General features: G+C 61.0%; 394 protein-coding genes, 3 tRNA genes, 3 rRNA genes, 2 pseudogenes and 1 riboswitch (2 of these 403 running past the window's edge). Of the genes and pseudogenes, 193 read left to right on the top strand and 209 right to left on the bottom strand.

Annotated elements, in window-relative coordinates; genetic code table 11:
• Positions 1-2,093, top strand: partial view of a cyanophycin synthetase gene (gene cphA / locus KQ659_RS14795; protein ID WP_216680351.1) — the 3' portion only. It extends 535 nt beyond the left edge of the window; 2,093 of the gene's 2,628 nt are visible here — the last part of the coding sequence; its start codon lies off the left edge, out of view; the stop codon is at positions 2,091-2,093.
• A gap of 146 nt (positions 2,094-2,239) precedes the next feature.
• Here cphA and KQ659_RS14790 read toward each other — a convergent pair whose 3' ends face one another.
• Entirely contained in the window at positions 2,240-3,190 is a 951-nt protein-coding gene (locus KQ659_RS14790; RefSeq protein WP_216680353.1) for a hypothetical protein, read from the bottom strand.
• A 125-nt stretch (positions 3,191-3,315) separates the two neighbouring features.
• Between KQ659_RS14790 and KQ659_RS14785 the strand changes: the two genes are divergently transcribed.
• Entirely contained in the window at positions 3,316-3,924 is a 609-nt protein-coding gene (locus KQ659_RS14785; RefSeq protein ID WP_216680354.1) for a methyltransferase domain-containing protein, read from the top strand.
• A gap of 100 nt (positions 3,925-4,024) precedes the next feature.
• Entirely contained in the window at positions 4,025-4,882 is an 858-nt protein-coding gene (kdsA, locus tag KQ659_RS14780; protein ID WP_216680355.1) for a 3-deoxy-8-phosphooctulonate synthase, read from the top strand.
• 110 nt (positions 4,883-4,992) lie between these two features.
• On the opposite strand, the gene KQ659_RS14775 is transcribed toward kdsA, so the two are convergent.
• Complete coding sequence (locus KQ659_RS14775) at positions 4,993-5,772, bottom strand: O-methyltransferase (RefSeq protein WP_262905494.1); 780 nt, start codon at positions 5,770-5,772, stop codon at positions 4,993-4,995.
• Positions 5,773-5,866: 94 nt separating this feature from the next.
• Complete coding sequence (gene apaG / locus KQ659_RS14770; protein WP_168674439.1) at positions 5,867-6,253, bottom strand: Co2+/Mg2+ efflux protein ApaG; 387 nt, start codon at positions 6,251-6,253, stop codon at positions 5,867-5,869.
• A 115-nt stretch (positions 6,254-6,368) separates the two neighbouring features.
• On the opposite strand from apaG, the gene KQ659_RS14765 reads away from it, so the two are divergent.
• Positions 6,369-7,031 (top strand): uracil-DNA glycosylase, encoded by a 663-nt coding sequence (locus KQ659_RS14765; RefSeq protein ID WP_216688317.1) that lies wholly within the window; start codon positions 6,369-6,371, stop codon positions 7,029-7,031.
• 192 nt (positions 7,032-7,223) lie between these two features.
• On the opposite strand, the gene lepB is transcribed toward KQ659_RS14765, so the two are convergent.
• From lepB to KQ659_RS14740, 5 genes are all read right to left on the bottom strand, one after another.
• The gene (lepB, locus tag KQ659_RS14760; protein WP_216688318.1) at positions 7,224-8,375 is read right to left on the bottom strand and encodes a signal peptidase I; all 1,152 of its coding nucleotides are present in this window, start codon (positions 8,373-8,375) and stop codon (positions 7,224-7,226) included.
• 95 nt (positions 8,376-8,470) lie between these two features.
• Complete coding sequence (dapB, locus tag KQ659_RS14755) at positions 8,471-9,190, bottom strand: 4-hydroxy-tetrahydrodipicolinate reductase (protein ID WP_216680358.1); 720 nt, start codon at positions 9,188-9,190, stop codon at positions 8,471-8,473.
• Positions 9,191-9,250: 60 nt separating this feature from the next.
• Positions 9,251-9,982 (bottom strand): DUF5683 domain-containing protein, encoded by a 732-nt coding sequence (locus tag KQ659_RS14750; protein ID WP_216680359.1) that lies wholly within the window; start codon positions 9,980-9,982, stop codon positions 9,251-9,253.
• Between the two features lie 79 nt (positions 9,983-10,061).
• Positions 10,062-11,045 (bottom strand): ParB/RepB/Spo0J family partition protein, encoded by a 984-nt coding sequence (locus KQ659_RS14745; protein WP_216680360.1) that lies wholly within the window; start codon positions 11,043-11,045, stop codon positions 10,062-10,064.
• A gap of 594 nt (positions 11,046-11,639) precedes the next feature.
• Positions 11,640-12,446, bottom strand: coding sequence for a ParA family protein (locus KQ659_RS14740; RefSeq protein ID WP_168674432.1), 807 nt, complete (start codon positions 12,444-12,446; stop codon positions 11,640-11,642).
• Positions 12,447-12,604: 158 nt separating this feature from the next.
• Here KQ659_RS14740 and KQ659_RS14735 point away from each other — a divergent pair, with 158 nt between their 5' ends.
• The gene (locus KQ659_RS14735) at positions 12,605-14,299 is read left to right on the top strand and encodes an ABC transporter substrate-binding protein (RefSeq protein WP_216680361.1); all 1,695 of its coding nucleotides are present in this window, start codon (positions 12,605-12,607) and stop codon (positions 14,297-14,299) included.
• 30 nt (positions 14,300-14,329) lie between these two features.
• Positions 14,330-15,007, top strand: coding sequence for an alpha/beta hydrolase (locus KQ659_RS14730; RefSeq protein WP_216688319.1), 678 nt, complete (start codon positions 14,330-14,332; stop codon positions 15,005-15,007).
• A gap of 270 nt (positions 15,008-15,277) precedes the next feature.
• On the opposite strand, the gene KQ659_RS14725 is transcribed toward KQ659_RS14730, so the two are convergent.
• The 3 genes from KQ659_RS14725 to KQ659_RS14715 form a co-directional block, all read right to left on the bottom strand.
• On the bottom strand, positions 15,278-15,814 hold the full coding sequence (locus KQ659_RS14725) for a DUF6438 domain-containing protein (protein ID WP_216680363.1): 537 nt from the start codon (positions 15,812-15,814) through the stop codon (positions 15,278-15,280).
• 163 nt (positions 15,815-15,977) lie between these two features.
• Positions 15,978-17,762, bottom strand: coding sequence for a membrane protein insertase YidC (gene yidC, locus KQ659_RS14720; RefSeq protein WP_216688320.1), 1,785 nt, complete (start codon positions 17,760-17,762; stop codon positions 15,978-15,980).
• 221 nt (positions 17,763-17,983) lie between these two features.
• Positions 17,984-19,630 (bottom strand): CTP synthase, encoded by a 1,647-nt coding sequence (locus tag KQ659_RS14715; protein WP_216680365.1) that lies wholly within the window; start codon positions 19,628-19,630, stop codon positions 17,984-17,986.
• Positions 19,631-19,848: 218 nt separating this feature from the next.
• On the opposite strand from KQ659_RS14715, the gene KQ659_RS14710 reads away from it, so the two are divergent.
• Together KQ659_RS14710 and KQ659_RS14705 are read left to right on the top strand one after the other, a co-directional pair.
• Complete coding sequence (locus KQ659_RS14710) at positions 19,849-20,124, top strand: hypothetical protein (protein ID WP_216680366.1); 276 nt, start codon at positions 19,849-19,851, stop codon at positions 20,122-20,124.
• A 16-nt stretch (positions 20,125-20,140) separates the two neighbouring features.
• On the top strand, positions 20,141-21,748 hold the full coding sequence (locus KQ659_RS14705) for a Na+/H+ antiporter (protein ID WP_226915782.1): 1,608 nt from the start codon (positions 20,141-20,143) through the stop codon (positions 21,746-21,748).
• A 52-nt stretch (positions 21,749-21,800) separates the two neighbouring features.
• Here the strand turns inward: KQ659_RS14705 and KQ659_RS14700 are convergent, their stop codons facing one another.
• Complete coding sequence (locus tag KQ659_RS14700; protein WP_216680367.1) at positions 21,801-22,907, bottom strand: NADH:flavin oxidoreductase; 1,107 nt, start codon at positions 22,905-22,907, stop codon at positions 21,801-21,803.
• Between the two features lie 409 nt (positions 22,908-23,316).
• On the opposite strand from KQ659_RS14700, the gene KQ659_RS14695 reads away from it, so the two are divergent.
• Together KQ659_RS14695 and KQ659_RS14690 are read left to right on the top strand one after the other, a co-directional pair.
• Positions 23,317-24,750, top strand: coding sequence for a D-alanyl-D-alanine carboxypeptidase (locus KQ659_RS14695; RefSeq protein WP_216688321.1), 1,434 nt, complete (start codon positions 23,317-23,319; stop codon positions 24,748-24,750).
• A gap of 148 nt (positions 24,751-24,898) precedes the next feature.
• On the top strand, positions 24,899-25,585 hold the full coding sequence (locus tag KQ659_RS14690; protein WP_216688322.1) for a GNAT family N-acetyltransferase: 687 nt from the start codon (positions 24,899-24,901) through the stop codon (positions 25,583-25,585).
• Positions 25,586-25,743: 158 nt separating this feature from the next.
• On the opposite strand, the gene serA is transcribed toward KQ659_RS14690, so the two are convergent.
• Positions 25,744-27,645, bottom strand: a complete 1,902-nt coding sequence (serA, locus tag KQ659_RS14685; protein WP_216680370.1) for a phosphoglycerate dehydrogenase — start codon at positions 27,643-27,645, stop codon at positions 25,744-25,746.
• 102 nt (positions 27,646-27,747) lie between these two features.
• Positions 27,748-29,205, bottom strand: coding sequence for an ATP-binding protein (locus tag KQ659_RS14680; RefSeq protein ID WP_216680371.1), 1,458 nt, complete (start codon positions 29,203-29,205; stop codon positions 27,748-27,750).
• Positions 29,206-29,462: 257 nt separating this feature from the next.
• Between KQ659_RS14680 and KQ659_RS14675 the strand changes: the two genes are divergently transcribed.
• Positions 29,463-29,819, top strand: a complete 357-nt coding sequence (locus tag KQ659_RS14675) for a hypothetical protein (protein WP_216680372.1) — start codon at positions 29,463-29,465, stop codon at positions 29,817-29,819.
• Between the two features lie 177 nt (positions 29,820-29,996).
• Complete coding sequence (locus KQ659_RS14670) at positions 29,997-31,979, top strand: M1 family metallopeptidase (protein WP_216688323.1); 1,983 nt, start codon at positions 29,997-29,999, stop codon at positions 31,977-31,979.
• Between the two features lie 65 nt (positions 31,980-32,044).
• On the opposite strand, the gene KQ659_RS14665 is transcribed toward KQ659_RS14670, so the two are convergent.
• The 3 genes from KQ659_RS14665 to KQ659_RS14655 form a co-directional block, all read right to left on the bottom strand.
• On the bottom strand, positions 32,045-32,464 hold the full coding sequence (locus KQ659_RS14665; RefSeq protein ID WP_226915783.1) for a DUF983 domain-containing protein: 420 nt from the start codon (positions 32,462-32,464) through the stop codon (positions 32,045-32,047).
• Positions 32,465-32,629: 165 nt separating this feature from the next.
• Complete coding sequence (locus KQ659_RS14660; protein ID WP_216680374.1) at positions 32,630-33,490, bottom strand: helix-turn-helix domain-containing protein; 861 nt, start codon at positions 33,488-33,490, stop codon at positions 32,630-32,632.
• Positions 33,491-33,669: 179 nt separating this feature from the next.
• Positions 33,670-34,287 (bottom strand): DUF421 domain-containing protein, encoded by a 618-nt coding sequence (locus tag KQ659_RS14655; protein WP_216688324.1) that lies wholly within the window; start codon positions 34,285-34,287, stop codon positions 33,670-33,672.
• 411 nt (positions 34,288-34,698) lie between these two features.
• Between KQ659_RS14655 and KQ659_RS14650 the strand changes: the two genes are divergently transcribed.
• Positions 34,699-35,721: a transglutaminase-like domain-containing protein gene (locus KQ659_RS14650; protein WP_226929992.1), complete on the top strand. Its 1,023-nt coding sequence runs from the start codon at positions 34,699-34,701 to the stop codon at positions 35,719-35,721.
• A 356-nt stretch (positions 35,722-36,077) separates the two neighbouring features.
• A complete protein-coding gene (locus KQ659_RS14645; protein ID WP_216688326.1) occupies positions 36,078-40,325 on the top strand; it encodes an Ig-like domain-containing protein in 4,248 nt (1,415 codons plus the stop codon).
• Positions 40,326-40,431: 106 nt separating this feature from the next.
• On the opposite strand, the gene KQ659_RS14640 is transcribed toward KQ659_RS14645, so the two are convergent.
• The 4 genes from KQ659_RS14640 to KQ659_RS21890 form a co-directional block, all read right to left on the bottom strand.
• Complete coding sequence (locus KQ659_RS14640; RefSeq protein WP_216686261.1) at positions 40,432-41,460, bottom strand: NADP-dependent oxidoreductase; 1,029 nt, start codon at positions 41,458-41,460, stop codon at positions 40,432-40,434.
• A 177-nt stretch (positions 41,461-41,637) separates the two neighbouring features.
• A complete protein-coding gene (locus KQ659_RS14635) occupies positions 41,638-42,603 on the bottom strand; it encodes an aldo/keto reductase (RefSeq protein WP_216688327.1) in 966 nt (321 codons plus the stop codon).
• A 30-nt stretch (positions 42,604-42,633) separates the two neighbouring features.
• On the bottom strand, positions 42,634-43,851 hold the full coding sequence (locus KQ659_RS14630; protein WP_455429300.1) for an alpha-amylase family glycosyl hydrolase: 1,218 nt from the start codon (positions 43,849-43,851) through the stop codon (positions 42,634-42,636).
• A gap of 25 nt (positions 43,852-43,876) precedes the next feature.
• Positions 43,877-44,506 carry a VOC family protein gene (locus KQ659_RS21890; protein WP_317197809.1) on the bottom strand — a complete coding sequence of 210 codons (630 nt, stop codon included), beginning with the start codon at positions 44,504-44,506 and terminating at the stop codon, positions 43,877-43,879.
• Positions 44,507-44,700: 194 nt separating this feature from the next.
• Between KQ659_RS21890 and KQ659_RS14620 the strand changes: the two genes are divergently transcribed.
• The 3 genes from KQ659_RS14620 to KQ659_RS14610 all read left to right on the top strand — a co-directional run bounded on the left by KQ659_RS14620 (position 44,701) and on the right by KQ659_RS14610 (position 47,308).
• On the top strand, positions 44,701-45,735 hold the full coding sequence (locus KQ659_RS14620; protein ID WP_216688328.1) for a YncE family protein: 1,035 nt from the start codon (positions 44,701-44,703) through the stop codon (positions 45,733-45,735).
• A 45-nt stretch (positions 45,736-45,780) separates the two neighbouring features.
• A complete protein-coding gene (locus tag KQ659_RS14615) occupies positions 45,781-46,512 on the top strand; it encodes a phosphatase PAP2 family protein (protein ID WP_216688329.1) in 732 nt (243 codons plus the stop codon).
• 184 nt (positions 46,513-46,696) lie between these two features.
• Positions 46,697-47,308 (top strand): phosphatase PAP2 family protein, encoded by a 612-nt coding sequence (locus KQ659_RS14610; protein WP_216688330.1) that lies wholly within the window; start codon positions 46,697-46,699, stop codon positions 47,306-47,308.
• Between the two features lie 21 nt (positions 47,309-47,329).
• Here KQ659_RS14610 and KQ659_RS14605 read toward each other — a convergent pair whose 3' ends face one another.
• Positions 47,330-47,863: a GNAT family N-acetyltransferase gene (locus tag KQ659_RS14605; RefSeq protein ID WP_216688331.1), complete on the bottom strand. Its 534-nt coding sequence runs from the start codon at positions 47,861-47,863 to the stop codon at positions 47,330-47,332.
• 350 nt (positions 47,864-48,213) lie between these two features.
• Here KQ659_RS14605 and KQ659_RS14600 point away from each other — a divergent pair, with 350 nt between their 5' ends.
• The 3 genes from KQ659_RS14600 (at position 48,214) to KQ659_RS14590 (ending at position 50,351) form a co-directional block, all read left to right on the top strand.
• Entirely contained in the window at positions 48,214-49,284 is a 1,071-nt protein-coding gene (locus KQ659_RS14600; RefSeq protein ID WP_216680384.1) for an NYN domain-containing protein, read from the top strand.
• A 153-nt stretch (positions 49,285-49,437) separates the two neighbouring features.
• Complete coding sequence (locus KQ659_RS14595; RefSeq protein ID WP_216680385.1) at positions 49,438-49,791, top strand: hypothetical protein; 354 nt, start codon at positions 49,438-49,440, stop codon at positions 49,789-49,791.
• Between the two features lie 188 nt (positions 49,792-49,979).
• The gene (locus KQ659_RS14590; RefSeq protein WP_216680386.1) at positions 49,980-50,351 is read left to right on the top strand and encodes a hypothetical protein; all 372 of its coding nucleotides are present in this window, start codon (positions 49,980-49,982) and stop codon (positions 50,349-50,351) included.
• A gap of 170 nt (positions 50,352-50,521) precedes the next feature.
• Here the strand turns inward: KQ659_RS14590 and ggt are convergent, their stop codons facing one another.
• On the bottom strand, positions 50,522-52,273 hold the full coding sequence (gene ggt, locus KQ659_RS14585; protein WP_216686268.1) for a gamma-glutamyltransferase: 1,752 nt from the start codon (positions 52,271-52,273) through the stop codon (positions 50,522-50,524).
• A gap of 145 nt (positions 52,274-52,418) precedes the next feature.
• Between ggt and KQ659_RS14580 the strand changes: the two genes are divergently transcribed.
• Entirely contained in the window at positions 52,419-54,467 is a 2,049-nt protein-coding gene (locus KQ659_RS14580; protein ID WP_216688332.1) for an alpha amylase C-terminal domain-containing protein, read from the top strand.
• A 107-nt stretch (positions 54,468-54,574) separates the two neighbouring features.
• Here the strand turns inward: KQ659_RS14580 and KQ659_RS14575 are convergent, their stop codons facing one another.
• The 7 genes from KQ659_RS14575 to KQ659_RS14555 all read right to left on the bottom strand — a co-directional run bounded on the left by KQ659_RS14575 (position 54,575) and on the right by KQ659_RS14555 (position 59,802).
• Positions 54,575-55,000, bottom strand: coding sequence for a hypothetical protein (locus KQ659_RS14575; protein ID WP_216688333.1), 426 nt, complete (start codon positions 54,998-55,000; stop codon positions 54,575-54,577).
• Between the two features lie 94 nt (positions 55,001-55,094).
• On the bottom strand, positions 55,095-55,550 hold the full coding sequence (locus KQ659_RS14570) for a hypothetical protein (protein ID WP_216688334.1): 456 nt from the start codon (positions 55,548-55,550) through the stop codon (positions 55,095-55,097).
• Between the two features lie 149 nt (positions 55,551-55,699).
• On the bottom strand, positions 55,700-56,062 hold the full coding sequence (locus KQ659_RS21885) for a cyclomaltodextrinase C-terminal domain-containing protein (protein ID WP_332875073.1): 363 nt from the start codon (positions 56,060-56,062) through the stop codon (positions 55,700-55,702).
• A 44-nt stretch (positions 56,063-56,106) separates the two neighbouring features.
• Positions 56,107-57,147 carry an alpha-amylase family glycosyl hydrolase gene (locus KQ659_RS21880; protein ID WP_332875072.1) on the bottom strand — a complete coding sequence of 347 codons (1,041 nt, stop codon included), beginning with the start codon at positions 57,145-57,147 and terminating at the stop codon, positions 56,107-56,109.
• A gap of 26 nt (positions 57,148-57,173) precedes the next feature.
• The gene (locus KQ659_RS21875) at positions 57,174-57,605 is read right to left on the bottom strand and encodes a cyclomaltodextrinase N-terminal domain-containing protein (RefSeq protein ID WP_332875071.1); all 432 of its coding nucleotides are present in this window, start codon (positions 57,603-57,605) and stop codon (positions 57,174-57,176) included.
• A 248-nt stretch (positions 57,606-57,853) separates the two neighbouring features.
• Positions 57,854-58,324, bottom strand: a complete 471-nt coding sequence (locus KQ659_RS14560) for a YdeI/OmpD-associated family protein (protein WP_216680393.1) — start codon at positions 58,322-58,324, stop codon at positions 57,854-57,856.
• Positions 58,325-58,404: 80 nt separating this feature from the next.
• Positions 58,405-59,802 (bottom strand): glycosyltransferase, encoded by a 1,398-nt coding sequence (locus tag KQ659_RS14555; protein WP_216688335.1) that lies wholly within the window; start codon positions 59,800-59,802, stop codon positions 58,405-58,407.
• 223 nt (positions 59,803-60,025) lie between these two features.
• On the opposite strand from KQ659_RS14555, the gene KQ659_RS14550 reads away from it, so the two are divergent.
• From KQ659_RS14550 to KQ659_RS14530, 5 genes are all read left to right on the top strand, one after another.
• Entirely contained in the window at positions 60,026-62,500 is a 2,475-nt protein-coding gene (locus tag KQ659_RS14550) for a glycoside hydrolase family 31 protein (protein ID WP_216688336.1), read from the top strand.
• A gap of 47 nt (positions 62,501-62,547) precedes the next feature.
• Positions 62,548-62,925: a hypothetical protein gene (locus tag KQ659_RS14545; RefSeq protein WP_216680396.1), complete on the top strand. Its 378-nt coding sequence runs from the start codon at positions 62,548-62,550 to the stop codon at positions 62,923-62,925.
• Between the two features lie 998 nt (positions 62,926-63,923).
• Complete coding sequence (locus KQ659_RS14540; protein ID WP_216680397.1) at positions 63,924-64,118, top strand: hypothetical protein; 195 nt, start codon at positions 63,924-63,926, stop codon at positions 64,116-64,118.
• Positions 64,119-64,124: 6 nt separating this feature from the next.
• A complete protein-coding gene (locus tag KQ659_RS14535) occupies positions 64,125-64,487 on the top strand; it encodes an enolase-like domain-containing protein (protein WP_216680398.1) in 363 nt (120 codons plus the stop codon).
• Between the two features lie 30 nt (positions 64,488-64,517).
• Positions 64,518-64,985, top strand: coding sequence for an enolase C-terminal domain-like protein (locus tag KQ659_RS14530; protein ID WP_226929990.1), 468 nt, complete (start codon positions 64,518-64,520; stop codon positions 64,983-64,985).
• Positions 64,986-65,674: 689 nt separating this feature from the next.
• On the opposite strand, the gene KQ659_RS14525 is transcribed toward KQ659_RS14530, so the two are convergent.
• From KQ659_RS14525 to KQ659_RS14510, 4 genes are all read right to left on the bottom strand, one after another.
• Positions 65,675-67,834, bottom strand: coding sequence for a zinc-dependent metalloprotease (locus KQ659_RS14525; protein ID WP_216688338.1), 2,160 nt, complete (start codon positions 67,832-67,834; stop codon positions 65,675-65,677).
• A 138-nt stretch (positions 67,835-67,972) separates the two neighbouring features.
• Entirely contained in the window at positions 67,973-68,125 is a 153-nt protein-coding gene (locus KQ659_RS14520) for a hypothetical protein (RefSeq protein ID WP_216688339.1), read from the bottom strand.
• A gap of 336 nt (positions 68,126-68,461) precedes the next feature.
• Positions 68,462-68,878, bottom strand: a complete 417-nt coding sequence (locus KQ659_RS14515) for a thiol-disulfide oxidoreductase DCC family protein (RefSeq protein ID WP_216680402.1) — start codon at positions 68,876-68,878, stop codon at positions 68,462-68,464.
• Positions 68,879-69,105: 227 nt separating this feature from the next.
• On the bottom strand, positions 69,106-70,269 hold the full coding sequence (locus KQ659_RS14510; protein ID WP_216680403.1) for an esterase/lipase family protein: 1,164 nt from the start codon (positions 70,267-70,269) through the stop codon (positions 69,106-69,108).
• Positions 70,270-70,396: 127 nt separating this feature from the next.
• On the opposite strand from KQ659_RS14510, the gene KQ659_RS14505 reads away from it, so the two are divergent.
• Positions 70,397-70,735, top strand: coding sequence for a hypothetical protein (locus KQ659_RS14505; RefSeq protein ID WP_216680404.1), 339 nt, complete (start codon positions 70,397-70,399; stop codon positions 70,733-70,735).
• Positions 70,736-70,816: 81 nt separating this feature from the next.
• On the opposite strand, the gene KQ659_RS14500 is transcribed toward KQ659_RS14505, so the two are convergent.
• The 17 genes from KQ659_RS14500 to KQ659_RS21870 form a co-directional block, all read right to left on the bottom strand.
• Positions 70,817-71,455, bottom strand: coding sequence for a flavin reductase family protein (locus KQ659_RS14500; RefSeq protein WP_216680405.1), 639 nt, complete (start codon positions 71,453-71,455; stop codon positions 70,817-70,819).
• A gap of 45 nt (positions 71,456-71,500) precedes the next feature.
• On the bottom strand, positions 71,501-73,303 hold the full coding sequence (locus KQ659_RS14495; RefSeq protein WP_216688340.1) for a DUF885 domain-containing protein: 1,803 nt from the start codon (positions 73,301-73,303) through the stop codon (positions 71,501-71,503).
• Positions 73,304-73,359: 56 nt separating this feature from the next.
• Positions 73,360-74,856: a M28 family peptidase gene (locus KQ659_RS14490; protein ID WP_216688341.1), complete on the bottom strand. Its 1,497-nt coding sequence runs from the start codon at positions 74,854-74,856 to the stop codon at positions 73,360-73,362.
• 45 nt (positions 74,857-74,901) lie between these two features.
• A complete protein-coding gene (locus KQ659_RS14485) occupies positions 74,902-76,311 on the bottom strand; it encodes a POT-type proton-dependent oligopeptide transporter (RefSeq protein WP_226929988.1) in 1,410 nt (469 codons plus the stop codon).
• 146 nt (positions 76,312-76,457) lie between these two features.
• Positions 76,458-78,797, bottom strand: coding sequence for a S9 family peptidase (locus KQ659_RS14480; protein WP_216680408.1), 2,340 nt, complete (start codon positions 78,795-78,797; stop codon positions 76,458-76,460).
• 277 nt (positions 78,798-79,074) lie between these two features.
• Entirely contained in the window at positions 79,075-81,348 is a 2,274-nt protein-coding gene (locus KQ659_RS14475; protein ID WP_216688342.1) for a M3 family metallopeptidase, read from the bottom strand.
• Positions 81,349-81,432: 84 nt separating this feature from the next.
• Positions 81,433-82,536, bottom strand: a complete 1,104-nt coding sequence (locus KQ659_RS14470; RefSeq protein WP_216688343.1) for a hypothetical protein — start codon at positions 82,534-82,536, stop codon at positions 81,433-81,435.
• A gap of 42 nt (positions 82,537-82,578) precedes the next feature.
• The gene (locus tag KQ659_RS14465; RefSeq protein WP_216688344.1) at positions 82,579-84,363 is read right to left on the bottom strand and encodes a DUF885 domain-containing protein; all 1,785 of its coding nucleotides are present in this window, start codon (positions 84,361-84,363) and stop codon (positions 82,579-82,581) included.
• 124 nt (positions 84,364-84,487) lie between these two features.
• On the bottom strand, positions 84,488-86,308 hold the full coding sequence (locus tag KQ659_RS14460) for a DUF885 domain-containing protein (RefSeq protein WP_216680412.1): 1,821 nt from the start codon (positions 86,306-86,308) through the stop codon (positions 84,488-84,490).
• Positions 86,309-86,565: 257 nt separating this feature from the next.
• Positions 86,566-87,111, bottom strand: coding sequence for a hypothetical protein (locus tag KQ659_RS14455; RefSeq protein WP_216688345.1), 546 nt, complete (start codon positions 87,109-87,111; stop codon positions 86,566-86,568).
• A 72-nt stretch (positions 87,112-87,183) separates the two neighbouring features.
• Complete coding sequence (locus tag KQ659_RS14450; RefSeq protein WP_216686285.1) at positions 87,184-88,032, bottom strand: hypothetical protein; 849 nt, start codon at positions 88,030-88,032, stop codon at positions 87,184-87,186.
• 92 nt (positions 88,033-88,124) lie between these two features.
• Positions 88,125-88,328 carry a hypothetical protein gene (locus tag KQ659_RS14445; protein ID WP_216686286.1) on the bottom strand — a complete coding sequence of 68 codons (204 nt, stop codon included), beginning with the start codon at positions 88,326-88,328 and terminating at the stop codon, positions 88,125-88,127.
• Positions 88,329-88,400: 72 nt separating this feature from the next.
• Positions 88,401-88,541 (bottom strand): hypothetical protein, encoded by a 141-nt coding sequence (locus KQ659_RS14440; protein WP_216680416.1) that lies wholly within the window; start codon positions 88,539-88,541, stop codon positions 88,401-88,403.
• 69 nt (positions 88,542-88,610) lie between these two features.
• A complete protein-coding gene (locus tag KQ659_RS14435; RefSeq protein WP_216688346.1) occupies positions 88,611-89,954 on the bottom strand; it encodes a sensor histidine kinase in 1,344 nt (447 codons plus the stop codon).
• A 126-nt stretch (positions 89,955-90,080) separates the two neighbouring features.
• A complete protein-coding gene (locus KQ659_RS14430) occupies positions 90,081-90,755 on the bottom strand; it encodes a response regulator transcription factor (RefSeq protein ID WP_216680418.1) in 675 nt (224 codons plus the stop codon).
• Positions 90,756-90,776: 21 nt separating this feature from the next.
• Positions 90,777-91,100: a hypothetical protein gene (locus KQ659_RS14425; RefSeq protein WP_216688347.1), complete on the bottom strand. Its 324-nt coding sequence runs from the start codon at positions 91,098-91,100 to the stop codon at positions 90,777-90,779.
• A gap of 262 nt (positions 91,101-91,362) precedes the next feature.
• Complete coding sequence (locus KQ659_RS21870; RefSeq protein WP_216688348.1) at positions 91,363-91,974, bottom strand: T9SS type A sorting domain-containing protein; 612 nt, start codon at positions 91,972-91,974, stop codon at positions 91,363-91,365.
• A 1,205-nt stretch (positions 91,975-93,179) separates the two neighbouring features.
• Here KQ659_RS21870 and KQ659_RS14415 point away from each other — a divergent pair.
• Positions 93,180-96,332 carry a glycoside hydrolase family 3 N-terminal domain-containing protein gene (locus KQ659_RS14415; RefSeq protein WP_216688349.1) on the top strand — a complete coding sequence of 1,051 codons (3,153 nt, stop codon included), beginning with the start codon at positions 93,180-93,182 and terminating at the stop codon, positions 96,330-96,332.
• A 372-nt stretch (positions 96,333-96,704) separates the two neighbouring features.
• Positions 96,705-96,974: a carboxypeptidase-like regulatory domain-containing protein gene (locus tag KQ659_RS14410; protein WP_216680422.1), complete on the top strand. Its 270-nt coding sequence runs from the start codon at positions 96,705-96,707 to the stop codon at positions 96,972-96,974.
• Here KQ659_RS14410 and KQ659_RS14405 read toward each other — a convergent pair.
• On the bottom strand, positions 96,971-97,108 hold the full coding sequence (locus KQ659_RS14405) for a hypothetical protein (RefSeq protein WP_216680423.1): 138 nt from the start codon (positions 97,106-97,108) through the stop codon (positions 96,971-96,973). The genes KQ659_RS14410 and KQ659_RS14405 overlap by 4 nt on opposite strands.
• A 137-nt stretch (positions 97,109-97,245) precedes the next feature.
• Here KQ659_RS14405 and KQ659_RS14400 point away from each other — a divergent pair, with 137 nt between their 5' ends.
• From KQ659_RS14400 to KQ659_RS14390, 3 genes are all read left to right on the top strand, one after another.
• Positions 97,246-97,608 (top strand): hypothetical protein, encoded by a 363-nt coding sequence (locus tag KQ659_RS14400; RefSeq protein WP_216680424.1) that lies wholly within the window; start codon positions 97,246-97,248, stop codon positions 97,606-97,608.
• Positions 97,493-99,331, top strand: a complete 1,839-nt coding sequence (locus KQ659_RS14395; RefSeq protein ID WP_216688350.1) for a TonB-dependent receptor domain-containing protein — start codon at positions 97,493-97,495, stop codon at positions 99,329-99,331. The genes KQ659_RS14400 and KQ659_RS14395 overlap by 116 nt, the downstream gene beginning before the upstream one ends.
• Before the next feature lie 98 nt (positions 99,332-99,429).
• Positions 99,430-101,055, top strand: coding sequence for a 3-(methylthio)propionyl-CoA ligase (locus KQ659_RS14390; protein WP_216680427.1), 1,626 nt, complete (start codon positions 99,430-99,432; stop codon positions 101,053-101,055).
• Positions 101,056-101,152: 97 nt separating this feature from the next.
• Here the strand turns inward: KQ659_RS14390 and KQ659_RS14385 are convergent, their stop codons facing one another.
• From KQ659_RS14385 to KQ659_RS14350, 8 genes are all read right to left on the bottom strand, one after another.
• Positions 101,153-101,866 carry a hypothetical protein gene (locus tag KQ659_RS14385; protein ID WP_216686292.1) on the bottom strand — a complete coding sequence of 238 codons (714 nt, stop codon included), beginning with the start codon at positions 101,864-101,866 and terminating at the stop codon, positions 101,153-101,155.
• A gap of 192 nt (positions 101,867-102,058) precedes the next feature.
• Entirely contained in the window at positions 102,059-102,859 is an 801-nt protein-coding gene (proC, locus tag KQ659_RS14380) for a pyrroline-5-carboxylate reductase (protein WP_216680429.1), read from the bottom strand.
• Positions 102,860-103,017: 158 nt separating this feature from the next.
• Positions 103,018-104,199, bottom strand: coding sequence for an acyltransferase family protein (locus KQ659_RS14375; protein ID WP_216688351.1), 1,182 nt, complete (start codon positions 104,197-104,199; stop codon positions 103,018-103,020).
• A 145-nt stretch (positions 104,200-104,344) separates the two neighbouring features.
• On the bottom strand, positions 104,345-106,264 hold the full coding sequence (gene nagB, locus KQ659_RS14370; protein ID WP_216688352.1) for a glucosamine-6-phosphate deaminase: 1,920 nt from the start codon (positions 106,262-106,264) through the stop codon (positions 104,345-104,347).
• Between the two features lie 155 nt (positions 106,265-106,419).
• Entirely contained in the window at positions 106,420-107,748 is a 1,329-nt protein-coding gene (locus KQ659_RS14365) for a RagB/SusD family nutrient uptake outer membrane protein (RefSeq protein ID WP_216688353.1), read from the bottom strand.
• A 149-nt stretch (positions 107,749-107,897) separates the two neighbouring features.
• Positions 107,898-111,098, bottom strand: a complete 3,201-nt coding sequence (locus KQ659_RS14360; RefSeq protein WP_216688354.1) for a SusC/RagA family TonB-linked outer membrane protein — start codon at positions 111,096-111,098, stop codon at positions 107,898-107,900.
• Between the two features lie 641 nt (positions 111,099-111,739).
• Positions 111,740-113,554: a glycoside hydrolase family 10 protein gene (locus KQ659_RS14355; RefSeq protein WP_226929984.1), complete on the bottom strand. Its 1,815-nt coding sequence runs from the start codon at positions 113,552-113,554 to the stop codon at positions 111,740-111,742.
• Positions 113,555-113,764: 210 nt separating this feature from the next.
• On the bottom strand, positions 113,765-114,067 hold the full coding sequence (locus tag KQ659_RS14350) for a hypothetical protein (RefSeq protein WP_216680433.1): 303 nt from the start codon (positions 114,065-114,067) through the stop codon (positions 113,765-113,767).
• A 145-nt stretch (positions 114,068-114,212) separates the two neighbouring features.
• On the opposite strand from KQ659_RS14350, the gene KQ659_RS14345 reads away from it, so the two are divergent.
• The 4 genes from KQ659_RS14345 (at position 114,213) to KQ659_RS14330 (ending at position 117,608) form a co-directional block, all read left to right on the top strand.
• Positions 114,213-115,061, top strand: a complete 849-nt coding sequence (locus tag KQ659_RS14345; RefSeq protein WP_216686298.1) for a hypothetical protein — start codon at positions 114,213-114,215, stop codon at positions 115,059-115,061.
• A gap of 74 nt (positions 115,062-115,135) precedes the next feature.
• Entirely contained in the window at positions 115,136-116,014 is an 879-nt protein-coding gene (locus KQ659_RS14340) for a rhomboid family intramembrane serine protease (RefSeq protein WP_216688356.1), read from the top strand.
• Positions 116,015-116,154: 140 nt separating this feature from the next.
• Positions 116,155-117,168, top strand: coding sequence for a zinc-binding dehydrogenase (locus KQ659_RS14335; protein ID WP_216680436.1), 1,014 nt, complete (start codon positions 116,155-116,157; stop codon positions 117,166-117,168).
• Between the two features lie 161 nt (positions 117,169-117,329).
• Positions 117,330-117,608 carry a hypothetical protein gene (locus KQ659_RS14330; RefSeq protein WP_216680437.1) on the top strand — a complete coding sequence of 93 codons (279 nt, stop codon included), beginning with the start codon at positions 117,330-117,332 and terminating at the stop codon, positions 117,606-117,608.
• 53 nt (positions 117,609-117,661) lie between these two features.
• Here KQ659_RS14330 and KQ659_RS14325 read toward each other — a convergent pair whose 3' ends face one another.
• Positions 117,662-119,029 carry an FAD/NAD(P)-binding protein gene (locus tag KQ659_RS14325; RefSeq protein ID WP_216686301.1) on the bottom strand — a complete coding sequence of 456 codons (1,368 nt, stop codon included), beginning with the start codon at positions 119,027-119,029 and terminating at the stop codon, positions 117,662-117,664.
• A gap of 88 nt (positions 119,030-119,117) precedes the next feature.
• Positions 119,118-120,086 (bottom strand): ADP-glyceromanno-heptose 6-epimerase, encoded by a 969-nt coding sequence (rfaD, locus tag KQ659_RS14320; protein ID WP_216680439.1) that lies wholly within the window; start codon positions 120,084-120,086, stop codon positions 119,118-119,120.
• Positions 120,087-120,164: 78 nt separating this feature from the next.
• Between rfaD and KQ659_RS14315 the strand changes: the two genes are divergently transcribed.
• From KQ659_RS14315 to KQ659_RS14295, 5 genes are all read left to right on the top strand, one after another.
• A complete protein-coding gene (locus KQ659_RS14315; RefSeq protein WP_216680440.1) occupies positions 120,165-121,046 on the top strand; it encodes an ABC transporter substrate-binding protein in 882 nt (293 codons plus the stop codon).
• A gap of 76 nt (positions 121,047-121,122) precedes the next feature.
• Entirely contained in the window at positions 121,123-122,142 is a 1,020-nt protein-coding gene (locus tag KQ659_RS14310) for a FecCD family ABC transporter permease (RefSeq protein WP_226915791.1), read from the top strand.
• A gap of 148 nt (positions 122,143-122,290) precedes the next feature.
• Positions 122,291-122,707, top strand: coding sequence for a 6-pyruvoyl trahydropterin synthase family protein (locus tag KQ659_RS14305; RefSeq protein WP_216680441.1), 417 nt, complete (start codon positions 122,291-122,293; stop codon positions 122,705-122,707).
• 105 nt (positions 122,708-122,812) lie between these two features.
• The gene (gene lpxB, locus KQ659_RS14300) at positions 122,813-123,925 is read left to right on the top strand and encodes a lipid-A-disaccharide synthase (RefSeq protein WP_216680442.1); all 1,113 of its coding nucleotides are present in this window, start codon (positions 122,813-122,815) and stop codon (positions 123,923-123,925) included.
• Between the two features lie 217 nt (positions 123,926-124,142).
• Positions 124,143-128,384: an IPT/TIG domain-containing protein gene (locus tag KQ659_RS14295; RefSeq protein ID WP_216688357.1), complete on the top strand. Its 4,242-nt coding sequence runs from the start codon at positions 124,143-124,145 to the stop codon at positions 128,382-128,384.
• Positions 128,385-128,532: 148 nt separating this feature from the next.
• Here the strand turns inward: KQ659_RS14295 and KQ659_RS14290 are convergent, their stop codons facing one another.
• The 5 genes from KQ659_RS14290 to KQ659_RS14270 form a co-directional block, all read right to left on the bottom strand.
• Positions 128,533-129,006 carry a hypothetical protein gene (locus KQ659_RS14290; RefSeq protein ID WP_216680444.1) on the bottom strand — a complete coding sequence of 158 codons (474 nt, stop codon included), beginning with the start codon at positions 129,004-129,006 and terminating at the stop codon, positions 128,533-128,535.
• 102 nt (positions 129,007-129,108) lie between these two features.
• Positions 129,109-130,332, bottom strand: coding sequence for an ATP-dependent Clp protease ATP-binding subunit ClpX (gene clpX / locus KQ659_RS14285; protein ID WP_216680445.1), 1,224 nt, complete (start codon positions 130,330-130,332; stop codon positions 129,109-129,111).
• Positions 130,333-130,593: 261 nt separating this feature from the next.
• Positions 130,594-131,310, bottom strand: a complete 717-nt coding sequence (locus tag KQ659_RS14280) for a ClpP family protease (protein ID WP_168674339.1) — start codon at positions 131,308-131,310, stop codon at positions 130,594-130,596.
• A 175-nt stretch (positions 131,311-131,485) separates the two neighbouring features.
• Entirely contained in the window at positions 131,486-132,808 is a 1,323-nt protein-coding gene (gene tig, locus KQ659_RS14275; RefSeq protein ID WP_216680446.1) for a trigger factor, read from the bottom strand.
• Between the two features lie 88 nt (positions 132,809-132,896).
• Positions 132,897-132,978 (bottom strand) — tRNA-Leu (locus tag KQ659_RS14270).
• Positions 132,979-133,182: 204 nt separating this feature from the next.
• Between KQ659_RS14270 and KQ659_RS14265 the strand changes: the two genes are divergently transcribed.
• The 15 genes from KQ659_RS14265 (at position 133,183) to KQ659_RS14195 (ending at position 149,817) form a co-directional block, all read left to right on the top strand.
• Positions 133,183-135,381, top strand: a complete 2,199-nt coding sequence (locus KQ659_RS14265; RefSeq protein ID WP_216680447.1) for a RelA/SpoT family protein — start codon at positions 133,183-133,185, stop codon at positions 135,379-135,381.
• A gap of 3 nt (positions 135,382-135,384) precedes the next feature.
• The gene (locus tag KQ659_RS14260; RefSeq protein WP_216680448.1) at positions 135,385-135,717 is read left to right on the top strand and encodes a CHY zinc finger protein; all 333 of its coding nucleotides are present in this window, start codon (positions 135,385-135,387) and stop codon (positions 135,715-135,717) included.
• Positions 135,718-135,814: 97 nt separating this feature from the next.
• The gene (locus KQ659_RS14255; protein ID WP_216680449.1) at positions 135,815-136,387 is read left to right on the top strand and encodes a Fur family transcriptional regulator; all 573 of its coding nucleotides are present in this window, start codon (positions 135,815-135,817) and stop codon (positions 136,385-136,387) included.
• Positions 136,384-136,734 (top strand): STAS domain-containing protein, encoded by a 351-nt coding sequence (locus KQ659_RS14250; RefSeq protein ID WP_216688358.1) that lies wholly within the window; start codon positions 136,384-136,386, stop codon positions 136,732-136,734. The genes KQ659_RS14255 and KQ659_RS14250 overlap by 4 nt, the downstream gene beginning before the upstream one ends.
• Before the next feature lie 181 nt (positions 136,735-136,915).
• Positions 136,916-138,184, top strand: a complete 1,269-nt coding sequence (locus tag KQ659_RS14245; protein WP_216680451.1) for an adenylosuccinate synthase — start codon at positions 136,916-136,918, stop codon at positions 138,182-138,184.
• Positions 138,185-139,084: 900 nt separating this feature from the next.
• Positions 139,085-140,600, top strand: a 16S ribosomal RNA gene (locus KQ659_RS14240).
• A gap of 129 nt (positions 140,601-140,729) precedes the next feature.
• A tRNA-Ile gene (locus tag KQ659_RS14235) sits at positions 140,730-140,803 on the top strand.
• A 36-nt stretch (positions 140,804-140,839) separates the two neighbouring features.
• Positions 140,840-140,916 (top strand) — tRNA-Ala (locus tag KQ659_RS14230).
• 160 nt (positions 140,917-141,076) lie between these two features.
• Positions 141,077-143,992: ribosomal RNA gene (locus tag KQ659_RS14225) — 23S ribosomal RNA — on the top strand.
• 120 nt (positions 143,993-144,112) lie between these two features.
• A 5S ribosomal RNA gene (gene rrf, locus KQ659_RS14220) occupies positions 144,113-144,224 on the top strand.
• The 16S, 23S and 5S rRNA genes sit together here with 2 tRNA genes alongside, the layout of an rRNA operon.
• A 163-nt stretch (positions 144,225-144,387) precedes the next feature.
• Positions 144,388-146,433, top strand: a complete 2,046-nt coding sequence (locus KQ659_RS14215) for a BatA domain-containing protein (RefSeq protein ID WP_216688359.1) — start codon at positions 144,388-144,390, stop codon at positions 146,431-146,433.
• A 77-nt stretch (positions 146,434-146,510) separates the two neighbouring features.
• Complete coding sequence (locus tag KQ659_RS14210) at positions 146,511-147,068, top strand: DUF4199 domain-containing protein (RefSeq protein WP_216686306.1); 558 nt, start codon at positions 146,511-146,513, stop codon at positions 147,066-147,068.
• Between the two features lie 41 nt (positions 147,069-147,109).
• Positions 147,110-147,634, top strand: a complete 525-nt coding sequence (locus KQ659_RS14205) for a DUF4199 domain-containing protein (protein ID WP_216680454.1) — start codon at positions 147,110-147,112, stop codon at positions 147,632-147,634.
• Between the two features lie 16 nt (positions 147,635-147,650).
• A complete protein-coding gene (locus tag KQ659_RS14200) occupies positions 147,651-148,601 on the top strand; it encodes a glycosyltransferase family 2 protein (protein ID WP_168675275.1) in 951 nt (316 codons plus the stop codon).
• 82 nt (positions 148,602-148,683) lie between these two features.
• Positions 148,684-149,817 carry a glycosyltransferase gene (locus KQ659_RS14195; RefSeq protein WP_216686307.1) on the top strand — a complete coding sequence of 378 codons (1,134 nt, stop codon included), beginning with the start codon at positions 148,684-148,686 and terminating at the stop codon, positions 149,815-149,817.
• 123 nt (positions 149,818-149,940) lie between these two features.
• Here KQ659_RS14195 and KQ659_RS14190 read toward each other — a convergent pair whose 3' ends face one another.
• The 4 genes from KQ659_RS14190 to purB are packed head-to-tail and all read right to left on the bottom strand — an operon-like array spanning position 149,941 to position 152,937.
• The gene (locus tag KQ659_RS14190; RefSeq protein ID WP_216686308.1) at positions 149,941-151,038 is read right to left on the bottom strand and encodes a glycosyltransferase family 9 protein; all 1,098 of its coding nucleotides are present in this window, start codon (positions 151,036-151,038) and stop codon (positions 149,941-149,943) included.
• Between the two features lie 57 nt (positions 151,039-151,095).
• Positions 151,096-151,338 carry a hypothetical protein gene (locus tag KQ659_RS14185; RefSeq protein WP_216686309.1) on the bottom strand — a complete coding sequence of 81 codons (243 nt, stop codon included), beginning with the start codon at positions 151,336-151,338 and terminating at the stop codon, positions 151,096-151,098.
• A 53-nt stretch (positions 151,339-151,391) separates the two neighbouring features.
• Positions 151,392-151,556 (bottom strand): hypothetical protein, encoded by a 165-nt coding sequence (locus tag KQ659_RS14180; protein WP_216686310.1) that lies wholly within the window; start codon positions 151,554-151,556, stop codon positions 151,392-151,394.
• A 40-nt stretch (positions 151,557-151,596) separates the two neighbouring features.
• Positions 151,597-152,937: an adenylosuccinate lyase gene (purB, locus tag KQ659_RS14175; protein WP_216686311.1), complete on the bottom strand. Its 1,341-nt coding sequence runs from the start codon at positions 152,935-152,937 to the stop codon at positions 151,597-151,599.
• A 142-nt stretch (positions 152,938-153,079) separates the two neighbouring features.
• Here purB and KQ659_RS21865 point away from each other — a divergent pair, with 142 nt between their 5' ends.
• A complete protein-coding gene (locus tag KQ659_RS21865; RefSeq protein WP_216688360.1) occupies positions 153,080-155,203 on the top strand; it encodes a transglycosylase domain-containing protein in 2,124 nt (707 codons plus the stop codon).
• 56 nt (positions 155,204-155,259) lie between these two features.
• Here KQ659_RS21865 and KQ659_RS14165 read toward each other — a convergent pair whose 3' ends face one another.
• From KQ659_RS14165 to hemG, 3 genes are all read right to left on the bottom strand, one after another.
• The gene (locus tag KQ659_RS14165; protein ID WP_216688361.1) at positions 155,260-156,180 is read right to left on the bottom strand and encodes a TerC family protein; all 921 of its coding nucleotides are present in this window, start codon (positions 156,178-156,180) and stop codon (positions 155,260-155,262) included.
• A 72-nt stretch (positions 156,181-156,252) separates the two neighbouring features.
• Entirely contained in the window at positions 156,253-156,996 is a 744-nt protein-coding gene (locus tag KQ659_RS14160) for a polyprenol monophosphomannose synthase (RefSeq protein WP_216680463.1), read from the bottom strand.
• Positions 156,997-157,128: 132 nt separating this feature from the next.
• Positions 157,129-158,466: a protoporphyrinogen oxidase gene (gene hemG / locus KQ659_RS14155; RefSeq protein WP_216680464.1), complete on the bottom strand. Its 1,338-nt coding sequence runs from the start codon at positions 158,464-158,466 to the stop codon at positions 157,129-157,131.
• 70 nt (positions 158,467-158,536) lie between these two features.
• Here hemG and KQ659_RS14150 point away from each other — a divergent pair, with 70 nt between their 5' ends.
• Complete coding sequence (locus KQ659_RS14150; RefSeq protein ID WP_216688362.1) at positions 158,537-159,055, top strand: D-glycero-alpha-D-manno-heptose-1,7-bisphosphate 7-phosphatase; 519 nt, start codon at positions 158,537-158,539, stop codon at positions 159,053-159,055.
• Entirely contained in the window at positions 159,052-159,462 is a 411-nt protein-coding gene (locus KQ659_RS14145) for a hypothetical protein (protein ID WP_216680466.1), read from the top strand. The genes KQ659_RS14150 and KQ659_RS14145 overlap by 4 nt, the downstream gene beginning before the upstream one ends.
• A gap of 182 nt (positions 159,463-159,644) precedes the next feature.
• On the opposite strand, the gene KQ659_RS14140 is transcribed toward KQ659_RS14145, so the two are convergent.
• Both KQ659_RS14140 and KQ659_RS14135 read right to left on the bottom strand, forming a co-directional pair.
• The gene (locus KQ659_RS14140) at positions 159,645-159,809 is read right to left on the bottom strand and encodes a hypothetical protein (RefSeq protein ID WP_216680467.1); all 165 of its coding nucleotides are present in this window, start codon (positions 159,807-159,809) and stop codon (positions 159,645-159,647) included.
• A 96-nt stretch (positions 159,810-159,905) separates the two neighbouring features.
• Positions 159,906-161,303 (bottom strand): type III PLP-dependent enzyme domain-containing protein, encoded by a 1,398-nt coding sequence (locus tag KQ659_RS14135; RefSeq protein WP_216680468.1) that lies wholly within the window; start codon positions 161,301-161,303, stop codon positions 159,906-159,908.
• 321 nt (positions 161,304-161,624) lie between these two features.
• On the opposite strand from KQ659_RS14135, the gene KQ659_RS14130 reads away from it, so the two are divergent.
• On the top strand, positions 161,625-162,599 hold the full coding sequence (locus tag KQ659_RS14130) for an arginase (protein ID WP_216688363.1): 975 nt from the start codon (positions 161,625-161,627) through the stop codon (positions 162,597-162,599).
• Between the two features lie 36 nt (positions 162,600-162,635).
• Here KQ659_RS14130 and KQ659_RS14125 read toward each other — a convergent pair whose 3' ends face one another.
• Complete coding sequence (locus KQ659_RS14125; protein WP_216688364.1) at positions 162,636-162,998, bottom strand: winged helix-turn-helix transcriptional regulator; 363 nt, start codon at positions 162,996-162,998, stop codon at positions 162,636-162,638.
• A gap of 168 nt (positions 162,999-163,166) precedes the next feature.
• Here KQ659_RS14125 and KQ659_RS14120 point away from each other — a divergent pair, with 168 nt between their 5' ends.
• On the top strand, positions 163,167-163,862 hold the full coding sequence (locus KQ659_RS14120) for a nitroreductase family protein (protein ID WP_216680471.1): 696 nt from the start codon (positions 163,167-163,169) through the stop codon (positions 163,860-163,862).
• Positions 163,863-164,145: 283 nt separating this feature from the next.
• On the opposite strand, the gene KQ659_RS14115 is transcribed toward KQ659_RS14120, so the two are convergent.
• Positions 164,146-166,122 (bottom strand): NACHT domain-containing protein, encoded by a 1,977-nt coding sequence (locus tag KQ659_RS14115; protein ID WP_216688365.1) that lies wholly within the window; start codon positions 166,120-166,122, stop codon positions 164,146-164,148.
• 310 nt (positions 166,123-166,432) lie between these two features.
• On the opposite strand from KQ659_RS14115, the gene KQ659_RS14110 reads away from it, so the two are divergent.
• Complete coding sequence (locus KQ659_RS14110) at positions 166,433-167,263, top strand: alpha/beta hydrolase (protein WP_216688366.1); 831 nt, start codon at positions 166,433-166,435, stop codon at positions 167,261-167,263.
• Positions 167,264-167,311: 48 nt separating this feature from the next.
• Here KQ659_RS14110 and KQ659_RS14105 read toward each other — a convergent pair whose 3' ends face one another.
• Entirely contained in the window at positions 167,312-168,487 is a 1,176-nt protein-coding gene (locus KQ659_RS14105; RefSeq protein WP_216688367.1) for an MFS transporter, read from the bottom strand.
• A 276-nt stretch (positions 168,488-168,763) separates the two neighbouring features.
• Between KQ659_RS14105 and argS the strand changes: the two genes are divergently transcribed.
• The 5 genes from argS (at position 168,764) to KQ659_RS14080 (ending at position 174,122) form a co-directional block, all read left to right on the top strand.
• Positions 168,764-170,557, top strand: coding sequence for an arginine--tRNA ligase (argS, locus tag KQ659_RS14100; RefSeq protein ID WP_216688368.1), 1,794 nt, complete (start codon positions 168,764-168,766; stop codon positions 170,555-170,557).
• A 128-nt stretch (positions 170,558-170,685) separates the two neighbouring features.
• Positions 170,686-171,267, top strand: a complete 582-nt coding sequence (locus KQ659_RS14095) for an LOG family protein (protein ID WP_216688369.1) — start codon at positions 170,686-170,688, stop codon at positions 171,265-171,267.
• A 123-nt stretch (positions 171,268-171,390) separates the two neighbouring features.
• Positions 171,391-171,981, top strand: coding sequence for a glutathione peroxidase (locus tag KQ659_RS14090; RefSeq protein ID WP_216680477.1), 591 nt, complete (start codon positions 171,391-171,393; stop codon positions 171,979-171,981).
• 157 nt (positions 171,982-172,138) lie between these two features.
• Entirely contained in the window at positions 172,139-173,035 is an 897-nt protein-coding gene (locus KQ659_RS14085; protein WP_216680478.1) for a 1,4-dihydroxy-2-naphthoate polyprenyltransferase, read from the top strand.
• A 169-nt stretch (positions 173,036-173,204) separates the two neighbouring features.
• Entirely contained in the window at positions 173,205-174,122 is a 918-nt protein-coding gene (locus tag KQ659_RS14080) for a hypothetical protein (protein ID WP_216688370.1), read from the top strand.
• A gap of 212 nt (positions 174,123-174,334) precedes the next feature.
• On the opposite strand, the gene KQ659_RS14075 is transcribed toward KQ659_RS14080, so the two are convergent.
• Complete coding sequence (locus KQ659_RS14075) at positions 174,335-176,086, bottom strand: DEAD/DEAH box helicase (protein ID WP_332875070.1); 1,752 nt, start codon at positions 176,084-176,086, stop codon at positions 174,335-174,337.
• A gap of 259 nt (positions 176,087-176,345) precedes the next feature.
• Between KQ659_RS14075 and KQ659_RS14070 the strand changes: the two genes are divergently transcribed.
• The 3 genes from KQ659_RS14070 to KQ659_RS14060 all read left to right on the top strand — a co-directional run bounded on the left by KQ659_RS14070 (position 176,346) and on the right by KQ659_RS14060 (position 179,614).
• Positions 176,346-177,092, top strand: coding sequence for a class I SAM-dependent methyltransferase (locus KQ659_RS14070; RefSeq protein ID WP_216688371.1), 747 nt, complete (start codon positions 176,346-176,348; stop codon positions 177,090-177,092).
• A gap of 232 nt (positions 177,093-177,324) precedes the next feature.
• The gene (locus KQ659_RS14065; protein WP_216688372.1) at positions 177,325-178,545 is read left to right on the top strand and encodes a CaiB/BaiF CoA transferase family protein; all 1,221 of its coding nucleotides are present in this window, start codon (positions 177,325-177,327) and stop codon (positions 178,543-178,545) included.
• Positions 178,546-178,663: 118 nt separating this feature from the next.
• Positions 178,664-179,614 carry a hypothetical protein gene (locus tag KQ659_RS14060; protein ID WP_226915944.1) on the top strand — a complete coding sequence of 317 codons (951 nt, stop codon included), beginning with the start codon at positions 178,664-178,666 and terminating at the stop codon, positions 179,612-179,614.
• A gap of 155 nt (positions 179,615-179,769) precedes the next feature.
• Here the strand turns inward: KQ659_RS14060 and trpS are convergent, their stop codons facing one another.
• The 7 genes from trpS to KQ659_RS14025 all read right to left on the bottom strand — a co-directional run bounded on the left by trpS (position 179,770) and on the right by KQ659_RS14025 (position 186,345).
• Positions 179,770-180,744: a tryptophan--tRNA ligase gene (gene trpS, locus KQ659_RS14055; protein WP_216680482.1), complete on the bottom strand. Its 975-nt coding sequence runs from the start codon at positions 180,742-180,744 to the stop codon at positions 179,770-179,772.
• A gap of 19 nt (positions 180,745-180,763) precedes the next feature.
• Positions 180,764-181,363 carry a hypothetical protein gene (locus tag KQ659_RS14050; protein ID WP_216688373.1) on the bottom strand — a complete coding sequence of 200 codons (600 nt, stop codon included), beginning with the start codon at positions 181,361-181,363 and terminating at the stop codon, positions 180,764-180,766.
• Between the two features lie 11 nt (positions 181,364-181,374).
• Complete coding sequence (locus KQ659_RS14045; protein WP_216680484.1) at positions 181,375-182,121, bottom strand: queuosine precursor transporter; 747 nt, start codon at positions 182,119-182,121, stop codon at positions 181,375-181,377.
• An 11-nt stretch (positions 182,122-182,132) separates the two neighbouring features.
• The gene (locus KQ659_RS14040; RefSeq protein WP_216686326.1) at positions 182,133-183,044 is read right to left on the bottom strand and encodes a ribonuclease Z; all 912 of its coding nucleotides are present in this window, start codon (positions 183,042-183,044) and stop codon (positions 182,133-182,135) included.
• Between the two features lie 134 nt (positions 183,045-183,178).
• Positions 183,179-183,553: an STAS domain-containing protein gene (locus KQ659_RS14035; RefSeq protein WP_168675310.1), complete on the bottom strand. Its 375-nt coding sequence runs from the start codon at positions 183,551-183,553 to the stop codon at positions 183,179-183,181.
• Positions 183,554-183,625: 72 nt separating this feature from the next.
• Positions 183,626-184,489: a DUF4198 domain-containing protein gene (locus KQ659_RS14030; RefSeq protein ID WP_216688374.1), complete on the bottom strand. Its 864-nt coding sequence runs from the start codon at positions 184,487-184,489 to the stop codon at positions 183,626-183,628.
• A 17-nt stretch (positions 184,490-184,506) separates the two neighbouring features.
• Complete coding sequence (locus KQ659_RS14025; RefSeq protein WP_216688375.1) at positions 184,507-186,345, bottom strand: glycosyltransferase; 1,839 nt, start codon at positions 186,343-186,345, stop codon at positions 184,507-184,509.
• A gap of 191 nt (positions 186,346-186,536) precedes the next feature.
• On the opposite strand from KQ659_RS14025, the gene KQ659_RS14020 reads away from it, so the two are divergent.
• Complete coding sequence (locus KQ659_RS14020; protein WP_216680488.1) at positions 186,537-187,166, top strand: nitroreductase family protein; 630 nt, start codon at positions 186,537-186,539, stop codon at positions 187,164-187,166.
• 52 nt (positions 187,167-187,218) lie between these two features.
• Here KQ659_RS14020 and KQ659_RS14015 read toward each other — a convergent pair whose 3' ends face one another.
• The 4 genes from KQ659_RS14015 to KQ659_RS14000 all read right to left on the bottom strand — a co-directional run bounded on the left by KQ659_RS14015 (position 187,219) and on the right by KQ659_RS14000 (position 192,296).
• Positions 187,219-187,785, bottom strand: coding sequence for a hypothetical protein (locus KQ659_RS14015; RefSeq protein WP_216680489.1), 567 nt, complete (start codon positions 187,783-187,785; stop codon positions 187,219-187,221).
• Between the two features lie 119 nt (positions 187,786-187,904).
• Positions 187,905-189,257, bottom strand: a complete 1,353-nt coding sequence (locus KQ659_RS14010; protein WP_216680490.1) for a carboxylesterase family protein — start codon at positions 189,255-189,257, stop codon at positions 187,905-187,907.
• 162 nt (positions 189,258-189,419) lie between these two features.
• Positions 189,420-190,316, bottom strand: coding sequence for a YitT family protein (locus KQ659_RS14005; protein ID WP_216680491.1), 897 nt, complete (start codon positions 190,314-190,316; stop codon positions 189,420-189,422).
• A gap of 87 nt (positions 190,317-190,403) precedes the next feature.
• Complete coding sequence (locus KQ659_RS14000) at positions 190,404-192,296, bottom strand: alpha-amylase family glycosyl hydrolase (protein WP_226915511.1); 1,893 nt, start codon at positions 192,294-192,296, stop codon at positions 190,404-190,406.
• 208 nt (positions 192,297-192,504) lie between these two features.
• Here KQ659_RS14000 and KQ659_RS13995 point away from each other — a divergent pair, with 208 nt between their 5' ends.
• Positions 192,505-192,915, top strand: a complete 411-nt coding sequence (locus KQ659_RS13995; protein WP_216680492.1) for a DUF6960 family protein — start codon at positions 192,505-192,507, stop codon at positions 192,913-192,915.
• Positions 192,916-192,996: 81 nt separating this feature from the next.
• Here the strand turns inward: KQ659_RS13995 and KQ659_RS13990 are convergent, their stop codons facing one another.
• On the bottom strand, positions 192,997-194,352 hold the full coding sequence (locus tag KQ659_RS13990) for a YfcC family protein (RefSeq protein WP_216680493.1): 1,356 nt from the start codon (positions 194,350-194,352) through the stop codon (positions 192,997-192,999).
• 140 nt (positions 194,353-194,492) lie between these two features.
• On the opposite strand from KQ659_RS13990, the gene KQ659_RS13985 reads away from it, so the two are divergent.
• Genes KQ659_RS13985 through KQ659_RS13975 form a run of 3 tightly spaced genes read left to right on the top strand, consistent with a single transcriptional unit; the run spans position 194,493 to position 195,668 of the window.
• Positions 194,493-194,750 carry a hypothetical protein gene (locus tag KQ659_RS13985; protein ID WP_216680494.1) on the top strand — a complete coding sequence of 86 codons (258 nt, stop codon included), beginning with the start codon at positions 194,493-194,495 and terminating at the stop codon, positions 194,748-194,750.
• A 50-nt stretch (positions 194,751-194,800) separates the two neighbouring features.
• Positions 194,801-195,004, top strand: a complete 204-nt coding sequence (locus KQ659_RS13980) for a hypothetical protein (protein WP_216688376.1) — start codon at positions 194,801-194,803, stop codon at positions 195,002-195,004.
• A gap of 28 nt (positions 195,005-195,032) precedes the next feature.
• Positions 195,033-195,668, top strand: coding sequence for an amidohydrolase family protein (locus KQ659_RS13975; RefSeq protein ID WP_216688377.1), 636 nt, complete (start codon positions 195,033-195,035; stop codon positions 195,666-195,668).
• Positions 195,669-195,685: 17 nt separating this feature from the next.
• Here the strand turns inward: KQ659_RS13975 and KQ659_RS13970 are convergent, their stop codons facing one another.
• Positions 195,686-196,549, bottom strand: a complete 864-nt coding sequence (locus KQ659_RS13970) for an outer membrane beta-barrel protein (RefSeq protein WP_216688378.1) — start codon at positions 196,547-196,549, stop codon at positions 195,686-195,688.
• A gap of 968 nt (positions 196,550-197,517) precedes the next feature.
• On the bottom strand, positions 197,518-198,090 hold the full coding sequence (locus tag KQ659_RS13965) for an RNA polymerase sigma factor (protein WP_216688379.1): 573 nt from the start codon (positions 198,088-198,090) through the stop codon (positions 197,518-197,520).
• Between the two features lie 212 nt (positions 198,091-198,302).
• On the opposite strand from KQ659_RS13965, the gene KQ659_RS13960 reads away from it, so the two are divergent.
• The 4 genes from KQ659_RS13960 (at position 198,303) to KQ659_RS13945 (ending at position 200,809) form a co-directional block, all read left to right on the top strand.
• On the top strand, positions 198,303-199,106 hold the full coding sequence (locus KQ659_RS13960; protein ID WP_216688380.1) for a PhzF family phenazine biosynthesis protein: 804 nt from the start codon (positions 198,303-198,305) through the stop codon (positions 199,104-199,106).
• Between the two features lie 158 nt (positions 199,107-199,264).
• Positions 199,265-199,756, top strand: coding sequence for a transposase family protein (locus tag KQ659_RS13955; RefSeq protein ID WP_216680531.1), 492 nt, complete (start codon positions 199,265-199,267; stop codon positions 199,754-199,756).
• Positions 199,744-200,163 carry a transposase family protein gene (locus KQ659_RS13950; protein WP_216680677.1) on the top strand — a complete coding sequence of 140 codons (420 nt, stop codon included), beginning with the start codon at positions 199,744-199,746 and terminating at the stop codon, positions 200,161-200,163. Before KQ659_RS13955 ends, KQ659_RS13950 begins: the two co-directional genes overlap by 13 nt.
• Before the next feature lie 217 nt (positions 200,164-200,380).
• Complete coding sequence (locus KQ659_RS13945; RefSeq protein WP_216688381.1) at positions 200,381-200,809, top strand: hypothetical protein; 429 nt, start codon at positions 200,381-200,383, stop codon at positions 200,807-200,809.
• Positions 200,810-200,913: 104 nt separating this feature from the next.
• On the opposite strand, the gene ruvC is transcribed toward KQ659_RS13945, so the two are convergent.
• Positions 200,914-201,552 (bottom strand): crossover junction endodeoxyribonuclease RuvC, encoded by a 639-nt coding sequence (ruvC, locus tag KQ659_RS13940; RefSeq protein WP_216688382.1) that lies wholly within the window; start codon positions 201,550-201,552, stop codon positions 200,914-200,916.
• On the opposite strand from ruvC, the gene KQ659_RS13935 reads away from it, so the two are divergent.
• The 7 genes from KQ659_RS13935 to KQ659_RS13905 all read left to right on the top strand — a co-directional run bounded on the left by KQ659_RS13935 (position 201,433) and on the right by KQ659_RS13905 (position 208,386).
• On the top strand, positions 201,433-202,656 hold the full coding sequence (locus tag KQ659_RS13935; RefSeq protein ID WP_226930127.1) for a lysylphosphatidylglycerol synthase transmembrane domain-containing protein: 1,224 nt from the start codon (positions 201,433-201,435) through the stop codon (positions 202,654-202,656). The genes ruvC and KQ659_RS13935 overlap by 120 nt on opposite strands.
• Positions 202,657-202,859: 203 nt before the next feature.
• Positions 202,860-203,912, top strand: coding sequence for a glycosyltransferase (locus tag KQ659_RS13930; RefSeq protein WP_216686333.1), 1,053 nt, complete (start codon positions 202,860-202,862; stop codon positions 203,910-203,912).
• A 246-nt stretch (positions 203,913-204,158) separates the two neighbouring features.
• Positions 204,159-204,863 carry a hypothetical protein gene (locus tag KQ659_RS13925; protein WP_216680501.1) on the top strand — a complete coding sequence of 235 codons (705 nt, stop codon included), beginning with the start codon at positions 204,159-204,161 and terminating at the stop codon, positions 204,861-204,863.
• Positions 204,864-204,941: 78 nt separating this feature from the next.
• Entirely contained in the window at positions 204,942-205,199 is a 258-nt protein-coding gene (locus KQ659_RS13920; protein ID WP_168673500.1) for a hypothetical protein, read from the top strand.
• A 2-nt stretch (positions 205,200-205,201) separates the two neighbouring features.
• Complete coding sequence (locus KQ659_RS13915) at positions 205,202-206,395, top strand: ABC transporter permease (protein ID WP_226915512.1); 1,194 nt, start codon at positions 205,202-205,204, stop codon at positions 206,393-206,395.
• A gap of 119 nt (positions 206,396-206,514) precedes the next feature.
• The gene (locus KQ659_RS13910) at positions 206,515-207,819 is read left to right on the top strand and encodes a PP2C family protein-serine/threonine phosphatase (RefSeq protein ID WP_216680502.1); all 1,305 of its coding nucleotides are present in this window, start codon (positions 206,515-206,517) and stop codon (positions 207,817-207,819) included.
• Between the two features lie 6 nt (positions 207,820-207,825).
• Positions 207,826-208,386 (top strand): DinB family protein, encoded by a 561-nt coding sequence (locus KQ659_RS13905; RefSeq protein WP_216680503.1) that lies wholly within the window; start codon positions 207,826-207,828, stop codon positions 208,384-208,386.
• A gap of 2 nt (positions 208,387-208,388) precedes the next feature.
• On the opposite strand, the gene KQ659_RS21860 is transcribed toward KQ659_RS13905, so the two are convergent.
• Complete coding sequence (locus KQ659_RS21860) at positions 208,389-209,876, bottom strand: O-antigen ligase family protein (RefSeq protein WP_216688383.1); 1,488 nt, start codon at positions 209,874-209,876, stop codon at positions 208,389-208,391.
• Positions 209,873-210,955: a GumC domain-containing protein gene (locus tag KQ659_RS13895; RefSeq protein ID WP_216680505.1), complete on the bottom strand. Its 1,083-nt coding sequence runs from the start codon at positions 210,953-210,955 to the stop codon at positions 209,873-209,875. Before KQ659_RS13895 ends, KQ659_RS21860 begins: the two co-directional genes overlap by 4 nt.
• Positions 210,956-211,144: 189 nt before the next feature.
• On the opposite strand from KQ659_RS13895, the gene KQ659_RS21855 reads away from it, so the two are divergent.
• The 5 genes from KQ659_RS21855 to KQ659_RS13870 all read left to right on the top strand — a co-directional run bounded on the left by KQ659_RS21855 (position 211,145) and on the right by KQ659_RS13870 (position 216,418).
• On the top strand, positions 211,145-212,581 hold the full coding sequence (locus KQ659_RS21855; protein ID WP_226930125.1) for an oligosaccharide flippase family protein: 1,437 nt from the start codon (positions 211,145-211,147) through the stop codon (positions 212,579-212,581).
• Positions 212,582-212,783: 202 nt separating this feature from the next.
• On the top strand, positions 212,784-213,929 hold the full coding sequence (locus KQ659_RS13885; RefSeq protein WP_216680507.1) for a glycosyltransferase family 4 protein: 1,146 nt from the start codon (positions 212,784-212,786) through the stop codon (positions 213,927-213,929).
• 61 nt (positions 213,930-213,990) lie between these two features.
• Positions 213,991-214,536: a hypothetical protein gene (locus tag KQ659_RS13880; protein ID WP_216680508.1), complete on the top strand. Its 546-nt coding sequence runs from the start codon at positions 213,991-213,993 to the stop codon at positions 214,534-214,536.
• Entirely contained in the window at positions 214,536-215,303 is a 768-nt protein-coding gene (locus tag KQ659_RS13875; protein WP_216680509.1) for a polysaccharide deacetylase family protein, read from the top strand. Before KQ659_RS13880 ends, KQ659_RS13875 begins: the two co-directional genes overlap by 1 nt.
• Complete coding sequence (locus KQ659_RS13870) at positions 215,300-216,418, top strand: glycosyltransferase (RefSeq protein ID WP_216680510.1); 1,119 nt, start codon at positions 215,300-215,302, stop codon at positions 216,416-216,418. Before KQ659_RS13875 ends, KQ659_RS13870 begins: the two co-directional genes overlap by 4 nt.
• A gap of 53 nt (positions 216,419-216,471) precedes the next feature.
• Here the strand turns inward: KQ659_RS13870 and KQ659_RS13865 are convergent, their stop codons facing one another.
• Both KQ659_RS13865 and KQ659_RS13860 read right to left on the bottom strand, forming a co-directional pair.
• Positions 216,472-217,983, bottom strand: coding sequence for a M56 family metallopeptidase (locus tag KQ659_RS13865; protein ID WP_216680511.1), 1,512 nt, complete (start codon positions 217,981-217,983; stop codon positions 216,472-216,474).
• On the bottom strand, positions 217,973-218,362 hold the full coding sequence (locus KQ659_RS13860) for a BlaI/MecI/CopY family transcriptional regulator (protein ID WP_216680512.1): 390 nt from the start codon (positions 218,360-218,362) through the stop codon (positions 217,973-217,975). Before KQ659_RS13860 ends, KQ659_RS13865 begins: the two co-directional genes overlap by 11 nt.
• 153 nt (positions 218,363-218,515) lie before the next feature.
• Here KQ659_RS13860 and KQ659_RS13855 point away from each other — a divergent pair, with 153 nt between their 5' ends.
• Complete coding sequence (locus KQ659_RS13855; protein WP_216688384.1) at positions 218,516-219,283, top strand: TatD family hydrolase; 768 nt, start codon at positions 218,516-218,518, stop codon at positions 219,281-219,283.
• Positions 219,284-219,376: 93 nt separating this feature from the next.
• Here KQ659_RS13855 and KQ659_RS13850 read toward each other — a convergent pair whose 3' ends face one another.
• From KQ659_RS13850 to KQ659_RS13835, 4 genes are all read right to left on the bottom strand, one after another.
• Positions 219,377-219,727, bottom strand: coding sequence for a hypothetical protein (locus KQ659_RS13850; RefSeq protein WP_216680514.1), 351 nt, complete (start codon positions 219,725-219,727; stop codon positions 219,377-219,379).
• Positions 219,728-219,777: 50 nt separating this feature from the next.
• Positions 219,778-220,065, bottom strand: coding sequence for a hypothetical protein (locus KQ659_RS13845; RefSeq protein WP_216680515.1), 288 nt, complete (start codon positions 220,063-220,065; stop codon positions 219,778-219,780).
• Positions 220,062-220,442, bottom strand: coding sequence for a hypothetical protein (locus KQ659_RS13840; RefSeq protein WP_216680516.1), 381 nt, complete (start codon positions 220,440-220,442; stop codon positions 220,062-220,064). The genes KQ659_RS13845 and KQ659_RS13840 overlap by 4 nt, the downstream gene beginning before the upstream one ends.
• 101 nt (positions 220,443-220,543) lie before the next feature.
• Positions 220,544-221,842: a PAS domain-containing protein gene (locus KQ659_RS13835; protein WP_216680517.1), complete on the bottom strand. Its 1,299-nt coding sequence runs from the start codon at positions 221,840-221,842 to the stop codon at positions 220,544-220,546.
• A 540-nt stretch (positions 221,843-222,382) separates the two neighbouring features.
• Here KQ659_RS13835 and KQ659_RS13830 point away from each other — a divergent pair.
• Entirely contained in the window at positions 222,383-223,222 is an 840-nt protein-coding gene (locus KQ659_RS13830; RefSeq protein WP_216688385.1) for a carboxypeptidase-like regulatory domain-containing protein, read from the top strand.
• 56 nt (positions 223,223-223,278) lie between these two features.
• Here KQ659_RS13830 and KQ659_RS13825 read toward each other — a convergent pair whose 3' ends face one another.
• From KQ659_RS13825 to KQ659_RS13815, 3 genes are read right to left on the bottom strand one after another with little or no spacing between them, the layout of a single operon-like run.
• The gene (locus tag KQ659_RS13825; RefSeq protein ID WP_216680519.1) at positions 223,279-223,680 is read right to left on the bottom strand and encodes a hypothetical protein; all 402 of its coding nucleotides are present in this window, start codon (positions 223,678-223,680) and stop codon (positions 223,279-223,281) included.
• The gene (locus KQ659_RS13820; protein WP_216680520.1) at positions 223,647-223,856 is read right to left on the bottom strand and encodes a hypothetical protein; all 210 of its coding nucleotides are present in this window, start codon (positions 223,854-223,856) and stop codon (positions 223,647-223,649) included. The genes KQ659_RS13825 and KQ659_RS13820 overlap by 34 nt, the downstream gene beginning before the upstream one ends.
• A 47-nt stretch (positions 223,857-223,903) precedes the next feature.
• On the bottom strand, positions 223,904-224,359 hold the full coding sequence (locus tag KQ659_RS13815) for an ABA4-like family protein (protein WP_216680521.1): 456 nt from the start codon (positions 224,357-224,359) through the stop codon (positions 223,904-223,906).
• A gap of 155 nt (positions 224,360-224,514) precedes the next feature.
• Here KQ659_RS13815 and KQ659_RS13810 point away from each other — a divergent pair, with 155 nt between their 5' ends.
• Positions 224,515-225,210, top strand: coding sequence for a hypothetical protein (locus KQ659_RS13810; RefSeq protein WP_216680522.1), 696 nt, complete (start codon positions 224,515-224,517; stop codon positions 225,208-225,210).
• Positions 225,211-225,238: 28 nt separating this feature from the next.
• Here KQ659_RS13810 and KQ659_RS13805 read toward each other — a convergent pair whose 3' ends face one another.
• The 4 genes from KQ659_RS13805 to KQ659_RS13790 form a co-directional block, all read right to left on the bottom strand.
• Positions 225,239-226,093 carry a DUF481 domain-containing protein gene (locus tag KQ659_RS13805; RefSeq protein ID WP_216680523.1) on the bottom strand — a complete coding sequence of 285 codons (855 nt, stop codon included), beginning with the start codon at positions 226,091-226,093 and terminating at the stop codon, positions 225,239-225,241.
• Between the two features lie 4 nt (positions 226,094-226,097).
• Positions 226,098-227,201 (bottom strand): AMP-binding protein, encoded by a 1,104-nt coding sequence (locus tag KQ659_RS13800; RefSeq protein WP_216688386.1) that lies wholly within the window; start codon positions 227,199-227,201, stop codon positions 226,098-226,100.
• 32 nt (positions 227,202-227,233) lie between these two features.
• A complete protein-coding gene (locus tag KQ659_RS13795; protein ID WP_216680525.1) occupies positions 227,234-227,683 on the bottom strand; it encodes a hypothetical protein in 450 nt (149 codons plus the stop codon).
• Between the two features lie 120 nt (positions 227,684-227,803).
• Positions 227,804-228,115, bottom strand: a complete 312-nt coding sequence (locus tag KQ659_RS13790) for a rhodanese-like domain-containing protein (protein WP_216680526.1) — start codon at positions 228,113-228,115, stop codon at positions 227,804-227,806.
• Positions 228,116-228,240: 125 nt separating this feature from the next.
• Here KQ659_RS13790 and KQ659_RS13785 point away from each other — a divergent pair, with 125 nt between their 5' ends.
• The gene (locus KQ659_RS13785) at positions 228,241-228,426 is read left to right on the top strand and encodes a hypothetical protein (protein ID WP_216680527.1); all 186 of its coding nucleotides are present in this window, start codon (positions 228,241-228,243) and stop codon (positions 228,424-228,426) included.
• Positions 228,427-228,694: 268 nt separating this feature from the next.
• Here the strand turns inward: KQ659_RS13785 and menB are convergent, their stop codons facing one another.
• The 4 genes from menB to KQ659_RS13765 form a co-directional block, all read right to left on the bottom strand.
• Positions 228,695-229,519, bottom strand: coding sequence for a 1,4-dihydroxy-2-naphthoyl-CoA synthase (gene menB / locus KQ659_RS13780; protein WP_216686356.1), 825 nt, complete (start codon positions 229,517-229,519; stop codon positions 228,695-228,697).
• 144 nt (positions 229,520-229,663) lie between these two features.
• On the bottom strand, positions 229,664-231,388 hold the full coding sequence (gene menD, locus KQ659_RS13775) for a 2-succinyl-5-enolpyruvyl-6-hydroxy-3-cyclohexene-1-carboxylic-acid synthase (protein WP_216688387.1): 1,725 nt from the start codon (positions 231,386-231,388) through the stop codon (positions 229,664-229,666).
• A gap of 110 nt (positions 231,389-231,498) precedes the next feature.
• Positions 231,499-232,734: a chorismate-binding protein gene (locus tag KQ659_RS13770; RefSeq protein WP_216680532.1), complete on the bottom strand. Its 1,236-nt coding sequence runs from the start codon at positions 232,732-232,734 to the stop codon at positions 231,499-231,501.
• Positions 232,735-233,172, bottom strand: a complete 438-nt coding sequence (locus KQ659_RS13765; protein WP_216680533.1) for a hotdog fold thioesterase — start codon at positions 233,170-233,172, stop codon at positions 232,735-232,737.
• A 133-nt stretch (positions 233,173-233,305) separates the two neighbouring features.
• Between KQ659_RS13765 and KQ659_RS13760 the strand changes: the two genes are divergently transcribed.
• From KQ659_RS13760 to KQ659_RS13725, 8 genes and pseudogenes are all read left to right on the top strand, one after another.
• On the top strand, positions 233,306-233,929 hold the full coding sequence (locus tag KQ659_RS13760; RefSeq protein WP_216680534.1) for a histidine phosphatase family protein: 624 nt from the start codon (positions 233,306-233,308) through the stop codon (positions 233,927-233,929).
• Positions 233,930-234,176: 247 nt separating this feature from the next.
• The gene (locus KQ659_RS13755; RefSeq protein ID WP_216688388.1) at positions 234,177-235,973 is read left to right on the top strand and encodes a pyruvate dehydrogenase complex dihydrolipoamide acetyltransferase; all 1,797 of its coding nucleotides are present in this window, start codon (positions 234,177-234,179) and stop codon (positions 235,971-235,973) included.
• Positions 235,974-236,127: 154 nt separating this feature from the next.
• Positions 236,128-237,303 (top strand): TonB-dependent receptor, encoded by a 1,176-nt coding sequence (locus KQ659_RS13750; protein ID WP_216688389.1) that lies wholly within the window; start codon positions 236,128-236,130, stop codon positions 237,301-237,303.
• Positions 237,281-238,393, top strand: coding sequence for an IS4 family transposase (locus tag KQ659_RS13745; RefSeq protein WP_226929981.1), 1,113 nt, complete (start codon positions 237,281-237,283; stop codon positions 238,391-238,393). The genes KQ659_RS13750 and KQ659_RS13745 overlap by 23 nt, the downstream gene beginning before the upstream one ends.
• A gap of 16 nt (positions 238,394-238,409) precedes the next feature.
• Positions 238,410-239,933: pseudogene (locus KQ659_RS13740) on the top strand (TonB-dependent receptor plug domain-containing protein); the annotation flags it as partial.
• A gap of 199 nt (positions 239,934-240,132) precedes the next feature.
• The gene (gene hslV / locus KQ659_RS13735) at positions 240,133-240,675 is read left to right on the top strand and encodes an ATP-dependent protease subunit HslV (protein ID WP_168673457.1); all 543 of its coding nucleotides are present in this window, start codon (positions 240,133-240,135) and stop codon (positions 240,673-240,675) included.
• A 150-nt stretch (positions 240,676-240,825) separates the two neighbouring features.
• Positions 240,826-241,797 (top strand): deoxyhypusine synthase family protein, encoded by a 972-nt coding sequence (locus KQ659_RS13730; protein ID WP_216686362.1) that lies wholly within the window; start codon positions 240,826-240,828, stop codon positions 241,795-241,797.
• Between the two features lie 204 nt (positions 241,798-242,001).
• Entirely contained in the window at positions 242,002-242,604 is a 603-nt protein-coding gene (locus KQ659_RS13725; protein WP_216688390.1) for an OmpA family protein, read from the top strand.
• A 289-nt stretch (positions 242,605-242,893) separates the two neighbouring features.
• Here the strand turns inward: KQ659_RS13725 and KQ659_RS13720 are convergent, their stop codons facing one another.
• The 19 genes from KQ659_RS13720 to KQ659_RS13625 form a co-directional block, all read right to left on the bottom strand.
• Complete coding sequence (locus tag KQ659_RS13720) at positions 242,894-244,201, bottom strand: cystathionine gamma-synthase family protein (protein WP_216680540.1); 1,308 nt, start codon at positions 244,199-244,201, stop codon at positions 242,894-242,896.
• Positions 244,202-244,366: 165 nt separating this feature from the next.
• Entirely contained in the window at positions 244,367-245,488 is a 1,122-nt protein-coding gene (locus KQ659_RS13715; protein WP_269808174.1) for a flavin monoamine oxidase family protein, read from the bottom strand.
• Between the two features lie 736 nt (positions 245,489-246,224).
• Positions 246,225-246,491, bottom strand: a complete 267-nt coding sequence (locus KQ659_RS13705; RefSeq protein ID WP_216690826.1) for a heavy metal-binding domain-containing protein — start codon at positions 246,489-246,491, stop codon at positions 246,225-246,227.
• Between the two features lie 75 nt (positions 246,492-246,566).
• Positions 246,567-248,039, bottom strand: coding sequence for an efflux RND transporter periplasmic adaptor subunit (locus KQ659_RS13700; RefSeq protein WP_216688391.1), 1,473 nt, complete (start codon positions 248,037-248,039; stop codon positions 246,567-246,569).
• Positions 248,032-249,453 carry an efflux RND transporter periplasmic adaptor subunit gene (locus KQ659_RS13695; protein WP_216688392.1) on the bottom strand — a complete coding sequence of 474 codons (1,422 nt, stop codon included), beginning with the start codon at positions 249,451-249,453 and terminating at the stop codon, positions 248,032-248,034. Before KQ659_RS13695 ends, KQ659_RS13700 begins: the two co-directional genes overlap by 8 nt.
• The gene (locus KQ659_RS13690) at positions 249,431-250,678 is read right to left on the bottom strand and encodes a TolC family protein (RefSeq protein WP_216688393.1); all 1,248 of its coding nucleotides are present in this window, start codon (positions 250,676-250,678) and stop codon (positions 249,431-249,433) included. The genes KQ659_RS13695 and KQ659_RS13690 overlap by 23 nt, the downstream gene beginning before the upstream one ends.
• A gap of 203 nt (positions 250,679-250,881) precedes the next feature.
• The gene (locus KQ659_RS13685) at positions 250,882-252,774 is read right to left on the bottom strand and encodes an efflux RND transporter permease subunit (protein WP_216680545.1); all 1,893 of its coding nucleotides are present in this window, start codon (positions 252,772-252,774) and stop codon (positions 250,882-250,884) included.
• A 108-nt stretch (positions 252,775-252,882) separates the two neighbouring features.
• Positions 252,883-254,229 (bottom strand): efflux RND transporter permease subunit, encoded by a 1,347-nt coding sequence (locus KQ659_RS13680; protein ID WP_226929979.1) that lies wholly within the window; start codon positions 254,227-254,229, stop codon positions 252,883-252,885.
• Positions 254,230-254,454: 225 nt separating this feature from the next.
• Positions 254,455-254,844 carry an HYC_CC_PP family protein gene (locus KQ659_RS22140; RefSeq protein ID WP_408610781.1) on the bottom strand — a complete coding sequence of 130 codons (390 nt, stop codon included), beginning with the start codon at positions 254,842-254,844 and terminating at the stop codon, positions 254,455-254,457.
• Positions 254,845-255,108: 264 nt separating this feature from the next.
• Entirely contained in the window at positions 255,109-255,957 is an 849-nt protein-coding gene (locus tag KQ659_RS13670) for a formate/nitrite transporter family protein (RefSeq protein WP_216680547.1), read from the bottom strand.
• Between the two features lie 206 nt (positions 255,958-256,163).
• Positions 256,164-256,520 (bottom strand): hypothetical protein, encoded by a 357-nt coding sequence (locus KQ659_RS13665; RefSeq protein WP_216680548.1) that lies wholly within the window; start codon positions 256,518-256,520, stop codon positions 256,164-256,166.
• Positions 256,521-256,578: 58 nt separating this feature from the next.
• Positions 256,579-257,100, bottom strand: coding sequence for a hypothetical protein (locus tag KQ659_RS13660; protein ID WP_216680549.1), 522 nt, complete (start codon positions 257,098-257,100; stop codon positions 256,579-256,581).
• A gap of 54 nt (positions 257,101-257,154) precedes the next feature.
• Complete coding sequence (locus tag KQ659_RS13655) at positions 257,155-257,778, bottom strand: transporter (RefSeq protein ID WP_216688394.1); 624 nt, start codon at positions 257,776-257,778, stop codon at positions 257,155-257,157.
• 95 nt (positions 257,779-257,873) lie between these two features.
• Positions 257,874-258,263, bottom strand: a complete 390-nt coding sequence (locus KQ659_RS13650) for a DUF6799 domain-containing protein (protein WP_216688395.1) — start codon at positions 258,261-258,263, stop codon at positions 257,874-257,876.
• 280 nt (positions 258,264-258,543) lie between these two features.
• Positions 258,544-258,753 (bottom strand): heavy-metal-associated domain-containing protein, encoded by a 210-nt coding sequence (locus KQ659_RS13645; protein WP_216680552.1) that lies wholly within the window; start codon positions 258,751-258,753, stop codon positions 258,544-258,546.
• 134 nt (positions 258,754-258,887) lie between these two features.
• Positions 258,888-261,326: a multicopper oxidase domain-containing protein gene (locus KQ659_RS13640; protein WP_216688396.1), complete on the bottom strand. Its 2,439-nt coding sequence runs from the start codon at positions 261,324-261,326 to the stop codon at positions 258,888-258,890.
• 275 nt (positions 261,327-261,601) lie between these two features.
• Positions 261,602-261,937: a four-helix bundle copper-binding protein gene (locus KQ659_RS13635; protein WP_216688397.1), complete on the bottom strand. Its 336-nt coding sequence runs from the start codon at positions 261,935-261,937 to the stop codon at positions 261,602-261,604.
• A gap of 62 nt (positions 261,938-261,999) precedes the next feature.
• Entirely contained in the window at positions 262,000-262,644 is a 645-nt protein-coding gene (locus KQ659_RS13630) for a helix-turn-helix transcriptional regulator (RefSeq protein WP_216688398.1), read from the bottom strand.
• Positions 262,645-262,848: 204 nt separating this feature from the next.
• Positions 262,849-263,316 carry a hypothetical protein gene (locus tag KQ659_RS13625; protein WP_216688399.1) on the bottom strand — a complete coding sequence of 156 codons (468 nt, stop codon included), beginning with the start codon at positions 263,314-263,316 and terminating at the stop codon, positions 262,849-262,851.
• A 425-nt stretch (positions 263,317-263,741) separates the two neighbouring features.
• On the opposite strand from KQ659_RS13625, the gene KQ659_RS13620 reads away from it, so the two are divergent.
• The 3 genes from KQ659_RS13620 to KQ659_RS13610 all read left to right on the top strand — a co-directional run bounded on the left by KQ659_RS13620 (position 263,742) and on the right by KQ659_RS13610 (position 267,116).
• Positions 263,742-266,003 carry a heavy metal translocating P-type ATPase gene (locus KQ659_RS13620; RefSeq protein ID WP_216688400.1) on the top strand — a complete coding sequence of 754 codons (2,262 nt, stop codon included), beginning with the start codon at positions 263,742-263,744 and terminating at the stop codon, positions 266,001-266,003.
• Positions 266,004-266,103: 100 nt separating this feature from the next.
• Complete coding sequence (locus KQ659_RS13615; protein WP_168673442.1) at positions 266,104-266,481, top strand: cupredoxin domain-containing protein; 378 nt, start codon at positions 266,104-266,106, stop codon at positions 266,479-266,481.
• Complete coding sequence (locus tag KQ659_RS13610) at positions 266,481-267,116, top strand: helix-turn-helix domain-containing protein (RefSeq protein WP_216688401.1); 636 nt, start codon at positions 266,481-266,483, stop codon at positions 267,114-267,116. Before KQ659_RS13615 ends, KQ659_RS13610 begins: the two co-directional genes overlap by 1 nt.
• Before the next feature lie 203 nt (positions 267,117-267,319).
• Here KQ659_RS13610 and KQ659_RS13605 read toward each other — a convergent pair whose 3' ends face one another.
• The 4 genes from KQ659_RS13605 to KQ659_RS13590 form a co-directional block, all read right to left on the bottom strand.
• The gene (locus tag KQ659_RS13605; RefSeq protein WP_216680559.1) at positions 267,320-267,493 is read right to left on the bottom strand and encodes a hypothetical protein; all 174 of its coding nucleotides are present in this window, start codon (positions 267,491-267,493) and stop codon (positions 267,320-267,322) included.
• Between the two features lie 75 nt (positions 267,494-267,568).
• Complete coding sequence (locus KQ659_RS13600; protein ID WP_216680560.1) at positions 267,569-268,027, bottom strand: hypothetical protein; 459 nt, start codon at positions 268,025-268,027, stop codon at positions 267,569-267,571.
• Positions 268,028-268,093: 66 nt separating this feature from the next.
• Positions 268,094-268,306: a hypothetical protein gene (locus KQ659_RS13595; RefSeq protein WP_168673283.1), complete on the bottom strand. Its 213-nt coding sequence runs from the start codon at positions 268,304-268,306 to the stop codon at positions 268,094-268,096.
• A 147-nt stretch (positions 268,307-268,453) separates the two neighbouring features.
• Positions 268,454-269,371 carry a DUF58 domain-containing protein gene (locus KQ659_RS13590; RefSeq protein ID WP_216680561.1) on the bottom strand — a complete coding sequence of 306 codons (918 nt, stop codon included), beginning with the start codon at positions 269,369-269,371 and terminating at the stop codon, positions 268,454-268,456.
• A gap of 276 nt (positions 269,372-269,647) precedes the next feature.
• Between KQ659_RS13590 and KQ659_RS13585 the strand changes: the two genes are divergently transcribed.
• From KQ659_RS13585 to KQ659_RS13575, 3 genes are all read left to right on the top strand, one after another.
• Positions 269,648-270,016, top strand: coding sequence for a DUF3276 family protein (locus KQ659_RS13585; RefSeq protein ID WP_216680562.1), 369 nt, complete (start codon positions 269,648-269,650; stop codon positions 270,014-270,016).
• 236 nt (positions 270,017-270,252) lie between these two features.
• On the top strand, positions 270,253-271,353 hold the full coding sequence (gene ychF, locus KQ659_RS13580) for a redox-regulated ATPase YchF (RefSeq protein ID WP_216680563.1): 1,101 nt from the start codon (positions 270,253-270,255) through the stop codon (positions 271,351-271,353).
• A gap of 279 nt (positions 271,354-271,632) precedes the next feature.
• A complete protein-coding gene (locus KQ659_RS13575; protein ID WP_216688119.1) occupies positions 271,633-272,745 on the top strand; it encodes an IS4 family transposase in 1,113 nt (370 codons plus the stop codon).
• Between the two features lie 4 nt (positions 272,746-272,749).
• Here the strand turns inward: KQ659_RS13575 and KQ659_RS13570 are convergent, their stop codons facing one another.
• Positions 272,750-274,219 carry a M48 family metalloprotease gene (locus tag KQ659_RS13570; RefSeq protein WP_216686378.1) on the bottom strand — a complete coding sequence of 490 codons (1,470 nt, stop codon included), beginning with the start codon at positions 274,217-274,219 and terminating at the stop codon, positions 272,750-272,752.
• A 264-nt stretch (positions 274,220-274,483) separates the two neighbouring features.
• Here KQ659_RS13570 and KQ659_RS13565 point away from each other — a divergent pair, with 264 nt between their 5' ends.
• The gene (locus KQ659_RS13565; RefSeq protein ID WP_216680565.1) at positions 274,484-275,317 is read left to right on the top strand and encodes a hypothetical protein; all 834 of its coding nucleotides are present in this window, start codon (positions 274,484-274,486) and stop codon (positions 275,315-275,317) included.
• A 17-nt stretch (positions 275,318-275,334) separates the two neighbouring features.
• Here KQ659_RS13565 and KQ659_RS13560 read toward each other — a convergent pair whose 3' ends face one another.
• Positions 275,335-276,666, bottom strand: a complete 1,332-nt coding sequence (locus tag KQ659_RS13560) for a type IX secretion system plug protein (protein WP_216686379.1) — start codon at positions 276,664-276,666, stop codon at positions 275,335-275,337.
• 160 nt (positions 276,667-276,826) lie between these two features.
• On the opposite strand from KQ659_RS13560, the gene KQ659_RS13555 reads away from it, so the two are divergent.
• The 4 genes from KQ659_RS13555 (at position 276,827) to KQ659_RS13540 (ending at position 280,028) form a co-directional block, all read left to right on the top strand.
• Positions 276,827-277,462 (top strand): carbonic anhydrase family protein, encoded by a 636-nt coding sequence (locus KQ659_RS13555; protein ID WP_216680567.1) that lies wholly within the window; start codon positions 276,827-276,829, stop codon positions 277,460-277,462.
• 312 nt (positions 277,463-277,774) lie between these two features.
• A complete protein-coding gene (locus tag KQ659_RS13550; RefSeq protein WP_216680568.1) occupies positions 277,775-278,386 on the top strand; it encodes a FeoB-associated Cys-rich membrane protein in 612 nt (203 codons plus the stop codon).
• A gap of 176 nt (positions 278,387-278,562) precedes the next feature.
• On the top strand, positions 278,563-279,135 hold the full coding sequence (locus KQ659_RS13545; protein ID WP_216680569.1) for a hypothetical protein: 573 nt from the start codon (positions 278,563-278,565) through the stop codon (positions 279,133-279,135).
• Positions 279,136-279,542: 407 nt separating this feature from the next.
• Positions 279,543-280,028, top strand: a complete 486-nt coding sequence (locus tag KQ659_RS13540) for a CIA30 family protein (protein WP_216680570.1) — start codon at positions 279,543-279,545, stop codon at positions 280,026-280,028.
• A 266-nt stretch (positions 280,029-280,294) separates the two neighbouring features.
• On the opposite strand, the gene KQ659_RS13535 is transcribed toward KQ659_RS13540, so the two are convergent.
• A complete protein-coding gene (locus tag KQ659_RS13535) occupies positions 280,295-282,205 on the bottom strand; it encodes an ABC-F family ATP-binding cassette domain-containing protein (RefSeq protein ID WP_216680571.1) in 1,911 nt (636 codons plus the stop codon).
• Positions 282,206-282,375: 170 nt separating this feature from the next.
• Here KQ659_RS13535 and KQ659_RS13530 point away from each other — a divergent pair, with 170 nt between their 5' ends.
• Positions 282,376-283,404 (top strand): SMP-30/gluconolactonase/LRE family protein, encoded by a 1,029-nt coding sequence (locus tag KQ659_RS13530; RefSeq protein WP_216688402.1) that lies wholly within the window; start codon positions 282,376-282,378, stop codon positions 283,402-283,404.
• Positions 283,405-283,535: 131 nt separating this feature from the next.
• On the opposite strand, the gene KQ659_RS13525 is transcribed toward KQ659_RS13530, so the two are convergent.
• From KQ659_RS13525 to KQ659_RS21505, 3 genes are read right to left on the bottom strand one after another with little or no spacing between them, the layout of a single operon-like run.
• Positions 283,536-284,780 (bottom strand): hypothetical protein, encoded by a 1,245-nt coding sequence (locus KQ659_RS13525; protein WP_216688403.1) that lies wholly within the window; start codon positions 284,778-284,780, stop codon positions 283,536-283,538.
• 21 nt (positions 284,781-284,801) lie between these two features.
• On the bottom strand, positions 284,802-286,052 hold the full coding sequence (locus KQ659_RS13520) for a hypothetical protein (protein WP_216688404.1): 1,251 nt from the start codon (positions 286,050-286,052) through the stop codon (positions 284,802-284,804).
• Complete coding sequence (locus KQ659_RS21505) at positions 286,053-286,187, bottom strand: hypothetical protein (RefSeq protein WP_262905491.1); 135 nt, start codon at positions 286,185-286,187, stop codon at positions 286,053-286,055. It abuts the gene before it with no gap.
• 207 nt (positions 286,188-286,394) lie between these two features.
• Between KQ659_RS21505 and KQ659_RS13515 the strand changes: the two genes are divergently transcribed.
• The gene (locus tag KQ659_RS13515) at positions 286,395-286,952 is read left to right on the top strand and encodes a DUF1572 family protein (RefSeq protein WP_216688405.1); all 558 of its coding nucleotides are present in this window, start codon (positions 286,395-286,397) and stop codon (positions 286,950-286,952) included.
• Between the two features lie 110 nt (positions 286,953-287,062).
• Entirely contained in the window at positions 287,063-287,623 is a 561-nt protein-coding gene (locus KQ659_RS13510) for a 2'-5' RNA ligase family protein (RefSeq protein WP_216680576.1), read from the top strand.
• A 149-nt stretch (positions 287,624-287,772) separates the two neighbouring features.
• Here the strand turns inward: KQ659_RS13510 and KQ659_RS13505 are convergent, their stop codons facing one another.
• The 4 genes from KQ659_RS13505 to KQ659_RS13490 all read right to left on the bottom strand — a co-directional run bounded on the left by KQ659_RS13505 (position 287,773) and on the right by KQ659_RS13490 (position 291,629).
• Entirely contained in the window at positions 287,773-288,405 is a 633-nt protein-coding gene (locus KQ659_RS13505) for a DNA-3-methyladenine glycosylase family protein (RefSeq protein ID WP_216680577.1), read from the bottom strand.
• Between the two features lie 21 nt (positions 288,406-288,426).
• A complete protein-coding gene (locus KQ659_RS13500; protein WP_216680578.1) occupies positions 288,427-289,089 on the bottom strand; it encodes a metallophosphoesterase in 663 nt (220 codons plus the stop codon).
• Positions 289,090-289,143: 54 nt separating this feature from the next.
• Positions 289,144-290,424 carry a cation:proton antiporter gene (locus tag KQ659_RS13495; RefSeq protein ID WP_216680579.1) on the bottom strand — a complete coding sequence of 427 codons (1,281 nt, stop codon included), beginning with the start codon at positions 290,422-290,424 and terminating at the stop codon, positions 289,144-289,146.
• Between the two features lie 161 nt (positions 290,425-290,585).
• A complete protein-coding gene (locus tag KQ659_RS13490) occupies positions 290,586-291,629 on the bottom strand; it encodes a threonine aldolase family protein (RefSeq protein ID WP_216680580.1) in 1,044 nt (347 codons plus the stop codon).
• A 262-nt stretch (positions 291,630-291,891) separates the two neighbouring features.
• Between KQ659_RS13490 and KQ659_RS13485 the strand changes: the two genes are divergently transcribed.
• Positions 291,892-292,197 (top strand): hypothetical protein, encoded by a 306-nt coding sequence (locus tag KQ659_RS13485; protein ID WP_216690827.1) that lies wholly within the window; start codon positions 291,892-291,894, stop codon positions 292,195-292,197.
• A 148-nt stretch (positions 292,198-292,345) separates the two neighbouring features.
• Here KQ659_RS13485 and KQ659_RS13480 read toward each other — a convergent pair whose 3' ends face one another.
• Entirely contained in the window at positions 292,346-292,879 is a 534-nt protein-coding gene (locus KQ659_RS13480) for a metallophosphoesterase family protein (RefSeq protein WP_216680581.1), read from the bottom strand.
• A gap of 139 nt (positions 292,880-293,018) precedes the next feature.
• On the opposite strand from KQ659_RS13480, the gene KQ659_RS13475 reads away from it, so the two are divergent.
• Entirely contained in the window at positions 293,019-293,720 is a 702-nt protein-coding gene (locus tag KQ659_RS13475) for an NUDIX hydrolase (RefSeq protein ID WP_216680582.1), read from the top strand.
• A gap of 17 nt (positions 293,721-293,737) precedes the next feature.
• The gene (locus KQ659_RS13470; RefSeq protein WP_216680583.1) at positions 293,738-294,226 is read left to right on the top strand and encodes a hypothetical protein; all 489 of its coding nucleotides are present in this window, start codon (positions 293,738-293,740) and stop codon (positions 294,224-294,226) included.
• An 8-nt stretch (positions 294,227-294,234) separates the two neighbouring features.
• Here the strand turns inward: KQ659_RS13470 and coaD are convergent, their stop codons facing one another.
• The 3 genes from coaD to KQ659_RS13455 all read right to left on the bottom strand — a co-directional run bounded on the left by coaD (position 294,235) and on the right by KQ659_RS13455 (position 296,314).
• The gene (gene coaD, locus KQ659_RS13465) at positions 294,235-294,702 is read right to left on the bottom strand and encodes a pantetheine-phosphate adenylyltransferase (protein ID WP_216680584.1); all 468 of its coding nucleotides are present in this window, start codon (positions 294,700-294,702) and stop codon (positions 294,235-294,237) included.
• Positions 294,703-294,809: 107 nt separating this feature from the next.
• On the bottom strand, positions 294,810-295,682 hold the full coding sequence (locus KQ659_RS13460) for a DUF3822 family protein (protein WP_216680585.1): 873 nt from the start codon (positions 295,680-295,682) through the stop codon (positions 294,810-294,812).
• Positions 295,683-295,810: 128 nt separating this feature from the next.
• Complete coding sequence (locus KQ659_RS13455) at positions 295,811-296,314, bottom strand: NUDIX domain-containing protein (protein ID WP_216680586.1); 504 nt, start codon at positions 296,312-296,314, stop codon at positions 295,811-295,813.
• A gap of 234 nt (positions 296,315-296,548) precedes the next feature.
• On the opposite strand from KQ659_RS13455, the gene KQ659_RS13450 reads away from it, so the two are divergent.
• The 4 genes from KQ659_RS13450 to KQ659_RS13435 all read left to right on the top strand — a co-directional run bounded on the left by KQ659_RS13450 (position 296,549) and on the right by KQ659_RS13435 (position 300,494).
• The gene (locus KQ659_RS13450) at positions 296,549-296,992 is read left to right on the top strand and encodes a PaaI family thioesterase (RefSeq protein ID WP_216680587.1); all 444 of its coding nucleotides are present in this window, start codon (positions 296,549-296,551) and stop codon (positions 296,990-296,992) included.
• 616 nt (positions 296,993-297,608) lie between these two features.
• Positions 297,609-299,039 carry an ATP-dependent DNA helicase gene (locus tag KQ659_RS13445; RefSeq protein ID WP_216690658.1) on the top strand — a complete coding sequence of 477 codons (1,431 nt, stop codon included), beginning with the start codon at positions 297,609-297,611 and terminating at the stop codon, positions 299,037-299,039.
• A 109-nt stretch (positions 299,040-299,148) separates the two neighbouring features.
• Positions 299,149-299,811: a DUF4136 domain-containing protein gene (locus KQ659_RS13440; RefSeq protein ID WP_216680588.1), complete on the top strand. Its 663-nt coding sequence runs from the start codon at positions 299,149-299,151 to the stop codon at positions 299,809-299,811.
• Between the two features lie 146 nt (positions 299,812-299,957).
• Positions 299,958-300,494, top strand: a complete 537-nt coding sequence (locus tag KQ659_RS13435) for a DUF1573 domain-containing protein (RefSeq protein WP_216680589.1) — start codon at positions 299,958-299,960, stop codon at positions 300,492-300,494.
• A 136-nt stretch (positions 300,495-300,630) separates the two neighbouring features.
• Here the strand turns inward: KQ659_RS13435 and KQ659_RS13430 are convergent, their stop codons facing one another.
• The 4 genes from KQ659_RS13430 to KQ659_RS13415 all read right to left on the bottom strand — a co-directional run bounded on the left by KQ659_RS13430 (position 300,631) and on the right by KQ659_RS13415 (position 304,347).
• The gene (locus KQ659_RS13430; protein ID WP_168673412.1) at positions 300,631-301,008 is read right to left on the bottom strand and encodes a DUF423 domain-containing protein; all 378 of its coding nucleotides are present in this window, start codon (positions 301,006-301,008) and stop codon (positions 300,631-300,633) included.
• Positions 301,009-301,069: 61 nt separating this feature from the next.
• Entirely contained in the window at positions 301,070-302,335 is a 1,266-nt protein-coding gene (locus tag KQ659_RS13425) for an aspartyl protease family protein (protein ID WP_216680590.1), read from the bottom strand.
• 628 nt (positions 302,336-302,963) lie between these two features.
• Positions 302,964-304,034: an o-succinylbenzoate synthase gene (locus KQ659_RS13420; protein WP_216680591.1), complete on the bottom strand. Its 1,071-nt coding sequence runs from the start codon at positions 304,032-304,034 to the stop codon at positions 302,964-302,966.
• Positions 304,035-304,083: 49 nt separating this feature from the next.
• On the bottom strand, positions 304,084-304,347 hold the full coding sequence (locus tag KQ659_RS13415) for a KGG domain-containing protein (protein ID WP_216680592.1): 264 nt from the start codon (positions 304,345-304,347) through the stop codon (positions 304,084-304,086).
• Between the two features lie 277 nt (positions 304,348-304,624).
• Here KQ659_RS13415 and egtB point away from each other — a divergent pair, with 277 nt between their 5' ends.
• From egtB to KQ659_RS13385, 6 genes are all read left to right on the top strand, one after another.
• The gene (egtB, locus tag KQ659_RS13410) at positions 304,625-305,938 is read left to right on the top strand and encodes an ergothioneine biosynthesis protein EgtB (RefSeq protein WP_216686388.1); all 1,314 of its coding nucleotides are present in this window, start codon (positions 304,625-304,627) and stop codon (positions 305,936-305,938) included.
• Positions 305,939-306,061: 123 nt separating this feature from the next.
• Positions 306,062-307,018 carry an L-histidine N(alpha)-methyltransferase gene (egtD, locus tag KQ659_RS13405; protein WP_216686389.1) on the top strand — a complete coding sequence of 319 codons (957 nt, stop codon included), beginning with the start codon at positions 306,062-306,064 and terminating at the stop codon, positions 307,016-307,018.
• 68 nt (positions 307,019-307,086) lie between these two features.
• Positions 307,087-308,190: a pyridoxal phosphate-dependent aminotransferase gene (locus KQ659_RS13400; protein ID WP_216686390.1), complete on the top strand. Its 1,104-nt coding sequence runs from the start codon at positions 307,087-307,089 to the stop codon at positions 308,188-308,190.
• Between the two features lie 321 nt (positions 308,191-308,511).
• The gene (locus tag KQ659_RS13395; protein WP_216686391.1) at positions 308,512-309,870 is read left to right on the top strand and encodes an MATE family efflux transporter; all 1,359 of its coding nucleotides are present in this window, start codon (positions 308,512-308,514) and stop codon (positions 309,868-309,870) included.
• An 85-nt stretch (positions 309,871-309,955) separates the two neighbouring features.
• The gene (locus KQ659_RS13390; protein ID WP_216680597.1) at positions 309,956-310,534 is read left to right on the top strand and encodes a DUF922 domain-containing protein; all 579 of its coding nucleotides are present in this window, start codon (positions 309,956-309,958) and stop codon (positions 310,532-310,534) included.
• A gap of 139 nt (positions 310,535-310,673) precedes the next feature.
• Positions 310,674-311,027, top strand: coding sequence for a tRNA-binding protein (locus tag KQ659_RS13385; RefSeq protein WP_216680598.1), 354 nt, complete (start codon positions 310,674-310,676; stop codon positions 311,025-311,027).
• On the opposite strand, the gene KQ659_RS13380 is transcribed toward KQ659_RS13385, so the two are convergent.
• Positions 311,024-311,428, bottom strand: coding sequence for a DUF4296 domain-containing protein (locus KQ659_RS13380; RefSeq protein ID WP_216680599.1), 405 nt, complete (start codon positions 311,426-311,428; stop codon positions 311,024-311,026). The genes KQ659_RS13385 and KQ659_RS13380 overlap by 4 nt on opposite strands.
• Positions 311,429-311,648: 220 nt before the next feature.
• Between KQ659_RS13380 and KQ659_RS13375 the strand changes: the two genes are divergently transcribed.
• The 13 genes from KQ659_RS13375 to KQ659_RS13315 all read left to right on the top strand — a co-directional run bounded on the left by KQ659_RS13375 (position 311,649) and on the right by KQ659_RS13315 (position 326,630).
• Positions 311,649-312,551 (top strand): DUF58 domain-containing protein, encoded by a 903-nt coding sequence (locus KQ659_RS13375; RefSeq protein ID WP_216680600.1) that lies wholly within the window; start codon positions 311,649-311,651, stop codon positions 312,549-312,551.
• Between the two features lie 160 nt (positions 312,552-312,711).
• Positions 312,712-313,584 (top strand): hypothetical protein, encoded by an 873-nt coding sequence (locus tag KQ659_RS13370; protein ID WP_216680601.1) that lies wholly within the window; start codon positions 312,712-312,714, stop codon positions 313,582-313,584.
• 157 nt (positions 313,585-313,741) lie between these two features.
• On the top strand, positions 313,742-314,764 hold the full coding sequence (locus tag KQ659_RS13365) for a vWA domain-containing protein (RefSeq protein WP_216680602.1): 1,023 nt from the start codon (positions 313,742-313,744) through the stop codon (positions 314,762-314,764).
• Between the two features lie 143 nt (positions 314,765-314,907).
• Positions 314,908-315,576 (top strand): YggS family pyridoxal phosphate-dependent enzyme, encoded by a 669-nt coding sequence (locus tag KQ659_RS13360; RefSeq protein ID WP_216680603.1) that lies wholly within the window; start codon positions 314,908-314,910, stop codon positions 315,574-315,576.
• A gap of 133 nt (positions 315,577-315,709) precedes the next feature.
• Positions 315,710-316,894 (top strand): lysophospholipid acyltransferase family protein, encoded by a 1,185-nt coding sequence (locus KQ659_RS13355; RefSeq protein WP_226915518.1) that lies wholly within the window; start codon positions 315,710-315,712, stop codon positions 316,892-316,894.
• A 202-nt stretch (positions 316,895-317,096) separates the two neighbouring features.
• A complete protein-coding gene (locus tag KQ659_RS13350) occupies positions 317,097-318,071 on the top strand; it encodes an alpha/beta hydrolase (RefSeq protein ID WP_216680604.1) in 975 nt (324 codons plus the stop codon).
• A 249-nt stretch (positions 318,072-318,320) separates the two neighbouring features.
• On the top strand, positions 318,321-318,890 hold the full coding sequence (locus KQ659_RS13345) for a phasin family protein (RefSeq protein WP_216688407.1): 570 nt from the start codon (positions 318,321-318,323) through the stop codon (positions 318,888-318,890).
• Positions 318,891-319,024: 134 nt separating this feature from the next.
• A complete protein-coding gene (locus KQ659_RS13340) occupies positions 319,025-320,710 on the top strand; it encodes an ABC1 kinase family protein (RefSeq protein ID WP_216680606.1) in 1,686 nt (561 codons plus the stop codon).
• 338 nt (positions 320,711-321,048) lie between these two features.
• Positions 321,049-321,513 (top strand): hypothetical protein, encoded by a 465-nt coding sequence (locus KQ659_RS13335; RefSeq protein ID WP_216688408.1) that lies wholly within the window; start codon positions 321,049-321,051, stop codon positions 321,511-321,513.
• 24 nt (positions 321,514-321,537) lie between these two features.
• Positions 321,538-321,714: a hypothetical protein gene (locus tag KQ659_RS13330; protein ID WP_216680609.1), complete on the top strand. Its 177-nt coding sequence runs from the start codon at positions 321,538-321,540 to the stop codon at positions 321,712-321,714.
• Positions 321,715-321,721: 7 nt separating this feature from the next.
• A complete protein-coding gene (locus KQ659_RS13325; protein ID WP_216688409.1) occupies positions 321,722-323,152 on the top strand; it encodes a hypothetical protein in 1,431 nt (476 codons plus the stop codon).
• Between the two features lie 203 nt (positions 323,153-323,355).
• The gene (locus KQ659_RS13320) at positions 323,356-325,647 is read left to right on the top strand and encodes a TonB-dependent receptor (RefSeq protein WP_216688410.1); all 2,292 of its coding nucleotides are present in this window, start codon (positions 323,356-323,358) and stop codon (positions 325,645-325,647) included.
• 143 nt (positions 325,648-325,790) lie between these two features.
• Positions 325,791-326,630 (top strand): DUF4249 domain-containing protein, encoded by an 840-nt coding sequence (locus KQ659_RS13315; RefSeq protein WP_216688411.1) that lies wholly within the window; start codon positions 325,791-325,793, stop codon positions 326,628-326,630.
• Positions 326,631-327,166: 536 nt separating this feature from the next.
• Here KQ659_RS13315 and KQ659_RS13310 read toward each other — a convergent pair.
• From KQ659_RS13310 to hppD, 4 genes are all read right to left on the bottom strand, one after another.
• The gene (locus KQ659_RS13310) at positions 327,167-327,595 is read right to left on the bottom strand and encodes a hypothetical protein (RefSeq protein ID WP_216688412.1); all 429 of its coding nucleotides are present in this window, start codon (positions 327,593-327,595) and stop codon (positions 327,167-327,169) included.
• Between the two features lie 80 nt (positions 327,596-327,675).
• The gene (locus KQ659_RS13305; protein WP_216680614.1) at positions 327,676-329,412 is read right to left on the bottom strand and encodes a phospho-sugar mutase; all 1,737 of its coding nucleotides are present in this window, start codon (positions 329,410-329,412) and stop codon (positions 327,676-327,678) included.
• A gap of 130 nt (positions 329,413-329,542) precedes the next feature.
• Complete coding sequence (locus tag KQ659_RS13300) at positions 329,543-330,796, bottom strand: T9SS type A sorting domain-containing protein (RefSeq protein ID WP_216688413.1); 1,254 nt, start codon at positions 330,794-330,796, stop codon at positions 329,543-329,545.
• 151 nt (positions 330,797-330,947) lie between these two features.
• Positions 330,948-332,081: a 4-hydroxyphenylpyruvate dioxygenase gene (hppD, locus tag KQ659_RS13295; protein WP_216688414.1), complete on the bottom strand. Its 1,134-nt coding sequence runs from the start codon at positions 332,079-332,081 to the stop codon at positions 330,948-330,950.
• 164 nt (positions 332,082-332,245) lie between these two features.
• Between hppD and KQ659_RS13290 the strand changes: the two genes are divergently transcribed.
• The gene (locus tag KQ659_RS13290) at positions 332,246-332,632 is read left to right on the top strand and encodes a hypothetical protein (RefSeq protein WP_216680617.1); all 387 of its coding nucleotides are present in this window, start codon (positions 332,246-332,248) and stop codon (positions 332,630-332,632) included.
• Between the two features lie 381 nt (positions 332,633-333,013).
• Entirely contained in the window at positions 333,014-333,214 is a 201-nt protein-coding gene (locus tag KQ659_RS13285) for a hypothetical protein (RefSeq protein ID WP_216680618.1), read from the top strand.
• A gap of 280 nt (positions 333,215-333,494) precedes the next feature.
• Here KQ659_RS13285 and KQ659_RS13280 read toward each other — a convergent pair whose 3' ends face one another.
• Both KQ659_RS13280 and KQ659_RS13275 read right to left on the bottom strand, forming a co-directional pair.
• Complete coding sequence (locus KQ659_RS13280) at positions 333,495-335,411, bottom strand: ABC-F family ATP-binding cassette domain-containing protein (RefSeq protein WP_216680619.1); 1,917 nt, start codon at positions 335,409-335,411, stop codon at positions 333,495-333,497.
• 62 nt (positions 335,412-335,473) lie between these two features.
• Entirely contained in the window at positions 335,474-336,211 is a 738-nt protein-coding gene (locus KQ659_RS13275) for a toxin-antitoxin system YwqK family antitoxin (protein WP_216680620.1), read from the bottom strand.
• 243 nt (positions 336,212-336,454) lie between these two features.
• Here KQ659_RS13275 and KQ659_RS13270 point away from each other — a divergent pair, with 243 nt between their 5' ends.
• Positions 336,455-336,748, top strand: a complete 294-nt coding sequence (locus KQ659_RS13270) for a type II toxin-antitoxin system HigB family toxin (protein ID WP_216680621.1) — start codon at positions 336,455-336,457, stop codon at positions 336,746-336,748.
• 19 nt (positions 336,749-336,767) lie between these two features.
• Positions 336,768-337,118, top strand: coding sequence for a helix-turn-helix domain-containing protein (locus tag KQ659_RS13265; protein WP_216680622.1), 351 nt, complete (start codon positions 336,768-336,770; stop codon positions 337,116-337,118).
• 268 nt (positions 337,119-337,386) lie between these two features.
• On the opposite strand, the gene KQ659_RS13260 is transcribed toward KQ659_RS13265, so the two are convergent.
• The 4 genes from KQ659_RS13260 to KQ659_RS13245 form a co-directional block, all read right to left on the bottom strand.
• Positions 337,387-340,215, bottom strand: a complete 2,829-nt coding sequence (locus KQ659_RS13260) for an alpha/beta hydrolase family protein (protein ID WP_216688415.1) — start codon at positions 340,213-340,215, stop codon at positions 337,387-337,389.
• Positions 340,216-340,496: 281 nt separating this feature from the next.
• Positions 340,497-341,900 carry an amidohydrolase family protein gene (locus KQ659_RS13255; protein WP_216688416.1) on the bottom strand — a complete coding sequence of 468 codons (1,404 nt, stop codon included), beginning with the start codon at positions 341,898-341,900 and terminating at the stop codon, positions 340,497-340,499.
• A 117-nt stretch (positions 341,901-342,017) separates the two neighbouring features.
• The gene (locus KQ659_RS13250) at positions 342,018-344,549 is read right to left on the bottom strand and encodes an ABC transporter permease (RefSeq protein ID WP_226929977.1); all 2,532 of its coding nucleotides are present in this window, start codon (positions 344,547-344,549) and stop codon (positions 342,018-342,020) included.
• 434 nt (positions 344,550-344,983) lie between these two features.
• On the bottom strand, positions 344,984-345,661 hold the full coding sequence (locus tag KQ659_RS13245) for an ABC transporter ATP-binding protein (protein WP_216680625.1): 678 nt from the start codon (positions 345,659-345,661) through the stop codon (positions 344,984-344,986).
• Positions 345,662-345,975: 314 nt separating this feature from the next.
• Here KQ659_RS13245 and KQ659_RS13240 point away from each other — a divergent pair, with 314 nt between their 5' ends.
• On the top strand, positions 345,976-346,662 hold the full coding sequence (locus KQ659_RS13240) for an arylesterase (RefSeq protein ID WP_216680626.1): 687 nt from the start codon (positions 345,976-345,978) through the stop codon (positions 346,660-346,662).
• Positions 346,663-346,759: 97 nt separating this feature from the next.
• Here the strand turns inward: KQ659_RS13240 and KQ659_RS13235 are convergent, their stop codons facing one another.
• The gene (locus KQ659_RS13235) at positions 346,760-346,987 is read right to left on the bottom strand and encodes a hypothetical protein (RefSeq protein WP_216680627.1); all 228 of its coding nucleotides are present in this window, start codon (positions 346,985-346,987) and stop codon (positions 346,760-346,762) included.
• A gap of 213 nt (positions 346,988-347,200) precedes the next feature.
• On the opposite strand from KQ659_RS13235, the gene murI reads away from it, so the two are divergent.
• The 7 genes and pseudogenes from murI (at position 347,201) to KQ659_RS22135 (ending at position 353,739) form a co-directional block, all read left to right on the top strand.
• Complete coding sequence (gene murI, locus KQ659_RS13230) at positions 347,201-348,049, top strand: glutamate racemase (protein ID WP_216680628.1); 849 nt, start codon at positions 347,201-347,203, stop codon at positions 348,047-348,049.
• Between the two features lie 105 nt (positions 348,050-348,154).
• Complete coding sequence (locus tag KQ659_RS13225) at positions 348,155-350,683, top strand: beta strand repeat-containing protein (RefSeq protein WP_216688417.1); 2,529 nt, start codon at positions 348,155-348,157, stop codon at positions 350,681-350,683.
• A gap of 321 nt (positions 350,684-351,004) precedes the next feature.
• Entirely contained in the window at positions 351,005-351,841 is an 837-nt protein-coding gene (locus KQ659_RS13220; protein WP_216688418.1) for a RagB/SusD family nutrient uptake outer membrane protein, read from the top strand.
• 149 nt (positions 351,842-351,990) lie between these two features.
• Positions 351,991-352,215: a cupin domain-containing protein gene (locus KQ659_RS21850; RefSeq protein ID WP_332875068.1), complete on the top strand. Its 225-nt coding sequence runs from the start codon at positions 351,991-351,993 to the stop codon at positions 352,213-352,215.
• Positions 352,202-352,354, top strand: coding sequence for a cupin domain-containing protein (locus KQ659_RS21845; RefSeq protein ID WP_332875067.1), 153 nt, complete (start codon positions 352,202-352,204; stop codon positions 352,352-352,354). The genes KQ659_RS21850 and KQ659_RS21845 overlap by 14 nt, the downstream gene beginning before the upstream one ends.
• 94 nt (positions 352,355-352,448) lie before the next feature.
• A pseudogene (gene pelA, locus KQ659_RS13210) lies at positions 352,449-353,447 on the top strand (pectate lyase); the annotation flags it as partial.
• Between the two features lies 1 nt (position 353,448).
• Positions 353,449-353,739, top strand: a complete 291-nt coding sequence (locus KQ659_RS22135) for a pectate lyase (RefSeq protein WP_394369625.1) — start codon at positions 353,449-353,451, stop codon at positions 353,737-353,739.
• 310 nt (positions 353,740-354,049) lie between these two features.
• Here KQ659_RS22135 and KQ659_RS13205 read toward each other — a convergent pair whose 3' ends face one another.
• The 14 genes from KQ659_RS13205 to KQ659_RS13140 all read right to left on the bottom strand — a co-directional run bounded on the left by KQ659_RS13205 (position 354,050) and on the right by KQ659_RS13140 (position 374,257).
• On the bottom strand, positions 354,050-355,864 hold the full coding sequence (locus KQ659_RS13205; RefSeq protein WP_216688420.1) for a hypothetical protein: 1,815 nt from the start codon (positions 355,862-355,864) through the stop codon (positions 354,050-354,052).
• A gap of 4 nt (positions 355,865-355,868) precedes the next feature.
• A complete protein-coding gene (locus tag KQ659_RS13200; RefSeq protein ID WP_408610780.1) occupies positions 355,869-358,142 on the bottom strand; it encodes a DUF4175 family protein in 2,274 nt (757 codons plus the stop codon).
• On the bottom strand, positions 358,139-359,770 hold the full coding sequence (locus KQ659_RS13195) for a BatA domain-containing protein (RefSeq protein WP_216688422.1): 1,632 nt from the start codon (positions 359,768-359,770) through the stop codon (positions 358,139-358,141). Before KQ659_RS13195 ends, KQ659_RS13200 begins: the two co-directional genes overlap by 4 nt.
• Positions 359,771-359,870: 100 nt before the next feature.
• Positions 359,871-360,743, bottom strand: coding sequence for a DUF58 domain-containing protein (locus KQ659_RS13190; protein ID WP_216680636.1), 873 nt, complete (start codon positions 360,741-360,743; stop codon positions 359,871-359,873).
• 73 nt (positions 360,744-360,816) lie between these two features.
• Positions 360,817-361,794, bottom strand: coding sequence for an AAA family ATPase (locus KQ659_RS13185; RefSeq protein WP_216680637.1), 978 nt, complete (start codon positions 361,792-361,794; stop codon positions 360,817-360,819).
• Between the two features lie 143 nt (positions 361,795-361,937).
• On the bottom strand, positions 361,938-362,561 hold the full coding sequence (locus KQ659_RS13180) for a DUF4159 domain-containing protein (protein ID WP_216688423.1): 624 nt from the start codon (positions 362,559-362,561) through the stop codon (positions 361,938-361,940).
• Between the two features lie 187 nt (positions 362,562-362,748).
• On the bottom strand, positions 362,749-364,074 hold the full coding sequence (locus tag KQ659_RS13175) for a TldD/PmbA family protein (RefSeq protein WP_216680639.1): 1,326 nt from the start codon (positions 364,072-364,074) through the stop codon (positions 362,749-362,751).
• Between the two features lie 159 nt (positions 364,075-364,233).
• Positions 364,234-365,883, bottom strand: coding sequence for a TldD/PmbA family protein (locus tag KQ659_RS13170; RefSeq protein ID WP_216688424.1), 1,650 nt, complete (start codon positions 365,881-365,883; stop codon positions 364,234-364,236).
• Positions 365,884-365,985: 102 nt separating this feature from the next.
• Positions 365,986-367,185: a carboxypeptidase-like regulatory domain-containing protein gene (locus KQ659_RS13165; protein ID WP_216688425.1), complete on the bottom strand. Its 1,200-nt coding sequence runs from the start codon at positions 367,183-367,185 to the stop codon at positions 365,986-365,988.
• Between the two features lie 198 nt (positions 367,186-367,383).
• Entirely contained in the window at positions 367,384-368,718 is a 1,335-nt protein-coding gene (locus KQ659_RS13160; protein ID WP_216688426.1) for a TldD/PmbA family protein, read from the bottom strand.
• 62 nt (positions 368,719-368,780) lie between these two features.
• Entirely contained in the window at positions 368,781-369,074 is a 294-nt protein-coding gene (locus KQ659_RS22130; RefSeq protein ID WP_226929973.1) for a four helix bundle protein, read from the bottom strand.
• A gap of 150 nt (positions 369,075-369,224) precedes the next feature.
• Positions 369,225-370,874, bottom strand: a complete 1,650-nt coding sequence (locus KQ659_RS13150; RefSeq protein ID WP_216680643.1) for a TldD/PmbA family protein — start codon at positions 370,872-370,874, stop codon at positions 369,225-369,227.
• 91 nt (positions 370,875-370,965) lie between these two features.
• Complete coding sequence (locus KQ659_RS13145) at positions 370,966-372,285, bottom strand: TldD/PmbA family protein (protein WP_216688428.1); 1,320 nt, start codon at positions 372,283-372,285, stop codon at positions 370,966-370,968.
• 322 nt (positions 372,286-372,607) lie between these two features.
• Positions 372,608-374,257: a TldD/PmbA family protein gene (locus KQ659_RS13140; RefSeq protein ID WP_216680645.1), complete on the bottom strand. Its 1,650-nt coding sequence runs from the start codon at positions 374,255-374,257 to the stop codon at positions 372,608-372,610.
• 296 nt (positions 374,258-374,553) lie between these two features.
• On the opposite strand from KQ659_RS13140, the gene KQ659_RS13135 reads away from it, so the two are divergent.
• On the top strand, positions 374,554-376,680 hold the full coding sequence (locus KQ659_RS13135) for a molybdopterin oxidoreductase family protein (RefSeq protein ID WP_216680646.1): 2,127 nt from the start codon (positions 374,554-374,556) through the stop codon (positions 376,678-376,680).
• Positions 376,681-376,726: 46 nt separating this feature from the next.
• On the opposite strand, the gene KQ659_RS13130 is transcribed toward KQ659_RS13135, so the two are convergent.
• The 7 genes from KQ659_RS13130 to KQ659_RS13100 form a co-directional block, all read right to left on the bottom strand.
• On the bottom strand, positions 376,727-377,533 hold the full coding sequence (locus tag KQ659_RS13130; RefSeq protein ID WP_216688429.1) for a phosphatase PAP2 family protein: 807 nt from the start codon (positions 377,531-377,533) through the stop codon (positions 376,727-376,729).
• Between the two features lie 182 nt (positions 377,534-377,715).
• Positions 377,716-379,182: an efflux transporter outer membrane subunit gene (locus tag KQ659_RS13125; RefSeq protein ID WP_216688430.1), complete on the bottom strand. Its 1,467-nt coding sequence runs from the start codon at positions 379,180-379,182 to the stop codon at positions 377,716-377,718.
• Positions 379,183-379,303: 121 nt separating this feature from the next.
• Positions 379,304-380,488, bottom strand: a complete 1,185-nt coding sequence (locus KQ659_RS13120; RefSeq protein WP_216680649.1) for an efflux RND transporter periplasmic adaptor subunit — start codon at positions 380,486-380,488, stop codon at positions 379,304-379,306.
• Positions 380,489-380,607: 119 nt separating this feature from the next.
• Complete coding sequence (locus KQ659_RS13115; protein ID WP_216680650.1) at positions 380,608-383,940, bottom strand: efflux RND transporter permease subunit; 3,333 nt, start codon at positions 383,938-383,940, stop codon at positions 380,608-380,610.
• A 377-nt stretch (positions 383,941-384,317) separates the two neighbouring features.
• Positions 384,318-387,476 carry an efflux RND transporter permease subunit gene (locus KQ659_RS13110; protein WP_216688431.1) on the bottom strand — a complete coding sequence of 1,053 codons (3,159 nt, stop codon included), beginning with the start codon at positions 387,474-387,476 and terminating at the stop codon, positions 384,318-384,320.
• Positions 387,477-387,620: 144 nt separating this feature from the next.
• Entirely contained in the window at positions 387,621-388,586 is a 966-nt protein-coding gene (locus tag KQ659_RS13105) for an efflux RND transporter periplasmic adaptor subunit (RefSeq protein ID WP_216688432.1), read from the bottom strand.
• Between the two features lie 41 nt (positions 388,587-388,627).
• On the bottom strand, positions 388,628-389,968 hold the full coding sequence (locus KQ659_RS13100; protein WP_216688433.1) for a TolC family protein: 1,341 nt from the start codon (positions 389,966-389,968) through the stop codon (positions 388,628-388,630).
• A gap of 162 nt (positions 389,969-390,130) precedes the next feature.
• On the opposite strand from KQ659_RS13100, the gene KQ659_RS13095 reads away from it, so the two are divergent.
• From KQ659_RS13095 to KQ659_RS13020, 16 genes are all read left to right on the top strand, one after another.
• Positions 390,131-390,808: a response regulator transcription factor gene (locus KQ659_RS13095; protein ID WP_216680654.1), complete on the top strand. Its 678-nt coding sequence runs from the start codon at positions 390,131-390,133 to the stop codon at positions 390,806-390,808.
• A 74-nt stretch (positions 390,809-390,882) separates the two neighbouring features.
• Entirely contained in the window at positions 390,883-392,196 is a 1,314-nt protein-coding gene (locus KQ659_RS13090; RefSeq protein WP_216686422.1) for a sensor histidine kinase, read from the top strand.
• Between the two features lie 88 nt (positions 392,197-392,284).
• Positions 392,285-392,695, top strand: coding sequence for a PepSY-like domain-containing protein (locus tag KQ659_RS13085; RefSeq protein WP_216680656.1), 411 nt, complete (start codon positions 392,285-392,287; stop codon positions 392,693-392,695).
• A gap of 200 nt (positions 392,696-392,895) precedes the next feature.
• The gene (locus tag KQ659_RS13080; protein WP_216680657.1) at positions 392,896-393,711 is read left to right on the top strand and encodes an SDR family oxidoreductase; all 816 of its coding nucleotides are present in this window, start codon (positions 392,896-392,898) and stop codon (positions 393,709-393,711) included.
• 84 nt (positions 393,712-393,795) lie between these two features.
• Positions 393,796-396,432: an MGH1-like glycoside hydrolase domain-containing protein gene (locus KQ659_RS13075; RefSeq protein ID WP_216680658.1), complete on the top strand. Its 2,637-nt coding sequence runs from the start codon at positions 393,796-393,798 to the stop codon at positions 396,430-396,432.
• 99 nt (positions 396,433-396,531) lie between these two features.
• The gene (locus KQ659_RS13070) at positions 396,532-397,158 is read left to right on the top strand and encodes a cyclase family protein (RefSeq protein ID WP_216680659.1); all 627 of its coding nucleotides are present in this window, start codon (positions 396,532-396,534) and stop codon (positions 397,156-397,158) included.
• A 149-nt stretch (positions 397,159-397,307) separates the two neighbouring features.
• Positions 397,308-397,790: a DUF6799 domain-containing protein gene (locus KQ659_RS13065; protein ID WP_216680660.1), complete on the top strand. Its 483-nt coding sequence runs from the start codon at positions 397,308-397,310 to the stop codon at positions 397,788-397,790.
• 26 nt (positions 397,791-397,816) lie between these two features.
• Positions 397,817-399,919, top strand: coding sequence for a WG repeat-containing protein (locus KQ659_RS13060; protein ID WP_216688434.1), 2,103 nt, complete (start codon positions 397,817-397,819; stop codon positions 399,917-399,919).
• A 211-nt stretch (positions 399,920-400,130) separates the two neighbouring features.
• Complete coding sequence (locus KQ659_RS13055; RefSeq protein ID WP_226929970.1) at positions 400,131-401,603, top strand: CoA-acylating methylmalonate-semialdehyde dehydrogenase; 1,473 nt, start codon at positions 400,131-400,133, stop codon at positions 401,601-401,603.
• Between the two features lie 113 nt (positions 401,604-401,716).
• Positions 401,717-401,872, top strand: a complete 156-nt coding sequence (locus KQ659_RS21840) for a GIY-YIG nuclease family protein (protein WP_317196094.1) — start codon at positions 401,717-401,719, stop codon at positions 401,870-401,872.
• Between the two features lie 213 nt (positions 401,873-402,085).
• Entirely contained in the window at positions 402,086-403,438 is a 1,353-nt protein-coding gene (locus tag KQ659_RS13045; protein WP_216688435.1) for an aminotransferase class III-fold pyridoxal phosphate-dependent enzyme, read from the top strand.
• 237 nt (positions 403,439-403,675) lie between these two features.
• Positions 403,676-405,049, top strand: coding sequence for a dihydropyrimidinase (gene hydA, locus KQ659_RS13040; RefSeq protein WP_216680663.1), 1,374 nt, complete (start codon positions 403,676-403,678; stop codon positions 405,047-405,049).
• Positions 405,050-405,252: 203 nt separating this feature from the next.
• A complete protein-coding gene (locus tag KQ659_RS13035; RefSeq protein WP_226915522.1) occupies positions 405,253-406,119 on the top strand; it encodes a nitrilase-related carbon-nitrogen hydrolase in 867 nt (288 codons plus the stop codon).
• A gap of 187 nt (positions 406,120-406,306) precedes the next feature.
• On the top strand, positions 406,307-407,632 hold the full coding sequence (locus tag KQ659_RS13030; protein ID WP_216680664.1) for an FAD-dependent oxidoreductase: 1,326 nt from the start codon (positions 406,307-406,309) through the stop codon (positions 407,630-407,632).
• A gap of 139 nt (positions 407,633-407,771) precedes the next feature.
• Positions 407,772-409,163, top strand: a complete 1,392-nt coding sequence (gene preA, locus KQ659_RS13025; RefSeq protein ID WP_216680665.1) for an NAD-dependent dihydropyrimidine dehydrogenase subunit PreA — start codon at positions 407,772-407,774, stop codon at positions 409,161-409,163.
• Between the two features lie 157 nt (positions 409,164-409,320).
• Complete coding sequence (locus KQ659_RS13020) at positions 409,321-409,629, top strand: hypothetical protein (protein WP_216680666.1); 309 nt, start codon at positions 409,321-409,323, stop codon at positions 409,627-409,629.
• Between the two features lie 97 nt (positions 409,630-409,726).
• On the opposite strand, the gene KQ659_RS13015 is transcribed toward KQ659_RS13020, so the two are convergent.
• On the bottom strand, positions 409,727-410,233 hold the full coding sequence (locus KQ659_RS13015; protein WP_226929968.1) for a formyltetrahydrofolate deformylase: 507 nt from the start codon (positions 410,231-410,233) through the stop codon (positions 409,727-409,729).
• A gap of 903 nt (positions 410,234-411,136) precedes the next feature.
• On the opposite strand from KQ659_RS13015, the gene KQ659_RS13010 reads away from it, so the two are divergent.
• Both KQ659_RS13010 and KQ659_RS13005 read left to right on the top strand, forming a co-directional pair.
• Complete coding sequence (locus tag KQ659_RS13010; protein ID WP_216680667.1) at positions 411,137-411,544, top strand: hypothetical protein; 408 nt, start codon at positions 411,137-411,139, stop codon at positions 411,542-411,544.
• A gap of 428 nt (positions 411,545-411,972) precedes the next feature.
• On the top strand, positions 411,973-414,729 hold the full coding sequence (locus KQ659_RS13005; RefSeq protein ID WP_216688436.1) for a TonB-dependent receptor: 2,757 nt from the start codon (positions 411,973-411,975) through the stop codon (positions 414,727-414,729).
• An 86-nt stretch (positions 414,730-414,815) separates the two neighbouring features.
• Here KQ659_RS13005 and KQ659_RS13000 read toward each other — a convergent pair whose 3' ends face one another.
• Positions 414,816-415,970 (bottom strand): XdhC family protein, encoded by a 1,155-nt coding sequence (locus tag KQ659_RS13000; RefSeq protein ID WP_216688437.1) that lies wholly within the window; start codon positions 415,968-415,970, stop codon positions 414,816-414,818.
• Positions 415,971-416,361: 391 nt separating this feature from the next.
• Between KQ659_RS13000 and KQ659_RS12995 the strand changes: the two genes are divergently transcribed.
• Positions 416,362-416,811, top strand: coding sequence for a hypothetical protein (locus KQ659_RS12995; RefSeq protein WP_216688438.1), 450 nt, complete (start codon positions 416,362-416,364; stop codon positions 416,809-416,811).
• A gap of 19 nt (positions 416,812-416,830) precedes the next feature.
• Here KQ659_RS12995 and KQ659_RS12990 read toward each other — a convergent pair whose 3' ends face one another.
• Together KQ659_RS12990 and KQ659_RS12985 are read right to left on the bottom strand one after the other, a co-directional pair.
• Positions 416,831-417,250 carry a transposase family protein gene (locus KQ659_RS12990; RefSeq protein ID WP_216680677.1) on the bottom strand — a complete coding sequence of 140 codons (420 nt, stop codon included), beginning with the start codon at positions 417,248-417,250 and terminating at the stop codon, positions 416,831-416,833.
• The gene (locus tag KQ659_RS12985; protein WP_216680531.1) at positions 417,238-417,729 is read right to left on the bottom strand and encodes a transposase family protein; all 492 of its coding nucleotides are present in this window, start codon (positions 417,727-417,729) and stop codon (positions 417,238-417,240) included. Before KQ659_RS12985 ends, KQ659_RS12990 begins: the two co-directional genes overlap by 13 nt.
• Before the next feature lie 126 nt (positions 417,730-417,855).
• On the opposite strand from KQ659_RS12985, the gene KQ659_RS12980 reads away from it, so the two are divergent.
• Positions 417,856-418,338 (top strand): hypothetical protein, encoded by a 483-nt coding sequence (locus tag KQ659_RS12980; protein WP_216688439.1) that lies wholly within the window; start codon positions 417,856-417,858, stop codon positions 418,336-418,338.
• Positions 418,339-418,455: 117 nt separating this feature from the next.
• On the opposite strand, the gene KQ659_RS12975 is transcribed toward KQ659_RS12980, so the two are convergent.
• The 3 genes from KQ659_RS12975 to KQ659_RS12965 all read right to left on the bottom strand — a co-directional run bounded on the left by KQ659_RS12975 (position 418,456) and on the right by KQ659_RS12965 (position 424,497).
• Complete coding sequence (locus KQ659_RS12975) at positions 418,456-419,910, bottom strand: TolC family protein (RefSeq protein WP_216688440.1); 1,455 nt, start codon at positions 419,908-419,910, stop codon at positions 418,456-418,458.
• A gap of 169 nt (positions 419,911-420,079) precedes the next feature.
• Positions 420,080-423,268 (bottom strand): efflux RND transporter permease subunit, encoded by a 3,189-nt coding sequence (locus KQ659_RS12970; RefSeq protein ID WP_216688441.1) that lies wholly within the window; start codon positions 423,266-423,268, stop codon positions 420,080-420,082.
• A 143-nt stretch (positions 423,269-423,411) separates the two neighbouring features.
• Positions 423,412-424,497: an efflux RND transporter periplasmic adaptor subunit gene (locus tag KQ659_RS12965; RefSeq protein WP_216680674.1), complete on the bottom strand. Its 1,086-nt coding sequence runs from the start codon at positions 424,495-424,497 to the stop codon at positions 423,412-423,414.
• 530 nt (positions 424,498-425,027) lie between these two features.
• Here KQ659_RS12965 and KQ659_RS12960 point away from each other — a divergent pair.
• Positions 425,028-425,270: a hypothetical protein gene (locus tag KQ659_RS12960; RefSeq protein ID WP_226915524.1), complete on the top strand. Its 243-nt coding sequence runs from the start codon at positions 425,028-425,030 to the stop codon at positions 425,268-425,270.
• Here KQ659_RS12960 and KQ659_RS12955 read toward each other — a convergent pair.
• Positions 425,267-426,097, bottom strand: coding sequence for an IS5 family transposase (locus KQ659_RS12955; RefSeq protein ID WP_216678791.1), 831 nt, complete (start codon positions 426,095-426,097; stop codon positions 425,267-425,269). The genes KQ659_RS12960 and KQ659_RS12955 overlap by 4 nt on opposite strands.
• 77 nt (positions 426,098-426,174) lie before the next feature.
• Between KQ659_RS12955 and KQ659_RS12950 the strand changes: the two genes are divergently transcribed.
• The 3 genes from KQ659_RS12950 to KQ659_RS12940 are packed head-to-tail and all read left to right on the top strand — an operon-like array spanning position 426,175 to position 427,457.
• Positions 426,175-426,495 carry a type II toxin-antitoxin system PemK/MazF family toxin gene (locus KQ659_RS12950; protein ID WP_216680675.1) on the top strand — a complete coding sequence of 107 codons (321 nt, stop codon included), beginning with the start codon at positions 426,175-426,177 and terminating at the stop codon, positions 426,493-426,495.
• Positions 426,496-426,506: 11 nt separating this feature from the next.
• Entirely contained in the window at positions 426,507-426,812 is a 306-nt protein-coding gene (locus KQ659_RS12945; RefSeq protein ID WP_216680676.1) for a helix-turn-helix domain-containing protein, read from the top strand.
• Positions 426,813-426,821: 9 nt separating this feature from the next.
• Positions 426,822-427,457: a DKNYY domain-containing protein gene (locus KQ659_RS12940; protein ID WP_216680678.1), complete on the top strand. Its 636-nt coding sequence runs from the start codon at positions 426,822-426,824 to the stop codon at positions 427,455-427,457.
• Between the two features lie 108 nt (positions 427,458-427,565).
• On the opposite strand, the gene katG is transcribed toward KQ659_RS12940, so the two are convergent.
• The 4 genes from katG to KQ659_RS12920 form a co-directional block, all read right to left on the bottom strand.
• A complete protein-coding gene (katG, locus tag KQ659_RS12935; RefSeq protein ID WP_216688442.1) occupies positions 427,566-429,824 on the bottom strand; it encodes a catalase/peroxidase HPI in 2,259 nt (752 codons plus the stop codon).
• Between the two features lie 488 nt (positions 429,825-430,312).
• Entirely contained in the window at positions 430,313-432,553 is a 2,241-nt protein-coding gene (locus tag KQ659_RS12930; RefSeq protein ID WP_216680680.1) for a xanthine dehydrogenase family protein molybdopterin-binding subunit, read from the bottom strand.
• A gap of 159 nt (positions 432,554-432,712) precedes the next feature.
• Positions 432,713-433,738, bottom strand: a complete 1,026-nt coding sequence (locus tag KQ659_RS12925) for an FAD binding domain-containing protein (protein ID WP_216680681.1) — start codon at positions 433,736-433,738, stop codon at positions 432,713-432,715.
• Between the two features lie 103 nt (positions 433,739-433,841).
• Entirely contained in the window at positions 433,842-434,357 is a 516-nt protein-coding gene (locus tag KQ659_RS12920; protein WP_216688443.1) for a (2Fe-2S)-binding protein, read from the bottom strand.
• A gap of 340 nt (positions 434,358-434,697) precedes the next feature.
• Between KQ659_RS12920 and KQ659_RS12915 the strand changes: the two genes are divergently transcribed.
• The 5 genes from KQ659_RS12915 (at position 434,698) to KQ659_RS12895 (ending at position 440,640) form a co-directional block, all read left to right on the top strand.
• Positions 434,698-435,378 carry a response regulator transcription factor gene (locus tag KQ659_RS12915; protein WP_216680683.1) on the top strand — a complete coding sequence of 227 codons (681 nt, stop codon included), beginning with the start codon at positions 434,698-434,700 and terminating at the stop codon, positions 435,376-435,378.
• 217 nt (positions 435,379-435,595) lie between these two features.
• A complete protein-coding gene (locus KQ659_RS12910) occupies positions 435,596-436,987 on the top strand; it encodes a sensor histidine kinase (RefSeq protein WP_216680684.1) in 1,392 nt (463 codons plus the stop codon).
• Positions 436,988-437,267: 280 nt separating this feature from the next.
• Complete coding sequence (locus tag KQ659_RS12905) at positions 437,268-438,914, top strand: SulP family inorganic anion transporter (protein WP_216680685.1); 1,647 nt, start codon at positions 437,268-437,270, stop codon at positions 438,912-438,914.
• A gap of 136 nt (positions 438,915-439,050) precedes the next feature.
• Positions 439,051-439,779 carry a carbonic anhydrase gene (locus tag KQ659_RS12900; RefSeq protein WP_226929967.1) on the top strand — a complete coding sequence of 243 codons (729 nt, stop codon included), beginning with the start codon at positions 439,051-439,053 and terminating at the stop codon, positions 439,777-439,779.
• Between the two features lie 159 nt (positions 439,780-439,938).
• Complete coding sequence (locus KQ659_RS12895; RefSeq protein WP_226915526.1) at positions 439,939-440,640, top strand: carbonic anhydrase; 702 nt, start codon at positions 439,939-439,941, stop codon at positions 440,638-440,640.
• Between the two features lie 124 nt (positions 440,641-440,764).
• On the opposite strand, the gene KQ659_RS12890 is transcribed toward KQ659_RS12895, so the two are convergent.
• Entirely contained in the window at positions 440,765-443,248 is a 2,484-nt protein-coding gene (locus KQ659_RS12890) for a M1 family aminopeptidase (RefSeq protein ID WP_216688444.1), read from the bottom strand.
• 301 nt (positions 443,249-443,549) lie between these two features.
• Between KQ659_RS12890 and KQ659_RS12885 the strand changes: the two genes are divergently transcribed.
• Positions 443,550-445,457: a TonB-dependent receptor plug domain-containing protein gene (locus KQ659_RS12885; protein ID WP_216688445.1), complete on the top strand. Its 1,908-nt coding sequence runs from the start codon at positions 443,550-443,552 to the stop codon at positions 445,455-445,457.
• A gap of 149 nt (positions 445,458-445,606) precedes the next feature.
• On the opposite strand, the gene KQ659_RS12880 is transcribed toward KQ659_RS12885, so the two are convergent.
• Together KQ659_RS12880 and KQ659_RS12875 are read right to left on the bottom strand one after the other, a co-directional pair.
• Positions 445,607-445,807 (bottom strand): hypothetical protein, encoded by a 201-nt coding sequence (locus KQ659_RS12880; protein WP_216688446.1) that lies wholly within the window; start codon positions 445,805-445,807, stop codon positions 445,607-445,609.
• Complete coding sequence (locus tag KQ659_RS12875) at positions 445,808-446,035, bottom strand: hypothetical protein (RefSeq protein WP_216680689.1); 228 nt, start codon at positions 446,033-446,035, stop codon at positions 445,808-445,810.
• Between the two features lie 166 nt (positions 446,036-446,201).
• Positions 446,202-446,293, top strand: a riboswitch (SAM riboswitch).
• A 444-nt stretch (positions 446,294-446,737) separates the two neighbouring features.
• On the opposite strand from KQ659_RS12875, the gene KQ659_RS12870 reads away from it, so the two are divergent.
• From KQ659_RS12870 to KQ659_RS12860, 3 genes are all read left to right on the top strand, one after another.
• Positions 446,738-447,727, top strand: a complete 990-nt coding sequence (locus KQ659_RS12870) for an ATP-grasp domain-containing protein (protein ID WP_216680690.1) — start codon at positions 446,738-446,740, stop codon at positions 447,725-447,727.
• A 10-nt stretch (positions 447,728-447,737) separates the two neighbouring features.
• Positions 447,738-448,757, top strand: coding sequence for an LLM class flavin-dependent oxidoreductase (locus tag KQ659_RS12865; RefSeq protein ID WP_216688447.1), 1,020 nt, complete (start codon positions 447,738-447,740; stop codon positions 448,755-448,757).
• Positions 448,758-448,922: 165 nt separating this feature from the next.
• A complete protein-coding gene (locus KQ659_RS12860) occupies positions 448,923-450,392 on the top strand; it encodes an amino acid permease (protein ID WP_216686444.1) in 1,470 nt (489 codons plus the stop codon).
• A 27-nt stretch (positions 450,393-450,419) separates the two neighbouring features.
• Here the strand turns inward: KQ659_RS12860 and KQ659_RS12855 are convergent, their stop codons facing one another.
• Entirely contained in the window at positions 450,420-450,890 is a 471-nt protein-coding gene (locus KQ659_RS12855; protein WP_216680693.1) for a hypothetical protein, read from the bottom strand.
• 121 nt (positions 450,891-451,011) lie between these two features.
• Between KQ659_RS12855 and KQ659_RS12850 the strand changes: the two genes are divergently transcribed.
• Positions 451,012-451,704 (top strand): hypothetical protein, encoded by a 693-nt coding sequence (locus KQ659_RS12850; protein ID WP_216688448.1) that lies wholly within the window; start codon positions 451,012-451,014, stop codon positions 451,702-451,704.
• Positions 451,705-452,226: 522 nt separating this feature from the next.
• Here KQ659_RS12850 and KQ659_RS12845 read toward each other — a convergent pair.
• Positions 452,227-452,679 carry a hypothetical protein gene (locus KQ659_RS12845; protein ID WP_216688449.1) on the bottom strand — a complete coding sequence of 151 codons (453 nt, stop codon included), beginning with the start codon at positions 452,677-452,679 and terminating at the stop codon, positions 452,227-452,229.
• Between the two features lie 259 nt (positions 452,680-452,938).
• Between KQ659_RS12845 and KQ659_RS12840 the strand changes: the two genes are divergently transcribed.
• Positions 452,939-453,688 carry a GAF domain-containing protein gene (locus tag KQ659_RS12840; protein WP_216688450.1) on the top strand — a complete coding sequence of 250 codons (750 nt, stop codon included), beginning with the start codon at positions 452,939-452,941 and terminating at the stop codon, positions 453,686-453,688.
• A 342-nt stretch (positions 453,689-454,030) separates the two neighbouring features.
• A complete protein-coding gene (locus tag KQ659_RS12835) occupies positions 454,031-456,613 on the top strand; it encodes a type IA DNA topoisomerase (RefSeq protein ID WP_216688451.1) in 2,583 nt (860 codons plus the stop codon).
• Between the two features lie 84 nt (positions 456,614-456,697).
• Here KQ659_RS12835 and KQ659_RS12830 read toward each other — a convergent pair whose 3' ends face one another.
• Together KQ659_RS12830 and KQ659_RS12825 are read right to left on the bottom strand one after the other, a co-directional pair.
• Complete coding sequence (locus tag KQ659_RS12830) at positions 456,698-457,603, bottom strand: hypothetical protein (protein WP_216688452.1); 906 nt, start codon at positions 457,601-457,603, stop codon at positions 456,698-456,700.
• 137 nt (positions 457,604-457,740) lie between these two features.
• Complete coding sequence (locus KQ659_RS12825) at positions 457,741-459,231, bottom strand: SDR family oxidoreductase (RefSeq protein ID WP_216688453.1); 1,491 nt, start codon at positions 459,229-459,231, stop codon at positions 457,741-457,743.
• A gap of 141 nt (positions 459,232-459,372) precedes the next feature.
• On the opposite strand from KQ659_RS12825, the gene KQ659_RS12820 reads away from it, so the two are divergent.
• The gene (locus tag KQ659_RS12820; protein WP_216688454.1) at positions 459,373-460,233 is read left to right on the top strand and encodes a DUF2911 domain-containing protein; all 861 of its coding nucleotides are present in this window, start codon (positions 459,373-459,375) and stop codon (positions 460,231-460,233) included.
• Positions 460,234-460,304: 71 nt separating this feature from the next.
• Here the strand turns inward: KQ659_RS12820 and KQ659_RS12815 are convergent, their stop codons facing one another.
• Positions 460,305-461,075 (bottom strand): slipin family protein, encoded by a 771-nt coding sequence (locus KQ659_RS12815; RefSeq protein WP_216688455.1) that lies wholly within the window; start codon positions 461,073-461,075, stop codon positions 460,305-460,307.
• A 195-nt stretch (positions 461,076-461,270) separates the two neighbouring features.
• Positions 461,271-461,373: the end of a hypothetical protein gene (locus KQ659_RS12810; protein ID WP_216688456.1), read on the bottom strand. 281 nt of this gene lie beyond the right edge of the window; only the last 103 of its 384 coding nucleotides appear in the window; its start codon lies off the right edge, out of view; its stop codon occupies positions 461,271-461,273.

The following is a 461,373-nucleotide window of genomic DNA, read 5'->3' as shown; positions in this document are numbered from 1 at the left end:
CTTCGCGCAACATTCCCTATATCCAGCTCAAGAACACCAGCATCATTCAGCTGGGCTACGGCGTGAACCAGCGCCGCATCTGGGCTACCACCACCAGCCTGACTTCGCACGCGGGCGTGGAAGTGGCCGGCAATAAGAACCGCACCAAGGCAATGCTGAATGACGCGGGCGTGCCCGTGCCGCGCGGCACCACCGTGTATTCGGAGGCGGGCCTGCGCGATGCCATCGACGAACTGGGCTTCCCCATCGTGACCAAGCCGCTCGACGGCAACCACGGCAAGGGCGCCACTATCCGCATCATGAACTGGAAAGATGCCGCCGAGGGCCTGAAAGCTGCGCAGGTGTACTCGCGGGCCGTGATTGTGGAGCAGTTTATCGAAGGCTTCGACTTCCGCCTGCTGGTGGTGAACGGCAAGCTCATTGCTGCTGCCAAGCGCACACCGGCCGCCGTGACCGGCGATGGCAAAAGCACCATTCAGAAGCTCATTGATGAGGTAAACAAGGACCCGCGCCGGGGCATTGGCCACGAAAAGGTGCTCACCAGCATCAAGGCCGACAAGCACACGCTGGATATTCTCAAAGCCCGCAAGCTGACGCTGAAATCGGTGCTGCCCGCCGGCGAAATCCTGTACCTGAAAAGTACGGCCAACATCAGCACCGGGGGCACTGCCACCGACGTGACCGACCAGATGCACCCTTACAACGTGCTGATGGCCGAGCGCGCCGCCGGCATCGTGGGTCTCGACATCTGCGGCATCGACCTGATGGCCACCGATATTGCTATTCCGCTGAACGAGAGCCGGGGTGCGGTGATTGAGGTGAATGCCGCGCCCGGCTTCCGCATGCACATCGCGCCCACTGAAGGCCTGCCCCGCAACGTGGCCGCGCCGGTGGTGGATATGCTGTTTCCGCGCGGCAGCACGGCCCGTATTCCGATTATTGCCGTGACCGGCACGAACGGCAAAACCACCACCACGCGCCTAATTGCGCATCTTGTGGCCAGCAAGGGCTATAAAGTCGGCTTCACCACCACCGACGGCATCTACATCCAGGGCGTGCAGCTGCAAACCGGCGACTGCACCGGCGGCCAGAGCGCCGAGTTTGTGCTAAAGGACCCCACGGTGAACTACGCCGTGCTCGAAACGGCGCGTGGCGGCATGTTGCGCTCGGGCCTGGGCTTCCATAGCTGCGACATTGCAGTGGTGACCAACGTGGCGGCCGACCACCTCGGCATGCGCGACATCTACACCGTGGAGGAAATGGCCGCCGTGAAGGGCGTGCTGCCTCGCACGGTGCGCAAAAACGGTTGGGCTGTGCTCAATGCCGACGACGACCTGGTGTACGCCATGGCCCGCACTGTAGATTGCCGCGTGGCCCTGTTCAGCATGAACGAGCACAACCCGCGTATTCTGGAGCACGTGGAGGCCGGCGGCGTGGCGGCGGTGTACGAGGAAGGCTATGTCACGATTTACCGCAACAGCTACAAGCTGCGCATCGACCGGGCCGCCGAGTTTCCGGTGACGTTTGAAGGCCGGGCGGGCTTCAACATTGAGAACTGTCTGGCGGCGGCACTGGCCGGCTACCTGGCCGGGTTTGAGAGCGATGACATCAAAACCGCGTTGCGCACCTTCGTACCCTCGGCCACGAAAACGCCGGGCCGCATGAACGTCTATAAATTCCCCAAGTTCGACGTGATTGTGGACTACGCCCATAACACGGCGGGCATTACCAAATTCGCCGAGTTCATGGAAGCTACGCCGGCCACGCACAAAATCGGGGTGGTATCGGGCCTGGGCGACCGCCGCGACGAGGATACGCTGGGCTTTGCCCGCATCGCGGGCCGCATCTTCGATGAAGTTATTCTGCGCCAGGACCGCGACCTGCGCGGTAAGACGAAGGAATTCCTGCGTGAAATCATGGAGCGCGGCCTGCGCCTCGACAAGCCCGACCTGAAAATTACTTACATCGAGAAGGAGCCCGATGCCATCGCCCACGTGCTAAAAACGGCCCCGCAAGGCGCAGTTATCACGCTGTTTGCTGAGGATATTGCCGCTGCTACAGCTCAGCTGGATGAGTTCGAGCGAGCTGTCTGAACCGCGGATTTATCGGATTCGTCGGATTTTGTGGCCGATTTAGGTCATCAAAAAAGGCTGCCGATTGGCAGCCTTTTTTGATGACTGTGGGTATTCGGTATACGTTGAAAATCGGCAACAAAATCCGACGAATCTGCGGTTCAGACTTATTTGAGCGTGAACGTCGTCTTACCCATCAGCTGGCCGCTTTCATACAGCTCCACCGTGTGCAGGCCCTTCTTGTACTCGGCCCCTTTGGCATACACAAATTCCAGTTTCTGCTTGGTGTTGTCGTACACCACGTCCTGCTTTTGGGTGTAGAAAGCCTCTTGGCCGTCCACGGTGAAGGTGCCGCCGCCGGTGCTCAGGTTGTAGAGGGCCGCGCCATCGGGCTCCAGAATGCGCAGGTAGATTGCTTTGGTTTCTTTGGGCGATACGTCGTTGCGGGCCAGGTTGGCAGTGATTTTGACTTTCTCCACGCGCTTGGCTTTGAACTCCTCCTTATCGTCCTCCTTCTCCTTGTTTTTGGAGGTGATGATGGCGACGTGGATGTTGTCGGCCTGCAGGCGCGAGGCCACGCCCACTTTCTCGGCCAGCTCCTTATTGCTGCGCACCACCGTGCTGATGGTGTCGGTCAAGCGGTTCTGCTTTTCCTTGAGGGTGGTGGTTTCGGTGTAGAGCGACTCGTTGTCCTTCTTCAGTTGGGCAATGTCGTCGTCCTTTTTGCGCAGCTGGCCTTCCAGGTTCTGGGCGCGCTTCTTGAACAGGTTTTGCTGGGCAATAGAAAAGCTGCCGGCCTTAAAGGAGCGCAGCTTCAGCAGGTCGGCATTCACGCCGGCGATTTTGGATTCGAGCGAGTCGTTGCTCAGGCCCAGTGCCTGCAGCTCTGAGCTTTGGCGCTCAAAATCAGCCTTCAGGGCTTCGTACTGCTTGATTTGCTCCTGAAGCTTGCTGTCCTTGGCTTTTACTTCGGTAGTCAGTACTTCGTTCTGCTGGCCTTTCTGCTGGTTGAGGTAAAACAGAACGCCGTTGATGCCTAGGAGCACCAGCACGAGGGCTACCCAAAGGAGGACGCGGCTGTTGTTGGAGCGGGGTTCGGGGGTTTCGTTCGGGTCCATGCGGGAATAGTTAAGCGAGAGTAGCGGGAAAAAAATCAAGGATGGTGGCGCGGTGCGCCGCGTACCTTTGGCGTAAAAATAGGGGACTTTATTGCCCTGGCAAGTTTATTCTATACTTCGGCCACATGGAAACGGTTTCTGCGAACTTCGATGCGGCCTACTGGCAAGCACGTTACGCTGCCGGCCGCGACGGGTGGGATGCCCATACCATTACCCCGCCGCTGCGCGATTATTTCGACCAGCTCGATGTGGCCGCGCAGCCGCGCATCCTCATTCCCGGAGCCGGCCGGGCCTACGAGGCCGAATATCTGCACCAGCTGGGTTTCCAGCAGGTATTCGTGGCCGATATTGCCCCGGAAGCCCTGGCGGCGCTGGTCGCCCGCGTACCCGATTTTCCCCGGGAACACCTGCTGCTGGCTGACTTCTTTGCCCTGCCCAACGCCCCGGCCTACGATTTAATTGTGGAGCAGACGTTTTTCTGCGCCCTCAACCCCGCGCTGCGCCCAGCCTATGCCCGCCAGTGCGCCCACCTGCTACGGCCCGGCGGTACGCTCATGGGCCTGCTATTCGATACCGATTTCGGCCCCGTGCAGGAGCCGCCGTTCGGTGGCAGCCGGGAAGAATACCGGGCGTACTTCGCGCCCTACTTTGCGTTTCGCCATTTCGAAACGGCTACCAATTCGCTCAAGCCCCGGCAGGGGCGGGAGCTGTTTATTTGTCTGAAGAAGAAATAGGTTGTAGCGCGAAGCGGAAGCTTCGCGTCCGACCGCGTCACTTGCCAATTTGTTCTACGCTCCGCGAAGCTTCCGTTTCGCGCTACATCTCCCGAAACCCATGCTCCAAGCCCTCGCCAACACCCTCCCGCACTTCCGCCACACCAACTCCGGTCAGTTCTTCCTCATGGCCGGCCCCTGCGTCATCGAGGGCGAGGACATGGCCCTGCGCATTGCCGAGCGCATCAAGCACATGACGGATAAGTTGCAGATTCCCTTCATTTTCAAGGGCTCGTACCGCAAGGCCAACCGCTCGCGGCTGGACTCGTTCACCGGCATTGGCGATGAAACGGCGTTGCGCATTCTGCAAAAAGTAGGGCGTGAAATCGGCGTGCCCACGGTCACTGACATTCACGAATCGACCGAGGCTGCGCTGGCCGCCGAGTACGTGGACATGCTCCAGATTCCGGCCTTCCTGTGCCGGCAAACTGATTTGCTGGTAGCCGCCGCCCAAACCGGCAAAGTGGTTAACATCAAAAAAGGCCAGTTTCTGAGCGGCGAGGCCATGAAATGGGCTGTGGACAAGGTGCGCCAGGCCGGTAATCCCAACGTCATCCTCACCGAGCGCGGTAATTCCTTCGGCTATTCCGAGCTGGTGGTTGATTTCCGTAACCTGCCCACCATGCGCCGCTTCGAGGTGCCCGTGGTGATGGACGTGACGCACTCGCTGCAACAGCCCAACCAGGCCAGCGGCGTGACCGGCGGCCAGCCCGCCCTCATCGAAACCATTGCCAAAGCCGCCATTGCCGTAGGAGCCGATGGCCTGTTCATCGAAACCCACCCTACGCCCGCCACGGCGCTCTCCGACGGGGCCAACATGCTGCCGCTCGACCAGCTCGAAGCCCTGCTGCAAAAGCTGACGCGCGTGCGCCAGGCCATTCAGGACCGGGGCGAGGTGGAGCTGAACCAGCTGCCGTAGCCTTGTGCCGTGGACTCTGCGAGTCCGCGCGTGGGCCAGTCTGCGCAGGCATCAGTTCAGAATATTCGTCCACGCGCGGACTCGCAGAGTCCACGGTACACACGGTACAATTATACCCGCAGCGAGAAATGCTGCTTGGGCTGGTTCTTCCGAAAAAAGACCAATCCGACGTAAAACAAATCCACTGTCACCGTCACGTCGGGGTGGATTTTGATGGCCTCCCAGGCCCGCTCCATTTCCTCCGACCAGTGAATGTCGTCGAACACAAACACCGATTCATCGGTGCGGTGGGCCAGGCATAGCTCGAAGTAGCGTAGCGTGGGCTCGTAGCGGTGGTTGCCATCGAAAAAGGCAAAGTCCACGGGTTTGCCCAACGCCGCCAGGGTGGGAGCGAGGGTGTCATCAATATTGCCCTCCACAATGCGCACATTGCCGATGCTGAGCGCCGCAAAGGTTTCGCGGGCCACGGCCGCTACGTTGGGGCAGCCCTCGAAGGTGATGACGGGATGGCGCGAGTCGGCGGCGGCCAGGTAGGCCGTGGTGAGGCCCAGGGAAGTGCCCAACTCCAGAATGGTAGTGGGCCGGAAATAATTGACCAGCCGAAACAGCAGCTGCGCCAGATGGGCCGGCTTTGCTGCCGTGCGGGCAATGTCGGCCACGCGGCGCTGCCTGCCCGCGCCGGTGTGCGAGCCCGCCCCCAAATCGGTAACGCTGATGCTGGTCGGGCTGCCGAGTAATTGCTGCCGCCGCGCCTCAATGGCCCCGTAGGTCCCGTAGGTGCCCTCGTGCCGAACGGCCGAAGTGTATAGGCCGAACACGAACGGCGAGTGTAGGCCATGGGCATTGCCCGAACGAAGCCAGAAGCGGAGGTAGGCGAGGAGTTGAAACAACCTGATTTTAGCTGTTAGCTTTCAGCTGCTAGCCGTTAGCTACTGCTGCCATCAGCAGGACAAAGCTAACAGCTAATGGCTGCCAGCTAATAGCTCAGTTAAGACGATACGGAACCATCAGGGTGAACTCCGGGATTTCTACCGTGAATTCCTGGCCGTTGGCCAGGCGCTCCATGAGGTAGGTGCCGCACATTTTACCCACGCCCGATTTTAGATTGCAGCCGCTCACGTACTGGTGCGACTCGCCGGGCTCCAGCACGGGCTGGCGGCCTACCACGCCTTCGCCCTCTACTTCGCGCACCACCCCATTGGCATCGTGGATGTGCCAGTGGCGGCGCAATAGCTTCACGGTGAACTCGCTGTCGTTGCGAATATCGATTTTGTAGGCGAATACAAAATGCTCCTGGCCGGGGCTGGAGTAGTCGGGCAGGTAATTGGTCGTAACCGAAACGGTGACGCCTTGCGTAGTGGTGGTGGGCATAATCGGCGGAGCTAAAAGGTAGCTGCGGGCGTAACAGCCGCCCGCCAGAATTGGTTTTACGCAAATTTGGCTCCAGAACGCCGCACAAATCCCGTTTATTTTCTCAAAAACTTCAATGGTAAAGATAGCCGAAAGCTGGCGGCCCGTATTGGCCGCCGAGTTCGAAAAGCCTTATTTTCAGCGCCTCATCGCGTTTGTGAAAGGCGAATACGCCACGGCCACGGTTTACCCGGCGGGCTCCAATATTTTCCACGCCTTCGAGGCCACGCCGTTCGATAAGGTTAAGGTCGTAATTCTGGGGCAGGACCCGTACCACGGCAAAAATCAGGCGCACGGCCTGTCGTTCTCGGTGCAGGAGGGGCAGCGCACGCCGCCCTCACTCATCAATATTTTCAAGGAGCTGCAAGCCGATATCCCCGGCACGGCCCCCGCGCCCAACGGCAACCTCGACCGCTGGGCCGAGCAGGGTGTGCTGCTCCTGAACGCCACGCTCACGGTGCGCGCCACCGAGCCGGCCTCGCACCAGAAAAAAGGCTGGGAAGAATTTACTGATGAGGTTATTCGCAAGGTTTCCAACGAGAAGGAGCACGTCGTGTTCATCCTCTGGGGCGCTTACGCGGGCAAGAAGTTGGAGCTCATTGATGAGCGCAAGCACTTGGTTATAAAATCAGTACATCCTTCTCCCTATGCGGCCGATAAGGGTTTCTTCGGTAGCAAGCCTTTCAGCAAAGCCAATGCCTGGCTGGTAGAGCACAAGTTGGCGCCGGTGAAATGGTAAAGGGAGTTAAGTAGTCAGTCATCAGTAATCGGTAGTCAGACAGAAATCAATTGACTGATTCCTAAATAGCTGAAATCTGACTACTGAATACTCATTACTGACTACCTACTTAAGAGTTAAAAGTGAGGAGTTAAGAGTTAGCAGGAATGGCCCTGGCAACTCTTGACTCCTCACTTTTAACTCTTAACTGACCTAATGAATGATATTGAACAAGCGGCTCCAGCGGATTTTGTGCCAGAAGTCGGCGTTGGGGTCCGTTGAGAGCCAGATGAGGACGGCTTTGCCCACGACGTGGTCTTCGGGTACGAAGCCCCAGAAGCGCGAATCTTCCGAATTGTGGCGGTTGTCGCCCATCATCATGTAGTAGTTCTGCTTCAGGGTGTAGCTGGTGAGCATTTTACCGTTCTGGTAAATCATGCCATCCTGCCAGGTAATGCCTTCGTTATGCTCGTAGCGGGCCACTATCTTGAAGTAGATGGCGGCGTTGGCGGGGGAGAGGGCAATGGTCTGGCCCTTTTTGGGGATGGGCAGCGGGCCGTAGTTGTCGAGGTTCCAGTTGCGCGGGGTGGCGCTTATGGCCATCGAGCCGTGGAAATCGGCCACGTCGGGGAATAGCATAACCTGCGGCTGGAGCACCGTCATGTCCTTCACGTAGGGCTGCTTTTTGAAGTAATCGGCCGCCGTCTGCGTGCAGCTGATGGTGTAGCCGTAGGTGCCCTGGGTGGGGCCGGGCACGGCCTGGGGCATGCCGCCGGGCTGGTCGTAGTCGACCACGCCTTGGGCGCGCAGGGCGGCCAGCACCTCATCGTTGGGGTTGTCGACCTGCATGAAGTACGTGGTTTGCAGGCCGAGAGGCGTCACGCCGGGCTTCCCGTTGAGGAATACCTTGCCGTCTCTGATTTCGAGGGTATCGCCGGCCACGGCCACGCAGCGCTTGATGTAGTTGGTGCGCAGGTCGGCGGGGTATTGCGTTTCGTGGGGCACATGGAACACCACCACGTCGTTGCGCTTGATTTCTGAGAAGCCCGGCAGCCGGAACGTGGGCAGCTGGATGAGGTCGGAATAGCTTTTCATGCCCGTGCCCCAAAGGGTTTGGTGTGTGAGGGGCACCTGCAAGGGCGTTTGGGGCGTGATGGGGCCGTAGTGCAGCTTGCTCACAAACAGGTAGTCGCCCACCAGCAGCGACGATTCCATGCTGGGCGAGGGAATCGTGTACGCCTCAAACGTGGCCCAGCGAATGAGCGTGGCGGCCACGATGGCAAAAATCAGCGAATCGGCCCATTCGCGGGTTTTCGTTTTGGTCGGCTGGGGCGGAGTGGTGGGGTCGGTTTTGAGCAGGGACATGGGGGGAGCAAGCTTGGGCTTGGCAATGAATATCAGTCAAAGAAACGTAGCAGAATGCCGGGGCCGCGCAGCGCCAGCCTCTAAAGCCGGAAGGACTACAAATCCAGCAGCTCTTTCATTCCGAAAACGCCCGGGCGGCCGGGCAGCCACTCGGCCGCTAGCAGGGCCCCCAGGGCAAATCCTTCGCGGCTGTGGGCCTCGTGCTTCAGCTCCAGCGTATCCACGTCGGAGGTGTAGGTGACGATGTGCGTACCCACCGCGTCGCCGGTGCGCTCGCTGATGATGGCCAGCTCGGCGGGCAGTTCGGTGGGGGCGTTGCGCCAGGTGGTTTTGGTGGGGAAGTGGCGCAGGATACCTTCGGCCGCCGTGAGGGCGGTGCCGCTGGGCTGGTCGATTTTCTGGGTGTGGTGAATTTCGCGCATGGCCACGTCATAGCTGCCGTACTGCGCCATTTTGGCCGCGATGTACTCGTTGAAGTGGAAGAACAGGTTCACACCCACGCTGTAGTTGGAGGCGTAGAACAGGCTGCCATCCAGCTGGGTGGTAAGGGCGCGGGCTTCCTCAAAATGATGCAGCCAGCCTGTAGAGCCGCACACCACGGGAATACCCTGCCCCAGGCAGGTCATCACGTTGGCAAAAGCCGAGTCAGGGTGGGTGAATTCGATGGCAACGTCGACGGTTTCCGGCGTGAAATCGCGGATGTTCGACTGGCTGGCGTGCGGGTCCACAATGCCCGTAATTTCGTGCCCGCGCTGGGCGGCCAGCGCGCCAATGGTCTGGCCCATTTTGCCGTAGCCGATGAGGAGGATTTTCATTTGTTTAGGTAGTCGGAATGCAGTAACTGGCAGATGGAGAGGGGAAAGTGGCCGGAATGCTTATTTCACCCGCAGCGCAAACATGACGCCCGGGGCCGTGGGCAGGAAGCTCGTTTGCCCGGGCACGGCTAGCATGCGGGGTTCCCAGTGCAGGCTCAGGTCATCGCTCACGTCAAAATCCTGGAGGTGGGCATCAACCAGCGCATCCACGATTTGCAGGCCGTAGGCCAGGCCAATGTAGAGGTAGAAAATGTCGCGGTAGCCCCGGTAGAATATCACGCCGCTGTTGAGACCCTCTCTGCTACGCACTAGTTCAGCACCGCTTTTAAATTCCGGGTCGAGTACTTTTTTTCGGCCGGACGTTACCTCATTGTAGGCGTAGGCAAAATCATGGTAGTGCTTTTGGTAATACCATTCGCCGTAAATCACACCGCCCAACGCACCGTACACCAGCGGCAGCTTCCAGTAGCGGTGGTTGTAAATCTGGCCCGCGCCGGGTAGCACCAGGGCCAGCATGGCCGCCTTGCCGGGCCGCGTAAGGCGGATGCCTTTGAAACCAAAGGCGCGGAACATGTGCTCGGTGCGCTTGGCCGAGTCGGCGGCGGCTTTTTGCCTCTTGGCGGCGGGCGTCACCACCACTTCCCGGCGCTCGGTGGTGTCGGCCAGAATGGCGGCCGGGGTACGAGTGGGCGCCGGGTTCGGGTCGAATACCTGCGCGTAGCCAGCGTGGCTGGCCAGCAGGCTACCCAGAAGCAACCCAGCAAAGGCCAGAAAGGAAATCCGTTTTTTCATAACAAACCAGCTAACGGCAAGGGCCGGTATTTAGCGTGCTCCGCGCCCCCTAACGGGCGCGGGCACCAATACGGACGGGTTACGATGGCTGCAGAATGTGCAGAATGCGCTGCATATCCTCCACCGAATCGAAGGCGATTTTGATTTCGCCGTTGCCCTTGGGCGTGGGGCGCACCTGCACGCGCGAGCCAAACCGGTCGGTGAGGTGGCGCTCGGCGCGGCGGATTTCGGCCACCGGCACGGCGGGCGGCGCGGGCGTGGCATCGCCGTCGGTCTTGGGCTTGGCCTCGGTGCCGTTGCGGCCGTAGCCGTTGCGCACCAGCTCCTCCACGCGGCGCACGGAGAGCTCCTCGGCCACGGTTTTGCGAAACAGCTCGACCTGCAGCTTGGCATCGTCGAGGCCGATGAGGGCGCGGGCGTGGCCCATGCTGATTTCGGCATCGCGCAGGCCAATCTGCACATCGGGCGGCAGCTTCAGCAGGCGCAGGTAGTTGGTCACGGTCGTGCGGTTCTTGCCTACGCGGTCGCCCAGCTCTTCCTGGCGCAGGTTGCACTCGCTCAGCAGGCGCTGGTAGCTGAGGGCAATTTCGATGGCATTCAGGTTTTCGCGCTGAATGTTCTCAATCAGGGCCATTTCCAGCATCTGCTGGTCGTCGGCCTTGCGGATGTAGGCGGGAATCGTATCCAGGCCGGCCAGTTTGGAGGCCTGCAGGCGGCGCTCGCCGCTGATGAGCTGGTAGGAGTTGGTGCCGAGCTGGCGCAGCGTTACGGGCTGAATAATGCCCTGAATTTTAATACTGTCGGCCAGTTCCTGCAGCGCTTCCTTATCGAAGTGCGTGCGGGGCTGGTAGGGGTTGGCCTCGATGTGCTCGACGGAAATGAAGCCCACCGAATTGACGGGGTGCGACACGAGCCGGTCGCCGGAGTTGGGCCGGTCGCCTTTTTTCTCGTAGCTGCCTTCAATCAGGGCGTTGAGGCCCCGGCCCAGCCCGCTCTTGCGTTTCACTGCGGCGGCGGCGGCCAGGGCAGCTTGCAATTTCTCTTCGTTCTTCTCTAAAGCCATAGTTCATCGGCCGGGCCCATAAAAGGCACTCGGCAACGGATGTCAAAATTACGGATTGTTGGGCGAAGGGCAAGCCGATAAGTTTGGGGCGAGCGGTTGAGGTTGAAATTAGGCTTTAATACAGTTAGATTTGAGCCCCAGCGGGGCGGCATATCGGTAGCAAAACCAGGGCGTGAGAATGGCGAAGCCCCAGCGGGGCGACACTCGTTCAACGAATGCCGCCCCGCTGGGGCTTTAAGAATCTGGAGAAGCTGGAGTTGCTACCGATATGTCGCCCCGCTGGGGCTTTTCAACTGCTCAGATTATCTTTATAGAGGTTCTACATCAGTTGGGAATCGGCTCCATTGGCGCCAAAGTGATGCATCATCAGATTATTTATCTGTGGCATTCCTTCCATTCCAAGCCCGATTCAGATGGGAATAGACGTGGGCGATATCAATTTGGAGTTCAATCTCGCCGTATTCACAGTTGTTATACAGTTCTTTGCACAAGTTTGATAGATGCTCTTGCGCATCCTCTAACTCGTACATAAAAGTTGCCCAAGCAGCCGGGTCGGTTCGTCTATCAATCATAATCTGAACCGAAAATCAAACCCTAAATCCGCTCGTCCTCCGCCGTTTCCTCGGTGGCTTCCACGCTGTTCTTTTCCACGATTTCGCGGGCCAGGTTGAGGTAGCTGATAGAGCCTTTACTCTCGGCATCGTGCAGGATGACGGGGATACCGAAGCTGGGCGACTCGCTCAGCTTCACGTTGCGGGGAATGATGGTATCGAAGGCCAACTGCTGGAAGTGCATGCGCACTTCCTCCACCACCTGGTTGCTGAGGCGCAGGCGGACGTCGTACATCGTGAGCAGAATGCCTTCGATTTCGAGTTCGGTGTTGAGGCGGCTCTGAATAATTTTGATGGTATTCAGGAGCTTACCCAAGCCCTCCAAGGCGAAATATTCGCACTGCACCGGGATGATAACCGAATGCGCCGCCGTAAGGGCGTTGACGGTGATGAGGCCGAGCGAGGGCGAGCAGTCGATGATGATGAAATCGTACTCGTCGGCGAGGGGGCGCAGGGCCTCCTTCATTTTCTCCTCGCGGTTGGGCAGGTTTATCATCTCCACCTCGGCCCCCACCAGGTCGATGTGGGAGGGCATGAGGTCGAGGTGGGGCAGAATGTTGGTGGGCACAATGATGTCGCGGGCATTAATGCCGTCCACCATGCACTCGTAGATGCTGTTCTGGATGTCCTTGGGGTCGTAGCCCACGCCCGAAGTGGCGTTGGCCTGGGGGTCGGCGTCGACGAGCAGGGTCCGGTAGTCCAGGGCGGCCAGGGACGCCGCGAGGTTAATGGAGGTAGTGGTTTTGCCCACGCCGCCTTTCTGATTGGCTACCGCGATGATTTTTCCCATTGGAGTTAGTTTCTAGTTTCTGGTTTCTAGTCGCTTGTTAATGGTCGTTTTGGGTGCTGGCCCACTGAGCCCGCACTACTAAACAAGAAACCAGAAACAAGAAACGAGAAACTTTCCTGCCGTAGCATTGCACAAAGATACATTCTTTCCCTGTTCGCATGGCCCCTTTTTTGGTTCGTTGGGCTGGCTGCTCGGCTAAACTGTTTGGACTTTCGGTGGGCACGCTGGTGCTGGCTGGCTGCCACGACGCGGCCCGCCCGGCCGCCGATGAGCGCCGCGTGTTCCGCTACAACCAGCCCGAAGCCCTGTCCTCGCTCGACCCCGCTTTTGCCCGCAACCAGGCCAACTCGTGGGCGGTGTCGCAGCTGTTCAACGGGTTGATGGAGCTGGATTCGACGCTGTTGCCGGTGCCCGCGCTGGCCCGTCGCTACACGATTTCGCCCGATGGGCGGACGTATAATTTCGTGCTGCGGCCGGGCGTGCGGTTTCACGACAGCGACGTTTTTGCCAGCGGCAAGGGCCGGGAAGTGAAGGCGGCCGACTTCGTCTACAGCTTCAAACGAATTTTAGATGCGGCCACGGCCAGCTCGGGCGGCTGGATTTTTCGGGGCAAGGTGCTGGAGAAACCCGATGGCAGCATCAGCGACACGGCTTTTGTGGCCGCGAACGACTCCACGCTGCGCATTCACTTAAAGGAGCCTTTCATCCCGTTTCTGGGCATTCTCACCATGCCCTATGCCTACGTAGTGCCGCACGAGGCCGTGGAAAAGTATGGCAAGGACTTCCGCGAGCATCCGGTGGGCACGGGGCCGTTCCGCTTTAAGCTCTGGGACGAAGGCAATATCCTGCTCTACGAGCGCAACCCGAACTATTGGCGCACTGACCAGCAGGGCCGCAAACTGCCGTATCTGGATGCCGTGGCCGTGAGCTTTCTGCCCGACCGCAAAACGGAGTTTCTGACCTTTATGCAGGGCAAGCTCGATTTCCTGTCGGGCATCCGGGCGGGCTCGCGCGACCTCATTATGCACCCCGATGGCACCATACGGGCTGATTTTCAGGGCAAGTTCACGGTGCAGAAAGCGCCGTATCTGAATACCGAGTACCTGGGTTTTCAGCTAGATTCGGCCAACCTGATTGGCGAGCAGGCCATTCAGGGCCGGGCCCTGCGCGACAAGCGCGTGCGCCAGGCCCTGAACTACGCCCTCAACAAGCCCGAAATGCTGACCTACCTGCTGAACCGGGTGGGCCACGCCGGCACCTCGGGCTTCGTGCCCACCGCCCTGCCCTCGTTCTCCGAAAAAGAGGTGCCCGGCTACACCTACCAGCCGCAGAAGGCCCGCCAGCTGCTGCGCGCCGCTGGCTACGGCCCCCAGCGCCCCCTGAAACTGCGCCTGAGTACCGTGCTGGAACGTAAGGAGCTGGGCGAATACATGCAGAAACAATGGGCCAACGTGGGCGTGCAGGTGCAGATTGACATCAACCAATCGGCCGCGCAGCAGGACCTGGTGGACAACGGCCGGGTGGCCTTCTTCGCTAAAAGCTGGCTGGGCGACTATCCCGACGCGGAAAACTACCTGGCGCTGTTCTACAGCCCCAACTTCAGCCCCGCCGGCCCCGACAAAACCCACTTCAAAAATGCCGCCTACGACAAGCTCTACGACGAAGCCCGCCGCACCCAGGACGTGGCCAAACGCACGGCGCTGTACCAGGCCATGGACCGCATTGTGGTAGAAGAATCGCCCGTTATCAGCCTTTATTACGACGAGGTAGTACGCCTGACGCAGAACAACGTGCGTGGCCTCACCCCGAATCCCATGAACCAGCTGCTGCTGGAGCGGGTGCGTAAGGAGTAACCATTCACATTAAATTAAACGGTGTTGGCGATGCGGAATTTGCTGGTTTTGCTCTCGACAGTGGTGTTGGCAGTGGCCGGCGAGCAAGGCGTGCGCGCGCAGGCCACCAGGGCGACTGCCGCCGCCAGCCCGCTGACCATCGGCCAAACCTTCACCCTCGAATCGAAAGCGCTGGGCGAAACCCGGCGCATCAACGTGTACCTGCCGCTGGCCTATACCGACTCCGCGACCATCCGGCTGTCCGTGCTGTACATGCCCGATGGCGGAATCGGGGAGGACTTTCTGCACATCGTGGGCCTGGTGCAGGTGCTGACCGGCAACGGTACCATGCGGCCCTTCATCCTGGTTGGCATCGAAAATACCCAGCGCCGCCGCGACCTCACCGGCCCCACCACCAGCGCCGAAGACCGCAAAATTGCGCCCAAAGTGGGTGGCTCGGCCGCCTACCGGCAGTTCATCCGCGAGGAGCTGATGCCGCAGGTGCGGCAGCGCTACCGCACCACCGCTGAAACGGCTATTGTGGGCGAGTCGCTGGCCGGCCTGTTCGTGGTCGAAACCCTGCTGCTGGAGCCCCAGCTTTTCAATGCCTACCTCGCCTTCGACCTCAGTCTGTGGTGGAACAATGGCCAGTTGGCCAAAGAGGCTGCTACCCGGCTGAAGGCACCCGGCCGCCCGGCCGTTAGCGCCTACCTGGCTACCAGCAGCTAGGGCGATACGGCCGCCACGCTCCAGCTGGTGCAGGCCGCTGGCCCCTGCGCCGGCCACTGGCACTACGAGGCCATGCCACAGGAAATACACGCCACCATTTACCATCCGGTGGCGCTGCGGGCTTTTCGAGCAGTGTTCCGGTAATGGCACTGGTGGCCGCGCCAATCAAACACCCAGGCTGATAACGCCATGAAGCATCCGGTTACGTCCGAACGAGTGGTTCAGACGTAACCGGATGCTTCATGGCGTTATCAGCCTGGGCCGCTATTACTACTTCTCTATGCCATTCAGCTGGGCCAGCTGGTCGAACTGGTTGCCGAGATAAATGAAGAGGTTTTTCACGTTTTCGGGGGCACCTTCCTCAACCGTTACGGTTTTGAGCGTGCCGTTGGGCTGGCGGATGGCTACGACGGTGCTGGGCAGGTCGGAGGTATTGCGCGAGTATCGCTTATCGAATGTATCGAAGTGGGCTTCTTTGGCCTGGCGCAGCATATCGGCCACGGCGGCGGCGGACAGTTTCAGGTCGTGCTTGCCCAGCACTGGCACGGCGCGGCGACCTTCGTAGGCCACGCGGCCATCGGCATACACCTGCATGGTGTAGGTCGGGCAGATGCCGTAGCAGGGCGTGCGCTCGAAGGTGATAACGGGGCCCTCGGCCGCAGGAGTGGCCGCCTGAACGGGAGCTACGGTCGTTTGGCCGGCTGTTTTCGCCTTTGCTTTTTTGGTGGGCACACGCTGGGCACAGGCGGGCAGCATGAAGCTGAGGCTAAAGACACTGAGCAGCAGCAGGAGCGAGAAATGGCGCATGGCGGTTGGGGTGCAGAAAGATTGGGGTGAAAGATGGCAATAAAAAGCCGGCAATACGAAAACCGTGCCTATGGTTTCGGATTGCCGGCTTTTAGAATTAGTTAAACCAAAAACGTCATGCTGAACGCAGTTCAGCATGACGTTCAAATAGTAGCAGTGCTGGCTACGATTTGCGCTTGGCTTGCGCCTCGCGCTCCTGCGCGGCCTTCATCGCCTCGGCAATGCGGCCCTGGATGCCGCCGGGCTTCTTGTCTTTGTTCTTGATTTTGTTGGCGTCGAGCTGGGCGCGGATTTTGGTGTCGTCCACGAACGCCTTGGTAGCGGCTTGTTGGGCGAAGGTGATGACGTTCGACACGAAGTAGTACCAGGTGAGGCCCGCCGCGAAGCTGTTCAGTACGAACAGGAAGATAATGGGCATCAGGTAGCTGTAGGTCTTCATGGGGCCCTGCATGGCCGTGTTGGTCTGGTTGCTCTGCCAGGTCATGAGTAGGGTGGAGGCCGTCATCATGAGGGTGAACATCGAAACGTGGTCGCCGTACCACTTCACGTAGAAGGGCAGCTTGATGAATACGTCGTAGCTGCTCAAGTCCTTGGCCCACAGGAAGCTTTGCTGACGTAGCTCGATGGCGTTCGGGAAGAACTGGAACATGGCGAACAGAATCGGCAGCGTGAGCAGGGTGGGTACGCAGCCGCTCAAGGGGCTCACGCCGAAGGTCTGGTAGAGCTTCATCGTTTCCTGCTGCACCTTGGTGGCGTCGTCGCCGTGCTTGGCTTTCAGCTCGTCAATCTCGGGCTTCAGCACTTTCATGCGGGCCTGGCTCTCGTAGGTTTTGTAGGTGAGCGGCCACGTTACCAGCTTGATAAGCAGCACCAGTAGCGCGATGATTACGCCGTAGGACGAGATGAACTGCTCCAGGAAGTGGAACACCGGCAGCACCACGAAGCGGTTCACCCAGCGGAAGAGGCCCCAGCCGAGGTACACGTTGCGGTCGAACTCCGGCGTTACCTGCTTCAGCAGGTTGAACGCGTTCGGGCCGAAGAAGAAGCGGTACTGGCCCCGGCCCTGCTCCACTTCGGCCACCGGAATGGTCAGCGTCGAGCTCAGGGTTTTGATGGTCGTGGAGTCTTCCAGGTTCACGTCGGCGTTGAACGCGCCGCCCGCGAATGGCTGCTGGTCGGCGATGAGGCCGGCCACGAAGAAGTCGTGCTTGTGAGCCGCCCATTTCACGGGGCCGGCGGCCTTGTATTCCTCGGGCTTCTCGCTGGCCTCGGCCAGCGCGCCCTGGTCGCCGGCGGCCAGGTAGTGGTTGATGGTGGTGTGGTTGCGGTTCTGTTTGAGGTCCTGCTCGGTCTGGCGCACCTGGTCCACGAAGGTGAAGGTGAGCGGCTCCTGGGCCACGGTGCGCTCCAGGCCCAGCAGGCGCAGGTCGTACTTCAGCTCGAAGCTGTTGGCGGGCAGTGAGTAGGTCTGCACGATGCTGCCGCCCGCCACCGGCGCGCTGAACGTGAGCACCGAGCCGGCCGCCGACTGCGAAGGAACGGCCTGGAAATTCAAATCCGAAAACCGGATGGTTTTGCCATCTACGGTCCGAAATTTGGTGTCCATGCGGGCGCTCGTGGCATCGAACAAATCGAGCGGCTTGCCGAAGAACGTCTTGTATTTGTTCAGGCGCACGGCCGTGACGCGGCCGCCACGGGTCGAAAAAGTGACGGTGATGTTTTCGTTGGCCAGGCTCATGTCCTTGGCTGCGCCGGCCATGGTGTCGAGAGCCGCTTCCGGAGCCAGGGCGGCTACGGACGGAATGGCCGGGGCCTTGGTAGCGGCGGTAGTCCCGGGCGGTGTTTTGCCAGTGGCTTTTTCGTCGGGGTTCTTCGGGCTGAAGAAGAACAGGTACACGAGGAGCAAGGCCGAGATAAGGAATAGGCCGGTTGCTGAATTTCTATCCATTAGTAAAAAAGGTTGCGAAGGGGCAAAGGTACGGCGGGACGCTGCGCTTAAGGAAGAATGAGGAATTAAGAATGAAGTCGCCTGTCATCCTTCATCTGGCGTCCGCTCAGCGAAGGACCTTATCGCGTTTGCATGGTTTCCCATTACAGCAAACTGCTTGGCGGTGATAAGGTCCTTCGTTGCGTTCAGGATTACAGGCGACTGCCTGTAATCGCGGCCACTTATCCTTTCCTATGCTGAATGGCGGCCCGCACAAAACGCACGAACAGCGGATGCGGATTTTCCACGGTGCTTTTCAGCTCGGGGTGGAACTGGCCGGCCACAAACCAGGGGTGCGAGGGCAACTCAATTACCTCCACCAGGCCCGTTTCGGGGTTGGTGCCGGTGGCTTGCAGGCCCGAATCCTCAAATTGCTTGAGATACTGGTTGTTGAATTCGTAGCGGTGGCGGTGGCGCTCGCTGATGTGGTTGCGGGCGTAGGCTTTGGCGGCTTTTGAGCCCCGGCGCAGGTCGCAGGCGTAGGCCCCGAGGCGCATGGTGCCGCCCTTCAGGGTCACGTTTTTCTGCTCTTCCATCATGGCCACCACGGGGTTGGGCGTGAGAGCGTCCATCTCGGTCGAGTTGGCATGGGGCAGGCCCAGCACGTTGCGGGCGTATTCTACCACGGCCACCTGCATGCCCAGGCAGATGCCGAAGAAAGGAATATTATTCTCCCGCACGTATTTCACGGCGGCGATTTTGCCCTCGAAGCCGCGCTCGCCGAAGCCGGGCGCTACCAGCACGCCATCGCAGCCGTGCAGCAGGCCGGCAATGTTTTCGGGCGTGATATTGTCGGACTGGATGCTGCGCACCGTCACCTTGCACTCGTTTTGAGCGCCAGCATGCACGAAGGCTTCGTTGATGGATTTGTAGGCGTCGGGTAGCTCCACGTACTTGCCTACCAGGGCAATAGTCACTTCCTCGGTGGGGTTTTTTAGCTTGCCGAGGAAATCTTTCCAGGCTTCCAGGTCGGGCTGCAGCGTGCCGCCGGTCAGCTTCAGGCGCTTGATAACCCGCTCATCGAGGCCCTCCTTGCGCATGAGCAGCGGCACCGAGTAGATGCTGTCGGCATCGAGGCTTTCGATAACCGAGTTGATTTTCACGTTGCAGAACAGCGCGATTTTGCGGCGCATCTCGGCCGGCATGGGGTGTTCGGTGCGGCACACCAGGATGTCGGGCTGGAGGCCGGCCTCGCGCAGGTCGCGCACTGAGTGCTGGGTGGGCTTGGTTTTGAGCTCGCCGGCGGCCTTCAGATACGGCACCAGCGTGAGGTGAATAACCAGCGAGTCGGCATCGGGCAATTCCCAACGGAGCTGGCGCACGGCCTCCACGAAGGGCAGGCTCTCGATGTCGCCGATGCAGCCGCCGATTTCGGTAATCACCACGTCGAACTGGCTGTTCTGGCCCAGTAGCAGCATACGCCGCTTAATCTCGTCGGTGATGTGGGGCACCACCTGCACGGTTTTACCGAGGAACGCACCCTCGCGCTCGCGGCGGATGACGTGGTCGTAGATGCGGCCGGTGGTGACGTTGTTGGCCTGCGAGGTGGGCGTGTTCAGGAACCGCTCGTAGTGGCCGAGGTCGAGGTCGGTTTCGGCCCCGTCGTCGGTCACGTAGCACTCGCCGTGTTCGTACGGGTTGAGGGTGCCGGGGTCGATGTTGATGTAGGGGTCGAACTTCTGGATGGTGACTCGGAACCCGCGGGCCTGCAAAAGCTTGGCCAGCGAGGCGGAAATGATTCCTTTGCCGAGTGAAGAAGTGACGCCGCCGGTAACGAAAATGTATTTCGCTGCCGACGCGCTGGGGGAGGGGTTGGAGCGTTCGGGCATGACGGGGGTCAAAAGTACGGCAGCCGAATTTGGTACGCCCAAAAATCTGCGCAGGGCGGGTCTGGCAAACAGGACCCGGCAGCCTGCCGGGCCCCGCTAAGCTCATGGGGCCAGGGCAGATACTGCCGTTTGAAAAAACATTGGGGCAGTATGAACAAAGGATTGCAGAATTGCTCGGGAACGATTGCAGAATTTATGGAAAATGTATATATTTAGTAATGGCGCATTTTATCAATCACCTCGTCCAGGCCTGGGGGCTGAGCCCGGTTCACTACTGGCACCTGCGGCTGCTAACGCCCCTGCTGCTCACGCCCCTGCTCGGGGTACTCTACGTGGTGCTTTTCGACCGGCCCAAGCGTCCGACGGTGGGCCGGCGGCTCTGGCACCAGGTAGGAGCATCGCTGGGTAAGCACGTTCTGCAACTCTGCATGAGGGGCTTGCCCGGCCCGACTTTGCGCGGGCGCAAGCTGGCTGGCGTTTCTTTGGGTTGTTAAACCCAACCCACTGCCCATGCTGCACTCCAGCCTCCTGCTCCTGCTTGCCCTGCTCTTTGCAACGTTTCTGCTGGTGATGCTGGGGCAGAAGCTCGGTATTTCTTATCCGATTTTCCTGGTGCTGGGCGGGCTGGGCATCAGCTTTGTGCCGGGCTTGCCGGAAGTGCGGATTGCGCCCGAAGTGATTTTTTTGGTCTTCCTGCCGCCGCTGCTCTACGAGGGGGCCTGGTACATTCCCTGGCACGACTTCTGGCGCTGGCGGCGGCCCATTATGCTGCTGGCCTTCGGGCTGGTGGTTTTCACGTCGGGCGTTGTGGCAATGGTGGCCCATTGGCTCATTCCGGGCTTTACGCTGGCGCTGGGCTTTCTGCTGGGCGGCATCATCTCGCCGCCCGATGCCGTGGCCGCCGCCACAGTGCTCAAAGACGTGAGCGTGCCCAAGCGCATCACCTCCATCGTAGAAGGAGAGGGGCTGCTGAACGATGCCAGCAGCCTGATTGTATTTCAGTTTGCCCTGGCGGCGGTGGTGTCGGGCACGTTTGTGTGGCAGCAGGCGGCGGTGAGCTTCCTGCTGGTGGCCGGGGGCGGGCTGGCCGTGGGGCTGCTGGTGGCGGGCGGCTTCTACCTCGTTCATAAGTACCTGCCCACCACGGCCAACATCAACACGGTGCTCACGTTTATGACGCCCTACGTGATGTATCTGCTGGCCGAGGAGCTAAAGGTATCGGGGGTGCTGGCCGTGGTGAGCGGGGGCCTGCTGATGTCGTATTTCTCGCACCGGGTATTCGATGCCAACACGCGCCTGCAGGCCAATAGCTCGTGGTCGAGCTTGATATTTATGCTTAATGCGCTGGTATTCATGCTTATTGGCCTGCAGCTGCCCATTGTGGTGAATGGGCTAGGGAACTACTCCCTGTGGCAGGCCATCATTTATGGGCTGATTATGAGTGGCGTCGTTATCGGTGTGCGGCTGCTGTGGGTGTATCCGGGGGCCTTCCTGCCGCGCTGGCTGAGCCGGAGCGTGCGGGCGAGCGAGCCCAGCCCCGGCTGGCAGGGGCCGCTGGTGCTGGGGTGGGCCGGCATGCGCGGGGTGGTGTCGTTGGCGGCGGCCCTGTCGGTGCCTTTGCTGGCCAACGGGCAGGCTTTCCCGCAGCGCAATCTCATCCTGTTTATCACCTTCGTGGTCATTCTGGTCACGCTGGTGGTGCAGGGCCTCACGCTGCCGCTCATCGTTCGCCTCACCAAAGTGGCAGCCCTGGAAGACCGTGACCCGCTCGAAGAGCAGGAAGCCAGCGTGCGCCTACACCTGCGCACGGCCGCCGTGAAGTACATGCAGAAAAAATACGGAGTTGAAATTCAGAGCAATGAGCTGGTTGCCCGCCTCCATCAGCGCATGGAAACCGAGGTGAGCCTCACGAGCCATACCCTCAATTCGCTCGATGCCGACCAATCGGGGCGCGATGCGCTGCGCCAGTACCACCGCGTGCTGCTCGACGTGCTGCGGGTAGAGCGCGAGGCCCTGACGAACCTGCGCCACCACGACTCGTACGACGACGAGGTGTTGCGCCAGCAGGAAGCCCAGCTCGATTTGGACGAGGCCAAGGTGAAGCACATTGAGCGATAAAAAGTAGCGCGGACTTTGCCATCCGCGCTACTAAAAAAACAAACTGCCGGGCTTACACCAGCGTGCGCAGGGCCTCGCGGCTATAGCCTTTCAGCTCTTCGGAGCGGCCCTGTTGAATCTTCTCCACCCAGTTCGGGTCCACAATCAGCTGGCGGCCCACGGCCACGAGGTCGAATTCGTTGCGGTCCAGCCGGCGCAGCAGCTCATCGAGGGCGCGCGGCTCGGAGGCTTCGCCCGCGAAGCCGGCCAGAAATTCGCCCGACAGGCCCACCGAGCCCACGGTGATGGTGGTTTTGCCGGTGAGCTTTTTCACCCAGCCGGCAAAGTTCAAATCGGAGCCTTCATTCTCGAATTCCGGCTCCCAGAAACGGCGCTGTGAGCAGTGGAAAATATCCACGCCGGCCTCGGCCAGGGGCTGCAGCCAGGCTTCCATTTCCTGGGGTGTGTGGGCCAGCTTCACCTCGTAGTCCTGCTGCTTCCACTGCGAGAGGCGCAGGCTGATGACGAAATCCTCGCCCACCTGACGGCGCACTTCCTGCACCAGCTCCACGGCGATGCGGCTGCGGCCAGCCAGGGCATCGCCGCCGTAGGCATCGGTGCGCTGGTTCAGGCCGGCCCAGAAAAACTGGTCGATGAGGTAGCCGTGCGCCCCGTGCAGCTCCAGGCAGTCGAAGCCCAGGCGCTGGGCATCGGCGGCGGCCCGGCCGAAGGCGGCAATGGTGTCGGCGATGTCATTTTCGGTCATGGTCTTGCCCGTGGCCTCGCCGGGCTTGAGCAGGCCGGAGGGGCCTTCGAAGTTTTCCGACGGCTTCCAGCCCGAGCGGTGCTCGCTCATCACGCCCATGTGCCAGAGCTGCGGGCCCATCTTGCCCCCGCCAGCGTGCACTTCATTGATGACATGTTGCCAGCCGGCCAGCGCCTGCTCGCCGTAGAAATGCGGAATGTTGGGGTCGTTGGACGAGGCCGGGCGCTCCACCACGGTGCCCTCGGAGAGGATGAGGCCGACCTGGCCCTCGGCGCGGCGGCGGTAGTAGGCCGCCACATCGGTGCCCGGCACGCCGTTAGGCGAGAAGGAGCGGGTCATGGGAGCCATCACAATGCGGTTTTTGAGATGGAGGGATTTCAGCGCGAAGGGCGCGAATAAGGCGTGGGTGGACATAATTCAGGGGGTTGATTTCTTCGTATGATGGAAAAGTTGACAAGAACAGGGCGGGGGCAGATTTTGATTTTTCAGAACGCCATGCCGATTGCAGCCGAGGCATCTCGCGTGCCACCATTAATCCTGACGATTGAATTGCTGCCACACGCGAGATGCCTCGGCTGCGCTCGGCATGGCGTTTTTGCTGTGTGATATTAAAACCGCTAATTACTAACAGGTTGAACGTATATAAATTTTGAGGACTGAATCCAGCCTACCAGGGCACTTTTTCATTTTGGACCTGACGCTTTTTTAAAGCCTAAAATGCCCTGTGAGACAATGGAGGCCCATGACTCCATTTAAATGCGTCCAACCTGAATCACTAATCAAAAAGCCACCCCAGCCCCATTTGCTGCGTAAGTTGCGGCCGATGCTACGCCCATTCTATTTCCTGCTGCTCACTTTGGGCATTACCCAATTATCGGCCTGCGCCCAGTCGGCCTCCGATAAGCCGGCTGCCGTGCCTTTGGCGGTGCGGGTCGGCCAGCCGCTGCCCTGGCTCGATTCGCTGCTGGCCACCTCGCCCATTCTGCGCCAGCACCAGGTGGGCATGAGCCTGGCCTACGCCGACAGCACCCGGCCGTTCTATGGCTATCAGGAGGCCAAATACTTTACCCCAGCCAGCAACATGAAGCTGTTCAGCCTCTACGCCGGTCTGCACATCCTCACCGATTCGCTGCCCAGCCTGCGCTACTTCAGCCGCCGCGACACCCTGTTTTTTCAGGGCACCGGCGACCCCACCCTGCTGCACGGCGACGTGCCCAGCCGCCGCGCCTTCAGCTTCCTGCTGAACCGGCCGGAGCACACCCTGGCCTACTGCGACATAGCCACCGTGGCGCCCTTCGGCCCGGGCTGGACCTGGGACGACTACGGCTACTACTTCCAGGCCGAGCGCACGGCCTTCCCGATTTACGGCAATACGGTGCGCTTCTACGCCACGCCGCCCGCGCCGGTTCGCCACGGCGGCGTGGCAGCCGTGCGGCCGGGGCTGGTGCCGCAGTCGCGCATTCGGGTGCTGCCGCGCTACTTTGCGCCGCTGGTGGCCCCAGCCCCGGCCGACCTGCGCACACCCGGCCTCGATGCCGACACGCATATCATCCGCGCGCTGCACGAAAACCGTTTCTACGTGCTGCCCACCGCCCGCAGGTGGGTCGATGAAACGCCCTTCATGACGAGCCGCGGGCTGATGCTGCGGCTGCTGGGCGACACCCTGCGCCGGGCCACTAGTAGCGCCATCTGGCGGCCCCGGCCCGGGCAGGACTCCATCCGCACGCTCCACGGGCTGCGCGTGGACTCCCTCTACCGCCGTATGCTGCGCGTGAGCGATAATTTCCTGGCCGAGCAGCTGCTGCTGATGTGCAGCACCAAAATCGGCTACCGCGACTCGCTCAGCACCGGCCGCGTGATACGCTACGCCCGCAAAAGCCTGCTCAGCACGCTGTCCGACCCGGTTTTGTGGGTCGATGGCTCGGGCCTGTCGCGCCTCAACCTCGTCACGCCCCGCACCCTCACCGGCCTGCTCCTCAAGCTGCACCAGGAAGTGCCCGAGCGCCGCCTGCTGAGCCTGCTGGCGGCCGGCGGCGGCCAGGGCACTTTGCGCAAGCGCTACCACGATGCCACCGGTCCCTGGGTGTGGGGCAAAACCGGCACCCTCAGCAACAATCTGAACGTGTGCGGCTACCTGCGCACTAAAAGCGGCCGGCTGCTGGCTTTCACGTTCATGAACAACAACCATGTAGTGGAGAGCGGCCCCATGCGCAACGAGGTAGAACGGGTGCTGCGCCAGGTGCGCGAGCGGCTGTAAACGGGACTCTTTCGGAAACATTAGCGCTTTTTTGTTCGCTATGCAGTAGCGCATCCTGGGTTTTGTCATCCGTGCCAGTCCTGCGAGTTGCGGCCGTGCAAATAGCCACAGTACTTACTTTTGGCTGCGCGCAAAACGCGTAACTGCCATGGCCCACCTACTCGATAACCCCGTTTGGAACGCGCTGATTTCGGGCAATAGCGCCCTGGCCCAGGGTCCGGCATCGGTGAAGTGCTTTGCGGGAGATGTGTCGCCGTTTGTCGGGTTCGAAGTTTTCACGCCGGAGGCTTTTGGGTTGCTGCACGCGCTGGTGCCCGCCGGCCGCGTGCTGGGCGTGGTGAGCCCGGTTCCAATGGCTATTCCGGTCCAATGGCAGGTGGTGCAGCAACTACAGGTAGGGCAAATGGTGCAGGAGCAGCCGGCAGCGGCCGTTTTGTCGGGTCCGCCGCCCATCCGGTTGGGGCCAGCGCACGTGCCCGCCATGCTGGCTCTCACCAAACAAACCAAGCCCGGACCGTTTTTGCCCAATACTCTTGCGTTTGGGCATTACGAAGGCGTTTTTGAAGGCCCTGAGCTGGTGGCGATGGCCGGGCAGCGCATGCATCCGGAGCCGTATGCTGAAATCAGCGCCGTGTGCACCCATCCTGGCCACCTGGGCCGGGGCTATGCCGGCCAGCTCATTCTGCTTCAGGCACAGCGCATTGTGGCGGCAACGGGTATCCCGTTTCTGCACGTAAAATCTGATAATGTTCGGGCCATCAAGCTATACCATCACCTGGGGTTTGTGACTCGCCGGGAGATGAGCTTTTACATCATCCGGAAAAACCCGGCGTAGCGTAGCCTTACGGCCCCATGCCTCCGCAAGGAGTGCCGGGGCCGTGTTCGTTTTGAGGGGTTTTCATTCCGGCATTCCACGCACCAGTTGGATAGGGGAATCCAGGGGAATTGCTCAGCGTGTGTCACCGATTCGTTCTGCACCGGAATGCCTGCTTTCTAGTATAGCACCCGGAACTTGATGGTATGCTCTACGGCACGCAGGGCCTGAATCACGTCGTGGTCGTATTCGCGGTTGATGTCGGTAATCACGTAGCCGATGTGCTCGTTGGTTTTCAGGTACTGGCCCAGGATGTTGACCTGGTGGGCAGCCAGCACGTTGTTGATGTTGGCCAGCACGCCGGGTACGTTGGCGTGAATGTGGATGAGGCGGTGGGCCTGCTGCGTGGGCAGCTGAATATTGGGGAAATTGACCGACTGCTGCGTGTTGCCCGTGTTGATGTACTGCATCAGCCGCTCGGGCACGAACTCGGCAATGTTGCGCTGGGCCTCGGTCGTGCTACCGCCGATGTGCGGCGTGAGCAGCACGTTAGTGAGCCCGCGCAGCTCACTTTCGAAGCTCTCGTTGTTCGTTTTGGGCTCGTGGGGGAATACATCCACGGCCGCGCCGCCGAGGTGGCCGCTGCGCAGCACCGCCGCCAGGGCCGGCACATCTACCACATGGCCGCGGGCGTTGTTGATGAACAGGGCACCCGGCTTCATTTGGGCAAATTCCTTCTCGCCGAAGTAGTTCTCGTTCTCGGGGCGGCCGTCGATGTGCAGCGTCACCACGTCGGATTGGGCCAATAGTTCTTCCAGCGTGCGGGCCTTCACGGCGTTGCCGAGCTGGAGCTTTTCGGCCATGTCGTAGTACAGCACCTTCATGCCCACGGCTTCGGCCACTACCGAAAGCTGCGAGCCGATGTTGCCGTACCCCACGATGCCCAGCGTTTTGCCCCGAATTTCGAACGAGCCGCTGGCCGATTTATCCCACTCGCCCCGGTGCATTTTGGGATTCTTCTCGGGGATGCGGCGGGCCAGCACAATCAGCTCGGCCAAGGTGAGCTCAACCACTGAGCGGGTGTTCGAAAACGGCGCGTTGAACACGGCCACGCCCTTTTTCATGGCCCCGGTGAGGTCAATCTGGTTGGTGCCGATGCAGAATGCGCCGATGCCGACAAGTCGGTTGGCGGCGTCGAGCACGCGCTGGGTTACCTGCGTTTTCGAGCGGATGCCGAGCAGGCTCACGCCCTCGATGCGGGCAATGAGCTCATCCTCGTCGAGGCCGCCTTTCACCTCCTCCACCTGGTAGCCTTCCTGGCGGAAAAGCTCGGCGGCGCGGGCATCCGGATTCTCCAGCAGGAGCACCTTGATGCGGTTTTTGGGGTATGATAAAGTCATGGGAAGTCTTAGTTGGTACAAAAACTCATCGAACGTGGGCAGCACTTCGTCGGCCTGGGCCACCACGGTGGGGCGGCTAACGTTCTCGGTGTAAGCATAGAAGCGGTGGGCCAGCCCTGCTTCGCGAATCTGGTAGTCGGTGTAGCCGTCGCCGAGCACGTACACAGGCCCGTCCAAATTGAGCAGCACCAGCTGGCGGATTTTGCCGCCGTCGCGGCTCAGCACGTTGGCCGGGTCGCAGCCGGTAATGTCGCCCTCGGCATCGAAGGTGAAGGTGTTGGCCAGCACGTGGCCGGGCGTGATGCCGAACTCGGCCACTACCGGCTCGATGAACTCCCGAAAGCCGCTGCTCACCACGTAAATCCTATCCGCGAAGCGCCGGAAGAAGTCGCCGTTGCGCCGGATGCTCTCGCTCACCTTGGTTTTGAGGCGGGCCACCAGCGGCGCGAGGTGGCGCTCATTGGCCCCCAGCAGCGCCAGCCGCCGCGCCAGCGACTCTTGGAAACCGATTTCGCCGGCCATACCCTGGTCGGTGAGGGCCCGGATTTGGGCCACGCGCTCGGCCGCGTCGGGGCGGCCGGCCAGGGCAATATCGGCCAGCTCGTCCAGGCCTTCGACTTGGGTGAAGGTGCTGTCGAAATCGAAAACAAGGTAGGGCAGGGGGGCGGGGGAGGCGGGCATAGGATTGGAGTAGAATCACATAACCGTTACATAAGAAAACGGCAAATACAGCGAATCAATAAGGGTTTTTAAAGCTGCAGTTACATAACCGTTACATAAGAATCAGGCCCAAGAGGGGACGTATTTGGTGTGCTTCTTGGATTTATTTTCGGGGTCATAGATTTTTATTTGGCCAGCTTCCAGCGTATCGGCGATAATACGAGAAGCCATCGGATAATTTGATTCCGCAATTCCCATGCGTTCCCGAAAGGATTGATTAGTCATTTGCTGCCCATTGGCCTGCTTCAGGCATGCGTGCTGATAACAGGCGCGAATTTTATCGCGACGGTCCATCTCGCGAAGAGGACGCGGAGCGTAGAGAATAACTTGGGTAGAATTATCGCCGCGAATAAAATTAGGCGCGGGTAATTGGTGCTTCTCGCATTCTTCTACTACCCGGTCAATGCCACTGCCCCGGCGCTCGCAGAAATCGAATAATTGCATTGCAGCAGCAATTAGCTCATTACGGCTGACTGGGGGATGATTCAAGAACTCCGATACATTAATTAATGGTGTACCAGGATTTGTTATCTCAATCCGGTTATCAAACACTTCAACCATCAGTGACGAGCCCGAAACAGTGAAGTCTTGATGTATTAGTGCATTAGCTACCAACTCTCGCACTGCTTTGAGCGGATAAGTAGGAATTGTCTCCCGACGAACACTGCCAATTTCCTCTACAGTGGGAAGTCGAGCATTCAGCCAGTCGATAGCCCGCTGAAAAGCAATAGCGTAACCCATCTGTCCAGTTTGGTCCTCTTTCTTGGCCTCAGTTCGGCCGGTGCCATTATACAGGATAATGCGCATTCCTTTAAGTTCAAGTTGTTCAAACCGTTTTAGGTCGCGGGCGAATAAAATAGCTCCTAGATTAGTAATATGCAGGCTGCTATTTGTTCTAATAACAGCCTTATTGGTAATCAGCCTAGCAATAACCTCTTGATTATCGCTGGGTGTAGAATATTGGTACAAGGCAGAAAAACGTTGCCAATCTAGTAACTCTAAAACTTGGATAGCTGATGCATTAGCATAAGCTACACCTCGTTCAAACGCAATCTGCTGCTGAAAGCGGCCTTCAATCCGGTGGCGTTCGTCGGTGTTCAGCGGGCCTAAGCTTTCGCCATCTCGGCCGTAAAAATGGCCTTTCCAAGAGGTCGGGTGGCCGGGCGTAGCAGGAGGAATCTCGAATAAAATGACCCGCTTACCGGAATGGTCAAACTCGTGAATATTGCGGAAAGTAATTCGATTGTTACAGTGGATAGCAATTTCCCTAGTCAGCGACTGAAGATGGTTGGGAGCAGGACGAAAGTTGGTCCCAATAACATTTTGTCTATCAGTAATTCCAAAAACCAGCCATGCTTCTTCCGCGCCTTTCAGATTCGCCTCATTACTCAGAGCGCTAAAATATTGTCCTAGCTCATCGAAGTGGAAGCTGTTTTTGGCTTCTTTAAACTCAACCAACTCATTCTCGCCAGGCATTGCCAGTAGGTTATGCAGAATCTCTGATAAATCGTAGGCTTTCATGAGAATTATAAAGCTAGAGCGCTGACGGAATGAGGAATTGACGCAAAGATGCGCCCAGCAGTACCTTGGCACGGCATTCCTCTCCCAAGTTTTTATAAAGCTCCTGCTCACGCTGCTGCTGAAACTACCAGTTGCCAAGGCTGGGCGCGTTGGGGTTGCGGGTGCTGCGGGTGCTGCGGGCGCTACGCCCGCGTCGGAGCTCCTGCCCCGGCCGCGCCTTACTTTGCGACCCGGCCCTTTGCCGGCTATTCGTGCTCATGCCCCAACGCCTCGTTTTCGTGTACAATGCCGATGGCAGCCGCCTGGCCGGCCTCAAGGACCTGTTTCATAAAATACTTTCGCCCAGCACTTACCAGTGCTCGCTGTGCGCGGTTACCTATGGCGCGACTTCGATGCAGCCGGAGTGGCGCGCGTTTATCAAGGCGCTGCCCGTGCCGGTGGATTTTCTGCACCGCGACGAGTTCGTGCGCGACTATCCGCAGTGGGCGCGGCACCCGCTGCCGGCCGCTTTCGCCGTGGGCGAAGGCGGCGCGCTCACGCCCTTCATCGAAGCGTCGGAGATGGACGCGGCGGATTTGAACGGGCTGATGGAACTGGTGCGGGAGCGGCTGTAAGGGCGGGGAAATGCTGATAAACAATGTCATGCCGCGCGGAGCCGAGGCATTTCGCGTGTCACCACTAATCCATTTGTCCTGCGGAGTTGATTACTACCCCACGCGAGATGCCTCGGCTCCGCGCGGCATGACGTTCTTTTGTGCGATTCATTTTCGCTTTTCCTCCTGATACTTCACATGAAACTACAATTCCTGCTGGGCGCGGCGCTGCTCACGGCCGGCTCGGCCCTGGCCCAAACCATCAATACCGGTCCGGCCTACGACTCGCGCACGCTGTTCAACCCAAGTTTTATTGAGCAGCTGAGCACGCCCACGCGCACGGCCGGCGGCCAGCCCGGGGCGCAGTACTGGCAGAACGCGGCCGACTACAAAATTGACGCCCGCCTCGACGAGAAAACGGCCCGCGTGACGGCCACCGCCACCATCACCTACACTAACAACTCGCCCGATGCGCTGGCCTTCGTGTGGCTGCAGGTCGACCAGAACCTGTACCGCGAGGACTCGCGCGGGGCGGCTATCACGCCGGTGGGCGGCGGGCGCTTCGGCAACAACTCGCGCGGCTTCCAGGGCGGCGACTCACTGCAGACCGTGAACATCGAGCTGCACGGCAAGAAGCTGAAAGCCAACTACCGCGTAATCGATACGCGCATGCAAATCATGCTGCCCGAGGCCCTGAAGCCCAACGGCGACAAGCTGAAAATCGACATCGCCTACGGCTTCAGCATCCCCGAATACGGCTCCGACCGGCTGGGCCGCCTGCAAACCAAAAACGGCGAAATCTTTGAAGTGGCGCAGTGGTACCCGCGTATGGCCGTGTACGACGACGTGGAAGGCTGGAACACGCTGCCCTACCTCACGGCCGAGTTTTACCTCGAATACGGCAATTTCGACTACACTTTGAACGTGCCTGCCAACTACCTCGTGGGCGGCTCGGGCGAGCTGGTGAACCCCACCGAAGTGCTGACTTCGGCCCAGCAAAACCGCCTGGCCAAAGCCGCCGGCTCGGACCAGACGGTACTGGTGCGCTCGGCCGACGAAGTGACGCAGGCTGGCTCGCGGCCCGGTGGCAAAAACGGCCGCCTCACCTGGCATTTTAAGTGCCAGCGGGCGCGCGATGTGGCCTGGGCGGCCTCGGCGGCTTTCGTGTGGGATGCGGCGAAGATGAACCTGCCCAGCGGCCGCAAGTCGCTGGCGCAGTCGCTCTACCCGGTCGAATCGGCCCAGGATACGGCCTGGAACCGCTCGACGGAGTACGTGAAGAAGAGCATCGAATACAACTCGAAGCAGTGGTACGAATACACGTACCCGGTGGCCACTAACGTGGCCGGCGTGGTGGGCGGCATGGAGTATCCGGGCATCGTGTTCTGTGGCGCGAAGGCCCGCAAAGCCAGCCTGTGGGGCGTAACGGACCACGAGTTCGGCCACAACTGGTTCCCGATGATTGTGGGCTCGAACGAGCGCAAGTACCCGTGGATGGACGAGGGCTTCAACACTTTTATCAACATCTTGTCGAGCAACAATTTCAATAACGGCGAATATGCCAAGCAGATAAATGATACTGCCCGGCTGGTGCAGGGCAACATCCGCTACATCATGGACCCGGCCACCGTGCCGCCCTACACCGTGCCCGACGTGACGCCCTCCAACTACCTCGGCTACGCGGCCTATAGCAAGATGGGCTATGGCCTGTTTCTGCTGCGCGCCGAGATTCTGGGGCCGGAACGGTTCGACTACGCATTCCGCACCTACATCAAGCGTTGGGCCTTCAAGCACCCGCAGCCTAAAGATTTTTTCCGGACCATGAACGATGCCAGCGGCGAGGACCTGACCTGGTTCTGGCGCGAGTGGGTGTACAACAACTGGACCCTCGACCAGGCCGTAACCACCGTCACCTACGTGAATCAGGACCCCGCCCAAGGCGCCCTCATCACCGTCGAAAACCTGGGCCAGGCCGCCATGCCTATCATTGCCGACGTGACCGAAACCGGCGGCAAAACCACCCGCGTGCGCCTGCCCGTGGAAGTGTGGCAGCGCAGCGGTACCTGGACCTTCCGCTACAACTCCACCACTCCCCTCACGCTGGTGAAGCTGAACCCCACCAAGCTGCTGCCCGATGCCAACCCCGGCAATAACGTGTGGCGGGCGCAGGTGTTGAAATAGTTAAGAGTTTAAAAAAAGCCCGCCTGACGATTCAGGCGGGCTTTTTTTAAACTCTTAACTCTTAACTATTCACCCCGCCGGGCCAGGTTGGGATTGTAGCGGGTGCCACCAAACAAATACAGCATCATCGCCCGTGAATAGCGCAGGATAACTGGTGTAAGCAGCACCGTGACGGCCGTAACGATGCTCACATACACCCAGGTATCGGGGTTGCCCATCAGGTAATAGATGAGCACGCCCAGCACCAGCGTAGTGGCCACGTTGAAGCCAAAGGTGATGTACATCGAGCCGAAGTAGAAGCCGGGCTCGGGCTCGAACGTCTGGCTGCACACGGGGCATTGCGCGGGCATCTGGGCAAATTTGCTGAGGTTCAGGGCAGAGTGGGTGAACAGCTTGCCTTGGTGGCAGCGTGGGCAGCGCAGCTGGGCCAGCGCCAGCGCGGTGGAGTCAACGAGTTCGTAGGTATCAGTTGTAGAGTCGGCCATAACCGGAGTGGGGGAGGGGTGCATAACAGTAGCTGAGCTATACGGGAAAATGCGGCCCGCGCCCATGCGCCGGCCGCCGGCGCGGCACTTGTCGTGTTGGTGGCCCAAAGTTACCCGGTGCGGCGCTCGCCTTTGCAGCCCGTTTGCGGGCACTTACCGGACAAATCAACGCTGCTGCCGAAACGCCTCGGGCGTGCGGCCGGTGTACTTACGAAAGTAGCGCCCGAAGTACGACGCATCCTCGAAACCCAGCTCGTAGGCCACCTGCGCCACGCCCAGTGCCGAGTGGCTCAGCAGCCGCCGCGCCTCGGTGATGATGCGCTCGTGAATGAGGTCGCTGGCCGTTTTGTTGAGCACCCGGCGGCACTGGGCGTTGAGATGGTTGGCCGATACGTGGAGCAGCCCTGCATAGTCGCGCACGCCGCGCAGGCTGCGGTAGTGCTGGTTGAGCAGCGCCCCAAACTGCCGGATTTGCTGCTGGGCCAGGCCCACTTCGGCCGGGGCCGGGGCGGCGTAGTGGCGCGCCGCCAGCTCCAGGCACAGGTGCAGGTAGGCGCGGAAAACCTCTGCCTGGTTGGGCTGCGGAACTGTGAACTCCGCAAAGAGGTGCTCGATGAGCGGGCGGATTTCGGCTTCGGTGGGCGGCAGGTACAGCACCGGCGGGTGCGCGCTGTCGAAAAACGGAAAGTCGTAGAGCCCGCTGCCGGGGTAGCGAAACAGGTAGAAGTCGGCGCTGAAAAACACCACGAAGCCGCGCGCATCCAGCCCCGGGTGCCAGTGGTGCACCTGCCCCGGAGCCAGAAAAAACAGGCTGCCCGGCCGCAGCTCATACGTTACCAAATCGACGGTGTGCGTGCCGGTACCTTCGGTGATGTAGAGCAGCAGGTAGAAGTCGTGCCCATGTGGCGCATTCACGTGCGGAAACCGGACGACGTGGCTTTCCAGCCGGTCGCAGTAGTAAGGCGTGCGGGCCAGCGGCCCCGGAAACGAGGCCAGCGCAAGAACCGGCGGGGCAGTGGGCTTCATGGCGCGAAGGTAGCGCGGAGCCGCGCAGGCCTAAAGTGACACCAGATTCGTTTGCTCCGGTCCGACCGCCCCGGGCGGTCTGACCGGTTGAAGCACCACCGATAGTCGTTCTCACAAAAATTGGTCAGCCCGCCCTGGGCGGGCTGACCGGTAGGCCCGCTTCAACGAGCCGCTTAACCTCACGCCTCCCTTTTCGCACTGCACACCGGCACCCAGTCCGCGCCCTGGCACACCGGGCAAAGCGCGGCCTCGCCCCGGGCCAGTTCCCGCACTTCGCCGCACTTGCCGCAGGCGTGCGCGCCGGCCGCCGCCACGCGGTGCTGCGATTGGGCCAGCAGCTCGGGCCAGATGGGCAGGCCGGGCGCGGCCGCATCGGGGGCGAAGAAATAGGCGCTGAGGTTGCCGGTCGCTTCCATGTAGGCGCGGCGCACTTGGCCGAGGTGCTCCACCTGCTGCTGGCGTAGCTCACCGAATAACTCCTTTTGCGTCAGGTTCAGGCTGTCGGGTTTTTTCATGTTGATGCGGCTTTTCTCGATGAGTAGCACGGGCTTGCCCTCCAGCCAGTCGCCGAAGACCGGGAACCACTCGGTGAGGCGGTTGAATAGCCAGTACAGGGCACTGACTACCGCAAACACGATGATGACGGGCAGCAGCGGCGTGTCGTGGTAAAACATGGTGTCGCCCGCCGCCGAGCTCAGCGCCAGAATAATGCTCAGCTCGAAAATGGAGAGCTGCCGCACGCCGCGCCGGCCCGTCACGCGGAGCGTGGCCAGCAGCAGCAGTACGTCACCACACACCGAAACACGACTTCAAAAAGAAAAGTAGGCGGTGCGTCGGCCGTCCAGAGCAGGCGCTGCCAGTCGAAAGGCGTGATGGATTTGGCGAGGAAGAGCATGGAAACGCAGAAGATATGAAGCTGCTGCTGGTACGCACGGTCCGGCTCGTGGTTGGCCGCGCCGTACCTTTGCCTTACTGCTGGGGTCTGGTCGGCCCCGACTGGCGGGCGCTTATGTAAGCGTCGCGTTGGCGGGCATCGCACGCAGTGGTGGCCGCCGAGAGTAGGTTTCTGGTTTCGCGCTCCTCGTTGCTGGGTTTTAATTCGTTGTCGACTGCCCACGAATTAAAACCCGGCAACCAGCAGCCAGTAACAAGAAACCGGCTTCCAGCTTGGCCGACGCCCGCCAGCAGCAACCAGTTGCCTTGTTGCCGTGAACGTTTCGTTGTTGATTTCCCCCGCCATTTGGGTGGGGCTGCTGGGTGCGGCCGTGCACCTGCCGGGCCTGAGTGCCCCGGGCCAGCCGGCCGCCGCGCCGCGTAGCCGCACCTTCGTGCTCACCAGCACCGCCACCGTGCCCGTGCCCCCGGCCGGCACCAAAACCCTGGATTTGTGGCTACCCGTGCCCCACACCGATGCCTCGCAGGAGGTGCGCGACCTCAAAATTGAGTCGCCGGTGCCCTACAAAATCGAGCAGGGCGAATACGGTACCCAGATGCTGCACCTGCGCGCCGCCACCGTGCCTACCGCGCCGCTGGTGGTGAAGCTCACCGCCCAAATCACGCGCTGCGAGCACCTCAACCTGCGCGCCAATGCGCCCACGGCCAAATTCGTCAAGGAAAAAACCGACCCCAATCTGGCCCGCTGGCTGGCCCCCGACCGCCTCGTGCCGCTCGACCCCACCATTCATCAGCAGGCCGAAGAAGTGGTGGCCAAAGCCGGAGCCAAAACGCCGCTCGAAAAAGCCCGCGCCATCTACGAGCACGTGGTGAGTACCGTGACCTACGACAAAACCGGCCAGGGCTGGGGGCGCGGCGATATCTACTACGCCTGCGACGCCCGGCACGGCAACTGCACCGATTTCCACGCCATTATCATCGGCTACTGCCGCAGCCTGGGCATTCCGGCGCGCTTCAGCATTGGGCTGCCGCTGCCCGCCGAGCGCGGCCACGGCGAAATCAAAGGCTACCATTGCTGGGCCGAGTTCTTCACCCCGGAAACTGGCTGGGTGCCCGTCGATGCCTCCGAAGCCGCTAAGAACCCCGACAAGCGCGCCTACTTCTTCGGGGCCCACGACGAAAACCGCGTCGAGTTCACTCGGGGCCGTGATGTGCAGCTGACGCCCCGGCAAGCTGGTCCGCCCCTCAATTACTTCGTGTACCCCTACGCTGAAGCCGATGGCCAGCCGCTGGAAGTAGCCCGGAAATACGAGTTTTTGGATATCACGGCGCAGTAGCCGGCCTTTGTGCAGCAAGTAAGCACGTCATGCTTCGGCTGCGTTTGGCACGACGTGCTTTCTACAATGGTCAGGCTGTCTGACCACTATGCATTGAGAATAATACAGCCCGCCGATGCTCAGGGAGTGCCGGCGGGCTGTTGCATTGGGGCAAAGGAGGAGCGGAGAAAGATGAAGGGGAAATGAGCGGAAAATGAAGGAGTTAAGAAGATTAATGCCGGCTTAAACTTTCGTGGCGGCGGGGCATCGAAGGCGGGACCGGCGGTTTGGCGTGCTCATCATGTGGCCCTCATGTGGGGGTGCTAACTAGCCGGCCATTGCGCCATCGTTCTGTCCATTTTCTCACATCATTCTCCATGAAAAACCGTTTACTCTTTTACTTGCTGTTGCTGGTCAGCATCATCGGGGCCCGCGCGGGCCAGGCCGCTATCATCACTACTTCGGTGCTGAACGGGCCGAATTTTTGCCAAAGTACCGTGGTGCGCGTGAGCTACACGGTGAGTGGCAGCCTCGACCCGACTAATGTGTTCACGGCCCAACTTTCGGACGAAACGGGCTCGTTTGCCGCGCCGGTCGCTATTGGTTCGCTGTCGGGCACGGCGGGCGGCACCATCAACGGTGCGCTGCCGGTGGGCGTGGTCACGGGCTCGGGCTACCGCGTGCGGGTAGTGGCCTCCAGCCCGGCCACCATCGGCCCGGACAATGGTCAGGACCTCACCATCACTAACATCGGCACCGTGACGGCGGGCAGCAACTCGCCCCTGTGCGTGGGCGGCAACCTGCTGCTCACGGCTACGACCGTGCCGGGGGCCAGCTACGCCTGGACCGGCCCGTCCGGCTTCACCTCGCTGCTGCAGAATCCCACGCTCTCGAACGTCGCCGTGAACCGTTCGGGCACCTACACCGTGACGGCCAGCGCCAACGGCTGCTCGGCCACATCATCGGTGAGCGTGACTGTGAACGCGCTGCCCAACGCCAGCGTAACGCCGCAGGCCGTGGCCATCTGCGCCGGCCAGTCCGTTACGCTGAATGCCAGCGGCGGCGCCAGCTACTCGTGGAGCCCGGCCGCCGGCCTGAGCAGTACCACCGTGGCCAGCCCCACGGCAACGCCCACGGCATCGACCATTTATACGGTGACGGTGACCAACGCCGCCGGCTGCGCCAGCACCTCTCAGACCACGGTGACGGTGCGTGCCACGCCGTCGCTCACCGTGTCGCCGAGCCAGACCATCTGCGCCGGTAGCTCGACTACGCTCACGGCCTCGGGTGCACAGAACTATACCTGGAGCCCCAGCACCGGCCTCAACAACCCCCGCGTGGCCAACCCCATCGCCTCGCCTACCGTCACGACTACCTACACCCTCACCGGCGACAACGGCAACTGCTCGGCCACGGCCACCGTGACCATTACCGTGGAGCCGCTGCCCGCCCCCAGCGCCGGTCCCGACCGGGTGCTCTGCTCGGGGCAGACTGCCCAATTGGGCACCGCGCCGGTGTCCGGCCTTACTTACAGCTGGTCGCCCAGTACGGGCCTGAGCAGCACCTCGTCGGCGCAGCCTACCCTCACGGGCACCAACACCGGCACCGCCCCGCGCGTTACCGTGTACACCCTCACGGCCGTTTCGGCCAATGGCTGCGTGGGCAGCTCCACGGTGCGTGTGACGGTGAACCCGGTGGTAACGGTGAATGCCGGCACGGCCCAGACGTTCTGCTCGGGCGGCTCGGCCTCCTTGGGTGGCTCGGCGGCCGTGGCTGGCTACACCTATAGCTGGAGCCCCGCCACCGGCCTGGCCAATGCCAGCGCGGCCCAAACCACGGTTTCGCTCACCAACGCGACCGGCGCGGCCATCACCACTACCTATACCCTCACCGCCTCCAGCAACGGCTGCTCGAACACCAGCACCGTGGCCGTGACGGTGAATCCGGCCACTTCGGCCGCCTTCACCTACAACGCGGCGTCGTACTGCCAAAGCAGCGCCAACCCTACGCCTACCATCAGCGGCAACGCCGGGGGCACGTTTACTGCTCCCAGCGGATTGACTATAAACGCCGCCACCGGCCAGCTTAACCTGGCCGCCAGCACGGCTGGTACCTATGCCGTGACGTACAGCGTGGGCGGGCCCTGCCCCAGCACCAGCACCCAGCAGGTAACGGTGGCCACGCCCGGCGCGGCCGGCTTCAGCTACGCCAGCGCGGCCTACTGCGCCAGCGGAGCCAACCCCACGGCCACGCTCGTAGCCGGCGCGGCGGCGGGTGCCTTCACGGCTTTGCCCACGGGTCTGAGCCTGAACGCCAGCACCGGGGCCATCAACCTGGCGGCCAGCCAGCCCGGTACCTACACTGTGACCAACACCGTATCTGCCAACGGGGCCTGCCAAGCGGCCTCGGCTACTACGCAGGTGAGCATCAGCGCGGTACCGGCGGCGGCGCTGGCCGTGAGCGGCGCCACCACTTTTTGTCAGGGCAATAGCGTGACGCTGACGGCTAACGGCGGCAGCACCGGGGCCACCTATCAGTTTCTGCTGAACGGCCAGGCTATTGCCGGCGCTGTTTCGGCCACCTACGCCGCCACGCAGGGCGGCACCTACAGCGTGGTCATCACCAATCCCGGCAGCTGCACGGCCACCTCGGCTGGCACCACCCTCACTGTGAATCCTGTGGCCACGCCCACCCTGGCCTACGGTGCCACGAGTTACTGTCAGAACGGCGGCAACAACCCCGGACCAACGGTTTCCATCGCTGGCGGTACGTACGCTTCAACCACCGGCCTGAGCCTGAACGCCGCAACCGGCGCGATTAATCTGGCCGCCAGCGCGCCCGGCACTTACACCGTGAGCTACTCGGCGGGCAGCCCCTGTCCGGGCACGGCCACGGCCAGTATCACCATCAACGCAGCCCCGAGCGCGGCATTTGCCTACGCATCGTCCACGTTCTGCGCCAGTGGCGGCAGCGCCTCGCCCACGCTTGCGGGTACCTCGGGCGGCACGTTTGCGGCCCCCGCCGGCCTGAGCCTGAACACGACCACCGGGACAATTGACCCCGCTTCCAGCACGGCCGGCACCTACACCGTGACCTACACCGTGGGCAGCACCTGCACGGCAATGGCCACCACTGCGGTCACCATCACCACGGCCCCGGCGGCGGCATTCAGCTACCCCGTCACCAGCTACTGCGCGGCGGCGCAGGGCAACGTGGCCCCGGTCTTCGGCAGCGGAGCCAGCGCTGGTACGTTCTCCTCCACCACCGGCCTGAGCCTGAACCTGGCTTCCGGCGTGGTGAATCTGGCGGCCAGCCAGGCGGGCACTTACACCGTCACCAACACCATTCCGGCGTCGGGCTCGTGCGCGGCCACCACGGCTACGGCTCCGATTACCATCAGCGCCGCGCCGGTGGCCACACTTGTAGCCGCCGGCCCGACGGCCATCTGCCAGGGCAGCGCGGTGCTGCTAACGGCCGGCGGCGGTGGGGCCGGGGCTACGTATCAGTTCCTGCTCAATGGCCAGCCCATTGCCGGGGCCACTACGGCTACGTATTCGGCCAGCGCGGCCGGCAGCTATGCCGTGGTCATCTCCAGCGGTAGCGGCTGCGCCGCTACCTCGCCCGCCACGGCCGTGACGGTGAACCCGGCCACCTCGGCCACGTTTAGCTACGCGGCTACCGGCTATTGCCTTAGCAGCGCTACCGCCACGCCCAGCATCGCGGGCACTACGGGCGGCACCTTTGCTTCGACGGCCGGCCTGAGCCTGAACGCCGGCACGGGCACCATTGCCCCGGCCAGCTCCACGCCCGGTACCTACACCGTGACGTACAGCGTGGGTGGCAGCTGCCCCAGCAGCAGCACGGCCACCATCACGATTTCGGCCCCGGCTTCGGCGGCCTTTAGCTACGCCAGCGCCTCGCTGTGCGCCACTGGCACGGCCACTCCGGCGCTCGCCACCGGGGCCATCGCCGGTACGTTCTCCGCTACTACCGGCCTGAGCCTGAATGCCGGCACAGGAGCCATCAACCTGGACGCCAGCACGCCCGGCACCTACACCGTGACCAACACGGTGAGCAGCGCCGGAGCCTGTGGCGGGGCCACGTCCACGGCTACGCTGACCATCAACGCGCTGCCCACGCGCCCAACGCTGACGGCTCAGTACAATGGCCCCACCACCACGCTCACCAGCAGCGCGGCCATCGGCAACCAGTTCTACTTCAATGGCGTAGCCATTGCCGGGGCCGCCGGTCTTACTTACGTGGTGAATTCGGCGGCCCAGCTGGGTTCCTATACCGTTACCACCACCTCGGCGCAGGGCTGCACCTCGCTGCCGTCGGTTGCGCTCGTGGTCACGGCCACGGCCCGGCAGTTGGCCGCCGCTGCGCTGCAAGTGTACCCCAACCCCACGCCCGACGGCAAACTGACCATCGAGCTGAGCGGCACCCACCAGCCGACGCAGCTCACGGTGCTCAACGCCGTAGGGCAGGTGGTGTACCGCGCCGCGCTGCCCGCCACTGCGGCCGCTCAGCAGCCCATCGACCTGAGCGCCCTGCCCAGCGGAGTGTATCTGCTGCGCGCTACCTCGGCCGACGGCACGGCTACGCGCCGCTTCGTGCGCGAATAGTTCAGAGTCACCAAACGCCAAAAATCCCCGTCAGCAGCTGCTGACGGGGATTTTTGGCGTTTGGTGACTGCTGTTGCGCCGGTCACTATTATGCCAGGTGTCGGCCTCACGGAACCAGTACCAGCTTGCCGAAATTCTCGCCCGAAAACAGCTTCAGCAGCGCCGGGAGGAAATTTTTGACGCCGTGCTCGACCTGGATTTTGGGCGAGTGCAGCTTGCCTTCTTTAATCCAGCCGGCCATTTCGCGGGCGGCCGTGCCGTAGTTGGCGGCGTTGTCGAACACCACGATGCCTTCCATGCGGGCGCGGTTCATCAGCAGCGAGAGGTAGTTGGCGGGGCCGCGTACGCCGGTGGTGCTGTTGTACTGCGAAATGGCCCCGCAGATGACTATGCGCGCCTTCAGCCTGATTTGCTCCAGCACGAGGTCGAGAATTTCGCCGCCCACGTTGTCGAAATACACGTCGATGCCTTGCGGGCAGGCGGCGCGCAGGGCCTGGCGCACGTTGTCGGTTTTGTAGTTGATGCAGGCATCGAAGCCGAGCGTCTGCACGCAGTAGTCGCACTTTTCCTGGTCGCCGGCGATGCCGACTACGCGGCAGCCTTTGAGCCTGGCAATCTGGCCCACCACACTGCCCACGGCCCCGGCCGCGCCGGATACCACCACGGTTTCGCCCGCCTTGGGCTGGCCTGTGTCGAGCAGGCCGAAGTAGGCCGTCATGCCCGGCATGCCGAGGGTGGCCAGGTAGGCTTCGAGCGGCACGATGCTGGGGTCAACTTTCACGAGGTATTCGGGGCTGCGCGGGTCGGTGGCCCCGGCTCCCACCACGGCGTACTGCTGCACCCCGAGGCTGCCGGTCACGTAGTCGCCCACGGCGAAGGCGGGGCTTTTCGACTCGGCTATCTGCCCGGCCACGCCGGCCCGAAACACGTCGCCAATGGCAATGGGCTTGATGTAGCTGCGGCCCTCGTTCATCCAGCCGCGCATGGCGGGGTCGAGGGAGATAAAGCTGATTTTAACCAGCACTTGGCCGTCTTCGAGCGAGGGCACCTCAATGGTTTCAATATCGAAATTGGCCGGCTGCGGCAGCCCCACGGGGCGCGAGGCAAGTTTGACGCGGGTGTTGGTGAGGGACATGCTTATTTAAGGGTTTGAGGGTGGGAGGCGATGGGGGTAGGAGGGGTGCAAGTTGCGCCGGCCGGGGCTTAACCTAGGTTAGGAAATTCAGGGATTTTCGGCAAAAAAAGAACGTCATGCCGAGCGCAGCCGAGGCATGACGTTCTTTTGAAACGTGCAACAGGTGCTTATACCAACCTACTTTACTGCCGGCACCGCCTGCGTCGTTTCCAGCGTTTCCAAATCCTCGGCCGTGAGGCGCAGCTCGGTGGCTTCGAGCAGCTCCGTGACCTGGCCCACGCTGGTGGCGCTGGCGATGGGCGCGGTCACGGCCGGCGCCTGCATCAGCCAGGCCAGGGCCACCTGGGCAAGGGTGGCCTGCTGGCGGTCGGCCACGGCATCGAGAGCGGTGAGCAGGGTCAGGCCCTTGTCGTTGAGATATTTCTGGCCGACGCCGGTGCCGCGCGCGCTTTTTTGCAGGTCGACCTGGTCGCGGTACTTGCCGGTGAGGAAGCCGGCGGCAAGGCCGTAGTACGGAATCGCGCCGATGTTTTCCTGCAGCAGGAGCGTGGCCAGGTTCTGCTCAAAATCTGCCCGGTCATACAGATTATACAGGTTTTGCAGCGTCTCGTAGCGCGGGAAACCGTGTTTGGTGCTGGCCGCCAGCGACTCCTGCAGGCGGGCAGCAGTGAAATTGGATGCGCCGATAACGCGCACCTTGCCTTCCTTCACCAGCTGAGCGTAGGCTTCGAGGGTTTCCTCCACGGGCGTGGTCGGGTCGTCCTTATGCGATTGGTACAGGTCGATATAATCGGTTTGCAGGCGCTGGAGCGAGCCTTCCACGGCGCGCAGAATGTAGTCCTTTTTCAGGCCCTTGTTGTCGGCATTCACCTCCCAGCCCACTTTAGTGGCGATGATGACATCATCGCGCCGGCCGCGCCGCCGCAGCCACTTGCCAATGATGGTTTCGGACTCGCCGCCGACGTGGCCGGGCACCCACACGGAATAAGCGTCGGCTGTGTCGATGGCATTGCCGCCGTTGGCCACGAAAGCATCGAGCACGGCGAAGGAAGTGGCTTCGTCAATAGTCCAGCCAAAGACGTTGCCGCCCAGCATGAGGGGCGAAATTTGGAGGCCGGAGCGGCCGAGTTCACGGGTTTGCATAGGAGATATTATTGTGAAAGACAAGCTTTGCTAACCGATAATCAACGCCGAAGGTTGGCTGGCAGCGGGCTCAGCCACCAATACCTGCCAGCCGTGAGCCGGCACTTCAAGCGGCTGGCCGGGGCTCAGCGTCATGGCTTCATCGCTGAATAAATCCCGCCACTGGCCGGCCACGGCGGGCACCGCCCGGGCCTCGGCGGCAATGTTCACGGCGCAGAGCACGGCCGCGTCGCCTTTGGAGCGGGTGAAGGCGTAGGTATCGGCCGGGCCGGGCAGGCGGCGGAGCTGGCTGGCGGGGTCGCCGTTGGCCAGGGCCGCATGGGTTTTCCTGAGCTGAAAAAGACGCGTGTAGAAGTCTTGGAGCGGGAAATCTCCCCACTCGATGGTATCGTGGCCGAAAAATTCCAGCCGGCGGTTCAGGCCTGCTTCCTGGCCCGAATACAGCATGGGCATGCCCGGCAGCAGGGCCGTGAGCACGGCGAAGGGCTGCGCCAGCGGCCCCAGGCGCTCGTACTCGGTGCCGTCCCAGCTGTTCACGTCGTGGTTGCTGGTGAAGTGCATGAGGTACACCGTGGGCGGGTATTTTTCGCGCTCGGCGGCCAGGTAAGTGTCTATGTCGGCCAGGGTGGCGTGGCCCTCGGCAATGCGGTCGAGCAGGTAATGCAGGCGCAGGCCGAAGCTCATGTCGAAGGCCTTTTCGAGCAGTCGCGTATCGGAGTCGAATTCCTCCCAGCTCAGCCCGCCCGAAGGGTAGAGCTCGTCCCATTCGGCCAGCATAAATATTGGCTTAATGGCGTCGAGCACGGGCCGGGTTTCGTCCCAGAAATCGGTGGGTACCAGGCCGGCCACGTCGCAGCGGTAGCCGTCGATGTCGGTTTCCCGCAGCCACCAGGACAGGGCGTCGGTCATGTAGCGGCGCATTGCGCGGCTGGTGTAATCCAGCGCCACCACGTCGGTCCAGTCGGGCACGGGCGGCACCAGCTGGCCGGCGGTGTCGTGCTGGTACCAGTCGGGATGCTCGGCGATGAGGGCGTTGTCGCGGCTGGTGTGGTTGGCCACCCAGTCCAGTAGCACCTTCATTCCCAGCGCGTGGGCCGTCTGCACCAGGTGGCGCAGGTCGTCGAGCGTGCCAAACTCCGGGCTCACGGCGAAGTAGTCGCGCACGGCATACGGCGAGCCCAGCGCGCCCTTGCGCCCGACCTTGCCGATGGGGTGCACCGGCATCAGCCACACGATGCCGATGCCCATTTTTTGCAGGCGCGGCAGGTGGGTCTCAAAGGCCCGAAAAGTGCCTTCCGGCGTGAAATTGCGAACGTTGACTTCGTAGATGGTGGCGTGGGCCGCCCATTCGGGGTGGGCCACCGTGAAGCGGGCGGCAAGCGGGTGGTCGGGCATCTTGAGCGGGAGCGGTGGAGTGTAACGCTACGCGCCGCCAAGGATGGTGGTTGTCGGCTGAATGGAGTAGAGATGCAATAGTTGGAGTCTCGTCGTTGAACGACCGAAACCGCGCCGAACCGTGCCAACTAAACAACATCAGCAACGACGAGACTCCAACTATTGCGTCTCTACCCCTCGTAAAACTCCAGCGGCAGGCCGTCGGGGTCCGAAAAAACGTAAAACGGCGGCCGGTGAGCTCATTCACGCGCACCGGCTCGCAGGGCACCTCGTACGCCGCCAGGTGCCGGATGGCGGCGGCCACGTCGGGCATGGCGAAGGCGAGGTGGCGCAGGCCGGCGGCTTCGGGGTAGCTGGGGCGGGGCGGCGGGTTGGGGAAGAAAAACAGCTCCAGCACGTACTGCCCGCCGATGGCCAAATCCAGTTTGTGCGAGTCGCGCGCCGCCCGGTAGGTTTCGGCCACGATTTCGAGCCCGAGAATTTCGGTGTAGAAGCGTTTCGAGGCCACGTAATCGGAACAGATAACGGCAGCATGGGCAAAGTTGGGTTGATGGGGCCGGCAATATCTGCAATTGCGGCGGGTTGCGGCGCTTAATCGGCTCGGCCTGGCAGTTCAACTACGGTTGTGGCCACGCACTTCAGCCCAGCTACAGAATCGGCGGCCACCTTCGCGGCATCGGTTTCATTATAAGCCCTTCCCTCATGAAAAACCTGTTGCTGGTCGCGCCCCTGGCCTTGGCCTTTTTCGGCCCCGCCGCCCACGCCCAAACCGCGCCCGCCGCGTCGTACCACCTACTCAATACCATCAGCATTGGCGGCGAGGGCGGCTGGGACTACCTCAAAGTGGACCCCGCCGGCGAGCGCCTCTACGTGTCGCACGGCACGCGGGTGGAGGTGGTCGACTTGAAGACCCGTAAGCTCATCGGCACCATTATGGATACGCCAGGTGTGCACGGCATTGAAGTGGTGCCGGGCACCAATCGCGGCTACATCACCTGCGGGCGCAACAACACGTGCGTGGTGTTTGATGTGAAGACTCTGAAGCCCATCGGCGCGCCCATTCCTACCGGCCCCAAGCCCGATGCGCTGCTGTATGATGCCTATTCGAAGCGGATATTCATTTTCAGCAACGATGGTGGCAAAAGCACTGTGCTCGACGCCAAAACCGGGGCCATCGTGGGTGCCGCCGAGCTGGGCGGCGACGTGGAAGAAGGCGTGAGCGACGGCCACGGCACCATCTTCGTCAACATCGAGAACAAGAGCGAAATCGTGGCCTTCGACGCCAAAACCCTGGCCGTGCGCCACCACTACCCGCTGGCCCCCGGCGAAGAGCCCACCGGCCTGGCCTACGACGCCAAAACCAACCGCCTCTTCAGCGGCTGCGCCAACGAGAAGCTGGTGGTGACGGACAGCAAAACCGGCAAGCAAATCGCCGTGCTGCCCACCGCCAAAGGCACCGACGGCACGGGCTTCGACCCCGCCACCCGCAACATCATCACTTCCAACGGCTCGGGCACCTTCACCGTGCTGCACGAGGATGCGCCCGGCAAGTACGCGGTAGTGGGTAGCGTGCCCACCGCGCGCGGCGCCCGCACCATGAGCATCGACCCGAAAACCGGCCACGTCTATACCGTGACGGCTGATTACGGCTCCACGCCGGCCCCCACTACCGAGAACCCGCGCCCCCGGCCCAGCATTGTGCCTGGTACGTTCCGGGTGCTGGAGTTTGGGCGGTGAGATGGGATAGGGAATAAGGTTCAACACTGCGGACATTACTGATTCATGCCCAATTCTTTCTGGTCCCGCCTGCGCCATGCCCTGCGAGCACACAAGATGGTGCTGCTGGCCCTACTGGCTGGGCTGATAATGCCCTGGGTGGTGTTCGTGAACGTGGCCGAGGACATTTGGGAGTCCGGCGGCTTTATCGGCGATAAGCAGATTCTGGCGTTTCTGCACGCCCATGCCACCCCGGCGCTCGACCAGCTGGCGCTGGCCCTCACCGCCGCCGGCGCCCCCCTGCCCATGGGCGTGTTGGCCGTGCTCATCACCGTGGGGCTGGCCGTGTGGGGCGTGCGCCGGCAGGCGTGGTTTTTTGGCCTGTCGGTGGGCGGGGCCATGGCCCTGAATCTGCTGGTGAAAGTGCTGTTTGCCCGGCCCCGGCCCGCGCTGTGGCAAAGCCTGAAGCCGGCGTTTTACTACAGCTTTCCGAGCGGGCACGCCATCGGGGCGGCGGCCATGGGGTTTCTGCTGTGGCAGTGGCGCGGCCGGTGGCCGGCCTCGGCGCTGGGGGCGCTGTTTGCCCTGGCCGTGGGCTGGAGCCGGGTGTACCTGGGCGTGCATTTCCCGTCCGACGTGCTGGCCGGCTGGACCGGCGCTGTGGGCTGGGTGGCGGGGCTGCACATGCTGTTTTCGCCCGAATTCCACCAGCTGCGGCAGTTCTGGCGCGAAAGCCTGCACCACCGTTTCCCCAATCTGGTGTCGCCGTCGGATGAAACGCAAAGCGCCCCGGCCTAGCAGCTAGCCCTAACCCAAGTCTGGAGTCGTTGCGCCGGTCCGCCCGCCCTATGCGGTCTGACCGGCGCAACGACTCCGTATTCGATTAACCACAAGGGCCTGCCCGCATTGTTACTTGCCGGTGCATTCTTTTCGGTTGCCTGCTTCTATGATTGCATCCCCGCACTCCGTTCCAACCACGCCAGTGCCAGCCCCCGGAGCCCTGCGGCTCACTGTGCTGGTTGCGGCCATCACCTTTGGCTGGCTGGCCTTTGCCGTGCTGCGCTTCGGCGGGTTGCTCTGGGATGCGCCCGTGCTGGAATTCTGGCACCGCCACGCCACGCCGGGGCTGGATAATGCGGCCGTCCTGCTCACCATCATCGGTAATACCTGGCCGATGGTGGGCCTCGGGGTGCTGGTATTTCTGGGGCTGCTGTGGCGGCGGCAGGGGCGGGCGGCGGCGCTGTTTTTCCTCTCAGTAGGCGGGTCGATGCTGCTCACGCAGGTTATTAAGCCGCTGGTGGCGCGGCCCCGGCCGGCGCTCTGGGCCAGCATTCGGCCCGAGCATACGTTCAGCTTCCCGAGCGGGCACGCCATGGATACGGCGGCCATTGCGGCGGCGCTGGTGCTCCTGGTGTGGGGCCGTCGGGGGCGCGGGTGGGTTTGGGGGCTGATGCCGTTGTTTGCGCTGGCCGTGGGCTGGGCGCGCATGTACCTGGGCGTGCACAACCCGTCGGATGTGCTGGCCGGCTGGGCGGCGGCCGTGGCCTGGGTGGCAGCGGTGCATTGGGTGGCGCTGCGCCGGCCACGCCAGTAGCTTAATGAATTGTATTTAAGCTTAGTATGGCGCGTCGGCCTCGAACCAGACGCAGGGCATTCCTTCAATCAAAAACTCCTCCGGCTCCTCGCGCAGGCCAATTTTGGTGAGAATGCGGCGCGAAGCCACGTTGTGGGTGTCGGCGTAGGCACAGATGCGGGGCAGGTGCAGCACATCGAACCCGTAGTCGAGCCAGGCCCGGGCCGCCTCGAAGCCGTAGCCCTGCCCCCAGAAACGCGGCAAAAACCGGTAGCCCAGGTCGTAGAAATCGTGCCGGCCGTTGATGGGGCTGGCCACCAGTTTCAGCCCGGCCCAACCCATGAACTCGCCGGTTTCGCGCAGCACCACGGCCCAGCGCCCGATGCCGACGGCAGCATACTGGGCTTCGATGTAGGCAATGGTCTGGGCGCTTTGGGTCAGCGTGCTTACCATCTGCCCGCCAATGCTGCCGAGGTAGCGGTGCACGGCCGGGTCGGAATCGAGCGCAAACATCCCGGCCGTGTCGGCAGGGGTGAGGGGGCGGAAGTGCAGGCGGGCGCTATCGAAAGGCAGCATTGGGAAGGAGTAGTAGCACATGCTTTAGCTTGTGCATCGTGAGCGCAAATGTACTGTGCTAAATCAGCCGCCCGTACCGGCCGGTGCGGGCGGCTCCGTACCCGCCGGGCAGCGGGCCGGATTCACCCCCAATGCCGGAGCCGTTACCGAAGCAGCGGCAAGGCATCGTACCTTCATCCACTGAAAGTAAAAGCTGGGCCGGCAAACTACGGCTCAGGTTATAAGCCCGTCAGGCGCATGTTCCCGGTAGCCACAGCCGGAGCGTTTGCTGTTCGGGTGCGTGTTGTTCAACTATTCTGGTCTTCCCTCAGCGCTGTTTTTTTCGTGATAAGACAAAGTATTTCTGCACCATGTTGCCCAAACCGACTGCTTCCCCTTACGCCGCCGTTTTCATCGATTTTGAAAACGTCTATTACTTCCTCAAAAACCACTTTCACGACCCGCCCGACCTCAACGATATCTGCCTCGATATCATCCGCACCCTGCGCGAGCAGCTGAGCGCCAAGGGCCTCGACAGCCTCATCAGCTACGCCTACGCCGACTTTGAGCGCCTGGCCACCGCCCCCCAGGGCGCGCTGTACCTGATGGGCGTGAGTACCCGCAACGTGCTGGGCACCGACCACAAAAATGCCGCCGATATGCAGCTCTGCATCGACGCGCTGGAGGTGATGTACACCCGGCCCGATATCGGCACGTTCGTGCTCGTGGCCGGCGACCGCGACTACATTCCCGTGCTGCAGCACCTGCGCCGGCAGGCCCGGCAGGTGCTGGTGGCCGGTTTCCGCGAGTCGGTATCCGGCGATTTGCTCCAGAATATCGGTTCCGCGCAGTTCATCGATGCCCGCGACTTGCTTGCGCCCGAGCGCGTGGAGCAGCTCGAAAAGCGCCGCACCGACCGCCAGCGTACCCTGGAGGAAAGCCGCCGCCTGCGCGAGCAGGGCATGGCCGGCGTGCCCTCGGCTGCTGCCCTGGCCGCCCGCGCCGACAGCGCGGGCGAAGTTGCCGCCGTGCCCTTGCCCAAAGTAGCGCCCGTGCCGTCGGCCAGTGCCCCGCGCCCCGTTTTGCCGGTGCCAGCCCGGCCTTTTGTATCGCGCGACGAAGTATCTGAATTTGCCCCCGTCCGCCGCCTGGCCACCGACACCGAGCGCCGGACGCTGGCCTTCATGCTGGCCGAGTTTCAGAAGCTCGAAGCCAAGCAGCAGCGCCGCGTGACGGAGCTGTGGCTGGGCCCGTTTATGCGCCTGCTCACCGACGAGCTGCCCGAGCTGCCCGACTACGAGCGCCGCGACCAGCTCAACAAGCTGCGCGATGCCGGCACCATCCGCATCGAGAAGCGCGAGGGCGAGCCGCACCCGTTTTCCGTCATCGTGGTCAACTATAGCCACCCCGACGTGCAGGAGCTGCATCCCGGCGAGGAGTAGCATCTGGCGGCTGCACAACTCCTTTTGGCCTGAAATGTTTGTTATTAAATCACGTATAAATAAATGCCAAAATTTTGTTCATCAATAAGTTAACATCCTTGCGGCGGATGCGTTAGTAGGGTATAAATTCACCTAACTAATCTTCTTTTTCCCATGGATAACAGCACCACATCGCAAAGCAGCCAGGGCACCAGCCAGCTCGACGCTACCCTCAATGCCCTGCAAGGCGGCCTGGCCGCCGCCGCCGGTGCCGCCGGCCCCAACATTGCCGGCTGGATTAAAACCCTGCAAGGCAATACGCAACTCTCGGGCATCAGCTCGGAGCTGCAAAACCTGCATGATTCGTTGCAGAGCGGTGCTTCTGACACCGGCGCTCTGGCCCAAAGCCTGAGCACCCTCGGCGAGCACACCACCAAAGCAGCTGCGCAAGCCACCCCCGATGCCCAGGACAAGCTGCGCCAGCTCGGCCAGGCCCTGAGCACGGCCGCCAGCCAGCTGAAGGGCTAACCCAACGGCCCCGACAAGCAAACGGGCACTCCGGAGATTCCTCCGGAGTGCCCGTTTGCTTGTCGGGGCTGCCGCCGTTGAATAGCATTTTGCCTGTTTGGCTGCGTATCTTCGCGGCTGAAAGCAGGCCGGTCGGATGTTCCATTCGTGGCCTCGTTGCCGTACCAACCCATCTCTAAATTTGCCCCATGAGCTTTTTCACTGAAGCAGAATCCAGCATTCGCTTGCTGTTCGATACCAACAACGCCGGCTTCCAGGTAGACCCCGGCAAGGGCATCAGCCATCTCGAAAACTGGATTCAGCACCTGCGCAACATCGACCAGCCGGCTACCCGCCTCATGGTAGCCGAGCTTGAAACCCTGCGCAACCACATCAGCAACAACAACGCTGCCGGCATGTCGCAGGCCTTCCAGAACCTCGGCGAGATGACGGCCCAGGCCGCCCTCACTACCCACAATTTCAGCGGCGAAGGCGACAAAGCCCGCGAGTTCAGCCAGAAGCTGATTTCGGTGGCCGGCAATCTGCGCCACATCGCCGGCTCGCGGGTAGCGCAGCACTAAGCTACGGTTAACGTAGCGGTTGGGTTGAAGAAGCCCAAAAGCAAGAACGTCATGCCGAGCGTAGCCGAGGCATCTCGCGTGTGGTAGTAATTAACGTCGTTGAACGATTGAGTTACTACTACACGCGTTATGCCTCGGCTACGCTCGGCATAACGTTTTTTTTCTGACTGCTAATACCCCAGGGCCGTGTCATCGCCGCGCGGGTCGGCACCGCCTTCCAGCATGCCGTCGGGCAGGATGTGGATGATATCGAGCTTGCCCCAGGGCAGGCGCGGGTTGAGGTGGTAGCCGCGGGCGCGCAGCGTATCCTGGGCCACGGGCAGCAGGGCTCCGGCTTCCACGTCGATGATATCGGGCAGCCACTGGTGGTGCAGGCGCGGCGCGGTCACCACCTGCTGGGCATTCAGGCCGTAATCAACAATGCCAATGATGCTTTGCAACACGCTGGTAATGATAGTGCTGCCGCCGGGCGTGCCGGTTACCAGCGCTACCTTGCCGTTGCGGGTGAGGATGGTGGGCGTCATGCTGCTGAGCATGCGCTTGCCGGGCGCGATGGCGTTGGCGGTGCCGCCCACCAGGCCGTAGGCGTTGGGCACGCCGGCTTTGGCCGAGAAGTCGTCCATCTCATTATTTAGCAAAAAGCCCGCGCCGGGCACCACTACTTTGCTACCATAGGCCCCGTTGAGGGTGGTGGTGCAGCTCACGGCATTGCCGAAGGCATCGACGATGCTGTAGTGGGTGGTTTCGTCGCTCTCGTAGCCGGGTAGTTTGGCCCCAGCCGCCACGGCAGCGCTGGCGGTGGCGCGGCCTTTGGGGCGCATGGAGGCGGCCCGCTGGCGGTTATAGTCCACATCGAGCAGCTTTTGTACGGGCACGAAGCCGAAATCAGGGTCGCCGAGGTAGGTGGCACGGTCGGCATACACGCGCCGCTCGGCTTCGGTGATGTAGTGCACGGCCAGGGGTGTGTGGTAGCCGGCCTGGGCCAGGTCCACGGGCTCCAGCATTTGCAGCATCTGCAGCAGGGCCACGCCGCCCGAGCTGGGCGGCGGCATGGTAATCACGTCGTAGTCGCGGTAGTGGCCGCGCAGGGGCTCGCGCCACTTGGCCTTGTAGTTGTCGAGGTCGGCCTGGTTTACGAGGCCGCCGCCGCGCTTCATTTCGCTGAGCAGCAGGCGGGCGGTTTCGCCCTTGTAGAAGCCGGCGCGGCCCTGGTCGCGCACGCGGGTGAGGGTGCGGGCCAGCTCGGGCAGGCGCAGGGTGTCGCCGGCCTGCCACTCGCCGCCGCCGGGGCGTAGGTAGGCCGGGGAACTGCCGGGGTTGTATTTCTGGAAATCGGCGCGGTTGCGGTTGAGGCCGGCCGCCTCCTTGGCCGTGAGCGGGAAGCCCCGGGTGGCCAGCGCCACGGCCGGCTGCACCAGCGTGGCCCACGAAAGCTTACCCAACTGCTTGTGCAGCGTAGCCATGCCGGCCACGGTGCCGGGCGTGCCCACGGCCAGCGGGCCGGCGGTGCTCAGGTCGGGCACCACGTTGCCCTGCTTATCGAGGTACATATCCCGCGTGGCGCCAGCGGGGGCCGTTTCGCGGAAATCGAGCGAGCCGGCCGAGCCGTTGCGGTCGCGGTAGAGCAGGAAGCCGCCGCCGCCGATGTTGCCGGCCACGGGCAGGGCCACGGCCAGCGCAAACTGCACGGCCACGGCCGCGTCGTAGGCGTTGCCGCCGCGCTGGAGAATCTGGGTGCCGATTTTGGAGGCTTCGGGGTGGGCCGATACCACCATGGCGTAGCGGGCCAGCCGGGGGGCGGCGGCCTTGGGCGGCGGCGTGCCCAGCGACCCCTCGAAGGCCCGCGAGGTGGACGTGACCGGCCGCTCGGACGAGCAGGCCAGCAGCAAGGCCAGCGGAATGGTCAGGAGACGGTATCTCATATTGGGCAAAATAACGCCATATTTCAGCGGATTGCTATTGCCGGACCGAAATTGCCTGCCAGCACGTATAATTTGCCGCCGAGCCGCCGCCGCTGCTGGGCCGGCAGTTGCGGCGCGTTACTTTTGGCCTAAACCTTCCCGCATCATGGCTACGTCGAAATCCACTGCATCCGCCGCCCCCAAGGCCCGCCGCCCGGCCCCGCTCGCCCTCGTGAAAAACGACGCCTGGCTTGCGCCCTACGAACCCGTGCTGCGCCAGCGCCAGGCCCGCCTACAGGCCCGCCTGGCCGAAATCGAACAATACCACGGCTCTTTAGCAAACTACGCCACCGCCCACCAGCAGTTGGGCCTGAACCACGACGCCGGCCGCCGGGGCTGGGTGTACTGCGAGTGGGCTCCCGGGGCCGATTACCTGTCGCTGGTGGGCGATTTCAACGGCTGGGACCGTGGAGCCAACCCGCTGCAAAAGCTTGATTTTGGGGTGTGGGAAGTGTTTTTGCCCGATGCCGAGTATGACCAGCGCCTGGCCCACGGCAGCCGCTACAAAGTGCACGTGGTGACGGCCGCCGGGGGTAAAGACCGCCTGCCCGCCACCGTGCGCCGCGTGGTGCAGGACGAGCACACCAAGGACTACGCCGCCCAGGTGTGGGAGCCCGCCACGCCCTTTACCTGGTCGGACCAGAAATTCAAACCCACGAAGGCGGGCAAAGAGCCCCTCATTTACGAGGCCCACGTGGGCATGGCCACCGAAGAGGGCCGGGTGGGTACCTACCGCGAATTCGCCGAAAATATTCTGCCCCGCATTGCGGCCGGCGGCTACAACACGGTGCAGCTGATGGCCGTGATGGAGCACCCGTACTACGGCTCGTTCGGCTACCACGTCTCCAATCTGTTTGCCGCTAGCTCGCGCTTCGGCACGCCCGAAGACCTCAAGTTTCTCATCAATGAAGCCCACGGGCTCGGCATTGCCGTGCTGCTCGATATCGTGCACTCGCACGCCGTGAAAAACGAGGCCGAGGGCCTGGCCGATTTCGATGGCTCCGGCAACCTCTACTTCCACCAGGGCGAGCGCGGCAACCACCCCGGCTGGGACAGCAAGCTCTTCGACTATGGCCGCCCCGAGGTGCAGCAGTTCCTGCTTTCCAACCTGCGCTTCTGGCTCGAAGAATACCACTTCGATGGCTTCCGCTTCGATGGCGTGACCAGCATGCTCTACCACCACCACGGCGAGGGCGTGGCATTTATGAGCTACGACAATTACTTCGGCCCGGCCGCCGACGAGGATGCCATTCTGTACTTACAGCTGGCCACCACGCTGGCCCACGAGCTCAAAAAAGGCAGCATGCTTATTGCCGAGGACATGAGTGGCCTGCCCGGCCTGTGCCGCCCCATCAAAGAAGGCGGGATTGGCTTCGATTTCCGCCTGGCCATGGGCATTCCCGATTACTGGATTAAGCTGCTCAAGCATACGCCCGACGAGAACTGGCCCCTTAGCGACCTCTGGCATACCCTCACCAACCGCCGCGCCGGCGAAAAAACCATTGCCTACGCCGAAAGCCACGACCAGGCCCTGGTGGGCGATAAAACGCTGCTGCACTGGCTGATTGATGCGAGCATCTACACCCACATGCACGCCGCCGATGGCGACCCCATTGCCGCCCGGGGCGTGGCCCTGCACAAGCTCATCCGCCTGCTCACGCTGGCGGCGGGCGGCGAGGGCTACCTCACCTTCATCGGCAACGAGTTCGGGCACCCGGAGTGGGTCGATTTCCCCCGCGAGGGCAACGACTGGAGCTACCACTTCGCCCGCCGCCAGTGGAGCCTGGGTGACAACCCGGAGCTGAAATTCCACCAGCTGGGGGAGTTCGATAAGGCGATGATTCACCTGGCCAAAGCGCAACACCTGCTGGCCGCCGGCCCCGCCGTTTTATTGAAGCACGACGAGGAAAACAAAGTGCTGGTATTTGAGCGCGCCGGGCTGGTGTTCGTGGTCAATTTCCACGTCGAAAAAAGCCTGACCGACTACCGCTTCTGGGTGACGGAGGAAGGTAAATATCGCGTGGTACTGTCGTCCGACAACAGCCGGTTCGGCGGTTTCGACCGGCCCGACGAGGCGTTTGAGTACGAGACGTATGAGCACCAATTGAGCCTGTACGTGCCGAGCCGGGTGGCGCTGGTGCTGGCGCGGGGGTAGCACTTGGAAGCTCTAGGTAGTAGCGCGCTTATTTATATCACCGTAAAGATGAACCTTGTTGTCTGGGGCTAAGGCATGCTTTTATGCCCGAAGAATGGGCGGTGGTGCTACTCTGCTTCCACTTGCAAGTGCGCCGGTACGTCGAGTATGGTCCGCTGCCGGGCATATTCTTTCCTGCTGTATGGCCCGTAAACCGCATCCGAGGCTTTCACCAGAATAAAGTACTGCAAGTCTTGTTGTTTCATGGGGATGGCTTTGCTAGCCGCGGAAGCAGCGAGTGGTTGCCTCACGGCTAGAATGAATCGGCGGTTCGAGTTGATGCCCTTCAGGTCGCCGTCAATCCGGATGTGGGAAAACAGGTACTTATGCGCCGATTTGTACACTACGGGTCCGCCTGGGTACCCCACATCGACTGCTTCGTACCGGGGCAAGTAGTAGTACCCCTCTCCAAGTTCCTGTTTATCGGCTCCCCACTGGGAAAAAAACAGCCCGGAGTGAAGCGCGGCGCACACGACAACAAACCACTTTTTCATCTTGTCCGAAAGGTATGACCCTCATTTTGATAAACCAGCGCTTGTAAGCTATTCAAATAGTGTCTGCTGCTAAATAGAGTTCAGTAAACTGGGGTTAACCGAACGCCGAACGAATGGAGACGAGGTAGCTTGCCCACAGTAGCAGGGGCAGGAGAACCAAGCCCCGTTTTAGCCACGGATGCGCGGGGAAGGCGAGCCCGGCAACGAGGCGCGTTCGCAACGCCCGCACCGTGTAGTAGCTGCTGACCAAGACGAGTACGGCAGGCAGTAGCCCCAGGGGCATCAACCAGTGCCAATGCCATTCCATCAGTACGCCCCGGAGAAACATCACGCTGTAGGGCAAGAGCAGGCCACAGCCCAGGGCACCTAGCCAGAGCCCGACCCGGGGACTGTACACGAGAACGGGGGCCGCCATTGCCGAGAGCACTAAGGTTCCGACGAGGGCCAGAACCGGGACGGGGCTAGCAAACCCGGCCGAGACGCCGTAATAGAGCATCACCAAGTAAAAACTCAACAATGCCGCCAGCAGGTAGGCCATGTAGATGCGCATAGGGCTTGCCGGGGAAGGGGTTCGAGCTTTCTTACTGCGGCCCCGTTACCGAAAGCAAAGGAACCCTCAATTTCCTAAACAGGTGTTGGCTGGTGTTTGTAAGCCATGTGAATGCGTTCCAACGTTCAGCTAGAGTTTAAGGAACTGGTTCACCTTTCAACGTTCACGAAAATCGCTTTGGAGATGAGTTTCGTGAACTCATTCAAGTTCGGTTCCGGCTGATGCGTTGGGCAGTTTGCTTTGTTCCGGGGGGTATCGATGCGGTAGCCAAACAGCTGCTTCCCCAGTTCCAGCACCACTGCCGTTTTGGCGGGCAACTGGAGCGACGCAACGCTGCTCAGACTCTCGCCCGTGAGCACGTTGCGGGCCTTCGTGAAGCCGGCCATGCGCTCCGTGAACCAGGCGGTGGGCAGGCTGGCGGGCTTGTCGGTGGTGTTTGAGGCGACCATTACGGTGCCGGTAGCATCGTAGCGGAAGTATACGTAGGGGCCATCCTGCGGCAGGTACTGCATCAGCTTGCCGGAGTGCAGCGTTTTATGGTCGCGGCGGTAGGTGACTAGTTTTTTGCGAAGGCGAAAACCTCGTTTTCGCGGGCCGAGCGGCCGGCGGCGGTGAATTTATTCTCCGCATCACCGGGCCAGCCGCCGGGGAAATTCTTGCGCACCTCGGCATCGGTGGGGTCCTTGAAGTTCTTCATCAGGATTTCGGTGCCGTAGTACATACTCGGGATGCCGCGGGTGGTGAGCAGCCAGGTAAGGCCCATTTTGTAGCGGTCAAAATCGTCGCCGATGACGGACAGGTACCGGTCGTGGTCGAAGTTGTCGAGGAAAGTGACGAGCTTATTGGGGTTCTCGTACACCACGTCCTGAGCCAGGGTCTGGTACAGGTGCTGCGCGCCGCCGTCCCAGCCGGTGGCGGCTGGCGTGCCCACTTCTTTCAGCGCACCTAGCAGGCCGCCTTCGAGCACGAAATCGAGCCCGCCGGGCTGGTTCGACTTGAAGGGGAAATCAATTTTATTGCGGGTGTAGTAGGCCTGGTCGATGACGTTATTCACCGACGACTCGCCGAAGATGTGCAGGCGCGGGTACTCGGCCAGCAGCGCCGCGTTGCAGCGGTTCATAAAGGGCTGGTCGTTGTACATGTAGGTGTCGATGCGGTAGGCGTCGATGCCGAAGTTCTCCACGTTCCAAAGGGCGTTTTCAATTAAGTAGTTGGCCACGTAGGGGTTCTGCTGATTGAGGTCGGGCAGGAAGGGCACGAACCAGCCGTCGAGGGTTACGCGCTTGTCGTTGGGGGCGGCGTGCGGGTCGGTGATGGGCTGGTATTTGTAGGTGGTGTTGGTGTAGGTGGGCCACTGGTGCAGCCAGCTTTTCATGGGCAGGTCCTGCAAAATCCAGTGAGTGTTGCCCACGTGGTTGTACACGGCATCCTGGACCACTTTGAGGCCGGCGGCGTGGGCCTGCTGCACGTAGGCTTTGTAGCCCGCGTTGCCGCCGAAGCGCCGGTCCACGTTGTACTGGTCGGTGAAACCGAAGCCGTGGTAGGAGGCGCGCATGGTGCCGCCTTCGTTGGTGAGGGGCTGGTTGTTTTCCGTCACCGGGGTCAGCCATACGGCCGTGGCCCCTAGCTCCTTGATGTGTAGGGAAAGTGCTGGGCCACGTCGGCCAAATCGCCGCCGTGCCGGAAGAAGGGATTGGCGCGGTCGAGGTTGGTATCGCGCATGTCGGCGAACTTGTCGTTGCTCGGGTCGCCGTTGGCGAAGCGGTCAATCATGGCCTCGTAGATGAAATCCGTGTCGGTCACGCCCTGGCCTTTGGGCGACTTGTCGCGGGCCCGGATTTCCCAGGTCTGCATGATGGTCTGGCTGCCTTTTTTGTCGGTAATCTGCACCCGGCCGGGCTTGGCCGTGGGGCTGATAACGAGGTCGAGAAAAGCGTAGTTGGGATTCTCAACGGTGTTGATTTTCAACAGCTTCACGCCGGGGTAGTTGATGCTGTAGGCCAGCGTGCCCGCGGCCGGCCCGTGCATGAGCACCTGCACGCTGGGGTTTTTCATGCCCGCTCACCAATTGGTGGGGTTCACACGGTCGATGGCGGCGGTTTTGGCATTGGCGAGGTAGGGTAGGAGGGCCAGCAGCGGCAGCAGGAAGCGGTTTTTCATGGTGGGATGGTTGATTTTTAGAACGTCATGCTGAGCGCAGTCGAAGCATCTCCACCGCAATAGTAAATAATTGCGTTGCCCGGTAGAGATGCTTCGACTGCGCTCAGCATGACAGCCTTTCAAGTATGTTCTAACGTGTCGTTCTACGGACGCTTGCGCCCCTGGCCCAGCAGCTCCACGGTTTCGGCCAGGCGTGTGGCGCGGGTTTCGGGCCGCTTGGCCCCTTCCAGCCAGCGCACGAACTCGCGCTGGTGGGTGTAGGCCAGCTTGGCAAAGTAGGCGGCGGCCTGGGGGTTTTTGACAAGCTGCTCGGCGAGGTCGGCGGGGGCTTCCATTTTGCGCTCCACCACGTCGCGCGAAAGGGTCACGCGCACCGTGTCGCCGATGGTTTTATCCACCGCTTTGCGAATTTGCTTGAGGACGTGCAGGGCGTGGTGGCCGTCGCCGAGGGGCGTGATGCTGCCCTGATAGGGGTAGCCGTCGAAGGTGACCTGCACAGGCACCCGGCCGCGCGTACCGAATACTTCGGGCACCGAAAAAGGAATAACGACGAACACGCCGCCATCGCCATCGCCGGCTTCCAATACGGCTTCAAATTCGTGTTCAGGCTGCATATGGGGCGGAGTTTGGGGAGTTGAAAAAGGGCTTGTTTCAGCAAAGTAAGCCATTCCCCGAAGAAGCCGCCGTTGCGGGCCTAGTCCACGGCCACTTCGCCCAGCACGCGTTGCACGGCGGCATCGTCGGTGGCCGCCACTACGCGCACCTTGCCGGTGGCATCCGCATACAGGGCCAGCAGGCGGTGGTGCAGGGCATCGTCGGGCACCAGCACGAGGCGGGCGCGGCGCATGGCCATGCGTTCCATTTCGAGCTGGTAGCCGTGCTCGGCGGGGTTGGGCAGGTCGGTGGCCAGGCTGGCGAGGTAGAGCACCAGCGGCCGGCCCGAGCTGTTGCGGATTTCGAGCGCCGCCAGCCACGCCGGCCAGTTGGGGGCGTAAATCACCCCAAAATCGGCGGTGCGGCCCTGTACCAGCTGCGCCGCCTGCCGGGCATATTGAATCATGCGGAAGTTCAGGCCATCGAGGTGGGGTACCAGCACGGCGGGCGCGGCGGGTGGCGGGAGGGGCGCGCGAACGGCGGCAGCTTCCGGCGCTTCATCGTCGGCCGCCGGGGCGTCAGGCACGAGGTCGTCTTCCGGAGCCGACAGGTCGGCGGCTTCTGCCGCGCCGATTTCTGCCGTGGTTTCCTCAAAAACGGCCGGATGCTGCACGGCCGGCAGCTCCGGGTCGGGGTCGAAATTCAGGTCGCCGGCCTGCGGGTGCAGCCGGGGCCGGATGGTAGCCCTGGCCATTGAAATAGCCGCAACGGTCGCAGCCGCGCCATTCAACGGCCCGAAACCGGGCACTGCCGCCTTTGGCACCGCGCCGCCAGTGCCCTGCGCTGCCACCAGCGGCCGGGGCGGGGCGGGCGGTGGTGGCGGGAAAAAAGCCCCCGAACCCGCCCCCAGATACGGGGCGGCCGGCGCTTGCCACTGGCCCGCCAGCGCGGGCGCATGAGCACCGACAGGCCACTGGCTGCGGCCGGGAGCAGCGGGCAGCATCCGGCGCGAAGGAGCCAAAGGCTTCGCTGGAGTGCCCGGGATGGCCGGCGCGGTTGCTTCCGGAGCATCGGCGGCGGCCAAATCGGTCAGGCCGATAATGCGCGATTGCCGTGCCGGTGTGGTCGTTTTGTTCTGCGCCGCCGCCGTGGGCAGCAGTTGTATGCCCGGCCGGTTCGCTACCGCTTCCAGTGCATCGACAGCGGCTTCCGGAGCGGCCGAAACAGCTGTGGGGTTATCCGTAAAATTCTGTTTATGAATGGGGTAATGTGCGGAATCAGCTGCCGCTGTCGTGGCTTTCGGCGCATTGCTGGCGGCGTGTTTAAGCGAAGCTTTGCCGGCCGGTAGGTGCGGGTACACGGCCAGCACCGGCTGCCGGGCGGCCAGCTGGTACACCAGCGGCAGGGTAGGAGGCAGGGCCGCGCCGCCGAGCACGGCCACGGTGGGGTCGGCGTCGTCCCAGGCCAGCAGCAAAACGGAAAATTCGGGCGGAGTCATGGGCAAAGCAGGGAAGGAAATTCATTCGGCCAATCCCTGGGGGTAGCGCTTGGCCGTGAATTAACTCCCAATGCTACGGCAACGGGGTCGCATTTGCCGAAAAAACCCGTTTGTGCGGCGCAGAAAAAAGTAACTTGCATGCTTCATAAGTGCCTTGCCGGCCCGGCCGGTCTTTTTTTAACCGGTTTCATCCCGGTTTTTGCCTTCTGCTTAGAATTACTTTATGGATACCACGATTCAGGAAAATAACTACATGGTAAACGACCTGGCGGCGCAAAGCCACCAGGAACATTATCCGGGCGAAATTATCCGGGCCGACGAGCTCGACGGCCACCGCTTCCTCTTCAATTGCCAGAACGGCGTGCGGCTCTTATTGCACGTCCTCAGCGACAAGATTATCCGCTTCCGCTACCTCACCGACGGCCCGCTCTCGCCCGATTTCTCCTACGCCGTGCCCGCCGATGCCGTCTCGCGCATGGAGCCGGCCCTGGTGGAATTCCGCGAAAAGCCCGACCACTACCGCATCACCACCGAGCGCCTCATCTGCATCGTGCAGAAGGAAAACCTGAAGGCCCGCGTGCTCGACCGCTCCGGTACCATTCTCAGCGACGACGAAAAAGGCTTCCACTGGGAGTACGATTACGATACCGGCAACGATATCGTGAAGATGAGCAAGCAGGTACCCGCCGGCGTGCACTACTACGGCCTCGGCGACAAGCCCGACAACATGAACCTGCGCGGCAAGCGCTTCACCAATTGGGGCTCCGACACCTACGGCTACGTGAAAGGCTCCGACCCGCTCTACAAGAACATCCCGTTCTACCACGTGCTGCACCAGAAAATCGCGCACGGCATTTTCTTCGATAATACCTTCAAGGCCAGCTTCGATTTCGCCGCCGAGCGCGCCGACGTCACCAGCTTCTGGGCCCAGGGCGGCGAGCTGAACTACTACTTCATCTACGGCCCCACGCTCATGGAGGTGACCCAGGATTACACCCTGCTCACCTGCCCGCCCGAGCTGCCGCCCCTCTGGACGCTGGGCTACCACCAGTGCAAATGGAGCTACTTCCCGGAGAGCAACGTGAAGGAAATTTCCTCGGGCCTGCGCGACCGCCAGATTCCCTGCGATGCCCTCTATCTCGACATCGACTACATGGAGGGCTACCGCTGCTTCACCTGGAGCAAGCAGCACTTCCCCGAGCCCAAGCGCATGGTGCAGGAGCTGGCCGCTGAGGGCTTCAAAACCATTGTTATCATCGACCCCGGTATCAAGATTGACCCCGAGTATTCGGTGTATAAGGAGGGCGTGGCCAACGACTACTTCTGCCGCCGCGCCGATGGCCCGCTGATGAAGGGCTCGGTGTGGCCCGGCCTCTGCAACTTCCCCGATTTCACCGCGCCCCGCGTGCGCGAGTGGTGGGCCGGCCTGTTTCAGGAATTGATTCAGGATATCGGCGTGAAAGGCGTGTGGAACGACATGAACGAGCCGGCGGTGTTCGAAAAAGGCACTTTCCCGCCCGATGTGCGCTTCGACTACGACGGCCACTCGGCCTCGCACTCGAAGGCCCACAACATCTACGGCATGCAGATGGCCCGCGCCACCAACGATGGCGTGAAGCGCTTCAGCTACCCCAATCGGCCCTTCACCATCACGCGCAGCACCTACAGCGGCGGCCAGCGCTACTCCTCGGGCTGGACCGGCGACAACATTGCCAGCTGGGAGCACCTCTGGCTGGCCAACATCCAGTGCCAGCGCCTGAGCATCTCGGGTTTCAGTTTCATCGGTAGCGACATCGGCGGCTTCGTGGACACGCCCACCGGCGAGCTCTACGCCCGCTGGATTGCCCTGGGGGCCTTCCACCCGTTTTTCCGCACCCATAGCTCCGGCGACCACGGCGACCAGGAGCCCTGGAGCTTCGGCGATGCCGTGACGGACGTCGTGCGCTCATTCATCGAGCTGCGCTACCGCCTGCTGCCCTACATGTACACCGCCTTCTGGCAGTACGCCACCAAGGGTACGCCCATGCTACGCCCGCTCACCTTTCTGGACCAGAACGACACCGAAACCTACCTGCGCATGGCCGAGTTCGGCCTCGGTGACAACCTGCTCATCTGCCCCATCACCCAGCCCGGTGCCGATGGCCGTTGGATGTACCTGCCCCGCGGCGACTGGTTCTACTACTGGACCGACACGCCCCAGACCGGCGGCAGCGAAGTGTGGGCGGCGGCCGACCTCACCCGCATTCCGCTCTTCATCAAGGCCGGCGCGGTGGTGCCCATGCAGCCGGTGATGCAGTACGTGGGCGAAACCCCCGTCACCGAGCTCACCCTGCACGTGTACTACAAAAACGGCACCGCCGAGAGCGTCCTCTACGACGACGGCGGCGAAGGCTACGCCTACCTCGAAGGCCACAAAACCGTGCGCCGCTTCACCGTCACCGGCTCCGCCACCGACCTCGTCCTCACCCAGGCCATCGAAGGCGACTACGCGCCCAGCTACGCCACCTACCGCGTGGTGCTGCACGGCGTGGCCGGCGCCATTGCCGTCACCGCCGACGGCCAGCCCGCCCCCGTCACCGACGCCACCCTGGAAACGGGCCTCACCCTGCCCAGCCTCGTGGTGCCCGTCAGCTTCGGCGAGGTGCGCGTGAACGTGGTGGCGAGTGGGTCGGGGAAGGGGGAGGTGCCGGTTGTGTAAACGATGGCGCGGGGTTTTATACTTATCTATCCTTCTCTCTTAAGGAAATGAAAAACTTAACAGACTTTTTTACAGAGTATGGCGAACTGCATGATGCTGTGTTGCGCGATGTGTCATTTTGCTTCTTGCCATCTGCAATTGCCCCAACTATAAAAGTTGTGTTAGACTGTATGTCCCTGCTTCAAGACGATGCGTGGGTTTATTTGGAAATGACCTTTCAGAAGGTTCACGAGTTTCGTCTTATTGCCACTGAGCAAATGACGCCAACGGTGGTAGAGTCCTTTGCTGCGGAACGATGGGGCAGTAAATTGATTTTCGATTTTGCACCCAACCGTGTGCAGCCAGAAGGAATTGCCGAACATCGGGATTCTTATTTCTATCTGGTTTGCGACGAATTTGATTTTCGCGAAATCTCTCTTGCATAGGCTGCCAAATGGGTCTATTTGGTAGAAAAAAGGAATTAGGTCAACCACCCCACAAACCAAAACAGGGCACCCCACGGGGTGCCCTGTTTCATTCCCGCCCACCCGGCCGCTACACCTGGGGCGGCCCCGGGGCGGCGGGCGGGGCGGGCGTGTCCGTCACGTAGTCCTGGTACTTGCAGGCATCAGTGGTGGCATACAGGGCTTGGCTGCTGCTGGTGCCGCTTTTGGTCCCAGCCTGGTGTTGCCCGTCAGCTTCGGCGAGGTGCGCGTGAACGTGGCGGCGGCTGGGGCGGGGAAGGGGGAGGCACCGGTTGCGTAACCTTCTTGAAATATTACATCCAAGTAAAAAAGGCTTTTTAAGTATATTGGATGCCAGTTGGTGCCTAAATAAAAACCGACGTGCAACTTTCAGGCTGCTTCGCAAGTCAACGAGATAGAACGCCTTACCTCTTTTTTTTATGGACTCGAAACCCACTCGATTTGCTTATTGGCTGCTCGGCAGCCTGTGCGCTATGGCAGCCGTGAGTTGCACCTCCGAAAAACAAGACCCTGACCCCAATTTGGTGGCGGTGTGCTACGCCCAAACCCAATGTGCCGACCGTTGGGGCCAAGCTCAGGGCACCCAACAACTCATAACTGCGGCCCAAACCTACTTGGCCCAGCAGGGCCTAACGCTGCATCAGCCTTCTGCTAGCGTCAAAAATGCTGGCATGGTTTGCAATACTTGTTCCTGCACCACGGGCTTGGTACTGGAGGGAATGGTCCAACCTGCCGATTTGCCGGCCGTACTCGCCTGAGACTTTACCAAACAGTAAGTAGCCTTGGCTAGTACGCTTCAGCAAAGGTCAGCCACCCCAAAAACCAAAACAGGGTACCACACGGGGTGCCCTGTTTCGTTCCCGCCCACCCGGTCGCGCCAGCAGGGTGCCAGCAGGGAAACTCCGAAAGCGCAAAACCGCAGGGTTGCTTTATCCCGCTCCGGCCCCGTCATTTGCCCCATGTCCGGTACCACTCTGCAAGCCATCAGTATCTATAGGCTGCTGGTGCCGCTGCGCGAGCCGTTCGTGATTTCCCTCGGGCCGCTGCTGGCGGTGGAGAATATCATTGTGGTCCTGCGCACGGCCGATGGCCACGTCGGCTACGGTGAGTGCAGCCCCTTCCTCACCATTAGCGGCGAGAGCGTGGACATCTGATTCATCGTGGGGCAGTATTTTGCCCCCGCGCTCATGGGCCGCGATGCGCTGGATTTTGCCGGTAACCTCGCCGAGCTGGACCGCATCATTTACGGCAACAGCAGCATCAAAAGCGCTTTCGATATTGCCTGGCACGACACCGCGGCCCAGCACGCGGGCCAGCTGCTCTATGAATTCCTGGGTGGGAAAAACGACAAAGTTCTCACCACCGACATGACCGTGAGCCTCGGCCCGCCCGCCAAAATGCAGGCCGATGCCGTGCGCTTTCAGCGGGAGGGCTTCCCGGCCATCAAAGTGAAGCTGGGCGGGCATTGGTCCCGCGCACCCGCTGCGCATCGACGCCAACCAGGGCTGGGCGACGGCCGATAACGCCATTGCCGTGCTTCAGCCCCTGGCCGGGTGCGGGCGGCCTCGCCCATTCCAATCATGGCCGCCGAAAGCTGCGGCGACGAGCACGACGCGGCCCGCCTTATCCAGCTGCAAGCCTGCCAGATGCTGAATATCAAGCTGGGCAAGTCCTCGGGCTTCCATCGGGCGCAAAAAATAGCGCAGCTGGGCCAGGCCGCCGGCCTCACGTTGCAAGTGGGCGGCTTCCTCGAATCGCGCCTCGGTATGACGGCCGCCGCCCACTTGGCCTTCAGCAACCCGGCCATCCAGCACTGCGATTTCGATACCCCGCTCATGTTTGCGGCAGACCCGGTGGTGGGTGGCTTCCGCTACCGGCCTGGGCGCTGGCATCGACGAGGCCTGGCTGCGCCGCGCCGAGCAGGTGCATTTTTGATAAGCCGGCCCTGCTCACGGTTTGTTCCAACTATTTCCCAAGCCCTGTTACCTCGGCTGGTGGGGCTGAGCAGGACTACTGCCTAGCGTGTTGAGCAAAATAAACGCAGGGGTAGGCTCCTTGCTGAAACTAATTTATAGATACTTACGGGTTTTCAGAAACAATCCCAGGCGAGCGTGGCTTGAGATAGGTGTGCTATTTGCAATGACGTAACTGGCAAGAAACTGGCAATAAATCATCATTTTTCAGAAGGGAATGCTAAGAAAATTCAAACTATCAGAATTGCTTATTCTGTTTCTAGTCGTGTTTTTGATATTCGTGTCGGAGTACTACTACCTGGTTTTGAAGGACCATGACCGGGCGCTATTTATTGGGTTGTGGCCCCCAACCATGTTGCTGTTTCTGGTATACTTCAACTTGAAAAAACAACAATAACATGGACAACGCCGATATTTTACTGTTTACTCTTTTGGTGGTTCCCGCGTTTATTGTTTTTGCATTCCTTACTATCAGAGAGTTTGCGCAAGCTGGCGAGAGCGACTTCAAACCCGATTCTGATAAGCGACTCAGGTAGCTGACTGGCCGCGTCGGTAGCATAGAAAAAAGCAGGCCATGCCTTCCCTTCCGTCACCGTGGTCTAATCCAGCGTGGTACGACAACTTTTTAGTTGTCGTACCACGCTGGATTAGACCACGGTGACGGAAGGGTTTAGTGGTGCGACGACTTTTTGGTCGTCGCACCACTATATTTCAGCTAATTGTTGATTGATAACCAATTAGTTAACCACCAGGCGCACGGTGGTGCCGTTGCCGCGCACCACGTATAGGCCCGGCGCAAGGGCCGCCAGCTCCAGCCGAAGCGTACTGCTGTCGGCTTGCATAGCTGATAGGCGCACCCGGCCGGACAAATCCAGCACCAGCACCAGCTGGCCGGCTACAAGGCCCGTCACCGTAACCGTGCCAGCGGCCGGATTGGGCCACATCTGCAGCCGGGCCACCGCGCTGGCGGGCACGTGCACGGCGCGTACCGGCGACAGGCTTTCGGGGCCGTTGTTGTCCACCTGGCGCAAGCGGTAGTACACCGTGGGGCCGGGGTAGGTGGCCAGGGCCACATCGTCGAACTGATAGCTGCGGGGCGTGCTGCTGCTGCCCGGGCCGGGTACCCAGCCCAGGCGGCGGAAAATCGTGCCATCGGCAGAAGTCTCGATGGCAAAGCCAGCGTTGTTTTTCTCCGAAGCCGTGTGCCAGCTCAGGTACGCCGTGGGGCCGTGGGCTTCGGCCGTGAAGGCAGTCAGCTCCACGGACAAGGGGCCTGCCAGGGTAATGTTGGCATTATTGATGGCAAAAAACACGTTGTTCAGCGCCTGAATTTTGATGCGACCCTGGGTCGTATTCACATTGGGGAGCTGCACCGATTGGATGCCATCGTTGGGCGTGCTGGCCAGCAGCACGGTGGGGAAGGTCAGGCCCCCATCAGTCGAGAAAAGTGCCTGCACATTGGGGCAGCTCACTGGGGCCTGGTCGGTGCCCAACACGCTCCATGTGAGGGTGTAGGTGCTGCCGGCAGCCGCCGTGAGAGCCGCGCCGGGGGCCGTCACGGCAAAGGGTCCGGCCGAGGCCACGGCCATGGTCACGTTGGCCCCCGTCACGCCGCTGTGGTTGTCGCGCGCCGTGAGGCGGAAATTGAGGGTGCGAGCCACCTGGGGCAGTATTTCGCCCAGCGAGGCCGTGTTGGCCAGCAGCGATGTCAGGTTGGGAAACGTGCGGGCCGGGCTGGTCTCGGGCGCAAAGCTGCGAAACAGCGGCGGACCCGAAGCATCGGTGGCCGCACCGGCCAGGCCGCTGGCATTGCCTATGTCCAGCTCTTCCCAGGAATAGGTGAGGACGTCGCCGTTGGGGTCGGTGCCGTTGCCGGCGAGGGTGAAGGGGGTGCCCTGCGGAATGGTGTAGGTGTTGCTGGCCGGCACGCTCAGGCTGGGCGGCTGGTTGCCGGTGGTCGTGAAGCTGCCGCAGTTTAGGCTGGGCACGATGGTACTCAGGCTGCCGGCGTGAAAATAGTCGATGCCCGCGCCCACGTTGTCGGGGGCGCAGCGCGAGTCGTACGACATGATGGTGTTGCCCGCACCCGGCTCGAAGGCCAGCGTGAGGCTGCGGTTACCGCCGCCGCAATTGCCCTGGTCGCCATTAAATGTATGCTCGGAGCCGAGCTGGTGGCCTATTTCGTGGATTACCACGGTGGCCATCAGGGCCGCTGAGCTCCCGGTGGAAGCGCCGCTGGCTTTGTACGGGTCGTAGCAAGTCACATCTACGTAAGCCACGCCCGAGTAGCCGCCGCTGCGGTAGCCCAGCACATGGCCCAGTTCGTAGTTGCCGGAGCCAATGACTTGGTCTATCTTACTTTGGTTCTCAGTCAGCAAGCTTGCGAGGTTGTTGTTGGTATAAGGGTCGGTGGTGGCATCGGTGAAAATGAGCTGGTCGTTGTTGCCTACCAGCTGCAGGCGCACGGCCAGGTCGCGCTCATACACCGCGTTCAGGGAATTCACCAGTGTTACCATGCTGGCTAGGGCATTGGCCATGGTGTTGCCACCCAGCTGCTGGGTGTACTCGCCGGTGGCGGCCATGGCCAGCCGCAGCACGCGCAATTGGCTGCCATATGGCGCGGGTGGGGTGGGCGCGGTGCCCCCGGCGGGCCGTTGCACCCGGCCGGGCACCGGCAAGGCCCCGCAGGCAAACTCCGGCAGCGCGTCGGAGTGGCTCTGGTAGCGGTTGGCGGTACCGGGGTCGGCTTCGATAACGAGGGTGCTGGTGAGATTAAGCACCTGGGCGTGTATTCCGGCGGGTGAGGTTTCGAGGCGCACTGAGGCGGTGGGCTCGTCGAGCCCGTGCCCGGCGTAGGTGGCCAGCTGCGGATAACGGGCCGCCAGCGCGGGGGCCATCACCGGCGCTTTGGTGAGGGCGAAGCGGTGCAGCGTGCCGTCGGGGTAGGGCAGTTCCAGGGTGACGGCGGCGGCGGGGCTGGTTTCGGAAGGCGCACTGGCCAGGCGGGCGTCCAGCTGCGTGGCATCGAGGATAAATCAGCTGCCGGAGGTTTTCGGGGCCATGTCGCCATTGCGGGCGGCCGGGGCTGGCTGCCACAGTGGGGCCGGGGTTTGAGCGCTGCCCACCCGGGGGCATAGCAATAGCGCAGAAATCAGCGCAAAAGAAATCTTGCCGTATCGAAAATCCATATTAATCAAGCGCAGGCCGGGTATTATACGATAGCTGTACAGTACAAAACCACTATTGCGGGTGAGTCCTGCCAAATGAGGAATAATATGGAGTAAAATACAAGTCAGGAAGTGAAATGAAGCTGTATTTACATCGCATATACGGCACCTTTTTGCTCGCTGCCACGCACAAGGCAAGTTATTGGCCGGCTCACTATCAAGGCGCCCAGTTGCGAATAAATATGTATTATATAAAATATTTATTTATTTAAAAAAGTCAAAATGCTTCCTCGTTCAGGGCCGTCCTACCAGGCCAATGGCCGCATTAGGGTTGCGGGCCTATTGGCTGGGTGCGCCTCATAAAAACCGCGTTTTCAGGGCCGGCGTGGGCAGCATGCAGCTTTCCTGTCGGCCAAACCAGCGGTAGCGGTGGCGGGCCACGAAGCGGTAGGCGGCATCGCGCCAGGCAGCGGGCAGCACCCGGCCCAGGCCCGCTACCCGCCATACGCCGCCCAGGCCCTCGGCAATGCGCAGCACGGCGTCCGAATGCGAGTACAACTGCCCGCCGCTCAGCAGCAGCACCGATTCGGGGGCGGCCGCGACGGCGGCCGGCGTGAGGCCGTGGGCCATCAGCAGGGCCCGGCCGGCGTCGCTTTGCAGGGCCGCGAAGCGGAAGTGGCCCGCCGGGTCGCGGCGGATAACGAACTGCACAAAGCCGTTGCAGAGGTTGCACACGCCGTCGAACAGGATGGTATCAGGAACAGAATTGGGCATGGATTCGGCGAAAGGGGCGGTGGTGACTGCTATGTTAAACGGGCCGGCCGGGCCAATGTTGATAATTGCTGTTGCGCCGGTAATGCTTGTGCCGGGAGTTTTAATGAGTTCCTGGTTGCTCGTTCTAAAAAACGGCTCAAAAGCATCCAATCAGCAACTAACTGGCGCATCCGGCTGCGCTCAGCATGGCGTTCTTTCGTTTCCCGTTTCCCGGTTTAAGTGCCGCCTCAGGCCCACTGCTTGAGGTACTGAAACACCTCCGGATGCGTGAGCAGGCCGCCGTGGTGCTGCTGGTTGAATACGGCCGTGCGGACGCTGGCCCCGGCGGGCAGGGCCGCTTCATCGCCGAAGGTGGCGTGGCCCCGGGCGCTGCCGTGGCCCACCAGCCCATCGCCGAAATACTCGCGCAGGGCCGAGGGTCGGGTGGCCCGTAGCCAGGAACCCATCAGAATATGATATTTCACGCCGGGCAGCGGCGGCACGGGCGTGCGCGGCGGCGTGAGGTCGTTGGCGTGGGCATTCTGCCAGTCCTCATCCACCAGAATGGAGTAGCGCAGGTCCTTGATGCCGTTGCTGCGCTGGTTGAGGGCCTTGCTGAGAAAGCGGGTGGGAAACAGGTTGATGCGTTCCAGCAGCCGCGCCGTGAAGTGCGAGTTCTGCTCCAGCCACGAGCCATCGTTGGGCGTGCCGATGAGGAAAATGGAGCGCAGATGCGCCAGCCAGGGGGAGTTATTAGTTGAGAGTTGAGAGTTAAGGGTTAAGAGTTGATTTTGGTCGGAAGTTGTGGCCGACTCATCACTAACAACTCTTAACTCTTCACTTTTAACTTTTAACTCACTTCCATAGTAGCCTGCCGAGCGGATAATCAGCCCGCCCATGCTGTGGCCCACCAGCACGAGCTCGCCGATGGCATCGGGCCAGGTATTCACCAGCTCGGTGAGGAGGCGGTTGAGCTCGCGGCCGTTTTCGGAGAGGTGCAGGCCGGAATTGAAGCGTAGGTAGAGGCCGCGGCTGTGGGTTTCTTCGGCCAGGCGCGGGCCGTAGCGGCGGCTGCCGGCCGGGTCCTGAAAACTGGTTTGCCAGATGAGCTCATCGCCCATCAGACCGTGGATATAAACCACCGTTTTCTGGTGTGGCTCGATGAGGTGCAGGTCGGCCACGGCCACGTCCTGCCCGCCCCGCCGGAAGCTCATCTGGATGGCGCGCGGGTCGAAGCGGGTAGCCAGCTGGTCGCCGAGGGCCCCATTGAGCACGGGTAGAAAAAAATGCTGGTGCGCCTGGCCCACGCGCACCACGTAGCTGGCCCCGCGCACGGGCAGCATTGCAGCCCGCCCCACGGCCCCCAGGGCACGGCGGAAGCGGGAGGGCGGCTTGGGGTCAGAATCAGACATGGGCTGGCGGGAACACGCGGCGGTAAGAAGAAGTATAACCCGAAAGTAGCGCCGCCGCCGGTATTGCGTTGGCCTTCCGCCCGAAATCAACGTACTTTGCACTACTTAATTCCAAGCACTACATTTCATGAAGCTTTCTCACCGTCCCGCCCTGGCCCTGTTGCTGGGCACCGCTTTGGCGGCCTCGCTCTCGTCCTGCGAATACCACTGGAGCCCCGGCAAAAACCCGCAATTCAAACACGGTTTCACCAACGCCCCCGGCTGGCACAAATCGGATGTGGACCGTGACAGCATCAATAACCAGCAGCGCGTAGAGCCCGCCACGGGCACCGGTTCGGCCGTAGCCATTAAAAAAGGCTCCGTGAAGGAGAAGCTGGACTCGGCTCCGGCTGGTACCAGCGCTACCTCGCCCCAAAATGCCAGCGGTCAGATGGGTTCGGTAGACCAGACCCAGCCGAAAAACTAGTTTTCGGCAATCGCCCAAAATACAAAAAAAGCCCGCTGCCGTAATGGTAGCGGGCTTTTTGCGTTGAAATTGCGGGTTGAGCTAAGCCGGGCGCTCGGCCACTGGCAGCTGCCCCACGCGGGCGTAGCCGAAGCGCACGGGCGGCAGCACGGCGTGGTAGCCATCGAGGCCCGAAATGGCGGCCGTGCCGACGGCGGCCAGGTCCAGCGTGCCATCGGGGCGCAGTAGCTCGTCGCGCAGATAAACGTGCTCCACGGTGCCCACCAGCAGCACGGTGCCGTTGCTGATGTGGTGCTCCTCCAGCAGCCGCAGGCCGATGCTAACGGCGCTTTCGGCCACGTAGGGCGCGGGGAAGCCGTCGCGGTATTCGGCTGTGAAGCCGCAGGCATCAAACTCCGAAACCGTATCCGGGAAGTTGGCCGAGGTGTAGTGGGCCTGGGCGGCCAGGGCCTCGGGTACGTGGTTGAGGGTGTAGCATCCGCTGGCTTTGAGGTTGGCGTAGGTATGGCGCGGCACGGTGGTGGGGCGCGTGATAATGCCCAGCAAGGCCGGGTCGGAACCCAGGTGCAGGGCCGAGCTGAACACGGCCAGGTTGGTCATGCCATCGGGCGCAGCGGTACCCACCAGGTTGGCCGACTTGAAGCCTGGTAGGCCGTTGACGAGGTTGAGGCGGTATACTTTTTCGAAGCCGGCGATGTCGGCGGCGGTGAGGTGGCGCATGGACGCTTGGCTTGACTGAATGAGAAATGAAGAAGGAGGAACGTCTTACTGCTGTCGGGCGGCCCAGGCGTTCATCTTCTTTTCCAGCACCGTCAGCGGCATCGAGCCGCCGTCGAGCAGCTCGTTGTGGAAGGCGCGCAGATCGAACTTCGGCCCCAGCTGCTTGCGGTACCGGTCGCGCAGCTCACTGATTTTGAGTTGGCCCGTTTTGTAGCTCAGGGCCTGCCCTGGCACGGCCATGTAGCGCTCCACCTCGGCTGTGGCACCCTGCTCGCTGATGGCCTCGTTGGCCTGCATGTAGGCAATGGCCTGCTCGCGGGTGAGCTTGCCGGTGTGCAGGCCCACGTCCACCACCAGGCGCAGGGCCCGGTGGATTTCGGCTCCCAGGTGGCCCATGTGCTGGTAGGGGTCTTTGAATACGCCTAGTTCCGGCCCCAGGCTCTCGGCATACAGGCCCCAGCCCTCGTTGAAGGCCGAGTAGCCGCCGAAGCGGCGGAACTTAGGCAGAGTGGTGTTTTCCTGCTGTAACGATACCTGGTAGTGATGGCCCGGAATGGCCTCGTGCAGAAACAGCGTTTCCATGGCCGGGTTGCCGGCCGTGTTGAAGGTGAGCGGGTCGAGGATGGGCACGTAGAAAATGCCCGGCCGGGTGCCGTCCGGGGTGCCGCGGTTGTACTCGGCCGAAGCCGAAGCCGCCCGGAAGGCCTCAGTGGCGCGCACCTCAAACCCGGTTTTGGGCGTGCGGCCAAACAGCCGGGGCAGGCCCGGCTCGATGCGCGCCTGAATGGCCCGAAAGGCATCGAGTACCTCTTTTTCGGTTTTGAAGGGCCGGAATCGCGGGTCGGTGTTCACGAAGGCGAAGTAGGCCTTCAGGTCGCCTTTGAAGCCGGTTTCGGCTTTCACCCGCTCCATCTCGGCGTGGATGCGGTCTACTTCGGCCAGGCCGGTCTGGTAAATTTGCTCCGGGGTGCGGGTGGTGGTGGTGCCTACCTGTGCGGCGTAGGCGTAGCGGGCGGCACCCTGCGGCAGCGCACCCACACCCGACGAAGCCCGGGCCTGAGGCAGGTATTCGGTTTCCAGAAAGTCGGCCAGCCTTTGGTACGGAGCCGCTACGTCGCGCCGAATGGCCTCCTCAAACAAAGGCGTCAGCCGGGCCTTGTCGGTCGCCGCGAAGCTGGCCGGGAAAGCCTTTACGGGGCCGTAGAACAAGCTTTTGGCGGGGTCGGCCACGGCCAGGGCGCGCAGCTGGCTCACCATTTTGGGCACCAGGGCCTTGGGCAGCACCACGCCCGCCTTCATGCCGCGCCGGAAGTTGCCGATGGCCGAATCGGCCCAGACCGGGAAGCCGCGCAGGCGGCCCAGCCAGTGGTCGTAGTCGGCCACGGTGGCAAAGGGTTGGGCGCCGGTGCCCGCCCCCAGCTGGGCCAGGCTGCTGGGCAGGGCATAAAACTGGTTGAAGGGTATCATCCAGTTGTTGAACTGGTAGCCGGCCAGCCGCTGCTCCAGCTCGTAGGCCAGGATATCGTAGCTCACTTGGTCGTTGGCGCTGAGCCGGGCCCGGTCGAACGTGCGCAATGCCCCGAGGTAGCGCGTGTAGAAGCGCTTCAGCGTGTCGCGTCGGGCCTGGGTCTGGTCGTTGGGCAGCTGGTCGTCGAAGCGGTGGTCGCCCTGGGCCGTGGCCGCCAACGGAAACAGCTGGTTAGTGCGGTCGGAATATCTTTCGAACACTGCCGCCAGCGGGGCCGAGGGCGGTGCGGCAGGCCGGGAAGCCGGAGCGGGCCGCCTGGCAGGCTGGGCCGCCGCCGCACCGCCGGCCAGTAGCACGGCGACAAAAAGAAACTGTTTCATGGCAACGAAGAGAAAGACGAAAAAAGAGCGGAAGGCGGACTTCGGGGCTCACCCCGTTACCGTTCCAGCTTGAAGCCGGGCTCCCGCGCCGGCGGCGCGGTGCGGTTGGCCACGGCCCAGCCGGTGAGGTACATCCACTGCGTCATGCGCGTGAGCTTGGCGTAGTCGATGCGGCTGGGCTCGTCGCGCGGCGTGTGGTAATCAACATGCAGCAGCGAGGTGTACATGATGGACGGGATGCCCAGGCGGGCGTAGGGCAAGTGGTCGGAGCGGAAATACCAGCCCTCGGGGTGCGTAGGCTTGTCCCACTCGGTATCGAGCTTGAATTTGGGGCCGGCCTGGTTGGCAGACAGCGCGGTTTTTACGAGGTCCGACGAGTTCATGTGGGGCGGCGTCGAGCCCAGTAGGGCAGCGCTGTCGGCCACGTTGCGGCCCATCATTTCGGCGTTGAGCACGGCCACGATGCTGGATTGGGGCACCGTGGGGTGGGCCGAGAAGTAGGTTGAGCCAATTAGCCCGCGCTCCTCCGAGCCTTGGTACACGAACAGGGCCGAGCGCCGGCCCGGCTGCTGCTTAAAGGCCCGCATGATGGCCAGCAGGGCCGCGCAGCCGGTGGCGTTGTCGTCGGCTCCGTTATAAATCGAGTCGCCGGCGATGGGCGCACGCACGCCATCGTGGTCCTGGTGGGTGCTGAAGAGAACGTACTCCTTTTTCAATTGCGCGTCAGTGCCGGGCATTTTGGCCACAATATTCACGGACGGGTACTGGAAGCTTTCCACCTTCAGCTCGGTCGTAAACTGCTGGCCCGCCTGCTGCACCCAGCTGGCGGCGCTGGCGGGCAGCCATATCACGGGCGGGGTGTTCACCACTTTGGTGCTGGCCGCGCCGGGCAGGCTGTAGCGCCCGCGCTCGTAAATATGACTCCAATGGTCGTAGATGGCCTGCGATGGCGCATCCGAGACAAATACTACGGCCACCGCACCGGCCTTCACGAGCTCGGCCGTTTGTCCGGCAAATTTGCCAAATACGTAGCGCCGGTAGCTGATGCCATCCGTCGGCGCTCCGGAAATCTGCACGGCCACAGCCTTGCCTTTGATATCGACTTTGGCCAGCTCGGCCGCCGAGCCGCTGCCTACAAATACCAGCGGGGCCGTAATGCTGGCGTTGGTGGGGGCGGTTACTACGCCGTCTTCGTTCAGCTTAATCTCGTGGTTGCCAATGCGCAGGGTGCTGTTTTTGCCCAGGCGCGTGCGCTGCAGGTTGAACCACTGGAAGTAGGTGCCGTCGTCGCCAGCGGGCAGCATGCCCGTTTCGCGGATGCGGTCGGCGAGCCACACGCTGGCTTTCAGCTCATCCAGAGTGCCGCCCTCGCGGCCCCGGAAATGGTCGCCGGCCAGCGCAAACAGGTCGCGCTTGATGTCGGCTTCGTGAATGGCGCTTTCGGCGTTGGTGGACTTGGCAACGGGCTTCTTTTGGGCTGAAGCAGCCACGGGGGCGGCCAGGGCTAAGCCGGCCAGCAGCAGGCGCGGCAGGGAGCGAAGTTGTGGGAGCATAAGGGACGGATTGAGAGAAAAAATTAATTGAACATTTAAAGAACGTCATGCAGAAGGGTTCTGGGCCGCTCGGGACTCCAACGGCTCGGCCCCGACGTATGTTTTTTCGGGCAGCCGCGAAGCCACCAGCACAAACAGGGTCACGTTCACGGCCATCAGCCCGGCCGTGAACCAGTAAAAGTTGGCCCCGTGCAGTCCGGCCAGCCAGCCGCCGCGCGCAATGCTGCCATTCACTAGGCTCAGCCCGAAGTTGGCCGCCGCAATGGTGAGCACCCACAGCGACGTGGTGAGGCTTTTCAGCGAGCGCGTGGCGTGGGTGTAGGCATATTCGAGCCCCGTGATGGCTACCATAATAACGCCACCCACCAGCACGCAGTAGGCCAGAATCTGCCACCAGGCCGAGGGATGGCTGCCGGCATCTACCCGCGTTTGAATAGCGCCCACAATGAGCACGCCCAGCGTGGCAATGACCATGCCCGCGCCCATGCGGCGCAGTGGCGTAGGCTGCAGCCCACGCCGGGCCAGGGCCGGATACAGCTTGTACGTGAACAGCGGGTTCAGCCCGATGCCAAAGATGATGCCCGATAGCTGCAGCTGCTCGGCCAGGGGCCGGAAGCCCGGCCACAGCTCGCGGTTGAGGTGCGTGGCCTGCAGCACCCATTCCGAGGAGCTTTGCTCGTTCAGTATCCAGAGCACCGGCACGAAGGCAAACACCACGCCCACGCGGCGCAAGGCGGCCCGGTCTTCGCCGGCGCCCAGCACCTTGCGCAGGCCTGCGCGCAGGCCGGTGGGCGGCACGCGCACGTAGCGCCGTCGCCCGGCCCAGAAGGTGAGGGCCGCCGTGGCCATCAGCAGGCCCGGCACACCGAAGGCCACGGCCGGCCCGAAATGTTGGTAGAGCAGCGGCGTGAGGATGGTGGCCAGCGCCGCCCCCACATCAATGCTCATCTGAAACCAGCCGTAGGCCTTGGGCAGCAGCACCGCGTTGGCCGGCGTGAACTGGTCGCCGAGGTTGGCCGTCACGTTCGACTTTATGCCGCCCATGCCCATGGCCACCACCAGCAGCCCCAGCCGGAAGCCGCTCAAATCATTGTTGAATGCGGAAAGCAACACGTGCCCGCCGCAGTACAGAATCGACAAATAGAGAATGACGCGGTACTTGCCCAATACCCAGTCGGCCAGCAGCGCGCCCACCACCGGCAGGGCGTAGCCCAAGGCCGAAAACGAGTGCACCAGCGCGTTGGCCCGTGCCTCGGCCCCGGCCGTGAGGGCCGCGCTGTGCGTGGGATTGAAAAACTGCGCCACCAGAAACGTGGGCAGAATGGTCATCATGCCATAGTAGCTGAACCGCTCGGCCACCTCGCTGCCGATAATGAAAGGGAGGGCACGCGGGAAGCGCACCGGCGCGGCCGTAGTGGAAGATGCAGGAGCGTCGGCAGCGGTGGAAGGCATCATGAGGCAAGGCCAAAAAATAGGGAACGCCATGCCGAGTGGAGCCGAGGCATATCGCGTGCAATAGTAAACCTAATCGACTGGATTACTACTACACGCGAGATGCCTCGGCTCCGCTCGGCATGACGTTCCTTCTGCTAACCGTTATTCTACTGCACCGCGTTGCGCGGGTCGGGCCGGGGCTTCATCTCGTAGTCGTGCGGCGGCTGCCGGCCGGCCAGGTTCTGCACGAAGTAGTCCCAGCGGCGGCGCGTCATGTAGGGCGAGTAGGCGCCGTAGCCGTGGGCGGCGTTGGGGAATACCACCAGGTCGTAGCTCTTGTTGGCTTTGGTGAGCGCCTCCACCACCAGCAGGGTGTTGGCGGGCGGCACGTTGTTGTCCATCAGGCCGTGGGCCAGCATGAGCTTGCCTTTGAGGTTCTTGGCGAACGTGGCGTTGGCTTGGTTGTCGTAGCTGGTGGTGCCGTCGGCATTGGTTTTCAGCAGGCCGATGTAGCGTTCGGCCCAGTCGTCCTCATAATTACGGTTTTCGTGGTTGCCCGATTCCGAGATGCCCACTTTGAAGAAATCCGGGTAGCGGAACATGGCCGCCGCTGTGGCATAGCCACCGCCCGAATGCCCCCAGATACCGGCCCGCTCCAGGTCGATGTACGAATACTTCTGCGCCAGCTGGCGCATGCCGGTCACCTGGTCCGAGAGGGTATTTTCGGCCATGTTGCCGTAGCAGGCATCGTGATAGCTCTTGGAACGCAAGGGGTTGCAGCTGCCTTCAATCACGACCACCACGAAGCCCAGCTCGGCCAGCGCCTGGTTATCGCCCCGCGCCGAGGCAAACGACCAGCTGCCCACGCCGCCGCCCTGCGGCCCCGGGTAGATGTAGTTGATAATCGGGTACTTCTTGTTCGGGTCCAGGTTGGTGGGCGTGAACATGAGGCCGTACAGGTCAATCTGCCCATCCTGGGCTTTCACCGTGATGGGCGTGGGAGCCTTCCAGCCGGTGGCGGTGAGGCGGGAAATGTCGGCTTTCTCCAGCGTTTCCAGCAGCTTGCCAGTGGCGGCGCGCAGCACGGTCACTCCCGGCTTGTCGGGTTGCGAGTAGGTGTCCACGAAATAGCGGCCCGAGGGCGAGAGCATCACCTGGTGGTTGCCGGCTTCGGGCGTGAGTAGGGTGAGATTTTTGCCATCGAGCCCCACGCGGTAAAGGTGGGTAAAATACGGGTTGCCCGGCTCGCGGCCATCGGCCAGGAAGTACAGCTGGCGCTTCTGCTCATCCACGCGCAGCAGCTGCGTTACCACAAAGTCACCCTTCGTAATCTGGTTCTTCACCTTGCCGCTGCCGACATCATACAGGTAAAGGTGGCCCCAGTTGTCGCGTTCCGAATACCAGACAACCTCTTTCGTCTTGGGCAGGTAGCGCCAGTTGATATCGCCCTGACCCGATTCGTACTGCGTGGCCACGGTTTCGGAAAACACGTCGCGCACCGCGCCGGTGGCGGCATCGGCCACGCGCAGCTTCTCCTCCTTGTGGTCGCGCGAAGTCGACACGAAGGCCAGTTCGCGGCCATCAGGGCTCCAGTCCACATCGTCAAAAGTGCCGCTGCTCGAAATATCGTCGGACAGCGAGCCCCGGTGTTGGTCGGGGGCCATCTGCAAGCGCACCACTTTCGGGTTGTTCACCTCAATGATGACCCGCTCGATGGTGGTCACGTCTTTGTCGCCCGGCAGCGGGTATTTCCAGGATTTGAGGGTGGGATGGCCCACGTTGGTGGTCACCAGGTACATGTCGCCCACGGCCCGCTGGTCCTGCCGGAAGGTGGCAATTTTGCGCGAGTCGGGCGACCAGCGCAGCACCGGCTTGTCGCTGGTGGTCCAGCCGGCGTTATCGGTGGCGTAGCCGTAGTCCTTGGTGCCGTCGGTGGTGAGCTGGGTGGTTTGGTTGGTTTTGGTGTCGCGCACCCACAGGTTGTAGTCCTTGATGTAGGCGGCCAGCTGGCCGTTGGGCGACTCAATTTCGTTTTCGGCGTGGGCGTTTGGTTTGGCGGCGGGCGTGGCCTCGGGGCTCAGCTGGCCGCTCGCCACGTTATACTTCCAGCTTTTACCACCGGCCGCGAAGGAAATGGTCTTTTCATCGGGCGAAAACGCAAAGGTGCGAAACGGTAGCCGGGCCGCCTCGTAGGTTTGGCCGGTGGCCGTGGACAGCGCGGCGGCCAGTTTGGTCTGGTTGAAGGCGGCGTTGCGGGTTTTGCGGGCCGGGTCCACGAGAATGAACTCGCTGCCCTGGGCCGTGAGCACCCGGTACCAGAACCGGTCGCCCGCGAGCCAGTTGGGCTGGCCGGCGCTGTGGTCCACCAGCGGCTGGGTGTTGTAGCTCAGGAAACGTTCGGCGCGGGCGTAGTCCTCGGCCGTGAGGGTGGGCAGCTGCTGGGCCATCGCCACGGCCGAAACGAAAAAGGTCGCGGCCGTGAGTAGGGCCGGTACATACTTGTGCATAGGCTTTATTAGGAGCAGGCTAAAAGTTGAAATTATCAGGCTTGAAAGGTCGGCGTTTGGCCGGGGTAGGTTGCTTTGGTTGCGAAGTAGGGGGCAGGCACCGCACCCTACAATGGACAGCAAAATGGCAAAAAGAAAGCCCCAATAACGGGGCTTTCCTGTGAAGCTGTTTAGAAAGTCCCCGAACGGTCATGCTTCGCTGCGCGCTGCATGACCGTTTGAGTACCTTTTGTGACTTTCTAAACAACTCCTGTGATAAGCACTGACCGACGCTCGGCTACTTATGCTGAACCGGCATCTTGGGCGGCGCACCCGCCGGCTTGCTGGGGCCCAGCTTGCCGCCGGCTTTGGCTTTGGCTTCGGCCATCGGGAAGCCCCGTTGCTTCATGAGCGCGTCAATCTTCGGGTCGCGGCCCCGGAAGGCGCGGTAGCCGGCGGCCGGGTCCACGGTGTTGCCCACGGTGAAGACGTTTTTGCGCAACCGCGCGGCCACGGCCTTGTCATACGGCCCGCCGGCTTCGGTGAAGGCGCTGAAGGCATCGGCCGCCAGCACCACCGACCACAGGTAGGAGTAGTAGCCCGCCGAGTACCCATCCGAAGAGAAAACGTGCGAGAACTGCGGCGTGCGGTGGCGCATCACCAGCTCGGAGGGCATGCCCATCTCGGCCAGGGTTTCGCGCTCAAACTTGTCGGGGTCAATTTTTTGCCCGCCGGCCAGGTGCAGCTTCATGTCGATGAGGGCGCTGGCCAGAAACTCGGTGGTAGCAAAGCCCTCGTTGAACGAGCTGGCTTTGTCGATGCGGGCCACCAGCGCCGCCGGAATGGGCTGGCCGGTCTGATAGTGCAGGGCAAACTTGTTGAGCACCTCGGGCGTCGCGAGCCAGTTTTCGAGCAGCTGCGAGGGGAATTCCACGTAGTCGCGCACCACGTTGGTGCCCGAAAGGGTGGGGTAGGTCACGTTGCTCGACAGCCCGTGCAGGGCGTGGCCGAACTCGTGGAACAGCGTGGTGGCATCGGTCCAGGAAATGAGCACCGGCTCGCCGGGTGTACCCTTCACAAAGTTTGAGTTGTTCGATACAATGGTGGTCACGGCCTTGCCGTCCATGCGTTCCTGGTTGCGGTAGGCATTCATCCACGCGCCCGAGTTTTTGCCCGGCCGGGCGTAGGGGTCGAAATACCAGAGGCCGATTTGCTTGCCGGTGGTTTTGTCGTTCACCTGCCACACCTTCACGTCGGGGTGGTACACGGGTACATCGGTTACGGGCACGAAGGCGAAGTTGAACAGCTCGCCGGCCACCCAGAACATGCCCTCACGCATTTTATCCAGCTGCAGGTACTGCTTCACCTCGTTCTGGTCGAGGTCGTAGCGCGCCTTGCGCACCTTCTCGGCGTAGTAGCGGTAGTCCCAGGGCTCAATTTTGAAGTTGGCGGAGGCACCTTCTTTTTTGGCCAGGGCCAGCATGTCTGCCACTTCTTCGTGCTCGCGGGCCACGGCAGGCTTCCACACCTGCTCCATCAGCTGCATGGCGGCTTCGGGCGTTTTGGCCATGGTATTATCGAGGCGCAGGTGGGCGTGGGTGGCGTAGCCCAGTAGCTTGGCACGCTCGGCCCGCAGCTGCAGAATCTGGGTGATGAGGGCATTGTTGTCGTGGGCCCCGCCGTTGTCGCCCCGGTTCGTGAACATCCGCCAGGCCTTCTCGCGCAGCCCGCGCTGGTCCGAGTACGTCAGAAAAGGGTCGATGCTGGAGCGCGTGTTGGTGATGACGCCCACCGCCGCAATCTTGCGGGTGCCAGCCGTGGTTTTGGCCGCGTCGCGCAGCGAGGCCGGCAGCCCGCCCAGGTCTTTGTCGGTTTTCAGCACCAGCACCGAGTCGGCCTCATCGGCCAGCACGTTCTGCGAGAAATTGGTGAAAAGCCCCGCCAGCTGCTGATTGATGGCCGAAACCCGGGCCTTGGCGGTGGTATTCAGCTTCGCGCCCGCCCGCACAAACTGCTTGTAGTCCACTGCCACCAGCCGCTGCTGCTCCGGCGTCAGCTTCTTGGTAGCGGGCGCGTTATACACGGTTTCGATGCGCTTGAACAGGGCCGCGTTCTGCGTAATCTGGTCGCTGAACGCGGCCAGCTTGGGGGCCATCTCGGTTTCCACGGCACTGAAAGCGGCATCGTTCAGCGTGCTGCTCCAGATGTCATATATCGCCGATACGCGGGTCAGGGTCTGGCCGCTGCGCTCCATCGCGGCAATCGTGTTCTCGAACGTGGGGGCCGCCGGGTTGTTGGCAATGGCGTTGATTTCGGCCAGGTTCTCAGCCATCGCGGCTTCGAGCGCGGGCTTGAAATCGGCCACCTTCACTTTATCGAACGCCGGCACGCCACCGTGGCCCCCAGCCCAGGGCGCCAGCAGCGCCGGCTGGTTGGCGCGGGCCGAGGTCGGCGTGGCGCTAGAAGCAGTAGTTTGGGCCATGCCAGGGGTGGGAAGTAGGGTGAAAGCCAGGCCGAGGGTGGTCAGAAAGCCTGTCAGCCGGCAGCTGGCAGCAAAGGGAAGTTGACGCATATAGGGAATGGGGACGCGAAGTAAAGGTTGGAACGAAGCCGGGCCGGAAGGGCCGGCATTGGGGTAAGATACTTGCCAGCGAGGCTATTTCGCCGACTCCTGTTTGCGAAAGGGGAAAACGTAGCCGACTTTGAATACCAGCTCTACATCAATGCTGGCCTTGTTGCCCGGCTCCTCAATCTGATTGAAGGGATTGACTTGCTTGGCGGTGAAGTTGGTGGCCCGGTGCTCGTTGAGCATGTCGTACTGCGTGACCACAAACCGGCCACCCAGCCCCATCCCACCTTCCAACAGCCAGTTCGACCCAACATGCCATACCGAGCCTATTTTTAGGTCGATTCCCGAAATGTCCTTGCTCACAAAATTGCGGTCGTAAGTGTAGTAAGTTGCGTCGCGGTAGTAGTTGTTGCCGTAGCGGGTGTAGCGCTCGGGCGTGAAAAACGCCTGCACAGAAAAGTAGGTTTCCTGGTGAGGATTTTTGGCGCGTGCGGGCAGATAGCGGCGTAGCTCCAGCTTGAATTTCTGGTAATGGTAGTCGTAGCGGTCGGCGAGCAGTCCCAGGGTGGTGATGCGCAGGGCGGTAAACTGCTGGCCATAACTGGCCTCCAGGCCGATGCGGGGACTGGGGCGGTACTCCAGCCCCACCAGGAGCGTGCTGGCGCTGGGGTCCTGGGTAGCCAGGGGTGAGAATTTTACGGCCAGGGCCGGTGCTAGACTGACCTGTCGGCTGGGCTTTAGCTTATCGGCTGGCCCCGTGGCCCCGTCGGGAGGCACCACCGTGACCACGGCAATACTGGAAGTAACCACCACAAGGCTAGTAGTTTGCACCACGGCACGAAAGCGCGTGGTGGTTAATAAATCCGAGAACGTATAGCTGCGGCCCGGGCCACCCACGTCCACAAAACCCTGGCCGGTATCGGCTTGGTAGCGTAGGATGGTGCCGTAAAATCCCTGCAAAATCAACGTGCCGGAGTTGGTTCCCGCCGTTACGGTGGTGGTTGCGGGACTCAGGGTGCCGCCCGCCGCAACGATGTCCTGGGCCCGGCCTACGAAGGCCACCCCCAACAACAGGGTCAGGAGCAAGCCTGCCCGCCTCCATCGTAAACCAGTAGTAGTTGGGGCTTGGTGTTCGCGGTTGTTGAGCGCATGCGGAAGGGGCAGATAGGAGTAACCAGTAGAGGCAAACATTAGGGAAAGGTAGTGTAGTAGCAGTAGTAGAATAAGGCCCGCTTAGCGCTGCCGGGCCGCCCAGGCGTCCATGCGGCGCTCCAGCACCGCCAGGGGCATCGAGCCGCCGGCCAGAATCTCATCGTGAAAAGCCTTCAGGCTGAATGTTTTGCCCATCTGCTTTTCGTAGCGGCTGCGCAGCTCGCGGATTTTGAGCTGGCCGGTTTTGTAGGCCAGCGCCTGGCCGGGCATGGCTAGGTAGCGCTCTATTTCGGCCGTGGCGGACTGCTCCGAAATGGGCTCGTTGGCCATCATGTAGTCGATGGCCTGCTCGCGGCTCATGCCTTTGGCGTGCATGCCCACATCCACCACCAGGCGCAGGGCGCGGTGCATCTCATCGCCCAGCGCGCCAATGCGTTGGTAGGGGTCGGTGTAGAGGCCCAGCTCTTTCCCCAGGCTTTCGCAATACAGCGCCCAGCCCTCGCTGAAGGCCGGGTAGGAGGCAAAGCGCCGGAACTTGGGCAGGCCGGTGTTTTCCTGCTGCAACGACAATTGGTAGTGATGCCCGGGAATGGCCTCGTGCAGAAACAGCGACTCCATGCCCGAGGTAACGTTGAATTTGGTCGCGTCGAGAATGGGCACGTAGAAAATGCCCGGCCGCGAGCCGTCGGGCGTGCCGCGGTTATACTCGGCCGAGGCCGTGGCGGCCCGGAAGGCTTCGGTCTGCCGGATTTCAAACGGCGACTTTGGGGCCAGACCAAATAGCCGGGGCAGGCTGGGCGTGATGCGGGCCTGAATGCCCCGAAAGGCTTTCAGGACTTCCTCCGGCGACTTGTAGGGTGTGTACTTACTATTGGAAGCGAGCGAGTTGAAGAAGCCCGACAGGCTGCCCTTGTAGCCGGCCTGCTTTTTCACGGCCTCCATCGCGGCCCGAATGCGCTTCACCTCGACCAGACCGGTTTGGTAAATGGCCTCCGGCGGGCGCTCGGTGGTCGTCATCAGGCGCACGTTGTAGCGGTACATCTCGGTCCCGCCGGGCACATCGGCCAGGCCGGCGGTGCTGCGGGCTCGGGGCAGGTACTCGGTCTGCAGGAACTCGGCCAGCTTGCGGTAGGTGGGCACCAGCTGCGTGGCAATGGCCTGCTGATAGGCGGCCGTGAGGCGGGCGCGGTCGGCCTCCGAGAAGCTGGCCGGCAAGCGCGTGATGGGTCCGTAGAACAGGCTTTTGGTGGCGTCGGCGGTGATTTGGGCTTGCAGCTGGGGTACCATTTTCTGCACCAAACCGCGGGGTAATACTATGGACGTGCGCATGCCCTGCCGGAAATTGCCGATGGCCGAGTCGGCCCACACCGGGAATCGGCCCACGCGGGCCAGCCAGTTGTCGTAGTCGCGCACGGTGCGGAAGGGCTGCGCGCCGGTGCCCGCGCCCAGCTGACTCAGCGTGGTGGGCAGGCTGTAAAACTGGGCAAAGGGCATCATCCAGGTATTCAGCCGCAGGCCCTCGATGCGGCTGCGCATCTCGTACTGAAAGATGTCGTAGCTGAGCTTGTCGTCGGCCCGGAGGCGGGCGCGGTCAATGTTCAGCAGGTCGTTGAGGTAGCGGCGATAGAAGCGCACCTGCTGCTGGCGGAAGGCGCGGGTCTGGTCGTTGGGCAGGCGGTCGTTGTAGCGGTTGTCGCCCTGCGACGTGGCCACCAATGGGAACAACCGCGCCCGGCCCTCCCAGTAATCGTTGAACAGGCCCGTCAGCAGCGCCGCCGAAGTGGAGTTGCCCGGCGAAAGTTGGGCTTCGGCCGGGTGGGCTACTAAGCACCATGCGGCCAGCAGGATAGTAAAAAGTCGCGTCATTGACCGGTGAATAGGCGGGCAAGCTACATAAATAGGCGTGGAATTCCCTTTTTTATGCTAAAAAGCCCCGCACCGGAATAATCCGGGCGAGGCTTTTTGGCATACATATTTAGGTGTCTACTTCTTATTGTTTTGCCGCCCAGGCGTCCATTTTCTTTTCCAGCACGGCCAGCGGCATCGAGCCATCCTTCAGCAGCTCGTCGTGGAAGGTGCTGAGGTTGAATTTGCTGCCGAGCTGCTTCTCGTATTTGGCGCGTAGCTCCCGGATTTTGAGCTGACCGATTTTGTAGCCCAGCGCCTGGCCGGGGATGGCCATGTAGCGCTCGATGGCCGAAGTGGCCTCGTCGGGCGTGGTGCTCAGGTTAGCCAGCAGGTAGTCGATGGCCTGCTCGCGGGTCATCTGGCGCGAGTGCAGGCCGGTGTCCACCACCAGGCGCACGGCGCGCAGCATCTCGTCGCCCATGGCGCCCATGCGCTGGTAGGGGTCTTTAAACAGGCCCAGCTCCGGCCCGAGGCTTTCCGAGTACAGCGCCCAGCCCTCTACGTAGGCATTCTGACCGCCGAAGCGCCGGAACTTGGGTAGGCCGGTGTTTTCCTGCTGCAGCGAAATCTGGTAGTGGTGGCCCGGAATGGCTTCGTGCAGAAACAACGACTCCATGCCCGAGGTAGTAGCGAACTTGGTAGCGTCCGGAATCGGCACGTAGAAAATGCCCGGTCGCGTGCCGTCCGGCGAGCCTTGGTTGTACTCGGCTGAGGCCGAGGCTTCGCGGAATTTCTCGGTCTCGCGAATTTCAAACGGCGTTTTGGGCGTGCGGCCGAACATCTTCTGCAGGTTGGGCAGCATCCGCTGGTGGATGTCTTCGAAGGCGGCTAGCACTTCCTCCGGCTTCTTGTAGGGCCGGAACTTGGCGTCGGTATTCAGGTACTTGAAGAAGGCCGGCAGGTCGCCTTTGAAGCCCACTTCGGCCTTGACTTTCTCCATCGCGGCTCGGATGCGGGCCACCTCGCTCAAACCGGTCTGGTAGATTTCGGCCGGCGTTTTGTCGGTCGTTGTCTCGTACTTCACGTCGTAGGCGTACATCTCCTTGCCGCCGGGCACGGCGTCGATGCCGCTCGTGGCGCGGGCCTTGGGCAGGTACTCGTTTTGCATAAACGTGCCCAGCTTTCGGTAGGCGGGCACCAGCTCCGTCAGGATGGCCTTTTTATAGGCCTCCGTGAGCCGGGTTTTATCAGCGTCCGAAAAATCCTTGGGCAGGCGGGTAATGGGGCCGTAGTACAGGCTCTGGGTGGCGTCGGTCACCACAATGTCTTTGGCCTGCAGCTGGGGTATCATGCGCTGCACCAGCACCTTGGGCAGCACTACGCCCGTGCGCATGCCCACCCGGAAGTTGGCAATGGCCGAGTCGGTCCAGGCCGTGAAGCCGCGCACCCGGCCCAGCCAGTTCTCGTAATCCTTCACCGTCTTAAAAGGCTGATTGCCCTGCCCCGAGCCGTACTGGCCCAGTGAGATGGGCAGGCCGTAGAACTGGTTGGCCGGCATCATCCAGGAGTTGAGCTTGAGGCCGGCCAGGCCGTGGTTCATCTCGTACTCGAAGATGTCGTAGCTGATTTTATCGTTGTCGCTCAGCTTCTCGCGGTCAAATGTTTGCAGCCGCGTGAGGTAGCCCTGGTAAAAGGTGCGCAGCGTGTCGCGGAAGGCGCGGGTCTGGTTGTTGGGCAGCTGGTCGTTGAAGCGGTTGTCGCCATACGCCGTGGCCGACAACGGGTCGAGGCGCGACTGCTTTTCCCAGTAGCTGTTGAACAGGCCCGGCAGGCCCGAGGTCGAGTCGGCGGCGGCTCCCGTTTCGTTGTTGGCGCTGCTCGTGGCAGTCTCGGTGGTTTTGGTCTGGTTGCAGGCCGTGGTGAGGGCGGCCGCGACAAGGCCGGCCAGGGCAAGTTTTTTCATGAGCGGGGTTGAATGTGCCGCAAGCTACGAAGCGACACACTCCCCTCCTTACCAAGGAGGGGACATTTTAGCGAAGCTGAAATTGGGGTAGTGCCACCGGAGGGTGGTATTGAACGGCTTGCGTAAGGGCGGTGTCCTTGCCTTTCAGCTGTCGGCCATTCTTTTCATTCAGTTCAACGGCCTCCGACGCCCACAACCACCCCAATTTTCGCGTCGCGAAAATGTCCCCTCCTTGGTAAGGAGGGGAGTTGGCCGTTCTATCGGCGCACTGCCAGGCGCGCTATGGCCAGGCGGCCCAGCTCGGGGGCAATGCGCTCGCGCGAGTAGCTTTTCACGCGGCGCGGCATGCTGATAACCAGGGTGCGGGTGGGCAGCTGCACGTAGAGGTCGCCGTGGCTGTCATCATAATAGGCTTCGTGGCCCAGGCCGCTGACGGGCGAAATGCTCCGTTTCAAATCGTTGCCGGCCTGCGCAATCTGGAAGGCGGCGGCTGGGCGGAACGATACCATTACCACGGCATCGGGGCTGGCGGGCTGGTCGGCTTCCACGAAGCGGCAGGCGTCGCCTTGGGCCTGCTGCTGCACCGGGCGGCCCGTGAGGCTGGCCACCTCGCCGGGCGTGAGCAGGCCGCAGGCCTCGGTAGGCAGCGTGGCGGTGGTATCCGTTTGCACGGTGGTGGAGAGGCCGTTGCCGCCGCTGGCCTGCTCTAGCGGGGCCTGGCCGCTGCACGCGCCCAGCAGCACCGTGGCGGCCAGTGCCAACAACCGGCCGGCGGGCCCGATGGAATGAATAGAAATTCGCATAAAACGAGCGGTAAAAGTCAGTTACGTGAAATACCGTCTACGTTGGCAGGCCGAAAAAAGGCCACGCCGGGGCTACAGCGTGAGGGTGAGCCCGGCCGTCCAGATGGACAGGGCCCGCGAGTCCACATCATCGGCGGGCAGGTTCACGGGTACCACGTAGCGCCAGCCGGCCGACACGGCCAGCTTGCCCACGGTGTAAGTCACGGGCACACCAAACTCGTAATCGACGATGCCGAACCGGCGCACGTTGCGGTTTTTGGCGGCGGCGGAAGCCGGGCCGTTGCGCTTGTTCAGGGCCGCTTCGGTGAAGGACTGCGTACCGGCCGCGATGCTCACCACCGGCTCGACGCTGAAATAGTCGTGCTGGCCAAAGCCGCGCTTGGTTTCGAAGGAGCGGGAGTTTTCCAGCACCAGAAAGCCGTCGCCCTTGGCGGTGCTTTTGCCGAAGAGGTAGGTGGCGCTCAGCCGCGAGTAAAACGCGCCCCAATCCTGCCCTAGTCCGGCATCGAAGGCATTGTTCACGCCCGATTTCACCAGCTCGCTGCCCGTGGGGAAGAAGAACCGCGAATAGCTGAGCGATACATCCAGGGTTTTGCCCAGGTCGTGGTCCCAGCCCACGGTCAGGTCGGTTTCGTCGAGGGCAGTGGCGGTGTTCAGCAGGTTATATAGTTCTACCGAGCCGTACAGGCCGTTTTTGGCCGAATAGGTGAGCATGGCGGCCGTGTAGGGAAAGGCAACTGCCTGCGAGCGCCCGAAGTACGTGGAGTTGCTGCCGTAGCTGAGTGCCGCGCTCAGTGAGCGGCGCGGCGCATCGGTGGTGTCGGCGGGGGCCGGGGCAGGAAAATGCAAGGCAGCCTGCGCCGCCAGCGGGCCAGCGGCCAGCAAAGCGGCTGCGGCGAATGAGCGAAAAAAAGAACCCAAGGAGAAAAGCAGAAGCAAGTGAAAGCGGGAAGATAAATAACCGAAAAAAGCCCCTTCGCGCAGCGAAGGGGCTTTGGCCGTGAGGCAAAAACCTAACGGGTGCCGTGCATGCCCTTGTGGTTGCCTTTGTGGTTGCCCTTGTGCATGCCCTTGTGACTTCCCTTGTGGCCGCCTTGCTTGCCGTCAGCATGGGTGGGGTTTGGCGTAGCCGGGGTAGCGGGGGTGGCAGGCGTAGCCTGGGCCATAGCGGCGAAGGTGCACAGCATGGCAGCAGCGGACATCAGATACTTTTTCATGGGAATCAAAAAAATGAATGGGAAGAAATGGGCAATGAGCTGGCCGGGCGTTGCAGCGCCCGTCGGGTTGGCTTACTTGGTTTTGTGGCCGCCGTGGTGGCCGTGGTGCCCGCCATGATGGCCGCCGTGGTGGCCACCGGTGTGAGGGGTAGCTTGGGCCAGGGCAGCAAACGTCCACAGCATGGCAACGGCGGAAAGCATCAGCTTTTTCATGGGGAAATGGGTTTGGGGTTGATGATGGCTCAAACCTACTTTTCCAACATGATGCGAACATGATAAGCTCTATAACGGCTCGGCCAGGCCCGGAGCCGGGGCCGGGAAACCGAGCAAAAACGACGTGCCCAGCCCCTCAATTGAATTGACTTCGAGGCTGATGCCGTGCAGGTCGGCAATGGTGCGGGCAATGCTCAGGCCCAGGCCGTAGCTGTCGGGGTCGGCCGTGGCCCCCTTGTCGAAGCGCAGAAACAGGCGCGGCAGCTGCTCGCGGGCAATGCCCACGCCGGTGTCGCGCACTTCGAGCACGTAGCCACCGCCGGGCGTGGGCCGGCCCCGCGCGTCGATGCGCCCCCCGGCCCGGTTGTACTTGATGGCGTTGCTCACCAGGTTGTAGAGCAGCGTGAAGAGCAGGCTGCGGTTGCCGTGCAGCACGGTGAAATCGGGCGTCAGGTCCTGGTGCAGGGTCAGGCCGAGCACGGCCAGGCGGTCCTGCACTTCGTCGCATACTTCGGCCACCAGCGGAGCCAGCGGCACGGTTTCGGCGCGGGCAAACTGGTCGTTCTCAATCTTCGAAATCATCAGCAGCGACCTGATGATGGTGCGCAGGCGGTGCACCGTGCGCTGCGAATCCACCACGCGCAGCTGGTTTTCATCGGATAGCGACTCATCGGCCAGCATGTTGTCGAAGCGGTACTGCAGGGCGGCCAGAGGCGTGAGCAGCTCGTGCGAGGCATCCGCGATAAACTTGCGCTCCTTCGTGAACGAGGCCTGGATGGTGGTCATCATCTCGCGCAGGCTCTCGTCGAGGTAGCGAAAGTCGTCGGTGCTGGTTTTAATGGGCGCGAAGTTGAACGCGGCGGGGTGGTGGGCATTTTTGAGTCGCTGCCGGATAATGGTGTAGAACGGCTCCAGCAGATAGCGGAAGAAGGCCACATCGGCCAGCGTGGTCAGGGCCACGGCCACCAGCAGCATGTACAGCGCGTAGTGGCGGAAGTTGCGCTCCGTTTCGCCAATGCTGCCCGTGCTGCGCCCTATTTCGAGCAGGTAGTTCTGGCCATCCTGGGCGAAGGCGTAGCTCAGTACCCGGTACTCCACAATTTCATCCTCCACGGCCCGCTTCGAGTCCTCAATCTCGTTGATGCCCGGCCCGGGCGGAATAGCCTCCAGCGAAATAAACTCCTCCTTGAGTAGGTTGTAGCTGCCATAGGAAGACTGCTCGGCGGTGATGAAAGCCGAAATGCCGTTGCGGCGCAGCAGGCGCAGCACTTTTTCCTTTTTCTGGGCCAGACGCTGGTCGGTGGCCAGCCGGGCCAGGTGGCTCATAGCCAGCGGCAGCGCCCCCGCCAGCACCAGCAGAATAACCACCCGCGACACGGCATTGAACAGGGAAAACTTGGTGCTGAGCTTCATGGGGGGTCGGAGGGTGGCGGGTATGAGGGTAGGACGTTCTTTAATTGGTCAGGCACCAGGCACCCGGCACCAGGCACCAGGCACCAACAACCAGGCACCAGGCACCAGGCACCAACAACCAGAATCCTACACCCGCACCCGGTACCCGATGCCGCGCACGGTTTCGAGCCAGTCCACGTCGGCGTGCAGGCCCAGCTTCTTGCGTAGGTTTTTGATGTGGGCATCAATGTAGTTCGAATCGAAGCCCGACTCGGGCAGGTTGCCCCAGATGTGCTCGGTGAGCTGCAGGCGGGTCATTACCCGGTTTTTGTGCAGCACGAGGTAGCTCAATACGTCGAACTCCTTCACCGATAAGCTCACCTCCTGCCCGCCAAACAGCAGCCGGCGGGCCTGCAAATCGAGCTCAAACGCGCCCACCGCCGCCAGCGGCTTGTGCAGCCCGAAGCGCCGCCGCGTGATGGCGTGCATGCGGGCCAGCAGCTCGGGCAGCGAAAAGGGCTTGGCCAGGTAGTCGTCGGCGCCCAGCTCCAGGCCACTGATGCGGTCTTCCACGGCCCCGCGGGCGGTGAGGATGATGACGGCCGCCGCGAGCTCCTGCTGCTTGGCCTCGGCCAGCAGGGCCAGGCCGTCGCCGTCGGGTAGGCCCAGGTCGAGCAGCACAAAATCGAAGGGCGTATCGGCCAGCTGGGCGCGGGCCTCGCGGGCGGTGCGGGCCACCGTGCAGGCAAAGCCCTGCTGATAGAGAAAAATGCCCAGCTCGCGGGCCAGGGTGCGTTCGTCTTCGACGATGAGAACGGTCATGCGGCGCTTGGGGGGAGCTAATTAATGACGGCGGCCGTGGCCGTGGCTCGGACCCGGGCCGTGGGCGTGGTGGGCTGCCCGGCCCGCCTGGCGGCCGTGGTTGGGTTGGTTCGGGCCGTTGGGGTGGTCGGTGGGCAGGCCGTCGTCGCCCACGCGTTGGGGCTTGGGCTGGTGGCCGCTAAGCGGCACGGCCTTCACCGGCGGCTCGGGAGCTGGCGCGGGTGTGGGTACCGGCCCGGTTTGCGCCGGCTGCACAGGCAAGCCGCCCCACAGCGGACGCGCCGCCGCCGCTTGCGCACCCGACAGCAACCCCAGGCTCAGTATAAAAAAAAGTGTGCGTTTCATAGCAAATGCAGTAAGACAGGAAAAGCAGGCGTGCCGTATGCCTGAGCAAATTACAGCGGCCAGCACCGTGCCAACCCGGCAAGCGGCAGAAGCCTGGCGATAAATGGAGGCACCCGGCAGTAGCAACCGCCAAACCTACTACCCGGGCATGATGCGAACATGATAAGCTGCCTAATAGAAAAAGCCCCGCCTCTACACACGGTAGGAGCGGGGCTTTGGGATAAGTGCGGACCAGAGGCGTGGCAATGGCCCACGGCCGGCGCTACTCGTGCATCAGGCGCTGGGTGTGGTGGCCGGCCGCGCCGCTCAGCTCCAGGAAGAAGGGGCCTGTGGGCAGGCTGGTGATGTCGAGGCGGTCATTATCAGTGGCTTTGCCGCTGAGCAGGGTCTGGCCCAGGGCATTGAAAATACGGTACTGCACTGCCCCCACACCGGCGGGCATGATGAGCTGGTTCGCGCTGGGGTTGGGGTAGAACGCTACCTGGGTGCTGGCTTCGGTTTGCACGGCTACCACCGGCGAGAAGCTGAAGGTGCCATCGGTGTCTACCTGCCGTAGGCGGTAGTAGGAGGTGCCGGCGAGCGGGCGGCTATCCACAAAGGAGTAGTTGTGCGCCATGGTGGTGCTGCCCTGGCCTTTTACCGTGCCCCGCGTCTCGAAAGCTTCGCCCGTAGCGCTGCGCTGAATTTCAAACCGGTCGCTGTTTTTCTCGGTAGCCGTGGCCCAGTTCAGGCTCACGCCGGCTGCTTTGGCCGTGGCATCGAAGCGGGTGAGCTCAACGGGCAGAGGTTTCGAGGTGTCTCCTGAAGTGAGCGTGACGTTATCGATTAGAATATGCGCCCGTGCAGCGACACTTATAACAATGCGAATTATCACACTCGTGCCAGCAGTATTAGACGATGGTAAATTTACCGTGACCTTCGTAACTCGATTGGCATCGGTGACGGTTGCTATATTGTTGGCGGTGTAATTGGTGAATACTGGTTGTGCGGCTCCAAGTAGATTATCACCAAAATTATACTGAGGCGAGTTGGCAGAACCTATTACCCTAACTATTCTATTGAAACTTCCATTGTTAACGCTCGCGAAAACATCAATGGTTGATGTTGTATTAAATCCGTCAGTTCCACCCGCGTTATAACTGCCAACCTCAAAGCTTACATTGTTGGGGTTGACTGCACCGGAGCCGCTATCAAAAATCTTCCTGGCCAAATTTACCTGGGTGCTACCCGAGTTGCCATTGCCGTTGTTGGCAAGTCTTACTCCATATGCTGTAGTCGTAGCACCGTCTTGTCTTGCAACGGTGGTGGTGCCTATGCTGACCCCGGTGCCTATATTAGTAGCATTTGATGTACTATAAGGGAAGTTGTTGTCAGCCGTGGTATTATCACCAAAGGTCTGAAAGAGTGGAGTTGTCTGGGCATATGACTTTAAGGAGCCCCCCATTAAAGCAAAAATGCCCAGCAGCGCTACTTTCCGATAGCCGGTGCGAAGTGCAGAAAATGGTAAAAGATTGTTCATGTGTAAAAGAATGTTTTATGAAATAAACTTAAAAGGAGAAGGGCGGACTTGAAAAAGACTGAGCAAGTGTAGTTGATGACTTGGCTTGCTACTAGCTGCAAGCATGCCACCAAATAAATCCAGTTGACGAGTGCGGCATTATTCAAATTTAACAGGGTAAAACGATGTAATATAGAGCCGAACCGCTTGTGTTTAATACTGGACGAAAGGAAATATATATGCAGTGATAAAATCAACGGTATTTAAAAAATTGATTCACAGATGCTTAATTTAGAAATAAGTTCGAAAGGTCAATACATTCTTTTTTGTTAAAAGCTGCTGAGCAGGAGTTGATTGAGTGTGGCTGTGGGGAAAAAATAGGTGGAAAGATTGCCCCGAATGCTATAGGCTTTCAAGACATAATGCTATTTTGCATAAATGTTCAGCTGCTATTTAGCCGGCTTGTACGGGCTTGATGTAGTTGCCGGGTTTACATGGAGAGGTAGGGCGGGGGCGCAATCTTGCTGAAAACGCAAAGCGCCTGTAAGCGCTACTTTCGCATAAACTATAGCTTCCCACCCTTGCCATTTCTCCGGATTTTCCTGCTGCTGTCATTGTTAGCAGCTCCTGTTCTAGTTTCGGCCCAGCGCCGGCCGCAAGGCCCCGTGCGCCGCCTCGCCCTACCTCGCGTAGAGGCGGCCCGCCGCGCCGCCGCGCAGGCCGCCCTTGAGCAGAAAAAACTGGCGGCTGGTGCCCCCGCGTTCACCCGCTACCTGCATTCGCCCTGGGTCGATAGCCTGATGCGCGTGCTCACACCCGACCAGCGGGCCGCGCAGCTCTTTATGGTAGCCGCCTACTCCAACCGCAAGCGCATTGATGAGGACTCGATTTCGATGCTCATTCAGCAGTACGGCATTGGCGGGCTGATATTTTTCCAGGGTGGTCCCGGCCGGCAGGCGCGCCTGCTGAACCGCTACCAGAGCCAGAGCCGCGTGCCGCTGCTGGTGGCCCTGGATGGCGAGTGGGGCGTGGGCATGCGCCTGGATAGCGTAGTGAAATTCCCCTACCAGATGAGCCTGGGCGGCGAAACCGATACCGCCCTGCTCTACGACATGGGCCACGAAGTAGCCCGGCAGTTCAAGCGGCTGGGCATGCACGTCAACTTCGCGCCGGTGGTCGATGTGAATAACAACCCGGCCAACCCCGTCATCGGCTTCCGCAGCTGGGGCGAAAACCCCGCCGCCGTGGCCCGCGACGGTCGCCAGTACATGCGCGGCATGCAGGATGCCGGCATTCTGGCCGTGGCCAAGCACTTCCCCGGCCACGGCGACGTGGATGCCGATTCGCACCTGGCCCTGCCCACCGTGCGCGTGGACCGTCGCCGCCTCGATACGCTGGAGCTGCCGCCCTTCCGCAGCCTCATGGCCGGCGGGCTGGGCGGCGTGATGGTGGCCCACCTCAACGTGCCGGCCCTGGACACGGTGTACGGCCCCAGCACGCTCTCGCGGCCCATCATCACGGGCGTGCTGCGCGAGGAAATGGGCTTCAAAGGCTTGATTTTCACTGATGCTATGAACATGCGCGGCGTTATCAGCATGTTTCCGCCCGGCGAGGCCGATGTGCGCGCCATCATGGCCGGCAACGACATTCTGGAGTTCAGCAAGAACATTCCGCTGGCCCTCAAGATGGTGCGCATTGCGGTGGACAGCGGCCGGATTTCGCAGAAGGAAATCGATGAGCACTGCCGCCGCGTGCTGGCCCTCAAGCACTGGGCTGGCCTGAACCACTACCGGCCCATCGATACCAAAAACCTCTACGAAGACCTGAACGGCCCGCACGCTCAGTACCTCAGCCACCGCCTCACCGAGCTGAGCATCACGCTGCTGCGCAACCAGAAGAGCCTGCTGCCGCTCCAGCGGCTCGACACGCTGCGCATTGCTACGCTGGTGCTGGGCGGTTCCCCACGCGACACCACCGACTTCCAGAAAGCCGTGGCCGACTACGCGCCAACCGCGCATTTCCACCTCCCGGCCATGCCCTCGCTCGACGAGCTGGCCCAGCTGCGGGCGGCCCTCAGGCCCTACAACCTTGTGCTGGTGGCGCTGCAAAACCTGGGCCGGCTGCCGGCCACCAGCTTCGGCATCACGCCCGAGGAAAACACCCTGCTCCGGGAGCTGATGGACCGTAAGCAGGCGCTGGTAATCAGCGTATTTGGCTCGGCCTATGCCGTGGATAAGGTGCGCGACCTGGACCGCGCCGCCGCCGTGGTGCTGGCGTACCAGGAAAGCGCCAATGCCCAGAATCTGGCCGCGCAGGCCATTTTTGGCGGTATCGCGGCCACGGGCCAGCTGCCGGTTACGGTGAGCAGCAAGTACCCGCGCGGCTTTGGCCTGCGCACGGCCGCCGGCTTCCGCCTGCGCTACGCCAACCCCGAGGATGTGGATATGGACGGCCGCCTCGAAGCCCGGGTGGACAGCCTCGTGGGCCGGGCGCTGGCGGCCCAGGCGTTTCCGGGGGCGCAGGTGCTCATTGCCCGGCGTGGCACGGTGGTGCTGCGCAAAAGCTATGGCAATCAAACATATGCGGGCTTCGCCGGCCTGGAGGGGGGCGAGCAGCCGGTGACGTTGAAAGCCAAAAAAGCCGCCAGAAAGGCCGCGAGAATGGAGAAAAAACGTACGCTTGCTTCCTCATCCTCATTACTGACGAGCCCGCGCCCCGTGCAGAACGACGACCTCTACGACCTGGCCTCCATGACCAAACTGCTGGCCTCCACGCCCGCGCTGCTCCGGCTCGAAGGCGACCAGAAATTCAGCCCCGACAGTACCCTGGGCAACTACTTCTCCTTCCTGCGCGGCACCAACAAAGCCCCGCTGAAAATGCGTGATGTACTGGCTCATCAGGCGGGCCTGCAGGCCTGGATTCCGTTCTGGAAAACGTTTGTGAAGCGAAATGGCGACCTGCGCCGCCGGTTTTTCCGCACCGATTCATCGGCTCGGTTTCCGCTGCCGGCGGCGCGGGGGCTGTGGGCCCGCCGCGACATGCCAACGCGTCTTTACCAGGCCATTGGGGCGTCGCCGCTGAATGCCAAGCCGGGCTACGTGTATTCCGACCTGTCGTTTGTCCTGTATCCGGCCCTGGTGCAGGCCCGCACGGGGCTGTCGTTCGATGCCTTTTTACAGCGCGAAGTATATGGCCCGCTGGGCGCCAGTACGCTGGGCTTCCGGCCCCTGAACCGCTTTCCAATCAAGCGCATCGTGCCCACCGAAGTAGATTCGGCCTTCCGGCGGCAGCTGCTGCACGGCACCGTGCACGACGAGGGCGCGGCGCTGCTGGGCGGCCTCTCGGGCCACGCCGGCCTGTTTGGCGACGCCAACGACGTGGCCAAGCTGGCCCAGACCTACGCCTGGGGCGGGCGCTACGGCGGTCAGCAGCTCTTCGACAAAACAATGCTGGCCGACTGGACCCGCTGCCAGTTCTGCCCCGACAACCGCCGCGCCCTGGCCTTCGACCGCCCCGCCGCCAACCCCACCGTGAACTCGGCCAAAAGTGCTTCGCCCGGCAGCTACGGCCATACTGACTTCACGGGCACCTATTTCTGGGTAGAGCCGGCGAAGGACCTGGTGGTGGTGCTGCTCACCAACCGCGTGCACCCCACGCGTCGGAATAACAAGCTGAGCGATTTGGGCGTGCGCTCGGCGCTGTTGCAGCTGGCCATTGAGGCGGCGCAGAGGTAGGTACCGCTCATTCTAGCCATCAAACTGAAGGTCGTGCACCAGGCCGCTCGTTCGATAGGGCCCGACGTTCCGCCGGGAGGGGGTTGCTAATGGTTAGGAGTCCGAGTAATAGCCCGGCAACTGCCTGTTTCCACCGTACTATATCAGTTTGCCAATTATTATTTATCCTTAATCGATAAATGTCTTTAAGTAAGGACAATGCTATACTATGTTTGACGCATCATTTTCACCTACTCTTTTGTCCGATGCGTCATCTCTTCTCTTACAGCTTGTTATGCCTGTTGCTGCCGCTGAGCGGCTAGGCCCAGAATATCCAACTCGTCAAAGGCACCGTGCAGGACGAGAGCGGCCGGCCGCTGCCTGGCTGTCACGGTGCTCATCCGGGGCACGGGTACCGGCGATGCCACCAACGACCAGGGTGCCTTTGAGCTGAAGGCCGACTTTGCCAAAGCCCCCGTGGTGCTGGTGGTGTCGTTTGTGGGGTATGCCGCGCAGAGCATTCCACTGGCCGGGCCCGGCGGAGTCCTGGTGGTGAAAATGCGGCCCAGCGGCATGCTCGACCAAGTGGTGGTGTCGGCCTCGCGGGTGGAGGAAAGCATTGGCCGCGTGCCGGTGACGGTGGAAAAGCTCAGCACCCGTTAGGTGGAGCAAATTACCACGCCCGACCTGGTGTCGGGCCTGGCCCGGTTCAAGTCCATCGACGTGAGCAATTCCAGCATGCTGCTGACCAGTTTCAGCACCCGGGGCTTCAGCTCCTCGCGCTCCGACCGCGTCATTCAGCTCTCCGACTACGCCGACACCCAGCTGCCCAGCCTGAGCTCCAACTTCGGCAACCTGCTCGGCACGCCTATTCTCGACGTGGCCAGCGTGGAGGTGGTGCACGGCCCGGCCCGGGGCCAACGTCTTCAACGGCGTGCTGCTCACCAACTCGAAAGACCCCTTCAAGGATACCGGCCTGACCGTGCGCCTGCGCGGCGGCAACCGCGACCTGCTCGACGGGCAGCTGCGCTACGCCATGAAGCTCGGCGAGCGGGTGGCGTTCAAGATTGCGGGCGGCTACATCCGGGCCCGCGACTTCACTGGCAACAACTTCGACGCCACCTCCAAGCTACTCGAACCGGCCAACAACCCCCCCCGGCTCGAACCTGGGTTACGACGCGGTGAGCGTGTACGGCGACGCCGGCAACACCTTTGGGGCCACCGGTGGGGCTCTGGCCGGCAAAACCGTATTCCTGCCCGGTTTCTCGGAAGCCGACCTGATTACCGGCAAAAATGAAACCTACTCGTTGAAGGTGGCCCCGAGCGTGTCGGTGCTGCTCACCGACCATATCAAGGCCACCGCCAGCTACCGCTACGCCGCCTCCAATACCACCTTCCAGGCGGCCAGCCGCTACCGCATCGTGGATGCCGGTGCCCACCAGGGCAAGCTGGCCATCGAAGGCCGCAACTGGTTTGTGCGGGCGTTTCAGACCCGGGACTTTTCGGGCGGCCGCGACCCGCTCACCGATGGCTCCTACAACCTGGGTTTCCTGGGCGGGGTGCTGCAAAACCAGCCGGCCCTGAACGCCGCCGGCCAGCCCGTGCTCGATGCCACCGGCAACCCTGTGACCTACGCCCAGCGCTATTTCGGCACCTACGCCGCCGCCTACAACGCCGCCTTCGCCGCCAACGGGGGCAACGCCGACGCAGCCGCCCTCACGGCCCGCACCACGGCCAATACCGCCGCGCCCGTGCTGCAGCCCGGCACGCCGGAGTTTGCCGCCGCTCGCGACCGCATCATTCACAACCCCATTCCCGGGCAGGGCGCGCGGCTCATCCTGCGCTCCGTCCTCACCGAGGGCAGCGCCCAGTATAATTTCAACTCTGAGGTGGCCGACGTGGTGGTGGGCGGTTCCTACCGGCAGTACGACCTGGGCTCGGACGGCAGCCTGCTGGAGGACACGCGCGAAAGCGGCCGGATTCGCAACTACGAGTACGGGGCCTACGCCCAGGTGAGCAAAACCCTGCTCGACGACCACCTCAAGCTCGCTGCCGCCGGCCGTGTCGACCGGTTTCAGAACTTTGGCACCGCTTTTTCGCCCCGGGTTTCGGCGGTGTATTCGCTGGGGGCCGAGAAGCAGCACAACTTCCGCGGCAGCTATAGCCGCGCCTTCCGGGCGGCCTCGCAGGATGCCCAGTACATCCGGCTCGACGTGGGCCGGGCCATTCTGGTGGGCAACGTGGGCGCGGGCTTCCAGGGCTATACCACCGGCCTGACCACGCAGCTGCCCGGCATCCTGGCTCCCACCCGCACCGCCGACTTGGCCGCCCTCGAGTACAAAAGCCCCGGGCTGAAGCTCGAAAAAGTGAACAGCGGCGAAGTGGGTTACCGCGGCCAGCTCACCAGCAAGCTGTTCGTCGACCTCGACTACTTCTACAGCGCCTACGACAACTTCATTGCCACCCGCAACTTCATCGGCAACCTCGACGGCAGCCGGCCTACCGTCGCCCAGATTGGGGCCGCGGCTCCTTTCCGCTTCGCCAACGCGGCGCTGCCCACCCGCGTTATCCAAATCAACACCAACGTCGACCAGACCGTGAAAAGCCAGGGCGCGGGCATCTCGGTGGGCTATGCCTTCGGCCCGGCCCTGACCGTGACCGGCAACTACAGCTACAATGAGCTTATCACCACCGATTTTCAGCCCGGTACCCTGTCGTTCTTCAACACGCCCCAGAATAAGTTCAACCTGGGCGTCGACGGCCAGCTGTTCGACCGCAAGCTGAGCTACAACGCCAACTACCGGTATGTAGATTCCTACGTGTTTGAGTCCACGTTTGCCACCGGCACCATTCCCTCGGCCCAGGTCGTGGATGCGCAGTTTGGCTACGCGGTGCCCAAGCTGCACACCACCGTACAGGTGGGCGGCACCAACCTTTTCGACAGCACCAACTTCCAGGTGTACGGCGCGGGGAGCCAGGGCCGCATCGTATACGCGGGTCTGCTGTTCGATATTAAGTAATGGCCCGTGAGAAGGGTATCCGCAGCCGTCGCGGGTGTATATTCGGGCAACTTTCGGTTCCCTTCTGTAATTCCTCCAAATCCCACCCCCGTACCCCTATGTTAGGACTAATGATGGCCGAGCCGCTTCGCGTGGCTACAATTATCGAGCACGCCGCCAAGTGGCATGGCGACACCGAAATAGTGTCGCGCCTGCCCGAGGGCGGCATCCACCGCTACACCTACGCCGATGCCAACCACCGCAGCAAGCAGCTGGCCCAGGCCCTGCTGAAGCTCGGCATTGAAAACGGCGACCGGGTGGGCACCCTGGCCTGGAACACCCACCGCCATTTCGAGCTGTACTACGGCGTGGCCGGCATCGGGGCGGTGTGCCACACCATCAATCCGCGCCTGTTTCCGGAGCAGCTCGTCTACATCATCAACCACGCCGAGGACCGGCTGCTGTTCTTCGACCTCACCTTTCTGCCCCTCGTCGAGCGCCTGGCCGCCGTGTGCCCCACCGTGGAAAAATGGGTGCTGATGGCCGGCCCCGAGCACCTGCCCAAAGAGTCGGAAATGCCCGGCCTGTGCAGCTACGAGGACTTACTGGCCGCCGAAAGCGGCGACTACGAGTGGCCCAGCTTCGATGAAAATACGGCCTGCTCGCTCTGCTATACCTCCGGCACCACCGACCAGCCCAAGGGCGTGCTTTATTCGCACCGCTCCACCCTGCTGCACGCCTTCGGTATTTCGCTGCCCGACTCGCTCGGCTGCTCGGCCCTCGATGTGATAATGCCCGTGGTGCCCATGTTCCACGTCAACGCCTGGGGGCTGCCCTACGCCGCGCCGCTCAACGGCTCGAAACTGGTGCTGCCCGGCGCGGGCATGGACAGCGCCAGCCTATTCGAGCTGATGGAGAGCGAGGGCGTGACGTTTTCGGCCGGAGTGCCCACCATCTGGTTCGCGCTGCTGCAGTTTATGCGCGAAGGCCAGCGCCATTTCACCACCCTGAAGCGCACGGTGGTGGGCGGGGCCTCGTGCCCGCCGGCCCTCATGAAAGCCTTTGAGGATGAGCTGGGCGTGACCGTGCTCCACGCTTGGGGCATGACCGAAACCAGCCCGCTGGGCACCGGCGCGCGCCTCAAGGCCAAGCACGCCGACCTCAGCCCGGCCGATAGCCTAGCCATTCGCAGCAAGCAGGGCCGGGTGGTGTTCGGCGTGGATATGAAGATTGTGGGCGATGACGGCCACGCGCTGCCGCACGACGGCGTGGCCTTCGGCGACCTGCTGGTGCGCGGGCCGTGGGTGGTGCGCGACTACTTCCGCGCCCACACGCCCGGCGAGCTCACCGCCGACGGCTGGTTCCGCACCGGCGACGTGGCCACCATCGACTCCGACGGCTATATGCAAATCACCGACCGCTCGAAGGACGTCATCAAGTCCGGCGGCGAGTGGATTTCCAGTATCGACCTCGAAAATCTGGCCGTGGCCCACCCCGCCGTGGCCGAGGCCGCCGTCATCGGCGTGCCCAGCGCCAAATGGAGCGAGCGGCCGCTGCTCATCGTGGTGCGTCGCATCGGCATGGAGCTATCAGCCGAGGAAATGCTGAATTTCTTCCGGGGCCGGGTGGCCAAGTTCTGCGAGCCCGATGCCGTGGAGTTTGTTGATTCTCTGCCGCATACAGCCACCGGGAAATTGCTGAAAACCCAGTTGCGCAAGGATTTCGCGGGGTATTCGGTGGCGTAAGTCCCGCTCCGTTCCAGGCCGGCTTAGCTCAAAACGAAACTGCCGGAAGCCGGGGCCTACCAGCCCCGGCTTCCGGCAGTTTCGTTTACTGGGTTGGCTACAGGGTATCGTAGTATTTCAGCAGCTTCACAATATCGGCTTCGGCGCTTAGGTCGAGGTTTTCGCGGGTGATGTAGGCCTGCAGGGCGGGGGCCTTGGCTTTGCCCAGCACCGCAAGCACGGCCTTGGGGCTCAGGCGAATGGGCTCAATGGTGTTGTCGGTGTTTTTGAGGTAAAAAACACTGGTTTCAACCCAGTGGTCACTGCTGCGGCCGGCCAGCGAAGGTCCATTATTGGCGTGAAAAAGTGTTCGGCTACGCTTTCGCAACAGGGCGGAGCGGCCGGCATCGTACCGCACCTCAAAAAAGGCCGTGCGCAGCGGCAGCTCTCGGATATGGGCATCGAGGTAGCGACGGTACAAGCAGCGGGTGCCGCGGAGCGAGTCGCCGAGTGAGAATTCAGTTATCGCGCTGGTATTCAGTTCCAACGAGTCGCCGTTGGGGCGGCGCCACAGCAGGCGGTCGCCATGCAGGTCATACTTCAGCCAGGGCTGGGGCACGGTGCCAGCAGTCATTTTCACGGTGCCGCGCGTCCAATAAGGCAGCAGGAATGAGCTGCCCGACACGGGTATGTCTCCAAGCTGGCCCTTGCCTTTGGCTAGCTCACGGTTCAGTACATCGGCATTGGTAGGGGCGGTGGCACTGATGGCACTCTGGGCGCGGGCGGCCGGGACGGCCAGGCTGAGGAGTAAGGAGCAAAGTAGCAGGCGCATAACCAGGAAAGGAGAAAAGGAATGCTAATTAGGACTTACGCAGTTGAAACACTAACCAACTGAAAAACAGCAATATAACAAATATACGTCTTGAATGCAAGTCGTTGATTTTCAGGTTACATAGCTTTTGAAGTGCGTAAGTCCTATAATGTAGCAAAGTGTCCGGGGTGGTAATCCAGCGCCGCGACTTTTTTATTTCCCTAGCTCCTCGGCCCGGTCCCGCGCCGCGCCGGCCCCGGCCATCAGGCCCTCGCGCACGGCACCCGCGCCGAAGGCTCCCAGCGCTGCCTCGGTGGTGCCGCCCTTGGAGGCCACTTTGGTAATCCAGTCCTGGCAGCTCAGGCCCGATTGGGAGTACAGCTCTACCGCGCCGCGAAACGTCTGGCTCACCAGCAGCTCAGCTTCGGCTCCGCTGAAACCCATTTGGGCGGCGGCAGCCATCAGGGCTTCCATGCAGTAGTACACGTAGGCCGGGCCGCTGCCCGAAATGGCCGTACTGGCGTCGATGGCGCTTTCGTTTTCGACGTAAACTGTCTTGCCGGTGGTGCTCAGCAGGTTTTGTACCTGTACCAGCTCGGCGCGGCTCACCTCGTCGGTGCTGGTGAAGGCCGTCATGCCCATGCCAATCTGGGCGGGTAGGTTGGGCATGGCCCGAATGATTTTGGGCGTGCCCAGGGCCTCGCGCAGGGTATCAATCCGCACGCCGGCCATGATGCTCAGGATGAGCTGCTGGGGCTGCACCAGGCCCTTTAGCGCCGCGAACAGCGCCGGCGAGTCCTGCGGCTTCACGGCTAAGATGAGGATGTCGGCCCCCGGCACGCACTCGGCGGGCGAGCCCCAGACCGTGCCGATTTCGTGGGCGGCCAGGGCCGGTACGCGCTCGGGCGAGCGGGCCAGCAGGCGTAGGTCGAGCCGCGAGGTGATGTGGGCGCGCACGAAGCTGCGGGCGTAGGTGAGGCCCATGTTGCCGCCGCCGATGATGAGGATTTTCATGCTGATGAATACTTGCTAAACACCGCAAGAACGTCATGCCGAGCGCAGCCGAGGCATCTCGCTTGGGATAGTAAACCCATTCGATTAGATTACTATCCCGAGTGAGATGCCTCGGCTGCGCTCGGCATGACGTTCAATTTAGGGGAAACCGGTCACCCTCACACCTTCAGCACCACGCCCTTCTTATACATCCAGCTCAGAATAAAATACCAGATAACGATAAGCGTGGCCGCACCCACCAGCGAAGCCGTGCGCGGGTCGGCAAAGTAGGGGGCGATGCCCCATTCATACAGCCACTCCTTCAGGCCGCCGGTTTTGCCGCCGGGCAGGGCCAGCTGGAACAGCCCGAACGTGCGCGAAAGCAGCGCCGAGAGGCAGAACACGAGGATGGCATTGACGCCGTAGACCAGCGCCGGGCGCGTCCAGGCGCGGTAGCCCTGCACGTCGCAAATCCAGTAGAGCGCCGCCAGGCCGGCCATGGCCAGCCCGCCGGTGTAAAGCACGTAGGGGCTGCTCCACAGCGCTTTATTGATGGGGAACCACGGGGCCCAGCACAGGCCGAGCAGGCTGAGGCCGCCGCCGGCCACGAACAGCCAGGCTACTTTGGCGGCCGGCTCCGGGCCTTTGTGGCGCAGCCATTGGGCCGTGAGGCTGCCTAGTAGGCCGGTAGCCAGCGCCGGCAGGGTGCCGAGCAAGCCTTCGGGGTCCCAGGTTTTGCTTTGTTTCCAGAGGTGGGCTTCGGTGAAGATGGTGCGGTCGAGCCAGGCCCCGAGGTTGGTGGTAGGCTCCAGGTTGGCGGGGCCAAAGCCGGGCACGGGCACCAGCTGCATCAGTACCGCGTAGCCAATCAGGAAGCTGATAATCAGCCATGCCTGGGTGCGCCAGCTGGTTTTCAGGAAGATGAACCCGCACCCCAGAAACACCAGCGCAATGCGCGCCAACACGCCCATAATCCGCACGGTGCTGAAGTCGAATTTCGGGTAGAGTGACAGCAGCAGGCCCAGGCCGAATAGCACGGCCGCCCGGCGCAGCACCCGCAGCAGCACCGCGCCCTGTGGCCCGCCCTGGCGCTTTGTGCCGTCCAAGGCATACACCAGGCTTACGCCTACGATGAACAGGAAAAATGGAAAAATGAGGTCCGTGGGGGTGCAGCCATTCCATTCGGCGTGCTCGAAGGGTGGGTAGATGTGGCCCCAGTCGCCGGGGTTGTTCACCAGAATCATGGCCATCACGGTGAGGCCGCGAAACACGTCGAGGCTGATGAGGCGGCCGGGCTGGGAGGCCTCGGCCAGTGGCAGGGTGCCGGTGGTTTCGAGGGCGGCCTGGGTGGTGCGTTGCATGGGCGGGCGGGTGGGGATGGGTTTCAAAGAACGTCATGCAGAGCGCAGCGAAGCATCTTTACCGCAATAGTAAAATCAATTAGTTGCGCGGTAAAGATGCTTCGCTGCGCTCTGCATGACGGGCTAACGTTGTCGTTCTACTACCTCAGAACTCCCACCGCACAAATGCCTCGATGCCTTCGTATTCCGGCAGGCCCAATTGGTCATACAGCTTGGCCGTGGTCCGGTTGCGGGCCTCGGCGCGCTGCCAGAACTCGCGCTGGTCGGCCCCGGGAAAAAGGGGGCGGTCCTTCTGGCTCTGGTGTTTAAAGATGGCGCGGCGCTTGCGCGTGAGCTCCTGTGGCGAGAGGGGCACGGCCATCTCAATCTGGTCGATGTCCCATTCCTGCCAGGCCCCGCGGTAGAGCCACATCCAGCAGTCGTCGAGCCAGGCGGTGTCGGAGGCTTTGAGGCGGTGGATGGACTCAAAAATGGCCGCCAGGCATACGCGGTGGGTGCCGTGCGGGTCCGAAAGGTCGCCGGCGGCATAAATCTGCTGGGGCTGGATGCGGTTCAACAGCTCCATGGTGAGGCGGATGTCCTCGTCGCCGAGGGGCTTTTTGCGCACCCGGCCGGTTTCGTAAAACGGCAAATCCTGGAAGTGCACGTTGGCATCGGGAATGCCGGCCAAGCGGCAGGCGCTCTTGGCCTCGCCCCGCCGGATGAGGCCCTTTATCTGCTGCACTTCGTCGGAATCGACCTGGCCGGGCTGCTTGTTTTTGAGGAAATCGGCTACGCGATGGTAGAGGTTGTCGGCCGGCTCGCCGGTGGGCAGGTGGAAAGCCTGGTCGTAGTCGGCCACGAAATCGGCGAAGCGAATGGCCTCGTCATCGAACACGGCAATGTTGCCGGAGGTCTGGTAAGCAACGTGCACCTCGTGGCCCTGGTCGACCAGCCGCAGCAGGGTGCCACCCATCGAAATCACGTCATCATCAGGGTGCGGGCTGAAGATGAGGACGCGCTTGGGAAACGGCGCGGCGCGCTCCGGCCGGTAGGTGTCGTCGGCGTTGGGCTTGCCGCCGGGCCAGCCGGTGATGGTGTGCTGCAGCTCGTTGAAAACCCGAATGTTGATGTCGTAGGCCGGCCCGGACTGGGCCAGCAGCTCCGACAGGCCGTTCTCGTTGTAGTCTTCCTCGGTCAGTTTCAGGATGGGCTTGGTCACGGTGCGGGCCAGCCAGGTGATGGCCTTGCGCACCAGGGCGGCATCGTGCCAGTTGCAGGGCAGGCCCAGCAGCCAGGGCGTTTTGCGCGGGGTGAGCTCGGCGCCGGCGGCCTCGTCCAGCACCACTTGCACGGCGGGGTGGCGCTGCAGATAAGTGGCGGGCAAGGTGTCGGTTACCTCGCATTCCATCATGCGCTTCACCACGGCGGCCTTGCCCTCGCCCCAGGCCAGCAGCACGATTTTTCGGGCTTCGAGAATAGTGCCCACGCCCATGGTCAGGGCCCGGCGTGGCACGTTTTCTTCGCCGTAAAAATCGGAAGCCGCGTCGGTGCGCGTAACGTGGTCCAGGGTAATGAGGCGGGTGCGGGAGTCCGGGCCGGAGCCAGGCTCATTGAAGCCGATGTGGCCGGTGCGCCCTATGCCCAGCAGCTGCAAATCAACCCCGCCGGCTTCGCGAATCTGCTCCTCATAGCGCCGGCAGAACTCGGCCACTTGCTCCGGCGACACAGTCCCGTCGGGTATGTGCACGTTCTCAGGTTTTATATCAACATGGTCGAACAGGTATTCCCGCATAAAGCGCACGTAGCTCTGCAGGGAGTCGGGCGCCATAGGATAATACTCATCGAGGTTGAAGCTGATGACGTTTTGAAAGCTCAGGCCGTCTTCGCGGTGCAGGCGCACCAGCTCCTCGTAAACCCGCGTGGGTGAGGAGCCGGTAGCGAGGCCGAGCACGCAGGGTTGACCTTCGGCGGCGCGGGCGCGGATGAGGTCGGCAATCTGGCCGGCCACGGCGGCCGAAGCCCGCTCCGAATCAGCGTAAACCGTGGTGGCGATGGGGGTGGGGTGGGAATTGGGCGGGCTCATGGGGGCGGGAAAGGATGTGTAGAGACGTTTCCAGTTCCGTACGCTGGCTGGGCAGTAGCCGCGAAGCGGTGCTTCGCGTTTGTACGTCGGTTAGGGTGCTAAGTAGCGCGGGGACGCGAAGCACCGCTTCGCGGTCTACTGCCTGCAGCCTGGCTCTAAATCGCCGGGTCGGCGGGGGTGGAGGGGTTGTTCTCCCGCTCCGTGCGGGGATAGGGGAAGAAATTGCGGTTGCGCTCGGCCCCGGTAGTGCCCGGCGCGGGGCGGCCGAAGCGGCGGCTGTCGGCCAGGCGGAAGCCCTGGAAGGCCAGCTCCACGTAGCGGTTGCGCAGGATGTCGAGGAGCACATCGGCGGGGGTGAGAGGGCCGGCGTAGGCGGGCAGGGCCGCGCCGGGCAGCGCCAGGAGCAGGCCGGTGCTGCTGGTAGCGGCGGCGGCCGTGCTGGTCCGCACCTTGTTCAGCTCAAGCACGGCGTTGGGTACGTCGTTTTTGCGGGCGTAGGCTTCGGCCCGAATCAGGAGCATTTCGTTGGGCACGTACACCGGAATGGGGGCGCTGTTGGCGGTGTAGAAGCCGGTGCCCAGGTTTTGGGTAGTGGTAGGCGGCGGGCTGATGCGCAGCAGGAAGGGCAGGCGCTTGTCGCCGGCTTCGGGTGCGAGCGCGCCGGCCAGGCCCAGGCTGGTGTTAGTAGGCTCGAATACGTTTTTGTTGCCGAACGACGTCTCGAACAGCGGATTGCGGGAGTTATCGTCGAAGTTGAACACCGAGCGTTTGGTGAGGTCCACGCGGCCGGCGGCGGCCAGGGCCTTGTCGTAGTCACCGGCTTCCAGGCTGTAGCGGGTAATGAGGGCTTGCAGCGTATTGGCAAGGTCGATGCCGGGCACAATCTTGGCGTTGAAATCGGCCGAAACCGGCGTGGCGGCCAGCTGCGTGGCGGCCGCTTCGAGCTGGGCCACGGCGTTGCGCAGCGCATCCACGCGCGGCACAAACGGCGCGCTTTCCTGCGTGGCCAGCGGAATCTGCTCGAAATACTGCGCCAGCGTGCCAATACTCAGCGCCCGGAAAATGCTGGCGTAGGCCACAATGCCGCTGCGGGTGCCCGCGTCCGGGGCGTTGCCCACGTTGGCCAGCACCAGGTCGGCGTTGGATTTCACCAGGTTGGCCTGGGTCCAGATGTTGCGCACCACGCCGTTGCTGTTGGTGAGGCTGCCGGCCCCGAGGCTGAGGTTGTATTCCTCAATATTGCCCACGTTGAGGATGCTGAGCTCGCGGGTGCTCAGCCCGCCGGCCGCCACCGTATTATAGAGCACGCTGAGCAGGCCGCCCGCGCTGTAGCGCGCCTGCAAGCCGTTGCAGAGCGTAATCAGGCCATCGGAGGAAGTGACCACCTGCTGCTGGCTGGCAGTGCTCGGGTTCAGGTATTCTTTGTTGCAGCTACCCAGCGCGAGGGCTGAGAGCAGGGCTGCGAGGGGGAGGATTTTCTTCATGGGGTTGATGAATGCGAAAAGTGGGAGTAACGCCCGCCTGTCATCCTGAGCTTGCGAAGGACCTTATCACGGTTGCAGTCGATTGATTTTACTGCAAATCGTTCGGCGGTGATAAGGTCCTTCGCAAGCTCAGGATGACAGACGGTTGCCTAGAAAGTAGCTGCCAGCTTAACCTGATAAGTGCGCGGAATCGGCACATTGCCAAAGTCAATGGCGCGCAGCAAATCCGACGCGCCGCCGGCGCTGGTTTCGGGGTCGAAGCCGTTGTATTTGTCCCACGAATACAGGTTGCGGCCCACCAGCGACAGGCTCAGCGAGGTGATGAACTTCGTGAAAGTGGGCAGCCCGTAGCTTAGCGCCACCTCGCGCAGCTTCACGTAGGAGCCATCGTCCACTCGGAATTCCTGGGTGTTGTAGATGGCGAAAATGGAGCCGCGCGGGATGCTGCCGCGCAATTCCTGCTCGGCCAAATTACCGAGGCCCACGCCCTGGCGGGTGCGCTTGTCGGCGTTGAACACGCTCACGCCCTGCACGGCATCAAGCAGCAGGTGCAGGCCCAGCTTTTTGTAGGTGAAGTTGGTGTTGAAGGAGCCCGTCCATTTCGGGTTGGGGTTGCCGATGACCACGTTGGCGATGGTGGAGCCGGAGCCGTACAGCGGCTGGCCGTCGCTGTTGCGGGCCGGCGTGAAGCCCACCGCCCCCACGGCCTGGCCCACCGTGCGCTCGTCCTGCGCGAAGCCCTGGGGCGTGAGCAGCAGCGAGCCGTCGGGGTTGCGGGCGTAGCCCGAGCCGTAGAACACGCCCGCCGGCTGGCCTTCCAGCAGGTACACCGGCGCGCCGGCCGCGTTGTCTACTGAAATGGCCTGCACGCTGCCGTTCGAGCCGGGCAGGCTCAGCACCTTGTTGCGGTTGCGGCTGAAAATGAAGGCCACGTCCCAAGTGAAATCCGTGGTTTTCACGGGCATGCCGCCCAGCGAAACTTCCAGGCCCCGGTTTTCCATTGAGCCCACGTTGTTCACGATGGCCGAGCCACCCGAGCTCGGGGCCAGGTTGCGGCGCACCACCAGGTCGGTGATTTTCTGGTAATAAGCCGTGACGCTCAGCGTGATGCGGTCGCTCAAAAAGGCCAGGTCGGCCCCGCCTTCCAGCTCGGCCATGCGCTCGGGCTTCACGGCGGGGTTGGCCAGGGTGGTGCCCGGCGTGATGGTGTTCTTGCCCAGAAAGCCCACCGGGCTGAACTGGTAGAACCGGTCATAAGCCCCGATGCCCGTCAGGTTGCCGGCCTCGCCGTAGCTGGCGCGCAGCTTCAGGCTATTGAAGGCATTGGCGTAGGCGCTGTTCTGCCAGAAGTTGAAATCTGACACCACCAGCGAGCCGCTCACCTTGGGGTATACCTGGTTGGTTTCGGTGTCCGAGAACTTCGACGACCGGTCGCGCCGCACCGCGCCCGTGAGAAACGCCAGGTTGCGGAAGCCGATGGTGGCCTGCCCGTAGTAGCCGCTCAGGTTGTAGCGGTCGAGGTTGTAGGCCGATACCACCGTGGTGCTGCTCGCCCCTGATACCGTGGTGATGAACGGGGCCAGGTTCTGGCCCTGCGTGGTGGTATAGTCCTGCTGTGCATACTGGTAGCTGTAGCCGGCGCGCAGGTTCAGCTTCAGGTTCTCGCTGACCTGGTACTCGTAGCCCAGGTTGATATCGGAGTTCAGCTGGATGACGGCGTTGTTGCCGTTGGCCGCGAAACCGCCGGGGTAGCGGGCGGCAGGTAGGCCGGCCGTGGCCTGATAGGGGTAGGGCCGGATGTAGCTCTGGCCCACCTGCGAGTAGGCATCCACGCCCAGCACATAGTCGGCCGAAAAGCCTTTGAACGGTGCCAAATTCACCTGCACGTCGCTCACGGTGCGGTTCACGCTCTGCGTGAATTTCATGTCCTCGATGGTCGAGAGCGGGTTTACGCGGGTGGGCTCCACGGCCAGCAGGTTGCCGGCCGCGTCGCGCTGGGTGATGTCGTAGATGTTGTTGGTGATGTTGATGGAGTTAATCGGGCTGTAGAACACGTTGCCGTTGGCCTTCTCGTTCGAGAAGCTGTTCACATAGCTCAGGCCTGCCGATACCTTAGCCCAGTCCGTGAGGCGCTGGTCGACCCGCGCCCGCAGGTTGTAGCGCGTGAAATCGGTGCCTTTAATAATGCCCTCGTTCTTCAGGTAGTTGGCCGACACGTAGTACTGCGTGCGCTCCGAGCCGCCCGACACCGATACCGCGTTATCGGTGCCGTAGCCGGTCCGAAAAATCTGGTCGAAGTAGTTGTAGCGCGTCACGTCCACCAGGTTGTTGGCCAGCGCGGTCGTTGCGCCCGCCCGGGTGATGCTCGTAGTGGTGATGCCGGGGTTGGTCACAATCTGGGCCGCCGTGGGTGCCCCGATGGTGTACAGCCGCAGCCCGGCAAAGCCGAACTGCTTGCCGTAGGTATTCACCGGCACGGATTTCCGCAGCTCGTTCAGGCTAAAACTAGTGGACACCGACACCCGCGCCGCGCCGCTCTGCCCGCGCTTGGTAGTGATGAGTACCACGCCGTTGGCCGCCCGCGAGCCGTACTGGGCCGCCGCCGCCGCCCCGTTGATGATGTTGAGGCTGGCAATGTCGTTCGGGTTGAGGTCGGCCAGTCGGTTCTGGCCCGCGTTGGCTACGCCAATATCATTGCTCAGCGCCAGTTGCGACACGTTGGTGCTGGCGTTGCTCACAATCACGCCATCAATGACATACAGTGGGTCCGAAGAGCCTTGCAGCGAGTGCACCCCGCGCAGCCGCACCGAGAGCGAGCCGGCCGGGTCGCCCGAGTTCTGGGTAATCTGTGCGCCGGCCACTTTGCCCTGCAAAGAGTTCAGCAGCCCGCCCGAACCGCTCTGGGCCAAATCCTCGGCCCGGATGGTGCTGATGGCGTTGCCCAATTCCCGCTTGGGCGCGCTGATGGTGGAGCCCACCACCACTACTTCGTCCAGCTTCTGGCGCGATTCGGCCAGCGACACATCGGTGGTCACCGTCGTGTTCGCGCCCAGCGTTAGGACCTGTGAAACAGATAGGTAGCCAATCAGCGACACGGTGAGGGTATAGCTGCCCGGCGCAATGCTGGCTTCCAGCACGTAGCGGCCATCGGCCCCGGTGGAGGCACCGAGCGTGGTGCCGTTCAGCAGCACGGTGGCCCCGGGCAGGCCCTGGCCGCCGGCATCGGTCACGCGGCCTTGCAGGGTATAGCGCTGCGCCGTTTGCGCGCCGGCCGAAAGAGTTGCCAGCAAAAGCAGCAGTAACCCTGCCCACCGGAGGCTTGGGCTACTAAACAAGTAAGGGTTTCGCATGGAAAAAAGGGGGTTAGGTGGGGGTGAGGGATGAGGCGCTAAATATCGCAAAAAGTTTATGCCCTCCTAATGCGGGCTGGTTTACGTCCGCCGGCCACGAGGGAATTGCTGAGCTCCGGCTGGGCAGCTCGGCCGCCGCTGGCCTGTCCGCCGCACAGTTGGGCTTGATAGCCAGTGGAAAACAATGACTGCTATTGAGATAATGAATGTTGAATAATAAATAATCATAAAATCAAATTTGTCGATTATTGCTAATCGGCCGGTGTGGTTCCGGCTGAATGTTACCCGAATATTTCGCACATTTGAAAGGTTCTTTCCCGGTTTTTCTCGTTTTATTCCGCTATTTTGGACTGCGCAGCTTCGTGTTGTTGGCACTGCGTTCCTTTGCCCAAGGCTGGAACCTGAGCGCGCGCCGCGCCAACGCCCGCGTCCGGTTCGAGTACCGGACGCTATAAGAAGCCGGGGTGGCATACCGTTAGTAAGCCAGGATATGGTAATTGCGAAAGCCCCGGTGGGGCGACACGCGTCCAACGAGTGTCGCCCCACCGGGGCTTTGTTGTGCTGCCTGAGCATATGTACTATCGATACGTTGCCCCGGATGAGCTTTTCCGGTGCAACCCCATTAGTAGCGGTACCGGGCCTTAGCCTCCGCCAAACAGCCGCGCAAAGAATCCCTTCTTCTTAGCCGGCTTCTCCTTGATTTTTATTTTAGAGAATTGGGCCGAAGCCTCGGGTTTATCGGTCGGAGCGTTGAGGCGGATGGTGGGGCGCGGGGTGGCTAGCGCTGGCTGCGTGGCCACGGCCGGAGAGGCCGGACGGGGGACGCCGCCGGGTGCCTGGCCCACGGCCAGCTCCGCCAACTGCTGGCCGGTGGTGATGACGCGCATGGGCCGGCTCTCGTTGTGCAGGCGGTCCACGGCGGTCACGTAGTAGGCGTAGGCCTGGCCGGGCACGGCTGTGGTGTCCACGTAGGTGGCGGGGAAGCCGGGGGCGGGGCGGGGCAGCGCCAGAATGCGGCGCGGGTCGTTGGGCGAGCTGGCCTCGGTGGGCTCGAAGCGGTAGAGCACGTAGTAGGTGGCCGCGTCGCCATCGGCGGCGGGCGGGCCACTCTGCCAGTTCAGGGTCACGTAGTGGCTCAGGCGGCGCAGGGTAAGGTTGGCCACGGGCAGGGGCGGGATGGCATCTTTCCAGGGCATGGTGGGCACCAGGGCGGGGTAGCGAAACAGGTCCAGCTGCAGCGAATCGGTGGTGTGGAGCGGGTTGGTGAGCAGCGACTTGGCCGAGAAGAACACGCTGCCCACGGCCTCGCCGTCGGTGGCGCGGTTGGTCCGAATCTGGCGGGGCAGCTCGCGCGGGTTGCGCCAGGTGGTGTCGGAACGGGTGCTTTCCAGCATCCGGTAGGTGCCGTGGCCGATGTAGAGGTGGCGGTCGAAGTGGTTTTTGGCCCACCAGTCCACCAGCACGGGGTAGGGGCAGAGGCGAAAGTTCGAGCTCCAGTACAGCTGCGGCACCACGTAGTCAATCCAGCCCTTCTCCAGCCACAGCCGCGTATCGGCATACAAATTCGAGTAGGACGGCTGCCCGGCCCGCGTGTCGGAGCCCTGCGGGAAATCCTTCGACTTGTTCATCCAAACCCCAAAGGGCGAGATGCCGAATTTCACCCAGCGCTTGGTGGCCTGAATGCTGTCGTGCAGGTCGTGGATGAGGATGTTGACGTTCTGCCGCCGCCAGTCGGCCACCTTCTTCAGGCTGTCGGGGTTAAAATCGCGGAAAGCGGCTTCGTCATGAAACACCTGTCCGGCCTCGGGATAAGGGTAGAAATAATCGTCGAAATGCACCGCGTCGATGTCGTAGCGCCGCACCACGTCCAGAATCACGCGGGTGATGTGGTCGCGCACCGCCGGCAGGCCGGGGTTGTACAAAAGCTGCCCGCTGTAGCGCAGAAACCACTCCGGATGCCGGCGGTAGGGGTGGGTAGCGGCCAGGCGGCGCGTCACCGAATCCATGGTGGCGCGGTAGGGATTGAACCAAGCGTGAAACTCCATGCCGCGCCGGTGCGCCTCGGTGATGAGGAAGGGTAGGGGGTCGTCGCCATCGGCGGGGGCCTTGCCCTGCACACCGGTCAGCCACTTGCTCCAGGGCTCCAGGTCCGACTTATAAAAGGCATCCGACGCGGGCCGGATTTGCACAAACACCGCGTTGAGACCGGCGCGCTGGCCGGCATCGAGCAGGCGGCGGTATTCGCGGCGGTACTGCTCGGGGGCCTCGCCGCGCTGGTTGGGCCAGTCGATGTTGGCCACGGTGGCAATCCACATGCCGCGCAATTCGCGCTTGGGCGGCGGTGGAGTTTCAACGGAGTCGGCCGCCGACTGGGCCAGCGCGGGAACCAGGCCGCTGAGGCCACTCAGCAACGCCATCAACACTAAAAACCGACTAGCGGCGAGGAAAAAACGCATCAAGAAATAATCAGCAGCGGGAATAATTGCCGCAAATTACGCCATTAAAGCGGGTAGGCTGTTTTCTGCTTAATGTGAGAACGGTCATGCCGAGCGGAGCCGAGGCATCTCGCGTGTAACAGGAAATTTTTCCTTGCGATTGAATTATTGCCACACGCGAGATGCCTCGGCTGCGCTCGGCATGACCGTTCTATTTTGCTATTTCCATCCTTAAGAGCCGGTCAGCTCGGTATCGGTCATGGGCTGGTCGGGGGTGTCGGGGCGAGTGTCAGGGCCGCCTTCGAGGCCGTTGGTCTGGCTGGCATCGCCATAGTCGCCGCGAATACCGGCCCCGTCGCTCATGTTTTCCTGGGTGCTGCTGGGGATGGTGGTACCCGTGCTGGGCTGCTCGGCGGGAGCCTTGTCGGGCGTGGGGTTCACGGTCGCATCCTGCTCCGCAGCCTGGTCGGGCGTGCTGGTAGTGGGGGCGAAGTCGGGCCGTGGGTCGGTGGGATTCTGCGTGGGGTCGGGCATGGTGAAGGGGAAGGTTGAAGGAGGCGCGGTGGCGGCCTCGCAGCTGGGTTTACGGCCGGCGGCCCGCACGGTTGGGCGCGGCCAATTGCGCGGTGTTTGCCATCTTGCCGCCGGCTTCCCCCTTCAACCCGTTTTCCCGCTGGCCGTGACCAATTCCACCACCGATTTCTACCACCAGAAAACCGACGACGAGCTCCGGTTCTTCGTCGAAAACCCCGACCACTACCAGCCCGACATTGTGGCCGAAGCCCGCCGCGAGCTGCGCCGTCGGGGCGTGGCCTTGCCCCAGCCCGCGCTGCTTGCACCGGCCGCCGTGCCCACACCGCCCGCGCGCGGCCTGCAAACCGGCCCCCTGGCGCTGGCTGTGGCCGTGGTAATGGCCCTGAGCCTGGGCGGGCTTTGCTTCATCAAGCAAAAAAATGCCGCTCCGACGGTGGCCATAGTCGAAGCCAGACCCAAAGCGCCACCTCGTCTCACGGAAGTAGCCACCTCCACCATTCCCGATTTTGGCCCGGCCGTAACGTCCAGCGTCCAGCGGCAGGTGCAGCGCATTCCGGCTACCGAGCGCGCCGCCGCCGCCCAGGAAGCCATGCCCCTGCGCCAGTACCGCGAGCTGGCCAAGCGCTTTTGGACAGCTGAAACCCAGACCGAATTTGTGATGAACCAGGTCCGGCAGGGTCAGCTCGATGCCGCTCTGCCGGGCCACATCCAAGCGGTGGGGGCCACCTGGGAGCAGTGGAACAAGGCCCTGCACTATAGCTATAAATTCGGCCCTGCCATGGCCGCTCACCTCGATATTATGACCCGTGTGGCCCAACAGCAGCAGGAAGGTCTGGGCGACCTGCAGATTGTGGCCAATAACCCTCAGCGCTACGAAAACGACCAAACCCGCAAGCGCGCCGCCGATGTGAGCGACCTGCTCTCGGGCCTGCTGCCGAAATCGCCGGTCACGGGCCAGCCGTATAATACCCTTGTGCGCCGGGTGCGGCTGTAAGCAGCCCATTCCCAACATCTGGCAAATTGGCCGGTTGGGCAAGGTGGCGCACTCCTTGCCGCGTCCGGTTTTCCATGGAATCATCGCCCCCCGACCACGCTCCCGGCTCCACGGCCGCGCTTGCCGCCCAGCTTTTCGCCCAAAAGCCCGAGGCCGAGCTGCTGTACTTGGCCCAGAACGCCATTCGCTACCCGCCCGCCGTGGGGGCCGCCGCCGTGGCCGAGCTCAACCGGCGCGGCCTGCTGCCCGATACCGCGCGCCCCGCGCCACCCCCGCCGCCCACCGAAACCGAGGCCGAAACCTGGCCGCAGCTCCTAGGGCAATTGCTGCGCGGGCTGCTCATTCCCTCGCGCCGCTTCCTGGCCACGCCGCTGCTTATTGATGCCTGTCTGCTGGTGTTCGGCCTGATGGTGCTCAGCGGCGTGTCGGCCTCCGACCCCACCGCATCGCAGCTCGTGCGCTGGGGTTCCAATATCACCGATTTCACGCTGCATGGCCAGCCCTGGCGGCTGCTCACCTACATGTTTGTGCACGCCGGCCTGTCGCATTTGCTGCTGAATATCCTCTCGCTCTGGCTGCTGGGTCTGCTGATTGAAGACCGGGTGGGGCCGCTGCGCCTGCTGCTGGTGTACCTGGCCTGCGGCGTGGGCGGCGGCCTGGCCAGCCTGTGGTGGAACGCAAATATTAACTCGGTGGGAGCCAGCGGGGCCATTTTTGGCCTCTACGGCCTGCTGCTGGCGCTCCTGCTTGGCAAAAAGCTGGTACTCGATAAGTCCGACCGCCGCGCCATGCTGGGCTTGGTCCTGTACCTGGTGCTCAGCAACTTGCTTTCCGGCCTCACCGGCAACATTGATAACGCGGCCCACCTCGGCGGGCTGGCCACGGGCTTGTTTATTGCCGGTCCCTTGGCATTTATTGGGTTGAAGGGCGGGGAGCATGTCGGGGCAGCGTAATTTATGGCATCATAACGTCATGCTGAGCGCAGCCGAAGCATCTCTACCGCTTCGTTGCAACGATTGGATTACTTGTGCGGTAGAGATGCTTCGACTGCGCTCAGCATGACGTTCTTTCACTCACCACTCACCACTCACCCATGCAAGCTCTCCAGCTCGATGCCATTAACCAGCCCGCCGTCCTTCGCGACGTGCCCATGCCCACGCCTGGCCCCGGCGAAATCCTGGTGAAACTATACGCCGCTGCCCTCAACCACCGCGACGTATTCATTCAGCAGGGCAAGTATGCCGGCATCAGGCTGCCCTGCACCCTGGGGGCCGATGGAGCCGGCGAAGTAGCCGCCCACGGCCCCGACGTGCCCGCCGATGCCCCGGCCGTGGGGACCCGTGTGCTCATCAACCCCGGTTTGCGCTGGGGTGATAACCCGCGCGTGCAGGCCAAAGATTTTGTGGTGCTCGGCATGCCCGACCCCGGCACGTTTGCCGAATACATTGCCCTACCCGCCCAGTGCATCCGGCCGCTGCCGGCGCACCTCAGCTTCGCGGAGGGCGCGGCCCTGCCGCTGGCCGGCCTCACGGCTTACCGGGCGGCCTTCACCCGCGCCCAGGTGCAGCCCGGCGAGCGCGTGCTGGTGACGGGCGTGGGCGGCGGCGTGGCCATTACGGCCGTGCAGCTGTGCGTGGCCCGCGGTGCCCAAGTGTGGGTAACGTCCAGCTCCGAAGAAAAAATAGACCGCGCCAAGGCGGAGGGGGCCAAAGGCGGTATCAGCTACAACGCCGAAAACTGGGTGAAAAGCCTCACCCAGCAGGCTGGCGGGGCGTTCGATGTCATCATCGACAGTGCCGGGGGGGATGCCTTTGGGGCCCTGCTCGACGCCGCCGCGCCGGGTGGCCGCATCGTGTTTTTTGGGGGCACGCTGGGCAATATCACAGATATTCCGCCCGCTAAGGTGTTCTGGAAACAGCTCAGCCTGCTGGGCTCCACGATGGGCACGGAGCAGGATTTTGAGGCCATGCTGGCCCTCGTAACCGAGAAAAAGATTGTGCCCGTGGTCGATGAGGTGTTCACCTTGGCTAATGGCGAAGTGGCCCTGCGCCACCTCGACGCGGGCGCGCAATTTGGTAAAGTAGTGCTGGAAATCGCCCAGGAATAGCGTTGAATAACTGTGCAAAGCGCCGCTGAAATCCCTTGCGTTTCAGCGGCGCTTTTGCTTGCGGGAAAAGCGGTATAATCCTGCTTTTTTGGAATGAAAACGACGTTTTTAGGGTTTGTAAAGTACGCTGTCAGACGACTTAAAAACAGCAGTTTGTTGCCATGAAATCCGCCGCCGAATACCTCGAAAACCAAATGTTTGAAGCCCGCCGCCCGCGCCGCGAATTGCAGCCCGTGGTAGCCTATTCGGCCGCCCTGCAAGCCATTGAGCAGGCCGTGGCCGATGCCGAGAAATACCGCTACCTGCTGATGCGCGCCCTGCGTCACCACGACCTCGATACGGCCATAGTGCCGGCAGTGGCTTCCGCCGCCCCATCCTTCTTCGCCGATGAAGCCACGGTGCTGCCACTCTACCCCGGCCAGAAGCGCATGGCCGCCTAACCTCACGGCAATCCTTATTCAAAGCCCCCGAAATGTTGTTTCGAGGGGCTTTTTTATTGCGCCATATGCGCCGCCAGCGCCGCCGCCTGCTGCCGCAACTCCGGCACGGCCGTCGATTCAAAATAAGCCGGCCGGCGGCTGGGCCCGAGCGTGAACAGGCTCGGCGAAGCCCCGCCATCAGCCCCCAGCAGAGCACCGTGGGCATCGGTGAGCAGGCCCAGGTGCAACGGGTCGGGGGTGAGGTCGCCGGCCGTGCGCAGGCTCACCACCAGCGGGTCGGTGATGCGGGCGTAGTTCAGCAGTGGACCCGCGCAACTGATGACGTGGTCGGCGGTGCGCCAGCAGGTATTGAGGCCATGCGTTCGCATGCCCACGCGCAGCTGCTGGCCGTGCGGCAGTATTTCGCGCACCGTGCCAATGTGCAGCTGCACCAGCCCGGCAGCCGTGAGGGCGGCCACCGCCTCCGCATTCCGGGGCGGACTGCGGTGCCGCGCCACGGCCCAAAAACTTGCCAGGTGCTGCAAAAACCGGCGCTGCTCTGCCAGCGGCCACGCGGCCCAGATACGGCCTAAATCGGGCCGGAGTGAATCCAGCACCGGCCGCCAGTCGAGGCCCTGCGCGGCGGCAGCTTTCAGGTGCCGCTTATACACGGCCACTACGCCCGTCACGGTGGTTTCGGGGGCCAGCTCGGGGTAGAAGGTGGGATAGGCGGCCGTGACCGGGCCGTGGGCCGAGGGCCAGCGGCCGTGCCGGGCCACCACGGTGATGGGGGCGCGGTGGCCATCCTGGCGCAGGGCCAGCAGCACATCTACCGCCGTCAGGCCTGAGCCAATGAGCAGCACGTCCTCATCGGGGCCGATGCGGCGCAGGTTGCCCACGGCCCACGGGTCGGCGTGGTAGCCGGGGTGGTGCAGGTAGCACTGGTCGGGGCCGGTGGGCGGCGGCGGCGGGAAGTTGCCCAGTGCCAGCACCACCGCATCACTGCGGATTGTGGTGCCGTCGGCCAGGTGCACGGCGCGGCGGCCATCGGGGAGGAGCGGGGCGGCCACGGCGCGGGTGTGGTGCCAGTGCACGGCCGCCGTGGCCAATTCCTTCGCCAGCTCATCGCGCAGGTAGCGGCCATAAGCGGCGCGGGAGGCAAACTCGGGAACACCGGCGGCGCTTTCGGGCTGGGTTTTCAGCCAGTCGGCAAAGTGATTTGGTTCGTCCGGGTACAGGCTTAGGCCGCCGGAGCGCACGTTGAGCAGGTATTCGGGGCGGCGGGCGGTGTAGGCCAGGCCGGGGCCGGGCACCTCGCGCGGCTCGATAATATGGATTTCGGCCGCTGCCAATGCCGGCTGCCGCCGCAGCTGCAGCACCAGCGCCGTGCCCGCGAAGCCGCCGCCCACAACGGTAATAACGGGACGAGCAAGTTTGGGCACGGGCGGTAAGGAATTAAACTGAGGAGAACAAAAAGAACCGTCATGCTTCGGCTGCGTTCAGCATGACGTTCTCAAAAAAAAGTCCGCGCTACATGTATCGCCCAGGCACGAGGTAATTCTGCACGTAATCGGCAATACCGTCTTCCAGGCGCGTAAACGGCTGGTCGTAGCCGATGCTCTGGAGCTTGCTCATGTCGGCCTCGGTGAAGTACTGGTATTTGTCGCGGATATCCTCCGGCGTGTCCCGGAACTGGATATCGGCCGTGCGGCCCAGGGCGTTAAAGGTATTCAGGGCCAAATCCAGGAAGGTGCGGGCCTGGCCGCTGCCCAGGTTGTAGATGCCGGAGTGCAAGCGGTGGTTCAGCAGGAAAAAGCACACTTCCACCACGTCCTTCACGTACACGAAATCGCGCATCTGGCCGCCGTCGGTGTAGTCGGGGTTGTGCGATTTGAACAGCATCATCGAGCCCGACTGCTGAATCTGATGGAAGGCGTGCAGAATGACCGAGGCCATACGGCCCTTGTGGTACTCGTTGGGGCCGTACACGTTGAAAAACTTCAGACCCGCCCAGAAATATGGCTTTTCTTCCTGTGCCAACGCCCAGTTGTCGAAGTCGTTTTTCGAGTCGCCGTAGGGGTTCAGCGGACGGTAGAGGGGGAACAGCGCTTCATCCTTATCGGTGTAGCCGAGGATGCCATCGCCGTAGGTGGCGGCCGACGAAGCATACACCAGCGGCAAGTTATACTTCACGCAGGCCAGCCACATCTGTTTGGAATAGTTCAGGTTGAGCACGTCGAACACGGCCGGGTCCATCTCGGCGGTATCGGTGCGGGCTCCGAGGTGGAAAATGAATTCTACCTGCTCGTGATTGGCATCGAGCCAGTCGAAAAACGTTTCGCGGTCCACGTATTCGCGCAGCTTTTTGCCTTCGATGTTGGGCAGCTTCTTTGCGATGGAAAAATTATCCACCACAACGATGTCGTTGAAATTGGCGGCGTTGAGGCGGGAAACTAGGCAGCTGGCGATGAAGCCGGCCGCGCCGGTGACTACTATCATGGGAGCGGAAATTGAAGCGAGGTGGGCAAAGGTATACCGGCGCGCGGGGCCGTGGGGCTCCCCGCCTACCTTTGCGCTATGCGTGTTCTGTTGCTGCTTTTACCCCTGGCCCTGCTGCTGGGTTGCCAATCCGAGGCCGGAAAAACGGGCACCGTGCAAGTGCACGACGGCCTGGGCCGCGCCCTCACCCTGCCTGCCCACCCGCGCCGCGTGCTGGCCCTGGCCCCCAGCATGACCGAAATCCTGTTCGCCGTGGCCGATACCGCCACCATCGTGGGCCGCGTGCCGCAGGATGATTTCCCCGCCGCCGTCTACCGCAAGCCCGTGGTGAACAACTACCCGCTCGATATGGAAAAGCTGGTGCTGCTGAAGCCCGACGTGGTTTTCACCGTCGAAGGCATTACCTCCGTCGATGATGCCAAACGCCTCCAGGACCTGGGCATTCCGGTCTATTTCCAGCGCTATCGTACGGTTGAGGACGTATTCAAGGGCATTGATGAAGTGGGCCGGCTGCTGGGCCGCGAAGTGCAGAGCAAGCATCTCACGGATTCGCTTCGGCAGCAGCTCGCGCAGCTCAGCCACTCCGGTACGCAGCCGCTCCGTCAGTCGCCCAAAGTGCTGGCCATTACCTGGCCCGACCCCATTTACAGCTACGGCCAGAACACGCTCTTCACCGATGAGATTCGCCTGGCCGGCGGCCAGAATGCCGTCACCGAAACCTTCCCGCAGCCCTACCCGGCCCTCACCCGCGAGTACGTGCTCAAGCTGAACCCCGACGTGCTGCTCGGCGGCAGCTTCGGGAAGCTGGACAGCACCTTTTTCAAAAACTACCCCGAGCTCAAGCGCATCAATGCCTACCAGAACCGGCGGGTGTATGCCATCACCGGCAACCTGCTGGAGCGGCCGGGCCCCCGGGTGCTAGAGTCGGTGCGCGAGCTGCTTGGATTAATTAAAAATTGAGAATTAAAAAGTAAAAATGGTCGGCCGACCAACGCGCTATGTCACTCATTTTTAGTTTTTAACTATTAATTTTTAATTGAAATCCTCCCACCCCCTGCTCTGGCTATCTCTAGGTTTGGTCCTGATGCTGGCCCTGCTGGTGCTGGGCTTGCGTGTGGGCAGCTACGATACCTCGTATGCTTTCATTCTGAAGACTTTCCAGCACTACAACCCCGCCGACCCGGCCCAACTGGTGCTGGTGCAGCTGCGGCTGCCGCGCCTGCTGCTGGCGCTGCTGGCCGGCGCCAGCCTAGCCGTGAGCGGCTACCTCCTCCAAACCCTGGTTACCAATCCGCTGGCCGACCCCTACCTGCTGGGTACGGCCTCGGGGGCTTCGCTGGGGGCCATTGCGACGTATGTGCTGGTGCCTTCGCTCACATTTATGGGCGTGTATTTGCCGCCGCTGGCCGCACTGGCCGGGGCGTTTGGGGCCACGCTGCTGGTGGTGGCGCTGGGCACCCGGCGCGGCAAGATTCTGCCGGCCCCGCTGCTGCTGGCGGGCGTGGCCGTGGGGGCGCTGGCGGCGGCGCTGGGCAGCCTGCTCACCTTCCTGGCCTCGCCCGAGGGCAGCTTGCGGAGCGTGGTGTTTTGGGCCTTTGGCAGCTTCGAGCGGGCAGGGTGGGAGGTATTGCCGTATCCGGCGGCGGCGCTGGGCATCAGCCTGTTGCTGCTGGTCTTCCTGCAAAAAGACCTCAACCTGCTGCTGCTGGGCGAGGAGCGCGCCGCCGCCCTGGGCCTGCCCGTGGCCCGGCGGCGCTGGCTGCTGGTGCTGCTGGCGGCCGGCCTCACGGGCGGGGTGGTGGCGCTGTGCGGGCCGGTGGGCTTTGTGGGCCTGCTCGTGCCGCATCTCACGCGGGGGCTGCTGGGCACCACGGGCCGCTACAATCTGGTGGTGTGCGCGGTGCTGGGCGGAGCCTTTTTGCTGGCCTGCGACCTGCTGGCCCGGTTGCTCTACCCACCGGCCGGGCTGCCGGTGGGCTTGGTCACGGCCCTGTTCGGGGTACCCTTCTTCGTATATTTGCTGCGAAGAAAGGGACTTGGGAACTTGGGAACTTAGGGACTTGGGAGCTTCGGGGCTTCGGGATTTGGTTTTGGAATAGCAGGCTCAATCATTAGCCGATTATCTCATCTAAGCCCCGTCGCTCCAAGCCCCCTGGTTCTCAGGCTTCCAGGTCCCCAGGTCCCCAAGTCCCTAAGTCCCTAAAATGATATATATCAGCCGCCAGGAACATTTCAACGCCGCCCACAAGCTCAACAACCCCAAATGGAGCGAGGAGCGCAACCGCGAAGTGTTCGGCCCCTGTGCCAATACCAATTGGCACGGCCACAACTACGACCTCATCGTGACGGTGAAGGGCGAGCCCGACCCCGAAACCGGCTTCGTGGTCGATTTGAAAGCCTTGTCCGACCTGCTGCGCATCCACATCACCGACCAGGTCGACCACAAAAACCTCAACCTCGACGTGCCCTTCATGGCCGGCCAGATGGCCAGCACCGAGAATCTGGCCATTGCCTTCTGGCAAATTATCGAGCGCGAGCTGCCCGCCATCACCTCGGCCCGTCTGCACTGCGTAAAACTTTACGAAACGCCGCGCAACTTCGTGGAATACTACGGGGCTTAATTATAAATTTTGAATTATGAATTATAAATTATGAAGTGCTGATTTTCAGAAGAATAAACCCGGCTCAATTCATAATTCATAATTCATAATTTATAATTCCAACAAATGAAATACTACTTGATAGCCGGCGAACGGTCGGGCGATTTTCATGCTGCCAACCTCATGCACGAGCTGCGCCAGCAGGATGCCGAGGCTCAGTTCCGCTACTGGGGCGGCGACATGATGCAGGCCGAAGGCGGCGAGCTCGTACGCCACTACCAGGACCTGGCCATTATGGGCTTCCTGGAAGCGGCTACCAGCATTCTCAAGTTTCGCGGCTACCTCAAGCAGTGCCAGCAGGACTTGCTGGTATATAAGCCCGATGTCCTGATTCTGGTGGACTACGCCGGTTTCAACCTGCGCATGGCCAAAATTGCCAAAGACAAGGGCATCAAGGTGTTCTACTACATCTCGCCCAAAATATGGGCCTGGAACCAGGGCCGCGTCGAGCAGGTGAAGGCCCGGGTAGACAAGATGTTCGTCATTCTGCCCTTCGAAACAGAGTTTTACCAGAAATTCAACTACCTCGTCGACTACCCCGGTAATCCCACGGCCGATGCCGTGGCCGAGTTTCAGCCCACCACCGACTTCTACGAGCGCAACCGCCTGGAGCCCGACAAGCCCATTATTGCCGTGCTGCCGGGCTCGCGCAAGCAGGAAATCGAGGAGATGCTGCACGAGATGATTGCCATTCTGCCGGGTTTTCAGGAGTATCAGTTCGTGGTGGCCGGCGTCACCAACCTCGACGCTAACTACTACAAGCATTTCCATCGCAACGGCATCCGGTTCGTATTCGACCAAACCTTCGACCTGCTCAGCCACGCCACGGCGGCCCTCGTCACCAGCGGCACGGCCACGCTCGAAACCGCCCTCTTCGATGTGCCCCAGATTGTGTGCTACCGCACCAGCTCGCTGAGCTATGCCATCGGCAAGATGGTTATCAAGGTGCCCTACATTTCGCTGGTGAACCTCATTGCCGGCCGTGAGGTGGTGCGCGAGCTGATTCAGGGCGATTTCACGGCCCGCAACCTGCTCGATGAGCTGCGCACGCTGCTCACCGACGCCCCCTACTTGGCCCGCATGAAAGCCGGCTACGCCGAGCTGCGCGAAAAGCTGGGCCAGCACCAGGCCGCCAAAAAAACCGCCGAGCTGATGGTGGGCTACCTGCGCGGCAACTAGCAAACCGCCGAGCTGTTGGCAGCTGACTAAACAAAAAAGCTTCTGGTATTTCCAGAGGCTTTTTTTGCGTTTGGTTGATGCAGGTGGAAGTTCTAGGATTGAACATCGTCACTTCGAGGAGGAATTGCATACTAAATCAATCGGTTAGCTGATTGATTTTCTCATTGAGTAGGGGTAATTCCTTAGATTTACTCCATTCATACCAACCCCTCTTTTAATGAAACAACATTACTTTAGCTGGCCGAATACCCAACGGCTCGCAACTGCTGCCGCTGGTAGTGGCCGGATAGGTACCCTGCTGCTGGCCCTGGGCCTCACCCTGGGGGCTCAGGCCCAACAGGTTACTCCCCAGTTTTTTCAGGCCGATGCCGAAGCCCGCAGCGCGGCGGCAGCCTCGCCACTGTCGGCGGCTCTGTTCCACTCGCAGCCCATTACGCTGGACGTGAACGGCCTGCGGGCGGCCCTGGCCACGGCCCCGCTCGAAACCCGCCCCGATGCCGCCCCGCTGGTGCTGGCGTTGCCGCTGCCCAACGGCAGCACCGGTCGTTTCGCGCTGCGCGAAGCCCCCATCATGGCCCCCGCGCTGGCCGCGCAGTTCCCGGCCATCAAGACCTACGCCGGCGTGGGCCTGGATGATGCCTCCGCCTCGCTGCGCCTCGACTTGTCGCCCCAGGGCTTTCATGCCCAGGTGCTGACCGGAGCCGGCAAAAGCTTCTACATCGACCCCGTTACCCGGACCGATACCCGGCACTATCTCGCTTTCTACAAGACGGATATGAACCGGAATGCCGCCGCCGCGGGTCCTATTCCCAGCTGCGATTTTCAGCCAACTCCCGCCGATAAGCAAGCGGCTGCCACTCGCCTGGCCGGGGCTGCTGCGGGCAATGGTGCCACGGCATTTTCTACCGGTCCGCAGCTGCGCACCTACCGCCTGGCCCTGGCCAACACGCCCGAATATGCGCTTACAAAGGGCAATACTACCGCCGGCGTAATTGCCGGCGAAGTAGCCACCGTGAACCGCGTGGTGGGCGTGTATGAGAAGGAGTTGGCGGTACGCATGGTACTGGTGGCCAACAACAGTCAGCTGGTATTTCTGAGCGGTACCGGCACGCAGCCGCCCACGGCCTACACGAATAACAGCGGCAGCGCCATGCTGTCGCAAAACCAGTCCAACGTTGATGCCATCATTGGCAATGCCAACTACGACATCGGCCACGTTGTGAGCACCGGTGGCGGTGGCGTAGCCGGGCTGGGGGTGGTGTGCGGCGCTCGCAAGGCGCAGGGCGTCACGGGTTCGCCCAGCCCCGTGGGCGATGCCTTCGATATCGACTACGTAGCCCACGAAATGGGCCACCAGTTTTCTGGCAACCACCCCTTCAACGGCAACGCGGGCAGCTGCGCCGGCGGCAACCGCAACGCCACCACGGCCTGGGAGCCCGGTTCGGGTACGACCATCATGGCGTATGCCGGCATCTGCACCACAACCAACAACCTGCAGCCCAACTCAGACCCCACTTTCCACACGGGTAATTACCAGGAGATGCGCGTCTTTATTGATGGCACGACGTGCAGCACCACCACGGCTACCGGCAACACCGCGCCTACGGTGACGGCCCCGGCCGGCGGCAAAACCCTGCCCATTGGCACGCCTTTCAAACTGACGGCCACGGCCACCGACGCCGAAAACGATGCCCTGACCTACCTGTGGGAAGAGTTGGACCTCGGTGCCCAGCAGGCGCCCAACGATGCCCAGGTAGCCGCCCAGAACGTGCCCCTGTTTCGCTCCTTCGTGCCCCTCACCAGTGGTACCCGCTACTTCCCGCGCCTGACCGACCTGCTGAACAACAACACCGTCATCGGCGAGCGCTTGCCCACCGTGACGCGCACGCTGGCATTCCGCTGCACGGTCCGCGACGAGCACAGCGGCCCCGCCGGGGTTATCGGCGGCGTCAACTACAGCTCGCTGGTGAGCCTGAGCGTGAGCAGCACCGCCGGCCCCTTCGTAGTGCAGGCCCCCAACACGGCCGTAACCTGGACGGGCGGCGCGGCCCAAACCGTAACCTGGGATGTGGCCGGCACCACCAATGCCCCCGTTAGCTGCGCCACGGTAAACATCCGCCTGAGCCTCGATGGCGGCCTGACCTATCCAACCGTACTGGCCGCCGCCGTGCCCAACAACGGTTCGGCCATCGTAATTGCCCCAAGCCCAACGGCTGACCAGACGCAGGCACGCATCATGGTAGAAGCCGCCGATAACTACTTCTTCGATATCTCGAACACCAACTTCACCATCACCACGCCAGCTCTCGGCCCCACTATTTCCAGCTTTACGCCCACCGGCGGCCTGGCTGGCACGGTGGTAACGGTGTTGGGCTCGAACTACACCGGCGTTACGGCCGTGGCCTTCAATGGCACGGCCGCCGCTAGCTTCACGGTGGTTTCGGCTACGCAGCTCACGGCTATCGTGGCCGCCGGCACCACCACCGGCCCCATCACCATCACGGCCCCAACGGGCACGGCTACTTCGGCTACGCCGTTTGTGGTAGGCGCGCCGCCCGTTGTCATCAGCTTCACGCCCACTACCGGCGCGGTGGGCACGGTAGTCACCATCACCGGCACCGATTTCACGCTGGCTTCGCAGGTGCGATTCAACACCACCAGCGCAACGGCATTCACGGTGGTGTCGAGCACCCAGATTACGGCCACCGTGCCAGCAGGTGCTACCACCGGCCCCATTGCCGTGACGACGCCCGTTGGCACCGGCGTTTCAACTACCAGCTTCGTCGTAATTCCGGCGCCGGTTATTACCTCCTTCACGCCCACCAACGGCGTCGCGGGTACCGTGGTGGTTATCACGGGCCTCAACTTCACCGGCGCTACGCAGGTAACCTTCAACGGCACGGTAGCCCCCACCTTCACGGTGACGTCGGCTACCCAGATTTCGGTGACTGCGCCGGCTGGCGTCACCACTGGCTTCATCGCGGTTACGGCCCTGGGCGGCACGGGTACTTCCACCACGGCTTTCACGGTGCCTCCGGTTAACGATGCCTGCGCCAACGCCATTGCCCTGACCTGCGGCCAGTCCGTTACCGGCACCACCGTCGGCTCTACGGCCACCGGCGACCCCACGGGCAATTGCACCGCCATCAGTGTAGATGGTGCGGGCATATTCTACAGCATCGTGGGCACGGGTGCCAGTATCTCGGTATCGACCTGCAATGCTGCGACCAATTTCGATTCCAAGCTGTTTGTGTACTCGGGTACTTGTGGAGCCTACACCTGCGTGGGTGCCAATGATGACGCTGCTAACTGCGCCGCCAGCTCGCTGGCCTCGACAGTAACGTTTAACTCCGCCTTTGGTACCACTTACTACGTGTTTGTGAGCGGCTACCGGGGTTCGGGGACAATTGCTGCGGGCAACTTCGTGCTCAGCACTACCTGCGTTACGCCGCCGCCCACCCCCACGCTCGTCAGCCTCGCACCCAATACCGGCCCCATTGCCTCCGGCGTGGTGCTGACCGGTACCAACTTCACCGCCGTTACGCGCGTGACGTTCAATGGCGTAGCCACGGCCAGTGTTGGCATCATTGATGCCCAGACCATTGCCGTGACCGTGCCCAACGGCGCCACTACCGGCAACGTAGTCGTGTACGCTGGCAATGGCATTGCCAGCAACGGCCTGCTGTTCACGGTAACCACCCCCGTGCCCACCATCAGCCGGATTGCACCGCCCAGCGGCCCCATCGGCACCACGGTTACCCTCACGGGTAGCGGCTTCGGCGGTGCCACCAGCGTTACCTTCAATGGGGTTGCGGCCACCACGTTCAACGTGACCAGCGCCACCAGCATGACGGTCGTAGTGCCTGCCACCGCCACCACCGGCAACGTCATCGTGACCACCGGCGGCGGGGCCAGCAACGGCATCCTGTTCACGGTAGTGCCGCCGGCTCCTACCATTGCCAGCATGACGCCCTCCACCGGGGCCGTAGGTACTTACGTTACCATCACCGGTACCAACCTGTTGGGTACTACCTCAATCACCCTGAATGGCGTAGTTATCCCCACTTTCACCGTCGTGAACGGTACCACCATCACCTTCTTCGTGCCCGCCGGTGCCACCACCGGCAACGTAGTCGTGACCACGGCCGGCGGCCCTAGCGCCACCACCAACGTCTACACCGTGACCATTGGCCTGGCTACCGCCAAAGTCAACCAGAGCGAGTTCAGCGTGTGGCCCAACCCGGTAGCCGGTAAATTCACCCTGCACGTTGCCCTCACGGCCCCGGCCGCCAAGGCCAGCGCCACCCTGCGCAACGTGCTGGGCCAACTCGTAGCAACTCGCACCTTCAGCGGCAGCACCACCGAGCTGTCCACCATCGGCCTGGCCACCGGCACGTACCTGCTCACGGTGCAAACGGAAGGTAGCGCCCCCAGCATCCAGCGCGTGGTAGTGGAGTAGTAGAAGTTGATTGGAAAATTTCCAATTAATTATTAAAAAGGCCCGCCAATCGGCGGGCTTTTTTTGTGTGGTGAAGGAGATGAGCGGGTAACCAAAAGCGCCCTCCTGCTCACCGTACTAAGAAATACACTACGCGACTGTTTCGATGTCAAGCTGAGATGCCAATGCCTGGTTGGGGTATGTTATCAATCATATCAACTATGACGGTATAGCCCCACTGCTGGGTATCTACTGGCTCAAACCAAAGCTCCCATTTCACAGGTTTACTGGTTAATTGTGGAATAGTGAGGCCGGCCAGCCGGTGGGTCATCTCAAAATCTATAATCGGAACATCAAGAGCCATCCACTGAACCTCTGATTCAACAATAAGCCTGATTTTTTGCAACACTTCCGAGTATAATTCTTCAAACTGCTTAAAGAAGCTGCATTGTGCCAATAGAGAACTGGTGCTTTCAGCATCAATCATGCACATTATTGTATCGCCTATCGGAGTAAACAAGACGCTCTCTGCGTACCAACAGACGCGGGAAGCACTGAAGTCACACGATTCCTGGGTGAGCCGGCCAAAAAAGCCGTCTTCCATAATAACCGGCTTGCGAGATAAAAAAGAGAAAATCCCCATATCGTCCGAAGTAAGTCAAAAAAAATGGGAAGCCCGGCCCAAACCGAACTTCCCATTCCCAGAGGCTGACTACTCAGCATTAAATTCTCATTACCAAAAGCCCTACGCCGCCCGCATATGCCGCAACGGCGACTTCTCAAACTTGCTACGGCAGTAGCTCAGGTTGATTTGCAGCGCGTCGGAGCCTTCCTCCGATGGCATTTCGAACATGGCATCGGTCATGATGCTCTCGCAGATGGAGCGCAGGCCGCGCGCGCCGAGGCGGTACTCGTCGGCTTTCTCCACAATGTATTCCAGCGCATCTTCCGTAAAGCTGAGCTCGATGTTTTCCATGCCGAACAAGCGCTTGTACTGGCGCACCAGCGAGTTCTTGGGCTCGGTCAGAATTAGGCGCAGTGTGCTGCGGTCCAGTGGGTTGAGGTGGGTGAGTACCGGCAGGCGGCCAATCAGTTCCGGAATCAGGCCGAAGCTCTTTATGTCCTGGGCCGACACGTAGCGCAGGAAGTTCTGCGTGTCCACCTGCTCATCGAGGTTCGTCTTGGCGAAGCCCATCGGCTTGGTATTCAGACGGCTTTTAATAATACGGTCGAGTCCCGAGAACGCGCCACCGCAAATGAAGAGGATATTCTCAGTGTTCACCGAAATCATCTTTTGCTCGGGGTGCTTGCGGCCACCCTGGGGCGGCACGTTTATGTTGGTGCCTTCCAGCAGCTTCAGCAGCGCCTGCTGCACACCCTCGCCGCTCACGTCGCGCGTGATGCTGGGGTTGTCGCTCTTGCGAGCAATTTTATCAATTTCGTCGATGTACACGATGCCGCGCTCGGCCGCTTCAAGGTTGTAGTCAGCCGCTTGCAGCAGGCGGGTGAGGATGCTCTCCACGTCTTCGCCCACGTAGCCGGCCTCAGTTAGCACCGTGGCGTCGGCAATGCAGAAGGGCACTTGCAGAATTTTGGCCAGCATGCGGGCCAGGAAAGTTTTGCCGGTACCGGTTTCGCCCACCATGATGATGTTCGACTTCTCAATCTGCACTTCATCTTCCTGAGGCTCCTGCATCAGGCGCTTGTAGTGGTTGTACACGGCCACGGCCATCACCCGCTTGGCCTCGTCCTGGCCCACCACGTACTGGTCGAGGTGGTCCTTTATGGCTTTGGGTTTGATGAGGTTGAACTTGGGCTGCCGGCTGGCGTCCTGGGCTTTGGCTTCTTCGTCGAGAATGTGCTGGGCCTGGCCCACGCATTTTTCGCAAATGTGAGCATTGATACCCGAAATCATAACGGCGACTTCGCGCTTGCTCTTATTGCAAAAGGAACAGGATATTTCGGCCACGGAAAAAGGAATAGAATAGGGTGGAAGGGCAGGTTTTAAAACAAGCGGGCCCAAAGATACGACATGCCCAACGTCGGCGGCCAGAAAAATGGTGCCATTGCATTCGTCAGGGCCGGCGCGCAGCAACGCACGCTGCCCCATGAAATCGGTGCTGCTCAAGGGCAAAGCCCGGCGCAACAAAAAAGCTCCCGTTGAACCAACAGGAGCTTTTTATCGCTAGGTGAATCTGCCGGAAGCCGTCAAATTCACGAAAGTCAGCGGTTAGGCTTTCTTCTTTTCCAGTACCTCATCAATCAGGCCGTACTCTTTGGCCTCATCGGCCCGCATCCAGTAGTCGCGGTCCGAGTTGTCGTGGATTTCCTGATAGGTTTTGCCAGTGTGCTGCGCCAGAATGTCATACAGCTCCTTCTTCAGCTTCAGGATTTCGCGGGCCGTAATCTCGATGTCCGACGACTGACCCTGTGCCCCGCCCGAAGGCTGGTGAATCATCACGCGGGCGTGGGGGAGGGCCGAACGCTTGTTCGGAGCGCCACCTGCCAGCAGCACGGCACCCATCGAAGCTGCTAAGCCGGTGCAAATCGTGGCCACGTCGGGGTTCACGTACTGCATCGTGTCGTAGATACCCAGGCCGGCATACACCGAGCCACCGGGCGAGTTGATGTAGAGCAGGATGTCCTTTTTGGCATCGGCCGACTCCAGAAACAGCATTTGGGCCGTCAGAATGTTGGCGATGTAGTCATCCACGGCCGTGCCCAGAAACACGATGCGGTCCATAATCAAGCGCGAAAACACGTCAATTTCGCGGAAGTTCTGCGGCCGCTCCTCAATCACCGAGCGGGTCATGTTGGTGGGCAGCATCATGCCGTTGCGCACCTGACCTTCCATGTGGTTCAGGTACTGGTCCACGCCCAGGCCGCTCAGGCCCTGTCCTTTCACCGCAAACTTGCGAAACTCTTGTCTATTCAGTAATGGATTCATGGGAGAAAAATGTAGCGCCGCTTCCGCTGGCACAGGTGAGAATGTAGCGCATGCTTTAGCTTGCGCTGGTAAGGTTACTAAAGACGAACGAAGAAAGCGAATATTGGCAGGATGCCAATAAAAAAAGCCCCTACGTTTCCGTAAGGGCTTTTCCAAAAATCGGGTTGCGCAGTGATTAGCTGTGCAGAGTCCGGAATTCTTCGGCCGTTACGGGCTTGTCGGTAACAACAACTTTGCCGCGCAGGTTTTCGATTACTTTCTCTGCCAGAATGGCCTCGTACTCGCTCACGTAGTTCTTGCCGTTCTCCTGCTTGAGGAATTCGTTGGCGTAGCTGCGCATCGACTCGCGCATCTCGTCGGGCATGTTCGGCATGTTGAACTGGCCCATGATTTTGTCGAGCGTGCGGTCCACAATCTCGTCATTGCTCACTTTCAGGTCGGCATCTTCCACCACCTTGTTGCGAATCATGCTCCACTTCAGCTCCTTCTCGTAGTCGGCGTAGTGCTCTTCTACCTTCTCGGGCGTCAGTTTGCCTTCGTTGGCACGCACCAGCCACTTCTTGAAGAACTCCGTGGGCACCTTGATGGTGGTTTTCTCCACCAGTTGCTCCACGATGCTGTTGTTCATGGCACCGTCGCTCTCGCGGTCGTAGTTCGACTGGATGGTTTCGCGCACTTTGGCATCGAATTCCTCCTGGTTCGAAACCGTCTCGGGGCCGAATACTTTGTCGAACAGCTCCTGGTTCATTTCCGGGGCAGTCGTGCGGTTCACTTTCTCCACGCTCATCTCGTAGTCGCCGGTCGCCTCAGCAGCCTCCGTCTTGCTCAGGCCGGTGAAGTTCGAAATCGAAGCCGCGTCGTTGCTGAAAGCCGCCTGCAGGTCAAACGTCACCACATCGCCCGCCTTCTTGCCAATGAACTGGGCCGAGTCGCCGGTCACCTTGCTGATGGGCAGCAGGATGGTGCGGCCCTCAGCTTCTTCACCCGCCTTCTTCAGCTTGCCGAAGAGGTAGTCGCCCGCCTCCGACTCGTCGGGATTGGTCGTCTCACCGTACTGGCGGGCAATCTGCTCGTTGGTCTGGGCCAGCGTCTCGTCGTCGAGGCTCACCTGGTGGCGCTCCACGGCGAGGTCGGCGGGCAGCTCGAAATCGGGCAGCAAGCCCAGCTCAAACTGGAAATCAAATTCCTTAGCGGTATCGAAATCCACCGTGTTTGGTAGCGGCAGGGGCTCACCCAGCAGTTTAATACCGTTGTCCTTAATGTAAGAATCCACCGCCGTGTTGAGCATTTTGTTGAGCTCCTCGCCCATGATGCCCTTGCCGTACATCTTGCGCACCATGCCCACAGGCACCATGCCAGGCCGGAAACCCTTCACCTGGGCACGCTTGGTGTATTCCTTAATCTGCTTGTCGACGGCGGGCGCATAGTCGGCTTCGGTCAGGTGTACCGTCAGCAGCCCGGTCAGCTGCTCGTCGTTCTTGTCGAGAGTAATGTTCAAAACAGGGAGCCGACTGCTGCCGGCCAGATTGAAAGGTTGAAAAAAAAGCCTCCAGCCTATACGACTGAAGGCCTGCATCAGATAAAAGTGCGGATAGAGGGACTCGAACCCACACGCCTTGCGGCACCAGATCCTAAGTCTGGCACGTCTACCAATTTCGCCATATCCGCATAGAGGGCGCCGCAGCCGTTTGCTACGGGCCCGCAAAGGTACTCGGGAAAGTCTTTGCGCGCAATGCCAATATGCGCCGGAGTTGCTGTGAATCTGTAAGGGAGAACATAAGCACCGCCAAAGCGCCATTTGCGCGTATCTGCAGCGTCTGCGGTGCATGGTTGTTACACCTTTTTCGCCCCGGCGTTGTTACTTTACCTATTATGCCTCCCGTTATCTCTCCCGAAGCCGAACGCCAGGAAATCCTGCGTCACTACCGCCGCCTGCTGCGCACCGCCAAGCCGTACCTGAAAGATGGCGACACCAAGCTCATTAAAAAAGCGTTTAATCAGAGCCTGGAGGCCCATAAGGAGATGCGCCGCAAGTCGGGCGAGCCGTATATTCTGCATCCGTTGGCCGTAGCCCAGATTGCGGTGGAGGAAATCGGCCTCGGTACTACCAGCATTGTGGCGGCGCTGCTGCACGATGTGGTGGAGGATACGCCCACCGAAATTTCCGACATCGAGCGCGAGTTTGGTCCTAAGGTGGCCCGCATTATCGACGGCCTCACCAAGATTTCGGGCGTATTCGAATACGGCACCAGTGAGCAGGCGGAGAATTTTCGCAAGATGCTGCTCACGCTGAGCGAGGATGTGCGCGTGATTCTCATCAAAATCGCCGACCGGCTGCACAACATGCGGACCCTGGATTCGATGCCGCGCCATAAGCAGCTGAAAATAGCCTCCGAGACGCTGTACCTGTACGCGCCGCTGGCCCATCGCCTCGGCCTCTATACCATAAAGAGTGAGCTGGAGGATTTGTACCTCAAGTTCACCGATACCGAGACGTACAACGAGCTTCGCGCCAAGGTGCGCCAGAGCCAGACTGCCCGCAACCGCTTCATTAAGGAGTTTGTGCAGCCGATTGATGACGAGTTGAAGGCCCAGGGCTTCGAATACGAGATAAAGGGACGGCCCAAGAGCATCTACTCTATCTTGAAGAAGATGAAGAAGCAGAACATCACCTTCGATGAGGTGTATGATCTGTTTGCCGTTCGCGTGATTCTGGATGTGCCGCCGGAGCAGGAGAAAGCCGCTTGCTGGCAGGTGTATTCCATTGTGACTGATTTCTACCAGCCCAATCCCGACCGCCTGCGCGACTGGGTTTCCACCCCCAAAGCCAACGGCTACGAAAGCCTGCACACCACCGTTATGTCGCGCGCCGGCCAGTGGGTAGAGGTGCAGATTCGTTCGCGCCGCATGGATGACATTGCCGAAAAAGGCTACGCCGCGCACTGGAAATACAAGGATACCGGCAGCATTCAGCCCGAAAGCTCGCTCGAAGGCTGGGTGAACAAAGTGCGCGAGATGATGGAGTCGAATAACTCCAGCGCCCTCGAATTCATGGATGAGTTCCGCCAGAACCTGTTCGTGAAGGAGGTTTATGCCTTCACGCCCAAGGGCAAGCTGGTGATTTTGCCCGACAAAGCCACCGCGCTGGATTTTGCCTTCGATATTCACTCCCAAATCGGCATGCACTGCCTCGGGGCCAAGGTAAACCAGAAGCTGGAGCCGCTCAGCTACCAGTTGCACAACGGCGACCAGGTCGAAATCCTGACCTCGCACAAGCAGCGCCCCACGGCCGAATGGCTTAATTACGTCATCACGACCAAGGCGCGCTCCAAAATCAAGGATTTCCTGCGCGACGACAAGCGGGCCAAGGCCGAAGACGGCCGCTTTCTGCTCGAAAAGCGCCTGGAGCTCATCGACGTGCCCTTCACGCAGGACAACTTCAACCGCTTGCTGGCTTATTTCAACGCCCCCAGCGCCCAGGAATTCTACTATCGCCTGGCCGTGGGCCAGATTGACGGCCGCGTCATCCGCGAGTCGCTCTTCACCTCCGAAAAGCCGTTGCCGGCCGTGCTCGAACCCAAAACCTTCGACAACGAGGTCCAAAAAATTCGGGGCGTGAAACCGGATATGTTGGTGGTCGGCGAGCACACCGACAAGTTCAACTACAGCATCGCCCGTTGCTGCAACCCCATTCCCGGCGACGACGTGTTCGGCTTCGAAACCGACCAGGGCCTTATCATCCACCGCACCAGCTGCCCCCGCGCCGTCGATTTAATGTCGAACTACGGCAACCGCATCGTGCGCGCCAAGTGGACCGAGCAGCTCGAACTGGCCTTTCTCGCTGGCGTCCGCCTCAAAGGTTCCGACCGCGTGGGCCTTGTCAACGATGTCACGCGCATCATCAGCACCAGCCTCAAGGTCAACATGCGTTCCATCACCATCACCGCCGATGATGGCTTCTTCGAAGGCCAGATTATGGTTTTCGTCAACGATACCGACCACTTGAACAAGCTCATCCAGCGCCTCAAAAAAGTCGATGGGGTGCTCCAGGTCGAGCGGTTTGACTCGTAAAAAGTGAAAAACACAGCGCCCATCACCATTCACGGCACCGCCGTGAACGAGCGTACCCAGTGCGCTCACTACCACTCCCAGCGTGATATCATCGCCATCCGGCATAAGTGTTGCGGCGAGTTCTACGCCTGTATTCAGTGCCACAACGAAGCCGCTAACCACGAGGCCGAAGTATGGCTCAAAGCCGAATTCCAAGCCGAAGCCATCTACTGTGGCAACTGCCACCAAACCTTACCCATCACCCGCTACTTAAGCTGCGATAGTACCTGCCCGCATTGTCAGGCCGCCTTTAACCCCGGCTGTGCCAACCATTACCACCTCTATTTCGAGCAGTAGGCGCACCGGGGGACGCGTTCTATCAGAACAGCCGTACTTTTGTCCCACCGCATCACTCCTTATATATACAGTGAACAAACCCACCGCCGTCCCAACCTTGCCCAATCCCTCCGCCGATGCGGTTGGACAAAGCACGGGCGGCTCGTCCGAAACCGGCTACGCCGCTAAGCATACGCCCAGCGCCGCCTCCCAGGCTACCCTTAATACCGACAAGCTCGAAGAAGTCAAGAAGCTATTCACTGCCCACCTCGAAAACAAAGGCCTCCGCAAAACCGGTGAGCGCTACGCCATTCTCGAAGAAATTTACGCCCGCTCCGGCCACTTCGATGTCGACGAGCTCTACGCCGGCATGAAAGAGCGCGGCCTGCAGGTCAGCCGCGCCACCGTTTATAATACGCTTGACTTATTAGTAGAGCAGGGCCTTGTCAGTAAGCACCAATTCGGCCGCAACCTCGCCCAGTACGAAAAGAGCTACGGCTACCGCCAGCACGACCACGTCATTTGCACCGAATGCCATAAAGTGGTGGAATTCTGCGACCCCCGCATCCACGGCATCCAAACCATGGTCGGCGACCTCCTGAACTTCCATATCTTGCATCATTCTTTAAATCTGTACGGCATTTGCGGGGACTGTCGCGCCCAAGCTGCCGCTCGAAACTCCCACGCATGACCACCACCAGCACCGTCGACAACGGCATCCTGTTTGTGCGCCTCACCGGCGACCTCATCGGCAGTCCCGACACCGACCAACTTCTGCAATCCGTTAACACGCACCTCGGCGAAGAACTCAACCAGTGCGCCGTCGACCTCTCCGAAATTCGCTATATCAACAGTACCGGTATCGGCGTCCTCGTCTCGCTCCTTACCAAATTCCGCAGCCGCGGCGGCGAGATGGTCCTTATCAATCCAGCCGAACACCCCAAAAAGATGCTGGCTATCACGAAGCTGAACAATATCTTCACCGTTGCCGACGACGAAGCCGTCGCCCGCCAGCTCCTAATTCCGGCCGCCGTTTAGGCGGTCATTTTTTTGCCCCATCTCCAAGGCTGCGTTCCCTTTAGAATCAGTTGCCCCAATCCAGAAATCAAATTTCACTCATTTATAAAGTCATCCTGCCACCCAGCCCAGTCCGTCAGGCTCTCCCTCTCCCAAAGGAGAGGGGGCCGGGGGGGGGAGGTGAAGGACCAATCAACCCAACATGCCAGTAGACGTATTAGTAGGCCTCCAATGGGGCGATGAAGGCAAAGGCAAAATCGTAGACGTATTAGCGCCCACCTACGATGCCGTAGCCCGCTTCCAGGGCGGCCCCAACGCCGGCCACACCTTGTTTTTCGATGGCGTCAAGCACGTCCTGCACCAGGTTCCCAGCGGTATTTTCCACCCCCACATCCTCAACATCGTCGGCAACGGCGTCGTGCTCGACCCCGTCGTATTCCGCCAGGAGCTTCAGAAACTCACCGATAGGGGAGTAGATTGGTCCAAAAACCTCTACATATCCAAGAAGGCCCAGCTCATTCTGCCCTCGCACCGCGCCCTCGACCGCATCAGCGAAGAGGCCCGCGGCAACACCAAAATCGGCAGCACTCTCAAGGGCATCGGCCCCACCTATTCCGATAAAATCGGCCGCGTGGGTCTCCGCGTCGGCCATATTCTACTGCCCGATTTCGAGCAGCGTTACAAGGAAGCCGTGGCCCAGCACGCCGCCATCGCCGCCCACAACCACAAAGAGCTCGAAATCGAAGCCCTCGAAGCCGACTTTTTCTCTGCTGTCGAATTCCTGCGCACTCTCCAACTCACCGACACCGAGTACCTCCTCAACGACCTCCTCACCCAAGGTAAGCGCATCTTAGCCGAAGGTGCCCAAGGCTCCTTATTAGATATTGACTTCGGGTCCTACCCATACGTCACCTCCTCCAGTACCATTGCCGCCGGCGCCTGCACCGGCCTGGGCATCGCCCCGCGCCATATAGATAAGGTGTACGGCATCACCAAAGCCTACTGCACCCGTGTCGGCAGCGGCCCATTCCCTACCGAGCTCCACGATGCAGTGGGCGAGCAAATCCGCCAGGCCGGCCGCGAGTTCGGCTCCACCACCGGCCGCCCCCGCCGCACCGGCTGGATTGACCTGCCCGCCCTCCGCTACGCCATCATGCTCAACGGCGTCACCGAGCTCCACCTCATGAAGGCCGACGTCCTCGACGCCTTCACCGAAATCCGGGCCTGCACCCACTACCGCACCGCCACCGGCGAAAGCACCCCCCAACTGCCCGATCCCGGCGAACTCACCACCGTCACCCCCGAGTACATCACCCTCCCCGGCTGGAACACCGACCTCACCCAAATCACCGACGCCGCCCAGCTCCCCGCTAACCTAGTTGCTTACCTCGATTTCCTCGAACGCGAGCTCCAGGTCCCTATCCGCATCGTCAGCGTCGGCCCTGACCGCGTCAGCACCCTCCACCGCTAAGCCTGCAAAATCGATAAATCCGTTCGATTGAAGCACGGACGAAGCCCCGCGAGTTGCCTTTTCCATATGAGGAGAAAGCATTCGCGGGGCTTCTCGCCTTCAAGAGCAGGAATCATCCCTTCTCAATAACAGCACCGATTTATCTCTGCTTGACGCCTCAAAGCTTAATTGCAGCAGTCATCAACTGATATGGGAAATGATAAAAGCTGCCATCAGCTAACACCAGAAAGAGGTATCTATCTCCGTGTCTCCACATCCAGCCATTTCAATTGAAACTTTTCGCCGCAATAATCAGCCACTTACAACCTTGTTCCACCTATTTCGTGCACTACAGTTTGCTCCCCCAAAATCTCCTCCTACCTTTGCAGTCCCAAAACGTCAAACGGACTACGGGTTACGCCAAAAACACAAGTTGCTGGTAGAAATTGAAACCCTACGGAACTACTGCAACGACTAGCTTGTCTATTCCTTGCTAAGCTCACAAGCCTCGAAATTTATTTTTCGAATCTCTTGGAAAGCCGAAAAAAGCCGCCGTATCTTTGCAGCCCGCTTCAATCAGAAGCGCTCAAACTTGAAAATGAATCGAAAAAAATTAAATCTTTTTCGCCCAAAACTTTGAAAGTAAGAAATTATTGCTACCTTTGCACTCCCAAAACGAACAAAGCGCTGCAGTTATAACGATAACGGATTGAAAAGCAATCCACACTGATGTTTCAAATGGAAACATCACACGTTCTTTGAATGACGGAAATAGACAAAATAGTAAGTGTTCCACTTGCTTCTTCCTCGGAAGAAAAGCAGTGAAACAAACCAAGCGAAACGAATTTGACCATAATGTCAATATGTGAGCAAGGTCAGCACTCGACATCAGCCAGTTTTCGAACTGGTGTAGAACATTTTACAATGGAGAGTTTGATCTTGGCTCAGGATGAACGCTAGCGGCAGGCCTAATACATGCAAGTCGAACGGTCTTTAGCAATAGAGATAGTGGCGCACGGGTGCGTAACGCGTAACCAACCTACCTGAATCTGGGGGATAGCCCGCCGAAAGGCGGATTAATACCGCATAAAACTGCAGCTTGGCATCAAGTAACAGTTAAAGATTTATTGGATTCAGATGGGGTTGCGTGCCATTAGCTAGTTGGCGAGGTAACGGCTCACCAAGGCGACGATGGCTAGGGGAGCTGAGAGGCTGGTCCCCCACACGGGCACTGAGATACGGGCCCGACTCCTACGGGAGGCAGCAGTAGGGAATATTGGGCAATGGACGAGAGTCTGACCCAGCCATGCCGCGTGCAGGATGAAGGCTTTCTGAGTCGTAAACTGCTTTTATCAGGGAAGAAAAAAGGGGATGCGTCCTCTACTGACGGTACCTGATGAATAAGCACCGGCTAACTCCGTGCCAGCAGCCGCGGTAATACGGAGGGTGCAAGCGTTGTCCGGATTTATTGGGTTTAAAGGGTGCGTAGGCGGTTCTTTAAGTCCGGGGTGAAAGCCCACTGCTCAACAGTGGAACTGCCCTGGAAACTGGAGGACTTGAGTACAGACGAGGGTGGCGGAATGGATACTGTAGCGGTGAAATGCATAGATAGTATCCAGAACACCGATTGCGAAGGCAGCTGCCTCGACTGTAACTGACGCTGAGGCACGAAAGCGTGGGGAGCGAACAGGATTAGATACCCTGGTAGTCCACGCCGTAAACGATGGATACTCGCTGGTGGCGATAGATGGTCACTGGCTTAGCGAAAGCGTTAAGTATCCCACCTGGGGAGTACGCTCGCAAGAGTGAAACTCAAAAGAATTGACGGGGGCCCGCACAAGTGGTGGAGCATGTGGTTTAATTCGATGATACGCGAGGAACCTTACCTAGGCTAGAATGCGCGTGACCGGCTCAGAGATGAGCCTTTCCTTCGGGACACAAAGCAAGGTGCTGCATGGCCGTCGTCAGCTCGTGCCGTGAGGTGTTGGGTTAAGTCCCGCAACGAGCGCAACCCCTATGTTTAGTTGCCAGCATGTAATGATGGGGACTCTAGACAGACTGCCTGCGCAAGCAGTGAGGAAGGCGGGGACGACGTCAGGTCATCATGGCCCTTACGCCTAGGGCTACACACGTGCTACAATGGACGGTACAGCGGGTTGCCAACCAGCGATGGTGCGCCAATCCCGAAAAGCCGTTCTCAGTTCGGATCGGAGTCTGCAACTCGACTCCGTGAAGCTGGAATCACTAGTAATCGCGTATCAGCAATGACGCGGTGAATACGTTCCCGGGCCTTGTACACACCGCCCGTCAAGCCATGGAAGTTTGGTAGACCTGAAGCTGGTGCTCCGCAACGAAGCCAGTTAGGGTAGAACAGGTAACTAGGGCTAAGTCGTAACAAGGTAGCCGTACCGGAAGGTGCGGCTGGATCACCTCCTTTCTGGAGCGGCCTTGCTCACGATGTTACACGATAATTGGTACTGCTTGGTACTTACTCTTTGTTTATTTCCTCATTCAAATAATTTCTGAATACGGATTCTACGCTTGCCTTCGGGTATCGTCGAAACCCGGGCTTGTAGCTCAGGTGGTTAGAGCGCTACACTGATAATGTAGAGGTCCGTGGTTCGAGTCCACGCAGGCCCACTGTAACTAGCGGGATTGCTGCTGGATACGAAACTCGGGGGATTAGCTCAGCTGGCTAGAGCACCTGCCTTGCACGCAGGGGGTCAACGGTTCGACTCCGTTATTCTCCACCATTATAACATCGAATAAACTCAACAGGAGTTTATTCACTAAGTCATCAAACACAAGGATGACAAACGTTCTTTGACGTAAGGGGTAACAAAAACGAAGCGTAGCGCGCTTGCCTCAGCAATGGGGAAAGCATCTTCTAGTAATAGAAGCAGCGTTTACGAAAAAGAAGTAAGAAAGAGCACACGGGGGATGCCTAGGGTCTCAGAGGCGACGAAGGACGCGATAAGCTGCGATAAGCTGGGGGTAGGGGCACATACCCGATAATCCTCAGATTTCCGAATGGGGCAACCCCTCACATGGAAGATGTGAGAGCTGACCAGCTTGACTGGCGGCGGCAAACGCAGGGAACTGAAACATCTAAGTACCTGCAGGAAAAGAAAATAACAATGATTCCCCAAGTAGTGGCGAGCGAACGGGGAGGAGCCCAAACCGGGTTGGTTACGGCCAATCCGGGGTTGTAGGACCACGACATCTGATTGAATCGAGTTAGCTGAAGCCGTTGGGAAACGGCACCATAGACGGTGAGAGTCCGGTAAGCGACAATTCTGATTCACGGTAGTGGGATCCTGAGTAGGGCGGGGCCGGAGAAACCCCGTCTGAATCGAGCGGCACCATCCGCTAAGGCTACATACTCCTGAGACACCGATAGTGAACTAGTACCGTGAGGGAAAGGTGAAAAGAACCGGGAATACCGGAGTGAAAAGAACCTGAAACCGTGTGCTTACAAGCAGTTAGAGGGATTTAGTGTCCTGATAGCGTGCCTTTTGCATAATGAGCCTACGAGTTACTCCTCCCCGGCAAGGTTAAGCGCTTTAAGGCGCGGAGCCGCAGCGAAAGCGAGTCTGAATAGGGCGTGCAGTCGGGGGGGGTAGACGCGAAACTTTGTGAGCTACCCTTGAGCAGGTTGAAGGTGCGGTAACACGCACTGGAGGACCGAACCAGTTTCCGTTGAAAAGGATTTGGATGACTTGAGGGTAGGGGTGAAAGGCCAATCAAACTGAGAAATAGCTCGTACTCCCGAAATGTATTGAGGTACAGCGTCGTGGTTGAGGTCATTGGAGGTAGAGCTACCAATAGGACTAGGGGGTGTCAGAGCCTACCGAATCCTGATGAACTCCGAATGCCAATGGCTATACACGGCAGTGAGGCCTGGGGTGCTAAGGTCCCCGGCCGAGAGGGAAAGAACCCAGACCAACAGCTAAGGTCCCTAAATCTAGATTAAGTTGAACAAAGGAGGTCCACTTGCTTTGACAGCCAGGAGGTTGGCTTGGAAGCAGCCATTCCTTTAAAGAGTGCGTAACAGCTCACTGGTCGAGCGAGCGGGCGTCGATAATACGCGGGCATCAAATCTAGTACCGAAGCTTTGGATGTGATGTGCAAGACCATCACGTGGTAGGGAGCATTCTCCTTGCGGTGAAGGCGTGTCGTCAGGCATGTTGGAGCGTGGAGAAAAGCATATGTAGGCATGAGTAACGATAATGCGGGTGAGAAACCCGCACGCCGATAGACTAAGGTTTCCAATTCAACGCTAATCGGAATTGGGTTAGTCGGGACCTAAGGGGAAGCCGAAAGGTGCACTCGATGGACAGCAGGTTAATATTCCTGTACTAATGGTAGCAAGTGATGCAGTGACGCAGAAGTGAAAGCACCGCGGGCGGACGGAAGTGCCCGTTGAAGGCCGTAGGTATTGGGACCGTAGTTAAGTACGCGGACCTAGCCGAAAGCTGATAGTACCGTACGACCTTCGGGTCACGCGGATAGTGTGCCTAATCGGACTGCCAAGAAAACCTGCTAAGCGTTTTAATGCTATTATTACCCGTACCGCAAACCGACACAGGTAGTCAAGGAGAGTATCCTGAGGCGCTCGAGTGAATCACGGCCAAGGAACTCGGCAAAATGGACCTGTAACTTCGGGAGAAGGGTCGCTTCCTCGTTGCAAGACGAGAAGCCGCAGTGAAAAGGCCCAGGCGACTGTTTAACAAAACACATGACTTTGCTAACGCGCAAGCGGACGTATAAGGTCTGACACCTGCCCGGTGCCGGAAGGTTAAGAGGGAACTTAGTCGCAAGGCGAAGGTTTGAATCGAAGCCCCGGTAAACGGCGGCCGTAACTATAACGGTCCTAAGGTAGCGAAATTCCTTGTCGGGTAAGTTCCGACCTGCACGAATGGTGTAACGATCTGGGCGCTGTCTCAGCCGTGAGCTCGGTGAAATTGTAGTCTCGGTGAAGATGCCGAGTACCCGCCACGGGACGGAAAGACCCCGTGCACCTTTACTATAGGTTGCCATTGGTGTTGGGTTCGGCATGTGTAGCATAGGCGGGAGGCGCTGAGCCGGGGACGCTAGTTCTCGGGGAGCCAACGTTGAAATACCGCCCTTGCCGTGCCTGATGCCTAATCCCGGAATACCGGGAGACAGTGGCTGCTGGGTAGTTTGACTGGGGTGGTCGCCTCCAAAAGAGTATCGGAGGCTTTCAAAGGTCCACTCAGTACGCTTGGTAACCGTACGCAGAGCGCAATAGCATAAGTGGGCTTGACTGTGAGGCCGACTAGCCGAGCAGGGTCGAAAGACGGATATAGTGATCCGGTGGTTCCGCATGGAAGGGCCATCGCTCAAAGGATAAAAGGTACGCCGGGGATAACAGGCTGATCTCCCCCAAGAGCTCATATCGACGGGGAGGTTTGGCACCTCGATGTCGGCTCGTCACGTCCTGGGGCTGGAGAAGGTCCCAAGGGTTCGGCTGTTCGCCGATTAAAGTGGCACGCGAGCTGGGTTCAGAACGTCGTGAGACAGTTCGGTCCCTATCTGTGGTGGGCGTTGGAAATTTGACAGGACCTGTCCTTAGTACGAGAGGACCGGGATGGACCAGCCGCTGGTGCGCCGGTTGTACCGCCAGGTGCAGCGCCGGGTAGCTACGCTGGGACGAGATAAGCGCTGAAAGCATCTAAGTGCGAAACTCACCTGGAGATGAGATTTCCCAATGGAAGGCCCGTCGGAGATGACGACGTTGATAGGCGGCAGGTGAAAAACTAGAAATAGAATAGCTGAGCCGTACTAAGTGGCCGAGGGCTTCTTTTCATCCGCAAGGATGGCGTCGAGCGCGCACAATACGTTTCGTTTTTGTCCCCTTATGTCGAGTTATTGAGGAGTGTGTTCCTGCGCAAGCAGGGTAATAGAACACGCACACTCCCCGCCAGCAATGGTGGCTTTAGCCCGGGTGTTCACCTCTTCCCATTCCGAACAGAGTCGTTAAGCCCCGGTGCGCCTATGGTACTGCCTTCACCGGTGGGAGAGTCGGTCGCCGCCAACCTTACAACAGGAAATCCTCTTGGATGCTTTCACCAGCAACCAAGAGGATTTTTGCTGTCTGCCCCGTACTTGGTTCTCATGTATGCTTTTTGAGTTAAATTGTCATATTTGTAAATCGTCGCTGGCTACTTATCAACCTGCTGTAATAATTTCTTCTCCAACAGATGCGCTTGTTATATCCTTGGTTTTTGTTGGGCTTGTTCGCTGTTGCGGTACCCGTTGTTATACACCTATTGCAGTTGAGGCGGCCGCGGCGAGTGCTGTTTACTAACACAGCCGTGATTAGACAGGTCGAACTTTTATCGACACGTCATCGGAAGGTGCAACAATGGCTTATTTTGCTCGCTCGGGTGGCAGCGGTGGCAGCTTTGGTGCTCGTTTTTTGTCAGCCGTTTATTCCGGCTATGGATGAGAGGAGTATTAGCGGAGTTGATGTGGTGGTAGATAACTCTTTTAGTATGCAATTGTCTGATGCTGAATCTGGCTCATTGTTGGATAAAGCTGTGGGTGAAGCTCGGCGGATAGGCAATGAAGCAGGAAATCAGTTGCGACTATTGAATGCAGGACCGGGTTTATTATCTAAGGCTGCTTATGATAATAAGTTGGATGAACTTCGTCCTACTTCGAAAGCGGTTTTTGTTAATAAGTATGTTGTTGGGAATGGATTCGGAAGTGGTAGCTCGACCTACTTATTTTCCGACTTTCAGAAGACGGCATTTTCGGTTGGTATGCTTAATAAGCTGGCTACTGATGGAGAAATAATACTTGTGCCATTGAGTGGACGGGAAATGGGTAATATTTATGTAGATAGTATATGGGTTGATGATGCTTTTTTGCGGATGCACACTAACGTGGCGATGCATATTCGACTGCGGAATGGTGGACGGGCAGCGATTTCCGATTGTCCGGTAAAAGTGTTTTTGGGGAATCGGCAAGTGGCGGCGTTTCGGGTGACGGTGGGAGCGGGGCAGGCAGTGGCATCGGTTGTGCAGGTGCAACTTGCGGATGAACAACTGGCTTTGGGGCGGGTGGTTACTGAGGATGTGCCAGTGATGTTTGACAATACGTTCTACTTTACGTTGCGGCCGGCGGCGGTTATTCGTGTGCTGGAAATTGGGGGGGAACCGATGGCGCGCCAGGTATATGATAATGAGCCGCTGTTTAATTATAGCTTTTCCAAAGTGCAGAACATCGATTATGGGATGCTGAGACAGGCTAATCTGGTGTTGCTGAGTGAAGTGAATAGGCTGGATGCCGGTTTGCGCGATGCATTGCGAGGTGTAGTGAAGCGTGGTGGGAGTGTGGTATTGGTGCCGACGGCTCATACGACTGCACGGCAATCGTATGAGCAGCTGTTTCGGGATTTGGGACTGGGAACGGTGCAATGGGAAGATGCCAGGGCAACGCCAGAACTACGCGAAGTCACAATGCCTAATGTGAGGGAACCGTTCTTTAGAGATGTATTTGGGGCACAGTCACGGACGGTGACCATGCCACGGGTGGCACCCGTATTGCGGTGGTCGCGGACGGGAATGGACATTTTGCGATTGCGGGATGGGGAGAGCTATCTGGCAAATTTTACAAGTGGAGCAGGACAGGTGTATGTGTTTTCGGCACCATTTGCCAAGGAATATTCGGATTTTACTGCACAAGCTCTGTTTGTGCCGGTGATGTATAGAATGGCCATGCTCAGCTACAAAAGTGAGCAGCTGCCGGCATATAAGTTGACGCAAGAGGCGGTGAGCTTGCACCTGCCGGCCGTAGCTGGAAGGATGGGTGGGCCGGCAGATGCCACGAACTTGAAACTAGTGAAGGATAGTCTGACCTTGATTCCGGGGCAGCGGGTGGTGGGCCAGGAAGTCCGGTTGGATTTGCCGGTGGGCATGAATGAGGCGGGATTCTACCAGGTGCATCGGCAGGGTAAAGTGTTGACTACCTTGGCATTCAATCAAGACCGGCGCGAATCGGAACTAGCGGCGTATTCGGCAGAGGAGCTGCGGCAACTGGTGGGACCGAACCGGCCCAACGTGCGTGTAGTAGAGGCGGGAAATGCTGGTGCGGGCCTGGCAAAGTTTCGGGATGAGCGAACGGGTACTCCGCTGTGGCGGTACTTTTTGGCCTTGGCGCTGCTGGCGCTGTTGGCAGAAGCTTTGCTGGTGCGATTTGGCAAGCGGGCCACTGCTACACAGCGGATGGCGGTGGCTGGCTGATTGAGGGGCCGTAGCTGTAAAGCTCGGGCAATGGGGCTGCGGGCCGTATCTTGCCACTTTAATTTGCTGCGCGATTTATGGCTAATGCTTCTGAAAACCTAAACACGACCGCGCCCAACGAGGAAGCGGGGCTGGTGCTCCGGCTGGCGATGCGGTTTGGCGTAGGCGTGGGGCTGGCTTGTGCGCTGTGGATGGTTGGCTTGCAACTGGCGGGCAGCAATGGCTTTGGGCCAAAACAACTGCTGGCGCAGCTGCTGGTACCGTTGGCAGCCGTAGCGAGTGAATGGATGCTGCGGCGCAGACTACAGCCAAACCGGCCTGGCCTGGGCCGCTCGCTGGGCGTAGGAACCCTCACGGTGCTGATTGCAGCGCTGATTTCGGCAAGTAGTTTGGTTGGGCTGGCGCACGGGGCGGGTGAGCCGGCACTGGCCCGGCACCGGGCTGAGGTGCTGGAAATTGTGCGCGCTCAGCAGCGCGAAAACCCGAAGGCGCAGCTGAGTGAAAAGGCGCAGCAACAGCAGGTACGTAATGTAGCCAACCTGAACATTGGCGATATGGCCATCAGTAATTTTACGCAGGTGCTTTTGCTGGGCTTTGTGCTGGCAATTCCGGCGGGGATTTTTCTGCGGGAATAATTATTCCGGTTACCTTTCGGCTCATTCTAACCCAAAGACCAATGGAAACAAATGCTACTCCGGTAACTCCTACTTCGGTGGGCTTGCGCTACGGCCTGCTGACAGGGCTGGTGAGCGTCATCTTTTCGTTTATTCTGTTCGTTACCCACGCCGACCAGTCGCCGGCGCGGTGGCTGGGGCTGGTTGTACTGATTGGAGCCATGGTGATGGCACATAATACGTATAAGCAGGCCAATGGAGGCTTCATGAATTACTCGGAAGGGCTTGGAATTGGCGCGTTTATGAGCGGCGTTTCAGGGGTGATTTCGACGATGTTCAGCGTCGCATATATGAAGTTTATCGACCCGGAGTATATGAGCCGCATGACAGACACGGCCCGTGCTAACATGGAGGCAAAGGGTGGCATGACGGATGAGCAGATTGACCAAGGCATTGTGATGATGCAAAAATTTAGTACCACGGGCTGGATGGTGCTATTTGGTGTAGTGGGGTCGGTGCTGGGCGGGCTGCTGATTGCCCTTATTGTGTCGGCATTTACGAAACATTCCAAGCCTGAATTTGAATAAGTCGGATGCTTTTCCGGTGGAAATTTCCATCGTGATTCCCCTGCTGAACGAAGCAGAATCGTTGCCTGAACTCACGCGCTGGATTGCGCGGGTATTGGTAGCGCGCGGATTGACCTATGAGGTTATCCTGATTGATGATGGCTCGACGGATGATTCCTGGGCTGTGATTGAAGCATTGGCCGTGGACGATGCCACTTTGCGGGGCATTCGTTTCAACCGTAACTATGGCAAATCGGCGGCGTTGAACGTGGGGTTTGAGGCGGCGCGGGGGCGGGTGGTGTGCACCATGGACGCCGACCTGCAGGACTCGCCCGAAGAGTTGCCGGAACTGTACCGCATGATTACGGAGGATAAATTTGACCTGGTGAGCGGCTGGAAACAGAAGCGGTTCGACCCGCTGTCGAAAACAATTCCGACGAAATTATTTAACGGTGCTACGCGGTGGATTTCGGGTATTCAGCTGCACGATTTTAACTGTGGGCTGAAATCTTACGACTCGCGGGTGGTGAAGAGTATTGAGGTGTATGGCGAAATGCATCGCTACATTCCGGTGATTGCGAAATGGAACGGATTTCGCAAGATTGGCGAGAAGGTGGTGCAACACCAGGAGCGCAAATACGGCGTAACTAAATTCGGCCTGGAGCGCTTCATTTTCGGGTTTCTGGATTTGATGAGCATCACGTTTGTGGGGCGGTTTCGGCGGGCACCGATGCATTTTTTTGGTACGCTGGGAACGTTGTCTTTTTTGCTCGGCCTGCTGATTACGCTGTGGCTGACGGGCGAGAAGGTGTGGCTGTCGCTGCACAATCTGAAGGCGCGGCAGGTGACGGAACAGCCATTATTTTTTATGGCTTTGACGGCGGTAATTGTGGGTGTACTGCTATTTGTGGCAGGATTCCTGGGCGAAATGATTCAGCTGAACGGACCGAAACGCGATGATTACCTGGTACGGGAAAGACTGAAGTAATTCAGTTAACATTTATCAATTAACAGCTGTGTAATTAGCTGAATAAAAATTGTCGAATGTTAATTGATAAATGCTGGATAAAATGAAAGTTGTGATAATTGGGCCGGCTTACCCTTTGCGCGGCGGGTTGGCGACGTATAACGAGCGGCTGGCACGGGCATTTCGGGAGGCTGGCGATGAGGTGCGGATTGTGACGTTTTCGCTGCAATACCCGAATTTCTTATTTCCGGGCCAGACGCAATTCAGTACCGAGGCGGGACCGGCGGATTTGGATATTGAGGTCAGCTTGAACTCGGTGAACCCGCTGTCGTGGGTGCGGGTGGGACGGGAATTGCGGGCGGAGCGGCCAGATTTGGTGATTTTTCGGTTCTGGCTGCCCTTTATGGGGCCGGCGCTGGGCACGGTGGCGCGGCTGGTGCGTGGCAACGGGCACACTCGCGTAGTGGCCATCACCGACAACGTGATTCCGCATGAGAAGCGGCCGGGCGATGGGCCGCTGACCCGCTATTTCCTGAGCGCCTGCGATGGATTTGTGACCATGAGCCGCAGCGTGCTCAAGGACTTGCAGAACCTGGGCTTCGGGCGGAAGCCGGCGCTGTACCGGCCGCATCCACTGTACGATAATTTCGGGCCGCTGAAATTGAAAAGCGAGGCGTTGGCGGCGCTGAAACTGCCGGGTACGACGGGGTATCTGTTGTTTTTCGGGTTTATCCGAGCGTATAAGGGGCTGGATATTATGCTGGAGGCGATGGCAGATAAGCGAATTGCCGAATTGCCGATTAAATTAATTATTGCGGGCGAGTTTTACGAAGACGCCGCGCCGTATGAAGAATTAATCCGGCGCTATAAATTAGAAGACCGGATTATTCGGGCGACGGATTTTATTCCTAATGAAAAAGTGGTGGATTATTTCTGCGCCGCCGATTTAATTGTGCAGCCGTATAAAAATGCAACGCAAAGCGGGGTGTCGCAAATAGCGTATCATTTTGAGCGGCCCATGCTGGTGACGGATGTGGGCGGGCTGGCCGAATTAATTCCCGATGGCGTGGTGGGCTACGTGGTGCCGCCCACGCCCGGCGCAATTGCCGATGCGGTAGTGAATTTTTATGCGGAGAACCACGAAGCTGCCTTTGAGGTGGGCGTGCGGGAGCAGAAAAAGCAGTTTTCGTGGCCGCTGATGGTGGCGGCACTGAAGGAAGTGGCGTATTTGCGGTAAGCTCTGGCTTGCCGTATTGGAGTGGCAAGTACTGGGGCAGAAGTAACCGTATTCGAGTCGGGCCTGCTGGTCGGACCGGAGCATACGCTTACTTCTGCACTGGTACTTACGGTGAGCTAAAGCTTACCGCACGACGCTTTCGCGTACGGCTTGCAATACTTTTTCGGCCGGTAAGTCTTCCATGCAGCTGGTGCCCAACTGGCAGCTGCCCCGGTAGAAGCACACGCAGGCTTTGTTGGGCTGCACGATTTGGCCGCGGCCGTAAAGGTCGAATTCGTGGGGGTTGAAGATGTTGTTCATCAGAATGGTGGGCTTGCGCAGGGCGATGCTGATGTGCATGCCCATGGTTACCTGCGTCACGACGCCGTCCATCTGATTCATCAGGTTGATGAACTGGGGAAGGGGGAAAGTGCCGGGGTAGGCCGCGCCGGTGGCGGCGTGCAGCTCGCGGTTGCGGGTGTCTTCGGCCTCGCCGCCCAGCAAAACCGGGGTGTAGCCGGCGGCTTGCAGGTCGTGGATGAGCTCAATCCACTTGGCGGTGCTCCAGAGGCGGGTGGTCCAGCGGTCGCCGCAGCCGGTGTTTAGGCCGATGCGGGGGCGGGCGGCGGGCAGGGTGCTCCAGTCGTAGCCTCTGTCGTCGTGGGTGTCGAAAACGTATTCTTCGCCCCGGAAATCGAAGCCGCAGAGCTCGAAAATTTCCTGCACATAGGGTTTGGTATTGGCTTGGCTGATTTGGTCGAAGATGCCGGTGAGGTACTTGTGCTCGGCCAATTGGTTCACGGGCCAGGCCACGCCGTCGTGGGGGCGCAGGGCGTAGCCAAATTTCTCTTTGGCCTGGATGGTGTTGAGCAGGGCGCACGCTTCCTTCTCTTTGTCGAGGTTGATGACAACATCGAACTCGCGGGCCTGAAGCTGCAGGGCGCTGGCAAAATCGAACTTCAAAATCTCCTCAATCTCGGCTTGGGGCAGGATGGCGGGTGTGAGCGTGAGCCAGGTAATGGCGCAGCCGGGCCGTTCCTGGCGCAGGCGGCGCAGCAGCGGCGTGGTCCGGATAACGTCGCCGATGGCCCCAAGCTTGATGATGAGGATGCGCTGCGTGACGGGCGAATACACCGAGCAGCCTTCGCAGACGTAGCTGTGGGTTTTGTTGGGGCGGCAGGGCAGGTCGCCGCGAAAATGGCGGCAGTCGGGGTGAACAACGGTATCGGAGAGCTGGGGCACGGGGCGGGGAGCGGGTGAAGGAACAAAAATAGCAGGCAACCCCGCGTCCGCACGGTTTTATCGGGCTACATCGAACCGCCCGTTGGTAATGGTTTTCACCAGAGGGCTGCTTAGGCCGCCGGAATAATTGTACGCCGTGAACGAAAAGCTACCCGCAACTCGTACGGCAGTTAGGGTGCTAATGGTGACCGTGCCGGTACTGGCCAGATAGCTGACTGTAGCCGTGCCGCCGTGTACGATGTAATCGGCGGCCACCACGCTAGTGCTATTGATGGCAAAGCTACCCAACTGGGCGGGCATGCCCAGATGAAGGGTAGTTGTGTTGGGGGCGGTGTCCGTCGAGCCAATGATGTCTATGTGGTGCTGGCTGCCGCTACCTGCGGGGCCGGGTCGGTGGCGGCGGTACCGTCGGCGGTCCAGCTCATGCCGGTAGTGGCTTGCGGGTCGTCTTTTTTGGAGGAGCAGGCAGCCAAGGCGGCAACGGTGAGCACGGCAGCGGCTACGCGAAGAGGGTGCAATTGGGGATACCTCATGAAGCGAAAGAAATAGTCATAAGATTTACCGCCCCACGTAGCTATGCGGCGTGATGCCGCGCAGCTCCGCTTTCACGCTTTCGCTCACGTCCAGCCCATCGATAAAACCCCCGATGCTGGCGGCTGAAATGGCCTCGCCCGTGCGGGTGAGGGCTTTGAGCGCGTTGTAGGGGTCGGGGTAGGCTTCGCGGCGGAGGATGGTCTGGATGCCTTCGGCCACCACGGCCCAGTTGGCTTCGAGGTCTTTCTGTAGGGCCGACTCATCGAGGGCTAGCTTGCCCAGGCCGCGCTGCAAGGCCCCCAGCGCGATGAGGATGTGGCCGAGCGGCACGCCCAGGTTGCGCAGTACCGTGGAGTCGGTGAGGTCGCGCTGGAGGCGGGAGATGGGCAGCTTGGCGGCGAAGTGCTCCAGCAATGCGTTGGCCACGCCGAAGTTGCCCTCCGCATTCTCGAAGTCGATGGGGTTCACCTTATGCGGCATAGCCGAGGAGCCCACCTCGCCGGCCTTAATAGTTTGCTTGAAATAGCCGAGTGAGATGTACTGCCAAACGTCGCGGGCCAGGTCGAGCAATATCGTGTTCAGGCGTTTGAGGGCGTCGCAGTGGGCCGCGAGGTGGTCGTAGTGCTCAATTTGGGTGGTGGGGAAGGAGCGGCTGAGGCCCAGCCGGTCGTTCACGAAGGTGGCGGCGAAGGCATGCCAGTCGGTGCCGGGGTAGGCTACGTAGTGCGCGTTGAAGTTGCCGGTGGCTCCGCCAAACTTCGCCCCGAAGGGTATCTGGGCCAGTAGCGCGACCTGGGCATCGAGCCGGGCCACGAACACCTCAATCTCCTTGCCCAGCCGCGTGGGCGAGGCGGGCTGGCCGTGGGTGCGGGCCAGCATGGGCACGGCGGCCCACTCCTGAGCGCGGGCAGCCAGGACGTTGCGTACTTCAGCATAGGCTGGCAGCAGCACACTCATCAGCGCATCGCGGAAGCTGAGCGGGATGGCCGTGTTGTTGATGTCCTGCGACGTGAGGCCGAAGTGGATAAACTCGATAAAATTGCCCAGGCCGAGCCGGGTAAATTCCTCGCGCAGCCAGTATTCCACGGCTTTCACGTCGTGGTTCGTCACGGCCTCGTGGGCTTTGATGGCCTCCGCATTGGCTTCGGTGAAATTCTCGTAGAGGCTGCGCAACGGCGCGAAAGCCTCCGCTGGCACGCCCGCGAGCTGCGGCAGGGGCAACTCGGCCAGGGCGATGAAATATTCGACTTCGACCAGCACGCGGTAGCGTATCAGGGCCATTTCGGAGAAGCGCGGGGCCAGGGGGGCGGTGGCGCGGGCGTAGCGCCCATCGAGGGGCGAGAGGGCAGTGAGGGGGCTGGGCATAGAACAAAAGTACGGCCTGAATGAACGGGATAGAACGAAAAAAGAAGGGGAGTTGGCTACTCCGGGCTCCGCTTGCGTATTTCCTCTACTTTCGTTGTTCTTACCTTTGGCGTTGGCGAAGCCGACCACCTTACTGATTTCCGTGCGCATATCCCCCTCCACCAAACGTCTTATTATTGGCATTGCCAGCAGCCTGGTGGCGGTGCTGCTACTGGCTTTTGCTGTGTTTCAGTGGAAGCGCCAGCAGCTGCTGGAGTATGCCTTGAAAGAGGTTAAGGCCAAAGTTGAGCGCAAGTACCCGGTAATTCTCACGTTGGGGCCGGCCCGGTTCGTGGGCTTCAAAACCGTCGCAATACAGGGCATGAGCCTGGTGCCCCGGGCCACGCCCACCGATACGCTCCTGACGGCCAAGCGCCTGCAGGCCAGCCTGAGCGTGCGCTCGCTGTTTGCCGGCCGGCCGGTATTCAGCGGGCTCGAAATCATGACGGCCCGCCTCACGGCCCGCAAAACGGCCACTTCCGACAATTTCGGGTTCCTGGCCAAAAAGCAGCCGGTCAGCACCGTGCCGCGCGATACCACCAAGGGCACCAACTACGGCCTGCTGCTGAACCGCGCCCTCGAAGCAAGCTTTGATAACGTGCCCGGCGAGGCCGATTTCAAGAATTTCTACGTGAGCTACGTCAGTCCGCACCACACGGCGCTGCTGCGCCTGCCGGAGCTGCTTATTAAGGACGGTGATATTTCGGGTCGCCTCACGGCTACCATCGATTCGGTGTCGAACGAGCTGGGTATCAGCGGGCACATCGAGCCCAGCGACTATGCCCTCACGGCGCGGGTATTTGGGGTGGGCGGCTCGGTGCAGCTGCCCTACGTGCCCCGCCGCTTCGGCGCGCTGGTGAGCTTCGACACGGTGCAGGTGCGGCTCGACAGCAAGGATTTCGATAACGACGACACGGGCGGCCGCCTCACGGTGCGCGGCTCGCTGGCGGCGCGGGGCTTCAGCCTCTATCATCCCAAGCTAGCTTCCAATGAGATTGAGGTGAAGCGCGGCTCGCTGGATTTTGTGGCCACGCTGGGCCGCGGCACCATCGCGCTGGAAAAAGGCAGCCAGATTACGGTCAATAAGCTGGTGCTGTACCCCGAAATCAGCGTGCGGATGAAGCCCAGCCGCGCCGTGAGCATCCGCGTGACTTCGGCCGAAACCCAGGCCAACGACTTTTTCTCGTCGCTGCCCACCGGCATTTTCGACGAAGTGCGCGGCACCACCGGTACCGGCACGCTCACCTACCACCTCAACACCAGCCTCGACATGGCCCAGGTGGACAGCCTGAAGTTCGATTCGGGCCTGCAGGGTAATAATTTCCACCTCATCAGCTTCGGCGAGGAAGACCTGAATAAGCTGAACGCGGCCTTCCAGTACACGGCCTACAACGATAAGGGCGACTCGCTGCGCACCTTCGCCGTGGGCCCGCCCAACCCGGATTTCGTGCCCTACAACGACGTGTCGCCCTACCTCATCCACGCCATTACTACGGCCGAGGACCCGCGCTTTTTCTCGCACCGCGGCTTTATGGAGCAGGCGTTTGTGAAGTCGGCCATCCAGAACATTAAGGAGCGGCGCTTTGCGCGGGGCGGCAGCACCATTTCAATGCAGCTCGTGAAAAACGTGTTTCTGAGCCGCCAGAAAACGGTGGGCCGCAAGGCCGAAGAAGCGTTGATTGTGTGGCTGCTCGAAAACGCCCACCTTGCCAGCAAGCAGCGCATGTTTGAGGTGTACCTCAACATCATCGAGTGGGGTCCCAGCAAGTACCGCTGGCCCAGCGGCAAGCGCGGCGTGTACGGCGTGAAGGACGCGGCGCTGTTCTACTACGGCAAGCGGCCCGATGAGCTCAGCCTGCCCGAGAGCCTGTACCTGGCCAGTATCATTCCCAAGCCCAAGTACGCCCGGTACTCGTTTGATGCCTACGGCGACCTGCGCCGTAGCACGCGCTACTTCTTCCGCCTCATTGCCGATATCATGGCCACCCGGGGTCTTATTACCGGCAACGACCGCGAAAACCTGCCCTATTCGCTGCACCTCGGTGGTCCGGCCCGCCAGTATATGGCCTTCGCCGCCCGCCCCGATACCACCCGCGCCACCGTTCAGGCCGATTCGAGCCAGTTTGAGCCCCTCAACCTGATTGACCTGCTGAATACCGGCGTCACCCCCGATGCGGGCGTGAACACCAATGTGCCGGATGCCGAGCCGGCCAAAGCCCCGAAGTAGGGCGCATAATAAACAGAACGGCCGGCTGAGCGTAGGGAAGCCTGCCGTTCTGTTGCTCACTGCTCGTGCTTCGGCCACATCAGCGAGGCCACTACGCTCATCACCAGCAGCCCGCCTACTACGCCCAGCGCCACGGGCATGGGAATGGTTATTACGCTTTCGAGCAGAATCTTGGCCCCGATGAATACCAGAATCAGCGACAGGCCGTAGTGCAGGTGGTGAAACAGGCGCATCATGCTGGCCAGCGCGAAGTACATGGCGCGCAGCCCCAGCAGGGCAAACACGTTGGACGTGAAGACGATGAACGTGTTGCGCGTGATGGCTAAGATGGCCGGGATGGAATCGGCCGCGAACACCACGTCGGTGGTTTCTACCATCACCAGCACTATGAAAAGGGGCGTGGCAAAGCGCAGGCCATTCTTTCGGACAAAGAATTTGCCGCCTTCCAGCTGCCGTGTGATGGGCAGGTGGCGGCTCAGGAAGCGGACCACGGGGTTGTTTTCGGGGTCGATTTCGGGGTCGCTGCTGCTCCTGCCCATCCGGATGCCCGTGTACACGAGGAACGCGCCGAGCGGGTACATCAGGAAATGGAACCGGGCCAGCAGCGCCGCCCCGGCCAGAATGAACACCGCCCGCAGCAGCAGCGCCCCTAGCACCCCCCAGAACAGGATGCGGTGCTGGTATTGCACCGGAACCTTAAAGTAGTTGAAAATGAGCAGGAAAACGAAGAGGTTGTCCACACTCAGGGCCTTTTCCACGAGGTAGCCCGTGAGCCATTGCAGGCCCGCCTGGTGGCCCATGGTGCGGTACACCAGCAGGTTGAAGCTCAGTGACAGGACTACCCAGAACGCGCTCCAGCCCAGGGCTTCGCGCATCTTTATCTCGTGTGCCTGGCGGTTGAAAACCAACAGGTCGAGCAACAGCAGTGCTACCACGAATACCGTGAAGGCCAACCAGAACAGGGGCGTATTTCCCATGCGTATGGTAAGATACGCCGGGGCGGGTGGCTGGTTGGCGCCAGGGCGGCCGGCCGGGTAAAAGGCTTGCCCTTAGCGGGTGCCCACCCGCTTTAGCGGGTGCAGCCAGCTGCTGATTTTCATCTGCAACACGCCGAAGAAGGCTTCCTGCACAATGCCCTTCGACATCTTGGAGGTGCCCCGGGTGCGGTCGGTGAAGATGATGGGCACTTCCTTGATGCGGAAGCCCAGCTGGTAGGCCAGCCACTTCATCTCAATCTGGAAGGCGTAGCCTACGAAGTGAATGTTGGCCAGGTCGATAGCCCGCAGTACCCGCGCCGTGTAGCACTTAAAGCCTGCCGTGGCATCGCTGATGGGCATGCCGGTTATCAGGCGCACGTACCAGGAGGCGAAGTACGACATCAGCACCCGCGACATGGGCCAGTTCACCACGTTCACGCCCTGAATGTAGCGCGAGCCAATGGCCATATCGTGGCCCTCTATGGCGCAGGTGTCGTGCAGGCGGAGCAGGTCCTCGGGGTTGTGCGAGAAGTCGGCATCCATCTCAAAAATATACTCGTAGCCATGGGCCAGGGCCCAGTGGAAGCCGTGCAGATAGGCCGTGCCCAGGCCCTGCTTGCCGCCGCGCACCTCCAGAAACAGACGGCCCGGAAACACGATTTGCAGCCCGCGTACGATGGCGGCCGTGCCATCGGGCGAGTTATCATCGACAATGAGCACATCGAAAGCCCGTGGCAACGACATCACCTTGCGGATAATCAGCTCCACATTTTCGTGCTCGTTGTAGGTAGGAATCAGGACGAGGCCTTCGCTCATGGAATTCAAATTGACCCCAAAGATAGGGTTTAGAGGCCCGAAGCTGCATGGCCGCAACGGCTACTCGCTACGATTAGGCTTGCCACCGCAGGCAAATAGGCCGGTGGGTGACAGCCGCCGGGCTAAAACAGGTTAATGTTCAGCCGCTAAAAGTGCCGCCCGCACCCGCGCCTGGCGAATGCAGTCTGGCACGCTCACGCCCACGCGCCAGTTGGCTACGGCCACGATGTGTTCGGCTTCGAGGGCGTCGGCGGCGCGGTGGGCGTCGATGATGCGCGCATCGAACTGCGGGATGCTGCGCGGCCACGCATAGCGCCCCTGCCAGTGCGGCGCGCCCGTGATGCCGTAAAACCTGCTCAGCTCGGCGTGGACGGCGGTTTTTTGGGCTTCCTCGGGCTGATTGGCGGCGGCTTCGTACTGCGCGCCGCCCACGAAGGTGGTGAAGAGCACCTGGCCGGCCGGCATCCGCTGCGGGTAGATGCTGCTGGTCCAGATGGAACCGGCGGCGTAGGGGCCCTCTACTTTGGGGTGCAGCGCCCCAAAGCCGTTGAGCGGGTGCGCCACGGCGGCGCGGTCGTAGGCCGAGAACACGGCCGTCATGGGCGGGTAGTGGACGGCGGCCAGCGCAGCGGCGGCCTGCGGAAACAACGATTCCAGCAGCGGCGCGGCGGCGTAGGTGGGCAGCGCCAGGGCCAGATGGGTGTAGCCGGGCGCGGCCTCCAGGCCCTGCGGCCCCTTCAGCTCCAACTGGTAGGTGCCATCGGCGGCGCGCGAAATGGCCGTGACGGCTGTGTCTGGTTGGTAGTTGGTGAGCTTGGCCGCCAGGGTATCGGGAATGGTTTGGATGCCGTTTTTGAGGGTGATGATGCGGCGGCGGCCCGCGCCTTTGCCGCCCTTCATCAGCCCGCGCAGCACCGAGCCGTGCTGTTGCTCCAGGGCCGTGAGCTGGGGGAAGGTTTTGTTGATGAGCAGCTGCTCGGGGTCGCCGGCGTAGATGCCGGCCATGAAGGGGTTCACGGCGTAGTCCAGGATTTCGGGGCCAAAGCGGCGGCGAAAAAAGTGGGCCACGGTTTCCTGCTCATCAATGGGGGCGGCGGGCTGGCGGAATTCTTTCAGGAGCTGCCACTTGGCTTTCAGGCTGAAAAAGCCGTTGGTGAGCAGGGTCGGGGGCGAGCCGGGCAGCACCTGGTAGCGGCCGTCGCGCAGCACGTAGCGCTGCTGGCTCACGGCGGCGGCGTCCTCAATCTGGTCGGTGAGGTTGAGGTCGGCGAGCAGTTCTTCCAGCTCGGGGCTTAGTTGAAGGGAATTGGGGCCGGTTTCGAGCAGGTAGCCTTCGGGGGTGGCCCAGCTGCGCAGGTTGCCGCCGGGGCGAGCGTCGGCCTCGAAGAGGTCGTAGGTCACGCCGGCTTTTTGCAGGTACCAGGCGAGGGTGAGGCCGCTGATGCCGCCGCCGATGATGGCAATTTTCATAAAGTCGTTGCGCAAATGAGCATGTAAAGTTAGCTTCGCTGTCCTTCGGGTTGCCCGTAGCTTTGCTGCAATGACAACAAAAAACAAAGCCGTTTTTCTGGACCGCGACGGCGTGCTGAACAAGGAAATGGGTGCCTACGTCTGGGAGCCCGAAAAATTCATCATCTGCCCCGGCGTGCCCGAAAGCTTGGCCCGTCTCAAAGCCGCTGGCTACCACCTCATAGTAGTCACCAACCAGGCCGGAATCGCTAAAAAGCTTTACACCGCCACCGAAGTCCGCGCCTGCCACGCCAAGCTGCAAGCCGCCTGCGGCGGCATCATCGACGCGCTGTATTTCAGCGACGCGCACCCCAGTGTAAGCGAATCCATCCTGCGCAAGCCTGGCTCGGCCATGCTGGAAAAGGCCGTGGCGCGGTTTAAACTTGATGTGGCGCAGTGCTGGATAGTGGGCGACCGACTGCGTGATATGCAGGCTGGGGCCAACATCGGCGTGCGCGGGGTACTGGTAGGGGAGCAGGAAAACGCGGAAGGGTTTGCGCCACACGTTGCCGACCTGCGGGCGGCCACGTCAGTTATCTTAGGACAATGAGCAAGGAAGAAAAGCCGGGTTGGATAGCCAAAAACCGCAATACCGTGTTCTTGATGGTATGCGTCATCATCGGGCAGCTGATTTTTTATTTTAACACCACCGCCAACAGCAAGCGCGAAATTGAACGCTACAAAGCCCTGCAGCTAGCCGGCCGCGTAGATAAAATCCTGTCTAATTCCCGGGGCATTCAAAAGGTGAAGCTGGCTACCGGCGAAACCCAGGCGCTGGGCCTGACGGCTGCCGGGCAGCAATACATTCATGTCGGCGATTCGGTGGTGAAGACGGCGGGCAGCGACAGTATCACCTTGTACCGTCGGTTTCCGGCTTATACCGAGGTGTCGGTTTTCGGGCCGAACGCGGCCGATGACACGGGGCTTATCAGGCGGTACCAAATCAAAAAGCCATAGAAGATTCTTTCAACGTCATGCCGAGCGCAGGCGAGGCATCTTGCTCGGGGTAGTAATCAAGGCCATCAGACGATTGAGTTACTGATGCACGCGAGATGCCTCGGCTGCGTTCGGCATGACGTAATAAAAAAGGCCGGCTTCCCACGCGGGAAGCCGGCCTTTTTACCTCAAATTCAAAAGCACTACTGGCGCGCCGCGGGCGTAGCCGTGCTGGCCGTGATGGCCGTGATGGGCGAGGAAACGCGGTTGGCTTCCTTGGTGCTGCTGTAGGCGGGGCACTTCTGGCGGTTGCAGGCGCCCAGGGAGAGGGCCGCAAAGCCGGCGGCGAGCAGAACGTACTTTTTCATAATAATATAAAAACAGGTGAGGGGTTGCGGGGTTGGGCTTCAAAGATAAGCAGCCAGCCTAATATATCGCTGCAATTCCCTAACGCCAAAATTGAATTATTCGTACCCGAGGATGCGCATCATGCTGCTGGCTTCCTGCTGGGGCGCAAACACGATATCGGTGAGGGTGCCATCGGCGGCGCGGTCGAGGATGATGTGCTGGGGGGCGGGGATGAGGCAGTGCTTGATGCCGCCGTAGCCGCTGAGGCTCTCCTGATACGCGCCGGTGTGGAAGAAGCCGACGTAGAGCGGCTGCGCATCGGCGGGCTTGCGTTCGGGCAGGAAAGTCTGGTAGATGTGCTTCTCGGAGTTGTAGTAGTCCTGCGAGTCGCAGGTGAGGCCGCCGAGCTGAATTTTCTTGTAAGACTTCTCCCAGCCGTTGAGGGCCAGCATGATGAAGCGCTGGTTGAGGGCCCAGGTGTCGGGTAGGTTGGTGATGAACGAGCCGTCAATCATGTACCAGAGCTCCTTGTCGTTCTGCAGTTTCTCGTCGAGAATGCTGTAAATCGTGGCCCCGCTTTCGCCCACCGTGAATATGCCGAACTCGGTGAAAATGTTGGGCTCGGGCACGCCTTCCTGGGCGCAGATGCGCTGGATGGTGCGCAGGATTTCAGCCACCATGTAGGGGTAGTCGTAGTCGGGCTGGATGCTGGTTTGGATGGGCAGGCCGCCGCCGATGTCGATGGAATTGAGGGTGGGGCACACCTTGCGCAGCTCGCAGTACTTGTGCACGAAGCGGCTCAGTTCGGACCAGTAATAGGACGTGTCCTTGATGCCCGTGCTGATGAAGTAGTGCAGCATGGTGAGCGTGAAGCGTGGGTCGTCCTTGATGCGCTGCTCGTAGATGGGGATGGCGTCGGCGTAGCGGATGCCCAGGCGCGAGGTGTAGAACTGGAAGCGCGGCTCTTCGTCGGAGGCCAGGCGCATGCCCAGGTTCACGTTTTCGCGCACGTGGTCGTGGTAGTATTCGATTTCGTTGGGCGAATCGATGATGGGCATGCAGTTCACGAACCCGTCGTTAATCAGGTCGGCGATTTCCTTCTTGTAGGCCTCGGGCTTGAAGCCGTTGCAGATGATGTGCTTCTGCTTGTCGACCTTGCCCTGGGCGTGCAGGTTGCGGATGATGCTGATGTCGAACCACGACGAGGTTTCGAGGTCAACGTCGTTTTTCAACGCCTCTTCTAGTACGAAGCGGAAGTGCGACGACTTGGTGCAGTAGGCGTAGGAATAGGTGCCGGTGTAGCCGGTTTCGGCGATGCCGTCGGCAAACCATTGCTTGGCCCGCTGAATCTGGGAGGTGATTTTGGGTAGGTAGGTGAGGCGCATCGGGGTACCGTACTTTTCCACGAGGGCCATCAGGTCGATATCGTGGAAGCGCAGCTTGTGGTCCTGAACGGTAAAGTCGGCCGTGGGAAAATCGAAGGTTTGAGAGATGAGGTCGTGGTACGTATCCATTCGGGTTTTGAAAACGGCGAAAAAGCCCGACCTTTGCGGCGGGCCGTACAAAAGTACCGCCGGGGTCAGGATAACGGCTGGGAACCGATTGTTGTTCTCCCGCTACCCGGCCTCGCATCGTGACGATGGAATATTAGCGACTTGGCTACGGCAGATTCTTCTGCCGCAAGGCAGCGTTTTAATTAATTTTGAATTAAGAATTAACAATTAAGAATTAGCAGTTGCTGCCCTGGGTGCTCTCCTAATTTTTAATTCTTGATTGTTAATTCTTAATTCAAAAAACGGTGCCGCCAACCTGCTTACTCAAATTCCCACCCTCCGATGAAACGCATTAAATTACTGGAAGTCCGCTCCGAGCTGGGGGCGGGTACCCGCGGGGCCGGCATGGGCCCCGACGCCCTGCGCGTGGCCTGCCTCAACAAAGGTTCTGACTATTTCCGGCGCTTCAATACAGTGGTGCTGCCCGATTTGAACCAGGTGCTGTTCGAGAAAAACCAGTTCCCGTTCGCCAAGCACATTGACGCCATTTATACCGTGCAGAAGGGCATTGCCGCCGCCGTGGAGCAAACGCTGCGCTTCGGCGAGTTTCCGCTGGTGCTGGCCGGCGACCACAGCAGCGCCAACGCCACCATTGCCGGCATCAAGGCTGCGTACCCGACCAAAACGCTCGGCGTGGTCTGGATTGATGCCCACGCCGACCTGCACTCGCCCTATACCACGCCCAGCGGTAACGTGCACGGCATGCCCCTGGCCGCCGCCCTGGGCATGGATAACCTGGCCCACCAGCGCAACATCCCCGACGCGGAAACGGTCTTCTTCTGGCGGCGGCTGCAAAACCTGGGCGAGCCCGGCCCCAAACTCAAGCCCGAGCACCTGGTGTACGTGGTGGTGCGCGACACCGAGGAGCAGGAAGAAGCCCTCATCGAAGAGCTGGGCATCAAGTGGATTCGGCTGCCCGAAATAAAGGAAAAAGGCTCGCGCCGTCTCACCCGCGAGATTTACGAGCACCTGCGCTTCTGCGACATGGTGTACATTTCCTTCGATGTGGATAGCCTCGATTCGAGCTTCAGCATGGGCACCGGCACGCCTGTGGAGGACGGTCTCTACCTCTCCGAAGCCGAAAACCTCTGCCAGGACCTGCTGGAAAACGAGCGGGTGGTGTGCTTCGAGATGGTCGAAATTAACCCTACGCTGGACAATGGGAATACGATGGCGAAGAATGCCTTCAACATCCTGGAAAAAGCCACTGCCGCGATTGAGCGCCGGCTGCGGCTGGATGAGGTGGTGAGCCGGTAACGGATTGTCCGTGATGAAGTTCTGCCGCTCGGTAGCTCAGGCCGCAGATGGGGCCGGTGCCACGTCCGCAGGGTAGTTGCGCGTGTAGTGCATGGCACCCCAGGCATAGAGCGCGTCGAGCACGGGCTGCAAGGTTCGGCCGTAGTCGCTCAGGCGGTACTCGACCCGTGGGGGCACTTCGGCATACACCTGCCGCTGGATGATGCCGTCTTTTTCCAGCTCCTTGAGCTGCTGGGTGAGCACCTTCTGCGACACGCCCACGGCCCGCTGCAGCTCGCCGAAGCGCATGGTGCGGTCGCGCAGGTGCAGCAGGATGCTTGTCTTCCACTTGCCGCCCACCATCGCCACGCTGGCCCCAATGGCGCAATTCCAGATTTTCTTCGAGACAGAGGGTTCCATAAGCGGTTGGTTATCAGCAATAGTATCTGGGAGGAAACAGCCTGACAAAAAGGTGCCTACTTGACAAATGTACTCCAATGGGCGCACCTTTGCAGCGTTATTCCCACGGGCCAGGTGCCCCGGCCCCGCGTAAGCCGCCGGGCACCCGCCCATTTATTCCCCATCAGCATGAGCTTACTCGAGGATTTGAACTGGCGCTACGCCACCAAAAAGATGAACGGCACGAAGGTTTCGCCGGAAAAAGTAGATTACATCCTGGAAGCAGCCCGGCTCGCCCCGTCGTCGTCGGGCTTGCAGCAGTACAAGGTGATTGTGATTTCGGACCCGGCCCTGCTGGAAAAAATCAAGGGTCTGTCCTACAACCAAAGCCAGGTTACGGACTGCTCGCACCTGCTGGTGTTCGTGGCCTGGGACGGCTACACCGACGAGCGGGTGAGCACCGTATTCAACTACACGATGGATGAGCGCGGCCTGCCCCACAGCACCATGGATGCCTACAAAACCAACCTGCTGGGCATGCTGAACGCGGCCACCCCCGAGTGGCAGGCCCACCACGCGGCCAAGCAGAGCTACATTGCCCTGGGCCTGGCCATGGCCGCCGCCGCCGAGCAGCGCGTGGATGCCACCCCGATGGAAGGCTTCCTGGCCGACAAGCTGGACGAACTGCTCCAACTGTCCGGTACCGGCTACAAAAGCGCCGTGCTGCTGCCCCTGGGCTACCGCGAGGAGGCCAACGACTGGCTGGTGAACATGAAAAAAGTGCGGACCCCCAAGGCGGAATTCGTCACGGAAATGACGCTGGCCGACGCGGCCGACATCGAGGTGGAGCCGATGCTAAGCCTGACCGGCGACACGGAAAACTAAGCCCACGGGCCACCCTGAACGGCAGCGGCCGGCTATATCGTTAGCCGGCCGCTGTTGTTTTTAGGGGCAAGCTGTTTTAGGGAGATGCGGGGTGGGAGGAAGTAAGTTTCGGCTTGTATGCGGTTTGGGAGCGTTTCCAGGGCTACACCAGGCTCATCGTCCTCGGCCAGGGCGGCCCCAACCGCGTCCCGGCCCCCAAGCCCGCCGCCTAAGCCGCTGAAGAAATAGCAAGCCCCGCCAGTAGCTAGCGGGGCTTATTTTTAGGTTAGGAGATTTATTGAAATTATAGCCCATTTAACTCGTCCTCCAAACTATCCAGCATTTTGCCCTCTTCGACCACTTTTACCAAATTAATACATTCGTTGAAGTCAAGAAGTGCCTTGTCATTGATAGCATGAACTCTATGAGAAATTAGCATATCAGAAAATTGGTCAAACCACTTGATTTGGTTGAGGAAATTTTCTTTCTTGTCATCAAGAATATATATATTATCCCAAGCAAGTGATGTGACAAATCTATCTATACTATGTTGTGAATGAGGAAACGATTCAATAGGCTTTAATATTGAACAACCTTTTTTGAAAAAGGTATTCATTATTTCATGGCGGAATGAACTTGTCGAGTAATGTGTAGAACTGGTTCTTAAGTTCTTTTTGCGGTATTCATATTCGTATACTTCTAAATTCCTTTCGATTGATGTGTATTTTTTTAATTCGACTTCTTCCTCATCGGATATGTCAAATCCACTCTTGTAAGTAAAAAGATGAGATGTGTCAAACGCAATAGCTTGTCTTTTGCGAATTATATCCATTGGGATATCAAATCCTTTGTAACTTGACTCGCAGAATGCTATGAAAGATTTGGCTATGTCATACAGAATAATATTGCGTATTATCTTGTATTCCATTTCATACAAAAAGTCGATAATATTTAAATAACTACTTTTTTGAATTTTACAAATAGCAGTAATTATTTGCTCTTTTTTGGGTGAGGAGCTGATGTAAGAAGCCGCGAAGAAGTCTTGTAATGATTTGTGTGCCCATCTTACAAGGCCCTCGCGATTAAACAAAGGGACGTGTAAGACAATGTCTTCAATAAATCTGCTGCTTTTAAAAGCTATGCCTGCGCATTTAGGGATTATGCATTCAAGTAATTTAATCAGCTCCTGTTCCGAATATTCAAGTTCGCCAGACTTTGCTGTGTCAAATCCCAATTGATTGGTGACGGTTCGGAAGTCTTGAATATCAAGACCAGACTCCAGATTTCTTTCTACGACTTTAGTTAAGTCGTGATGTTTATAAAGAGCTGTGTATATTTCTTCATAAAAGGTTGTCTTTTTAGACGGTATATCTCTATTGTATGTATATGTTTTGTATAATAGTGAGACAAGAAATGGGTTGACTAAGAATTCTTGTACCTGTTCAAGTTTGCCTTTTATATCCCTGATTAGTTGCTCGCCGATTTTTACATTGTTTACGGAATCATATTTTCTAATGAGCTGGAAAGACTCATTGAGAGTAAGTGGTGTAATGCTGAATCGTTGAAAGTCTCCAAATGCAGTAAGTGCTGAATCTTTGCGTGATGTTAGTATAAACCAATTTTTAGATGATTTGTGAATAAAGCCTTTTATATCTTCGATTACTTCTGCTCTGTGTTCGTATTTGACTTCGTCAAAGCCGTCTAATAAAAAGGTAAATTCTCCCTGTTTTATAAGATGTAATATTATGTCTTTATCAAAATCTGAAAAAACGTCGCCTAGCTGTGTGCATATTTCATGAATTATTTTATGCTTGTTGCTAAGTTTTTTTAATTCGATTAATACGGGGATGGATGTGTTTTGCTCTATAATTGAAGCTCCTATCCATTTAACTAAGGTCGATTTACCCATACCTGCTGTATCAGCAATTAGTATTCTTCCGTATTTTTCAAGATGCCTCATTTCAAAAACATTTATCTCTTTTATCTCATATCCATAACTTGTTCTTAATGTTAATGGCTGATAAATATCTTTGATTAGAATCTGCTGATTTGGAAATACTAGCGTGTTCATTACACAAAAGTGCCCGTATGCATCATTTAAATAATTTCGGAAGCTCTTCTCAACGGCTTCTGATGAGCTGCTTTTTTCAATGCCTTTTTTCTTTAAAAAATCTATTACTGATTTAATTCTTGGAGCTAATAATGCTGGTAATATTAAGTCAGTTAATGGCTTTGCAGTTGTTACGACATCCTTTGCAATTTCTAAGCCTGAGTGTTCCATAGTATATTAAGCCTTGAAGTGGCGAATGAATGGGTTTTTAAATCCAATATAAAGAGTTAATTATTGAAACGCCTCGCCAGACACCGACGGGGCTCTCTGTTGCTTGAAGTTTCGGTGGGTTATTCGTCTGGATGGCGCGGGGGGGGGGGGCTTGGCCGCTTTAGATGCGGGCCACGATGCTAGCCACCGACTGATTGTGTCCGGCTGCGCTGGCACAGGCTAAGGATTTGGATGCAACGTTCATTGGCGGGGAAAGTCTATCCACGGCTTGGGATATAGTGTCCTGGCTACCCGAATTTCCACTTTTTACATGGTACGCTTCTTTCTTCTTTGCTTGGCGCTGCTGGCCGCCGGCCCCGCATTTGCCATCCGCCCAGTAGCCGAATGGTGGGCCAAACCCGATACCCTGGGTCTGAAATACCGGCAGGTAGAGATTACCACGGCCGACCATGTGAAGCTGGTGGCCTGGCTAATTGAGCCCTCCGCGAAAGCCACTGACCAGCACACCACGGTGGTGGCCGCCGGCGGCGACGCCTATAATATGTCCAGCAACATCTACACGGCGTGGGCACTGGCCGACGCGGGCTACCGCTCGCTGCTGTTCGACTATCGGGGGTTTGGCCACAGCCAGGCTTTTGCCATCGACCCGCAGCGGCTGTACTACGAAGAGTTTGCCACCGACCTGCGCGCCGCGCTGGCCGAGGCGCGGCACCTGGAACCCCGCGACCGGGTGGGCATTCTGGGCCTGTCGATGGGTGCCATTGTTGGGTCGGAAGCAGCGGCCAGTGCCAAGCCCGATTTTCTTATCACCGAGGGCTACCCGGGCAACCTGCCGGGTATAGTGGCTTACCAAAAGGCCACCAATAACAAAACCGTAACGCTACCTGCCGAAGCTGCCGCCTATCCCCGCGTAGCCGCCCGCGTGCGCTGCCCGTGGCTGCTCATTGCTGGCACTCAGGATAAGAACACACCCCTGGCCGACTCTGCCGCCGTGGTGCAAGCCGCTCGTCGGAAGCAGCGCCGCCAATTGCTGGTCGTGGACTGCGGCCACCTGGGGGCGCAGGAGAAACTGACCGAAAAGTTCTTCGCCGAAGGCTACGTGCGCGCTGTCAGGCGTTTTCTGGCAGGCGGCAAAGCCTAGCAACCGGCCGGCTGGCGTAGGGGCATGGCGGCTTCGTATACCTATACCTCACGCTTCTACCACCCGCCGCCCCTGCCACAGCGCCCACAGCCCCAGCGCCGGCCCCACGGCCAGCGGCAGCAGCAGCAGCAGGTGCTGCGGCAGCTGCAGCACCTGCCAGCCGGTGAGCTGCACGCTGACAATGGTGAGCGCAAAGCCCAGGCAGTTGACGATAGTCAGCGCGGCCCCGCGCGTTTCGGCGGGGGCATGCCGGGCCACCAGCGTCGAAAACATCGGCGAATCGGCCACCACCACCAGCCCCCAGAACCCCAGAAAAGCCCCCAGCGCCGCTCCCGAGCCCGTGCCCAGCACGAGGCCCGATGCCAGGCAGCAGATGCCCGACAGCGCCAGCGCCCCGGTTGCGACGCGGGCCGGCCCCAGGCGCTGGGCCAGCAGCCCCGCGCCCACGCAGGCCAGGCTGCCCCCGCCAATGATGCCGAACGACAGCAGCGGCACCGGCAGCGCCGCCCCCGCGTGCCGGGCATTGAAGGCCGCCAGCACCACCGGCACGAAGGCCCAGAACGTGTAGAGCTCCCACATGTGCCCGAAGTAGCCAAACGCCGCCGCCCGAAACGCCGGCTGCCGGAACCCCGCCAGAAACGCCGTGAAAGCCGGGCGCGCGCCGGCCCGGCGGTAAGGGCCATCGGGCACCAGCAGCAGGAGGGCCGCGCCGCCCAGCAGCGCCAGGTCGGAGGTAGCCCAGGCCACCGCCTGCCAGGGCAACTGCCCGCCCATGCTCTTGAGCAAGTGCGGAAACGCGGTGCCCAGCACCAGCGCCCCCACCAGCCAGCTCAGCGAGCGGCCCAGCCCGGCCGCGTAGTAGTCGGCCGCTATTTTCATGCCTACCGGGTAGATGCCGGCCAGGAAAAACCCCGTGAGTACCCGGCAGGCCAGCAGGCCCGCCACTGGCAGCCCCGGCAGCACCAGCCCCAGGTTGCAGAGCGCCGCCAGCGCCGCGCTCAGCGCAAATACCCGCGACGGCGAGAACCGGTCGGCCACGGCCAGCAGGGCAAACGCCAGGGTGCCGGCAATGAAGCCCAACTGCACGGCGCTGGTGAGCGAGGCCACAAAGCCGGGCCCCTGGTGCAGGCGCGCCGCCATATCGGGCGCTACGGCATTGCCGGCAAACCACAGCGAGGTGCAGCAAAACTGCGCCCCCACAATGGTGGGAAGAATACGGGACATGAACGGGAGCGGGTGGGAGAGAAGCGGCAAAGTACCACCATTTCGCAGAATGCCATTTTCGCTGGCGCCGACGCTGGCCGTAGTTTAGCGCGTAACTACGTGCCACTGGTGGGGTGAGTCTTCGACTCACGGCCGCCGCGCGGCCAGGCAGTGCCGAACCACCTGGGCCAGGCGGCGAGTTGCGAACGCGCCTCACCAGCAGCCAGCAGTTACGCACTGCGCGCTAAACTGCGGCCAGCGCTACGGCTACCCCGTACCAGCCCGTACCTTTGCCCCGTGCAACAGTTAGAAAACTCCCTCAAAACCGCCCTGCAAGCTGCCGCGCAGGCCGTATTCGGCGTAGAAATTCCCGCCGCCAGCCTCACGCTCCAGCCCACGCGCAAGGAGTTTGCCGGTAGCTTCACCCTCGTCACGTTTGCGCTCACCAAAGTGCTGGGCAAAGGTCCCGAGCAAATCGGCCAGGCGCTGGGCGAGTGGCTGAAAGCCCACGAGCCCAGCGTGAGCGGCTTCAACGTGCTGAAAGGCTTCCTGAACCTCGAAATTGCCGATGCCGAGTGGCTGGCGGTGTTCGAGCAGCTGCGCGCCCAGCCCGCCACCGCGTCCGTGGCCACCGATGGCCCGCAGAATGTGGTGGTGGAGTACTCCTCGCCCAACACCAACAAGCCCCTGCACCTGGGCCACTTGCGCAACAACTTCCTGGGTTACTCGGTGGCCGAGATTCTGAAAGCCACCGGCGCCACCGTCACCAAAGCCAACCTGGTGAACGACCGGGGCATCCACATCTGCAAGTCGATGATTGCCTACCAGCACTTCGGCCAGGGCGAAACCCCCCAGAGCGCGGGCCTGAAGGGCGACCACCTCGCCGGCAAGTACTACGTGCTGTTTGAGAAGCACTACCGCGAGGAAATCCGCCAGCTTGAGGCCGAAGGCGTGACCAACGAAGTAGCCAAGAAAAGCGCCCCCCTCATGGCCGAGGCCCAGCAGATGCTGCAGGCCTGGGAAGCCGGCGACCCCGAAGTGAAAGCCCTCTGGAGCCTGATGAACGGCTGGGTGTACGAAGGCTTCGATGCCACATACAAGAACATCGGCGTCGATTTCGATAAGTTTTATTATGAATCGGGCACCTACCTGCTGGGCAAGGAGCGGGTAGAGGAAGGTCTGGAAAAGGGCGTATTCTTCAAGAAGGAAAACGGTTCGGTGTGGGTCGATTTGCAGGCCGAAGGACTTGATGAAAAGCTCCTGCTCCGCGCCGACGGCACCAGCGTCTACATCACCCAGGACCTGGGCACGGCCGAGCTGAAGTACCAGGATTTTGGCTACGACAGCAGCATCTACGTCATCGCCGACGAGCAGAACTACCACATGCAGGTGCTGCAGGCCACGCTCAAAAAGCTGGGCAAGCCCTACGCTGACGCCATCCACCACCTCAGCTATGGCATGGTGGACCTGCCCTCGGGCAAGATGAAGTCGCGCGAAGGCACCGTGGTCGATGCCGACGAGCTGGTGCGTGACGTAGTGGCCGCCGCCAAAGCCGCCACCCTCGAAAAAGGCAAAACCGAAGGCCTCAGCGATGCCGAGCTGGAGGAGCTGTACCACATCCTCGGCCTGGGCGCGCTGAAATACTACCTGCTGAAAGTGGACCCCAAGAAGCGCATGCTCTTCAACCCCGAAGAGTCGGTGAACCTGGAGGGCGACACGGGGCCGTTTATCCAGTACTCGCACTCGCGCACGGCGGCCGTTCGGCGCAAAGCGGTAGAGCTGGGCGTTGACGAAACCGCCGACTGGGCCAGTGTGACCGAGCTGCACAGCGCCGACAGCGAGCTGATACAGGAGCTGGCGCGCTACCCGGCTGTGGTGGCAGAAGCCGCGAAGAACCTATCGCCCGCCGTGGTGGCCCAATACGCCTACGACCTGGCCCGCAACTACAACCGCTTCTACGCCAAAGTGCCCATCTTTGCCGAAACCGACCTGGCCAAGCGCAACCTGCGCCTCGCCCTGTCGGCCCGCACCGGCGAGCAGCTGAAAGCCGCCTTCGGCCTGCTGGGTATCCAGGTACCCGAGCGCATGTAATTGCCATAACGAGGTAGAGACGCGACACTTCGCGTCTCCTCGTTGAACGACCGGAACCGCGCCATTCTAAAAATAACATCAGCAACGACGAGACGCGAAGTGTCGCGTCTCTACTTCGTTCCAGAAATATGAAAAGCATTGCCGTTTACTGTGGTTCCAGCGCCGGAACCAATCCGAATTACATTACCCAGGCGCAGGCCCTCGCCAAGGCCATGGTGGCCCAAAACCTCACGCTGGTGTACGGCGGCGGCCGCGTGGGCCTCATGGGCACCATCGCCGATGCCGTGTTGGCCCTGGGCGGCCAGGTAGTGGGCGTGATTCCCGATTTTCTGGATGCCAAGGAGCTGGCTCACAAGGGCTGCACCGAGCTGTACGTGGTGAAATCGATGCACGAGCGCAAGCTGATGATGGCCGACCGCGCCGATGGCTTCATCGCCATGCCCGGCGGCTACGGCACCCTCGAAGAGCTGTTCGAAGTGCTGACCTGGGGCCAGCTCGGCCTGCACCAGAAGCCCGTGGCCCTGCTGAACGTGGACGGCTACTACGACCTGCTCCTGCAATCCCTCGACCGCATGCGCGACGACCAGCTGCTCCGCGCCGAAAACCGCAGCCAGCTCTTGCAATCGGCCAGCCCGGAAGAGTTGCTGGCGCAGATGACGGCCTACCAGCCCGTGCAGATGGAGAAGTGGCTCACGCCGCGCACCACATGATGTAGCGCGGTCGTACCCGGTAGGGACTAAAAGTCCCTACCGGGTACGACCGCGCTACATCTAAAACCCTGCAGGCCTTCGTACGGTTACGCACGCAACTGCGCACTTTATCACTTCCAATTCATGAACAAGTCTCTTCTCCTCACGCTGGCCACTGCCGCTACGGCCGTGGTTTTCATCGCCGCCAAACCGGCTACTCCCACCGCCATGACTGAAACTACGGAAACCACTGCCGCCCCCGCCTCCGTCTACGATTTCACCGTGAAATCCATCGATGGTAAGGACGTGAAGCTGAGCCAGTACAAGGGCAAGAAGCTGCTGATTGTGAACACCGCTTCGGAATGCGGCTTCACCCCGCAGTACAAGGAGCTTGAGGAGCTGTATAAAAAGCACGGCGACAAAGTGACCGTACTCGGCTTCCCGGCCAACAACTTCGGCGGCCAGGAGCCCGGCACCGAGGCCCAGATTGCCACCTTCTGCGAGAAGAACTACGGCGTGACGTTCCCGCTCTTCAGCAAGGTGTCGGTGAAAGGCATCGACACGGCTCCGTTGTTCAAATTCCTAGCTGATAAAACCAAGAACGGGGCCGTGAGCGACGTGCCCACCTGGAATTTCTGCAAATACCTGGTCGATGAAAAAGGCCACGTATTGAAATTCTACCCTTCGAAAGTGACGCCCCTGAGCCCCGAGCTGTTGGCTGATATCATGAAGTAATTTTTGCCGTTTCCTGAATACTTCAGAACGTCATGCTGAGCGTAGCCGAAGCATCTCTACCGCGCAACTAATTTCGTCGTTGCAACGAAGCGGTAAAAGATGCTTCGGCTTCGCTCAGCATGACGTTCTTTTTTGCTGTTTGATATCTCTTTTGCCCATGTCACCCTGGATTTCTGCATTCCGCCCCCGTACCCTGCCGCTGGCCCTGGCCAGCATCCTCACCGGCGGCTTTCTGGCCCAGGCGGCCGGCTATTTCAACGGCCCGGTAGTGGCGCTGGCGGCCCTCACCACCATCCTGCTGCAAGTGCTCAGCAATCTGGCCAACGACTACGGCGACTCCCAGAACGGGGCCGACAGTATCCACCGCCAAGGCCCGCAACGCGCCGTGCAGAGCGGGGCCATCACCCCGGCTCAGATGAAGCGCGGCATGTGGATTTGCGGCCTGCTGGCGCTGGCCAGCGGCCTCGCGCTGCTGTGGGTGGCGCTGGGCGCGGCGGGTCTGGGGCTGTTTCTGGCGTTTGTGGCGCTGGGGTTGGCGGCCATCTGGGCGGCAGTGAACTACACGGCGGGCGCTAACCCGTATGGCTACGCGGGTCTGGGCGACATTTCGGTGTTCCTGTTTTTTGGCATTGTGGGCGTGTGCGGCACGTATTTTTTGCAAACCCGGGCACTGCCGCTGCAGGTGCTGCTGCCGGCCGCCGCGCTGGGCTGCTTCGCCACGGCGGTGCTGAACGTGAACAATATCCGCGACATCAACTCCGATGTGCTGGCCGGCAAAATCACCATTCCGGTGCGGCTGGGGCCCATTCATGCGCGGCGCTACCACTGGCTGCTGCTGGTGCTGGGCCTGGGCTGTGCCACGGTGTTTGTGGCGCTCACGTACCATTCGCCGTGGCAGTGGCTGTTTGTGCTGGCTGCACCGTTGTTTGCCTTCAACGCCCGGCAGGTGTGGCAGCGGCAGGAATCGATGCAACTCGACCCGCTGCTCAAGCAGATGGCGCTGAGTACGCTGGTATTCACGGTACTGTTTGGGGTGGGGCAGGTGCTGGGGTAAGCCGCCGGGAAATTAATTGGGGTCGCCGGTATATCTTTCCTGTCCAATGGCCGGCACATTCAGTCCTCAGTCAAGGTGAATTCTTGCCTTAATAGGCGCGTAAGGTGCTCATTGAAAAGTAGTTGCTGCCAATGAATAGCAGCAGTTAGTCGTCTCAGCCACCCCGCCAATGCAGCTGCCCAAGGATTTTTTCGACAAACCCGCCCGCGATGTGGCCGAGCTGAACCAGCGCCTGACGGCGCATGTAAACAGCTATAACAATGCACCACTGGCATCATGCAGCGGTCTGATCCCCAATCAGATGGCGGATGTGTTGTACCGGCCGCTGTCGGCTGCGGCGCCCGTGCGCCTGCAAAGCACGCTTCCCGATGCCGTGCTCGACCAGGTGCCCTTTTTTCGGCAGGTGGAGGAGCTGCTGCGGCTGGTGCAGCGTGAGAAAGTCATCAAACTCACCGCTACCGGCGCGCTGCCCCGCAAGTTTGTGCAGGAGCTGTATGAGCACGGGCTGATGCGCAGTAAGTATGTGGATGAAGGCTTTATAAAGCTAAACCGGGAGTTTGATTCCCCCTTCATCGAAATCGCGCACTATCTGGCCCACGTGGCCAAGCTGGTGAAGAAGCCCCTGGGCAAGCTTAGCCTCACCAAAAAAGGAGAAAGTATGCTGGTTGCCGGGCAGCGCCCCGAGCTGTTCCGGCTGGTGCTCGAGGTGTTTACGGGCCGGCTGCACTGGGGCAGTTTCGACTCGTTTGGCAGTAGCAAATCGCAAGTAGGGCAGCTGGGCTGGAGCTTTTGCGTGTATTTGCTGGCTCGATTTGGGCAGCAGCCCCGGCCCCTCTCGTTTTATGTAGATAAATACGTGCTGGCCTTTCCCAATTTTCTGGAGGAGCAGCCTCCGACGAATTACTGGACGCCGGCCACCTTTATAGACCACCTTTTCAGCAGCCGGGTACTGTATTGCTTTGGCAAGTGGTTTGGCCTGGTGGAAATCAAAAATGACTCACTAAAGGTTGGTGATGAGCCAACGACCATCAGTGCCAGTCCGGTGCTGTCGCAGCTGTTCGTTGTAAGCCCGGGAGGCAAAGGATAGCCGGATTTGTCGATAGGGCGGAGAGGTATAATCTACTGAGGACTCCTGTAAACGCCTATCAGCAAGACGAACACCGCAGGAAATACCCGAAAAATCCTTCTGAGGAAGTGTTATCAAGTACTTGTGCACCAGTACTTAAATCAGGATTTCCCCAACGCGAAGAAGCCTCCGCTGCATGTGCAGCGGAGGCTTCTTCGCGTTGGGGAAAGTGGCTACTCAGCCGCGCCAGTTTCGGCAGGGCTGCCGGTTTCGCTCGGAGTGCCGCCTTCCGGCTTGGGGCCGCGGCTGCGGTTGCGGCCACCGCGGCTGCGGCGGCGCTCGCCGTCGGCGCGGGGCTCGCGGGTTTCCCCTTCGGGACGGGGCTCGCGGGGCGGGCGGCTTTCGCCTTCGGCGCGGGGCTCACGCGGGGGGCGCGGCTCGCCTTCGGGCCGGGGGGCTCGCGGCTCGCGGGGTGGGCGGGCTTCGCCTTCGGGGCGCGGAGTGCGCTCGGGGCGGGGGCCACGGTCGCGGCGTTCTTCGCCTTCGGGGCGTGGCGGGCGCTGGTATGGCACGGTGGGGGCGTGGCCGGCATCGAGGGCGGCCAGGGCATTTTTGGCGGCGGCGAGGCGCTCCAGGTGCTTGGGGTCTTTGGGGTCGGGGGCGTCGCGGCGGGGCTTGCCGCCATCGCGGCCACCGTCGCGGCCACCGTCGCGGCCACCACCGCCACCTTCGGGGCGGGGGCCACGGTCGCGGCTTCCGCCACCGCTACCGCCGCTGTGGCCGCCGCGCACCGGGCGGCCGCCGATTTTACCACCCAGGCCGGCAAAGCGTTTGGGGTCGAATTCCGGGGCTGGGCCCAGGCCCAGCTCCTCGGTGATGGCGCGCTTTTCGAGGTCGCGCTCAATGAGCTTCTCAATCTTCAGCACCCGGTCCTGGTCCTGGTCCGAGATGAAGGTGATGGCCGTGCCTTTGGTGGCGGCGCGGGCCGTGCGGCCGATACGGTGCACGTAGTCCTCGGCAGCGCGCGGGATGTCGTAGTTCACCACGTGGCTCAGCGAGTCGATATCGATGCCGCGGCTGAGCACGTCGGTGGCCACCAGGATAGGAAACTGCTTGTTTTTGAAGGCGCGCATGATTTCCTCCCGCTCTTCCTGGGTGCGGTCGGAGCTGATGCCGCGGGCCTCGATGCCGAGCTTGTTCACGGCTTTTACAATGCCGGCCACGGCCGCTTTCTGGCTGGTGAAGAGCACCATGCTCTGCACATCCTGGGTTTTGATGATGTGCTCGAGGACGTAGATTTTCTGGCGGTCGAAGGCCATGTACAACTGCTGGTCGATGCCGGCGGCGGGCTTGGAAACGGCCAGGCGGATTTCCTCGGGGTTGTTGAGAATCTGCTGCGAGAAGTCGCGGATTTTGCTCGGCATGGTGGCCGAGAACAGCAGCGTCTGGCGCTCCTTGGGCAGCTGGCGCACGATGTTGAAGATATCATCGCTGAAGCCCATGTCCATCATTTTATCGGCCTCATCCAGCACCAGGTACTTAATCTGGTCGAATTTCACGTAGCCCATTTGAAGGTGGGCGATGAGGCGGCCGGGCGTGGCGATGATGATGTCGGCCCCCGAGGTGAGGGCGCGCTTCTGCTGCTCCCAGTTCTCCGATTTGCCGCCGCCGTAAATGGCAATGCTACTAGCTTCCACGTAGTAGCCGAAGCCCATCACCTGCTCGTCAATCTGGGTGGCCAGCTCGCGGGTGGGCACCAGAATGAGGGTGGTGGTGTGGCCGTGCTTGGCGTGCGAAATCTTGTCGAGCAGCGGCAGTAGGTAGGCAGCTGTTTTACCGGTGCCGGTCTGGGCGCAGGCAATCAGGTCTTTGCCTTCGATAATTTTAGGAATGGCCTGCTCCTGAATGGGGGTGGCCTGCTGGTAGTTCATGGCGTCGATGCCAGCGAGCAGGTCGTCGTGGAGGTTAAATTCGTGAAACGTCAAGGTTCAGCTTATTAGGGTTGTAAAAGGGCTGACCTTGATGCTTTGGCCAGCAAACCGCTTGATTTGAGGTAAAGATACGGCCGGCGGCCGGGAGGAGGAAGCAGGGGAGCTGGCTTGAATAAGAACGTCATGCCGAGCGGAGTCGAGGCATCTCGCTCGCGTCGTTGAACGATTGATTTACTGTGGCACGCGAGATGCCTCGGCTGCGCTCGGCATGACGTTCTTTATACTTATCGAACCCACAAATCCATTCCTCCTCATGCCCGCCCTCGACCGTTTCTCTGCTCAGGCCGCCGACTATGCCCGCTACCGCATTGCTTATCCCGCCGAGCTTTATGACTGGCTGCTGCCCCAGGTAGAAAGCCGCGAGCGGGCCTGGGACTGCGCCACTGGCAACGGCCAGGTAGCGGCGGTGCTGGCCGAATCCTTTATTCGGGTAGATGCCACCGACCTCAGCGACAATCAATTGGCGCAGGCCCCGCCGCGCCCCAATATCCACTACCAGCGGGCCACGGCCGAGCATACGCCCTTCCCCAACCAGCGCTTCGACCTGATTACCGTGGCCCAAGCCGTGCATTGGTTCGATAACGAAGCCTACCACCGGGAGGTGCGCCGCGTGGCCCGGCCCGGCGCAGTGCTGGCCGAATGGGGCTACCAGCTGTGCCGCCTCGAAACGCCCGAGCTAAACCAAGTGCTCGATAATTTTCACGACGTAACCTCGGCCCCGTACTGGGATGCCAACCGCCGCCACATCGAAAACGAGTACGCCGACCTGCCCTTCCCGTTTGCCGATGTGCAGCGGGCGCGTTTCGCCGTGAAAAAGCACTGGACGGCCGACGACATGCTGAATTACCTGCGCACCTGGTCGGCCACGGCCAACTACGCCCGGCAATACGCCGGAGCCGACATGATGGCCCTGGTTGCCGAGGAGCTGACGCGGCTGTGGGGGCCGCAGGCCCGCATCATCACGTTCCCGGTTTTTGCGCGGGCCGGGCGGGTAGAATAAATCGAGTCGGCCCCAGCGTTGGGGAAAGTGTGGAAATGGATTGATTGGGCCAAAAACAAGGCTGATAGCTATGAGCCTATCCAAATAGGTGCTAAAAAGTAGTCATGCCGAGCGCAACGAAGCATCTTTACTGCAATAGCCTTGATTACTGTTGCGGTAAAGCTGCTTTGCTCCGCACTGCCTGATGCATCATATCGGATAGGTTCTTAGTCAGAGAAAAACACTTACGCCAATGAACAATCCACTTCCCTTTGCCCACTTCCGCGTCATCGAGCTGGCTTCCGTGCTGGCCGGCCCGCAGGTGGGCCAGTTCTTTGCGGAGCTGGGGGCCGAGGTCCTCAAAATCGAAAGTCCGGCCGGCGACGTCACCCGCACCTGGAAAACCAGCGACGAAACTGCTGCCACGCCAGGGGCTGAGGCATCTTCAGTTTCGGCCTATTTCTCTGCCTCCAACTGGGGCAAACGCTCGCTGGTGCTCGACCTCACTACCGCCGCCGGCCAAACCGAGCTGCGCCGCCTGGTGGCCTCGGCCGATATCGTGCTGGCCAGCTACAAACCCGGCGATGCCGAAAAGCTCCGCGCCGACTACGCCACCTTATCGCAAGAGAACCCGCGCCTGCTCTACGGCCACCTCACCGGCTACGGCCCCGACAATGCCCGTGCCGGCTACGATGCCGTGCTGCAAGCTGAAGCCGGTTTTATGTTCCTCAATGCCGCCGGCTCCGGCCAGCCTGCCCAGAAAATGCCCGTGGCTATGGTGGACTTGCTGGCCGCGCACCAGCTGAAGGAAGGGCTGCTCACCGCGCTGTTTCAGCGCGAGCGCACCGGCCGTGGGGCCTTGGTGCAGGTGAGCCTGCTCGACTCCGCCCTGGCCTCGTTGGCCAACCAGGCGGCTACTTATCTCGTGACCGGCCACGACCCGCAGCCGCTGGGCTCGGGCCACCCCAGCATCGTGCCCTACGGCACCGTGTACCGTGCTGCTAATGGCCGCCAGCTGGTGCTGGCCGTGGGCTCCGACGGCCAGTTCCGGCAGCTGTGCGCCGCGCTGAGCCGGCCTGATTTGGCTACCGATGCCCGTTTTGCTACCAATGCCGCCCGTGTGGCCCATCGTGCCGCGTTGGAAAGTATGCTTACCGAAGCCATTGCTGCCGTGGATGGCGACGCGCTACTGGTCGACTTGGAACGCCGCGCCGTGCCCGCCGGGGCCGTGCGCTCGGTGGGGGAAGCCCTGCGGCAGCCATCGGCGGCGGCAATGCTGCTACCGGTGGTTGGGGCGGGGCCGGCCGGGCTGCGCACGGTGGCATTTTGCAGCTCGCAATGGCCGGAGGTGGTTGAGTTGAGCGCGCCTCCGGCATTGGGGACGGCAAATACCACCAGTTCCGGCACGGTTTCGGCGGGTACGGCTGAAACTATGGGTGGGGTAGGCGACGTACCTACCCTGGTGCCTGGTTGAAGGCGCCCGGCTGCTGCCAGCCCAATCCGGTTGCAGCTGGGTAGCCCGCTTCGTTGGCAAGGCTGCCCCGCAATACCCTGGTCCCGCCACCGCAGTGGGGGCGCAATTCTCTTCTCTCATGGCCAAAAAAACCACCCCGAAACCCGTCGTGTCCAAGCTGCTCAGCCCTGCCGACGTGCCGCCGGTGCCTACCGAGCTGCCCCCGCCCGTGCCGCCGCGCAAACGCCCCACCCGCCCCGTCCAGCCGGCGCGGACCAAGCCCGCCAAAGCCACGCCAGCCAAAGCCTCCCCGGCCAAAGCCGCTAAGGCCAATCCCGTCGCCGATGCGCTGGCGCACTCCGGGGCCACCGCCACCGACAACCGCCCCACCGCTGCGGCCGGCTCGCCCACCGAAGCTCCGGCCGACCGCCTCAACCAGATTTTTGAGGGCCTTAAACAGAAATCAACTGCCAAACAGGCTATTTACCGCAACACCCTGGCTGCGTTCGACTGCCTGCGGCTGGTGTCGCAGGAGTTGGTGCTGGAGCTCACCCGCAAGCTCACGCCCCTCGATTCGAGTGTGGTGATTGAGTACCGTTCCATCAACGACATGGAATTTCACATCCGGTTTTCGGGCGATTTGCTGGTTTTTGTGATGCACTCCAACATCGTCACCTTCCCCGACGACTATGGCCCCATGGCCAGCAAATACGTGGAGGCTGATTTCCGCCGCCGCTTCTTCGGCCACATTATGGCCTATAACTTCATGGCCGATAGTATCAAATATCAGCGCCTGAATGACCCCGGCTACCTCGTCGGCCGCCTGCTGGTCAACATCGATAATCACTATTGCCTCGAAGGCGCGCAGCAACTGGAGCTACCCGATAACGACATGAGCGACAATCATATTTGCCCCGAGGCGATGAAACTCTTCGTGGAAAGCGCCATGATTGCCGCCGTCAATAACGACCTTATTGCCCCGCCGCTGCCCGAAATCCAGAAAATCTCAGTGAAGCAGAAGCTGGAAAACCAGCAGGTGAGCCGTGGTAGTAAGGTCGGCTTTAGCTTCTCGGCGCAGCAGGTTATCTGAACTGCGGATTCGTCGGATTCATCGAATTTTGTGGACGGCCAGGTCTAGGTCCAAGAATGACTACTCACTATTATCAAAAAAAGGCTGCCAGTTGGCAGCCTTTTTTTGATAATAGAATCGTCCACAAAATCTGACTAATCCGACGAATTCGCAGTTTAGACACCGTAGCCTACTTTCTGGCGCACTTTGGCCAGCACGCCCGCGCCGTATTCCTGCGCCCGCTTGGCGCCAATGGCCAGCGCCGCGTCCAGCTCGGGCAGGTTGCTCATGTAGAAGTCGAACCGCTCGCGCTCCACGGCAAAACGGCGCAGAATCAACTCATACAGCTCCTTTTTGGCGTGGCCGTAGCCGTAGCCACCGGCCAGGTAGTTGGCGCGCATTGTCTCAATCTCGGCGGGCGCGGCCAGCAGCGAGTACAGCTTGAACGTCACATCCGCATCCGGATTTTTGGGCGCTTCGAGTGGCGTGCTGTCCGAAACAATGGTTTTGATGGTCTTCAGGAGTTCCTTTTCGGGCAGGAAAATGTCGATGGTGTTGCCGTAGCTCTTGCTCATCTTGGCCCCGTCGGTGCCGGGAATGGTCATCAGCTCGGCATCGACGCGGGCCTGGGGCTCTACTAAGGTCTCGCCGTAGCGGGAGTTGAAGGCTTTGGCAATATCGCGGGCAATTTCGAGGTGCTGAATCTGGTCTTTGCCCACGGGCACGATTTCGGCATCGTAGAGCAGGATGTCGGCTGCCATCAGCACGGGGTAGGTGAAGAGGCCGGCGTTTACGTCCGACAGCTTGTCGCTCTTGTCCTTGAAGCTGTGCGCGTTGGCCAGCATGGGGTAGGGCGTGAAGCAGCTCAGGTACCAGGTCAGCTCCGTTACCTGCGGCACGTCGGACTGCCGGTAAAACAGGTTTCTTTCGGTGTCGAAGCCGCAGGCCAGCCACGCGGCGGCCACGGCGTAGGTGTTGGCGCGTAGCACGGCGGGGTCGCGCACGGTGGTGAGCGAGTGCAGGTCAGCGATGAAATAGAGCGAGTCGTTGGCCGGGTTTTTCGATAGCTCGATGGCGGGCAGGATGGCCCCGAGCAGGTTGCCGAGGTGCGGCCGGCCGGTGCTTTGGATGCCGGTAAGGATGCGGGACATGGATAATTAGAAGTGTGAATTAATGGCCTGCCTGATTAGCGCGACGCACGTATTCGGGGAAATTTTCAAAGGTGGCTGTGCCGGATTTAACGGCTTGCTGTAGCTCAGGCCATCGGGACAGTTCTTCGGCCAGGTCTTGGCGGTCATCCTTGCTCCATTTCTTGAAAGCATTCGGGCTTGATATAAACTCTTTATCGCCCCGGCGGCGTAGCAGGTAGGTGGCAAAGGACACCGTTGTGCTCCCGATGGGTTCGGCGGTATGAAAAAGGGCCAGTTGCAGGTAGCCGGAAGTGTCGGCGTATTCGATGAACGTGTTTTCGGCGTGATAACTGTGTACGCTAAATTCAAAATCGAAATTTCCGGCAGGAACCAGCGTGTGACTGTCGATGGTGAAAGACCTAACTTCTTTGGCTGAAAATTGAAGATTATTGCCAACGTATAAGGTGGTTTCACCACGCGTACGGAAGCTCAGCTTGCCCTCTCCCACAGAACCATTGGCCAAGGTATATGAACCAGGACCACGCAAATAGTCAACGATATAAGACGTGAAAAACCCGTGCGCTATGCTGCTGTAGGTGACCAAAAAACCAGCAGTTGCAATGAGGATTTTTTTTCGCATAGCACACAAAATTATACGCTCACATTCTCCACGGCCTCTTCTTGCAATTCGGCTGTTTCCTCTTTCCCGAGGTACTTATCGATGAGCCAGTGCGCCAGGTAGAGCACCGGCGTGAGCAGAATGGCCGCCGCAAACTTGTACCAGTAATTGGTGTTGGCCACGCTGAGAACCTGGTCGAAAGTCCAGTTGCCAAACACGTAAAAAGCTACGTACAGCACCACAAACGAATCCACCAGCTGCGAAATCAGGGTTGAGCCCGTGGCGCGCAGCCAGATATAGCGTCCGCCCGTGGCCTTGCGAATGGCCTCAAAAATAGTTGCATCCAGGACCTGCCCCACTCCAAATGCCACAATCGAGCCCGTGATAATGCCCAGGCCCTGCCGGAAAATGCTCTGGTAGGCAAAGTCGATGTTGAAGGGCCGGCCCTCGTTATCGGTCTTGTTCACATCGAGCCAGAAATCAGCCGGGGGCAGCTTGGTGGTGAGGTAGATAACCCCGAAAGCGAACAGGATGAGCACCACCGTGAGGTAGCTGATGCGCAGCACGCCGGCCTTGCCGAAATACTCGTTGATGATGTCCGTGGTCACGAAAACTACCGGCCAGATGAGTACGCCTGCCGTGAGGTTGCCGGGCAGGCCCATCAGTTTATCGGCCGAGAAAATCTTGACGCCGATGATTTCGGCCAGCAGCGCATTCACCAGGAAAATTCCGCTGAGGACTAGGTAAAGCTGTTGCTTTTTATTAGCGAAATTATTCATAATCAATCGGTTTACAGGCTCACTACCAACCCTTCCGTGGCCAGCTCGACGGTGGGGAATATGGCCTGGGCCTCATGCAACAGCGGCTCCAGGGCCTTGTAGCGGCTGGAGAAGTGGCCCAGCAGCAGCCGTTTCACGCCCGCCTCGTGGGCAATCTGGGCGGCCTGGCGGGCAGTGCTGTGGTGGGTCTGGGCGGCGCGCTCCCGCATGTCTTCCAGGAAGGTGGCCTCGTGGTAAAGCAAATCGACGCCCTGGATGTAGGGCACCAGCGCGGGTGTGTAGAGCGTATCGGAGAAGAAGGCGTAGCGGCGCGGGGTGGGGGCGGGGCCGGCCACGTCGGCGTGGCGCAGGCCGGGCTGCTGCTCATCGGCGGGTAGGTCTTCGCCCTGGGCCAGGCGGGCCAGCTGGGCGGGTGTGAGGCCGGCAGGCAGCTTATCTTTCAGCAAGTTGGCGCGGCGCGGCTTTTCCGTGAACAGATAGCCGGCGCACGGAATGCGGTGGCGCATGGGCAGGGTGGTCACGGTCAGGTTTTCATCTTCATACACCACGGCGTGCGCGGTTGTGTCGATGGCGATAAACTCCATCGCGAAGCCCAACTGCATATTGGAAACGCGGGCCTGGGTCACCAGCACCTCATCGAGGCCGGGCGGGCCGATGATAATCAGCGGTTGGGTGCGGCCCTGCAAATGCATGGTGCCCAGCAGCCCAAATAGTCCGAAATAATGGTCGCCGTGCAGGTGCGAGATGAAGATGGCCCGGACGTGGTGGGGCCGCACGCGGTACTCCAGCATCTGCCACTGGGTGCCTTCGCCGCAGTCAATGAGGTAGTTCGACGCGCTAACGGTGAGTACCTGGGCCGTGGGGTGGCGCCCGGCCGTGGGCGTGGCCGAAGCCGACCCCAGAATCTTCAGCTCAAAAGTCACAAGCGAAATAGTTGTCAGTTGGTAGTTGCTGGTTGTCAGGCCTGCGTTGAGTGGTGCAGAAACGAAAGTTGGTTGCCAGTTGCCAGCTTCAACAAACTGACAACTGACAACCAACAACCGGCAACTAAAAAAATCTATTCCTTATCAGTCAGGTCGCGCTCGATGGCGTGCAAAAACACGCGGTCGATGCCTTCTTCTACCGTAGGCAGGATGTGCAGAACGGATTCGAGCTTGCTGATGGTGATAAGTTTCAGCACATGGTCTTGCAGGCCGGTGAGCACCAGCAGGCCGCCCGTGGAGTTGCACAAACGGTTGGCAATAAGAATGGAGCTGAGGCCCGACGAATCCGTGTATTTCACGTTCGTGAGGTCGAGTATCAGGTTGTTAATGCCTTCAGCGTTGAGCTTCACGAACTCCGACTTGAGGTCGGGCGCGACGGTGGTGTCGAGCTTCTTCTCCTCAATGGTGATGATGGTGTAGCTATCTTTTTTATCAATCGTGTACTTCATACAGCGTAGGGCCAGGGAGGGTAAGAGAACGGCGAAGGTAAAGAAAAAACCTAAAATTCTGGGTGAAGTTGGCTAATGTTTTGTGGGTATTCGCGCGGCTGCGGCCGGACCGGCGAAGGTTAGCGAGGCCCAGGTCGATTGCCAATCGGCGCGGGGGCGCAGTTTGGCAGGAGCCGCGCTCATGTCCACAGCCGCCAGCAAATAAGGGCCGGGTCCTGATAGGCGTAACAAGATACGGCCGTTTTGGTTGGCGCGGGTGGTGTAATGGGTGGTGGGCAGGCCGCCGGGCTGGCGCTGCCACACCTGCACGGCCGCGCCAAACGCCGGCCGGCCGGCGCGGAGCACGCGCACGGTCAGGGCTTTGTCGGCGGCCAGGCGGTAGGGGTTTTGTTCGGGTACCAGCTCTAGGGGTAGGCCGTAGAAGTGGCGGCAGGCGCTGTCGGTAACGGCCTCATTAGCAGCGGCTTCGCCCACCTGAATCAGGGTTTTGGCGCAGCGGCGGTAGGTTTCGCGGCCGGGCTGGGCCATCTGGTCGTTTTCCTGGCGTAGTTTCAGGGCGTAGTCGAGGCCTTCTTCGCGCAGGTAGGCGGTGAACTGGTCGGCGGGCAGCTCGATGAACGAGTTGGTGCTTTGCAGCAGTACGACGTGGGTGCCGGGCCGGGTAAAGGTGAAGCCAGTGCGAAAGGTGTCGGTTGCGGTGGCGTTTTTCGGCGTGAGGTCGGTGGAGTCTTCCGGGGTGGGGCCAAAACGGGTGAGGCGCTGGATTTTGGCGGCTTTGGTGGTCCAGGGCTCGCCCTTAAAATCAGCCCCTATGAAGGAGTGCACGTTCACCGTTTCGCTCGGCTGCAGGCGAAAGCGCGGGGCTTCGAGCCAGAACTCGTGGGCGAGGGCGGCGGTGGTAAGCAGCAGAAACAGAACAGTGATTTTGAAACTCATAGAGATGACGCAGAGGTTTAATTTCGCTCCAGCGCCAGGGCATAGGCCCGGTCGTAGTGCACGCGCAGGTTTTTCCAGTCGAATAGCTCGGCGGAGCTTTCCACGGCGTTGCGTTGCATAATGCGGTCGCGGCGGTTGAGCTGCACGAACTGCCAGAGCATGTCGCAAAGCTCCTCGGCCGACTCATCGAAGGATTTTTCCTGGCGATGCACTACAAAAATGCCTTTGGATTCGGGGTCGGGCACGTTTTGTAGGGCGTAATCGCCGAAACCGGAGAGGTCGGAGGTGATGGCGGGCACGCCGCGGGCCACGCATTCGAGCGGGGTGTAGCCCCAGGGCTCGTAGTAGCTCGGGAACACGCCCATGTGGCAGCCGCGCACAAACTGGCCGTACTCCATGCCCAGCAGGGGCGAGGCGGGCGACACAAAATCGGGGTGGTACACCATCTTCACCCGGTCGTGGCGGTGGTTGAGCAGGTTGGACCGGCGCAGGTAGTTCAGGATGTCGTCGTCGGCATCGTTCACCAGGTTGTGGGTGATGACGGGGGGCAGGGCGTTGGTTTTCCAGCTTTGGAGCTGGCGGCGGTAGCGCAGGCGCCAGTAGTCGTCCACCATCGTGCTGAGCTCGGGCAGCTTGTGGTCCTGGCTGGCGGCGGCGGCGTAGAAAAGGCGCTCACCCACCTGCCGCTCAATGGCCTTGCAGGTATCGTGCACTTCATCGAGCATGGCGCGGCGCTCCAGCACCTGCGGGTTGATGCTGGTGAAGGGCCGCTTGGTGATGAAAAACATCACCACCTGGGTTTCGAGGCCGCTTTGCTGGAGGCGGTAGTTGAGGCGGGCCAGGGCTTCGAGGGTCAAATCGAAGCCCTTGTTGTGGTACTCGTAGCGGCCCGAGGTGAAGAAATACAGCGTCTTATCCAGGTCGAAGGCGTACGACTGGAAGAAGTGGGCCATCACGAATTCATGAATCTTGGCCTTGTACTGCTGGTGCAGGTTCTGGAATTCGTGCAGGGCCACGAAGCGCTCGATGTTGAGGCCGTTGGGCAGCACCGCGTCCGGAATTCTATCCAATAAGTAGATGCACTCGCGCACCGTTAGCTCGCTCACAGTGGTGAAAACGTGGCTGCCGTGGGCGGCGGCGCGCTCCATGCGCACGGCCGGCTCGATGTTGAATTTTTTGGCCTCGGCCTCCCAGTTCACCCACATGAGGTGGTCGTAGAAGGCGGGGTCGTTCATGGCCAGGTAGCGGCCCAGTAGCGTGGCATGGGTAGTGAAGAGCAGGTGCGCGGGCACTTGCAGGCGGCGCAGCTCCGGGATGGCCACGCCGGTCATCCACTCGTGAAAATGGCCCAGCAGGCGCTGCTCGGCCAGCTTCTGGGCGGCCAGGTGCTGAAAGAAAACGGTGGTGAGGTGCCCAAAGGCGATTATCTGGTGGAGCAGGTCGTCGGTGTCGGGGGCCGGAATGCCGTGGCGGCTCCAGAGGTCGGTTTTGAGCTGGCCCAGGCGGTCGTAGGCCTGAAATGGGTTGATAAGCACCACCCGGGGGCGGCCCGTCACGAGCCAGGTGCCAATCTGCACATCGTAGCCCTGGGCGCGCATGGTGCGCACGACGGCCATAAAAGGGTCGGCCCCGGTGTGCACCATCAGTTCGTCGTAGGGCTCAAACTCGCCCTGGGCCATGTTGGGGAAGTAGGGCCCCAACAGGCAGTACCGGTCACCCCAGACGGGCATAGTGGCCGGTACCTTGCTGCGAATAACGGTGTAGATACCGCCGACCTGGTTGCAAACCTCCCAGGCTACTTCAACGAGCAGGGAATCGGGAAACAGGGCGTTGGGGGCGTGGGGCGTGGGCTGCATAGGTGGGGAGCGGGAATTTGAGAGCGAGGAACTGGAGAAAGAACGTGGCGAAAGGTAAGCCGGTTGGGGCTGAATTGGCAGTGCAGGCCACATTTTTTCAAATTAAGCGGGAAAAATAGGATTGGAGCCAGTCCAAAACTTCGCGCCAGAGTGGCGGTTATTCGCCTTCACCTCATTTTTTCCCTGTTCTGATGGCCGATACCACCAACGTTCTGAAACTCGAACACGAAATCATGCCCGTGCTTACGCAGCGCCGCAGCCCCCGTGCTTATTCCGATAAGGCGGTGTCAGCCGAAGTGGTGGAGCAGGTTTTTACGGCTGCTTCGTCGGCTGCCTCGTGCTTTGGCGAGCAGCCCTGGCGCTACATCATGGGCAACCAGTCGAGCAGCCCCGAGGCGTTTGAGAAAATCCTGGGCGGTCTGCTGGAGTTCAACCAGGTTTGGGCCAAAAAAGCCCCTGTCCTGGCCGTGGGCGTAGCCAAACTGAATTTCTCGCACGACGGCAACGCCAACGGCTGGGCTAAGTACGATGTAGGCCAGTCCACCGCCACCCTGGCCGTGGAGGCTACCGAACTGGGCCTGCAAATCCACCAGATGGCTGGTTTTTCGCCCGATGCGCTGCGCGCCGCGTTCAGCATTCCCGAGGGTTTCGAGCCGGTGGTGGTGTTCACGCTGGGCTATCCCGGCCCGGCTTCGGACCTGCCCGCTGGGCTGAGCGAAAAGGAAACCGCGCCCCGCGCCCGCAAGCCATTGGCCGAGTTCCTGTTTGAAGGCGCGTGGCCCACGCCCGCCGGCGAGCGGTACGACCAGGCACCGGTGTAGTTTGGAATTCCTTCCAGCGTGCAAAGCCGGCTTTGTGCGCTGGAAGGCCCTACTACTTTTTTATGGATATGGAGTTGAAGAATCTGAGCCGTTGCACTTCGCAACTCTTACCAATATTATCGGCAGGGACGAAATAAAGCTGATAAATCGTTCGTCCCATAATTATCTGACGGAAGAATTTTATCGTTGGTTTTCCGGTGGCTCCAAGTGCTCGGTAGCTGAGGGTAATAACGTCCAAGCCGTCAATGGAGCCGATTTTCTGACTCAGCAATTGCCCCCGTGCATGTTTGATTAACAAGGGAATCGTACGGGTTTTATAGTAGTTCTCGCGGGCTGACTGCGTTATTGGAAGCTGCGGGTCCTCAAACAGTGGCACACATACCAGTACATACATGCCACAGGCATCTTCCTGCCTGTAAGCGCGTGAGGCCTGAATTCGTGGACTATTGGCGTTGGAAGCACCTTGTGCAGCCATTGTACCTGGTACGTCCATTTCGTCTGGCTTTGAGGGAAAGCTGACCGTGAGATGCTTGTCCACAGCTATTGGTGTCCAGGGTTTTTTCTGAGCTAAGCCTAATTCTGGTAGTAAGAGCAGGCTCGCAAGTATGATAAACTTCATTAGGACAAATGAAAAACAAGTTTGTGGGCGCATGAGGTGTTTCGACTGCTTAAGTAAACAATTGGCGCTCTGTTAGAAGCGCTTCAGTAGTGTTTCGTATGATACTTGAAGCTATTCCATCAGCAAATACCCTTCCCTGAGAGAGCTTTCTCCACTTCCAGCACGCCCGGAATAACCACCCGCTCCGGCAGCACGCCGGTGCGCGCAAAGTCGGCCCACAGCTGCCGTACCTGCCGGCCGGCCGCGTCAAATTCCTCCCAATTAGCCTCGCCCAGTAGCGGCGTGGCGGCCCAACTGGCCTGCGTACCCAGCAGCAGCGGCAGGTCAACAACGTGCGCGGCTCCGAATGGGCTCCCGGGCGGCTGGTACGTGAGCAGAAACCGCCAAGCCCGGCCACCCGCCCGCGCCTGATGCTCGGCAAATGCCTGGGCTGGAGCCAGGTAGATGCGGCGGGAAGTAACGCTGGTGAGCAGCCGTACCAGCCGGCTGCCCGCTACCGGCAGGCGTTGCAACCAATTGAAAGTGGGGTCGATGACGGCGAAAAACCGGGTTTCTTCGGCTGTGGCCCCGATGAGAATATCAATATGGGGAGCCACGGCCGCCCAGGTTGCTTCAATTTCGGCTTCGGGCGGCAGCGGAGCAGCCCCGTATTGCGGGCCGAAGGGCATGCCGCTTTTCAGACCCTGCCAGCGGGCGGCTTTTATTACGGCACTTTCGCGGGCCAGGATTTCGGTGGTGGAAGCGTTGGGCGCAAGCGTACCGACGGCTCGGCTCATGGCCCGCAGCATGCGCTGGCGGTTGCGGGTGAGGCCCAGCGGCGCGCTGTGCAGCATCACGCGCCGAAACAGACCAGGAGCTTTTTCTGCCAGCATGAGCTGGGCAATGGCATCGGCCCCCGAGGAGTGACCCAGCAGAGTGACCAGCGCCGGGTTGCCGCCAAACGCGGCGATGTTGCGCTGCACCCAGCGCAGGGCTTCCAGCAAATCGAGCAGGCCGAGATTGGCTGGGGTGCTGCTCGTGCCCAGAAACCCAAACAGCCCCAGCCGATAGGTGACGGCCACAAACACCACCCGCTGCTCCGTTACCCAGGTGGCGGGGTCGTAAATCGCTAGGTCGCCCGCGCCGGACACGTAGGAGCCGCCGTGCACCCATACGATGACGGATAGCCGCTCATCGGCCCGCAGGTTGGCTGGCAGCGTGATGGACAGGCGCAGGCAGTCTTCGTCGAAGCTCAGGGCCGCAAATAAGTCCCCCATCACCTGGTCTACCCGAGGGTCGGCGAGCTGTGGGCAGGCCGGCGCGGGGGCCGTGGCCCAGATGGGTTCGGTAGCGGGCGGCTCGGGTGTCGGCGGCTGAAACCGCGCGGCCCGGGCGTAGCGAATGCCCGTGGCGCGCATCACCGGCCCGTCGGCCCGGCCGATGATGAGGCCGGCCGGGGTGTAAAAGTGGAGCGCGGTGGGGGTGGATTGCAATTGGGGAGTAGGGTATTATAGAAGTAAAAATCTGACCGAGTGAGGATTTGTCATTCCGACGAAGGAGGAATCTGGGGAAAACCGTCAGGGGCAGGCCTCAGATTCCTCCTTCGTCGGAATGACAAATCCTTGCCTCGGCTGCGCTTATTGCAAGAGACAACACTAGTGCAGCGCCCGTTTCTTAATAATGCCGCCCTGCGCGTCATCAATGCGGTATTGAACGATGAATGCTTTGGGGTCGATTTCCTGCACCGCCGTGCGCAGGCCGGGCAGCTCCAGGCGGGTCACGACGGTGAAGACGATGTCGCGCTCCATGCCTTGCTCACCGCGCGCGCCGTAGCCCGATTTGCCCTGGTACATCGTCACGCCCCGGCCCAGCTTTTCGGTGATGACTTTGCGGATGGCGTCGCTGTGCTCCGACACGATGGTGACGCCGGTGTACTGCTCGATGCCATTGAGCACGAACTCCAGCACGCGGGCGGCGGCGAAGTAGGTCAGCATAGAGTACAGGGCGGGCTCGGTGCCCAGCACCAGCACGGCCACGCCGAAGATAACGACGTTAAGAATCAGAATCAGGTCGCTCACTTTCAGTAGTACCACGTAGCGGCTCACGAGCAGCGCCGCGATTTCGGTGCCATCGAGCACGGCCCCGCCGCGCATGGCCAGCCCGATGCCCGCCCCGATGAATACGCCGCCGAACACGGCCGTGAGCAGCAGGTCGTGGGTGACGTCGGGGAAGGGCACCACGGCCAGCACCAGCGCCAGCCCGCCAATGCCCAGGGCGCTGCGCAGGGCAAACCGCCGCCCCAGCTGCCGGTACCCCAGGGCGATAAAGGGCAGGTTAATAACCAGAATCAGCAGCGAGAGCGGCAGCTTGAACCCAGTGGCCAGTAGCATGGAAACGCCCGTCACGCCCCCATCAATAAAGCGGCTGGACAGCAGGAAGGATTCGAGCCCAAACGCCGCCGAAAACACGCCGGCAATAATGAACAGGGCGTTTTTTAGTTCGGAATTGGGGTAGTTGATGCTCTGGGCAGGCGTAGCGGGGGCTGAATTCATAGGTGGGAAGCGTATTCAATCAAAAACTAAAGAACGTCATGCGCCGCTGCGCATGACGTTCTTTTTTCGTTCTACAAAACCGGAATTCTAGCCTTCCTGCGATAGAATCAGCACCGCGTAGGAGGCGATGGCAATGCTGCCGTGCCAGCCAAAACCATCGTATTCGCCTTCTTCGGCGTCGATGCCGAAGCTTTCCATGTCGCCAAATTCGCCATCGTAGCCCTGCCAGTCGCTGTTGAAACGTACCTGCCAGTGGCCGGGGCCGGGCAGGCCGATGGTGTAGGTCTCATGGGCCTGGTTGGCGAAATTGGCCAGCACCACGGTAGTGTCGCCGGGGCCGCCCTCGCCGGCCTGCCTGCCGAAGGCTACCAGCTTGTCGGTGTCGTTGATGTGGAAAACCCTGGTGTGCTGGCCGCACAGGCCGCGCGTGGTGCCGTGCAGGTTGCGGCGCAGGCCAATGAGGTCGCGGTAGAGGTGCACCAGGCCGGCACGCTCCTCCACCTGCTCCCAGCGAATGGGCTCGGTGTCGACAAACGAGCCGTCGGCCAGGAATTCCTGGCCCTGAAACAGCATGGGGATGCCGGGAGCCGTCATCACCAGGGCCGCGCCCAGGCTGGAGCGCTTTTTCGAGAACCAGTGGTCGGCCGCCCCGGGCATGATTTCCTCGGGCACGCGGTTTTTGCCGTTGGCCACTTCGTCGTGGCTTTCGGTGTAGATGACGCGGCGGAAAGCGTTGTCGTTGTAGAGCTGCGTGAGGGCCTGGGCCACGGCATTCATGTCGCGGTCGGCATCGTTGGGCGTGGTGAGGGCCTCGCGGATGGGGTACACAAACGAGCCGTCCCACTGCGAGTCGAAGCCCAGGCCGCCGTTGGTAGTGGCTTCGGTGATGGCGGCGTTGCCGCGCAGGTCCTCGGCGATGGTAATGTTCCAGGGCATCGTCTTATCGATTTCCTCGTTAATCCAGCGCATCAGGCTCCAGCCGTTGGGCAGGTCTTCTTCGGGGTTGTCCTCGCCGTTCACGTTGCGGATGAAGGCGATGGCATCGGCCCGCAGGCCGTCGCAGCGGTACTCGTTCAGCCACATCAGGGCGTTGTCGCGGATGTACTGGCGCACCTCGGGGCGGCCGTAGTCGGGCCGGTTGTCGCCCCAGGGCGTTTTGGCGCGCCAGTCGTTGTAGAAGTAAATACCGCCGCCGTCGTTCTCGCTCCAGCCATCAAACTGCCAGAGGTCGAGGTCGCCGGGGCCGAAGTGATTATACACCACGTCGAGCACCACGGCGATGCCATGCTGGTGGGCCTGCTTCACCATTTCCTTGAAGGCCACCGGCCCGCCGTAGTCGCTTTCGAGCGCAAATGGGTTGGCCGGGTTGTAGCCGCACGAGCGGCTGCCCGGGAACTCGGTAGCTGGCAGCAGCTCGATGCAGTTAATGCCCAAATCGCGCAGATAAGGCAGCTTTTCGGGCACGCTCAGGAACGTGCCTACATTCTCGGCATCGGGGGCGTTGAAGGTCCCCACGTGCAGCTCGTAAATCACCAGCTCGTTCCAGGCGGGCATCTGAAAATTGTCGTCGCCCCAGTCAAAATCAGGGTCGTGCACCACCGATGAGCCGGCCGAATTCGTGACCTGTCGGGCGTAGGGGTCGTTGTGGTCGATGGGGTTGCCCTTGTTGAGGAGGTGAAACTTATACTCGTCGCCGGGCTTGGCACCGGGCACGTCGGTGGCCCAATAACCATTCTCTTCGGCTTGCAGCGGGGTTGCATCGCCCTGCCAGTCATTAAAAGTGCCGATAACGGACACCGAATCAGCGTTGGGAGCCCAAACCCGGAAGGTGGTGCCGGTGGCGTGGGGCACTGCGCCCATGCCGGGCTGCAAGGTGGGGCTGGGGGCCGCTTTCGGGTGGGCAGCGGGAGCCGGTTTTGTAGTTGCTTTGGGGGCGGTTTTGGCGCGGGAAGCGGGTTCGGAAGCGGAAGCGTTAGGCATTAGTAAAAACGACTACCCGCCGCCCGGGCAGCCGAAAATGCGGCCGGTATTGGACGGTAGGTAAGGCGAGCATACGAAACTGCCTGGTTTTTGGCCGAAGATGCCCCAGTGCCGCTCGCAGTCTGGGCCCCGACGTAAATTTGCCCCTCACCGGAGCAAATTGCGCCTTTTGCGTGTTTATTACGCAACAATCAGCCCTTACTACCCCTTGAAGACCCGTCCCAAACCCGTTGTTTTTGGCCTCTACGGCTGGTCGCCCGACTACGGCTTCCGCTACATTCACCCCGCCAACCGCCGCGCCTTCGAGCTGCTGGAGCCCGTGGGCAAGCTCTTCGAAAAGATTGCCGAAGACGATGAAGGCGAGTGGATTACCATTCGCTACGACGAGCAGCAGTTCCTCGTGCGCCCCGAGCTGTTCAAGGAAATCTATCACAAGCCGAAATTCAGCTTCGGCGATTCGGTGGAGGAAACCACGCCCCAGCCCGGCCAGTACCGCCACTTCGGCCACATTTCCGACGTGTTCTGGGACGAGGCCACCGACACTGCCACCTACCAGATTGTGGAGCGTAAGCGCAAGCTGCCAACCGTGTTTCAGGCCAGCGAGCTGCGGGCGGATTAGCTGTAGCGCGGACTTTTAGTCCGCGAGTACAGAGAATATGCTATTGCAGACGACTGATAATTAGCGGATTAAAAGTCCGCGCTACACGCCCGTCGCGATGCCCACTACCACCGCCACGGCCCCCAGCGCGAACAGCGCCGCCCACAGCGGTGCGGCAAACTTTATCCACTGCTCGAAGCGCACGCCTGTGGCTGCCAGCATGGCCATGAGGGTGCCGTTGGTGGGCGTGATGAGCTCGCACAGGCCCGCGCCGTACTGAAACGCCAGCACCGTAACCTGCCGCGAGAGGCCCAGAATATCGGACAGCGGCACCAGCAGCGGCATGGTGAGCGTGGCCTGCCCGCTGCCGCTGGGCACGGGCACGTGCAACAGGGTTTGCACGCCCATCATGCCCAGGGCGGCCAGCGCCACGGGCAGGTGGCCCAGCGGTGCGGCCAGCCCGTGCACAATGGTGTCCACGATGTGGCCCTGCTCCAGCACCACGAAAATGGCCCGGGCAAACCCAATCAGCAGGGCCGAAAAGGCAATGTCGCGGAAGCCCGCGATGAAGCCCTCGGCCGTGCCCGTGAGGCCGCGCCCCCCCACCAGCCCGGCCACAATGCCCAGCCCCAGAAACAGCGCCGCCATCTGCTCGAACTCCCAGTGCAGCTGCACCACGCCGTAGGCAAACACGCCAAACGCGGCCAGCATCAGCAGCAGCACCAGGCCGGAGCGGCTGGTAGTGGCCGGGCCGGCGGCCGCTTCGTTGGCATCGAGGCTGAGGTCGGGGGCCTGGCGGTGGCGCACGGCGTGGCGCGTGGTAGCCCACAGCCACAACCCCACCGCCACCAGCAAAAAGCCCATGCGGTAGGCCCCGCCCGAGAGCAGCGGCAGCTGCGCCAGCTTCTGGGCAATGCCCACCTGAAACGGGTTTATCGGGCTGAAGGAAGCCCCCACAAAGGCCGCTCCCACGCTGGCCGCCACCGCCGTGAGCACAGGGTAGCCCAGCCGCCGCATGAGCACCAGCAGCACCGGCACCAGCGGAATTATCTCCTCGCCCATGTTTTCCAGCGCGCCCATGGTGGCGAACAGCGTGCCCACCAGCGGAATTATAAGCACCTCGCGGCCGTGGGCGCGGCGCAGCAGCCAGTCGACCCCGAAGCGCAGCGCCCCGGTCTGGTCCACCACCGTGAAGGCCCCGCCGGCCAGGAAAATCAGGAACACCACGGCGGCCGCGTCGGCCAGGCCCTTGGGCACGTCCACCAGCACATCGAGCGGGCCTACCGGGGTGGCGGGCACGGTGTGGTAAGAGCCGGCCACTACCACCTGCCGCCCGGTTTCGGCATCGAGGTGGCGCGTGAATTCGCCGGCCGGCAGCACGTAGCTGAGCGCAGCCGCCAGAATGATAAAGCCTACGATGAGCACCAGCGGGTGCGGGAAACGGAATCCATTTAACATTTATCAATTAACATTTAACAGGTTCATTAGAGCATGCGGAACTTCGTGCACCCCCACTACTTTTAGGCAGTAGTTGGTGGCAAGATAGGCCGGACGACCACGCAAGGCGACCAGCCGAGCTGTTAAATGTTAATTGATAAATGTTAAATATCTTGACCATCACCGCCTTCAAAGCTCTGCACCAGCGCCACCAGACCGAGCACCTTGCCCGGCACGGCACCCGCCTGGCCGAGCGCCAGGAAGACAGCTTCGAGCTCACGCTCTATGCCGTGGAGGGCTTTTATGCCGAAACCTGGCGCAGCCGGGGCGACGAGCACATCCTCTTCATCCACGTTTTCCAGAAGCCCGCCGGCCTGGGCGACTACCTGCGCCTGGTGCAACTGCCGCACGGCCTGTAAGGTCCTTGCGCCGCCCCGGCACTACCGCTGCTGCGCAAAAAAGCGGCTGAATGCGCCAATTATTCTTGTGTCTGCTGCTGCTGCTGGGGCTAAGTAGCGTGGCTTTCGCCCAAAGCACCGCCGCCCGCCTTAGTCCCGAGCAGTTTGGCTACCGCCGCCTGGTGGTGATGTTTGGCCGCGATAGCGTGCAGGTACTGCTCATGTCGAAAAAAGGGGAGGAGCAGCTGAAGAAGCCGCTGCTGCTCTGGGAGTAGGGCTCGCTGCCCATGCCGCTGGTGTTGTATGACGAGCAGGGAGCCTATCCGGTATTCCCGTTTCATCCCCAAAAGGTGCTCGAAAGCTGCCATCTGGCCATTCGATGCATCGCGCTATTACCTGGAGCAGGCCCGCCACATGGGCTTCGGCCGGAAAATCCACGCCGAGCAGCTGCACGACCTGGGCGGCTGCGAGATGGCCGCCGCGTTGGGCGCCATCAGCGTGGACCATTGCGACTACCTCACGCCCGCCGCCGCTGCCTGCATTGCGCAGCAAACCCAGGGGCAAACCGTGGCCGTGCTGCTGCCGCTGGTGCCGCTGTTCCTGCGCCAGGAAAAATATGTGCCCGGCCGCGAGTTCATCGACAACGGTCTGCCCGTGGTCCTGAGTACCGATTTCAACCCCGGCTCGTGCCCCAGCAAAAACCTCTGGCTGGCGCTATCCATCGCCTGTCTTAAAATGGGTTTCACGCCCAAAGAAGCCGTGGCCGCCGCCACCCTCAACGCCGCCTGGGCCCTTGGCCTCGCCGCCGACTGCGGCAGTCTGGCCCCTGGTAAGCGCGCCGACGTGCTGGTGCTGAATGTGGGCAGCGTGGTCGAAATTCCGTATTGGCTGGGCGAAAACCCGGTGCGCGAGGTGATAATCGGCGGGCAGTATCAGTGAAGCCTCGCGCCGAGATACTACGGCAAGTTGAAAGCTACCCCCAACAGTGCCGCGCCGCCAAACAGATGGCGCTGGTAGTAAGGTGTATAGTTGGTCAGGGGCGATAGCAGGTAGGTAGCCGTGGGCTGGGCCAGAAGCTCCCAGCGCCCCCTGCCGAGGCGGTAGCGGGCCTCGGCCCCCAGGCTGGCTCCAAGGCTCACCCGATGATAGGTGCTGCCCTCGGTGTTGCTGCCGCCCACGTACACGGCGGCCTCGGCCCCGGCCAGCAGTCCTACGCGCCAGCGCCCCGAGAGCGTCCAACCGTAGCCCACCCGCACCGGCACCGTCACAAACCGGTAAGTATCGCGGCGATGAATGCTGGTGGTGGCAGAGTCTGGGGTAGGCCCCATGTGGTTGGATACCGTGTAATGCACCTGTTGCAGCGCCAGGCCGCTGGCGTATTCGGCGTAGCCCAGGCCCGCGCTCAGGCTCCAGTGCTCGCCCAGGGTGCGCCGTACGGTGACTTGAGCCGCGCTGCCCAGTGCTGCCCGTTCCAGCGTGGCTATCGGCGTAGCCGTACTATTTGCCGAGATATAAACAAAAGGCGGGGAGGTCGATTGCTGCGTGGCCGCGCTCGTCGCCGTAGTCAGGCTTCTGTAAGTCAGGGCCGGGCCGGCTACGACCTGCACCGCCCAGCGCGATGCAAACGGCCGCGGCAGCGGGCCGGGCACCACGGCCACTGGCTGCGGGGTCACGGGTTCGGGCCACGCGGCCTGCGGCACAGTTACCGCCCGGGCGGGCAGTTGCGCCTGGGCCGTACGCTGGCGAAGGCGGCTTTCTGCCAGTTGGGCAAGGCTGGTCGAGGCCATTTTGGGGGCCACCGGGATAGTAAGCTGACCCACTTCTGACGGTGTGGAGGACGCTAAAAGTGACTCCCCAGAGACTGGTTGTCCTCCTGCTGCCAGCGCCGTTGCGGGCTGATGATGGTGACGGGCCAGGGACTTTTTCGTCTCAAACAAGGCCTGAGATGACCGGGTGCTTATGACCGTTGACGCATTGCGACCCCGCCGGACCAGTCCGGCCCGACCCACCGCCGATGGGGCCGTCTCGGATGAATGACCGGTTGCCGCCGCTCTGCGGGAAACAGGATGGCCCAACTCCCGCGCTTGCCCGCGAGCGGCCAGTGTTAGCGGCTTGTTGCCTTGGCCAATAGCTGCTGCAAGTGCTTTGGTAGCCGGCACTGCTAAGCTCCGAGCCGCCTGCCCGGTAGCACTGGTAGTAGATGAGTGAGTTGCTGAATATGAGGTAGTTGGTTTTATCGAACCGGAAGCCATCGAACCGGAAACCGGCGCGCGCGCCGGAATTGCCGTAGCGGCAGCTGCCGACGTTGCAGCGCCCTGCGTAGCAACCGCGCCGGTCGAAACTGCTGTTGCGGCTGCCGCATGACCAGCCGGCACGTTAGCTGCATTCGCAGCGGCCATTTGTGGAGTAGCTGAAGAATTTTGAGCCGCTAAAGGCCGGCTCACTGCGGTTGCGTTGCTGACCTCAGTAGGGCTTTGGGTACTGGCCGAGTTGGTCCGGGAAGCGTTGGAAGATAAAATGCGGGAGGCGGTGCCGTTTATCCTCGCAGCTATAGATAACCGCTGTGCCTGCTGCCAGTGCCAGACCGCGCCCACGGCCACCAGGCTCAGCGTTACCAAAAGCAGCCACGCTATCGGTGCTCGCCGTCGCCGCTTCCGCAATTGCGGGGCGGCCACCGGCGGCGGCAGTTGCGCCCGAATGCCGGCCCACAGCGCTGCCGGCGGCTCCTGGCCGTAGTCGGCCAGGCGGTCGCGCAGGGCATCGCACAAGTCGTCGGGGTTGCGGTCGGTCATGGCAATTGGGGGTGATGGTGGGCCGTCAGGCGAGTTTCGAGCAGCCGGCGGGCCCGCGCCAGCTGCGATTTGGAAGTGCCTTCGGCGATGCCCAGCAGCGCACCGATTTCCTGGTGCGAGTAGCCCTCCACGGCGTAGAGGTTGAGCACCGTGCGGTAGCCGGGCGGCAGGGTGGCCAGCAAGGCCAGCAGGTCGGTGGCGGCTAGCTGGTCCAGGGCCGAGGGCTCGGCGGTGGGCAGGTCGCCGGCCAGCTCGTCGAGGGCCTCGCCGGCGGGGCCGGGGTGGCGCAGGCGATGTTGCGCCAGGGCATGCAGTGAGGTGGTGACGGCAATGCGCCGCGCCCAGGCCTCGAACGGCCCCTGCCCCCGGAACTGGTCGAGGCGGGTGAAGATTTTGACGAACGTGTTTTGCAGGGCGTCTTCGGCCTCTGCCCGGCTGGGGCAGTAGCGCAGGCACACGCCCATCAGGGAGTAAGAGATTTTTTGATAGAGCTGGTACTGCGCCGCCGATTCGCCCCGCCGGCACGCGGCCGGCAGCGCCTCATCAACCAGGGTAATGGATGGCGGCATGCAGTGGAAAAGTAAGATGAAGGCCAGCGGTACTGGCCCGCCTTGTACCCCCCTGACCGGCCCGCGCCGGCCGGGGTTGCGTGGCCTGTAAAATAATTTTAAAATAAGCCGCCCGCCGCCAGAAAACTGCCCGGCAATTCATCAACGCGCCCCGCGCCGTATTCTTGCCAAAAGAAATCCGTGCCCTTCCAACTAATTCGCCCGAACCCGCCATGCGCTACTTTCACGTCGACGCCTTCGCCCAAACGCCCTTCGCCGGCAACCCCGCCGGCGTGTGTCCGCTCGAAGCCCCGCTGCCCGCCGCCCTCATGCAGCAAATCGCAGCCGAAAACCACCTGGCCGAAACCGCCTTCTTCGTGCCCCGCCCCGATGCGCCGGGCGAGTACGACCTGCGCTGGTTCACGCCGGCCGTCGAAATCGACCTGTGCGGGCACGCCACGTTGGCCTCGGCTCACGTTCTGTTCACGCACCTGGGCTTCGCGGGGCCGCAGGTTATCTTCCACAGCCAGAGCGGCCCGCTGCGCGTGACCCGCGCCGCCGACGGCCGCCTCACCCTCGATTTTCCCTCGCGCCCGCCGCAGGAATTGCCCGTGCATCCCACGGGCCTCACCGATGCCCTCGGAGCCACACCGCTGCGGGTACTGGCCGCCCGCGACCTACTGGCCGTGTTCAATTCCGAAGCCGAAGTTCGTGCCCTCACCCCCAACTTCGCCCGCATCGCGGCCCTGGAGTACGTGGGCGTCATCGCCACCGCGCCCGGCTCCAATGGCGTCGATTTCGTATCGCGGTTTTTTGCGCCCCGCGTGGGCGTGCCGGAGGACCCCGTCACCGGCTCGGCCCACAGCATCCTCATTCCCTACTGGGCCGAAAAGCTGGGCAAAACCGAGCTGCGCGCCCGCCAGATTTCCCCCCGCGGCGGTGATTTATGGTGCCGCCTGCGCGGTGATAGAGTTGATATCAGCGGCTACGCGGTGACGTATGCGGCGGGGGAGTTGCTGGTGGGCGTGGGCAGTTGAGTTCAGCCGTTTTCGGTGCCATTCCGTGGTGGATTTGCGCAAAAAGGAGGAGTAAAGTAATTGCTAAATTTGTTTAACTGAAGTTAACTTAGATAATAGACTTGTTGCGAAGTGAGTGAAGTGCGGAATTTTCGACAAACTGTACTTAAATTTAGAACATGAACTTTTCCGTAAAAAACCTCACTACTTCGCGTAAATGGCGTGCTGCCACGGGACTCACGGCGGAGCGTTTTGCGCAGCTTTTGGCGCATTTTAAGCAGGCGTATTTTCGGTTGAATGGAACAGATATGATTGAACGTGGGGCTTTTGCGCCGTATGAAGTAGCCCTTAAAACAGAAGAAGAATTACTGCTTTTCACCCTATTCAGCTTCAAAGCAAACTTGACGTATGATTTGTTGGGATTGGTCAGTGGGATGGACGGTTCCAACGCGAAACGCAACCAGGAATTAGGCATTACGGTGCTCCAAGAAGCGCTGGAGCAAACCGGGCATGCGCCAAAGCGGGAATTTACGACAGTGGCCGAATTTGAAGCCTATTTTCAGGAACACGAGACGTTATTGGTCGATGGAACGGAGCAACGCAAGCAACGACCAGGAAATAAAGAGATGCAAAAAGACTACTATAGCGGTAAAAAAAAATGCACGCCGTAAAAGAGATAGTTATTTCAACGACCATCCGCTGGATTGGTTTTATCAGCCGTTGTTACGGCGGAAGACACCACGACTACAGTGTGCTAAAAAGCATTTTACCAGTTGATAAAGAGTGGTTTAAAAAGTTCAAGGTGCGGTTGGACCTGGGGTTTTTGGGCTTCGCGAAAGACTACGTTTGCCGGAAAGTTTTTATTCCTATCAAAAAGCCGAAAGGGAAAGAACTCACCGATGAACAACGAGAAATAAATACAAAACAAGCAAGTGAACGAATTACCGTAGAGCATAGCATTGGCGGATTGAAACGTTATCGAATTTTGGAAGACCGATTACGTTTGCATAATTTGAACCTGTACAATGACGTGCTGGGAGTGTGTGCGGGCTTGTGGAATTTCAGCTTAAATCTGTGATTAATAGCTCGCAACAAGTCTAATGGTAAACTGGTTTAAAAGCGAAGACTATTCAGAGTACAAGGAAAGGCTGCTTAACGCTTTTCCTAAGGTGTTGAAAAGTGACGTTGAAGCTGTATTAAATATTTTGCCGTTTAATAATAATGATGTAAGACTGATAGATGGATAAATTCATAAGGTTGACAACTTAATCCATCCATTTTCTTTAATAATACAATTGGATAATGAACCTTTAGTTTCCCCTTATAGACTCTATTTCAACGAGCCAGATACGGAATTGGAGAACAAACTAAGTGAGCTTCAAAGAACAATTTTAAGCTGTATTTATCTGCGACACCACAACGGTTTTTTGCGACAGAGGAGATTGGAAATGCTTTTCGATAAAAATGAGGATTGGGTAGCGCCTTTTAAATTACAGCTGCTAGGTGAATATATCTTTGAAATTTTGGAGGTGCTGGACAAGCATATAAATGATAAATCAATTGCCAGCTATATGAAAATAGTGAGCGAAAATCCTAAGTATTGGCAACAGACAGAAAGCAGAATGATAAGCTATTGGAATGAGTATTACAGATGGAAATTTCCAAAGCTTAGGAAATACCTCGGACGACAAATCGCAGATAAAATAAAAAAAGCGGATGCATAATTAGCTTGCCGAAAAGGGGATAAAATAATGAATTAGAGCAGCTAATAGGTTAGCCTCGGAAGTCCCAAATCTGGCAAACTTTGTCCACAGAAGACCTTCTGCGCCTACGATTTCGCCGGTGCCTTCTTCTTGCCCGTGCTAGCCCCCAGCCGCTCCGGATTTTCAGCCAGAAACTTGCCCCAGCTTTTGCCGCCGCTCACAGTGGCGTTGTTGCCTTTCTGGTAATGGTGGCACAGGGCCACGGCCAGGGCATCGGTCGCGTCCAGAAAGGTGCTGGCTTCGGCAATGGGCGGCAGCTTCAGGGTCTGGCGCAGCATGTGGGCCACCTGCTCCTTAGTGGAGTTGCCCGAGCCCGTCACGGACTGCTTCACCTTGGTGGGTGCGTACTCCACGTAGGGAATCTGGCGCGAGAGAGCAGCTGCGATGGCCACGCCCTGCGCCCGGCCCAGCTTGAGCATACTCTGCACGTTCACGCCGAAAAACGGGGCCTCGATGGCCAGCTCATCGGGCAGGTACTCGTCGATGAGTTCCAGCATGCGGTCGAAAATCCGCTTTAGCTTTACGGCGTGATTCGAGCCCAGGGCCTTCATATTGATAACGTCGTAGCACAGCACGTCCACGCGCTGGCCGCGCACCTCAATCAGGGCGTAGCCCATAATCTGGGTGCCGGGGTCGACGCCCATAATGATTTTGGGCAGCAGCTCGACGGCGGGAGCGGGGCGGGGGCGAAGGGGGGCAGGCATCTGGCCCAAAGTTACGACCCCGGCAAGGCCAGTGCGTCAGAAACTGATGTTTCATCGGCGGCCGGTTCTTCGGCGGCGCATACCGGCTCGCGCCCGTCTCCGCCGGAACCCGAGAACCGCCGGGCGCGGCAGTGGCGTCGAATCGTATTCTGGGGTAAAATCGGGGTCACGCTGCTTACGCTGGGCCTGCTGTACCACTCCATCTTTGCCGCGCCCGATACGGCGGCGGCCTGGCGGCACCTGCTCAGCACCACGCTCAGCGGGGCCGGACGCGGGCCGGTACTGCTCGCCCTGGCCCTGGTGCCCGCCAACTGGGGCCTGGAGGCCTGGAAGTGGTACCGCCTGGCCCGGCACCTGGAGCCCGTCACGTTCGGGCGCAGTTTCCGGGCGGTGCTGGTGGGCCTCACGCTGGGCTTTGCCACTCCCAACCGCGTGGGCGACTACGCCGGCCGCATCATCGAGCTCAAAAGCCGCCGCGTGAGTGCGCTGGGGGCGGTTTTTCTGGGGCGCTACTGCCAATTGGTGGCCACCGTGCTGGCCGGCGTGGCGGGCCTGCTTTATTTCCTGCTGAAGTTTTACCTGAAGGGCTACCCGGCGGCCGGAGTGGGCGTGGCGACTTCGGCGCTGCTGCTGAGCGGGCTGGTGCTGGTGCCGCTGTACCGGTCGCGGCTGCTGCTGGCGGCGCTGGGCGTGTGGCGGCCGCTGCGGCGGTTCCGGCCGGCGCTGGCCATTATGCCCACCTATCCGGCGCGGGCGCTACACGCGGTACTGGCCATTTCGGGGCTGCGCTACGCGGTATTCTGCGCGCAGTTTATGCTGCTGCTGACGGCCTACGGCGTGGGCGGGCCGCTGGGGCCAGGGCTGGCTGCCGTGGCGGGTACGTTCTTTTTGAAGTCGCTGGTGCCCTCGCTCAATGCCCTGGCCGATGTGGGCGTGCGGGAGCTTTCGGCCACGCACCTGTTTGGGCTACTTGGGCAGCCAGCATTGCCGGTGCTGAGCGCGAGTCTGAGTTTGTGGGTTATCAATATTGCATTGCCCAGCGCGGCCGGCCTGCTGCTGGTGCCGGGGCTGCGCGTGCTGCGTGAGAAGCGCGCCGGGAAATGATGGCAGGGCTGTTGCTTTTGGCGCTGCCGCTGCTGTACGCGGGGGTGATGGGGTGGCTGCGCGGCGGGTGGCAATGTCACCTCACCCCCCCAGCCCCCCTCTCCAAAAAAGAGGGGGGAGCTAGTTCTGGCGCTGATTTTAGGCTCGGAATTTCAGCACAAAACCAGCCAGAGACAATACTAGAAACTAGTCCCCCCTCTTTTTTGGAGAGGGGGCTAGGGGCCGTGCCCGGCAGGGGTGAGGTGCCGCACTTCTCCGTCCTCATCGCTGCCCGCAACGAAGCCGCCAACCTCCCTCAGCTCCTGCGCGACCTCGCCGCCCAAACCCTGCCAGCTTCGCAATTCGAAGTCCTCATCGCCGACGACCATTCCACCGATGCTACCGCCGCGCTGGTAACGGCCGCCGCGCAGAAAACTGGTTTTCACCTGCGCCTAATCGAGCTGCCCCCTGCCCAAACCGGTAAAAAAGCCGCCCTGCTCACGGCCTTGCACGCTGCCCGTGCCCCCTGGCTGGTGTGCACCGATGCCGACTGCCGCCTCGGCCCCGGCTGGCTGGCGGCCTACGCGGCCCTGCTGCACCGGCAGCCGCAGGCTAATTTCATCAGCGGCCCGGTGCTGCTCACGGGGCCGGATTCGCTTTTTATGACGCTCATGGGGCTGGAGTTTGCCGGCCTGGTGGGGGTGGGCGCGGCCTGCCTGGCCCGCCAGGCTCCCACCATGTGCAACGGGGCCAATCTGGCCTACCGCCGCGCCGCCTTCGAGGCCGTGGGCGGCTTTGCCGATAATGCCCACCTGGCCAGCGGCGACGACGAGTTTCTGCTCCATAAAATCCACGCGACCTTTCCCGGCACGGCCTATTTCCTGACCGATGCGGCGGCCACCGTCCGCACGGCCGCGCCCGATACGCTGCGGGCGCTGCTGCGGCAGCGGGTGCGCTGGGCCAGCAAGTGGCGGCATTACCAAAGCGCGGCTTCACGCAACCTGGCCCTGCTGGTGCTGGGGGCCAATGTGGCACTGGCCGCCGGAGCCGTAGCCCTGCTGAAATGGCCCGGCCTCTGGCCTTGGGTGGCGGCGGCCTGGGTCATCAAGCTGGGGGCCGATGCGTGGTTTCTGAGCCCGGTGCTAGGGTTTTTCGGGCGGCGCAAGTGGCTGTGGGGACTGTTGCCGCTGCAGTTGCTGTATGCGCCGTATGCGCTGGCGGTGGGGGCGGCCGGCTGGCGCGGCGGCTACGAGTGGAAGGGCCGGGTAGTGCAGTAGGAGCGGGCGGGTGGGGCCGGAAAATCAGGGGCAAAAAATACTGTCCAGGAGACTTGAAAGGTAAATTTGCCGCACATATATTCCACCTAAGCCCAACGTGTTATGCGGTTCAGTTCGGTTGGTTTCGACCTTTCCTGTGCTTGCAGCCGAAACTGGTCGCGGTTGCGACACTTCTAAAAGCAAGCTGGATGCTGCTGTAAACCAGCGCTGCAGATTATCGTAAATTGCTCCCTATTGAGAACAAGTGTGTTTATCGGCGTAGCGCTTTCCGTTGGTATTTGCCGGGCCAGCCACGCGCAGGATGCTGTCACCAAGGATGCGGTCACTACAGACGTAAAATTCTTTACTGAGGCCGCCGTCGTGCTCACAACGGGTACCATCCTGACTGGGACGCTGATGCTGTACCCTGAAAGGGAGATACTTGCTCTCAAGAGTGCCAACGACAGCACCTACACGCTCCCGGCGCGGCTGGTGCGCGGGTTTGCCGCTAAAGATGCCCCCGACCAGCAGCGGGCGGGCGATACTTACCTTGCCTTGCAGCGCATCTTCCGGGTGTTTCCCCTACCGGCTACCAAATCGACTTCGCCGGTTGCCTGGGGATTTTACGAACAGCTCAGTCGTGGGCCAGGCGCAGTACTGTTGCGGCGCGAGCGGGCGGTGGGATATCAGGAATCATTGCGGGGGGATTTCCCTGGTTCAAATGGACTCGCGACCCAAACTCCGTCCATGATAACCTTCTTCCCCGGTGCTACCATTATTACGCTGTACCTGGCGACGGTTGCCGGCGCGGTGGTTCCGTTGCGGAAGCCTCAGGACGTGTTCAAGCATTTCCCCGCCATGGAGCCGCAGCTGCGCGCTTACGTCCGGGAAAATGGGCTGAACCTGTCCAACGACCGGGAATTATCCTTTCTGGTTAACTACGCCGACTCGCTGGCGAAACCAACGCCCTGACCGTCGGTAGTGGCTTCGGAGTAATGCCACCTGCCGGGCTTACATTTGCCCAAATCCCAGCCTGCCGTTTCTCCTCCCGTGACTGACCCCGAATTTGACCTGCTCGACGAACTGTACTTCGTCACCCCATTTCGCACGCTGCTCCAGAAAACCGGCCTGCCCGCTAATGAGCTCGAAGACCAGCTCCGCACCTTGCTCGAGCAGGGTCTCATCCGCAGCTATTGGCCCGACCCCGATACCGAGCTGGCCTACGAAACCACGTCCTTCGGCGCCATTGCCCGCGACGCGGCCTACCTGGCTTCCAAGGAAGGCCTGCTGCAACACAACACCCGCTAGCGGTGGCCACGGCAGTTACGGCCGCGCCCCCCACTACGGCCGCCGCCGCCCGGCCGCCCGGCTACTACGTGCGCCAACGCCTGTGGCAAAACCGCCCCGCCGTGGCCGGGCTGGCCTTTATTGCCCTGTGCACGCTGGTGGCGCTGCTAGGCTACTGGGTACTGCCCGACAACTCGCCCAACGCCAACCACGGCTTTGTGCAGATTCAGAAGGAGCCGCCCGGCCTGCAGGTGCTGCTGCTACGCCAGCCCCTGCCCGACTCGTCGCGCACCGGCCTGGCCCCGGCTAACATTTTCAGTACCTGGCTGCGCGGCCGCGAGCCCGAAGTCCAGGAAACCCCCATCGGTGGCTACCGGTTTGCCGGCGATTCCATTGTGTTGAAACCGCTGGGCGAGCATTCGGCCGAGGCGGGCCGGCAGCGGCGGCTGGCGCTGGCGGCCGTGGTGGGCCACGCTGGCCCTGCGGCCGAATTGCAGCGCGAAGTCAAAGCCCGCCACCTCACTACGCGTACCTATGCCCTGGGCACCGACAAAGCCGGGCGCGACGAGCTGAGCCGGCTGCTGCTGGGCACGCGCATTTCGCTGGGTATCGGGCTGGTAGCGGTGCTTATTTCGGTGGTGCTGGGCATGGCCGTGGGCGCGGTGGCCGGCTACTTCGGCGGTTGGGTCGATTCCCTTTTATTGGGAGTGATGACCGTGGTGTGGAGCATTCCCGGCATCATGCTGGTCATTGCTATTTCGCTGGCGCTCGACAGCAAAGGCGTGTGGGTCAGCTTTGTAGCCGTGGGCCTGACGATGTGGGTGGACGTGGCCCGCGTGGTGCGCGGCCAGATGCTGAGCCTGCGCTCGTCCACCTTCGTTGAGGCCGGGCGGGTGCTGGGCCTACCCACGTCGCGCCTCATTGCGCGGCACCTGCTGCCCAATATGCGCGGCCCGCTCATTGTGCTGGCCACCAGTAACTTCGCTTCGGCTATTCTGCTTGAGGCGGGCCTGAGCTTCCTGGGCCTGGGGGTGCAGCCGCCCGCGCCCAGCTGGGGCCTGATGGTGAAGGAAGGCTACGATTTGCTGGGAACTGAGGCCGGCGTGTGGCTCACGCTGCTGCCCGGCGCGGCCATTTCGTTGCTTGTGCTCAGCTTCAACCTGCTCGGCAACGGCCTGCGCGATGCCTACGACCCCAAAACGCCCGTTGCGGTGTGAATTTCTGGTTTCTGATACTTAACCAGCAGCGAGAAACCAGCAACCGGAAACCAACTGCGTAACCGCTGTAATTTTGTGGTCCCGCGTTCGGATTTCCGGCGCATTGCTTACCTTGCCGTATGCCTGCTGTCGCTCCCAATTCTTCCCCCGAACCACCGGCTGACTCCGCCGCCCAACTCGCCACGCACGATGAGCAGCTCAAGCAGCTGCGTCGCCAGCTGCAACTCAAACAGTTCGAGTTGGATACGGTACTGGGCGTGGCCTACGACATGACGGCCCGCGACCACTCTGTGGATGAGCTGTACCACATGCTGCGCCTCACTCTGCAGGGCCAGCGCAACGTGGTGCAGCTGGTGCTGTTTGCCCGCGAGGACGACCATTTTCGCGCCCGCCTAGCACTGGGCTGCGACTTGGCCATGGCCGAAAAGCTGACGCTCTCACCCGCCTTGCTCGGCGGCGAAGTAAAAGAGCCGCAAGCCGTGGAAGACCTGCTACTGGGGCCGGCCTGGGAAAAATACGAGTTGGTGCTGCCCATTCTGCGGCAGCGCCAGGTGGTGGCCTACGTATTCGTAGGGGGCCTGCGCACCGACTTCGACCGTCAGCAACTCATTCCCTTCCTCACCTCGCTGGCCAATACGCTGATGGGGGCCGTGGAAAACCGCCGCCTGCAGGCCCAGCGCGTGGCCGATGCCGCCGTGCGCAAGGAAATCGAGATTGCCCAGGAGGTGCAGGCCATGCTCTTCCCGCGCCAGCTGCCCAACGATGCCGACCTGGCCATTGAGCGCAGCTATGTGCCGCACACCGAAATCGGGGGCGATTATTACGACGTAGTCGAAATCGACGTCGACCGCCTGCTGCTGTGCGTGGCCGACGTGAGCGGCAAGGGCGTGCCCGCGTCGCTGCTCATGTCGAACTTCCAGGCCGGGCTGCGCACGCTGCTGCGCCAGGGCGTGCCGCTGGCTACCATCGTGCCCGAGCTCAACCACTTGCTGTTTCGGAATTCGGGCGGCGAGAAATTTATTACGGCCTTTCTGGGCATTTATAACCGCCGCACCCGCCGCCTGCAATTCGTGAATGCCGGCCACAACGACCCCCTGCTGCTGGCCGACAACGGCACCGTGACCACGCTCAAGGATGGCACCGTGATGCTGGGCATTATGGAGGAACTGCCGCTGATGCGGGTGGGCGAAATCGAAATCCCGCACCAATCGCTGCTGCTGCTCTACACCGATGGCCTCACCGAAGTGTTCGACGCCGACGGCAACGAGTTTGGCGAAGAGGGCGTGCTGGCCGTGCTGCACCGCAGCCGCTACCTGCCGCTGCCCAGGCTGCACCAGGAAATGCTGCGCAGCATCGACGCCTACAGCTCGCGCGGCTCGCACTTCGCCGATGACGTGACCATACTGAGCTGCCGGTTTAAGTAGTCATCGATGGTGCCCACCCTCCTGATAGCCGAAATCAGCCAGCGGCTGACCACGGCCTTCGACCAACTCAACGGCTGGTTTGCGGCCCCGGCCCCTTTGCGGTGCTACCATCCGGCCAAAGGCGGCTGGACCATCGACGAGATTCTCGAGCACGTTGCGCTCACCAATCATTTCCTACTCATTCTCATCGAGAAAGGGGCCACCAAGGCGCTCAAAAATGCCCACGAACTGGACCTGGCCACTGAACTGGCCATCCGGCAGTCGGCCCGCGTTCGCCTCGATGAGATTAGCCAGCCGGGAGCCTTCACTTGGATGCGGCCCGACCACATGGCACCGCATGGCCTGAAATCGGGTCCGGAAGTAGCCGCCACGCTCCGGCAGCAACTGCAGCAGTGCAAGGAGGTGCTGGGCCGCCTGCCCAATGGCGAAGGTGTACTCTACCACACGACCATGTCGGTAAACGACCTGGGCAAGATGGACGTGTATGACTTTGTTTACTTCCTTGCCAAGCACGTCGAGCGGCATCTGGGCCAAATCGGACAGGTGGTGGCCGAGTACCGTTTGTAAGGTCAGGCTGATGTCGTGTTGGTCGGGTCGGTGGCCTCATCCAGCCACGACTGCGCCCGCACCAACAGTGCCAGGCAGATAAAAAATATCGGCCCAATCTTGTCTACCTCAATCAGCTCATTCAGCGTGAGATGGAAGATGATGACCACCAGCGACAGCGACGCGGCCAGCACCACGCGGCGCACCTCGGGCCGCGAGCGGGAGCGGTGGTAGAGGCTTTCGGCCAGCAGCAGCGACGTGGCAATCAGGACAACGAACAGCAGAAAGCCCGGAATCCCCTGCTCGGCCAACTGGAGCAGGAAGTAGTTGTGCGTGGTCGATTTTTCGGGGTTGTCGCTCACGTAGGTGCGGAAGCTCTTCACCGTATAGCGCTTGTATTCGGGGTAGAAGGTGGCCGCGCCGCTGCCGGTGATGGGCTTATCGCCAATCATGCGGGCGGCGGCCACCCAGCGGTACACGCGCTCCATGCCCGACACATCCTGCAGCTTGTAGGTGGCTTCGAGGTGCTTTTCGAAATTCTGGCCGTTGAACACCGTGCGCTCGTAATTGGGCGCAAATTCCATGTACCGGTCGCCGGTTGCTACGTACGTCACGCCCAGCGTCACGGCTACGGCCACGGCCAGCAGCACCACCCGCGTGAGGCGCAGGCGCATCACCAGATAAAACAGCCCCGCGATGGGCAGCGACAGGATGGACGCCCGGGTGTAGGACGTGAGCAGGCCAAATAGCACAATGCCCAGCCCCACGCGCCACGCCAGCCGTGCGCCGCCCCGGCTCGTGGCCTGAATGGCAAACCAGGCAAACGGCACCAGCAGCGCCAGCATGGCCGCGTAAATAACGTGGTTGCGGAAAAACGGGTGCAGCGCCCAGTTAATTTCGGCAAAGCTGAAGCCCCTGGTAGCATGGCGGCTGGCCACGTACAGCACGCTCAGGGCGGCTCCGGCCACGTATACGGCCGCGAAACGCCAGGTGTCGTTGGGCCGCCGCACTATCAGCAGCGTGCCCAGCAGGAAGGGCACAATGTACCACACCTTGGCCAGTAGGTACTTAAAGGATTTCAGCGTATCAACCGAAAACAGGAGGTCGACGGCTGTCCACAGCAGCATCAGGGCCAGAATTACCAGCAGCGGGTTTATCAGCTCGCGGCGCGGGATGTGGCCCACGCCCAGCATCAGAGCCCCCAGCACGCAGGCCGTGAGCACCAGCATCAGCGGCTCGGAGGGCACGTCCATGCTCAGCCCGCCAAACAGGCTGATTTCCTGCGAAAAAGGCAGCACGAAAAACAGCAGGTAGTACAGCCAGCGCCATTCCACCAGGGCCACCAGCAGGCCCACGGCCAGTAGCGCCGGTAGGAACAGGGCCGGCATCTGGGCTAAGGCCGCCGCCGCGCCGCCGGCCAGCAGCAGGCCCACAAACCCCATAAACAGGAGCTGGGGCGTATCGAAGGACCGCCAGCGCTGGTCCGGCCGCTCGTTCACGGGCGGGTTCACGCCGGGCGCACGGCCCCGGGCCGGTTGTAGCGGTACAGCTCCAGCAGCGCGATGAACACCACCGAAAGCGCGAAGGTGAGCAGCACGGAACCCAGCACGATGAGCGAGCGCACGGGCTTAAATTTCTTGGTGGCCGGGTAGGCCTTCTGCACCAGGTACACGCTCGAAAGCCGGCCCTTGATGCTAAGCTCGGCCGTTTCGTAAGCGCTACGGGCCGCGATGAGGCGGGTCTGCAAATCAGTCACGCGGGTTGTGAACATGGCCAGCGAGTCGGTGCCTGCCACGTAGCTTTCCAGGTTGATGAGGTTGCCGCCATCGGCGCGGGTCAGGCCCCGCAGGCTGCGCCTAAGGCCGGCTACGTCGCCGCCGCTGGCTTCGGCCTTGCGCAGGGCGGCCTCGGTTTCGATGAGCTGCTTCGCCAGGTAGCGGCCCTGCATTTCGAGGCCAAAAATGCCGTAGCGGCGGCGGGCCCCCACCAGCTCGCGGCGGCTGCGCTCGAAGCTGGTGCTCAGGTACTCGTAGCGCTGGCCGTAGAGCGCGAGCACGGTGCGGCGGTTTTCCAGCGTCAGCTGCTGGTTTACCGAGTCGATGGCCCGCACCATGGCGTTGGCCACGGCCGCGGCCAGCTGCTTGTCTTTGTCAATAAAGGTGAGCTCGATGGCGTCGCGCTCGTTGTGCACAATGCTCAGGTTGCTGCTGAACTCGCTCAGCACGTAGTTATCGGCGGCATCGGTGCCCGGCGCGCCGGCATGGTAGTGTTTGTAGAGGTCGAACTTCTTGATTACCACGTCGGCGACCGGCTGCGACTCACCGATGGTGATGACGCGGTCCAGGTCTTCGGCCCGGCCACCCAGCTCCAGCCTGCTGCCCATCTCTTTGTCCTGGTCCAGCAGGCGGTCGGGGTCGGCTGTTTGCGGGTTGGTCGGGATGAAAACGGCGGTGGAGCGGTACTGGTTGGGCAGCAGCAAGGCCACCACCACACTCACCACGGCGGCCAGCGCCACGGCACCGGCCACAAAATATTTCCAGCGGTTGATAATGGGCCCCAGGCCCACCAGCGAGAAAGAGGGTGCAGACATACAGAAAGGAAAACCGCCGGCTCTGCCTGCAAAAATTAGTTGGGCATAAAGCGGGAAAGCGGCGGGCAAAGATAGCCGGAAAATAGCCCTTCGGACCTAATAGTGCGGCTGCCCCGGCGCGGTGCGTAGCTTTGCAGGCCGTGCGCCGCGCCCCGGGACACATTTTCAAAATCTAGCCCTCCCTTCCGCATCAAACGGTTTTTTGGCAATATCAGCTTCGTCGTCCTGCTCAACCTGCTGGTGAAACCCGGCTGGGTGGTGGTCGAAAACCTGGTGCAGGACCGGCTCGGGCACGCCACGTTTGGCCTCATCACGGCGCTCTCGGCGCTCACGCTGGTGGTGGCCGCCCTCTCCGATTTGGGCCTGACACCCTACTCCGTGCAGCGCGTAGCGGCCGAGCCGGGCTTTATGGCCGAAACCTTCCCCACGCTGCTGCCCCTGCGCGGGGCGCTCAACTTCGTGGCCCTGGCCGCCATGCTGGTGGTGGGCTGGGGGCTGGGCTACCGCGGCCCCGAGCTGGGCCTGCTGGCGGCCGTGGGCGCGGCGCTGCTGCTGGCCCAGTACGGGCAGTTTTTGCGCGGCACCCTCCAGGCTCACCAAAAATTCAATACCGACGCCGTCCTCTCGGTGGTCGAAAAATTTCTGCTGCTCGGGGCCGTGCTGGTGCTGCTGCCGGTGGGCCTCACGCTGCCGCGCTACGTAGGCGCGCGGCTGGGCGCGGCGGCCTTCACCACGGCGCTGCTCTACGGGCTGATGACGCGGTTTTTCGGCCGCGTGAAGTACCGTTGGAAAGGCCCCGTGGCCCGCACCGCCCTGCGCGCCAGCCTGCCCTTCGCCCTCATGACGCTGCTCTATGGCGTGAACGAGCGCATCGACATGGTGATGCTCGAACGCCTGGCCTCGCCCACCGAGGCGGGCTACTACGCCGGCGCCTACCGCTGGGTCGATGCCGTGATGATGTACGCCTGGACGGTGCTGCCGCTCTTTTTTGCCAAGTTCGCCAGCGTGCCGAAGGATGCCGGGGCCCAGCGCGAGCTACTGCGCTTCGGGCAGCGCATCGTCACGCTGCCGCTGCTGTTCGTGGTGGCTTTTATCTTTTTTCGGGGCGAGGTGGTGTTCTGGCAGTTCAAGCACAGCAGCCCGGCCGAAATAGCCCGTATGACACTGTGTTTGAAAATATTATTCGTCAACGTGCTGGTTCACAGTTTTTTCGCAATCTATAGCACCCTGCTCACCAGCACCACCCACGAGCGGGCCGTGAGCTGGCTGGTGGCCCTCAGCATCGCCCTCAACATTGGTCTGAACCTGGTTTTTCTGCCCAAATTCGGGGCCATCGCGGCTTCCGTCGATACCCTGATTTGCGCCGCTGCCGTATCGGTGGGCTACCTGGTGCTGGTAGCGCGGCGCACCGGCGTGGGCGTGCCCGGCCGCCTGCTGGCCCGGCTGCTGCTGTGCTTCGGGCTGCTGTGCGGGGCCTGGGCCGGCCTGCAATACGGTTTGTTCCTAAGCTGGTGGCTGGAGGCGGGCATCATGGCCGTGGTGTTCGGGCTGCTTGTGCTGGGCACGGGGCTGGTGCGCCGCAACGAAATCAGCCAGCTGCTGCCGGGGAGGGGAGTTAAGAGTTAAAAGTTAGGAGTTAAGAGTTGAAGTTGGAAGAGCAATATCCTCATCTATAGATGATTAGAGCGGTTTTCAGGTTCGTGTACACGTAGCGCGAACTTTGTAGTTCGCGCTACTGCCTGCTAGCCTCATAAGCTGTATACAAATCCGAAAACTGCTCTAACCACCAACTCTTAACTCCTAACCTTTAACTCTTAACTCAACCCCCGTGCACATCGCCGTAAATACCCGCTTTCTGCTGCCCGGCGACCACCTCGAAGGCATCGGCCGCTTCACCTACGAGACGCTGCTGCGCCTCGTGGCGCAGCATCCGGAGGTCACGTTTCACTTCCTGTTCGACCGCGCTTTCGACCCGCGCTACCTGTTTGGGCCCAATGTGGTGCCGCACGTATTGCAGCCGCCGGCCCGGCATCCGTTGCTGTACGTGGCGTGGTTTGAGGGCGCGGTGGCGGCGTGGCTGGCCCGGTACCGGCCGGCCGCCTTCCTCAGCCCCGACGGTTTCACGACGCTGAACACAAGCGTGCCCCGCGTCACGGTCATCCACGACCTGGCGTTCGAGCATTTTCCGCTCGATGTGGGCTTGCTGCAACGCAAGTATTACCACTTTTTTTCGCCGCGCTTCGCCCGCGCCTCGGCGCAGATTGTAGCCGTATCGGAAGCCACCAAGGCCGACATCGTGCAGACCTACGGCACCGCGCCCGAAAAAATCAGTGTGGCCTACAACGCACCCGCCGATTTATTTCAGCCCCAGTCAGAGCAAACCCAGCGGGAAATCCGCCGAAAATTCAGCCACGGGCAGCCTTATTTTCTGTTCGTGGGGGCCTTGCAGCCGCGCAAAAACCTGGGCAATCTGTTGCGGGCCTTCGACCAGCTTAAAGCCACCGGCGGCGCGGCCGTGGCCGATGCCCAGCTCCTCATCGTGGGCCGTAAGGCCTGGAAAGCCGGCCCCATCCTGGCTGCTTATGAGCAGATGCGCCACCAGTCGGCGGTGCATTTTACGGGCCGCGTGGCCGATGCCGAGCTGGCCGTTCTCTACGCGGCGGCCCGGGCTACGGTTTATGTTCCTTATTTTGAGGGTTTTGGAATCCCTATTGTGGAGGCTCAGGCCAGCGGCTGCCCGGTGCTCACGTCGGGCGTCAGCTCGATGCCGGAGGTGGCGGGGGCGGGCGGGGCCTTGCTGGTGGACCCGCGCGATGTAGACAGCATTGCCGCCGGGCTGGCCCGGCTGTGGAACGACGCGGACCTGCGCCGGCAGCTGGTAGCCCGGGGCCGCGAGAATCTGAGCCGGTTTTCGTGGGCGCAAAGTGCCGAAGTGCTGTGGCAGGCAATAGGCAAGGCCATCAGCCGGCCGTAGGGCCGGCCGCGGCGCGCCATGCGTTATGTAGCGCCACCCGGCCGTACTTTTGCCGGTAGTTATGGCCCGTTTGCACCCCTACAATTTCGTCCACGTTCTCCTGCCGCAGCTGGCGTGGCGCCGTCCTTTATCGGTGCGCCGCGAGTTGAGCGACCCTTACCTGGCCAAGGAGCTGCTGCATTACGTGTGGGATAAAGCGGCCGAAAACGTGGCCCCCATCGACCGCGTGCCGCCCAAAGGCCTGCGCCTGAGCTGGCACGAAGTGGCTGGCCGCGTCACGGCCCTGTTCCATATGCCCGCGCCCCAGGCCACCATGGAGGCCCATTTTTCGGCCCTGGTGTACGAAGAGGACGACGAGCCCGCCGAAACCGAAGCCGAGGAAACGCGCCCCCGCTACTTTACCCTCGAAGCCACGCTGGGCCTGAGCGGCCCCGCCGGCACACCCACCACAGTGAGCGAGTGGGCCGGCGACGTGCACCGCCACCTGGGCCGGGGCCCCGCCGGCGGCCGCTCCAACACGGCCGATGCCTTCCTCGAAGCACTGGCCACCGTGCTCGGCCCGCTGCCCGATACCCGCGTGCCCTTCATGCGCATCGCTCGTTCCTGATGGCTGCCTCGTCGTCAGCCAGGCTCGAAGCGGCTGTGCTCACGCGTCCGCCCCGGCTGCTGCACGCCCTGCTGCCCGGCTGCGAGTGGACCGGCCCGGCCACCACGCCCGCCGACGCGCCGGTCGTATACCTGACCTTCGACGACGGCCCCATTCCCGAAGAAACGCCCTGGGTGCTGGAGCAGCTGGCGATATTCAATGCCAAAGCCACCTTTTTCTGCGTGGGCGAAAACCTGGTGCGCTACCCCGAAATTGCCCGCGCCGCCCTGGCTGCCGGCCACCGTTTCGGCAACCATACCCACCAGCACCGCAGCGCCTGGGCCACCGCCCGCCCGGCTTATCTAGCCGATATTGCTGTTTGTCAGACCCACATTGATAAGCTGGTGCAAAGTTTCCCGGAAAAACCGCTCACCGCTCCCCACTCCCCACTCCCCGGTTCCCACTCTCCAATCCCCACTTTCCGCTCCCCATTCCCCGCTTCCCGCTCCTCGCTTCCGCTGTTCCGCCCGCCCTACGGCCGCCTGACCTGGCCGCTGCTGCCCACGCTGCGTCGTGATTTCAGGGTTGTCATGTGGTCGGTGCTCACGCGGGATTACGACCCCGGCCTGAGTCCGGAAAGCTGCCTGCGCTTTGCCCTGGAGGCCATTCGGGCCGGCGATGTGGTGGTGTTTCACGACAGCCGCAAGGCCAGCGCCCGGCTGCGCTTCGTGCTGCCCCGCGTGCTGACCCATCTGGCCGGGCAGGGCTTTCAATTCGCCACGCTGTGAGCTGGCTGCTGCTGAATTTTCTGCTGCTTTACCTGGGGCTTTGGCTCCTGGGTATGGCGTTCACGGCGTGGCGCTTCGCCAGTCGGCGCGGGGCCAAGGCGGCCGAAAACCTGCCCGGGCTGCTGCCCCGCGTGAGCATCCTCATCGCCGCCCGCGACGAGGAAGCAGCCCTGCCGCGCTGCCTGGCCAGCCTGCGGGCGCTGCACTACCCGGCCGAGTTGCTCGAAATCCTCGTTGGCGACGATGGCAGCACCGACCATACCGCCGCCGTGGCTGCTGCTGCCATGCAGGGTTTCGCGGGCCAGTTCCGGCTGGTTCCCATCACCGAAAACCTGGGCCAGGCGCGGGGCAAAGCCAACGTGCTGGCTCACCTGACCCGGCTGGCCACCACCGACTTCTTCTTCATCACCGATGCCGACATCAGCCTCCCCAAAACCTGGATAGCCGGCCTGCTGGCGCACGCTGCCCCGGGTGTGGGCACGGTCACGGGCATCACGACCGTGCGCGGGCCACGCTTATTCGACCAATTGCAGGGCATCGACTGGCTGCTCTCGCTAAGCATGGTGCAGGTGGTAAGCGACCTGGGCCGCCCCGTCACGGCCATGGGCAACAACATGCTGGTAACCCGTGCCGCCTACGAAGCCACCGGCGGCTACGAGGCACTGCCCTTTTCCGTGACCGAAGATTTTGCCCTGTTTCAGGCCGTGCTGGCGGCGGGGTTCGGCTTCCGGCAGGTGTTTCAGGCCGATATCCGTGCCGATTCACTGCCGATGCCTACATGGGTGGCGCTGCTGCGGCAGCGCAAGCGCTGGCTGCGCGGGGTGGCCGGGCTGCCGCTGCGCCTGCGGCTGGAGCTGTTGTTTTTCAGCGGCTTCTGGCCGGCGCTGGCGGGCGTGGCGGCGCTGTCCGGGCCGGCGGTGGCACTTGGGTTGTGGGGTGCTAAAGTGCTGGTGCAGGGGGTATTGGCGGCGAATGCGCATCGCCGGGCCGGGCTGCGGCTGCGCTGGTGGCTGCTGCCGTTGTTCGAGCTGTACACGCTGGGGATAACGGCAGCCATTCTGGTATTCCAGCTGAGTGGTGGGAAGGTGGTGTGGAAGGGGAGGAGCTATGAGTAAATGTTAGACTCCTGAATCTACAACGAAGTAGGGTGCGGGGCAAGCCCCGCACCCTACTTCTCCACCACCACCAGCGCGATATTTACCAGGTCGGTAGCCTCATTGGGCCGCATTTCGGGGGAAGGGTTGATGCCCACTTTATTGGGGTCGAACTGGCCCTGCTGGGCCAAGATACGCTGCGTTTCCATCAGCTTGGCCCGGCTGAAGTCTTCGCCCGAGCGCAGTGGAATTAGCCTGAGTAGCGCGGCCGTGGGCGTATTGGTGTTGCCCGTGATGGTGATATGGCCAAGCTGAGCTTTGCGGCCTTCGGATATGTTGAAGGCCAAGTCGGTGGTGCCGTCGGGCTGGCGGGTGGCTTTGGGCGTTGCCGAGAAAAACAGGTAGCCGTGGTCCATGTAGCGCGAGGTAATATCGCCGCCTTTGGGGTCGAAGCTCAGGCGGCGAACCACGGTGGCGGAATCGTAGGCATCGCCGGATTTGAGGCCCAGTGCCTGGCTCAGCTCGGCCGCCGACAGGTAGGTGTTGCCCTGCCAGCTGATGCGGCCAATGCGGCCCGCTGCGGGCGCAACGGATGAATTAGCCGGAGTACCGGCCGGAGCCGCTGGTTCCGTAGCCGGTGAGCCGACGCAGGCCGTGGCCGCCCAGGTGAAGGCGAATACGGGCACAATGAGCAGAAAACGAAGCTTTTTCATGGGAGAGGAAGTTGGTTGAGTGAGCATCTGAATTCGGAGAAAAATTTGTTTGTGGGCGAAGGCATGGACCAAGGCAAAGGGCAGCTGCTGCGCCGCCAGCTTTATCAGCAGCTCGCCGTAGCGGGTGGGGTCGTACCCGGCAGGGTCGTACCCGGCAAGACTGGCCTGGGTGCGGGCCACGGCGGCATCAGCCAGATACTCGTGCACCACTTTCAGCTGCCGGCCGAGGTAGGGCACGGCGGCATTGAACCAGAAAACCACGCCCAGCGCCTCCACCAACAATAAATCAAGCGTGTGGCGCTGCCGTACGTGCACCTGCTCGTGTAGCAGGAGCTGCTCGCGCTCGGCCGGGCTCAGCGCCTCGTGCAGCGGCGACAGAAAGACGTAGCGCCCGAAGGAAAACGCCGGCAGGCCAGGCGTGGGCAGGTGCACAATGGCGAAGGTGCCCGCATCGGTCTGCGGGTTTTGCCGGGCCAGCTGGCGCAGCGCCCGCACGTTGCGCACCGCCATTGCCAGCTTATAAAGCGCCTCCAGCGCATAAATACTCACGGCTCCGACGAGAAATAGCGCCACCCAATCCGGCCCGCTGGCCGTGGGTGCGGCTGCCGCGTGGGCCAGCGGCGCATTCAGTTGCCAGCCGAGGCGGAGCGGCAGCCCGGCCATGGCCGGCGCGGCTGCCGGGTTGGCCAGCCAGGCCGCCAGCCCTGGAAAGGCCACCAGCGGAATCACCACGCTCACGGCCAGCGCGCCCAGCAGATACGCCCGGTTCCAGGCAAAATAGGTGAGGCCGGCCAGCAGCAGGCGGTAGGCCAGGGCAAATATGGCCAGGCAAAAGCTGGCTTCGGCCAGGTAGAGGAGGAGGCTAGTGAGCATCGCCGTCGGGCTTGGAAGAGTTTTCGGAATCGTGGAGCAGGTCGAGCAGCTGCTGCTTTTCGCGCTGGCTCAGGGTTTCCTCCACCATGAAGGACACCAGCGCCGTGGGCGAATTGTCGAAATACTGCGCCAGCATGCGCTTCAGGCTGGAAGCTCGGTACTCCATCTTGCTGATGAGCGGGAAGTACTCATACGTCTTGCCATAGGCCTTGAAGCCCACGTAACCCTTGCGCTCCAGAATGCGCACCACCGACGAAATGGTGTTGTAGGGCGGCTTAGGGTCGTCGGGCAAATGGTCGATAACGTCCTTGATGAATGCCTTCTTCAGCTTCCACAGCGCCTGCATGATGCGCTCTTCGGTTTTGGTTAATTCTTCCATGTGTCAAATGTATAACGGATAAATCAGTTTCAAAACTTATCATTCAGTTTTGAAACTGATTTATCCGTTAATAGCCGTTTTCAGGCCCGCCGTTTGCTTTTTGCGGCGGAAAATTATTGCCGGCCCGCGCCTTCGCCCGACCTTTGCATTCCTATGCACATCACCGATTCGCACGCCCACCTCTACTCCGAGCAGTTCCGGCCCGACCGCCTCGATGCCCTGCGCCGCGCCCAGGAGGCCGGCGTACGCACCATCGTCATGCCCAATATCGACCACAGCAGCATCGATGCCATGCTGGAACTGGAAGCGGAGGCCCCGGAAACCTGCTTTGCCATGATGGGCCTGCACCCGTGCTCCGTCACGCGCAATTTTGAGCAGCAACTGTATGAGGTAGAAACCTGGCTCGACCGCCGGCCCTTTGCCGCCGTGGGCGAGGCCGGACTCGACCTGCACTGGGATAAAACCCTACTGGCCGAGCAGCAGCAGGCCCTGAAAATTCAGCTCGACCTGGCCAAAAAGCACCGCCTGCCCATTGTGCTGCATACCCGCGAGGCCTTCGCCGAAACCGTGGCGCTGGTGGAGGCCGCGCAGGACGGCACGCTGCGCGGCGTGTTTCATTGCTTCTCCGGCACCCCCGAGGAAGCGGAGCAGGTTATTAAGCTGGGGTTCAAGCTGGGTATCGGCGGCGTGGCCACATTCAAGAACGGCGGGGCCGACAAGGTGCTGCCTGGCATCGGGCTGGAGCATCTGCTGCTCGAAACCGACTGCCCGTACCTGGCGCCGGTGCCACACCGGGGCAAGCGCAACGAGCCGGCCTACCTGCCGCTGGTGCTGCGCCGGGTGGCGTCGTTGCTGGGCCTGCCCGAGGCGGAAGTGGCCGAAGCCACCACGCGCAACGCGGCGGCGCTGTTCAATTTGTGATGACTGTCCAGGTAGTGATAAACATAGCAAAAAAGGTCGTCATGCTTCGGCTGCGCTCAGCATGACGACCTTACTTATCGGCTGATGCTACTACTACGCGGTGCGCTCCAGGCTGGTGAGCAGGGTTTCAATCTGGTCGGAGAAAACATTGACCTGTTCGAGTCCGGCGCGGGCTTCTTCGAGGTGGCCGCGCTGGTAGCGGGTGGCTAGGTCCTGGCCGGTGTTCAACATGCGCTGAAGCACATACTCCAGCTCGCGCACGGCGGGCTGGCCGGCGGCCTGGGGCTTGAGCACGGTTTGAATCCATTGGCCCAGCGGGTTTTCGGCCAGGGAAAAAAGGGCTGGCTCGGCTTCGCGCACGCCGTAGAGCACCGAGCGCAGCCGCGACTTAAAGAGCACCTGCTTCACGCGGGCCTGCTGAAAGTCGAACGAAGTAAGAGGCATACTGGGGCTAAAAAAAGGCGGGCAGAAAGGACCATAAAGATACGCCGGTTTTAGCCGGCCGTAGCATCGCCGAGGGCGCGGGCGGAGGCTTCGCGCACTTGTTCCAGGGCTTGGCGGGCCTTCACAAGCTCGGTAACTTCGAAAGTAAAAACCATGATGCCGGCCGGCTCGCCGTTTTCGCGGAGCTGCTGGTAGATGAAGTTGAAATACGAATCGCGCGGTGACTGTCCGGGCTCGCGCTGCAGCTGAATGCTGAGCTGGCGGTGCGGAAAAAGCTGCTGGTAGGCCGGGTTCACAAACTCGAAGCGGTGCTCGGGGCCGCGGGCAATTGTAATCATGGCCGGGGGCTGGGCTCAGGCCACGGCCAGGCCGCGCTCCAACGAAAGGAGCAGGGTGTCGAGATGTGGGCAGCGAAGGTGTTGATTTCGTCGAGGCCGGCGCGGGCTTCCTCAATATGGCCGCGCTGGTAGCGGGTGGCCAGGTCCTGGCCGGCGCGCAGCATCTGCTGCACGGTACGGTCGAGCTCGCGCACCTCGGGGTGGGTGCCGTGCTGGGGCTGTAGCACGGTGTGCAGCCACTGGCCCAGCGGGTTTTCCTGGGGCGAAAAGAGGCTGGATTCGGCCTCCCGCACGCCGTAGAGCACGGAGCGCAGCCGCGACTTAAAGAGCACCTGCTTCACGCGGGCCTGCTGAAAGTCGAACGAAGTAAGAGGCATAAATAGGGAGAAGTAAAAATAAAAGAGCGGCTCCGGGAGCCGGCAAATGGCGGGTGAGGAGCCGCCCGCCACGCCAATGGTTGCGGATGGCCTACCACAAATCAGGCCAAGGGTGCGGCCGAGCCGGCATCGCGGAGCTTTTCGAGGACCTGGCGGGCGTGCACGAGGTCGGTGACTTCAAACGAAAACACGACAATGCCAACGGGCTGCCCGTTTTCGCGGAACTGCTGATACGTTGAATTGAAATACTGGTCTTCTGCGGCCCCCAAAAGCCGAATGGGCACTTCGTTGCCGTGGTACGTTTCGCCCGACTGATACACGTGGTCGAGGAGGGCGATGAAGCCCTGCTCAACTACTTCGGGCAATGCTTCGGCTACCGTGCGGCCCAGCAGGGGGCGGTTGCCGAGAATATGCTGATAGGGTGGGTTCACAAACTCGTGGCGGTGCTCGGGGCCGCGCAGGATGCAAATGGCCGCCGGGGCCTGCGTAAACAGGCTTTCGTAGGTTTCGCGCTGGTTTTCGGCTTTCTGAAACTGCTGGTAGGCCTGCTCGGAGAGGGCGGCCTGCTGCTCGTTGGCTTCGAGCAGCTCTTCTACCATAAGTTTTTGCTCGTGGATGTCGGTATTGCAGCCCACCCACATCTGAATCTGGCCGTCGGCCCCCAGGCGGGGCACGCCCGTGGCCAGGTGCCAGCGGTAGCTGCCGTCGTGCCGGCGCATGCGGTATTCGGTCTGGTAAGAGGTGCCCTGGTCGCGGGCGGCTTGCCACCGCGCGGTGGTGGTGGGCAAATCATCGGGATGCAGGTCTTCCACCCAGCCCCAGCCCAGCGTGTCGGCCAGCGCCCGGCCGGTAAAACCGGTCCAGCGGGTGTTAAAGAACTCGGCTGTGCCATCGGGGCTGGTGGTCCACACCATCACCGGAAGGCTTTGCAGCATGAACTGGTTGCGTTGCCGCGTTTCGTCGAGGACTTTTTGGGCCTCGGCGGCGGCCCGGCTGGTGCGGTGCGCTTCGGTCACATCCTGCGGCATTAGCAGGATGTATTGCAGCTGGCCCTGGGCATCGAGCAGGGGGTAGTGCGTAACCTGCCAGTACCGTTCCTCGGTGCCGCCGCCCAGCTCGGCGGGGCGTTCGAGGTCGTAGCGCAGCAGGGGCATGGTGTCGGGGAGCAGGGTGCGGCGCACCTGCTCGTGCGAGGCGTGCAGGTCGCGCTGGCTTTCGGGGGCCGAGGGGTAGGCGTCGAAAATGTTGCGTCCCACGGCCTGCGCGCGCGGTAGCAGCGACACGCCGACGTGCTGGTCGGAATTGTCGAGCACGGTGCCGTCGGGGGCCAGCAGCAGGTAGGCACCGGGGAGGGCGTGAAACAGGGCGCGGTAATCGATGGGCAGGGAAATATCAGCCATGAAGCGTACTAAATGCAATGATGCCGCAAACTTGGGCGGGTGGTGATGATGATGCCGTGAAGATAGATAATGACCACCGGAGTCAGCCTTCGGGAGAGAAGCGGCTTGGCGGACTGTTTGTTTGGGGCTGGATGAGGGGCCGTAGGCGGGAGTACGAGGCGCGGGTAATTGCGGTTAGCATTATCCGGTTTTTGCGGTGGGCGCTCCGGTCGGACCGCCCTAAGCGGTCCGACCGGTTGTCGTTGTTATGGCCGTCGTTCATCCTTCGACGGGTCGGCCCGCAACCCCGCCTGGCGGACAGCTGGCAAAAAAGTCAACAGCCCGCGCCAACGGTTCATCCCCCTCATCCGACGGTTCGGCAACGGGAAGTTGAGGCCGGGGCCGCCCGCGGGCACCTTTGAGCCATCAAACTGCCCGCCGCCATGAAAACTTCGCTACTCCCGCTACTCCCGCTACTCCCGCTACTCCCGCTGCTCCCGCTGCTCCTGCTGCTCCTGCTGCTGAGCCCCGCCCCCGCCGCCTTTGTCCAAACTGCGCCCAGTGCTAAAACTCACCAGCTCACCAACTCACCTCAAAGGCATCGCGCGCGATGCCGCCGGCCAGCCCCTGCCGGGCGTGAACGTGTTCCTGAAAACCACCTTCGACGGAGCCAGCACCGACTTGCTGGGCCGCTTCGATTTCCGCACCGACCGCGCCGCCGGTTCAGGGGTGCTGGTGGTGAGATTCATCGGCTATGTGCCTAATGATCTGCTGTTTAGACTGGGAAAAGGCCCGATTTTCCCGCCCAATATTAAGCTGAAGCTGAACCCTGCCGCCCTCGGCGATGTGGTGGTGACGGCCGGGGCCTTCGAGGCCAGCGACACCAGGCGCGGCACCCTGCTCAAGCCCCTCGACATCGTGACTACGGCTGGGGCCCTCGGCGACGTGGCTGGGGCCCTCAATGCCCTGCCCGGCACCACGCGGGTGGGCGAGGACGGCAAGCTGTTTGTGCGCGGCGGGGCGGCCTCGGAAACCAAGTACTACATCGACGGCCTGCCCGTGCAGACGCCCTACGGCGGCGCGGTGCCCAACGTGGCGGCCCGGGGCCGGTTCTCGCCCTTTCTGTTCAAAGGGCTGGTGTTCAGCACGGGCGGCTACTCGGTCGAGTACGGGCAGGCGCTGAGCGCCGTGGTGGTGCAGAACTTGACGGATTTGGCCCCCGAAACGCAGTCCAGCATCTCGCTGATGAGCGTGGGCGGCAGCCCTGGGACGGACCAGACGCTGGGAGCGCACCTTCGTAGCCGTGAGTGCCGACTACACGAATCTGGCTCCTTACTACAAACCTCATGCCCCAGAATCTGGGCTGGGATAAGGCTCCGCTGGCCTTGGGCGGCTCGCTGAAAGTGGTCCACAAAGTAGGGGAAGCTTACACTCCCAATTCCGTGTCAACATTCCAGTTAGCCAGCCGGCCCGTGTGGCTGGTAGCGCCAGGCTAGGTACACGGCCCACACGGTCATCAGCGTATTGACCATAATGAAAATGCCCATGAGCCCGAACAGGATGCCGTTGAGCGGGGTGCTGGCGTTGTAGTGTGAGGTGGTGCCCCGGGCGGCCTGCGTAAAAATCACGGCCTGCTCTACCAGCATGCTCAGGGCTACGCAATGGTATAGGTGCCCGCCGTGGCCACCGCCCCGGTCCTGCTCTACCAGCATACTCAGGGCTACGCCCCCGCTCAGCAGCAGCACGCTGCGTTGGGCGGCGGCGGGCAGGTCGGCCAGCAGCCAGCCCAGCGTCCAGGCAAAGGCCGTGATGGAGAGGGCAAACTTCAGCGGCTTGAGCCAGACCGGTGCGCCGGCCACCAGGCGGTGGTCGATGAACAGTAGCGCCAGGGCAGCACGGCCAGGGCCACGTTCGCCCAGCCGGTCCAGGACAGGGCGGGGTTCACGCGGTGCAGCACGCGCAGGGCCTCGCGCACCGGACCAGCGGTTGGGCTGAGCGGCGAAAAAACAGCGGACGAAAGCAAGGCGGTTTTCATGAGGTCAGCGAATTGAAATCAGAAAAAAATAACCAGAATGAAAGAGGTTAACAATTTGATAACCAGACATCCGTTGGCGGAAGCGGATACCGCTGCCGCACCCCGAAATACAGCAGCAGCCCCACCGGCCCAAACAGGAACGTGAGCAGCAGGCAGGGTATCAGCAGCCCGTGCGGCATACCGCGCCGCTGCGCGTCACGCACTTCCCAGGCCCCCGTCCACATATCGAAGCAGAGGTAGTGTACCCAGCCAGCCAGCAGCGCCCATGGGTCGCGGAACAGCGCCGCCACGGCATCCAGCGACTGAAAGCCGCCCTCGCCGCCGTGCGGCCCTGCGTAGTGCGCCGCGATGAGCACCGCGTAAGCAGCGGCCAGTAGCAGCGGCAGCGCCCCGCTTAGCACCACGGCGCGGGTGACGCGCCAGCGCGGGGCCGGTACCAGCAGCGCCCAGCCCAGCAGGGCCACGGGGTTGGCGAGGGAAAACAGGAAATCGGACGTGAGCATGGGGCTGAAGCGAAGAAGTTGGGCCAAATCTAGTAGCCCGGCCGGCGGACGGGCCAGCTATTTCGGGGCGAAGCGGCGAAACAACCGGGTGAAACGGCGGCTGTGGCCGGGTGAAATCCCCGACCTTTGCCAGCGGTCGGTTTTTTGGATGTGCTATGCTCTGGTTGTTACGCGTTGTGTGGTTGAGTGTAGTCCTGCTGCCGGTGGGCGCGTGGGCGCAGTCGGCACCGCCGGCCCGGCCCGATTCGGTGAAAGGTCGGCCGGCCGTGGCGCGCCTGGCCCGCAACCGCTTCGTGGTGCAGTACGACTCGCGCTACTCCATTCTCAACCACCACCTCACCACCATCAACGGCCTCAAGCTGGGCATCGAGTTCAAGAGCCGCTTCCGGACCGGGGCGGCCATCTACTTCCTGAGCACCGGCGTGCCCTCGCGCCAGGCCAAGCCCGACAACGCCGCCGAAGATGCCGACGCCGAAATCCGCTTCCGCTACCTGGCCGCCTACGCCGGCTACGTGCTGCTCGAAAACCGTCGTTGGGAGCTCAGCGCCAACATGCAACTGGGCCTGGGCTCGGCCTACGTGCTCTACGAAGCCGACGATGGCGACCTCGACAAAACGCCCCGCGATTTTATGGGCATCGTGGAGCCCACACTGGCCGCGCAGTACCGGGTGTTTCGTTGGGGCGGCATTGGCACGGGCCTGGGCTGGCGGCAGCCGGTGTTCGTGCCCATCGCCATCCAGAAAGAGCTGAATGGGCCGGTATTTTACCTGCGCGCCAACCTGTTTCTGGGCGAATTATTCAAGGTGATGAAGGATAAAGAGCCGCTCTTCACCCAAACCAACATGCGCTAAGCTGAGCGCCAGTTTTCGCGCTGCGCGCCTACTGGCCCGTGCTGTAGGCGAAGCCCACCGAGAGCGTGGCGTTGGCCCGGGCGCGGTTCTGCACCACCACGCTTTCGTAGGAATACGTGTAGGCCAGGTTCAGGGCCAGGTGCTGGTAGAGCTTGAAGGCCAGCACCGTGGCGCTGTTGAGGCGGTAGTCGCCGCCGGAGTCGCGCAGGCTGGGCTGATAAAAAAATAGCTCCGACGCGCTGAACACACCCCGGTTCAGGCGCATCTTGAGGCGGGTGGAGTTGCGCACTACGTGCCGGGAAAAATCGGACTCGGTATTGTAGTCGGTTTGCTCGTTGAGCAAGAATGTGCTCAAGGCCAATGTGTTGTTGGTGCTGTCGGCGTATAGCTGGTAGCCCACGCCGCCGCCCGTTACCACGCGCCGCGTGATGGCGCGCAGGTTGCTGGTTTCGAACTCGCCCAGCGCGTAGAACTTCCACCGGCGAATGCGGTAGTCGGGGGTGCTGAGCAGCAGTAGCTCGCGCTCGCGCAGTGCCCCGTCCTGCCGGCCATAGCTGTAGGTGAAGGCCGCCGGAAACTGCCAGTGCCCTGTAGTGAAGCCGCCCGTGTGGCTGGTGTTGAAATATATCCGTTCCACCGTGCCCGTGGTGTAGAGGCCGGTGAGGGCCGCCGTGTAGCGCACGCCGGTGCCGTCCATATTATAGGTTTCAAACTCGGCCGAGGGCAGCCCGGCCGGCGGCGGCGCCATATTGCCCGCGCCGTTCACCACCGCCGAATCGGGCGTAGCGGTGCCGGCTGGTTTCTGGTCCTGGGCCCGTGCTGCCGGGCTGGCCAGCAGCCCCAATAACCCTAACAGCAGCCCATAAGAAAATCGAAATTTCATCAACTTACAGGGTGCGTAGCGTGGCCGTCCGGTTGAGCTTACCCGTGGCCGTTAGCAGAAATTCGGGCACGTAGGTAAGCTGCCGGGGCTGCTCGTAGCGCCCCAGGCGTGCCGCCAGCAGGGCTTTCAGCCGGATTTCCTGCTCGGGCGCCAGCGCCGGGCCTTCGATGAAAGCCGTCACGGTCTGGCCCAGGCGCTCGTCGGGCTGGCCGGCCACAAAGCAGCGGCGCGGCGTCCCGATTTCGGCCAGCGCCACATCCAGCACCAGCTCCACTTTCTCGGCGGGCACCTTCACGCCGCCCGAGTTTATTACGAAATCGGCCCGGCCCAGCCACTCAAACGTGTGCGCGTCGAGCAGCTGTACCACGTCGTTGGTGATGATGAGCTGGTCGTCGGTCACGTCGCCGCGCAGCGTGAGGCAGCCGCGTTCATCCTGCCCCGCCGCAATGCCCGTGAGTACCCGGAAGCTGGTAGCGGCGTGCGGCCCGTTCAGGCGGCGCAGGGCTACGTGGGAGCAGGTTTCCGTCATGCCATAGGTGAGCCACGCGGCGGCTTTCACGGGTTGCACTTCCTGTTGCAGCGCGGCATCGGCGGGCGCGCCCCCCACCAGAAACGACTTCATTTTATCGAGCCGGGGCGCGTGGCCGGCCGCCAGCACGGCTTTCAGCTGCAGCGGCACGAAGGCCGAAAAATCAAATTCCGCAGCGGCGGCTACGTAGGCAAATGGGTCGGCGTGCGGCTCCACGATGGTGAGGTGCAGGTTGCGCTCCAGCCCGCGCACCAGCATCATCATCCCGCCGATGTACTCGCAGTTGAGGCAAACCAGCGCCCGGTCGCCGGGGCCGAGGTCGAAGAAATCGGCCGTGCGGCGGGCCGACGCTTCCAGCTGCCGCCGCTGTAGCGTGATGGCCGAGGGCGTGCCCGTGCTGCCCGAGGTGTGCAGCACAAATTCCTGCGTGCCGTTCAGCCACTGCCGGACAAAATTCAGCACCTTGGCCTCGTAGCCGTTCAAGGGCACATCGAGCTGGGCGGGGTATTGGCGGATGGCCGCGTAGGTGAATTCGCGGCCGTTGAGCAGGAGGGAGGTGGGAAGTAAATCGGAAGCCATAACAGTCAAAATAAAGGCCGGTGGCTGGGGCCTCAAGCCAGCAGCCACCGCTGATACGTCTCGGCCGAAGGCCGCGTTTGCCAGCCCAGCGCCAGCAGCACCGCCCCGCAAAGAACGAGGTCGAGCGGCTTGTGGCTTATGACGTACGACGCAAGCAAGGGCAGGGCCAGCAGGCCCAGCAAGCTATTGCGCAGCAGCGCACGCCCTTGGTAAATGCGCAGATTTTCTTCGGCCGGCCGGCGCACATTGGGCCGCAGGTAGCGCGAAACCACAAACAGCAGCCCGCCCACTACCGGCAGCAGCGCCAGGAGCCCCAGCAAAACCGGCCACGTAGTGAGGGCCGGTTCCAGGGTTGGCCCCACGGCCATCCGGCCGCTGGCCCCCAGCATTCCCCCGCCCATCAAAAGGCCCTGCACGGGGTATTGCAGCCAATGCCACCGCCGAATGCGCCGGATATTCAGGTGAAAATCAGCAGTAGTCATAGCCGTGAAATGGGGGAGGTATTCGCGTTGCTTCAACAGCCCAACTGCCCATAAGTATTGCAGGCTGCGGGCCAGCATGGGAGCGGAGTTGGGACGATGCCTGGACTCGGGATGTAAGGGCTACTCGAACTTGCGCAGCCCCAGCCAGCCGCCGCCGTTGTACACCTCGGCAAAGCCCTGTTTTTGCAGGATGCCGCGCGCCGCCGCACTGCGCATGCCCGAGGCGCAGCAGGTAATCACGGGCATGGTCTTATCGAGCTTGCCCAAGCCGGCGGGCAGGGTGTCGAGGGGCAGGTTGAGCGACTTTTTGAGGTGGCCGCCCTGGTATTCGCCCTTGCTGCGCACATCGATAATAGTGGCCCCGGCCGCGATGAGCGCGCCCAGGTCTGGCCCCGGCTTCCGGCCGAATAGTTTTTTCAGGAAGTCCATCATGCGGCGAAGATAGGTCGGGAAAAGGCGGGCATTCCCCGCTCCAAACAACCGGAAAAGTGCACGCCTGACTTGGCTTTATCCTTCAAAAAGTGTAACTTACTGCCAACGAACTAATTCCCACCGCCATGAAACCTGAACTCGTCACCCCGGTAATTGCCCCTTCCGTGCCCGTCCGCTTCGAGGCTCACCCCGCTAATGAGCGGCCGGCCGTTACCCCCGCCAAGGTCCTGAAAAAAGCCCGCAAGCGCGAGCGGCTGCGCTTCTTCCTGGCCTGGTGCGCCGGCTGTCGGTTCATGAGCGGCAGCTTCTAAGGGTTTGGTTGGTGAGGGCGGTAATGCCAATGAAGCTGTTTAGGAATTCCAACAATACCAGACCGTCATTCCGAGCGCAGCCGAGGAATCTCGCTCGAGGTGGCTTGGGTATCGTTCACCGATTCACGCGAGATTCCTCGGCTGCGCTCGGAATGACGGTCTTGCTATTTTCGGGTACTTCCTAAACAGCTTCTATATCAAAAAAAACGCTCATAGCGCAAGCTATGAGCGTTTTTGTCAGGCTGCGGGAACGCATGTCAGCCACCGGTTACGGAAATTTTGGAAATTTCGAAAAGTCGGGCTGGCGCTTCTCCATGAAGGCTTCGCGGCCCTCCTTGGCCTCGTCGCTGAGGTAGTAGAGCAGCGTGGCGTTGCCGGCCAGCTCCTGAATGCCGGCTTGGCCATCGAGCTCGGCGTTGAAGCTCGATTTGAGCATACGCAGCGAGAGCGGGCTTTTCTGAAGGATTTTGTGGCACCAGGCCACGGTGGTTTCTTCCAGCTTATCGAGGGGTACCACTTTGTTCACGAGGCCCATATCGAGGGCTTCCTGGGCGTCGTACTGGTCGCAGAGAAACCAGATTTCGCGGGCCTTCTTCTGGCCCACCACGCGGGCGAGGTAGGAAGCCCCGAAGCCGCCGTCGAACGAGCCCACGTTGGGGCCGGTCTGGCCGAAACGGGCGTTGTCGGCCGCAATGCTCAAATCGCACACCACGTGCAGTACGTGGCCGCCGCCAATGGCCCAGCCCGCCACCATGGCAATGACCGGCTTGGGAATGGAGCGGATGATTTTCTGCAGTTCCAGCACGTTGAGGCGGGGCAGGGTGTCCTCGCCCACGTAGCCGCCGTGGCCGCGCACGCTCTGGTCGCCGCCCGAGCAGAAGGCTCGGCCGCCCTCGCCGGTGAGGATAATCACGCCGATATCGGTGCGGTCCTGGCACATGCGCATGGCCTCAATCATCTCCTGCACCGTGAGCGGCGTGAAGGCGTTGTGCACCTGCGGCCGGTTGATGCTGATTTTGGCGATGCCGCCAAACTGCGTGAAGAGAATTTCTTTGAACTCCTTAATCGGGGTCCAGCTAATGGGTTCACTCATGGGGAGAGAATATTGGATGGAAAAGTACGGTCATGCAGAGCGCAGCGAAGCATCTTGCCCGCCGTCACTAATTCAATCGATTGGTTTACTTACTGCGGGCAAGATGCTTCGCTGCGCTCTGCATGACGTTCAGTTGGTTAATATTTAGGCAAAAGCAGCTTTCACCGCCGCTCGGTATTCCTCAAAAAACGCCGCGTTGGTCTTCGAGTCGGTGAAGACTTCCAGAATGGCCGCGCCGGTTTCGGCTGCAAAGAAAACCGGTAGCGCGGCTTCTAGTTCTTCAAACGATGAAACCGGGAAGTAGCGTAGGTTAAAATCCTTGGCCGTATTCTCGGCCGTGAGGGCCTGGCGCGTTTCAAAAAACTCCTCCAACTCCGGCTGCTGGCGCGGCCCATCGATGATACGGAAGATGCCGCCGCCGTGGTTGTTGAACAGCACCACCCGCAGGTTGGGCGTGGGGTAGTTGTGCCAAAAAGCGTTGCGGTCGTAGAAAAACGCCACATCGCCGGTCAGCAGCACTACCGGCCGCTCCGGCTGGGCCAGGGCCGCGCCCACGGCCGTGGAATTGCAGCCATCGATGCCGCTGGTGCCCCGGTTGGCAAAAACTTCAATTTGCCGGCCTTGCGGGATGCCGAGGATGTTGGCGTAGCGCACGGCCATACTGTTGGCCAGGTGCAGAGCCGTGGTTTCGGGCAGCGCCGCCAGCGCGTGGCGGAAGGCTGAAAATTCGTTGAAGGGCTGGGTTTCGTCCGTAAAAAAACTGTTGATGAATTCGGAAGACTGCTGATTTGCACGACGCCAAATCTTGCCATACGGCATGGCTTGCACGCGCAATTCCTTGGAGAATTCGTGCGCGAAATCGCTCAAAAAAATAAATGGACTGGTGCGAACAACTTTTGTTAGGGAGCGAAATACGTCGGCTACCTGACCGCCATACGGCTGAAGATGCCATTGCTGCTCCGCTGGATATTTACGCAGATATAATTTCAGCGATTTTGATATCAACGACTTCCCTAAAGTAATTAGCAGGCCTGGACGTAATGATTCCCGAAATTCCTCATTAGCACTGCTAAGAAAAATATCCTGCGACAAGACGGTCGGGATGTTTGCCGAGAGGTTGCTAATAGAATCTGCAACTACAATAGCTCCAGACTGATGCGCAAAATGCTTAAGGGCTTCAGCCAGCGAAGAGTCGCTGATATGCTGGCCAACGACAACCAGAATGCGGTTTAAAAGGTCATTGTAAGGCGGCGCTGTATGAGCCTCCGCATAAAATGTATTGGAAGGCACATCTGCATCATCCCGAATAATTTTCACATCCTGCTCAAATCGAATTTCCTCGCCCGCCTTCGGATAAAATGGTTCGCGCAACGGCACGTTCACCTGTACCGGGCCAGCGGGCGCTGCCTGCGCCAGATTAATCGCCTCATTTACAATGCGCGCCGAATACCACTTGGCATCGGGATGCGCGGTTTCTACCGGAAACTCAAACGCGCCCTTGGCGTGGGCACCGTACAAATTGTGCTGGCGGATGGTCTGCCCATCGAGCTGGTCAATCCATTCGGGCGGGCGGTCGGCGGTGAAAATCACCAGCGGAATCTGCTGGAAAAAGGCTTCGGCCACGGCCGGCGCGTAGTTCAGTCCGGCCGTTCCTGACGTGCACACCAGCGCCACCGCCCGCCGTTGCGCCTGCGCAATGCCCAGGCCGATGAAGGCGGCGGCCCGCTCATCGGGCACCACGCGCACGTTCAAACCGGGGTGGCGGGCAAAGGCCAGCGTGAGCGGGGCCGAGCGCGAACCCGGCGACAACACTACGTCGGTAATGCCGTGGCGGGCGCAGATTTCGGCGATGTTATAAACGGCCTGCATGATGGAATTAAAAATTAAAAATGAAGAATTAAAAGTTGAGTTGAATATGTGAAATGGGCCTTTTCAACGGGTAATAAACACGGCCATTCTTAATTTTTAATTCTCAGTTTTTAATTCAAAACAGCGCCCACGGTTTGCATCTTCATCTCCGTCTCCTGCCATTCGCGCGTCGGGTCCGAGTCGACGGTGAGGCCGGTGCCGGCGTAGAGGATGACCTCGGTGGCGCGCACCTGCAGGCAGCGCAGGTTCACGAAGAGGCGGGCGATGCCGGGCGCGGCCACGTTCACCGGACCCAGAAAGCCGCTGTAGTAGGCGCGGTCGTAGCCCTCGTGGCGGCGCAGGAAATCGAGCGCGGCCGTTTTGGGCATGCCGCCCACGGCCGAAGTCGGGTGCAGCAGGCGCAGCATGTCGGTGCCCAGCGCGGCGGCGTTGGGCACGTTTTGCAGGTCGACTTCAAAGTCGGTGCGCAGGTGCAGGAGCTGGCCGGCCGCCACGGTGCGGGGGCCGGTTTCGTGGTACTCGCGCAGCCGCAGCTGCTTGAAGCAGCTCACGATGTAGCGGGCCACCAGGGCCTGCTCCTCAATCTCCTTCTGCCGCCAGATGGCATCCTGGGGCCGCGTGCCCGGCACCAGCGGCTGCGTGCCGGCTAGCGCCATGGTATGAAACTGCCCATCGGCCGTGACTTCGGCCAGCACTTCGGGCGAGGCCCCCAGCCAGGTGCCCACGCCCGGCACACTCACCAGCGATACAAACGCGCGCGGGTACTTCTCGCTCAGGTCGGCAAACGCGGTCAGCGGGTCGAAATCCGACGGCAGGGGGCGGCAGGCAGCGCGCGAGCTCACCACCTTCATCACTTCCCGGGCCTCGATGGCGGCCACGCCGCGCCGTACCAGGGCGGTGTATTCGGCTTCGGTGGCGGTGGGCGGCGCGGGCTGGGTGCCGTAGTGCCAGCCCAGTCCGGCCGGCGTGGGCAGCGCCAGCCAGGCCGTGAGGTTGGGCACCAGCGCGCGGGCGGCGGGGGCCACGGCCACGGCCTCGGGCTGGGCCAGGTCGTAGCGCACGTCGGCGGGTAGGAACAGGGCCGGGTTGTGGTCCGAGTCGCGGAAAGGAAAAAACGCAAAGCCGGCCGGCGCGTGGTCGTCCAGCGCCGGGGGCAGGCCGGTGTACGCGGCTTCGAGCGAGCGGGCTATCAGCAGCTGCGGCTGCGCGGCCCCGGGCTCGCGCCACAGCGCCAGCGGCCGGCCCGTGCGCAGCGCCCCGGCCACGAGGTGGCGCAGCCGGGCGGGCGCATCGAGGCCGACGGCGCTGGCCGGCCAAGGCAGCAGGCGGTAGTCGGGCCGCACCATTTAGGGAGCTGGCTGGGGCTTGGGCGCGATGTCGACCACGGCCATGGTAATGCGGCTGATGCACACCAGCGCCCCCGTTTCTTCGTGCGTAATGCGGATTTCCCACACCTGCGTGCTGCGGCCGATGTGCACCGGCGTGGCGCGGCCGGTTACCCAGCCGTCGCGCACGCCCTTGAGATGGTTGGCGTTGATTTCCAGGCCCACGGCGGCCTGCTTGCTGCGGTCGGGCAGGCGCAGGGCGGCGGCAATGCTGCCCAGGGTTTCGGCAAAGGCCACTGACGCGCCGCCGTGCAGCAGGCCCATGGGCTGGTGGGTGCGGCCATCCACGGGCATGCGGCCCTCAATGTAATCGTCGGTCACGGCCGTGATTTCCATGCCGAGGGCATCGGCCAGGGTGGGGCGGGAGGCCGTCCAGCGCTTTACTTCTTCCAGATTCATGGGGTGGGGCAGGGGAGCGGCCGTGGGAGCACCGCTCAACGGTGAATGTTAAAGAATAAAGGTCAACAATTGGGGTTTAAACTCCGTACTTTGAGGAATTGTTGACCGATTGTTACGCAAAACTACCGCGAAAGTGAAGCCCCGGACCATCTTCCTTCTGCGCCACGGCCAGACCGATTTCAACGTGCGCGGCATTGTGCAGGGCAGCGGCGTCGATTCGAGCCTAAACGATACCGGCCGCCGCCAGGCGGCGCAGTTCTTCGCGGCCTATGGCCACGTGCCGTTCAATAAGGTCTACACCTCCGCCCTGCGCCGCACGCAGGAGTCGGTGCAGCAGTTCCTCGACCTCGGCCTACCCCACGAAGCCCATTCGGGCCTCAACGAAATCAGCTGGGGCGTGCGCGAGGGCACCCGCATCACCATTGAAGAGGATGCCGAATACCGCCAGGTACTGGCCGGCTGGGAGGCCGGCGACACCCACGCCCGCCTCACCGGCGGCGAAAGCCCCGAGGAAGTAGCCGCCCGCCAGCGCCCGTTTATTGAGCTGCTCAAGACGCGGGACGACGAAGAAACGGTGCTCGTCTGCATGCACGGCCGGGCCATGCGCGTCATGCTCTGCCAGCTGCTCAACTACCCGCTCAGCCACATGCAAGGCTTCGAGCACAGCAATTTATGCTTGTATAAGCTGGAGTTTACGGGTACGGTGTTCACTGTCAAGAACTTTCTCGACGTGTCGCATCTGCAGGAACCGGGCTGATTTCGACGGCGCTCAGCATGACCGTCATTCTGGCCTTGTCAAAATGACTTACTGCCTTATTGTGGGCAAGTCCTTATATTCTCCGGAGTTGTTTAGAAAGTCACAAAAGGTACTCAAACGGTCATGCAGAGCGCAGCGAAGCATGACCGTTCGGGGATTTTCTAAACAGCTTCCCCGATAATAACGTTGCCCCCGCCAACTTTTCCGGCTAATTTTGGCCTTCTCAACTCTAGCGCTTTTATATCCGATGGCCGAAATCATAAAAATGCCCAAAATGAGCGACACGATGACCGAAGGGACCATCGCGGCCTGGCTCAAAAAAGTGGGCGATAAAGTTAAATCCGGGGACATCCTGGCCGAAGTCGAAACCGACAAAGCCACCATGGAGCTGGAAAATTATGAAGACGGCACCCTGCTCTACATCGGGCCGAAAGAGAAGGATTCCGTACCGGTTGATGGCATTCTGGCCATTGTGGGCAAGGAAGGTGAAGACATTTCGGGCCTGCTGAACGGCCAGAGCGGCGGCGCTGTCCCGGCCGCCGAAGCTCCTGTTCCCGAGCCTGCCGCCCCCGCCGCCGCCGCCGAAGCCCCCAAGGCTCCGGAAGCTGCGCCTGCTCCGGCACCAGTGGCTGCCGCTCCGGCCGCGCCCGCCAATGGCAAGAAAGCCACCGTGGTACGCATGCCCAAGATGAGCGACACGATGACCGAAGGCACCATTGCGGCCTGGTTGAAAAAAGTGGGCGACAAAGTGAAATCGGGGGATATCCTGGCCGAAGTCGAAACCGACAAAGCCACCATGGAGTTGGAAAACTACGAAGACGGCACCCTGCTCTACACCGGCCCCAAAGCCGGCGAAGCCGTGGAAGTTGATGGCATTTTGGCCATCATCGGCGAAGAAGGCGCTGATATTCAGGCCCTGCTCGGCGGTGGCGGTTCTGCCCCGGCACCGGCCCAAGCTGCTCCGGCTGCTGAAGCACCGGCTGCTGAAGCACCGGCTGCTGAAGCACCGGCTGCTGAAGCACCGGCCCAAGCTGCTCCGGCTGCTGAAGCTCCGGCTGCTGCACCTGCCGCCGCTCAACCAGCAACGAGCAACGAGCAAGCAGCAACGCCAAATGGCCGCATCCTGGCCTCGCCGCTGGCCAAAAGCATTGCCAAAGAAAAAGGCATCAACCTCTCGCAGGTAGTAGGCAGCGGCGATAACGGCCGCATTGTGCAGCGCGATGTGGAGAACTTCCAGCCTTCCGGCGCTGCTGCCGCTCCGGCTCCGCAAGCTGCTTCTGCGGCCATGCCGGCACCAGCCGTTGCGCCCCAGGCTGCTCCGGCACCCCAGGCTGCCCCCGCTGCCAGCGCCCCGGCCTCGACGGATACCTACACCGACACGCCCGTGTCGCAGATGCGCAAGGTAATTGCCAAGCGCCTGTCGGAGAGCTTGTTCACGGCCCCGCATTTCTATCTCACGATGGAAATTAACATGGACAAGGCCATGGAAGTCCGCGTGAAGCTCAACGAGCTGTCGCCGGTGAAACTGAGCTTTAATGACCTGGTGCTGAAGTCGGCGGCCATTGCCCTGCGCTCGCACCCGGCCGTGAATTCCTCGTGGCTCGGCGACCGCATCCGCCAGAATAAAGTCATCAACATCGGCGTGGCCGTGGCCGTAGATGAAGGCCTGCTGGTGCCCGTGGTGCGCAACGCGGACCAGAAAGGCCTCGCCACCATTGCCACCGAGGTGAAGGAGCTGGCCGGCAAAGCCAAGAGCAAGAAGCTGCAGCCCGCCGAGTGGGAGGGCAGCACCTTCACCATCTCGAACCTGGGCATGTTCGGCATCGATGAGTTTACCGCCATCATCAACCCGCCCGATGCCTGCATTCTGGCCGTGGGCGGCATCAAGCAGACCGCCATTGTGAAGGATGGCGCGCTGGCCATCGGCAATATCATGAAAGTAACGCTGAGCTGCGACCACCGCGTGGTGGACGGCGCTACCGGTGCGGCCTTCCTGCAAACGCTGAAAAGCCTGCTCGAAGACCCCATGCGTCTGATGATTTGAGGCGGCTAAAAACTGAAACTAAAAAACCAGCCCGGTAGGGCTGGTTTTTTTTATGCGCCATGCACTAGCTTGCAGGCAGTAAAATACGGTTTTTCAAAGTATCGTATTCACTAAAAAAAAGCCTGCGTCACTTTCCTCACCTACCGAATTTTGTATGAAACCAACCCATTTACTCCCAATTATTTGCCTGGCCAGCACTGCCGCCTGGGGCCAGGCGGCTACCACCCTCACCGGCCAGGTTAAGGATGCTGCCGGGCAGCCGGTTATCGGGGCCTCCATTGTGGAGAAGGGCACCAACAACGGCACTTCTACCGATGCCAACGGCCGCTTCACGCTGCGGGCCCGCACGGCCGTCCCGAGGCTGATTATCAGCTCGCTGGGCTACACCAATCAGGAGGTGGCCGGTACCAGCGGCCTGAGCGTGACGCTGGCCGAGAACAGCACCAGCCTCGACGCGGTGCAGGTGGTGGGCTCGCGCAGCCAGAACCGCTCCGTGACGGACTCGCCTTCGCCGGTCGATATCATCGACGTGCGGGAGGTGACGGCCAAAACCGGCCAGCTCGACGTGAACCAGCTGCTGCAGTTCGTAGCGCCGTCCTTCAACTCGAACCGCCAGACCGGGGCCGACGGGGCCGACCACGTAGACCCCGCCAGCCTGCGCGGCCTCGGCCCCGACCAGACCCTGGTGCTGGTGAACGGCAAGCGCTGGCATCAGTCGGCGCTGGTGAACCTGTTTGGCAGCCGGGGCCGGGGCAACACCGGCACCGACCTGAACACCATTCCGGCCGCCAGTATCGAGCGCATCGAGATTCTGCGCGATGGGGCCTCGGCCCAGTACGGCTCCGATGCCATCGCGGGCGTTATCAACATCGTGCTGAAAACCAGTGTGAACGAGTTGACGGCTAACGCCAATTATGGCGCTTACACCGCCAAATACCGCTTCGACGACAAGACCTTCGACGGCGGCAACTTCAACGCCAACCTCAACTACGGGGTGAGCGTGGGCAAGGGCGGCTTCGTGAATGCGACTGTGGACTACAACCAGCGCCAGCACACCCAGCGCGCCAACGTGCCCGCCCCCGACGGCATTCAGCGCCGCCAGTACGGCGACCCGAAGGCCAACAACACGTCGGTTTACCTCAACAGCAAGCTCCCCATTAACGAGAATGTCTATGCGTATGCGTTTGGCGGGGTGAATTTCCGCAAGGGCGAGGCCTACGCCTACTCTACCCTACTATTTTTCAGGTACAAAAACGGGGCAGCCCGACCTTTGGGGTTACGACACCACCAAAAACCCGTTCTGCCCCGTGAAGCAACACTTCGCCGCTAAAATTACGACGCTTTTGCAGCAGGCCCCGTTTGTGGGCCACTTGTCCCGCCAAAAGTTTGTGGGCCAGTTTATTCTTGGCCTGATAAAGAGCCGCAACGTGCAATTCGGCGAGGTGGCCCAGCACCTCAATGACGCGGCCAAGCCCGCCTCGAACGAAACGCGCATTCAGGACTTTTTCCGCGAAGTAGACCTCAATTACGTACTGGTGGCCAGGATTTTACTGAGTTTGTTGCCTGCGCAGGGCAAGCTGCGCTTATGCCTCGACCGCACGGAGTGGGACTTCGGCCAGTGCCAAGTGAACATCCTGCTCGTCACCGTCGGCACGGGCGAGGTCCACGTGCCCCTTTATTGGCACCTGCTCGACAACCGCAGCGGCAACTCCAACGCCGCCGACCGCATCGCGGTGCTCGAAAAGTGCCTGGCCTTGCTGGGCAAAGACCGCATCGGCCTGGTCGTGGGCGACCGGGAATTTGTCGGCCATGCGTGGTTCAAGCGGCTCAAAGACAATGGGCTTAATTTTGTCATGCGCCTGCCCAAGCACCACTGCCTGACCCACGCCGACGGCCGGCGGCAGGCCGTGGCCGACCTGGGCCTGGTGCCGGGGCAGGTGCGCCGCTTCGCCCACGTGCAGGTCGACGGAGTCTGGGGGCAGGTCTGGGTCAAGGCCGTGGCGGCGGACGCGTTTGTCTTCCTGTTTGCCACGGCCGGTCTGAACCACCTCGAGCAACTCTATGCCAAGCGCTGGACGATTGAGCAATGCTTTCAAAATCTGAAAGGGCGGGGCTTTAACCTGGAAGCCACCCACTTGCGCTGTTTCCAAAAGCTGCGCAAGCTCGTGGCCCTGGTCAGCCTGGCCTACGCGTTTTGTCTGGGCGTGGGCGCGGCCGCCCACGGCGGCCGCCAGCCCATTGCCCGCAAAAACCACGGCTACCGGGCCGCCAGCCTGAGCCGCCACGGCCTCAATCTGCTCCGCCAACTCGCCCGCCCGCTGACCCTGCCCGAGGACCCATTGGCCCGCTTGGTTGAAACGCTACTGAACTGGATTACGAGGCAACTTGCTAAAAATCAATTACTAAAAATAGTAGGGTAGAGTAGCCTACGCCTACACCCGTTTCCCGACGGTGACGGACGATAACGGCAACCCCATCCCGAATCCGCGCAGCAACGCAACGCTCTATCCCAACGGTTTCGACCCCATCATCACCAGCGACCTCACCGATGCCCACGGCGCAGTGGGCCTGCGCGGTACTTTCGGCGGCTTCGACGTGGATTTGAGCGAGGGCTTCGGCTCGAACCGCTTCCACTACGGCCTGACGAACACACTGAACGCCACGCTGGGCGCAGCCTCGCCCACCACATTTGATGCCGGGGGCTTTCAGCTCCAGCAGAACGTGGTGAACCTGAACCTGAGCCGCAACTACAAAACTGTGCTCCAAGGCCTGAACGTAGCCATCGGCAGTGAATACCGCCGCGAGTGGTACGCGCTGTTTGCCGGCGAGGAAGGCTCGTACCGCAAATACCCCGGCGCGCTGAACGACCGGCCGGGCGGCTCACAGGGCTTTCCCGGCTTCCAGCCCCGCAACGAGCTGAAGGCCAGCCGCAGCAATGTGGGCGTGTACGCCGATGCTGAGTTGGACGTGACCAAGGCTTTCTTGGTGGCGGCGGCGGGCCGTTTCGAGAATTACTCCGACTTCGGGAGCAGCTTCACGGGCAAGCTGGCTACGCGCTACAAGTTCAGCGAGAGCTTCTCGCTGCGCGGCACTTTGAGCTCGGGCTTTCGGGCACCTTCGCTGGCGCAGATTAATTTCAACACGGTGTTTACCAACGTGGTAGGTGGCAAGCCGGTCGATATTCTGCTCGACCGGAACAATGGGCCGGTGTCGAAGGCATTGGGCATTCCGGCCCTCACGCAGGAGCGGTCGCAGTCGGCCAGCGTGGGCTTCACGGGCCGCGCCGGCTCGGTGCTGAGCTTCACGGTGGACGGCTATTACATCCACATTAAGGACCGCATCGTGCTCACCGGCACTTTTGCCGACGACGACCCGCAGATTGGCTCTATTCTGCAAGGCCTGAACGTGGGCCAGGCCCAGTTCTTCGCCAACGCCGTTTCGACCGATACCTGGGGCCTCGATGTGGTGCTGGCTAACACCATTGGGGTGGGGGCGGGCCGCCTCACGACCACACTGGCCGCCAACGCCAACCGCCTGCTCATCGTAGGCCAGGCCAAAACCACTCCGCTGCTGGCCGGTAAGGAAGAAACATTCTTCGGCCAGCGTGAGCAAGCCTTCGTGAAAGCCTCGGCCCCGCCGTATAAAATCAACCTGACCTTCGATTACAACGTGGGCCGCTTTGGCGCACTGGTGCGGCTGGTGCAGTTCGGCCATGTGCTGCTCTACGACTACAACGGCGACCCGAACCCCTACCGCGACCGCCTCACCACCGATGTGGCCCTGTCATACGCCCTCACCAACCAGCTGCGCCTCTCGGTGGGCTCGTCGAACCTGTTCAACGTGTACCCCAACTTCTTCAACCCGCAAGCCACCGAGAACGGCGGTGCCTGGGATGCCGTGCAAATGGGTAGCAACGGCCGCTTCCTGTTCGCCAAGCTGCAGTTCCGGGTGAGCAAGTAGTAGGGAAGGAGAGAGCAGACCAATAATAGCACGACGAAAAAAGAACGTCATGCTGAGCGCAGCCGAAGCATTTCGCGTGTGGTAGTAATTCAATCGATTGATTTACTGCTGCACGCGAGATGCCTCGGCTGCGCTCGGCATGACGTTCTTTTTCTTGCAGCGGTGCCGCTGGCCTCAGCCGTTGTATTTTTGCGGTCTTATGCAAGCAAAAATCCGCTCTACTACCGTGCTCGGCATCCGGCACAACGGCGAAATCGCCGTTGGGGCCGACGGGCAGGCCACCATGGACAAGCACGTGGCCAAGAATAACGTCCGCAAAATCCGCAAGCTGCTTGATGGCAAAGTCGTGACCGGTTTTGCCGGTTCCACCGCCGATGCCTTCATGCTGCTCGACCGCTTCGAGGAGAAGCTCACCAGCTACAGCGGCAACCTCAAGCGCGCCGCCATCGAGCTGGCCAAGGACTGGCGTAAGGACCAGTACCTGCGCAAGCTCGAAGCCATGATGGTGGTGGCCGATAAGGACGAATTACTCATCCTAAGCGGCACCGGCGACGTACTGGAGCCCGACTCCGACGTGGCCGCCATCGGCAGCGGGGCGATGTATGCCCAAGCCGCCGCGCTGGCTCTGAAGAAGCATGCGCCGCATTTGACGGCTCGCCAGATGGTGGAAGAAGGCCTGCACATCGCGGCTGATATCTGCATCTATACCAATCATAATTTGATGATTGAGTCGCCGTCGTAGGCCGGACGTATGAACGTCATGCAGAGCGCAGCGAAGCATCTTTACCTCGGTACTAACTCAATCGATTGGTTTACTATCGAGGTAAAGATGCTTCGCTGCGCTCTGCATGACGTTCTTTTATCGTTGTTTTAACACCCAAAATCCCCCCAAATGCAAGTTTCCAATTTTCTCCGTCACCATTACCGCCACTTCAACGCCGCTGCCCTCATCGACGCGGCCGATGGCTACAACAAGCACCTCGCTGAAGGCGGCAAAATGATGATTACCCTGGCCGGAGCCATGAGCACCGCCGAAATGGGTATTCAGCTGGCCGAGCTGATTCGTCAGGATAAAGTGCAGATTATCAGTTGTACCGGCGCCAACCTGGAGGAGGACATCTTCAACCTCGTGGCCCACGATTTCTACGAACGGGTGCCCAACTATCGCGACCTCACGCCCGCCGACGAGCAGGCCCTGCTGGAGCGCCACATGAACCGCGTGACAGATACCTGCATTCCCGAGGAAGAGGCTATGCGCCGCCTCGAGCATGTGGTATTGAAGTTCTGGGAGAAGGCCGAAAGCGAAGGTAAAGCGTATTTCCCCCACGAATTCTTCTACCAGATTCTGCTGAGCGGCGAGCTGGAGCAGTACTACCAGATTGACCCCAAAGACAGCTGGATGCTGGCCGCCGCCGAGAAAAACCTGCCCATCATCTGCCCCGGTTGGGAAGACAGCACGCTCGGCAACATCTACGCCGGCCACGTCATCACGGGCGATATCAAGAACGTGCACACCATGCGTACGGGCATTCAGTACATGATTTACCTGGCCGACTGGTACACCCAGCAAGCTACCAACGAGAGCAAAGTAGGCTTCTTCCAGATTGGCGGCGGCATTGCCGGCGACTTCCCCATCTGCGTGGTGCCCATGCTGCACCAGGACCTGGGCCGCACCAGCGTACCGCTGTGGGGCTATTTCTGCCAGATTTCGGACTCCACCACCAGCTACGGCAGCTACTCCGGCGCCGTGCCGAACGAGAAAATCACCTGGGGCAAGCTGGGCCAGGACACGCCCAAATTCATCATCGAAAGCGACGCTACCATTGTCGCGCCGCTGGTGTTTGCCATCGTGCTAGGGCAGTAAGCAGTAGCGCGGACTTTTAGTCCGCGTCCCCGCGCATTTCCAACGATTGTCGTTCTACCACGCGAACTACAACGTTCGCGCTAAAAAAAAGAGCCTGCCGCTTCTCAGCGGCAGGCTCTTTTGGGTTTGCATCGGTTGGGAGGTGGCAGCCAACTTTAACGGCTTGCTACTCGTAAGCAATAATTAATCTCAACCTTTCTGACTATGAAAACTACTTTCCTTTCCCTGTTGGCGGCGGCCACCGTTGCCCTGGTGGGCTGCGACAATTTGAGCAAGCCCTCTACGCTGGACCAGCCCCACGAGGCAACAGTCGACACGGCGGTGGTATACCGCAACAACCAGTCGGCGGCCGAGGCGCTCGAACGTTCTTTCGATAGGACCAAGAACGTTTTAGTAACTCAGACCCTTCCCGAAATCAAGCAAAAGTCGGTGACCGTGACCGGCGATGCGGATTTTGAGGTGTATTCGGTAGATGAAACGGTGCTGTTTGACTTCGACAAGTCCATGCTGAAACCAACGGCGGCGGCCACTTTGGACGAAATCGTTGCTTCCATCGGCCAGCGCTTCGCCAATAAGAACGTGCGGGTAATGGGCTTCGCCGACTCGCGCGGCGATGCCAGCTACAACCTGCAACTGGGACACGACCGGGCCGATGCCGTAAAAAAATACCTGGTTGAAACCGGCAAATTGCCCGACGATAAAGTGAGCACCGAAAGCTTCGGCGAGCAGAAGCCCGTGTCGACCAATGAAACTGCCGCCGGCCGAAAGGCCAACCGGCGGGTTGAGATTGCCGTCAGGGTCCGGTAGTTTTAAGAATGTTGAAAAGCAAATAGCCCGGCTGCAGCAATGCGGCCGGGCTATTGGTTTGTAGTATTTGCTGGAAAGCGTTTCGTATAAATAGCACCTTCACTGGCGCGAGTTTAGCGGAGCGTAAATCGTGCCGATAATCTGGGCGAGGCTGCGCCTCGCATAGAACAACATACCGCTCTAATTGAGCAGCGCCGCATTGCCGCTGGCGCGGCAGGGGGGGCGCTGCCTCCCCATCTTGGCAAGGCGCGAGTTACGCTGCGCTAAACTCGCGCCAGCGGCATCATGGCTATGCCATCTCCATTTCCCGCTCCTTCACCATTCCCACGGCCTCAAATGCCTGACTTAAATCGAGCATCAAGTCCTGCGGGTCTTCTACGCCGATGCTCAGGCGAATCATCTGGGGGGTGATGCCCATTTCGCGCTGCTCTTCGAGGGTGATGTCGGAGTGCGTCATGGTACCGGGGTGCTCGGCGAGGCTTTCGGTGCCGCCGAGGCTTACGGCCAGCTTAATGAGCTTCAGGGTATTGAGGAAGCGGAAGGCTTCGGCCTCGCCGCCCTTGATGTCGAAGGAAATCATGGAGCCGGGCGAGAGGCAGTGGCGCTGGTAGATGTCCTGCTGGGCGGGGCAGTGCTCGAGGTGGGTGAGGTAGTAGGTGCGTTCCACCAGCGGGTGGGTGCGGAGCCAGTCGGCAATGAGCTGGGCTGATTGGGCGGCGCGCTCCATGCGCAGCTTCAGGGTTTCGAGCGAGCGCATGAGCATCCAGCCGGTGTTGGGGTCGCACATGGTGCCCATGAAGGTGCGCATGGCCTTGATTTCCTTCATGAGCGGCTTACTGGCCAGGGCCGCGCCGGCAATCAGGTCGGAGTGCCCGCCCAGGAACTTGGTGGCCGAATAGAGCACCACATCGGCCCCGTGCTTTAGCGGATGCTGGAAAACTGGGCCCAGAAAGGTATTGTCAACGACGAGACGCACGGGTTTTTCGTCGGTGGAATACTGACGGGCCAGGGCGGCGCAGGCTTCGAGGTCGACGAGGTGATTGGTGGGGTTGGCGGGCGTTTCCACGAAAATCATGGCCAGGCGGCCGGGGGCAATGGCAGCGGCGCGGGCTGCCATTTGCGCCGGCGTGTCGGTGGGGCGGAAACCCACGGCCTCAATCCCGAATTTGCGCAGCACGTTTTTCAGAAAGAAATCAGAGCCGCCGTACACGGGCTCGGAGTGTAGCACCACATCGCCGGGCTGCAGCAGGGCCAGCAGCGTGGTGCTGATGGCAGCCATGCCGCTGGCGAAGCTGGCGGCTTCGTCGGCTTCGTCCCAGAGGCAGAGGCGGTGCTCCAGAATCTCCAGGCTGGGATTGTTGAGGCGGGAGTAGATGAGGCCCATTTCCTCGTCGGGGCCCTGCTGGCGCAGGCCGTAGGCGAGTTCGAAGAAGGCTTTGCCTTCCTCGGCATTCTTGAAAACGAAGGTGGAGGTCTGGAAAATGGGCGGCTTGATGGCTCCCTCGCTCCAGGCGGGGGTGTAGCCGTAGCTCATCATGAGGCTTTCGGGGCGCAGCTGCTGGCCGCCGATGTGGGCATGGTCGTGGAGAGTGGACATAAAATGGGGGTTGGGTGGGATGGGGAATTACGTGGGGCGAAGGTAGGATTTTGTTTTTAGAGGCACGAAAAAGCCCCGCCGCTGGGAAAGCGGCGGGGCAGTAGCTCGGATTTGGCAGCCCACGTGGCTGCTTAGAGCGGGTTTTTTCGTTTCCTGAGAGGGCTCCTACAAGTTGCCCAGCAACTGCGTTGCTGCCCATTGCCCGGACTCAATGGCCCCATCTAGCCGGCCCCATTCGCTGGTAGATGTTTCGGCCCCGGCCCAGTAGAGCCGATTATCCCAGTAGGGCTGGCGCAGCTGGGCCGGCCCCTGCAGGGGAATCTGGTCGGGGAACTGCTCATCGCCGGGGATACTGGTCAGCGGTTCCTGGCTCCAGTCCAGCTCGTGGTAGGCCAGCGGCTGTAGGGCGGCAGGGCCAAACAACCGGCCCAACTGTTGCACCACGGCTGCCTGCCGTTGCGCGAGCGGCGCATTCCGCAGCGGATGCAACGGCGCGAAAAATCCGAATAAAGCCCCCAGCGGACCGGTAGCAGGGGAGGCGTCGTGAATTTCCCCCAGCGGCCCCAGCTGGCTGGCCCCGTAACCGGACCAGCCGTCGGCCCGCCAGAAGGGCGTGGCATACACGGCCACCGCCTTCATGGAATAGGCCATCCAGGTGGGCACTTCCCGCAGCGTCTGTTGCAGCGCCGCCGGCAAGTCCGGCGTAAAGTGCAGGCTATGCGCCGCCAGGCGCGGGGGCAGCGCCACGATGACGGCCGAACCCCGGTAAGTGCGCGCGACCCCGGCGTGCTGGGCCTCGACCACGACTTCCGCGCTGCCTACCGGGGCGTGCAGCTGCGTTACCCGCGCATTGAGCAGCAGGCTGCCCGTCGGCAGCTGCCGGGCCAGCGTGCGGCAAAGCGCCACCGTTCCTCCCGGCAGGCGCAGGTAGCCCGTTGAGCCGGATGGATGGTGCGGCAGGTGGTGCGTGCCGGCGGCGGTTTCGTGGGCCGTAGCGCCGGCGCTGGGCTGCACGAAGGGCTGCAGGCCCAGCTGCTGGCACAAACCGAGCAGGTAGGGGTGGTGCGACCACCCCCAGGTGGCACCCAGGTCCAGGCCTTCCGCTTCCGACGAGCCGGGCAGCGCGGGCACGGCCAGGGTGCGGCCCCCCACCCGGTCCCGGCCTTCGAGGACCAGTACCGGGCGGCCGGCCGCGTGCAGTGCCCGGGCCGCCGTGAGTCCTGCCAGGCCGGCACCAATAATAATGACCGGTAGGGTAGCTGGGGCTATCAGTGATTCTTTTTTCAAGGGGATAAATTTTACGCGCAAAGGTCGCGATTCAATAAAAATGTCCGGCTGGCTCGTTAAGAAACCTATGGCTGGGTGTCGCATCAGTGCTACCAACATGCGGCGGCGGCACCGGGGTTGGTGGGGGCAATGGCCAATTGGCCGGGTTTCGGATAATCCCTGTTTCCACCACTTTTTCAGGAAGCCTGCCGGCAGAATTGCCTCGCCCTTTTGCCACACAAGGTATTGAGGGGTAAACCGAATTCTGGCTTTCGAAAGCCTCCGAAGGCGGCTCGGAATAATTGGCAGCGGAGGCAGAACCGGGTGGTGCAACGAGCTGCCCGCCGGACAGCGTCGTACCACTCACTGCTGGTGAACACGGCAATGGCACGAGAGTTTGGCAATACAACGACCAAAAAGTCATCGCACCACTCCATTTTGGGCCATCGCCGGAGGATTGTAGTCCCGCTGCTCGCTGAGGCGGGTGTGCGAGGGGAACCGGGAGGGCCGTGCCGCCTGGTGGCAAACCGGCTTGGCGGCGGCCCATAAGCAGCGGGTAAGGTACCGGGTATCCACCCGCCGGCAACCTATATGTGCCAGCAGGAATGCCCGAAGTAGCCGGACATCCTTACTGGCACACATTGGAAATGCATTAAAAAAATCCCGTTAACCATCGGGTCAGTAATGAGTCAGGCCACGACGCGAGTAGGCAATTATGCCAATTTGCTTCCTGAGCTGGTGTTATCCAGGCCAGCGGCTACTTTTTTACCACCAGGTCCATGCCGCATTTTGGGCACTGGCCGGGCTGGCTGGCTACTACTTCGGGGTGCATGGGGCAGGTGTAGACTGTGGCCGTGCCAGCAGGCGTGGCAGTACTGTCGGCCATCATGGTGGTTCCGTTCATGGCCCCGTTTTCCATATGATTTTGGTTGCCGGTTTCCATATGGTTCTGGTTTTTATCGGAGCAGCTGGTGGCGAAGGTGAGGCTGGCCAGGGCCAGGGTGTAGGTGAGGAACTTGTTCATGGGACTAAGCAAAAAACGGAAAAAATTGGGGCTGAGCCGCAGCCCGAAACGGGGTTGAAGTAGTTGGTTGAGACCTTACATCGCCATGCCGCTCATGTGGTCATCGTCGGCTCCCTGGCGCAGGGTGAACTCGCTTTCCAGCAGGTAGGCCCCGGTGGTTACCACCGCGTCGCCGGCCTGCAGGCCCGCCAGCACCGGCACCGCCGTGGCCGTGCCCTCGCCCAGGCGCACCCGTACCCGCCGAAACTGCCGCTCGCCGGTTTGCTTCCATACGTAGCTCACGGCCCCGTTGTGGATAATGGCGGCCGGCGGCACGCGAAGCATCGTCTCCGCAGCAGCGGCAACCGACGCCTCGGGGCGGGTAGTATAGGCCGATGGAAGGCTGTTGACCAGCACGTTGGCCTGGGCACCGGGCTGGAGGCGGCCGGCGGAGTTGGGCACCTCGATGCGGGCCAGCGTGAGCTGGCTGCTGCCACTCAGCTCGGGACTTAGGAACACGACTTTGCCCCGCACGGGGTTGGCCTGGCCAGCTACCTGCACGGCCACCGTCTGGCCCAGGGGCAGCCGGTTGGCCTCGGCCGGATAGAGCTGCGCTTCCACCCACACGCTGCTCAGGTCCGTGAGGGTGAGGAGGGGAGAGCCCTCGGCCACGTACTGGCCCTGCACCACATCCAGGGTTTGCACCGTGCCGGTGCGGGGGCTGTAGTAGGTGACCAGGGGGCTGGGCTTGCCGGTTTGGGCCAGCTGCCGCAGTTGCGCGCCCGATACGCCCAGCAGCCGCAGCTTCTGGGCGGTGGCTTCGGCGAAGTGGCGGTAGGTGGGCTCGGCCACCAGCAGGTCCTGGGCCAGCGCCAGCAGGTATTCGCGCTGCAGGGTTTGCAGCTCCTCGCTATACACCGCAAACAGCGGGGCACCGCGCCGCAGCAGCTGCCCGGTCTGGCGCACGTAGAGCCTCTCGACGCGGCCCGCCACCCGGCTGCTGATGCTTTCGGTGCGCCGGGCATTGGCCGTGACAGTGCCGGTCAGCACGGCCTGGGGCGCGGGCATTTCGGTTTTACCGATGCCAGCGGTGGAAGCCGGGCCGGAACCCAACGTCTGCACCTGGATATTGCCCAGCGCCAGCTGCTGGGCCGTGAGGATGAGGTCGTTGGTAGCCAAATCGGTATCCGGCAGCTGGCTGATGGCCGGGCGGCTCGACGTCTTCACGAGGTCCATGCCGCAGATGGGGCAGCTGCCGGGCTGCTTTTCGCGCACCTGCGGGTGCATGGGGCAGGTGTACATGGCCGAGGCCGCCGCCGGCTTCTTTTGGGCGGCGGGCGGCTGCACCGCCACCAGGTGCATATGGCAGATGGGGCAGTCCCCCGGCTCATCGGCGTGGATTTGCGGGTGCATCGGGCAGGTGTAATAGGCCGCTGACTCAGCAGTTTTTTCAGGGTCAGGCTTGGCCTTCTGGCAGGCTGACGCACCGAGCAGGAGCCCGGCCAGCAGCAGCATCAGCCACGGCCGCCAGCGGGTTTGCCAGGGCTTTTTTGGGAGGAGCTTAGTCATGGGCGGGCGGGTTAGCAGCGTTGGCGGAGGTTTGAATGAAGCCTTCACTATCAATCAGATACTGGCCATTGGTGGCCACTTCTTCGGAGCCGGTGAGGCCGCGCAGCACCTGAACCTGGCCGGCGGTGCGCTGGCCCACCTGCACGGCCACCGGCACGAACGTGGCCCCGCGCCGCACGAAGGCCACCTGCCGGGTACCCAGGTCCACCACGGCGGCGCGGGGCAGCCAGAAGCTCCCAGCTCCGGCCGGCACGGCAGTAGGCACCAGGTGCCCGGTCAGGCGCTGGCCGCGCCGCAGCCGGCCCTGTGGGTTGGGCAGGTACACCCGCACAGCCGCTACGCTGGCCTCGGAGCGGAACTCAGGCTCCACCAAATCGAGTCGCGCGATGCGGGGCGGCAGGTTGGTGCCTTCGGCCACCACGCGCAGCGTCTGGCCGGGCCGCAACCGGCCCAGCTCGGCCGGGGTGGGCTGAAATATGCCCCACACCTGGTCGGTATTCACTACCTGAAACAGCGTCTGGCCGGTGCTCACGTAGGCTCCTTCCCGGAGGGTGAGCGACTGGGGCTGCGCCGGGTCGGCAGCCGAACTACCCGCCGCAGCGCTGGGCGCGCCGGCACTCATGCCCGGTTCGGGGCTGGCGCTCATGCCTCCGGTAGCGGCGGCACCGTTGGCCGGCGCGGTGGCGGCCAGGGTTTCTACCACGTAGCCATCGTAGGGACTGAAAATGGCTACCCGGTAGCTGGCCCGACGGGTACGGGCCAGGGCTGCGAGCTGCTGGTCGGTGAGGCCCAACAGGCGCAGTTTCTGCCGGGCCCCGGCTACCAGCGGCGCATTGTCAGCGTCGTTTTCCAGCACGAAAATCAGCTCCTGCTCGGCCGTTACCAGCTCGGGGCTGTAGAGCTCAAGCAGCTTCTGGCCCCGCCGCACGGGCTGGTAGTTAAAGCGCACCGCCAGCTGCTCGATGCGGCCACCGAAGCGGGCCGCTACCGCCCGGCTGCGGCGCGGGTCGTAGTCTACCACGCCCGGCAGGGTGAGGGTATCGGCCGCCGCGCCCTCGGCCACGGGGCGTATCGTGGCCACGGCCGCCAGCACGGCGGCGTTGGGAGCTTGGCTCACCGGGCCCAGATCGGTGGGAGCGGCGGCGGCAGCAGCCGCGTTGTCGAGTACCTTGGGCACCAGGTCCATACCGCAGATGGGGCACTGGCCGGGGGCGTCGCGCACAATCTGGGGGTGCATGGGGCAGGTGTACTGCATGGCCGCCGAGCTGGTCACTGGCTGGGCGGGGGCCTGCGACTCGGGGCCGTGGGCCTGGCCGTGGCAGCCGGCCAGCAGCAGGAGCGCCAGTAGCGGGGCCAGCAGCCGGGCGGGCCAGTAGCGGCGGCGGCGGGGGCTATTGCTCAAGTTCCTGGTCATAGCGTACGTGAAGGGTCATCAGTTCATACTGGGTATCGAGGTACTGCAGGCGGGCCATAAGCCAGGCATCGAGGGCTTCGACCACGGCGGGCAGCTGGGCGGTGTTTTGCTGATAGGCCAGCAGCGTGACCTGGTAGGTTTTGCGCAGGGCGGGCAGCACGCCCTGCTCGTAGTTGAGCAGCTGCTCGCGCTGCACCCGCAGGTCTGATTGCAGGGTGGTGATGCGGCCGGCCGCGTCGTTGAGCAGGCTGGCGCGCTGCTGCTGCACCGCCTGCGCCTCGTAGCCCAGGGCGGCGGTGTTGGCCTTATACTCGCGGGCCGACCACGGCGCGAAGGGCAGCGTAACCATGCCCATCACCGAAAACTGGTTGGGGGTGTTGCCGATGCCGTTCATGTGGTCGTAGCGCACCCCAAAATCGGGGCGGCGGCGACTGGCTTCCACCTGCTGGCTGAGGCGCACCACGGCCAAGGTGCGGTCGAGGCGGCGCACGTCGGAACGGCGGGCGGCCAGGGCGGCGGTATCGGGGTACGGGCCGGCGAATGAGGTCGGCAGCAGGGTGTCCACGGCGAACTCATTTTCGGGGTTGCGGGCCATCAGGGTGTTGAGGCCGATGGTGTGCTGGCGCAGCTGGCCGTAGAGGCGGGCATGGTCGTTGCCGTGCTGGGCCACCCGGGCCTGCACCTGGTAGATGCTGGCCAGCATAGTCTGGTTATACGGGTAGCGGGCCTGGGCAATCTTCAGCAGGAAATCGAGTAGCACGTCGCTCTCATCCAGCACTTTCAGCTTCTTTTCCAGCACTGCCCGGCCGTAATACAGCGTGCGGGCCCGGGCGCGCAGCTCGTTGAAGCCGGCGGTCTGGTCGGCCTGCTCCACGGCGGCCTGGCTGGCCAGGTAGTCGCGTTTGGCGCGCTGCTTGGCCGGGTTGGGCAGCTGCTGCTCCACCGACACCATCTGCATGCCCATGCCCTGGCCGTTGTTCATCTCCTTGATGGGCCGCTGGTTGTAGGGCGTCATCCAGTAGCCGGCGCTGATTTTGGGCGGCTCCCAGGTGGTGGCCCCGGCCACGGCGGCGTCTTTGGCGCGGGCGCGGGCGTCGTACTGGCGCAGGGCGGGGTTGCGGGTCTGGATGGCGTGCAGCACCGAGTCGAGCGGCAGCCGGGGCTGCTGGGCGCGGGCCGGGAGGGCCAGGAGTAACAGTAGCAGGAGTTTCAGGGGGTATTTCATGCTCGTTCAACGGTACGCCTCACGAGACCCCTCCGGGGCCGGCCCCCTTTCCGAAAAGGAGAGGGGGAGCCGAGGCGGCATGGGTGTATTTGAGTATTCATTTAGTTCTTTTATTTCTCTCTTAGTCGTTTGCCTCCCCCTCTCCGAAAAGGAGAGGGGGCCGGCCCCGGAGGGGTCTCGTGAGGCGAACCGTTGAACGGTCGTTAATGCGTCACCGCCAGCACGTCCAGCTTACCGAACTTACGCAGCTCGTATTCCTTGGTCATCAGAAAAATCAGCGGCGTGACCAGCAGAATGTGGGTCGAGGAAGTGAATACGCCCCCAATCATGGGCAGCACGATGGGCAGCATCACATCGGAGCCCGTGCCCGTGGCCCAGAGCACCGGCACCAACCCGAATAGCGCCACCGACACGGTCATCAGCTTGGGGCGCAGGCGCTTGGCCGCCCCATGGAAAACGGCCTCGCGCAAATCTTCCTTCGTGATAGTCTCGCTCGAATTGCCCTTGCGGGCCACCAGCTGCTGCATGGCGTCGTTGAGGTAAATGACCATGATAACGCCCGTTTCCACAGCCAGCCCGAACAGGGCAATGAAGCCCACGGCCACTGCCACGGAGAGGTGCACGCCGTAGAAATACACCATGTAGGCCCCACCGATGAGGGCGAAGGGAATGGTAACCAGGCTCAACAGTGCCTCGCGTACCGAGTGGAATGCGAAATACAGGCAGCCGAAAATCACTACCAGCACGATGGGCAGAATAAAAAGCAGGGTGCGCTGCGAGCTGATGAGATTTTCGTACTGCCCGCTCCATTCCAGGTAGTAGCCGGCAGGTAGCTTGCCCTGCACGGCCTGCACCTTTTTCATGGCCTCGCTCACGGTGCCGCCCAGGTCGCGGCCCCGCACGTTGAAGAGCACCGCGCCGCGCAGCTGGGCGTTTTCGGAGTTAATCATGGGCGGGCCGTTCTCGAAACGCAGCGACGCCACGGCCGAGAGCGGCACCGGGCCGTAGGCGGTGGTCTGGATGGGGATGCGGCCCAGCGCGGGTAGGCTGTTGCGGAAGTCCTCGGCCAGGCGCACGCCGATGGCGAAGCGCCGCCGGCCCTCCACGGTGCTGGCCACGGGCGCGCCCCCGATGGCCATTTCCACCACCTCGTTCACCTGGTCCACCGTCAGGCCATAGCGAGCCAGCTGGGGGCGGTTGAGGTCAATTTGCAGGTACTTGCCGCCCGTGATGGGGTCCACGTACAGGTCCTCCACGCCGGGCACGCCTTTCAGCGCCGCCCGCACCTGCTGCGATACCCGGTAAATGGTATCGAGCTGCTGGCCATACACTTTCACGCCTACGTCGGTGCGAATGCCGGTGCTCAGCATGTTGATGCGGTTGATGATGGGCTGGGTCCAGCCGTTCACCACGCCAGGGATTTGCAGCTTGCCGTTCAGCTCCTCAATCAGCTTGGCCTTGGTCATGCCGGCCCGCCACTCGCTGCGGGGCTTGAGCTGGATGATGGTTTCAATCATGCTCAGCGGGGCGTTGTCGGTAGCGGTGCTGGCCCGGCCGGCCTTGCCCAGCACGCCCTTCACCTCGGGCACCTGCATGATGATGCGGTCCTGCACCTGCAAAATGCGCTTCACCTCGGTATTCGACACGTCGGGCTGGGTGATGGGCATGAACAGAATCGAGCCCTCATCGAGCGGCGGCATAAACTCGGTGCCTAGGCTCAGCAGCAACGGAATGCTGATGGCCAGCAGCGCCAGGTTAATACCGATGGTGGTTTTGCGCCAGGTCAGGCACCAGTTTATCAGCGGCGCGTACACCCGCTCCAGCCCCCGGTTGATGGGGTTTTGCTCCTCGGTTTTGAACTTGCCCTTCATGAAAAAGGACAGCAGCACCGGGGCCAGCGTCACGGCCAGCACGGCATCAATGAGCAGAATAAACGTCTTGGTATAGGCCAGCGGATGAAACAGCTTGCCCTCCTGCCCGGTGAGCAGAAAAACCGGCAGAAACGACGCCACGATGATAATCGTGGAGAAGAAAATGCCCCGCGACACCTGCTGGCTGGATTTCTCGATAATGGCGAGGCGTTCTTCGTTGGTCATGGGTTTGAGTAGTTTTAATTGTTCAACGGTTCGCCTCACCCCCCGGCCCCCTCTCTTTTTCGGAGAGGGGGCCGGGGGGTGAGGCGCCCGGTAGCGCCGATTGGATTACTACTGCACGCGAGATGCTTCGGCTGCGCTCGGCATGACGTTCTTATTAATACCCGGCGGCCCGCCCGCCGCCGCTTCCTCGGCCGCCTGGTGCAGGGCCAGGTTACGGTAGGCATTCTCGGCCATCACAATGCCGTTGTCCACAATCACCCCAATGGCCAGGGCGATGCCAGTCAGCGACATGATGTTAGACGAAATATCAAAGGCGTTAAGCAGGATGAAGCTCGCGGCGATGGTAATCGGAATCTGGAGCAGGATGCTCAGGGCGCTGCGCCAGTGGAAGAGAAATACCAGCACCACCAGCGACACCACGGCCATTTCTTCGAGCAGCGTGTGCTTGATGTTGGCCACTGATTCCTCAATCAGCCCGCTGCGGTCGTACACGATGTTGAACGACACGCCGGCGGGCAGGCCCTTGGCTACCTCGGTCATTTTGGCCTTCACGCGGGTGATTACCTCGTCGGCGTTTTCGCCGTAGCGCATTACCACGATGCCGCCCACGGCCTCGCCCTGGCCGTTGTGGTCGAAGATGCCGAGGCGGGCTTCGCCGGTCATCTGCACCGTGCCCAGGTCGCGTAGGCGCAGGGGCACGCCGTTGGGGCGGGTGAGTACCGGCACGTTTTCCAGGGTGGCCACATCCTGGATATAGCCGTTGGTTTTGATGATGTAGCCCGTGCCGCCCTGCTCGAATTTGCGCCCGCCGGCCTCGTTATTATTCTGGCGCACGGCCGCCAGCACCTGCGGCAGGCTCACATTATAGTAGGTGAGCTTGGTGGGGTCCACGGTCACCTGGTACTCGGGCTGGAAGCCGCCGAAGCTGGCTACTTCGCTCACACCGGGCACAGTTTGCAGGCCGAATTTCACGTACCAGTCCTGCAGGGCGCGCTGCTCGCCCAGGTCGAGCTTGGGGGCGTTCAGGGTGTACCACAGCACGTGGCCCACGCCCGTGCCATCGGGGCCAAGGGTGGGCGTGAGGCCGGCCGGTAGCAGGCGCTGGGCATAGTTGAGGCGCTCCAGCACCCGCTCGCGGGCCCAGTAGATGTCGGTATTGTCGTTGAAAATGACGTACACGAAACTCATGCCGAACATGGAGGCGGCGCGCACGGCCTTCACCTGGGCCAGCCCCTGCAGGTTGGTCACGAGTGGGTAAGTCACTTGGTCCTCAATAATCTGCGGCCCGCGCCCGGCCCACTCAGTAAACACAATCACCTGGTTTTCGGACAGGTCGGGAATCGCGTCAATCTTGCTGGCCCGGATGGAGAAAACACCCCACACCAGCAGCCCGGCCGATAGCAGCAGCACCACGCCCCGGTTGCGCAGGGATAAGGAAATAAGTCGCTCAATCATTTGATTAGTAGCTGGTAGTTGAGGAGGCTGTTCAGGATTTCGTCAGCACGTCATGCTGAACTTGTCGAAGCATCTCTACTGCTTCGTTGTTACCAGCATTGCTTACTTACGCGATAGAGATGCTTCGACTACGCAGCCGCCAGATGGGCATGACGTTCTCAAAAACAGCCGTACGCGCGAAAGCCCCACGGCCGAACGGCAGGGGGCACCAAGCAACACCCAAAACTAAATCAGGAAGGCGTGGCCCCGCACGTAAGCAGGGCAGGCGGGCGGCGGGGCGGCAGTGGCCCGCAGCGGCGTGGCCGGCGCATCGGCCGGGTAGGTGGGGGCCGGCAGGCGGTAGGCCAGACGCAACGCGGGCGGCGCCGGCACCGCCACGAGCACCGGCAGCTTGAGCTGCGCGGTAGTAAGCTTCACATCTTTGAGGGTGCTACTCAGCTTTTGGTCGTGGCAGCAGCCGGTGGGCTTTTTAGGCAGCGTGCAGCAGCAAGAATGTGCTGGCAAGGCCATTGATACCCCAGTTACCGCTGACCCACAGAAGTGCATGCTGTACACCAACCCAGGGCTGGACAGCAGGTAGCTTACAAGTAGGAACAGACTGAGGAGGCGCTTCAAGACAGTAAAACAGCGAATTTGCGGGATAAGTTGCCGTCCCCAAAGGTACGGAAGCCGGCCGGGGAGGGATTTACAGAATTCGGTTCAGAAAGTTGCATAATTTGTAAACATCCCCCGGCACAATCCACTGGCTATGACGCTTGCGCAGAAAGGTCCACCAGCCGGTGCCAGCTTCTTACTGCGCCGCCCGCTCCCTTTTCAGTCGGGCCAGGAGCAAGTTGCATCCGTTTGAAATAGTCGTGCTCAGATAGCCTGTCCTGGCTATTAAGCAGCGTTGCCTTTGGGTTCATTGGCGACTACCTGCGCGTGGTTGAGGCCGGCTACCAGCAGCACCCCGCCCAGAATATTGCCCAGCAGCGCCGGCACCGTGAAGCCGACCAGTGCTTGCCCCCAGGATACCTCACCCGTCGCGGCCAACGTGAACACCTCTATTGTCCCGGCAATGACGTGGCTGAAGTGGCAGATGCCTACGACGTACGTGATAAGGATAATCACCCAGATGCGGCCCGTGCCGGCAAAAGGCAATATCCACACCATCAGGGCAATCATCCAGCCGGCAAAAATGCCGCGTATCATCACAATGCCGAAGCTAGGAGCCAGCACCTCGTGCCCCATGTGGGTAAACTCGGCCCGGATAGCGGGCTCGAACGTGCCGGTATTCTCTACGACCAGGGCCAGGGCCAGGCAGCCCAGCAAGTTGGCCACCAGCACCACGCCCCACAGCCGCAGCACGTTCCGCAGGTTGCGCCAGGTAGGCCGTTCCAGCAGCGGCAGAATCGGGGTGAGCGTGTTTTCAGTGAACAGCTGCTGCCGCCCCAGTACCACAACCAGGAAGCCCAGACTGTAGCCCAGGCTAGCCACCAGCGGGCGCCAGGGCGAATCAGGCAGGTAATGTGTCATCACCCCCTGAGCTATCATCGACAGGCCCATCGACAGGCCTGCGGCCAGCCCCGACCAGAACAGCGCGCCCGACGTGCGGGCCAATTCCTCATGTCCTTCTCTTAGAATGGCTTCGTGGATGATTTTGCTGGACGGCGCACTACGCTCTTTAGCCTCCTTATGCTCTTCTTGAGGGGTTGTTGGTTGGCTGGTGGTGGGTAGGGATTGCTCCATGGGAATAAACGGGTTAGCAGGAAGAGAATAGACTTGTTCCTGAATAAGAAATGGTCAAAGATTTTAGCCGATTATGATGCCTGAATAGTCTTTTTGGTTTGGCCAAGCTTGTATCCTTGGATTCTTTGAGCAGCCCTCGTTTCTGGCGATAAATATGGCTTGGAAAACCACCGATTTCTTATTGAGGGACAAGTCTAACATCTTAACTAACAGACTATAAACTCAGGAAGTAGTTCACCGTTGCCCCGCTCCTGGAGCGTGAGCTGGTTGTTGGCCGGGTCAATCAGGGAGAGGTGGCCCGGGCCGGCGGCCACTATTCGCCCCTTGTTTTCGCCCGGCACCAACGGGCGGTACTTAAACTGCTGCCGGGCGGCGGCAACCGACGCCACCGGAAGTACGTGCGCCCCCGGCCGGGCCTGTTCGGAAAACACCAGCGTATCGGAGCCGGGCAGCCGAAGCGCTGGGGGCTCCGCCTGCACGGCCTCGGCCGGCAGGTCAAGCACGTCAACGTACCAGCGCAGGGAAGCCAGTAGGTCGGGAGCGTAGATGAGTCGGTTCGCCATCAGCGAGAAGAAAGGAGTAAGTAAGAACTACGCAGGAAAACCCAACCCGACCAGGCCACTACCCTGCCTGCGCTTCGTGCTGCCGCCGCAACGGCACGTCCAGCAGCATGGGTACTCCCTGAATCAGGGCCAGCAGAATGAACTGATACCCTTTTAGAAAATCGTGATTAACGAGCAGCAGCCCGGCCCCAACAAGGTTGAGCAGCGCGGCCCCTGCGTACAGCCGCTTGCGGGCGCTGCCCTCCGCCACGGCGGCCGTGTAGGCAAAGCCCGCCGCGCCAAACAGGAACCACAGCGTATGAAAGCTAAAGGGCATCAGCGCCTTGGCTTCGGCGGCGTGAACCCAGAAGTTTTCGACCACGGCCAGGACTGTGGCCCCGGCCCACACCCAGACCAGGGCGTTGGCCCGGCTGCCCAGCAGCAGCGACATAACCACGGGTATGAGCATAGCCCCGGCCCAGGTCCAGAGCACGGCATCGTGCCCATGTTCCAGGGTATGACCAAAGTATTCGGTGAGCAGGTAGGCCACTGTAACGGTGAGGCCCCACCACAGCAGCAGGGATTGACGGGTAAGGTTCATGCTAAAAATAAAAGGATTAAGCTGAATAATCGCCCTTCAATCGGCCACCCATGATTAGAACGCGTGCTGGAAGTCCAAGGTGGCCGTAAACTTGTCGGCATCGGTACCCAGCCCGGCCGCTGCGCCGAGGCTGAGGACGAGCCGCGGGTTCATCTGGCGGCGAATGCCAGCTTCCAGCGACGACCCCATTTCGCCCCGGAAGCGGCGCTGCTCGCGCACGAAATCGAAATCCACGACCAGCGACGGCTGCGGCGCGATGCGTGTGGAGTAGCCCACCAGCAACGCGTAGCGGTCAAGACGCTCCTCTTTCAGCTGGCCGGCTTCGGCCTGCACGCCGGGCTGGCTGTTGTGGAAGTAGGCCACGTTGAGATGCAGGCGGTTGAGGGTGCCGAACAGACTTTTGGTGAGGATGAAGCGGCCGTTGTAGTCGGTGCCTTCGCTGCGCAGGCCGGTGGGCAGCGTGAGGGCGCCGGCAAGGGCCACGGCGGGCAGGAACTTGCCTTCGGTGTTGAATTTGTAGAGGCCCCCAACCTGCACGTTGCCGCTGCCCGCCCGGTCGCCGTTGCCGGAGTAGATGGGCACGGACACGGCCAGCTGGGTATTGCGGAAAATGCCCAATTCGAGGGTGGGCGTGTACTGCACCAGGTTGTCGCCCTGCCGGCCGCGCTGGTAGCGCATGGGCGCTGACTGGAGTACGGGTAGTAACGGGTGGCCCGCCAAATCTGGCGGCCTCTTCCTGCACCCGGTCCGGTTGTGATGGCGGGGCGGGGCGCTTACATTTTCATGTTGTCCATCTTCCCGCCTTTCATTTTTCCGTCTTTCATTATACCGGACTTCTTCATCTCGTCCATCGATTTCATCTTGCCGTCCATCATCATGCACTGGCCGTCTTTCATCTTCATGGTGGTGCCATCCATCATCTTGCAGGTGCCATCGGTCATGCACATGGTACCATCGGCCATGGTCATGTCGGCGGTCATGGGCATCATCTTGCCGCCTTTCATCATCATCATTTTGCCGTCTTTCATCATACAGCCGTCCTTAGCCATCGACTTGGTGGCGGAATGGGCATGGTGGGCGGCCTTCGGGGTCGTCTGGGCCTGAGATGTACTGGTCAGGCCAGCGAATAAGAGGGCGCTCAGGAGATAGGAGAGCTTTTTCATTAGAGGGGGGGAATGATTGTTGGTAAGCCTATTATGGGTAAGGGACCGGGCAACCGGGCCACCTGTGCCGGAGGTGAAGCCGGCGCGAAACAGCGCCAGCAAAGGTCTGCCGGAGCTGGAAGCAAGGCCATGACAGATGCGGCCCCAATGCATGAGCTTTGTCATGCTTCATGAGGCCAGCTGTCTGGATTACGAATGCTCAACAGTGATGCAGGGACGGTACCGCCGCCAACCAAAAACGCCCGGCAATACCGGGCGTTTTTAAGCATGAGGCCAAGCCTTAGGCCGCCTGAATCCGGAAACCGGCCTTCTCCACAGCCTGCACCACCTGCTCGGCCGTGAGCTTATCGGAGGTGACCGTAAGAATCTTGTCGGGGTTGGCGGTATCGACCTGCCAATTGCCAGCGCCGGCTTCTTGGTTGAGGGTGGGCGTCACGGATTTGATGCAGCCGCCGCAGTTGATGTTGGTTTTGAATTGGAGCGTTTTCATGTTGATTAGCGCTAAGGGACCACCGGTGGTCCGTGTGAATAAAACGCAGAAAGCGGCCGCTTGGTGCTACCAAAGGGGTGCAGAATTGCGCCCCCGGCTTGCATGATTACGCGGCGCCTGCGTGTGGTTGGGGCTTAAAACCGCAGGTTCAGGCCGCCACCGCCACCGAAGCGGCTGTCGTAGCTGCCCATCAGCGAGAAGTTGCGCGAGAGCAGGTATTCGGCCCCGCTGCGCCACACGACTTCTTTGGCAAAGCGGCGGTTGTTGTCCAGCTTGTTCACCCAGCCGAAGTCGGCCTGGTACTCATAATAGCCGGACACGAGTAGCCGCGGCATCACCATAATGGCCCGGCCCAGGCTCAGGCGGGGCCGCAGCTGGTTGTCGATGCGGGCATCGAGGCTGAACAGGTAGGGCGTCAGGAAGCGGACGCCGACCACGGCGGTGGTGGTGGTTTTGGTGACCATGCGGCCCCCGGCCCCTGGCTCGGTAAGCGGGGCGGGCTGCTGCTGCCGGGCGTTCTCCACGTTCACACCCCCGAACACGCGGAAGTAGTCGTAGAGGTAGCGCTCGTAGGTGGCCTCCGATTCCATGTTGCGGTTCCAGCCGTTCTCCACGCTCAGGTTGAACTGGTTGCGGATGTTGGACGACACCAGGTTCAGGTTGCCCATGTGCGAGGCCACGCCGAGCAGGCCCCAGGTGTAGTAGCGGTTGGTTTCGTGCACCAGCGTGCTCTTCGGGTAACCCTGCATCCGCGGGTCGCGGGGCGTGTTGTAGCTCACCACGCGGCCCATGCCGCTCATTAGGTGGTAGAGGACGTGGCAGTGCAGAAACCAGTCGCCCGACTCGTTGCCCAGCACCTCGATGGTGACCTGCTTCATGGGTGGCACGTTCACGGTGTGCTTCAGGGGCGAGTAGTCGCCGTTTTCGTTGATGACCCGAAAAAAGTGCCCGTGCAGGTGCATGGGGTGGTGCATCATCGTCAGGTTGTTGTAGGTGATGCGGGTAATCTGGTTGCCCCGAATCGGGATTTCATCGGCCGACGACAGTGGTACGCCGTTCATGCTCCAGATGTAGCGCTTCATGTTGCCGGTGAGGTTGAGCAGGATTTCGCGCACGGGCACGGTATCGGCGTAGGCCGTTTTTTGCACGGACCGCAGGTAGTCGTAGTTGTACTCGGCGAACATATCCATGCCGCCCATGGCCATGCCGGCCATCGGCTTATCGGCGCCCATCTTCATCCCGGCGTGGGCCGTGTCAGCGGGCATTTTCATGCCGTCCATCGGCATGCCGGCCATGGCGGGCTTGGGTGGTGCAGGCTGGTCGTTCATTCTCATGCCGGCCTTCTGGTCGTTGCCGCCCATGTTCATGCCGCCCATTTCCTTTCCGGCCATGGGCTTATCGGTGCCCATGTTCATGCCGCCCATTTTTCCATCTTTCCCTTTCTTGCCCATCTGCATGCCCCAGTTGGCTTTCATCTGCTCGGGGTCGACGTGGTGGGGCCGAAACTTGAGGGCGGGTGCGCCCATGCGCATGTCCATTTTGGCCATCTGCTGCATGAGCGCAATTTTATCGGGGCGGGGCAGCACCGGGGCGGCCAGCACCGGGCCCGTGCCCAGGAAGGCCGACGCGGTACCGGAGCCGTCCTGCGCCATGGCCCGAAATTCGAGCTTGCCGCTGGCCGGAATCGTGACCAGGAAATCGTAGGTTTCGGCAATGGCAATGAAGGTTTTGTTGTGTTTCACGGGCACCACGTCCTGCCCGTCGGCGGCCACCAGCAGCGGGTCCTCGCCCCCAAACGTCAGCCAGAACTGCGTCGAGGTTCCTCCGTTGATGATGCGCAGGCGCACCCTTTCGCCGGGCTTAAAATCGGGGTACTCCTGCACCGGCTGGCCGTTTACCAGGAAGGCGTTGTAGTACACGTCGGCAATGCCGAAGCCCTCCATGCGCTGCTTCCAGAAGTTGAGCTGCGCCCCGAAGGCCCCGCGGGCAATCACGCGGTTGAGCGGCGTGGCCGTCCCCTTGGCAATGTTATACCACTCGGTGCCCCGTTTGAGGTAACGCAGCACATTCTTCGGCTGCTGGTTGGTCCAGTCCGAGAGCACGAGCACCAGCTCCTTGTCGTAGGTGAGGCGCTCGTGCTTGGGCTCGATGACGATGGAGCCATACACGCCGCTTTGCTCCTGCAGCAGGGTATGCGAGTGGTACCAGTAGGTGCCGGCCTGCTTAAGCGGAAACTCATATTTCAGCTCCTGCCCCGGCTTGATGGGCGGCGTGTTGAGGTAGGGCACCCCGTCGTAAAAATTGGGGACCAGCAGCCCGTGCCAGTGCACCGACGTTTCCACGTTCATTTCATTCTTGACGTAGATAACCGCGTAGCCGCCCTCCTTGAACCGAATAGTAGGGCCGGGAATCCCGCCGTTGACGGTCATGCCCTGCATGGTTTTGCCGGCCTTGCTCACCTGCTCCTGCCGAATGGTGAGGTGATAAACGGCCGTATCCATCTGGGCCCGGGCCGGCCGGACCGTGAGCAGCAGCAGTAGTAGCGAAAAAAGGAATAAGGAGTAAACTCTCATGTAGGGATTGTTGAAATGCCCGTACCGCGTGGGGCAGCGCGGAGGTCAGGCTCGAATTGGTTCTGTTGAGCTTGCCGAAGCGGAATACCCCGCATCTTCAGCCTGGAGATAGTTGGAGCGGGGAGAGGCTAGTAACGGGTAGCGGACGGAGGCTCCTGCCAGGTGCCTCGCCGCGCGTGGCCCTTGGCAGGCCAGGAACTACCGCACCGTAAAAATGACAGAGAGCTCGGTCACTGAATGGCCGGGCTCTGCTAATACCGAAGAAGCGGCAGCAGCTAGGCGGCCATGCCGGTGCGGCAGGCTTGCTCGCAGCGACGGCAGGCCTCGGCGCACTCCTTGCAGTGCTGCATGCGGGCACTGTGCTTCTCGCACTCGTCGCCGCAGGCTTTGCAGATTTCGGCGCACTCTTTCAGCAAATGCGCAGCATGTTCCGAGCCGCGAGCTACGAAACGGGCCGTGATAGCGCAGATATCGGCGCAGTCGCGGTCGATGCTGATGCAGCGGACTATCATTTTTACGTCTTCTTCCTCGAGGCAGGCCGAGGCGCAATGCTCGCAGGCGGCGATACAGGCGTTGAGGGCGTCGAGCAGGGATTGGTTTTGAGCATGCATGGGGGAAGGGGCTATAAGTGAATGAGATTGGCTTGAGCTACCCTCTCCTATACTCATCCTGCTCAGCTTGGTTTTGCATCAATAAACCTGGGGATTGCATCATTTGGTGTTGCCGCTTCGGTCCGGGGCCGGGTTGCCTCCCGCTGGCGGTAGGCCGAGGGAGCGCACTGCGCAAATCGCCGGAACTGGGCCGAGAAGTGCGACAGGCTACCGTAGCCCAGCTGCCGAGCAATGCGCCCGATATCACGCCGGGAGGTCAGCAGCAGTTCCCGGGCGTAGGCCAGCCGCTGCCCTGTGACGTAGCTGAGCAGGCTTTCGGGGCCGGGCAGCTGGGCAAACAGGCCGTGCAGCTGCCGCACACTCAGGCCCACCTCCTGCGCCAGGGCAGGAATGAAGTCGCGGTGTCGGAGCATAACGGGGCGGCGCAACAGCTCGTCGACCAGCTGCTTCACCTGCGCGGCCAGTACGTGCTGCGGATTTTCCAGCAGGGCAAAGCCCGCCGCGGCCAGCACTTCCCGGATGCGGACCCAGTCCAGTTGCTCCCCCGCGTCAGCCACGGTGGCGGCTCCCAACCGCACGTCGAGCACCCGCAGGCCCAGATTTTCCAGCTCCTGCCGCACTACGCGAATGCCACGCGGGCAAACCATATGCTTGATATAGAGCATGCAACCGGCATTATCGGGCGTAAGGGAGTGGTCGAGAGACATAAGTGTTTTTAGAAAAAAGCGGCACGGACTCCTGTCGGCGAGGCGCATCGGGGCTTACCGCAACTGCACGGGCATTGGACGGGCCGGAAAAACCAGGAAAATGAGGGGATATGACATGGCCAGGCCACACCGGCGAGCAAACGAAAAGGCCCGCCCCGGACACAGCGTAGCTATGCCGGCGCGAGCCTTAGCGCGTCGGAAGAATCAGACAGTTAGCGGCTGGATAAAAATGCGGGTGTCAAGGATTTTGGGTTTTAGGTGCCCGGGCGGCACCAGCGTAACCGCTGCGGTGCGGACCCACTGGCCGGCCTGGGGCCGGAAGTGAAACGCCATAGCGGCCGGCAACAGGGCCAAGGCGGGCATCATCAGCTGCTTCTGAGCAGGCGTCATCAGCGACGAAAGCAGCGAAGCCGACTTGTCCTTACAGCAGTCGTGGCTGGTGGTCGACTTCGACGAATGCCCCTTGTGCCGGCCGTGGAGTTCCGCCTGGGCCCCGTGCCCATGGCAGCCCGGATGCGCGGGCTTTTCGTGGTGCGCCAGCTCCGCCGGGTGCGGAGCCACCACTCCCGGGTTTACCGTAGCGCACCAGCACTGCCCCACAAACACGTTGACGAAGACGAGCAGGAAGCTCGTCGCCAGCAAACGGCGGAAGGAAAACAGGTTAAGGAACATAAAAAGGGACCAGTCAATCGTAAAAATAGGTTTATCTGTTGGAAAGAGTCACCTTGGTTTTCCAATCACAGTGCAGTTAAAGGGGTTCACCCTCTGCTCCGAGCGGCTACAAACCACAGGGAAAGGCGGGGTTTATGCCTATTTGAGGTCATTATACTGGTATAATCAGTCATTGTCAAACATAATTCGTTGGCAGGATTATGTAAGTGCGAAGCCGGATTTTATCAAGCTCGTATGGACGGGCGACGGTGGATATACCGGGAGGCAATTAACCTCAACCGGCAATGCCATCCGTCAAATTATGCAATTCTGCGGCGGTATTCAGTACCAACTTCCCTGCGGGAACGCCGTTCCTTTGTAAGGGGACTGTGGGCTTTCTCCGCCGATTAGCTATGCCCGGCAACTGCCTAATAACCTGCATTTCTATGGAACCAACTACCAAAACTGAAACCCTCGACATCGAAGGCATGACCTGCGCCTCCTGCGCATCGGCCGTGGAAAAATCGCTGAGCCGGGCCCCCGGCGTGCAGAGCGCGATGGTCAATTTCGCCACCGAGAAAGCCACCGTACACTACCTGCCCGGCCAGGCCAGCCCCGCCACCCTCAAGGAAGCCGTCGTGAATGCCGGCTACGGGGTGCTGGAGCGCGCCCCCGATACCAGCGCCGCCGAGCGCAGCGCCGAAATCGACCGCCAGAAAGCCCTGGCTTACCAGAAGCTCAAGCGCCGCTTTTGGGTGGCCGTGGGTCTGGTCGTCGTCATCATGCCGCTGAGCATGCTGATGCTCTGGCCCGCGATGATGGCGCGAATCAACGTGCAGTGGCTCAACTACGTGCTGCTGCTGCTCACGCTGCCCGTGCTGGCCTACAGCGGGCGCGAGTTCTACGTCTCGGCCTGGAATGGCTTCAAGCACCGGTCGGCCAATATGGATACGCTCATTGCCGTGGGCACCGGCGCGGCCTTTCTCTATAGCCTGGCGGCCACCGTGGTGCCCGGCTTTTTCACCAGCCGGGGCCTCATGCCCGAGGTGTACTACGACACCACGGCCACCATCATTGCCCTGATTCTGCTGGGCAAGGTGATGGAGCTGCGCGCCAAAACGCAGACCTCGGCCGCCATGCGCAGCCTCATCGGCCTGCAAGCCAAAACCGCCCGCGTGGTGCGGCCCGGCGGCGCGGAAGTAGATGTGCCCATCGAGCAGGTGCAGCTCGGCGACATCGTGGTGGTGCGCCCCGGCGAAAAAGTAGCCACCGACGGCCGCATCACCGAAGGCCAATCCTCGCTCGATGAAGCCATGCTAACCGGCGAAAGCCTGCCCGTGGAAAAGAAAACCGGCGACCCGGTGTTCGGGGCCACGCTCAATAAAACTGGCTCCTTTCGCTTTGAAGTAACCAAAGTCGGGGCCGATACCATGCTTTCGCAAATTGTGAAGCTGGTGGAAGACGCTCAGGGCAGCCGCGCCCCCATTCAGCGGCTGGCCGACAAGGTCAGCTCCATTTTCGTGCCCACGGTGGTCATTATTTCCATTCTCACGTTCGTGATTTGGTTTGACCTGGCCCCGGTGGACACGCGTCTTCCGCTGGCATTGGTCAACTTCGTGGCCGTGCTCATCATTGCCTGCCCCTGCGCGCTGGGCCTGGCCACGCCCACGGCCATCATGGTGAGCACCGGCAAGGGCGCTGAGTACGGCGTACTGATTCGCAACGCCGAAGCCCTGGAAAAAGCCTACCAGGTGAATACCGTGCTGCTCGACAAAACCGGCACCATAACCAAGGGTGAACCCGCCGTGACCGACTTCCTGGCCCCCGGTCAGGACGGCCCGCGCCTGCTGCAGCTGGTGGCCGCCGTGGAGCGCCAGAGCGAGCACCCGCTGGCCGAAGCCGTGGTGCGCTACGCCGATGTCCAGGGTAGCAGTAGCCTGACCAACAATGGATTCCGGGCCGTGGAGGGTAAAGGCGCCACCGCCACCGTCGACGGCCAGGTCGTGTTCATCGGTAACCGCCGCCTGCTGGCTGACGAGGGCATCACCCTTTCGCCCGAGCTCACCGCCCAGGCCGAGCAGCTGCTGGGCCAGGCTAAAACCGTGCTCTACGTGGCCGTGGCCGGGCAGGCCGTAGCCCTGCTGGGCGTGGCCGATACCGTGCGCGATACCTCCATCGCCGCCATCAAAGAGCTGCAGGCCCTGGGCATTGAGGTGGTGATGATGACGGGCGATAACCCCCAGACCGCCGCCCAGGTGGCCGGCCAGGTGGGCATCACCCGCTACTTCGCCGAAGTGCTGCCGGCCGACAAAGCCGGCAAGGTGAAGGAACTGCAGGCCGAGGGCCGCATCGTGGCCATGGTGGGCGACGGCATTAACGACGCGCCCGCGCTGGCCCAGGCCGACATCGGCCTGGCCATCGGCTCGGGTACCGACGTGGCAATGGAAGCGGCCGGCATCACGCTCATGCGCTCCGACCTGCACGGCGTGGTCACGGCCATCGAGCTGAGCCGCCAGACCATCCGCACCATCAAGCAGAACCTGTTTTTCGCCTTCGTGTACAACACGCTGGGCATTCCCGTGGCGGCCGGACTGCTGTATCCCTTCTTCGGCATCCTGCTCTCGCCCATGCTGGCGGCGGCGGCCATGGCGCTCAGCTCGGTTTCGGTGCTCACCAATTCGCTGAGGCTGCGCTCCTTTAAAGGCTAAGCTATTAGCTGCTGGCTGTTAGCTGACAGCTGACAGCATTTCCCCAAATAGTCACAACAAAAGCTAGCAGCTAGCAGCTGATAGCTAACAGCTTAAAACCATGGACACAACCGCCATAATCGTCACCATCGTCGGCCTGGGCTTAGCGGCCTTCGTGCTGTGGTACTTCTTCTTCTCGGCCCGCCAGACGGCCAGCGCCGTTTCCTCATCCAGCGGCGTGCAGGAAGTGGACATCACGGTGAAAGGCGGTTATTCGCCCGACATCATCGAGGTGGAACGCGGTAAACCCGTGCAGCTGAGCTTCTACCGCGACGAGGAAAACAGTTGCTCGGAAGAGCTGCTGATGCCCGATTTCAGCATTCGCCGCGACCTGCCGGCCTTCAAAACAACGCTGGTGGAGCTGCTGCCCGAAAAGGCCGGCACCTTCCCGTTCACCTGCGGCATGGGCATGCTGCGCGGCAGTTTGGTGGTGAAATAATGCCGCACCCCTTAAAAGCCGACGTTGGCATTGCTCATGTGCTGCCGCCGCCCGGCTCGCACCGGCTATTGATTAAGAACATGGTTTGCCCCCAGTGCATCCGGGTGGTGGGCGAAGACCTGGCAGCCCTGGGCCTGCAGGTGCACCGCGTGGCCCTGGGCGAGGCCGACGTATCGACGCCCGACGGCGCGGCTCCCAACTGGTCCGCCATCCGGACCAGCTTGCATAAGGCCGGATTTGAGCTGCTGGAAGACCCGCGCGACCAACTCGTGGACCGCATCAAAACCCTGCTGGTGGCCCTGATTCACTACCCGCCGCCCGGCCCCCGCCTGCTCAACTATTCGGATTACCTAGTGGAGCACCTGGAGAAGGATTACCACTACCTTTCTCACTTGTTCTCCGCTTCCGAAGGTCTCACGATTGAGAAATTCACCATCCGCCAGAAGGTGGAACGGGCCAAGGAGCTGATTGGCTACGGCGAGCTGTCCGTGGCCGAAGTGGCCCGGCAGCTGGGCTACAGCAGCCCGGCGCACCTCTCGCGGCAATTCCGGCAGGTGACGGGCCTCACGCCCACCGAATTCCAGAAGCTGGGTCCGGCCTCTGCCGCCCGCCGCAGCCTGGATTCGCTGATTTGAGCCGAAAATCTGGATGCCGTTCTTTGAGTAGGTAGTCAGTAATCAGACTTCATATATCTAAAAAATCAGTCAATTGATTCCTGTCTGACTACCGATTGCTGATAACTGACTACTGGGTAGTCCGGCCGGGCCGCATCGACACAAAAAAGCCTTCCCGCTACGTAGCGGAAAGACTTTTGAATTGCTGAAGGATTGGAACCGGGCTATTTGCCGCCCGCCCGCCGCATGCGGTAGGAGTCGACCTGCTGGCGCAGCACGGCCAGCAGGGAGCCATAGCGCTGCCGGGCTTCCCGGGTGTCTTCCAGCTGCTGAAGGCGGGAATTGATTAGCTCCGAGAAATCTTCGACGGAATAGGTACGTTTCGGCGCGTTAATCACGGGCGGAGCAACAAGTTGAATCGGGCAGTATAGCGAGGTCGCTACGGCATATACGTAGCGCTTCAAAATTAAGACTTAAAACCGAAACAAGGGCCGGGCCGGATTCCAGATGCCCCACGGAATCATGAGCAGCACGAGCAGCAGCGCCACGCCGTAGTAGAGCAGGGACTTACGGTGCTTCTGGGTGCTGTCGGCGGTTTTCTTCACAACGATGCGGCCTACCTGGGCCACAATGGCGGCCAGAATCATTATGGCAACGTGCTCCATGCCGAAAAAGCGGGCGGTGGGGTCTTTCATGGCGCCGGCCTGCTTCATGGCGTTCAGGCCCCAGGGGCTGAGGCCGAAGTACAGTCCAAAGCCGATGAGTACCTGCAACCATATAAAGCCCGAGAAAGCGGCACTCATGCCGTTGTCGGCGCTGAGGTAGGGGCGGCGGCCGGAGTAGCCCACGTAGGCACGGTACACGGCAATGGCACCGAAGATGAGCACGAACCAGCGGGACCAGGAGTGCAGAACGAGAAGGGTTTGGTACATGATGAGGTGAAAAAGAGTAGCAAAATTACCCCGGTGGCCGGGTTGGTAAAGGTACGTGGGAGGTGCTTACGGGCGTGGTGGCCGGCTCGCCCGCTCTTCGGCCGCCCGCTCGCGCATGGCCATAAACAGCGCGATAAATACCGAGACAAACGGCAACAGCAGCCCCAGTCCAAACCACCGCCAGAACGAGCGGCCGTAGTTATAGGCAATGTAGCCGGTGATGGGCGCGAAGACGAGCAGCGAAACCCCAAAAATGAGCAGTAGGCGCAGTAAAAACACGATAAACAGGCAAGAGGCAAGCTGAAAGAGAAGCCAAAGCTACGGCGGCGGCGGTAGCAGCTTTGGTTGTAGCACACGCCGTAGCGTGTGCCACGTTGCACGATGCCGCGCGAATACGCACACGCCGAAGCATGTGCTACCAGTGCTTTACCGCACCTTGCCGCGCTTCACCAGGTAAGCATAGAGTACTTTTTCGAACGGCTCGCGCACGTCCACGGGTACGAAATCGATGCGGAGCTGGCCGCAGCGCAGGGCCAGCTCCTGCTCATAGGCCGTCATGGCCGCTTGGTATTGCTCTTTCACCTGCGAAGGCTGGAGCTTGATTTCGAGGCCGGTTTCCACGTCTTCAAAAATATAAGGCCGCTCGGAAAATTCGAAATCCGCTTCGGTAGCCCGGTCGAGAATGTGGAACAGCAGCACCTCGTGGTGCTGGTGCTTGAGGTGCTGCAGGGCGGCCAGGGCCGTTTCCTGCTCTTCTGCGCCGCGCCCCAGCATGTCGCTGAACAGGATGACGAGCGAGCGTTTCGGAATCTGCCGGGCAATGGCGTGAATGGTGCCGGCCACGTCGGTGCCCCGGCCGGTTTTGGGCCCGGGCGGGCGCTCCAGCAGCTGTTGCAGCGCCAGCAGCAGCGTGTGTCGGTGGGTGCTGGTGGAGCGCACCGGCGTTTGCAGCTCAATGGCGTCGGCGAAGGTGACGAGGCCCACGGCATCGCGCTGGCGGGTGAGCAGCGTGGTGAGCGCGGCGGCCGCCAGAATGCTGAATTTCAGCTTGTCGAAGCCCGGCGCGGGGTAGTACATGCTGGGGCTCACATCGAGCAGAATATGCGCCCGCAGGTTGGTTTCTTCCTCGTAGCGCTTCACGAAAAGCTTGTCGGTGCGGGCAAAAACCTTCCAGTCGATGTGGCGCGTGCTCTCGCCGGGGTTATACAGGCGGTGCTCCGAAAACTCCACCGAAAACCCGTGGTAGGGCGACTGGTGCAGGCCGGTAATGAACCCATCCACGAGCTGGCGGGCCAGAAACTCAAGGTTCTCGAAGGAGCGGATGGCGGCGAGGTCGAGGGGCATGGGGTGAATTTTGTTGTTGTAAAGAACGTCATGCTGAGCGCAGCCGAAGCATCTCGCGTGCAGCAGTTATTAAATCGTGTTGATTAGTGGTGGCACGCGAGATGTTTCGGCTGCGCTCAGCATGACGTTCTTCTTCTTCGCCCCCACCGCGAGCACCGTTCCTGCCTTCAACACCAACGCTACCCCCGCCGTTTATCTTTGCTACAACTTTCGTAAGTTAGGCCTTTCAACCAACCGACCGTTTCTATTTCCCACCCATACCCCCAACCCAACGCCGTGGACGACCGTCACGACCAGGAAGAAATTTATTCTCAACGCATTAAAGCCGGCAAGCGCACGTATTTCTTCGACGTGAAAGCCACCCGCGGCCAGGATTACTACCTGACCATCACCGAGAGCAAGCGCCGCCAGAACGGCGACGACTCCGTTTCGTACGAAAAGCACAAAATTTTCCTCTACAAGGAAGATTTCCTAAAGTTCGTGGATGCCCTGCAGGACGCCGTGGACTATGTGCGCGAAGAACTGCTGAGCCCCGAGGAAGTGGCCGAGCTCGACCGCCCCCGCGAGTACGACGACCGCGACCAGCCCCGCCGCGAGGTGGAGCGCCCCGCCTTCGACCCCAACCGCAGCGACGACAGCTTCTAGGGCTTTGCCCGTCATGCAGCGCGCAGCGAAGCATCTTTACCTCAATAGTAAACCAATCGACAGGAGTTAGTATCGAGGTAAAGATGCTCCGCTGCGCGCTGCATGACAGATGCCCCCAAAACGGCGTAATCAGACTTTCGTCTGGCTGCGCCGTTTTGCGTTACCGCAAGCCGTACCTTTGCAGCCGAATTGCCCCCAATTCATAATTGATAATTCATAATTTATAATTCCAAAAAATGGGCCTCCGCTGCGGTATCGTCGGCTTGCCGAACGTCGGTAAATCCACCCTTTTCAACGCGCTTTCGAACGCCAAGGCCGAATCGGCCAACTACCCGTTCTGCACCATCGAGCCCAACGTGGGCGTTATCACCGTGCCCGATGAGCGCCTCCAGATTCTGGAAGCCCTCGTGAACCCCAAGCGCGTGCTGCCCACCATCATCGAGTTTGTCGACATTGCCGGCCTCGTGAAGGGTGCCAGCAAGGGCGAAGGCCTGGGCAATAAATTCCTGGCCAACATTCGCGAGGTAGACGCCATTATCCACGTGGTGCGCTGCTTCGACGACCCCAACATCGTGCACGTAGCCGGCGGCGTCGACCCGGTTTTTGATAAGGATGTTATCGACACCGAGCTGCAGCTCAAGGACCTGGAAAGCGTCGACAAGAAGCTGGTGAAATCGGAGCGCAGCGCCAAAGCCGGCGATGCTGTGGCCAAGAAGGAAGTTGCAGTGCTTCAGCGTTTCAAGGATGCCCTGGAGGCCGGCCAGAACGCCCGCGCCCTCAGCGTCACCCCCGATGAGCTGGAAGCAGTGGCCGACCTGCAGCTGCTCACCATCAAGCCCGTGATTTACGTGGCCAACGTGGACGAGGCCAGCATTGCCAGCAACGGCAACCACCACGTAACCGCCCTGCGCGAGCACGTGAAGGCCGAAGGTGCCCAGGTAGTGCTGGTATCGGCCGCCATCGAGGAGCAGATTGCCGACATGGAGGACCCCGAGGAAAAAGAAATGTTCCTGGGCGAGTATGGCCTCACCGAGTCGGGCCTGAACAAGCTCATCCGCGCCAGCTACGAGCTGCTGAACCTGATTACCTACTTCACTGCCGGCGTGCAGGAAGTGCGCGCCTGGACTATCCATCGCGGCGACAAAGCGCCCGCCGCCGCCGGCGTCATTCACTCCGATTTCGAGAAAGGCTTCATCCGCGCCGAGGTTATCAAGCTGCCCGATTATCAGGAGTATAAGACGGAAGTAAAAATCAAGGAAGCCGGAAAAATGGCTGTGGAAGGCAAGGAGTATGTGGTGCAGGATGGTGACATCATGCACTTCCGCTTCAACGTCTAAGACCACGAATTAGCTCGGATTTTAGCGGATTTCACGGATTTTGTGGACGTTGAAAATCAGCAAAAAAGGCTTGCCAGTAGGCAAGCCTTTTTATTTTTTCTGATGACCATGCTGGCCGTCGGATGATGGATAATAATCGGCTACAAAATCCGTGAAATCCGCTAAAATCCGAGCTAATTCGTGGTCTATTTGCCTACTCTACCCTACTATTTTTCAGGTACAAAAACGGGGCAGCCCGACCTTTGGGGTTACGACACCACCAAAAACCCGTTCTGCCCCGTGAAGCAACACTTCGCCGCTAAAATTACGACGCTTTTGCAGCAGGCCCCGTTTGTGGGCCACTTGTCCCGCCAAAAGTTTGTGGGCCAGTTTATTCTTGGCCTGATAAAGAGCCGCAACGTGCAATTCGGCGAGGTGGCCCAGCACCTCAATGACGCGGCCAAGCCCGCCTCGAACGAAACGCGCATTCAGGACTTTTTCCGCGAAGTAGACCTCAATTACGTACTGGTGGCCAGGATTTTACTGAGTTTGTTGCCTGCGCAGGGCAAGCTGCGCTTATGCCTCGACCGCACGGAGTGGGACTTCGGCCAGTGCCAAGTGAACATCCTGCTCGTCACCGTCGGCACGGGCGAGGTCCACGTGCCCCTTTATTGGCACCTGCTCGACAACCGCAGCGGCAACTCCAACGCCGCCGACCGCATCGCGGTGCTCGAAAAGTGCCTGGCCTTGCTGGGCAAAGACCGCATCGGCCTGGTCGTGGGCGACCGGGAATTTGTCGGCCATGCGTGGTTCAAGTGGCTCAAAGACAATGGGCTTAATTTTGTCATGCGCCTGCCCAAGCACCACTGCCTGACCCACGCCGACGGCCGGCGGCAGGCCGTGGCCGACCTGGGCCTGGTGCCGGGGCAGGTGCGCCGCTTCGCCCACGTGCAGGTCGACGGAGTCTGGGGGCAGGTCTGGGTCAAGGCCGTGGCGGCGGACGCGTTTGTCTTCCTGTTTGCCACGGCCGGCCTGAACCACCTCGAGCAACTCTATGCCAAGCGCTGGACGATTGAGCAATGCTTTCAAAATCTGAAAGGGCGGGGCTTTAACCTGGAAGCCACCCACTTGCGCTGTTTCCAAAAGCTGCGCAAGCTCGTGGCCCTGGTCAGCCTGGCCTACGCGTTTTGTCTGGGCGTGGGCGCGGCCGCCCACGGCGGCCGCCAGCCCATTGCCCGCAAAAACCACGGCTACCGGGCCGCCAGCCTGAGCCGCCACGGCCTCAATCTGCTCCGCCAACTCGCCCGCCCGCTGACCCTGCCCGAGGACCCATTGGCCCGCTTGGTTGAAACGCTACTGAACTGGATTACGAGGCAACTTGCTAAAAATCAATTACTAAAAATAGTAGGGTAGAGTACTATTTGCCCACTACCTTATACAGCATGCCCTTGGGCAGCTTATCGGTGGTTTTCATGCCATTTACAATGGCCAGCTCCTGGTAGCGGCTCGACGGAACACCGGCCGAGGCCAGGGCTGCCGCCAGCGTTTGGGTGCCGGTGGCGGTGCGGATGTGGATGTGCTCGGGCTGGCGGTTTAGCTTGCTGGCCTCGGTGAGGCGGGCGTAGCCTTGGGCGGCCTGCTGAAACTGCGGCGCATAGGCGCTGAACGAGGAGGGTTCGGCCAGGCCCACAAATGCGTAGATGCTCTTGCCGTCTTGAATGAGCTGGGCCAGCACGTGGGCCGAGGTACTGTTTTGGTCGGAAGCCTGTTGGTCGCCTTCAAACACGAGGGCCGGGAAGCCGTTGATGGTCGTTTTCTGGGCCTGCGCATTGCTTACGCCAATGGCCTTGGCCAGGCTCTGGCCGGCTTCGTCGAGCGAAGAGCCGCCGGCTCCCAGGAATACGAGCAGGGCTTTGCCATTGGGCTCCTGCATCTGGAATTTATCGGGGGAGTTCTGCGACTTCCAGCCCGAGGGGATGGGGAAGCGGAATTTCAAATCGGGGTGGTAAAACACGCTGTTTTCCACGAAGCCCTGGCGCGGGTCTTCGCCAAAAGTCAGGCCCTCGATGGAGCGCAGGTAAGCGTCGCGGTTCACTGCGAAGGTGCTGCGGCCGGCGCTCTGCTTGGCCTGGGCGGCCAGCTGCTTCACGCGGGTGTAGCGGTCGGCCGAGTTGGGGTGGGTGCTGAGGAAGGTGGGAATGCTGCTGCCGCTCTGAGCCTCGGTGCGCTCCAGGGTCTGGAAAAAATCGGCCATGTGGCTGGCATCGTAGCCGATTTTGGTGGAGTACTTCACGCCCAACCCGTCGGCCTCGTTCTCGTCGTCGCGGCTATATTTCAGCATGCCCAGGCCCACCACCTGCTGCGCCACGCCGCCCAGCGACTGCATCACGCGCGGGGCTACTATCGAGCCCAGCAGCATACCGATGCCGGCAATGGTGCTGCGCGTCTGCTGCTTTTTGCCGTGCTGGGCGGTAATGTGGCCGAGTTCGTGCCCGAGCACGCCGGAGAACTGGGCTTCGTCATTGAAATACGCCATGATGCCGCGCGTGAAGTACACGTGGCCATCGGGTGTGGCGAAGGCGTTGATGACGGGCGAATCGACCACGGTGAAGCCGTAGTCGCCGGGGCGGTCCGAAATGGCCGCCATGGCCTTGCCCCGCGCCGTGATGAGCTGTTGCAGCTTGGCATTGTTATACAAGCCAAACTGGGCGATAACGGCCGGGTCGGGTTTGGCCCCTTGCAGCGGGCGGGCGGCCGGAATAGCGCGGGCCGAAGCCGTGGCCGGGCGGCGGGCCGCCCAGTCAGTCATGCTGGAAGAGCTGGCCAGCGGCAGCAGTAATGAAAGCAGCGCGCCAGTGCGCAGGGCAGGAAGAAACGAAAAATTCATGGGAATAAATAAAGCGGAATTTACCGGTGAAGAACAGCGGATGGGCCTGCAACGGCGGCGGGGCAAATGCGGTTACGCCGCGCTAGGGTTGGACCCGGTGGGGTGGGCGGTTAGCTTTGCGATGGGGCCGGCCGGGGCAGGCTCCACCGGGGTTATGCCATTTCCCTGCCAGTTTGTGGCCAAACCAGTCATATTCACTCAAAACACACCCGATAACCGGGAACATTGCGGCTGATTTTACCTGGTTGTATTTCAAATTTTAGGATGATTATTCCCCGTTCGTGGCCCGTGTGGCTGCCCGCAGCTTTTTTGTTCCTGGCGTGTAGCCGCCAGCCCACGGCCAGCAGCGCCAGCCGTTTCGCTCCCGCGCCACCGGTGGTGGATGGGCGGGCCACGGAGTGGACCGACTCCCTGCACTACGACCCCACCAGCAAGCTGCAATACCAGGTGCTGAACGATGGCCGCGCGGTGTACCTGCGCATCAAAGCCGCCGACCCGGCCACCCAGGCTAAAATTGTGCGGCTGGGCCTCACGGTCTGGCTCGATACCACGGGCCGCAACCAGCACCAGTTTGGGGTGCGGTTTCCGATAGGCGGGCCTCTGGCTGGGCGTGGCGAGCCCGAAGGCGGCGACCAGCAGTCCGAGCTCGGCTCGCCTGCCGAACGCCGGGCGGCCCGGCATGAGCGCATGACGCGGGTAATCGGCAATATGCGTGAGATGGAGCTCCTCAACTACAAAGGCAGCAAGGAGCCCACCCTCACCGATGCCCAGTCGCAGCTCGGCGTGAAAGCCGCCCTTGGCGTGGATGCGCAGGAAGACCTGATTTATGAGCTGGCCGTGCCGATGCGCCTGCTTTACCGCAAACTGCCCGCGCTGGCCGGCGGCCGGCCCGCCGTGGTAGGCATCACCATCGCTGGCAACAAGTGGAACCCGCCCGTGGGCAGCCCCGGCGGCAGCGTGATGAACAGCGGCCAGGGCGGCATGGGCATGCGCGGCGGTATGCCTGGCGGTGGCATGCGGGGTGGCGGCATGCGTGGCAGCTACGGCATTGAAAGCATCTCCTTGAAAACCAGCGTGCAGCTCAGTAGCGGTAAGTAGCTTGCCGGGCCGGCGGGCTACTGCCGGCTGTTCATATCCACGGCTTTGTAGCCGATAAGCAGGTCGGCGCGGGTGCCGGGCGGGCGGTAGTACACCAGCAGGTCGTACTGGTTTTCGGTTTCGTAGTGCGTGCCTTCGAAGTACACTTCGTTGGGGGCCTTGCCGGCGGCCCCGGCCACGGCAAAATCGTAGTTGTAGTAGCCTTGCTTAAGCAGGGCGTGGCCGGTGTAGAGCTGCTGCGCTTCGTCGTATTTCAGCTTGAACTCGTCCTTCAGCTGCCAGTCGGTGAGGGCACCAAACACGTAGACCGGGCCGGGCGCGGGCTGCGGGGCTTTTAGCTGAAACTGCACGTCGGCGTAGTCGGCGTTGGTGGCGCCGTTACCGTATTCGCGGCTCTCGAACACGCGCTGGCCGTTGGAATCCACGTACTGGTTGTAGGCCGTCTGGCTGCGCGATACTTCGGGCTGCAGCTGCACCGTGGTCGCGGGCATGGCGCGCGGGTCTACGTGCAGCACGCCAATGCCCACCGTCTGGATGGAGCGGGTATCGAAATACCGGTACTCGCTGAGGCCGGGAAAAGCATTCTCGAAGTTGAAATACTGGTAGTCGAGGCGGCGCTCGGCGTCGCGCACGAATGTGGGGCGCAGGTTGTACTTGGCGTTGTCCCAGCGGAAGTTCTGGCGCAGCACCACCTTCACTTCCACGGCGGGGTTCACCAAGTCCACGGTGCCGTAGCCAATACTGAAATCGAGCTGCTGCATGGTGAACCGCTCCTGCCCGCCGATGACGATGCCCGGGGCCAGGCCCACACTCACCTGGTTCTCATACACCAGCAGCCGGCGCGATACCACCGGTACGCTACCCGCGCTTTGTACCACCAGCAGGTAGTTGCCGCTCAGCTTCACCTGCGGGGCGCGCAGCCGGTAGTGGAAATACGGCACCTTGGTACCCGTGCCCACCCGGTAATCGGTGATGAGAAACTCGTTGATTTCGCTCAGAAACTGCATGTCCGTGAGCACCGACGGCTGCCAGTCCACATCGCAGTGAATGAGCTTGGCGGTGAAGCGCTGGCTTTGCGGGCCTAACACGTCAAACTCCAGCACGATGCTCGGGCTCTGGCCCAGCGGCACCACCGGCGGCTGCAATACCTCGTTGGGCCGGCCCGTATTCACGTAGCACTGCACGCTGCGCACGTCGGGCGCGTAGGTGTAGTCCTGGTAGCGCAGGGTTTTATCGGCGTAGTATTCGGGCGGGCGCTGGGTGCCGGGCGCGGTGCTGGTGATGGGGGTGCCCAGCGGCACGCAGGCGGCGGCCAGCAGCAGGAGAGAGGCAAGGGGAAGAAAGCGCATGGCACGAAAGTACGGTTGCCTGCCCGCCAATGCCGGGCGCAACGACTGCGCAGCGTTATTTTACGTTACCAATAGGGCGGCCCTGGTGCCCAGCCGGTATTGCCGGCCGCACGCAGCCGTCGTTCACATGTTCTTTTTCCCATTCCAATTCCCCCGCCCCATGCGCGTACACACCCAGGAAACCCAAGCCAGCCTCACGCCCAAAACGTCGCTGCAGATTTTAAAAGAAGGCAATAGCCGATTCGTCAACAACCTGAAAGCCAACCGTAACCTACTGGAGCAGGCCGGCTATACCGCCGACGGCCAATTCCCATTCGCCGTTATCCTGAGCTGCATCGACAGTCGGACGTCGGCCGAGCTGATTTTTGACCAGGGCCTGGGCGATGTGTTCAGCGTGCGCGTGGCCGGTAACATCATCAACGAAGACATTCTGGGCAGCATGGAATTTGCCTGCAAGGTGGCCGGCTCGAAAATAATTGTGGTGCTGGGCCACACCAAATGCGGTGCCGTGAAGGGTGCCTGCGACCACGTGGAAATGGGCAACCTGACGGCCCTGCTCAATAAAATTCAGCCGGCCGTATTCAACGAGAAAACCGAAACCGAAGACCGCACTTCCGGCAATCCGGCCTTCGTGGAAAAAGTATCCCTGATAAACGTGAAACGCACGGTACAGGCCATCCTGGAGCGCAGCCCGATACTGAAAGAGATGATTGAAGCGGGCCAGGTCGGCATTGTGGGCGGCATGCACGACATTGCCACGGGCCAGGTGGCTTTTCTGGAAGACGAAGCGGCTTAGCGGCGCTGGCGGGGAGGTAGCCGACACGCACATCATGCCGGACCTGCTTGGCCATATATGTCAGCTTTAAAACCACCGAAATATATTCCCATGTTGCTCAACGAGCCTTACCAGCTTCCTGGCTCGATAGCCGGGGTCTGTAACCGGCGAGTTGCGGCAAGCCAGCTCATCTAGCCGGTATCCCGCAACTCACTTGCGTACTAAGGACGGATTGCCGCAACTTGCAATAGCTGCGAGTTGCGGCAATCCAAATGTTAGTGGCAAGGCTGACAGACGCAACACACGGACAGACAAATTCAAAATAAAAGAAGAATGAAAATAGTTTTTACAATAATTGGACTGATAGTTTTAGCAATAGTAATTTTTGCTGTTTACCGATTTATTACTGTTAAACGACAAAATAACAAACTTAATGCAGAACGCTTTGACAGATTAAAAGAGCTCTACGACAAACTCGAAAGTGGACAAGAAATTACTGAAAATGACGTTCTGCCTTTTGCAAAAAACATATTGACCAGACAAACAGCATTTCAACTTTTAGCTGACCACGACAAGACAAATCTTTTTCCGAAGGAATTCAATAATTTAATTTCAGGTGCTGAAAGTAATCTTGCAAATTGGTTAGAGTTTCCGACTGAACTTGATGCTTGTCCTGACGAAATTGAACATATTAAACGTGTAACTTTTGACTTTGACGGACAAAACAACTTTGTTCACTATGAAGTTTTCAAATGTCGAGTGAACGAGCCACATTGGTCTGCAAAAGACGGATGGTTTTTAGGTATAGTTGGACCATATTTTGACAACAGCAAACCTTACGACTTTCCTCACGCAACATTTAGTAGAATAAGTAGCACGTTGGACAAAGTTACACCAGAAGAAGAAGCAAAATGGGTTCACGACAATATATCAAACAGACAATGAAAAGAAGCCCAGCCACTAACAGGCGTTTGGCAAAAAAGCGGGTTCAGTGCTTAAATGAAGCTTTGTGCTTCGTATCAAGTTCAGTGCTGGCAGACAGTTTAGTGCTTCGAAATCCGCTTCTTCGCCAAGCGCCAAAACGTTATAGGCAACCCTAACAGACTTCACGTTCGACAATATTGACAGACATAAAACGATATGAAATTTTAGAAGCATTGCCGACCTACGGACCAATGTATATTCCAGTCACTGAAAGTGGCGAACCCTTTTATTCAGAAGGTTTCGCTGTTCGTTTTTTCAAAACAGACGGTTCAGAATGGGTTGCTAATTTCCAACCAGGTTGGACAGACTTAAAAGGAATTTATGAATTAAAAGATACAACAAACCTATTGGTAATTGCTTATGGGACTTGTTATGTTATGAACCCAGACGATACGAAACCTGTTTCCGTTTTTGGTGTTGGATATGTTTCAGTTTTGAACACACAAGACGGGCGACTTATTTTACAAGACCAAACCGACTTGACAATTATTGAAACCGATGGCAGTCATTGGGACACAACTCGAATTTCTTGGGACGGACTAAAAGACTTAAAACTTGAAAACAATATTGTTTCCGGACTTTCATACGACCCAATGACTGAAGCAGATGAATTGGTTCACTTTTCGTATGACATTGACAACAAAATTTTGACTGGCGGAAGTTACAATAGATACGAAACAGTGAAAAAGCCTTGGTGGAAAATGTGGTGACAGACAAGGGTATGCACATAACATTGGTATTGCTGCAAGTGGGGCTGGACGTTGAAACTTCGGCTGTTTGCATCGCTGTACTTTAGTTCGGGCAGACGAATATCTATTTGGCTTTTTGTTGTTAACTTCAACTTTATATTTTCAATTGGGCAGCGGTTCCGGGCTGGACGTTCAATGAATTCCCCACCTGCAGCAATACCTGTTCGTCGTCGGGCAGCCTAAAAACGAGACAGGAAAAGAAACGGGAAAAAGAGATGATGAAAATGCTATGGAAATACTGAGTGACCAGATAATACGACCAACTAGCTTTGTAATAGACTCGTTGAATTCTGTTAGTGGTTTCAAAAAATAAAAAAATGAAATACTTAATAATTTTACTCGTACTCGGCTTATCCGCTAATTCAAATATGAAACATATTTATAATTTTTCAACTCAATCGAACATCAAGGAATGGCGTATTGTCAACGATGGTGTGATGGGTGGTATATCAAAGAGTTCATTTGTGCTTACCGATGCAGGACATGGACAATTTTCAGGTCACGTTTCATTGGCGAACAACGGAGGATTTGCCTCGACTCAACTGAACACAACAATCAAACTAGCAGAAGAAAAGACATTTGTTGTTTTGCGGGTAAAAGGCGATGGTAAGAATTATGAGTTTCGTTTGAAGGGCAGTATTTCGCAGTCTGAGTCTTATGTGCACCAATTTAGCACTTCAGGAGAATGGGAAAACATTAAGTTAGAAATCAGGGAATTTTACCCGCAGTATCGAGGGCGCAAAATGAACATCCCGAATTTTAATTTTGCAAGCATCGAACAATTGAGTTTTTTGATTGCCAACAAGCAAGACGAAGACTTCAAATTATTGATTGATTGGATAGGCTTGGAGTAAATTCAAAGTTACCAGCGACTATTTTGGACGAGCGTAAAACATACAGCAGACAAGAAGGCCGACCCGATAACACTGGTTTGGCAAAAGTGGCGGTTCAGTGCTCCGCAGACACATTTGTGGTTAATCAAAGTTTGGTTCTCCGCATCAACATTTGTGGTGAAAATCGCCACCTTCGCCAAGCCCGAAACCGTCGTCGTTGCCATTAAAAAAGCCTCTCCTGAAGCAATTGCTTCTGGAGAGGCTTTTATTTTTAAGCGGCTATGCGACTATACTTCCGCCAGCATTTCCCACCGGTCATTCAACTGGGCCAGCTCCTTTTTCACCTGCTCGAATTTCATTGTCGCGTCTTTCAGCTGCGATGAGTTTTCGTAGATTTTCGGGTCGGCGAGCTGCTTTTCGTAGCCGGCTAGTTCTTTTTCCAGCGTATCGATTTTGGCTTCTACTTCGGCCAGTTCTTTCAGCGCCTTTTTCTGGTCGGGCGAGGACGTTTTAGCGGGAGCAGACTCGGATTTTTTGTCCTCCTTATGCTGCGGCTTGGGGGCCGAGGGGCTGGGCAGGCCGGCTTTCTTGGCGGCCTTCTCGCGGTCTTCCTGCCAGGTTTCGTACTCGGCGTAGGTGCCGGGGTACTCTTTCAGCTGGAAATCCTCGATGTACCAGATTTTAGTAGCCACGTTCTCCACGAAGAACCGGTCGTGACTAATCACGATGAACGTGCCCTGGTACTGCTCCAGGGCCTGAATCAGGATGTTTACCGACACCATATCCAGGTGGTTGGTCGGTTCATCAAGCAGCAGGAAGTTGGCTTCTGAAATCAGGGTTTTGGCCAGGGCCACGCGGCTTTTCTCGCCACCGCTGAGGACTTTGATTTTCTTGAAAACCTCCTCGCCCGTGAATAGGAACGAGCCCAGTACCGAGCGCAACTCCATGTCGTTGCGCTTCGAGCCGGCCTCGCTCATCTCCTGCAAAATTTCGTTGTCGAGCGTCAGCGACTCCAGCTGGTGCTGGGCGTAGAACGACATAATCACGTTGTGGCCCAGCTGGTGCTTGCCGTTGGTGGGCGCTTCGGTGCCGGCCACGAGGCGCATAAGCGTCGATTTGCCCTTGCCGTTGGCGCCAATCAGCGCGATTTTGTCGCCCCGCTCGATGTGCACATTCGTGTCGCGGAAAATCAGCTTCTGGTCGTACTTCTTCGTCACGTGCTCCATGCGCAGAATGTGCCGGCCGGGCTCCACCTTGAAGGTGAACTTCATGTTGATTTTGGCGGCGTCCTGGGCCACGTCCTCAATGCGCTCCAGCTTGTCGAGGGCCTTCACGCGGCTCTGGGCCTGCTTGGCCTTGCTGGCCTTGGCCTTAAAGCGCTCAATGAACTTCTCAGCCTGCCGAATCTGGGCCTGCTGGTTATCAAAGGCGCCCTTCTGAATGAGGTTGCGCTCCACCTTTTCTTCGAGGTAGTAGCTGTAGTTGCCGGCGTAGGGCACCAGCTTGCCGCTAATCACCTCCACCGTGGTGTTGGTGGTGCGGTCGAGAAAGGCCCGGTCGTGGCTCACGATGATGACGGCGCCCTCGTAGTCGGCCAGGTAGTTCTCAATCCACTTAATGGAGGGCAGGTCCAAGTGGTTGGTGGGTTCGTCGAGCAGCAGCAGCGAGGGCTGCTGGAGCAGGATTTTGGCTAGCATCACGCGCATGCGCCAGCCGCCCGAAAAGGATTTGAGCGGCTTGGTCAGCTCCTCGGTCGTGAAGCCTAGGCCTTCGAGAATTTCCTCAGCGCGGGCCTGCATGGTGTAGCCGCCCAGCGCCTCAAACCGCTCCTGCATGGTGGCGAGCTTATCGATGAGGTCGTCGGAATAATCGGTTTCGAACAGCACCAGAATGTCGTCGATTTTCTGCTGCAGCTCCAGGGCTTCGGCAAAAGCCTGCATGGCTACGTGCAGAATGCTTTCGTGCGTGTCGTAGCTCAGCAGGTCCTGGTTCAGGAAGCCCAGGCTCACGTCCTTGGCCATCGAAATCGAGCCGCCATCGGCCTTGTACTCGCCCACCAACAGGCGCAGTAGCGTCGATTTGCCGGTGCCATTGAGGCCGATAAGGCCAATTTTGTCCTTGGGCTTAATGTGCAGGCTGGCGTTATCGTACAGCGCACGGGAGCCAAAGTGGAAGTCGAGGTCGGAAATGGAAATCATCTAGTCAGCGGTATTGAGGGGCAAAGGTACGGCGCAAGGTTGGGCTTGGCGTCAGGCCCCGGCCGGTGGCCGCTTTTCAAAACCAAAATACCCAGCCGTTGGTATTACCCATGTTCCTACACGGGTGCGGCCTGTTTTGTGCCTTTTATACATCCCCCATTCTCATGACCATGTTTTCCCTTCAAGTTTCGGCGGCCTCGTCCCGTCGCCTGGTGCCGGCTGCCGTGCTCGGCCTACTGCTGCTTGGTAGCTGTTCCAAAGACAAAGAGCCTGACGTAGTAACGCCCGCGGCCCCCGCCGTTGTTACCTTCACCCAGGCCGGTCTTTACCCCGAGGGCGTGCAGTACGACGCCGCTAACACCCGCTTCCTGGTCACGTCTCTCACCACCGGCCGCGTGGGCCAGGTGAAGGACGACGGCACCTACAGCACCGCTTTCCCCGACGACCCCAAGCTGGTGTCGGCCATTGGCCTGTACCTCGACGAGCCCCGCAACCGCGTACTGGCGGCCATTTCGGACCCCGGTGCCAATGCGGCCCGTAGCACCGCTACCACCCAGGGCAAGCTGGCCCGCCTGGCCATCTTCAACCGCAGCGCCCCCACGGCCGCCCCCACGATAGTAGAACTCGGTACTCTGCGCCCGGCCCTGGCGCACTTTGCCAACGACATCGCCGTCGATGCCCAGGGCAACGCCTACGTCACCGATAGCTTCTCCAACCTGATTTACAAAGTGGACCCGCAGAATAATGCCACCGTGTTTCTGGAAGACGCGGCCCGCTTGGGCACCCCGGCCGCCGGCGCGTTCGGCTTCAACGGCATCGTGGTGCACCCCGACGGGTACCTGCTGGTGGCCAAGTCCGACAACGGCGTGATCTATAAAGTGCCGCTCACTAACCCAGCCGGCTACGTGCCGGTGGCCACCACCCAAAACCTGATGGCCGCCGATGGCCTGCTGCTGCAAGACAACAACACCTTGCAGGTGGTGAGTAATGCCCAGGCCAAGGTGTTTCGCCTGGCCACCACCAACAACTTTGGGGCGGCCACGCTCTCGGGCACCTTTGCCACCAAGGCCGAATTCCCGACCACGCTCACCCAGCGCGCCGGCAACAGCTACGTGCTCTATGCCAACCTCGACGCGCTGTTTTCGGGCCGCATGCCGGCCGTCAGCCAGTACAGCATCAACCGGGTGACGTTCCAGTAGCCTCTCTACTGGTTTCGAGCCAAAAAGGGCTGCTTTCCAATTGGAAAGCAGCCCTTTTTCACGTGAACTAAAGAATGCGGCTCAATGGCAGCGCCCGGGTAATTATCCGATGGAGTGGTGCCTAAAAGGGTTCATTTGGGCAGCGGCGCTTCGTCCTTGCTCTCGCTCAGCTTCTGGGCGATTTTTTGGGGCACGCCCACGTTGTTGAACAGGCCGCTTACCACGCCCTGCCGCCAGAGGGCGAACACCGAAAAGCGTGGCTCGCGGGTGCTTTTCATCTCGCCGGTTACCAGCTTGCCACGCTTGCGCGGGTTCTGGTCCCGAATTACCACGACGTTGACGGCTTTGGAGATAACGCGCTTGATAAGGGTTTTCTTTACTTCTTCGTTCTTGTAGCCAAGCAGTTCCATCTGCAAGCCCGAATACTCGGTCCACATGGTGCCCGTGGTGCCCTGGCGGTCTGCCCGCATATCGAAACGAATACGCTGCGCCTTGCCGCTCTTGAATTCGACCAGCTTGGTGGGCACGGTCATGGAGTTGAGCATGGCAAATGGGCCGGGGCCGAACGCGCCCCAGATGCGGTGCCGGCCCTTGGGGTCGAGCAAATACATGGATACCTGGGCATCGAGCCGGCACTGGTTCTGGAGGTAGGTGCTGGCCTTGCCGGTGAGGGGCCGGGCGGCGGTCTGGTGCCGGCGGTCGTTGCTCAGGTTATAGAACGTGCCGTTGAAGCGGTTGATGTTCATGGTGCCGGTGAGGGGCGTGAGCGGGCTGCGGTAGGTCGAGTACAGGTTGCCATTCACGAGGTCGAGCCGGGGCACGTCGATGATTACGGGGAGGTTGAGCATCTCCTCGGGCGATATCTTAGAGCGGTTCGGGTTGATAGGCCCCCGGCCGTCGGAGGCGATGGTGACGACAGGGCTTTGCACGGTGACGCGCTTCAGGCGGAAATCGCCGTGCTCAACCAGGCCTTTGAAAGCGAGTCCGGCCAGGGTCAGGGCCTTCAATTTGATGGTAACGGCCGGGGCCTGGTAGCCCTTGTGCAGGTTCATGCCGATGGGCGAGAACTGGGGCTTCAAGAGCATGTCGCTGAATACCAGTTGCTGGGAATTGGTGTCGAGGTGCACATGCGCGCTGCTGGCCTGGTAAAAGGGCGGGTCGAAGGGTGCCGACAGCTGGCCGGTGTTCAGCAGCCATGCGCGGGCGTAGGCTATGCGGCCCGGGTCGGCATTGGCCGCCGAGTCGATGCGGATGGCAGTGGCCGTCACGTTCAGGTCGCGTACCTGGGGGGCATGCCGCCAGCGGCCGAAAAGCAGCTCGCCGTGGTTCACCCGCACCACGGCCAAATCGGAGCGGCGCAGGTATTTCGACAGCAATTTCCAGAAGGGCGGGGGCGGCTACACGGGCGGCGTGAAGTGAAGGTTGGGCCGGTCCAGGACCAGGCTTTGGGCCTGAAAGTGCTTTTGTTGAAGGGCTTTCGCATCGAGCCCGGCTAGTGCCAGGCTGGGCAGCACCAGGTCGACGCGCAGGCCACCGGGCTTGCCCTGCCCCGGCGCGGGCGGCCGAATCCGCACCGAGCGCAGCGTAAACGTGCCCGCCGAAGTCGACAGCTGCAGGCTACCCAGCGCCAGCGCATGCGCCGCCACGGTGGCCTGGCTGCGGCCCAGCGCCACTTCCCAGGCTTTGGCGAAGAAAATGCGTTGTGCGTTGGGCGCGTTCACCGAGTCGAAATGAATGGCCGTACCCGCCACTTCCAAGCCGTGGATAATGGGGTTGGCCGCCGCGCCCTGCACCCGCACGTAGCCGCCGCGCACGTCCAGGTGGGCCAAATCCAGACTTTTGAGATAATCCGTCGCCGACTTCGAATTTCCCGCCGAGCTGTTGGCCGGTAAAACGGCCGTTACCTGCGGTAGCTGAATCAGCAGCGAATCGGCCCGGAACCGGTGCTGGTGCTGCAAGGCCGCCGCCTGCAGCCCCGTGAGGCGCAGGCGCGGCAGCAGCAAATCGACGCGGGGCTGGTCGGTACGGGCGGCCTCCAGCGGCTGCACGCGCCCGGAATCGAGCTGAATCAGGTGGTCGGCGGTGGCAATGGTGAGCCCGGCCACGGCCAGCTGGTGGCCGGCTGCCTGTCCTTGCGCATGCTGAAGTAGGAGATTCCAGCCAATGGCGTAGCCCAGGCGCTGCGAATCGGCCGCGCCGGCCGCGCTGATGAGCAGGTTTTGGGCGCTCAAATCGGCGCGTCGGAAGCGGGCCGTGGGCTGGGCCTGCGCCCCGCTGGGCTGGTAGTTGGCGCGGGTGTGCAGCAGGCCGAAGTAGCGGATATCCAGTCCTTTAAGCTTAAGCGGTAATTGCTCGTACAGCGGCTTTCCGGCGTTTTTGGTGGGTTTTCGGGCCAAAGCCAGTACCTCAATCCGGGCCGAGTCCAGCACCACGCTATCAATGGGCACCACACCTTTGCGCAGCAGCGCCAGCAGGCCGATGCCCGTAACATTGAGCTGCGCTGCGTCGAGTTGCACGCGGGGCAGCGTATCGGCCACGGTAGCGGCTGGGCGCAGGCGCAGGCCACTTAGCCGGATGGCGCGCTGCCACAGGCTGGTGTGCAGTGCGCCCACTTGCAGGCGGTACTGGCCGTGGGTTTGGGTGGTCACCTACTGCTCCAGCTTGCGGCGCAGCCAGGGGTCGAGCAGCTGCTGCACCACCAGGGTGATTCCCAGCAGCACGATTGCCGCGCCCAGCAGCCACCAGACCCAACGGCGGGACCGGGGCGTGGGCGCTTCCGACACGGGGAGCGCGGAGAGCGGCGGAAGGGCCGTTGGTTTCTCTGATTCAAATACGACTGGAGGCGGAAAGCGGGTAACGCAAATGGACCCGGTCAGGGTTGTGCTTTGACGCATTAAGTCGATGAAAAGGCCCGGTTTGCCGACCGGCCTGCTGGTTGAAAATGCCAGCTGGACAGTTGCCACTTCGGTCATATTCATTACTTTTAGCCTATGCCTACCCCATCTTCCGCCTATGCCCTGGGCGCGGCCCTGCTGGCTACCTTCTGCCACAATTTTCAGCAGTATAAAACCCTGGCCGACCGTGCCCTGGTCCAGCTCAGCGATGCTGAGTGGGGGCAGCAGCCCGCGCCGGGCAGCAACAGAGCGGTCGTTATCGTGCAGCACATGGCGGGCAACCTGCGCTCCCGTCTTACCGATTTTCTGACCACCGACGGCGAAAAGCCGGTCCGCCAGCGCGACCAGGAGTTTGAGGAGTCCCGCGACGTGGCCGACATCCCAGCGCTGCGGCAGGAGTGGGAAGCCGCGTGGCGCATCCTGTTCAATTTGCTGAACGAGCTCCAACCCGCCGATTTGCTGCGCATCGTCACCATTCGGGGCGAGGCGCACACCGTGCTGGAGGCTGTGCAGCGGCAGGTGGCCCACTACACCGCGCATGCCGGGCAGCTGGTGCAACTGGCCAAAATCATTCGGGGCGAAGGTTTTCAGTCCCTGAGCATCCCGCGCGGGCAGAGCCGGCAGTTCAATCAAACCATGCAAAACCGTAAATAAGCCTTCCCGTGCATCTACTTGGCCGTACTCCCGTAAGCAGTGAGCCGATATTTCAGCCCGATTTCCAATCTGGCTGCCCCGCCGAAAACACCGATTGGCCCCCGCCCCATATGCTCGCCATCACCACGCTGCTCAGCCCGCCCCACGCCGCCCGCATCAACCGCATCATCAAGCGGCTCGAAAAGAAATTCGGCATCGACGACGTGCAGGCCACTCCCGACCCGCACCTGACCTACCAGCTGGCCGGCGTGCACAAGCTCTCGGCCCTGAAGAAAGTGCTGGCCGACGTGGCCGCCACCACCGAGCCCTTTCCGGCCTTCACGACCGGTCTGGGCGTGTTTCCGGGCGAGCGGCCGGTCATCTACATCCCGGTGCTGCGCTCCGACGCCCTCAATGCCCTGCACCACCGCATCATCGAGGCCACTGCGCCGCTGTGCCTGCGCACCGACAAGTTCAGCGGCCCCGACTGCTGGCTGCCGCACATCTCTCTGGCCCTGCACGACACCACTCCCGACCTGCTGGGTCCGGTGCTGAGCTTCCTCAACGAGGAAACCTACAACCTGAAAATCGAGATAAATAACATTGCCATTCTGCGGCAGCAGGGCGAGTTTTTTCTGCAGGAAGAAGCGTTTGAGCTGGGCGCAAAAGTTGCGCTGGCAGCAGCGAAGTAGTATTCATAAATGCCATATTATCAGCTCGTCATGCAGAGCGCAGCGAAGCATCTTGCCCGCAGGAAGTAATCCAGTCGAAGGGATTAGTGACTGCGGGCAAGATGCTTCGCTGCGCTCTGCATGACGTTCTTTTTGATTCACTAAATTCCCTATACAGAAGGCGGAATCTGCGTGTCGTTATCCAGGCTCTGCCACAGGTACTTGCAGGCCAGGGAGCGGTAGGGCCGCCATGGCTCGGCAATGACAAGCATGCGCTTTTGGAGGGCGCGGCCGGTTTCCTCCAGGCCGTAGTGTCGGCGCATGGCGTTCTGCACGCCCAGGTCGCCCTCGGCAAACACGTCGGGCTGGTCGAGGGCGAACATTTGCAGCATTTGCGCCGTCCAGCGGCCCACGCCTTTGATGGCGGTAAGGTGCTGGGTGAAGGCATCTTCTGACAGGCTGGTGAGGTGCTCGTAGTCGAGCAGGCCGCGCTCATTGTACTCAGCAATGGCTTTGAGGTAGCCGGCTTTTTGGCGCGAGAGGCCGGCGGCGCGCAGCTCGTCTTCGCTCAGGGCCAGCACTTCGCGCGGCTCGGGGTAGCCCTCGGGCGGAAACAGGGCCTGGAAGCGCTTCCAGATGGCGGCGGTGGCTTTGTTCGAAATCTGCTGGCTTACGATGGCGCGCAGCAGGGCCAGGTACAGGTCTTCGTGGGGGCGCGGGTGAATGGCGCGGCCCGTGGCAATGACGGCCCCCAAAATCGGGTCGGCGGCCGAAAGGTGTTCGATGGCGGCTTGGTTGAGCATCTGGTAGGGCGTGAGGTGGGCTTAGTCCGGCAGGTCGGCGGGGTCAACGGGAATCATCACAATAGCAAGCACTTCGCCAGTGGGGGAGAGGCGCAGGCCCGTGAGGTTGCGCCCGAATACCGCCCCGGTATCGATGTACATCGTGTGGGATTCGGGGTCATGCAGGGGCTCACCGTCATCCATGGGGGTGTGGCCCACCACTTGCAGCTGCGGCAGCCGCCGAAGCGGCCCGCGCCGCCACAGAATGCCATCGGGGTTGTCGCGGTCCATGGCCACGGCCAGCGGGAAATCGGCTAGGCCGGCGTGGCTCACCAGCACATGGTCGTTTTGCCACAGCAGCTGGCGCTGTTCGAGCCAGGGCAGGTGCCGGGCCAGTAGCTTGGGCTTTAGCTTGTATTGGTCGGCGGTGCTGCGGCCGCCCCAGTTCAGCCAGGCGGGGTAGGGGCCCTGGGGGCCAAAGTGGTGCAGCAGGCAAAGCTCGTGGTTGCCCATCAGGAAAGTGGTCGACTCGGGGTACTGCTCACTCAGCTGGCGGGCCAGCTCCACGGTTTCGGGGGTGCGGGTGCCCCGGTCCACCAAATCGCCCACCTGAATGAGGTGCTCGGTGGCCGGGTTCCAGTGTTTCAGCAGGTTGCTGAAGGTGCGGAAGCAGCCGTGCACGTCGCCGATGATGAATAGATTCATGGCTCAGAAAACAGTGAGAAGGCAGCGGAAAGGTCCCTTGAAATGAAACGTGCGTCAGGCGTGCTTTTCTACTTCTTCCGGCTGTGGCTGCGCCACGCCCAGCCAGCGCACCAGCGGCCCGATGGTAAGGCCCTGGCCGATAATCGAAAACACCACCACCACGTAGGTGATGCCCACCAGCAGCTCGCGCGGCATGCTGGCGGGCAGGCTCAGGGCCAGCGCCACGGCCAGCCCGCCCCGCAGCCCGCCCCAGGTGAGCACAATGGTGCCGTGGTCGGAAACCTTAAACGTGGACCGGATGCGCAGCAGCCCCAGCGGCAGGGCCACCGCCACCATGCGGGCCACCAGCACAACGCCAATGGCCGCTACCCCCGCCAGCACCGTGCGCCCGGGAATGTGCAGCACCAGCACCTCCAGCCCCATCAGCACAAACAGCAGCGCGTTCAGCACTTCATCAATGAGCTCCCAGAACTTGTCCACGTAGTTTTGCGACTCATTCGAGAGCACCCCGCCGGTGCGGCTGAAATGGCCCACCAGCAAGCCGGCCATTACCATGGCCAGCGGCCCCGAAGTATGCAGCCGCGTGGCCAGGGCCGTGCCGCCGGCCACCAGCGCCAGCGTGATGAGCACTTCCACCTGGTAGTTGTCGATGGTGCGCAGTAGCCAGCCCGTGCCCAGCCCCAGCATGGTGCCCAGCACCAGCCCGCCCACCGTTTCGCGCAGAAAGATGCCGAGGGCGTGGCTCAGCGTGACATCGCCGGGGCCCAGCAAGGCCACTTCCAGCGTTACCACAAACAGCACCACGCCCACGCCGTCGTTGAACAGCGACTCCCCCACAATCTTGGTTTCCAGGGCTTTCGGGATATTAGCTTTGGTCAGAATGCTAAGCACGGCCACCGGGTCGGTGGGCGAAATAAGGGCCCCGAACAGCAGGCAATAGATAAACGGCGTGGGAAGCCCAAACCACGGCAGCATCAGGTACATGGCCCCGGCCACGATGCCCGTACTCAGTGGCGTGCCCACCAGTGCCAGTATGCCCACCGGCCAGCGCAGCCGCCCCAGGCTGCGGGTATCAACGTGAATGGCCCCCGCAAACAGCAGGAACCCCAGCATTACCTGCATTACGATGGTGCTGAAATCCAGCTTGTTCACCAGGTTCGCGAATTTCAGCACGGGTTTTACGTCGAACCGTGCCAGCCCCACCAGCGCCAGCGATGCCACCAGCCCAAGCACCATCAGGCCGATGGCGGTCGGCATTTTCAAAAAACGCAGGTTGACGTAGGCAAAGGCGGCAGCTAAAACGAGCAGAAGCGCAAGGGCGGTGTATAGGTCCAAGGTAATGGGGTGAGGGTAGGCAACAAAGAAAAAGGACCGTCATGCTGAGCTTGTCGAAGCATCGCTACCGCGCAATGCAATCCAATCCAATCGCAAGGATTTACTGTTGCGGTAGCGATGCTTCGACAGGCTCAGCATGACGGTCGCACAAAACCAAGGTTCTACGATATTTCCGCCAGGGCGGCCTCAATGCGCGCCACCATGGCGTCGTCCACGTCGAGGTGCGTCACAAAGCGAATCCACTGCGGCCCGAAGCTGCTGGCCCGGATGCCCTGTGCTTCCAGCGCGGCCAGGAAACCGGCGGCGGGCTGGGTGTCGTGCAGGCGGAAAATGACGAGGTTGGTTTCCGGGTTCAGCACCTCGGCCACGTAGGGCTGCAGGCGCAGCGTGGCCGCCAGCCGGGCGGCGCGGCGATGGTCATCGGCCAAGCGGTCAACATTATTTTCCAGCGCATACAGGCCGGCGGCCGCCAGGTAGCCGGCCTGCCGCCACCCGCCGCCCATCACCTTGCGGATGCGCTTGCACTTCTGGATAAATGCCTTCGAGCCCAGCAATACCGAGCCCACCGGCGCGCCCAGGCCTTTGCTCAAACACACCGAGATAGAGTCGAAAATTTGTCCATAATCTTCGCTGCGCTGCCCGGTAGCCACCAGTGCGTTGAAAATGCGAGCCCCGTCTAGGTGCCGCGCAAGCCCATGCTGCTTCGCCACCTCGCTGATGGCCGCCATATCGTCCCAGCTATAGCAACTGCCACCGCCCCGGTTGTGCGTGTTCTCCAGGCATACGAGGCGAGTAGTGGGGTAATGCACGTTTTCGGGCCGGATGGCGGCTTCCACCTGCGCGGCCGTGAGGCGGCCCCGGTCGCCGGGCAGCAGCGCCACCGATGCGGCGGAGTGGAAAGCGATACCGCCCACTTCCCACAGGTAAACGTGGGCCGTCTGCTCGCAGATAACCTCGCTCAGCGGCTCGGTGTGGGCCTTAATGGCAATCTGGTTGGTCATCGTGCCCGAGGGGCAAAACAGGCCGGCTTCCAGCCCGAAGCGGGCAGCGGCGGCTTCTTCGAGGCGGCGCACGGTGGGGTCTTCCTCATACACATCGTCGCCCACGGGCGCGGCCCACATGGCCGCCAGCATGGCAGGCGTGGGGCGGGTCACGGTATCGGAGCGCAAATCAACCAGGGGTAGTTGGGGGTTTTCAGCAGGCATAAGATGGGAACAATAGTAGGGAGCGAATGGAAACCGACGCGGCAAAAGCCGCCCGCAAAGCCTCTGCGCCGCAAACCAGCGCTAAGCTCCCCGGGCCGTGCAAAGCCGCCGGGGCAAAAGTAGCGCCCGAAACCCGGGGACTATCCATTGTCTGAATACGCAGTAATTCAGCAAAATGCCTCGTGGGCTTGCACTTTCAAAATGAAAGCCCTACTTTTGCCCTCCGTTTCGTAAGCCCCTAGACTTTAACCAATCCGGCACCATGTCCGTTACCCGCCTCAAGCGCAAGCACCGCAAGAACATTGCCCGCGCCAACAATAAGAAGAGCATTATCAAGGAGTTGCTCCGCACGCCCGTCCTGAAAAACGTGGACCTGGAAGAGCTGAAGTCGCGCTTCACCACTCCTGGTGCCGCCGCTCCCGCTGCTACAGCTCCCGCCGCCAAGGCTGCTAAAACCACCGAAGCCGCCGACAACGCCGCCGCTTTCGACACAGCTGATGCCGTGACCAAGCCGGTGAACGCCGACGGTCAGGAAGGTGAGCACCCCAAGCCTGAGATTGCGCTGTAAGTAACTTTTCGCTGGCCATTGGGCACAGGCCGAAGCAATTCGGTCGGTTGCCCCGGGCAGCCCAAAAAATCGACAAGCCCCGTTTCCTGTTTTACAGGTCGCGGGGCTTGTTGGCTTTGCCACGGGTGTCGGCTCTCACGTTGCCATGCTACGCTGCGTTCCCTTCACAGTGGGAACCGGAGCTGCCGCGCTTGCCCAGCTCCACGGCCTGCAAATCCACCACCTTGCCCGCCTCAATGCCAAAGCGCAGCAGCGTGCGAACCTGGTGGAAGCCGTGCCGGCCGGCCGCGCCGGGGTTCAGGTGCAGCAGGTGCCGCCGGGGGTCGGGCATTACCCGCAGAATGTGCGAGTGCCCGGTGATGAACAGCCCCGGCCGCGTGCTGTCGAGCAGGGGCCGGGCAGCAGGGGCGTAGTGCCCGGGGTAGCCGCCAATGTGGGTAATTAAAACCCGCAGCCCCTCAAGCTCAAAGTCTTGAACCAGGGGTTGGGACCTTCGCACGTCCGTGCCGTCGATATTGCCGTACACGCCCCGGAAGCGCGGCGCTAAGGCCTCCAATTCGTCCACCACGCGGGAATCGCCGAAATCGCCGGCGTGCCATATTTCGTCGCAGTCGCGCAGATGATGCGCAATTCGCTCGTCGAGGTAGCCGTGGGTGTCGGAAAGCAGGCCAATACGTGTCATGCCGCAAATATGGGGGCACCCGGCGAATCAGTCCGGCCCCGTATCTTGCAGCTGCTGCCACCGACCAGACTCCTAATTCTTATTCCTGACTTCGGCGGCTTGCTTTGGCCCGACGTCTTTTCTCAATCCGCTTCCTCCGATGAACATTTTCATCAACGATATTCCGCTGGTTATCAAGAAACTCAGCGAAAAAGTGTACAAGCACAAGTTTGACCTCATTCTCAGCCCCGACGACGACTTTACGTCCAAGGACCTGGTGGGCGATGTGCTGGTGCGCGACGCCGGTCCGCTGTTTGTCGACCGCCTGCTGCGCCTGATGGAAGTGAAGAAGCTGAAAAAGCTGAAATCGCTGACCATGCTGGTCAAAAAGAAGAAATTCATCACCCTGCACTTCAAAGACCAGTTCAAAATTGCCAAGGCTGGCGGCGGGCTGGTGGTGAAAGGCGACCAGGTGCTGATGATTTATCGTCTCGGCAAATGGGACCTGCCCAAGGGCAAGCTCAAGAGCGATGAGGACCAGGCCGCTGGCGCCCTGCGCGAAGTGGAAGAGGAAACGAACATTAAGCTGGAGCTCGGTGAGGAATTGCCCAGTACCTGGCACAGCTACGCCTACAAAGGCAACAAGATGCTGAAGAAAACCAGCTGGTTCCTCATGAAGTGCCTCGATGACAGCCTGATGAAGCCCCAGACCGAGGAGTACATCGAGGAAGTGCGTTGGATGTCGCCGCAGGAAGCCCTGACCAAGCTGGAAGATTCGTACGCCTCCATTGCGCTGGTGGTGCGCCACTACCTCAGCAACATGGCCGGCAAGCCCACCAAAGAGCCGGCAACGGGTAAATAACCGTACCTTGCCGGGCGATGCAGTGGTCTCAGATACTTTTGGGTGGTGTGCTGATGGTTGGGATGGGGGCCTGCTCGGGCGCTCATGAGTCCAACCATGACCGTGCCGTAACCGCCGTTGCCACGGCGGCCCTGCAACTGCCGCAAGTGGATGTGCCTGGCCTGCTGCCGCTTACTATTGATGGGATAAGCCGGCAGCTGGGGCGGGGCCTGCCGGTGCCGGATGCCTTGCTGGACCCTACGCGGGCACCTTCAATCCATACCAATGAGCAGCCCGACTCGACCCTGCTGTTTCAGCACCGGGGCCTGGCCATTGTGGTTGCCTATGATGCCCACACGCGCCAGGTGAACGAGCTGATGCTAATGGGCAGCAACGAGAACGAACTGATGGCCCGTAGCGGCCTGCAGCTCAGCTCAGCCGAATACTTGGTGCTGCCATTTTTTCAGCACCAGCACCCCACGCGGTTTATGGGCCTGCGGGTGCTGGCGCTGGCCCTCAGCCAGTAGCTGCCGCTCTAGTGCGCCAGGGGCGGCATCGGAAAAGGCAGGAAAGCCTCCACATTGCCCCCAAAACGGTGAATGTCGCGAATAATGGTGCTGCTGATGGCTCCAAGCGTGGGCGAGGTCAGGAGGAATACCGTTTCCAGCCTGGCATTGATGTGCTGGTTGCCGTAGGCGATGGGCTTTTCATACTCGAAATCGGGACTGTTGCGCAGGCCACGCAGCAGGAAAGCCGCCCCAGTTTCCCGGGCAAACTCGGCCGTGAGGCCTTTAAAAGTGCGCACCGATACCCGGGGCTCGTCCTCAAAAAGCCCGGCAATCAACCCCTGCATCTGCTCAACGGGCAGGTAGCGCTGCTTACTGCTGTTGGTACCGATGGCAATAATGATGTGGTCGAACAGCGCCATCCCGCGTTGCACAATGTCGAGGTGGCCGTTGGTGAACGGGTCGAAGGAACCAGGAAAAAGGGCGGTGCGGGGCATTTATGGGGAGTTAGGAGTTAGGAGTTATGAGTTAAGAGGCAGGAATTATCAGTTCTGAATCGACGCGATGACAACTCATAACTCCTGCCTCTTAACTCATAACTCCACTATGCGAAGTGCAGGCTGAATAGGTCGAAATAGCGGTATTCGAACACATCATTGAGACGGTAGCTGTACTCCACGTTGCCGGGGCGGGGGCCGAAATGCACGTTGCGCACATAGGTGCGCAGCAGGCTGAACACGGCTGAATCGGGCATGAGCTCACCCCATACGGTCACGTCGTCCTGGTCGGGGTCGAGGGCCAGCTCCTGCATCACGAGGATGGTGTAGTACACCACGTCCTCGGCGGTGGTGCACGGGAACACGTTGCAGTACTCCAGGTGCTGGCCCAGCACGACCAGCGTGAGCTCCTGCGGGCCGGGGTTGAGATACAGGCGGCGGGGAGATGCCGCGCCGCGCTGGTGCACCAGGCCGGCCAGCAGCGCGCTGGTGTGGTGCAGCAGCCGGCCGGTGGCCCCGTACGTGGCCGTGAGCCACTCGGCCAGGGCCGCGTCGGCGGCAAACACGTTCACCAGCTCCAGGCCGGGATGAGTGGTGTGGCGCACTACTTCGGTGGGCGTGGGGGTGTGGTGCAGGCGCAGGGCGGCGGCCTCGTCGCCGGCCCGGAATAGGGGAGACGGTAGCAGCGTAAATGCCCGGCCCGTGACGGCCAGCCGCACGGCGTTCCAGCCCCGCAGGCCCAGGAAATCGTGCTGGGCGGCCAGGGCGGGCACGCCGCCGCCGGGCAGCTGATAATCTTCCAGCACTACGAATTTGCGCCGTTCCACATCGGCCACGGCCAGGTGCAGGCGGGCCGGGCTGGCCAGCAGGTACAGGTTGTAAGCCCCCAGGTTGGTGGGGTCGAAGGTTTCGTCGCGCAGACGCAACAGGGGAGGCAATACAGCCGCCGACGCGGAATAAGCAGAAGTAGGAGCAGGCACGAATCGAAGCTAAACAGGCCAACGGCCGGGGCTAAAGATAAGGCCGCGCCTGGGGAAGCCGCTAAAAATACCGCGAGCCGGGCCGGCAGATTGCCGCCTCAAATCCTGCGCTGGTGGCCGGGTACGGCTCAGACGAAGCGTATCTGGGGTACAAACAGGTCGTCGGGGCTGAGCACCATGCGTAGCAGCGGGTGCACCTGGGCCGGGGGCACCTGCAGCAGCTGCCGGGGCGTAAACCATTGCAGCTCGGTAAGGAGCTGGCGGTCGGCGGCGTGCTCGGGGTCGTGGCCCAGCGTGGGTTGGGCGTCGGCATCGGCCACCACTTCAAAGAACAGCTCCAGGGCCTGCAGCTTGTCGGTGCTGAATTCGTGCAGGTGCAAAAAGCGCCCCACGCGCACCGTCAGGCCGGTTTCTTCCCGGAACTCCCGCACTAGCGCTTCTTTCAGGCTCTCGCCAAACTGCCAGCCCCCGCCCGGCGGCGACCAGAACGGCGCATCCTTCGGCAGCAGGCCCCGGTGGGCCGCCAGCAGCATCCCCCCGCCGCGCAGCAACAGCCCGCCCACCCGTACCCGCACTTTGCCGGAATATGCCTGAAGTAAATTGTCGGGGGAAATATTTGGCGAATCGAGCATAGCTTGGTGGAAAGAGTGGAAGGGCCGCAGGTGGTCAGGCAGCAGCGTTGTACGGCAAACGGCCCTAAAACGACATTGTTTTACTAATAAAATCTGAGGCGAGGTAAGGAGTTGTTATCGAGTATCTTATGCGCCGGCCTGGGCCGGCTGCTGCGCTGGGCTGGAGGCCTTGGCGCCGGCCAATTGTTGCGCCCCGAGGTGCGGGGGGCCTGCGCAAGCCAGTACCTTTGGCCCATGAATTCCGAAACTAACCTTCCCGCTCCTGCTACTTCTACCGACCTCGAAACCCGTATCCGGCGCAAGCTGCTGGGGCAGGGCTTCATGCACCTCATTGGGGCCGACCTGACGGTTATCACCCCCGGCCGCGTCGAAGCCGAGCTTACCATCGCCAGCCAGCATTTGCAGCAGCACGGCTTCACGCACGGTGGTCTCATTGCCACGCTGGCCGATTTGGTAGCCGGCTTCGCCGCCGTAACGCTGGTGCCCGAGGGCGTGGGGGTGGTCACCTCCGATTTGAAAATCTCCTACCTGCACCCCGGCGTGGGGCAGCGACTCCGCGCTATTGGCTGGGTGCTGAAACCCGGTCGCCGCCTGCACTTCTGCGAGGCCGAAGTGTGGTGCGATGAGTTGATGATTGCCAAAGCCAGCGCCACGATGGCGGTGATTGAGCCGCAGTAATTTGCTCAGAAAATGGAAAATGCGGGTAAGAAGTATTTCGCCTATCATGTCCGCTGGCAACATCGGGAGGGGTTTCTACTATGGATGGACCTCCCGGAACCGGGAAGGGAATCACTCTGGACCGATGCCCAAAACAAAGTGCCCATTTTCGATACGTATCAGCAGCTAAATTCCTTTGCACTCGGTTTAAATAAACAGTTGCAGAAGCAGGAAGCTTAGCTAACTAATCTTGATGCAATAGTCGCATGGTTGGTAAGTGGTGCTGAGCAGCCAGTGGGGGAATATTTGAGTGTCTGGAATTTGTTCGATGATTTGAGTGCCGGCGTTCAGAAGCTATTCGTGGGCAATGAGCACAACTCGGCGCGAAACCGGGTTTTTGACTTGCTTTACGCCCAAAGTGGGCCATACCTCAATTCAGATATGGAATTGCCTTGGCGCGTAAATGGTCCGGTACAATGGTAACCGGCAGACCTGAATACCTTGCGCCACATCCTAGCACAAGGGCTTGAATTATGGCAGCAAAGCACTTTTTGGCAAGAGAAGGCTTAAAACACCAAAAAGAATTTGCCCCAGCACATGCTGGCAATCGATAATTAATTGCTGAAAAACTGTGTCATTGCTCTCCCTCCGCACCCCGTCCGTTCGCGACTATTTCCCTTACGAGCCCACCGACGACCAAGCTCTACTCTTCGCCCAGCTCGATGCGTTTTTGCGCGACCAGCTGCCGGGCCGTAAGGTGTTTGTGCTGCGCGGCTACGCGGGCACCGGCAAAACCACCGTGGTGAGCGCCCTGGTGCAGTGGCTGCACAAAATGCAGCGCAAATACACCCTGATGGCTCCTACGGGCCGGGCGGCGAAGGTGATGGCCGGCTACGCGGGCGTGGCCGCCAGCACCATCCATAAAAAGATTTACCGCCAAACCAGCGGCTCGCCCTCCGAGCGGCTCAACTTCCAGCGCCAGCCCAACCGCGCCGAGCAGACGCTGTACATCGTGGACGAAGCCTCGATGATTTCGGACGAGAAAGCCTTCGGCGAGAATGGCTTGCTGGATGATTTGATGGGCTTCGTATTCGAGAAAACCAGTAATAAGCTCCTCGTTATCGGCGATACGGCGCAGCTGCCGCCGGTGGGCCAGCTCCTGAGCCCGGCCCTCGACCCGGAGCTGCTGGCCCACCGCTTCCGCGCCGACGTGGGCACCGTGGAGCTACGCCAGGTGATGCGCCAGGCCCAGGAATCGGGTATTCTGGTAAATGCCACCGAGCTGCGCGAGGAGTTGCGTGAGCAAGCGCCTAATATCCAGCTGCATACCAAGGGATTCCGGGATATTTTCAAGATGGGCGGCGACAAGCTGGAGGACGGCCTGCGCTGGGCCTACCGCCAGTACGGCCACGAAAACACCACCATCATCTGCCGTTCCAACCGCAATGCCAACCAGTACAACCAGCTTATTCGCAGGGCGTTGTTTGATGCCGAGGAGGAGATTGAGGGCGGCGACTACCTCATGGTGGTGCGCAATAACTACTACTGGCTGCCCAAGGAGTCAGAAATCGGCTTTCTGGCCAACGGTGATTTCCTCGAAATCAGGAAGGTAATTCGGCGGGAAGAGGTGTACGGCTTCCATTTTGCCCAGGCCCTGGTGCGGCTCGTGGATTATCCCGACGAGCCCGAAATTGAAGTCAAGCTGCTGCTCGACACGCTGCATACCGAGAGCCCGGCCCTGCCCTCCGATCGCAACAATGCCCTGTACCTGGCCGTGAGCGAGGATTATGCCCACCTCAAAACCAAGGCCGAGCGCTACAAGGAAATGCGCAAGGACCCCTACCTCAACGCCCTGCAAATCAAATTTGCCTACGCCCTGACGTGCCATAAGGCGCAGGGCGGGCAGTGGCAGGCCGTGTTTGTGGACCACGGCTTTTTGAAGCCCGATGAGCCGCTGGCGGGCGAATTTGCGCGCTGGCTCTACACGGCCATCACGCGGGCATCGGAGCGGCTGTTTCTGCTCAATTTTCAGCAGAAGCTAATCAGCGACCCGGTGGAGGAGGAGTAGGGGCGATTTGGAATATTCTCGTTGGAGAATGGGTATTTGCAACCGAAAAAGCTACCTTGCGGTGTTTCTTTTTTCACATTTTTCTACAAATCCCATTCATTCGTTTCCCATGAAACACTTTTCCTTAGCAGTACTATTGGTGCTGTTTGCTACCCTGCCGGCTCCGGCCCAAACGCGCGAAATTTATACCAATCCTAAATTTCGGGAGTTGGCCAAAGAACACAAAACCTTGGCGGTATTGCCTTTCAGCACTACGCTACAGCTGCGGCCGGCCGAGGTGAAGAAAAATGGCGGTGCCGAAGGGGTGCGGGCGTTGGAAGAGCGCGAGGGCCGGGGGGTACAAAGCGCCCTGCAATCGTATTTTCTCAAGCAGAAAGCTGACAAAGACATGGATGTTGATGTGCAGGACGTGGCCAGAACTAACGCATTGCTGGCTAAAAATGGTGTAACTTCCGATAAGCTGGCCACCATGACGATGGAAGAGGTTGCTCAAATGCTGGGCGTAGATGGCGTGATTTCGGGCACCTTCGAAAGCAGCCAGCCCATGTCGGGCGGGGCTGCGGTGGCCATGCTGATGGTGGGCGGCTTTTCGGGGCCTACCAACACGGGCAAGCTGGCCATCAGCATCAACGACGGCAAGAGCGGCGAGCTGTTGTGGAAATACGACAAAAGCCTTTCGCGTGGGTTTGGGTCGGATACCAACTCTATCATTACCACTATTATGCGCAAGGCTTCGCGGCAATTTCCTTATTCCAAAGAATTTAAAGGGTAGCCAATTGGTTAAAAGGGCGTTCACCAGGGCTTCAGGTGATGGAGGCTAGTTTGGCCGAAAATTTGTTAGGCTCCGCCTGCCTGATATGCGGCCTCATTGGCCCCGACTCCCTAAATTTGTTTAATCCGTTTAACTCTCAGATTTCCATGAAAAAAACCCTGCTTCTCGCCCTGAGCCTGACCGCTGCCGCTTACACCGCCCAGGCCCAGGCCCCGGCCGCTAAGGCCGCCACCACGGCTGGCCCCGCCATCACGTTCGAAGAAGTGAAATACGACTTCGGTTCCGTGGTGCAGGGCGGTACCGTGGACCATACGTTCAAGTTCAAGAATACGGGCACGGCACCCCTCGTCATCTCCAACATTGGCGTGAGTTGCGGCTGTACCACCCCGGAGTGGACCAAAGCCCCGGTTGCGCCCGGCAAAACCGGCACCATCGCCGCTCACTTCAACTCGACCGGCAAAATGGGCATGCAGAACAAAGTGCTGACCATTGAGTCGAACGCCGCCGCTGGCAGCACCACCGTTTCGCTGGTTGGGGAGGTAAAGGAGGTCTCTACGGCCGCCGCCAACGCCGCACCGGGCATGACCATGACCGACACCACGCCGATGGCCACCATGAAAGACAACGGCAAGAAGGTGAAGGAAAAGTCGGGCGACACCAAGCTGAAAACCAAAGTGAAGTAAGCTTTCGGTAACGACTGAAAACCTATACTAGAAAAGGCCGTCTGCGCAAGCAGACGGCCTTTTCTGCTTCCTGACAAATTATTTAAAGCGGAGTGGTACGACGATTTTTCGGTCGTCGCACCGCCCGGCTTCAAACCTACAGCTCGCGCACGGCCAGCGCCAGGCTCACCCAGCCGGCCAGGAACAGCAGCCCGCCAATGGGGGCCACCGCGCCCAGCTTGGTTACGCCCGTGAAGCACAGGGCATAGAGCGAGCCGCTGAATACCACGATGCCGCCCAGCCAGAGCGCGCCCGTGGTGCCCAGGCTGCGCAGCTCGGGGCGGGTGGCCCAGAGCACCCCAATGGCCAGGGCCGCCAGGGCGTGGTAGAACTGGTAGCGCACGGCGGTTTCGAAGGTATCGGCGCGGCCGGCCTTCACCAGCATATCGTGCAGGGCGTGCGCTCCGAAGGCCCCGATGGCCACGCCCAGACCGCCGAACAGGGCGGCCAGCTGAATTAAAAGTCGAGCTGTCATAATGAGAAATAAGGGGAGAATGGAGGCACGAAGGTAGCCCGCCGGCCCGCAAGCCGGGGCGTCAGATTTGGCGTTTGAGGCGCAGGGTGGTAGTGTGGAGGTTGCCGTCGGGCCGGCGCAGCACGAGCAGGAGCACGCGGCCGTCTTCGGAATGCAGCATGCGGTCGAGCTGCGTCAGTGAAAAAGTATTCACTGGTAGGAAGTTGATACTGAGCAATTCTTCATCGGCCTCGACGCCGGCAATGGCGGCCGGTGAGTCGGGTACTACCCGCAGTATCAGAAACCGGTGGTAGCTCTCGCCGGTAGCCAGCAGGTCGATGCCGGACATATCGTGCTCGAACGGCTCCCGAAATTTGGTGTTGGGGCGAAGCAGCAGCCGGCGGTGCGGATAGTCGATGACGAGGGAAAACCGTTTCAGTAGCTCGTAGCCCACGTTGCCATTGCGGGGCACGTCGATGCGTCGGTGCACATCGCTGGCATCGGGGAAGGAGGTGAGCACCGAGCGCATGGTGTAGCGGCCCAGGTGCAGGATGGGCACCCGCCCCAGAAAGCCCCGCACGGTGCCCGACAGCCCCCGGCCCAGCTCGGCCGGCAGGCGGCGGGCGGGGGCCGCCATGCGCGGGTCCGAGTCCAGCTCCAGCGACAGGGCGTGGCTGGCTCCGGTATCGAGCACCAGCTTGAGCGGCATCGTGAGCGAGTCGTTGAGCTGCACGGGCACGGTGACGTAGGCCTTGTTATTTTCCAGCGAGAGCGGCAGGCTCGACCAGCGCTTGCCGCGCGGCGTGCGGTAGGTGGCCGGGTCGGTAAGCTCCAGGAAAGACAGGTCCGAATGAATGGTGACCACGAAGCTGCGAAACAGCTCAGAGCCCAGAATGCCGCTGATGGGCAACCCCACGTAGCCCGACAGGTTGAGTACATCGTCCGACATCACCAGCCAGCTCATGTGCCGGGCCACCGCGCCCGGCACCTCCACGCGCACGCTGTCGGTTTGGTAGGCGAGCAGGCCGGTATCGGCGCCGCCCATGCCCACCACCCGGAAATATTGCCCCCGGCGCAGGTGCAGTGAGTCGGCTAGCTGCGGCGAGGTGATAATGGACGTGCCCACGCCGGAATCGAGCAGAAAATTGAAGGGCCCAGCCCCGTTCAGGCGCAGCTTTACCACCAGTAAGTTGCGCTGCACCTCGAAGTTGAGCGTGGTCTGGTGGGTGTTGGGGCGGATGAAAGCGAAGGGGCCGGGCGGCAGCGCTGGCTGAGCGAAAACGGGCGCACTCAGCCCCCGGCAAAGGGTCCAGGCAACCAGCAAATACACCAAGTGCGGGCTACGCATAATCGGGATGACTCAAGCAGACGGGCAAATAAAGCGAAAAGACAAGCTATTGGAGTTGTTTAGAAAGTCACAAAAGGTCCTCAAACGGTCATGCAGAGCGCAGCATCCTGCTCGCATCGTTGAACGGGCCTGACGATGCGAGCAAGATGCTTCGCTGCGCGCTGCATGACCGTTCGGGGACTTTCTAAACACCTTCAACAGCTGTCATGCAGTGCCTGCTGCGGCTGGTGTTTTTGTTGCGGGTTTCTCGTCGCTGGTTTCTGGTTGAATGCTGTTGAGCCGTTTTTTAGGACGAGAACCAACCAGCAACCTGGCATAAAATCTACCTATACACCATCCGTTATTGATTTCTGCCCCAAACCGGTTAAAAGCAGTCGGTAATTTTTGATGCGGAAACCGTGCTTCTAAAGCAGAAGTTTTTATTTCTCATTGCTGGTTAGTTAACGATGAAGCTGATAGAAAGTCAGCCTAAAATCGGGTTGCGCCGGTCCGACCGTCCTTAGGCGGTCGGACCGGCGCAACCCGATTTTCTAAACAGCTTCAATTGCAAATCAGCAATCAGCAATCAGCAACGAGAAACCAGCAACTTCAATAGACCGGGGCCGGGGCGTCGCCGCCTCGCTTGCGTCTATTCGGGCGCTTCCCAGGCCTCAGTGGGAGCGTAGCGCAGCATCCCGTTGCTGATGTGCAGCGGCGCAGCTAAGTTGTTGTGATAGAGCTGGCCAGTGCCCAGGCCCTGAGCGAAACCCCGCACGTCGTACTCGCCCGTGAGCTGGGCCACGGCGTTCAGGCCCACGTTGGATTCCAGGGCCGAAGTAATCCACCAGCCGATGCCGCGTGCCTCGGCCAGTGCAATCCAGTGGCGGGTGGCGGCGTGGCCGCCCAGCAGCGTGGGCTTGAGCACAATGTAGGCGGGCCGAACGGCATCGAGCAGCGCCGCTTGCTGCGCGGGGTCGGTCATGCCAATCAGCTCCTCATCGAGGGCAATGGCAATGGGGGAGACGCGGCACAGCGCGGCCAGCTCGGCCGGTTGCCCCGCCGCAATGGGCTGCTCGATGGAATGCAGGTGGAAGGCCGCCAGCTGGGTCAGCTTGCCCAGTGCCTCGGCCGGCGCGAAAGCCCCGTTGGCATCCACGCGCAGCGTGAGGCGCTCGGGCGGCGCCACAGCCCTTATTTCGGCCAGCAGGCCCAGCTCGGTGGCAAAGTCCAGGCCCCCGATTTTTAGTTTCAGGCAGGAGTAGCCCGCCGCCAGCTTCTGTTGAATTTGCTCCCGCATGAAGGCCGCGTCGCCCATCCATACCAGGCCATTGATGGGCAGCGCCGCCTCGCCCCGGCTGAAAGCATTGGAATAGAGCTGGTGCCGACCGCCCCGAGCCAGGTCGAGCGCGGCAGTTTCGAGCGCGAATGTGAGCGCCGGCAGCCCCGAACCAACAAAAGCCGGAGCATCGGCCGCCGTGAAAGCAGCCAATGCCCCGGCATTGAAGCGGTGGCATAAATCGGTGATGGAGGTGGCGAAGCCAGGGCCGTAATCGGGGCTGAGCCCGGCTAGGGGAGCCGCTTCGCCAAGGCCTTCTACGCCCGGCTGGGCATAATCGGTGAGGTGCAGGTACCAGGCCATGTGTTCGGCTAGGGTACCCCGCGAAGTGCGGGCTGAAAAACTAAAGCGCAGCGCGCGCTGCGAAAAGCGGAGATGAAGCATGGCGCAAAGATGCGCGCCACGCTTCATCGGTGGGTTGTGGCAGTGCTGATTAGTCAGCCTGCGCGCTTTTGCCCCGGCGGCTTACAAGGCCACCCTTGCGGCCGGCATCGCGGGCCTCATCGGCCGAAAAGCGGTGGCCCCGGCCGCTGGCGTGCGACGCTTTGCCGCCTTCGCTGGCAATGCGGCGCTGGGTTTCGGGGCTCATGGCAGCAAAGCCGCGGCGGCTTTTAGTGCCCACGCGATTAGCAGGGCGGGTGTTGCTCTTGGGGTTTGGGGCAACAGCTACCTCGGCGGTTAGAGCGGTAGTTTTCATGTGAATAAGGAAAGATGATTTTGTATGTAGCAATGGTAGCATGCATGGCCAATATTACCTACTAATCTTATAGGCAATGGTTGGTTTTCATGCTGAAAATAGGTGTAAATACCACTTTTTACCGATAAGCTTCTACGTATTTTTCGCTCTTGCTACGTGTTTAGTTCTTTCAAAAATGAGCTAACCGACCCCGGGATTTCGTAAGTCCCTGTACAACCTCGGTACTGCTAATCCGGTTAGTGGTGCAGGCCCGACTACTTACACGGCTCTTTTTGTTATGACTCACGCCTTCGTTTCACCACCTACTTCCCGCGTGGCTCCGTCCTGGCTGGCCCGGTATCGTGCCGTGCGCGCCCAAAGCCAGGCCCTGTGCGCGCCGCTGCTGCCCGAAGACACCGTGGTGCAGCCCATGCTCGATGTGAGCCCGCCCAAATGGCACCTGGCCCACACCACTTGGTTTTGGGAAACCTTCCTGCTGAAGGAATACGCGCCCGGCTACGAGCTATTCCATGCGGAATACGCATACTTGTTCAATTCCTACTACAACTCGCTTGGCTCCAGGGTGAACCGGGCCGACCGGGGCACGCTCTCGCGCCCGGCCCTGGCCGATGTGCTGGCTTACCGTGCCTACGTCGATGCCGCGCTGGCCCGGCTCCTGACCGAGCGGCGCGACCTGCCCCCGGTATTTTTTGAGCTGCTGGAGCTGGGCCTCCAGCACGAGCAGCAGCACCAGGAGCTGCTGGCCACCGACATTAAATATATCCTCAGCACCAGCCCATTGGCCCCGGCCTACCTTGGAGGGGAATTAAGAGTTAAGAGTGCAGAGTTAAAAGAAGCGTCCTGGCTGCCCGTGCCCGGCGGCGTGCACCGGGTAGGCTTTCAGGAAAGCGGCTTTTGCTTCGATAACGAGCTGGCGGCGCACGATGTGCTGCTGGCCCCCTTCGAGCTGCAAAACCGCCTGGTGACCAACGCCGACTTCCTGGCCTTCATCGAAGCCGACGGCTACCGCGATTTCCGCTACTGGATGGGCGAGGGCTGGGACCTGGCGCAGGCCGAGGGCTGGGAAGCGCCGCTCTACTGGGTGCGGCACGCCGATGGCTGGCACCGCTTCACGCACCACGGCCTGCAGGCGGTGCTGCCCGAGGCCCCGGTCACCCACATCAGCTTTTACGAGGCCGATGCCTACGCCAACTGGGCCGGGGCACGCCTGCCCACCGAGGCCGAATGGGAAACCGCCGCCCGCCATTTCGGGGCCACCACCAGCGCCGGCACCTGGCTCGAAAGCAACCTCTTCGACCCGCAGCCTTTGCCCGCCGATGCCGACCCCACCCAATGCCACCAGCTGCTGGGCGACTGCTGGGAATGGACCTACTCGGCCTACCATGCCTACCCTGGCTACGCCCGCGCCGCCGGGGCGCTGGGCGAATACAACGGCAAGTTTATGGTGAACCAGCTGGTGCTGCGCGGCGGCTCCTGCGCCACGCCCGAAAACCATATTCGGGTGAGCTATCGCAATTTTTTTCACGCCGACAAGCGCTGGCAGTTCACGGGCATCCGCCTGGCGCGGTCGGTCGAGCCAGCCACTAATTAACATTTATCATTTAATAGCTCTTTCTTCTTTTTAAACCCATACCGCCGCTGCTTCTCTGGCCCTGGCCGCACACGCAAGTGGGCCGGCGCGTAAATTTGGCGGTTGATAAATGCTAATTGATTAATGGTAAATGTATTGACCGAGCTGGCGCAGCATATAGCCGAAGGCTTGCGCCGCGAGCCCAAAGCATTGTCGTCGATGTATTTCTACGACGACGCGGGCAGTCGCCTGTTTCAGCAAATCATGGATTTGCCGGAGTATTACCCTACGCGGGCCGAGTTTGCCATCTTTCGGGAACACGGTGCGGCCATCGCGGTGGCCCTGAGCCCGGCGGACGGCGGCGAGTTTGCGCTGGTGGAGCTGGGCGCCGGCGACGGGGCCAAAACCAAGCTGCTGCTGCGCGAGCTGCTGGCCGCCGACAGCCCGTTTACCTACGCCCCGGTGGATATTTCGGCGGGAGCCATGACGGGACTGGTAGCCGCGCTAAAGAAGGAATTGCCTGACTTGCAGGTGGTTCCAGTGGTGGCTGATTACGCCACGGCGCTCACCGAGCTACCCACCCGGCCGGGCAGCAAGGCGGTGCTGTTTCTGGGTTCGAACATTGGCAACTTCGGCCCGGCCGAGCGGCTCGATTTCCTGCGCCAGCTGGCCGCGCCCCTGGCCCCGGCCGACCGCCTGCTCATCGGCTTCGATTTGCAGAAGGACCCGCGCCGCATCCGGGCGGCCTACGACGACTCGCAGGGCGTAACGGCGGCTTTCAACCTCAACCTGCTCACCCGCCTCAACCGCGAGCTGGGGGCTGACTTTGACCTCGCCCACTGGCAGCACTACACCGACTATAGCCCCTTGAACGGGGCCGTGCGCTCTTTTTTGGTGAGCACCCGCGCCCAGCAGGTGCGCATAGCCACCCTCGAAGAATCCTTCGATTTCGCGGCCTGGGAGGTAATACATACCGAGAATTCCTACAAATTCACCCTGCCCCAGATTGAAGCCCTGGCTGCCGAAGCCGGCCTGCGGGTGGTGGAATATTTCACCGACCCGGCCACCGATTTTGCCGATGTAGTACTGGCTATACAATAGAGTTAGGAGTCAAGGGTTTGAAAAATCAGCTCGTTAACTACCTTAACCCTTAACTATCAACTCATCCCATGCTCAGCCTCGCGTCCGGCTACGGAAATTTTGCAGTACCCAAAGTAGCTCTGGCCGCCGCCGATGAAGCCCTGCGCCATGCCCGGGAGCACGACCAGCCTCTGTCCGTGAGCCCCGCCGCTGGCCTGCCTGAGCTGCGCGAAGCCCTGGCCCAGCGCTACCGCCAGCGCGGCGCTACCAGCGTTACGGCCGAGCAGGTACTGGTAACGGCCGGGGCCAAAACCGGCCTTTTTGCCGTGCTCAGCGAAATACTGCGGCCCGACGACGACGTGCTGCTGCCCACTCCCAACTGGTTCGGTTTCTACGACTTGGTGCGGCGGGCCAGCGGCACGTTGCGTCCGCTGCCGCTCAGCGCCGCCGACAACTACGCCTTCACTCCCGAAATGCTGCGGGCGGCTCTCACGCCGGCCACGCGGCTGCTCATCCTCAGCAATCCGGGCAACCCCACCGGCCGCGTGTATTCGCAGAGCGAGTGGGCGGCTTTGCTGGCAGTCGCGGCCGAATTCCCGAACCTATGGGTGCTCAGCGATGAAATTTACGAAGGCATCAGTTTCGGGCCCGAGCCGGTGCCCACGCTGCTGGCCCAGCCCAGCCCGCACGAGCGGCATGTGGTGGTGAGCGGCTTTTCGAAATCTCTGGCGCTGGCGGGCTGGGGCGTGGGCTGCCTGGTGGCCCCGCCCGAGCTGGCGCGGGCCGTGGCGGCGCGGCTGTTTAGCACCGGGGTGGCGGTGCCCGTTACTGCTCAGCAGGCCGCGCTGGCCGCCACGCAGCACGCCAACGCCATTGGTGCGGCGCTGTGCGCGCAGCTGCAGCCCACGCGGCAGCTGCTGCTCGCTGGCCTCGCGGCCCTGCCCGGTGCGTCTGCCGTGGTGGCCCCCGAAGGCACTTACTACGTTTTTGCCGATTTCACCCGCTTTCTCGCGCCCGGTTTGCCGTTGCCGGAAGCTTCCGCGCAGCTGGTGCGGCGGCTGGCCGCCGCCGGAGTAGAAGTGGTGGACGGGGCCACCTGCGGCGCGCCAGGCTTCCTGCGCCTGTCCTACGCCGTGGCAGAGGAGGATTTGCGGCGGTCGCTGGCCATTATTGAGGTCACGGTACGGGCGTAACGGCACCTCCTTTCGTTTCCTTGTTGTTTGGTCTGTACCGGCGGTGTCGTTCATCAACGAGCCGCGAGTAGGCGTCTTTGTATCGGGCTGCGATGGTGATTTGACCCGCCCTGTGCGCGGGCGGCCCGTACCTTTGCTTGTCCTTACCCAGAACTATTTGACAGCTATCGAACGGCGGGTCGTTGCTCCGGTCCGACCGGTTGAAGTGAGCACGATTTCGCCCATACAATAACCGGTCGGACCGCCCCAGGCGGTCCGACCGGAGCGACGGCTCCGGGTTTGGGGAAGGGTAAGACCTTTGCCGGGCTTTATTATGGAATTATGCTGAGTAATATTCGTCCTCATTTGCGGCCTACGCTGCTGCTGGCTTATCCGGTGGTGCTTTCGCAGCTGGGGCACATCATGGTAAGTTTCGTCGATTCGGTGCTGGTGGGGCGCACGGGAACCGTGCCGCTGGCCGCCGTGAGCCTGGGCGTGAACAGTACCAACGTCATCATGATTCTGGGCATTGGCCTGAGCATGGGAGCCGTGCCCCTGGTAGCCGCTGCCGATGGCCGCCGCAACCTGCCCGTGCTGGCCCGCCTGCTGGTGTCGTCCGTCTGGCTGAGCGTGTTGGCGGGGCTGGCGCTGGTCGGGCTAGGCCAATTGGTGCCGCCGCTCATGCACTACCTCGGCCAGCCGCCAGCCGTGGAGGCCATGGCCGCGCCCTGGGTGCGGGTTATCAGCTGGTCGTTTCTGCCGTTGATGATTTTCCAGGGCTTCCGCGAGTTCGCCGAGGGGCTGGGGCTCACGCGGCAGGCCATGTGGCTCTCGGTACTGGCCAACGTGGTGAACGCCGCTTTGTGCTACGCGCTGGTTTTCGGCCACTGGGGTGCCCCCCAGATGGGGCTTATGGGCTCGGCCTGGGCCACGCTTATTGCCCGCATACTCATGGCCGCGCTCATGGCTGCGTATGTGCTTATGGCCCAGCGCCTGCATCAGTACCGTGCCGCCGTGCACAGCTGGCTGCCCGACTGGGCCACGCTGCGCCGGCTGTTCGATTTGGGCGCGCCCATCGGTGTGCAGATGGCTTTCGAAGTAGGCGCATTTGCCTCGGCCGCCATCATGATTGGCTGGCTGGGCGCAGTGCCGCTGGCCGCGCATCAGGTGGCCATCAACCTGGCTTCGATAACGTATATGGCGGCCAGCGGCATTGCGGCGGCGGCCACCATCCGGGTGGGCAAGCTGATGGGGGAAGGGAACATGCCGGCGGCGCGACAGGCCGGTTTCGCGGCCTACGTGCTGGGCTTTGGGTTTATGGCCACGATGGCGACGCTCTTTATTGCCCTGCGGCACCAGGCCCCACTGCTTTATAGCCACGATGCGGCCGTGGTGGCGCAGGCTGGCACGCTGCTGCTCATCGCGGCCCTGTTTCAGGTGTCCGATGGCTTGCAGGTGATGGGCCTGGGCGCGCTGCGCGGGCTGGAAGACGTGAAGGTGCCTTCGGTGGTGGCCTTGCTGGCATATTGGGCGGTGGCGCTGCCGCTGGGCTACTTCTTGGGTTTTCGGCTGCATTTTGGTGCGCCGGGCGTGTGGACGGGGCTGCTGTTGGGGCTTACTATTGTGGCGGGCGTGCTGATTGTGCGCTTCCGGCGCGAAACCGCGCCGGGCTACGTGCCCGAGCCGGTATCGGCGCAGTAGCGCGAACTACAACGTTCGCGCTGCGGTTCGCGCTATGGCGGCCGGCAACCCGCGCCGGCCGCGTGCATCTCATTCCTTTGTCTCCATGCTCTCTTTTCTGACTTCGATTTTAACGGCCGCCGTGCTGCTTCAGGGCCCGAAACCCCAGCCAGCCGCTGCTCCGGCTACCAAACCCGCGCCCGCGCCGCCCATTCCGTGGTCGGCCACGCGGCGGCTCACGATGGCCGATTTTAAGGGCCATCCCGGGCCGTCGGACCGGCTGGCGGCCCTCACCTCGGCCGATATCAAGTCCAATGCCGCCTGCCGCGATTTCGTGTTCAGCTCCACCGTAACGGCGGCATTCGACCCCAATACGTCGTGGTTTCAGAACCCCAAAACGGCTTCCGAAGCCCTGCTGCGCCACGAGCAGCTGCACTTCGATATCACCGAAGCGTATGCCCGCATTATGCGCCAGAAGCTGGTCGCCTTCGCTGCCAGGGCTGACTGCAATAAGCTCCAGCCGGCTTTCAACAACGTGACCAAGGCTGTGTATGCCGTCTGGGACAACGAACAGAACCGCTATGACCAGGAAACCGGCCATGGCCTGAACGCCGTACGCCAGGCGTTTTGGGAAAAGCAAACCCAGCTGAAACTGGAGCAGCTGAAGGCTTTCGCGGTAGAATAGGTAAAAGCCAGAAAACGGTCATGCTGAGCGCAGCCGAAGTATCTCTACCGCGCAACTAATCCTGCCGATTGGATTTACTATTGCGGTAGAGATGCTTCGGCTGCGCTCAGCATGACCGTTTTCTAATTCTCCCCAAACCATGGAATCTCTATCTCCCACAACCCTCACCTGGGCCGAGTTTGAGCGCGTGGACCTGCGCGTGGGTACCATTCGGGAGGCGCGGGCTTTCCCGGAGGCGCGCCGGCCGGCGTATCAGCTGCTGATTGATTTTGGTCCGGAAATCGGCCTGAAAAAGTCCAGCGCCCAGATTACGCACCACTACACGCCGGAGGAATTGGTGGGCCGGCAGGTGCTGGCGGTGGTCAATTTTCCGCCCAAGCAGATTGGAAAGTTTTGCTCCGAAGTGCTGGTAACCGGCCTGGCCGATGCCGACGGGCATATTGTGCTAGCTGCCGTGGCTGGCCCGGTACCCAATGGGCACCAGCTGGTTTAGTTGGTTTTGGGTGGCCCCCACTGGTCGGTGGCGGGCTTGCTGGCAGGGTTGAGCTTGGTTTCCCGATGGTTGAGCGTGTCGATAACGCCGGCGTAGATTTCGTTCAGGTCCTTGCCGTGGATGCCGTAGTAGCGGTAGCTGCGCTGGAAGGCCGAGTCGGTAACTTCGTGCTTCCACAGCAGGCTTTTATGCTGCGCCAGGTACAGGGCCCGGCCCGAATCGGGCGAGAGGCGGCTGCTTTCCACCTGCGCTTCGAGCTGATGCAGGTCGGCCAGCATCTGGGCCATGTGCTCGCGGGGTATCAAATCGGCGGGCATGGGGGGCTCTTCGGGGCGCTGGCAGGCGGGCAAAGCCAGTAGGAGAGGGACCAGGCCCAGGCAGCAGCGGCGGAATGATTTCACGTCGCAAAGTTAGCCCCGCGCCGTAGCTTCGCCATTGGAGAGTTAAAAGTTACAGGTTGAACGCATATAAAGGAGTTGTTTAGAAAATCACAAAAGGTACTCAAACGGTCATGCTGCGCTGCGCGCTGCATGACCGTTCGGGGACTTTCTAAACAGCTTCTTGTCAACCCCTCAACCCCTCAACCCCTCAACCCCTCAACCCCTAACTCACAATTCCCCCATGAACCCCTCTGTGCCCTCGGCGCTCACCGACCTGGTGCGCCGCCTGCGCCACCTCGAAATCCGCATTCGCAAAGCGGTGGAGGCCCAGCTACAGGGTGATTTTCACTCCGTATTTAAAGGTACGGGCCTGGAGTTCGACGACGTGCGCCTCTACCAGTACGGCGATGAAGTGCGCGCCATCGACTGGAACGTGAGCAGCAAGGGCCACGGCACTTTCGTGAAAACCTACAAGGAGGAGAAGGAGCAGCAGGTGCTGGTGCTGCTGGACGTGAGCGCCTCGCTGGACGTGGGCGACGGCCAGCGCCGCAAGCTCGACGTGGCCCGCGACATTGCGGGGCTGCTGGCGCTGTCGGCCGCCCGGCAGGGCTCGGCGCTGGGTTTGTTCGCGTTTTCCGACCAGAAGGAGCTGTATCTGCCGCCCGGCAAGGGGCCTCGGGCGGCATATGCGCTCATCCGCCAGCTATACTCGCTGGTGCCGGTTTCGGCCCGCACGGGGGTGGGGGCGGGCATCCGGCAGGCGCTGGGGCTGCTCAAGCGCCGCAGTTTGGTGGTGCTGGTGTCCGATTTCATTGATGGCAACTACGAGCGGGAGCTCACCATGCTGGCCCAGCGCCACGACCTGATAGTGGTGCAGCTGCAGGCCCCGCGCGAGCGCACGTTTCCGGCCTTGGGTATTGTGCCTCTGCGCGATGCCGAAACCGGCCAGGTGCGCTGGGTGAATACCTCCAGTCCCGATTTCCGGGCCCGCCAGGAAGCCACCGCCGAGCGCCAGGAAGCAGAGCTAATAAACATCTGCCGCCGCCATCGCACCGGCTTTCTGGCCTTGGGCACGGAAGGCGATTTTGTGCCTCAGCTGGTGAATTTGTTTCGTCATCGTCGTCAATCGGGCCGCCGTGGATAAGCGCATTAGGTATTGGGGAGAGGGAAAGAACGTCATGCTGAGCTTGTCGAAGCATCTCTGCCGTGTAAATAATCAGGCCCGGCGCAACGAAGTAGAGATGCTTCGGCTGCGCTGCGCTCCGCTCAGCATGACGGTTTGCTTATTGCTGGCGCTTTCCGGTATGCTAAACAGCACCTCCGCCCAGGCCCAAACTACCCCGCCGCCCATCCCGCAGGGCCGCTTTCTGAAGCAAACAACCCTGGTGGGTGAGCCGCTCGACTACGAGCTGCGCTACGAGCACGCGCCCGATTTGGAAGTGGTTTTTCCGGACTCACTGGCCCGGTTTGCGCCGTTTGAGTACGCGGGCAAAACCTTTTATCCCACCCGCACCCGGGGGGGCGTCAGCCTCGACCGGGCCGTGTACCACCTGCGCACGTTCCGGCTCGATTCGGTGCAAACCCTAGCCCTGCCCGTGGCCGTGCTGCAAGGGGCCGATACGCTGAGTATTCTGCCGCCGCCTAGCCGGGTGCGCCTGCGCCGCACGGCCGCGCCGCGGCCCAATGCCACCGAGCTGCCCGACCTGCGCCAAAACCTGGCCCTGGTGCCCATTGAGCCCATTTTCAACTACCCTTACTGGATTGCCGGGGCGCTGGCGGTACTGCTGCTGCTGGCGGGGAGCGCGGCGCTGTTTCGGCAGGGGCTGGTGCGGCGCTACTCGGCCTACAAGCGGCGCAAAAACCACGGCTATTTCCTGGCGCAGTTTGCGCGGCACGTCGAGCGGTTCGAGCTCTCACGCTCGGCTACCAACGTGGAGCGGGCCGTGGTGCTCTGGAAAAACTACCTCGCCGGCCTGGAAAACAGTGGCTTGAACTCCTTCACCACCCGCGAAATCGTGGCGTATTTCGAGAATGATTCGGACGTACGTAAAGCCCTGAACGCTACCGACAAGGTGATTTACGGCAACGTGCAAACCGAAGAAGCCGCCGAAGTTGACCGCGCCTTTCAGCGCCTGCGCGGGTTTGCCGAGCGGCGGTATGCCTCGGTGACGGAGTAGCGCATACAGGTAAAAAAGAATGTCATGCAGAGCGCAGCGAAGCATCTTGCCCGCCACCACTAACCCAATTGGGAGGACATCATTGATTACTTGCTGCGGGCAAGATGCTTCGCTGCGCTCTGCATGACGTTCTTTTGTCATTCGTATACCATTTTAATTGAACGACTTTTTCAACCTTCTGCGCTATACCACGCTGGCCGGCTACCAGTGGCAGCAGCCGCGCGTGCTGCTGCTCATTGCGGCCGTGCCGCTGCTGTTTGGGCTGCGCTGGCTGCTGGCGCGGCGGCGGGCGCAGGTGGTGGTGGCCTTTGCGCCCGGCCCCGTGCGGCGCGACTGGGCGGCCGTGCTGCGCTTCGTGCCCGATGTGGTGCTGGCCCTCGCCCTGAGCTTCGCCATTGTGGCGCTGGCCCGCCCCCAGCGCACCGATGAGCGCGTGGAGCAGTCTGGCCGGGGCATCGACCTAGTGCTGGCCCTCGATGTATCGGGCTCGATGGAAATTGAAGACCTGCGCCCCAATCGCCTCGAAGCTGCCAAGCGCATTGCCACCGATTTTGTGAATTCCCGCGCCGGCGACCGCCTGGCCCTGGTGGCTTTTGCCGGTGAAGCCTACTCCCTGGCCCCCCTCACCACCGACTACGACCTGTTGCGCGAGGACCTCGCCAGCCTGCGTGTGGGCATGATTAAGGAAGACGGCACGGCCATTGGCACGGCCCTGGGCGTGGCCACCAACCGCCTGCGCGAGTCCACGGCCAGGTCGCGGGTGTGCATTCTGCTATCGGATGGTGAGAACAACGCCGGCAGCCTCGACCCGCTGCTGGCCGCCCAGCTGGCCCACGCCTTCGGCATCCGCATCTACACCATTGGGCTGGGCAAGGACGGTTTTGTGCCCTACGGCCAGGACTCGCTGGGCCGCACCCGCTACGTGAACACCCGGCTCGACGAAACCACCATGCGCCAGCTGGCCGCCGCCGCCGATGGCCGCTTCTTCCGGGCCACCGATACGGGCGCGCTGCGCGAGGTATTCGCCCAAATCAACCGCCTCGAAAAATCCGAAATCAAGCAGCTGCGGTTTCGCAATACCAAGGATTTCTACCGGCCGTATCTGTGGCTCAGCATTGCGCTGTGGCTGCTGTGGCTGCTGCTGAAAAGCACGTTTCTGAGCAACCCGCTGGAGGATTAGTGGGGTTGTTGGTTGAGGTAAAAGGACATCATGCAGAGCGCAGCGAAGCATCTTTGCCTCAATAGTAAAATCAATTAGTTGTGCGGTAAAATGCTTCGCTGCGCTCTGCATGATAGTCCAACGTCGTTTTATTCTGAAAAAATATGTCCATCGCCGATAACATCCAACGCATCAACGCCGAGCTGGCCGGCACCGCCGCCCGCCTCTGCGTCGTCACCAAAACCCACCCCGTCGAGCTGCTGCAAGAGGCTTATGCTGCCGGGGCGCGCTGCTTTGGCGAAAACCGGCCCCAGGAAATGGCCGCCAAGCAGCCCCAGCTACCTGCCGATGTGGAGTGGCACCTCATCGGCCAGCTCCAGACCAACAAGGTGAAGCTGCTGGCCCCGTTTGTGCACACCATCCAAAGCATCGACAGCCTGAAGCTGCTGCGCGAAATCGATAAGCGTGCCGCCGAAAGCAACCGGGTTATCAATGGCCTGCTGCAGTTTCACATCGCCGCCGAAGAAACCAAATCCGGCCTCTCGCTGGCCGAGGCCGAGGAAATGCTGGCCTCCGAAGAGTATCAGCAATTCCGGAATGTGCGCCTTACCGGCGTGATGGGCGTGGCCACCTTCACCCCCGATGAGCACCAGCTGCGGCAGGAGTTTCAAACGCTGCACGGCTACTTCGACCACCTGAAAGCCACGTATTTTGCCGATTCGCCGGTATTCTGCGATATTTCGATGGGCATGAGCGGCGACTACGCGCTGGCCGTGGCCGAGGGCAGCACGCTGGTGCGGGTGGGCAGCGCCATTTTCGGCCGCCGGGGATAAGGGGTGGCCGCGCTCGGCGAACCTCAGCGTTGGCCTCCGCGACTTCTGCGGGAATCGGTATTAGCATAGGCCACCAAGCGCGGCGGTAGAAATTATCCTATCTTCCGTCCCTCGTCCGCCGCAAATTCCCACCATGCCTGCCACCACCGCGTCTTCGTTGCCCCCACCGGCCATTGTGGCCAACCAGCATATCTACGACGACTATTTCCGGGAAGAATTCACCCAAACGCTGGATGAGAACATCCTGCAGCTGCTCGACCGCGTGTGGTTCCGCTCCGAGCTGGTGGGCTTCGAGCACTTCCCGCAGCGCAACAACCCCGACCGGCCGCTCATCTTCGCCAGCAACCATTCCGGCATGGCCTTCCCCTGGGATGCCATCGTGGCGCTGTCGCACCTGTGGCGCCACCTGCTGGCCAAGAATGGCAATATCAGTGACTTGCCGCGCCCGCTCTCGGCCCCGCTGCTTTCTCAAACCGCCCTGATGAACCCGTATCTGGTGCGCGAATTCTGGAAGAAATGCGGCAGCGTGGATGCCACGACGCTGAATTTCGAAACCATGATGTACTACCAGGACCACAACCTGATGCTGTACCCCGAGGGCGTGCCCGGCATCGGCAAGGGGTTCAACCGCAAGTACCAGATTCAGCGCCTGGCCACCAGCATGGTGCGCCTGGCCCTGCAACACGGCACCGACATCATCCCATTCTACACCATCAACGCCGAATACCTTAATCCCTACGCCTACAGCTTCGAACCAATAAACCGGCTGACCAAGAAAATCGGCATCCCATTCCTGCCCCTCACGCTACTGCTGTTGCTGGTGCTCATTCAGCCCTGGGCCTTTTACCTGGCTTTTCCGGCCAAGCTCACCTTCGTGATGGGCACCCGCATCCGCCCGTCCGACCTCACCGATAAAACCGTTGATGAGCTGACCCGCGAAGAATACCTGACCCTGAGCGACCAGGTTCGCCAAAAAATGCAGACCGAAATAGATGCCGCCGTGCTCGCCCACGGCCAGAAACCCTACCGCTGGGCCGAACTTTGGCAGCGCATCAAGGAAAACCGCCGCTTCTTTCCGTTTTTCCTGCCCTTCGCCTGGCCCGCCGTGTTCACCGAGTTTGAGCGCCTCTACGTGAAGGAGGGCCGCCGCAATTTCCGTATGCAGCTGGACCGGCCCGGCGCGTGGCTGAAAATGCTCTGGCGCAACCCCATAACCCTGGCCTATTTCATCCCGTTGATAGGCTGGATTCCGCTGGCAATCAAAGGCTACAAAGGCAATAAGCTGGGGCAAAAAGCCAAGGCTTACCGGAGCAATTAGCGTTGGTTTAGAAAAACTAGCACGTCATGCTCATCTGGCGTCCGCGTAGCCGAAGCATCTCGCGTGTGGTAGTACGATTGAACTAGTGGGAGCACGCGAGATGCTTCGGCTACGCGGACGCCAGATGAGCATGACGTGCTAGTTGCCCCGCCCTCGGCGCCTTATGTGCCACCTCCCACCCTCCCACCCAAATCCCACCCAAATGCCCTCGTTTCAACACCTGCTGCTCAAGCAGTTTCTCACGGCGGCAGCCGCGCCGCTGGCCCGCCGCAAGCCCAGCGTGGGGGCCATTCGGCTGGCCATGGAAACCGGCGCACTATTCCAGTTTATGCCCTGGAAGGTGAATCTGGAGAGCTTTCGGCTCGATAACCGCCTTGAAGCCGAATGGCTGCGGCCCCGCGCCGCGCACGCCACGCGGGTGCTGCTTTACCTGCACGGCGGCGGCTACGTGCTGGGCTCGCTGAACACCCACCGCAGCCTGGTGGGCAGCCTGGCCCAGCGCACGGGCCTCAATGTGCTCACCATCAACTACCGCAAGGCCCCCGACCACCCGTTTCCAGCCGCGCTCGACGATGCCCGCCGGGCCTACCGCTGGCTGTTGCGCCACGGCCACCAGCCACACAACATCGTGGTGGGTGGCGACTCGGCCGGGGGCGGCCTCGCTCTAGCGCTGCTGCTGGCCCTGCGCGATGCTGGCGAAGCTCTGCCCGCCGCCGGCATCGGCCTCTCGCCCTGGACCGATCTCAACCTGCCCATCACCGCCCTGCGCCGCGTGGCCCGCGAAGAAGGCCTCCTGCTCGAAGCCCTGCAAATGCGTACCTGGGGCCCCCTCTACGCCCACAAAACGCCCCTCACGCACCCGCTGCTCTCGCCCGCGCAGGCCGATTTGCACGGCCTGCCGCCGCTGCTCATCCAGATTTCCACGGCCGAAGTACTGTATCACGACGTGGTGAAATTCACCCGCAAAGCCCAGGCTGCCGGGGTGCTTGTAACCCTGCAACCATTTGAGGGACTGGTGCATTGGTGGCACCTGTTCTGGCGCGTGGTGCCCGAAGCCCGGCAAGCCCTCGACCAGGTGGCGGCCTTCCTGACGGAAATGTGGGCCCAGCCGATGGCCGCGCCCGTGCGCCTGCCGCTGGCCGAGCGGCGCGTGTCGCTGCGTCGCCGCGCCGCATAAGCTGTCGCTGAACGCGTTGTGCAGCGTTGGGCCGAAGGTGAAATATTCAGAAAATTGAAAAATAAATTCTCTTTTTGATGATTTTAGGCCACTTTTGAAGAAATCCGGCGTACACCGCTCAACTATGTTGGCGCGTGTATGTAGGTTTGTATCGAATTTAGTCGGCTTGCATACTACTTTGGTATGGCAACAAGCTTTTATACAGTAGGTTCCATTTTATTTCTTTCACTCCAACTCGTTTCCTGCATCATGGAAGATTTGTTTAAAAAGTTCGTAAATGCTGGCGTCGGCTACATCGCCCAGGGCAGTAAGTCGGTCCAGAGCACCATTGAGAAATTGGTGAAGGACAATAAGATGACTCAGGCCGAGGGCAAGAAAATTGTGGATGAGCTGCTGAAAAGCGGCGAAACCAAACGCGTTGAGCTCGAAAAGCAGTTCCAGGGCATCGTGGACCGTGCCAAGAGCACCGTGGGCCTCGCCGATGCCAAGCCTGCCAAAGGCAAAAGCGCCGCCAAAAAACCCGCTGCCAAAGCTACTGGTGTAGTACAAGCTGCTAAAACCACCGCCAACCAGGCCGCCAGCCGCGCCGCCGGTGCCGTGAAAAACGTGGCCGACCGCGTGAGCGCCGCCGCCGGCACCGCCCAGAAATCAACCGCCGCTACGGCTGCTGCCGCTGCTAAACCTGTTGCCAGGCCCGCCGCAAAATCTGCCGCCAAGCCAACTGCTACGGCCGCCAAAGCTGCTGCCAAACCGGCCGCGAAGGCCGCCGCGAAGCCTGCTGCTTCGACTGCTGCGACCAGCGGCGAGGGCAACTCGTAGTAATTTGCCTGCTAGTGCAAAACCCCGTTTGCTGTTCGCAAGCGGGGTTTTTTGTGTAATACCACCGGCCCGAAACGGAGGCATAGCTCGTCCGAATCCGTGAAATCAGTTTAATCTGCGTAAATCTGCGGTCAATGTTTAAAAATACGATTTCCAACCTCTCCCGCATTCGGCAGGTGGCCGAGGTACTGCTGCGCTACGGCTTTGAGGATGTGGTGACGACCACGCCGCTGCGCCGCCTCGTGAGCCAGGCGCGCCGCCTGAGCTGGCATCGGGCCGAGCGGCAGGTGTTTGAAACCACGCGCTGGGAGCGGGTGCGCCTCATTATCGAGGAGTTAGGCCCCACCTTCATCAAGCTGGCGCAGGCCATGAGCAACCGGGCCGACTTGCTGCCCGAAGCCCTGATTGATGAGTTTGAGAAGCTGCAGAGTAATGTGCCGCCCTTCGAAACGGCCCTGGCCCGTCAGATTATCGAGGAGGAGCTGGGGCGGCCGATTTCGGAGGTCTTCAGCGAGTTCGATGATACTACGCTGGGCTCGGCCAGCATCGGGCAGGTGCACCGGGCGCGGCTGCTCACGGGCGAGGAAGTAGTAGTGAAAGTGCAGCGCCCCGGCGTGCGCGAAAAGGTGCGCTCCGACCTGGCGTTGTTGCGCGAGCTGGTGCGCCTCACGGCCGGCTTCCTGCAAAAGCAGGGCCTGGCCAACCCGCAGGATATCGTGGATGCCTTCGAGCGCAGCATGAGCAAGGAGCTGGATTACACGGCCGAAGCTCGCTCAATGGAGCAGTTTCGCAAGCTCTACGAGAATTACACCACGTTCTACGTGCCCAAGCCCTACCGTGAGCTGAGCACAGCGCGCATCCTGGTGATTGAGTACGTGAGCGGCTGCAAGATTACCGACAAGGCGCAGCTGCTGGCCTGGGACCTGAGTCCCGCTACGGTGGCCGAAAATGGCATGGACATCTACTTGACCCAGATTTTTGAGTTCGGGATTTTCCACGCCGACCCGCACCCCGGCAACGTGCTGGTGCGCCCCGATGGCACCATCGTGCTCATCGATTTCGGCATGGTGGGCCGCCTCACCAAGCAGCAGAAATATGCCTTCGCGGGCGTGTTCATCGGCATGGCGCGGCAGGATGCCCGCAGCATGGCCCTGAATTTCAGACGGCTGGCCCTCACGGCCGAAATCCCCGACATGCGCGCTTTCGAGTCCGACCTCAGCCAGCTGATTGAGGATTTCGCTATGCTCGACGTGAAGGAGATGAGCATGAGCGACTTGGCCGACGCGCTCCAGGGCATCATCTACAACTACAAGCTGCAGGTGCCGGGCGCGGTGTTTCTTATCCTGCGGGCGCTGGTCATTCTGGAAGGCATCGGCAAGGTTTTGCACCCGAATTTCAACACCTTCGAATTTGTGGCCCCCTACGGCGCCAAGATTATCCGCGAGCAATACTCGCGCGAAAACCTGCTTACCGAGGCCGAATACACGGGCACGCAGCTGCTGGCCCTGCTGCAAACCCTGCCCGCCGATGTGCGTCAGATTGTGCGCAAAATCAGCAAGGGCGAGCTGCGCCTGAAGTTCGAGCTGGTGGGCTACACCATGTTGCTGCGTAAGGCCGACCAGCTGGTGAGCCGCACCATTCTGGCGCTGCTGTGCGTGGGCGGGCTGCTGTTTTCGGGGCTGTCGCTGCTGGGCCACTACTCGGCCGCCATGCCCTACCACCGGGGCGTGCCCGAAATAACGTGGTGGAGCCTGGGCGCTACCGGCTTCCTGCTGCTGATACTGCTGCTGCTGGGCACCCGGCGGCGCGAGAAGTCGTAATGTCAGCGCTGGCGCGAGTTGAGGCAAAGCCGGAACTCGTGCCAGACTTTCGGGGAGGCTGGGCCTCCCATTGGGACGGGGCGGTCGAGCTTGCTGCTGGCGCGGCAGGGGAGGCGCAGCCTCCCACTATATCAGGCACGGGTTACGGCTTCGCCTCAACTCGCGCCAGCAGGCCAGCAATTCAGTCAACGACTGAATTTGAACTAAGGGTTTGGCTGTGGGCCTTGCGTGGTTCGACCTTTGCGGCTGTGCGGGGGTATTTCGGCCCGCCTGCTGCAATATCTGCTTCCTTCATCGCCCGCGTCGCGTTTGCTGTTTTTGGAATTTTATGGGGATTGATGCCGCATTTCTCCGTTGCCCAGATGGTGCCAATCGGCCCGCCGGTACTGCGCGAAGCCAGCCTGCGCACCGATACCGCCACCTACTTGCTGAGCCGCAACACCACGCTGGTACAGGGCATATCCACGCTGTACTTCTGGTTCCGGCGCGACGATGAAACCGTAGAGCTGCGCCTCTGCCCGGCCAACGGCAGCAGTACCAAGCCGTTGCGCCTTCGTCGTAACCCCGATTTTCAGCAGCTCGACTCGCTGACCCGGGAAGGCGACGGTAGTTTTCGCACGCGCCTCAAGTTTCAGAACCTGACCAGCAGCCGCTTCCTGCGCCTGGTGGTGGAGCAGGCCGCCGATTCGGCCGGGCGCGAGCCACGCCGCGAGGTGGTGCCGCTGTTGCTACTGGTGTACACTGCGCTGGCGCTGCGAGTGGCTGATAACGAATTGTTTGTGGGCGAAGAAAAGGCGTTTTAGCTCATCAGCTCGAACACGCACAACGTGCATGCAACCGGCGAATGGGTGCGCGGCGCCGATTTCGACTACCTCCTGGTGGCCGAGGCCAACGGCACCCTGCGCCTGCACGTGCTGCCTAACCAGCTGGGCCTGCACACGCTGGCCGTGAAGCTGCAAACCGAGCGCCCGATTCTGCTGGCCGGCAACCGCATCAGCTACTAAGCTGCCGGTGCTGAAGCAGGATTTCAACGTGAAGTCCAGCCGCCTGCGCTTCCTGTCGCCCGACAAGCGCAGCGTGACCATGGACGACGTGAGCCGCCGCAAGGGCACGGAGTTGATTCTGGACAACGGCTGCAGCTTTGACCTGCGCCATGCCTACCGCGTTGAAGACCAGGAGGAACCCGGCGGAGAGCTCATCGCTGAAATATTCACCCGCCAGTTTCTCAGCAACGACCGGGTGCTGTGCTACCTGCGCCCCTACAACACCCACCGCCAGACCGAAGGCTACCTCTACATCAAGGAAAATGACGTGGCCCGCTACCTCACTAACTTGGATATAACGCCCCAAACCGTGATTCGGAACGTGCAGGTGCTGCACCGGGGCGGCGAATGGACGTCCGGCCTGAGCGTGAGTCCCGGCGAAACCGTGGACGTGCGCCTCGAAGGCGAGGGCCTGCAAAAAGCCCGCATCTCGTTCGAGGACTTGCCGGTTATTCCTTCCGATTCGTCGGTGCGGACCGATGCTCGGCTGGTGTACCGCGTGCGGGTGCCGGTGAGCTATGATAAGCGGAAAAGCAATGTTTACAACGCGGGCCAGGCTACGAGCTACGCACTGAGCATTAAAGAGTTTCAGCGGCCGCACCCGCTCGATTTCGTGTCGGTGGCGTATGGCGACGCGGCCCGGCCCATCACGCGGCTCAACGGTCCGGTGCTTTACGACGGCACTATTCGGGACGTGGTGTTTCAGTTCAACCCCAACGCCATTGATACGCCCGATTTGCTGTTTGGCAAGCAGTACCTGACGTTCGAAATCCGCACCCTCAACAGCAAGGGCGAGCTGATTGAGCTGCGCAACGTGGAAAGTCTGCTGGCGTGCCCCGGCGACAACTCGCCCCGCGCCGCTTTCTACCAGGACAAGCAGTGCCGCACCGACCCGCTCAGCCTAAACTCCCTGCTGGGCCGCAAAACCTACGACCTCGACGAATGGAGCCGCATCGTGGTCACGGTCAAGCATAAGTCCAGCCAATACGCCGAGCCCGGCTACACCCAAACCGTAGAGCTGGTGCTGAAGCGCCGCTACAAGTTCGACATCGACGTGAGCTTTCCGGCCGGCCTGCTCACCCACAAGCAAGGCGACTCGGGCTTTGGCGACCTGGGCGGTATCTCGCTGGCCACGCTGGCCCAGTTCAGCTTCTACAGCCCCAACAAAATCAACCGGCTGCGGCCCTATAAAATCGGGGCGGGCTTCGTGGTGCTCAATGCTTTCAACCTGGGCAGCAGCAGCACCAACCGCGATTTGGGCGTGGTGATTCTGGGCTCGGTGTACCCCACGCGGCGCGAGGCCAAGTTCACGTTTCCGCTCTACCTGGGGGGCGGGTATTTGCTGGGCACCAGCCGGTGGTTCTACATGCTGGGGCCGGGTATTGGGGTGCGGCTGTAGCGTGGAAAGCATGGGCGGGATAGCGGTAGTCGTCTGGCTTTTCCAGTCATTGGCATAAAAGCAGAAGGGTAGGCACAATTGGGCGGTAGTTTTGAGGCATGAAACCAACTCGTTCCGCTGTTCTTTCCTTTTATTGGCTGGCTCAATCTATTTGTGGGGGGCGCTGGCCCTGGCTGTCGGCCGGCATCATACTGGCCGGTGCTATGCCGCAAACGGCTCAGGCCCAGGGCCGCGTCACCATCAGCGGCACCATTAAGGATGCCAAAACGGGCGAGGACTTGACCGGCGCTTCCATCCGCATTCTGGAGCTGCCGGGCACGGGCACCGCCGCTAATGCCTACGGTTTTTACACCCTCACGCTGCCGGCGGGCACCTACATGGTGGAGGCCAGCTTTGTGGGCTACGCCGCCCAGCCGCGCCAGGTGACGCTCGACAAAAGCCAGCGGCTCGATTTCAAGCTGGCCAGCGGCGGGCAGGAGCTGAACGAAGTGGTGGTGACCGGCCGCAGCAGCCAGGCCAACATCAGCAAAGCCCAGTCGGGCGTGGAAACGCTGGATATGAAGCAGATTGCCAAGGTGCCGGTGCTGTTTGGCGAGAAGGACGTTATCAAAACCCTGACTTTGCTGCCGGGCATCAAAACGGCGGGGGAGGGCAGCAGCGGCTTCTCGGTGCGCGGCGGCAACGTGGACCAGAACCTGATTCTGCTCGACGAAGCGCCCGTGTACAACGCCTCGCACCTGCTCGGCTTCTTCTCGACGTTCAATTCCGACGCCATCAAGGACCTGACGGTGTACAAGGGCGGGATGCCGGCGCAGTACGGCGGGCGGCTGTCGTCGGTGGTTGATATTAAGATGAACGACGGCAACAACCAGCAGCTGCACGGCAGCGGTGGTATTGGCCTCATTGCCTCGCGTCTGGCGCTGGAAGGGCCGATTGTGAAGGACAAAGGCTCGTTTCTGGTGACGGGCCGCCGCACCTACGCCGACATCTTCCTGAAGCTGTCGAACAACGAAACTACTAAGAACGCCCGGCTCTACTTCTACGACTTCAACGCCAAAGCCAACTACACGCTCGATGCCCGCAACCGCATCTACTTCTCGGGCTACCTGGGGCGCGACGTATTGGGAATTAATACTTTCGAGAATAACTACGGCAACCAGACGGCCACGCTCCGCTTCAACCACCTGTTCACCGACCGGCTGTTTTCCAATACTTCGTTCATCTACAGCAAGTACGATTACCAGATAAAAATTCGGGTCAACGACTCCGATTTCAGCATCGATTCTAAGATTAAGGACTGGAATCTGAAGCAGGATTTCGAGTTCACGCCCAGTTCGAAGCAGACGCTGCGCTTCGGGCTGAATGCCATTTACCACACCATTACGCCCGGCCACGTTACGGCGGCGGCCGATGCGGCGGTAAATTCCACGGCCGATAAAACCAACTATTCGCTGGAATCGGCCGCCTACGTGTCGCACGAGTGGGCGGCGACGGACAAGCTGGATTTCACCACGGGCCTGCGAATTTCGGCCTTCAGCCTGCTGGGCGCGGGCACGTATTCGAACTATAATCTGGCCGGCACGGTGCTCAGCAGCCAGAGCTATTCGTCGGGCCAGGTCATCAAAACCTACCTGAACCTGGAGCCGCGCCTGGCGGTGAGCTACCAGCTGTCGGACAATACGGCCCTAAAAGCCGGCTACGCCCGCAACGTGCAGAACCTGCATTTGCTGAGTAACTCGGCCGCGTCGTCGCCCACCGATTTGTACGTTCCTACCACCAACAACGTGAAGCCCGAGCTGGCCGACCAGCTGTCGGGCGGCTATTTCCGTAAGCTGGGAGTTAATCAAGGCTACTCGTTTTCGGCCGAAGTGTACTACAAGTGGCTGCAAAACCAGATTGACTACCGCGACGGCACCCAGCTGCGCGGCAACCAGGATGTGGAAAGCACGCTGCTCTACGGCAAGGGCCGGGCCTACGGCATCGAGCTGCTGCTGAAAAAGGAAACCGGCCGCCTCACCGGCTGGGTGGGCTACACGCTGAGCAAATCGGAGCGGCAGTTCACCGATATCAACAGCGGCAGCTGGTTCAACGCCCGGCAGGACCGGCCCAACGACCTTTCGGTGGTGGGCGTGTACCAGCTTTCGCCCGCCTGGAGCCTGTCGGGCACCTTCGTGGCCAGCACCGGCAACGCCGTGACCTTCCCCGTGGGCAAGTACCTCGTGGCCGGGCAGGTGGTGAGCCTCTACGGCCAGCGCAACGCCGACCGCCTGCCCGGCTACCGCCGCCTCGACGTGGGGGCCACCTTGGAGAAGCCGCAGAAGGAAGGCCACCGCTTCCACCACAGCTGGAATTTCTCCATCTACAACGTCTTGGGCCGCGAAAATCCCTATAGCATCACGTTCGAAACCAATCCGAACGACGCCTCGCGCACGCAGGCGCTGCAAACCGCGCTGTTCCGGATGGTGCCCTCGGCCACGTACAATTTCAATTTCTAAGGCAAAAGTTTCAGAACGAAAAAAGCGCGGTCATGCTGAGCAAAGCCGAAGCATCTCTACCGTGTAAGTAATCAAATCGAATGCAATAGTTGTGCGGTAGAGATGCTTCGGCCTCGCTCAGTATGACGCTCCAGATTCTCTTTATGGAAACCCCAACCCGTTTCACCCTGCGCTGCCTGGCCGCTGCCGCCACCCTGCTGCTCGCCGCGTCCTGCCAGAAAGTCATCACCCTCGACCTGCAGGCCAGCGCCCCGCGCCTGAGCATCGAAGGCAACCTGGCCGACGACGGGCAGCCCTGCACCGTGCTGCTGGCGCGTAGCGTGAGCTATACCGATACCAATGTTTTCCCGGCCGTGAGCGGGGCTGTAGTCACGCTGAGCAACGACGCGGGCGGCCTCGAAACCCTGCGCGAAACCACCACGCCCGGCCAGTACCGGGGCAGCACCATTCTGGGCCAGCCGGGCCGGCGCTACACCCTGCGCGTAGAGGCCGATGGGCAGGCCTACGTAGCTGTATCCACGCTGCCCTCGCCGGTGGTGCCGCTGTCGGGCCTGCGGGTGCAGAAATCGGCTATTGGCAGCAATATTCAGGCGCTGCCGGATTACCTGGACCCGGCGGGCACGCGCAACTACTACCTATTCCGGCAGTACCGCAATGGTCGCCTGAACAAGAATGTTTACCTGCAAAACGACGAGTTCACCGACGGCAAGCCCAACGTGCGTGGCCTGGGCACGGGCGGTGGTGGCGGCGGCGGCAGCACCGATGCCGACAAGCTCGTGGCCGGCGACAGCCTGCGCGTAGAAATGCAAAACGTAGACGTGAACGTGTACGAATACTTCCGCACCCTCAACCTGACCTTGCAGGGCGGGGGCATGGCCACGGCCTCGCCGGCCAACCCAAAATCGAACTTTACGGGCGATGTGCTGGGGTATTTCAGCGCGCATTCGGTGCGGCGGCGCACCATCCTGGTGCCGAAATTGTAAAAAAAATGATGTCAAACTATTGGCTTTTTCAGCCGCCGGCTCGCAGTAGCTGTTCCCGTAGACGACTATTTATTCACGATTCACGAAAGATGTGATGCAATAATTCCAGTAGGGAAGTCATTAGCGCTAGTATTTAATCGCGCCATTGAAATGCAGAGTATATGATAAGTTTTGATTAGGTATTAAAGCTGTTTAAGAAGTCGGTTCTGGTTCGTGGCTCCGGTCTGACCGCCCTAGGCGGTCAGACCGGTTGCCGTTAGCATCGCCCGAACAACCGCAGGCGGCGTTCTGGCGGCAACCGGTCGGACCGGAGCAACGCCATATTCAAAACAGCTTCATTATAAAAATATGGCTAGCGGAACTTGAAATACCTCGCTGATTTTTTGCCCCAGCATTATGAAGCTGTTTAGAAAGTCCCCGGACGGTCATGCAGAGCGCAGCGAAGCATCTTGCTCGCATCGTTGAACGGGCCTGACGAGGTGAGCAAGATGCTTCGCTGCGCTCTGCATGACCGTTTGAGCACCTTTTGTGACTTTCTAAACAACTCCTATTGCATATTCTTCTTCATCCAAACTGAAACGTTGCAGAATTATTCCTTGTGCAGAGTTGCTTCTTGAAAGCATTAATATATAATGGCCAATTTTATCCTCACGCATTCGCCCAGGTTTACCTGATGCTATTATTTCCGAAAAATACTTGATAGTAACTCCAGTTACAGGAGGCAGCATTTCCCAAGTCCCGAACCTAAACTGAAATAGTCCTGTGTAAATGCGGTAGCGCTTGCCAGGCAGGTCCAAGCTAATTCCTTTGTACATAAATCCCAAGCTGACTCCTAATAGCAGCCCGAAGAGTCCTGTAAACAAGTTGTTGCAATAGACCCAATAGACTCCTGCTGCTGCGAAGACAATAGCAGCCATCGTTTCTCTAGTCAAAAACCTGGGGCTGTTAATGTCAATATTTGTCATAGTAATAATTGCGTGAAAAATAAATACCCCGAGAGCTAGCTCATCGGGGTATTATAATCTGATTAGCGCTCAATTAGCAGTTATTGCAGCTTCATATCCGCAATTATCGCCTTGATTTTCTCGTGGCCCAGGCGGTTGGCCAAATCATAATCCACGGCGGATTTCAGCGGCTGCTTCACGCTGAAGTAGAACTTAATTTTGGGCTCGGTGCCGCTGGGGCGGGCCGAAATCTTGCTGCCGTCTTCGGTGAGGAACTGGAGCACGTTGGAGCTTTCCACGCCGGTTTCGGTGCTGAGGCCGGTGGCCAGGTCGTGGATTTTGCCGGTTTTGTAGTCGCGGATTTCCACCACTTTCAGGCCCGCGATGTGAGCGGGCGGGTTGGCGCGCAGGCTGGCCATCATTTCCTGAATTTCCTCGGCACCGCGCTGGCCTTTTTTGGTGAGGGAAATCAAATCCTCCACATATAGGCCGTAGTGGGCATACATGGCCACCATTTCCTGGTAGAGCGTGCGGCCCTGGTCCTTGGCTACGGCGGCCATTTCGGCCACCAGCGCGCAGGCCGAGATGGCGTCCTTGTCGCGTACGAAATCGCCGATGAGGAAGCCATAGCTTTCCTCGCCACCGCCGATGTAGGTTTCCTGGCCTTCCAAGTCGCGAATCAGGCCGGCGATGTACTTGAAGCCGGTGAGCGTGCGGTAGCTCTTCACCTGGTATTCGTGGGCAATATCACCGAGGATTTCGCTGGTCACGATGGTGTACACGATGAAATCCTGCGGCGTGCTCTGGCCGGCGCGGTGCCGGGCCGAAAGCAGGTAGTTGGTAAGCATGGCGGCCGTCTGGTTGCCATTCAGCAGCACCCATTCGCCCTTATCATTTTTCACGCCCACGCCCACGCGGTCGGCGTCGGGGTCGGTGGCCAGCACAATATCGGCGTTGGTGGCTTGGGCCTGGTCGAGGGCCAGCTGCATGGCGCTTTTCTCCTCGGGGTTGGGCGACTGCACGGTGGGGAAGTTGCCGTCGGGCGTGGCTTGGGCCTGCACCACGTTCACGTTGGTGAAGCCAAATTCGCGCAGCAGGCCCGGCACCAGCGTAATGCCCGAGCCGTGAATGGGCGTGTACACGATGTTCAAATCGTGCTGGCGCCGAATGGCGGCCGGGTCGATGCTGAGCTTTTTGGCTTCGGCGAAATATTTCGCGTCCATATCGGCCCCGATGCGGATAATCTTCGAATTATCGGCCGCAAATTTCACCTCGTTCGGGCTGGTGATTTTATTGACTTCGATAATAATATTCGTGTCGTGCGGGGCCACCACCTGCGAGCCATCGTTCCAGTACACTTTATAGCCGTTGTACTCCTTGGGGTTGTGCGAAGCCGTTATTACACAGCCGCTTTGGCAGCCCAGCTCCCGAATGGCGAACGACAATTCGGGCGTGGGTCGCAGGCTGTCGAATAAATACACGATAATGCCATTGGCCGAAAAAATACCAGCCGCTATTTCGGCAAATTCGGGGCTGTTGTTGCGGCTGTCGTGCGCGATGGCAACCTTGATTTCCTGATTGGGAAAGCTGTGCAACAGGTAGTTGCACAGGCCCTGGGTGGCCATGCCCAGCGTATAGCGGTTCATGCGGTTCGAGCCGGGGCCCATGATGCCGCGCAGGCCACCGGTGCCAAATTCCAGGCTGCGGTAAAACGCATCGGTGAGGGCATCGTCCTGACCGGCGGCCTGCATATCGCGGATGGCCTGCTGGGTCTGGGCGTCGTACTCGGGCGTGAGCCAGGTGCTGATGGTGTGTTGGATTTCAGGGGAGAGGGGCATGGGAGGGAATTAAGGAGGGTTGGTCAGCTCAGAAACGGCCGTAAAGGAAAGAGGTTTGGATGAAAAACCGGCACGTTGGCCCCTGCGCCGGCGGGTGGAGGCAGGCAATCAGCTCACTGCCAGTACACCCCTACGGAATCTCTATTTTTCTCGAAAATGTACCGGCCTCAGCGTCAATAGTCAGCAGATACATGCCGGCTGCCACCTGCGACGTGTTTATTTCCACGGTTTTTTCGGCCGCCGCCATGCGGGTTTTGAGGATGGTGCGGCCCTGCAAATCCCGTAGCGTGAGGGTGAGGTTGCCGGGTGGGCCATCGGCCCGCTCAAGGCGCACGCTGGGACCGGCCGGGTTGGGGGCAATGATGAAGCCGCTCACCCGGCCGCGCCGGCTGCGGGTGCCCGTGGGCACGGCTGGGGCCAGCCAGCGGCTGGTATTGAGGGCGTAAAGCCGCTGCGGTACCGTAAAAATGGTAGTGAGGCGCTCGTTGGAAATAAACACGCGGTAGCGGTCGATGAACGTGAGGCCCTCGGCCTGGCCAATAACCAAGGCATTGGGCAGCTCAATCCGGCGCTTGTTGCCCTGCAGAAACCGGCCACCCTGAAAGTCCGACAGCAGCCACAGAAAGGTGGACCCGGTGCTGCTGTTGTAGCCCAGCAGGCCCGCGGCCGAGTCGGCGGGGTTGATATCGGCGGCGGTAATCAGGCCGTTCACATTAAATGTGCCTTTGAGGTGGGCAATGCACGCGCCGGGCTGCGCCGGAATGGTGTAGTACTTGGTTTGGTGGTCGGCCCAGTTCTTGGTGAAGAGGTGCAGCGAATCGTTGAAATAGAAAAATGCCTCGCAGTCGAAGTTGTGGTTGTTGGTGCCGGGGGCATAAGTGGTTTGGTCGGGGTAGCTGAAGGCAATTTCTTCGGCAGTCACCGAGTCGGAGGCCGCCGTACCGATGGCCGATTTCAGCACCCGCAGCACCCGCAGGTCGCGCCGGTTGCCGTTGTTGTTGCCAAAATCGCCCACGTACAGGTACTGGGCATCGGCGGCGATGTCCTCCCAGTCCACGTTCGGGAAATTGGTGATGCGGACCTGTTGCAGCACGCTGCCCGAGGCCGAATCGACCCGGAAGAGCACCGGCGCGTTGCCGCTGTCGTTGAACGTCCACAGCGCCTGCCCGGTGAACTGCAGCCCCGACGATTCAGGCACGGCGCTGGCCAGCGCAGCTTTGGTCACCAGCGCCGTGCTGGTGCCCGCGTACTGGCACGAACCATCGTTGACGGTGGCGGTGGGGTTGAAATTGGTGGCACGCGGGTCGGTGCAGCCGCTTTGGGCACGGCCCGAAGCAGCCGTGAGAACCAGCAGGAGCAGGAAAAGAGTAGCGGTTTTGACCATGGCGGCACCAAAAGAAGAACGTCATGCTTCATCTTGCGTCCGCGGAGTCGAAGCATCTCTACCACAATAGTAACTCATTACTACTGCGGTAGAGATGCTTCGACTGCGCTCAGCATGACGTTCCGGGAGCTGCCGTCGGCTTGCGGCGGGCTTACAAGTTGCCGCGCAGCGCCTGCTCGCGCTCAATGCTCTCGAACAGCGCCTTGAAATTGCCCTTGCCGAAGCTCTTGGCCCCTTTGCGCTGGATGATTTCGTAGAATACCGTGGGCCGGTCCTCCACGGGCTTGGTGAAAATCTGGAGCAGGTACCCTTCCTCGTCGCGGTCCACGAGCAGGTTCAGGGCTTTCAGCGATTCCAGGTCTTCGTCAATCGCGCCGATGCGCTCCAGCAGGTCTTCGTAGTACGCGCCGGGCACGGACAGGAAATCTACGCCGCGGCGGCGCAGCTCGGTCACGGTCGCGCGGATGTCGTTGGTGGCAATGGCGATGTGCTGCACGCCGGGCGAGTGGTAGTAGTCGAGATACTCCTCAATCTGCGACTTTTTCTTGCCTTCGGCGGGCTCGTTGATGGGGAATTTCACGTAGCCGTTGCCGTTGGAAACCACCTTGCTCATCAGGGCCGAATACTCGGTGCTGATGTCCTCGTCATCGAAGGTGAGGAGCAGCTTAAAGCCCATCACGTCCTCGTAAAACTTCACCCACTGGTTCATTTCCCCCCAGCCCACGTTGCCCACGCAATGGTCGACATGCAGTAGGCCCACCGGCGCGCCCTGCGGCACGAGGCTGCTCTTGGCCACGTAGCCGGGCAAGAACGGGCCGCTGTAGTTGGTGCGCTCCACGAAGGTGTGGATGCTTTCGCCATAGGTATAAATACCCGATAGCGTTACGCTGCCATGCTCATCATCAAGGGTATAGGGCTCGAAGGCCGATTTGGCACCGCGCTTGGTGGTTTCTTCCCACGACTGGCGGGCATCGTCCACCCACAGGGCCATCACCTTCACGCCGTCGCCGTGCTGGGCTACGTGGCGGGTAATCTCAGAATCGGGCAGGAGGGAAGTGGTGAGCACGAGGCGGATTTTGCCCTGCTGAAGCACGTAGCTGGCGCGGTCGCGCAGGCCCGTTTCGGGGCCGGCGTAGGCCACCAGCTCGAAGCCGAATGCCGCCTGATAGAAGTAGGCCGACTGCTTGGCGTTGCCGACGTAGAATTCGACGTAATCGGTGCCTTTGAGGGGAAGGAAATCCTGGGCGGGCTGGGCTAGTACTGCCGGCGAGGTCATGGTTTGCATGGGTGGGAAGGGAAAATTGGCGGGGTGAATGACTGGGTAAAAATACGGCTTTCATTGGTTTGGGGCGACAATTGGCCAAAACCAGCCCAAACCCGGAGCCCCAATGGCGCGCGTTTAGCAAATCATTCCCATTTTTGTGCCCAATCATCTGCCTTAGCGCCCCCATGAATACCGAAGAACTGAACCTCGCCCTCGTGGCCCTGATTGAAAAAAAGGCCGAGCTGCACACCCTTAAATACGACGACGCCCGCTACGACGAAGTGGAAGAAGCCCTGCACGACCTCGAAGACGACTTCAACGACGAATACGGCGACTTCTTGGAAACGGCGCTCGACAAAGTGCACACCGACCTGAAATCGGACACCGACGTGCTGCTGCCCACCGCCTACCTGCCCAGCAACCCCGGCGCTACGCCCACGCCCAAAGAAGGCGTGTGGGTTGATTCGGAGAAATACCCCGGCAAGGAAGCCCGCATTACGCTGATTCCAAATCCGGTACGTATCATGCTCACCGTGGGCAAGCAGGTGCAGCAGGAGCTCTGGAAAGCGTAGGCTTTGAATTATAAATTTTGAATTATAAATTATAAATTTGCGTAGCAAGCATTTGATGGCTGAACTCCATTTATAATTTATAATTCAAAAATTATAATTTGCAAAATGCTCTATCGCCTAGCCGAGCCTGCTGCCCGCCCCGATAAATGCCTTCGACCCCGAACCCGAAATAACGGCCCTGCACGACCGGGCTGAAAACGAAGCCACAAAAGCGGCCCGCATCGACTGGCTGGGGCTGGCCCTCGGGGCCGCCAGCATTGCTACGGATGTGGCCAGCATCGGCAAGCGCGAAACGCCCGCTCAGTACCAGAACCGCGCCGCCATCCACGATGCGGCCGTGGCCTACAGCTCATCTCCACCGCGTCTAAAATCGAGCACGCCGTGGCCGCCGACGTACTCCAGCAGCGCGCCGCCATGTTCCAGGAGTATGCCCTGCGCAAAGTGACGCTCGAACCCGGCCAGCAGGTGCGCGGCTACCGCTACTTTCCGTGCTACGACGCCGCCGATGGCCTGGTCGTGAAGGTCTCGGCAGAAAGCAGCATGGTGCCGCTGGAGTTCGCCCAGGTGCGCAAACGGCAATAGTGAATAATTGCTGAATGCCATAGCGTTTACCGTGCCTTTCGATTCCTTTCCACTCTTATACTCCTTTACTGCTATGCAAACATTGCCTTCTGCCTGGCTGATTGAAAGCGCCCGCCATCAGAAAAAATCTCAACGAAACGGATTAATAATAAGCGGCATATTGGTTCCCACCGCCGTATTAGTTCAGCTATTTGGTTAAAAACAATAGCCCCGGCAACTTGCCGGGGCTATTGTTTTTATAAGTCATTGGCTCATTTAATGGGCCGGTTTGGGGTGGCGTTTACCCGAGGTCAGCCAATTCCAGCCACCGTTCTTCCTTCTCGCCCAGCTCTTTCTCAATAGCGGCCAGGCGGGCACCCCACGCGGCGAAGTCCTGCGGCGAGCCGCTGCCGCCGTTCAGTTTGGCGGTGATTTCCTCCTTCTCAGCTTCCAAAGTCGCCATGACTTTTTCGAGCTGCTCGTACTCCTTCTTTTCGGCGAAGGTGGCGCGGCGCTTTTGGGGCGAAGGAGCCACGGCCGTGCTCACGGCAACTGGTGCGGCCAGCTTGGCGGCGGCGCGGGCGGCTTTAGCGGCCTTTTCTTCCTCAATCAGCGCGGCTTCGGTTTCGCGCTCTTCGAGGTAGTCGCGGTAGTCGGTGTAGTTGCCGGGGAAGTTGAGGATGGCCCCGCCGGGCTCGAGCACGAAGAGGTGCTCGGCGAGGTGGTCGAGGAAGTACCGGTCGTGGCTGACGATGAGCAGGCAGCCAGTGAAGTGCATCAGGAAGTCTTCCAGGATGTTGAGCGTGCCCAGGTCGAGGTCGTTGGTGGGCTCGTCGAGAATGAGGAAGTTGGGGTTCTTAATGAGCACGCGCAGCAGCTGCAGGCGGCGCTTTTCGCCACCGCTCAGCTTGCTCACCAGCGTGTACTGCTGGGCCGGCGGGAACAGGAACAGGTTGAGGAACTGGCTGGCGGTGAGCACGTCGCCGTTGGCGAGCTCCACCACTTCGGCCACTTCCTTCACGATGTCGATGACGCGCTGGGTGGGGTCAAATTCCAGCTCGGTCTGGGTGTAGTAGCCGAACACGGTGTTGGTGCCCACTTCGATGGTGCCGGAATCGGCCTGGAGCTTGCCGGTGAGCATGTTCATGAGTGTGGATTTGCCCACGCCGTTGGGGCCGACCAAGCCAATGCGGTCCTTTTTCTTGAAGACGTAGTTGAAATCGTCGAGCACGGTGAGGTCGCCGAATTTTTTGGTCAGGTTGTGGGCTTCGATGATTTTGCCGCCCTGGCGGGTGGTTTTCACGCTCAGCTCAATCTGTTGCTTGTTGAGGTTGGTGCTGGCTTTTTCCTTGGTGACGTAGAAGGCGTCGATGCGGGCTTTTTGCTTGGTGCCGCGGGCCTGGGGCATGCGGCGCATCCAGTCGAGCTCCTTTTTGAAGAGCTGGCGGGCCTTCTCCACTTCCACGGTTTCGCGCATTTCGCGGTCGGCCTTTTTCTCCACGAAATAGGCGTAGTTGCCCTGGTAGCGGTACATCTGGCCCTTGTCGAGCTCCACGATTTCATTGGCCACCTTGTCCAGAAAGTACCGGTCGTGGGTCACCATCAGCAGCGTGAGGCTGGGCGAGTTCAGGCGGTTTTCGAGCCACTCGATGGTGGCTAGGTCGAGGTGGTTGGTGGGTTCGTCGAGGAGCAGTACGTCGGGCTCTTCGATGAGTACGCGGGCCAGGGCCACGCGCTTGCGCTGCCCGCCCGAGAGCATGCTCACGTTGCGTTGGAGCAGCTCGCCGAGGATGCCCAATTTGCCCAGTATCTGCTGCACCTGGGCTTCGTAGTCCCAGGCGTTCAGCGAATCCATCCGCTCCAGCACGCGCTGGAGGTCGTCGGGCTTGTGGTTTTCGTCGTTGATGACGTGCTCGTACTCCTGGATGGCCTTGAGCGTGTCGTTCTGGCTGGCGAAGATGGTTTCTTCCACGGTCAGGCTTTCGTCGAACACGGGCTGCTGGCCCAGGTAGGTTACGCGGATGCCCTTGCGCACGCTCACCGAGCCGGTATCGGGGTTTTCGAGGCCGGCCAGCACGCGCATGAGCGTGGTTTTGCCGGTGCCGTTGATGCCCACAAAGGCCACGCGCTGCCCTTGTTGCAGGCCGAAGTTGAGGTTTTGAAACAGCCAGCGGTCGGCGTAATTCTTCGAGATGTTCTCGGCGGATAACAGATTCATAGTGTGTAAAGGTACGGCCGGGGCGGGCGGGGTTTTTGTCTTATGGAAAGCAATTCCGTTAGCTAACGCTGTACAGTTGGCTTCTTGACAAAGAATGGTCTGGACCCGGACATTTCATCAACCGATAATGAATCTTCAGGAATGTTCGTCCATGGACTGTCGGGCTGAATAAATTTGTAGGCGAAAGTGTTGGCTCCAAGATGAGTTGGGGGGAATGAGAAATAAAAGCGTCCATCTCTATTCTGGTGCACAACTTGAAAGGTATCAAGTAAAGGGTACCGTTCTTCTGCTTTCAAATCTCTGCCTAGTCTACCCACCAACATTGTCACTTTGCTCTTTAGAGGGTAACCGAAATGAATATACCCTGTAAATTTCTCTCCCCATACAATTGTATCATTAGCTTCTACAATAGGCATAAATGTGCTACTGGCAGGCTGGCTCTCATTTTTGTAATTCCTGATTAATACTTCGCGCCCTGCTGCGTTAAGAGTCCGACGTTCCTCAGGCTTACCTAGAGAATCAAATAACACTGTACTCACTTTGACTCCATTCTTGTAATAGGCAAACTCTTTTGGAATACCAGCAGAAGAATATAGACGTGCGCTACCATTTCGCTTGCTTTCGTACCAGTTAGAAATACTCTCCACCTTGCCATTCGGATAATACCATGTAATAAGCCCATGTAAGGCTTTCCCTTTCATGGAGGCTGCTGCTTTTAGCTTTCCATTAGGAAAATATAGATTCTCCGTGTGAATACGTTGGTTGTCTGAACACCCCGCATAGCAAAAGGAGAAGCACATGAGTAGCAAGGAGGCAAACCGATTTTTAATAGTTCTCTGCATTTAGTGGCATGGCTGGAGATAACGAGAATCAAACTTAGCTTAAAGCCACATCAAGTACCTCCAGCCCCTGCCGCAGCCCCCGACACGCCCCGTCGCGGCGGGGGCGGAGGGGCAGCGGGAACGATGCAACCGCGCTTTGTTGGCCAGCCGCAAACTGTTAGCTTCGCAGAAACGTTAGAGAATTACAAAATATGTAATCGTATGGTGGTGCTGGCTAAATCGGCGGTGAAGGAAGCGGCCATTCGGTACCCTGGCTGCGCCAGGGCGCTGAACGAGTGGTACGACGTGACCCGCGCCGCCAGCTGGAAGGATTTTCTGGCCGTGAAGCAGACGTATCGGAATACCGACTACGTGGCCCCCGACCGGCTGGTGTTTGATGTGTGCGGCAACCGCCTGCGGGTGATTACGCTGGTGCATTTCAGCACCCGCACGCTGTACATCCTGTTCATCGGCACGCACGCCGACTACGATAAGCTTGACGTGAGCACGCTTTAATCTTATAAACCTTCTTGCTATGACTATTCGCACCGCCACTGAATACCAAGCCGCGCTGCTGGAACTGAAGCGGCTTATTACCATGGCTCCCGAGGGCGACGCGGCTATTGCGACCCTGGCCGGAGCCATTGACGACTACGAAATTCGGGCTGGCCACGGCCCAGTGCGGCCCGATACGCTCATCGGCCGGCTGGAAATAGAGATGTTCAACCGCCAGCTCAACCGCAAGCAGATGGCCGAGTTGCTCGGCATCCCCGCCAGCCGGTTCAGCGACTTGCTCAATGGCAAAACCAGCGTGACCATGAGTCTGGCCAAGAAGCTTCATAAGACGCTGAATATTCCGGCCGATTTTATTCTGGAGGCGGCTTAGGCTTAGCTATTGTGCCGCCGCCCCTCCCGCCGCACCCGACACTCCCCGTCGCGGCGGGGGCGCAGGATAAGCTTCATAGTTTCAGTCAATGTAAAAGGTCCGTTTCCAGGGGTAGAAACGGGCCTTTTCTGCTGGGTCGTTCTGGCGGTGCGCTTTACCCCCGGCCCCTCTCCGAAAAGGCGAGGGGAGCCTGACGATGCTCCCGAACGCTCCCCCTCTCCTTTTCGGAGAGGGGGCCGGGGGGGGGGGAGGCGAACGTTCGCACCGCCTACAACCCGGTTCCCTTCGTCGTTTCCAGGCCCCAGTTGCGGCCTTTTTCCACGGCGGGTACGCCGGTGCTGAGCCACACGGGGGCGGGTTGGCCTTTGAGGTAGTAGTCGAAGAACTGCAACTCGCGGATGGAAATATCCTTGCGGTTTTCGCGCTTCACCAGGTTGTGGGCCTCGCCGTTGTATTGCAGCAGCCACACGGGCTTGCCCAGGCGGCGCAGGTCGGTGAACATTTCGATGCCCTGGTACCACGGCACGGCCCCGTCGGCGTCGTTCGACATGATGACCACGGGCGTCTGCACTTTGGGCAGCGAAAACAGCGGCGAGTTGCGGATGTAGAGCTCGGGCTTTTCCCATAGGGTGCCGCCGATGCGGCTCTGGGTGCGCTCGTACTGGAACTGCCGGCTCATGCCCGATTCCCAGCGGATGCCGCCGTAGGCCGAGGTCATGTTCACGACGGGCGCGCCCGCCCAGGCGGCGGCGTACATGTTGGTCTGGGTGATGAGGTAGGCCACCTGGTAGCCGCCCCAGCTCTGGCCCTGCAGGCCGAGGTGCGCGGCATCGACCCAGGTATTTTGCTTGAGCGCTTCCACGCCGGAATTCACGTACTCCATGGCCGAGGGGCCGGGCTCGCCCACGGTGTAGCTGATGTCGGGTGTGAAAACGAGGTAGCCGTTGCTGGCAAACATGGCGATGTCGAGCCGCGAGGGCGTGGGCGCGGGCGCCTGATAGCGGTAGATGCCGTCCGAGAGCTTCTCGTAGAAGTACGAAATCATCGGGTACTTCTTCGTGGGGTCGAAGTTTTCGGGTTTGTAGAGCACGCCGGTGGCGGCGTGGCCCTGCGGCGTGGTCCAGTGCACGAGCTCGGCCGTGAACCAGTTGTAGTCCTTTTGCTGGGCATTAATAGCGCTGAGCCTGGTTTCCTTTTGCAGGTCAGCGCTCACATACACGTCGGCCGGCTGGCTTACGCTCGATTTGGTGTAGAGGTAGCGGCGGGCGTTTTTGGCCTGCTCCACGTTCGAGTAGGCCATGGGGGCCGTGGTCAGGCGCTCGGGGGCTTTGGTGCTCCCAATGGGCTTGCGGTAGTAGCCCCAGGTTTTGTCCACGTCGTTCTGCGTCAGCAGCAGCAGTTCATCCTTGGGCTCGATAAACTTCTGCTTCTCTATCGGCAGGCGGTAGCGGAAGCGCAGCTTCTGCTGGCGGCCCAGGCCGGCGGTGAAATTGCTGGCCGAGCCGGTTTTGGGGTTGATTTTCCAGATATCGTACCGGTCGTAGAGTAGTACGGCTTCGTCGTTCTTCGTCCAGGCGGCCACGCCGTAGGGCTCGGGGTCGGTGGGCGAGTCGTTCTCCTCATCGGCGAAGCTGACGCCGGTTTTTTGGGTCAGGTTCACGGTTTGGCGGGTGGCCACCGAGTAGGCAAACCACGCCTTGGCCGCGTCGTCGTACCACAGGGCATAGTCGCCGTGGGGCGAAATCTGGAAGCGGCTTTTCAAGGCTTTGGGGTTGATGGCCACGCGCTGGCCGGTGCGCGTGGATACCAGGTAGGCCTGCTTGCGGGTGTTGCCTTCCCATTGCAGCGAGATGCGCTTGGCCGTGTCGGTGGTGGCCAGCACGTATTCGGCGTTGGTGTTGTCGGCCAGGTAGGAGTCGCGCAGGTACTCATCCTCCAGCTGTACGAACTTGTTGCCCTGCTTCGGGTATATGACGGCCAGGTAGTTGCGCTGTAAATCCTTCTTCAACGTCTTCAGCTGCATGGGCTGCAGGTAGTCATCCTTGTAGTTCCAGATGTCGAGCTTGGCGTGCTCAAAGTCCACCAGCGTGGTATCCTGCGGCAGCGGGTTGGGCGCGGTGCCGAAAAACAGCTTCTCGCCGTTCTCGCTGAACTGGATTTTGCCGAAGCCGCTCGGCGACCAGTTCGCCTTCAACGCCTTGTCGCCCGGCCGCAAAACAATAGCCGCCGTGTCTTTCGTAAAGTCCGAGTAGTACAGGCCGAACGGCTTCACCAGTGCCTTTTCCGGGTGCTTTTCGGCTGCGAAAGCCAGCTGCCGGCCGGCGTCGTCAAACGCCAGGTTCTTATAGGTGCCCTTGCCGCTGCTCAGCTTCTTAAGGCTGCCTGAAGCTACATCAACCGCATACAAACCCGACTGCACGTCCTTGCTGCCTTTGGGGGCCAGCACGGCGAAAGCCACGCGGTTGCCCGGCTTGCTCATCTGGTAGTCGGTCACGGCCGCAAATTCGCGGGTGCGGCCGGTCAGCAGGCTGATGACCGTGAGCGGTGCGCCGGCTTTGTTAGCCCCGAGCAGGCCGTCGGTGAGTTTCTTCAGCGTGTCGGCTGGGGCGGTGGGTTTCGCCTCCTTCAGCGCCGGCTTGTTGCCCAGGAATGCCAACACGGGGGCTTTCTCAGCCAGCTGCCACGACTTCACGTTGGGGTATTTGGTGAGCTTGCCGGTTTCGAGCGCGAACACGCCCAGCGAATCCTTGGGCATATCGTCGGGCTTTTTCTTCTTGATTTTGGCCTGCCGTACCAGCGCATAAGGCGGCTTGATGGGGAAGACCACGAACTTCGAATCGGCCGAAAACGCCGCCGAGTCGCCCCGGCTGATGCTGGCCAGCGGGCGGTTATCAAAGGTTTTCAGGTAGAGCGTGCCGTCGCCCTGCTGGGGCTTTACCTGATACAGCACGTACCGGCCGTTGGGGCTGATTTTGGCGTTGGCCACGCTCTCCCACTTGTCATAAACAGAATGGTCGAGCGGCTTTTTGGGAGCCTGTTGGGCCAGCGCGGGCAGTTGGCTGGCGAGGCCGGCAAACAGAAGTAAGTGCTTGTGCATAGAGGGCGGGATTATGCCCAAATATAGCTCTGCGCTTCGCTAAGAATCCGCCCACCTAGGGCGTCATGCAGCGCGCAGCGAAGTATCTTTACCGCAACCGTAATTGATTGCATTGCGCGGTAAAGATGCTTCGCTGGGCTCTGCATGACGTGCTTTTTTAGCGTCTATTCGGATAGCCCCTAAGCTTCGGACGTGTCTGAAGAGGCGAAGTCACTTTAATCGCAGAATGCTCAGGATGACAGGGTTTTGCAGGAGTTAATAGTTGCTCTCCTTCCCTGATGCTACTTCCCGGCGGCCACCTGCTGCAAGCGCTGCCGCAACTGCTGCAGGTCTGGCTGTGAGAGGTATTGCCCATCGGCCAGCACGCCCACAATGCGCTGGGTATTGGCAATGTCGGTCAGCGGATTGGCGCTGAGCAGCACGAGGTCGGCCAGCCGGCCGGCCTGCACGGAGCCGAAATCGGCTTGCCGCTTGAAAAATTTCGCTGGGTTGAGCGTGGCGGTTTGCAGGGCTTCAAGGGGCGTGAAACCGGCCGCCACGAAGCGCTGCAGCTCCAGGTGCAGGCTGGCCCCCGGAATCAGGTCGACGCCCGCCGGGGTGTCGGTGCCGGCCAGGAAGCCTACGTGCGCCGCGTGCAGCTTTCGCACCAAGTCGAGCTCGTGGGTGACGAAGCGGGCGCGCACCGGCAGCGGCTCGGTGTCCATGGTGCGGATGATGCTGGCCTGGGCCTTGGGCCAGCGCTGCGCCACCCAGCTGTGGCCGGCGTAAGTCAGGTCGGGGTCTTGCCCCCAAGCAATGGAATCGACCAGCCATTGGCCCCGTTCCCAGTATAGGGTGGGGCATTGCCACACCTGCGGGTGCGCCGCCAGCACCCGGATAATGGCGGCCTCGCGGGGGGCGTTGTAAGTGGCCAGCAGCCGACCCGGCGACTTCTCCTGGCCCGCCACGTAGGCGTCTTCGGCCGTCGAGCTGGCTTCAAAAATGCCAATTAAGTGCTCGAAGGAGCGTTGGCCCGCCGTCAGGGCTTCGGTGGCGCGCACTGCGTCGGGTACGTGGCCGTCCAGGGCGAGGCCCACTTTCTTCGCTTCGGCCGCGATGGCGAAATAGGCTTCGCGCGGCACCAGCGACTGCACCTTGATGAAGTCGACGCCCCGCGCTTTGAGGCGGTCAACCGCCTGGCGGCCATCTTCGGGCGTCGCAATGGCGATGGAGGCCTTGTAGGGCGATTTCGGCCCGTCCAGCATCGGGCCGCTCACCACCAGGCGCGGTCCCAGCCGCCGGTGCGCGGCGATATCGGCCCGCGCTTTCAGTATCGAGTCGAGCTCGCTACCCATGTCGCGGATTCCGGTGATGCCGTTGGCCAGCAGCAGGGGCAGAATAAGGTCGGTGCCAGCGGCGGCCGTGCCGTCGAAATAAACGTGGGTATGCATGTCCCAGAGCCCCGGGATGAGGTACTGGCCGGTGGCGTCGACCACCTTTCCAACCTTCGGATTGACGCGAGCCGAAGGGCTCACCCGGGCAATGTGTTTGCCAGCAATTACCACCGTCATGTCGGGCCGGATGTTGCCCGTTGCCACGTCCACCACGTTGGCATGCACGATGGTCAGTTGCTGGGCTTGTGCCGCGCCGGACGTGAAGAGCAGCGCAATGCAAAGCCGTTTGGAGAATCGGATGAAGGCAGGCATAAGAAAAACGAATAAGTGCGGAAGCAAGCCTACTGGCTGCCTCGAAGGTAGGGCGCACAATGGCCAGTAGACTGCCCGGCCCTTGCCGGCGTCGCGGCCGTCGCTCATCCTACCGTTTTACCCTTCGGCCCGCAGCACCTCCAGCGGCGAGCGCCGCAGCACGTCGCGGCTATTGAACAGGCCAATGCCCGCCGTGAGCGCCGTCACCAGCCCTGCCAGGCCCAGCAGGGGCAGCACGGCCGGCCCGAAGCTGGCTTCGAACACCCACACGGCTAGCGCCCAGGCCGCCAGCACGGCCAGCCCAATGCCGGCCAGCGCCGCCAGCAGCCCCAACAGGCCGTATTCGACCAGCGTGATGCGCAGAATCTGGGCCCGGCTGGCGCCCAGCGTACGCAGCAGCACGCTTTCGCGCACGCGCTGGTAGCGGCTGATAACCACCGAGCTGCTGAGCACCAGCAGACCCGTGAGGATGCTGAAGCCAGCCATGAAGCGAATTACAAAAGATATTTTGTCCACGATATCGTTTAGCGTAGTCAGAATCAGGCCCAGGTCGATGGCCGACACGTTGGGGAACTGTTGCACCAAGGCCTGCTCCACGCGGGCCAGCACCGCCGTGTTGGGCGTGCGCGTGAGCACGACCTCAAACTGTGGCGCGCCTTCGAGCACCCCGGCCGGAAAAATCACCAGGAAGCTGGGCTGCACCCGGCTGCGGTCAATTTCCCGGGTGCCGCCGATGATGGTGCGCTGCGACAGGCCCTGCACGTTGAAATCGAGCGTATCGCCCAGTTTCAGCTTAACGCGCTCCAGATAGCCGCTCTCCACTGAGATGCGCGGAATTTTATCGGGACCAATGCGGGGCCGGGTTCCGGCCGTGAGCTTTTCGGAGGAGTTCAGCGAGTCGCGGAATGTGACTCGGTACTCGCGGGTGAGGGCCCAGGCGGGAATGCCACGCGCCGTATCCTTCTTAATAATGGAGACGGATGTGCCGTTGATGGCCGTGAGGCGCATGGTCACGATGGGTACGCGCTGGAGCACGGGCAGCTTTTGCGCCGTCAGCAGTGCTTCCACCCCGGCGCGCTGCTCGGGCTGAATATCAAACAGCACGAGGTTGGCCGCCGATTTCTGGCCGGCAATCTGCACGCGGCCCAGCAGCATGGCCTGGGTGAGGAAGAGCGTGGCCAGTAGAAATGTGCCCAGTCCGATGGAGGTTACCAGCGTGAGCGTCTGGTTTTGGGGCCGGTAGAGGTTGGCCAGGCCCTGCCGCCACACGTAGCCCCAGCCGGCGGGAAAGAAGCGGCGCACGGCCCCCATCAGCAGGCGACCCAGCCCGGCCAGCGCCCCGAAGGCCGCCAGCAGCCCCGCTCCGAAGCCCAGCGTAAGCTTCCAGTCGCGCGTCTGGCCATAGGCGAAGGCGAGGATGAATACCCCGATGATGGCAATAACGACGAGTCGCAGCGGGTCGGGCGCGGCCGTATCGTCCTCAAACGCCGTGCGCAGCACCCGCAGCGGCGACACCCGCCGGATGCTCAGCAGCGGCAGCAGCGCGAAGAGCACCGCCATCAACAGCCCCGTGAGCAGGCCCGTGCCAATGGCGGCCCACGAGATGCTCACCGTAATATCCACGGGCAGGAAATCGCCCAGCACCCGCGGTAGCAACCCTTGCACGGCCGCCCCCAGCGCTGCCCCCAGCACCGCCCCGATGAAGCCGAGGCCGGTCGTTTGAATCAGATAAATTAGCAGCGCCTGCTTGCCGCTGGCACCCAGGCAGCGCAGCACGGCCACGGCGGCCAGCTTTTCGCGCACGTAGAGGTTCACGGCGCTGGCCACGCCCACGCAGCCCAGTAATAGCGCCACGAAGGCCACCAGGCTGAGGTAACGGGTTAGGTCGGCGAAGGCGCGGCCGGTGCTTTGCTGGCGGCTGGCCACGGTATCGGTGTCGATGTCGGCGGCGTCGAGGCGGGCCTGCAGGGGTTTGAGGATGGCGGCCACGTCGGTGTCCGGTGCAAACTGGTAGCTGCGGGTGTACTTCACCCGGCTGCCGCGCTGCACCAGCCCGGTGGCCGTGACCTGGCCCAGGGGCAGAAACACGGTAGGTGCCACGGCCGTGGTAATGCCCGACTGCCCCGGCGTTTTCAGCACGCGCCCAATGATGGGCAGCACCACCTGGCCCACCTGCACCGAATCGCCGATTTTAGCGCCGAACTGCACCAGCAACGCATCATCGACCAGCGCGCCCGGCGCGGCGGTCGTATCGGCGAAGTGGATAGCGGCCGCTTTTGGCTGCACCTCCCACGCACCGTAGAAAAAGCCGCCGGAGCGCGCCCGCACCTGCGCCAGCCGTGTGCCCTTGCCCGGCCGGAACTGCACCAGCGAAGCAAAGGAGACTTCCCGCGTTTGGGCCGTGCCGAGGGTTGTAAGGGCCGGTTCCAGCTTGGCATCGAAGGGTTGGTTGGCGCTGAGTACGAGGTCGGCCCCGAGCAGTTCCCGCGCCTGCCCGGCAATGCTGCGGGCCAGGTTGTCGCCAAAGGAATTGATGCCCACCAGCGCCGCGATGCCCAGGATAATGCTGGCCATAAAAAGCAGCAGCCGCGCCCGGCTGCGGCGGCTGTCGCGCCACGCCATGCGGAAAAGCCAGGAAGTATTGGTCATAATTTGAGAGATTAACTGGCGCGAGTTTGGGCGAAGCCGTAACTCGTGCCGGACTATGGGTGGAGGCTGTGCCTCCACTGCCGCGCAGCGGCAATGCTGAGCTGCGCAGTAAGCACGGTATTCTTTTGATAGCTACAGTTTCGCTAGCCATCGTTTGAATGAAGCGACAACTACAGGCGTGGTGTAAAGCGAGTTTGTGATTCGCTACGAATGCTCCGGAGGGCAAGTTCCCCCGGGTGGCAAGTTGCAAACTCGCCTCACCGTAGGCGCGTAGTCGTCGCTTCGCTTAGACTATGGCCAGTGTGCATGCTGCTTTTGGGATAAACGGTAGCTGCTCAGGCGAGTCGTTCTGGCTGGTCGTTCTGGTGCGAGGCACAGCCTCGCCCGATTTTGGGCACGAGTTACGGCTTTGCCCAAACTCGCGCCAGGCTGTGCTAATGAACTGCTTCCTCCACCACTTTACCCCCGCGTAGCCGCAGCGTGCGCTGTGTCTTCGCAGCCAGCTCCAAATCGTGGGTTACCAGCACCAGCGTGGTGCCGGCTTCGCGGTTGAGCTCGAACAATAAGTCCACTACTTTCTCGCTGGTGTCGGGGTCGAGGTTGCCGGTGGGCTCGTCGGCGAAGAGCACGGCGGGGCGGTTGGCGAAGGCGCGGGCCAGGCTCACGCGCTGCTGCTCGCCACCGGATAGCTGGGCGGGGTAGTGGCCAGCGCGGGCGGCCAAGCCCACGCGGTCGAGCAGGTCGAGGGCGGTTTTGGTGGCTCCGCGTTGGCCGCGCAACTCCAGCGGCACCAGCACGTTTTCGAGGGCCGTGAGGGTGGGCAGGAGCTGGAAGTTCTGGAAAATAAAGCCGACGTGCTGGTTGCGCACGGCGGCGCGCTCGTCCTCGCTCAGGTTATCGAGCTGAATATTATTCAGCCACACGCTGCCCGAAGTGGCGCGGTCCAGGCCGGCGCAAAGGCCCAGAAGCGTGGTTTTGCCCGAGCCCGAGGAGCCCACAATGGCAAAGGTGTCGCCGGCCGCCAGCTCGAAGCTGACGCCGTGGAGCACCGTGAGCGGCTGGCCGGCGCTGGGGTAGGTTTTAGTGAGGTTTTCGACGCGGAGAATGGACATTGATTATGGCAGGAGGGTGTGGGAGTAGGCGGGGAGGAGGGTTGGGAGGAAAAAAGAACGGTCATGCTCATCTGGTGTCCGCGCAGCCGAAGCATCTCGCGTGCAGCAGTGAATCAATCGTTGGCTACGCCGACCTTCGGCTGAAAAGGGATTAGTGGTGGCACGCGAGATGCTTCGGCTGCGCTCAGTATGACGTTCTTGTGGTTGGTCAAGCTGCTCACTACACAACCGCGCCGCCACCCGTTCGTTCCCTAAGACGTTGAAACCGCCGGCATGTTTTCCGGCTTTACGGTTTCGTGCCCCAAACGCTGCTTATGAAATTCCTGCATTTGCCCTTCGCCGCCCTGCTTGGGCTGGCCCTCACCGCCTGCAACGCCGGCCCCACGGCCGAGCAGCCGGCTGCTTCAGCTACGCCGGTTGCCACTGCCCCGGCCGCAGCCAAAACGTCCACCAAACGCCTGCTGTTCTTCGGCAACAGCCTCACCGCCGGCTACGGCGTAGAGCCTGAAGAAGCCTTCGCGGGCCTAATTGGCAATAAAATCGACTCCCTCAAACTCGGTTACGAAGTGATAAACGCCGGCCTGAGCGGCGAAACCACCGCCGGCGGCCGCAGCCGCGTGAGCTGGATTCTGAAACAGCCCGTCGACATATTCGTGCTGGAGCTGGGCGGCAACGACGGCCTGCGCGGCCTGCCCCTCTCGGCCACCCGCGAAAACCTGCAAGGCATCATCGACACGGTGCGGCGGCGTAGCCCCGGCGCGCAAATTGTGCTGGCCGGCATGCAGATTCCGCCCAACATGGGCCAGTCCTACGCCAATGATTTCAAGGCTATTTATCAGGAAATTGCTGCCAAAAACCACCTCGTTCTCATTCCCTTCCTGCTCGAAGGCGTGGGCGGCGACCGTAGCCTGAACCAGGCCGACGGCATTCACCCCACGGCGGCCGGGCACCGCATCGTAGCGCGCACAGTGTGGGCGGTGCTCCAGCCGCTGGTGCGGTGAGGTGTGAGATGGTGAAATGGTGAGGTTGATATGCAATTAGCGCGAGTGGTGCGGAAGAAACATCAACCTCACCACTTCACCATCTCACACCTCACTACTATATCACCCGCAGGCCGTCGAGGTTCACTTCGTCGCGCAGCAGCTCCAGGTGGCGGTAGGCGAGGGGGCGGCCGGCGTCGGTACTGAGCTCGGGGAGGGCGGCGTTGGCGGCATCCAGGGTGAGCTGCGTGAGCTTGCGCTCGCCCAGGTAGATAGCCACGGGCCGGCCCAGTTGGGCGTCGTGTGCGGCCAGTGCGTCGTCGATTTCGGCTAGAATGGTGCTCATAGCAAAGAAAGTTGAGCGGATAATGATGCGGAAATATAGGGTTTAGTTATCAGTAACCGTGCCCTGTGGCCCGGCAACAGGCGCTGCTGGGCGGCGATTTGGTGGGCCATCATGCCGCGTATTCTGCCCGTTGGTTCGTTGCGCGCTGCATTCGCGTCCGAAAAAGGAGAGGCTGAACGAAACCAACAATCGGCCTTCGGCTACCTTTGCCTCATGACTACTGCTGCTCCCGCGCCGGCCGTTTCGGCGGCTTTGGCCGCCCGGCCCATTGGCATGTTCGACTCCGGTATTGGCGGCCTCACGGTGGCGCGGGCCGTGGCGCGCCGCCTGCCCCACGAGCAAATCGTGTACTTCGGCGATACTGCCCACCTGCCCTACGGCGATAAAAGCACGGCCGCCATTCAGGCCTATTCGGTGAAGATTTGCGACCTGCTGCTGCGCCAGAATTGCAAGCTGATTGTGATTGCCTGCAACTCGGCCTCGGCCGCCGCCTACGAGCTGGTGCGCGAGTACGTGGGGAGCAAAGCACAAGTGCTGAGTGTGATTGACCCCATTGTGGCGCACCTGGGCCAGGCCTACGCTGGCCGCCGCGTGGGCCTCATTGGCACGAAGCAGACGGTGAACTCCAACGTATATAAGAAGAAGGTCGACGACCTGAACGCCGGCGTGGACCTGCACTCGCTGGCCACGCCGCTGCTGGTGCCCATGATTGAGGAAGGCTTCTTCAAAAACGCTATTTCCGACGACATCATTGCTGCCTACCTCAGCCAGCCCGACCTGGCTAACATCGACGCGCTGGTGCTGGCCTGCACGCATTACCCGCTGATAAAGGAGCAGATTGCCCGCTTCTACGCCGGTGGGGTCGATGTGCTGGACGCTTCCGACGTGGTGGCGGCCGATACCGAAGCCTATCTGGCCGCCCACGGCCTGCTGGCACCCGCGTCGGAAACACCCCCGGCGCACCACTTCTATGTGTCGGATTTTACCCGCTCATTTGAGGAAAGTACGCGGATTTTCTTCGAGCAGGAAGTGCATTTAGAGCACTATCCCCTGTGGGATTAGGATAGGCGGGCCATCAATTCACCTCTTGGTAACACCACCCGCGCTACCTTTGCAGCTCAAGAGTCACTCCTTTTTTCATCTGTTCTTCACCACAACTTCCTCTTTATGAAAAGACTTCTTCTCTCGCTGCTGGCGCTTATGCCGCTAGGCAGCTGGGCCCAAACGCTTACCCAAGCCGACTTTACGGGTGTGGTAGTGCCTCAGTATCTGAGCAATGGCAACAATAGTGGCACGGCTACCTTTCCAGGCCCACGCCTGGCAGTAGCCTTCCGTGCTACGCTTACTAACCTCACCGCCAGCACGCTGTACCGCTACTACGTGCAGGCCGCTATGCAATCGGAATTCGGCGCTTCGGCTTCCGGCGCGGGCATTGTGCTGCTGGCCACGCCGGGCACCACGCCGGCCACCACTACCTATACCACGTCCAGCACGGGTAGCCTGTCTACGGCCGGCTCGTATGCCACCTTCACCACCGACGCCACGGGCAGCTATACGGGCTGGTTTTTCTTCGTGAACTCGAACAACGCCACCCGTTTCCAGACGCCGGGCACGGTCCTGTTCCCCACCATCACGCTGGCTGCCGATGCTACTCCGGCTACCGTGGTAGCCCGTCGGGCCCTCAACCAGAGCATCACCCTGCTGGGCTTCCTGTCGGGGGCCGGGGCCACCAACGGCACCCTGCTCACCGGCTCGTCGTCGGCCACGCCCAACAACGTGGTGTTTACCTATGACAACGTAGCCGGCACCGGCCGCCCGCTGAGCGGGGCCGTGGTCGAAAGCATTGGCGTAGCCACCGGCACCACCCAAACCGGTGCCACTCCCTACACGTACAGCACCACCGGCGGCTCCTACACCACCGTGGTGCCCAACACCCTAGCCACCGGCGTGCGCCGCGTAGAGCAGCGCTCCATTGTTGATAACTCGGTGGTAGGCTGCGCTTCCAGCACCACCGGCGTATGGCCCAGCGGTGCCAATACGGTAAACCCCACCGGCGGCATCACCACGCCCCTGGTGCTCACTGCTACCGATACGCCCCTGAACACCAGCGCCTGTGGCACGGTGGCCACGGCTTCCGTCACAGCTACGCCGGCCGGCCCGCTCACGTTTGCTACCACCACCAACACGGCTTCGGCCACCCAAACGGTTACCGTTGGCGGCAGCACCCTCACGGCCAACCTCGTCGTAACGGCTTCTACGGGCTACGAAGTAGCTTCGGCCGCCGCCGGCCCCTTCAGCGCCAGCGTATCGCTCACGCCCGCCAGCGGCGTGGTAGCTGCCACACCCGTGTATGTACGGTTGGCCAGCGCGGCCACGGCCAGCACCGTTGCCGGCACGCTCACGGTGGCCAGCACCGGCGCCACCAGCCAGACCATCACCCTGAACGGTACGGTTACGGCTGCGGCCGCCCTGCCCACCATCGCCAGCTTCACGCCCACCAGCGGCCCCGTTGGCACCACTGTTACCGTAACCGGTACCAACTTCACCGGCGCGAGCGGTGCTACGCTCAACAGCCTGGCCGTGAACAACTTTATGGCAATGAGCGCCACGTCGGTAATGTTTGACGTGCCCACCAACGCCACCAGTGGTGTCATTACCGTGACCACGGCAGCCGGCACGGCCACTAGCACGGGCATCTTCACGGTGACGGTTGCGGTCGTAACGCCGGTAGTTTCGGCCCTGACGCCCGGCGTACTCGTGACGGGTAGTGCCGCTACTACGCTGGTTATCACCGGCACGGGCTTCACCAGCACTTCCACGGTTAACTTCAACGGGGTTTCGTACCCCCAGTCCACCAGCACGGCCACTTCCATTGAGGCCGTTATCCCGGCCAGCGCCCTGACCGTGGCCGGTTCCTACCCCGTGTCGGTTACGAACACGGCCGGTACGTCCAACGCCTTCACCCTGACGGTGAATAACCCCAGCACAGCTACCGCTTACGAAAATTTCGAAGCCGGTACCAAAACGTCGTATAACGCTGCTGCCGTGGTCCTAACCAGCGGCTCCTGGACATTCTCCGATGCCCTCATCGGCACGGCCTTCAACGACCGTTCTAACGGCCTGAAATCGGCCCGCATCCGCGTCGGCTTCATCCGCATGGACTTCGACAAGCCCAACGGCGCTGGTACCGTGATTGTGAACGCCGGCTCGTTTGGCGTCGACACTCCGGTTTCCTTCATTTTGGAAGTTTCGACCGACGGTGGCACCACCTTCACCACGGTGCCCGGCGCGCCGGCCCTGCTCACCAGCACACTCACGCGCTACACCTTCACGGTGAACCGGAGCGGCAACGTGCGTTTCCGCATCACGAGCACGGCCACGGTTGCTACCACGCGCATCAGCATCGATGATATCTCCATTGCCAACTATACCGGTACGGCCACGCTGGCCAGCCAGGCGCTGCCCGGCCTGTCGGTGTTCCCGAACCCGGCGGCCGACCGTGTCACGGTAAGCCTGCCCACGGCGGGTGCTGCTACAGTTGCTCTGCGCGACCTGACCGGCCGCGTGGTGCTGGCCCCGGCCGCGCTGGGTGCCGATAAGCAATTGGTGCTGCCGACCTCGCTGGCCTCGGGCGTTTACTTGCTGGAGGTGAAGCAGGGCGGTGTGACCGCCGTGCGCCGCATCGAGAAAAACTAAGCTGTGGTATCAGCTGGCCGAAGCAGGCCAGCACCAGTGAGAAAGCCCCCGCCCACGCGGGGGCTTTTTTTGTGCCGTTGCGTTGGCGGGGCCCTATGCGAATTGCTGGCGGCAGGAGTGAAGCCCGCTGGCATCGATGCCTGGAACGATTGCACAACTAAAAAAGGCTGTTTGCTAGGCATATGATTAATAATGACAGACTTTTAGTAGCCTGATAAAAGCACACATAGGAGTTGTTTAGAAAGTCACAAAAGGTCCCCGAACGGTCATGCAGCGCGCAGCGAAGCATGACCGTTCGGGGACTTTCTAAACAGCTTCGATATGGGCTACTACAGCGGCCCGCTGCTGAGCGCCTCGCCCATCTACGGCAGCACCCAGGCCCAGATTCGGCCCCTGTCCACCTACTTCTACGCCTTCGACTCGACCGATGTGCGCCGCGATATTACCCTGACTACTTACAGCATCGACGGGGCCAACAACCAGAAGGGGCTATTGCTGAGCGTCCTTACCGATGGCAAGTTCCGGCGCGACTGGCGCGTGCCCACCCTGGCCGGCACGGGCAACTGCCTGGGCTACAACTGGCCCCTCATCCGCTTCGCCGACGTGCTGCTGATGTTTGCCGAAACCGACAACGAAATCAATAAAGGCCCCACGGCGGCGGCTGTGGCGGCTCTGCGTGAAGTGCGCCAGCGCGGTTTTGGTGGCAGCACCACCCTGGGCCAGATTCCGACTCCGGCCAACCAGACCGATATGTTTAACGCCATCGCCAGTGAGCGGTTTCTGGAATTCGGGGGCGAAGGCATCCGCAAGTACGACCTGCTGCGCTGGAACCTACTCGATACCAAAATCACGGAAGCCCGCGCCAACCTTGCCAGGTTGGCGGGCGCGCAGGCTCCCTACACCTTCGTGCCCGCCAGCATGTACTACCGCGTAACCGGCGGCCAGGTGGTGTGGGCCCGCTCGTTCTACCGCCCTTCGCCGGCTGCCACGCCCACCGGCACCACTGCCGTAGCCTGGCGCACGGCCGTGACGTCCGCCCTCATCGCCAATATCGCTTCAGAGTACGCGCCTGGCAAAGGCAAGGAGCTGCTGCCCTTCCCCCAGGGCACCATCGATACGAATAAGAATCCCGGATTTAAGCAAAATGCTGGTTATTAACGAGTAGGGGCGGGGCCTGCCCCCACGCCCTACTCGTCAACTACTGGCATTGTCGGGAACGATTGCGCAATTAAAAACCCCGCCAGCCTTGTCGACATTCCAAACAGGTCGGACTTTTAAGGTCCGACCTGTTCTTTTCACCCGATACCATGACGCCACTACCTCCCGCCGAAACGGCGCAACCTGCTTTCGTGACTGATGCTCAGGCGGCCTGGGAAACCACCGGCCCCGGCGTGCGCCGCAAAGTGCTGGCCCACGGCCCCGGCCTGATGCTCACCCGCGTAGCCTTCGAAACCGGGAGCATTGGGGCCCGCCACCAGCACCCGCACGCCCAACTGAGCTACGTGGAAAGCGGCGCGTTTGAACACCATTAGGGAAGCAACGCGCACCCTGGGCATGGGCGATAGCTGCTATGTGCCGCCCCTGGCGTGGCACAGCGTGGTGTGCACGGCGGCCGGCATCCTGGTCGACGCCTTCACGCCCCGCCGCGACGATTTCCTGAGTCAGCAGTAGTGCGGACTTTTAGTCCGCGTCCCTGCGCCGTGGGGTCATGCTATAACGGCGCTACTGCCCCACAAGCTTCTGCTATCCCACCTGTTTTTTGCTGATGAAAACCACCGCGCTACGCCTGCCGGGCCTGCTGTCACTGCTGCTGCTGCTGCTCAGCCTGGGTTTACAGCCGGCCCAAGCCCAGACCGTGACCGTAGCCCCAGACGGTTCCGCCGACTACCGCACCATTCAGGAAGCCATCAATAGCCTGCCGGATTTAGCTGCCAAACCGCGCACGGTGCTCATCAAAAACGGCACCTACCACGAGAAAATCTGCCTCGACGGCAAGGAAAAACTGGTGCTGAAAGGCCAGAGCGAATCTGGCGTGGTGCTGACCTACGCGCAGGCCCGCGACCTGTGGACCTGCGACCCCAACGCCACCGCCGGCGACTGGGGCGTGGCCACCCTTAACCTGCGCAACAGCCCCGATATCACCCTCGAAAACCTGAGCGTCATTAATAGCTACGGCTTCGACGCCGCCGCCCGCGCCGGCCTGCTCGATAGCAAGCACCAGAACGATGCCACCATCGACAACGACGCGACGACCCGCGAAATCAATTACCTGGCCGAAGCTTTCCAGAAAACCCACAACCCTGCCTATCGCCAGGGCGTTGAAAACGGCATCCGCTACCTGCTCAAAATGCAGTACGCCAACGGTGGCTTTCCACAGTTTTACCCCGACCTGAGCAGCTACCACGGCGAAATTATTTATAATGACGACGCTATGATTCGGGCCCTGACCGTGCTGCGCCAGGTAGCCCGCCAGCAGGCCCCCTTCGTCGCCCTCGACCCCGAGCTGGTGTTGCTGGCTCAGGCGGCCGTGGCCCGGGGCGTTGTCAGTATCCTGCGCATGCAGTATGTAAGCCACGGCCAGCCCACCGCCTGGGCCGCCCAATACGACCCCGTGAGCCTGCTCCCGGTCAAGGCCCGTGCCTTCGAGCTGCCCTCCCTAAGCGGCGAGGAACCGGTCAGTATCGTCCGCTTTCTCATGGACATCGAGCAGCCCACTGCTGCCGAAAAAGCCGCCATTGAGGGGGCAGTCCAAATGGTTCGAAAAAATGAAAATACCCAACGTAGCGCTGAAGGAGATTGCTGCGCCAAAAGAGCCCAAAGGCCGCGACCGCATCATCGTGCCCGCGCCCGGGGCCGTGCTCTGGGCCCGTTTCTACGAGCTGGGCACCAACCGGCCCATCTATGTGGGCCGCGACAGCCAGGTGCATTATCAGCTCACCGAAATCGAAAACGAGCGCCGCGCCGGCTACCTCTACGCCGGCACCTGGCCCGCTGAGTTACTGGCCAAAGACTGCCCCGCCTGGCGAAAGCGCGTGGGCGCCGCCGCGAAGAAGTAGCACATACTAGCCGCAGCGCGGCGGCAGGTTTTGTCGTAATCGGGTTTACCCGGAGGAGCGAGCCGCGTAGCGGTGACAGAGAAGCCTTGCATTCCTGTCGCCGCGTTGGGGCTATTCCAGAGCTATTTTCAGATTCATGTACGGGATGTATAGACGCGATACTTCGCATCTCCTCGTTGAACGACTTGGATTCTACTCTAATTATTGATTAGCAATATATTGGCTGCCGAATGGACGGGTGTCGTGGGCAGCAGTAGTAGATAATGATGCTGTTTTGACGGCATATTTTGAACCGTGCAAAAATATGATACTACAATTTCTCCTCCAGCCACAGATACCCGGCGGCCAGCAGAAACAACCCAAAGAACCACCCCGCCGGCCACGGCTCCGTCACCGTAGCCTGAGTCGTTTCAGCGGCTTTCGGAGCTTGGGTTTCGTTGCTCAGTTGCGCCACGGCCTGCTGGCGCTCCTGGTACTCCGGCCCCAGCCAGGTTGTGGGCGGGTACACGTAAAAATTGTGAATGATGCGGCCCGGCCCGCGCACCTGGTGCCAGCCCGCAGTGTCAGGCCAAAACCGGGCTGTGCTCCACTCGGGCAGGCGGGTGTCTTGGCGCAGGGCCAGGCGCACCGCCGGGCCGCCGGCCAGCGCTGCCGCCGTGGGCAGGGTAGTGGGAAAAGCGGCTGCCAGATGCAGCGTGAGGGGCTGTGCCGGCCGGGGCCAACGGCTGCCCGCATGCCAGGTAGCGGCGGCCGGGGCCGGCGGCACAGCGGCCGTCAGCAGCTGGTTCCAGTAGGAGGCGTAGACGGCGGTATGCCCCTGGAGGCCCCAGTGAAACGTTTCGGGTACTACCGACACCACCGCAAAGCCCATGCCCACCCGTCGGCTGGCAGCCAGCAGCAGCTGGCGCGGCCCGATGATGAGTGCCCGCAGCGTCGGGTTGGCTTGCAACTGGGCCGGCAGCGCGGCGCGGGCCTCGCCGGGCGCGTCAGGCCAGGTGAGGGGCTGGGTGGCGACATTCGCTGGCCGGGGTTGCACCGTGAAATCGGCGCGGGCGGGCGCGGTGCGGGGCAGGGGCGCGGCTTCAGCCAGTGTGACGATGCCCAACCGGCCGGCGCGTAAGGCCGCTTGCAGGGCCTGGGTTTCGGCGGCGGAAAGGGCGCCCAGCGTGGCAGCATCGGCCACCACTACGGCATAGCGGGCCAGCAGGGCGGGCGTGAGGCGGTCGAGCGACTGGGCCGGCAGGTTCACGAAATCAGTCTGGACCAGGCCCCGGCTTACGCTCGTGCGTAGGGCCACTGGGTAATGGGCTTCGGCCAGGTAGTTCTTCAAAAACTTGAACTCGAAGGAAGGCGTGGCGGTGAGCAGCAGCACGGCCGGCAGCGCGGGCGTGGTGATTTCGACCGGCACCGGCTCCGCCAGCAGCGGCTGGCCCGGTCGGCGTAGCTGCAATTCGTAGGTGGCCAGCCCGGCGGCTTTGGGCCGGTAGCGCAGCCGGAAAGGCCCGCCACCGGCTGGCAACCGCACCGAATCGCGCCCGGTGCCAGCAGCGTACAGCACCACCCACGCGGCGGCTGGCCGGCCGGGTGCTACCACCGTGCCTTCCAGCCGCAGCATTTCACCCAATGATGATGTTGCCGGCCAAAAAGCGGTGGCGAAGCCCTCAAACGGTGCCCCTGGGTGCAGCCGTACCGCCAGCGAATTCAGCAGCGCCAGTTCAGCGGCCGGTAGCCCGTGGCCCAGAATGTGCAGCCGATGCAGCGCCGGCCGTTGCTCGGCCAGCGTGAGCAGGCTGGCCAGCGGCCGGGCGTTGGCAGGCGGGTCGGCGTCGGCATAGGTCCAGACCGATGTGCCTGCACCCAACTGCCGGCGGAGCTGCCGCAGGGTATCGGGCGAGTAGCCGGGGGTGAGTAGAATGGCCTCGGTACGAATGGCGGTCAGGTGGCGCAGCGGCGGAAAAGCGCTGAGCCACAGCGCTGCAACGGCGGCCAGGCTGGCCAGCACCCTGGCCATCCGCTGCCGCCGACGGGGCCGCTGCCAGGCCAGCACTAGCAGCCCGAAGACCAGCAGCAGGCAGCCCGCCAGCAGGCCAAAGTAAAGAACCGGATTCGGAGTTAAAATGGGCAACGGGCTAACGGCTTAAGTCCTGGAAATAACGCCGCGCCAGCCGGTCGGCAGCGGGCGGGGCGGCGGGTGCGGGAGTGGGCACGGCCAGCAGGTCGGTGAGGGCGCGGGCTACAGGTGCGCGGCTGGCTGCACGGGTGGGGCGGCCGGCGCGCACGTCGGCTCCCAGCTCGCGTAGGGCCCGTAATGCCGGCAGGTAGAAGCCCGGGCGGGTGAGGGCCGCGCCGGATAGTACGGTGCCGGCCTGGTCAAGCAGCACGGCATCGGCGGGGCGGGGGGGCTGGTCGTTGTCGGCCGCGGCCAGCCAGCGCAGGGCGGCGCGGATGGCCGGCTGAGTAGCCGGGGCGGGCAAGGTTTGCTGGCGCTGGGGCACGGCGGCCCCGGCCAGCTCGCCGGTGAGGCGCAGGGTGGCTTCGGGCATGGGCGGCGGGGTGAAGCCGGCTTTTTTTACGTAGGCCCGGGTCTGCTGCTGCACTTCCTTCAGCAGGCGCAGGGCGCGGTATTCGAAGGGCCGGGCCGCCGCCAGCTGGCCGGTGCGCAGGCGCAGCTCGGCGGCCCACATCTGGTCGAGCACGGCGTGGAGCTTGGCCTTCACGGCGGGCTCCAGGAAGTCGGCGGTTTCGGAGTCGTCGTGCTTGTGGATGTAGGGGTCCATCAGGGCATCGGTTTCGGCGGTGGGCGAGGCTTTGGAGGGCGAAACCGGCGCGCCGCCGTGGTCGTGGTCGTCGTGCCCGGGGGCTTCTGCGGTGGGGGAGGCGGGTGCGTCCTCGTCTTCGGCCGTGGGTGCGTGCGGGCCAGCTTCCACCCCAATCCCGGCCTCCGACTCTTCGCCCAGAAACTTGCCGTAGCGCAGGCGCAGCGTCTGCTGGTCGAAGCCGAGGTTGTTGGCCCGGTTGGCCACGGTGGCGGCATCAAGCTTCGGCTTTTCGGCCAGCAGCTTTTCGGTGTCGATGATAATCTGACGCTGGCTGCGGAAGTAGGCGGGAGCCACTTTTACACCCATGCCCAGGTCGAGTGCCCCATCGGCCACGGCGGTATCCTGCCACTGCACGAGGTAAGAATCAGTACGAGTAGTATGGCCGTGGTTGTCGCGCGCCGTGAGGTAGAAGTAGAGCTCGTCGCCGTAAGTCAGGCCCAGTTTGGGCAGGTTGAGCAGGCTGCCCAGCGTGGCCTGCGGCCCGCCCAGGCCCGCGCTCAAATCGCGCCGCACCTCGTGGAACTTCACCGCCTCGCCCTGGCCCTGCGCCACGGTTATCACCAGCTCGGCCCGGCTCAGACCGTAGTCATCGCGCACGGTGGCGCGGATGGAGACTTCCGGCCGCTGGCCGATGGCCGCCACCAGCGTGTAGGATTTCGGGGTTTGAATGCGCAGCACGGGCGCGAGGTCGGGCCGCACATCAATGGCGTAATCATCAGACAACGTGCCCGCGTAGCGCAGCCGGTACAGCGTGGAAGCCATCAGCGTTTGCTCGGTAAAAAACCAGCCCGCCTGCCCGGCCACCGGCTGTAGGCGAATCCGCTGGCGCCCCAGTTCCAGCATCGGCGCTGCCGATTTGCCATCGCCGCTCACCCGCACCTGCCAGCGCACCCGCGCCTCCTGCGGGCACTGAAACGAAGGCTGCGTCGGCGCAAAAGCCGCCAGTCGGGTGTATGCGGGGGGCGTGACCAGCAGTTTTGTTTCGCTGATACGCGGCGGTGCGGCCTGCCCGGCCGCTGCCGGAGCCGGGGGCGAAAACCGCATGCTGACTGCCGCCGGTATGGGTTGGGCCGGCTGGCTGATGGGCAGCAGGTAGCATAACGCCGCACCCAGCAATAGTCCAGCACTCAGCAGCAACGGCTTCCGAAAAGAAAATGGGAGTAGTCCCGGCCCTTCAGCAGTTAGCTGCCCTAGCTGCCCGGCTACCCGCTTGAATTGCAGTTGGCCAAGAAAAGTCAGGGTAGCCGGGTCCTGCAGCAGCAGGCCGGTGCTGTCCTGTAGTTCAGGAAATTGCCGGTCGAGCCGTTGCGCTATAACTGCGCAGTCCAGCTGACGCAGAGGCCACGCCCACCACGCCGAGGCCGTCAGCAAGCCTAATACCGCCAGCGCTATCCAAAGTGGCTGCGCGGCTGGCCAGTGATGTACTAACCCAGCCAACAGGACACCGGCGGCCAGCAGGACTTGTAGCCCTGCGCCGGCATAGCGGCCGGCATAGCTGTTCCTGACCGCCTGAAGCTGCGCCTGGGACTTGCCCTGCTCCGGCAACCGGCTTGTTTCAATGGAAGTAACCGTGGGCTGCGTCATATTGAAGTAGGCAATGTGCTCCCGGCCCGCCGCCCTGCCAGCCAGCGCTCCAGCAAAAACAACAGCCCGGCCGCCAGTACCAGCCAGGGCCGCAAATCAGTCGTGCGCTCGCCTGCCGCCCGAATTGGAGCGGCGGTGGGCTGCATACGAGGGGCCGAGGTCAGCTGGGCGGGGTCGAGGGCACGATGGTCGAAACGACTCAGCTGCTGCTCCAGGCCCGGGTTGCGGGGATGGTAGAGGACGGCCGCAGCTTCATCGGGGGCGGCGGGCTGCAGCAGCTTCAGTAGCCGGGCCGGCATCTGCGGGTCGTCGGCCAGCTCACTCCAAGGCGGTGCGAGGCGTGTGTGCAGCTGATAAGTTGCCCCACGGCCCAGCATCCGCCGCGAAAGCACCGGGCGGCCCCGGCCATCGGCCCACACCGTTGCGCTCCCCAAAGCCGGTGGGCGGGCACCGCGCCGAAACACCAGGCCGGCTGAGCCCGAGGCATCAGCCGCGGCGAAGCTCGCCGTGTCGGGCACGCCCGGGCCGGCGGCCTCCTGCCAGATAGTAGCTCCTTGCTGCACTGTTTGTTGCCAGTTTCGGGGCAATGCTTCGTCGGAAAGCCAGCATGTCCAGTCGGCCTGCAGCTGCCGGGGCCGGTCCGTAACCCGGCGTAGCTGCAGCGCCACGGGCAGCCCTACGGCGGCGGCGCGTACTGCCGCCTCCCAGTAGCGGGCATCGGCGGTGTATTCCGGCGTGGCGTATAGGTCAATGGTAAGCGGCGATTTCCTTACCTCAATGGCCGGGGTGGAAGCAGAAGTAGCGCCGTTGGCCGGAACCAGCCGCAGGCTTCCGCTGCCGGTTGTATCCGGCTGCAGGCGCAACGGGGCAAGTCCAGCCAGCCGAACTATCTGGCCGGTGGGCGGCAGCAGTGAGCGTTGCGGGCGGTAGGTGGTTCGGGCTTCGTTGCTGTGGCCAACCAGCAGGTGCAGGCTGTCGCCCACCAACCCGGCGGCCGCCAGCCACGCGCTGGTAGTGGTATCGGGCAGGGCCTGCCAGCTCACGGCGGCTGGCAACGGCGCGTGGCGGCCGCCAAAGTCGCGCAGCGCCGCGCTGGTGACCACAAAAACCGGCTGGCCCGCAAAGGTGGCCGCCGCCTGCTGCACCCGCGCCCAGGCCGGGCCGGAGGGCTGCCGTGCCGCTGCCGAATCGACGGCGGCGCTGGCTCGACCCGCAGCCACCGCCCGCCACGCCGCACCCGGCACCCGGGGGAAGCCCGCCGATAGCCAGCGCAGCGCATATCCCTTCCGGCGCAGCGAGTCGATAGTGAGCTTGATGCCGGCCAGCGTTGGCAGTCGGGCCGCCTCGGCGCTCAGCAGCACCACGCCCCGGCTGATGGGCCGGGCCGTGCGCCACACCGGCCCGGCCACCGCCACGGCCAGCACCGCCAACAGTGCCGCGCGCAACAGCAGCAGCCAGAGCTGCTCCAGCTTCAGGTTGCGCAGGCGGCGGTTGGCACCGGCGGCTAGCCAGCGCAGGCTGCCCACCGCCACTTCACGGGCGGGCCGGCGGTTCCAGAGATGAATGGCTACCGGCACCAGCAGGCCCGTGAGGGCCAGCAGGGCGGCAGGGTGAAGAAGGGCGAACAAAAGGAGTTAAAGGTTGAGAGTTAAAAGTTAAGAGTTGAAAATTGAGAATTTTGAGGGAAGGTCCGATACCTAGGCGGTTTTAACTTTTAACTCTCAATTTTTAACTATTCCCGCGCCGCCTTAGAAACTCCCGCATCGCCGCATCGAGTGGCTGCGAAGTATCCAGTAAATGATAGTCGAAGCCCTGCCGCCGGGCGTTTTGGGCCGTGTCGCGCAGCCAGTTTTGCAACTGCTGTTGGTAGGCTGTCCGTTGGGTAGCGGCGTCGATTTGCAGGGTTTGGCCGGTTTCTAAGTCGCGGAAAGTGACAGCGCCCTCGTAGTTGAATTTGAGTTCGTTGTGCGCCATTAGGTGCAGTAATAGTACGTCGCCGCTGGTGGCGCGCAGGCGGGTAAGCAAGGCATTGATTTCCTGGCCTTCCTCATACAAGTCGCTCACGCACACCGTGAGGGCGCGCTGGCGGCGGGCCGTGAGAGGAGCCAGCGTTTCGGGCGCGGGGAAGCGGCCGGCAGCTTCGGCCGTTTCGAGGGCGTGGTAGAGGCGGGGCAGTTGGCGGGCATCAGCGCGGGGCGCGAGGTGGCGCAGGCCGGCGGGACTGAGGATGCTCAGGCCCACGGCATCGCCTTGCTGCGTGGCGATGTAAGCGAGCGCGCCGAGCAGTAACCGGGCGTAGTCGAGCTTGCTGAGGCCGTTATCGTCGCGGTGGTTCATGCTGGCACTGGCGTCGAGCAGCAGGTGTACGGTCAGGCTGGTATCAATTTCCGACTCGCGCAGGTAGTAGCGGTCCGAGCGGGCGGCCAGGCGCCAGTCGAGGCGGCGCAGGTCGTCGCCGGGCTGGTAGGGGCGGTACTGGTTGAACTCCATGCCCGCGCCGTGCCGCCGGCTGGCGTGCGCGCCGTTGAGGAAGCCCTCGGCCGCCTGCCGGGCGGCGAGGGAGAGGTTGCGCAGGCCGTGCAGGAGTTCGGGAGTGAGCATGTAGTAGCGCGGGCTTTTAGTCCGCGAGTTCAACGATAAAAAAGTTATGGTACTCGCGGACTAAAAGCCCGCGCTACACCGCCACCGCTTTCAGCAGTTCCACCACGGCATCATCGGTCGTGATATTCTCAGCTTCGGCGTTGAAATTCAGCAGCACTCGGTGCCGCAGCACTGGCGGGGCCAGCGTGCGGATATCCTCCAGCGTGGCGGCGAAGCGGCCGTGCAGCAGCGCCCGCGCCTTGGCGCATAGTATGAGCGCCTGCCCGGCCCGGGGCCCCGCACCCCAGCGTCCGTAGTCCTTAATAAACTTCACTTCCGACGTGGCTGGGCGGGTTGCCCGCACCAGCCGGTTCACAAAATCCATGAGCTCGGGGCTGAGGCTCACCTGGCGCACGAGGGCCTGCAAGGCCCGGATATCAGCCCCGCCCAGCACCGGCTGCACCGTTTGGCCGGCCGCACCGGTGGTGCCGCGCAGCACGGCCAGCTCCTCCTCGGCAGAGGGGTAGCCAATGCGGACGTACAGCAAAAAGCGGTCGAGCTGGGCCTCGGGCAGCGGATAGGTACCACTTTGCTCAATCGGGTTTTGGGTGGCTAGCAGGAAGAACGGCTTGGGCAGCGCGTGCTCCTGCCCGGCGTAGGTGACGTGGCCTTCCTGCATGGCCTCCAGCAGGGCGGCCTGGGTTTTGGGCGGCGTCCGGTTGATTTCATCAGCCAGTACCAGGCTGGCGAAGATGGGGCCGGGGTTGAACTTGAACGAGCGGTGGCCGGTGCCGTGGTCCTCCTCCAGTACCTCGGTGCCGAGGATGTCGGTGGGCATCAAATCGGGGGTGAACTGGATGCGGCGGAAGGGCAGGTCCGTGGCGGCTGCCAGCGTGCGCACCAGCAGGGTTTTAGCCAGGCCGGGCACGCCTTCGAGCAGGGCGTGGCCGCCGGCCAGTAGGGCCACCAGCACTTCATCGAGCACGGTTTCCTGGCCCACGATGACCTTGGCAATTTCAGCCTTGAGGACGGGTAGCTTGGCGAGGAGGGTGTTTACTTCTTGTTCGGTCATTGGGTGTTTAAGGTCGTCTTATCAAAAACGTCATGCTTCATCTGGCGTCCGCGCAGCCGAAGCCTCTCTACTGCGCAAGTAATTAATTAGTATTGAGGTAGAGATGCTTCGGCTTTGCTCAGTATGACGTGCTTTATGACGTTCTAAGTCAAGGCATAAAGCAGAATATTTACCCCAAACTTCGTGTTGTCCTCAGCCAGGAAGCGCTTGTTGCGGAAGTCATAGTCCCATTCGCAGCCATAGTCTTTATTGGAGTAAAGCACGCCGATACGGCCCTTTATTTCGATGGCCTTCAAGTAGTCGTGCACGAGGTCGTCGCCCCAGCCGTTCAATTCAAAACCAGTATTGGGCGGTCCGTCTTTGAAGGTGAAAAACTGGGAATAGATAGGGTGCGTTTTGGGGATTTTCTTCAGGGCGCTGCTGCCGAAGCACTGGCGCATCTGCTCCTCAAAGGAACGGGCGAAGAGGCCGTCGATGTCGTGGTTGCAATCATCCACGAACACAAAACCGCCATTGCGGACGTACTGCGTAAAGTTCTTTTTCTCCGTGCTGGAAAACTGCACCAGCCGGTGCCCGCTCAGGTAGCAGAAGGGGTAGTTGAACAGCTCGGGGCTGTCCAGGGCCACCACTTTTTCCTTGGGGTCGACGGGTACTTTGGTGTACTGCACCAGCGAGTGCAGCAGGTTGGCGGGCATGCGCTCGTCCACCGCGTCCCAGTCGCCGGAGTGGTATTTCAGGCGCACGAAAGTGAAAGCGGCAGCGGGCATTAGGTGAAAATAGTGATAGTAGATGCGGCAGATACGCAGCTATAGTCGTGGAAAGCTGCCATAACGTTGCGCCGGCCTCATGTAGCGTGGACTCTGCGAGTCCGCGAGCGAGCGTAGCGAGCATCCGGAATCCTTGTCCAATGCTCGCTACGCTCACGCGCGGACTCGCAGAGTCCACGCTACAATTCTAAATAGCGTCCGACAAGCTCGTGAACGTGAAATCGCGAATTTTCAGCGGGGGAATGAGGCAGCCGGCCAGGCGCTGGGGCCGGCCGATGGCCTCAATATTATTGAGCATGATAATCGGGCTTTCATTGAAGCGTAGGTTCTTGATGGGGAATTTTATCTTTCCGTTTTCGATGTAGAACGTTCCGTCGCGTGTCAGGCCGGTGTAGAGCAGCGTCTGCGGGTCGACTTCTCGGATGTACCACAAGCGCGTGACCAGAATGCCTTTAGCGGTACTTTTGATGAGCTCGGCGGTGCTCTGGGTGCCGCCCGCCATGATGAAGCCGTTGGGGAAAGCCGTGGCGGCGACCTTGTTTTTCTCGGCCCAGAAGCGGCTGTAAAACAGATTTTTTACCACGCCTTTCTCAACCCAGGTCTGGCGTTTGGTGGGCAGGCCATCGCCGTCGAAGGCATTGCCGGGCACCTCGGCATTCAGCGGGTCGGAGTAGATGGTTATCCGGTCATCGAACAGCTTTTCGCCCTTGCGGTTGCCGCCGCCCTTTTTGCTTAGGAAGCTGCGGCCTTCGTCGGCCTCGCGGGCGCCCATCCCGAATATCATTCCCCCCAGCAGCGAGAGGTCGTCGCCGGCCATGAGGGCGGCCGGCTCCAGAATGACGGTGTACTTGCCCGGCTCGATGGCCTTGGCATTCACCGAGCCCAGGGCCTTATCGGCGGCGCGCTGGGTGAGGGCTTTGGCGTTGAGCCTGGCGGGGTCCGTCACGTCGGCAATGGCGTAGCCCGAGCCGCGGCCGTCGGCGGTGCGCACCGTTACCGAAAAGTTGGTGTTGGTGGACTGCTGGTAAGCCTCCAGGCCCTTGGAGTTGCGCTTGGCCACAAACCGGGTGCCGCCATCGAGAAAGCCAGCCGACGTTAGGTTATTGGCAGCGCACAGGGCCATGCTGTCGGCTGCGGCCTGGGCGCGGGTGGTGGCCGTGAGTAGCGTGGTGGCGGTGGAGGGCGGGCTCAGGTAGGTTTGCGGGCCGAGCAGGGGCACGTATTCGGGGCTTTCGGGGGCGAGGCGGGCTATTTCCTCGGCCCGCTGCACGCAGCGGCGCAGCGTAGCGTCGTCGAACTCGTTGCAGGTGGCAATGCCGCTGCGCTTGCCGAACCGGCTTTCCACAGCCAGCGATACGGAATCCTGGGCGCCGGCCGTGCTCACGCTGTTGCGGGCGTAGCGGATGTTGCCGGTGGTGCGTCCGTTCAGGGAAGCTTCGCACTCGTCGGCGGTGCTGTAGCTTAGGACTTTTTTGAGGAGCGTCTGGGCGTCGTCTTTGGAGAGAATGGCCATTGGATGATTTTGCAGATAGTTTAGAGATGGGACGTTCTGGCGTTCACCTCACCCCCTGACCCCCTCTCCTTGGGGAGAGGGGATACCGGTTTTGCCACTAACGGAAATTGTCAGGCTCCCCTCTCCCCAAGGAGAGGGGCCGGGGGTGAGGTTAGGCGGCTACACTTTCCGGGCCGTGTTAATCACGTTCACGCCGTTGAAGCGCGTGGTGGCCGAGCCGTGGCTCACCGACGACACCTGGGCCGGTTGGCCCTTGCCGTCGAAGAAAGTGCCGAACAGGCGGTAGTCCGACTGGTCGCACGAGCCGGCGCAGGCCCCCCAGAACTCCTGGGTGTTCGACTGGTAGGCCACGTCCTCCAACTGCTCGGTGATTTTGCCCTTCTCAATCGCAAAAAATAGCTGCCCGCCAAACTGAAAGTTGAAGCGCTGCTGGTCGATGCTGAACGAGCCTTCTCCGGCTATGTAAATGCCTTTGTCCACGCCCTTCACCATCTCATCGGGGCTCATTTTGGCGGTACCGGGGCGCAGGCTCACGTTGGGCATGCGCTGGAACTGCACGTCTTCCCAGCTCTGCGCATAGGCGCAGCCATCCGATTCCTTCTGGCCCACGATGTGGGCCTGGTCCCTGATTTTCTGGTAATTCACCAGCTTGCCGTCCTTGATGAGGTCCCACTCGCGGGTTTTCACGCCCTCGTCGTCGTAGCCCACGTTGCCCACCGAGCCGGGCTGTAGCTTGTCGGCCACAATGTTCACTTCCTTCGAGCCGTAGGGCAGGTTTTTGGCCTTCCATTCCAGCGTGGCAAACGAGGTGCCCGCGTAGTTGGCCTCGTAGCCCAGCACGCGGTCGAGCTCCGTAGGGTGGCCCACGCTTTCATGAATGGTCAAACCCAGGTGGCCCGGGTCGAGCACCAAATCGTACTTGCCCGGCGTCACCGATTTCATCGTCAGCTTGGCTTTGGCCTGCTTGCCGGCCAGCGCGGCATCGGCCAGTATGTCGTAGCGCAGCTTGTAGCCGATGGTGTCGGTGCCCTGCGGGCCGCGCACCTGCTCGGCCGCGCTGGGCGTGAGGTACTCGAAGCCCAGGCCCACCGGCGAGCTCAGTGCCTCGCGGCTGCGGAATTTGCCCGACTTGGTATCCACCGCCGTGGCGTTGAAGGTGGGCCAGAGCCGGTGCACGTCCTGGTCGATGTAAGAGCCGTCGGTGCTGGCAAAATACTTCTGCTCATTCACCTGAAACAGCGCCGAATTGATGTAGCTGGCGCCCGCATCCAGTGCGGCGGCGTTGGCGGCCAGCAGCAAATCTACCTTCTGCTTTATCGGCACCTCGAATGCGCTTTGCTGAATGGGCGTTTTCCAGCTTACCTCGCCGTAGCCCTGCTGGGCGGCCAGCTGCACGGGCTCCTTCATCACCAGGCGGTTAGCCTTGGCAATGTTCACGGCCTCGCGGGCGGTGGCGGCTAGGTTGGCCTCCGTCACCACGCTGGTCGAGGCGAAGCCCCAGCACCCGGCCACCAGCACCCGGATGCCCACGCCGTAGCTCTCGGTGCTCACGATGTTCTGCACCTGCTTCTCGCGGGTGAAAACGTACTGGTTCAGCGAGCGGCCGATGCGCACGTCGGCGTAGTCGGCCCCGGCGGCTTTGGCGGCGTTCAGGGCCGCGTCGGCGAGGCGCTTTTTCACGGCCACGTCGGCCCCCGGCTCCAGCAGGCGGGCGGGGTCGACGGGCGTGTGGCCGAAGCCGGGGAGGCTGGGGAGGAACAGGGCCCCGGCGGCCAGGCCGGTGAGGCCCACAAAGTCGCGTCTTTTCATAGGTTGCAGAGAAAAAGATGTAGCGCGGACTTTCAGTCCGCAAGTGAATGAAATAGAATTTAGGCAGCAGTTTACTCGCGGACTAAAAGTCCGCGCTACAAGCTACGGCAACATAGTGCCGAAAGCGCCCTTCTGCTCGAAGGATTTCATCACCTGTTCTTCGAGTGGGGTGCGTTTCACCACGGCGTTGTTTTGCCAGAAAGCGGGGTCGTAAGTAGTTTGCTTGATGAGTGCCAAATCGACTTCGCCGCCCTTGGCAGGGGCGTAGGTCACGCTGGCATCGGGGGTGGCGCGGCTGTTGTAGAAGTACGTGAAAGAAGAAGCCTGAATGGCGACGTTGCGTTGCAGTGGTACAGCCAAAGATGCTCGATAATCGACCTTGATGTAAGTGAGGACGGCTGCATTTGGAGCCGGCTGAAAATCCATTTCAAACACCGAGTGCTGGTCCTTGAGCTTCACCACCAAGCTAACCAAGCTATTGGTCTTGACGTTGACCAGGTCGGGCGTTTCAAACCGCAGGTGTAGTACTTGCCGGGTAGTTTCGTTAATAACCAAAGTTCCTTTCGCGGTAAGCGGTGCCAGCCCCGGCTTGCTCTCAAAACCGATTTCGACCAGTTGCTGACCCTCACTCTGCGTCACGCCCAGTAGCGATAGTGTGTAGAACCTGGCAGTATTCAGCCCCAGGATTCCGCGCTGTGTTAGGCTGTCGTCCTTCATATTAAAGCCAAACCTTTTGGTAAAAACGGAGAAGTTGTTGAAGCTTATTTGCGCCTTCATCTTCTTCGCGAAGCGCCCAGTAACGATGGCGCTGCCATCCATGCCTGCATTGGTAGTGGCAGCGTCCCACACCATTTCCTGCACTTCGGTGGCATCGTTGGCAATGCGGGTAATTTGCCGATAAAAGGCCTGGCCATACATTTTTTTAGCGGTGGTGCGGCGCAACTGGCGGTAGGCTTGCGCAATCAAATCGCCGAGGTAGCTGCCCACTTGCACCTCGGGCAGCAGTACCGACGCCGGTTGCAGCCGCACCAGCAGCGGTGCGGTGGCGGCGGCTACTGCCACCGTATCGCGCCGGTGGCCCAGCTCCGATATCACCAGCCGGCCCGGTAGCGCGGCTTTCAGCTCAAACTCGCCCTCCGCGTTGCTGGTGGTGCCGGCCGTAGTGCTCAGCACCGAAATGCTGGCGTAGGGTATGGGCTGGCCGGTGGCGGCATCGAGAATTTTGCCGGTGAGGCGCGATTGCGCGGCGGCCGGACGAATGATAACGGCCAGTAGCAGGCCAGCTAATAAAGTCAGCTTCATTGCAGGAAGTAGGAAATGAAGCCGCAAGATAGGCGTAAGGGGTAAGTACCCAAGTGAGCAGATGCGGCGGGCGGGGCGGCGGTTGTCCGTGCCTTATCAGGAAATAAAAAAGCCACCAGTCGAGGTTGACTGGTGGCTTTCAAAAAAGTGCTTCTATTACGTCAATCACGCGCGGACTCGCAGAGTCCACTATACTTTTTATACTGCGTCCGACAGGCTCGTGAACGTGAAGTCCCGAATCTTGAGCGGCGGTACCAAATTCCCGTTTAACCGTACCGGCTTACCGATGGCTTCCAGGTTGTTGAGCATGATGACCGGGCTTTCGTTGAAGCGGAAGTTCTTGATGGGGAACTTGATTTGGCCGTTTTCGATGTAGAACGTGCCGTCGCGGGTGAGGCCGGTGAAGAGCAGCGTCTGCGGGTCGACGGGGCGGATGTACCACAGGCGCGTCACCAGAATGCCCTTGGCGGTGCCTTTGATGAGGTCGGCGGTGCTTTGGGTGCCGCCTTCCATAATCCAGCCGTTGGGGCGGGGCAGGTCGGGGATGCCGGCTTTCTGGGCCCAGTAGCGCGAGGCGTACAGGTTTTTCACCACGCCCTTGTCAATCCAGGTGGTGCGCTGCAGCGGGCGGCCGTCGCCGCTGAAAGTGAGGTCGCTGATTTCCGGGTTCAGCGGGTCGGAGTAGATGGTAACCCGTTCATCAAACAGCTTTTCGCCCTTGCGGTTGCCGCCGCCCTTCTTGCTGAGGAAGCTGCGGCCCTCGTCGGCGTTGCGGGCATCGAGGGCACCCATGAGCGCGCCGATGAGCGAGGTGTCCACGTTCGAGAGCAGGGCATTGGGCTCCATAATCACGGTGTACTTGCCCGGCTCAATGGCCCGTGCCTTCATGGAAGCAGCAGCTTTGTCGGCGGCCACTTTGGTGAAGCGGGCCGCGTCCATCTTGCTTGAGTCGATGTAATCGCCCGAGGCGTAGCCCGAGCCGGTGCCGTCGGGCGTGCGCACCGTCACCGAAAACGTCACGTTGGACGTGCGCTGGTAGGCCTCCAGGCCCTTGGAGTTGCGCTTGGCCACGAAGCCGTGCGAATCGTCGAGGAAGCCCGCCGAGCTCAGCTTTTTCTGGTCGCAGAGCGCCATGCTGGCCCCGATTTGCGCGGCCCGGTAGTCGGGGTCGATGGCGGCGGTGGCGGCGGCGTAGGAGCGGTTGCCATCCAGGTATGTCTGCGGCCCCAGCAGCGGCATGTACTCCGGGCTCTCGGGGGCGAGGCGGGCAATTTCCTCGGCCCGCTGCACGCAGCGGCGCAGGGTGGCTTCGTCGAACTCGTTGCAGGTGGCTACGCCGGCGCGCTTGCCAAAGCGGCTTTCCACGGCCAGCGACACGTTATCGCTGGCCCCGGCCGTGCTGATGGAGTTGCGGGCCGAGCGCACGTTGCCGCTAATGTTGCCATTGAGCGTGGCATCGCACTCATCGGCGGTGCTGAAACTGAGGACCTTTTTTAGGATTGTCTGGGCTTCGTCTTTGGAGAGAATGGCCATGATGTTTTTAAATGTGGAGATGTGCAGAATGGGAGAATGTGGAAATGAAGGAATGTGGGAATTCAGGCAGCGTTGGCTTTGCTGGAAATAATGATGCGGGCCAGTAGACGTCGGACGCTCAATAATTTGTCGTTCAAGGGTATGGGAGGCGTTGGGTAATTGGGCGCGTGCGTGCAGAGCTGGAGCCAGTAGTCGGTTTCTTCAGCTTCCTTCGCAGCAATCTTGCATTTGTGTACAAAGTCAGCACGGCTTTCAGTATGTTGCGCTTCGCGCACGTTGGCTTCCGACTGAAGTGCCACACCGAAGCAGCTGGCGAGCCACGACGTAGCGACGAGTTGCCTCCAACTCTTCCACATAAGCCAGTACTGCTAATACCAACTCAAAGGAGAGCCGCACAACCGGATTGTCGGCCTTGGAACCATTGCCAGTCGTACCTGAATCTGCTGCTACCATCACATTTCCCACATTTCCCACATTTCCCACATCAACCACATTCCCCACATTTTCTAGATTTTCCGCGCCGTATTTATCACGTTCACGCCATTGAAGCGCGTGGTGGCCGAGCCGTGGCTCACGGCCGAGCTCTGCGAGGGCTGGCCCTTGCCGTCGTTGAAAGCGCCGAAGAAACGGAAGTCACTTTCGTCGCATGAGCCAGCGCAGGAGTTCCAGAATTCCTGGGTGTTGGCCTGGTAGGCCACGTCTTCGAGCATCTCGGTGATTTTGCCTTTTTCGATGGCGTAGAACACCTGCCCGCCGAACTGGAAGTTGTAGCGCTGCTGGTCGATGGAGAACGAGCCGTTGCCGGCGATGTAGATGCCCTTATCGACCTTGCTCACCATTTCATCCACGCTCATTTTGGCTTTGCCGGGCTGCAGGCTCACGTTGGGCATGCGCTGGAACTGCACATCCTGCCACGACTGCGAGTAGCAGCAGCCGTCCGATTCCTTCTGGCCCACCATGTGCGCTTGGTCCCGGATTTTCTCGTAGTCCACCAGCGTACCGTCCTTGATGAGGTCCCAGCGCTTGGTTTTCACGCCTTCGTCGTCGTAGCCCACCGCGCCCAAGGTGTTGGGCGTCACCTTATCGGCCACAATGTTCACCACTTTCGAGCCGTAGGGAATGCCCTTGGCCTTCCACTCCAGGGTGGCAAACGAGGTTCCGGCGAAGTTAGCTTCGTAGCCCAGCACGCGGTCGAGCTCCAGCGGGTGGCCCACGCTTTCGTGGATGGTGAGGCCCAGGTGGTGCGGGTCGAGCACGAGGTCGTACTTGCCGGGCGTCACCGACTTACAGGTCAGCTTCTGCTTCACCTGCTTGGCGGCCAGGGCCACGTCTTCCAGCATGTCGTAGCTGTACTTGTAGCCGATGATGTCGGAGCCGGTGGGGCCGGCCATTTTATCGGCGGCTTTGGGCGTGAGGTACTCGTAACCCATGCCCACGGGCGAGCTCATGGCCTGGCGCGAGCGGAACTTGCCGCTGGCCCGGTCGATGGCCGTGACGCCGAACGTGGGGTAAATCCGGTGAATGTCCTGGTCGATGTAGGAGCCGTCGGTGCTGGCAAAATACTTCTGCTCGTTCACCTGAAACAGCACCGAGTTGATGAACGACACGCCCATATCCAGGGCTTTGGCGTTCACGCCCAGCAGCAAATCCACCTTGTCCTTGATGGGCACCTCAAACGCATTCTGCTGAATGGGCGCTTTCCAGCTCACCTCGCCGTAGCCCTGCTGCGGGGCCAGCTGCACCTTTTCCTTCTGCACCTTCGAGTTGGCCTTGGCAATCTGCACGGCCAGCTGGGCGGCTTTGGCAATGCCCGCCTCGGTCACGTTGTTGGTGGAGGCGAAGCCCCAGGTGCCGTTGGCAATCACGCGGATACCCACGCCGTAGCTCTCGGTGCTGGCAATGTTCTGCACCTGCTTTTCGCGGGTGAAGATGCCTTGGTTGAGGTAGCGGCCAATGCGTACGTCGGCGTAGCTGGCGCCGGCGGCTTTGGCGGCGTTCAGGCCGGCATCGGCGAGGCGCTTTTTCATGGCTACATCGGCGCCGGGCTCCAGCAGGCGGGCGGGGTCTACCAGCGAATGGCCGAAGCCGGGCAGGCTGGGCAGGAAAAGGGCGCCGGCGGCCAGGCCGGTTAGTCCTACAAAGTCACGTCTTTTCATAAGGTGAGAGTAGCGCGGACTTTTAGTCCGCGAGTGGTTTGCATGGAAAAAGTCACGTTTAATGCGCGGACTAAAAGTCCACGCTACAAGTCTACACCGCGTCCGACAGGCTGGTGAAGGTGAAGTCGCGGATTTTCATGGGTGGCACCAGGCTGCCGTTCAGGCGCACGGGCTTGCCCAGCGCCTCCAGGTTGTTGAGCATAATCACCGGGCTTTCGTTGAAGCGGAAATTTTTCACCGGGAATTTAATCTGCCCGTTTTCGATGTAGAACGTCCCGTCGCGCGTCAGGCCGGTGTAGAGCAGCGTCTGCGGGTCGACGGCCCGGATGTAGTAGAGGCGCGTGACGAGAATGCCTTTGGCGGTGCCTTTGATGAGGTCGGCGGTGCTTTGGGTGCCGCCTTCCATAATCCAGCCGCCGGGGGGCGGAATGTCGGGGATGCCGGCTTTCTGGGCCCAGAAGCGCGAGGTGTAGAGATTTTTCACCACGCCTTTGTCTATCCACGTCACTTTCTGCTGCGGGCGGCCGTCGTCGCTGAAGGTCAGGTCGGGCACGTCGGGGTGGGTAGGGTCGGAGTAGATGGTCACCCGCTCGTCGAAGACCTTTTCGCCCTTCTTATTGCCGCCGCCCTTCTTGCTCAGGAAGCTGCGGCCTTCGTCGGCGTTACGGGCGTCCATGGCCCCCATCATGTTATTGAGCAGGTCGATGGCCGCGGCCGGCTCCAGAATCACGGTGTATTTGCCCGGCTCAATGGCCTTGGCATTCACCGACGAAGCCGCCTTGTCGGCCGCCACCCGCGTGAGGCGGGCCGCGTCGAACCGGGCCAAATCGGTGTAGTTGGCAATGGCGTAGCCCGAGCCGGTGCCATCGGGCGTGCGCACCGAAATCGAAAAGTCGACGCTGCTCACCGGTTGGTAAGCCTCCAGGCCCTTGGAGTTGCGCTTGGCCACGAAGCCCGACGAGTCATTAAAGAAGCCGGCTGAGCTAAGTTTCTTCTGGTCGCACAGGGCCATGCTGGCCCCAATCTGCTCGGCCCGGTAGTCGGGCGTGATGGCAGCCGTGCGCGCCGCAAACGAGTTTGGCGATGCCAGATACGTCTGCGGGCCGAGCAGCGGCACGTACTCCGGGCTTTCGGGAGCGAGGCGGGCAATTTCCTCGGCCCGCTGCACGCAGCGGCGCAGCGAGGCCTCATCAAACTCGTTGCAGGTGGCGGTGCCGCTGCGCTTGCCAAAGCGCGACTGCACCGCCAGCGCCACGTTCTCGGCTGCGCCCGCCGTGCTGATGGAGTTGCGGGCCGAGCGCACGTTGCCGCCGCTGGTGCCCGTGAGGGTGGCCTCGCACTCGTCGGCGGTGCTGAAGCTGAGGACTTTTTTGAGGATGGTCTGGGCTTCGGATTGGGAGAGCAGGGCCATGTTTTCAGATGTGAAAATGTGTTGAATGTGGAAAATGTGGAAATGGAATAGTGGAGTTATTCAGAAAGTCACAAAAGGTCCTCAAACGGTCATGCAGAGCGCAGCATCTTACTCGCATCGTTGAACGGGCCTGACGATGCGAGCAAGATGCTGCGCTGCGCTCTGCATGACCGTTCGGGGACTTTCTAAACAGCTTCAGTGGGATGAAATTGAGAATGATGCATGAGATAGGAGCAAAGCGTGGCGGCTACGGCCGCTTACTTGTAGCGTCCTGAGCGGTCCATTTTCACATTCCCCACATTCAACACATTCCCCACATTAATTAAATCTTGCGGGCCGTATTAATCACGTTCACGCCATTAAACCGCGTGGTGGCCGAGCCGTGGCTTACGGCCGACACCTGGCTGGGCTGGCCCTTGCCATCAAAGAAAGACCCGAACAGCCGGTAGTCGCTTTCGTCGCAAATGGCGGCGCAGGAGTTCCAGAATTCCTGGGTGTTGGCCTGATAGGCCACGTCTTCGAGCATCTCGGTGATTTTGCCTTTTTCGATGGCGTAGAACACCTGCCCACCGAACTGGAAGTTGTAGCGCTGCTGGTCGATGGAGTAGGAGCCGCGCCCGGCAATGTACACGCCCTTGTCTACGTCCTTAATCAACTCGTCGACGCTCATTTTGGCTTTGCCGGGCTGCAGGCTCACGTTGGGCATTCGCTGGAACTGAACCGAGTCCCAGGAGTCGGCGTAGCAGCAGCCGTCCGATTCCTTCTGGCCCACGATGTGCGCCTGGTCCCGGATTTTCTCGTAGTCTACCAGCGTACCTTCTTTAATGAGGTCCCAGCGCTTGGTTTTCACGCCTTCATCGTCGTAGCCCACTGCGCCCAGCGAGCCGGGCTGCAGCTTATCGGCCACAATGTTCACCAGCTTCGAGCCGTAGGGAATGCCCTTGGCCTTCCAGTCGAGGGTGGCGAAGCTGGTGCCCGCGTAGTTGGCCTCGTAACCCAGCACGCGGTCGAGCTCCAGCGGGTGGCCCACGCTCTCGTGGATGGTGAGGCCCAGGTGGTTGGGGTCGAGCACGAGGTCGTACTTGCCCGGCGTTACCGACTTGGCGGTCAGCTTCTGCTTCACTTGCCGGGCGGCCAGGGCGGCATCTTCCAGCATGTCGTAGCTGTTGCGGTAGCCGATGAGGCCGGTGCCGCTGGCGCCCGCAATCTTATCGGCGGCCTTGGGCGTGAGGTACTCGTAGCCCATGCCCATGGGCGAGCTCAGGGCATCGCGGCTGCGAAACTTGCCACTGGCCCGGTCTACCCCCGAAACCGAAAACGTGGGCCAGATGCGGTGCACGTCTTGGTCGATGTAGGAGCCGTCGGTGCTGGCAAAATACTTCTGCTCGTTAATCTGAAACAGGGAGGAGTTGACGAAGCTGGCGCCGTTGTCGAGGGCCTTGGCGTTAGCGGCCAGCAGCAATTCAACTTTCTGCGCCACCGGCACTTCGAAGGCGTTTTGCTGGATGGGCGTTTTCCAGCTCACCTCGCCGTAGCCTTGCTGCGGGGCCAGCAACACCTTCTCTTTCTGCACCTTGGCGTTGGCCTTGGCGATGGCTACGGCCAGCTGGGCGGCTTTGGCCAGGCTGGCCTCGGTCACGACGTTGGTGGCCGCGAAGCCCCAGGTGCCGTTGGCAATCACGCGAATGCCCACGCCGTAGCTCTCAGTGCTGGCGATGTTCTGCACCTGCTTTTCGCGGGTGAAAATGCTTTGGTTGAGGTAGCGCCCGATGCGCACATCGGCGTAGCTGGCGCCGGCGGCTTTGGCGGCGTTCAGGGCCGCATCAGCAAGGCGTTTTTTCTGGGTGAGGTCGAGGCCGGGCTCCAGCAGGTGGGCGGGGTCAACGAGGGTGCCGCCGAAGCTGGGAAAGCCGGGGAGGAAGAGGGCCCCGGCAGCCAGGCCGGATAGTCCTACAAAGTCGCGTCGTTTCAAAAGAGGGTAAGCGTTTTAGTGATGCAGGAAGCAGATTCGTAAAGATGGGACGAAATCTTAATCAAATAGACATGAAGGAGCGCGCAACGTTGCGTTGCTGGCGAAGGAAAGATAGAACGTCATGCCGAGCGCAGCCGAGGCATCTCGCGTGCCATAGTAACTCAATCGGGAGAACGGTCTTGATTACTGCTGCACGCGTTATGCCTCGGCTGCGCTCGGCATAACGTTCTTTACCTTGCTGCCCATTACCGCTCACGCGCGGACTCGCAGAGTCCACGGTACTTCCCACCCACTTCATGCCCATCGAAACCCACTACCGCGCCTGCAACCTCTGCGAAGCCATCTGCGGCCTCGAAATCACCCACGAAAACGGCCGCGTCCTCAGCATTGCCGGCGATGCGCAGGACCCCTTTAGCCGGGGCCACATCTGCCCCAAGGCCGTGGGCCTGAAGGACATTTACGAAGACCCCGACCGCCTGCGCCGCCCCCTCAAGCGCATCGCCGATGGCTGGCAGGAGCTCGACTGGAACACCGCGCTCGATGAAGTCGCCGCCGCACTGCGCCAGCAGCGGGAGGCGCACGGTCTGCACGCCACCGCCTGGTACGCCGGCAACCCCAGCGTGCATAACTCCGGCACGCAGCTGGCGGCACCCGGCTTTCTGCGGGCGCTGGGCTCGCGCAGCCTGTTCTCAGCCTCGTCGGTCGACCAGCTGCCGCACCACTTTGCCGCCTGGCAGCTCTACGGCCACCCGCTGCTGCTGCCGGTGCCTGACCTCGACCGCACCGACCATTGGCTCATCCTTGGCGGCAATCCCCTGGTGAGCAACGGCAGCCTGATGACTGCGCCCGACGTGGCCAAGCGTCTGCAGGCCATTCAGGCCCGGGGTGGCAAAGTAGTCGTTATCGACCCGCGCCGTTCCGAAACCGCCGCCAAAGCCGATGCTCACCACTTCATTCGCCCCGGTACCGACGTGTTTTTACTGCTGGCGATGACGCAGGTTTTATTTGCCGAAAACCTGGTGAAACCCGGCCGGCTGGCCGACATCACGGATGGTATCGAAGCCCTGAACGCGGCCGTGGCTGAGTTTACGCCTGAGCACGTCGGCGCCGTAACGGGCATTGCGCCGGCCGAAATCCGCACGCTGGCGCGGGAGCTGGCAGCCGCTGAGCGCGGAGTTGTTTATGGTCGGGTAGGGGTGTCGGTGCAGGAGTTTGGTGGGCTGTGCCTCTGGCTGATAAATGCCCTGAACCTGCTCACCGGCCACCTCGATGAGCCGGGCGGCTACATGTTTGCCACGCCCGCGCTCGACGTGCTGGGCAAGCCGGGCCACTACAACCGCTACGACCGGTACCGCAGCCGCGTGCGCCAGGCCCCCGAGTTCATGGGCGAGCTGCCGGTGGCCTGCCTGGCCGAGGACATGCTCACGCCCGGCGAAGGCCAGCTGCGGGCGCTGGTCACGAGCTGCGGCAACCCGGTGCTGTCCACGCCCAACGGCGGGCAGCTCGATACCGCCTTGGCCGGGCTGGAGTTCATGGTGTCCATCGACATCTACCTCAACGAAACCACCCGCCACGCCCACTACATCCTACCGCCCGCCACCGGCCTCGAAACTGCGCACTACGATGTGAGCTTCCACGCTCTGGCCATTCGCAACACCAGCCGCTACTCCGAGCCGCTGTTTGCCAAAGACCCCGACGCGCGCTACGACTGGGAGATTTTTGAGGGCCTGCGCCAGCGCCTCGAAGCCGGCGATGCTTTCGATGCCGTTGCCGCGCCCGCCCCCGAAAATCCGGCAGCTAAAATCGACCTTGGCCTGCGCTACGGTGCCTACGGCCGCACTGGCCTCTCGCTCGATAAGCTGCGCGAAAACCCGCACGGCCTCGACCTCGGCGAGCTACAGCCGCGCCTGCCGGCCGCACTGCGCACCGAAAACCAGCGCATCAACCTGGCCGCCCCGCTCTTCCTGGCCGACCTGGACCGCGCCCGGCGGGTGCTGGCCGCCACTCCCGTCGCAACCGCCGACCAGCTACTTCTCATCAGCCGCCGCGAGTTGCGCTCCAACAACTCGTGGATGCACAACCTGCCGCGCCTCATCAAAGGCCGCAACCGCTGCACCCTGCAAATGAACCCCGCCGATGCCGCCGCCCGCCAGCTCACCGATGGTCAGCCGGTGCGTGTGCGTTCCCGGGTGGGTACCATCGAGCTGCCCGTCGAAATTACGTCCAGCCTCATGCCCGGCGTGGCCAGCATGCCGCATGGCTACGGCCACACCCGGCCCGGTACCCGGCTAGCCGTGGCGCAGGCCCACGCCGGAGCCAGCATCAACGACCTGACGGACGATGCTCGGCTCGATGAGCTGACGGGCAATGCGGCGCTATCGGCCGTGCCGGTGTGGGTGGAGGCAGCGCTTAATGAGGAATGAAGAATTACCCGGCTGGCAATTTCTCATTCTTCATTGAGCAAAGCGGCTACTTTTTCGGCCGCCACGAAATGCTAATGCCCGTGGCACCGTTGCCGAAGTAGGCCGGCACCATTCCGACATCGCGGCCAATGGACTTGCGGCCCCAGCGGTTGCGGTGGCTCAGGTAAGCCAAGTGGGCGGAGAAGATGCCGAAGCCAGCGCCAGCCACCACGTCGCTCTGCCAGTGCTTGTCGTTAATCATGCGCAGGGCGGCCACGCTGGTGGCAATGGTGTACGCGCCCACACCGTACCACTGGCTCTTGTCGCGAAACTCGGTGTGTACGATACTGGCCGCCAGGAAGGCCTGCGCTGTGTGGCCCGATGGAAACGAGAGGTTGTCCTGGCCGTTGGGCCGCGTCTCATTGGCCAGGTACTTCACGGCAAACGTGGAAGCCAGCATAATGGCCTCGCCCTTGGCAATGATAAGCAGGGTGTTGATGCGGTCGTTGTGCGACTCTACGCCGGCAATGGCCACGGCGGCCAGCTCGAAGTAGGGGGCAATAATGAGCGTGTTATCAAAACCCGTGCTCACCGGCCGAAACTGCTTTTGCGTGAACTCCCGCGCACTGCGGTTGATGCCCGCATCGCCCTGCGCCGTGATGGCGCCGTAGGTTATCAGCGCGGCCGGAATAGCCAGGGCTCTGAATACCTTGCTTTTGAAAAAGGGAGTCTTCACCCCTGAAGACACACCGCCGGGGTTTTGATATTTTTCGGTAGTATCGGCTCGGGTAGGATTTACCTGGGCCTGTACCGGATGGATTGCCCCGATTAATAGTATAATGGCGGCAAAGCGGGTGATTAAAAAGGAGCGCATGAAAAAGAAATTGGAGTCAGATAAATTGCGGGTTCGTTCTTACGGACCTCTTAACGTAAACGTGGCATTAGTTTATGTTGAAAAATACAAATGTTTGATTTACAGATTAATTATAAAGTAAAAAAATCCTCATCGGCTTGACAGTGATTTTCAAATCGGTATGAAATCTCTAGGATAAGCTCCTATTCCCAGCCGCCGCCCAAGGCCCGTACCAAGGCCACGCTGGCCCCCAATAAATTGCTTTGCGCCTGGGTGAGCAGCGTGGCCGCATCGAGGGTCTGGCGGTCGGCATCCACCACCTCAAAGTAGTTGGTGAGGCCGGCCCGGTAGCGTTCCTTGGTGAGGGCGCTGGCCAGGCGGGCGGCGCGGTAGGCACGCTGGCGGGCCGCCACCTGGGCCTGGTACTGGCGCACATCGGCCTGGCTGGTTTCGGCTTCCTGAAACGCTACTAGGGCCGCCTGGTGGTAGTCGGCCACCAGTGCTTCGGCTTCGGAGCGAGCCACCTGCTCGTTGGCGCGGTTGCGGCCACCGTTGAAGACGGGAATGCTCACGCCGCCGCCCACGTAGTAGGTGTAGTTGTCGGCCACGCGGGCCAGGTCGCCGATTTTGGCACTCTGCGGGCCCAGAAAACCATTGAGGCGCACAGTGGGCAGGCGCGTGAGCTTGGCTACATCCACGCGGGCGCTGGCGGCGGCGAGGCGACGCTCGGCCTGCTGCAAATCGGGCCGGCGGGCCAGCAGGGCCGCCGGCAGCGAAGCCGGCACCGCCGGGGCCACCAGCGGCCCGGCCTGCGGGGCCACCGCGAAACCACTGGCGGGCACGCCCAGCACCGTAGCCAGCGAGGCTTCGAGGCCCAGGCGCTGGCGGCGGGTTTCGATAACGCTGGCATCAACGTTGGCCAGCTCGGTTTCGGCGCGGTGCACGGCAATCTCATTGTCCACGCCGGCCTGGTAGCGGGCGCGGGTCAGGTCCAGGCTGTGCTGGCGGTCGAGGCGGGCGGTATCGAGCACCAGCAGCTGCGCATCGAGCCCGCGAAGGCCGAAATAGTAGGTCGCGGCATCGGCGGTGAGGGAGAGGAGCACGGTGCGGCGGTTGGCTTCCTGCACCTGCGCATCGGCCTCGGCGGCGCGGATGCTGCTTCGGATGCGGCCCCACACGTCGAACTCATAGCTGGCATTGATGGGAATATAATATTGGGTCTGAATCACCCCTAGGTTATTGGTAGCCACCGGAAACGGCACCGGCCGCAGCCCCGAGAGCCGCGAGCGGTACACCTGCGGGTCCACCGTCACCAGGGGCGAGCGGTAGGAGTTGGCCACCCGCACGTTGGCGCGGGCGCTTTCCACGCGGGCCAGGGCGGCTTGCAGGCTGAAGTTCTGCGCCGTGGCCTGCTGCTCCAGCGTATTGAGACCGGGGTCGTTGAAGAGCATCCACCAGCTGGCGGGCGCGGGCAGGTTGTTGACGGTGGGCGGGGCCGTGCCTGGTAGGGTGCTGCTGGCCACGGCGGCCGGCGGCGTGGCGGCCGTGGGGCTGTCGGCTGTGTTTTTCCAGGCTGCGGGGGTGGGCAGGCTGGGTGGCGCGTAGCTGGGCGGCCGCACGCAGCTGGCCAGCAGCAGGATGAGGAAGAAAGGGGAGAGGCGGAAGGTCATTTTTAGTTGTCAGTTGGCCCGGTCCGACCGCCCTAGGCGGTCCGACCGGTTGCCGTGGGGGCGGCATCGTTCTTACTTTAACCGGTCGGACCGCCTAGGGCGGTCGGACCGGGCCAACTTCCTATTTCACCGGCGACGACACGCGCGGGGCATCCGGGTCATTGGGCCGGGGCCTGGCGGGTGGGGGGCCAGCGGGCTTGGCGGGCGGGGTGAAGGCTTGGGTTTGCACGGCCTGGCCCTCGGTGAGGGTTTCGGCGGGGTTCAGTACCAGCAGCTCGCCTGCCTTCAGGCCCTGCGATACTTCGAGCTGGTTGCCGAAATCGCGGCCCGTGACGATGGGCTGGTAGTGGATTTTGCCGTCCTGCACAGTAGCCACGCGGCTTTCGGTGCCGCCGGGCACTAGGGCATTGGCCGGAATGATGACGCCGGGCGCGGTGCGTGGCAGGTAGAATTTCACCTGGGCGTAGCTGCCGGGGCGCAGCTCGCCGCGCGGGTTTGGCACCTGTACTTCGGTGAGCAAGGTGCGGGTGTTGGGGTCGAGGGCCCCGGCATTGCGCACCACTTTGGCTGCGAAGGGCTTGCCCGCGAACTCCGGCACCAGGTAATCGGCTGTCATCCCGCTTTTGATGGACGGGGCGAAGTTCTGCGGTACCTGCACGTAGGCGCGCAGCTTGTCGGTCTGCTCAATCTTAAACAGCTGCGAGCCCGGCGCGTTGCTGGTGCTTACGAGGCTGCCTACTTCCACATTCCGCTGTGTGACAGTGCCGCTGAACGGGGCCGTGATGCGCCGGAAATCCTGCTGTGCCAGCAGCTGCTGCAAAGCGGCCTGCTGCACCGAAAACTGCGATTTGGCCACGTCCAATTCCTGCTTCGAGATGGCCCCGGGCAGCGCCACGCCCACCAGGCGGTTGTAGCTGGTTTTGGCCAGGCCGAGGTTGGCGCGGGCCTGGGCTACCTGCTGGTCGAGCTCGGGCGTGGTTACTTCGGCCAGCACCTGTCCGGCGCGTACTTTCTGGCCAATATCAGCGCTCCACGACTTCACGAAGCCGTTGGCCCGGGCAAATACGAAGGTTTCGCGCAGCGACTTGGTATCGGCGGGCAGCGTGACGGTGGTGGTATCGGGCGCGGCCTTGGCCTTGGCTACGGTAACCATTGGCACGGCATCGGTCTTTTGCTGGGCTTCGGCGTTTCGGGCTTTCTCCTGCTTGTGGCGTGGCATGTAGCCGAGCAGAAAAAGCCCGCCAAATACAGCGAGGACGATTAAAATTATCAGCCAGAACCGGCCGGAGGAGTTGGAATCGGACATTATCGTTAGGTAGTATTTCTGACGGTTTTAGCCCGCAGAAGTCGCAGAGGTTTACGCAGAAGTCGCAGAACGTTCAGCGTCATCTGCGTAAACCTCTGCGACTTCTGCGGGCTAAAATTCTAAGCCTGCGCCGTAGCCACGGGCTTTGCTTTTTTCAGATAGGAAAACATAATCGGCACAAAAAACAAGGTCGTTACCGTGGCCAGCATCAGCCCGCCAATCACGGCGCGGCCGAGCGGGGCATTTTGCTCGCCGCCCTCGCCCATGCCCAGCGACATGGGCAGCAGGCCGATAATCATGGCCAGGGCCGTCATCAGCACCGGGCGCAGGCGGGTGAAGCCGGCATCCAGCGCCGCATCGCGGGGGCTCAAATCGGGTTCTTCCTCGCGGCGCTCGTTGGCGAAGGTGACCAGCAGAATAGAGTTGGCCGTGGCCACGCCGATGCACATGATTGCCCCCATCAGGGCCGGTACGCTGAGCGTAGTCTGCGTCACAAACAGCATCCACAGAATGCCCGCCAGCGCGCCCGGTAGGGCGGTGATGATGATGAGTGGGTCCATCCAGCTCTGGAAATTGACCACCATCAGCAAGTACACTAATATGATGGCTCCGGCCAGGCCCAGGCCTAGCCCGGCGAAGGACGTGCGCATGGAATCGGCCTGCCCGCGCAGTGCCAGCGTGGTGCCTTTGGGTAGGGTTTTCTCCGTGTCGGCCAGAATTTTGCGGATGTCCTTACTCACGCCGCCCAGGTCGCGGCCGCTCACGCTGGCGTAGAGGTCCACGGTGCGCTGAATGTTGTAGTCCGACACCACGGCCAGCGTCTGGCTGCGGCGCAGGGTAGTGAAGTTGCTCAGCAGCTGGGACTGGTTCTGGGTGGCGCTGGTCACGCCGATATTGCCGATTTCATCGAGGGTGGAGAGGGCGCGGGGAGGCGTTTGCACGGCCACGGTGTAGCTCACGCCGGTGGCGGGGTTCAGCCACTGGTTGGGGTTGGTTTGGGTGCTGCTGCTCAGGTTCACGAGCACGTTGTTGGCAATGTCGCGCTGCGAGAGGCCGGCCTCTTGGGCCCGTACCCGGTCGATGTCGAGGCGCAGCTGGGGCTGGTCGAAGGCCTGATAGACAAAGGCATCGACCAGGCCAGGAATCTTCACGATTTTTTCCTTGATTTCGCCCACAATGCGTTGGTTGGCAGCCTTGTCGCGGCCAATCACCTGAATGTCAATCGGGGCGGGTAGGCCGAAGTTCAGGGTCTGGTTCACAATGTCGGCCGGCTGGAAGAAGATGATTAGGTCGGGGTATTGCTTGTGAATCTGACGGCGGATTTCGTTGATGTAGTCGCCCGTGGGGCCGTGCTCCTCCTTCATACTCACCAGAATCTCGCCGTCGCCGGCCCCGATGGTGGGGTTGTCGCTCAGCAGCAGGTTGATGGGGATAACCGGCAGGCCGATATTGGCTAGCACCAGGTCCAGCTCGTTGGCCGGAATCACCTGCCGAATCACGTTTTCGACCTGTCGGAAGCGCACCTCCGTCTCCTCCAGGCGGGTGCCGGTGGGCGTTCGCACGTGCAGGCGCAGCTGGCCGGCATCCACCGTCGGAAAGAAGTTCTGGCCAATGAGCGGAAACAGCCCCAGCGAGCCGATGAACAGCACCATGAACGCCACAATGACCTTCGGACGGTTGCTCAAGGCCCATGCCAGTGCCCCACCATACCCGGCGCGGAACTTCTCAAACTGATGCTCGAAGCCCTTGTGCAGCTTCCAGACCCAGGTTTGGGTGATGGCCGAGCCGGCCTCACGCTCCGAATCGGTGATTTCGTTTTCGGCTTCTTCCTCGGCCGTGCCGCTGGGGTGGGCTTTTTCGTACTGCTCGCGGCGGATGCGCTCCAGGTCGCGCTCTACCTGGCTCACGGGCTGGCCGTTGCGCTGGTGCTGGCTGGGCAGGTCGGGCTCTTCCTGCGCGTGGTAGATGGGTAACTCCTTGCGCAGTAGGTACATCACCAGCGTGGGCACCAGCGTCCGGCTGAGAATATAAGACGCCAGCATGGCGAAAATGACGGCCGTAGCCAGCGGCGCGAAGATGGCCGATGCCACCCCGCCCAGGAAAAACACCGGCACAAACACAATGCAGATGGCCAGCGTGGCCACCAGGGCCGGCGTCGCAATTTGCTGGGCACCATCGAGAATGCTGCGCTTCAGCAGCTTCTTCATGCCCATGTTGCGGTGGATGTTCTCGATTTCCACCGTCGCGTCATCCACCAGAATGCCCACGGCCAGCGAGAGGCCGCCCAAGGTCATGATATTCAGGGTTTGCCCCAGAATATTCATCATAATGATGCTGACCAGAATACTGAGCGGAATACTCGTCGCGATAATCAGCGTAGAGCGCCACGAACCCAGAAACAGCAGAATCATTAGCGCCGTGAGGGCCGCCGCAATGCAGGCTTCGATGATAACGCCCTTGATGCTGGCCCGCACGAAAAAGGACTGGTCAAACAGCAGCTTGATGTTCAGGGCCGGCGGCGCATTGGCCTGGATATTGGGCAGCGCCTTCTTGATTTTGTCGATGATGTCGAGCGTGCTGGCCGCGCCGCTTTTCAGAATGGGGATGATGGCCGTACGGCGGCCGTTCTGGCGCACGATGTTGGTTTGCACGGCCGCGCCCTCGTGCACGAAAGCCACGTCGCGGATGTACACCGTGGTGCCATCCACCGTCTTGATGGGCAGGTCGTTGAGCGTGGCAATGGCCTCGGGGCTGGAGTTCAGCTTCACGTCGTACTCCCGGTCGCCGATTTTGGCCGAGCCGGCCGGAATGATAAGGTTCTGGGCCAACAGGGCCGACACTACGTCGTTGCCGCTCAGGTTTTTGCCGGCCAGCTTATCGGGGTCAAGGTCGACCATAATCTGCTTGGGCTTGCCGCCGTTCGGCAGCAGTACCGAAGCCCCCTGCACCACCGCCAGGCCGGGCCGAATAAAGGCGTTGGCCGCGTCAAAGAGGTCCGACTCGCCCAAGGTTTCGCTACTGAGCGACGTCTGCGCAATTGGCACGTTGGAGGCCGAGTAGCGGATGATGAGCGGCGGCGAAATGCCCGGCGGCAGAATGCGCAGCAGTGTCTGGGTGATGGCCGTGAGCTGGGCCACGCCGGCATCAGGGTTGGAGCCGGGCTGGAAGAACACCTTAATCAAGCCCACGCCCTTTAGGCTCTGGCTTTCCTGGTGCTCCACGTTGTTCACGGTCGTCGTAATGGCGCGCTCCACCGGCACCACGATGCGCTGGTTCATCTCCTCGGGCGAAATGCCGGAGTAGCCCCATACCACACCTACCACGGGAATCGGAATGTCGGGAAAAATATCCACTGCCATCCGCTGAATGGTGAGCCCGCCGCCCACCAGGATTAGCAGCGCCATCACCACAAAGGTGTAGGGACGCGCCAGCGCCAGTCTAACTATCCACATATCGTCCGTTTTCTAGGCCCGCCGGTGCGCCGCATCGGCTGCAAGGGCTCTTAACTCCTGCGCACGGGTCTTTGTTGAGTTGATGGCGCAAAATTAACCTCTTCCTCCTGCCAAAGCCGCTTTCATCGACGGGAAGGGGGTGTTTTATCGACGGAGGCCGTCGATGTACCAAAAGCATCACTGCTGGCGCGAGTTTAGCGCAGCGTAACTCGTGACTTATTGTGTGGGGGAGGCTGCGCCTCCCATAGAGCGGCCCGTTGGAACGGTGCGACCGGCTTGCCGCTGGCGCGGCCGGGGAGGCGCAGCCTCCCCATCATGGCAAGTCACGAGTTACGCTGCGCTAATCTCGCGCCAGCGCGCTCGTCATAAGTTAAAGCTTATGCTACGAGGGGAGCGGCCTTCTGCTGGTAGCTCAGCCGCAGCAGGCTGGGCAGCACCAGCAGCAGCAGGGGCAAGGCCAGCAGCAACCCACCAATTACGGCAATGGCCAGCGGCTGGTGCAGCTGCGCGCCCGCCCCAATGCCGAGGGCCAGCGGGGCTAGCGCCGCGATGGCCGAGAGGGCCGTCATCAGCTTGGGCCGCAGGCGGGCCGCGATGGCATAGCCCACGGCCTGCTCCACGGGGTTGCCCTCGGCCAGCACCTCGAAAAACTGCTGGAAGGTGAAAATAGCATTCTCGCCAATGATGCCCACCACCATAATCAGGCCGGTGTAGGAACCCACGTTCAGCGGCGTATTGGTGAGGTACAGCGCCAGCGAGCCGCCGGCCGGCCCCAGAATGGCAATAAGCAGAATCAGGCCCGCCGCTTTCAAATCCCGAAACAGAAACAGCGCCACCGCAAATACCAGCAAACACGCCGTGCCCAGAATGGTAAGCAGCTCCTGAAACGACTGCTGCTGCTCGGCATACGAGCCGCCGTACTGGATGAAGTAGCCGGGCGGCAGCGGCACGTCGCGCTCCAGCTTCTGGCGGATTTCGGCCATGGCCCCGCCCAGGTCGCGGCCATCGAGGCGGGCCGTAACGGCGGTCATGGCCTGGAGGTTTTCGCGTTCCAGCTCGGCGTCGCCGGGCGTCACGCGCACCGTGGCCAGCTCGTCGAGGCGGTGGCGCTGGCCGTTGGGCAGGAACACCGGCTCGGCGCGCATCTGGGCCAGGGTGGCCTGGGTGGCGTTGGGGTAGCGCATCCGGATGTTGAGCAATTGCTCGCCTTCGAGCACGTTGCCGGCTACGGTGCCGGCCAGGTGGGTTTGCAGCTGGGTCTGGAAATCGGTGGCCGTGAGGCCATACTGGGCCAGGCGACGCGGGTCGGGCCGCACGTCGATGGCCGGGCCCATCCGCACGATGCCGTCGAACACATCGGCGGTGCCGGCCACGCCTTCTACCACTTTGGTTACCTGGTTGGCCAGGGCGTAGCGCTTGGTGGCATCGGGGCCGAAAACCTTTATTTCGATGGGCTGCACGGTGCTCATGAGGTCGCCCAGCATGTCGCCGATAACCTGGCCGAAGTCGATGGTGAGGGCCGGCTGAGTCGCCTCAATTTTGGTGCGGATGTCGGAAATGACTTCCTCGGTGGTGCGCTTACGGTTTGTTTTCAGGCGGATGAGGTAGTCGCCCCGGTTGGGCTCGGTGATGAAAAAGCCCATCTGGGTGCCGGTGCGGCGCGAGTAGCTGGCCACTTCCGGGACGCGTACAATGAGCTTTTCGGCCTGGCGCAGCATGCGGTCGGTTTCCTCGATGCTGGTGCCGGGCGGCGAGTTGTAGTCGAGCACAATGGCGCCTTCGTCCATATCGGGCAGGAAGCCGGTGGCCAGGCGCGGAATAATGAGCACCATGCTGCCAATGAGCACCAGAATGCCGATGATGGAGTAAGCCGGGTGCCGGATAACAGCCTTCACCCAGGGGATTTCGTGGTGGGTGGAAGCGGGTTTGCTCGTCACTTCCGGAGCCGCAGGCGTGGCGGCCAGAGCGTGCGTCTCGTCGGCGAAGTAGGTGTCGCTTTCAGGCGATTGGTCCGCCGCCGGGTAGCCGGGCGAAACAGTTACTACGTCGGCCTTGCGGCTGCGGCTCAGCAGCAGATAAATCACCGGCAGCCCCAGCCAGGCCACCAGAAACGAGCACACCAGCGCCACTACCATCGTAGTAGCCAGTACCTTAAAATACGCCCCCGCCACGCCGCCCAGCAGCGCAAACGGCAGGAAAATCACAATTGTGCTCAGGCTCGACCCAATAAGCGCCGGCAAAAGATGGTCTACCGACTTGCGCACCACCTCGCCGGGTGTAATGCCGGGGTGCTCCTCGCCCACGCGGTGCAGCTGCTCCACCATCACCACAGCATCGTCAATCATGAGGCCGATGGCAGCGGCGATGGCCCCCAGCGTCATAATATTAAACGAGTAGCCCAGGCCGAAATACAGCACCGCGATGGTGAGGGCCAGCGCCACCGGAATGGCCCCCAGAATCGTCATCGTGGCCCGGAAGGAGCGCAGAAACAGGGCCGTAACCACGAGGGCCAGCGCCAGGCCAATCCACAGCGCGTCCTGTACCGACTTCACTACTTCGGCCACAAAATCGGCCTGGTCATAGTACGGTGCCATGCGAACACCACTTGGCAGGCCCGATTTCAGGGCCGCTACTTTGGCTTTCACGCCATCGGAAACGAGCACCACGTTGGCATCGGGCTGGCGCAGGATGGAAACGAGCACGGCATCGGAGCCGTTGGCGTTGATGCGGGTGTATTCGGGCTGTTCGCCCAGGCCCACGGTGGCCACGTCGGCCAGGCGCACAATGCGGCGGCCGTCGTTGCGGAGAACGATGTTTTCGAGGTCTTCCTTCTGGATGATGGTGGCGTCTGTCACCGTGAGGTAGAGGCGACGGTAGTCGCTCAGGTAGCCGTTGCTCTGTACGAAATTGGTGGCCGTCAATGACTTGTTTATGTCGTCGGGCCCCAGGCCGAGGGCGGCCAGCTGGTCAGGCAGCAGCTGCACCTGGTATTCCTTGGTGCGTCCGCCCTGGATTTGCACCGACGACACGCCATCGACCTGCGACAAAAACGGCTTAATGGTATAGAGCGCCAGCTTGCGCAGCTCCAGCGCCGAGCGGCCCGGCGCTTCCAGCGTGTAGCCCATCACCGGTAGAATGGCCGGGTTCATGCGCTCTACGGAGATGTTGACGTTGGGCGGCAGGTCGCCCCGAATCTGGTTCAGGCGCGACTCAATCAGCGTCTGGCTCTTGGCCACGTCCACGCCCCAGTCCAGAAACGCCGAGATTTCGCAGCTGCCCCGGCTGGTGGTGCTGCGCAGCAGCTTCAGCCCCGGCACCCGCTTAATGGCGTCTTCCATGGGCTTGGTCACGGTCACCATCATGCGGTCCACAGGCTCCAAGCCGTTCTCGGCAATCACCTTCACCTTCGGAAACGTCACCTCCGGAAACAGCGCCACGTTGATGCGCCGGTAAGCCACCGTGCCCAGGGCTAGGGCCAGCGCCAGCAGCACCGCTATGGGGGCTTTGTAGGCTTGAAAGATTGAGCGGTTGGGCATGGGTTGTGATATTATCGAAAACCAGAGAACGTCATGTCGAGCGTAGCCGAGACATCTCGCGTGGGGTAGTAATCAAATCGTTGAAAAAGGAGTAGTGGCGGCACGCGAGATGCTTCGACTGCGCTCAGCATGACGTTCTTTTGCTTACTCCTGCTCTGCCGCCACTGGCCGCGTCACCTTCACAGCCGCCGTATCATCCAGCCCAAAGTTGCCGCTGAGCAGAATTTTGTCCTTCGGATTAAAAGCAGGCGACCTGATTTCGATGTGGTCTTTTTCCTGCGCGCCCACTTTCACTGGCACTTTCACGGCCGTCGAATCATTGAGTAGCCTCATCACCCAAAACTTGGTTTGCGTTTCGTCGGTGAGTACGGCACCGCGCGGCAGGGTGCTGGCCAGGTGCGGCGCGGCCTTATCGATTTCAACCTGCACGGCCAGGTTTTCGGGCAAATCCGGAAAGGTGCCCACCGGGCGAATGGTGTAGCGCTGGGTCTGAATGCTCACGTCGGCGGTGGCCAGCACCTCGGCCACGCGGCCGTTCAGGATGCGGCCATCGGGCAGGAAAATGCGGCAGCTCTGGCCGGTATGCACGTAGCGCAGCTGGGTAACGGGCACATCGAGAATAAACCCGAAACGACTGCGGTCGTACGTGAGGCCGAGCTGCTCGCCGTCCTGCACGTAGTCGCCGGCCAGCTTATCCACGGTGGCCAGGATGCCCGCCCGCCCCGATTTTATCGGAATAATGCCACTGAATTTCAGGCGCGGGTCGCCAGTAAGCTTATCCAGATGCAGGGTTCGCGATTCCTTGGTTTGGATGGTGAACACCGTTTGGCCGGCGCGCACTAGCTGGCCCACCACGGGCGTAGGCGGTAGCACGTAGCCGGTGGTGGTGGCCCGCAGCGCATCCTTGGCCGGAAAGGCCGATACGGCGCTCAGGCGCAACACGTCCGTCAGCGTATCCGTCTGAATGGTGCCAATGGTAACCAGCGCTCGGGGCTTCACGGCGGGCTCATCTCCACCGTCGGCGGGTGGGGCGTCGCCGGCGCCGGCCGGGTCTTTCGAGCCGCAGGCCGCGAGGAAGGGGAGGAGCAGGAGAAATCGAAGAAGGTTCATGGAGTAAAATAATGTAGCGTGGACTCGCAGAGTCCACGCTACTACTGCTCGGCCAGGTAATCGAGCGCGAACCGGCTCCTTAATTGGTCGGTCTGGGCCTGCGTCAGGCTAAACTGTAAGGTTCGGTAGCTGGTCACTAGGTTGAGGTAGTCCAGGATGGCCACGTCGCCCGTGGCCAGCTGCTGGCGGGCGGCCCCCACCAGCGCATCGGCCACCCGCAGCTGCTCCCGAATGCGGCCCAGCAGCGCGTCCGACGCCCGAATCAGGCCTTCGAGCTGCTCGTACTGCTGCCGCCGTTGCACCGTGATGAACTGGCGATAGCCGCTGCGGCTGCGCTCGCTCAGCTCGATGCGCTGGTATTGCAGCTGGCGCTGGTGGCCATCGAAAATGGGCACACTCAGCTGCAGGCCACCCCCGATGCCCAGGCTATGGGCCAGCGCCACCGGCAGGTACGACGAAGATTGCAGGCCCGCATCGACCACGGCACTCACTTTGGGGCGGTAGTTGGCATCCACGGCGCGGCGGTCGAGCAGCAGGCGCAGGCTATCGAGCGTGTATTGGCGCTGGGCAGGGGCCAGCAGGCCGGCCAGCGGGCGGTGGGTGGGTGGGTTCGGCGCTTCAATGGTGACAAAAGCCGTGTCGGCCACGCCGGTCAGGGCGCGCAGGGTGCCCAGCTCGCGGCGGTAAGCCAGCAGGTTCTGCTCCACGGTCACCTCCTGGGTGCGCACCGAAAGGTAGAAGCTCAGGTACTGCGTCTGCTTGAAAATGCCGCCGTTCACCAGCTGGCGCAGCATCTCATCCTGCCGGCGCAGCTGGGTGAGCAGCGTGCGACTGAAGCGGAGCTGGGTTTCGGCGGCGTAGGCCGTCAGGAACTGGTCGGTGATGTTGCGGCGCAAATCCAGGGCCGAGAGGCGGCCGGTATTGCGCAGCAACTGGCCCTGGTTGGCAATCAGTTGGTAGTCGTTCTGGAGCTGGAAGCGGTTGAGGATGGGCTTGACGGCTTGGGCGAAGGCCGCGTAGTTGCCGCCGTTGGAAATGGCGTTGTCGTAGCCCAGCACGCTTTCGCCCTGGCTGTTGGTAATCGAAGGATAGTAGAGCGCCGAGCCAATGCCGCCTACCTGCACGCCGTTCTGGCGGGCCCGCACGAGGCTGTCGAGGCGGTTCTGGCGCACCTGGTTGGCGGTTTCGTGCAACAGCGGGCTGCTTTGGCGGGCCACCAGCAGGAACTCATCGAGGCGGCGGGGGCTGGCGGGCACGGCGGGCACGGCCGGCGGGGGGGCGAGCACGGCCGGGCCGGTCTGGGCACGGGCCGCGCCGGCAAACAGCGTTGGCAGGCCACTCAGGGCCAGGCACCACATCAGGCAGGAAAAACGAGCAAACAACAGACGGGGGAGGATGATAAGCGCCACAAAGCTGCGGGGCAATTCTGAAGAAAATCGGCCACTTGCCGGGCTAAAGCCCCTCATACGGACAACCTCACAGAAGATATACAAACTTTGGCCCTTCCTTCGCGGCCAGGCCGTCATTCCTTTGGCCCCCAGCTCATGAAAATTCTCCTTGTTGAAGACGAAGCGGCCCTGCGCACGGCCCTGCTGGCCTCGCTGAAGCAGGCGGGCTACCTGGCCGAAGCCGCGGCCGACTACGCCCAGGCCCACGAAAGAATCATGCTCTATCAGTATGATTGCATCCTGCTCGACCTGACCCTGCCCGATGGCTCCGGGCTCGACCTGCTCCGCGCCCTCAAAGCCGGGGGCTCGCCGACCGGCGTGCTCATCATCACGGCCCGCGATGCGCTCGACGACAAAATCGCGGGCCTCGACCTCGGGGCCGACGACTACCTCATCAAGCCATTTCACCTTTCCGAGCTCAATGCTCGGGTGCGGGCTATTATCCGTCGCCGCCAGTTCAACGGCCAGCAGCAAATCGTGTTCCGCGACCTGCTGGTGCTGCCCGAGCTGGCCGAAGTGCACGTGCGCGGCGAGCTCATCACCCTCACCCGCAAGGAGTACGACTTGCTGCTGTACCTGCTCGCCAACCCCGGCCGGGTGCTCACTAAGGAAGCCATTGCCGAGCACCTCTGCGGCGATGCCGTGGACGCGGCCGACTCGTTCGACTTCATCTACACCCACCTCAAAAACCTGCGCAAAAAGCTCCAGGAAAAAGGGGCCGACAATTATATCCGCACCATGTACGGCGTGGGCTACAAGCTGAGCCACGAGTAGCCGACGATGAAAATATTCCCTCCTTGGTAAGGAGGAGAGTGGCCCGTTCTACCCCCGTTCCCTCGCTTCTCCGCATGAATCTCCTCAACGCCACTACGCGCTACTACTTGTTACTGGCTCTGCTTGTGTTTGTGGGGGGCAGCCTGGGCCTGTACTACGGCATCAACTGGGCGCTGCGCACGGAGGTGGGCGAGCAGCTGGCCGACCGCCGCCAGGAGCTGCTGGCCAAAGCCCGCGCCAACGAGCTGCCGCCCGTGGACCAGCTGGCCGTGCTGCTCGACATCAGCCGCATGCCCCGCCCACTGGGCTTCCGCGATACGATACTGCTCGACCGGACCGAGAATGTGCTGGTGCCGCACCGGCAGCTCACGTTTCCGCTCACGGTGCGCGGCGAGGGGCCGGTGTGGGTATCGTTGCGCAAGTCGCTGGTGGAGGCCGAAGACTTGCTGGGCGTCGTATCAGCCCTGATGCTGAGCGTGCTGGCCCTGCTGCTTGGCGGAATGGTGGCGCTGAACCGGTGGCTGTCGGCCCGGCTCTGGGCGCCCTTCCGGCATACGCTGGCGGCCCTGCGCCAGTACGACTTGCAGCAGCACCGGCCCCTGGCGCTGCCCGCGCCCCCGGTGGCTGAATTTGCTGAGCTCAACCAGGCGTTGAACGGCTTTAGTCAGCGCCTGGTGGCTGATTATGAGAGCCTGCGGGAGTTCACGGCCAATGCCGCCCACGAAACCCAGACGCCCCTGGCCATCATGCAGGCCCAGCTGGAGCAGCTGCTGCAAGTGCCCGCCCTGGCCGAAGACCCCGCCGTGGCGCCGCTCGTGGCCGACCTTTACGGGGCTACGCTGCGCCTCTCGCGCCTGCACCAGGCCCTGAGCCTTCTCAGTAAAATCGAAAACCGGCAGTTTGCCCAGGCTCAGCCCGTGCGCCTCGACCAGCTGCTGGCCGAGAAAATGGCCCAGCTCGAACCCCTTTTTGAAGCCCGCAAGCTGCACTACGGCCTCGATAGCAGCGTGCCCGTGGTGGTGCAGATGCACCCCGGCCTGGCCGATTCCCTGCTGCAAAACCTGTTGCAGAATGCCGTGAAGCACAACGTGCGCGGCGGCCAGCTGGCCGTTTACCTGTCGAACACTGAGTTGAAAGTGACCAACTCCGGCCCGACCGTGGAGGGCGACCCGGCCCGGTTCTTCGAGCGTTTCCGCAAGCACAACGCTGCTTCTGAGTCGCCGGGCCTGGGCCTGAGCATTGTGCAGCAAATATGCGGCTACTACGGCTTTGGGGTTACGTATTCGGTGGCGGAGGAAGGCACCTGCCATACCCTGCGCGTGGTGCTGAAACCGGGCGCCGAAGCCCTGCCGCAAAATGCTGAAATCAGTTTGGTGGCTACAGAATAGTCCCAGAATGGCTGTGTAAGTTTGGATAGAAGCTTATTCACCAAAACCCTTCTGCAAACCATTGAAAAATGGATTTTTAACTCTTGCCATGGCCGTGCTTACCGCCGGTGCCGCCCAGGCCCAGAAAGTGGCTGCCGCGCAGGTGCCGGCCGCCGCCACCGCCACGTTCAAAAAAGTCTTCCCCACCGTGAAAGCCGTGAAGTGGGAGAAGGAGGGAGCCGACTACGAAGCCGGTTTCGACATGGGCAAAGCCGAGATGTCGGCCGTCATCACCGCCGCCGGCGTGCTCATGGAAACCGAGACGGAAATGCCCGAGGCCCAATTGCCCGCCCCGGTGCAAAAATCCCTGGCGATGAACTACAAAACCGCCAAAATCACGGAAGCCGCCAAAGTCGTGACTGCCGCTACCGGCACCACTACCTACGAAGCAGAAGTGACCCAGAACGGCAAGCACCGCGACGTGCTTTTCAACGCCGACGGCACCGAGGTAAAGAAATAGCCCGGTTGCCAAGTAGTGCCACACCACAGCCCGGTTGCCTTTGCGGCGGCCGGGCTGTTCTTATGCAGAATAAACCCCGCCGGATGGGGCGCGTATGCCAATGGTGAACTCTTCGGCAGCCCGGCTATCCTCATAGAAAGCACAGGTTGCGCCAGTAGCATTGCCTTTTCAATCCTCTCCCCACCAACCCCTTTTTCCGCATGGCCACTCCCGACCCCCGGCGTCTCGCCAATCAAATTGCCCTCGTCACGGGGGCCAGCTCCGGCATTGGCGTGGCCGTGGCCAAGGGCCTGGCCGCCCACGGTGCCAAGGTAGTGGTGAACTATGCCCACAACCAGGAAGGGGCCAATTCTACCGTGGCCGCCATCGAGGCAGCCGGCGGTACGGCCCTGGCCATCAAGGCTGACGTGAGCCAGGAAGCCGAGGTGCAGGCCATGTTCAAGCAGGCCATCGAGCACTTCGGCACCATTCATATTGTGGTGGCCAATTCCGGTATTCAGCAGGATTCGGCTTTCATCGACATGACCCTGGCCCAGTGGCAGAAGGTGATTGACGTGAACCTGACCGGCCAGTTCCTGTGCTTGCGCGAGGCCGCCCGCGAGTTTATCCGGCGCGGCGTGCAGCCCGAAATTTCGAAAGCGGCCGGCAAAATCATCTGCATGAGCTCGGTGCACGAAGTCATTCCGTGGGCCGGGCACGTGAACTACGCGGCCAGCAAGGGCGGCATTATGCAGCTCATGAAAAGCGTGGCCCAGGAGCTGGCCCCGCATAAAATCCGGGCTAACAGCATCGGGCCGGGCGCCATTGCCACGCCCATCAACCTCACGGCCCGCGATACCCCCGAGGAGGAAAAAGCCCTGCTCACCCTCATTCCCTACAACCGCGTGGGCGACCCCGACGACGTGGGCAACCTCGCCGCCTGGCTGGCTTCGGACGAAGCCGACTACATCACCGGCCAAACCATTTTTATGGACGGCGGCATGACCCTGTACCCGGGGTTCACGGAGGGCGGTTGAGGAAGTTTTGAGGGTTGAATGAGCCTTCAGGCACCGTTCAAACCTCAATTCAACCATCAACATTCAAAACTCAACCCTTCAAACATGAACCCCGAACAAACCCGCCTCGCCGAAGCCAACGCCGGCACCAAGCCCTGGCGCAGGTTTGGCCCCTACGTGGCCGACCGGCAGTGGGGCACCGTGCGCGAAGACTACAGCGCCAACGGCGACGCCTGGGACTTCACCACCCACGACCAGGCCCGCAGCCGTGCCTACCGCTGGGGCGAAGAGGCCCTGGCGGGTTTCTGCGACGACGAGCAGCGCCTCTGCTTCGGCCTGGGCCTCTGGAACGGGCAGGATGCGATACTGAAAGAGCGCCTGTTTGGGCTGAGCGGGCCGGAGGGCAACCACGGCGAAGACGTGAAAGAGGTCTATTACTACCTCGATGCCACGCCCACGCACTCCTACCAGCGCATGCTGTATAAGTACCCGCAGCACGCTTTCCCCTACGAGTGGCTGGTGCAGGAAAACGCCCGCCGCGACCGCAGTAAGCCGGAATTCGAGCTGATGGACACCGCCATTTTCCTCGAAAATTGCTACTTCGACGTGTTCGTGGAATTCGCCAAGGCCGATGCCGAGGACGTGCTCATTCAGCTCACCATCATCAACCGCGGCCCGGCCGAGGCGAAGCTGCACCTGCTGCCGCAGCTCTGGTTTCGCAATACATGGGCCTGGGGTGAAGACGCTTACCGGCCCCACCTGGCCGCCACGCCCGACAACAACATCCACGCCGAGCACCGCGATTTGGGCGCATTCATCCTTTACTGCGACGAAGCGCCCAGCCTGCTTTTCTGCGAAAATGCCACCAACAACGGCCGCCTCTACAACGCGCCTTCCAACGAGCTTTTTTTCAAGGATGGCATCAATGATTACCTGCTCCACGGCCAGACCAACGCCGTGAACCCCGCCCGCACCGGCACCAAAGCCGCCGCCCACTACGAGCTGGCCATAGCACCGGGCGCTACCCGCCTGGTGCGCCTGCGCCTGGCCGCCCCGGAGCTGCAAAATCCCTTCGCCGATTTCGACCAGACCCTGAAGCTGCGCCTGGCCGAAGCCGACCAGTTTTACCAGGCCCTGCAATGCGACCTGGCCAGCGCCGATGCCCGCCTGGTGCAGCGCCAGGCCTTCGCCGGCATGCTCTGGAGCAAGCAGTTCTATTATTACGACGTGGCCCGCTGGCTGGCCGGCGACCCCGCCCTGCCGCCCCCGCCGCCGGAGCGCCTCGACGGCCGCAACGGCACCGGCTGGACGCACCTCAACAACCAGCACGTCATCTCGATGCCCGATACCTGGGAATACCCCTGGTACGCGGCCTGGGACCTGGCCTTTCACTGCCTGCCGCTGGCCCAGCTCGATGCGCAATTTGCCAAGGACCAGCTGCTGCTGCTGTGCCGCGACTGGTACATGCACCCCAACGGCCAGCTGCCCGCCTACGAGTGGAAGCTGAGTGACGTGAACCCGCCCGTGCACGCCTACGCCACCTGGCGCGTGTTCAAAATGGACCAGAAAGCCCACGGCGGCCACGGCGACGTGAAGTTTCTGGAAACCATCTTCCACCGCCTGCTCATCAATTTTACCTGGTGGGTGAACCGCAAGGACCGCGACGGACGCAATATTTTCGAGGGCGGCTTTCTGGGGCTGGATAATATTGGGGTGTTCGACCGCTCGGCCCCGCTGCCCTTCGGCGGCTTCCTGGAGCAGGCCGACGGCACCGCCTGGGTGGCCATGTACGCGCTCAATATGATGCGCATCGCCCTGCAGCTCAGCCAGACCAACCCGGTGTACCAGGACTTGGCCAGCAAGTTCTTCGAGCATTTCCTGTACATCGCCGAGGCCATGACCAACGTGGCCAACGAGCATATGGACCTCTGGGACGACGAAGACGAGTTTTACTACGATGCCTTGAACACGCCCGACCGCGGCCATGAGCTACTGAAAGTGCGCAGCCTGGTGGGCCTGATTCCGCTTTTTGCCGTGGAGGTGATTGACGAGGATTTGCTGGCCGGCGCACCGGAGTTTCTGGCCCGCATGAACTGGTTTCTCGATAACCGGCCCGTGCTGGCTTCGCTGGTGTCGCGCTGGCAGGAGCCCGGTAAGGGAGCCCGCCACCTGCTTTCGCTGTTGCGCGGCCACCGCGTGAAGCGGTTATTAGCCAGAATGTTGGATGAGGCCGAATTCCTCTCGCCCTACGGCATCCGCAGCCTGTCGCGCTACCACCTGGACCACCCGTATATCTTCCGGGGCACCGAAACCCGGTTCACCGTCGACTACGAGCCGGCCGAGTCGCAGACCAGCCTCTTTGGGGGCAACAGCAACTGGCGCGGCCCCGTGTGGATGCCCATGAACTTCCTGCTCATCGAGTCGCTGCAACGCTTCCACCACTACTACGGCGATGATTTCAAGGTGGAATACCCCACCAATTCCGGCCAGACCGTTACCCTGCTCGAAGTAGCCGACGCCCTCACCCAGCGCCTCACCCAGCTCTTCCTGCGCGACCCCGAAACCGGCCGCCGCACCTGCTTCGGCGACGACAAGCAGCTGCAAAACGACCCGAATTTCCGCGACTACCTCTGGTTTCACGAATACTTTAACGGCGAGAACGGCCACGGCCTCGGAGCCAGCCACCAAACGGGCTGGACTGGGCTGATTGCGAAGCTGTTGCAGCCGAGAAGCGGGGTGTAGTCGAAGAAGGGGGGAGCCGAAACAGAAAGACCGTCATGCAGAGCGCAGCGAAGCATGACGGTCTTGTTCCTTCACTTTCACACAATTCCACATCCAATTATGCCTATCCCTTTCCCCTGGCTCGACGCCACTACGCCCATCCACGACGGCATGGTGCACTGGCCCGATAACGCCCCTGTCCACGTCAAAAAAACGCTCAGCATTGCCACCGGCGCGGCGGCCAACGTCACCGAAGTGTCGATGAGCGCCCACACTGGCACCCACGTCGATGCGCCGCTGCACTTCACCGCCCACGCCGGCGACAGCACCACGCTGGACCTGGCCCGCCTGATGGGCCCGGCCCGCGTCGTAGCCATCACCAACCCTAAAAGCATCAGCCTGGCCGAAGTGCAGCACTTGGAAATTGAGCCCGGAGCCCGCCTGCTGTTCCGCACCCGCATGTCGGATTCGGAGTGGAACGCCATGCCTTTTCAGCCCGATTTTGTAGCGCTGGACGGCGATGCGGCCGCTTTTCTGCGCGATGCGGGCGTGGTTTGCGTGGGGGTCGACTACCTGTCCGTAGGCAAAGCCGATGCCCACCACGCCCTGCTCGATGCCGGAATTTGCGTGATTGAGGGGTTGGCTTTGCAGCACATCGCGCCTGGCGATTACGAGATGCTGTGCCTGCCGCTGAAAATTGTGGACAGCGACGGCGCGCCCGCCCGCGTGCTGTTGCGCCCTCAGTAACAGCCCGAAACCAGTGCGGCTAGCTTCGCCAGGGCAGTAGCCCCGTGCAGAATATTGGTGCCCGAAGCAGCCTGGCTTCGTATTTGACGTATACGGCCTGCCGCCGGCCTCCGGGCCGTGCGGCTTCGTCCATTCAGGGTACTTCGCTTATGTTTTCGCGCATCTTCCGGCTTTGCTGGGCCACTACCAGCCTGCTGGCACTACACGGGCCGGCGCACGCCCAGCAAACGCCCAACAACGACGGCTTCCAGCGCCGCAACGGCCAGATGCAGGTGGTGCGCAACGGCCAGCCCCGCCCCATGACCCGCGACGCCCACCTGCCCACCGGCGCTACCGTCACCAAAGACGGCTTCGTGGTGAGCCCCACCGGCCAGCGCACCGAGCTGCGCGAGGGCCAGGGCTGCGACCTGCGCGGCCGCCCCGTAGTCATGCGCACCGCCGCCAACGGCGCGCTGTCTTTGGGCTCCGCCTCGGCTCCGGCCTCCGCTGGCAGCACCCGTGCGGTGCCCGAAGCGGCTCCTTCGCTATTAGACCAGCTATTTGGCTCGGATAACGAGGAAGGCTCCGGAAAAATAAAGTTTAAGAAGCACAAAAAGCACCATGGCAAAGGCCACGGCCACGGCGACGACTAGCGGCCAGCCGCCCATTTCAGTATTTCATGGTTCATTGTTTTCTCGCTTCTCCTTTTATTGATGTGGTCCGCGCCGGGCAGTTTGCAGCCCTGCAAGCCACGCTGCTAGCCAGCCCCGGCCCCGATACCCTGCTGCTGGGCAACCTGGTGCTAGCCGACGGCACCGCCCCGCTCGATGCCGTGGTGGTGCGCCCGCACAGCATCACCGTGCTGGTATTTGCGCCCCGTGGCGGCCGGCTCAGCATTCCCGCGCTAGGCTACGGCCGCTGGCAGCTCAATGGCGTGGCCCTCTCCGGTCCCGATGATTTCGACAATCCTTTCGAGCAGTTTCGGGAGCAGAAAGCGGCGCTGGCCGGTTGGCTCCAGCCGCGTTTCACCCCCGGGCAGGCCGATTTGAATGGCGTTTCCGGCCTCGTGCTCTTTGATGCGCTGGTTGAATTCGGCCCCGACGTAGAAGCCGCTCTCTCTGAAGCCCCGGCCGGGTTCCGCATCGCCACTAGCCCGGCCGACGTATCCGTTCTTTTACGCGACTTAGGTACGCCTGAAATCAACCTAACGGCCGCTGATATAACCGAGTGGGCCGCCGAATGGGCCGCCTTCGTGGCCAAGCCCGCCGCCCCCGAAAGTGCAGGCATGGCCAGCGAGCCGGCCAGCGCCACCCAGGCACAAGACCTGGCCCAGATGGCCACCAGCGGCAGCACCTTTCTGGGCCAGAAGGCGCGCGCCCTCTGGGGCTGGCTCGGGGCCAATGACGTGCCCGACGATGACCTACCCTACGGCTATACCGCCACCCTGAGCGCCCGCAACGAGGAAAAACAGCAGCTCGAACAGCTGCGCCAGCAAATGCAGGCCGACCTCAGCACCCAGCTTCAGGCCCTGGAAGCCCGCGAAGCCGAGCGCGAGCGCAGCATTGCCCAGCTTCGCACCGAGCTGGCCCAGGCCCCTCCCGTAGCGGCCAAGGCCACGGCCCTTGTGTCACGCCTCGGGGCCGAAACCCGTGAAAAAGCCGCCCTCGAAGCCGAAATGCAGGCATCCCGCGACGAGCTGGCCGCCCGCAACCAGGAGCTGGATGTCAAGATTCAGCAGCTCAGTCAGCTAATCGGCCAGTTGAACGCCAGTCCGATTGCCAGCGCCTCTGCAGCTGCTGCGCCTGCTGCCGCGGTCCCCGTTACCGCTGCGCTGCCCGCCGCTGAGAACGTTGTAGAGAGCCGGAATGCCCCGGTTGCCCCGGCGATTGCCGCGGCTCCGTCGGGCATTTCAGCAGCTCCGGTTTCGGTTGGTGCGGCCCCCGTGGCAGCTCTGCCAACTGCGACTGCTGTGCGGCCATCATTGGCCGAGGGGCAGCCAGCCGTTTCCCTTGCCAATCGCCTTGCGCACCTGCGCACCCAGGCGCATGCCGCCGCCGAAGTACTGCGGCCCCGGCTGCGGCAGGCGTGGGAGTGGGGGCAAAGCCAGCCCCGCGCCATGTTGGCAGCGGCCGGTGTGGCCGTGCTCGGCCTGGGCATCTGGGGCCTGAGCCATGCGGGCAGCGCGCCGCCCGTGCCCTTCCAGGAAAACGGCCGCTGGGGCTACGCCGACGCCAGCGGCCAGCCGGTAATTCCGGCCCAGTTCACGGCTGCCAGCCCATTTGAGAAAGGGCAGGCCGTAGTGGCGAAAGACGGCGCGTATGGCTTCGTGGATGAAAAAGGCAAGGAGATAATTCCCGCCGCCTACGACGCCCTCAATCCCTACGTCGGCGGCTACGCCCGCGCCCGGGTGGGCGATGCCTACACTTTCATCGACGAAGACGGCCAGGAATTCGACCATTATTATTTTAACGCCCTCGACTTCGCCGAAGGCCGCGCCGCCGTGCTCGACCACCGGGGCTGGCACTACATCAGCGGCCCCACCGAGCCCGATACGCCGCCCATCGCCTTAAAAGAAGCGTACTCATTTGCCGAAGGCCTGGCCCGCGTGAAGCTGCCTGATGGTTACACCTTTATCACCGCCGATTATCTCGCCGACCCCGGCCAGGGCACCAAACCCTTCGGCCGCTATCAGCAGGCCACTGACTTTGCCAACGGCCAGGCCCGCGTGAAACAAGCCGGCCGCAGCTTCACTATCAACAAGGACGGTGAGGAAATAAAGTGAAATAATCACTCCCGAAGCAGCTAAAATATTCAGGCGCAGGCAGGCTACCATTGGTGGTCTTCCTGCGCCTGGTTACTTTAGGCGGATTTTCCGGGTTAAATAGGTGGCTGAATGTGAGCTACTTTGAAAATAATTTCTTCGGAAACGATTGCGGAATTACTCCATATCCCACAAAACCCTTAGCTTGCACCCCGCTTAACATTAAGGTAACATGGAAGTTCAAACATTGAAGTATCCGGCCATTCGCAACTATGTGGCGGGCCAGTCGGTAGAAAGTGCCTCTACGCCCACCATGGACGTATTCAGCCCCCTCAACGGGCAGTTGATTTCCACGTTGCCACTCAGCAATGCCGCCGCGCTCGATGCCGCCGTGCAGGCCGCCAAGGCCGCCTTTCCTTCGTGGTCGGCCACCCCGATTAAGGAGCGGGTTCAGATTTTTTATCGCTATAAAACTCTGCTGGAGCGCGATATGAAAGCCCTGGCCGACCTCGTGCGTGAGGAAAACGGCAAGACCTATGATGAGGCCCGCGCCGAAGTCGAGAAAGCCATCGAACTGACTGAGTTTGCCTGCTCCATGCCCCAGCTCATCCAGGGCGAATTCTTGGAAGTGAGCAAGGGCGTGGAAGCCCGCGCCGAGCGCAAGCCGCTGGGCGTGGTGGCCAGCATCGCCCCGTTCAATTTCCCCAACATGGTCCCCCACTGGACCATTCCGAACGCCCTGGTCCTCGGCAATACCATGATTCTGAAGCCCTCGGAGCAAGTGCCCCTGAGCGCCGTAAAAATCGCCGAGCTGCTGAAAGAAGCCGGCCTGCCCGACGGCGTGCTGAACGTAGTGAACGGCGACCGGGAAATCGTGGAAGCCATCTGCGACCACCCCGATATCCAGGCCGTGAGCTTCGTAGGCTCCACCAAAATCGCCAAAGTCGTCTACATCCGCGCCACCAGCAACCTGAAGCGCTGCGTAGCCCTAGGCGGCGCCAAAAACCACCTGATGGTGTTGTCCGACGCCCACCCCGAGATGACGGCCTCGAACGTGGCCGCCAGCATGTCGGGTTGCGCGGGCCAGCGCTGCATGGCCGGCTCCACCATGGTAGGCGTGGGGGCGGTTGATGGCATCGTGGCCAAAATCGTAGAAGAAGCCCGCAAGATTGTGGCCGGCCAGAACCTCGGCTCCGTCATCAGCAAGGAAGCCAAGGAGCGCATCGAACAGCACATCGCCGAAGCCGAAGCCGCCGGCGCCAAAGTCCTGCTCGACGGCCGCAACGCCGTAGTACCCGGCCACGAAGACGGCTACTACGTGGGTGCCACCGTCATCGACTATGTGACGCCCGACATGCGCATCGCCCAAGAAGAAGTATTCGGCCCGGTGCTCGCCATCATGCGCACCAACACGTTGGACGAGGCCCTGGCTATCGAAAACGCCAACCCCTACGGCAACGCCGCCGCCGTTTTCACCAGCAGCGGCAGCAGCGCCCGCTACGTAATGGACCACGCCCAGGCCGGCATGATTGGCGTGAACATCGGCGTGCCCGTGCCGAGGGAGCCGTTTTCGTTTGGGGGCTGGGGCGACTCGAAATTTGGCGCTTGCGATATCACCGGGAAGAGCTCGATTGAGTTTTGGACGCAGCTCAAGAAGACCACGACGAAGTGGAACCCGGAGTCGCGGGTGAACTGGATGAGCTAAAAAACAACGTCATGCCGAGCGCAGCCGAGGCATCTCGCGTGCAGCAGTAAACCAATCGTTCAACGATTTCGAGCGAGATGCCTCGGCTGCGCTCGGCATGACGTCCTGATGAGATGAGCTTCTACGTTTACATCCTCATCAACCCGGCCCGGACGGTGCTCTATACCGGCGTTACCAACAACCTGGAGCGCCGCCTTTACGAGCATGGTGAGGGCTTAGGGGAGTGGGGCAAATTCACGGGACGCTACCAGTGTAATTTGCTCATCTAGTTTGAAATAAGTCTTGATGCAACCCAAGCAATTGCGCGTGAAAAGCAAATCAAAAACTGGAGCCGCGCCAAAAAGGAATTTCTAATCAATACGCTTAATCCCAATTGGGAACCGATAGATTTACAAACCTGGAGCGGCTGATATTGCCCACAACGACAGCACGCGAGATGCCTCGGCTGCGCTCGGCATGACGTTCAAATAGAACCAACGAAAATGGAAACCATCCTCGCCCCCGACCCCACGCAAATCCTGCACGACAACCTCGACCACACGCTCTTCTCGTGGTCGAAGCAAACGGGCCTGAACCCCATCAACGCCGAGCGTGCCGAAGGCGTGTACGTGTACGACCGCGACGGCAAGCGCTACATCGATTTCTCGGCCCAGCTCATGAACGTGAACATCGGCCACGGCGACCAGCGCGTGACCGAAGCCGTAGCCGCCCAGATGCGCGAGCTGAGCTACGTGTATCCCGGCATGATTACCAAAACGCGCGGCGATTTGGGCAAGAAATTGGCCGAAATTACCGCGCCCAACCTCACCAAAGCGTTTTTCACGCTGGGCGGGGCCGAGGCCATTGAAAACGCCATCAAGCTGGCGCGGGTGTACACCGGCCGCCACAAGATTGTGACGCTGTATCAGTCGTTTCACGGGGCCAGCTACGGGGCCATGAGCGCCGGCGGCGACCCGCGCAAATTTGCCGTGGATAGCCAGGCCATGCCGGGCGTAGTGCACGTCGAAAACCCGTATTCCTACCGCTGCCCCTGGTACTCCGACTCGCCTGAGCAGTGCGCCCAGCGCGCCGCCGATGCCATGGAGCGCATCATCGGCTACGAGAACCCGGGCAGCGTGGCGGCCGTCATTCTGGAAGGCGAGTCGGGCACGTCGGGCTGCATTAAGTACCCGCCCGGCTACTGGACGCGCATCCGCGAAATCTGCGACCAGCACGGCATCCTGCTCATTGCTGATGAAGTGATGTCGGGCTTCGGGCGCACCGGCAAGTGGTTCGGCTCGGACCACCACGGGGTGAAAGTCGATGTGATGTGCATGGCCAAGGGCATCACCGCCGGCTACCTGCCCCTGGGCGCGGTGATGGTGGACGAGAAAATCGCCAAATCTTTCGACGACAAGCCCCTGCCGCTGGGCCTCACGTATTCGGCGCACCCGGTTTCCTGCGCTGCCGCCGTGGCCGTGCTCGATATTTATGAGTCGGATAACCTCATCGAAAACACCATTGAGATGGGTGAATACATGGACCAGCAAGTAGCCCAGCTCAAGCGCCATCACCCCAGCATCGGCGACTGGCGCAACACCGGCCTCTTCGGCTGCCTCGAGCTGGTGAAAAACCGCGACACCAAGGAGCCCATGGCCCCCTGGAACGCCACGCCCGCCCAAATGGACATCATGAACCAGATAGCTGCCAAAATCCGCGAGCTGGGCATGTACACCTTCGTGCGCTGGAGCTACATCTTTATCTGCCCCCCGCTCACCATTACCAAGGAGGAAATTGACGAAGGGTTGGCTATTATTTCGGAAGCCCTCAGCATCGCTGATAAGTACGTGCATTAGCACTGGCGCGAGTTTAGCGAAGCGTAACTCGTGCCCAGCCATGAGGTGGAGGCTGTGCCTCCACTGTCGCGCCAGCGGCAATTCGGAACCGCGCCGGTAGCGTCGTTCCGATGCCGCGACACTGATAATCCAGAACCGCGCCGGTAGCGTCGTTCTGATGCGAGGCACAGCCTCGCCCGAATCATCGGCGCGAGTTACGCTTCGCTAAACTCGCGCCAGTAATACATTCAAAAGTCAATGTCCATTCTCCTCAAAAACGGCCGCGTCGTCACCGCCGATTCGGACGCCGTCTGCGATATTCTGATTGAAGGCGAAATCATCGTTTCCATTGGCCGCAATTTGTCGGCTGAAGGGGCGGAGGTGATTGACTGCACCGGCAAGCTCATCATGCCCGGCGGCATCGACCCGCACGTGCACCTGGAAATGCCCTTCATGGGCACGTTTTCGTCCGATACCTACGAAACCGGCACCCGCGCCGCCCTGCACGGCGGCACCACCACCGTCATCGACTTCATTCTGCAAAAGCAGGGCAGCTCGCTGCGCTCGGCCTTCGAGGAGTGGAGCGGCCGCGCCACCGGGAACGCCGTGGGCGACTACAGCTTCCACATGGCCGTGACGGATTTCAACCCCGATACCAAGGAGGAAATCAAGGACATGATTGCCGAGGGCATCACCTCTTTCAAGACCTTCATGGCCTACAAGGGCGCGCTCATGATTGACGACGCGCAGATGGTGGGCCTGATGCAGGAAGTGAAAAAGCACGGCGGCCTCGTGACCGCCCACGCCACTAACGGCGACATGATTGACACGCTCATCGCCCAGCACCGGGCGGCCGGCAAGCTCACCCCGCTCTACCACTACCTCTCGCAGCCCGAAGTGACGGAGGCCGAAGCATCGGGCCGCTTCGCCGACATCGCCAACTACACGGGCGTGAACGCCTATATCGTGCACCTCACCTGCGAGGGTGCCCTCAACCAGGTACGCCGCGCCACCGAGCGCAACCAGCGCGTGCTGGTCGAAACCTGCATCCAATATCTGCTGCTCGACGCCTCGCTGTATGAGGACGAGGCCAATGGGGCGAAGTGGGTGATGTCGCCGCCGCTACGCGAGAAAAAGGACCAGGCCACCCTCTGGGCCGGCATCAACCAGGGCCTCGTGAACGTGGTGGGCACCGACCACTGCCCTTTTACGTGGGAGCAGAAGCTGATGGGTAAGGACGACTTTTCAAAAATACCAAACGGCCACCCCGCCATTGAGCACCGCATGGAATTGCTGTTTTCCGAAGGCGTGAATAAGGGTCGGATTACGCCGCAGAAATTCGTGGAAATTACCTCCACCAACGCTGCCAAAATATTCGGCATGTTTCCCCGCAAAGGCACCATCAGTATCGGAGCCGATGCAGATTTGGTGATTTTTGACTCTGATAAAAAGCATAAAATCTCGGCTGAAACGCACCACATGAATTGCGACTATTCCGGCTACGAAGGCTGGGAGCTGACCGGTAAAATAGACACGGTTTTGCTGCGCGGCAAAGTAGCCGTTGATGCTGGCGAAACGAAAGTTTCGAAAGGCTACGGGCAGTTCATCAAGCGTGGCAAAACAAATATTTAGAACGAAATAATCAGCCCGTCATTCCGAGCATTCTGCGCATTAAGCAGAGTCCGAGGAGTCTCGCGTGTGGTAGTAATCAAATCGTAGCAACGTCATGGATTAGTGTAAGCACGCGAGATTCCTCGGACTCTGCTTAATGCGCAGAATGCTCGGAATGACGGGCTAATTCAACAGTCAAAACTCAAAACTCAACCCTCCCACAGATGCCCAGAATAATCAAATCCGGCCTCATCCAGATGAGCCTGCCGATGACCGAAGGCGAAGGCACGATTGCCGAAATCATGCAGGCCATGGAAGCCAAGCACATTCCGCTCATTGAGGAAGCCGGCCGCCAGGGCGTGCAGATTCTCTGCTTACAGGAAATTTTCAATACCCCGTATTTCTGCCCCGGCCAGGATAAAGCCTGGTACGCCTCGGCCGAATCGGTGCCCGGCCCGACGACGGACCGCATGGCTGAGTACGCCAAGAAATACAACATGGTGATGATTGTGCCCGTGTATGAGCGCGAGCAGGCCGGTTTTCTCTACAACACCGCCGCCGTGATTGATGCCGATGGCACCTACCTAGGCAAATACCGCAAAAACCACATTCCCCACACCACCGGCTTCTGGGAGAAATTCTTCTTCAAGCCCGGCAATCTGGGCTACCCCGTTTTCCAGACCAAATACGCTAAAGTGGGCGTGTATATCTGCTATGACCGGCACTTCCCTGACGGTGCCCGCATCCTGGGCCTGAACGGGGCCGAAATCGTGTACAACCCCTCGGCCACCGTGGCAGGCCTCTCGCAGTACCTCTGGAAGCTGGAGCAACCCGCCCACGCGGCCGCCAACGGCTATTTCATGGGCTGCATCAACCGCGTTGGTGAGGAGAAGCCCTGGAACCTGGGCCGCTTCTACGGCACCAGCTATTTCGTGGACCCGCGCGGCCAGATTATCGCGCAGGCCGACGAGTACAAGGACGAATTGCTCATCGCCGAATTCGACCTCGATATGATTGAGGAAGTGCGCAATACCTGGCAGTTTTTTCGCGACCGTCGCCCCGAAACCTACGAGAAACTGGTGGAGCTGTAGGCTACGTCCGCATACCAGAACGTCATGCTGAGCGCAGTTGAAGCACCTCGCTCGCATCGTTCAACAGTTCGCCTCACCCCCGGCCCCTCTCCGAAAAGGAGAGGGGAGCCGGACGAAGCGGTAGGGATGCTTCGACTGCGCTCAGCATGACGTTCCATTTTCTTCATATTCGAATTTATCCGCCCATATGGCCGAATTTTTTACCCCTACCACCGAGCAGGAATTCGCGGAAAATTTCGCGCAGTTAAAGCCGGTGATGAACCGTACTGAGGCGCTTTACGAAAGCTCCCGCTGCCTGTTTTGCTTCGATGCGCCGTGCATTAAAGCGTGCCCGTCGGGAATTGATATTCCACAGTTTATTCGCCAGATAAATTCGGGTAATGATACCGGCGCAGCGCGCACCATTTACGAGGCTAACTACTTCGGTAATGCCTGCGGCAAAGTGTGCCCGACGGAAGTGCTGTGCGAAGGTGCCTGCGTATACAACCTGCAGGAAGTGAAGCCGATTGAGATTGGCCGCCTCCAGAGCTACGCTACTACCAAGGTGATTAAGAGCGGCGAAAAGCTGTTCGGTCCCGGCGCGGATAATGGGAAGAAAGTGGCCGTGATTGGAGCTGGCCCGGCTGGTATATCTGCCGCTTGCGAATTGCGTTCACTAGGCTACACGGTCGATGTTTTTGAAGCCAAAGCGCAGCCTTCGGGCCTGACGGTATACGGTGTCGCACCCTATAAAATTACCAACGAAGAAACGCTGGCTGAAATGGCTTATTTGCAGGCGCAATTCGGCTACAATACCCACTTTAATTCGCCGATAAAATCGCGTGATGAGCTGGAGAAGCTGGAGCAGAAATACGATGCTGTTTTTCTCGGAATTGGCCTTGGTAAAACCAACGAATTAGGTTTGCCCGGTGAGGATAAAATCAATTGTACGGGTGCCGTTGAATTTATCGCTGAATTGCGCCAGCACCATCACGAAGTTGCGGTGGGCCGCAAGGTGATTGTGTTGGGTGGCGGCAACACTGCCATGGATGCCGCTTCGGAATCGTCGCGTTTGGGTGCAGAAACGGTGCTGCTGGCCTACCGCCGTGCCAAGGAGGAAATGGGGGCTTACGAGTTCGAGTACGACCTGGCCAAAGGCGTGGGGGTGAAAGGTTTGTTCAACGTGGCTCCAATCGAAATTACGGGCAACGGCTACGTGGCGGGCGTGAAATTTATTCGCACCGAAACCAGTGATGGCAAGGTGTTGGAAATTGCCGGCTCTGAGTTTGTGGAACCCTGCGACATGGTGATTAAAGCCACCGGTCAGGCTAAGCAGACGGAGTTCTTGGGCCTGATTCCCGGCCTGAAACTGGATGGTAAGGGCCGCATCATCGCCAATGCCCACACCGGCCAGACGTCGAACCCGAAGTATTTCGCCTCCGGCGATGCCTGGAATGGCGGCGCCGAAGTAGTGAACGCGGCGGCCGAGGCGAAGCTCACGGCGCGGGGTATTCACGCTTACCTGAGCAAGTAATTTTTCTTCGAACATAAAAGGGCGTCATGCCGAGCGCAGCCGAGGCCTCTCGCGTGCAGCAGTAATCAAGTCCTTGCAACGAAGCACGCGAGAGGCCTCGGCTGCGCTCGGCATGACGTTCTATTAGCCTATTCAATCCATGCCTGACCTCTCCATAAACTTCGCCGGCATTAAATCGCCGAATCCTTTCTGGCTGGCTTCGGCCCCGCCTACCAATTCCGGCTACCAAATCATGAAGGCGTTTGATGCCGGCTGGGGCGGTGCGGTTTGGAAAACGCTGGGTGTGCCCGTCGTGAACGTTTCGAGCCGCTACGGCGGGCTGAACTACCGCGACAAGCGCCTCATCGGCTTCAATAACATCGAGCTGATTTCGGACCGGCCGCTTTCGCACAACCTGCGCGAGATTGAGGAAGTGAAAAAGCGCTTCCCCAACCACGCCGTCATCGCCTCGCTCATGGTGCAGACGCGGCAGGAGTGGCACGACATCGTGCGCCAGAGCCAGGACGCGGGCGCCGACGGCTTCGAGCTGAACTTTGGCTGCCCGCACGGCATGTGCGAGCGCGGCATGGGCTCGGCAGTAGGGCAGGAGCCCAAGATTCTGCAGATGATTGTGGAGTGGGTGATGGAAGTGGCCACTAAGCCCGTCATCGTGAAGCTCACCCCAAATATCTCCGACATCACCGAGCCGGCCATGGCCGCCCGGCGCGGCGGGGCCGATGCCATTTCGCTCATCAACACCATTCAGAGCATTGTGGGCGTTGACCTTGACCAGTTTGCTCCGTACCCGATTGTGGACGGCAAGGGCAGCAACGGCGGCTACTGCGGCCCGGCCGTGAAGCCCATTGCCCTGAACATGGTGAAAAACTGCGCCCAGCACCCCGATATCAAGCTGCCCATTTCGGGCATTGGCGGCATCGAAACCTGGCGCGATGCGGTAGAGCATATCCTGCTGGGCGCCAGCAGCGTGCAGGTATGCACGGCGGCCATGCACTACGGCTTCGGCATCATTCGGGAAATGACCTCGGGGCTGGAGCAGTACATGGTGGAGAAGGGCTTCAATACCATTTACGATATGGTGGGCAAGGCCCTGCCTAACGTGCTGCACTGGGAAGACCTGAACATGAAGTACAAGGTGACGGCCAACATCAACGAGGATAAGTGCATTGGCTGCCAGCTGTGCTACACGGCCTGCGAAGACGGTGCCCATCAGGCTATTAAGCTCAATGCGGGTACCCGCGTACCCGAAATCATCGAGGAAAACTGCGTGGGCTGCAACCTGTGCTCGCTGGTGTGCCCCGTTGAGCAGTGCATTACCATGGAGCGCACCGACGATGGCACCCAGCACCTCACCTGGAAGGAGCGCACCGCCGCCGGCACCGCGCCCACCGTGTTTGAGGACGAAAAGGCCGGCGGCCGCCACCACTGGGTGCCCGAGCCCAGCGCCGCCCTGGGCAAGGAGCGCCACAAAACGCTGCCCGGCAAAGCCCGCCTGTATTCGGGCGAAACGGTATTGCCAGCGGAAGCTGAGTAAGCAATTATACAGCATGTTAGCAGCCGTCAATTAACTAATTGACGGCTGTTTGCGTTATTAATAAGCAGGCTCGACGGCTGTCAGCATGGCCTGCATTTTGCATATACGTTTTTATCGTTTAACCGTCAATCGCCGTGCTTCGGCACGTATCTATACCATGAAAGCTAAATCCATCATTTTCGCACTCAGTATAAGTTTGCTCATGTTGGGTGGCTGCGTGGCTTCGGTTGGTACCGGCTACGATTATTATCCTTCCGGCCCGGCCTACTACGGCTATGGCCGCCCGTACTACGCTCCCCGTCCGGTGGTGGTGCGGCCGGTGTATCGCCAGCCTTACTACCGGTCGGGCCGGGGCAGCTACCATTACGATGGTGGCCGTCGGGGCGGCAGCTACGGCGGCGGTAACCGGGGTGGTGGCAATGGCGGCGGTAACCATGGCGGCGGTGGCCGTAGCCGGGGCGAATAACGCTGCGTCAGGCATTCGGAATAAAGAAACCGGGCTGCTCACGAAAGTGGGCAGCCCGGTTTGGTGTAGTACCTGCGCTGTGGGCCGGCTACCGGTTTCAGTCGAAAATCACGGTTTTGTTGCCGTGCACAAATACCTGCTCGTCGAATACCATTCTGAGGGAGCGGGCCAGCACGATTTTCTCCACGTCGCGGCCGGCCTGGGCCATTTCGTGGGCACTCTGGGTGTGGTCGATGGGAATGACGTTCTGGGCGATGATGGGGCTTTGGTCGAGCTGCTCGTTGACGAAATGGGCGGTGGCCCCGATAATTTTCACGCCCCGGGCGTAGGCCTGCGCGTAGGGGCTGGCCCCCACAAAGGCCGGCAGAAAGGAGTGGTGAATGTTGATAAGCCGGTTGGAGTAGTGCGGCATAAAATTGGAAGTCAGGATGCGCATATACTTGGCCAGCAACACAAAATCGGGCTGGTATTGGGCCAGTACGGCCAGTGCTTCGGCCTCGTGCGCTTCGCGGGAGCGGTCGGCGTGGGGCAGGTAGTGGAAAGGGATATTGAACTTGCGGGTGAGGTCGCCGAGCACCTCGTAGTTGCTGATAACGGACAGCACGCGGACATTCAGCTAGCACAATGTTTTTGGGCTGGTTGGTGGTGAGGCGGATTACGGCCGAAGACGGGAGCGCCGCGCGCAAATCGACCTGGAGTGCCTCCGGGTCGAACGCGCCGGCTACCTCGGTACACATGAAAAGTGGTTGCCGTCGCGCTCCACAAATTCGCCGTTGCGGATAATGTTGAGGCCGTGCTTGAACGGCACGCCTGTGACGTTATAAACAGGCCCGGCTTGTCGGGGCAATGAATGAGTAGCAGATGCGCCATGCTGGAAAGCGTGAATAGTCGGTTGGGCTGGCAAAAAGCCAGGCTGCAAAAGTAGAGCGCTGGCTATTGGATAATTGCGCTTTTATTTGTCGCTGAATTCTACCCAGATTACTCCGTGTCTGCACTACTACTACTACTGTCCGGCGGCTGCTGGTCCTGCTGCTCAGTGCCTGCCTGCTTATTCCGGTCCTCGGCCGGGCGCAGGGCTACGCCGAGAGCATTGGCCTGAGCTATGAGGTACTGCCCCTGAAGCTGGCCAGCGGCAATGGAGACACGTTCCGGGGCGATGTTTTCCGGGTCAGCCTCATTGTGCCCATGGCCGTGGCGGCCGATACGTCGCACGCGGTATTGGCCGGCCTCAATCTCGAAACATTGCGTTTTAGTGGCAAAAATACTGGTTTTGAGGTGTATAACGTGTACGGCATCACGCCGGTGCTGGGTTGCCGGCCGCGCCTTTCGCCCCGCACCGAGCTCACGGCCCTGGCGCTGCCCGCCCTCAACTCCGACCTGCGCGAGGTGCGCGGGGCCGACGTGACCTGGGGCGGCGTGGTGCGCGCCGCCTACCGCGCCAATGCCCGCCGGGCCTATCGCCTCACGGTGGGTGGGCTACCGGCAGTAGTTCTTTGGGCCGCAGTACGTGCTGCTGCTGGGTCTCGACTGGCGGCTGGGGCAGCGCTGGCGGCTTTTTGGCGACTTGCCCACCTCCTTCACGGCCAGCTATGCCGCCACGTCCCGCGTCAATGTGGGCTTCAACCTGATTGGCATCAACACGGCCTACCGGCTGGTGAACAACGACCAGTACTTCCAGTACCAGCAGGGGCATTACGGGCTGTTTGCCGAAGCGTATTTGAGTACCCATTGGGCGCTGCGGGCCACTGCTGCCTATGCGGCAACGCGGCGGCTGGAGGTGTATGCCAAAGATGACCAATGGCCCGCTACCCTCGACTACATCGGGCTCGGCCAGGCCCCAACCTCGCTCAGCCCGCGCCTGGAAAAAGGAACGACGTTGCGTCTGACGATGAGCTATCGGGTTTATGACCAGTAGCTTAGCTTGCCATGACGAGATTGCGAGTAAGTAGTTGAGGGTGATAAATCGCGGATACAAATTGCATTATAGCAAGTGATGCACTTGCTGATGTTTAGCGTTTTAATATGATTTGCTAGCTATTTGAATTCTATATCATGGGATTAGTTATAAATGCCCAAATGACGAATTTGCAAAATTTTACAGCTTCGGGCGGTTGAATAGTTGTTTTTAAAGGCGATTGTAAGTGTTTTTGCTTGTAAGTATTCAAATATGCTATGGATATCGAAAAAGGTTAGTCATCGTTTGGATGCTGTTTAACTGCTAATAACTATACTTTGGCGAAAATAGAAAGGGCATGCTGCGGGGCAGGCATAATTTATTTTTTCTAATAAACAGTATTGATAAACAGAATCAGTAAGATATACGCTGCATTATTGGTGACCGCCTTGGCACCTGCTACTGCGCTGGCTCGGCCCACTCCCGGGCCACTACCACATCACCCCAATACCAATACCAAAGCTGCCAAAGTACGCCGGATGCCTGAGCCGGTGGAAGGCCACATTGGCGGGGCGATAACTACGAACGCCGGCGAGCCGCTGCCCGGCGCTACCGTGTTTATCAAAGGAACGTACATTGGCACGAGCACCAATCAGGATGGGCATTTCGACCTGACCCGCTCGTTTGCCAACGTGCCGGTGGAACTGGTGGTAGCCTACGTGGGCTACGAAACGCAGACGATATTGCTGCAAAAGCCCGAAGACCAGATAAATGTGGCCATGGTGCCGAGTGCTACCATGCTGAGCGAAACGGTGGTTTCGGCCTCGCGGGTCGAGGAAAATATCATGCGGGCCCCGGTAACCATCGACAAGGTTTCGGCCAAGCAGGTAGAGCGCATCAGCACGCCGGAGGTGCTCTCGGGCCTGGGCAACCTGGCGGGTATCGATGTGAGCTCGGCCTCGATGCTGTTTACCAGCATCAGCACGCGCGGCTTCAACACGGCCAAATCGGAGCGCGTGATTCAGCTGGTGGATTACATGGATACGGCCCTGCCATCGCTCAACCTGAGCCCCGGCAACCTGGTGGGCATCCCGGAGCTGGACATGGAAAGCATTGAGATTGTGCACGGTCCGGCGTCGGCTCTGTACAGTTCGAACGCGCTGAGCGGCGTGGTGCTCTTCAATTCGAAAGACCCGTTTGTATACGAGGGCCTGAGCCTGCGCCTGCGGGGCGGCCAGCGCAACCTACTGGATGGGCAGGTACGCTACGCCAAGAAGCTGAGCGAAAAGCTGGCCTTCAAAATAAACGGTAGCGTGTTTCAGGCCAACGACTGGATTACCAACAACTACGAGGCCAATAATACGTCGCTTAACCCCGCGAATTCGCCCCTGGGCTATGATGCCGTGAACCGCTACGGTGAACTCAGCAATCTCTACACGCCCTACCAGAACCAGCCGGCGGTCGGCTACATCGTGAATCCGGAGCTGTACGGCAAAACTGTGTACATGCCCGGCTTCACGGAGCAGGAGCTGATTGCGGGCGACCAGAAAACGAAGTCGTACCGGGTGCAGGACGCGGTGTCGTACCTCTTCAACAGCAACCTGAAGCTGACCGTGGAGGCCAAGCGCGGCGAAGGCACTGCCACTTACCAAAACCTGAGCCGATTTCGCGTGAAGGGCTTGGGTACGAACCAGTACTGGGCCGAGCTGAAGAGCTCGAAGGGCTTTATTCGTCTGTACTCGACCCAGGATTTCACCGGCAGCAGCTACGAGCTGACCCAGCTTAGCGCCCGGATGCTGACGCTGCCCACCGCCGAAGGCAGCTCGCTGAACTACGCGCAGCAGTATTTTGGCACCTACAACCAGGTGTACACGCAGGCCCGCACTGCCCTGGGCAAAAGCCCGGTCGAAGCCCTGGCCATTGCCAAAACGGCCGCCGATGCCACCCAGCTCAAGAGCACCGACCCGCGCTACACGGTGCTGCGCGACCAGGTGGTGAATGATAAACGCCCCGGCTACGGTGCCCAGCAAAATTTCAACTCGTACCTGAATGATGCCAGCGCCCAGCACAACTTCGTGCTCGGCCACAATACCGGTCTGATTGTGGGCGGGGCCTACCGCCAGTACCGGCTGGGGTCGGATGGCTTGCTCTTTGCCGATACGAACGGGGAGCGCATTCTGAACCACGAGTTTGGTGGCTACGCCCAGCTCACCCAAACGCTGCTCGACGACCGCTTGAAGCTGGCCTTCGCGGGCCGGGTCGATGCGTTCAAGAATTTCGACCCTTCGTTTTCGCCCCGCGTGGCCGCCGTGTACTCGGTGGGCGAGCGCAAGCAGCATAACTTCCGGGCCAGCTACGGGCAGGCCTTCCGCAGCCCCTCGCAAACCGACCAGTACCTGTTGTCGGACCAACGCTCGTTCATTCTGTTGGGCAACGTGGGCAATGGCTTTCAGGGCTACGGCTTCGCCAATGCCCAGGGGCAGTCGTACACGCCGGGCGTGACGCCGCTGGCCGGCTTCCAGGTATCGTTCGACAAGCTGCGCCTGGAGCGCGTGAACACGGTGGAAGTGGGCTACAAGGGCGCAATTCTGCCGAATGTGTACGTTGATGCCAGCTATTTCAACAGCCGCTACAACGACTTTATCGGCGGCACGGCATTCGTGGGCAACGTGGACGGCACCCGCCCCACCGAGCAGCAGGTGAATGCCGGCCTGCAGTCGGGTTTCACCGATTCCAAGGCCTCGTCGGCCCGTATCATTTTCGCTTCCTACAACTTCGCCCAGGAGGTACGGACGCAGGGGGCCACCTTCGCCCTGACCTACTACCTGAACCGTGGCCTGAACCTGACCGGCAACTACTCGCTGAATGTGCTGGACCGCAGCAACCTGCCCAATGGTTTCCGCACGTTCTTCAACACGCCGAAACACAAGTTCAACGTGGGAGCCAACGGTACCGTGCTGAAAAACCTGACCTACTCGGTGAACTACCGCTGGATTGAAGGCCACTACCAGGAAATGCCCTTCGCCGCCGGCCAGGTGCACACTTACCGCACCGCCGATGCCTACCTGGGCTACACGCTGCCCAAACTCGCCACCACGCTGCAGCTCGGCGGCTCGAACCTGTTCGATGACGCGAACATCCAGATTATCGGCGGCCCGCAAATTGGCCGGCTGGTGTACGTGGGCTTGCTGTTCAACGTGAAGTAAGCGCCCCAATCGGAGTCGAAATCAGAAAGGCCCGCGTCCATCGACGCGGGCCTTTTTAGTGGAATAGGCGATGCTGGTAATCGAGGTTAACCAGCCGCACCGGCCGCCGAGGCCATCAGCGGTACCAGCGGGGCATGCACCGTACCGACCCGCTCGCGCAGCGGCCGGCCGTTGCGCTGGTGGCGTTGGGCCTGAATTTCGGCTACGATGGCCAGGGCTATTTCTTCGGGCGTTTCGCTGCCAAAATCGAGGCCGATGGGGCTGTGCAGGCGGTTTTGCAGCAAATCGGCGGTTTCAGCTGCAGGCAATTCCAGCTCTTCCAGCAGCCGGCCGGCTTTGGCGCGGGGCCCCAGCAGGCCGATGTAGGGCGCGGCCGTGGGCAGCAGGGTTTGCAGCGCGGCCAAATCGTAGGCGTAGTTGTGGCTGAGCAGAACGTGGTAAGCACCCGCATCGGGCACCTGCGTTTCCAGCTCGCGCACGGGCACAATGCGAACCTCCGCCGCCTCCGGGAAACGGGCGGCCGTGGCCAGATTGGGGCGGCCATCCACCACCGTTATGTGCCAGCCGAGCGAGGCAGCCAGGTGAACCAGCGGCTGAGCGTCGTTGCCCGCGCCGTACACTACGAGGCGCAGCGGCGGCACCAGCACTTCCAGCAGCGCCCGCACCGGGCCGGCATCGGTTTCAATATCAAGTACCTGCGAAAGGCCCTGCGCCAGCGTGGCGCGGGCGGCCCCGGCCAGCGGGCCGGCCAGCAGAGGGCTGCCGCGCAGCGCGCCGGCCGCCGAAAGCAGCACCCGCTGCCCCACCGCCGCCTTCAGGCCCGAAGTATCAGTTTCGAACACCGTGGCCAGCACCGCCGGCTCGGGGTGCTGGGCGAACCCGCGCAGCAGTTCCACGGGGTTGTCGGGCGCAGTAAAATCCAGCGGCTCCAGCAGGATGCGGACCACGCCCTGGCAGCCGGGGCCGAGGCCATGGCGCGGGTCGTCCTCGTCGCGGGTATCGTAGGTGACCAGCGCGGGCTGGCCCCGGAAAATGGCCTGACGGGCCCGCTGGCGGGCATCGCCCTCCAGGCAGCCGCCGCTGATGGCCCCGGTCAGCTCGCCGTCTTCGGTGACGAGCATGCGGGCGCCGGGGCGGCGGTAGGCCGAGCCCAGCACCTCGACCACCGTGGCCAGGGCGCAGGGGCGGGCCTCGGCGCGGTGGCGGTCGTAGGCGAGGAGCAGGCGTTGCAGTTCGGTCATGGGGCAGGCGTTGGCTGACGGAAATACGCCCGGGAGTGGGGCGGGGTTATGATAACCCGGTATCGGTGGGGTGGTTTTGTGGCGGCCTTCAGCGGCACCGGGTTTTTAAGCTGTCAGACGAGATGTTCGGCTACAGTTGGATAAATTGCCGCACCAACCATCGGGCGACCACGGAGACGGACCAGCATGAGGAGCTATCTGTCAATCCCACTAGGTCCTACCGTTCCAAAAGCCCGCTCCGGGTAACCGGGAAAGTCACCGATTGGCAGGGACACGCCCCCGAACAACTCAACGCCACGAAGGAGCACCTTGAGCGACTGAAGCAACTGGGGATTGAGGCGATGTAATAGGATGTATATTGCCGGGAAATAAACTCATAAATGCATAGATTATGAATCCAAGCGATATTGAAATTTTATCAGATGCATCGACACTGCAAGTGCATTATTTTTTTGATGATGATTCGCATTCAATGGATGCGAATGTATTGAATAAGTGTGATTATGAAGTTCTTTCAATTATAAAAGAGCTTGCCAACGTTTTCTCTATAGATATTATCGTAGAAACTGAGCCTATTGGAGAAGGTGGGATAAAGAAATGGTTGAAAATTATTTCGAAAGAAGGAGATGCAAAGGCACCAATTATAACGCCAGTTATCGTAGCTATTTTAATATCAATTCTAAGTAATCCTATTGGAAAGGTAGGTGAAAAGCTTGTGGAAAAGGTTTTCGAAGACACAGAACTAGCCGAACTTCAGAAGGAGAAATTGAGAAATGAAATTCGAATACTCAAAGAAAATCAGGGCGATGTTCGCATAGATAGCCTAGCCAATCTTGATTAGACTTGTTGCGAGCTATTAATCACAGATTTAAGCTGAAATTCCACAAGCCCGCACACACTCCCAGCACGTCATTGTACAGGTTCAAATTATGCAAACGTAATCGGTCTTCCAAAATTCGATAACGTTTCAATCCGCCAATGCTATGCTCTACGGTAATTCGTTCACTTGCTTGTTTTGTATTTATTTCTCGTTGTTCATCGGTGAGTTCTTTCCCTTTCGGCTTTTTGATAGGAATAAAAACTTTCCGGCAAACGTAGTCTTTCGCGAAGCCCAAAAACCCCAGGTCCAACCGCACCTTGAACTTTTTAAACCACTCTTTATCAACTGGTAAAATGCTTTTTAGCACACTGTAGTCGTGGTGTCTTCCGCCGTAACAACGGCTGATAAAACCAATCCAGCGGATGGTCGTTGAAATAACTATCTCTTTTACGGCGTGCATTTTTTTTTACCGCTATAGTAGTCTTTTTGCATCTCTTTATTTCCTGGTCGTTGCTTGCGTTGCTCCGTTCCATCGACCAATAACGTCTCGTGTTCCTGAAAATAGGCTTCAAATTCGGCCACTGTCGTAAATTCCCGCTTTGGCGCATGCCCGGTTTGCTCCAGCGCTTCTTGGAGCACCGTAATGCCTAATTCCTGGTTGCGTTTCGCGTTGGAACCGTCCATCCCACTGACCAATCCCAACAAATCATACGTCAAGTTTGCTTTGAAGCTGAATAGGGTGAAAAGCAGTAATTCTTCTTCTGTTTTAAGGGCTACTTCATACGGCGCAAAAGCCCCACGTTCAATCATATCTGTTCCATTCAACCGAAAATACGCCTGCTTAAAATGCGCCAAAAGCTGCGCAAAACGCTCCGCCGTGAGTCCCGTGGCAGCACGCCATTTACGCGAAGTAGTGAGGTTTTTTACGGAAAAGTTCATGTTCTAAATTTAAGTACAGTTTGTCGAAAATTCCGCACTTCACTCACTTCGCAACAAGTCTATTATAATATATTGATAAAAAAGCGCAAATCAAATTTTTATGATTCGTTAAGCAGATATCCTAAAGTGACAAAAGTTTCTTTTGCTGCTGTAAATGAGACTGAGGAGAGTCAGATAAAAGAAAAATTTGTTGAAAGAAAGGATTTTGACAAATTCGTTCTTGTGACTAATGACCTTCAACCATTGTTGAATGAAGATGCAGTTATTGAGATAATTGCGCCTGTCCTGAAGAACGGTAATTACCGATGGATTGGTAATTACGAAGGCAAGCCAGTTCATTTCAATATGAAATCTGAAGAATTTCGGTTGCTGGTTCAGGAAGGAAAAGTAGAATTTAAAAACGGCTCTTCAATTAATTGTAAGTTAGAAGTAAAAAGAAGAGTGAGTAGCGAGGGTGTAGAGATAATTGTTGGTTATAATGTTGTTCGAGTTAATTTTTATTTTCAAAACAATAATCCAATAGAGACGAAAGAAGGCAAAAGCCATAGGCAAGTTAAAGAAGCTAAAAAAAACCAGCTAGAATTGTTTCAGAGTTTCGCAAGTAAGTAGAGTTCCTAGGAATCATTGATATTTGTAATTGCGGCAAGGAGAAACACCCCGCAACCAATCAGTTGCGGGGTGTTTCTCTTTGCGACAAAAACTGCTTTAGCTACTCGCGGGGCTTGGTTACTTCCAGCCGCCGCCCAGGGCGCGGTACACGTTCACCGAGGCGTTGAGCTGCTGCATGCGGGTTTCGATGAGGTCGAACTTCGATTCCAGGGCTTCGCGCTGGGTGAAGAGAACTTCTGTGTAGTCGGCGCGGGCGTAGCGGAAGAGGCTGTTGGAAATTTCCACCGACTGGTTGAGGGCTGCTACTTCCTTGGCTTTCGCGTCGTAGCTCTGGGCCAGGTTGCTGATGCCAGATACCTGGTTCGATACTTCGACGTAGGCGTTTAGCACGGTCTTTTCGTAGCGGTACACGGCCTGCGTTTGCAGGGCGTTGGCGTTGTAGTAGAACGCCTTAATGCCGTTACGATTAAACAGCGGGCCGGCCAGGTCGGCACCCAGCGCGTAGAGCAACGACTGGGGCGAGGATACCAGCAGGCCAGGCGTGAAGGCCGCCAGGCCGACGCCGCCCGTGATGCCCAGCGAGGGGTAGAAGTTGGCCCGAGCCACCAGCACATCGATTTTAGCGGCCGTGAGCTGCTGCTCGGCCTGCCGGATATCGGGGCGGTTGGCCAGCAGCTGCGCGGGCGAGCCGGCCTGGATGGTCGCCGGCAGCCGGTCGTTGAACGACTGCGCGTCACGCGCCACCGGTTGCGGGTAGCGGCCGGCCAGGTAGTTCAGCCGGTTCTCAGTTTCGACGATGCTTTGCTGAAGCTTGAACTGCAGGGCTTTGGTGTGCTGCACCTGGGCCTCGAAGCGTTTCACGGCTAGCTCGGTGGTGCGGGCCGATTCTTTCTGGAACTTCACCAGCTCCAGCGCATTGCTCTGGATGCCAATATTTTGCTGCACGATGGCCAGCTGATTGTCGTAGGCCAGCAGCTCGTAGTACGAGTTAGCGATTTCGGCAATCAGGTTGGTCACCATGAAGTTTTTGCCCTCCACAGTGGCCAGGTAGCGGATGGCGGCGGCCTTCCTGGCGTTGCGCAGCTTGTGCCAGATATCGACCTCCCAGGTGGCAAACGCGCCCAACTGGAAGTTGGTGAGCGGGTCGGGCGTGCGGCGGCCTTCCTTGATGTCGATTTTCTCCTCAGTCGCGCCTTGCAGCGTGTATTTGCCCACTTTCTCCACATCGGCCCGGGCCCCGAGTCGCACGAAGGGCAGGTACTCGCCCTGGCGGGCGCGGATTTCGTTTTTGGCAATCTCGATTTCCTGGAGCGTGATGTTCAGCTCCTGGTTGTTTTGCAGGGCGGTGCCAATCAGCGCCTGCAGGTTGGGGTCGGTGAAAAACTGCTTCCACTGCACGCTGGCCGTGTTGGCGCTGTCGAGGGAAGCGGCCGAGGTGGCGGTGGCAGTCGAATAGCTGGCCGGCACGTTGCGGCTTTCGTTCTTCACCACTAGCTCGGGCGTTTTGCATGCCCCCACGGCGAGGGCCAGGCTGGCCGCGCCGAGGCATTGATAAATTCGTTTTTTAAGCATACTAGTGCGGTAAGCTTTAGCTTGCCGTGTTATTGCAAAGGGTTGGCATTATGCTATGTAGGGGCGGGGCTTGCCTCCGCCCGGACGTTCGCGCAGTTTCAACGATTCCGTTCAACGACCGGGCGGGGACAAGCCCCGCCCCTACATCGTTCAATCGGCACCGATGCCACTAGGCGTAAGGCTCCATTTCCTCGAGCGTCACGCGGGGCTCCACGCCTTCAAGGATGGGCGACTCGTTTTCGTCGCGAATCAGCTTGCTGTCGCCAGCCAGCGTGCCGAAGAAGTAGTACAGGCCGGGGATGATTATTACCCCGAACACCGTGCCGAACAGCATGCCGCCGAGCGCCGAGCTACCGATGGTGCGGTTGCCGATGGCCCCCGCGCCGGTGGCCACCACCAGCGGAATCAGGCCGGCGATGAAGGCGAACGAAGTCATCAGAATCGGGCGGAATCGCACTTTGGCTCCTTCAATGGCCGCGTCGCGGACGGACATGCCTTCCTCGTGCTTCAGGGCCGCGAATTCCACGATAAGTACCGCGTTTTTACCCAGCAGACCTACCAGCATGACCAGGCCCACCTGGGCGTAGATATCGTTGGCCAGGCCAAACATTTTGATGAACAGGAACGACCCGAACACCCCGGCCACCAGCGAGAAAATAACGGCCAGCGGCAGCAGGAAGCTTTCGTACTGCGCGGCCAGCACTAGGTACACAAACACCAGCACGACCAGGAAAATAACGGTCGATTCGTTGCCACGGCCCACTTCGTCTTTCGACAGGCCGCCCCAGTCGATGTCGTAGCCGTGGGGCAGGCCCTTGGCCACTTCCTGCACGGCTTTGAGGGCTTCGCCCGAGCTGTAGCCGGCAGCAGCGCCGCCCCGGATGGAGGCCGTGGTGTACATGTTGTAGCGGTTGATTTCGTTGGCCCCCTGCGACTTCACGATTTTCATGAAGGCCGAGAATGGCACCATTTCGCCCTTGTCGTTTTTGGCCCACATGTTCAGGATGTCCTCCGGCAGCCGCCGGTATTCGGGCGAAGCCTGCACGTATACCTTAAAGAAGCGCTGGTACTTGATGAAGCCCAACTCGTAGGTCGAGCCCACCATGATGCTCAGCGTATTCATGGCGTTGCCGATGCTCACGCCTTTCTGCATGGCCAGCTCGTTGTCGATTTTCAGCTCGTACTGCGGGTATTCAGCCGAGAAGAAGGTGAACAGGCCGGCCAGCTCCTTGCGCTTTTTCAGCTGAACCATGAACTCATTGTTCACTTTTTCCAGCGCCTTGTAGTCGCCCGAGTTAGTTTTATCCAGCAATTGCAACTGGAAACCGCCCGCCGCGCCGTAGCCTGGCACTGCCGGCGGCTCGAAGAATTCGATGGTTGCGCCGGGAATTTGCTTGGCCTTTTTCTCCAGGTTTTCCACGATTTCGGCAATTGATTCTTTGCGTTCCGACCACGGCTTCAAGTCGAGTAGCAGCGTACCGGCGTTCGAGCCCCGGCCTTCGGTCAGTACTTCGTAGCCGGCCAGCGAGGAGATGTTAGCCACGCCGGGAATGTCCTTGGCCAAGTCGGCCAGGCGCCGCGATACGGCGTTGGTTTGCTCCAGTGTGGTGCCGGGCGGCGTCTGCACAATGGCGTAAATCAGGCCCTGGTCTTCGCTCGGAATAAAGCCGGCCGGCAGCTTCGCCGCAATGGCCCAGATGCCAAGGCCGAAGGCAATCAGCATCCCGAAGGTGATGAGCCGGTTGGCCACAATGCGCGACAGCAGGCCGGTGTAGGCATTGGTCAGCTTCTCAAAGCCCCGGTTGAACCAGTCGAAGAAGCGCTGCAAGGGCGTTTGCTTCTTGGGCTGGCCGTGGTGGTTTTTCAGAATCATGGCGCAGAGCACCGGCGTCAGCGTCAGGGCCACGATGCCCGAAATCACAATGGCCGTGGCCATGGTAATGGAGAACTGGCGGTAGAAAATGCCCACCGGGCCGCTCATGAACGACACTGGGATGAACACGGCCGTCATCATGATGGTGATGCCGATAATGGCTCCGCTGATTTCGCCAACTACCTGCTTGACTGCATTGTAAGGCGATAGATGGTCTTTTTCCATCTTGGCGTGCACGGCCTCAATCACCACAATGGCGTTATCGACCACGATACCGATGGAAAGCACCAGCGCAAACAGCGTAATCATGTTGATGGTGAGGCCAAACGCTTGCATGGCCATGAACGAGCCCACCAGCGACACCGGCACGGCTAGCGCCGGAATCAGCGTGGAGCGCCAGTCGCCGAGGAACAGGAACACCACCAGGGCCACCAGAATAAAGGCGTCGCGCAGGGTGTGAATCACGTTCTCAATCGAGGCGTCGAGGAAGTTCGACACGTCGTAGGTGATTTTGTAGTCCATGCCCGGCGGGAAGGTCTTTTTCAACTCTTCCAGCTTGCCTTTCACCTCTTTAATTACATCCGAAGCGTTCGAGCCGTAGGTCTGCTTCAGCACGATGGCCGCCGACGGGTACTGGTTCAGGTTGGAGTAGATGTCGTAGAATTCCGAGCCCAGCTCCACGTTGGCCACGTCTTTCAGGTGCAGGCTTTCCCCGTTGGGGTTGGCCTTGAGAATCACGTTTTTATACTCGTCTATTTCGTTGAAGCGGCCCTTGTAGCTGAGCACGTATTCCAGCGACTGCGCCTGCCCGCCATCGGAGCGGCCAATCCGGCCCGGCGAGCCAATTACGGACTGTTCATCCAGCGCCTTCATCACGTCATCGACGGAGATGTTGTAGGCCCGCATCCGGTCGGGCTTCAGCCAGATACGCATGGCGTACTGCCGGCTACCCAGAATGCTGGCCCGGCCGATGCCGCCCAGGCGTTGCAGCTCGGGTATCATGTTCACGCCGGCGTAGTTGAACAGGTACTTCATGTCCGTGTTCTTGTCTTTTGAGTACAAGTTCACGTACATCAGCATGTTAGGCACCACGCGGTTCACAATCACGCCCTCGCGCTGCACCAGTATCGGCAGGCGGTTGAGCACCTGCGCGATGCGGGTGTTCACGTTCACCACGGCCTGGTCGGGGTCGGTGCCCAGGTTGAAGACAATCTGAATGTTGGCCTCGCCGGCGCTCACGGCGTCAGAAGTCATGTACTTCATGCCCGGCACGCCGTTAACGGCCTGCTCCAGCGGAATCAGTACCGATTCAGTTAGCACCTTGGCGCTGGCCCCGGGGTAGGCCGCGCTCACCATCACGAGCGGCGGCGAAATCTCTGGAAACTGCGACGTGGGCAATTTCATAATAGCCAGCCCGCCCATCAGCAGGATGACAATTGAAATAACAATGGCAAATACTGGCCTACGAATGAATTTACTAAACATATTCTGCTGGCTGGTTTGATAGTAGGAAAAGGCGTCGCCTTCAACCGGTCGGACCGCCCTAAGCGGTCCGACCGGTTGAAGGGCAAACGAGTCGTTGGTGCGGCAACCGGTCGGACCGCCTAGGGCGGTCCGACCGGCGGACGTTACTCGCTGTACACCTTCAAATGCGAGATGACCGTCTGCGGGGCTTTGAAGTCGTAGCGTATTTTATCGCCGTCTTTCACCTTCCGCAGGCCTTCCAGCAGAATGCGGTCGGTGGCGGTGATGCCGGATTTGATGACGTACAGGTCGGGCATTTCGGAGGCGATGCCCACTTCGCGTTGGTGCACCACATTGTTTTTATCAACCACGAAAACGTACTTTTTCTCCAGAACCTCGAAGGTGGCTTTCTGCGGGATAATCAGCGCCCCTTTCAGCGGCACGGTCATGAGCACGCTGCCGGTTTCGCCGTTGCGCAGCAGGCCATCGGGGTTGGGGAAGGTGGCGCGGAAGGCGATGTTGCCGGTTTCGTTATTGAAATCAGCCTCGATGGTTTGCACGATGCCGGTTTGGTCAAATACCTCGTTGTTGGCCATCCGCAGCTTCACATGCGCCGCCTTGTCGCTGGCTTTGGCGTGCTCCTTGTAAGCCAGGTATTCGGCTTCGGGCACGTTATAGTACACCCACATTTTGCTGTTGTCGGAGAGCGTGGTCAGCAAATCACCCTCATCCACGAGGCTGCCCAGGCGGCCTTGGAAGTGGTCCATGATACCGCTGAACGGCGCTTTCACGGTCGTGAATTGCAGGTGCGTCTGGGCCAGCGATACGTCGGCGTTGGCCTTGTCGTACTTGGCCTGTGCCAGGGCCAGCTCGCTGCTGGATACGATGTTCTTGTCGGCCAGCTTCTTGGTGTTCTGGTATTCCATTTGCACGTAGTGCGCCTCGGCCTGCGACTTTTTCAGCTCGGCCTGGTATATCGTGGGCTTAATCTGAAACATGGTTTGGCCCTGCGAAACGTGCTGGCCTTCGTCCACAAAAATCTTCTCCAGGTAGCCTTTCTCCAGGGCCCGCAGCTCGATGCGCTGGTAGGAATGCACCTGGGCCACGTACTCCTTGGTAATGGTGGTGTCCTTCTGCAAGGGGCTGGTAGCGACCAGTTTAATCTGCTCTTCTACTTCCTTCTTCTCTTCCTTGCAGCTGGTGGTGTAGAACAAAACGCCGCAGCTCAGCAGCATGATTACTCTTTTCATAAGAACCTTGGGTAACGTGACAGGCGGGTGGTATTGCATAGGGAATGGTAATTCAGGTAGTCGCACCGGGCAGTTGGCTAAGTTCGCGATGCCTTGGGAAAGCCGGCTGGCCGGTAATGAATCAGACCGGGAAGCTGCACCGTGGCCCACTGGCACGGGGAGATTGGCAAATCATCTCACAAAAGCCATCGGGGAGGGAGATGCCTGATTGGGTGTATACATACTGCACGGAAGGCTTCGCTCAAACAGCAAAACGCCCTTGGCCACCGGCAAATCTGCATGCTCCAAACCAAGCCGAAAGCGCACATCACAGGGTGGGAGGGGCGAAGCTGCGCAGCTTGTATCGTGGGAAGACAGTACAAACTTCCCCCCGCCGGCATGAAGCGGAAATGAAGGTGTCCCGGAGTGCTATTAATTTTTGCGCCTGCATCTGCCGCGTCCAGAGGGTCTTTTGGGCCTGGAGGTGGGGCAGGTTGGTGACGAAAGTGAAACCTTTCCTGTTACCTTTAATTCATCCAGCCCGCATAGCCATGACGATAAGTAAGCAAGCAATTATCGACCGCACCATCAAAGCCATCAACCTGCTTCCCGCCGACAAGGCCGAAGAAATATCCGACTTCGCTGACTTCGTGAGCAAGCGCTACGAAGAGCAGCTACTGGCGAAAGGAATTCAGCAACTAGCCGCCGAGAGCAAGGCGTTCAATTTCCTGAACGCCGAGGAAGACCTGTACACCGAAGCCGATTTGAAAGAAGTGTACAATGAAGCTGTTTAGAAAGTCGGCTTTTGGTTGATTTTTCGCAAAAAGATGACGACAAAGGCGAGCCAGTGCCAGGCCAGCCAATTGCCGACGCTGGTTTCGTAGCGCACGAGCAACGTTTTAAAGCCGTCGAGCCAGGCGTTGGCGTGTTCGACCACGACGCGGCGGCGGTAGAGTTCGGGGTCGAAAAAGGTGTCGTCGTCGGTCTGCCAGTCGGCGGCGCGGCGGTTGCGGGGAATGTTGGCCTCGATGTCGCGCCGGGCGCATTCCTGACGAAAGCCTTGGGTGTCAAAGGCTTTGTCGGCGTTCAGAAACAGCCCGGCGACGGGAATATTGGCCGCTTCGAGCGAGGCGCAGATTTCCCCGAACAAGGCGTTGAGCTGGTGGGTGTCGTGGTGGTTGCCCGCCTGCGGGCTGGCGCAGGCCAGCGGCTGTCCCCGGTTATCGGCCAAGAAGAGGGCTGTGGTGGTACGGGCTTTCTTGCGGCCCTGATAGCCGACGGCCTCCCCGCCGTTCTTGGCGGGCGTGTGGCTGCCGTCGAGTTGGACGCTGGAACAGTCCAGATGGGCCCCGTTTTCGCGCAACAAGCGGAGCCATACCCCTTGCCAGGACCCGTCCTTGCGCCACGCATTAAAGCGGGCGTACACGCCCTGCCAGGTCAGCGATGCGCCCGTAAAAAACTGTTTAACAGGCAATAATCGCCATTGACAGCCGCTTTTGAGTTTGTAGAGAATGGCTTCCACCAACTCGGCCGGCTCCACGACCGAGGGGCGGCCATGGGCGGAGAAGGTGAGCGCGGGCAGAATCCATTGGCGAATCATATCTTTGGACAGGACTTCCATTAAAATGCGAAAAAAGGAGTGTTACACCTCAAATTTCGCGCTTTTTTGGGAGTCCTTTGACTTTCTAAACAGCTTCAATGACTAAAGGCGACGTTGTACTCATCACCTTTCCGTTTACTGATTTGAGCGGCAGCAAGCTGCGGCCGGCCGTGATACTGGCCAGCACAAGTCTGGACCTCACCGTTTGCTTTATCACTACGCAGCTTGGCTGGCAGGAAGCTACCGACGTGTTGCTGACGCCCAGCAAAAGCAGCGGCATTCGGAAACCTTCGCTCATCCGAACCAGCAAAATTGCAACCTTGGATAAAGCACTCGCGAAAGGGCTGCTAGGACGGCTTTCAACCACTGAAACAAGTGATTTGAATAGCCGACTTAAGTTGCTATTGCAACTGCCATAACCCAAAGCATTATGCCGACGATTTCCAGCATGCTGGTCGACCTCGACGATTTCATCGACAGCCAATATGGTGCCCGTGGCACCGCCGCCCGCGAAACCTTCGAACGCGGCTACGAAGCCTTTAAGCTAGGCGCAATGCTTCAGGAAATGCGCAAGGAAAACAACATGACGCAGGAGCAACTGGCCGCCAAGTGCGGCACGACGAAGACGTACATCTCCCGCATCGAAAACAACACCAGCGACATTCGCCTCTCCACGCTCATGCGGATTGTGTGGGAGGGGTTTGGTAAGCGTTTAACGCTGACGGTGGACTATTAATGATTTTGTATGTATTTTGAAATTATATCTGTCTTCAAAAGATGGGCCTATGTTGCTTTGGCATTGTCTCTAATGACAGGTTGTAGCACTGGGTATAAAGTAGAGCGTGACGGTGTGTACTACGAATATTGGAACGAAGGGAGTGGGCAGAACAAAAAGAAAATCGCAAATGCTGACGCCCGAACATTCGAGGAGTTGGAATTTGATTGTGACTGTAGCTTCAAATTCGGCAGGGACAAGAACCACTTATATATTGATGGAAAAACAATGAGGAACATAGACCCAGCAACATTCAATTTTGTTGGAAACTGCATATTTCGTGATAATAAATCAGCGTATTTCTTTGGTTTCTATAACGATATAAATGATTGTGCTATTAAAGACGTTAATCCGAATAAAATAAAATTGATTTCATATCCATGGTCCAAAGCTGGTGACACGCTTATTCACGGTGGTGATAATCTGATTCTTGATGATATTAATTCGTTTAAACCGATTGATAAAGACTGGGGCCTTACCAAACAACACGTCATTTATAAAAGTAAAATATTAGCAGGTGCAGACCCAAAGACTTTCAAAGTTATTAATAGCTATTCAGGAAAGGATAAGTTGCATGATTATGAGTTTGGTAAAATTAAGGATTGAAAACCTTCTTTAAAAGAAAATGCCCCGTAACGAATTCGTTACGGGGCGTTTCTTTTGAGGCTTCAGCTGCATCCGCACCTCACGGGGCGGAAGCGCTGGCGGGTGGCATTAAGCTTTAGCCAAGTCGAAGCGGCCGAGGTTCATCACCTTGGCCCACACGGCTACGAAGTCCTTCACGAACTTCTCTTTTGAATCGGCGCAGGCGTACACCTCGGCCAAGGCGCGCAACTCGGAGTTCGAGCCGAAAATCAGGTCGACGCGGGTACCGGTCCACTTCACCTGGTTGGTTTTGCGGTCGCGGCCCTGGAAGGCGTTTTGCGCATCCGACGTGCCGGCCCAAGTGGTGTTCAGGTCGAGCAGGTTCAGGAAGTAGTCGTTGGTGAGCGCGCCGGCGTGGCTGGTGAACACGCCGTGGTTCGAGCCATCGAAGTTGATGTTGATGGCGCGCAGGCCACCAAACAGCACCGTCAGCTCGGGAGCAGTCAGGGTGAGCAGCTGGGCCTTGTCAATCAGCAGCTCCTCGGCGGCGGCGCGGTGGTGCGTTTTCAGGTAGTTGCGGAAGCCATCGGCGGCCGGCTCCAGGGCGGCGAACGATACCACGTCGGTTTGTTCCTGCGAGGCATCGGCTCGGCCGGGGGTGAAGGGGACAGTCACCTCGTGGCCGGCAGCTTTGGCAGCCTGCTCGATGCCAACTACGCCTGCCAGCACGATGAGGTCAGCCATTGAAACCTGCTTGCCGCCGGTTTGTGCGCTGTTGAAATCCTGCTGAATGCCGCCGAGCTTGTTCAGCACGGTGGAGAGTTGCGCCGGGTTGTTCACTTCCCAGTAGCGTTGCGGGGCCAGGCGCAGACGGCCGCCATCGGTGCCGCCGCGCTTGTCGGAGCCGCGGTAGGTGGAGGCCGAAGCCCAGCCGGTGGACACCAGCTGCTGCACCGTGAGGCCGGAATCGGCAATCTTGCCTTTCAGGGCGGCCACGTCCTGGTCGTCAATTACCTGGTAGGTAATGGCGGGGGTGGGGTCCTGCCAGAGCAGCTCTTCGGTGGGCACCTCGGGGCCGAGATAGCGCTCCTTGGGGCCCATGTCGCGGTGCGTCAGCTTGAACCAGGCGCGGGCGAAAGCATCGGCAAACTCGTCCGGGTTTTGCTGGAAGCGGCGCGAAATCACCTCATACAGCGGGTCGGCGCGCAGGGCGATGTCCGTCGTGAGCATGAAGGGGGCGTGGGTTACGGTCGGGTCGTGGGCATCGGGGATGGTACCGGCACCACCGCCATTCACGGGGCGCCACTGGTGGGCACCAGCGGGGCTCTTGGTCAGCTCCCACTCGTAGCCGAACAGGAAGTTGAAGTAGTCGTTGCTCCACTTGGCGGGCGTGCTCGTCCAGGCACCTTCGAGGCCGCTGGTGATAGTGTGCTCGGAGTGGCCCTTGCCGAAGCTGCTGCGCCAGCCCTGGCCCATCTCTTCGAGGTTGGCTCCGGCGGGCTCCTTGCCCACGTACTGGCCGGGGTCGGCGGCACCGTGGGTTTTTCCGAAGGTGTGGCCGCCGGCAATCAAGGCTACGGTTTCTTCGTCGTTCATGGCCATGCGGCCGAAGGTTTCGCGGATGTCGCGTGCCGAGCGAATCGGGTCAGGTTCGCCGTTGGGGCCTTCGGGGTTCACGTAGATAAGGCCCATCTGGACCGCGCCGAGCGGGTTTTCCAGCTGCCGGTCATCCACATAGCGCTTGTCGCCGAGCCACTCGGTTTCGGGGCCCCAGTACACGTCTTCCTGGGGCTCCCAGGTATCGACCCGGCCGCCGCCAAAGCCAAAAGGCTTGAAATTCATCGATTCCAGGGCGCAGTTGCTGGCCAGAATCATGAGGTCGGCCCAGGATATCCTCTTACCGTATTTCTGCTTAATCGGCCACAGCAGCAAGCGGGCCTTGTCCAGGTTGGCGTTGTCGGGCCAGCTGTTGAGGGGGGCGAAGCGCTGGGCGCCCGCGCTGCTGCCACCCCGGCCATCGCCGATGCGGTAGGTGCCGGCGCTGTGCCAGGCCATCCGAATAAAGAAGGGGCCGTAGTGGCCGTAGTCGGCTGGCCACCAGTCCTGCGAGTTGGTCATCAGCTCGGACAGGTCCTGCTTCACGGTGTTCAGGTCGAGCTTGTTGAATTCCTCGGCATAGTTAAAGTCCTTGTCCATGGGGTCGACAAGGGGCGAGTGCTGGCGCAGGATGCTCAACTTGAGCATGTTGGGCCACCACTCGCGGTTGGTGCGGCCGCCACCGGCCGTCTGCTTCACCGCGCCGCTGCTGAAGGGGCATTGGGCAGCGGGCACGTTCAGGTCGTAGAGAATCGAGTTTTCCGGGGGGAGGTTATGCAGGTTGGCGCTCATCTTGGAAGTGTTTTGATATAGCCTTATGACAAGGCTGAATGAATTAAAGGGCTGCTGGGCGTAGTTAAAAAACTGTCCGTAGTGTATGGAGTAACTGGAACAGTTGTTGGAGTTGTTTAGAAAGTCACAAAAGGTACTCAAACGGTCATGCAGCGCGCAGCGAAGCATGACCGTTCGGGGACTTTATAAACAGCTTCGTTTTCTACAAATTTAATTGGTGCGAAATCATAATCAAAATTGATTTTATTTATAACTTTATAACCAAAGTATATATTAGCGCTTCGGCTGCACTCTATGAACGCCCAACAGCTTGGGTACCTCGTAGCTCTGGATACGTGCCTCCAGTTTGGCCTCAGCACAAAAGTTGGGCTACCGATTTTTAGCCCAACCATTGCCAAGTTATAAACCGTTGCACATGGAAATGCCCCGTAACCAATCAGTCGCGGGGCATTTCCATGTCACCTCGGCGGCACTGGCCGCTGGCGTTTCTACAGCAGCTTGTCAATCGTGATGGGCATGTCGCGCACGCGTTTGCCAGTGGCGTGGTAAATGGCGTTGGCCACGGCGGCGGCCACGCCCAGCATGCCTACTTCACCTAGGCCTTTGATGCCGAGGTGATTGACTTTGTCATCTTCCTCGCTCACGAAAACGACGTCGATGTCGTGAATGTCGGCATTCACGGGAATGTGGTATTCGGCCAGGGAGTGGTTCATGTAGCGGCCGAAGCGGTGGTCCATCACCGATTCTTCCATCAGGGCCATGCCGAGGCCCCACACCACGGAGCCGAGCACTTGGCTGCGGGCCGTTTTGGGGTTGATGATGCGGCCGGCGGCCACGGCATTCACCACGCGGGTAACGTGCACGGTCATCAGGTCGGGGTCCACTTTCACCTCAGCGAAAACGGCGTTGTGGGCGTGCATGGAGTATTTCGGCGGCTTCAGCATTTCCAGCTTGGCCAGTACGGTGGAGTTTTCGGCCTCAATGCTGGGCTCGCCGCTGGCCTGCACCACATCGCGCAGTACCATGGCCTGGGTGTCGTCGGAGCGCAGGCGCATTTGGCCGTTGACAAACTGCACGTCGTCTATTTTGGCATCCTTGAAAGCCGGATGGTCCATCTTTTGGGCCTGTTTGAGCAAGGCTTCGCCCAGCTTGGTGCAGGCTTCCACCACGGAGTTGCCGACCGAGGCGGCCGTCCAGGAGCCGCCCTGAATGGGCGATTGGGGCAGGGTGGTATCGCCGAGTACGAAGGTGACGGCCTCGATGGGCAGGCCCATGCTTTCGGCCGCAATCTGCGTCATAATGGTGTAGGTGCCGGTGCCGATTTCGTTGGTGCCGCTGCTCACGGTGAGGTGGCCGTCGGCGTCGAGGCTGGCTTTAACGGTGGCGGGCATTTTTGAGGCGTCCCAGACGCCGCCGCCCATGCCCCAGCCCACCAGTAGGTTGCCGTCGCGCATCGAGCCGGGCTCGGGCGTGCGTTGCTCCCAGCCAAATTTGGCGGCTCCTTCGTGGTAGCACTTGCGCAGGGCCTTGCTGGAGTAGGGCAGGTCCTGGGCCTGGTCGATATCAGAGTAGTTGCGGAGGCGGAATTCGAGCGGGTCGAGGCCGGCGGCGTAGGCCATCTCGTCCATCGCAATTTCCAGCGCAATGGAGCCCGAGGCCGCTCCGGGGGCGCGCATATCCAGCGGCGTGTAGATGTCGGCCTTGGCCAGGCGGTAGCCCAGCGCCACGTTTTTACAGTTGTAGAGCATGCCGCTCCAGCCCACCACGTTTTCGGTGAAGTCCTCAAACTGCGAGGTTTCGGCCACGGCGAAGTGGTTGATGCCGGTGAGCGAGCCGTCGGCCGCCGTGGCCAGGGCTACGTGCTGCAGGGTTTCGGCCCGGTGGCCGAAGCTGAACATCTGCTCGCGGGTGAGCGAAACGCGCACCGAGCGCTCCAGCTGTAGCGAAGCCATCACGGCCAGCAACAATTGGTATTGGGGCCGCAGGCCGGAGCCGAAGCCGCCGCCGGTGTACTTCGAAATCACCCGCGCCTGGTCCTTGCTCAGCCCGAAAACTTTGGTCACGAGCAACTGGCTGTTGAAGGCACCCTGGGTTTTATCGTAGATATTCAGGTACTTGTCGCCCAGCCACTCCACGGTAGTGGCGAACATCTCCATGGGGTTGTGGTGCTGGGCGTGGTGCGAGTACTGCGCCTCCATGTGGGCCACGCCTTCCTGCCAGCCCTTGCCAAAGTTGCCGCGCGACTTTGGTGGCTTGTAGCCGGCTTTGCCTTTGCCGGGCTCATAGGCCTCGTCCATGTGCTGGCTCAGCTCGGTTTCATGGGGAGCTTCCTCGTACTCGATGTGCAGGATGGCTGCGGCATAGCGGGCCAGCTCAAAGGTGTCGGCCACCACCAGCGCCACCGGCTGCAGGCTGTACTTGATTTCGGCGTCGTGCAGTGGCCGGAACGGCGAGCCGCCTGGGGCAATCTGGTCCTGGTAACTGCGGTCGAGCAAGGCATAATGCGGCACGTTCTCGTGCGAGAAAACCTGCTGCACGCCAGGCAGTGCCAGCACCGGCGCGGCGTCGATTTTTGTGATTTTACCCTTCGCAATGGGGCTGCTCACCACGTAGCCGTACAGCAGGTTCGGCACGTTGTATTCGGCGGCGTATTTGGCGGAGCCAGTCACTTTGGCCGGCCCATCCACGCGGCTGGTGGGCTTGCCGATATAGTCGGTTTGGAGAGTCATAAGAGTGGATTAGAAGTAGGGGCGGGGTCGTACCCGGTAGGGCTTGTCCCCGCCCGTCGTTGAACGACTGGCCAAGGGGATATCTGATGTGGGTACTAGCGTTTGTGCAACGACGGGCGGGGTCAAGCCCTACCGGATACGACCCCGCCCCTACGCCCCTTACGGGTTGGAGTTCAAAAAAGCGTTGGTATCAACCGTTTCATTCATCTCCGTCGCCTGTTTGAGCGCCCGCACAATGGCGCGCTTGGCCAGCTCAATCTTGAATGTGTTTTCCCCGTAGCCTTTGGCGTTTTCGAGCACCTTGGCCGCCACGCGACGGAAGGTGTCGGCCGTGGCGGGCTGGCCGATGAGCATTGCCTCGGCCTCCTTATCGCGCCAGGGCTTGTGGGCCACGCCGCCCAGGGCCAGGCGCGCATCTTTTATGGTATTGCCGTCCAGCTCCAGCGCGGCCGCCACGCTCACTAGGGCGAAGGCGTAGCTGGTGCGGTCGCGCAGCTTGAGGTAGCTGAAGTTCTTCGCGAAGCCTTTTTCCGGTAAGTCGAGGCCGGTGATGAGCTCGCCGGGCTCCAGGGTGTTGTCGCGCTCGGGGTGGTCGCCGGGCAGGCGGTGAAAATCCTCAAATTTGATGGTGCGCTCGCCGTTGGGGCCGCTCACGCGCACGGTGGTGTCGAGGGCGGCCAGGGCCACGCACATGTCCGAAGGGTGGGTGGCAATACAGGAGTCGCTGGTGCCCAGAATGCCGCACACGCGGTTATAGCCGCCAATGGCCGAGCAGCCCGAGCCCGGCTCGCGCTTGTTGCAGGGCGTGGCCAAGTCGTAGAAATAGTAGCAGCGGGTGCGCTGCATGAGGTTGCCGCCGTCGGTGGCCATGTTGCGCAGCTGCGGGCTGGCCCCGGCCAGAATGGCCTGGTTCAGCAGCGGGTAGCGCTTCTCCACTTCGGGGTGCCAGGCGGTATCGGCATTGCTGGCGAGGGCCCCGAGGCGCAGGCCGCCATCAGGCAGGGTTTCGATGGTGTCGAGGCCCAGCTTTTTGAGGCCGATGAGGTGCGTGGGGCGGGCCACGTTTTCCTTCATCAAATCGACCAGATTGGTGCCGCCCCCGATGTAGGCCGAGCCTTCGTGCGCGGCTTTATCCTGCACGGCGCCCGCCACGGCGGCGGCTTGGGTGAAAGTGAAACTGTTCATAAAGTGAAATAGTGAGCTGGTGAGATGGTGAGTGCTAGGGAGCTTTGAAGGAGGCGGGTGAGGATGAATTTGAAATATCTACTCACCATTTCACCAGCTCACTCTATTTCACCGCTAATACTTCCATTACCGCGCTGAGAATGTTGCTGTAGGCTCCGCAGCGGCAAACGTTGCCGCTCATCAGCTCCCGCACTTCGGCTTCGGTTCTGGCTTTGCCTTCGTTGAGGAGGCCCTGCGCCGAGCAAATCTGGCCGGGCGTGCAGTAGCCGCACTGAAAGGCATCGTGGTCGATAAACGCCTGCTGGAGCGGGCTGAGGTGGTCTTCCGAGCCGAAGCCTTCGATGGTCTGAATTTCGCTGCCTTCCTGCATCACGGCCAGCGAGAGGCAGGAGTTGATGCGCTTGCCATCGACGAGCACGGTGCAGGCCCCGCACTGGCCGTGGTCGCAGCCTTTTTTGGTGCCGGTGAGGTCGAGGTACTCGCGCAGGGCGTCGAGCAGCGTCGTCCAGGGGGCAATCTGTAGGGTGTGCGCCTGGCCGTTGATGTTCAGGCTGACGGACTGGGTGGGGGCCAGGGCAACCGGTGGGCGGCCGAGCGTAGCTTGGGTAACTTGGCTCATAAAAACGAATAGCTTAAAGTTGCGGGTACTGCTATTCGCATACGGCCGGCTTTTCTTTCGTGTTTTATAAAAAGTTGTCGTGCACTAAGCTCCGCTCCTGAATAATCTCACCCGGACAGGGCGATAGTTCTAGAAATCAGCAAGAATGAAGACAAGATGAAATTTTGGCAGCCTCTTTAAAACTTGAGCTATCAGTTATTTTTTTAAGAGGCTAGCTTGTATTGCTAGGAATGCAACGCTTTGGCGGCTTGGTTTGACTAGGTGAAACGTGACGATGAATGCGCCTGCCCACAGCCGGCCCCCCGTTTCGTTTTCCGAAACAGCGCTACCTTCCGGCCCCATGAAAATCCTTTTAGTTGAAGACGAGCCCTCCGTGGCGGCCTTCCTGCACCAGGGCCTGACGGAGCAGGACTACACCGTCGACCTCGCCGCCGATGGCTTGCTGGGCCTGCGCCGCGCCCAGGAAAACAGGTACGACTGCCTGATTCTCGACCAGATGCTGCCCGGCCTCAGCGGCCTCGAAGTGTGCCGCCAGGTGCGCGCCCACGACTCCGGCGTGCCCATCCTCATGCTCACCGCGCTGGGCGAGACGGACGATAAAATCCGGGGCCTCGACGCCGGGGCCGACGACTACCTTGTCAAGCCCTTTGCCTTCGATGAGCTGCTGGCCCGCCTGCGCGCCCTTGTGCGCCGCCGCACCGAAGCCCCCGCGCCCAAAGCCGTGCTCTACCTCGCCGACCTCAGCCTCGACCCCAGCGCCAAGCGCGTGGAGCGCGCCGGACAGGCCATTCAGCTCACCGCCCGCGAGTTTGCGCTGCTGGAGTACCTGCTGCGCAACCAAAACCGCGTCGTCTCCCGCGCCGATTTGCTGGAGCACGTCTGGGATTTGAGCTTCGATACCGGCTCGAATGTGATTGATGTATACATCAATTTTCTGCGCAAGAAAGTGGACAAGGGGTTCGAGCCCAAGCTGATTCATACGCTGGTGGGAATGGGGTACGTGATGAAAAATGAGGGGTGATTGATGTGGGAAATGTGGGAAATATGAAGGGTGCAGAATACAGCGAAACTGTTTAATGAATTTGGCAAACCATTAAAAATTGATGCTTAAGTCCGCTCAGCGTGATGGTCTTTCGACATACAGCATTTCTTTTACCCATACCGCATTCTTCCCATTTCCACATCCCCCACATTTCCCACATCAATCACACTCCTCACATTCTCCACATCATTAAATAATGTCCATTCGCCTCCGGCTTGCCTTGCAGTTCGGGTCCATTCTGGCCGTGACGCTGTTGTTGTTTGCGCTGGTTATCTACTTTGCCACGCAGCAATCGCGCCGTAACCAGTTCACCCAAACCCTGTTTAAGCGCACGCTGGTGGTGGGGCACGCCTACGTGGGCGGGCAGAATGACCTCGACGATGTGGGCGAGCAGGCGTCGTATCGCCGCTACCTGCGCCAGCTTTACCGCACGCTGCCCGCCGAGCAGGGTAGGGTATATGATGCGAAAAACCAACTGGTTTTCCGGGAAGGGCAGGGGGCGGCCCAACCCGTGCCACCGGCTTGGCTGGCCGAGGTGCGCCGCACCGGCCAGGCCGTGCTGGAGCCCGAAACCAACTACCATGAAACCGTGGGCCTCCTCTACCGCGATGCCCAGTTGGGTCCGCTGGTAGTGGTGGCCTCGTCGGTAGATGAGGACAGCCGCCAGCAACTGCGCGAGCTGCAGCAGCTGTTGGCTTTGGGCTTGCTGGTAGCGGTGGCGGCGGCCGGGGTAGGCAGCTGGTTTTTTGCCGGTCAGGCCCTGCGCCCGTTGCGTCGCATGGTGTGGGAGGTCGACGGTATTACGGCCACGGACCTGAGCCAGCGCCTGACCCGTACCGGCGAAGCCACCGACGAAATTGGCCGCCTCACCCAGCGCTTCAACCGCCTGCTCGACCGCCTGGAGGCGGCTTTTGTGGGCCAGCGCACCTTCGTACGCGACGCCTCGCACGAGCTGCGCACGCCGCTCACCGCCCTCATCGGCGAGCTGGAAGTAGCATTACTGCAAGCCGAGCGGCCGCTCGCCGAATACCGCCGCGTGCTGCAAAGCACCCTCGATTCGGCCCGGCAGCTCAACAGCCTCACCAATGGCCTGCTGCAAATTGCCCGCGCCTCCGACGACCCCTCGCAGGTGCCCATGGCCGCCGTGCGCCTCGATGAGCTGCTGCTGCAAGCCCACGAGCAGCTGCTGCGCCGCTACCCTACCTCCCGCGTCGACCTCAATTTTGGCGAGGCCGACTCCTTTATCGTGCACGGCAACGAGGCGCTGCTGCTATCGGCCGTGCTCAATATTCTGGATAATGCCTGCAAGTTCTCGCGCCAGACCGGCGGCACCGTCACGGCCACGCTGGCCCGCAGCCGCAAGCATCTGTCGCTGCTGGTGAGCGACGAAGGTCCCGGGCTGTCGGCGGCCGATTTGCAGCAGGTGTTTGTGCCGTTTTTCCGGGCGGCCTCGGCGCGGGCAGTGCCGGGGCACGGCATTGGACTGCCGCTGGCGGCCCGCATCATGGCGCTGCACAGCGGCACGGTGCGCGTGGAAAGCGAGCCCGGCCAGGGCACGCAGGTGTGGCTGGAATGGCCGATTATTTGATTTTCAGGGGAATCTGTTCAGGGCGTCATGCCGAGCGCAGCCGAGGCATCTCGCTTGCGGTGGTAAGCAAAATCGTTCGGCGATTGATTTACTGCTGCACGCAAGATGCCTCGGCTACACTCGACATGATGCCCTTTTTCGTCGACTCAAGCCTGGAATCTGGTTTTAATTCCCTTTTAATGTGCTTTTAATTCGGGCTTAATAGCGCCCGCGTAACCTTGTGCCAAACTCTGCCTCTCCGTTGATTCCCACGGTGGGCCGATGCTGCAATCCCAAGGTTATGACCCAGGTAATTTCTTCGCCGGCCCAAACCGGTACTCCCATTGCGGCCCCGGTAGCGCCCGGCAAACCCCGGCCGAAAGCCTCGCTATTCAGTACCATCGGGCAGGATGCACCAGCGGGGCTAGTGGTTTTTCTGGTGGCGCTGCCGCTGTGCCTGGGCATTTCGCTGGCCTCGGGCGCACCGCTGCTCGCGGGCGTGATTGCGGGCATCGTGGGTGGCCTGGTAGTGAGCTTGTTGAGCGGCTCGGCGGTGAGCGTGAGCGGGCCGGCGGCCGGCCTCACGGTGGTGGTGCTGTCGGCTATTTCGTCGCTGGGCTCGTGGCCGGCGGTGCTGGCGGCCACGGCCGTGGCCGGCGTTATCCAGATGGGGCTGGGGCTGGCCCGGGCCGGCATTATTGCCCTTTACTTTCCGGCGGCCGTGATTCGCGGGATGCTGGCAGCCATTGGCATTATTCTTATTCTGAAGCAGATTCCACACTTCCTTGGAGCCGATACCGACTACTTTGAGGACATGGACTTTCTGCAATTCAACGGGCAGAATACGTTCTCGGCCATTGCGGCGGCGGCGCGGGCGCTCAGCGCCGGCTCGGTGCTGGTGGGCGTGGCGTCGCTGGCGCTGCTGCTGCTGTGGAATACCGCTCCCATCCGGCGGCAGTCGTGGTCGCGGCTGGTGCCGGGCGCTCTGGTGGCCGTGGTGGTGGCCGTGGGCCTCAATCAGCTGCTGAAAACCATCGCGCCCGATTGGCAGGTGCTGCCCAAGCACCTCGTGAAGCTGCCGGTGCTGTCGTCGCTGGGCCAGTTGGCCGGCGAAATGATTCTTCCCGATTTCAGCGCCCTGCGCAACCCCGCTACCTACGGCGTGGCCTTCACCATTGCCATCGTGGCCTCGCTCGAAACGCTGCTCAGCGTGGAGGCCGTGGACAACCTCGACCCGCAAAAGCGCCACACGCCCACCAACCGCGAGCTGCTGGCCCAGGGCGCGGGCAACCTTGTCAGCGGCTTGCTAGGCGGCCTGCCGCTTACGGCGGTTATTGTGCGCTCATCGGCCAACGTGGCGGCCGGTGCGCAAAGCAAAGTGTCGGCCTTTATTCACGGCCTGTTGCTGCTCATCAGCCTGCTGTTTCTGGGCGCGGTGCTGAACCTGATTCCGCTCTCGGCGCTGGCGGCGGTGCTGCTGCTGGTAGGCTTCAAGCTCACCTCACCCGCCCTCTACCGCAAGCAGTGGCAGCTGGGCCGCGAGCAGTTCATTCCCTTCATTATCACCATCGTGGCCGTGCTCTTTACCGACTTGCTCAAGGGCGTGAGCATTGGGCTGGCGCTGGGCTTCTTCTTTATCCTGCGCGATAACGCCAAGGCCGGCTCCTACCTACGCCGCGACGAAGCCGCCGACACCGCCGAAGGCGAGGATGGCCGCCAGCTGCATCTGCGCCTGCCCGAGCACGTTTCGTTCCTCAACAAGGCCAGCATTGTGACCACGCTAGAGCAGCTGCCCGCCAACAGCCGCGTTATCCTCGATGGCACCCGTTCCGATGTTATCGACCACGATGTGCTCGAAGCCATCGAGGCGTTTCGCCAGGCCGCCCCGGCCCGGGGAATCGAGCTGGAGACGCGTGGCATTCGCCAGGTAGCGCTGGGCACGCACTAGCACAGTTTTTGGGCTGATGAGCTGCATGACTGCACTACTCCGTGCAGCTGCCTGAAAATCGTCAAATTATTGGTAGGCAAGGTGTTGGGTGAACATTACGGTGCATGCCGCATGACCAGATTCTTTTCCCATTATTATGACCGCCATCAATCAGCTTCTGCAAAACAACCAACGGTGGATGGCTGCGAAAGCCAGCCGGGACCCGGCTTATTTCACCAGGCGCGTGGCCGGTTTCGCCCCGAAATACCTGTTCATCGGCTGCTCTGATTTGGGCGTGGCTGCCAGCGAGCTGCTGGGCCTGAAGCCCGGTGAAGTGCTGACGCACAGCAACGTGGCCAATCTGGTAGCGCACTCCGACATGAGCCTGCTCAGTGTGTTACAGTACGCCGTGCAAAACACGGCTATCGAAGACATCATCGTGTGTGGCAGCTACAATTGCGCCGGGGTAGCTGCTGCCGCCGCGCATCAGCAACACGGCTTGCTCGATAGCTGGCTTACGCAGGTGCGCGACGTGGTGCGGCTGCACGAAAAGGAGCTGCTGCGCATCGGCGACGACGCGGCCCGTCTGCGCCGTCTCGTGGAGTTGAACGTGATGGAGCAAGTGCGTAACCTGGCCAAAACCAACCTCGTCCAGAATGCCACCCAGGCCGGCCGCACGCTTCGCCTGCACGGCCTGGTGTACGAAGCGGCTACCGGCCAGCTGAACAACCTGAACGTGGATGCCATCAGCGGCTGGGCCGAAATTTATGCCACGCACCCACCAGCGGCCGCCCCCCGGCTCATGGTTTCGCGCGGAACGCGGCCGCTGGTGGCAGACCGGGCGGCCAGCGGCAGCCTGAACGGCCACCGCCGCCGCAGTGCCTGAACGGCGCGGCCGCGCCTGGCGGAGGATTCCCGCCGACGAATTGGCGCTACCTTGCCGTGGCGTTTACCTCTCTTCACCGCGCTACTTGGGCGCTGGTGTTTTACTGGGGCTGGTGGGCCGCTTCGGCGGTTTCAGGCCATCAACTTACCTGTTTTAACTATGGCTGGTATCAGCGAAATTCTCGAAAATAACAAGCATTGGGTGGCATCTAGAAACGCGGAGGACCCCGAATTTTTCCAGCGCCTGGCCAATGGCCAGAGCCCCAAGTACCTGTTCATCGGCTGTTCCGATTCGCGGGTGCCGGCCTCCGGCATCACCGGCACGGGCCCGGGCGAGATGTTTGTGCACCGCAACATTGCCAACCTGGTGGTGCACACCGACATGAACCTGCTGAGCGTGCTGCAATATGCCGTGGAAGTGCTGGGCGTGAAAGACATTCTGGTGTGCGGGCACTACGGCTGCGGCGGCGTGGCTGCGGCGGCGGCCAACAAGCAGTATGGTCTGATTGACAACTGGTTGGTGAATATCCGCGACGTTATCCGGCTGCACGAAGCCGAGTACCTGCGCGAGAAGGACGACACGGCCCGCCTGCGCCGTCTCGTGGAGCTGAACGTGATGGAGCAGGTGCGCAACCTGGCCAAAACCAACATCATCCAGAATGCCATGCGCGGCGAAAACCCGCCCCGCCTACACGGCCTCGTTTACGACATCGCCGATGGTGTGCTGAAGGACCTGAATGTGGACGGCGAAGATGTGATAACCGATATGGAGCACATTTACGCCACCGAGGTACAGGACCACGACCCTGCTACCGACGAAACCCCTGAGCTAACCCCGGCCGGAGTAGCCGATGGCGAGTAGATTTTTTCCCGTTTCCCCCAAATAGTAACCAACCACCACCCACAAAAAAGCCCTGTCGCGCAATGCGACAGGGCTTTTTTAGTTTAGAAGCACGTCAAGCGGCGCTGCTAAATAACCACTAGTACTACTTGGCGGCTTGCACGGCAGCCACCGCCTGCTCCACGGCCTGCTGGGTAGTGGCGGCCTGCGGCCGGCCGGCCTGCGCTTTGGCCACGCCTTGCAGCAGGTTCACGATGGGGCGGTCGGCTCCGTAGGCTTTGTACTTGACGCCGATTTCCTGGAGGCGGTTGATGCCTTCGGTGATGGAAGCGGCATCGTCGAGGCGGCCGGTGATGGTGGCCAGCGGCTCCATCATGTTGAACTTGCCCTGGGAGCGGGCCGCGTCGAACCGGTCGCGCACGAAGGCCCATTGAGCCTGGCCGCCGTTCTTGGCATATACTTCGGTTACGGCCTGGGCTACTGCGCCCTGGGCGTTGGCCTCGTAGGTTTTGGCACGGGCCAGGGCCTGGGTGGGTTGCACGGTGGCCAGGGCACGCAGGGCCGCACCCTGCACGTTGTACGACTGGCTGCTGAGCTGTTTGCTGATGTACGCTTCGTCCTTCTTGTCCTTCAGCTTGGCCAGCGCGCCGAGCAGCGATGCCTGCACCCAGGGCTCTTTTTCGGTTGCGGCGAGCTTACGCAGGGCAGGCGCGGCGGCCTTGGCCATGGCTTTGTCGTCCAGCTTCAAAGCCTCCACGGCGGCCAGGCGGTTGTTGTAGAACTTGTCGTTGAGGGCGGCCAGCAGCGTGGCGCGGTTGGCGGCAATGGTCTGGTCCTTGGCAGCGGCGTCAATGGCCTCGCGGCGGTCCACGAACAGGGGTGCGTGGGCGTACTGGAAGGCGTACTCGGCGGCCGATTTGTTATCGGTTTTCAGCCACAGCGTTTTCTTGTTGGCGTCCACGTTCACGAGCTCGGGCTTGGCGGGCAAGGCCATGGTGAAGGTCTGGCTGGCCTCCGTCATGGTCACGGGCTGGTGTAGCACTTTGCCGCCCACGTAGTAGTCGATGGTGAAGGGCAGGCGGAACGTCTGGCCCGGCTGGGTCTGCTTCACCGTCACGGACTGCATCTTTTTGGCGGCATCCCAGGCGTAGTCGATGCTCACGATGGGGTGGCCGGGCGCGAAGTACCACTGGTTCCAGAACCAGTTCAAATCCTGGCCCGATACGGCCTCAAACGCCAGGCGCATCTGGTGGGCTTCGCCGTTGCCGAATTTGTTGTCCTGCAGGTATTTCTGAAGGCCGGAGAAAAACACGTCGTCGCCGAGGTAGGTGCGCAGCATGTCCATGATGGCCCCGCCCTTCTGGTAGCTCACCAGGTCAAATACTTCCTCCTGCTCGTCGTAGTGGAAGCGCACGAGGGTTTTGGCGGCGTCGCGCGGCGAGCTCAGGTAGCGGCGCAGGTAGCGGTAGTAGTGGGCATCGGCGGCATCGCGGCCGTATTTATGCTCGGCGTAGAGGCCTTCCGAGAAGTCGGCCATCGTTTCGTTTACGGTGATGTTGGACCAGCTTTCGGCCGTCACGTAGTCGCCAAACCATTGGTGGAACAGCTCGTGCGCAATCACCGATTCGGAGCCGTATTCGCGGTCCAGTAGCTCGCGGTCGGTCATTTGCACCTGCTCGCCGTGCAGTGTGGCGGTGGTGTTTTCCATGGCCCCGCTCACGTAGTCACGGGCCACAATCTGGCTGTACTTATTCCACGGATACTCCACGCCGAGACGGTTGGAGTAAAACTCCAGCATATCGGGCGTGTTGCCGAAAATCTGCTTGGCGAAGGGCGCGTACTTGGGTTCGAGGTAGTAGCTCACCTCCTTGCCGCGCCAGGTGTCTTTGTAGATTTTAAAGTCGCCTACGGCCATCATAAACAGATAGGGGGCGTGGGGCAGCTCCATCTTCCACACGTCGGTGCGCAGGCCGGGGCCGGCGGGGGTACTGCTCACCATCCGGCCGTTGCTGAGCGTGACGTACTTAGCCGGCACGGTCATCGAGATTTCCTCGGTCGTTTTCTGGTTGGGCCGGTCGATGGTAGGGAACCAGGCCGACGAGCCCTCGGTCTCGCCCTGCGTCCAGATTTGCACCGGCTTGCCGGCCACGGCCGAGTCGGGGTTGATGAAATACAGGCCCTTGGCATCGGTGATGGCGGCCGAGCCTTTCACCTTCAGCTCGTCGGGCTTCGAGACGTAGTCGATGTACACCGTGTACTCCTCGCCCGGCTTGAAAACGCGGCCCAGGTTGATGCGCAGGTTCATCCCGTCGGCGTAGTCGTACTTGAGCGGGGTTTGCTTGTCACCGCTCATCAGGGCCACGGCTTTGATGTCCATGCCTTTGGCATCGAGACGCAGCGAGTCGGTGGGGTAGCCATGGGGCTTGAGGGTCACCCACTCCTTGCCATAGAGGTAGCGCTTGGCATAGTCGAAGCGCACATCGAGCTTGGTGTGTACCAGGTCGTTGACCTTGGTGGCCGAGGCGCGGTAGGGAGATTCGGGCTTGGCAGCCGGCGGGGTGGGAGCCTGCGCGAAAGCCGGGCTGGTGGCCGCCAGGCCCAGTAGGCCCAGCGCGAAAAGGTGCTTCATAGAGAAACGAATGGTGGGAAATGAGTTTCGCGCGAAGGACGCGGGTGCGAGGCTGACGTTGCCTGACGCGGGGACGAAAGTAGCGTGGACTTTGCAAGTCCGCGTGTCGCCGCAACGCGGCGAATGCGGAAATGCGAAATGCCCCTGCGATAATAAACAACGAATATTCGCTGCGCTGTAGCGAGACGCAGACTCGTAGCGTTCGCACTACCGTAGCTTTGCACCCCCATCAACCCCCTTAAGAATGCGACTTACGCGCTACGCTACCCCGCTTTTCTGTACACTATTTACCGCTAATGCTTTGGCCCAGAGCACTCCGGTCGATAGTACCCGCGCCCTGAATGAGGTGACCGTGTATGGCACCCGCCTGAACCAGGTAGCCGGCCAGACTGGCCGCTACGTGACCGTGATACCTGGCCGCACGCTCAGCCAGTACCCGGTTTCATCGCTCGATGATTTGCTGCGCTTATTACCGGCCATTGAGATGCAGAGCCGGGGCAATTTCGGTACGCAGGCCGATATTACCCTGCGCGGCTCCACTTTCAACCAAGTGCTGATTCTGCTCGATGGCATGCGGCTGAACGACCCGCTCACGGGGCACTTTGCGGGCTATTTGCCCATCACGCCCGCTGAAATTGAGCAGATTGAAGTGGTACGCGGCCCCGGTGCGGCCCTCTACGGCCCCGATGCCGTGGGCGGCTTCGTGAACATCGTGACCAAAACCTTCGCCGCCACCCACCGGCCCGACGGCGTGGAAGTCGGCGGCACGTTCATGGCTGGTGAGTACGATTTGAAAACCACCAACGCCGGTTTCTACGGCCAGGACAAGGGCCTGCGGCTGGCTGGCGGTATCCTCAACAACACCGCCAGCGGCCAGCTGCTGAACCTGCCCGGCGGCGGGCGCAACGACTTCAAGCTGAACACCTACTCGCTTTCGGGCGCTTATCAAATCAGCCCCAAATTCAGCGCTGCCGCCCGTGCCAGCTTCGACCGGCGCGACTATAACGCTCAGAATTTCTACACGACCAACGCTGGCGACCGCGCCCGCGAAACCACCTCGCGCGACTGGTACCAGGGCCAGCTGCGCTACGATTGGAACGCCCGCGCCCGCACCGAGCTGCAATTGGTGGGCACGTCCAGCACCGACTACTACCTGTACACGCCCACCTCGGCGGCCAGCGACCACCTCATGCACTACCTCAATGTGCAGGGCCAGCATCAGTTGCGCCTGTCGGATAAGGTGCAGTTGACCCTTGGCGGCCAGGCCGACCGCCGCAGCGTGCGCAGCAACGACCGCGGCAACCACGCCGTGTGGCACCAGGGCGCATTTGCCGTGGCCGGCCTCACACCTGCCGCCGGCCTGAGCCTGACCGCCGCCCTGCGCCTCGACCACGACCAGGCCTACGGTACTGAGTTACTGCCCCAGCTCACGGCCAGCCAGCTGCTGGGCGAGAAGCTGACCGTGCGCGCCGCCGTGGGTCGCGCCATCCGGGCAGCCAATTTTACCGAGCAGTACAACTCGGCCATCCGGCCTGGCACGGTGCCCAACGGCTTCAACGTAGGCAATCCCGGCCTGGCCGCCGAGCGTACCTGGAGCTACGAGGGTGGCCTCGATTTCACGGTTTGCCCCGCGCTCACGCTACGCGGCACCTACTTCAACCGCTACGGCCGCAACCTGATTGATTACGTGGCCACGCCCGGCAGCGAAGTGCAGGCCGGCACCGGCTTCACCAATCTCAACCCGGCCAGCACCTACCGCTACGCTCAAAACCTGTTTGCCGTGAGCACGCAGGGCCTCGAATTTGAAGCAAATACCCGGGCTCAACTGGCTCCTGGCCTGCGCCTCGACGGCAGCGTGGGCTACACCTACACCCACCTGAACGTGGACGGCAGCATCGTATCGCAATACCTGAGTAACGTGGCCCGGCAGCTCGTGAGCGGTAATCTGAGCCTGGTGCACCGCCGCTTCACGGCCAGCCTGGGCGGGGTATACAAGCAGCGCGCCGGGGTGCCACCAGTGGGCGACTTCACGCTTTCCTCCGATTACGTGGTCATCAATGGCCGCCTCGATGTGGCCCTGCTGCCCGAGCGCCTGTGGGTGGTGGGCCAGGCCCAGAACCTGTTCGACGCCAAATACTCCGACCTGCTGGGGGCCCAGATGCCCGGTCGCTGGCTGATGGCCGGCGTGCGCCTGGCGCTGCGGCGGTAGGCTGGAAATAAGGAACGTCATGCCGAGCGTAGCCGAGGCATCTTGCTTGTGATAGTAACTCAATAGAATGGATTACTACTGCACGCGAGATGCCTCGGCTACGCTCGGCATGACGTTCTTTTTTATTCGGATTTCCCTAGCCGGTGCGGTTAGTGAATCGCCGCTTTCAGCCATTCTTTTGCCTCCTGCAACGTGCGGTGCTGGGAGGTCTCGATTTCGTATTCGTTGGTTTCGGCCACGTTGTGGGAATAGCTCTGCACCGAAATCTGGCCGAACACGGTTTCCGGCACCACGAAGCTGACGTGGCGGATACCGGCTTTATGGGCGCGAACGTTCCAGTCAGCGCGCATTCATTCCTGGTCGGCGGGCTTTACGGCCTGCACGTCGCGCGTGTCGGCGAGCCAGCCCAGTGGTTGCGTGCGGGCGGCCTCGGCCGTGTACAATTCCAAGCCCTTGTTCATGAGAAAGCGGAACTGTTCGCTATTGGCAAAGCTCTGCCAGGCAATGATAAAGCAGGGAACGGCGGGGCAGAAAAGCAGGCTGCCGTAGGGCTCGGCGTGAACAACGGTATCGGACATGAAAATGGTCTCAGGCAGGTGGCGGATATGCAGAGCAGGTGTGCCCGCCAAATAGTTGGCCCTTGCGCAGCCGGGGGTGGCCAGGTTGTAAAATGCTGTCCAGCGTGGCGGGTTCAGACTTTCGGGCTTACCTTTGCAGCACCAATTCTTTCTTTCGGAAGGATTTTTTTTATAGAGAGGCGCTGAGAGACAGGCTCGATGACGCGCCGGCAACCACCCGCACCCGCGGACCGGTGCCAATTCCTGACCATATAAAAATAAGTTGCCGTGGAAGCCTCCAACAACCTCTCCCCCCAAACTGCTGTTTTTCTTGTCCCCGTGGCGGCTATGCGCCACATGGGCATGGGCTGTTGTTGCTGTTGTTGCCAGGCTTAACCCTATCTCCGAGTAATTTTTCGCGGGTAGGACGGCGGTAGCGCAAGCTGGTAGGCTTTGTGCGCCGCTATGTTTGCAGCATGTGCTGCGTCCTCATTTTCTGGGTGGTGTGTTTGGGGCTCGTTGCCGGAGCCCGGGCCGATGCTGACCATGCCGTTTGGTGTGTGGTTGGAGCGGCCAATCCGATACCCGAAGAAATGAGCGTGCCAGGTCCTGTCGAAATGTCTCCTGCCCTTGCTGCCTTTGCAGCGGCCCGGTTTCCGAGTTCAGTTTGCCCACCCGGCGCTGACCTTTTTCTGGCTTCATATCACTCTTTCAGAACATTTTATGTCATCCATTCAAAAACCTATTGGCATTTATTTCGAGCATCCCGAATGGTTCAAGCCGCTGTTTGCGGAGCTGGACCGGCGGGAGCTGCCCTACGAGAAAATTGATGCCGCGCACCACCTCTTCAACCCGGCTGAAACTGAAAGCCGCTACAGTTTGGTGGTGAACCGGATGAGCTCCTCGGCCTACCTGCGGGGGCACGGGCAGGGTATTTTTCACACCGCCGGCTTTGCCACGCACCTGGAGCGTATCGGGACGCGCATTATCAATGGTTCGGCGGCCACGGCCATCGAAACCAACAAGGCCCGGCAGCTGTCGCTGTTCGAGTCGCTGGGCTTGAAATACCCGAAATCGTTCGTGATTAACCACGCTTCGCGGGCGGTGGATGCGGCCCGCGAGCTGCAATTTCCGATTGTGGTGAAGGTGAATATCGGCGGTAGTGGCGCGGGTATTATTCGCTTCGACACGCTGGCCGGCTTGCAGGCGGCTGTGGAGGCTGGCCAGATTGACCTGGGAATCGACCAGACGGCCCTGGTGCAGGAGTACGTGACGCCGCGCGGCGGTAATATCCACCGCGTCGAGATGCTCGACGGCAAGTTTTTGTACGCCATGAAGGTGTTTACCACCGGCGAAAGCTTCAACCTGTGTCCGGCCGAAATCTGCCAGATTCCGGAGGAGCAGTCGGCCGAGTTCTGCCTGACGGAAGCGCCGAAGAAGGGGATTCAGGTGGAGGCGTTTACGCCGCCAGCCGAGGTAATTGCCGCCGTGGAGCGCATTGTGGCCGCTGCTAAAATCGACGTGGGCGGCATCGAATACCTGATTGATGACCGGAGCGGCGAGGTACTGTTCTACGACATCAACGCCCTGTCCAACTTCGTGGCCGATGCCGTGAATGTGGTGGGATTTGACCCCTACGCCCGTTTCGTGGACTACCTCGAAACGCAGCTGCCAGTGCCGGCGGCCAGCAAAAATCAATTAGTCACTGCTTAATATCATTGCCATGAAATTTGGATATTGGATGCCCGTATTTGGCGGTTGGCTGCGCAATGTGGAAGACGAGCACATGCCCACCGACTGGAGCTATGTGAAGCAGCTGGCCCAGCGCAGCGAGGCGCTCGGATACGACCTCACGCTCATTGCCGAGCTGTATCTCAATGATATAAAAGGTTCGGAGGTGGCTTCGCTGGAGGCCTGGAGCACGGCCGCGGCACTGGCGGCCGTAACCGAGCAGCTCGAAATAATGGTGGCCGTGCGGCCGACGTTTCACCACCCCGCGCTGCTGGCCAAGCAGGCGGCCAACATCGACCTGATTGCCCCCGGCCGCCTGTCGCTGAACGTGGTGTCGAGCTGGTGGCGCGATGAGGCCACGAAGTACGGCCTGCATTTTGAGCAGCACGACGACCGGTATGCCCGCACCCGCGAGTGGCTCGATGTGGTGACCAACGTGTGGAAGCAGGACCATTTCAGCTACGACGGCAAGTACTACCAGGTGGCCGATAACGTGCTGCAGCCCAAGCCCGCCAAGGCACCGTTTCTCTACGCCGGGGGCGAATCGGAAGCAGCCAAAGACCTGATTTCGACGCAGTGCGATGGCTACGTGATGCACGGCGACTCGCCCGCGCAAATTGGGGCCCGCATTGCCGACATGTGCCGCCGCCGCGAGCAAAAAGGCCTGCCGCCGATGAAATTCGGGGTGGCGGGCTACACGATTGTGCGCGACAACGAGCAGGACGTGAAAAAGGAGCTTGACCGCATTACCAACGTGAAAGCTTCGGCGGCGGGCTATGGCAACTACCAGCAGTGGCTGGCCGGTACCCAGCTCGAACAGCAGGTTTCGCTACAGGACTACTCGGTATCGAATCGGGGCCTGCGGACGGGCCTCACCGGTACGTCGGCTCAGATTCAGGACCGGATTGGGGAGTTCGAAAACGTGGGAGTCGACTTCTTTTTGCTGCAGGCCAGCCCGCAGCTGGAGGAAATGGAGCGGTTTTCGGAATCTGTTATTCAGGTGCTGGCGTAGTTAAATTGATTCTATGGTGAACGTCAGTGCTAGAACGTCATGCTGAGCTTGTCGAAGCATCTTTACCTCAGTAGTAAATGACTACTTGCGCGGTAGAAATGCTTCGACAAGCTCAGCATGACTGTTTTTACGGACATTCTTTTAAGCGCAGCTGTGCGCATTTACATGCTTAAAAAATCATTGGAGCTGCTTCGCGCCGAAGCAGCTGAAACGGGGGTCAATACCCTCAAACGAAGTCTGAATGGCGTGAGCCTCATCGCCATTGGGATTGGAGTTATTATCGGGGCAGGTTTATTCTCCTTAACCGGCATTGCGGCGGCTAACAACGCCGGGCCGGCCGTTACGATTTCTTTCCTGGTAGCCGCCGTGGGTTGCGCTTTTTCGGCCTTATGCTACGCCGAGTTTGCGGCGCTGGTGCCGGTGTCGGGCTCTGCCTACACGTATTCCTACGCCACCATGGGCGAGTTATTCGCCTGGATTATCGGTTGGGATTTGGTGCTCGAATACTCCGTCGGCGCAGCCACGGTGGCCATTAGCTGGTCACAGTATCTTATCAAGTTTCTGAGCAAGTACGGGCTGCACATTCCGGCGCGGCTGGTGATGTCGCCGTTCGAGTCGGCCACGCTGGCCGATGGCAGCACCGTGAGCGGCTACGTGAACGTGCCGGCTATGCTCATCGTGCTGGCCATTACGGCCATCGTCACGCGGGGCACCAAGGGCTCGGCGTGGTTCAATGCCTTGGTAGTGGCCCTGAAGGTGGCCGTGGTGCTGGTGTTCATCGCGCTGGGCTGGAAGTACATCGACCCGGCCAACTACCAACCCTACATCCCGGCCAACACCGGCAAGTTTGGCGAGTTCGGCCTAAGCGGCATCCTGCGCGGGGCGGGTGTTATTTTCTTCGTCTTCATCGGCTTCGATATCGTGGCCACCATGGCCCAGGAAACCAAAAACCCGCAGCGCAACATGCCCATCGGCATTCTGGGCTCGCTGGCGGTTTGCACGGTGTTGTTCGTGCTGTTCGGGCACGTGTTGACTGGCCTGGCCAACTACACGGAGTTTAAGAACAGCGCCGCGCCGGTGGCCATTGCCATCGAAAAAACGCCCTACGCCTGGCTCAGCTCAGCCGTGATTATGGCCATTCTCATTGGCTATACCTCCGTGATATTGGTTGATTTGCTGGGGCAGTCGCGGGTATTCTTTTCGATGTCGAAGGATGGGCTGCTGCCGCCGGTGTTCTCGCGGCTGCATCCTAAGTTCAACACGCCGTCGCAGTCCACGCTGCTGCTAGGGTGCTTCATTGCACTGTTTGCGGGCTTCGTACCCATTTCGGTGGTGGGCGAGATGACGAGCATTGGCACGCTGCTGGCTTTTGTGATGGTGTGCCTCGGCGTGATGATTATGCGCAAAACCAACCCCGATGCGCCGCGCCCGTTCCGTACCCCGTGGGTGCCGGTGGTGCCCATTCTGGGCATTGTGGTGTGCGTGGTGATGATGGCCTCGCTGCCCTGGGAAACGTGGCTGCGCCTCATCGTGTGGCTGGCCATTGGCATGGTCATCTACTTCAGCTACGGCAAGAAACACAGCAAGCTGCGGCTGGCGCAGGGGGGGGATAAAGAGTTAAAAGTTAAGAGTTAGGAAGGACCTGTTTTTAACTCTTAACCCTCAATGCGTGGTCAGGCCGTTCGCGTCCAGCTCATCATCATCGCGCAGTCGGCTGAGGTCGCCCTCGAGGTCAATTTCGCCGTGAATCTCGCCCGTGCTAGCGGTGGGGGCGAGGGGGCGCTGCTTGTACACATCCACGGCCCCGTTGCGGTCGAGGACGGCGCGGGCCAGCTCGGCTTCTTTGGCAGTGGCGGTTTCGATGGTGAGCACGGCCGTATCGGGGCCGGTGGCGGCGATGTACGCCTGGGCATCATCGAGCTGATTGCCGCTGAACAGGTCCGTGAAAAACCGCGTCACGCTGTCGAAAAAAGGCTCGGCAGATGCGCCGGCATCGGGCAGGTGCTGGGCCTGCAGGCTTGCCTGGGTGGCAATATTGATGGCGCTGGGGGCGAGGCCGGCAGCCTGTGCCTGAGCAGCGGCAAATGTAGCTTCGGAAGCGCTGGTGAATAAACCGACAATGATGCGGGCCATGGCAAAAAGGGAGAAGGTGTTGGGTGTCTACGGCGGCTTTCGGGGCCGGTTGTGGTCTGGGCCGTTTCCAAATAAGTCTTACCTTTTGCCCATTCATTCACCAAGTCCCCACATCTACCGCATGGCCCAAGCCAAATACGCCGCCCGGTTCGAAAATTTCTTTGAGAACCTGCGCCTCAACCGCGACCAGTTTGCCGACATGGCCGCCTTCACCCTGCAAGCCCTCAAGCAGGCCGGCGGCAAGTACAGCGCCGTAGCCGATGCCCTCGAAGTGGCCCTCACCGACTACCGCGCCACCCACGCCGGCCAGCTCTCGGGCGAGGGCCCGGCCAGTACCAGCACCCTGGCCCAGGCCCTGGAGGACTTTAAGGCCTACGTGAAGCGCATGGAGCGCAAAGTCATCAATCCCACCTACGAAGCGGGCAGCCCCGACCTGCTGGCCATTTTTCCCAAAGGCCGCAGTGCCCTCACCAAAAGCTCCCAGACTAAGGTGGAGGATGCCTTCACGGCCTTTCTCGATGCCCTCGATGCTCGTCCCACGGTCTTCACCTCGCCTCAGTGCACGGAGGGCCGCAAGGTACTGGCCGTCCTCTCGGCCTCGCTGAGCCGCGCCGATGGCATGGCCAAAACCGCCGGCACCCAGCGCATCGACCTGCACGACGGCCGCGAGGCCGTTTGCCTGGCCCTGTTCAACGTCTACCTCACGCTGCTGCTCGAATACGCCGCCAAGCCCGAGCGGGCGGCCCCGTTCTTTGATTTCAGCAATGCCGGCCGCCAAAGCAGCGGTCCCAAAACGCCGAAGCCCGCGAAGTAGTAGCCGCCGAGGAAACCAGGAAAAGCCCGTTGCAACCAGTTGTAACGGGCTTTTTCGCGCCAAAATGGATGTTGCAACCGGTTGCAGTAGGCTTCGTCGGCCAGGACCAGGCACTGCAAGCAGTAGCAGCGGACTCCGCCGGACGGAAACAGGCATTGCAATCGGTTGCAACGGCCTTCGCCGGACGCGAATGGGGATTGCAACCGGTTGCAACGGACTTGGCCGAACGGAAATGGGCGTTGCAACCGGCTAAGGCACCCGGTCCCATACCTCGCCGGCTACGCTCACCATCCGCACCATGCCGACTTGGCGGTCGTAGTACAGCTCCTGCATGTAGAAAGAGGGCACTGGGCTACAGGTCGAACCCCGTGAATTCCCAATAAATGCCACTACTTCATTATAGGTTCGGCCATGCACGGTGAGCTGTTGGAAAGGGCCATTCAGCGCGGCACCGTGCGGCATGCTGAGCCCCCGGCAATAGTAGGTGCTGGCGTAGCGGTCGGAATTGCCGACAAAGTCAGCTCACTCGCCCTGCGCATAAAATTCACTTTTATCGGGGTCGAACCCGCCCGCCGGATATCCGGTGCGCTGGGCCGCCTCGCGATAGAAACGTAATTCGCTGAACCCGGCAACGCTGTCGGTACGTGCCAGGCGGATATACATAACGTCCTGATATGCCTCCGGCTTTGCGGGGGTAATGCAGGTGCCGACAGAGTTGTTGTAAAGCGCTTTCTGAATGTCGTGGATGATAACCGATGCGCGGTACACGCGCTGGTAGCCCCGCGTGTTTTCTATCTTCCATTCGTCGCCGGATTTGATTCTGAGCCACAGCCGGTCATTATTCGTGAAATAATAGTACGGTACATCATCCACGAACGACAGGCCCTCAATTTCGGGGTCCGTTTTCTTGCAGGCGCTGCTGCTGAGCAGGGCGGAGCTTAGCAATACCGTTCGAAGCGCGGCAAGTGTTTTCATGGCGTGTGAAAGGGAAGGTACTTACTCCTGCAAGATTCGCATCATTCGCCGGCACTAACAAACCGAAAGTCGAGCGGATAAGACTTTGTTAATATGATGATATTGATAAAATGCATTGACTTGCAGCTGCTTGTGGTGCGATTTTCAGACTTTTCAAATAGTGCTCTGTGGCAAACCCGGCAACCCATGAAACTTTTCGGGGCCGGTGCGGTACCTTTACTACCACCCGCATTGTCAAACTATTCCATCACTCAATTAGTTGGCAGCTGAACTCCTCAGCTTATCCATGGACACCAACCAGTACCCGGGCCTTGTGCCTTCCTACGAACACGAGCGCCTGGCGGCCCTGCAGCCCTACCAGGTGCTGGGCACGCCCGGGCAGGAGGTATTCAATGATTTTGTGAGCATTGTGGCTAAGCTCTTCGACATGCCCATTGCCCTCGTGAGCTTGGTGCGGGCCGACGACGTGGTATTCATCGGCAACGAGGGCCTGCCCGAAGCCCTGGTGGTGGGCCGCGAAGACAGCATGTGCTCGGTGGCCATTCTCAGCGACGAACTCACCGAATTTCGCGACGTGGTCGCCCAGCCCTGTGACCTCGTCAATCCCTTCGTGGCGCAGGAAATGAACCTGGGTTTCTACGCCGGGCAGGCCCTGCGCTCGCCCGAAGGCCTGTCATTGGGCAGCCTCTGCATCATCGACCACCGCCCCCGCCAGCTCACTCCCTTGGAGGGCGACCTGCTGAAGGACCTGGCCCGGGTAGCCCAGGAGCTGCTGCGCCTGCAAGCCGCCCAGGCCACCGGCTTCACCGTGCCAGAGGGCCTGCGCTCCCGCGTCGATGCCACCGTGCAGCAGTCGCTCACCCGCCTCGGCACCCTGGCCGCGCTGCGCCAGCTGGACCCCGCCCCCGAATCGGAGGACACCCGGCGTTACCACGAGTCGCGCCTCGACGAGGCCCGCTACATGGCCCAGGTGATGCACCGTGAGCTGCTGGCCGTGCTGGATAAGTAGGGCCGGCTGCACCATCGGGCTACTCGGTCTGGCCGTTCTGGCGCGAGTTTAGCGCAGCGTAACTCGTGCCAGCCATACGGGGGAGGCTGCGCCTCCTATGAAACGGCCAGCTAGCACGGCTCAGTGCCGGCTGGCTGCTGGCGCGGCAGGGGAGGCCCAGCCTCCCCATCATAATCGGCACGAGTTACGCTTCACTGCGTTGCGTTAAACTCGCGCCAGGGGCACCAGGGGCCAGCCGGCATCAGCCGCAAGCTGCCCGAATTCGACCTTTTTCGCGGTTACCTTTGTTAATTCCCCGCGCCGAAATTAATCAGCGCCCTCCGATTAATTAACCGAGAATCCGTGATAGTTTGCATTGCCGAAAAGCCCAGCGTCGCCCGTGAGATTGCCAACGTGCTGGGCGCCACCCGCCGCATGGACGGCTACATGGAAGGCAACGGCTACCAGGTGACCTGGACCTTCGGCCACTTCTGCCAGCTGAAGGAGCCCGACGACTACCAGCCCGAGTGGAAGCGCTGGAGTCTGCACAACCTGCCCATGATTCCCGACTCGTTCGGCATCAAGCTCATGCGCCGCGACGAGGGCGTGGTGAAGCAGTTCAATACCATCAAAAAGCTGGTGAGCGAGGCCACCGAAGTCATCAACTGCGGCGACGCCGGGCAGGAGGGCGAAGTGATTCAGCGCTGGGTGTTGATGGAGGCCAAGTGCCGCAAGCCCGTGAAGCGACTCTGGATTTCCTCGCTCACCGAGGAGGCCATCCGCCAGGGCTTTGCCAACCTGCGCGAGGCTAAGGAGTTCGACAGCCTCTACCAGGCCGGCAAGAGCCGCGCCGTGGGCGACTGGCTTCTGGGCCTGAACGCCACCCGCCTCTTCACCCTCAAATACACCACCTACCAGGACAAGCAGCTGCTGAGCATCGGCCGCGTACAAACCCCCACGCTGGCCCTGCTGGTCGAGCGCTGGCACGAAATCCAGAACTTCCGCTCCGAGCCGTATTGGGTGCTGAAGACCGAATACCGGGGCACTCTCTTCAGCCACATGGCCGCGCCCGACAAGGCCAAAGACGCCGACGCCGCGCCCGACACGAAGTCGCGGCTGCGCGCTATGGGCTACTTCGTGACCGAGGAAGAAGCCCGCGAAGCCCTTGAAGCCGTGCGCCCCACCCCGCTGCGCGTGACCGATGTGGAGATTAAGAAAGGCCGCGAATCCCCGCCGCGCCTCTTCGATTTGACCTCGCTGCAGGTGCAGTGCAACAACCAGTTGGGCCTCTCGGCCGAGGACACGCTGAAAATCGTGCAGGCCCTGTACGAGAAGAAGGCGGTGAGCTACCCGCGTGTGGACACCACCTTCCTGCCCGACGACCAGTACGCGAAAATCCCCGGTATTATGCGTGGCATCCGGGGCTACGAGGCGCTGACGGCGCCGCTGCTGGCCGCCAAGATTCCCAAAACGCCCAAGGTTTTCAACAACAACAAAGTCACCGACCACCACGCCATTATTCCAACGGGTGCGGCCGGCCCCGGCGGTGGCATGGAAACCAGCGTGTACGACATCATCACGCGTCGCTTCATCGCCGCCTTTTACCCCGATTGCGAGGTGAGTAACACCACCGTGCTGGCCGAAGCCGCCGAGCGCCCCTTCCGCGTGCGCGGCCGCCAGATTCTGAACCCCGGCTGGCGCGTCGTCTACGGCGACCCCATCCAGCAGGCCGCCCCCAAAGCCCCCCCCGCGCCGGGAGCCGCCGGGGCCGCAGCCGAAGCAGATGACGACGCGGTTTCGACTGTGCTGCCCAGCTTCGTGCAGGGCGAAAGCGGCCCGCACGACCCACGCCTGGAGAGCAAGATGACCCAGCCACCCAAGGACTACACCGAGGCCACGCTGCTGCGCGGCATGGAAACGGCCGGTCGCAACATCGACGACGAGGAGCTGCGCCAGGCCATGAAGGAAAACGGCATCGGCCGCCCCAGCACCCGCGCCGCCATCATCGAAACGCTGTTTAAGCGCAACTACATTAAGCGCGAAAAGAAACGCATTATCCCCACACCCACGGGGGTTGAACTGATTGGCCTGATTCGCAACCCCACATTGAAATCAGCGGAGCTCACCGGCCAGTGGGAGCACAAGCTGCGTCAGATTGAGCGGGGCGAATTATCATCGGAAGGCTTTCTGGGCGAGCTTTCGGGGCTGGTGAAGGAGATGGTGCAGGAAGTGAAGCAGGACAACCGTGGCCGTATGGTGACCTCCGGCAGCGCGGAAATAGCGTTAAAAGGTAAGGGTGAAGATTTAAGCGTTGCAGATGGCAAGAGCAGAACCAAAACTACCAACTCTTCACTCTCAACTCTTAACTCACCACCTCCCCCCGGAAATGGCCTGGGCTACTGCCCGGCCTGCAAAACCGGCCACGTCGTGCGCGGCAAAACCGCCTTTGGCTGCGTGCGTTTCCGTGAGGGCTGCACCTTCCGCCTGCCGGCCGAAGTGCACTGCAAGAAGCTCAGCGACCCGCAGGTGAAGGCCCTGCTCGCCAAAGGCCGCACGCCCGTGATGAAAGGCTTCGTGGGGGCTGAGGGCCAGAAGTTCGACGCCGCCATTGGCCTTGATACTGCTTTCCAGCCCATCCTGCTGCAGGTGGCCGACAGCAAGCCCGGCGCGGCCCCCGATTCGGGCCTCATTCCGTGCCCAGTGTGCAAGCTCGGCACCATGCTCAAGGGCAAGGCGGCTTACGGCTGCTCGCGCTTCCGCGAAGATTGCCAGTTCCGCGTAGCCTTCGAGTGGGGCGGCAAACAGCTCACCGAAACACAGCTCAAGCAGCTGCTGCGCAAGGGTGAAACCAGCGTGGTAAAAGGCTTTCTATCAGCCAAAACCGGCAAGAAGTATGATGCCGCGCTAAAGGTGGAGGAAGGGCGCGTGGTACCGGTGTTTGCCTAAAATATCGTTGCGCCTTCAGCACGGTGTAGAGACGCGAAGTGTCGCGTCTCTACACCGTGCTGCCTACACTTGACAAACAACTGCTTAGCGCCCTGTGCTACTTTTGGTGGGGAGCTTGTAGCCCCCTTGCAGGGCCGTGCGCTGGTACAGCTCTGAACCGTAGGTGATGAACGCGCTGGCCTGCCAGGGCCGCCCGGTAGGGGCCAGCACTACGCGGGAGTAGGCAAAGGAGCTCACCGGGCTTTGGTATTCGAGCGAGGCCGTGCTGCTCACGCCCACCACCAGCGCCAGCGTACTGCGCGGCCCGAACCCCGTGCCCACGCCTCCATACGATACCGGGTTAACCATGCCCAGCAGGCCGTTGGAGTCGTAGCCGACTTCGTACTGAAACCAGTGGTTCCAGTTCATCTCCAGCTGGAAGGTAGCCACAGCGTGCACCATATCAACGGTGATGTTGGTGCTCAGCAGGTCGAAGGAGCCTTCCTGCGCATAGTAGCTCACGCGCCCCGCCAGAACCCCCACGCCCACCCGCGTCTGCCAGCGGTTGCGCTGTACATCGATGCTGAAGTGGGGGTGCGCGGCCAGCAGGTTCAGCGTAGCCCGGCGGCCATCGCCGATGCGCAGGCGGTCGGCCGCGCCCAGTACGTCGAGGCCCACGCGCAGGGTGGTAGTAGTGGGCCGGCCGGGCCGATGCTGACCTATCACGTAGTCGGCCCCGAGCATTAGCCCATCGAAGCGATGTTCGACGGCCGAGCCCGTGCGTGCGTTGCCGCCACCGTTAAAAATGCTTAGGCTGGAGTGAAAATCATCGGTGCTGTGCGAGTACCGGCCGCCGGTGTAGCCCCCGCGCAGCTCCACGCCATGGGTGATTTCAAGCGGGGCCGGCTCGGACCCGACGGCCTGGGCTTGAGCCGGAACGGTAGCCAGTAAGGCCGGCAGCAAAGCGGCAACAGTGGTAAGGTAGCGGAAACCGAGCGGAACGCGGAACATGGCGTGCAGAATGAGAGGGAGGGGGAAGTGATGCTCCAAAGGAACGGCCCGCTACGCCTTTCGCGCCAACCAAAATGTTGATTGATTAGACGTTGATTTGCTGAGAATAATACAATAATATATTGATTTACAAGGATTTAATCCGGTGTATTCTGGCTTTTCAAATCGGACTGAAACTCCACCAGGTTCTTCACCATGCCCTTGAAAATGATGCCGTGGAACGGCAGCACCGCGTACCAGTACAACCGCCCGGCCAGCCCGCGCGGGCGGTAGGCGGCCAGCTGCTCTACGGCGTGGCTGCCATCGGGCTGGTCCAGGATGCGGAACTGCAGCCAGGCCTCGCCGGGTAGCTTCATTTCGGCGTACAGCAGGAGGCGCTTGCCAACCTTGTCGGCCACCAGTACGCGCCAGAAGTCGAGCGGGTCGCCGGCGCGCAGGCGGTTGGGCGAGCGGCGGCCCCGGCGCAGGCCCACGCCGCCCACGGCCTTGTCCATCAGCCCGCGAATGCGCCAGAGCCAGTCGGTTTTGTACCAGCCCCGGTCGCCGCCGATGCGCCAGATATTGTCCAGCACCTCGGCCACCGGCCGCCGGAAGGGCATGAGCTGGCGGTCGAAGAACATGCCGTTTTTAGGGATTTGAATGGCATCCATGTAGTTCTGGCGCATGGTGCCGCTGCTCAGCGCGTCGCTCCAGCTGCTCACCACCTCGTTCTGCTCGATGCGGGTGAAGGCCAGGGCCAGAGCCGCCCGGTAGCTCATGGGCTGGTGCGGAATCACGGCGCTGATACTTTTGCCGGGGTCGCACACGGTATCGTTTTTCAGGCTTTCGACCAGGCTTTGGGCCAATGAAAACGTGGTGCTCGTGACCAGGTACAGCCACCACGACGACAGCCGAGGCGTGAGCACGGGTACCGTCACAATCCAGCGCTTGTAGCCGCGCTCGGCGGCCAGGCCCAGCAGCATCTGGCGGTAGGTGAGCACATCGGGCCCGCCCACGTCGAAGGCCCGGCCGAAGCAGGCGGGGTTGTCCAATACCTCGGTTAGGTAGAACATAATATCGCGAATGCCAATGGGTTGGCAGCGCGAGTTCAGCCAGCGCGGCGTCACCATCACCGGCAGCTTCTCCACTAAATCCCGGATAATCTCGAACGAGGCCGAGCCCGAGCCGATGATGATACTGGCGCGCAGCACTGTGAGCTTGGCGTGGGTGGCTTTGGTGAGCACGTTTTCTACGGCGCGGCGCGAACGCAGGTGCACGCTCAGGTCGTGGTCGTTGGCAATGCCGGAAAGATAGATGACCTGCCGGGCGGTAGTCGTGTTGAGGTAGTCGGTAAAATGCTGCGCCGACTGCTGTTCCTGCTGAAAAAAATCCTCGTTGCCGCCGCTCATGGAATGCACCAGGTAGTACGCCGCGTCGATGTCGGTGGGCATGGCAGCCAGGGATTTGGGCCGTAGCAAGTCGCCTTTGGCCACCGTTACCCGGGCGTGCAGGGTTTCGGGCAGCGTATCGGGTAGGGAAAAGCGGCGCGGGTCGCGCACGAGGCACACCACCTCGTGGCCCGCCGCGGCCAGCAATGGCAGCAGGCGCTGGCCGATATAGCCCGTGGCGCCGGTGAGGAGGATTTTCATGCCGCGAATAGGTTAGGGGCCAAAAACGCTTCGTGCGATGCCCGGTAGTTGAACGGCCGCGCCGCCGGGTTGTTCGCCGCTCCGCCCAAAAGCCCTGCGCGCCAGCTGCAACACTGGCCGTTCGTCCGCATCTTTGATGCTATGAAATACGCACCACAACTTCTCGCCGCCGGCTTGCTGCTGGCCGCCACCGCCCAGGCGCAAACCAGGCTCACCATTCCGCCCCTGAGCCCGACCACGCGCATCCACCAGAATTTCTCCACGTCCTACATCGACCTGACGTATTCGCGGCCCTCACTGCGCGGCCGCACGGCGTTTGGCGGCGTGGTGCCCAACGGCACGGTGTGGCGCCTGGGAGCCAACACCATCACCAAAGTGCGCTTTGGCGAGGAAGTGAAAATAGGGGGCCAGACGGTGCCCGCCGGGGCCTACGCCCTGCTGGCCATTCCCGACGCGAAGGAGTGGACCTTCGTGCTGAACCGCGACACCGCCCAGTGGGGCACCTACGAGTACAAGCAGGCCCTCGACGTAGTGCGCGTGCAAGCTAAACCCACCAAGCTGGCCGCGCCCATCGAAACCATGGGCCTGACCGTGGAAAACCTCCGCCCCGCCTCCGCCGACCTCGTCCTGGCCTGGGACCGCACACAGGTAGCGCTGCCCATCACCGCCGACCCCGACCGCGTGGTGATGGCCCAGATTGAGCAGGCCATGAAGGGCGACAAAAAGCCCTACGTGCAGGCTGCGCAGTATTACTACAGCACCGGCAAAGACCTCACGCCCGCCATCGGCTGGTTTGATGAGTACATCAAAGCCAACCCCACCGAGTATTACGGCTACTACTGGAAGGCCAAACTGCTGCAAAAAGCGGGCAAAAACAAGGAAGCCATCGAAGCTGCCAATAAGTCGCTGGCGCTGTTGAAGGACGATAAAAATGAGGTGTCGAAAACCGAATACACGCGCCTGAACCAAGAGGTGCTGGCTGCTGCTGGCGCGAAGAAATAGCGCGGTATCAAACAAAAAAACCGGCTCCGCGCATTCTTGTGCGGAGCCGGTTTTGTTCAGGGTGAACCAGGTTAAGCAGTGGGCCTATCACCCTGTTGCTGCACCATCTGCGAGAAGCTTTTAGCCGCGTTCGTGAATTCCGACGGGATGAGCACCACCGTCGTCGTATTGTTGTCGATGCCGATTTCGGCCAGCATCTGCATGCGGCGCAATTCCAGGGCGATGGGGCTCTTTTCCATTTCCAGCGCGCCCTGCGTGAGCTTTATCGACGCTTCCAATTCGGCCTCAGCCTTGATGATGCGGGCCCGCTTTTCGCGGATGGCCTCGGCTTCGCGCGCCATGGCCCGCTGCATGGATTCCGGAATTTCCACGTCCTTGATTTCCACCATCTCAATCTTCACGCCCCAGTTTTCGGTCGCGGCATCTACGATATGCAGCAGCGCGGCATTTATTTCCTGGCGGCCACGCAATACCTCGTCCAATTGGTTCTGGCCGATGATGTTGCGCAACGCCGTGACGGCCAGCTGGTAAACTGCCTGGTTGAAATTGGCTACTTTGATAATGGCATCGGCCGGATTCACCACCCGGAACCACAGCACGGCGTTCACCTTAATGGTCACGCTGTCCTTCGTAATGGTTTCCTGCTGCTCCAAATCCACGGTTTTGGTGCGAATATCAATGGTCTGCTGGCGCTCAATAAACGGGATTATCCAGTACAGCCCCGGCCCGCGCAGCCCCGTGAACCGGCCTAGCCGAAACACCAGCGCCCGCTCGTATTCCTGCGCCACGCGAATGCCGGTGAGGAGAAGGGCAACAACGAGTAATAGGATGTACAGCAACATAGCGGGTTGGGTTTAGTGAGGTTTTGGAGGATGTATCGCCCGCTGCGAAAATGTATTACGCCTGCCATTCCCTCTTTGGTTAGCTCAAACACGGGCATATGTCATTTCACTGGTCCTAAAAAAAATACCGCAATAAAGAGCCAGTGTAATCGCTGGTAATACAACTGCCTAACTTTGGTAGCTAATGGATTAGGCTTATTTGCTGAGCTTGTAAATGTCATCATCTTTGGCGAACACCACCGCATTGCCATCTACACTCAAATTGTACTCCCTTCCGAGAATCAACGACCAGTCAAAT

The organism is Hymenobacter siberiensis, assembly GCF_018967865.2.
Taxonomy (GTDB): domain Bacteria; phylum Bacteroidota; class Bacteroidia; order Cytophagales; family Hymenobacteraceae; genus Hymenobacter; species Hymenobacter siberiensis.
Note: the sequence above shows the minus strand (reverse complement) of the source record. Positions and strands in the feature narration are given on the sequence as shown.

What these genes read in the sequence shown, in the direction of transcription:
- KQ659_RS14510 (WP_216680403.1), bottom strand. Translation starts at nt 70,269, where the DNA reads ATGTCTGATTCTGACCCCAAGCCGCCCTCCCGCTTCCGCCGTGCCCTG.
- KQ659_RS13815 (WP_216680521.1), bottom strand. Translation starts at nt 224,359, where the DNA reads ATGCTCACGTCCGATTTCCTGTTTTCCCTCGCCAACCCCGTGGCCCTG.
- KQ659_RS14465 (WP_216688344.1), bottom strand. Translation starts at nt 84,363, where the DNA reads ATGACGCGACTTTTTACTATCCTGCTGGCCGCATGGTGCTTAGTAGCC.
- KQ659_RS13455 (WP_216680586.1), bottom strand. Translation starts at nt 296,314, where the DNA reads ATGCTCGATTCGCCAAATATTTCCCCCGACAATTTACTTCAGGCATAT.
- hppD (WP_216688414.1), bottom strand. Translation starts at nt 332,081, where the DNA reads ATGCAAACCATGACCTCGCCGGCAGTACTAGCCCAGCCCGCCCAGGAT.
- KQ659_RS13035 (WP_226915522.1), top strand. Translation starts at nt 405,253, where the DNA reads ATGCCCAGAATAATCAAATCCGGCCTCATCCAGATGAGCCTGCCGATG.
- KQ659_RS14060 (WP_226915944.1), top strand. Translation starts at nt 178,664, where the DNA reads ATGGCCAAAAAAACCACCCCGAAACCCGTCGTGTCCAAGCTGCTCAGC.
- KQ659_RS14750 (WP_216680359.1), bottom strand. Translation starts at nt 9,982, where the DNA reads ATGAAAAAACGGATTTCCTTTCTGGCCTTTGCTGGGTTGCTTCTGGGT.
- KQ659_RS12830 (WP_216688452.1), bottom strand. Translation starts at nt 457,603, where the DNA reads ATGTTCCGCGTTCCGCTCGGTTTCCGCTACCTTACCACTGTTGCCGCT.
- KQ659_RS13180 (WP_216688423.1), bottom strand. Translation starts at nt 362,561, where the DNA reads ATGCCCGCTGCCGCTTTCACTTTCGTGCGCCTGAAATACCACTCCGGC.
- KQ659_RS12880 (WP_216688446.1), bottom strand. Translation starts at nt 445,807, where the DNA reads ATGCGCGCTGACTGGAACGTTCGCGCCCATAAAGCCGGTATCCGCCAC.
- KQ659_RS13070 (WP_216680659.1), top strand. Translation starts at nt 396,532, where the DNA reads ATGCCTATCCCTTTCCCCTGGCTCGACGCCACTACGCCCATCCACGAC.
- KQ659_RS13185 (WP_216680637.1), bottom strand. Translation starts at nt 361,794, where the DNA reads ATGACCGAACAAGAAGTAAACACCCTCCTCGCCAAGCTACCCGTCCTC.
- KQ659_RS14670 (WP_216688323.1), top strand. Translation starts at nt 29,997, where the DNA reads ATGAAACTACAATTCCTGCTGGGCGCGGCGCTGCTCACGGCCGGCTCG.
- KQ659_RS12870 (WP_216680690.1), top strand. Translation starts at nt 446,738, where the DNA reads ATGTCATCCATTCAAAAACCTATTGGCATTTATTTCGAGCATCCCGAA.
- KQ659_RS13600 (WP_216680560.1), bottom strand. Translation starts at nt 268,027, where the DNA reads ATGTACCAAACCCTTCTCGTTCTGCACTCCTGGTCCCGCTGGTTCGTG.
- KQ659_RS12825 (WP_216688453.1), bottom strand. Translation starts at nt 459,231, where the DNA reads ATGAAAATCCTCCTCACCGGCGCCACGGGCTATATCGGCCAGCGCCTG.
- KQ659_RS13055 (WP_226929970.1), top strand. Translation starts at nt 400,131, where the DNA reads ATGGAAGTTCAAACATTGAAGTATCCGGCCATTCGCAACTATGTGGCG.
- KQ659_RS14280 (WP_168674339.1), bottom strand. Translation starts at nt 131,310, where the DNA reads ATGAATCCATTACTGAATAGACAAGAGTTTCGCAAGTTTGCGGTGAAA.
- KQ659_RS14375 (WP_216688351.1), bottom strand. Translation starts at nt 104,199, where the DNA reads ATGCAACGCACCACCCAGGCCGCCCTCGAAACCACCGGCACCCTGCCA.
- ruvC (WP_216688382.1), bottom strand. Translation starts at nt 201,552, where the DNA reads ATGCCTGCCCCCCTTCGCCCCCGCCCCGCTCCCGCCGTCGAGCTGCTG.
- ggt (WP_216686268.1), bottom strand. Translation starts at nt 52,273, where the DNA reads ATGAGATACCGTCTCCTGACCATTCCGCTGGCCTTGCTGCTGGCCTGC.
- KQ659_RS13030 (WP_216680664.1), top strand. Translation starts at nt 406,307, where the DNA reads ATGGCCGAATTTTTTACCCCTACCACCGAGCAGGAATTCGCGGAAAAT.
- KQ659_RS13770 (WP_216680532.1), bottom strand. Translation starts at nt 232,734, where the DNA reads ATGGTGCGGCCCGACTACCGCCTGCTGCCTTGGCCGGCCAGCGCCGTC.
- KQ659_RS12995 (WP_216688438.1), top strand. Translation starts at nt 416,362, where the DNA reads ATGAATCCAAGCGATATTGAAATTTTATCAGATGCATCGACACTGCAA.
- KQ659_RS13425 (WP_216680590.1), bottom strand. Translation starts at nt 302,335, where the DNA reads ATGCGTAGCCCGCACTTGGTGTATTTGCTGGTTGCCTGGACCCTTTGC.
- KQ659_RS14545 (WP_216680396.1), top strand. Translation starts at nt 62,548, where the DNA reads ATGAAAAACTTAACAGACTTTTTTACAGAGTATGGCGAACTGCATGAT.
- KQ659_RS14045 (WP_216680484.1), bottom strand. Translation starts at nt 182,121, where the DNA reads ATGAATAATTTCGCTAATAAAAAGCAACAGCTTTACCTAGTCCTCAGC.
- KQ659_RS14330 (WP_216680437.1), top strand. Translation starts at nt 117,330, where the DNA reads ATGAAATCCGCCGCCGAATACCTCGAAAACCAAATGTTTGAAGCCCGC.
- KQ659_RS14470 (WP_216688343.1), bottom strand. Translation starts at nt 82,536, where the DNA reads ATGTTTGCCTCTACTGGTTACTCCTATCTGCCCCTTCCGCATGCGCTC.
- KQ659_RS14185 (WP_216686309.1), bottom strand. Translation starts at nt 151,338, where the DNA reads ATGCCCGCCCAGTTGGGTAGCTTTGCCATCAATAGCACTAGCGTGGTG.
- KQ659_RS14740 (WP_168674432.1), bottom strand. Translation starts at nt 12,446, where the DNA reads ATGGGAAAAATCATCGCGGTAGCCAATCAGAAAGGCGGCGTGGGCAAA.
- KQ659_RS13165 (WP_216688425.1), bottom strand. Translation starts at nt 367,185, where the DNA reads ATGAAGCTGACTTTATTAGCTGGCCTGCTACTGGCCGTTATCATTCGT.
- KQ659_RS13975 (WP_216688377.1), top strand. Translation starts at nt 195,033, where the DNA reads ATGACGAGCAGGGAGCCTATCCGGTATTCCCGTTTCATCCCCAAAAGG.
- KQ659_RS13000 (WP_216688437.1), bottom strand. Translation starts at nt 415,970, where the DNA reads ATGACCGAACTGCAACGCCTGCTCCTCGCCTACGACCGCCACCGCGCC.
- KQ659_RS14700 (WP_216680367.1), bottom strand. Translation starts at nt 22,907, where the DNA reads ATGTCCACCCACGCCTTATTCGCGCCCTTCGCGCTGAAATCCCTCCAT.
- KQ659_RS21885 (WP_332875073.1), bottom strand. Translation starts at nt 56,062, where the DNA reads ATGCAGTACCTGCCGCAGGATGGCCCCTACGTATACTTCCGCTACGAT.
- KQ659_RS13320 (WP_216688410.1), top strand. Translation starts at nt 323,356, where the DNA reads ATGCCGCAAACGGCTCAGGCCCAGGGCCGCGTCACCATCAGCGGCACC.
- KQ659_RS13315 (WP_216688411.1), top strand. Translation starts at nt 325,791, where the DNA reads ATGGAAACCCCAACCCGTTTCACCCTGCGCTGCCTGGCCGCTGCCGCC.
- KQ659_RS12920 (WP_216688443.1), bottom strand. Translation starts at nt 434,357, where the DNA reads ATGAGCCAAGTTACCCAAGCTACGCTCGGCCGCCCACCGGTTGCCCTG.
- KQ659_RS14590 (WP_216680386.1), top strand. Translation starts at nt 49,980, where the DNA reads ATGAGCTTTTTCACTGAAGCAGAATCCAGCATTCGCTTGCTGTTCGAT.
- KQ659_RS14520 (WP_216688339.1), bottom strand. Translation starts at nt 68,125, where the DNA reads ATGGATTTTCGATACGGCAAGATTTCTTTTGCGCTGATTTCTGCGCTA.
- serA (WP_216680370.1), bottom strand. Translation starts at nt 27,645, where the DNA reads ATGCCCGCCTCCCCCGCCCCCCTGCCCTACCTTGTTTTCGATTTCGAC.
- KQ659_RS14405 (WP_216680423.1), bottom strand. Translation starts at nt 97,108, where the DNA reads ATGACGCGGTCGGAGCGCGAGGAGCTGAAGCCCCGGGTGCTGAAACTG.
- KQ659_RS14165 (WP_216688361.1), bottom strand. Translation starts at nt 156,180, where the DNA reads ATGGGAAATACGCCCCTGTTCTGGTTGGCCTTCACGGTATTCGTGGTA.
- KQ659_RS14315 (WP_216680440.1), top strand. Translation starts at nt 120,165, where the DNA reads ATGCGTGTTCTGTTGCTGCTTTTACCCCTGGCCCTGCTGCTGGGTTGC.
- KQ659_RS13250 (WP_226929977.1), bottom strand. Translation starts at nt 344,549, where the DNA reads ATGACCAATACTTCCTGGCTTTTCCGCATGGCGTGGCGCGACAGCCGC.
- KQ659_RS12850 (WP_216688448.1), top strand. Translation starts at nt 451,012, where the DNA reads ATGGCCCAAGCCAAATACGCCGCCCGGTTCGAAAATTTCTTTGAGAAC.
- KQ659_RS13880 (WP_216680508.1), top strand. Translation starts at nt 213,991, where the DNA reads ATGGCCCGTTTGCACCCCTACAATTTCGTCCACGTTCTCCTGCCGCAG.
- nagB (WP_216688352.1), bottom strand. Translation starts at nt 106,264, where the DNA reads ATGAGCCCGCCCAATTCCCACCCCACCCCCATCGCCACCACGGTTTAC.
- KQ659_RS13725 (WP_216688390.1), top strand. Translation starts at nt 242,002, where the DNA reads ATGAAAACTACTTTCCTTTCCCTGTTGGCGGCGGCCACCGTTGCCCTG.
- KQ659_RS13145 (WP_216688428.1), bottom strand. Translation starts at nt 372,285, where the DNA reads ATGGCCCTGCTCTCCCAATCCGAAGCCCAGACCATCCTCAAAAAAGTC.
- KQ659_RS14035 (WP_168675310.1), bottom strand. Translation starts at nt 183,553, where the DNA reads ATGAAGTACACGATTGATAAAAAAGATAGCTACACCATCATCACCATT.
- KQ659_RS13085 (WP_216680656.1), top strand. Translation starts at nt 392,285, where the DNA reads ATGGCCGTGCTTACCGCCGGTGCCGCCCAGGCCCAGAAAGTGGCTGCC.
- KQ659_RS13555 (WP_216680567.1), top strand. Translation starts at nt 276,827, where the DNA reads ATGCGCGTACACACCCAGGAAACCCAAGCCAGCCTCACGCCCAAAACG.
- KQ659_RS13200 (WP_408610780.1), bottom strand. Translation starts at nt 358,142, where the DNA reads ATGACGCAGCCCACGGTTACTTCCATTGAAACAAGCCGGTTGCCGGAG.
- KQ659_RS14715 (WP_216680365.1), bottom strand. Translation starts at nt 19,630, where the DNA reads ATGCCCGAACGCTCCAACCCCTCCCCCAGCGCGTCGGCAGCGAAATAC.
- KQ659_RS13905 (WP_216680503.1), top strand. Translation starts at nt 207,826, where the DNA reads ATGGTGCCCACCCTCCTGATAGCCGAAATCAGCCAGCGGCTGACCACG.
- KQ659_RS13860 (WP_216680512.1), bottom strand. Translation starts at nt 218,362, where the DNA reads ATGGAAGAATTAACCAAAACCGAAGAGCGCATCATGCAGGCGCTGTGG.
- KQ659_RS13785 (WP_216680527.1), top strand. Translation starts at nt 228,241, where the DNA reads ATGAAACCTGAACTCGTCACCCCGGTAATTGCCCCTTCCGTGCCCGTC.
- KQ659_RS13950 (WP_216680677.1), top strand. Translation starts at nt 199,744, where the DNA reads ATGCACGCCGTAAAAGAGATAGTTATTTCAACGACCATCCGCTGGATT.
- KQ659_RS13630 (WP_216688398.1), bottom strand. Translation starts at nt 262,644, where the DNA reads ATGTCTCTCGACCACTCCCTTACGCCCGATAATGCCGGTTGCATGCTC.
- KQ659_RS14495 (WP_216688340.1), bottom strand. Translation starts at nt 73,303, where the DNA reads ATGAAACAGTTTCTTTTTGTCGCCGTGCTACTGGCCGGCGGTGCGGCG.
- KQ659_RS14120 (WP_216680471.1), top strand. Translation starts at nt 163,167, where the DNA reads ATGAGCTTACTCGAGGATTTGAACTGGCGCTACGCCACCAAAAAGATG.
- KQ659_RS13510 (WP_216680576.1), top strand. Translation starts at nt 287,063, where the DNA reads ATGCTCGCCATCACCACGCTGCTCAGCCCGCCCCACGCCGCCCGCATC.
- KQ659_RS14295 (WP_216688357.1), top strand. Translation starts at nt 124,143, where the DNA reads ATGAAACAACATTACTTTAGCTGGCCGAATACCCAACGGCTCGCAACT.
- KQ659_RS13265 (WP_216680622.1), top strand. Translation starts at nt 336,768, where the DNA reads ATGACTATTCGCACCGCCACTGAATACCAAGCCGCGCTGCTGGAACTG.
- KQ659_RS13955 (WP_216680531.1), top strand. Translation starts at nt 199,265, where the DNA reads ATGAACTTTTCCGTAAAAAACCTCACTACTTCGCGTAAATGGCGTGCT.
- KQ659_RS14265 (WP_216680447.1), top strand. Translation starts at nt 133,183, where the DNA reads ATGCCTCCCGTTATCTCTCCCGAAGCCGAACGCCAGGAAATCCTGCGT.
- KQ659_RS14140 (WP_216680467.1), bottom strand. Translation starts at nt 159,809, where the DNA reads ATGAAAAAGTACGTTCTGCTCGCCGCCGGCTTTGCGGCCCTCTCCCTG.
- KQ659_RS13845 (WP_216680515.1), bottom strand. Translation starts at nt 220,065, where the DNA reads ATGATTACAATTGCCCGCGGCCCCGAGCACCGCTTCGAGTTTGTGAAC.
- KQ659_RS14085 (WP_216680478.1), top strand. Translation starts at nt 172,139, where the DNA reads ATGTCACCCTGGATTTCTGCATTCCGCCCCCGTACCCTGCCGCTGGCC.
- KQ659_RS13225 (WP_216688417.1), top strand. Translation starts at nt 348,155, where the DNA reads ATGAAAAGACTTCTTCTCTCGCTGCTGGCGCTTATGCCGCTAGGCAGC.
- KQ659_RS13150 (WP_216680643.1), bottom strand. Translation starts at nt 370,874, where the DNA reads ATGAAAAGACGTGACTTTGTAGGACTAACCGGCCTGGCCGCCGGCGCC.
- KQ659_RS14355 (WP_226929984.1), bottom strand. Translation starts at nt 113,554, where the DNA reads ATGCGTTTTTTCCTCGCCGCTAGTCGGTTTTTAGTGTTGATGGCGTTG.
- KQ659_RS12865 (WP_216688447.1), top strand. Translation starts at nt 447,738, where the DNA reads ATGAAATTTGGATATTGGATGCCCGTATTTGGCGGTTGGCTGCGCAAT.
- hydA (WP_216680663.1), top strand. Translation starts at nt 403,676, where the DNA reads ATGTCCATTCTCCTCAAAAACGGCCGCGTCGTCACCGCCGATTCGGAC.
- KQ659_RS13120 (WP_216680649.1), bottom strand. Translation starts at nt 380,488, where the DNA reads ATGTCCGATTCCAACTCCTCCGGCCGGTTCTGGCTGATAATTTTAATC.
- KQ659_RS12895 (WP_226915526.1), top strand. Translation starts at nt 439,939, where the DNA reads ATGGCTGGTATCAGCGAAATTCTCGAAAATAACAAGCATTGGGTGGCA.
- KQ659_RS21875 (WP_332875071.1), bottom strand. Translation starts at nt 57,605, where the DNA reads ATGAAAAACCCCAGCGTGCAGGTGCTCATGCACGGGCCGGCCGCGGGC.
- KQ659_RS13360 (WP_216680603.1), top strand. Translation starts at nt 314,908, where the DNA reads ATGTCCATCGCCGATAACATCCAACGCATCAACGCCGAGCTGGCCGGC.
- proC (WP_216680429.1), bottom strand. Translation starts at nt 102,859, where the DNA reads ATGAAAATCCTCATCATCGGCGGCGGCAACATGGGCCTCACCTACGCC.
- KQ659_RS13620 (WP_216688400.1), top strand. Translation starts at nt 263,742, where the DNA reads ATGGAACCAACTACCAAAACTGAAACCCTCGACATCGAAGGCATGACC.
- KQ659_RS13500 (WP_216680578.1), bottom strand. Translation starts at nt 289,089, where the DNA reads ATGAATCTATTCATCATCGGCGACGTGCACGGCTGCTTCCGCACCTTC.
- ychF (WP_216680563.1), top strand. Translation starts at nt 270,253, where the DNA reads ATGGGCCTCCGCTGCGGTATCGTCGGCTTGCCGAACGTCGGTAAATCC.
- KQ659_RS12910 (WP_216680684.1), top strand. Translation starts at nt 435,596, where the DNA reads ATGTCCATTCGCCTCCGGCTTGCCTTGCAGTTCGGGTCCATTCTGGCC.
- KQ659_RS14550 (WP_216688336.1), top strand. Translation starts at nt 60,026, where the DNA reads ATGGATACCACGATTCAGGAAAATAACTACATGGTAAACGACCTGGCG.
- KQ659_RS14090 (WP_216680477.1), top strand. Translation starts at nt 171,391, where the DNA reads ATGAACAAGTCTCTTCTCCTCACGCTGGCCACTGCCGCTACGGCCGTG.
- KQ659_RS13110 (WP_216688431.1), bottom strand. Translation starts at nt 387,476, where the DNA reads ATGCCCAACCGCTCAATCTTTCAAGCCTACAAAGCCCCCATAGCGGTG.
- KQ659_RS13650 (WP_216688395.1), bottom strand. Translation starts at nt 258,263, where the DNA reads ATGAAAAAGCTCTCCTATCTCCTGAGCGCCCTCTTATTCGCTGGCCTG.
- KQ659_RS14020 (WP_216680488.1), top strand. Translation starts at nt 186,537, where the DNA reads ATGGCCGATACCACCAACGTTCTGAAACTCGAACACGAAATCATGCCC.
- KQ659_RS14130 (WP_216688363.1), top strand. Translation starts at nt 161,625, where the DNA reads ATGAAACGCATTAAATTACTGGAAGTCCGCTCCGAGCTGGGGGCGGGT.
- KQ659_RS13480 (WP_216680581.1), bottom strand. Translation starts at nt 292,879, where the DNA reads ATGACACGTATTGGCCTGCTTTCCGACACCCACGGCTACCTCGACGAG.
- KQ659_RS13175 (WP_216680639.1), bottom strand. Translation starts at nt 364,074, where the DNA reads ATGGCCATTCTCTCCAAAGACGACGCCCAGACGCTCCTCAAAAAAGTC.
- KQ659_RS14725 (WP_216680363.1), bottom strand. Translation starts at nt 15,814, where the DNA reads ATGCGCCATTTCTCGCTCCTGCTGCTGCTCAGTGTCTTTAGCCTCAGC.
- KQ659_RS13125 (WP_216688430.1), bottom strand. Translation starts at nt 379,182, where the DNA reads ATGACCTTCCGCCTCTCCCCTTTCTTCCTCATCCTGCTGCTGGCCAGC.
- KQ659_RS14360 (WP_216688354.1), bottom strand. Translation starts at nt 111,098, where the DNA reads ATGCGAAACCCTTACTTGTTTAGTAGCCCAAGCCTCCGGTGGGCAGGG.
- KQ659_RS13370 (WP_216680601.1), top strand. Translation starts at nt 312,712, where the DNA reads ATGCTAAACAGCACCTCCGCCCAGGCCCAAACTACCCCGCCGCCCATC.
- KQ659_RS14645 (WP_216688326.1), top strand. Translation starts at nt 36,078, where the DNA reads ATGAAAAACCGTTTACTCTTTTACTTGCTGTTGCTGGTCAGCATCATC.
- KQ659_RS13090 (WP_216686422.1), top strand. Translation starts at nt 390,883, where the DNA reads ATGAATCTCCTCAACGCCACTACGCGCTACTACTTGTTACTGGCTCTG.
- KQ659_RS14160 (WP_216680463.1), bottom strand. Translation starts at nt 156,996, where the DNA reads ATGAGCGAAGGCCTCGTCCTGATTCCTACCTACAACGAGCACGAAAAT.
- KQ659_RS13565 (WP_216680565.1), top strand. Translation starts at nt 274,484, where the DNA reads ATGATTATTCCCCGTTCGTGGCCCGTGTGGCTGCCCGCAGCTTTTTTG.
- KQ659_RS12875 (WP_216680689.1), bottom strand. Translation starts at nt 446,035, where the DNA reads ATGTCCGATACCGTTGTTCACGCCGAGCCCTACGGCAGCCTGCTTTTC.
- KQ659_RS13420 (WP_216680591.1), bottom strand. Translation starts at nt 304,034, where the DNA reads ATGCTTCATCTCCGCTTTTCGCAGCGCGCGCTGCGCTTTAGTTTTTCA.
- KQ659_RS22130 (WP_226929973.1), bottom strand. Translation starts at nt 369,074, where the DNA reads ATGTGGAAGAGTTGGAGGCAACTCGTCGCTACGTCGTGGCTCGCCAGC.
- KQ659_RS14785 (WP_216680354.1), top strand. Translation starts at nt 3,316, where the DNA reads ATGGAAACGGTTTCTGCGAACTTCGATGCGGCCTACTGGCAAGCACGT.
- KQ659_RS14605 (WP_216688331.1), bottom strand. Translation starts at nt 47,863, where the DNA reads ATGCTGCCTTTCGATAGCGCCCGCCTGCACTTCCGCCCCCTCACCCCT.
- lpxB (WP_216680442.1), top strand. Translation starts at nt 122,813, where the DNA reads ATGAAATACTACTTGATAGCCGGCGAACGGTCGGGCGATTTTCATGCT.
- KQ659_RS14600 (WP_216680384.1), top strand. Translation starts at nt 48,214, where the DNA reads ATGTTGCCCAAACCGACTGCTTCCCCTTACGCCGCCGTTTTCATCGAT.
- KQ659_RS13865 (WP_216680511.1), bottom strand. Translation starts at nt 217,983, where the DNA reads ATGCTCACTAGCCTCCTCCTCTACCTGGCCGAAGCCAGCTTTTGCCTG.
- KQ659_RS14575 (WP_216688333.1), bottom strand. Translation starts at nt 55,000, where the DNA reads ATGAAAAAGTGGTTTGTTGTCGTGTGCGCCGCGCTTCACTCCGGGCTG.
- KQ659_RS14595 (WP_216680385.1), top strand. Translation starts at nt 49,438, where the DNA reads ATGGATAACAGCACCACATCGCAAAGCAGCCAGGGCACCAGCCAGCTC.
- KQ659_RS13670 (WP_216680547.1), bottom strand. Translation starts at nt 255,957, where the DNA reads ATGGAGCAATCCCTACCCACCACCAGCCAACCAACAACCCCTCAAGAA.
- trpS (WP_216680482.1), bottom strand. Translation starts at nt 180,744, where the DNA reads ATGTCCCGCATCCTTACCGGCATCCAAAGCACCGGCCGGCCGCACCTC.
- KQ659_RS14620 (WP_216688328.1), top strand. Translation starts at nt 44,701, where the DNA reads ATGAAAAACCTGTTGCTGGTCGCGCCCCTGGCCTTGGCCTTTTTCGGC.
- KQ659_RS14745 (WP_216680360.1), bottom strand. Translation starts at nt 11,045, where the DNA reads ATGGCTTTAGAGAAGAACGAAGAGAAATTGCAAGCTGCCCTGGCCGCC.
- KQ659_RS14690 (WP_216688322.1), top strand. Translation starts at nt 24,899, where the DNA reads ATGGCCCACCTACTCGATAACCCCGTTTGGAACGCGCTGATTTCGGGC.
- KQ659_RS14305 (WP_216680441.1), top strand. Translation starts at nt 122,291, where the DNA reads ATGATATATATCAGCCGCCAGGAACATTTCAACGCCGCCCACAAGCTC.
- KQ659_RS12845 (WP_216688449.1), bottom strand. Translation starts at nt 452,679, where the DNA reads ATGAAAACACTTGCCGCGCTTCGAACGGTATTGCTAAGCTCCGCCCTG.
- KQ659_RS13765 (WP_216680533.1), bottom strand. Translation starts at nt 233,172, where the DNA reads ATGAATCTGGAAGAAGTAAAGCGCTGGACGGCCTCCCGCCCCACCCTG.
- KQ659_RS13835 (WP_216680517.1), bottom strand. Translation starts at nt 221,842, where the DNA reads ATGGCTGATATTTCCCTGCCCATCGATTACCGCGCCCTGTTTCACGCC.
- KQ659_RS14580 (WP_216688332.1), top strand. Translation starts at nt 52,419, where the DNA reads ATGGCTACGTCGAAATCCACTGCATCCGCCGCCCCCAAGGCCCGCCGC.
- hslV (WP_168673457.1), top strand. Translation starts at nt 240,133, where the DNA reads ATGCAAGCAAAAATCCGCTCTACTACCGTGCTCGGCATCCGGCACAAC.
- KQ659_RS13245 (WP_216680625.1), bottom strand. Translation starts at nt 345,661, where the DNA reads ATGTCCATTCTCCGCGTCGAAAACCTCACTAAAACCTACCCCAGCGCC.
- KQ659_RS13435 (WP_216680589.1), top strand. Translation starts at nt 299,958, where the DNA reads ATGAAAAAAACCCTGCTTCTCGCCCTGAGCCTGACCGCTGCCGCTTAC.
- KQ659_RS13385 (WP_216680598.1), top strand. Translation starts at nt 310,674, where the DNA reads ATGGAATCTCTATCTCCCACAACCCTCACCTGGGCCGAGTTTGAGCGC.
- KQ659_RS14675 (WP_216680372.1), top strand. Translation starts at nt 29,463, where the DNA reads ATGCCCCAACGCCTCGTTTTCGTGTACAATGCCGATGGCAGCCGCCTG.
- KQ659_RS13310 (WP_216688412.1), bottom strand. Translation starts at nt 327,595, where the DNA reads ATGACAAATATTGACATTAACAGCCCCAGGTTTTTGACTAGAGAAACG.
- murI (WP_216680628.1), top strand. Translation starts at nt 347,201, where the DNA reads ATGACTACTGCTGCTCCCGCGCCGGCCGTTTCGGCGGCTTTGGCCGCC.
- KQ659_RS13705 (WP_216690826.1), bottom strand. Translation starts at nt 246,491, where the DNA reads ATGAACAAGTTCCTCACCTACACCCTGGCCCTGGCCAGCCTCACCTTC.
- KQ659_RS12855 (WP_216680693.1), bottom strand. Translation starts at nt 450,890, where the DNA reads ATGGCCCGCATCATTGTCGGTTTATTCACCAGCGCTTCCGAAGCTACA.
- KQ659_RS13045 (WP_216688435.1), top strand. Translation starts at nt 402,086, where the DNA reads ATGGAAACCATCCTCGCCCCCGACCCCACGCAAATCCTGCACGACAAC.
- KQ659_RS13505 (WP_216680577.1), bottom strand. Translation starts at nt 288,405, where the DNA reads ATGCTCAACCAAGCCGCCATCGAACACCTTTCGGCCGCCGACCCGATT.
- KQ659_RS14705 (WP_226915782.1), top strand. Translation starts at nt 20,141, where the DNA reads ATGCTGCACTCCAGCCTCCTGCTCCTGCTTGCCCTGCTCTTTGCAACG.
- KQ659_RS13685 (WP_216680545.1), bottom strand. Translation starts at nt 252,774, where the DNA reads ATGACCAACGAAGAACGCCTCGCCATTATCGAGAAATCCAGCCAGCAG.
- KQ659_RS14195 (WP_216686307.1), top strand. Translation starts at nt 148,684, where the DNA reads ATGAAAGTTGTGATAATTGGGCCGGCTTACCCTTTGCGCGGCGGGTTG.
- KQ659_RS12930 (WP_216680680.1), bottom strand. Translation starts at nt 432,553, where the DNA reads ATGACTCTCCAAACCGACTATATCGGCAAGCCCACCAGCCGCGTGGAT.
- KQ659_RS14560 (WP_216680393.1), bottom strand. Translation starts at nt 58,324, where the DNA reads ATGCAGCCTGAACACGAATTTGAAGCCGTATTGGAAGCCGGCGATGGC.
- KQ659_RS13655 (WP_216688394.1), bottom strand. Translation starts at nt 257,778, where the DNA reads ATGCGCTACCAGCGCGGCCGGCAGGGCGACAACCTGGTGCAGTACACG.
- KQ659_RS12900 (WP_226929967.1), top strand. Translation starts at nt 439,051, where the DNA reads ATGACCGCCATCAATCAGCTTCTGCAAAACAACCAACGGTGGATGGCT.
- lepB (WP_216688318.1), bottom strand. Translation starts at nt 8,375, where the DNA reads ATGTCCCTGCTCAAAACCGACCCCACCACTCCGCCCCAGCCGACCAAA.
- KQ659_RS13220 (WP_216688418.1), top strand. Translation starts at nt 351,005, where the DNA reads ATGGGCTACTACAGCGGCCCGCTGCTGAGCGCCTCGCCCATCTACGGC.
- KQ659_RS14110 (WP_216688366.1), top strand. Translation starts at nt 166,433, where the DNA reads ATGGTACGCTTCTTTCTTCTTTGCTTGGCGCTGCTGGCCGCCGGCCCC.
- KQ659_RS13550 (WP_216680568.1), top strand. Translation starts at nt 277,775, where the DNA reads ATGAAAATAGTTTTTACAATAATTGGACTGATAGTTTTAGCAATAGTA.
- KQ659_RS13790 (WP_216680526.1), bottom strand. Translation starts at nt 228,115, where the DNA reads ATGATGGACTTCCTGAAAAAACTATTCGGCCGGAAGCCGGGGCCAGAC.
- KQ659_RS14460 (WP_216680412.1), bottom strand. Translation starts at nt 86,308, where the DNA reads ATGAAAAAACTTGCCCTGGCCGGCCTTGTCGCGGCCGCCCTCACCACG.
- KQ659_RS12970 (WP_216688441.1), bottom strand. Translation starts at nt 423,268, where the DNA reads ATGTTTAGTAAATTCATTCGTAGGCCAGTATTTGCCATTGTTATTTCA.
- KQ659_RS14540 (WP_216680397.1), top strand. Translation starts at nt 63,924, where the DNA reads ATGTCCGGTACCACTCTGCAAGCCATCAGTATCTATAGGCTGCTGGTG.
- KQ659_RS13350 (WP_216680604.1), top strand. Translation starts at nt 317,097, where the DNA reads ATGCCCTCGTTTCAACACCTGCTGCTCAAGCAGTTTCTCACGGCGGCA.
- KQ659_RS14245 (WP_216680451.1), top strand. Translation starts at nt 136,916, where the DNA reads ATGCCAGTAGACGTATTAGTAGGCCTCCAATGGGGCGATGAAGGCAAA.
- KQ659_RS14125 (WP_216688364.1), bottom strand. Translation starts at nt 162,998, where the DNA reads ATGGAACCCTCTGTCTCGAAGAAAATCTGGAATTGCGCCATTGGGGCC.
- KQ659_RS14765 (WP_216688317.1), top strand. Translation starts at nt 6,369, where the DNA reads ATGGTAAAGATAGCCGAAAGCTGGCGGCCCGTATTGGCCGCCGAGTTC.
- KQ659_RS14065 (WP_216688372.1), top strand. Translation starts at nt 177,325, where the DNA reads ATGAACAATCCACTTCCCTTTGCCCACTTCCGCGTCATCGAGCTGGCT.
- KQ659_RS13665 (WP_216680548.1), bottom strand. Translation starts at nt 256,520, where the DNA reads ATGGCGAACCGACTCATCTACGCTCCCGACCTACTGGCTTCCCTGCGC.
- KQ659_RS12975 (WP_216688440.1), bottom strand. Translation starts at nt 419,910, where the DNA reads ATGCTTAAAAAACGAATTTATCAATGCCTCGGCGCGGCCAGCCTGGCC.
- katG (WP_216688442.1), bottom strand. Translation starts at nt 429,824, where the DNA reads ATGAGCGCCAACCTGCATAACCTCCCCCCGGAAAACTCGATTCTCTAC.
- KQ659_RS13660 (WP_216680549.1), bottom strand. Translation starts at nt 257,100, where the DNA reads ATGAACCTTACCCGTCAATCCCTGCTGCTGTGGTGGGGCCTCACCGTT.
- KQ659_RS13540 (WP_216680570.1), top strand. Translation starts at nt 279,543, where the DNA reads ATGAAACATATTTATAATTTTTCAACTCAATCGAACATCAAGGAATGG.
- KQ659_RS13730 (WP_216686362.1), top strand. Translation starts at nt 240,826, where the DNA reads ATGCAAGTTTCCAATTTTCTCCGTCACCATTACCGCCACTTCAACGCC.
- KQ659_RS13795 (WP_216680525.1), bottom strand. Translation starts at nt 227,683, where the DNA reads ATGACTACTGCTGATTTTCACCTGAATATCCGGCGCATTCGGCGGTGG.
- coaD (WP_216680584.1), bottom strand. Translation starts at nt 294,702, where the DNA reads ATGCCCCGCACCGCCCTTTTTCCTGGTTCCTTCGACCCGTTCACCAAC.
- KQ659_RS14790 (WP_216680353.1), bottom strand. Translation starts at nt 3,190, where the DNA reads ATGGACCCGAACGAAACCCCCGAACCCCGCTCCAACAACAGCCGCGTC.
- KQ659_RS14735 (WP_216680361.1), top strand. Translation starts at nt 12,605, where the DNA reads ATGGCCCCTTTTTTGGTTCGTTGGGCTGGCTGCTCGGCTAAACTGTTT.
- KQ659_RS13475 (WP_216680582.1), top strand. Translation starts at nt 293,019, where the DNA reads ATGAACATTTTCATCAACGATATTCCGCTGGTTATCAAGAAACTCAGC.
- KQ659_RS14340 (WP_216688356.1), top strand. Translation starts at nt 115,136, where the DNA reads ATGGAATCATCGCCCCCCGACCACGCTCCCGGCTCCACGGCCGCGCTT.
- KQ659_RS14660 (WP_216680374.1), bottom strand. Translation starts at nt 33,490, where the DNA reads ATGAAGCCCACTGCCCCGCCGGTTCTTGCGCTGGCCTCGTTTCCGGGG.
- KQ659_RS13680 (WP_226929979.1), bottom strand. Translation starts at nt 254,229, where the DNA reads ATGATTGAGCGACTTATTTCCTTATCCCTGCGCAACCGGGGCGTGGTG.
- KQ659_RS14205 (WP_216680454.1), top strand. Translation starts at nt 147,110, where the DNA reads ATGGAAACAAATGCTACTCCGGTAACTCCTACTTCGGTGGGCTTGCGC.
- KQ659_RS14365 (WP_216688353.1), bottom strand. Translation starts at nt 107,748, where the DNA reads ATGAAGAAAATCCTCCCCCTCGCAGCCCTGCTCTCAGCCCTCGCGCTG.
- KQ659_RS13850 (WP_216680514.1), bottom strand. Translation starts at nt 219,727, where the DNA reads ATGCCTCTTACTTCGTTCGACTTTCAGCAGGCCCGCGTGAAGCAGGTG.
- KQ659_RS13065 (WP_216680660.1), top strand. Translation starts at nt 397,308, where the DNA reads ATGTTTTCGCGCATCTTCCGGCTTTGCTGGGCCACTACCAGCCTGCTG.
- KQ659_RS13170 (WP_216688424.1), bottom strand. Translation starts at nt 365,883, where the DNA reads ATGAAAAGACGCGACTTTGTGGGCCTCACCGGCCTGGCCGCCGGGGCC.
- KQ659_RS14500 (WP_216680405.1), bottom strand. Translation starts at nt 71,455, where the DNA reads ATGCGCCACCTCACCGCCGCCGACATCGCCGGCTTCGAAAAAGTATAC.
- KQ659_RS13130 (WP_216688429.1), bottom strand. Translation starts at nt 377,533, where the DNA reads ATGCGCTCCTTTTTAATCACCCGCTTTGCCGCCATTATACTATTAATC.
- KQ659_RS13440 (WP_216680588.1), top strand. Translation starts at nt 299,149, where the DNA reads ATGAAACACTTTTCCTTAGCAGTACTATTGGTGCTGTTTGCTACCCTG.
- KQ659_RS13135 (WP_216680646.1), top strand. Translation starts at nt 374,554, where the DNA reads ATGCCCATCGAAACCCACTACCGCGCCTGCAACCTCTGCGAAGCCATC.
- KQ659_RS12960 (WP_226915524.1), top strand. Translation starts at nt 425,028, where the DNA reads ATGACGATAAGTAAGCAAGCAATTATCGACCGCACCATCAAAGCCATC.
- KQ659_RS13290 (WP_216680617.1), top strand. Translation starts at nt 332,246, where the DNA reads ATGAATACCGAAGAACTGAACCTCGCCCTCGTGGCCCTGATTGAAAAA.
- KQ659_RS14050 (WP_216688373.1), bottom strand. Translation starts at nt 181,363, where the DNA reads ATGCGAAAAAAAATCCTCATTGCAACTGCTGGTTTTTTGGTCACCTAC.
- KQ659_RS14455 (WP_216688345.1), bottom strand. Translation starts at nt 87,111, where the DNA reads ATGCGAATTTCTATTCATTCCATCGGGCCCGCCGGCCGGTTGTTGGCA.
- KQ659_RS14150 (WP_216688362.1), top strand. Translation starts at nt 158,537, where the DNA reads ATGACAACAAAAAACAAAGCCGTTTTTCTGGACCGCGACGGCGTGCTG.
- KQ659_RS13980 (WP_216688376.1), top strand. Translation starts at nt 194,801, where the DNA reads ATGCGCCAATTATTCTTGTGTCTGCTGCTGCTGCTGGGGCTAAGTAGC.
- KQ659_RS14710 (WP_216680366.1), top strand. Translation starts at nt 19,849, where the DNA reads ATGGCGCATTTTATCAATCACCTCGTCCAGGCCTGGGGGCTGAGCCCG.
- KQ659_RS13105 (WP_216688432.1), bottom strand. Translation starts at nt 388,586, where the DNA reads ATGAACCTTCTTCGATTTCTCCTGCTCCTCCCCTTCCTCGCGGCCTGC.
- KQ659_RS14250 (WP_216688358.1), top strand. Translation starts at nt 136,384, where the DNA reads ATGACCACCACCAGCACCGTCGACAACGGCATCCTGTTTGTGCGCCTC.
- KQ659_RS13635 (WP_216688397.1), bottom strand. Translation starts at nt 261,937, where the DNA reads ATGCATGCTCAAAACCAATCCCTGCTCGACGCCCTCAACGCCTGTATC.
- KQ659_RS13990 (WP_216680493.1), bottom strand. Translation starts at nt 194,352, where the DNA reads ATGTTAAATGGATTCCGTTTCCCGCACCCGCTGGTGCTCATCGTAGGC.
- KQ659_RS13095 (WP_216680654.1), top strand. Translation starts at nt 390,131, where the DNA reads ATGAAAATTCTCCTTGTTGAAGACGAAGCGGCCCTGCGCACGGCCCTG.
- KQ659_RS14730 (WP_216688319.1), top strand. Translation starts at nt 14,330, where the DNA reads ATGCGGAATTTGCTGGTTTTGCTCTCGACAGTGGTGTTGGCAGTGGCC.
- KQ659_RS14505 (WP_216680404.1), top strand. Translation starts at nt 70,397, where the DNA reads ATGAAGCTTTCTCACCGTCCCGCCCTGGCCCTGTTGCTGGGCACCGCT.
- rfaD (WP_216680439.1), bottom strand. Translation starts at nt 120,086, where the DNA reads ATGATAGTAGTCACCGGCGCGGCCGGCTTCATCGCCAGCTGCCTAGTT.
- KQ659_RS12990 (WP_216680677.1), bottom strand. Translation starts at nt 417,250, where the DNA reads ATGCACGCCGTAAAAGAGATAGTTATTTCAACGACCATCCGCTGGATT.
- KQ659_RS13275 (WP_216680620.1), bottom strand. Translation starts at nt 336,211, where the DNA reads ATGTGCTTCTCCTTTTGCTATGCGGGGTGTTCAGACAACCAACGTATT.
- KQ659_RS14695 (WP_216688321.1), top strand. Translation starts at nt 23,317, where the DNA reads ATGCTACGCCCATTCTATTTCCTGCTGCTCACTTTGGGCATTACCCAA.
- KQ659_RS14635 (WP_216688327.1), bottom strand. Translation starts at nt 42,603, where the DNA reads ATGCAAACCCGTGAACTCGGCCGCTCCGGCCTCCAAATTTCGCCCCTC.
- KQ659_RS13810 (WP_216680522.1), top strand. Translation starts at nt 224,515, where the DNA reads ATGCTCTGGTTGTTACGCGTTGTGTGGTTGAGTGTAGTCCTGCTGCCG.
- KQ659_RS13075 (WP_216680658.1), top strand. Translation starts at nt 393,796, where the DNA reads ATGAACCCCGAACAAACCCGCCTCGCCGAAGCCAACGCCGGCACCAAG.
- KQ659_RS14615 (WP_216688329.1), top strand. Translation starts at nt 45,781, where the DNA reads ATGCCCAATTCTTTCTGGTCCCGCCTGCGCCATGCCCTGCGAGCACAC.
- KQ659_RS14515 (WP_216680402.1), bottom strand. Translation starts at nt 68,878, where the DNA reads ATGCCCAATTCTGTTCCTGATACCATCCTGTTCGACGGCGTGTGCAAC.
- KQ659_RS14030 (WP_216688374.1), bottom strand. Translation starts at nt 184,489, where the DNA reads ATGAGTTTCAAAATCACTGTTCTGTTTCTGCTGCTTACCACCGCCGCC.
- KQ659_RS13300 (WP_216688413.1), bottom strand. Translation starts at nt 330,796, where the DNA reads ATGGTCAAAACCGCTACTCTTTTCCTGCTCCTGCTGGTTCTCACGGCT.
- KQ659_RS13400 (WP_216686390.1), top strand. Translation starts at nt 307,087, where the DNA reads ATGCTCAGCCTCGCGTCCGGCTACGGAAATTTTGCAGTACCCAAAGTA.
- KQ659_RS13695 (WP_216688392.1), bottom strand. Translation starts at nt 249,453, where the DNA reads ATGACCAGGAACTTGAGCAATAGCCCCCGCCGCCGCCGCTACTGGCCC.
- KQ659_RS13640 (WP_216688396.1), bottom strand. Translation starts at nt 261,326, where the DNA reads ATGAGAGTTTACTCCTTATTCCTTTTTTCGCTACTACTGCTGCTGCTC.
- KQ659_RS13960 (WP_216688380.1), top strand. Translation starts at nt 198,303, where the DNA reads ATGCGCTACTTTCACGTCGACGCCTTCGCCCAAACGCCCTTCGCCGGC.
- KQ659_RS13305 (WP_216680614.1), bottom strand. Translation starts at nt 329,412, where the DNA reads ATGCCCCTCTCCCCTGAAATCCAACACACCATCAGCACCTGGCTCACG.
- KQ659_RS13590 (WP_216680561.1), bottom strand. Translation starts at nt 269,371, where the DNA reads ATGCCCCTCGACCTCGCCGCCATCCGCTCCTTCGAGAACCTTGAGTTT.
- KQ659_RS13700 (WP_216688391.1), bottom strand. Translation starts at nt 248,039, where the DNA reads ATGACTAAGCTCCTCCCAAAAAAGCCCTGGCAAACCCGCTGGCGGCCG.
- menD (WP_216688387.1), bottom strand. Translation starts at nt 231,388, where the DNA reads ATGCAGGCCGTTTATAACATCGCCGAAATCTGCGCCCGCCACGGCATT.
- KQ659_RS13190 (WP_216680636.1), bottom strand. Translation starts at nt 360,743, where the DNA reads ATGCTCACTCCCGAACTCCTGCACGGCCTGCGCAACCTCTCCCTCGCC.
- KQ659_RS14630 (WP_455429300.1), bottom strand. Translation starts at nt 43,851, where the DNA reads ATGGGCATCGGCATCGTGTGGCTGATGCCGGTGCACCCCATCGGCAAG.
- KQ659_RS13470 (WP_216680583.1), top strand. Translation starts at nt 293,738, where the DNA reads ATGCAGTGGTCTCAGATACTTTTGGGTGGTGTGCTGATGGTTGGGATG.
- menB (WP_216686356.1), bottom strand. Translation starts at nt 229,519, where the DNA reads ATGAGTGAACCCATTAGCTGGACCCCGATTAAGGAGTTCAAAGAAATT.
- KQ659_RS12925 (WP_216680681.1), bottom strand. Translation starts at nt 433,738, where the DNA reads ATGAACAGTTTCACTTTCACCCAAGCCGCCGCCGTGGCGGGCGCCGTG.
- KQ659_RS12955 (WP_216678791.1), bottom strand. Translation starts at nt 426,097, where the DNA reads ATGGAAGTCCTGTCCAAAGATATGATTCGCCAATGGATTCTGCCCGCG.
- KQ659_RS14640 (WP_216686261.1), bottom strand. Translation starts at nt 41,460, where the DNA reads ATGTCCCTCACCAACACCCGCGTCAAACTTGCCTCGCGCCCCGTGGGG.
- KQ659_RS13855 (WP_216688384.1), top strand. Translation starts at nt 218,516, where the DNA reads ATGCACATCACCGATTCGCACGCCCACCTCTACTCCGAGCAGTTCCGG.
- KQ659_RS13450 (WP_216680587.1), top strand. Translation starts at nt 296,549, where the DNA reads ATGAATTCCGAAACTAACCTTCCCGCTCCTGCTACTTCTACCGACCTC.
- KQ659_RS12965 (WP_216680674.1), bottom strand. Translation starts at nt 424,497, where the DNA reads ATGAAAAGAGTAATCATGCTGCTGAGCTGCGGCGTTTTGTTCTACACC.
- KQ659_RS14425 (WP_216688347.1), bottom strand. Translation starts at nt 91,100, where the DNA reads ATGAAACGCACACTTTTTTTTATACTGAGCCTGGGGTTGCTGTCGGGT.
- KQ659_RS13115 (WP_216680650.1), bottom strand. Translation starts at nt 383,940, where the DNA reads ATGTGGATAGTTAGACTGGCGCTGGCGCGTCCCTACACCTTTGTGGTG.
- egtB (WP_216686388.1), top strand. Translation starts at nt 304,625, where the DNA reads ATGACTCACGCCTTCGTTTCACCACCTACTTCCCGCGTGGCTCCGTCC.
- KQ659_RS13570 (WP_216686378.1), bottom strand. Translation starts at nt 274,219, where the DNA reads ATGAATTTTTCGTTTCTTCCTGCCCTGCGCACTGGCGCGCTGCTTTCA.
- KQ659_RS12905 (WP_216680685.1), top strand. Translation starts at nt 437,268, where the DNA reads ATGACCCAGGTAATTTCTTCGCCGGCCCAAACCGGTACTCCCATTGCG.
- KQ659_RS13530 (WP_216688402.1), top strand. Translation starts at nt 282,376, where the DNA reads ATGTTTTCCCTTCAAGTTTCGGCGGCCTCGTCCCGTCGCCTGGTGCCG.
- KQ659_RS14215 (WP_216688359.1), top strand. Translation starts at nt 144,388, where the DNA reads ATGCGCTTGTTATATCCTTGGTTTTTGTTGGGCTTGTTCGCTGTTGCG.
- KQ659_RS21850 (WP_332875068.1), top strand. Translation starts at nt 351,991, where the DNA reads ATGACGCCACTACCTCCCGCCGAAACGGCGCAACCTGCTTTCGTGACT.
- KQ659_RS13840 (WP_216680516.1), bottom strand. Translation starts at nt 220,442, where the DNA reads ATGCCTCTTACTTCGTTCGACTTTCAGCAGGCCCGCGTGAAGCAGGTG.
- KQ659_RS12985 (WP_216680531.1), bottom strand. Translation starts at nt 417,729, where the DNA reads ATGAACTTTTCCGTAAAAAACCTCACTACTTCGCGTAAATGGCGTGCT.
- KQ659_RS13060 (WP_216688434.1), top strand. Translation starts at nt 397,817, where the DNA reads ATGGTTCATTGTTTTCTCGCTTCTCCTTTTATTGATGTGGTCCGCGCC.
- KQ659_RS14555 (WP_216688335.1), bottom strand. Translation starts at nt 59,802, where the DNA reads ATGACTCCGCCCGAATTTTCCGTTTTGCTGCTGGCCTGGGACGACGCC.
- KQ659_RS13240 (WP_216680626.1), top strand. Translation starts at nt 345,976, where the DNA reads ATGAAATTCCTGCATTTGCCCTTCGCCGCCCTGCTTGGGCTGGCCCTC.
- KQ659_RS13875 (WP_216680509.1), top strand. Translation starts at nt 214,536, where the DNA reads ATGGCTGCCTCGTCGTCAGCCAGGCTCGAAGCGGCTGTGCTCACGCGT.
- KQ659_RS14525 (WP_216688338.1), bottom strand. Translation starts at nt 67,834, where the DNA reads ATGGCCCCCGCGCTGGCGGCCCGTTATCCGCAGCTGGCCACCTACGCC.
- KQ659_RS14445 (WP_216686286.1), bottom strand. Translation starts at nt 88,328, where the DNA reads ATGAAAAAGTATCTGATGTCCGCTGCTGCCATGCTGTGCACCTTCGCC.
- KQ659_RS13490 (WP_216680580.1), bottom strand. Translation starts at nt 291,629, where the DNA reads ATGCCTGCTGAAAACCCCCAACTACCCCTGGTTGATTTGCGCTCCGAT.
- KQ659_RS13645 (WP_216680552.1), bottom strand. Translation starts at nt 258,753, where the DNA reads ATGAAAACGCTCCAATTCAAAACCAACATCAACTGCGGCGGCTGCATC.
- KQ659_RS13560 (WP_216686379.1), bottom strand. Translation starts at nt 276,666, where the DNA reads ATGCGCTTTCTTCCCCTTGCCTCTCTCCTGCTGCTGGCCGCCGCCTGC.
- KQ659_RS12860 (WP_216686444.1), top strand. Translation starts at nt 448,923, where the DNA reads ATGCTTAAAAAATCATTGGAGCTGCTTCGCGCCGAAGCAGCTGAAACG.
- KQ659_RS14000 (WP_226915511.1), bottom strand. Translation starts at nt 192,296, where the DNA reads ATGCCTAACGCTTCCGCTTCCGAACCCGCTTCCCGCGCCAAAACCGCC.
- KQ659_RS14145 (WP_216680466.1), top strand. Translation starts at nt 159,052, where the DNA reads ATGAGCAAGGAAGAAAAGCCGGGTTGGATAGCCAAAAACCGCAATACC.
- KQ659_RS13345 (WP_216688407.1), top strand. Translation starts at nt 318,321, where the DNA reads ATGGAAGATTTGTTTAAAAAGTTCGTAAATGCTGGCGTCGGCTACATC.
- KQ659_RS13430 (WP_168673412.1), bottom strand. Translation starts at nt 301,008, where the DNA reads ATGACAGCTCGACTTTTAATTCAGCTGGCCGCCCTGTTCGGCGGTCTG.
- KQ659_RS14350 (WP_216680433.1), bottom strand. Translation starts at nt 114,067, where the DNA reads ATGCCCGACCCCACGCAGAATCCCACCGACCCACGGCCCGACTTCGCC.
- KQ659_RS14430 (WP_216680418.1), bottom strand. Translation starts at nt 90,755, where the DNA reads ATGACCGTTCTCATCGTCGAAGACGAACGCACCCTGGCCCGCGAGCTG.
- purB (WP_216686311.1), bottom strand. Translation starts at nt 152,937, where the DNA reads ATGCCCAGCCCCCTCACTGCCCTCTCGCCCCTCGATGGGCGCTACGCC.
- KQ659_RS14385 (WP_216686292.1), bottom strand. Translation starts at nt 101,866, where the DNA reads ATGCGCCTGCTACTTTGCTCCTTACTCCTCAGCCTGGCCGTCCCGGCC.
- KQ659_RS14070 (WP_216688371.1), top strand. Translation starts at nt 176,346, where the DNA reads ATGCCCGCCCTCGACCGTTTCTCTGCTCAGGCCGCCGACTATGCCCGC.
- KQ659_RS13625 (WP_216688399.1), bottom strand. Translation starts at nt 263,316, where the DNA reads ATGTTCCTTAACCTGTTTTCCTTCCGCCGTTTGCTGGCGACGAGCTTC.
- KQ659_RS13535 (WP_216680571.1), bottom strand. Translation starts at nt 282,205, where the DNA reads ATGATTTCCATTTCCGACCTCGACTTCCACTTTGGCTCCCGTGCGCTG.
- KQ659_RS13820 (WP_216680520.1), bottom strand. Translation starts at nt 223,856, where the DNA reads ATGAAAACCGCCTTGCTTTCGTCCGCTGTTTTTTCGCCGCTCAGCCCA.
- KQ659_RS14005 (WP_216680491.1), bottom strand. Translation starts at nt 190,316, where the DNA reads ATGAATTCAGCCCCCGCTACGCCTGCCCAGAGCATCAACTACCCCAAT.
- KQ659_RS13750 (WP_216688389.1), top strand. Translation starts at nt 236,128, where the DNA reads ATGAAACCAACCCATTTACTCCCAATTATTTGCCTGGCCAGCACTGCC.
- egtD (WP_216686389.1), top strand. Translation starts at nt 306,062, where the DNA reads ATGGTAAATGTATTGACCGAGCTGGCGCAGCATATAGCCGAAGGCTTG.
- KQ659_RS13255 (WP_216688416.1), bottom strand. Translation starts at nt 341,900, where the DNA reads ATGCCTGCCTTCATCCGATTCTCCAAACGGCTTTGCATTGCGCTGCTC.
- KQ659_RS13415 (WP_216680592.1), bottom strand. Translation starts at nt 304,347, where the DNA reads ATGAAAACTACCGCTCTAACCGCCGAGGTAGCTGTTGCCCCAAACCCC.
- KQ659_RS14665 (WP_226915783.1), bottom strand. Translation starts at nt 32,464, where the DNA reads ATGGCCGACTCTACAACTGATACCTACGAACTCGTTGACTCCACCGCG.
- KQ659_RS13985 (WP_216680494.1), top strand. Translation starts at nt 194,493, where the DNA reads ATGTTAAATATCTTGACCATCACCGCCTTCAAAGCTCTGCACCAGCGC.
- KQ659_RS13485 (WP_216690827.1), top strand. Translation starts at nt 291,892, where the DNA reads ATGTCCGTTACCCGCCTCAAGCGCAAGCACCGCAAGAACATTGCCCGC.
- KQ659_RS13375 (WP_216680600.1), top strand. Translation starts at nt 311,649, where the DNA reads ATGAACCCCTCTGTGCCCTCGGCGCTCACCGACCTGGTGCGCCGCCTG.
- KQ659_RS14025 (WP_216688375.1), bottom strand. Translation starts at nt 186,345, where the DNA reads ATGCAGCCCACGCCCCACGCCCCCAACGCCCTGTTTCCCGATTCCCTG.
- KQ659_RS13615 (WP_168673442.1), top strand. Translation starts at nt 266,104, where the DNA reads ATGGACACAACCGCCATAATCGTCACCATCGTCGGCCTGGGCTTAGCG.
- KQ659_RS13895 (WP_216680505.1), bottom strand. Translation starts at nt 210,955, where the DNA reads ATGTCTGCACCCTCTTTCTCGCTGGTGGGCCTGGGGCCCATTATCAAC.
- KQ659_RS12890 (WP_216688444.1), bottom strand. Translation starts at nt 443,248, where the DNA reads ATGAAGCACCTTTTCGCGCTGGGCCTACTGGGCCTGGCGGCCACCAGC.
- KQ659_RS14475 (WP_216688342.1), bottom strand. Translation starts at nt 81,348, where the DNA reads ATGCGTCAACTTCCCTTTGCTGCCAGCTGCCGGCTGACAGGCTTTCTG.
- KQ659_RS14115 (WP_216688365.1), bottom strand. Translation starts at nt 166,122, where the DNA reads ATGGAACACTCAGGCTTAGAAATTGCAAAGGATGTCGTAACAACTGCA.
- KQ659_RS14680 (WP_216680371.1), bottom strand. Translation starts at nt 29,205, where the DNA reads ATGAAAGCCTACGATTTATCAGAGATTCTGCATAACCTACTGGCAATG.
- KQ659_RS13270 (WP_216680621.1), top strand. Translation starts at nt 336,455, where the DNA reads ATGGTGGTGCTGGCTAAATCGGCGGTGAAGGAAGCGGCCATTCGGTAC.
- KQ659_RS13235 (WP_216680627.1), bottom strand. Translation starts at nt 346,987, where the DNA reads ATGAGCACCATTCTAGCCGAAATCGACGACGCACTGGCCGCACACGAC.
- KQ659_RS13515 (WP_216688405.1), top strand. Translation starts at nt 286,395, where the DNA reads ATGCCTACCCCATCTTCCGCCTATGCCCTGGGCGCGGCCCTGCTGGCT.
- hemG (WP_216680464.1), bottom strand. Translation starts at nt 158,466, where the DNA reads ATGAAAATTGCCATCATCGGCGGCGGCATCAGCGGCCTCACCCTCGCC.
- KQ659_RS13805 (WP_216680523.1), bottom strand. Translation starts at nt 226,093, where the DNA reads ATGAAATTTCGATTTTCTTATGGGCTGCTGTTAGGGTTATTGGGGCTG.
- apaG (WP_168674439.1), bottom strand. Translation starts at nt 6,253, where the DNA reads ATGCCCACCACCACTACGCAAGGCGTCACCGTTTCGGTTACGACCAAT.
- KQ659_RS14135 (WP_216680468.1), bottom strand. Translation starts at nt 161,303, where the DNA reads ATGGATACGTACCACGACCTCATCTCTCAAACCTTCGATTTTCCCACG.
- KQ659_RS14290 (WP_216680444.1), bottom strand. Translation starts at nt 129,006, where the DNA reads ATGGGGATTTTCTCTTTTTTATCTCGCAAGCCGGTTATTATGGAAGAC.
- KQ659_RS12820 (WP_216688454.1), top strand. Translation starts at nt 459,373, where the DNA reads ATGAAATACGCACCACAACTTCTCGCCGCCGGCTTGCTGCTGGCCGCC.
- KQ659_RS14490 (WP_216688341.1), bottom strand. Translation starts at nt 74,856, where the DNA reads ATGCTCCCACAACTTCGCTCCCTGCCGCGCCTGCTGCTGGCCGGCTTA.
- KQ659_RS12940 (WP_216680678.1), top strand. Translation starts at nt 426,822, where the DNA reads ATGTATTTTGAAATTATATCTGTCTTCAAAAGATGGGCCTATGTTGCT.
- KQ659_RS13355 (WP_226915518.1), top strand. Translation starts at nt 315,710, where the DNA reads ATGCCTGCCACCACCGCGTCTTCGTTGCCCCCACCGGCCATTGTGGCC.
- KQ659_RS13280 (WP_216680619.1), bottom strand. Translation starts at nt 335,411, where the DNA reads ATGAATCTGTTATCCGCCGAGAACATCTCGAAGAATTACGCCGACCGC.
- KQ659_RS12815 (WP_216688455.1), bottom strand. Translation starts at nt 461,075, where the DNA reads ATGTTGCTGTACATCCTATTACTCGTTGTTGCCCTTCTCCTCACCGGC.
- KQ659_RS14435 (WP_216688346.1), bottom strand. Translation starts at nt 89,954, where the DNA reads ATGAAGCTCAGCACCAAGTTTTCCCTGTTCAATGCCGTGTCGCGGGTG.
- KQ659_RS13340 (WP_216680606.1), top strand. Translation starts at nt 319,025, where the DNA reads ATGTTTAAAAATACGATTTCCAACCTCTCCCGCATTCGGCAGGTGGCC.
- KQ659_RS13755 (WP_216688388.1), top strand. Translation starts at nt 234,177, where the DNA reads ATGGCCGAAATCATAAAAATGCCCAAAATGAGCGACACGATGACCGAA.
- KQ659_RS12915 (WP_216680683.1), top strand. Translation starts at nt 434,698, where the DNA reads ATGAAAATCCTTTTAGTTGAAGACGAGCCCTCCGTGGCGGCCTTCCTG.
- KQ659_RS13800 (WP_216688386.1), bottom strand. Translation starts at nt 227,201, where the DNA reads ATGGCTTCCGATTTACTTCCCACCTCCCTCCTGCTCAACGGCCGCGAA.
- KQ659_RS14570 (WP_216688334.1), bottom strand. Translation starts at nt 55,550, where the DNA reads ATGCGCATCTACATGGCCTACCTGCTGGCGGCATTGTTGAGTTTTTAC.
- KQ659_RS21840 (WP_317196094.1), top strand. Translation starts at nt 401,717, where the DNA reads ATGAGCTTCTACGTTTACATCCTCATCAACCCGGCCCGGACGGTGCTC.
- KQ659_RS14480 (WP_216680408.1), bottom strand. Translation starts at nt 78,797, where the DNA reads ATGCACAAGTATGTACCGGCCCTACTCACGGCCGCGACCTTTTTCGTT.
- KQ659_RS14210 (WP_216686306.1), top strand. Translation starts at nt 146,511, where the DNA reads ATGGCTAATGCTTCTGAAAACCTAAACACGACCGCGCCCAACGAGGAA.
- KQ659_RS13690 (WP_216688393.1), bottom strand. Translation starts at nt 250,678, where the DNA reads ATGAAATACCCCCTGAAACTCCTGCTACTGTTACTCCTGGCCCTCCCG.
- KQ659_RS12950 (WP_216680675.1), top strand. Translation starts at nt 426,175, where the DNA reads ATGACTAAAGGCGACGTTGTACTCATCACCTTTCCGTTTACTGATTTG.
- KQ659_RS13080 (WP_216680657.1), top strand. Translation starts at nt 392,896, where the DNA reads ATGGCCACTCCCGACCCCCGGCGTCTCGCCAATCAAATTGCCCTCGTC.
- yidC (WP_216688320.1), bottom strand. Translation starts at nt 17,762, where the DNA reads ATGGATAGAAATTCAGCAACCGGCCTATTCCTTATCTCGGCCTTGCTC.
- KQ659_RS14095 (WP_216688369.1), top strand. Translation starts at nt 170,686, where the DNA reads ATGAAAAGCATTGCCGTTTACTGTGGTTCCAGCGCCGGAACCAATCCG.
- KQ659_RS13020 (WP_216680666.1), top strand. Translation starts at nt 409,321, where the DNA reads ATGAAAGCTAAATCCATCATTTTCGCACTCAGTATAAGTTTGCTCATG.
- KQ659_RS22135 (WP_394369625.1), top strand. Translation starts at nt 353,449, where the DNA reads ATGAAAATACCCAACGTAGCGCTGAAGGAGATTGCTGCGCCAAAAGAG.
- dapB (WP_216680358.1), bottom strand. Translation starts at nt 9,190, where the DNA reads ATGAAAATCCTCCTCATCGGCTACGGCAAAATGGGCCAGACCATTGGC.
- KQ659_RS13160 (WP_216688426.1), bottom strand. Translation starts at nt 368,718, where the DNA reads ATGGCCATTCTCTCCAAAGACGAAGCCCAGACAATCCTAAAAAAGGTC.
- KQ659_RS13395 (WP_216686391.1), top strand. Translation starts at nt 308,512, where the DNA reads ATGCTGAGTAATATTCGTCCTCATTTGCGGCCTACGCTGCTGCTGGCT.
- KQ659_RS14390 (WP_216680427.1), top strand. Translation starts at nt 99,430, where the DNA reads ATGTTAGGACTAATGATGGCCGAGCCGCTTCGCGTGGCTACAATTATC.
- KQ659_RS13390 (WP_216680597.1), top strand. Translation starts at nt 309,956, where the DNA reads ATGCTCTCTTTTCTGACTTCGATTTTAACGGCCGCCGTGCTGCTTCAG.
- preA (WP_216680665.1), top strand. Translation starts at nt 407,772, where the DNA reads ATGCCTGACCTCTCCATAAACTTCGCCGGCATTAAATCGCCGAATCCT.
- KQ659_RS13260 (WP_216688415.1), bottom strand. Translation starts at nt 340,215, where the DNA reads ATGCACAAGCACTTACTTCTGTTTGCCGGCCTCGCCAGCCAACTGCCC.
- KQ659_RS13910 (WP_216680502.1), top strand. Translation starts at nt 206,515, where the DNA reads ATGCCTGCTGTCGCTCCCAATTCTTCCCCCGAACCACCGGCTGACTCC.
- KQ659_RS14485 (WP_226929988.1), bottom strand. Translation starts at nt 76,311, where the DNA reads ATGATGCCTTCCACCGCTGCCGACGCTCCTGCATCTTCCACTACGGCC.
- KQ659_RS13610 (WP_216688401.1), top strand. Translation starts at nt 266,481, where the DNA reads ATGCCGCACCCCTTAAAAGCCGACGTTGGCATTGCTCATGTGCTGCCG.
- kdsA (WP_216680355.1), top strand. Translation starts at nt 4,025, where the DNA reads ATGCTCCAAGCCCTCGCCAACACCCTCCCGCACTTCCGCCACACCAAC.
- KQ659_RS14080 (WP_216688370.1), top strand. Translation starts at nt 173,205, where the DNA reads ATGCAGCTGCCCAAGGATTTTTTCGACAAACCCGCCCGCGATGTGGCC.
- KQ659_RS14105 (WP_216688367.1), bottom strand. Translation starts at nt 168,487, where the DNA reads ATGTCCCGTATTCTTCCCACCATTGTGGGGGCGCAGTTTTGCTGCACC.
- KQ659_RS12945 (WP_216680676.1), top strand. Translation starts at nt 426,507, where the DNA reads ATGCCGACGATTTCCAGCATGCTGGTCGACCTCGACGATTTCATCGAC.
- KQ659_RS14335 (WP_216680436.1), top strand. Translation starts at nt 116,155, where the DNA reads ATGCAAGCTCTCCAGCTCGATGCCATTAACCAGCCCGCCGTCCTTCGC.
- KQ659_RS14015 (WP_216680489.1), bottom strand. Translation starts at nt 187,785, where the DNA reads ATGAAGTTTATCATACTTGCGAGCCTGCTCTTACTACCAGAATTAGGC.
- KQ659_RS13965 (WP_216688379.1), bottom strand. Translation starts at nt 198,090, where the DNA reads ATGCCGCCATCCATTACCCTGGTTGATGAGGCGCTGCCGGCCGCGTGC.
- KQ659_RS13720 (WP_216680540.1), bottom strand. Translation starts at nt 244,201, where the DNA reads ATGTCCACTCTCCACGACCATGCCCACATCGGCGGCCAGCAGCTGCGC.
- KQ659_RS14440 (WP_216680416.1), bottom strand. Translation starts at nt 88,541, where the DNA reads ATGAAAAAGCTGATGCTTTCCGCCGTTGCCATGCTGTGGACGTTTGCT.
- KQ659_RS13335 (WP_216688408.1), top strand. Translation starts at nt 321,049, where the DNA reads ATGCCGCATTTCTCCGTTGCCCAGATGGTGCCAATCGGCCCGCCGGTA.